This window comes from Pseudorhodobacter turbinis (genome assembly GCF_005234135.1).
Lineage (GTDB): Bacteria > Pseudomonadota > Alphaproteobacteria > Rhodobacterales > Rhodobacteraceae > Pseudorhodobacter > Pseudorhodobacter turbinis.
Genome location: NZ_CP039965.1, coordinates 1,029,227 through 1,412,500, shown reverse-complemented (window position 1 = coordinate 1,412,500; position 383,274 = coordinate 1,029,227). Strand labels below are relative to the sequence as shown.

The 383,274-nt window shown below is 58.5% G+C and carries 355 protein-coding genes, 2 tRNA genes, 16 pseudogenes and 1 riboswitch (1 of these 374 running past the window's edge); of the genes and pseudogenes, 171 read left to right on the top strand and 202 right to left on the bottom strand.

The window, feature by feature from the left end; translation table 11 throughout:
* Positions 1-157 precede the first annotated feature (157 nt).
* The 8 genes from EOK75_RS19255 to EOK75_RS19220 all read right to left on the bottom strand — a co-directional run bounded on the left by EOK75_RS19255 (position 158) and on the right by EOK75_RS19220 (position 6,622).
* A complete protein-coding gene (locus EOK75_RS19255) occupies positions 158-463 on the bottom strand; it encodes a hypothetical protein (protein ID WP_137195626.1) in 306 nt (101 codons plus the stop codon).
* 165 nt (positions 464-628) lie between these two features.
* The gene (locus tag EOK75_RS19250) at positions 629-1,651 is read right to left on the bottom strand and encodes a hypothetical protein (protein WP_137195624.1); all 1,023 of its coding nucleotides are present in this window, start codon (positions 1,649-1,651) and stop codon (positions 629-631) included.
* Between the two features lie 155 nt (positions 1,652-1,806).
* Entirely contained in the window at positions 1,807-2,397 is a 591-nt protein-coding gene (locus EOK75_RS19245; RefSeq protein ID WP_137195622.1) for a thymidine kinase, read from the bottom strand.
* Between the two features lie 665 nt (positions 2,398-3,062).
* Positions 3,063-3,299, bottom strand: coding sequence for a thioredoxin family protein (locus EOK75_RS19240; RefSeq protein WP_137195621.1), 237 nt, complete (start codon positions 3,297-3,299; stop codon positions 3,063-3,065).
* A gap of 12 nt (positions 3,300-3,311) precedes the next feature.
* A complete protein-coding gene (locus tag EOK75_RS19235) occupies positions 3,312-4,370 on the bottom strand; it encodes a permease (protein ID WP_137195619.1) in 1,059 nt (352 codons plus the stop codon).
* Positions 4,367-4,657, bottom strand: coding sequence for an ArsR/SmtB family transcription factor (locus tag EOK75_RS19230; protein ID WP_168199306.1), 291 nt, complete (start codon positions 4,655-4,657; stop codon positions 4,367-4,369). Before EOK75_RS19230 ends, EOK75_RS19235 begins: the two co-directional genes overlap by 4 nt.
* Positions 4,658-4,739: 82 nt before the next feature.
* Positions 4,740-5,972, bottom strand: coding sequence for a histidine kinase dimerization/phospho-acceptor domain-containing protein (locus EOK75_RS19225; protein ID WP_137195618.1), 1,233 nt, complete (start codon positions 5,970-5,972; stop codon positions 4,740-4,742).
* The gene (locus EOK75_RS19220; protein WP_137195617.1) at positions 5,969-6,622 is read right to left on the bottom strand and encodes a response regulator transcription factor; all 654 of its coding nucleotides are present in this window, start codon (positions 6,620-6,622) and stop codon (positions 5,969-5,971) included. The genes EOK75_RS19225 and EOK75_RS19220 overlap by 4 nt, the downstream gene beginning before the upstream one ends.
* A gap of 193 nt (positions 6,623-6,815) precedes the next feature.
* On the opposite strand from EOK75_RS19220, the gene EOK75_RS19215 reads away from it, so the two are divergent.
* From EOK75_RS19215 to EOK75_RS19200, 4 genes are all read left to right on the top strand, one after another.
* Complete coding sequence (locus EOK75_RS19215) at positions 6,816-8,414, top strand: phosphoethanolamine transferase (protein ID WP_205965517.1); 1,599 nt, start codon at positions 6,816-6,818, stop codon at positions 8,412-8,414.
* A complete protein-coding gene (locus EOK75_RS19210) occupies positions 8,414-8,803 on the top strand; it encodes a diacylglycerol kinase (protein WP_137195613.1) in 390 nt (129 codons plus the stop codon). The genes EOK75_RS19215 and EOK75_RS19210 overlap by 1 nt, the downstream gene beginning before the upstream one ends.
* Before the next feature lie 175 nt (positions 8,804-8,978).
* Positions 8,979-9,521 (top strand): biotin transporter BioY, encoded by a 543-nt coding sequence (locus EOK75_RS19205; RefSeq protein WP_137195876.1) that lies wholly within the window; start codon positions 8,979-8,981, stop codon positions 9,519-9,521.
* 111 nt (positions 9,522-9,632) lie between these two features.
* Entirely contained in the window at positions 9,633-10,421 is a 789-nt protein-coding gene (locus tag EOK75_RS19200) for an inositol monophosphatase family protein (RefSeq protein WP_137195612.1), read from the top strand.
* A gap of 15 nt (positions 10,422-10,436) precedes the next feature.
* Here EOK75_RS19200 and EOK75_RS19195 read toward each other — a convergent pair whose 3' ends face one another.
* Complete coding sequence (locus tag EOK75_RS19195) at positions 10,437-10,901, bottom strand: Lrp/AsnC family transcriptional regulator (RefSeq protein ID WP_137195611.1); 465 nt, start codon at positions 10,899-10,901, stop codon at positions 10,437-10,439.
* Between the two features lie 104 nt (positions 10,902-11,005).
* Between EOK75_RS19195 and putA the strand changes: the two genes are divergently transcribed.
* Together putA and EOK75_RS19185 are read left to right on the top strand one after the other, a co-directional pair.
* The gene (gene putA, locus EOK75_RS19190) at positions 11,006-14,455 is read left to right on the top strand and encodes a bifunctional proline dehydrogenase/L-glutamate gamma-semialdehyde dehydrogenase PutA (RefSeq protein ID WP_137195610.1); all 3,450 of its coding nucleotides are present in this window, start codon (positions 11,006-11,008) and stop codon (positions 14,453-14,455) included.
* A gap of 64 nt (positions 14,456-14,519) precedes the next feature.
* Positions 14,520-15,266 (top strand): rhomboid family intramembrane serine protease, encoded by a 747-nt coding sequence (locus EOK75_RS19185; RefSeq protein ID WP_137195609.1) that lies wholly within the window; start codon positions 14,520-14,522, stop codon positions 15,264-15,266.
* Positions 15,267-15,287: 21 nt separating this feature from the next.
* Here the strand turns inward: EOK75_RS19185 and metF are convergent, their stop codons facing one another.
* Entirely contained in the window at positions 15,288-16,157 is an 870-nt protein-coding gene (gene metF, locus EOK75_RS19180) for a methylenetetrahydrofolate reductase [NAD(P)H] (protein WP_137195608.1), read from the bottom strand.
* 93 nt (positions 16,158-16,250) lie between these two features.
* Between metF and EOK75_RS19175 the strand changes: the two genes are divergently transcribed.
* Both EOK75_RS19175 and EOK75_RS19170 read left to right on the top strand, forming a co-directional pair.
* Entirely contained in the window at positions 16,251-17,174 is a 924-nt protein-coding gene (locus EOK75_RS19175; RefSeq protein ID WP_137195607.1) for a LysR family transcriptional regulator, read from the top strand.
* Positions 17,175-17,518: 344 nt separating this feature from the next.
* Positions 17,519-18,297 (top strand): annotated as a pseudogene (locus EOK75_RS19170) (IS6 family transposase).
* A gap of 157 nt (positions 18,298-18,454) precedes the next feature.
* Here the strand turns inward: EOK75_RS19170 and EOK75_RS19165 are convergent.
* On the bottom strand, positions 18,455-20,815 hold the full coding sequence (locus EOK75_RS19165; protein ID WP_137195606.1) for a transketolase: 2,361 nt from the start codon (positions 20,813-20,815) through the stop codon (positions 18,455-18,457).
* A 133-nt stretch (positions 20,816-20,948) separates the two neighbouring features.
* Here EOK75_RS19165 and EOK75_RS19160 point away from each other — a divergent pair, with 133 nt between their 5' ends.
* The 6 genes and pseudogenes from EOK75_RS19160 (at position 20,949) to EOK75_RS21610 (ending at position 26,303) form a co-directional block, all read left to right on the top strand.
* A complete protein-coding gene (locus EOK75_RS19160; protein WP_137195605.1) occupies positions 20,949-21,413 on the top strand; it encodes an Lrp/AsnC family transcriptional regulator in 465 nt (154 codons plus the stop codon).
* A 578-nt stretch (positions 21,414-21,991) separates the two neighbouring features.
* A pseudogene (locus EOK75_RS19155) lies at positions 21,992-22,973 on the top strand (IS5 family transposase).
* Between the two features lie 227 nt (positions 22,974-23,200).
* Positions 23,201-23,560 (top strand): hypothetical protein, encoded by a 360-nt coding sequence (locus EOK75_RS20965; RefSeq protein WP_168199304.1) that lies wholly within the window; start codon positions 23,201-23,203, stop codon positions 23,558-23,560.
* A gap of 34 nt (positions 23,561-23,594) precedes the next feature.
* A protein-coding gene (locus EOK75_RS19145; RefSeq protein ID WP_137192138.1) for an IS3 family transposase occupies positions 23,595-24,682 on the top strand; the annotation gives its coding sequence in 2 pieces (ribosomal slippage) (positions 23,595-23,856 and positions 23,856-24,682; 1,089 coding nt in all).
* A gap of 9 nt (positions 24,683-24,691) precedes the next feature.
* A complete protein-coding gene (locus tag EOK75_RS21615; protein ID WP_137195603.1) occupies positions 24,692-25,729 on the top strand; it encodes an IS66 family transposase in 1,038 nt (345 codons plus the stop codon).
* A gap of 22 nt (positions 25,730-25,751) precedes the next feature.
* Positions 25,752-26,303: an IS66 family transposase gene (locus EOK75_RS21610; RefSeq protein ID WP_168199303.1), complete on the top strand. Its 552-nt coding sequence runs from the start codon at positions 25,752-25,754 to the stop codon at positions 26,301-26,303.
* Positions 26,304-26,448: 145 nt separating this feature from the next.
* Here the strand turns inward: EOK75_RS21610 and EOK75_RS19130 are convergent, their stop codons facing one another.
* Positions 26,449-27,663, bottom strand: coding sequence for a DUF3644 domain-containing protein (locus EOK75_RS19130; protein WP_137195601.1), 1,215 nt, complete (start codon positions 27,661-27,663; stop codon positions 26,449-26,451).
* Between the two features lie 279 nt (positions 27,664-27,942).
* Between EOK75_RS19130 and EOK75_RS19125 the strand changes: the two genes are divergently transcribed.
* Positions 27,943-29,616 carry a TniQ family protein gene (locus tag EOK75_RS19125; RefSeq protein ID WP_276612547.1) on the top strand — a complete coding sequence of 558 codons (1,674 nt, stop codon included), beginning with the start codon at positions 27,943-27,945 and terminating at the stop codon, positions 29,614-29,616.
* Between the two features lie 109 nt (positions 29,617-29,725).
* Here the strand turns inward: EOK75_RS19125 and EOK75_RS19120 are convergent.
* From EOK75_RS19120 to EOK75_RS19045, 17 genes and pseudogenes are all read right to left on the bottom strand, one after another.
* Positions 29,726-29,802 (bottom strand) — tRNA-Arg (locus tag EOK75_RS19120).
* Positions 29,803-30,035: 233 nt separating this feature from the next.
* A pseudogene (locus EOK75_RS19115) lies at positions 30,036-30,738 on the bottom strand (IS6 family transposase).
* Between the two features lie 186 nt (positions 30,739-30,924).
* A complete protein-coding gene (locus EOK75_RS19110; RefSeq protein ID WP_137195875.1) occupies positions 30,925-31,842 on the bottom strand; it encodes an MYG1 family protein in 918 nt (305 codons plus the stop codon).
* A gap of 293 nt (positions 31,843-32,135) precedes the next feature.
* Positions 32,136-33,111: pseudogene (locus tag EOK75_RS19105) on the bottom strand (IS30 family transposase).
* 164 nt (positions 33,112-33,275) lie between these two features.
* On the bottom strand, positions 33,276-33,974 hold the full coding sequence (locus EOK75_RS19100) for a DUF429 domain-containing protein (protein ID WP_137195599.1): 699 nt from the start codon (positions 33,972-33,974) through the stop codon (positions 33,276-33,278).
* Positions 33,975-34,007: 33 nt separating this feature from the next.
* Positions 34,008-34,133, bottom strand: a complete 126-nt coding sequence (locus EOK75_RS21950; protein WP_476705439.1) for a rhamnan synthesis F family protein — start codon at positions 34,131-34,133, stop codon at positions 34,008-34,010.
* A 51-nt stretch (positions 34,134-34,184) separates the two neighbouring features.
* The gene (locus EOK75_RS19095) at positions 34,185-34,409 is read right to left on the bottom strand and encodes a hypothetical protein (protein ID WP_137195598.1); all 225 of its coding nucleotides are present in this window, start codon (positions 34,407-34,409) and stop codon (positions 34,185-34,187) included.
* Between the two features lie 15 nt (positions 34,410-34,424).
* Positions 34,425-35,216, bottom strand: a complete 792-nt coding sequence (locus tag EOK75_RS19090; RefSeq protein ID WP_137195597.1) for a glycosyltransferase family 25 protein — start codon at positions 35,214-35,216, stop codon at positions 34,425-34,427.
* Positions 35,217-35,301: 85 nt separating this feature from the next.
* Entirely contained in the window at positions 35,302-35,715 is a 414-nt protein-coding gene (locus EOK75_RS19085; RefSeq protein WP_137195596.1) for a DUF934 domain-containing protein, read from the bottom strand.
* Positions 35,712-36,434, bottom strand: a complete 723-nt coding sequence (locus tag EOK75_RS19080) for a phosphoadenylyl-sulfate reductase (protein WP_137195595.1) — start codon at positions 36,432-36,434, stop codon at positions 35,712-35,714. Before EOK75_RS19080 ends, EOK75_RS19085 begins: the two co-directional genes overlap by 4 nt.
* Entirely contained in the window at positions 36,421-38,088 is a 1,668-nt protein-coding gene (locus EOK75_RS19075) for a nitrite/sulfite reductase (protein ID WP_137195594.1), read from the bottom strand. Before EOK75_RS19075 ends, EOK75_RS19080 begins: the two co-directional genes overlap by 14 nt.
* Positions 38,075-38,368 (bottom strand): DUF2849 domain-containing protein, encoded by a 294-nt coding sequence (locus EOK75_RS19070; RefSeq protein WP_137195593.1) that lies wholly within the window; start codon positions 38,366-38,368, stop codon positions 38,075-38,077. Before EOK75_RS19070 ends, EOK75_RS19075 begins: the two co-directional genes overlap by 14 nt.
* Positions 38,365-39,105, bottom strand: a pseudogene (cobA, locus tag EOK75_RS19065) (uroporphyrinogen-III C-methyltransferase); the annotation flags it as partial. The gene EOK75_RS19070 and the pseudogene cobA, both read right to left, overlap by 4 nt.
* Positions 39,106-39,338: 233 nt before the next feature.
* Positions 39,339-40,106 (bottom strand): aldolase/citrate lyase family protein, encoded by a 768-nt coding sequence (locus tag EOK75_RS19060; RefSeq protein WP_137195591.1) that lies wholly within the window; start codon positions 40,104-40,106, stop codon positions 39,339-39,341.
* A 110-nt stretch (positions 40,107-40,216) separates the two neighbouring features.
* Complete coding sequence (locus tag EOK75_RS19055) at positions 40,217-41,344, bottom strand: ABC transporter permease (protein WP_137195590.1); 1,128 nt, start codon at positions 41,342-41,344, stop codon at positions 40,217-40,219.
* A 1-nt stretch (position 41,345) separates the two neighbouring features.
* Positions 41,346-44,066: a ribosome-associated ATPase/putative transporter RbbA gene (gene rbbA / locus EOK75_RS19050; protein WP_137195589.1), complete on the bottom strand. Its 2,721-nt coding sequence runs from the start codon at positions 44,064-44,066 to the stop codon at positions 41,346-41,348.
* Entirely contained in the window at positions 44,063-45,043 is a 981-nt protein-coding gene (locus tag EOK75_RS19045; protein WP_137195588.1) for an HlyD family secretion protein, read from the bottom strand. Before EOK75_RS19045 ends, rbbA begins: the two co-directional genes overlap by 4 nt.
* A gap of 160 nt (positions 45,044-45,203) precedes the next feature.
* On the opposite strand from EOK75_RS19045, the gene EOK75_RS19040 reads away from it, so the two are divergent.
* The 6 genes from EOK75_RS19040 (at position 45,204) to EOK75_RS19015 (ending at position 51,708) form a co-directional block, all read left to right on the top strand.
* The gene (locus EOK75_RS19040) at positions 45,204-47,012 is read left to right on the top strand and encodes a PHA/PHB synthase family protein (protein WP_137195587.1); all 1,809 of its coding nucleotides are present in this window, start codon (positions 45,204-45,206) and stop codon (positions 47,010-47,012) included.
* 6 nt (positions 47,013-47,018) lie between these two features.
* Positions 47,019-47,789, top strand: coding sequence for an enoyl-ACP reductase FabI (fabI, locus tag EOK75_RS19035; protein ID WP_137195586.1), 771 nt, complete (start codon positions 47,019-47,021; stop codon positions 47,787-47,789).
* A 21-nt stretch (positions 47,790-47,810) separates the two neighbouring features.
* Positions 47,811-49,208 (top strand): bifunctional enoyl-CoA hydratase/phosphate acetyltransferase, encoded by a 1,398-nt coding sequence (locus EOK75_RS19030; RefSeq protein ID WP_137195585.1) that lies wholly within the window; start codon positions 47,811-47,813, stop codon positions 49,206-49,208.
* Positions 49,205-50,380, top strand: coding sequence for an acetate/propionate family kinase (locus EOK75_RS19025; protein ID WP_137195584.1), 1,176 nt, complete (start codon positions 49,205-49,207; stop codon positions 50,378-50,380). The genes EOK75_RS19030 and EOK75_RS19025 overlap by 4 nt, the downstream gene beginning before the upstream one ends.
* Positions 50,381-50,470: 90 nt before the next feature.
* Positions 50,471-50,818 carry a phasin family protein gene (locus EOK75_RS19020; RefSeq protein ID WP_137195583.1) on the top strand — a complete coding sequence of 116 codons (348 nt, stop codon included), beginning with the start codon at positions 50,471-50,473 and terminating at the stop codon, positions 50,816-50,818.
* A 35-nt stretch (positions 50,819-50,853) separates the two neighbouring features.
* Positions 50,854-51,708, top strand: a complete 855-nt coding sequence (locus EOK75_RS19015; RefSeq protein WP_137195582.1) for a universal stress protein — start codon at positions 50,854-50,856, stop codon at positions 51,706-51,708.
* Between the two features lie 125 nt (positions 51,709-51,833).
* Here the strand turns inward: EOK75_RS19015 and EOK75_RS19010 are convergent, their stop codons facing one another.
* From EOK75_RS19010 to EOK75_RS18990, 6 genes and pseudogenes are all read right to left on the bottom strand, one after another.
* A complete protein-coding gene (locus tag EOK75_RS19010) occupies positions 51,834-52,172 on the bottom strand; it encodes a chaperone modulator CbpM (protein ID WP_137195581.1) in 339 nt (112 codons plus the stop codon).
* A 3-nt stretch (positions 52,173-52,175) separates the two neighbouring features.
* Positions 52,176-53,135, bottom strand: coding sequence for a DnaJ C-terminal domain-containing protein (locus EOK75_RS19005; protein WP_137195580.1), 960 nt, complete (start codon positions 53,133-53,135; stop codon positions 52,176-52,178).
* Positions 53,136-53,198: 63 nt separating this feature from the next.
* Positions 53,199-53,561, bottom strand: coding sequence for a phosphate acyltransferase (locus EOK75_RS21605; RefSeq protein WP_276612546.1), 363 nt, complete (start codon positions 53,559-53,561; stop codon positions 53,199-53,201).
* Positions 53,562-53,686: 125 nt separating this feature from the next.
* Entirely contained in the window at positions 53,687-54,076 is a 390-nt protein-coding gene (locus EOK75_RS21600; RefSeq protein ID WP_276612535.1) for a phosphate acyltransferase, read from the bottom strand.
* 87 nt (positions 54,077-54,163) lie between these two features.
* Positions 54,164-54,490 carry a putative sulfate exporter family transporter gene (locus EOK75_RS18995; RefSeq protein WP_240794145.1) on the bottom strand — a complete coding sequence of 109 codons (327 nt, stop codon included), beginning with the start codon at positions 54,488-54,490 and terminating at the stop codon, positions 54,164-54,166.
* Positions 54,491-54,643: 153 nt separating this feature from the next.
* Positions 54,644-55,330: pseudogene (locus tag EOK75_RS18990) on the bottom strand (IS6 family transposase).
* A 474-nt stretch (positions 55,331-55,804) separates the two neighbouring features.
* Here EOK75_RS18990 and EOK75_RS18985 point away from each other — a divergent pair.
* Positions 55,805-56,962: a condensation domain-containing protein gene (locus EOK75_RS18985; RefSeq protein WP_168199302.1), complete on the top strand. Its 1,158-nt coding sequence runs from the start codon at positions 55,805-55,807 to the stop codon at positions 56,960-56,962.
* Complete coding sequence (locus tag EOK75_RS18980; RefSeq protein ID WP_137195578.1) at positions 56,962-59,796, top strand: AMP-binding protein; 2,835 nt, start codon at positions 56,962-56,964, stop codon at positions 59,794-59,796. The genes EOK75_RS18985 and EOK75_RS18980 overlap by 1 nt, the downstream gene beginning before the upstream one ends.
* Positions 59,797-60,337: 541 nt before the next feature.
* Here the strand turns inward: EOK75_RS18980 and EOK75_RS21485 are convergent.
* Positions 60,338-60,505: pseudogene (locus tag EOK75_RS21485) on the bottom strand (IS6 family transposase); the annotation flags it as partial.
* Positions 60,506-60,937: 432 nt separating this feature from the next.
* Entirely contained in the window at positions 60,938-62,098 is a 1,161-nt protein-coding gene (proB, locus tag EOK75_RS18965; RefSeq protein ID WP_137195575.1) for a glutamate 5-kinase, read from the bottom strand.
* 274 nt (positions 62,099-62,372) lie between these two features.
* Between proB and proC the strand changes: the two genes are divergently transcribed.
* From proC to EOK75_RS18925, 8 genes are all read left to right on the top strand, one after another.
* The gene (gene proC, locus EOK75_RS18960) at positions 62,373-63,152 is read left to right on the top strand and encodes a pyrroline-5-carboxylate reductase (RefSeq protein ID WP_137195574.1); all 780 of its coding nucleotides are present in this window, start codon (positions 62,373-62,375) and stop codon (positions 63,150-63,152) included.
* Between the two features lie 37 nt (positions 63,153-63,189).
* Positions 63,190-64,476 (top strand): glutamate-5-semialdehyde dehydrogenase, encoded by a 1,287-nt coding sequence (locus tag EOK75_RS18955; RefSeq protein ID WP_137195573.1) that lies wholly within the window; start codon positions 63,190-63,192, stop codon positions 64,474-64,476.
* A gap of 183 nt (positions 64,477-64,659) precedes the next feature.
* On the top strand, positions 64,660-65,019 hold the full coding sequence (locus EOK75_RS18950) for a cupin domain-containing protein (RefSeq protein WP_137195572.1): 360 nt from the start codon (positions 64,660-64,662) through the stop codon (positions 65,017-65,019).
* Complete coding sequence (locus EOK75_RS18945) at positions 65,012-65,164, top strand: beta/alpha barrel domain-containing protein (RefSeq protein ID WP_205965530.1); 153 nt, start codon at positions 65,012-65,014, stop codon at positions 65,162-65,164. Before EOK75_RS18950 ends, EOK75_RS18945 begins: the two co-directional genes overlap by 8 nt.
* 284 nt (positions 65,165-65,448) lie before the next feature.
* On the top strand, positions 65,449-65,649 hold the full coding sequence (locus EOK75_RS18940) for a hypothetical protein (RefSeq protein ID WP_137195571.1): 201 nt from the start codon (positions 65,449-65,451) through the stop codon (positions 65,647-65,649).
* Positions 65,649-66,107, top strand: coding sequence for a baeRF12 domain-containing protein (locus EOK75_RS18935; RefSeq protein ID WP_137195570.1), 459 nt, complete (start codon positions 65,649-65,651; stop codon positions 66,105-66,107). The genes EOK75_RS18940 and EOK75_RS18935 overlap by 1 nt, the downstream gene beginning before the upstream one ends.
* Before the next feature lie 22 nt (positions 66,108-66,129).
* Positions 66,130-66,402: a hypothetical protein gene (locus EOK75_RS18930; protein ID WP_137195569.1), complete on the top strand. Its 273-nt coding sequence runs from the start codon at positions 66,130-66,132 to the stop codon at positions 66,400-66,402.
* A gap of 42 nt (positions 66,403-66,444) precedes the next feature.
* Positions 66,445-67,854 (top strand): dihydrolipoyl dehydrogenase, encoded by a 1,410-nt coding sequence (locus tag EOK75_RS18925; RefSeq protein WP_137195568.1) that lies wholly within the window; start codon positions 66,445-66,447, stop codon positions 67,852-67,854.
* Positions 67,855-68,007: 153 nt separating this feature from the next.
* Here the strand turns inward: EOK75_RS18925 and EOK75_RS18920 are convergent, their stop codons facing one another.
* Together EOK75_RS18920 and EOK75_RS18915 are read right to left on the bottom strand one after the other, a co-directional pair.
* Complete coding sequence (locus EOK75_RS18920; protein WP_137195567.1) at positions 68,008-68,979, bottom strand: IS5 family transposase; 972 nt, start codon at positions 68,977-68,979, stop codon at positions 68,008-68,010.
* Positions 68,980-69,308: 329 nt separating this feature from the next.
* Positions 69,309-70,244: a LysR substrate-binding domain-containing protein gene (locus EOK75_RS18915; RefSeq protein ID WP_168199301.1), complete on the bottom strand. Its 936-nt coding sequence runs from the start codon at positions 70,242-70,244 to the stop codon at positions 69,309-69,311.
* Positions 70,245-70,332: 88 nt separating this feature from the next.
* On the opposite strand from EOK75_RS18915, the gene EOK75_RS18910 reads away from it, so the two are divergent.
* The 4 genes from EOK75_RS18910 (at position 70,333) to EOK75_RS18895 (ending at position 73,812) form a co-directional block, all read left to right on the top strand.
* Positions 70,333-71,553: a CaiB/BaiF CoA transferase family protein gene (locus EOK75_RS18910; protein ID WP_137195565.1), complete on the top strand. Its 1,221-nt coding sequence runs from the start codon at positions 70,333-70,335 to the stop codon at positions 71,551-71,553.
* The gene (locus EOK75_RS18905; RefSeq protein ID WP_137195564.1) at positions 71,550-72,419 is read left to right on the top strand and encodes an HpcH/HpaI aldolase/citrate lyase family protein; all 870 of its coding nucleotides are present in this window, start codon (positions 71,550-71,552) and stop codon (positions 72,417-72,419) included. The genes EOK75_RS18910 and EOK75_RS18905 overlap by 4 nt, the downstream gene beginning before the upstream one ends.
* 113 nt (positions 72,420-72,532) lie before the next feature.
* Positions 72,533-72,658 (top strand): hypothetical protein, encoded by a 126-nt coding sequence (locus tag EOK75_RS21595; RefSeq protein WP_276612534.1) that lies wholly within the window; start codon positions 72,533-72,535, stop codon positions 72,656-72,658.
* 248 nt (positions 72,659-72,906) lie between these two features.
* Positions 72,907-73,812, top strand: a complete 906-nt coding sequence (locus EOK75_RS18895) for an IS5 family transposase (protein WP_137195562.1) — start codon at positions 72,907-72,909, stop codon at positions 73,810-73,812.
* A 151-nt stretch (positions 73,813-73,963) separates the two neighbouring features.
* Here the strand turns inward: EOK75_RS18895 and EOK75_RS18890 are convergent, their stop codons facing one another.
* The 4 genes from EOK75_RS18890 to EOK75_RS18880 form a co-directional block, all read right to left on the bottom strand.
* Positions 73,964-74,683: a DUF1003 domain-containing protein gene (locus EOK75_RS18890; RefSeq protein ID WP_137195561.1), complete on the bottom strand. Its 720-nt coding sequence runs from the start codon at positions 74,681-74,683 to the stop codon at positions 73,964-73,966.
* The gene (locus EOK75_RS18885) at positions 74,683-75,192 is read right to left on the bottom strand and encodes an HdeD family acid-resistance protein (RefSeq protein WP_137195560.1); all 510 of its coding nucleotides are present in this window, start codon (positions 75,190-75,192) and stop codon (positions 74,683-74,685) included. Before EOK75_RS18885 ends, EOK75_RS18890 begins: the two co-directional genes overlap by 1 nt.
* A gap of 18 nt (positions 75,193-75,210) precedes the next feature.
* A complete protein-coding gene (locus EOK75_RS20960) occupies positions 75,211-75,357 on the bottom strand; it encodes a hypothetical protein (protein WP_168199300.1) in 147 nt (48 codons plus the stop codon).
* Between the two features lie 823 nt (positions 75,358-76,180).
* Positions 76,181-76,867, bottom strand: a complete 687-nt coding sequence (locus EOK75_RS18880; protein ID WP_137195559.1) for an IS6 family transposase — start codon at positions 76,865-76,867, stop codon at positions 76,181-76,183.
* A 43-nt stretch (positions 76,868-76,910) separates the two neighbouring features.
* On the opposite strand from EOK75_RS18880, the pseudogene EOK75_RS18875 reads away from it, so the two are divergent.
* Positions 76,911-77,054, top strand: a pseudogene (locus EOK75_RS18875) (aldehyde dehydrogenase family protein); the annotation flags it as partial.
* Between the two features lie 50 nt (positions 77,055-77,104).
* Here the strand turns inward: EOK75_RS18875 and EOK75_RS18870 are convergent.
* The 6 genes from EOK75_RS18870 to EOK75_RS18845 form a co-directional block, all read right to left on the bottom strand.
* Positions 77,105-78,424 (bottom strand): MmgE/PrpD family protein, encoded by a 1,320-nt coding sequence (locus tag EOK75_RS18870; protein ID WP_137195558.1) that lies wholly within the window; start codon positions 78,422-78,424, stop codon positions 77,105-77,107.
* Between the two features lie 27 nt (positions 78,425-78,451).
* Entirely contained in the window at positions 78,452-79,429 is a 978-nt protein-coding gene (locus EOK75_RS18865) for an NAD(P)H-dependent flavin oxidoreductase (protein WP_137195557.1), read from the bottom strand.
* Positions 79,430-79,458: 29 nt separating this feature from the next.
* Complete coding sequence (locus tag EOK75_RS18860) at positions 79,459-80,094, bottom strand: 3-oxoacid CoA-transferase subunit B (protein WP_137195556.1); 636 nt, start codon at positions 80,092-80,094, stop codon at positions 79,459-79,461.
* Positions 80,091-80,756 (bottom strand): 3-oxoacid CoA-transferase subunit A, encoded by a 666-nt coding sequence (locus EOK75_RS18855; RefSeq protein ID WP_137195555.1) that lies wholly within the window; start codon positions 80,754-80,756, stop codon positions 80,091-80,093. The genes EOK75_RS18860 and EOK75_RS18855 overlap by 4 nt, the downstream gene beginning before the upstream one ends.
* A 9-nt stretch (positions 80,757-80,765) precedes the next feature.
* Positions 80,766-82,706: a TRAP transporter permease gene (locus tag EOK75_RS18850; RefSeq protein ID WP_476705438.1), complete on the bottom strand. Its 1,941-nt coding sequence runs from the start codon at positions 82,704-82,706 to the stop codon at positions 80,766-80,768.
* Between the two features lie 73 nt (positions 82,707-82,779).
* Positions 82,780-83,916 carry a TAXI family TRAP transporter solute-binding subunit gene (locus EOK75_RS18845; RefSeq protein WP_137195554.1) on the bottom strand — a complete coding sequence of 379 codons (1,137 nt, stop codon included), beginning with the start codon at positions 83,914-83,916 and terminating at the stop codon, positions 82,780-82,782.
* 183 nt (positions 83,917-84,099) lie between these two features.
* Here EOK75_RS18845 and EOK75_RS18840 point away from each other — a divergent pair, with 183 nt between their 5' ends.
* Positions 84,100-85,026, top strand: coding sequence for a LysR family transcriptional regulator (locus EOK75_RS18840; RefSeq protein WP_137195553.1), 927 nt, complete (start codon positions 84,100-84,102; stop codon positions 85,024-85,026).
* Here EOK75_RS18840 and EOK75_RS18835 read toward each other — a convergent pair.
* The 8 genes from EOK75_RS18835 to EOK75_RS18800 are packed head-to-tail and all read right to left on the bottom strand — an operon-like array spanning position 85,023 to position 93,304.
* A complete protein-coding gene (locus EOK75_RS18835) occupies positions 85,023-86,444 on the bottom strand; it encodes a hypothetical protein (protein WP_137195552.1) in 1,422 nt (473 codons plus the stop codon). The two genes, EOK75_RS18840 and EOK75_RS18835, sit on opposite strands and share 4 nt — an antisense overlap.
* Before the next feature lie 14 nt (positions 86,445-86,458).
* Positions 86,459-87,220 (bottom strand): enoyl-CoA hydratase/isomerase family protein, encoded by a 762-nt coding sequence (locus EOK75_RS18830; RefSeq protein ID WP_137195551.1) that lies wholly within the window; start codon positions 87,218-87,220, stop codon positions 86,459-86,461.
* A complete protein-coding gene (locus EOK75_RS18825) occupies positions 87,217-88,080 on the bottom strand; it encodes a MaoC/PaaZ C-terminal domain-containing protein (RefSeq protein WP_137195550.1) in 864 nt (287 codons plus the stop codon). Before EOK75_RS18825 ends, EOK75_RS18830 begins: the two co-directional genes overlap by 4 nt.
* Positions 88,070-90,187 (bottom strand): acetate--CoA ligase family protein, encoded by a 2,118-nt coding sequence (locus EOK75_RS18820; RefSeq protein WP_137195549.1) that lies wholly within the window; start codon positions 90,185-90,187, stop codon positions 88,070-88,072. The genes EOK75_RS18825 and EOK75_RS18820 overlap by 11 nt, the downstream gene beginning before the upstream one ends.
* A complete protein-coding gene (locus tag EOK75_RS18815) occupies positions 90,184-91,338 on the bottom strand; it encodes a thiolase (RefSeq protein ID WP_137195548.1) in 1,155 nt (384 codons plus the stop codon). The genes EOK75_RS18820 and EOK75_RS18815 overlap by 4 nt, the downstream gene beginning before the upstream one ends.
* Positions 91,335-91,706, bottom strand: a complete 372-nt coding sequence (locus EOK75_RS18810) for a Zn-ribbon domain-containing OB-fold protein (RefSeq protein ID WP_137195547.1) — start codon at positions 91,704-91,706, stop codon at positions 91,335-91,337. The genes EOK75_RS18815 and EOK75_RS18810 overlap by 4 nt, the downstream gene beginning before the upstream one ends.
* 9 nt (positions 91,707-91,715) lie before the next feature.
* A complete protein-coding gene (locus tag EOK75_RS18805; RefSeq protein ID WP_137195546.1) occupies positions 91,716-92,135 on the bottom strand; it encodes a PaaI family thioesterase in 420 nt (139 codons plus the stop codon).
* Positions 92,136-92,137: 2 nt separating this feature from the next.
* Positions 92,138-93,304, bottom strand: a complete 1,167-nt coding sequence (locus EOK75_RS18800; protein WP_137195545.1) for an acyl-CoA dehydrogenase family protein — start codon at positions 93,302-93,304, stop codon at positions 92,138-92,140.
* Between the two features lie 89 nt (positions 93,305-93,393).
* On the opposite strand from EOK75_RS18800, the gene EOK75_RS18795 reads away from it, so the two are divergent.
* The 5 genes from EOK75_RS18795 (at position 93,394) to EOK75_RS18775 (ending at position 98,399) form a co-directional block, all read left to right on the top strand.
* Positions 93,394-94,170 carry an IclR family transcriptional regulator gene (locus EOK75_RS18795; protein WP_137195544.1) on the top strand — a complete coding sequence of 259 codons (777 nt, stop codon included), beginning with the start codon at positions 93,394-93,396 and terminating at the stop codon, positions 94,168-94,170.
* Positions 94,171-94,204: 34 nt separating this feature from the next.
* Entirely contained in the window at positions 94,205-95,125 is a 921-nt protein-coding gene (locus tag EOK75_RS18790) for an SDR family NAD(P)-dependent oxidoreductase (protein WP_137195543.1), read from the top strand.
* Positions 95,126-95,301: 176 nt separating this feature from the next.
* Positions 95,302-96,465 carry an acyl-CoA dehydrogenase family protein gene (locus tag EOK75_RS18785; RefSeq protein ID WP_240794098.1) on the top strand — a complete coding sequence of 388 codons (1,164 nt, stop codon included), beginning with the start codon at positions 95,302-95,304 and terminating at the stop codon, positions 96,463-96,465.
* Positions 96,465-97,559: a CaiB/BaiF CoA transferase family protein gene (locus tag EOK75_RS18780; RefSeq protein WP_137195541.1), complete on the top strand. Its 1,095-nt coding sequence runs from the start codon at positions 96,465-96,467 to the stop codon at positions 97,557-97,559. The genes EOK75_RS18785 and EOK75_RS18780 overlap by 1 nt, the downstream gene beginning before the upstream one ends.
* A 3-nt stretch (positions 97,560-97,562) precedes the next feature.
* Positions 97,563-98,399, top strand: a complete 837-nt coding sequence (locus EOK75_RS18775; RefSeq protein ID WP_137195540.1) for an HTD2 family dehydratase — start codon at positions 97,563-97,565, stop codon at positions 98,397-98,399.
* A gap of 2 nt (positions 98,400-98,401) precedes the next feature.
* Here the strand turns inward: EOK75_RS18775 and EOK75_RS18770 are convergent, their stop codons facing one another.
* From EOK75_RS18770 to EOK75_RS18755, 4 genes are all read right to left on the bottom strand, one after another.
* Positions 98,402-99,103 carry a GntR family transcriptional regulator gene (locus tag EOK75_RS18770; protein ID WP_137195539.1) on the bottom strand — a complete coding sequence of 234 codons (702 nt, stop codon included), beginning with the start codon at positions 99,101-99,103 and terminating at the stop codon, positions 98,402-98,404.
* Between the two features lie 78 nt (positions 99,104-99,181).
* Positions 99,182-100,141, bottom strand: coding sequence for an NAD(P)-dependent oxidoreductase (locus tag EOK75_RS18765; RefSeq protein ID WP_137195538.1), 960 nt, complete (start codon positions 100,139-100,141; stop codon positions 99,182-99,184).
* Between the two features lie 89 nt (positions 100,142-100,230).
* Positions 100,231-100,956, bottom strand: coding sequence for a ribonuclease activity regulator RraA (locus tag EOK75_RS18760; protein WP_137195537.1), 726 nt, complete (start codon positions 100,954-100,956; stop codon positions 100,231-100,233).
* 186 nt (positions 100,957-101,142) lie between these two features.
* Entirely contained in the window at positions 101,143-102,051 is a 909-nt protein-coding gene (locus EOK75_RS18755) for a LysR family transcriptional regulator (RefSeq protein WP_240794144.1), read from the bottom strand.
* A gap of 124 nt (positions 102,052-102,175) precedes the next feature.
* Between EOK75_RS18755 and EOK75_RS18750 the strand changes: the two genes are divergently transcribed.
* The 21 genes from EOK75_RS18750 to EOK75_RS18650 all read left to right on the top strand — a co-directional run bounded on the left by EOK75_RS18750 (position 102,176) and on the right by EOK75_RS18650 (position 125,160).
* Positions 102,176-102,943: an ABC transporter ATP-binding protein gene (locus EOK75_RS18750; protein ID WP_137195535.1), complete on the top strand. Its 768-nt coding sequence runs from the start codon at positions 102,176-102,178 to the stop codon at positions 102,941-102,943.
* Between the two features lies 1 nt (position 102,944).
* The gene (locus tag EOK75_RS18745; RefSeq protein WP_137195534.1) at positions 102,945-103,646 is read left to right on the top strand and encodes an ABC transporter ATP-binding protein; all 702 of its coding nucleotides are present in this window, start codon (positions 102,945-102,947) and stop codon (positions 103,644-103,646) included.
* Between the two features lie 33 nt (positions 103,647-103,679).
* Positions 103,680-104,900, top strand: coding sequence for an ABC transporter substrate-binding protein (locus EOK75_RS18740; protein ID WP_137195533.1), 1,221 nt, complete (start codon positions 103,680-103,682; stop codon positions 104,898-104,900).
* A 118-nt stretch (positions 104,901-105,018) separates the two neighbouring features.
* Positions 105,019-105,876: a branched-chain amino acid ABC transporter permease gene (locus EOK75_RS18735; protein WP_137195532.1), complete on the top strand. Its 858-nt coding sequence runs from the start codon at positions 105,019-105,021 to the stop codon at positions 105,874-105,876.
* Positions 105,873-106,817, top strand: coding sequence for a branched-chain amino acid ABC transporter permease (locus EOK75_RS18730; protein ID WP_240794097.1), 945 nt, complete (start codon positions 105,873-105,875; stop codon positions 106,815-106,817). The genes EOK75_RS18735 and EOK75_RS18730 overlap by 4 nt, the downstream gene beginning before the upstream one ends.
* Positions 106,817-107,947, top strand: a complete 1,131-nt coding sequence (locus EOK75_RS18725) for an acyl-CoA dehydrogenase family protein (protein ID WP_137195531.1) — start codon at positions 106,817-106,819, stop codon at positions 107,945-107,947. The genes EOK75_RS18730 and EOK75_RS18725 overlap by 1 nt, the downstream gene beginning before the upstream one ends.
* Before the next feature lie 11 nt (positions 107,948-107,958).
* Positions 107,959-108,975 carry a zinc-dependent alcohol dehydrogenase family protein gene (locus tag EOK75_RS18720; RefSeq protein WP_137195530.1) on the top strand — a complete coding sequence of 339 codons (1,017 nt, stop codon included), beginning with the start codon at positions 107,959-107,961 and terminating at the stop codon, positions 108,973-108,975.
* A 2-nt stretch (positions 108,976-108,977) separates the two neighbouring features.
* Entirely contained in the window at positions 108,978-110,525 is a 1,548-nt protein-coding gene (locus tag EOK75_RS18715; protein WP_137195529.1) for an acyl-CoA synthetase, read from the top strand.
* Positions 110,526-110,556: 31 nt separating this feature from the next.
* The gene (locus EOK75_RS18710) at positions 110,557-112,278 is read left to right on the top strand and encodes a PHA/PHB synthase family protein (RefSeq protein ID WP_168199298.1); all 1,722 of its coding nucleotides are present in this window, start codon (positions 110,557-110,559) and stop codon (positions 112,276-112,278) included.
* 33 nt (positions 112,279-112,311) lie between these two features.
* A complete protein-coding gene (locus EOK75_RS18705) occupies positions 112,312-113,139 on the top strand; it encodes an alpha/beta fold hydrolase (RefSeq protein ID WP_137195527.1) in 828 nt (275 codons plus the stop codon).
* A gap of 28 nt (positions 113,140-113,167) precedes the next feature.
* Complete coding sequence (gene glpD / locus EOK75_RS18700; RefSeq protein ID WP_137195526.1) at positions 113,168-114,769, top strand: glycerol-3-phosphate dehydrogenase; 1,602 nt, start codon at positions 113,168-113,170, stop codon at positions 114,767-114,769.
* A gap of 4 nt (positions 114,770-114,773) precedes the next feature.
* A complete protein-coding gene (gene glpK, locus EOK75_RS18695; protein ID WP_137195525.1) occupies positions 114,774-116,261 on the top strand; it encodes a glycerol kinase GlpK in 1,488 nt (495 codons plus the stop codon).
* A gap of 117 nt (positions 116,262-116,378) precedes the next feature.
* Positions 116,379-116,594, top strand: a complete 216-nt coding sequence (locus EOK75_RS18690) for a thiamine pyrophosphate-dependent enzyme (RefSeq protein WP_240794096.1) — start codon at positions 116,379-116,381, stop codon at positions 116,592-116,594.
* A gap of 157 nt (positions 116,595-116,751) precedes the next feature.
* Positions 116,752-118,239, top strand: a complete 1,488-nt coding sequence (locus EOK75_RS18685; protein WP_137195523.1) for an aldehyde dehydrogenase family protein — start codon at positions 116,752-116,754, stop codon at positions 118,237-118,239.
* 31 nt (positions 118,240-118,270) lie between these two features.
* Positions 118,271-119,152, top strand: a complete 882-nt coding sequence (locus EOK75_RS18680) for an NAD(P)-dependent oxidoreductase (RefSeq protein WP_137195522.1) — start codon at positions 118,271-118,273, stop codon at positions 119,150-119,152.
* A gap of 83 nt (positions 119,153-119,235) precedes the next feature.
* Positions 119,236-120,216 (top strand): TRAP transporter substrate-binding protein, encoded by a 981-nt coding sequence (locus EOK75_RS18675; RefSeq protein WP_137195521.1) that lies wholly within the window; start codon positions 119,236-119,238, stop codon positions 120,214-120,216.
* Positions 120,217-120,270: 54 nt separating this feature from the next.
* Positions 120,271-120,783: a TRAP transporter small permease gene (locus EOK75_RS18670; RefSeq protein WP_137195520.1), complete on the top strand. Its 513-nt coding sequence runs from the start codon at positions 120,271-120,273 to the stop codon at positions 120,781-120,783.
* Positions 120,776-122,059, top strand: coding sequence for a TRAP transporter large permease (locus tag EOK75_RS18665; protein WP_137195519.1), 1,284 nt, complete (start codon positions 120,776-120,778; stop codon positions 122,057-122,059). The genes EOK75_RS18670 and EOK75_RS18665 overlap by 8 nt, the downstream gene beginning before the upstream one ends.
* A gap of 203 nt (positions 122,060-122,262) precedes the next feature.
* Complete coding sequence (gene dctP, locus EOK75_RS18660) at positions 122,263-123,309, top strand: TRAP transporter substrate-binding protein DctP (protein ID WP_137195518.1); 1,047 nt, start codon at positions 122,263-122,265, stop codon at positions 123,307-123,309.
* Positions 123,310-123,326: 17 nt separating this feature from the next.
* Positions 123,327-123,848, top strand: coding sequence for a TRAP transporter small permease subunit (locus EOK75_RS18655; protein WP_137195517.1), 522 nt, complete (start codon positions 123,327-123,329; stop codon positions 123,846-123,848).
* Between the two features lies 1 nt (position 123,849).
* Positions 123,850-125,160 carry a TRAP transporter large permease gene (locus EOK75_RS18650; protein WP_137195516.1) on the top strand — a complete coding sequence of 437 codons (1,311 nt, stop codon included), beginning with the start codon at positions 123,850-123,852 and terminating at the stop codon, positions 125,158-125,160.
* A 17-nt stretch (positions 125,161-125,177) separates the two neighbouring features.
* On the opposite strand, the gene EOK75_RS18645 is transcribed toward EOK75_RS18650, so the two are convergent.
* The 3 genes from EOK75_RS18645 to EOK75_RS18635 are packed head-to-tail and all read right to left on the bottom strand — an operon-like array spanning position 125,178 to position 129,761.
* Complete coding sequence (locus EOK75_RS18645; RefSeq protein WP_137195515.1) at positions 125,178-128,216, bottom strand: efflux RND transporter permease subunit; 3,039 nt, start codon at positions 128,214-128,216, stop codon at positions 125,178-125,180.
* Between the two features lie 10 nt (positions 128,217-128,226).
* The gene (locus EOK75_RS18640) at positions 128,227-129,279 is read right to left on the bottom strand and encodes an efflux RND transporter periplasmic adaptor subunit (protein WP_137195514.1); all 1,053 of its coding nucleotides are present in this window, start codon (positions 129,277-129,279) and stop codon (positions 128,227-128,229) included.
* Positions 129,270-129,761, bottom strand: a complete 492-nt coding sequence (locus EOK75_RS18635; protein ID WP_137195513.1) for a MarR family winged helix-turn-helix transcriptional regulator — start codon at positions 129,759-129,761, stop codon at positions 129,270-129,272. Before EOK75_RS18635 ends, EOK75_RS18640 begins: the two co-directional genes overlap by 10 nt.
* A gap of 279 nt (positions 129,762-130,040) precedes the next feature.
* Here EOK75_RS18635 and EOK75_RS18630 point away from each other — a divergent pair, with 279 nt between their 5' ends.
* The 8 genes from EOK75_RS18630 to ureG are packed head-to-tail and all read left to right on the top strand — an operon-like array spanning position 130,041 to position 135,508.
* Positions 130,041-130,865 (top strand): urease accessory protein UreD, encoded by an 825-nt coding sequence (locus EOK75_RS18630; RefSeq protein ID WP_137195512.1) that lies wholly within the window; start codon positions 130,041-130,043, stop codon positions 130,863-130,865.
* Positions 130,862-131,164: an urease subunit gamma gene (locus tag EOK75_RS18625; protein WP_137195511.1), complete on the top strand. Its 303-nt coding sequence runs from the start codon at positions 130,862-130,864 to the stop codon at positions 131,162-131,164. Before EOK75_RS18630 ends, EOK75_RS18625 begins: the two co-directional genes overlap by 4 nt.
* A 21-nt stretch (positions 131,165-131,185) precedes the next feature.
* Positions 131,186-131,749, top strand: coding sequence for a HupE/UreJ family protein (locus EOK75_RS18620; protein WP_240794095.1), 564 nt, complete (start codon positions 131,186-131,188; stop codon positions 131,747-131,749).
* Entirely contained in the window at positions 131,746-132,051 is a 306-nt protein-coding gene (locus EOK75_RS18615; RefSeq protein ID WP_137195510.1) for an urease subunit beta, read from the top strand. Before EOK75_RS18620 ends, EOK75_RS18615 begins: the two co-directional genes overlap by 4 nt.
* A gap of 1 nt (position 132,052) precedes the next feature.
* The gene (ureC, locus tag EOK75_RS18610) at positions 132,053-133,762 is read left to right on the top strand and encodes an urease subunit alpha (protein WP_137195509.1); all 1,710 of its coding nucleotides are present in this window, start codon (positions 132,053-132,055) and stop codon (positions 133,760-133,762) included.
* Positions 133,763-133,768: 6 nt separating this feature from the next.
* Entirely contained in the window at positions 133,769-134,221 is a 453-nt protein-coding gene (locus EOK75_RS18605; RefSeq protein WP_137195508.1) for an urease accessory protein UreE, read from the top strand.
* Positions 134,187-134,855 carry an urease accessory protein UreF gene (locus EOK75_RS18600; RefSeq protein ID WP_137195507.1) on the top strand — a complete coding sequence of 223 codons (669 nt, stop codon included), beginning with the start codon at positions 134,187-134,189 and terminating at the stop codon, positions 134,853-134,855. Before EOK75_RS18605 ends, EOK75_RS18600 begins: the two co-directional genes overlap by 35 nt.
* The gene (gene ureG / locus EOK75_RS18595) at positions 134,852-135,508 is read left to right on the top strand and encodes an urease accessory protein UreG (protein WP_137195506.1); all 657 of its coding nucleotides are present in this window, start codon (positions 134,852-134,854) and stop codon (positions 135,506-135,508) included. Before EOK75_RS18600 ends, ureG begins: the two co-directional genes overlap by 4 nt.
* On the opposite strand, the gene EOK75_RS18590 is transcribed toward ureG, so the two are convergent.
* Positions 135,467-136,609, bottom strand: a complete 1,143-nt coding sequence (locus EOK75_RS18590; protein ID WP_137195869.1) for an alpha-D-ribose 1-methylphosphonate 5-triphosphate diphosphatase — start codon at positions 136,607-136,609, stop codon at positions 135,467-135,469. The genes ureG and EOK75_RS18590 overlap by 42 nt on opposite strands.
* Positions 136,610-136,658: 49 nt before the next feature.
* Between EOK75_RS18590 and EOK75_RS18585 the strand changes: the two genes are divergently transcribed.
* Positions 136,659-137,330, top strand: a complete 672-nt coding sequence (locus EOK75_RS18585; protein WP_137195505.1) for a DUF1045 domain-containing protein — start codon at positions 136,659-136,661, stop codon at positions 137,328-137,330.
* Here EOK75_RS18585 and phnN read toward each other — a convergent pair.
* Genes phnN through phnG form a run of 7 tightly spaced genes read right to left on the bottom strand, consistent with a single transcriptional unit; the run spans position 137,312 to position 142,277 of the window.
* Positions 137,312-137,851 (bottom strand): phosphonate metabolism protein/1,5-bisphosphokinase (PRPP-forming) PhnN, encoded by a 540-nt coding sequence (phnN, locus tag EOK75_RS18580; protein WP_137195504.1) that lies wholly within the window; start codon positions 137,849-137,851, stop codon positions 137,312-137,314. The genes EOK75_RS18585 and phnN overlap by 19 nt on opposite strands.
* A complete protein-coding gene (phnL, locus tag EOK75_RS18575) occupies positions 137,848-138,531 on the bottom strand; it encodes a phosphonate C-P lyase system protein PhnL (RefSeq protein ID WP_137195503.1) in 684 nt (227 codons plus the stop codon). The genes phnN and phnL overlap by 4 nt, the downstream gene beginning before the upstream one ends.
* Positions 138,532-138,541: 10 nt before the next feature.
* A complete protein-coding gene (gene phnK, locus EOK75_RS18570; protein WP_137195502.1) occupies positions 138,542-139,318 on the bottom strand; it encodes a phosphonate C-P lyase system protein PhnK in 777 nt (258 codons plus the stop codon).
* A complete protein-coding gene (locus tag EOK75_RS18565) occupies positions 139,315-140,172 on the bottom strand; it encodes an alpha-D-ribose 1-methylphosphonate 5-phosphate C-P-lyase PhnJ (RefSeq protein ID WP_137195501.1) in 858 nt (285 codons plus the stop codon). Before EOK75_RS18565 ends, phnK begins: the two co-directional genes overlap by 4 nt.
* Positions 140,169-141,257, bottom strand: a complete 1,089-nt coding sequence (locus tag EOK75_RS18560; protein WP_137195500.1) for a carbon-phosphorus lyase complex subunit — start codon at positions 141,255-141,257, stop codon at positions 140,169-140,171. The genes EOK75_RS18565 and EOK75_RS18560 overlap by 4 nt, the downstream gene beginning before the upstream one ends.
* A 1-nt stretch (position 141,258) precedes the next feature.
* Positions 141,259-141,822, bottom strand: coding sequence for a phosphonate C-P lyase system protein PhnH (phnH, locus tag EOK75_RS18555; RefSeq protein ID WP_137195499.1), 564 nt, complete (start codon positions 141,820-141,822; stop codon positions 141,259-141,261).
* Positions 141,822-142,277, bottom strand: a complete 456-nt coding sequence (phnG, locus tag EOK75_RS18550) for a phosphonate C-P lyase system protein PhnG (protein WP_137195498.1) — start codon at positions 142,275-142,277, stop codon at positions 141,822-141,824. Before phnG ends, phnH begins: the two co-directional genes overlap by 1 nt.
* Before the next feature lie 81 nt (positions 142,278-142,358).
* Between phnG and phnF the strand changes: the two genes are divergently transcribed.
* Positions 142,359-143,090 (top strand): phosphonate metabolism transcriptional regulator PhnF, encoded by a 732-nt coding sequence (gene phnF / locus EOK75_RS18545; protein ID WP_137195497.1) that lies wholly within the window; start codon positions 142,359-142,361, stop codon positions 143,088-143,090.
* On the opposite strand, the gene phnE (EOK75_RS18540) is transcribed toward phnF, so the two are convergent.
* From phnE (EOK75_RS18540) to EOK75_RS18515, 6 genes and pseudogenes are all read right to left on the bottom strand, one after another.
* On the bottom strand, positions 143,087-144,427 hold the full coding sequence (gene phnE, locus EOK75_RS18540; protein WP_137195496.1) for a phosphonate ABC transporter, permease protein PhnE: 1,341 nt from the start codon (positions 144,425-144,427) through the stop codon (positions 143,087-143,089). The genes phnF and phnE (EOK75_RS18540) overlap by 4 nt on opposite strands.
* 1 nt (position 144,428) lies before the next feature.
* Positions 144,429-145,301: a phosphonate ABC transporter, permease protein PhnE gene (phnE, locus tag EOK75_RS18535; RefSeq protein WP_137195495.1), complete on the bottom strand. Its 873-nt coding sequence runs from the start codon at positions 145,299-145,301 to the stop codon at positions 144,429-144,431.
* Between the two features lie 77 nt (positions 145,302-145,378).
* On the bottom strand, positions 145,379-146,284 hold the full coding sequence (gene phnD / locus EOK75_RS18530) for a phosphonate ABC transporter substrate-binding protein (RefSeq protein ID WP_137195494.1): 906 nt from the start codon (positions 146,282-146,284) through the stop codon (positions 145,379-145,381).
* Between the two features lie 52 nt (positions 146,285-146,336).
* Entirely contained in the window at positions 146,337-147,164 is an 828-nt protein-coding gene (phnC, locus tag EOK75_RS18525; RefSeq protein ID WP_137195868.1) for a phosphonate ABC transporter ATP-binding protein, read from the bottom strand.
* A gap of 169 nt (positions 147,165-147,333) precedes the next feature.
* Positions 147,334-147,982, bottom strand: a pseudogene (locus tag EOK75_RS18520) (IS5 family transposase); the annotation flags it as partial.
* A 396-nt stretch (positions 147,983-148,378) separates the two neighbouring features.
* A complete protein-coding gene (locus EOK75_RS18515; RefSeq protein ID WP_137195493.1) occupies positions 148,379-148,969 on the bottom strand; it encodes a biotin transporter BioY in 591 nt (196 codons plus the stop codon).
* Positions 148,970-149,912: 943 nt separating this feature from the next.
* Between EOK75_RS18515 and EOK75_RS18510 the strand changes: the two genes are divergently transcribed.
* Positions 149,913-150,155 (top strand): hypothetical protein, encoded by a 243-nt coding sequence (locus EOK75_RS18510; RefSeq protein WP_137195492.1) that lies wholly within the window; start codon positions 149,913-149,915, stop codon positions 150,153-150,155.
* 169 nt (positions 150,156-150,324) lie between these two features.
* On the opposite strand, the gene EOK75_RS18505 is transcribed toward EOK75_RS18510, so the two are convergent.
* The 4 genes and pseudogenes from EOK75_RS18505 to EOK75_RS18485 form a co-directional block, all read right to left on the bottom strand.
* A complete protein-coding gene (locus EOK75_RS18505; protein WP_137195491.1) occupies positions 150,325-151,452 on the bottom strand; it encodes an NAD/NADP octopine/nopaline dehydrogenase family protein in 1,128 nt (375 codons plus the stop codon).
* Positions 151,452-152,516 carry a LacI family DNA-binding transcriptional regulator gene (locus tag EOK75_RS18500; protein ID WP_168199297.1) on the bottom strand — a complete coding sequence of 355 codons (1,065 nt, stop codon included), beginning with the start codon at positions 152,514-152,516 and terminating at the stop codon, positions 151,452-151,454. The genes EOK75_RS18505 and EOK75_RS18500 overlap by 1 nt, the downstream gene beginning before the upstream one ends.
* Positions 152,513-154,513 (bottom strand): annotated as a pseudogene (locus EOK75_RS21480) (TRAP transporter permease). Before EOK75_RS21480 ends, EOK75_RS18500 begins: the two are co-directional and overlap by 4 nt.
* Before the next feature lie 62 nt (positions 154,514-154,575).
* On the bottom strand, positions 154,576-155,739 hold the full coding sequence (locus tag EOK75_RS18485; protein WP_168199295.1) for a TAXI family TRAP transporter solute-binding subunit: 1,164 nt from the start codon (positions 155,737-155,739) through the stop codon (positions 154,576-154,578).
* A gap of 176 nt (positions 155,740-155,915) precedes the next feature.
* Here EOK75_RS18485 and EOK75_RS18480 point away from each other — a divergent pair, with 176 nt between their 5' ends.
* Positions 155,916-156,848 carry a glutathione S-transferase C-terminal domain-containing protein gene (locus EOK75_RS18480; protein ID WP_137195486.1) on the top strand — a complete coding sequence of 311 codons (933 nt, stop codon included), beginning with the start codon at positions 155,916-155,918 and terminating at the stop codon, positions 156,846-156,848.
* A gap of 25 nt (positions 156,849-156,873) precedes the next feature.
* A complete protein-coding gene (locus tag EOK75_RS18475; protein WP_137195485.1) occupies positions 156,874-157,746 on the top strand; it encodes an amidohydrolase family protein in 873 nt (290 codons plus the stop codon).
* A 37-nt stretch (positions 157,747-157,783) separates the two neighbouring features.
* Here the strand turns inward: EOK75_RS18475 and EOK75_RS18470 are convergent, their stop codons facing one another.
* Complete coding sequence (locus EOK75_RS18470) at positions 157,784-158,545, bottom strand: HpcH/HpaI aldolase family protein (protein WP_137195484.1); 762 nt, start codon at positions 158,543-158,545, stop codon at positions 157,784-157,786.
* Between the two features lie 212 nt (positions 158,546-158,757).
* Between EOK75_RS18470 and EOK75_RS18465 the strand changes: the two genes are divergently transcribed.
* From EOK75_RS18465 to EOK75_RS21475, 5 genes and pseudogenes are all read left to right on the top strand, one after another.
* Entirely contained in the window at positions 158,758-159,738 is a 981-nt protein-coding gene (locus tag EOK75_RS18465; RefSeq protein ID WP_137195483.1) for a LacI family DNA-binding transcriptional regulator, read from the top strand.
* Between the two features lie 100 nt (positions 159,739-159,838).
* Positions 159,839-161,170, top strand: coding sequence for a histidinol dehydrogenase (gene hisD / locus EOK75_RS18460; protein WP_137195482.1), 1,332 nt, complete (start codon positions 159,839-159,841; stop codon positions 161,168-161,170).
* Positions 161,167-161,480: pseudogene (locus EOK75_RS20955) on the top strand (SDR family NAD(P)-dependent oxidoreductase); the annotation flags it as partial. The gene hisD and the pseudogene EOK75_RS20955, both read left to right, overlap by 4 nt.
* A pseudogene (tnpC, locus tag EOK75_RS18455) lies at positions 161,472-162,482 on the top strand (IS66 family transposase); the annotation flags it as partial. The pseudogenes EOK75_RS20955 and tnpC, both read left to right, overlap by 9 nt.
* A gap of 162 nt (positions 162,483-162,644) precedes the next feature.
* Positions 162,645-162,740: pseudogene (locus EOK75_RS21475) on the top strand (IS481 family transposase); the annotation flags it as partial.
* 315 nt (positions 162,741-163,055) lie between these two features.
* Here EOK75_RS21475 and EOK75_RS18445 read toward each other — a convergent pair.
* The 7 genes from EOK75_RS18445 to EOK75_RS18415 all read right to left on the bottom strand — a co-directional run bounded on the left by EOK75_RS18445 (position 163,056) and on the right by EOK75_RS18415 (position 170,600).
* A tRNA-Ser gene (locus EOK75_RS18445) sits at positions 163,056-163,145 on the bottom strand.
* 80 nt (positions 163,146-163,225) lie between these two features.
* On the bottom strand, positions 163,226-163,945 hold the full coding sequence (locus EOK75_RS18440; RefSeq protein WP_137195480.1) for an alanyl-tRNA editing protein: 720 nt from the start codon (positions 163,943-163,945) through the stop codon (positions 163,226-163,228).
* A gap of 18 nt (positions 163,946-163,963) precedes the next feature.
* A complete protein-coding gene (locus tag EOK75_RS18435; RefSeq protein ID WP_137195479.1) occupies positions 163,964-166,387 on the bottom strand; it encodes a DUF3772 domain-containing protein in 2,424 nt (807 codons plus the stop codon).
* Positions 166,384-167,415 carry a cysteine synthase A gene (locus EOK75_RS18430; RefSeq protein ID WP_137195477.1) on the bottom strand — a complete coding sequence of 344 codons (1,032 nt, stop codon included), beginning with the start codon at positions 167,413-167,415 and terminating at the stop codon, positions 166,384-166,386. The genes EOK75_RS18435 and EOK75_RS18430 overlap by 4 nt, the downstream gene beginning before the upstream one ends.
* Before the next feature lie 64 nt (positions 167,416-167,479).
* Positions 167,480-168,604, bottom strand: a complete 1,125-nt coding sequence (locus tag EOK75_RS18425) for a gamma-glutamylcyclotransferase (RefSeq protein ID WP_205965515.1) — start codon at positions 168,602-168,604, stop codon at positions 167,480-167,482.
* A 4-nt stretch (positions 168,605-168,608) separates the two neighbouring features.
* Positions 168,609-169,049 (bottom strand): TrgA family protein, encoded by a 441-nt coding sequence (locus EOK75_RS18420; RefSeq protein ID WP_137195476.1) that lies wholly within the window; start codon positions 169,047-169,049, stop codon positions 168,609-168,611.
* A gap of 123 nt (positions 169,050-169,172) precedes the next feature.
* Entirely contained in the window at positions 169,173-170,600 is a 1,428-nt protein-coding gene (locus EOK75_RS18415) for a cryptochrome/photolyase family protein (protein WP_137195473.1), read from the bottom strand.
* A gap of 190 nt (positions 170,601-170,790) precedes the next feature.
* Here EOK75_RS18415 and EOK75_RS18410 point away from each other — a divergent pair, with 190 nt between their 5' ends.
* On the top strand, positions 170,791-171,846 hold the full coding sequence (locus EOK75_RS18410) for an ABC transporter substrate-binding protein (RefSeq protein ID WP_137195471.1): 1,056 nt from the start codon (positions 170,791-170,793) through the stop codon (positions 171,844-171,846).
* 49 nt (positions 171,847-171,895) lie between these two features.
* Here the strand turns inward: EOK75_RS18410 and EOK75_RS20950 are convergent, their stop codons facing one another.
* A complete protein-coding gene (locus EOK75_RS20950) occupies positions 171,896-172,051 on the bottom strand; it encodes a hypothetical protein (RefSeq protein WP_168199294.1) in 156 nt (51 codons plus the stop codon).
* Between the two features lie 78 nt (positions 172,052-172,129).
* Here EOK75_RS20950 and EOK75_RS18405 point away from each other — a divergent pair, with 78 nt between their 5' ends.
* A complete protein-coding gene (locus EOK75_RS18405) occupies positions 172,130-172,558 on the top strand; it encodes an RrF2 family transcriptional regulator (RefSeq protein ID WP_137195470.1) in 429 nt (142 codons plus the stop codon).
* Positions 172,559-172,563: 5 nt separating this feature from the next.
* On the opposite strand, the gene EOK75_RS18400 is transcribed toward EOK75_RS18405, so the two are convergent.
* On the bottom strand, positions 172,564-173,253 hold the full coding sequence (locus tag EOK75_RS18400) for an NnrU family protein (RefSeq protein ID WP_137195469.1): 690 nt from the start codon (positions 173,251-173,253) through the stop codon (positions 172,564-172,566).
* A 234-nt stretch (positions 173,254-173,487) separates the two neighbouring features.
* Here EOK75_RS18400 and EOK75_RS18395 point away from each other — a divergent pair, with 234 nt between their 5' ends.
* On the top strand, positions 173,488-175,401 hold the full coding sequence (locus EOK75_RS18395) for a cation:proton antiporter domain-containing protein (protein ID WP_137195468.1): 1,914 nt from the start codon (positions 173,488-173,490) through the stop codon (positions 175,399-175,401).
* A gap of 9 nt (positions 175,402-175,410) precedes the next feature.
* Here the strand turns inward: EOK75_RS18395 and cobT are convergent, their stop codons facing one another.
* Complete coding sequence (cobT, locus tag EOK75_RS18390; protein ID WP_137195467.1) at positions 175,411-176,421, bottom strand: nicotinate-nucleotide--dimethylbenzimidazole phosphoribosyltransferase; 1,011 nt, start codon at positions 176,419-176,421, stop codon at positions 175,411-175,413.
* Between the two features lie 81 nt (positions 176,422-176,502).
* Between cobT and cobS the strand changes: the two genes are divergently transcribed.
* Positions 176,503-177,246: an adenosylcobinamide-GDP ribazoletransferase gene (gene cobS / locus EOK75_RS18385; RefSeq protein WP_137195466.1), complete on the top strand. Its 744-nt coding sequence runs from the start codon at positions 176,503-176,505 to the stop codon at positions 177,244-177,246.
* A 51-nt stretch (positions 177,247-177,297) separates the two neighbouring features.
* Here the strand turns inward: cobS and EOK75_RS18380 are convergent, their stop codons facing one another.
* The 5 genes from EOK75_RS18380 to EOK75_RS18360 form a co-directional block, all read right to left on the bottom strand.
* Positions 177,298-177,807 (bottom strand): CarD family transcriptional regulator, encoded by a 510-nt coding sequence (locus EOK75_RS18380; RefSeq protein ID WP_137195464.1) that lies wholly within the window; start codon positions 177,805-177,807, stop codon positions 177,298-177,300.
* A 248-nt stretch (positions 177,808-178,055) separates the two neighbouring features.
* The gene (fdxA, locus tag EOK75_RS18375) at positions 178,056-178,394 is read right to left on the bottom strand and encodes a ferredoxin FdxA (RefSeq protein WP_137195463.1); all 339 of its coding nucleotides are present in this window, start codon (positions 178,392-178,394) and stop codon (positions 178,056-178,058) included.
* 66 nt (positions 178,395-178,460) lie between these two features.
* Entirely contained in the window at positions 178,461-178,817 is a 357-nt protein-coding gene (locus EOK75_RS18370) for an RNA-binding S4 domain-containing protein (protein WP_137195462.1), read from the bottom strand.
* A 4-nt stretch (positions 178,818-178,821) separates the two neighbouring features.
* Positions 178,822-181,677 (bottom strand): helicase-related protein, encoded by a 2,856-nt coding sequence (locus tag EOK75_RS18365; protein ID WP_137195460.1) that lies wholly within the window; start codon positions 181,675-181,677, stop codon positions 178,822-178,824.
* 17 nt (positions 181,678-181,694) lie between these two features.
* Entirely contained in the window at positions 181,695-182,255 is a 561-nt protein-coding gene (locus EOK75_RS18360; protein WP_137195458.1) for a tetratricopeptide repeat protein, read from the bottom strand.
* A gap of 77 nt (positions 182,256-182,332) precedes the next feature.
* Between EOK75_RS18360 and EOK75_RS18355 the strand changes: the two genes are divergently transcribed.
* The 3 genes from EOK75_RS18355 to EOK75_RS18345 all read left to right on the top strand — a co-directional run bounded on the left by EOK75_RS18355 (position 182,333) and on the right by EOK75_RS18345 (position 185,575).
* Positions 182,333-182,617 carry an SCP2 sterol-binding domain-containing protein gene (locus EOK75_RS18355; RefSeq protein ID WP_137195456.1) on the top strand — a complete coding sequence of 95 codons (285 nt, stop codon included), beginning with the start codon at positions 182,333-182,335 and terminating at the stop codon, positions 182,615-182,617.
* Positions 182,617-183,537, top strand: a complete 921-nt coding sequence (locus EOK75_RS18350) for an alpha/beta fold hydrolase (protein WP_137195454.1) — start codon at positions 182,617-182,619, stop codon at positions 183,535-183,537. Before EOK75_RS18355 ends, EOK75_RS18350 begins: the two co-directional genes overlap by 1 nt.
* A 202-nt stretch (positions 183,538-183,739) precedes the next feature.
* Complete coding sequence (locus EOK75_RS18345; protein WP_137195452.1) at positions 183,740-185,575, top strand: M3 family oligoendopeptidase; 1,836 nt, start codon at positions 183,740-183,742, stop codon at positions 185,573-185,575.
* A gap of 36 nt (positions 185,576-185,611) precedes the next feature.
* Here EOK75_RS18345 and EOK75_RS18340 read toward each other — a convergent pair whose 3' ends face one another.
* The 9 genes from EOK75_RS18340 to EOK75_RS20945 all read right to left on the bottom strand — a co-directional run bounded on the left by EOK75_RS18340 (position 185,612) and on the right by EOK75_RS20945 (position 192,049).
* Complete coding sequence (locus EOK75_RS18340; RefSeq protein ID WP_137195450.1) at positions 185,612-186,661, bottom strand: DUF1513 domain-containing protein; 1,050 nt, start codon at positions 186,659-186,661, stop codon at positions 185,612-185,614.
* Position 186,662: 1 nt separating this feature from the next.
* Positions 186,663-187,631: an imelysin family protein gene (locus tag EOK75_RS18335; RefSeq protein ID WP_137195448.1), complete on the bottom strand. Its 969-nt coding sequence runs from the start codon at positions 187,629-187,631 to the stop codon at positions 186,663-186,665.
* A 1-nt stretch (position 187,632) separates the two neighbouring features.
* The gene (locus tag EOK75_RS18330; RefSeq protein ID WP_137195446.1) at positions 187,633-189,141 is read right to left on the bottom strand and encodes a di-heme oxidoreductase family protein; all 1,509 of its coding nucleotides are present in this window, start codon (positions 189,139-189,141) and stop codon (positions 187,633-187,635) included.
* 86 nt (positions 189,142-189,227) lie between these two features.
* Positions 189,228-189,713 (bottom strand): bacterioferritin, encoded by a 486-nt coding sequence (bfr, locus tag EOK75_RS18325; RefSeq protein WP_137195445.1) that lies wholly within the window; start codon positions 189,711-189,713, stop codon positions 189,228-189,230.
* A complete protein-coding gene (locus tag EOK75_RS18320; protein WP_420821957.1) occupies positions 189,661-189,900 on the bottom strand; it encodes a (2Fe-2S)-binding protein in 240 nt (79 codons plus the stop codon). Before EOK75_RS18320 ends, bfr begins: the two co-directional genes overlap by 53 nt.
* 87 nt (positions 189,901-189,987) lie before the next feature.
* Positions 189,988-191,241: an imelysin family protein gene (locus tag EOK75_RS18315; protein ID WP_137195442.1), complete on the bottom strand. Its 1,254-nt coding sequence runs from the start codon at positions 191,239-191,241 to the stop codon at positions 189,988-189,990.
* Between the two features lie 17 nt (positions 191,242-191,258).
* Positions 191,259-191,738 (bottom strand): hypothetical protein, encoded by a 480-nt coding sequence (locus EOK75_RS18310; RefSeq protein WP_137195441.1) that lies wholly within the window; start codon positions 191,736-191,738, stop codon positions 191,259-191,261.
* A 9-nt stretch (positions 191,739-191,747) separates the two neighbouring features.
* Positions 191,748-191,894 carry a hemin uptake protein HemP gene (gene hemP, locus EOK75_RS18305; RefSeq protein WP_137195440.1) on the bottom strand — a complete coding sequence of 49 codons (147 nt, stop codon included), beginning with the start codon at positions 191,892-191,894 and terminating at the stop codon, positions 191,748-191,750.
* Positions 191,891-192,049, bottom strand: coding sequence for a hypothetical protein (locus EOK75_RS20945; protein WP_168199293.1), 159 nt, complete (start codon positions 192,047-192,049; stop codon positions 191,891-191,893). Before EOK75_RS20945 ends, hemP begins: the two co-directional genes overlap by 4 nt.
* Before the next feature lie 183 nt (positions 192,050-192,232).
* Positions 192,233-192,443: riboswitch (cobalamin riboswitch) on the top strand.
* A gap of 133 nt (positions 192,444-192,576) precedes the next feature.
* On the opposite strand from EOK75_RS20945, the gene EOK75_RS18300 reads away from it, so the two are divergent.
* The 5 genes from EOK75_RS18300 to EOK75_RS18280 are packed head-to-tail and all read left to right on the top strand — an operon-like array spanning position 192,577 to position 197,668.
* A complete protein-coding gene (locus tag EOK75_RS18300) occupies positions 192,577-194,448 on the top strand; it encodes a TonB-dependent receptor plug domain-containing protein (RefSeq protein ID WP_240794093.1) in 1,872 nt (623 codons plus the stop codon).
* Complete coding sequence (locus tag EOK75_RS18295) at positions 194,435-195,265, top strand: ABC transporter substrate-binding protein (protein WP_240794092.1); 831 nt, start codon at positions 194,435-194,437, stop codon at positions 195,263-195,265. Before EOK75_RS18300 ends, EOK75_RS18295 begins: the two co-directional genes overlap by 14 nt.
* Positions 195,262-196,245, top strand: a complete 984-nt coding sequence (locus EOK75_RS18290) for a FecCD family ABC transporter permease (protein ID WP_137195438.1) — start codon at positions 195,262-195,264, stop codon at positions 196,243-196,245. The genes EOK75_RS18295 and EOK75_RS18290 overlap by 4 nt, the downstream gene beginning before the upstream one ends.
* Positions 196,242-197,000: an ABC transporter ATP-binding protein gene (locus EOK75_RS18285; protein WP_137195437.1), complete on the top strand. Its 759-nt coding sequence runs from the start codon at positions 196,242-196,244 to the stop codon at positions 196,998-197,000. The genes EOK75_RS18290 and EOK75_RS18285 overlap by 4 nt, the downstream gene beginning before the upstream one ends.
* Entirely contained in the window at positions 196,997-197,668 is a 672-nt protein-coding gene (locus tag EOK75_RS18280; RefSeq protein ID WP_137195436.1) for an adenosylcobinamide amidohydrolase, read from the top strand. The genes EOK75_RS18285 and EOK75_RS18280 overlap by 4 nt, the downstream gene beginning before the upstream one ends.
* On the opposite strand, the gene EOK75_RS18275 is transcribed toward EOK75_RS18280, so the two are convergent.
* The 5 genes from EOK75_RS18275 to EOK75_RS18255 form a co-directional block, all read right to left on the bottom strand.
* A complete protein-coding gene (locus tag EOK75_RS18275; RefSeq protein ID WP_240794091.1) occupies positions 197,640-199,016 on the bottom strand; it encodes an MATE family efflux transporter in 1,377 nt (458 codons plus the stop codon). The genes EOK75_RS18280 and EOK75_RS18275 overlap by 29 nt on opposite strands.
* Positions 199,017-199,040: 24 nt before the next feature.
* Positions 199,041-200,081, bottom strand: a complete 1,041-nt coding sequence (locus tag EOK75_RS18270) for a DUF475 domain-containing protein (protein WP_137195434.1) — start codon at positions 200,079-200,081, stop codon at positions 199,041-199,043.
* Between the two features lie 49 nt (positions 200,082-200,130).
* Positions 200,131-200,886 carry a metallophosphoesterase gene (locus tag EOK75_RS18265; protein WP_137195433.1) on the bottom strand — a complete coding sequence of 252 codons (756 nt, stop codon included), beginning with the start codon at positions 200,884-200,886 and terminating at the stop codon, positions 200,131-200,133.
* A 91-nt stretch (positions 200,887-200,977) separates the two neighbouring features.
* Positions 200,978-202,573, bottom strand: coding sequence for a phosphoglycerate dehydrogenase (serA, locus tag EOK75_RS18260; RefSeq protein ID WP_137195432.1), 1,596 nt, complete (start codon positions 202,571-202,573; stop codon positions 200,978-200,980).
* 93 nt (positions 202,574-202,666) lie between these two features.
* A complete protein-coding gene (locus tag EOK75_RS18255) occupies positions 202,667-203,812 on the bottom strand; it encodes a phosphoserine transaminase (protein WP_137195431.1) in 1,146 nt (381 codons plus the stop codon).
* A 49-nt stretch (positions 203,813-203,861) separates the two neighbouring features.
* Between EOK75_RS18255 and EOK75_RS18250 the strand changes: the two genes are divergently transcribed.
* Positions 203,862-204,377: a hypothetical protein gene (locus EOK75_RS18250; protein WP_137195430.1), complete on the top strand. Its 516-nt coding sequence runs from the start codon at positions 203,862-203,864 to the stop codon at positions 204,375-204,377.
* Positions 204,374-205,543, top strand: a complete 1,170-nt coding sequence (locus EOK75_RS18245; protein ID WP_137195429.1) for an AAA family ATPase — start codon at positions 204,374-204,376, stop codon at positions 205,541-205,543. The genes EOK75_RS18250 and EOK75_RS18245 overlap by 4 nt, the downstream gene beginning before the upstream one ends.
* A 215-nt stretch (positions 205,544-205,758) precedes the next feature.
* Here the strand turns inward: EOK75_RS18245 and EOK75_RS18240 are convergent, their stop codons facing one another.
* Complete coding sequence (locus EOK75_RS18240) at positions 205,759-206,175, bottom strand: thermonuclease family protein (RefSeq protein WP_240794090.1); 417 nt, start codon at positions 206,173-206,175, stop codon at positions 205,759-205,761.
* Here EOK75_RS18240 and EOK75_RS18235 point away from each other — a divergent pair.
* Genes EOK75_RS18235 through EOK75_RS18210 form a run of 6 tightly spaced genes read left to right on the top strand, consistent with a single transcriptional unit; the run spans position 206,174 to position 211,512 of the window.
* Positions 206,174-207,688 carry a terminase large subunit domain-containing protein gene (locus EOK75_RS18235; protein ID WP_205965514.1) on the top strand — a complete coding sequence of 505 codons (1,515 nt, stop codon included), beginning with the start codon at positions 206,174-206,176 and terminating at the stop codon, positions 207,686-207,688. The genes EOK75_RS18240 and EOK75_RS18235 overlap by 2 nt on opposite strands.
* Positions 207,685-208,026, top strand: coding sequence for an HNH endonuclease (locus EOK75_RS18230; protein WP_137195428.1), 342 nt, complete (start codon positions 207,685-207,687; stop codon positions 208,024-208,026). Before EOK75_RS18235 ends, EOK75_RS18230 begins: the two co-directional genes overlap by 4 nt.
* Positions 208,019-209,290 (top strand): phage major capsid protein, encoded by a 1,272-nt coding sequence (locus tag EOK75_RS18225; protein ID WP_137195427.1) that lies wholly within the window; start codon positions 208,019-208,021, stop codon positions 209,288-209,290. Before EOK75_RS18230 ends, EOK75_RS18225 begins: the two co-directional genes overlap by 8 nt.
* Positions 209,290-209,901, top strand: a complete 612-nt coding sequence (locus EOK75_RS18220; protein ID WP_137195426.1) for an HK97 family phage prohead protease — start codon at positions 209,290-209,292, stop codon at positions 209,899-209,901. Before EOK75_RS18225 ends, EOK75_RS18220 begins: the two co-directional genes overlap by 1 nt.
* Position 209,902: 1 nt before the next feature.
* Positions 209,903-210,454 (top strand): hypothetical protein, encoded by a 552-nt coding sequence (locus tag EOK75_RS18215; protein WP_137195425.1) that lies wholly within the window; start codon positions 209,903-209,905, stop codon positions 210,452-210,454.
* On the top strand, positions 210,454-211,512 hold the full coding sequence (locus EOK75_RS18210; protein ID WP_137195424.1) for a phage portal protein: 1,059 nt from the start codon (positions 210,454-210,456) through the stop codon (positions 211,510-211,512). The genes EOK75_RS18215 and EOK75_RS18210 overlap by 1 nt, the downstream gene beginning before the upstream one ends.
* Before the next feature lie 196 nt (positions 211,513-211,708).
* Here EOK75_RS18210 and EOK75_RS18205 read toward each other — a convergent pair whose 3' ends face one another.
* Positions 211,709-212,155: a DUF2335 domain-containing protein gene (locus EOK75_RS18205; RefSeq protein ID WP_137195423.1), complete on the bottom strand. Its 447-nt coding sequence runs from the start codon at positions 212,153-212,155 to the stop codon at positions 211,709-211,711.
* Between the two features lie 614 nt (positions 212,156-212,769).
* Between EOK75_RS18205 and EOK75_RS18200 the strand changes: the two genes are divergently transcribed.
* A complete protein-coding gene (locus tag EOK75_RS18200; protein ID WP_205965513.1) occupies positions 212,770-213,267 on the top strand; it encodes a hypothetical protein in 498 nt (165 codons plus the stop codon).
* A 148-nt stretch (positions 213,268-213,415) separates the two neighbouring features.
* Here the strand turns inward: EOK75_RS18200 and EOK75_RS21465 are convergent, their stop codons facing one another.
* Entirely contained in the window at positions 213,416-213,616 is a 201-nt protein-coding gene (locus EOK75_RS21465; RefSeq protein ID WP_240794089.1) for a hypothetical protein, read from the bottom strand.
* Between EOK75_RS21465 and EOK75_RS18195 the strand changes: the two genes are divergently transcribed.
* Entirely contained in the window at positions 213,617-214,468 is an 852-nt protein-coding gene (locus tag EOK75_RS18195) for a tyrosine-type recombinase/integrase (protein WP_240794088.1), read from the top strand.
* A 190-nt stretch (positions 214,469-214,658) separates the two neighbouring features.
* Here EOK75_RS18195 and EOK75_RS18190 read toward each other — a convergent pair whose 3' ends face one another.
* Positions 214,659-215,477 (bottom strand): sulfotransferase family protein, encoded by an 819-nt coding sequence (locus EOK75_RS18190; RefSeq protein ID WP_137195420.1) that lies wholly within the window; start codon positions 215,475-215,477, stop codon positions 214,659-214,661.
* Positions 215,478-215,622: 145 nt separating this feature from the next.
* On the opposite strand from EOK75_RS18190, the gene EOK75_RS18185 reads away from it, so the two are divergent.
* The 3 genes and pseudogenes from EOK75_RS18185 to EOK75_RS21460 form a co-directional block, all read left to right on the top strand.
* Complete coding sequence (locus EOK75_RS18185) at positions 215,623-217,200, top strand: DUF5928 domain-containing protein (protein ID WP_137195419.1); 1,578 nt, start codon at positions 215,623-215,625, stop codon at positions 217,198-217,200.
* A 3-nt stretch (positions 217,201-217,203) separates the two neighbouring features.
* Positions 217,204-217,581, top strand: a complete 378-nt coding sequence (locus EOK75_RS18180; protein WP_137195418.1) for a histidine triad nucleotide-binding protein — start codon at positions 217,204-217,206, stop codon at positions 217,579-217,581.
* 191 nt (positions 217,582-217,772) lie between these two features.
* Positions 217,773-218,756: pseudogene (locus tag EOK75_RS21460) on the top strand (IS3 family transposase); the annotation flags it as partial.
* Between the two features lie 57 nt (positions 218,757-218,813).
* On the opposite strand, the pseudogene EOK75_RS18165 reads toward EOK75_RS21460, so the two are convergent.
* Positions 218,814-219,148: pseudogene (locus EOK75_RS18165) on the bottom strand (transposase); the annotation flags it as partial.
* A 100-nt stretch (positions 219,149-219,248) separates the two neighbouring features.
* Positions 219,249-220,172, bottom strand: a pseudogene (locus EOK75_RS18160) (IS256 family transposase).
* Between the two features lie 59 nt (positions 220,173-220,231).
* Between EOK75_RS18160 and EOK75_RS20940 the strand changes: the two are divergent.
* From EOK75_RS20940 to EOK75_RS18145, 4 genes are all read left to right on the top strand, one after another.
* On the top strand, positions 220,232-220,420 hold the full coding sequence (locus EOK75_RS20940) for a hypothetical protein (protein ID WP_168199292.1): 189 nt from the start codon (positions 220,232-220,234) through the stop codon (positions 220,418-220,420).
* 25 nt (positions 220,421-220,445) lie between these two features.
* Positions 220,446-221,471 carry an IS110 family RNA-guided transposase gene (locus EOK75_RS18155; RefSeq protein WP_137192924.1) on the top strand — a complete coding sequence of 342 codons (1,026 nt, stop codon included), beginning with the start codon at positions 220,446-220,448 and terminating at the stop codon, positions 221,469-221,471.
* A gap of 387 nt (positions 221,472-221,858) precedes the next feature.
* Positions 221,859-222,578: a VPLPA-CTERM sorting domain-containing protein gene (locus EOK75_RS18150; protein ID WP_168199291.1), complete on the top strand. Its 720-nt coding sequence runs from the start codon at positions 221,859-221,861 to the stop codon at positions 222,576-222,578.
* A gap of 93 nt (positions 222,579-222,671) precedes the next feature.
* Positions 222,672-222,974: an SH3 domain-containing protein gene (locus EOK75_RS18145; RefSeq protein ID WP_137195415.1), complete on the top strand. Its 303-nt coding sequence runs from the start codon at positions 222,672-222,674 to the stop codon at positions 222,972-222,974.
* Between the two features lie 6 nt (positions 222,975-222,980).
* Here EOK75_RS18145 and ptsP read toward each other — a convergent pair whose 3' ends face one another.
* From ptsP to purD, 3 genes are all read right to left on the bottom strand, one after another.
* Positions 222,981-225,224, bottom strand: a complete 2,244-nt coding sequence (gene ptsP / locus EOK75_RS18140; RefSeq protein WP_137195414.1) for a phosphoenolpyruvate--protein phosphotransferase — start codon at positions 225,222-225,224, stop codon at positions 222,981-222,983.
* Positions 225,225-225,248: 24 nt separating this feature from the next.
* Positions 225,249-226,499, bottom strand: a complete 1,251-nt coding sequence (locus tag EOK75_RS18135; RefSeq protein WP_137195413.1) for an aspartate kinase — start codon at positions 226,497-226,499, stop codon at positions 225,249-225,251.
* A gap of 121 nt (positions 226,500-226,620) precedes the next feature.
* Positions 226,621-227,883, bottom strand: a complete 1,263-nt coding sequence (gene purD, locus EOK75_RS18130; RefSeq protein WP_137195412.1) for a phosphoribosylamine--glycine ligase — start codon at positions 227,881-227,883, stop codon at positions 226,621-226,623.
* Positions 227,884-227,953: 70 nt separating this feature from the next.
* Between purD and xseA the strand changes: the two genes are divergently transcribed.
* Positions 227,954-229,525 (top strand): exodeoxyribonuclease VII large subunit, encoded by a 1,572-nt coding sequence (xseA, locus tag EOK75_RS18125; RefSeq protein WP_137195411.1) that lies wholly within the window; start codon positions 227,954-227,956, stop codon positions 229,523-229,525.
* Between the two features lie 10 nt (positions 229,526-229,535).
* On the opposite strand, the gene EOK75_RS18120 is transcribed toward xseA, so the two are convergent.
* Positions 229,536-229,931, bottom strand: a complete 396-nt coding sequence (locus tag EOK75_RS18120; RefSeq protein ID WP_137195410.1) for a hypothetical protein — start codon at positions 229,929-229,931, stop codon at positions 229,536-229,538.
* Between the two features lie 61 nt (positions 229,932-229,992).
* Entirely contained in the window at positions 229,993-231,048 is a 1,056-nt protein-coding gene (locus EOK75_RS18115) for an alkane 1-monooxygenase (RefSeq protein WP_240794087.1), read from the bottom strand.
* Between the two features lie 206 nt (positions 231,049-231,254).
* Between EOK75_RS18115 and ftsY the strand changes: the two genes are divergently transcribed.
* Positions 231,255-232,337, top strand: coding sequence for a signal recognition particle-docking protein FtsY (ftsY, locus tag EOK75_RS18110; RefSeq protein WP_137195409.1), 1,083 nt, complete (start codon positions 231,255-231,257; stop codon positions 232,335-232,337).
* Between the two features lie 5 nt (positions 232,338-232,342).
* On the opposite strand, the gene uvrB is transcribed toward ftsY, so the two are convergent.
* Positions 232,343-234,520: an excinuclease ABC subunit UvrB gene (gene uvrB, locus EOK75_RS18105; protein WP_137195408.1), complete on the bottom strand. Its 2,178-nt coding sequence runs from the start codon at positions 234,518-234,520 to the stop codon at positions 232,343-232,345.
* Positions 234,521-234,840: 320 nt separating this feature from the next.
* Here uvrB and EOK75_RS18100 point away from each other — a divergent pair, with 320 nt between their 5' ends.
* Positions 234,841-235,152, top strand: a complete 312-nt coding sequence (locus EOK75_RS18100) for an ETC complex I subunit (RefSeq protein WP_137195407.1) — start codon at positions 234,841-234,843, stop codon at positions 235,150-235,152.
* 356 nt (positions 235,153-235,508) lie between these two features.
* Here the strand turns inward: EOK75_RS18100 and EOK75_RS18095 are convergent, their stop codons facing one another.
* The gene (locus EOK75_RS18095; protein ID WP_240794086.1) at positions 235,509-235,745 is read right to left on the bottom strand and encodes a chlorhexidine efflux transporter; all 237 of its coding nucleotides are present in this window, start codon (positions 235,743-235,745) and stop codon (positions 235,509-235,511) included.
* Here EOK75_RS18095 and EOK75_RS18090 point away from each other — a divergent pair.
* From EOK75_RS18090 to EOK75_RS18075, 4 genes are read left to right on the top strand one after another with little or no spacing between them, the layout of a single operon-like run.
* Entirely contained in the window at positions 235,734-236,864 is a 1,131-nt protein-coding gene (locus tag EOK75_RS18090; protein WP_137195405.1) for a methanobactin export MATE transporter MbnM, read from the top strand. The genes EOK75_RS18095 and EOK75_RS18090 overlap by 12 nt on opposite strands.
* Positions 236,861-237,460, top strand: coding sequence for a copper chaperone PCu(A)C (locus EOK75_RS18085; RefSeq protein ID WP_137195404.1), 600 nt, complete (start codon positions 236,861-236,863; stop codon positions 237,458-237,460). The genes EOK75_RS18090 and EOK75_RS18085 overlap by 4 nt, the downstream gene beginning before the upstream one ends.
* The gene (locus EOK75_RS18080) at positions 237,397-237,741 is read left to right on the top strand and encodes a copper uptake system-associated protein (RefSeq protein ID WP_168199290.1); all 345 of its coding nucleotides are present in this window, start codon (positions 237,397-237,399) and stop codon (positions 237,739-237,741) included. The genes EOK75_RS18085 and EOK75_RS18080 overlap by 64 nt, the downstream gene beginning before the upstream one ends.
* 11 nt (positions 237,742-237,752) lie before the next feature.
* Positions 237,753-238,256: a copper chaperone PCu(A)C gene (locus EOK75_RS18075; protein WP_240794085.1), complete on the top strand. Its 504-nt coding sequence runs from the start codon at positions 237,753-237,755 to the stop codon at positions 238,254-238,256.
* Between the two features lie 4 nt (positions 238,257-238,260).
* On the opposite strand, the gene EOK75_RS18070 is transcribed toward EOK75_RS18075, so the two are convergent.
* Both EOK75_RS18070 and EOK75_RS18065 read right to left on the bottom strand, forming a co-directional pair.
* Positions 238,261-239,820 carry a DHA2 family efflux MFS transporter permease subunit gene (locus tag EOK75_RS18070; protein WP_137195402.1) on the bottom strand — a complete coding sequence of 520 codons (1,560 nt, stop codon included), beginning with the start codon at positions 239,818-239,820 and terminating at the stop codon, positions 238,261-238,263.
* A gap of 5 nt (positions 239,821-239,825) precedes the next feature.
* Entirely contained in the window at positions 239,826-240,983 is a 1,158-nt protein-coding gene (locus tag EOK75_RS18065; protein ID WP_137195401.1) for an HlyD family secretion protein, read from the bottom strand.
* A 140-nt stretch (positions 240,984-241,123) separates the two neighbouring features.
* Between EOK75_RS18065 and EOK75_RS18060 the strand changes: the two genes are divergently transcribed.
* Positions 241,124-241,771 carry a TetR/AcrR family transcriptional regulator gene (locus EOK75_RS18060; protein WP_137195400.1) on the top strand — a complete coding sequence of 216 codons (648 nt, stop codon included), beginning with the start codon at positions 241,124-241,126 and terminating at the stop codon, positions 241,769-241,771.
* A 296-nt stretch (positions 241,772-242,067) separates the two neighbouring features.
* Here the strand turns inward: EOK75_RS18060 and EOK75_RS18055 are convergent, their stop codons facing one another.
* The 5 genes from EOK75_RS18055 to EOK75_RS18035 form a co-directional block, all read right to left on the bottom strand.
* Positions 242,068-244,071, bottom strand: a complete 2,004-nt coding sequence (locus EOK75_RS18055; protein ID WP_137195399.1) for a TRAP transporter permease — start codon at positions 244,069-244,071, stop codon at positions 242,068-242,070.
* The gene (locus tag EOK75_RS18050; RefSeq protein WP_240794084.1) at positions 244,071-244,478 is read right to left on the bottom strand and encodes a DUF1850 domain-containing protein; all 408 of its coding nucleotides are present in this window, start codon (positions 244,476-244,478) and stop codon (positions 244,071-244,073) included. The genes EOK75_RS18055 and EOK75_RS18050 overlap by 1 nt, the downstream gene beginning before the upstream one ends.
* Before the next feature lie 59 nt (positions 244,479-244,537).
* Positions 244,538-245,524, bottom strand: a complete 987-nt coding sequence (locus EOK75_RS18045) for a TAXI family TRAP transporter solute-binding subunit (protein ID WP_240794083.1) — start codon at positions 245,522-245,524, stop codon at positions 244,538-244,540.
* Positions 245,525-245,757: 233 nt separating this feature from the next.
* A complete protein-coding gene (locus EOK75_RS18040) occupies positions 245,758-246,186 on the bottom strand; it encodes an HIT family protein (RefSeq protein WP_137195398.1) in 429 nt (142 codons plus the stop codon).
* Positions 246,187-246,357: 171 nt separating this feature from the next.
* Positions 246,358-247,782 carry a YbaY family lipoprotein gene (locus EOK75_RS18035; protein WP_168199289.1) on the bottom strand — a complete coding sequence of 475 codons (1,425 nt, stop codon included), beginning with the start codon at positions 247,780-247,782 and terminating at the stop codon, positions 246,358-246,360.
* Between the two features lie 389 nt (positions 247,783-248,171).
* Between EOK75_RS18035 and EOK75_RS18030 the strand changes: the two genes are divergently transcribed.
* From EOK75_RS18030 to EOK75_RS18015, 4 genes are all read left to right on the top strand, one after another.
* Positions 248,172-248,801, top strand: coding sequence for a helix-turn-helix domain-containing protein (locus EOK75_RS18030; protein WP_137195396.1), 630 nt, complete (start codon positions 248,172-248,174; stop codon positions 248,799-248,801).
* Between the two features lie 259 nt (positions 248,802-249,060).
* Positions 249,061-250,002, top strand: a complete 942-nt coding sequence (locus EOK75_RS18025) for an ABC transporter substrate-binding protein (RefSeq protein ID WP_137195395.1) — start codon at positions 249,061-249,063, stop codon at positions 250,000-250,002.
* Between the two features lie 72 nt (positions 250,003-250,074).
* Positions 250,075-251,097, top strand: a complete 1,023-nt coding sequence (locus tag EOK75_RS18020) for a quaternary amine ABC transporter ATP-binding protein (RefSeq protein WP_137195394.1) — start codon at positions 250,075-250,077, stop codon at positions 251,095-251,097.
* A complete protein-coding gene (locus tag EOK75_RS18015; protein WP_137195393.1) occupies positions 251,094-253,070 on the top strand; it encodes an ABC transporter permease in 1,977 nt (658 codons plus the stop codon). The genes EOK75_RS18020 and EOK75_RS18015 overlap by 4 nt, the downstream gene beginning before the upstream one ends.
* Before the next feature lie 30 nt (positions 253,071-253,100).
* Here the strand turns inward: EOK75_RS18015 and EOK75_RS18010 are convergent, their stop codons facing one another.
* Positions 253,101-254,204, bottom strand: coding sequence for an AI-2E family transporter (locus EOK75_RS18010; protein WP_137195392.1), 1,104 nt, complete (start codon positions 254,202-254,204; stop codon positions 253,101-253,103).
* A gap of 404 nt (positions 254,205-254,608) precedes the next feature.
* Here EOK75_RS18010 and EOK75_RS18005 point away from each other — a divergent pair, with 404 nt between their 5' ends.
* From EOK75_RS18005 to EOK75_RS17995, 3 genes are all read left to right on the top strand, one after another.
* Positions 254,609-255,391 carry a DsbA family protein gene (locus tag EOK75_RS18005; RefSeq protein WP_137195391.1) on the top strand — a complete coding sequence of 261 codons (783 nt, stop codon included), beginning with the start codon at positions 254,609-254,611 and terminating at the stop codon, positions 255,389-255,391.
* Positions 255,392-255,588: 197 nt separating this feature from the next.
* Complete coding sequence (locus EOK75_RS18000) at positions 255,589-258,315, top strand: trypsin-like peptidase domain-containing protein (protein WP_137195390.1); 2,727 nt, start codon at positions 255,589-255,591, stop codon at positions 258,313-258,315.
* Positions 258,316-258,504: 189 nt separating this feature from the next.
* On the top strand, positions 258,505-259,248 hold the full coding sequence (locus EOK75_RS17995) for a Crp/Fnr family transcriptional regulator (RefSeq protein ID WP_168199288.1): 744 nt from the start codon (positions 258,505-258,507) through the stop codon (positions 259,246-259,248).
* On the opposite strand, the gene EOK75_RS17990 is transcribed toward EOK75_RS17995, so the two are convergent.
* Genes EOK75_RS17990 through atpD form a run of 10 tightly spaced genes read right to left on the bottom strand, consistent with a single transcriptional unit; the run spans position 259,245 to position 266,160 of the window.
* Complete coding sequence (locus EOK75_RS17990; RefSeq protein ID WP_137195388.1) at positions 259,245-259,661, bottom strand: CBS domain-containing protein; 417 nt, start codon at positions 259,659-259,661, stop codon at positions 259,245-259,247. The genes EOK75_RS17995 and EOK75_RS17990 overlap by 4 nt on opposite strands.
* A 19-nt stretch (positions 259,662-259,680) precedes the next feature.
* The gene (locus tag EOK75_RS17985; protein WP_137195387.1) at positions 259,681-260,565 is read right to left on the bottom strand and encodes a F0F1 ATP synthase subunit gamma; all 885 of its coding nucleotides are present in this window, start codon (positions 260,563-260,565) and stop codon (positions 259,681-259,683) included.
* Positions 260,541-262,064: a F0F1 ATP synthase subunit alpha gene (locus EOK75_RS17980; protein ID WP_137195386.1), complete on the bottom strand. Its 1,524-nt coding sequence runs from the start codon at positions 262,062-262,064 to the stop codon at positions 260,541-260,543. The genes EOK75_RS17985 and EOK75_RS17980 overlap by 25 nt, the downstream gene beginning before the upstream one ends.
* A complete protein-coding gene (locus EOK75_RS17975; RefSeq protein WP_137195385.1) occupies positions 262,054-262,800 on the bottom strand; it encodes a F0F1 ATP synthase subunit B family protein in 747 nt (248 codons plus the stop codon). Before EOK75_RS17975 ends, EOK75_RS17980 begins: the two co-directional genes overlap by 11 nt.
* 2 nt (positions 262,801-262,802) lie before the next feature.
* Positions 262,803-263,093, bottom strand: coding sequence for a F0F1 ATP synthase subunit C (locus tag EOK75_RS17970; RefSeq protein WP_050527833.1), 291 nt, complete (start codon positions 263,091-263,093; stop codon positions 262,803-262,805).
* Entirely contained in the window at positions 263,090-263,788 is a 699-nt protein-coding gene (locus EOK75_RS17965; protein ID WP_137195384.1) for a F0F1 ATP synthase subunit A, read from the bottom strand. The genes EOK75_RS17970 and EOK75_RS17965 overlap by 4 nt, the downstream gene beginning before the upstream one ends.
* On the bottom strand, positions 263,779-264,078 hold the full coding sequence (locus EOK75_RS17960; RefSeq protein ID WP_137195383.1) for an N-ATPase subunit AtpR: 300 nt from the start codon (positions 264,076-264,078) through the stop codon (positions 263,779-263,781). Before EOK75_RS17960 ends, EOK75_RS17965 begins: the two co-directional genes overlap by 10 nt.
* The gene (locus EOK75_RS17955; protein ID WP_137195382.1) at positions 264,075-264,353 is read right to left on the bottom strand and encodes an AtpZ/AtpI family protein; all 279 of its coding nucleotides are present in this window, start codon (positions 264,351-264,353) and stop codon (positions 264,075-264,077) included. Before EOK75_RS17955 ends, EOK75_RS17960 begins: the two co-directional genes overlap by 4 nt.
* Positions 264,350-264,757, bottom strand: coding sequence for an ATPase (locus EOK75_RS17950; protein WP_137195381.1), 408 nt, complete (start codon positions 264,755-264,757; stop codon positions 264,350-264,352). The genes EOK75_RS17955 and EOK75_RS17950 overlap by 4 nt, the downstream gene beginning before the upstream one ends.
* Positions 264,754-266,160: a F0F1 ATP synthase subunit beta gene (atpD, locus tag EOK75_RS17945; protein ID WP_276612533.1), complete on the bottom strand. Its 1,407-nt coding sequence runs from the start codon at positions 266,158-266,160 to the stop codon at positions 264,754-264,756. The genes EOK75_RS17950 and atpD overlap by 4 nt, the downstream gene beginning before the upstream one ends.
* A gap of 226 nt (positions 266,161-266,386) precedes the next feature.
* Here atpD and EOK75_RS17940 point away from each other — a divergent pair, with 226 nt between their 5' ends.
* A complete protein-coding gene (locus EOK75_RS17940; protein ID WP_137195380.1) occupies positions 266,387-266,674 on the top strand; it encodes a sll1863 family stress response protein in 288 nt (95 codons plus the stop codon).
* Between the two features lie 22 nt (positions 266,675-266,696).
* On the opposite strand, the gene ftsH is transcribed toward EOK75_RS17940, so the two are convergent.
* A complete protein-coding gene (gene ftsH / locus EOK75_RS17935) occupies positions 266,697-268,529 on the bottom strand; it encodes an ATP-dependent zinc metalloprotease FtsH (RefSeq protein WP_137195379.1) in 1,833 nt (610 codons plus the stop codon).
* Between the two features lie 180 nt (positions 268,530-268,709).
* On the opposite strand from ftsH, the gene EOK75_RS17930 reads away from it, so the two are divergent.
* Genes EOK75_RS17930 through EOK75_RS17920 form a run of 3 tightly spaced genes read left to right on the top strand, consistent with a single transcriptional unit; the run spans position 268,710 to position 272,033 of the window.
* Positions 268,710-269,795, top strand: coding sequence for an AI-2E family transporter (locus tag EOK75_RS17930; RefSeq protein ID WP_137195378.1), 1,086 nt, complete (start codon positions 268,710-268,712; stop codon positions 269,793-269,795).
* The gene (locus tag EOK75_RS17925) at positions 269,792-270,508 is read left to right on the top strand and encodes an endonuclease/exonuclease/phosphatase family protein (protein ID WP_137195377.1); all 717 of its coding nucleotides are present in this window, start codon (positions 269,792-269,794) and stop codon (positions 270,506-270,508) included. The genes EOK75_RS17930 and EOK75_RS17925 overlap by 4 nt, the downstream gene beginning before the upstream one ends.
* Before the next feature lies 1 nt (position 270,509).
* A complete protein-coding gene (locus EOK75_RS17920) occupies positions 270,510-272,033 on the top strand; it encodes a phospholipase D family protein (RefSeq protein ID WP_137195376.1) in 1,524 nt (507 codons plus the stop codon).
* A gap of 16 nt (positions 272,034-272,049) precedes the next feature.
* On the opposite strand, the gene cydX is transcribed toward EOK75_RS17920, so the two are convergent.
* The 9 genes from cydX to EOK75_RS17875 form a co-directional block, all read right to left on the bottom strand.
* Positions 272,050-272,169: a cytochrome bd-I oxidase subunit CydX gene (gene cydX, locus EOK75_RS17915; protein ID WP_137195375.1), complete on the bottom strand. Its 120-nt coding sequence runs from the start codon at positions 272,167-272,169 to the stop codon at positions 272,050-272,052.
* A gap of 14 nt (positions 272,170-272,183) precedes the next feature.
* Positions 272,184-273,347 carry a cytochrome d ubiquinol oxidase subunit II gene (cydB, locus tag EOK75_RS17910; protein WP_137195374.1) on the bottom strand — a complete coding sequence of 388 codons (1,164 nt, stop codon included), beginning with the start codon at positions 273,345-273,347 and terminating at the stop codon, positions 272,184-272,186.
* A gap of 5 nt (positions 273,348-273,352) precedes the next feature.
* A complete protein-coding gene (locus tag EOK75_RS17905; RefSeq protein ID WP_137195373.1) occupies positions 273,353-274,954 on the bottom strand; it encodes a cytochrome ubiquinol oxidase subunit I in 1,602 nt (533 codons plus the stop codon).
* Between the two features lie 121 nt (positions 274,955-275,075).
* Positions 275,076-276,710, bottom strand: coding sequence for an amino acid ABC transporter ATP-binding/permease protein (locus EOK75_RS17900; RefSeq protein WP_137195372.1), 1,635 nt, complete (start codon positions 276,708-276,710; stop codon positions 275,076-275,078).
* Positions 276,707-278,332, bottom strand: coding sequence for an ABC transporter ATP-binding protein/permease (locus EOK75_RS17895; protein ID WP_137195371.1), 1,626 nt, complete (start codon positions 278,330-278,332; stop codon positions 276,707-276,709). Before EOK75_RS17895 ends, EOK75_RS17900 begins: the two co-directional genes overlap by 4 nt.
* A 158-nt stretch (positions 278,333-278,490) precedes the next feature.
* Complete coding sequence (cysN, locus tag EOK75_RS17890; protein WP_137195370.1) at positions 278,491-280,404, bottom strand: sulfate adenylyltransferase subunit CysN; 1,914 nt, start codon at positions 280,402-280,404, stop codon at positions 278,491-278,493.
* Positions 280,404-281,309: a sulfate adenylyltransferase subunit CysD gene (cysD, locus tag EOK75_RS17885; RefSeq protein WP_137195855.1), complete on the bottom strand. Its 906-nt coding sequence runs from the start codon at positions 281,307-281,309 to the stop codon at positions 280,404-280,406. The genes cysN and cysD overlap by 1 nt, the downstream gene beginning before the upstream one ends.
* A 62-nt stretch (positions 281,310-281,371) precedes the next feature.
* Positions 281,372-282,247 carry a glucose-1-phosphate thymidylyltransferase RfbA gene (rfbA, locus tag EOK75_RS17880; RefSeq protein ID WP_137195369.1) on the bottom strand — a complete coding sequence of 292 codons (876 nt, stop codon included), beginning with the start codon at positions 282,245-282,247 and terminating at the stop codon, positions 281,372-281,374.
* A 14-nt stretch (positions 282,248-282,261) separates the two neighbouring features.
* Complete coding sequence (locus EOK75_RS17875) at positions 282,262-282,558, bottom strand: hypothetical protein (protein ID WP_137195368.1); 297 nt, start codon at positions 282,556-282,558, stop codon at positions 282,262-282,264.
* A gap of 87 nt (positions 282,559-282,645) precedes the next feature.
* On the opposite strand from EOK75_RS17875, the gene EOK75_RS17870 reads away from it, so the two are divergent.
* Complete coding sequence (locus tag EOK75_RS17870) at positions 282,646-283,974, top strand: aspartate aminotransferase family protein (protein WP_137195367.1); 1,329 nt, start codon at positions 282,646-282,648, stop codon at positions 283,972-283,974.
* 11 nt (positions 283,975-283,985) lie between these two features.
* Positions 283,986-284,525 (top strand): carboxymuconolactone decarboxylase family protein, encoded by a 540-nt coding sequence (locus EOK75_RS17865; RefSeq protein WP_137195366.1) that lies wholly within the window; start codon positions 283,986-283,988, stop codon positions 284,523-284,525.
* On the opposite strand, the gene EOK75_RS17860 is transcribed toward EOK75_RS17865, so the two are convergent.
* The 7 genes from EOK75_RS17860 to EOK75_RS17830 all read right to left on the bottom strand — a co-directional run bounded on the left by EOK75_RS17860 (position 284,522) and on the right by EOK75_RS17830 (position 295,190).
* Complete coding sequence (locus tag EOK75_RS17860; RefSeq protein WP_137195365.1) at positions 284,522-285,502, bottom strand: C45 family autoproteolytic acyltransferase/hydrolase; 981 nt, start codon at positions 285,500-285,502, stop codon at positions 284,522-284,524. The genes EOK75_RS17865 and EOK75_RS17860 overlap by 4 nt on opposite strands.
* Positions 285,503-285,523: 21 nt before the next feature.
* Positions 285,524-286,984 (bottom strand): biotin carboxylase, encoded by a 1,461-nt coding sequence (locus EOK75_RS17855; RefSeq protein WP_137195364.1) that lies wholly within the window; start codon positions 286,982-286,984, stop codon positions 285,524-285,526.
* Positions 286,985-287,036: 52 nt separating this feature from the next.
* Positions 287,037-289,775 (bottom strand): aminotransferase class I/II-fold pyridoxal phosphate-dependent enzyme, encoded by a 2,739-nt coding sequence (locus EOK75_RS17850; RefSeq protein ID WP_137195363.1) that lies wholly within the window; start codon positions 289,773-289,775, stop codon positions 287,037-287,039.
* A gap of 78 nt (positions 289,776-289,853) precedes the next feature.
* Positions 289,854-290,873 (bottom strand): carbon-nitrogen hydrolase family protein, encoded by a 1,020-nt coding sequence (locus EOK75_RS17845; RefSeq protein ID WP_137195362.1) that lies wholly within the window; start codon positions 290,871-290,873, stop codon positions 289,854-289,856.
* Positions 290,874-290,940: 67 nt separating this feature from the next.
* Entirely contained in the window at positions 290,941-291,372 is a 432-nt protein-coding gene (locus EOK75_RS17840) for a universal stress protein (protein WP_137195361.1), read from the bottom strand.
* A gap of 17 nt (positions 291,373-291,389) precedes the next feature.
* Entirely contained in the window at positions 291,390-294,134 is a 2,745-nt protein-coding gene (locus EOK75_RS17835) for a TRAP transporter permease (RefSeq protein WP_137195360.1), read from the bottom strand.
* A gap of 96 nt (positions 294,135-294,230) precedes the next feature.
* On the bottom strand, positions 294,231-295,190 hold the full coding sequence (locus tag EOK75_RS17830) for a TAXI family TRAP transporter solute-binding subunit (RefSeq protein ID WP_137195359.1): 960 nt from the start codon (positions 295,188-295,190) through the stop codon (positions 294,231-294,233).
* A gap of 393 nt (positions 295,191-295,583) precedes the next feature.
* Here EOK75_RS17830 and EOK75_RS17825 point away from each other — a divergent pair, with 393 nt between their 5' ends.
* Positions 295,584-296,180: a cupin domain-containing protein gene (locus EOK75_RS17825; protein WP_205965512.1), complete on the top strand. Its 597-nt coding sequence runs from the start codon at positions 295,584-295,586 to the stop codon at positions 296,178-296,180.
* Here the strand turns inward: EOK75_RS17825 and EOK75_RS17820 are convergent.
* The 3 genes from EOK75_RS17820 to EOK75_RS17810 form a co-directional block, all read right to left on the bottom strand.
* The gene (locus tag EOK75_RS17820) at positions 296,177-297,100 is read right to left on the bottom strand and encodes a hypothetical protein (RefSeq protein ID WP_137195358.1); all 924 of its coding nucleotides are present in this window, start codon (positions 297,098-297,100) and stop codon (positions 296,177-296,179) included. The two genes, EOK75_RS17825 and EOK75_RS17820, sit on opposite strands and share 4 nt — an antisense overlap.
* 338 nt (positions 297,101-297,438) lie before the next feature.
* The gene (locus tag EOK75_RS17815; RefSeq protein WP_137195357.1) at positions 297,439-298,554 is read right to left on the bottom strand and encodes a ParB/RepB/Spo0J family partition protein; all 1,116 of its coding nucleotides are present in this window, start codon (positions 298,552-298,554) and stop codon (positions 297,439-297,441) included.
* Positions 298,551-299,858, bottom strand: a complete 1,308-nt coding sequence (locus tag EOK75_RS17810; RefSeq protein ID WP_137195356.1) for an AAA family ATPase — start codon at positions 299,856-299,858, stop codon at positions 298,551-298,553. Before EOK75_RS17810 ends, EOK75_RS17815 begins: the two co-directional genes overlap by 4 nt.
* A gap of 507 nt (positions 299,859-300,365) precedes the next feature.
* Here EOK75_RS17810 and EOK75_RS17805 point away from each other — a divergent pair.
* Positions 300,366-301,046, top strand: a complete 681-nt coding sequence (locus EOK75_RS17805) for a DnaA N-terminal domain-containing protein (RefSeq protein ID WP_137195355.1) — start codon at positions 300,366-300,368, stop codon at positions 301,044-301,046.
* Positions 301,047-301,206: 160 nt separating this feature from the next.
* Entirely contained in the window at positions 301,207-302,859 is a 1,653-nt protein-coding gene (locus EOK75_RS17800; protein WP_137195354.1) for an FMN-binding glutamate synthase family protein, read from the top strand.
* Positions 302,860-302,938: 79 nt separating this feature from the next.
* Here EOK75_RS17800 and EOK75_RS17795 read toward each other — a convergent pair whose 3' ends face one another.
* The 4 genes from EOK75_RS17795 to dapA form a co-directional block, all read right to left on the bottom strand.
* Complete coding sequence (locus tag EOK75_RS17795; protein WP_137195353.1) at positions 302,939-304,423, bottom strand: tripartite tricarboxylate transporter permease; 1,485 nt, start codon at positions 304,421-304,423, stop codon at positions 302,939-302,941.
* Between the two features lie 9 nt (positions 304,424-304,432).
* Entirely contained in the window at positions 304,433-304,879 is a 447-nt protein-coding gene (locus EOK75_RS17790) for a tripartite tricarboxylate transporter TctB family protein (RefSeq protein ID WP_137195352.1), read from the bottom strand.
* A complete protein-coding gene (locus tag EOK75_RS17785) occupies positions 304,879-305,832 on the bottom strand; it encodes a Bug family tripartite tricarboxylate transporter substrate binding protein (RefSeq protein ID WP_205965511.1) in 954 nt (317 codons plus the stop codon). Before EOK75_RS17785 ends, EOK75_RS17790 begins: the two co-directional genes overlap by 1 nt.
* A 209-nt stretch (positions 305,833-306,041) precedes the next feature.
* Entirely contained in the window at positions 306,042-306,917 is an 876-nt protein-coding gene (gene dapA, locus EOK75_RS17780; protein WP_137195351.1) for a 4-hydroxy-tetrahydrodipicolinate synthase, read from the bottom strand.
* 154 nt (positions 306,918-307,071) lie between these two features.
* On the opposite strand from dapA, the gene EOK75_RS17775 reads away from it, so the two are divergent.
* Positions 307,072-309,018 carry a lytic transglycosylase domain-containing protein gene (locus EOK75_RS17775; RefSeq protein ID WP_137195350.1) on the top strand — a complete coding sequence of 649 codons (1,947 nt, stop codon included), beginning with the start codon at positions 307,072-307,074 and terminating at the stop codon, positions 309,016-309,018.
* On the opposite strand, the gene EOK75_RS17770 is transcribed toward EOK75_RS17775, so the two are convergent.
* On the bottom strand, positions 309,015-310,658 hold the full coding sequence (locus EOK75_RS17770) for a thiamine pyrophosphate-binding protein (RefSeq protein WP_137195349.1): 1,644 nt from the start codon (positions 310,656-310,658) through the stop codon (positions 309,015-309,017). The genes EOK75_RS17775 and EOK75_RS17770 overlap by 4 nt on opposite strands.
* Before the next feature lie 62 nt (positions 310,659-310,720).
* Positions 310,721-311,752 (bottom strand): NAD(P)/FAD-dependent oxidoreductase, encoded by a 1,032-nt coding sequence (locus EOK75_RS17765; protein ID WP_137195348.1) that lies wholly within the window; start codon positions 311,750-311,752, stop codon positions 310,721-310,723.
* A gap of 38 nt (positions 311,753-311,790) precedes the next feature.
* Here EOK75_RS17765 and mnmC2 point away from each other — a divergent pair, with 38 nt between their 5' ends.
* Complete coding sequence (gene mnmC2 / locus EOK75_RS17760; protein WP_420821956.1) at positions 311,791-312,477, top strand: tRNA (5-methylaminomethyl-2-thiouridine)(34)-methyltransferase MnmC2; 687 nt, start codon at positions 311,791-311,793, stop codon at positions 312,475-312,477.
* Between the two features lie 26 nt (positions 312,478-312,503).
* On the opposite strand, the gene EOK75_RS17755 is transcribed toward mnmC2, so the two are convergent.
* A complete protein-coding gene (locus EOK75_RS17755) occupies positions 312,504-312,956 on the bottom strand; it encodes a GNAT family N-acetyltransferase (protein ID WP_137195347.1) in 453 nt (150 codons plus the stop codon).
* Between the two features lie 353 nt (positions 312,957-313,309).
* Between EOK75_RS17755 and EOK75_RS17750 the strand changes: the two genes are divergently transcribed.
* Both EOK75_RS17750 and EOK75_RS17745 read left to right on the top strand, forming a co-directional pair.
* Positions 313,310-314,206: a PhnD/SsuA/transferrin family substrate-binding protein gene (locus tag EOK75_RS17750; RefSeq protein WP_137195346.1), complete on the top strand. Its 897-nt coding sequence runs from the start codon at positions 313,310-313,312 to the stop codon at positions 314,204-314,206.
* Between the two features lie 22 nt (positions 314,207-314,228).
* Complete coding sequence (locus EOK75_RS17745; protein ID WP_137195345.1) at positions 314,229-316,496, top strand: response regulator; 2,268 nt, start codon at positions 314,229-314,231, stop codon at positions 316,494-316,496.
* Here the strand turns inward: EOK75_RS17745 and rlmF are convergent.
* Complete coding sequence (gene rlmF / locus EOK75_RS17740) at positions 316,493-317,419, bottom strand: 23S rRNA (adenine(1618)-N(6))-methyltransferase RlmF (protein ID WP_137195344.1); 927 nt, start codon at positions 317,417-317,419, stop codon at positions 316,493-316,495. The genes EOK75_RS17745 and rlmF overlap by 4 nt on opposite strands.
* A gap of 299 nt (positions 317,420-317,718) precedes the next feature.
* Between rlmF and smc the strand changes: the two genes are divergently transcribed.
* Positions 317,719-321,174, top strand: a complete 3,456-nt coding sequence (gene smc / locus EOK75_RS17735; protein WP_137195343.1) for a chromosome segregation protein SMC — start codon at positions 317,719-317,721, stop codon at positions 321,172-321,174.
* 6 nt (positions 321,175-321,180) lie between these two features.
* Here smc and EOK75_RS17730 read toward each other — a convergent pair whose 3' ends face one another.
* From EOK75_RS17730 to cbiB, 3 genes are read right to left on the bottom strand one after another with little or no spacing between them, the layout of a single operon-like run.
* Positions 321,181-322,077: a glycosyltransferase family 2 protein gene (locus EOK75_RS17730; protein WP_168199287.1), complete on the bottom strand. Its 897-nt coding sequence runs from the start codon at positions 322,075-322,077 to the stop codon at positions 321,181-321,183.
* Positions 322,074-323,228, bottom strand: a complete 1,155-nt coding sequence (locus tag EOK75_RS17725; RefSeq protein ID WP_137195851.1) for a lytic murein transglycosylase — start codon at positions 323,226-323,228, stop codon at positions 322,074-322,076. The genes EOK75_RS17730 and EOK75_RS17725 overlap by 4 nt, the downstream gene beginning before the upstream one ends.
* A 38-nt stretch (positions 323,229-323,266) precedes the next feature.
* The gene (cbiB, locus tag EOK75_RS17720; RefSeq protein WP_137195341.1) at positions 323,267-324,175 is read right to left on the bottom strand and encodes an adenosylcobinamide-phosphate synthase CbiB; all 909 of its coding nucleotides are present in this window, start codon (positions 324,173-324,175) and stop codon (positions 323,267-323,269) included.
* A gap of 148 nt (positions 324,176-324,323) precedes the next feature.
* Between cbiB and EOK75_RS17715 the strand changes: the two genes are divergently transcribed.
* On the top strand, positions 324,324-324,674 hold the full coding sequence (locus EOK75_RS17715) for a hypothetical protein (RefSeq protein WP_137195340.1): 351 nt from the start codon (positions 324,324-324,326) through the stop codon (positions 324,672-324,674).
* A 5-nt stretch (positions 324,675-324,679) separates the two neighbouring features.
* Here the strand turns inward: EOK75_RS17715 and EOK75_RS17710 are convergent, their stop codons facing one another.
* The 5 genes from EOK75_RS17710 to def (EOK75_RS17690) are packed head-to-tail and all read right to left on the bottom strand — an operon-like array spanning position 324,680 to position 327,356.
* Positions 324,680-324,892 (bottom strand): hypothetical protein, encoded by a 213-nt coding sequence (locus EOK75_RS17710; RefSeq protein WP_137195339.1) that lies wholly within the window; start codon positions 324,890-324,892, stop codon positions 324,680-324,682.
* A gap of 57 nt (positions 324,893-324,949) precedes the next feature.
* A complete protein-coding gene (gene fmt / locus EOK75_RS17705; protein WP_137195338.1) occupies positions 324,950-325,846 on the bottom strand; it encodes a methionyl-tRNA formyltransferase in 897 nt (298 codons plus the stop codon).
* Positions 325,847-325,873: 27 nt separating this feature from the next.
* Positions 325,874-326,368: a peptide deformylase gene (gene def, locus EOK75_RS17700; RefSeq protein ID WP_137195337.1), complete on the bottom strand. Its 495-nt coding sequence runs from the start codon at positions 326,366-326,368 to the stop codon at positions 325,874-325,876.
* Positions 326,365-326,835: a peptide deformylase gene (gene def / locus EOK75_RS17695; RefSeq protein ID WP_137195336.1), complete on the bottom strand. Its 471-nt coding sequence runs from the start codon at positions 326,833-326,835 to the stop codon at positions 326,365-326,367. Before def (EOK75_RS17695) ends, def (EOK75_RS17700) begins: the two co-directional genes overlap by 4 nt.
* The gene (gene def / locus EOK75_RS17690; RefSeq protein ID WP_137195335.1) at positions 326,835-327,356 is read right to left on the bottom strand and encodes a peptide deformylase; all 522 of its coding nucleotides are present in this window, start codon (positions 327,354-327,356) and stop codon (positions 326,835-326,837) included. The genes def (EOK75_RS17695) and def (EOK75_RS17690) overlap by 1 nt, the downstream gene beginning before the upstream one ends.
* Before the next feature lie 156 nt (positions 327,357-327,512).
* Between def (EOK75_RS17690) and EOK75_RS17685 the strand changes: the two genes are divergently transcribed.
* The 11 genes from EOK75_RS17685 (at position 327,513) to trpB (ending at position 337,754) form a co-directional block, all read left to right on the top strand.
* Entirely contained in the window at positions 327,513-328,685 is a 1,173-nt protein-coding gene (locus EOK75_RS17685; RefSeq protein WP_137195334.1) for a MalY/PatB family protein, read from the top strand.
* A gap of 60 nt (positions 328,686-328,745) precedes the next feature.
* Positions 328,746-330,089 (top strand): 3-phosphoshikimate 1-carboxyvinyltransferase, encoded by a 1,344-nt coding sequence (gene aroA / locus EOK75_RS17680; RefSeq protein WP_137195333.1) that lies wholly within the window; start codon positions 328,746-328,748, stop codon positions 330,087-330,089.
* A gap of 4 nt (positions 330,090-330,093) precedes the next feature.
* Positions 330,094-331,197 (top strand): cystathionine gamma-lyase, encoded by a 1,104-nt coding sequence (locus tag EOK75_RS17675; RefSeq protein ID WP_137195332.1) that lies wholly within the window; start codon positions 330,094-330,096, stop codon positions 331,195-331,197.
* Positions 331,198-331,212: 15 nt separating this feature from the next.
* Positions 331,213-331,800, top strand: a complete 588-nt coding sequence (locus tag EOK75_RS17670; protein WP_137195331.1) for a (d)CMP kinase — start codon at positions 331,213-331,215, stop codon at positions 331,798-331,800.
* A 138-nt stretch (positions 331,801-331,938) separates the two neighbouring features.
* Positions 331,939-332,571: an NAD(P)H-dependent oxidoreductase gene (locus tag EOK75_RS17665; protein WP_137195330.1), complete on the top strand. Its 633-nt coding sequence runs from the start codon at positions 331,939-331,941 to the stop codon at positions 332,569-332,571.
* Between the two features lie 220 nt (positions 332,572-332,791).
* Positions 332,792-334,474, top strand: coding sequence for a 30S ribosomal protein S1 (gene rpsA / locus EOK75_RS17660; protein WP_205965510.1), 1,683 nt, complete (start codon positions 332,792-332,794; stop codon positions 334,472-334,474).
* A 191-nt stretch (positions 334,475-334,665) separates the two neighbouring features.
* A complete protein-coding gene (gene ihfB, locus EOK75_RS17655; RefSeq protein ID WP_137195329.1) occupies positions 334,666-334,947 on the top strand; it encodes an integration host factor subunit beta in 282 nt (93 codons plus the stop codon).
* A 9-nt stretch (positions 334,948-334,956) separates the two neighbouring features.
* Complete coding sequence (locus EOK75_RS17650) at positions 334,957-335,319, top strand: lipopolysaccharide assembly protein LapA domain-containing protein (RefSeq protein WP_338053356.1); 363 nt, start codon at positions 334,957-334,959, stop codon at positions 335,317-335,319.
* A gap of 3 nt (positions 335,320-335,322) precedes the next feature.
* Complete coding sequence (locus EOK75_RS17645; protein ID WP_137195328.1) at positions 335,323-335,961, top strand: phosphoribosylanthranilate isomerase; 639 nt, start codon at positions 335,323-335,325, stop codon at positions 335,959-335,961.
* On the top strand, positions 335,958-336,410 hold the full coding sequence (locus EOK75_RS17640; RefSeq protein ID WP_137195327.1) for a GNAT family N-acetyltransferase: 453 nt from the start codon (positions 335,958-335,960) through the stop codon (positions 336,408-336,410). The genes EOK75_RS17645 and EOK75_RS17640 overlap by 4 nt, the downstream gene beginning before the upstream one ends.
* 111 nt (positions 336,411-336,521) lie before the next feature.
* Positions 336,522-337,754 carry a tryptophan synthase subunit beta gene (gene trpB / locus EOK75_RS17635; RefSeq protein WP_137195326.1) on the top strand — a complete coding sequence of 411 codons (1,233 nt, stop codon included), beginning with the start codon at positions 336,522-336,524 and terminating at the stop codon, positions 337,752-337,754.
* An 18-nt stretch (positions 337,755-337,772) separates the two neighbouring features.
* On the opposite strand, the gene EOK75_RS17630 is transcribed toward trpB, so the two are convergent.
* From EOK75_RS17630 to EOK75_RS17610, 5 genes are all read right to left on the bottom strand, one after another.
* Positions 337,773-338,171, bottom strand: a complete 399-nt coding sequence (locus EOK75_RS17630; RefSeq protein WP_137195325.1) for a group III truncated hemoglobin — start codon at positions 338,169-338,171, stop codon at positions 337,773-337,775.
* A gap of 53 nt (positions 338,172-338,224) precedes the next feature.
* Positions 338,225-338,596: a DUF2237 family protein gene (locus tag EOK75_RS17625; protein WP_137195324.1), complete on the bottom strand. Its 372-nt coding sequence runs from the start codon at positions 338,594-338,596 to the stop codon at positions 338,225-338,227.
* Positions 338,597-338,640: 44 nt separating this feature from the next.
* Positions 338,641-339,348, bottom strand: coding sequence for an aminoacyl-tRNA hydrolase (gene pth / locus EOK75_RS17620; protein WP_137195323.1), 708 nt, complete (start codon positions 339,346-339,348; stop codon positions 338,641-338,643).
* Between the two features lie 109 nt (positions 339,349-339,457).
* Complete coding sequence (locus EOK75_RS17615) at positions 339,458-340,087, bottom strand: 50S ribosomal protein L25/general stress protein Ctc (RefSeq protein ID WP_137195322.1); 630 nt, start codon at positions 340,085-340,087, stop codon at positions 339,458-339,460.
* Positions 340,088-340,246: 159 nt separating this feature from the next.
* Positions 340,247-341,413, bottom strand: a complete 1,167-nt coding sequence (locus EOK75_RS17610) for an alpha-hydroxy acid oxidase (protein WP_137195321.1) — start codon at positions 341,411-341,413, stop codon at positions 340,247-340,249.
* Between the two features lie 119 nt (positions 341,414-341,532).
* On the opposite strand from EOK75_RS17610, the gene EOK75_RS17605 reads away from it, so the two are divergent.
* On the top strand, positions 341,533-341,982 hold the full coding sequence (locus EOK75_RS17605) for a YtoQ family protein (RefSeq protein ID WP_137195320.1): 450 nt from the start codon (positions 341,533-341,535) through the stop codon (positions 341,980-341,982).
* Here the strand turns inward: EOK75_RS17605 and EOK75_RS17600 are convergent.
* The 4 genes from EOK75_RS17600 to hemE form a co-directional block, all read right to left on the bottom strand.
* Positions 341,979-342,557 carry a DUF1190 domain-containing protein gene (locus tag EOK75_RS17600; protein WP_137195319.1) on the bottom strand — a complete coding sequence of 193 codons (579 nt, stop codon included), beginning with the start codon at positions 342,555-342,557 and terminating at the stop codon, positions 341,979-341,981. The genes EOK75_RS17605 and EOK75_RS17600 overlap by 4 nt on opposite strands.
* Before the next feature lie 49 nt (positions 342,558-342,606).
* The gene (locus tag EOK75_RS17595) at positions 342,607-343,833 is read right to left on the bottom strand and encodes a glutathionylspermidine synthase family protein (RefSeq protein ID WP_137195318.1); all 1,227 of its coding nucleotides are present in this window, start codon (positions 343,831-343,833) and stop codon (positions 342,607-342,609) included.
* Between the two features lie 66 nt (positions 343,834-343,899).
* Entirely contained in the window at positions 343,900-345,294 is a 1,395-nt protein-coding gene (locus EOK75_RS17590; RefSeq protein WP_137195317.1) for a DUF6880 family protein, read from the bottom strand.
* 42 nt (positions 345,295-345,336) lie between these two features.
* The gene (gene hemE / locus EOK75_RS17585) at positions 345,337-346,368 is read right to left on the bottom strand and encodes a uroporphyrinogen decarboxylase (RefSeq protein WP_137195316.1); all 1,032 of its coding nucleotides are present in this window, start codon (positions 346,366-346,368) and stop codon (positions 345,337-345,339) included.
* A 117-nt stretch (positions 346,369-346,485) separates the two neighbouring features.
* On the opposite strand from hemE, the gene hemC reads away from it, so the two are divergent.
* Positions 346,486-347,430, top strand: coding sequence for a hydroxymethylbilane synthase (gene hemC / locus EOK75_RS17580; protein ID WP_137195315.1), 945 nt, complete (start codon positions 346,486-346,488; stop codon positions 347,428-347,430).
* A complete protein-coding gene (locus EOK75_RS17575) occupies positions 347,408-348,139 on the top strand; it encodes a BUD32 family EKC/KEOPS complex subunit (RefSeq protein WP_137195314.1) in 732 nt (243 codons plus the stop codon). The genes hemC and EOK75_RS17575 overlap by 23 nt, the downstream gene beginning before the upstream one ends.
* Here EOK75_RS17575 and EOK75_RS17570 read toward each other — a convergent pair.
* On the bottom strand, positions 348,120-349,535 hold the full coding sequence (locus EOK75_RS17570) for an FAD-binding oxidoreductase (RefSeq protein ID WP_137195313.1): 1,416 nt from the start codon (positions 349,533-349,535) through the stop codon (positions 348,120-348,122). The two genes, EOK75_RS17575 and EOK75_RS17570, sit on opposite strands and share 20 nt — an antisense overlap.
* 63 nt (positions 349,536-349,598) lie before the next feature.
* Positions 349,599-350,291 (bottom strand): arylesterase, encoded by a 693-nt coding sequence (locus tag EOK75_RS17565; RefSeq protein ID WP_137195312.1) that lies wholly within the window; start codon positions 350,289-350,291, stop codon positions 349,599-349,601.
* Between EOK75_RS17565 and EOK75_RS17560 the strand changes: the two genes are divergently transcribed.
* The 8 genes from EOK75_RS17560 to EOK75_RS17525 all read left to right on the top strand — a co-directional run bounded on the left by EOK75_RS17560 (position 350,290) and on the right by EOK75_RS17525 (position 361,156).
* Positions 350,290-350,982, top strand: coding sequence for an ABC transporter ATP-binding protein (locus EOK75_RS17560; RefSeq protein WP_137195311.1), 693 nt, complete (start codon positions 350,290-350,292; stop codon positions 350,980-350,982). The two genes, EOK75_RS17565 and EOK75_RS17560, sit on opposite strands and share 2 nt — an antisense overlap.
* A complete protein-coding gene (locus tag EOK75_RS17555) occupies positions 350,979-353,492 on the top strand; it encodes an ABC transporter permease (RefSeq protein ID WP_137195310.1) in 2,514 nt (837 codons plus the stop codon). Before EOK75_RS17560 ends, EOK75_RS17555 begins: the two co-directional genes overlap by 4 nt.
* 66 nt (positions 353,493-353,558) lie before the next feature.
* Positions 353,559-354,713, top strand: a complete 1,155-nt coding sequence (gene argE, locus EOK75_RS17550; protein WP_137195309.1) for an acetylornithine deacetylase — start codon at positions 353,559-353,561, stop codon at positions 354,711-354,713.
* A gap of 31 nt (positions 354,714-354,744) precedes the next feature.
* The gene (mnmH, locus tag EOK75_RS17545; protein ID WP_137195308.1) at positions 354,745-355,806 is read left to right on the top strand and encodes a tRNA 2-selenouridine(34) synthase MnmH; all 1,062 of its coding nucleotides are present in this window, start codon (positions 354,745-354,747) and stop codon (positions 355,804-355,806) included.
* Positions 355,807-355,897: 91 nt separating this feature from the next.
* A complete protein-coding gene (locus EOK75_RS17540) occupies positions 355,898-356,764 on the top strand; it encodes a universal stress protein (RefSeq protein ID WP_137195307.1) in 867 nt (288 codons plus the stop codon).
* Between the two features lie 84 nt (positions 356,765-356,848).
* Positions 356,849-359,350 (top strand): cation:proton antiporter, encoded by a 2,502-nt coding sequence (locus EOK75_RS17535; protein WP_137195306.1) that lies wholly within the window; start codon positions 356,849-356,851, stop codon positions 359,348-359,350.
* A gap of 189 nt (positions 359,351-359,539) precedes the next feature.
* On the top strand, positions 359,540-360,127 hold the full coding sequence (locus EOK75_RS17530; RefSeq protein WP_137195305.1) for a heme NO-binding domain-containing protein: 588 nt from the start codon (positions 359,540-359,542) through the stop codon (positions 360,125-360,127).
* Positions 360,128-361,156: a GGDEF domain-containing protein gene (locus EOK75_RS17525; RefSeq protein WP_137195304.1), complete on the top strand. Its 1,029-nt coding sequence runs from the start codon at positions 360,128-360,130 to the stop codon at positions 361,154-361,156.
* Between the two features lie 214 nt (positions 361,157-361,370).
* Here EOK75_RS17525 and EOK75_RS17520 read toward each other — a convergent pair whose 3' ends face one another.
* The 5 genes from EOK75_RS17520 to EOK75_RS17500 all read right to left on the bottom strand — a co-directional run bounded on the left by EOK75_RS17520 (position 361,371) and on the right by EOK75_RS17500 (position 365,799).
* Positions 361,371-361,994, bottom strand: a complete 624-nt coding sequence (locus EOK75_RS17520; RefSeq protein ID WP_137195303.1) for a queuosine precursor transporter — start codon at positions 361,992-361,994, stop codon at positions 361,371-361,373.
* A gap of 100 nt (positions 361,995-362,094) precedes the next feature.
* Positions 362,095-362,994: an esterase-like activity of phytase family protein gene (locus EOK75_RS17515; RefSeq protein WP_240794081.1), complete on the bottom strand. Its 900-nt coding sequence runs from the start codon at positions 362,992-362,994 to the stop codon at positions 362,095-362,097.
* Positions 362,967-363,866, bottom strand: a complete 900-nt coding sequence (gene mepA, locus EOK75_RS17510) for a penicillin-insensitive murein endopeptidase (RefSeq protein ID WP_137195302.1) — start codon at positions 363,864-363,866, stop codon at positions 362,967-362,969. Before mepA ends, EOK75_RS17515 begins: the two co-directional genes overlap by 28 nt.
* Positions 363,866-365,209: an MFS transporter gene (locus EOK75_RS17505; protein ID WP_137195301.1), complete on the bottom strand. Its 1,344-nt coding sequence runs from the start codon at positions 365,207-365,209 to the stop codon at positions 363,866-363,868. Before EOK75_RS17505 ends, mepA begins: the two co-directional genes overlap by 1 nt.
* Positions 365,210-365,265: 56 nt before the next feature.
* Positions 365,266-365,799, bottom strand: a complete 534-nt coding sequence (locus tag EOK75_RS17500) for an acyl-CoA thioesterase (RefSeq protein ID WP_137195300.1) — start codon at positions 365,797-365,799, stop codon at positions 365,266-365,268.
* 130 nt (positions 365,800-365,929) lie between these two features.
* Between EOK75_RS17500 and EOK75_RS17495 the strand changes: the two genes are divergently transcribed.
* From EOK75_RS17495 to EOK75_RS17465, 7 genes are all read left to right on the top strand, one after another.
* Positions 365,930-366,217, top strand: coding sequence for a YggT family protein (locus EOK75_RS17495; RefSeq protein WP_137195299.1), 288 nt, complete (start codon positions 365,930-365,932; stop codon positions 366,215-366,217).
* 6 nt (positions 366,218-366,223) lie between these two features.
* Positions 366,224-368,269, top strand: coding sequence for a DNA helicase RecQ (gene recQ / locus EOK75_RS17490; RefSeq protein WP_137195298.1), 2,046 nt, complete (start codon positions 366,224-366,226; stop codon positions 368,267-368,269).
* Between the two features lie 36 nt (positions 368,270-368,305).
* Positions 368,306-369,067, top strand: coding sequence for a peroxide stress protein YaaA (yaaA, locus tag EOK75_RS17485; protein ID WP_137195297.1), 762 nt, complete (start codon positions 368,306-368,308; stop codon positions 369,065-369,067).
* A gap of 114 nt (positions 369,068-369,181) precedes the next feature.
* Complete coding sequence (locus EOK75_RS17480; RefSeq protein WP_137195296.1) at positions 369,182-370,093, top strand: metal ABC transporter substrate-binding protein; 912 nt, start codon at positions 369,182-369,184, stop codon at positions 370,091-370,093.
* A gap of 43 nt (positions 370,094-370,136) precedes the next feature.
* Positions 370,137-371,057, top strand: coding sequence for a manganese/iron ABC transporter ATP-binding protein (locus tag EOK75_RS17475; RefSeq protein WP_137195295.1), 921 nt, complete (start codon positions 370,137-370,139; stop codon positions 371,055-371,057).
* Positions 371,054-371,932 (top strand): metal ABC transporter permease, encoded by an 879-nt coding sequence (locus EOK75_RS17470; protein ID WP_276612532.1) that lies wholly within the window; start codon positions 371,054-371,056, stop codon positions 371,930-371,932. Before EOK75_RS17475 ends, EOK75_RS17470 begins: the two co-directional genes overlap by 4 nt.
* A complete protein-coding gene (locus tag EOK75_RS17465; protein WP_137195294.1) occupies positions 371,929-372,774 on the top strand; it encodes a metal ABC transporter permease in 846 nt (281 codons plus the stop codon). Before EOK75_RS17470 ends, EOK75_RS17465 begins: the two co-directional genes overlap by 4 nt.
* 18 nt (positions 372,775-372,792) lie before the next feature.
* On the opposite strand, the gene EOK75_RS17460 is transcribed toward EOK75_RS17465, so the two are convergent.
* The 3 genes from EOK75_RS17460 to EOK75_RS17450 form a co-directional block, all read right to left on the bottom strand.
* Complete coding sequence (locus tag EOK75_RS17460; protein ID WP_137195293.1) at positions 372,793-373,143, bottom strand: DUF5368 domain-containing protein; 351 nt, start codon at positions 373,141-373,143, stop codon at positions 372,793-372,795.
* A gap of 10 nt (positions 373,144-373,153) precedes the next feature.
* A complete protein-coding gene (locus tag EOK75_RS17455; RefSeq protein ID WP_137195292.1) occupies positions 373,154-374,467 on the bottom strand; it encodes an NAD(P)/FAD-dependent oxidoreductase in 1,314 nt (437 codons plus the stop codon).
* Positions 374,468-374,623: 156 nt separating this feature from the next.
* A complete protein-coding gene (locus EOK75_RS17450) occupies positions 374,624-375,019 on the bottom strand; it encodes a YbaN family protein (RefSeq protein WP_240794080.1) in 396 nt (131 codons plus the stop codon).
* A gap of 193 nt (positions 375,020-375,212) precedes the next feature.
* Between EOK75_RS17450 and EOK75_RS17445 the strand changes: the two genes are divergently transcribed.
* Positions 375,213-376,301, top strand: coding sequence for an efflux RND transporter periplasmic adaptor subunit (locus EOK75_RS17445; protein ID WP_137195291.1), 1,089 nt, complete (start codon positions 375,213-375,215; stop codon positions 376,299-376,301).
* A gap of 10 nt (positions 376,302-376,311) precedes the next feature.
* Positions 376,312-379,401: an efflux RND transporter permease subunit gene (locus EOK75_RS17440; protein ID WP_137195290.1), complete on the top strand. Its 3,090-nt coding sequence runs from the start codon at positions 376,312-376,314 to the stop codon at positions 379,399-379,401.
* A 19-nt stretch (positions 379,402-379,420) separates the two neighbouring features.
* Here the strand turns inward: EOK75_RS17440 and EOK75_RS17435 are convergent, their stop codons facing one another.
* The 4 genes in view from EOK75_RS17435 to EOK75_RS17420 are tightly spaced (at most 11 nt apart) and all read right to left on the bottom strand, a layout consistent with a single transcriptional unit that may run on beyond the window.
* Positions 379,421-380,449: a trans-3-hydroxy-L-proline dehydratase gene (locus EOK75_RS17435; RefSeq protein ID WP_137195289.1), complete on the bottom strand. Its 1,029-nt coding sequence runs from the start codon at positions 380,447-380,449 to the stop codon at positions 379,421-379,423.
* 1 nt (position 380,450) lies between these two features.
* Complete coding sequence (lhpI, locus tag EOK75_RS17430) at positions 380,451-382,139, bottom strand: cis-3-hydroxy-L-proline dehydratase (RefSeq protein WP_137195288.1); 1,689 nt, start codon at positions 382,137-382,139, stop codon at positions 380,451-380,453.
* Positions 382,136-383,137: a 4-hydroxyproline epimerase gene (locus EOK75_RS17425; protein WP_137195287.1), complete on the bottom strand. Its 1,002-nt coding sequence runs from the start codon at positions 383,135-383,137 to the stop codon at positions 382,136-382,138. Before EOK75_RS17425 ends, lhpI begins: the two co-directional genes overlap by 4 nt.
* 11 nt (positions 383,138-383,148) lie before the next feature.
* On the bottom strand, positions 383,149-383,274 hold the 3' end of the coding sequence (locus tag EOK75_RS17420) for an NAD(P)/FAD-dependent oxidoreductase (RefSeq protein ID WP_137195286.1). Its footprint extends 1,098 nt past the window's final position; only the last 126 of its 1,224 coding nucleotides appear in the window; the start codon falls outside the window, past its right edge — the gene reads right to left on this strand; the stop codon is at positions 383,149-383,151.

Genomic DNA, 383,274 nt, shown 5'->3' with positions numbered 1-383,274 from the left:
GCTACATTCATTTGCCATTGCGAGAGGTGAAAGCGTGACAACCGTTCAAGCCGACCAAATGCATCGCATCATGGTCGGCCCCTAATCAACAGGATGGTGAGAGGTGCGACCGCTGCCCAGCCGCCCTCCTTTCCGCCATCACTGCCGGATCAAAACCTCAGCCACCACAATAGGCGGCAGCCGTTTCGCCGAAATTCTTGTAACGCGCCCAGAATTCATTGTCCCGGTTGCTTTTGGACATGCGAACCGTCTGGGCTTGATCAGGGTCCGCGAAAAAGCGCGCAGCCTTACGTTGGTCGCCGCCCTTCAAGGTCATATCTGCGACCTGCTGGATACAGCCACAAACAGCGCGATTGGCCTGCTTGCGATCCGACTTCAGGCAGGCGCTCTCAATCGGGCCTGCCATTGCAGTCACGGGAAGAGAAAGCGCCAGAACGGTTGCCGCGAAAAAAATCTTAGTCATTGCTCGACCTCATTTATTGCGCAGGGTTTACCCTGCTGCGTGTACTGCTTGGGCGAATTCTAGCAAGGCTGGTGCAATTTCTCAACGAAATATAAGAGGGGCGGCAGTTTGACGCTGAAGGGCTAAACCTTGGGGCACTGAATGCCGGACCCACAAGATAACGCGCTACCTTGTGCAAATATCTTGCAGGCTCACCCAATCCCCGTCGGGAAGAATCGCGGCAGGAACAACATTGCTGAAGGGATCCGCCTCAATCAGATGCAGCGTAGATTCGCCCGAGGGGTCGCGCACATGGGCGTAGGGCGTCGTTGCCAAGCCCGCCGCCTCAAACCGCGCTAGCAAAATCGCATCCGAAGGCGGCGCTTGCGGCGCCTCAATCAGGGTTTCCGCATAGCCTGCAATCGCATCATCCGGCAGCGCCCCGCTGGTCAAAAGCCGGAAAGTGGCCCCGATACCCGCGTGATGCAGCAAGGGCAGCATCGGGTCCTTCATCTCGGCGGTGATACGGGCAGCAAGGGCAAAGCCTGCGGCGGCCTCCGGCCCGTCATGTTCCGCCAACAGCGACTCGGACAGCACAACCAACCGCCCCGGCAAACTTTGGGCCTGTGCAACGGCGGTGCGGACCACGACGATCTCGACCCCGCTATCGGGCCCGAACAAGCGCCCCGAGAGTTTCGTAAGGGCCGCCTGCCCGCTCTTGGCCTTGCACGGCTGGCCGGTGAGGCGCGTCAGATCGGCCAAGGCCGCGCGGCCAATTTCGGCCCGTGTAGGACGCGGCAGAAAAGACGCCGTGTGCTGCACCAACGCATCCGGCAGCCAAAAGACACCAACCGCCAGCACTCCTATTGCCATGACCCCCAAAAGCGAATTGCGCAAACGCCCTGGATGCGGGCTTGCCGCGCGAATGGCTGCATGAACGGTTTCAAGCGCCGCAATCATCTCGGCGTCATCGACTTCCAGCGTTTCGCCCTCATCCGGGCCGGGCGCGAACAGGGCGGGCATCTCACCGGGGTTCAGACGTTTGATGGCAGGAAGCGACCAATGAGCAAGCGCCATATCCTGCTTGGGATCGGACAATATTAGAGAGGTGTCACCAAAATTGGCAATCACTTCCCGCCTCTGGCCCCCTGCGTTTTCACGCCAAAGACCAGAGCATTCCAGCTTTTGGTATTTCGTTAGGGCCGTCATTGCCTGCGGTGGCCTTATCTGCTGCCATACTAAAGATAGTGATACCCGAGCCGGAACGATTGCACAATCGAACAGCGCCCGCCAACGGCCTTCAGGGCGAAGTTTCGGGCCTCGCTGTGATTGTTGGCGTCAGGCTGCGGCCATAACGTGCCTTGTCACGTGGCCGCAAAGTCCCCCACAGCTTCGCGCCAATGGCGACGGCAGAGCGAGACATAGGTCTCATTACCCCCGATCTGCACTTGCTCCCCATCGCGCAGGATCTCGCCATCGGGGCCTTTGCGCACGACCATCGTCGCCTTCTTGCCGCAATGGCAGATGGTGCGCACTTCGCGCATCTCGTCTGCCCAAGCCAAAAGCGCTGCCGAGCCCGGAAAAAGGTTACCCTGAAAATCCACCCGCAGACCATAGCACATGACAGGCACGCCAAGGTCATCCACCGCACGGGCAAGTTGCCAAACCTGTTCTGTCGTCAGGAACTGCGCCTCATCAATGAAAATACAGGCGATTGGGCCCCGCATAAGACGCGCCCTGATCTTGGCGAACATTTCCTCGCCGGGCGCGAAAGTGTCGGCATCCTCGCCAATGCCGATACGACTGGCAATCCGGGCCTGGCCAGCGCGATTGTCCAGCTTGGCGGTGATCAGATAGGTCGTCATGCCCCCCTCGCGGTAATTGTGCGAGGCTTGCAAAAGCGCGGTCGATTTGCCCGCGTTCATGGTAGAGTAATGGAAATAAAGCTTGGCCATGGCCGCTTGTTAGCCTTGGCACGGCGCTGCGGGCAAGAGGTGAAAAGCGCCTGCCCGTGCTATATTCGAAAAACAGGGGCAACCGCCCCAAGGCACATTCCGTGATGAAAAGTGGCCCGCCGCATCGAAGGAACCACCTTTGCAGGGGGCCGATCCGGCGGGCCGTACAAATGCCGATGCTGGGGGCACCGGCTACTCGTTAACATTCCAACATACACTGGAAATGTCATCATTGATCACAAATTCTGAAGGCCAGCTTAACGCGAAACACAAAGAGAACACCGAAAAACACATCTGCCCCGTTCTTCCAGGCCTAAGCCGGACGAAGGGCAGCAAGGCGGTTGCAACAAGTATCGGGAATAAAAAGTTTTAAAACAACGTCTTAACTTAACTGCTGCGAAGCTATTCATGCAGCAACCCACCCGTTTCCGGTGTAGAAAAGCTTCAAATTCTCTATATTTCGCGCGACCTCAGCCCCGATTCTTGCAACTATGGATTGATTGCATCCTGCAGGCACCGATTTCTTCTATGCAAAGCAGAACAGGGGTGTGCCTGAAAAGCAGATATGGCGGACAGGCCCCGATGATCGCATCCAGACGGGAAAGCCCGCAATCAGCGATGGGCCACACCCGCCCGCCCATTAGGCAATCCTCCGGATAGTGGCCTCATGCAGACAGCCATTCATCCAGCTTGGCCTTATCGGGCAAACCGCCCGCGTGAACCAGCTTGCCATCAATGGTGATGCCCGGCGTCGACATGATCCCCGCCATAGCAATTTCCCGTTGATCGGTGACTTTCTCTACCGCCACCTCAATGGACAGCCGCAAAGCGGCCTCCTTCACCATGTCCTCGGTTGCCGTGCAGCGTTTGCAGCCAGGGCCGTAAACTTTAATCTGTTTCATATCTCTTCTCCTTCAGAGCAACAGGTTGAACAAAAAGCCGGTGGCAAGGATGCCCATCGCCACGACAACGACGAAAACCGCGATCAAGCGCAGCGTTAGCACCTGCTTGAGGATGATCATCTCGGGCAGACTGAGCGCGATGACCGACATCATGAAGGCCAGCGTCGTGCCAAGCGCCGCCCCCTTGCCCAGCAACGCCTCGACAATCGGAATGACGCCTGCCGCATTGGTATACATCGGCACGCCGACCACTACGGCGGCAGGAACCGACCACCATGCCTCGCCGCCCATGATTTTCAGCATCACCGCTTCGGGCACATAGCCATGGATCAACGCGCCGATCGAGATCCCGATCACAACCCAGATCCAGACCTTTCCAAGAATTTCACGAACCTGTTCCAGACCGATCTTGATGCGGTCCACCATGGTCAGCCGCTCCTCGGGCAGGCCATGGGCCGCGCCTGCGTTCAACTTACGCACCCAATCTTGCAAATAGCGCTCCAGCCCCATCCGGCCCATAACCCAGCCGGCCAATGTCGCGATGCTAAAGCCGAACACCAGATAGATCGCCGTGATCTTCCAGCCCACCAATCCAAACAAAAGCCCAAGGCCAACCGGCCCCACCATCGGCCCTGCGATCAGAAAGGAAAAGGTGACCCCCAGCGGAATGCCCGCCGACACAAAGCCGATAAACAGCGGCACCGAAGAGCATGAGCAAAACGGCGTCAGCACCCCAAGCCCCGCCGCCAGCGGATAGCCAAGGATTTCGCGTTTGCCCGACAGGATCGCGCGGGTTTTCTCGGGGCTAAACCAACTGCGCAATACGCCGGTGATGAAAACAATCAGCGTCAACAGCAGCAGCACCTTGGGCACATCATAGATAAAGAAAGCAATGGCCTCGCCCGTGTGGCTATTGCGGGCCACAGGAAACAGCGCGGTTGCCCATTCCGAAAACGGGACCAACTGGCGGTAAAGCAGCAGCCAAACACCACCGGCTGCGGCAAGACCCGCATACCAGCGCCAATCAGAGCGCGCATGATCCGGCTTGATATCTTGGGTTTCAGTGGTCATGCGGCCGCCCTTTCCTGTTCGTTTTCCACCTTCAGAACCGCCATGATCAGACCTGCAACATCCCGATGCAGATCCGGATTCAACCGGTACCGCACCCATTGTGCATCGCGCCGGTCGGTCACCAGCCCCGCCTGCTTGAGGATTTGCATATGGCGCGACATCCGGCTTTGCGTGGCCCCCAGCGTTTTCATCAACTCACAGACACAGTGTTCGTCACCATCCGCCAGCAGACGGATCGCCTTAAGCCTTGTCGGCTCTGCCAAAGCGGAAAGAATAGATATGATCATAAGAACGCTCCCCTTATGCGCTTATGCGCATAAGGGGAATTCTTGCGTTGATCGAAATCAACCCGACAGCAAAATCTTGCGCTTATTGCGCGCGATCCGCGAAGGTGACCGTTACAACCGCCTGCCCGTCAGAGATCTGTTTATCAATCCGGGCCCCCATGACATTCACAAGCGCCGAGACGATGGACAGCCCCAATCCAGCGCCCCCCGATTGCGCGCCCTTGCGAAAGGGGCCCTCAAGGAAACCCGGATTATCCGTCGGGTTTTCGACCCTTAGCTGCGCCCCCGGTCCAAGCCGGACACGAACGGTGCCGGTGCCATGTTCCACAGCGTTCTCAAGCAAATTGCGGAACAAAATCGCAAGCGCGTCAGAATCATGCGGCACGATCATCTGTTCATGATCGCCATCATCAAAATGGAGGGGGCGGTCGGTGTTGCGCCCAACCTCCTCGATCACCAGCCGCAAGATCTGCACCAGATCGCTTGGCCCCGCGCCAAGGCCCAATCCGGCTTCGCTCCTCGACAGTTGCAACAGACGCTCCAACCGATGGGTCAGGCTTTTTAGCTGCGGCACGGCCAATTTGGCATCGGGATCAGACGACAGCTCCAGCCGCGCGCGGATGCTGGCGATCGGGGTACGCAGCTCATGCGCGGCATTGGCGATGAACTGACGCTCTGCCAAACGCAGGGTTTCAATGCGGGCGATATAGGCATTCATCCCCGCAATCAGCGGCAGGGTTTCTTGCGACAGATCATCTAGCGGCACGGGCGACAGATCCTCGGGCTTGCGCGCAGCGATTGTGGCGGCAAGGCGCTCTAGCGGGGCAAGGGCCTGCGCAAGGCTGCGCCGCAAGCCCCAGATCAACAGCGCGATCATCGGCAAGATCATAACCAACATGGAAGAGGCCGCCTCCCACAGCTCCTCTCGGCGCCAAGACATATCGTGGCCGACCTCCACAATCCCGCCACCGGCCGCAAGCCGCAAAACCCGCCATCCAGCCCTGTCATGAAAGCCATCCTTCTCCAGCACGGGCCATGGCGCGTCAGCCGTGCTTTGGCCGGTTCGGGTGACCCGCAACACCCGATTGCCGCTGGCATCGGTTAACCCGATCACACGCGGGTTCGGTGGCCCCTCGGCGTCCTCCAAAAAAAGCGCCGTCGCCTCGGCGACCGTCTGCAATTCCTCATCAAGGATCTCGTTCATCTCATAGCGGATCGCAAATGTCGCAATCAAAACCGTCGCGGCCCAAGCCAGCAACACGAGGCCCAACACATAGCGCGTCAACCGCCGCCGGATCGACCAAGTGCGCGTCATCGCAGCATATATCCCAATCCCCGCCGTGTTTCGATCATCTGCGCCCCAAGTTTTTGGCGCAGCCGCGAGATATACACCTCAATCGCGTTCCCCTCAATCGTCGCATCATATGCATAAAGCGCGTCTTCCAGTGCGGCCTTGCCCAGAATGCGGCCCCGCGCGCCCAAAAGGGCATCAAACACCGCCCATTCACGCGATGTCAGCCGGATTTCCTTTTGCCCGCGCCACAGGCGGGCGGCGGCGCGGTCCACCTCCACCTCCCCCAGTTGGATACGGGTCGCGGGGCTGCCCTGCGCGCGGCGTGCATGGGCCCGGATCCGCGCCACAAGCTCGCCCAGATCAAAGGGTTTGACGATATAATCATCCGCCCCAGCATCAAGCCCCGCGATGCGGTCGGTGATCTGGTCACGGGCGGTGGCTATGATGAACGGGGTTCGGTCCCCCGCCGCGCGCCGCCCCTTCAACACCCCCAAGCCGGAGCCGTCGGGCAAGCCAAGATCAAGGATAACGCAGGCATATTCCGTGACATCAAGGGCGGCATCCGCCTCGGCGGCGCTGCGGGCGTGGTCCACCGCATGCCCCTCCCGCCCCAAAAAGAGCAGCACGGCATCGGCCAAATCCTGTGTGTCCTCGACAAGAAGCAATCGCATGACCTTTCATAGCGGGCCTTTATGCCCCGGTCACAAAAATCTGCAAATGGCGCGAGCGATTGTAAGGCTGGCGCAAGCTTGGGGGCGCAAAAGGCGCCAAGCCGGTGGTTTCAGACCGGCAGTCAATCATGCACAGGCCCCAATGTTTCCCAGGTTCGCCCTCCGTTCTACCGGTCTTCTCTCTGCCCGTCCTGTGTTGTCACAGATTACGTTGAACGTCATTATCGCAAGCTATGTGCTGGCGCTGCTGAACCTCGGCTTTTGGACGCGGCTTTTCGCGCAATTCCCGCAAGCGCCGATCAAGGCGGTGATCTTTGGCATCGGGGTCTGGGCGTTGACGGTGATGCTGCTGGAACTGCTTGGCCCGTCGCGCCTGCAAAAGCCGGTTGCGGCGGTGCTGATCCTGATCGCGGCCAGCGCACAATATTACGAGCGCAGCTTTGGTGTGCTCATCGACCGCGAAATGGTCCGCAGCATCCTTGAGACAACCGTGACCGAATCGCGCCATCTGATCACTTGGCGCATGATCGGGACAATTTTGCTGACGGGGGGCGTGCCTGCTGCACTTGTGTTTTGGCCAAAGGTCCGACGGGCATCCGCCCTGCATCAGCTTTGGCGCTGGCCGCTGGGGGTGGCGCTTTCCGCCGTGGTGGTGCTGGCCGCAGTTTTCAGCCACTATAAGGATTACTCTGCCATGCTGCGCGAGCGGCATGACATGATGGGGGCCTATCAACCCGGCGCATCACTGGCGGCCCTTACCAATTACCTGCGTGAGGAATGGAAGAGCGCTGATCCCACAGCCGCCCCCGTTGGACAAGATGCCACGCCCGGCCCCTATCTTGCAGCTGCGCCCAAGCCGGTCCTTTTGGTGATGGTCGTCGGCGAAACAGCACGGGCACAGAACTTTGGTCTGAATGGCTATGTGCGGGACACGACACCGCAACTGCGCGCGCGTGGCGTCATCAACTTCAGCGATGCGCATTCTTGCGGCACCTCTACTGCGGTTTCGGTGCCGTGTATGTTCTCACCGCTCGGCAAGGCCGAATATTCCCGCGATGCCTTTTTGCGCCATGAGAACCTGCTGGATGTGCTGGCCCATGCGGGCGTCAAGACCGAGTGGTGGGACAATAACACCGGCGACCAGAATGTGGCCAAACGCGTGGCATGGAACCGCGTTGACGCCGTCCTCGCGCCCAGTGCCTGCCAAATCGAATGCACCGATGAGGCATTTTTGCCGGTGATCGCGCAGGTGCTGGCGCAGATACAGGACAACACCGTGCTGATCCTGCATTCAATCGGCAGCCATGGCCCGTCCTATTATCTGCGCTATGACCCAAAGGACGCCGTTTTCCAGCCAGACTGTCGCAGCTCGCAGTTTTCCGACTGCACGGCCGAGGAAATCACCAATGCCTATGACAATTCCATTCTGGAAACCGACCGGGTTCTGGCGCGCGCCATCGATATGCTTGCGGCCTCTGATCGCGTGTTGCCTGCCTTGGTCTATGTCTCGGACCATGGGGAATCGCTGGGCGAAAGCGGCCTTTACCTTCACGCCGCCCCCGCTTTCATGGCCCCGCCAGAGCAAACGCGCGTGCCTTTCCTGATGTGGTTTTCCCCTGCGTTTGGCGACGCGATGGGTCTGCCCCCTAGCTGCCTTCTGGCCAAAGCAAACCGTCCCGTCAGCCATGACAACCTATTCCACAGCGTGTTAGGCTTGATGAATATCGAAACCGGTGCCCGCAATCCCGCGCTTGACCTGACGGCTGACTGCCCCTCGAAGGAAATGATCTGATGACAGCCTCCTTTCCGCCCAAGCCACAGCGCCCGACACCGCGCGCAGGGCTGCTCCATATTCTTGATGCTGCGAAATATTCGCGTGATGGGGCCCTGCGCCTGTGGCAAGAGACCGCCGCCCGGCTTGAATGCGGCACCGCAGTTCTGGCCGCGGTCCTGTTCTTGTTTCTCGGCGCATCCCTGCGGCAATGGCTGATCCTCACAGCGCTTTATCTGGCGTTGCTTATGGTTGAGGCGCTCAACACCGCCATCGAAGTTCTCACAAACGTCGTGTCACCACATTGGTCAATAGAGGCCAAACACGCAAAGGACCTCGGTTCTTTGGCTGTAGGGCTGATGCTTGCCATCATTGCAGGCTATGTGGCGGCGGTTCTTCTGCGGCTGTAGCCCCAAAGCGGGGCCATCCTCGGCGATACGGAAAACCCTGATGACCTCCCCGCGAAGCAGCCGTAATCAAATCGGCCAACTCCGTTTCGGGCAAGCGAACTGAAACCTGTCCTTGCCGTGGCACATGGTTTTGCCTACTGCTTGCGCATCGCATCCTGACCAAAAAATGGATCTCATGGAAAAGAACGTCACTTATATCGCCCTTTTTGCAGCCCTCATCGCGGTGCTGGGGCTTGTCCCGCAGATCACACTGGCCGTTGGCGTACCCGTCACCGCACAAAGCATGGGAGTCATGCTCTGCGGAACCGTTTTAGGCGCGAAGCGGGGCGGGTTGGCAGCACTTTTGTTCATCGGGTTAGTCGCTTTGGGGCTGCCGTTGCTCAGCGGCGGACGCGGCGGCCTGGGCGTGTTCTCCGGCCCGACGGTAGGCTTTGTGGTCGGCTTTCCGATAGCAGCCTTTCTGACCGGCCTCTTGATGGAAAAATTGCGCGCGCCGATTGGCATTGCAGCAGCGGGGGCGTCGCTTTTGGGCGGTGTTCTGGTGCTCTACGGGGTCGGAATCACCGGCATGGCACTTGTTTTGGGCAAAAGCTGGATCGCTGCGGCGGGGATTATGGCCGTTTATCTGCCCGGCGATCTGATCAAGGTCGCTTTGACCGGTTTCATCACCCAAGGCCTTGCCAAACTGCGCCCTGATGCGATTTTATCGCGTCATTAACCACCCCTCACGCAATTAGCCCGCTCCGGATGCCGATTACGGGCAGCAGCCCCTTGGCATCCGGGGCACTCACCGCTATAGGCTTTGGCCGGACACGGATGGAGCCCCGGCATGCAAGGCAGCGCGAATCTCAACCTTATGAAGAAAGCCGCGCGCAAAGTTGGGCGCGCATTGGTCAAGGATTTCCGCGAAGTGGAAAACCTGCAAGTTTCGGCCAAAGGCCCGGGGGATTTTGTCACCCGCGCCGACCGCGAGGCGGAAAAAACCCTGCGCGAAGAACTGTTGGGGGGACGCCCCACCTATGGTTTCTTTGGCGAGGAAACCGCCGAAACCGAAGGCGCGGACCCTACCCGCCGCTGGATCGTGGACCCGCTGGACGGCACCACCAACTTTTTGCACGGTCTGCCGCATTGGGCGATCTCTATCGCGCTGGAGCATAAGGGCGAGATTATCGCCGGCGTTGTCTTTGACGCTGCCAAGGACGAGATGTTCTGGGCCGAAAAAGGTGGCGGTGCCTGGATGAACGAAAGCCGTTTGCGGGTTTCGGGCCGTCGCAGCCTATCGGAAAGCATCTTTGCAACCGAGATTCCAGCCATTGGCAAAGCCACCCTTCCTGCCAGCTTGCAGGATTTTGCGCGTCTTGCCCCTGTGTCGGCTGGTGTGCGCAGCTGGGGTTCGGCCGCGCTGAACATGGCTTATGTCGCTGCCGGTCGTTTCGACGGCTATTGGGCGCGCGGTATGCGGCCTTGGGATATCGCTGCCGGTCTGGTGCTGGTGCGCGAGGCGGGCGGTTTGCTGTCTGCGGTCCGCGAAGGCCATGACCCTTTGATCAACGGCACCATCCTGTGCAGCAATGAGCCGCTGTTTGAAGGTTTCCGCAAGGTGATCCGCGGCGAATAAGCCGCGCCCTTCCGATCAAACGCCACTTTCCTTCACCGATTCCATCGCAACATGGGTCGAGGTTGACGAAACATGCGGGAGCGCAGAAATACGCTCCCCCAGCACACGGCGGTATTCCTGAATGTCGCCAGTGCGCACCTTGAGCAGATAGTCAAAGCGGCTGGCCATCATATGGCATTGCTCCACCTCCGGGATCGCGAACACCGCCTTGTTGAAGGCTTGCAACGCCGATTCGCGGGTATCCGACAGCCGCACCTCCACAAAAGCAACATGAGATAAGCCCATCTTGATCGGGTCCAGCTGCGCGCGGTAGCCGGTGATGACACCTGCATCCTCCAGATGCTTCAACCGGGCTTGGGTCGGGGATTTCGACAAGCCGATGCGGCGCGCAAGCTCGGTCGCGCTGATGCGCCCCTCGGCGGATAGCACCCGCAGAATCGCTTTATCAAAGCGGTCCATCTCTATCTGTTTTGACGGCATCGTTTTACCCCTCGTAATCAGCCAAAACGGCTTCGAATTGACGTAAATCAGGACGAACGGCTTTCGCTTCTGCCCTATATTACGCCAAAGAGGAGAGCTTGCCCATGCCCCGTGATACCCTTGAAACCGCTTGGACCATCATTGACCGCCACCCCCTGCGCCCCGAGGCAGCCATTGTCCAAGAGCTGATCACCGAGGCGGGCCTGACGCCTGACGATCGCGCGCGCATTGCCGCCAGCGGTGCCGATCTGGTCCGCGCCATCCGCGCCAGCGCCAAGCCCGGCTTGATGGAGGTATTCCTTGCCGAATACGGGCTTTCCACCGACGAAGGCATCGCGCTGATGTGTCTGGCCGAGGCGCTGCTCCGCGTGCCCGATGCCGACACGATTGACAAGCTGATTGAGGATAAGATCGCCCCCTCTGATTGGGGCAAGCATCTGGGCCATTCGGCATCCTCGCTGGTCAATGCCTCTACTTGGGCCTTGATGCTGACGGGGCGTGTGCTGGACGACCGCAAACCCGGCATTGCCAAGAATTTACGCGGCGCGGTCAAGCGTTTGGGGGAACCGGTGATCCGCACCGCCGTTTCCCGCGCTATGAGGGAAATGGGCAAGCAGTTCGTGCTTGGCGAAACGATCGAGGCCGCGATGAAACGCGCGCAAGAGCTAGAGGGAAAGGGCTTCACCTATTCCTATGACATGCTGGGAGAGGCGGCCCGCACCGAAAAGGATGCCCGCCGCTATCATCTGGCCTATGCGGCCGCGATCAGCGCAATCGCCAAGGCCGCGAAATCCAAGGACATCCGCGAGAACCCCGGCATTTCGGTCAAGCTTTCTGCGCTACATCCCCGCTATGAGGTGGCCAAACGCGACCGCGTGATGGAAGAGCTGGTACCACGTGTCCGCGCGCTGGCGGGCCAAGCAAGGGCAGCCGGTCTGGGCTTCAACATTGATGCCGAAGAGGCCGACCGTCTGGCCCTGTCATTGCAAGTGATTGAGGCGGTTCTGGCCGATAAGTCCCTGAAAGGCTGGGACGGGCTTGGCGTTGTTGTGCAGGCATACGGGCGGCGCGCAGGCCCCACGATCGACTGGCTTTACGGTCTTGCCCAGCGGTTGGACCGCAAAATCATGGTGCGTCTGGTCAAAGGTGCCTATTGGGATACCGAGGTCAAGCGCGCGCAGGTAATGGGCATGGAAAGCTTTCCGGTCTTTACCCGCAAGCAGGCCACCGATGTGTCCTATATCGCAAGTGCCAAAAAGCTTTTGGGCATGGCGGACCGGATTTACCCGCAATTCGCCACACATAACGCGCATACGGTGGCGGCAGTTCTGGATATGGCCCCCGACAAGCGCGCCTTTGAGTTCCAGCGTCTGCACGGCATGGGCGAACGCCTGCATGATATTGTGCTAGAGGGTGAAGGCACACGTTGCCGCATCTATGCCCCCGTCGGCGCGCATCGTGATTTGCTGGCCTATCTGGTGCGACGTTTGCTGGAAAACGGGGCCAATAGCAGCTTTGTGAACCAAATCGTCGATGAATCCGTCCCCCCGGAAGAAGTCGCCGCCTGCCCGCTGACCGAGATGGAACAGATCACACCCGTTGAGAGCCCGATCCTCATCACGGGGCCTGCGCTTTTCGGGGATCGCGCCAACTCCAAGGGGTGGGATCTGACTGTTACCGCAGATCTAGAGGAAATCGCACAGGCACGCGCGCCGCACGAAACCCTGCTGTTCAACGCCCGCCCCGTTTTGGCCGGCCCCGTTGCAGGCGGGCAGCGTCATGAGGTCCGCAACCCCGCAACCGGCGAGGTGGTGGGCTATGTCCTTCCTGCCGCCATGCCGGATGTGCAAACGGCCCTTACCGCCGCAACCCCGTGGGAGGCCGCCCCAGCCCAGCGTGCCGCCGTCTTGCGCCGCGCCGCCGACCTTTATGAGGCAGAATTCGGCACCATCTTTGCGCTTTTGGCCCGAGAGGCTGGCAAGACCCAGTCCGACGCCGTTGGTGAATTGCGCGAGGCAGTCGATTTCCTGCGCTATTACGCCGATCAGGGCGAGGCGCAAACTGCCCCCGCGCGCGGCATCTTCACCTGCATCAGCCCGTGGAACTTCCCGCTGGCGATTTTCACCGGCCAGATCGCGGCGGCACTGGCTGCGGGCAATGCCGTGCTGGCCAAACCAGCCGAGCAAACCGGTTTGATCGCAGGCTTTGCCGTTGATCTGCTGCACAAGGCCGGGGTGCCGGTTACCGCCCTGCAACTGCTGCCCGGCGAAGGTGCGGTTATCGGGACAGCGCTAACCAGCGATCCGCGCGTGGCGGGTGTGTGCTTTACCGGCTCGACCACCACGGCGCTGCGCATTCGCCGCACCATGGCCGCCCATCTGGAGCCGACAGCCCCGCTGATCGCCGAAACCGGCGGGTTGAACGCGATGGTCGTCGACAGCACCGCCCTGCCCGAACAAGCGGTGCGCGACATCCTTGCCTCCAGCTTTCAATCGGCAGGGCAGCGATGTTCGGCGTTGCGCTGTCTTTATGTGCAAGATGATGTGCGCGACACCATTCTGGAAATGCTATACGGTGCGATGGATGATCTGGAGGCGGGCAACCCTTGGGATCTGGCAACCGACATCGGCCCCGTCATCGACGCCAAGGCGCAGGCCAGTATCCGCGATTATATTGAGGCCGCCCGCGCCGAGGGTCGTGTCCTCAAGGAAGGTCAGGTGCCATCAGACGGCACTTTCATCGCGCCCACGGTGATCAAGGTCAACTCCATCGCTGATATGCCGAATGAAATTTTTGGCCCGGTGCTGCATGTCGCGCCGTGGAAATCAGGCGGGTTGAGCCGCGTTCTGGATGAGGTGAACGCAATGGGCTACGGGCTGACATTCGGGCTGCACAGTCGGATCGATGACCGTGTGGAGCGGGTCGTCAGCCAGATTTGCGTTGGCAACACCTATGTGAACCGCAACCAGATCGGTGCGGTTGTCGGCAGCCAGCCCTTTGGCGGCGAGGGTCTTTCGGGGACTGGCCCCAAGGCGGGTGGCCCCGATTACATCGCGCGCTTTACCCGGCCCGCGCCCCCACCCTTGGCGGGAAATGAGGCCACGACGCGCCTTGCCGATGTGAAAACCGCCCTCACGGCGCAGACGCCATCGCGCACGCCAATCCATGTGCGCGATCTGCCGGGGCCAACGGGCGAGTCCAACCGGCTCTCGGCCTTTGCGCGCGCGCCTTTGCTGTGCCTTGGGCCGACCGCCCCGCAGCTTTTGGCACAGGTTGAGGCCGTGCGCGCCCTTGGCGGCACAGCGGTTGAGGCTGGCAATATTGATGCGGACGCCCTGCGCGATCTGCAAGGTTTTGCGGGCGCGCTTTGGTGGGGTGATGCAGAAAGGGGCCGCGCCTATGCCAACGCCCTTGCTGCGCGCGACGGTGCGATTTTGCCCCTGATCGGCAGCCTTCCGGATGCGGGCCATGTGCAGCTGGAACGTCATGTTTGCGTCGACACCACCGCCTCGGGCGGGAATGCGCAACTTTTGGCGGAAATGGGAGAGGCCTGAGTTTTGCGCGATTTGCACGTAAACGGGACTTGACCCCTGAACGCGGATCGGAAAACGTGGCGCCATGTTTCCGATCCGCGACCATAACCCGTCAGGGCGCACGCCCTATGTCACCTATGCGCTGATTTTGGCGAATATCGGTGTGTTTTTAAGCTATTGGCTGGCCATGCCTTCCGATGCGCAGCTTTCGACACTGTTTGTCGATTGGGGGCTTGTGCCGCGCCGCGTGATTTGGGGGCAAGACCTGCACGGGCTGTTCACCTCGATGTTTTTGCACGCGGGCTTTATGCATCTGGCGGGCAATATGCTGTTTTTGTGGATTTTCGGCGATAACCTGGAGGATGTTCTGGGCCACGCGCGTTTCTTCGGGTTCTACATCTTGTCAGGGCTGGCCGCCGCCGCGTTGCAGATCATTGCCGATCCCGCCTCGCCCATACCGATGGTGGGCGCCTCGGGCGCGATTGCGGGGGTGATGGGGGGCTATTTGCTGCTATTCCCGCGCGCCAAGGTTGATATTCTGATCATCTTTGTGATCTTCTTTCGCGTCATCCCCATTCCGGCATGGATCATGCTGGGCCTGTGGTTCGGGGTGCAAGTATTCAACGGGGTCGCCATCCCCGGAGAGGATGGTGGCGTGGCCTATTGGGCGCATGCAGGCGGGTTTATCGCCGGTTTGGTGATGATGATCCCCATCTGGCAAAAACTGGGCGGGAGGGCCTTTTGGCAGCACAATCATGGCCTGCCCCCCCATCCCGTCGCGCGCTATGAGGCCGTCAAATCCGGCATTCCCCGCGTGGGCCGACGCCGGTAAAGGCGGCTGTCACCAGATAGATCAAGCGACGTTTTGCAAGCCTACCTGCGGGTTGACGCCCAAGGCATGACAAACTTCACGTGTCAGATGCGGCTTGTTGAGGGTGTAGAAATGCAGATCCTCTACCCCCTCGGCCATCAGCGTATCGCACAGCTCGGTGCAAAGCGCAGTTGCCAGCAATTCCTCACGCCCGTCACGGATTGCGGCAGTAAATGCCTCATCCAGCCAAGCGGGTACTTTCGTGCCGCAGCGGGCCGCGAACTTCTTGGTGCCAGCCCAGGACTGGATCGGCAAGATGCCCGGAATGATCGGCGCGGTGATCCCTTCACGCGCACAGGCATCGCGAAACCGCAGAAAAGTTTCCGCCTCAAAGAAAAACTGGGTCATCGCACTGCTGGCACCGGCATCGATCTTGCGCTTGAGGAACCGCACATCGGCCATGGTATCGGCCGAATCCGGGTGCGGCTCTGGGTAGGCCCCAACACGGACCTTGAATTTTCCGGTTGCCGCCAGCGCTTCCACCAGCTCCACCGAAGAGGCAAAGCCTTCGGGGTGTGGCGTGAATTTCTCCGCGCCTTTCGGGGCATCACCGCGCAGGGCCACGATTTCCGTCACCCCCGCATCGAAATAACTATCAGCGATTTCAAGGGTTTCGGCGCGGGTCGCATCCACACAAGTCAAATGTGCAGCCACGTTCAGCCCGTAATTCTTGCCAATCGCGCCCACCGCCTCATGCGTCAGCTTGCGGGTAGTCCCGCCGGCACCATAGGTTACGGATACGAATTTCGGAGCCAGCGGCGCCAAGGTTTGCACCGTATCCCACAGCCGGAAGGACGCATCCAGCGTTTGCGGGGGGAAAAACTCAAAGGAAATGTTCGGCGTCTTGGACATAATGTAAGCTCCTGCTCTGACCTCTCTTGTCGCCGATTTCGCGATGTGAGACAATTTCATAATTCTAATCATGTTTATGAGGATGATCGCATAATGCACATCGAGTTCCGCCACCTGCGCACCATCCGCGCCATACATCAGGCCGGCGGGCTGGCGCGCGCGGCTGATATGCTGAACATGACCCAATCCGCGCTCTCGCATCAGGTGAAGGGGCTGGAGGAGCAAGCGGGCGTGGAGCTGTTCGTGCGCCGGTCCAAGCCGCTCAAACTTTCGGCGGCCGGCCTGCGAATGCTGCGTTTGGCCGATCGTATCCTGCCCGAGATCGAGGCACTGGAGGAGGAATTCCGCGGCCTGCGTTCAGGCAAGTCCGGGCGGCTGCACATTGCGATTGAATGTCACGCCTGCTTTGAGTGGCTGTTTCCGGTGCTGGAACTGTTTCGCCGTGCGTGGCCCGAGGTGGATGTAGACATTCGCGCAGGCCTTGCCTTTGAGGCGATGCCCGCCCTGCAACGCGAAGAGGTTGATCTGGTCATCTCCTCGGACCCGATCCCCTTGGCCAATGTGGTCTTTAACCCCTTGTTTGATTACCAGCCGATGTTCGTGGCCTCGGCGCAAAACCCCTTGGCCCAAAAACCGATGATCGAGGCCGAAGATTTCCGCGACCAAATGCTGATCACCTATCCTGTCACCCGCGACAAGCTAGATGTTTTCACCGAGCTGTTGACCCCTGCCAAGGTTGAGCCCCGCAGCATCCGTCAGGTAGAGCTGACAGCCGTGATCTTGATGCTGGTCGGGTCTAACCGTGGGGTCTCGGTATTGCCTGATTGGGTGTTGCGCGATGTCCGCTCTAACGCCGATTATGTGACCCGTCCTCTGGGGCCGCAACCCATCACCAAGCGCCTCTATGCCGCTATCCGCGAGGATGACGCCGCCAAACCCTATATGGCGCATTTTCTCAAACTAGGCCGGAGCGAGCCTGTGAAAATGCAGCGGAACTGCACGTCAAAAGTTGATTGAGTACATTAGATCATGGTGCGGACGGTGGGACGAGGCAATCTTTTATAATCAACAGCTTGTTAGATGCCAATCCCCCCATCTGTGGAGGCGTTTGCAACTAGAACTACGCAGCCATTTGGTGCTGGTTCAATTTCATCGCTGGGGGTAAGCCCACCGATACCCATATTCGGCCGGTCGTTGTTGTAAGATGTGGTGGTTTCCGCTCTCTCCAGACGGCATTTTAATGTGCCAAAAGTGAAGGTGAAAGAACCACAACGTGGAGAGGACGGCGAGATGAACGATACTATGATCGGGGTAGGTATTGCCAAGTTGTTCGGTCGTTATGAACAGGTTAAACTGATCCTATGAGCACCCCAAACAATATGCCGCGCCTAAAGGGCTTCCGCTATCCGCGTGAGATCATTCGTACGCCGTCTGGGCGTACTACCGGCTAGCCCTGAGCACGGCTGATGTTGAAGACCTGTTGGCAGCGCGGGGCGTTATTGTCAGCCGGGAAACGGTCCGGCTGTGGGTCAATCGTTTTAGTTGCCACTTTGCAGATTGCATCCGCCGGGGTCGACCGCGACCGAACGGCAAGTGGCACATGGCACATGGCACATGGCACATGGCACATGGCACATGGCACATGGCACATGGCACATGGCACATGGCACATGGCACATGGATGAAGTCGTAATCACGATCCGTGGCAAGAGGCACTGGCTGTGGCGCGCAATCGACGCAAATGGAGATGTTCTTGTACAAACGCGTCGGAATGCTAAAGCGGCGAAGCGGTTTTTCCAACGATTGGTTGCCCGGTTCGGCGAACCAAGGGTCATCATCACTGACAAATTGCGCAGCTACATCAAGCCGATCAAAAATGCTGGCCCCGGACGCTGACCACCGCGCCCACAAAGGCCTCAACAATGCGATCGAAGCGTCGCACCGGCCGACCCGCAAACGGGAGAAGATATTCGGGCGGTTCAAATCCCACCGACAAACTCAGAGGTTTCTGTCTGCGCATGACCAAATCAACCTGATTTTCCGTCCCCGCCGCTATCAACTCACCGCAATCTCATACCGCCACGCCCGCAGCGATGCGTTCAGCCTCTGGGCCGATTACACCGCCGAATTGGCGGCATAGCCCTGCCTTTTTTAATGCTTCACAGGTGATCGACAACAACTTGGCAATACCTAGTGAGCTGATCGACCTGATGCCCAGCCTCGGCCCTGCCTGACGAAAGCGATGGTCCTATCTTGAAAACGCTTGGGCAAGATCGCCGTCTTGCCCAAGCGGTTCGTTATAGAATGCCGATTTTCGGCGCAGCACTGCTGGCGACGATCGCAGCCGTATCGATGCCGAAATGGTGATAAAGGTCGCCAATGGTGCCCGTTTGGCCGAAATGCTCCACCCCGAGCGAGACCGTGCGATGACCGCCCACCCCGCCAAGCCATGACAGGGTGGCCGGATGCCCGTCGATCACCGTCACCAATCGGCAATCGCGCGGCAGCTCGGCCAGCAGATGCTCGATATGGGATTGCGCATGATGTTGGCCACGCGCCCGCGCACGTTGCGCCGCCGTCCAGCCTGCGTTCAGCCGGTCCGCCGAGGTGACGGCCAGCACGCCCACATCGCGGTGCTTTTCGCCAATGATGCCCGCCGCGCGGATCGCCTCGGGGGCCACGGCCCCTTGATAGGAGATCACCACCTGACAATTCGGGCCCGGCGCGCGCAACCAGTAAGCACCATCGATGGCCCCCTGCCGGAACGCATCATCATGGCGTTTTCCGGGCTGTTCCAACGGGTTGGTCGTCAGGCGCAAATAGACCGACCCGCCGGTTTCATCGCGCAGCCATGTACGCTCATCCGGGTCGCCATCGCCGTCGCGCTGAACATAATCGAACGCCCAATCCATGATGACGACCAGCTCGTCCACAAAGGCCGGCTCAAAGGCGGCCAGGCCGTCCTGGCTCATCCCGATCAAGGGGGTCGCAACCGATTGATGCGCGCCGCCTTCGGGGGCCAGCGTCACCCCGGATGGTGTGCCCGCCACCAAAAAGCGCGCATCCTGATAACAGGCATAATTCAACGCATCCAGCCCGCGCGAGATGAACGGATCATAGAGCGTGCCCACCGGAATCAACCGCTTGCCAAACAAGGAATGCGACAGCCCCGCCGCCCCCAAAAGCAGGAACAGGTTCATCTCGGCGATACCCAGTTCGATATGCTGGCCCTCCGGCGCGAAATCCCATTTGGCGGTGGAGGGGATCTTATGCGCGCGGAACGTATCCTCAACAGCCTCGCGCGCAAACAGCTTGCGCCGGTTGACCCAAGCGCCCAACCCCGTCGTGCCCGTCACATCGGGGGATGTGGTGACAATACGTTCGGCCAGCTTGCTTTTGCCGCGCGCCAGATTGTCCAGTATCTTGCCAAAGGCGGCTTGCGTCGAGATCTCGCGGTCCGCGCTGAGGGTCGTGGCGGGAACCTCTATGCGGTCATCCTGCCGCCGCCTGCGCCCTTTGGCAAAAAACGGCACCTTGGCAAGGAAATCCTGCAGCGCATCAGGGTCTGGCACAGCGGCGAATTTATCCCATTCCTGCCCTTCCGGCACCCCCATATAGGTTTGCCAATCGGCCATCTGCGCCTTGGTCATCAACCCGCCGTGGTTGTCCTTATGCCCGGCGATCGGCGTCCCCCAGCCCTTGATCGTATAGGCCAGAAAACACGTTGGCCGGTCATGGTCGATGGCGGCAAAAGCATCGGCCATCGAGCTAACGCAATTGCCCCCGAGGTTCTCCATCAACCGCGCCAGTTCCTCGTCCGAGCGCCGCTCGATCAAGGCCGTCACATCGCCCTGATCCCCCAGATCATCCAGCAAATGTTGGCGCCAGACCGCACCGCCCTGAAAGGTCAGCGCCGCGTAAAGCTGGTTCGGGCAGGCGTCGATCCAGTCGCGCAAGGCGGCACCGCCCGGCTCGTCAAAGGCGGCGCGTTGCAGCACGCCATATTTGACCCGCACCACATCCCAGCCAAAGGCGTCGAATACCTTTTCGGCACGCTCCCACAGCCCCTCGCGGACGACCCCGTCCAGCGATTGCCGGTTGTAGTCGATGATCCACCAGGTGTTGCGCAGCCCGTTTTTCCATCCCTCTTGCAGGCACTCGTAGATATTGCCCTCGTCCAGTTCGGCATCCCCCATAAGGGCAACCATACGGCCCATCTTAAGGTCTGCGCCCCAGTCCTTGGCCTTGATATAATCCTGCACCATGGACGCAAAGGAGGTAATGGCCACGCCCAGCCCCACCGACCCGGTCGAGAAATCCACATCATCCACATCCTTGGTCCGGCTGGGATAGCTTTGCACTCCGCCAAAGCCACGGAAATTCTGCATCCGCGGCAAGTCGAGGTTGCCCATCAGATATTGCATCGCATGAAAGATCGGTGAGGCATGGGGTTTGACCGCCACGCGATCCTCGGGGCGCAAGGCTGAGAAATAAAGCGCCGTCAACATCGACACCATCGACGCAGAAGAGGCCTGATGCCCGCCGATCTTGATGCCCTCGGCTTTGGGCCGGATGTGATTGGCGTTATGGATCATCCAATGCGACAGCCACAAAAGCCGTTGTTCGATTGCACGAAGATGCTGATCTGTGTTGTCCATTCGGTCCTCCCTTAATTACCCTGCAGGAATACACCAAAAGCTTTGCATTTAACGCGCGAATTTTGCTCTTGCTTGACGGTATATTGGCTGTATCCTCTAACATATTGTATATTTTTAACGGATTTCAGCACATATGACCAATAGCTTGGATAAGTTGGATCACCGGATCCTGCATGAGCTGCAACGCGATGCACGGCTTAGCCTGCAAGAGCTGAGCGACAGGATCGGCCTATCGCCCTCTCCCTGTGCGCGGCGCATCCGCAAGCTGGAGACCGAAGGCTATATCACCGGCTATAGCGCGCAAATTGATGAGGCCAAATTGGGCTTTGGCTTTAACGTGTTCGTCTCGGTGCGGCTGGACCGGCAGGCAGACGACCGGCTGGTCAGCTTTGAGCAACAGGTCAGAAACTGCCCCGAGGTGGTCGATTGCTGGCTGATGACAGGCAGCTTTGACTATCTTTTGCGCGTGGCCGTTCGCGACCTCAATGAGTTCGAGCATTTCCTGACAGGCCGCCTGACAAAATTCTCCGGCGTGGCCTCGCTGGAATCGTCAATCCCGATACGCCGTGTCAAATACCAGCCTGCACGGCTGGACTAGGGTCTTAAGTGACAGGCCACCGCCCGTCCGCGCCCGTTCTCAATTCGGGCGCTTGGTGGCACAAAGCAGAAGTGGCTGCGGACATGGGATCCGATCTATCCTTTCCAAAATGCGCGGCCATGGTGACGTGTGTCGTACGGAGGGGTGTCGCAAGTCGCATCTGTGGTCAGGAACTGATGTCGTCTTCGGGGATTTGGTCCGGCAGAACGGAACGGCAGCTTGATCAAAAAAACTGAAACGCCGCTTTCGAGGATACCGGCCGGTGCCCCGCAGGCAGAGCGCGCCAAGCGATCTCCTGAACGCAGTGCAGTAGCTGGACCAGTTGGCGACGCGGCCACAGGCGGGTGGCGGCTTACTCATGCCACTCGTCTACCCCCATGGATATAAGATGTGAATCATTCACCAGGAGCATTTTTCTACAACGATAGTTCTATACACGGGCCCTCTCGCCCCATGGCGCGAAAGTTTGGCCGTCAAGTATTGGCCCCCGGCTTCTCTGACATATCAGGGAGGCGTTGTTGCAAAACTCTGACGGCAGGCGATTCACAAGGTGAAACAATGCGGTTAGACAGGCTTTCATGAGCAAGCCCCCAATCGCCCGCTATCGCACGACGAACTGGAAATCCTACAACGATGCGCTGAAGCGCCGTGGTCCACTGTTGATCCGTTGCCCGGCAACGCATGCCTGCATGCGTGAGAGGGTGGTTGGACAAGGACATGATGTGGCTCGCCCCGAAGGCGGGCCGCCCTGGTCGCCCACCAGTGTTTTCTCCCGCCGCGATACAGTTCTGCCTCATGGTGAAGGTTCTGTTCAGCCTACCACTGCGGCAAGCGACTGGCATGGTGGGCAGCATCCTGCAGATGGCAGGCCTGGACTGGACGGTGCCCGACTTTTCGACCCTGAGTCGGCGACAAAAGACCATCACGGTGCAAATGTCGAACCGCCGTGCGCCGGGGCCTATGAACCTGCTGGTGGACAGCACGGGGATCAAGTTCTTGGGCGATGGCGCCCTCTCGGGCGATTGCGATGCAATCCCCTGCCGGGTAACAAATGGCTTGCGCGCAAGCATGGCACACATCGCCGCCGCCAGTATCGTAAGGTGCATCTGGCGATGGATACTGCCACCGACGACATCCGGGCGGTGGAGTTCACCTCAAGCGACCACGGTGACAGCCCGGTTCTACCTCATCTTCTGGACCAGATCCCGCCCGATGAACAGATCGGCACAGTGACCGGTCCCTCACATGCATGTAAACATGCACTGCCGGGCAGTGGATGGCGCCTTCGACACCCGCCGTTGTCACACCGCGATCCTTGATCGAGGCGGCACCGCAGTCATCCCCATTCGCAAGAATGGCCGCCGCTGGAAAGAGGATTGTCCCTCCGCCCAAGCCCGCAACGACATCCTCAGGGCGACCTAACGCCTGGGCAGGGCCATTTGGAAACGCTGGTCCGGCTATCACGTCAGAAGTCGTATCGAGGCCGGGATCCTCGTAGACCCACCTTGGCATATTGATGCCGTCGGGGGGCGGTCACATCATCAAAGCCATACAGCTTAACAAACTGCGCTTGACCAACTATTCTCCAAAAAACTGCGCTTTCAAGCGGAGGTATACTCGGCAGCTTACATCCGCTAACGTGTTGTTGTCGTTCGACATTCAAAGGCCGACTCGGAGTGAATTATTCTTATTATAAATCAGTAACTTAATATGTTTTCCGACATTCTGAGAGCCAACTTACCGACGTCCGCAAACCAACTTTCGACATCTTAAAAGGCACTCACCAGATGTCCATACCAGGTGGGAACGAAAAAGGCCGCCCTGAGGGGGCGGCCAGCGCAAGAGTGGTTGTTAACGGTTGGCGACTATTTTCGTCTGACCCGCTTCCGGGGTTTCTTTTGTTCTTCAATCCACCGATCCATTGCGCGGGTGGTGTCGATCCCGCGCCAATACTCGGAAATAAAAGGATTGAGATCTTCGTCACAGCTCATCCTGCCATAATAGGCAGCGGCGAAATGATCGAGATTTATGACAGCTTCATGGTCGAGTTTCGCCTCACCGATGGCTTCGATCGTGAGTTCGATGGCCAAACCAAACCGATAGGCGACGGGGTAATCCCCCCCGAAAGTAAGGGGCTGCGGAAGTAGAATTTTCTCGGCAAGATGAACGAGGAGATTTTGAATGAAAATGACCAGATATAGCGAACCCCAGATCCTTGCGATCCTGCGCCAAGCCGAAGGTGGTGTGCCGGTGGCCGAGCTTTGCCGTGAACATGGCATGAGCAATGCGTCGTTTTACAAATGGCGTGCGAAGTATGGTGGCATGGATGCATCCATGGTCAGCCAGATGAAAGCCATGGAGGAAGAGAACCGCAGGCTGAAGCGGATGTATGCAGATCTGAGCATGCAGGCGGACTTATTGAAGGAAGCCCTCGGAAAAAAGTAACGGGGCCATCTCAGCGCCGCGAGATGGCCGAAACGGCGGTAGAGCGACGGGGCGTCAGCATCGCGCTGGCGTGCCGGGCCTTCGAGGTCAGCGAGACCTGCTATCGTTACAGCCCGAAGCTGAAAGACGAGAACGAGGTGATCGCCGATCTGCTGACAGGGCTGACGGATGCGCGCAAGACTTGGGGATTTGGCCTGTGTTTCCTGCATTTGCGCAACGTGAAGGGGCATCCGTGGAACCACAAGCGGGTCTACCGGATCTACTGTGAGCTGGAACTGAACCTGCGCATCAAGCCGCGCAAGCGGCTGAAACGGGAGAAGCCTGACGTTCTGGCGGTCCCGAACAGACCGAATGTGACCTGGTCCATGGACTTCATGGCGGATCGCCTCGGCGACGGCAGGGCTTTTCGGCTTTTGAATGTGTTGGACGACTTCAACCGCGAAGGGCTGGGGATCGAGGTTGATTTCTCGCTCCCTGCCGAACGGGTCATCCGCAGCCTTGATCGCATTATCGAATGGCGCGGAAAACCGGGCACGATCAGGGTCGACAATGGGCCGGAATATATCAGCGAAACACTGAGAAAATGGGCTGAGAAACATAGTGTTACGATCCAGCACATCCAACCCGGACAGCCCCAGCAGAACGCCTATGTCGAGCGCTACAACCGGACGGTTCGGCATGAATGGCTGGATCAATACATCATCGAAAGCATCGAGGAGGCTCAGGATCAGGCCACACAATGGCTCTGGACATATAACAACGACCGCCCGAACATGGGCATCGGCGGCATCACACCCGCTATGAAACTGAAAATGGCCGCGTAAGTTCTACAGATGCACCCCGTTAAAAAGGGGGCGATTACCATACTTTCTGCCTTCAATGAAGTCCCGGATTGCCCGACATCGGCCAAGACGGCCGTTGGAAATCGGATCAGCGGCATCCTGGCCATGTTCTCAGAATCTGAAAGCGGCGTTCGGACCGCCAAGCAGAAAATCACGCACCTTAAAAGTGAGTTGCGCAGGACCAAAGAACAGTTGGCGGTTCTCAGGCAGGAGCTCTTCGACAAAAGTTCGGAGAAAGAAAAGACGTTGCTGGATGACGAAGACCCGCGATTTGCACTTTATGAGGAGGACGAAGAACCGAAAGACGAGCCGAAGGGTAAAAGGGCAAGGAAGCTGCCAGCTGATATTGAAACGATCATCGAGCACCATTATCCCGAAGAAATGACCTGCGGCTGCGGGCATCCGCTCAAATCAATTAAGCGCGAAGAGCGCGTTGGAAGACTCCGGATAATTCCCGAACATGTGGTTTTGGTAAAGGATGTCTATCATACCTGCGCGTGTAATCGGGGTTTGTGCAAAGAGAACAAGCCAATAGCTGCAAAGTCACAGAGCTTTATTATGAGGGGGCGAGGTATCGAACCCGAATTCGCCGCGGAAGCAGCTTGTCAAAAGTTCTTCGAGCATATTCCGTCGTTTCGCATGGAGCGCCGCTTGATGAACTGCAATGTAAATTTGAGCCGTCAGGCCATTGCCAGAAACATCGCCCACCTTTCAAAATACCTGGCACCCTTGAGAGATGCGCTTCAGTCACATGTAAACGCCGGTTATGTGGCACACATGGACGAAACGCCAATCTCGGTCCTGAATCCCGGCAAGGGTAAGTGCGATATCGGATATATTTGGGCAACCTGTCGCGATGAACGTCGCTGGAACCCGGACGCACAGCCCGCGGTGGTCTATCATTATGCGCATTCACGTGCTGGGGCGGTGGCCGAAGGTATTCTCGACGGCGCGTCGTTGCGTTTCCTGCAGACTGATGGCTACGCCGCATACAATTGCCTCTTTAAAAAGGGGGCGATTACCGAATGACGGCCTGACGTCGGTGCGGTGTTTGGCACATGCGCGCCGTAAATTCTTCGAAACCTCGCTTGCCACTGGCAGCCCACTGGCACATCGCGCCGTCCAAATGTTCCGGAAGATGTATGCTGTCGAAAAGGCGGCCCATGGCCTGCCGCCAGCCGACCGTGAGGCCCTGCGTCAGAAATATAGCCTTCCGATCCTCGATCAGCTTCACTCTGAGTTGTTGGAGAACCGCGATGAAGCGCATGGCGGATTGAGGACGGCGATCAATTACACGTTGAAGGCATTCGACAGCCTGCGGCATTTCATTTTTGACGGAAAGCTGGAGATCGATAATAATCCTGTAGAACGCTGCATCCGTGGAATCGCGTTGACGAAGAAGAACTCGCTTTTTGCTGGGACTCACGAGGCGGCAGATGTTTGGGCGATCTACTATTCACTGATCGAAAGCGCACGTTTGAACAAGATTAACGCCCGCAGCTATGTGAATTGGGTTGTGGGTGAAATCGAACGCACCCGCGGCGAGATTGACTACAGCTTGCTGATGCCTTGGCACTGTCCGAACGGACACATCGAAAACTAACACCAACGGATCCGGCTGGGAACGGCCGGATCAGAAGCAATCTCAAATTGCCGGGTTCCAGTGCAGGATCCCGGCCGAAAGGCATGGGTGAGTTTGAATTGCGAAGACTTTGTCTGGAGCAATCAAGTGACAGGTAGCATCAGCTTTACCGATACCGGTCGCCCTCTATCTCGCAGTGTTCCATCACTCGATCCACCCATCGATCAAACCAGACCCAGTTCCCGTAATCGCCAATGCATCCATAGCCCTTGCCAATCGTCTTTGCATTGAGCTTTTTCCAGAGTTGCGTGTGGTCATGCACTCGAAACTCTGGGAAGTCAGCAGCCTGAACTTTTTCAACCACCTTGCCGGGCGGATATCTCTCTCTGTTCACTTCCTTGAATATGATCTTTTCGATCTCGCCCGCAATGTCGCTTCCTGGGCTGATTACCTGGACCGCTGTATCCGCGGCTCCAGGTTTCTTCGACGCCATGGGAATAAAGCCATACGTCATTCGATAAGCGGGATCCTTCAATTGCTCATCATTCAGTCCATGCTCGAAAGCGTCAATCGCGGCTTCAATGTGTTTCGGAAGACTAGATGCATGTTTGAGGACGGTTTTCTGTTCAGCGCCAAAGGAAACAAACTGAAGCGCAAGAGGTAGCCGCTTCTCGAGACCATACTGCACGCCGAATTCATTCTTAAGGAGTTCATTGAAATTCAGAGCGCAGGCCTGAAGCTTTGCCCCCAAAGCATCGTCAATCCTGTTTGTTGACCGGTGCTCTATTTCATGGCGGATCTCGATCAGGAATTGAAGGTTCTTCGCGGCGCCACCTTTTACGGGACACTTGTCATGCCTGAGGCAATGACCGGCTTCCCAGAATTTATCTGCCCCTTCTTTCGTCTTTTGACCGGGATACCGATAGTCGATCCCTTCGCGCCGGAACCATGCATGTAAGAGGTATGTCCAGGCGATAACAGCGGTCACGATGAACAGTTCAGCGCGAAAAGTAAGCCCTGCCGAATTGAAAGTCTGGACAGCCGCAATCATCGCTTCGCGTGCCTTTATCAGGAGCTCGTCGCCTCGGATACTTAAGCCGGTCTGGTGATCGATATCGGGCCAAGTCGATATAAATGCGTCCAAATCGTCATCTGATACCGGCTTGATGACCTTGTGCTTGACCCCGGTGCGGATTTCGCTGATGAGGCGATGGTTGATCGATCTTGTCGGTCGAGTGAAATACGCAAGGATATCCTGATCGTTGGTAGCCGGACCGCCGCGTTCGATCATGGCCTTTACGATCCCGACCTCCCAATTCTCCAAAGTATTTCCCCGCCGCCTTGTCTTCTTCTTCTTCGCTTTGTCGACTTCGTTGGGCATGTAGTATCTTCCATTGCTTTGGGAACATCAGCGGAGACACCGGAAGGGAACATGACGTCATGCACGTCCGTATCTCAGCAACCTGCCCACGTTATGTCGCAGTCGAGGCACTCTTCAACCGCAAGAATACAATGCCCCGCTCGTAATGAGGCTCAAAGTGCAAATGGAATTGCCAAGCCCAATTTTCGACCGAAATCAATTCGCCGAATCAGATTGCTTGCGCGAAGAAAGGGACTGTTCCTGAATACGGAATAGCATTGGGAACACCGCAAAAATGCGATTTTCACCGGCCCATGCACCGCTTACGGTGAACGAGTCGGGAACGTTCAGATGCAGTTTCGAGGGGAGGTTTTCGGGTCACGAGCACTCCGAAATCCGGTAATCCGCGGGTGCCCCATTTGTCTTCGTCAGGATGCAGAAACACATGACGGTGACTCACTTGAAGCTATGGCGATGCGCGGTGACTGGCAGTTGCGAGAGGCAACCTTGTGCCTCAAGCATCAACATCCGTTGGTGAGCCTTTGGCGGGTCGATCGGCTTCCAGATCGCTATGATGTCGGCGCGCGTTTGAAAGAAATCGAAGACGATTTGATCCAAGGTGCTTTTGATCGTCCAAGAGAAGATGCTTCGGCATACGACCTATGGCTGGATGCTCGGCTTGAACATCGCGGGGATACTACATGGCTTGCGGGTCAGTCACTATATTCGGCAACCACTGTCTCGCGGCTACTGGGAACCGAACTCGCAAAATTCAAATATGACAAAACCCTTCCGGCGGATGAGCAGCATAGGCGCGCGTTGGGCGATGGCTTTGAAGCGCTTAAAGATGGAGAAGCCGCATTTAAGGAGGCACTTGATCGACTTGCCGCCCGTGCATCAGGGCCATTGGATGAGCCGGCAAAAGCATTTGGAGATTTGTTCCGTAAGATGTCTCGTGACTTCGTTACGGATGATGCATTCGCAGTCTTCAGGGGCATACTGCGAGAGTGTATTCTTTCTCATTGGCCGTATGCATCAGGCGACATTCTATTGGGAGAGAAAGTCAAGGAGCGCCGTTTACATTCTGTGGCCACAGCCGCTCGGGAGGTCGATCTGTGGCCTGCAGGTCTGGACGCCATGCTGACAGAGGCAGGCGTTCTGGCCAAAGAGGATCAGCGTCCCTATAGCCGCAAGGTTTTTGACGCCATCCAACACGCTGACCTCCTCGCAGAAATACCATCATTGGTGGGGCCAGGTGAAATGCAGACAGCTATGGGCGCAACGAAGGCTGCTCTCATCTCCTTGGAAGAAGGGGGTATTTTGATGCCCCGGACACGAGCGCCGAAGATTATTGCAAGATGGCGCATTTCAGACGGCGTTGGTTTGGTTGAAGAACTTTCTGCACTTGCAATTCCCATGCCAGAAAATGGGCACAGCTGGGAGACACTCCAAGAAGCTCGGCGGCGAAGAGGTCTAGACGTAGGAACCATTATCAGGTTGGTGCGCTCTGGAGCATTGAAGATCGCCCGTTCAGATGTTGTTGCCGGATACAATGGTTTTGCCGTCTTAAAGGCCGAAGTAGATACGATTGTGGCGGGGAGGGCTTCGGTCGCGCCTCAATTTACGGAGTTGTCGGATACGATTTCCGCAGCGGCTTTCGGACGATCTATTGGTCTACGGGACGGTCGTCGTTTCCTTGCATTGGTTGAGGCAGGTTATGTGCCCGCCACTGAAATCATAAACCCCAAGACGCAGAGGAAACAACTTCGGATGAACGATCAGGACATTTCTGCATTTCATCGACAATTTTTGACCCTGACGACTATTGCAGCTGAGTTCGACGTCAGCAGGAACAGAGCATCAGCGATCATTAAGGCGCATAAAGCAAAGCCGTTTTCTCCTGAGGGGCAGGATTTCGGCTCGATCTGGTTGCGCGTCGACGTGGCACCACTGTTCGTATCAGGCTTCCGTTGACCAAAGATGCGTCTGCGAATGCTCACAAACGTTCAACAATTCACAAAAACCAACTTTTGTCGAAAAGTCGGTCTTTCGATGCCGAACGACAGTTGTTAAGTTTAGATGTTGGCGGCCCCGGAAGGAATCGAACCCTCAACCTCGGACTTAGAAGGTCCTTGCTCTATCCAGTTGAGCTACGGAGCCGCTGAAAGCAGTCTGTAAAACAGTCCGCAATATTTTACTACTTGCTAAACGCCTTTATTTCAAAGCGAAACTTAGGCTTGACCAATCGATTAAAAGTCGGACATTCTATCCAGTTGAATTACGTGGGCGCACTTGTTGATCTTCTATGCAAGTTCCGACTGGTGTCAACCAGAAGACCGGAGGGTATTGCCAAGTTGTTGTCGATCACTTGTGAAGCATTAAAAAGGGCAGGGCTATGCCGCCAATTCGGCGGTGTAATCGGCCCAGAGGCTGAACGCATCGCTGCGGGCGTGGCGGTATGAGATTGCGGTGAGTTGATAGCGGCGGGGACGGAAAATCAGGTTGATTTGGTCATGCGCAGACAGAAAACTCTGAGTTTGTCGGTGGGATTTGAACCGCCCGAATATCTTCTCCCGTTTGCGGGTCGGCCGGTGCGACGCTTCGATCGCATTGTTGAGGCCTTTGTGGGCGCGGTGGTCAGCGCCCGGGGCCAGCATTTTTGATCGGCTTGATGTAGCTGCGCAATTTGTCAGTGATGATGACCCTTGGTTCGCCGAACCGGGCAACCAATCGTTGGAAAAACCGCTTCGCCGCTTTAGCATTCCGACGCGTTTGTACAAGAATATCGCCATTTGCGTCGATTGCGCGCCACAGCCAGTGCCTCTTGCCACGGATCGTGATTACGACTTCATCCATGTGCCACTTGTCGTTCGGTCGCGGTCGACCCCGGCGGATGCAATCTGCAAAGTGGCAACCAAAACGATTGACCCACAGCCGGACCGTTTCCCGGCTGACAATAACGCCCCGCGCTGCCAACAGGTCTTCAACATCAGCCGTGCTCAGGGCTAGCCGGTAGTACGCCCAGACGGCGTACGCAATGATCTCACGCGGATAGCGGAAGCCCTTTAGGCGCGGCATATTGTTTGGGGTGCTCATAGGATCAGTTTAACCTGTTCATAACGACCGAACAACTTGGCAATACCGTGTGGATTTGTCCAAGCGTCGGCAACCCCGTCGCAGGGCCGCCGACATGGATAAGGGTTTTGCAAAGCAATCGGCAAACGCAAAAAGCGGGGGAACTCTCTCGGTCAAAGCCTTTAGGCCAGGGTCTGAAATCAGCCCTTACTGGCATTCCCGCACGGCGATCTCTGCCATTTTCAGGATCGCCTCGCGCGTTGTGGCGACGGCGATGAACCGGGCGTTATGGCAGAACTTTGCCCCCTGCACGCCGCTTGCCTCTTCGAGTTCTGCATCCGTCAACCCGGCCCAAGCCGCGGGCAAATCTGCGCGTTGATCAAACGTGTCGCCTGAAAGTTTGATACCCCCCAGCGTCCAGTCATCGCCCCGCGGATGAACCACGAACAAGATGTGATCTGCCTCTGCTTGATCGAGAACGGAGCGGTACGGCATGCCCATAGGCAGCTCCAGTATGGGCGAGGTGCCAGCCTTGGCGATGGCCGCTTCTACGATACCAACTGCACGGGCTTTTGCTGCCAGATTGCGGATCTGCGCTTCGACAAAATGCCGCGCGATTGGCAAGGCCTTGAAAAACGCGTCATCGTTGGCGGTTGGCGATGTATCGTCAAAAACCGGCTTCAGGCTTCCCAAAAGTGTGGGCAGGGTCAGGATCGATAGCGGGCCCGCAACCGAGGGCTCCATCGCGCCATTGTCGAGCAGGTCAATCGGCAGCACAAAATTCTTGTCGAACTTGTGGTGGATAGCCGCGATTTGATCCGCAGGCACCTCCATCGCCGTCAGATAGTCCCGCCCGTAATGGGCCCAGATCAAGCCGAAAGAGCTGAAGGGCTGCTCGTCTTCACGCAGGGGACCGGGGCGTTGGTGGTGGTCAAAGATTTGCGCTGCGAGATCATAGGCCCCGCCCACATCATAGATGATCTTGTCAGCGCCGGGCGTAAGCAATTGCCGGTCTCGACTGCGCAGCAAATCCGCCTGAGGGAACAAACGTGTGAGCACGACAGAAGACAGCAATTCGTCCGCATGGAAACCGCCGGAATGTGTAATAAGATGGGTGATGGTCATAGCGCGCTCCAAACGGTCGGGCAGATAAAAATTTTGGGATGCCATTCCCTTTAAGCGATCTCAAAGGCGGACAAGCCGATACATGCAGAACAATCCTTTTGGTCCTGCTGTAAACGAAAAGAGGTGGTCCGTGCTGATGGTGAGCACCCGCATAGGTGCTACTGGTTTTTCGCAGGAAGGCAACCACCGAATTGATAAAGTCGGACATAAGAACAAACCTATTTCCCATAGCAGATATGCGGGAGAAGTGACGAAACGCATGGTTTCTCAAGGGTGATTGCGACGGTTTTCCGCTATCTCAGTTTCATCAGTTCTTCCCTGAATGCTTCAGTTGGGGTGCGCCATCCCAGACACTTTCAGGGCGTGCCGTTCCAGTTCATTTCTCGATTTGAGAGCGCGGCCACAGGCGCATCTCTGGGAAAATAGCGCCGGGCACGTTTGTTTAAGTTCTCCACTGAACCTTTCAGCCACGGTGCTTGTGGATCGCGAAACCAATCCTCAGTTCCTATCCCAGGTTTGAGTTTGCGCCAGTTCCGGAACTCAATTCCACGATCAAAGGTGATGGATTTGCGGGCCGATTGGGGAAGGGGCTCCACTACGCTCATCAGCTTGTTTATCAGATGCGTCGTGCTGCGATCGTTGTTGCGGAACAGGACGGAAAACCGCGTCTTGCGCTCGACCAGTGAGGCAACGTTCGTCTTGCCTTGCGCACGCTCAAAGATTATCAAATCGCCTTCCCATTCGCCGAATGTCTCACGTGGCTTAACGTAGTCTGGGCGTTTATGGATTGACCGATCAGGCGGAAAAACACGGCCACACGGTGCGCGTCTACACCGTGGGTGCCGTTTTTTTGCGCCGGTGCGGCAAGTGGCGCCAGTTTGTCAGACTGGCCATCTGGACTGTAAACACAGGCGTAGATCGTCTCGTGACTGACGCGCAGAGATTGACCATCGAGCTGTAAGCGACCTGCGATCTTTTCAGGTGACCAGCCACCTTCAGCTGCGCGATCACGTGCTGCCGCAGATCAAAAAACCGCACGAGTTTACGACCCCGCGCGCGACGATTTACGGCGGACCTCTGCGCAGTCACCCCGTAATAACCATTTAGATTCGGCAGTTCTTCATCAATAAATTTGTTCCGTTGAACCTCACGAAAGACAGTCGAGCGGTGCCTGCCAATCTCAACAGCGATCTTGCTCACCGGTACTTTCGCGTTCAACATGTCTTCAATCGCACGTCTCTCACGCAAATCTAGCTCGGTATGGGCCATCTTCATTCTCATTGCTTTACAGCAAGATAGGGGAATTGTCGCAACCCAGTATAGAATGTGCCGCTACGGCTTGCTGAAGGTTAATAATGATAATTATGAAATCGATTTTCCGAGGCTACCAATGCCTCTCGGCACAGCCAAAAGGCATGCAAGGTGGTCTGGAGCTACTGTGAATTGGTATCGGCGGGGATATTTCGCCGGTCGCGGGCCGTGATCTCATCCAGCATAACCGCTTGCGGGGTCGGCATATCCCCCGCGTGAAGGGCGCGCAGCACCTGCCTGCGCCCCTCAATGCCAGTCGTATCTTTACGTTTCTTCAAAAAGTGAAAGCCAAGCACCCTCGCTGCCAAATAAGGGTGGGTTTCTACAAAATGGCCATTCATTGCGCTGCGTTCAATCAATCGCAACAGGGTGGAGCGAGAGGTTTTCGTCATGTTCGCCTGCAAGATCCGGTCACGCTCGGCGATCATATCAGGATCGGTCAGGGCTGCGTAATCAAAGATCCGGCAAAGATCAGCTTCCGACGCCTGCTCCGCATTCCGCATCATCAATTCTGGCGACAAAAGGGCAGGTGCCGTCAGCCCCGCTTGCGACATTGCCCGTGACAGGCCCTTCTCTCCATGCTGCAAAACCGACGCGCGGCGGGAAGAGACCGGATACCGCCGCCAGAATGCCTGAAACGCCGGATGGCCAAGCGCGCGGGCGCCAAACATCAAGAAATAGGATTGGAAATGGGCACGATGCGCACGCCCCGGCTTTTCCATCCATGCGGCCCCTGAAAACCCGTCATTGCCAGACGCCGTTTCCAGTCGCGCCAGCAAGTCACAGTCTTCTTGCAGTGGAAACCAGATGCTGTCGTTCAATATGACCAACCGCTCGGGTTCAAAATTATGTTTCTATAACAGCATGATACCGTCACGGTAGCCGCCGAAATCATGGCCGAGGTTCGGCCTTTCGACCAGACGCCAAACCAGCGGCAACAAGCGCGCACGGTCGGCTTCGCTCAGGGCGCTTTTGGACACAACCAGCGGCGCATACCCGCGCGCGTGCAGGTGCCGACAGGTCGCCAGAATTTAATCAGCCACCCCTTTCGGCTGCCATATCAAAAACAGCGCCAGTTTTGGCTGATACGCCAAACCGCCCGCATATTCGCATAGGTCCGCGCCAAAGGACCTGTCACGTTTGCGCTGCGCAAAATATTCCGGAATCCGGGCGATATGGCCAAAAGCACTCTCCCGAGCCGGCTTCAGCTCGCGCAGCACTTTCGTTCTTTTCTTCATCTTGCTCTCTACTTCCATCCGCAGATCGCGAGATTAAGGGCGGCGGCTTAGATCACGCTTTGCCTGCGGCAAAAGATAGCCCTTTTTCAACAGCCACCATGCCCGGCGGAAATAATTGCTGGCGCGCAACCAATAGTGGGGCAAACGCTTGTACCATTTGAACTTGACCACATCGCCCGAGGCGGTGCCCGTGATAAAGCTATGCCCCCCGTCATCGACATGGCTGGGGAAGGGCTCCAGCCCGAACAAGCGGAAGTCATGCCGGAAAAAGCGGTTGATCTCATGATCCGTGGCCCGCGTGATCGGTACCATCGCAGGCAGCAGTTTTTCGACCGTGGCGCGGGTAATCAAATAGGCCCCCGTCCCTGTCGCAGGCCCCAGATAGGCGTTCACCCGGTAATCCCCCAGCTTGCCCTGCACAACAGGCCCTTTGGCGCGGATCTTGTTCAGCTTCAGCATATCCCAAGCGTGGTCATTCGCCAGCGCAAGATCGACCGCGGACAGAAAATCATCATGGAAAACAACGTCATCTTCCAATATCAACGCAGCAGGCTTGCCCGAGGCCAGAAATTCTTTCCACACCCCCAGATGCGAGGCGTAACAGCCAATCCCGCCCCACAGCACTTTACGGCCAAGGTTACGCTCAAAGGCGGGCAGGTCCATCAGCGCGCGCAGCTCGTCCTCGCGCGCCTTGCCATCTACGCCGTCAAAGACCGCATAGGGCAAATCAAGCTGTTGCAATTGCGCGTCCATTTTGCGCCGCCGCTCTGTCGCGCGCGGAAGATTGACAAGCCAGACACCAATATCTTCTCTCGTAAGTGTCATGCTATGCTATCTCCATCTGCGGGCTGCTTTGCGCCTGTCTATGATGTGGCGCGCGAATCTGCAAACCTTTCAGGAAACAGAATGCCTACCCCCTAAGGCGGGACTGGTAATCATTGGCCTGCCAATCAGCACGGAAAAGCCAGCTTTGCTCGGGCTGGCGTTCGGCCTGTTCCTTGGGGATCTCGACCTCATCAAAGCCCGACCGCCGCGCCATGGCGTATTGATCCGCGATAAGCGGGCCACGCGCGCGCAGCCGTTTGGTATAACCCATGCGCCGCAACTGCCGCGCAAGGGTGAACCCCCGACCATCCGCAAAACTGGCGAAATCCACCCGGATCAGGCCGAAATCATCCAGCCGCCCTTGCAGCACCGACAAATCCGCATCGGCGGCCAGATCAAGCCCCGGCCCGCTGTCGCCGCTGTTGGTTTGCGGGTTGTCGGTAAAGCCGTTTTCCCAATCCTCTGCCGAGAACCCATTATCCCTGATAAGAACGCTCATCCGCCTGCTCCTGATCTTACAACTTTGCCCGCGCCAAAATGAATGCCGCATTCGGTTTTGTTCTGGCCCTGCCAACGGCCTTCGCGGCCCTTTGCCGGCACGGTGCATGGCGCGCAGCCGATAGAGGCATAGCCTCTGGCAACCAGCGGATGCGGCGGCAACTGATGCGCAGAAATATAGGCGGCCGTATCGGCATGCGTCCAATTCGCCAGCGGGTTAAGCTTGATGCGGCCGGTGCCTTCCTCGGCCTCCAGCAAGGACAGTTGTTCACGTTTGCCGCCCTGATACCGCTTGCGCCCGCTGATCCATGCATCAAACCCCTCCAGCCCATGTGCCAAAGGGGCGGTTTTGCGCAGCGCACAGCAGGCATCGGGCATGGATTGATGCAGCGTGCCATCCGGATCCTCAACACCCAGCGCCAGCGCATCGGCGCGCAACACCCGCACATCGCGCAGGCCCAGCAGATTGCCCAGATCCCGTTGATATTTCATCGTTTCCGCAAAGAGCATTTCGGTATCGATAAACAGAACCGGCGTGTTGCGGTCAATTTCAGAAACCATATGCAACAGCACGGCCGCCTCGGCACCAAAGCTGGACACAAGCGCGGTTTTGCCGAACTCCCCGTCCCGCAAGGCGGCCTTCAGCAGGCTGATGGCCTGCGCCTCGGCGAAATGGGTGTTCAAACGCGTGGCGCGCTCTAACAGGTTACTCTGCAGCATTGATCAGAACCTCTTGGTAAAGGGCTGCCTTGAACGGGGCAAGGCCGAGGCGGCGGTAAGCATCAAGGAAGGTTTCATCGCGGCTTTCGCGCATATCAAGATAGGCCATAATCAAGCGTTCAATCGCAGGCACAATCTCATCATAGGCAAAGCCCGGACCGGTGCGCGCGCCAAGGGCGGCGTCTTCGGTGTGGTCGCCGCCAAGGGTGATCTGGTAGTTTTCAACCCCTGCCCGATCCAGTCCCAAAATGCCGATATGGCCAACGTGGTGATGCCCGCAAGCATTGATGCAGCCCGAGATTTTGAGCTTGAGCGGCCCGATGTCATGTTCAATCTTCAGCGCGTCAAAGCGTTCTGCGATCTGTTGCGCAACCGGGATGGAACGGGCCGTCGCCAGCGCGCAATAATCCATACCGGGGCAGGCGATAATGTCGGAAATCAGCCCGATATTCGCCGTGGCCAGCCCTTCGCTTACCAGCTGGGCATAGACCTCTGGCAAGTCGGCCTTATGCACATGCGGCAGGATCACATTCTGCTCATGGCTGATGCGCAGCTCGTCATAGCCGTATTGTTCGGCCAGATCGGCCAGCAGGCGCATCTGGGCCGCACTTGCATCGCCGGGGGTTTCGCCATGCGCCTTGAGCGATACCGTCACAATCGCATGGTCGGGCTGCACATGCGCCGCAAGGTTGGTATCGGACCATGACCGGAACGCAGGGTTTGCCGCCCGCGCTGCGGTAAAGGTATCGACGCCACCGGTGCGCAGTGCAGGCCGCGCAAATTGCGATGTGATCTCTGCCAGAACAACCTGATCGATACCGCCAAAGCTGGGCCGGATTTCGGCAAAGCGTGCATCGACAAGACGGCGGATCTCATCGATGCCATGCTCATGCACCGTGACCTTGATGCGCGCCTTATACTTGTTGTCACGCCGCCCGATCTGGTTCCAGACCGAAACGATCGCCTCAAGATAGGGCAGCAAATCCGCCTGCGTCAGGAACGGCGTGATCACCTTACCGATCATCGGCGTGCGGCCCAGCCCCCCGCCCACGATCACCTCAAACCCGATCTCGCCATCCCGTTCCACCATGCGCAGGCCGATATCATGCGCCCGCGTCACCGCGCGGTCATTGGGCGATCCGGTGATCGCGATCTTGAACTTGCGCGGCATAAACTGGAATTCGGGATGGTCCGTGCTCCACTGGCGGATCAGCTCGGCCACGGGGCGGGGGTCGGCCAGCTCATCCGCGGCGGCACCGGCAAAATGATCGGCGGTGACGTTGCGGATAGTGTTGCCCGAGGTCTGGATCGCGTGCAGCCCGACCTCTCCCAAGGCATCAAGCATATCGGGGATATCGTTCAGCTTTGGCCAGTTGAACTGGATGTTCTGGCGCGTGGTGAAATGGCCGTAACCCTTGTCCCAGCGTTCTGCCAGATAGGCCAGCTTGCGTATCTTGGCACTATTGAGTGTGCCGTAAGGGATCGCCACCCGCAGCATATAGGCGTGCAATTGCAAATAGACGCCATTCATCAAGCGCAGGGGCTTAAACTCATCCTCGGTCAGCTCCCCCGACAAGCGCCGCGCGACCTGTGCGCGAAACTGGGCATTGCGATGAACGAGGAAGGCTTTGTCAAAGTCGTTATAATGATACATCGGCTTGCTTTCCGTGAAACTTGTTGGACGGGCCTGTCTGGCGGAAGGCCTCGCGAAAATGGGTGGGCTGTGGCAAGCCGCCCTCTAGCCGGACATCGGCCAGATAGACGCCCACAACCTCATGGTCGCGCGCATGGGCTGCGGCAAGCGCTGCCTGTGCAACATCGGGATCATCGAACACCTGCGCATCCTGCAGCCGCCGCGCCCAACAGTTATCGGCTGCAAGATAGACGACATCGCCCTCAACAAGCGCATTGGCTGTGATAATCTGGGGTTTCATAGTGCTATTCCCTCTTGCAATTCCATCTGTGCCGCGCGGGGAGCAAGCCCCAGAAACATCAGCGCCGGACCGGATAATCCGGCCTTGGCCAAATCCGCCTCCAACCGCGCCAGAGTCGAGGAAATGATGCGTTGATCGGGGCGAGATGCATTCTCAACGATGCTGACGGGCGTGGCAGGCGATGCGCCATGCATCAACATACGGCCTTGAACAAACCGCGCCGCGCGTTTGCCCATATAGACCGCCGCCACCTCGCCCTCACGCGCCAAGGTATGCCAGTCATGTTCGGCAAAACCCTGCATGTCATGTGCGGTCATATAGCGCACAGCCTGATTGCGGCCGCGTTTGGTCAGGCTTTGCCCGATAGCGGCCACACTGGCCGAGGCTGCGGTAATCCCGGGCACAATGTCCCAGGTGATGCCTTCGGGTTCTAGCGCGTCGATTTCCTCATCAAGCCGCCCAAAGACTGTCGGATCACCGCCCTTCAGCCGCACCACACACACGCCGTTTTGCGCATGTGCAACCAAAAGCGCATTGATTTCTTGTTGGGATTTCGACGGGCCAAAACCCTCTTTTCCCACCGGAACCATAATGGCCCCGGCGCGGCACAAATCCAGAATGGGCCGAGATACCAGCCGGTCATAGATCACCACATCCGCCGCCAGCAGCGCGTTATGCGCCTTGCGCGTCAGCAGCTCCGGATCACCGGGGCCTGCGCCGACAAACGCAACATGCCGCCCAATGGCGGTTTGGTTTTGATCCGATGGAAGCTTTGACATTTCAGGCGCCTGTTATTTGCTATCAGACCCTATTATGGAATAATTTCCCGTATAAATGCCAGTACCCGCAATAACTAAAGAAATTGTTCCTCCGATGTGGCGGCAAGCGTGACAGGTTCCCACCATTCAGGATATTGGTGGGAACCTTGCCCCCCCTGCGGACGGATACCCCCCCGCAGGGCGATTCCTTTTTAGCCGCCAAAGCGCGCGGCCAGCCCCCGCAAACCATTGGCAAAGCTAGTGACATCAATGCCAACGCCGGCAAAATTGCCGCCCGCGGCTTTGCAACCCTCGATGAAATCCGGCTCCGTCGCCAAGAACCCCGCAAACCGCCCCGAGGCCCTGATCCGACGCAGCGCCTCATAAACAGCCTCACGCAGCGCGGTATGGTCAGGCGCCCCAAGCAGCCCCATATCAGCGGCCAGATCAGCGGGTCCGATGAACACGCCATCCACGCCCTCAACCGCCAAAATCTCATCCAGCGCGGCAAGGCCCTTGACGCTTTCGACCTGCACGATCAGGCAGATCTGTTCATTGGCGGTGGTCAGATAATCCGCAATGCCGCTAAACTCCGACGCCCGCGCCAAGGCCGATCCGACCCCGCGAACCCCCTCTGGCGGATAGCGCGTCGCGCGGACAAGGTCTGTGGCTTGCTCGGCGCTGTCGACCATGGGGATCAGCAGTGTTTGCGCCCCGATGTCCAAGGCTTGCTTGATCATAACCGGATCGCCGATCGGCAGCCGGACAATCGGGGCCGAGGGCCCGCCCCGCAACACGGCAAGCTGCGCCGAGATTGAACGGATATCGTTGGGCGCATGCTCTCCGTCAATCAGCAGCCAGTCGAAACCGGCACTGGCGGCAATCTCGGCGGCATAAGGGTCTGCCATACCCAGCCAGATACCATGCAGCGTTTCGCCAGCAATCAAACGATGTTTCAGCGTATTTATAGGAGCGGGCATAGGGCGACCTCAAATTCAGAATGACTTGGCTACCCTCGGAAACTCGACAGGGCAGAGAAGGACACCGGACAGGAAAATCCGTCGCGCTGCAATCCCAAAACACATCGGCCCTAGCCCGAAGAGGCCATCGTTTGACGAAACCGCAGCAAGGCCGCAACAAAGAACGCAGCGCTAAGCCCGACCATCACCAGCATATCGGGCCAAACCGTCTCTAGCCCCGCGCCACGGTACAAAATCGCCTGCGAAAAAGACACGAAATGCGTCGAGGGCGCGATCTGCATGATGTTTTGCAGCCATGTCGGGATGCTCTCCATCGGGGTGGTGCTGCCGGACAACAGGTTCATCACCACCAGCACCGGCAGTGCCAAAAGGCCGAACTGCGGCATTGAGGTGGTAAAGGTCGCCAACAAGATCCCCAGCCCCGTCACCGAAACCAGATAAAGCACCGTCCCCACCACGAACAGGCTGATGGAGCCCGCAATCGGCACCCCCAATATCCCCTGGACCACCAGCCACAGCGACAGGACCGCCGCCACGATAATCGCCAGACCATTGGCCCAGATCTTGGCCAGCATGATCTCGGATGGCGATACCGGCATGACCAGAAGATGCTCGATCGTGCCGTGTTCGCGTTCGCGTATCAACGCCGCGCCCGTCAGCAAAACCGACAGGATCGTGACGTTATTGATCACCTGCATCACCGAGGAAAACCATGTCGATTGCAGGTTCGGATTGAATTGCGCCGTCACCACCAGATCAATCGGCAAGGTGGTCGCACTATCGTCCCGCGCCACGAATTTGGTGATCTCGGCGGTGATGATCTCTTGCAAGAACACCGCGCCGTTGCCCGCCTGCACCATCGCCGTGGCATCCACATTCAACTGCATTTCAGGTTGACGACCCGCCAGCACATCCGCCTCAAACCGAGGCGGAAAGGACAGCACGAAAACATAATCGCCATCATTCATCACCCGGCCCACATCCGAGGCCGCGATCTCTTGCGGCGTATCAAACTCGGGCGGCAAAATGGCCCCTACAATTCGCCCCGTTAGATCGGAGCGGTCCAGATCGACATAGGCGACCGAGGCATTGACCACCTCCAGCCTGGCCCCCGTGGCCACGGCATAAACCGCAAAACTGAAAACATAGACAATCAGCAACAAAAGCACCGGATCGGCCCGCAGGCTGCGCAGTTCTTTCAACCCCAGCCGGTAGATATTGATAAGCCACTGCCGCATCTCAAGGCTCCTGTTTGCGCAACGCCAGAACCGACGCCGCAATGAAAAACAGCGCAAAGCCCGCCAGCGCCAGATGGTTTTGCCACAGCTCCGCAAAACCCAGATCCTTGGTGAAAGTGCCGACACTGATCTGTTGATACCAAGCCGAGGGGAACCCCAGACCGATCATCCGCCCGCCCCCCGAAAGCGACGACACCGGCACCAAAAGCCCCGAGAAATTCACCGAAGGGATGATAGAGATGATCGCAGCCGCAAAGGTCGCCGCAACCTGCGTCTTGGTAAAGGTCGAGACCAGCACACCAAATCCCGTCGTCGCCAGCGCATAAAGCAACGTTCCCACAAAAAGCGCCGTGACAGAGCCTTTTATCGGCACCCCGAACACGCCGTAAGCCACCACCAACAGCGTCAAAAAGCTAATGGTTGCGATAACGACGTAGGGCAGCTGTTTGCCCAAGATAAACTCTAGCCGCGTCACGGGGGTGGAGCGGAAATTCGCGATAGACCCAGTCTCTTTTTCGCGCACAACCCCCATCGCCGCCATCATCGAGGGGATCAGAACCAGCATCAGCATGATCACCGAAGGCACAATGGCAAAGACCGATTTAAACCCTTGATTATAGCGAAAACGCGTCTCTATTTCGGCGTAACTCGTGTCGATCCGCTTGCCGTAGGTGCGCTCTATCTGGTCATTCATATAAGAGATCGCCAACCCTTGCAGATAGCCGCGCGTGGTCTCGGCGCGAAACGGCATGGCGGCATCAACCGCTATGCGCAGTTCAGGGCGTTGCGATTGCAGCAGCATCCGCCCGAAATCAGGCGGGATCTCGATGGCCAGCGCAATCTCGCCGCTGCGCAAGCGGGCTTGAAGCTCGGCACTGCTGCGCGCGGCGGGCTGCTGCGCGAAATAACGCGAGCCGGAAAACGCCTCTAGCAGGGTGCGACTTTCCGCGGTCTGGTCCTGATCCAGCACGGCATAGGGCAGATCCGTCACATCAAACGAAATGCCATAACCAAAGGTCAGCATCAAAATGACCGGTCCCAAAAAGGCAAAGGTCAGCCGCAGGCGGTCGCGCAAAATCTCCATCATCTCACGGCGGGCAAAGGCCCAGATGCGGGCAATCCCCCTGTTTTGCACTGCCGAAACCGGACGGTCCGCCAGTTCTGGGGTGGCGTCTAGCGCCTCGGCATCCCCGCCCGCCGCCTCACGCAGATAGGCGACGAAAGCGGTGCCCAGATCCTCGGTCCCTCTGGTTTTCGCAATCTCGGCGGGGGTGCCGACGGCCAGCACCCTGCCTGCATGCATCAAGGATATCCGGTCACAGCGCTGCGCCTCATTCATGAAATGGGTCGAGACAAAAATCGTCACCCCGTCATTGCGCGACAACCCGATCAGATGTTCCCAGAACGCATCGCGCGCAATCGGATCGACGCCCGAGGTTGGCTCGTCCAAGATCAACACCTCGGGGGCGTGGATCACCGCCACGGCAAGTTGCAGGCGTTGGCGCAGCCCCAGCGGCAGGGCATCGGGGCGGTCCTCGGCGACATCGGCCAGATCGAATGTTGTCATCATCTCGGCCACGCGCCCGGCCCGCGTTTTCACCGGAAGCTGGTATAATTCGGCATGCAGGTCGAGGTTCTGGCGCACCGTCAGCTCGGAATAAAGCGAGAAGGATTGCGACATATAGCCGACCCGCCTGCGCGTGCGCATGTCGCGCGCATCCAGCGTTTCGCCAAACAAGAGCGCCTCGCCTTCGCTGGCAGGCAAAAGCCCCGTCAGCATCTTCATCGTGGTGGTCTTGCCGCAACCGTTAGAACCAAGGAACCCAAAAATCTCGCCACGTTCAATCTCAAAGTTCACTGAATCCACCGCCGTAAAGTCACCAAACCGGCGGGTAAGGGACTTGGCCTGAATGGCGGGGGGGCCTTCGGCGAGCTGTCGGGGCGGCACGACGACCGCATGATGCCCGCGCCGCGCCTCTTCGGGCAACAGCGCGATAAAGGCATGTTCCAGACTGTCCTGTCCCGCCTGCTTGCGAATCTGGGCAGGGGTTCCCGTGGCAATCACCTTGCCGTCCGACATCGCCGCCAGCCAGTCAAAGCGTTCCGCCTCTTCCATATAGGCGGTGGCCACGATCACGCTCATGGCGGGGCGTTCTTGGCGGATATGGTCGATCAGGTCCCAGAATTGTTGACGCGACAGCGGGTCCACGCCGGTTGTCGGCTCATCCAGAATAAGCAGATCAGGGTCATGGATCAGCGCAGAACACAGCGAGAGCTTTTGCTTCATCCCGCCCGAGAGCTTGCCCGCAGGCCGGTCGGGGAACGGGTCCAATCCCGTTGCGCGCAACAGCTCGTCAATCCGGGCGGCCCGTTCCGGCGCGGATTGGGCAAAGAGCCTGCCAAAGAAATCAAGGTTCTCATGGACGGTCAGTGTGGGGTAAAGGTTGCGCCCAAGGCCTTGCGGCATATAGGCGATGCGGCGGTTACATTCCCGAAGGTGGGCGCGGTCGCGGATATCGCCGCCAAGCACCTGAACATCGCCGGTTTGCAGCCTGCGCACGCCCGACACCAGCGCCAACAGCGTGGATTTCCCCACCCCGTCCGGCCCGATCAGCCCCGCCATACAGCCCGCCGGAATATCCAGCGTTACATCATCAAGCGCCGCAACCGGCCCGTATCGATGCGTAACACTGGCCAGCTTTGCAACCGGAGCATCGCTCATTCCGGCAATCTCACCGCAAGGTTGGTCGGCCAATCAGCATCCCCGACAACACGGACATAGCCGACACCCGGCACACCGGCGCGGGCGCGATCTTGGTAATTGGCCAGCAATTCCGGCGCGACAGTCAGCTTGACGCGGAACATCAGCTGGTCCCGCTCATCCTCGGTTTCGACAGAGCGCGGGGTGAATTGTGCCGAACTTGCCACGAAAGTCACCGTGGCGGGGATCACGTATTCTGGGATCGCGTCCAGAATAATCCGCGCCTCAGCGCCCACGGCCAACCGCCCTGCATCCCGCGAGGGCAAGAAGATCGTCATATACATATCCGCTAGATCCGTGAGGGTGACAACGCTGCTACCGGCAGCGACGACCTCGCCGCCATGGGCAAGAACATATTGCACCCGCCCTGCCCGGGGGGCTTTCAAGCTGGAATCGTCAATCAGGCTTTGGATGCGGTCGACAGCCGCTTGGGCTGCGGCAATCGTAGCTTCGGCCAAAGGGATACCCGCCTCGGCCGAGGCAACCGCCGCTTGCGCCGAGGCCAGCGCCGTACGTTGGGTATCCAGCCGCGCCTGTGAGGCAAACTCATTGGTGGCCAGCTCCTCCACCCGCTGGAATTCAGCCTCGGCGGTGGTCAGCGCGGATTGGTACTGGCGTAACTGTGCCTCGGCCTGCAGCTTTTGCTGGAGGGCCTGCAAGACGGTCGCCGCGGCTTGATGAAGCTGGGCTTGCAGCTCTGTGGTTTCAACACGGGCCAGAACCTGACCGGCCTCGACCCAATCGCCCTCGGCAACCGTGACCTCTGCCACGCGGCCGGCAAGTTTCGTTGCAACCTCGATCCGTTCTGCCTCGATCCGGCCATTTGACATGCTGATGCCCTCAGGCAAGCCCGACCCTTGCGAGGATTGCCACCAGATCATGCCACCCAGGCCAATCGCGATAAGCAGCGCCGCCGCGCCAACCAGTTTTTTCTTCATGACCCCGACCTTCATTCAACATAGGGCCAGCCAAAGGCCCCTTTTGTCGCCTTCTAACCTAATTTGCGGTGCTGATATTGATCAAGATCAATTGTCACAAATCTGTACGCTGTATGTCAGAAGATAGAATTCGATCCGCATTAAGAAGGAGGGTCCGGTAATGGCGCATAAAAGCGTAACCCCGATCAAACACGACATGCCCCGCAGCAACTGGCCCAATTTGCCCGCCCTTCTGCCCCATGCCCCCGCGAATATGGAACAAAGCCTTGATAAGGGGCTCAAGGCGGCGCAGGCGCGGTTTACCGGCGGGCTGTCCCCCATCGCGCTGGCGGCCGCCTATACCGATTGGGCGCTGCATCTGTCATCGGCCCCCGGCAAGCAAATGGAGCTGGTGGAAAAAGCCGTCAAAAAGACCGCACGCTTTGCCCATTACGCCAGCCTTTGCGCGCTGACCCCCAAATCCAACCAGACCTGCATCACCCCCCTGCCCCAAGACAAACGCTTTCGGGACGAACATTGGCAACAATGGCCCTTTAACGTGATGTCTCAGGCCTTCTTGCTGAACCAGCAATGGTGGCACAATGCCACAACCGGGGTTGAGGGCGTGACCAGCCAGCATGAAGATGTCGTCACCTTTGCCGCGCGGCAGATGCTTGATGTGTTCTCGCCGTCGAACTCACCCTTGACCAACCCCGAGGTGCTGGCCAAGACCATGGCCCAAGGCGGGATGAACCTTGTGCGCGGCTGGCAGAATTTCGTTGAAGATGCCTCTCGCACCAATGCGGGCGAGAAACCCGTCGGCACCGAGGATTTCGAGGTCGGTCGCAACATGGCCATCAGCCCCGGCAAGGTCGTCTTTCGCAACCGTTTGATAGAGCTGATCCAATATGCCCCCACCACCGATAAGGTCCGGCCAGAGCCGATCTTGATCGTGCCGGCCTGGATCATGAAATATTACATCCTTGATCTAAGCGCGCAAAACTCGCTGGTGCAATATCTGACGGCGCAAGGGTACACCGTCTTTATGGTATCGTGGAAAAACCCCGATGCCGAGGACCGCGATCTGGGCATGGATGACTATCTGTCCTATGGCGTCATGGAGGCTGTGCGCGCGGCAAACACCATCACCGGCGGGCAACAGATCCACGCGGTCGGCTATTGCCTTGGCGGGACGCTGCTTTCTATTGCGGCGGCGGCGATGGCCCGCGATGGCGATGACCGTCTCAAAACCTTGACCCTATTGGCCGCGCAGGTTGATTTCACCGAGGCCGGGGAGTTGACGCTTTTCATCAACGACAGCCAGCTTGCCTATCTTGAGGATATGATGTGGGAAAAGGGCTATCTTGGCAGTGACCAGATGGCCGGCGCGTTCCAGCTTTTGCGCTCTAACGACTTGATCTGGTCGCGGGTGATCCATGATTACCTGATGGGTGAGAGGTCAGAGATGAACGACCTGATGGCGTGGAATGCCGATGCAACGCGCATGCCCTACCGGATGCATTCCGAGTATCTGCGCCGCCTGTTCTTGAAAAACGATCTGGCCGAGGGGCGCTATTTCGTGGGCGATCAACCCATCGCCATATCCGACATCCGCGTGCCGGTCTTTATGGTCGGGACCGAGCGTGACCATGTGGCACCTTGGCATTCGGTTTATAAGTTCAACCTTTTGTCCGATACGGATGTGACTTTTGTGCTGACCAGCGGCGGCCATAATGCGGGCATCGTATCCGAGCCGGGGCACCCGCACCGCCATTACCGGATGCGCACCAAGACCAAGGATGACCCCCATACCGGCCCCGATAGCTGGTCTGACGAAACCCAGCCCGTGGACGGATCATGGTGGCCCGCACTGACCGCATGGCTGGACGAGGCCTCGGGCGCGCCGGTCAAGCCGCCACAGATGGGCGCAAAGGCCAAGGGCTATGCCCCCATCTGCGATGCCCCCGGCACCTATGTATTTCAGGAGTGATCGCTGATGTTGGAAAACCTGTTGAAAGGCAAACGCGGGCTGGTTGTCGGCGTTGCGAATGAACATTCCATCGCCGCGGGCTGTGCCACGGCCCTACGCGCCGCCGGTGCTGAGGTCGCGATCACCTATGCCGATGATCGTGCCAAACCCTATGTAGCACCGGTCGCAGCCCAGCTTGACACCCCGATTTTCCTGCCGCTGGATGTTGAAATCGACGGCCAGATGGAGGCTGTCTTTGCCGCCATCCAGCGCGAATGGGGGCAGCTTGATTTTGTCATCCACTCCATCGCCTTTTGCCCCAAGGATGATTTGCACGGCCCGGTCAGTGCCTGCTCCAAGGCGGGGTTTGCGCGCGCGATGGATATCTCGGTGCATTCGCTGATCCGCCTGACGCGGCTGGCCGTGCCGATGATGCCCAAAGGCGGCACCATCCTGACGATGAGCTATTACGGCGCGGAAAAGGTGGTCGACAACTATAACATTATGGGGCCGGTCAAGGCCGCGCTGGAGGGGACCGTGCGCTATCTCGCGGCGGAGCTGGGGCCGAAACAGATCCGCGTCAATGCCATCTCGCCGGGGCCTTTGCGCACGCGGGCGGGGTCGGGCATCGCGCATTTTGACGCGCTGATCGACGCGGCCCAAAAGCGCGCGCCAGAACAAACCCTCGTCACGATTGAGGACGTGGGCCATATGGCGGTGGGGTTGATCAGCGACCTGTCATCCAAGGTGACGGGCAATATCGCCTATGTCGATGGCGGCTATCACGTGCAGGCCTAGGCCGGAAAAGGACAAGACATTATGCAATTCATTGAAAACCGCACCTTCGATGAACTCAAACTCGGTGATTTTGCCGAAATCAAACGCACCCTGAAGGCTGAGGATATCGAGCTTTTCGCCATCATGTCGGGGGATGTGAACCCCGCCCATGTTGATGCCGAATATGCCAGCTCTGACATGTTTCACAAGGTGATCGCCCATGGCATGTGGGGGGGCGCGCTGATCTCTACGGTCTTGGGGACGGAACTGCCGGGGCCGGGCACGATCTATCTGGACCAAAGCCTGAGCTTTCGCGGCGCGGTCGGGGTGGGCGATACCGTTACCGTGCGTGTCACCGTGGCCGAGAAAACCGAGAAACATCACCATGTAACGCTGGATTGTCTTTGCACGAACCAAAACGGCGATGTGGTGATCAAGGGCCAAGCTTTGGTCATCGCCCCCACCACCAAGGTCCGCCGCCCCCGCGTGACCCTGCCCGAGGTGCATCTGCATGAACCGGGCGCGCGGTTCAACGCGCTGGTCAAGGCCGCCGCCGATCTGCCGCCCGTGCGCACGGGCGTCGTCCACCCCTGTGATGCGCTGTCACTGGAGGGCGCGCTAGAGGCCCATGCCAAGGGTATGATCATCCCCGTTCTGGTCGGCCCCGAGGCCAAGATCCGGGCCGTGGCCGCCGAGATCAACCGCGACCTGACCGGCATCGAGATTGTCGACACCCCCCACAGCCATGCCGCCGCCGAAACCGCCGTGGCACTGGCACGGGCGGGCAAGGTGGATATGCTGATGAAGGGGAAACTGCATACCGATGAATTGCTCACCCCGATCTTGCACAAGGATACCGGCCTGCGTACAGAGCGCCGGATGACCCATATCTTTGCGCTTGATGTGCCGAATTATCCCAAACCGCTGTTCATCAGCGATGCGGCGATCAACATCTTTCCTGACCTGCAGGCCAAACGCGATATCGTGCAAAACGCCATCGACCTTGCCATCGCGCTTGGGATTGAGGTGCCAAAGGTCGCCCTGCTTTCGGCGGTAGAGACCGTCACCTCCAGCATCCCCTCCACGCTTGAGGCCGCCGCATTGTGCAAGATGGCAGACCGTGGGCAGATCACCGGCGGGTTGCTTGACGGGCCGCTTGCCTTTGACAATGCCGTGTCGCTTTCGGCGGCCAAGGCCAAGGGCATCCGGTCAGAGGTCGCGGGCCTGAGCGATATCCTGATCGTGCCTGATCTGGAGGCGGGCAATATGGTGGCCAAACAGCTGATCTATCTGGCCGGTGCCGAGGCGGCGGGGATTGTGCTGGGGGCGCGTATCCCCATCGTCTTGACCAGCCGCGCGGATGGGGTAATGTCACGCCTCGCCTCTACCGCAATGGCGCAGATATTCGTGCATCACAACACCATCGGAGGCCTGACATGAGCGGGGTTTTTCTAACGCTGAACGCGGGATCCTCCAGCATCAAATTCGCGGTCTATGATGCGCATGACCCCTCGCCCGCGCCGCGCCTTGGTGGCAAGATCGCGGGGATCGGCAGCGCGCCGGTCTTTGCCGCGCGCGATGCCAGCGGGGCCGCAGTGGATAAGGGCGCGCTGGCCGCGCTGGACCAAGACGCCAGCCATGATGCCCTGATCGCCCTTTTGTTGCCATGGATTGCCGCGCATCAAAACGGCGCGGTGCCCTTGGCCGTGGGGCATAGGGTCGTGCATGGCGGGCAAGATTTCATCGCGCCGACCGTGGTGGATGAGGCCATTCTGACGCGGCTGGAAACCCTGAACCCGCTGGCCCCCCTGCACCAGCCGCATAACCTCGGGGCCATTCGGGCGGTGGCAAACCTCTATCCCGACATCCCCCAGATCGCCTGTTTCGACACCGCTTTTCACCACACCCAAGACCGGCTGGCCAAGCTGTTCGCCCTGCCGCGTGACCTGACCGATCAGGGCATCATCCGCTATGGCTTTCACGGGTTGTCCTATGATTATATCGCCAGCACCCTGCCCACGCATCTGCCCGAGGCGCGCCGTGTGGTGGTCGCCCATCTGGGCAATGGTGCCAGCATGTGTGCGATGCGCGACGGGAAAAGCATGGCCACCAGCATGGGCTTTACCGCGCTGGACGGTTTGATGATGGGGCGGCGTTGCGGGGCGCTCGATCCGGGGGTGATCCTTTATCTGATGCAATCCGAAGGCATGTCCCCCGAGGCGATCAAAGACCTGCTCTATAATCAATCCGGCCTTTACGGGGTTTCGCAAATCAGCAACGACATGCAGATCCTGCAAGACGCCAATACCCCCGAGGCCGAAGAGGCAATCGCGCTTTATTGCTATCGTGCGGCGGGGGTTCTGGCGGGGTTGTTGCCCGCGATCGGGGGGCTGGACGCCTTGGTCTTTACCGCCGGCATCGGGGAAAACGCGCCGCTTGTGCGCCGCAAGATCTGTGAGCATCTGCGCTGGTTGGGGGTTGCGATTGACAATGCGGCGAATGCCGAAAATGCCACCACCATTTCCGCGCCGCAGTCGCAGGTCTCGGTGCTGGTCATCCCCACGAACGAAGAGGCTGTCGTGGCCAATGCCTGTCGCGCACTTGTCTTATAGGTTAGCGCCAACACGTTAACGCCGATCAATATCGGCACGGCATATTCCTGTATACTTGCGGCAACAGCAACACAGATAAGGGGGCACGTCATGAGCAACAGCGGAAAAACCGAAAACACTGCCTCTACGATGGTTGACCTGATAAAGACCATGCAAGAGGCCGGACTGAAATCCATGCCTTTTCAGGGAACGGACTGGTTGACGGCCATGGCCGATATCAGCAGCGAAGTGATGAATTTCACGGCGGCCCGCCTGAAAGAAGACGTGAATACACAGCAAGCCTTGATGCAGGCAAAAGGCCTTGTCGAGATACAGCATATTCACGCCGAGTTTTTTCAAAAAACGATGGATGATTATGCGGCGGAAACCGCCAAACTGATGCGGATGGGACAGACCTTGACGCCGGCCGCAAAGGACACGGCCAAAGACAAAGGCTGACAGCCCCCCACACCTCCCTCACAAGGATCCCGAACATGAAGAACAGCACAATCTTGATTGCCACCAGCAAGGACGCGCCCCTTGACCGGCTTGCCCAAAAGCTTGAAACTCTGCGGGCGATTCCGGCGCGGGCGGTGGTTTTGCTTGTGGCACAAATGCCCGTCTTTCCCTATTCCGCCATCGGCCTGCCACCCTTTGGCCCGATTGATATTCCGCCTGAATGGCAAGAGGAGGTCGCAAACCTTCGCACCTCCCTCAATGACAGGGCGCAAGAGGTAGAGGCCCTGCTGCAAGCGCATGACATCTCGGGCGAGGTGGCAACCGCCACTTGTGAGCCTGCGATGCTGGCCGATGCCATCGCGCGGCGGGCGATGCTTTGCGATATGGCGATCATCAGCGAAGAGTTACGCGAACCCGAAGCGATCTTTCGGCAGGCGGTTTACGGAGTGTTGTTTCAATCGCCCGCAGGCCTATTGTTGAACGATCCAAAGGCTGCCGTGCTTAGTGCTCCTAAGCGGGTCTTTGTGGCGTGGAACACCCACCTCCATTCGGCCCGCGCCGTACATCAGGCATTGCCGTTGTTGCGCCAGGCCGATGAGGTGGTCATCGCCAGCTTTGATCCCGTCATGACCGAGTTGCGCGAGGGTGAGGAACCCGGTGCCGATGTCGCCAAATGGCTGACCCATCACGGCTGCACCGTCACCGTTCAACAATATCCCAGCGGCGGCAAGGATATCGCGGAATGCATCCTTGACCGATCCAAAGAGGTGGGCGCGGATTTGATTGTCATGGGGGCTTACGGGCATTCCAGAATGCGTGAGACTATTTTTGGCGGCACCACACACAGCATGATTGCACAATCCGATCGCGCGGTCTTTCTGGGCCGTTAGCGTTTGCCGCATATGATATCCTTCTGCATCGCCATACTCCAAAAACTCGGGAGAATGGCGATGCACGCTTGCGGGACATCTGGCGTATTTGATCGGGCACCAATGCTTTTCAGCCCGCCCTGAAATCAATCCGCAGGCATCCAGATCGCATAGCGGGGGTCGTTTTCCAAAAGCTGCAATCGCCGTTTCAGCGCGGCATTCTCATCGGCCAGCGACAAGACCACCGCCACGCCCGGAATATTCAACCGCAGATCGCGTTGCAGCCGCTGCACCCTGCGCACAATCGTAATGCTGGTGCTTTCAAAACGCCAAACCGTTCTGCCGGTGCCTGCCGGCTCCAGAATACCTTCCTCTACAAGTTCGATAACCCAATCGGCATGGGATCCACAAACCCGACACAGATCGTTCAGGGTCAGCGGTTGCACAATCTCGGATGCCTGCACCAAGGCCATATGTTCGGGCATGTCCTAACCTCCCAATCTTGCGCGCGGATCAAAGTCCATCTCGCGCGCCATCTGTTCGTATAAGTCGCGGGCTTTCACGCTTTCGGTTGGCGGGATGACGATCTTGATGACCGCATAAAGATCGCCCGGATGCTTGCCCGGAATCCCGCGGCCCTTCAGGCGCAGCTTCTTGCCCGATTGCGCATGTTTGGGGATCGTCAGCTCCACCTCGCCGCTGGGGGTGGGCAGGCTGATCTTGGCGCCCAAGGCCGCCTCCCATGGCGATATCGGCAGATCCATAAAGACATCGCGGCCCTCGACACGGTGGGCCTTATCCTCGGCGATCACCACCTCAAGATAAAGGTCCCCCGCCTTGCCCTGCCCCACACCGGCCCCGCCTTTGCCCGCAACGCGGATATGCTGGCCGGAGGTCACCCCTTTGGGGATCGTTACCCGGATGGCGTGTTCGCGCAAAACCACATGGCCCGATGGGTCCAGCTCCGGCGCGCGCAGGTTAAAGTCACGTGATCCGCCCTCATAGGCTTCGCGCAGCGAGATCACGATTTTTGCATGGCTGTCCTGCCCCGGCGCGCTAAACTGCCGGTCACCGCCCATATGTGGCGAAGGCTTGCCCTGACGCGCGAACAGCTCATCAAAGAAAGAGCCGAAATCATGTGGATCCGCCTCGGTATAGCCACCGCCGGAAAATTCGAACCCTTCGTCCCAATCTGGTGGCGGCTTGAAGGCCTGCCCTTCCTTCCAGTTTGCGCCAAGCTGGTCATAGGCCGCGCGTTTTTCAGGATCTTGCAAGACCTCATAGGCCTCACCAACATCCTTGAATTTCGCCTCTGCCGCGTCAGCGCCGGGGCCTGCGTTCACATCGGGGTGATATTTGCGCACCAGTTTGCGGTAGGCGCGCTTGATGTCCTCTTGCGGCGCGGTTCGTTCCACGCCCAGTACTTTGTAATAGTCTTTATATTCCATAGCTTATTTGGTCTCCACACAACGCGGATTCGCGATTGCCCGCCCTTAGGGCCAGACTACCCGTCAAGCGTAGCACTTAATTGGCATTGCGCAATTAACCTGGATCATAGGCAAGCCCGTGATGCGCGATATTTTAACCGCGATCCTTCGGGCATTGCAAAAGCGTGACCCGCATCGGCCGCTCAAACCGCCCGCCAAGGGGGCACGCAATGCGATCCCACTCGACGCGCAATCTAGCGCGAACTGTGGGTGTATCTCGCCTTCAACTTTCAAGTCAGGCTCTTGTGCACGGATCAGGGAAACTGCATTGCGTACTTTGGTCAGACTGGGATGTTCCGCCGACCCGGCAGTCGAGAAAGACAAAAGCGCCACGCGTGGCGTTTCGTTCAATAGTTGGCGACAAGACTGGGCCGCAGATCGCGCGATTGCGGCCAGTTCCTGATCATTTGGGTCAACGACAAGGCCGCAATCCGCAAAAATTATTCCGCCTTTGATCTACGCATGAGATCCGCGTGACAATAAAATAAAAAAAGCTCGACACGATACTTACGTTAGGATACATGCCGAAGAACCGCACGAACGGTTTCAGCCGTTCGTGCGGCAGCACCTCCGACAGTTCCATCCGCCAAATCCAACCTTACACGAATTGCCGCTTGCATGATCGGGTCCTTCATATCCGACAGCGCCTGATGCGCTGTCATGCCCTTGGCAACGCGCATCTGATGCCCTTCTTGCGCGAGGTAGGGCAAATCGGGCGCCTCGGAAGGGGTTAGGGATATGACACCGGGAATATCCGGCCCGTTCATCAGAGTGATTTTGGCAATCTCGTCTGCAACGATTTTTCGAGCGGCCTCTGTGACCAGAGGGTTATCCCCTTCCGGTAGAATGATATGGCGTTGACGGGAACGTGCAGCAGCCAGAATACGGTTCAACGGGTTCATGCAAAGGCCTTTTTCAAGAGGCATCTGACAGGTCTACGATCAAAACAGGTTCGTCTGATGCCCTTGTTTGGAAGATGGCGTGCGGCGTCATCGGCCCAAAATCAAGAGACCGCACAGGATAAGCACGCCAAGGAAGATCGTCTCGACAAAGACAAGCGCAATCGCGGCTGGACCCACCTGAACCATTCGGCCAAGTGATGTTTTGTTTCCCACCGCCGCTACCGCGACAAGCAACGCCCACCGGCTCAGGACCCCAGCAAAATCAGCCGACCAAACAGGTATAAAGCCCAGAGAGTTCAGCGTAGCCAAGACAAAAAATCCGATGGCGAATAGTGGCAAAATCGGTGGGCGACCGTCCGAGGTGTCCTTTGGTTTGATTAGAATCCGGACAATAAACGATATGCATAATACCACTTGGGCCACATCGTGAATAGTACCCCCCAGAAAAATGCCGGTCTCTGGGCATCGAAGTGGAAAACCTTTGCAAGCATCGGATAAACATCCACCCCTGAAGGTTGCTGTCGCAAATTTTGTTGGAGTTTGAGTGCGGGCATAGCCTGGACATACCTATGCTGCGAGCGCAGCAAACTGCTGAAACGCGGTGAGGCCGTTGGCATGGATCTGCCCCTTTCGGGTCATGTGCACGGTCTCGATCGCAGCCAAGGTAGCCTCGGCAGAATGGAAGGCCTTGAAGCCAAGCATTGGGCCCGTGATCCGCTTTACGAAGCGGTGGTCCTGTTCAATAATGTTGTTGAGGTATTTGACCTGCAGGATCTTGATGCTGTTGCCTGAGCTCGTGAACTTCAGGATCACATTGATGCTTTGCAGACCCGCCAGATTGGCGCCGCTCTTGTCGATGACGACACGGTCAGGCACGCCATTTTTGCCAATCGCGCGCTTGAGAAATCGACGGGCTGCCGCCTTGTCGCGACGCTCAGACAGCATGAAATCAAGGGTTTTTCCTGTGTTGTCGACCGCCCGGTAATAATAGGTCCATTTGCCTTTAACCTTGATGTAGGTTTCGTCCATGCGCCAAGATTTGGCGGTTGGCTTCTTGCGGGACTGCGCTTATGCCGCCATCAGCGGCGCAAACTTAACCACCCAACGGTTCAAGGTTGCATGGTCAACTTCAGCTCCACGCTCCTCCATGATTCCTTCCAGGTCGCGATAGGAAACTCTATATCGCACATAGAAATAAACCGCGCACAGGATTACGCTTTTAGGACAATGGGCTCCCTTGAAATCAACCGACATCCGATACATCCTGTTGCTTGCTTGTTTGAGAACCATGTCACAAAATCAGCCAACAAACGAAAGATCGCAAAAGTTTGCGACAGAACCCCCGGCGGGCCGGTCAGACGGGCGATCTAGCACCCGAGCGGCATCAGGAACGTGGCAACATCGGCAGCTTGGCTCCCGGAACTTTGCTGTCTGGCGATCGGTTCGATTGCCAAGGAAAACACTGCTGATGTGTTTACCTTGCGCATTTGCTCGAAGGGCATGGCGCTTATTTTTGCACGACACATGCGATTGACGCATAACCGGTCATATAAAATGCCTTCAAGGCGATTCTTCGGGGGTGGCTTCCAGACCACAAGAACCGTTAAAGTTGTAATAATTGCTTGATCCGGGTTGATGGAAATTGTGGGCACCGCATAGAAGCATGAATATCCGTCCAATGAATTGGATTGGGCGGCTTGGGTTTGGCGTTCTAATAGGGACAATATTGTGAATATTATTGCATCAGACATCAAAGGGAACCAGGAGCGCTACGTTCATGCCGAGCGTTTCACCCAGGAAACATATCCGATCCCTGTAACCTATCGTCTGAAGGGCCCTCTTGATAACTCGCGTCTTGCGGAAGTAATTGATCGCATTGTCGAAAATACCCCTGTCTTGATGACGCGTTTTGCGACATCCGAAAAAGGGATCGCCGCCCATTATGCCGCCACCCGCCCGCGCCTCGAGGTTGAGGAATTGCCTGCGGGCATGACGGAGGATGAGATTTACGCGCTTGTCCAGACCACGGTTTTTCAAAAGCCGGAAGATCTGACTGCACATGAGATGGTGCGGCTCAAGCTTTACCGGATCGGTCCGGATGACGCGCTGCTGTTGCTGTCATTGCACCACGCCGTGTCGGATGGCATGTCGATGGGCCTTCTCGCCCAACAAATTGAGGCAGGCTACAACGGTCAAGACATCGATGCGGGCCGCGATTTCTATGCCGTCACCGCAGATCAAGACCCCAGCGAGGCCTCGCGTAGCTATTGGAACGAACATCTGGCAGGGCAAGAACAGCCCCCGAAGATGCCCGAAGATATCGCGTTGTCACGTGAGGCATCCGACCCAAGACCCGTCATCGTGCCGCTGGACAGAGCCCATCTGGAGCGCGTTGCGCAAGCGTGGAATGTCACACAATTCTCGGCCTTTGCCACGCTGTCGCAGGCCGTGTTTGCCCGCGCGGTCGGGGCAGAGAAAATGGCGCTCAGCTTTCAAAGTGCGGGCCGCAGGTCCATCCCGAACAGCGCCCGCAGCATCGGGCCGTTTTCCAACGCCCTGATCCTGACCGCTGCCTTGGCGCCCGATACGCCGCTTGCCGTTCTGGCCAGCGAACAACAGCGCCGTATCCGAGAGGCCGTGCGTCACGAAGACTACCCCTATCAATCGGTGGTCCGCGATACAGGCCTCCAGCCAAGCTTCGGGATAAACTGGTTTCCTGCCGCAGCTCCGATACATCTGACGGGGCTTGCGCCCGCGCACCGGACGTTGGTCGATACCCGCACAAACTATGATATCGATTTCCCGTCGTCGAGGGTGAGGCCTCGCTGGAGCTGGTCGCCTATTACAGATCCCACCTGTTCAGCCGGCCCCGTGTCGAACATGTAGTGGCGCTCTTCACGCAGGCGCTCTCTCGGGCTGCCGAGGCGCCCGAACTGGCGTTGGAAGCGTTGTTTGACCCTGTCGCACCCATAATCATACCGCAACCGCATGCCACCTCTACCGAGCGGTTGTTTGACGGTTTCCTACGGCAGGCACGCCAAACCCCGACACGCGTCGCCCTGCTGGGTGAGGGTTGGCAGATGACATACAGCGAGGTTGAGGCCGCTTCTGCGCAGCTTGCGCGTAGGCTGGTTGCAAGCGGCCTTGGGGAAGGGGCGCGTATCGGGATACTGGCCGAGCGCGGGCCCCAGTTGGTCTGGACCGAGATTGCCGTGCTGCGGATCGGGGCCACCATGGTGCCGCTCGACAGTTCCTACCCTGAGGATCGGCTGCGCAAACTGACCGAGATCGCGCAGATCGACGCCTTGGTCACCCCGAATGTGGCACCGCGCCCCGATTGGCTGACGGCAGATTTCAAGGTGATCGCCGCGGTTGATGCCAAAGCTGCCGTATTGACCTCCGATGATGTGTCCGACAGCCTGATCGAGGCCGGCGACCCAGAGCGGGCCGCCTATATCCTGTTCACATCCGGCTCTACTGGAACGCCCAAGGGCGTGGCAACGGCCCATGCGCCCGCCCTGCATTTCCTCAACTGGCAGCGCAAGACATTCAATATCGGGCCCGAGGACCGCTTCACCAATCTTAACGGTGTCGCCCATGACATGATGATCCGGGATATCTTTCAGCCATTGTCGACGGGTGGTGAGCTGGCGATCCCGAAGCAAGAGGATATCTACCGCCCCGGGCGTCTGATCGAATGGGTTATCGGCATGCAGCCCACAGCCATGCATCTGACCCCCGCGATGGGGAATTTGCTGACGCTCGCGGCCAAGCCCGGTCAGGTCCTGCCGATGCGGCTGATTTTCTCGGGCGGTGACCAGTTGCTGCCCAGCCTGACCCGCAAGCTTGCGGTCCTGGTGCCGGATGCGCAGGTCGTAAACTTCTACGGGGCGACAGAAACGCCCCAAGCCGCAACATATCACGTGGTGGACAGGGATACCGACCTCAAAAGCCATCCCATCGGGCGCGGCATCGACGGTGTCTCGGTTCGGGTCGTCGATGCCGCCCATCAGCCTGTCGCGCCCGGCGTTTCCGGTGAGATCGCAATTATCAGCCCCTATCCAAGCCTGGGGTATGTGCAAAATGGCGAAATCATTCCCCATGCGCAAACGGGCCTCTATTTCACCGGCGATTCCGGTTTTGAGCTGCCCAACGGCGAGGTGATGTTTACCGGACGGCAGGATGACCAGATCTCTATCCGGGGGTACCGGATCGAGTTGGGCGAGATCGTACATGCCTTGACCCGCGTTCACGGCGTTCAGGATGCAAAAGTGCTCCTCGATGATCGTGACGGCAACCAAGCGCTGGTGGCCTTCGTTGTTATGCGGCCGCATGCGACCCAGGATGCAAACCATCTTTACAAAGAGCTGTCACGGGTGCTTCCGCATTACATGGTGCCCAAAGACATCGTTTTGATGGAGGCGTTTCCCTTGCTGCCCAACGGCAAGCTTGACCGCAAAGGGCTTCTGGCATGGCCGCGCCCCAGCATCAGCCAGGTTGAGGGTCGGACAGCTGAAACGGCGACCGAGCAAGAGTTATGCGATATCTGGGGCCGCCTGTTGGGGGTTGAAAAGGTCAGCCCTGATCACAGTTTCGTCGAGTTGCGCGGCGACAGCCTCAATTTTGTTGAGGTTTGCCTGGCAACCGAAGCCATCATCGGCGACCTCCCCCATGAGTGGGAGGAGTTGAGCATATCCAAAATCGCGGCAATGAAGTCGGGGACCGAGACACGAAGCCTGATAAAATGGATCGAAACACCGCTGTTTGTCAGGGCGGTTGCCATTGTTTTGGTCGTCACGCTCCATCTGAAAACATTTTCCTTGGGCGGCGGGTCGACCAGTGCGTTGTTCATGGTCTCGGGCTTCCTGATCGCAAGGCTGCAGCTGCAAACCGCTTTTACCACCCGGTCAGTGGCCCCTTTCTGGCAGTTGATCTCTAAGGTGATGATCCCCTCTTTGCTTTATGTTCTGGCCATTGCCGGAGTGGAGGTGGTCCTTGGCAAACCGACGGCCTTGGAGGCGATTTTCTTCTTTGAGGACTTTGTGGATATGCAGGATCGGACCCGCATGATCACCGAAGGACATATGATACCTCTTTGGTACATAAGCTGTTTCTTCCATATGCTCTTGATGTTGATGGGCGCGCTTGTCATCTCAAGGCGTGTTGTTGGAGAGAGCCTGACACCGCGGCGCTTTGTCTTGGCGATGGTTATTCTGGGGCTTGGGCTGCGCTTTATAACGCCGGCGCTCTTCTTGGATGACTATCCGATGGCGAGCATTCATTCGATGTCCGCCGTTGCGCATATGCCAACCACACATTTCGGCATCTTTGTTTTGGGAATGGGAATTGGCTTGGCACAAACCACGAGGGAGCGTCTGCTGTATACCCTCCTGACAGGGGTATATGCCTTCGGGAGCTATGCCGTTCTGGATTCGTTAACGCCCTATCTAATCGGAATCGTGGGCATTATGATGATCTATATAACGCGACTGCCAATCCCGAGACATCTTCACCGCGGCCTCTTCATGCTGTCGGGGGCATCCTTGTTTATCTATCTGACCCATCAGCAATTCGCAAAAATTGGCGTGGCGCTGCACTTGCCTCATGGAAGCATGGCACTGGTTGTGATGGCCGTCGGAGGGGGGATTCTTGTTTGGATGGCTTGGCTCAAGCTTGTGTCCATGCTGAACGGTTCCGCGATTGGCAAATTGTCGGGCTAAGAAGATCGTCCTTTGTGGCAATGGCGTTTGGGCTTGTAGAGGTGGTCGCAAGGTTTCGGCCCAGTATTTAATGTGGATCAACTTGTGAACGAAGTGATCCCAAATGACGACACGAAAGAACCCTTCGCCCGCTTTCCAAGCCAGGGTTGCGCTTGAAGCGTTCCGCGAGGAGATGTCGATGGCGGAGTTTTCCAGGAACTATGGTGTTCACCCGCCCCAAATCGGGACGTGGAAACGCGCGGCGATAGAGAGCTGGCGACGGCATTTACGCGCCAAGGGTCCGCCTCTGGGCAAGTGAGTATTGCGGACGTCGACAAGCTGCACTCTAAGATCGGCCAGCTGGTGGTGGAGCGGGATTTTTGGGCCCCCTCTCGTGCATGAAAGCATGCACTGCCGGGGTTGCTGTCGCGAATTTTGTTGGAGTTTGAGTGCGGGCATAGCCTGGACATACCTATGCTGCGAGCGCAGCAAACTGCTGAAACGCGGTGAGGCCGTTGGCATGGATTTGCCCCTTTCGGATCATGTGCACGGTCTCGATCCCAGCCAAGGTAACCACCCAACGGTTCAAGGTTGCATGGTCAACTTCAGCTCCACGCTCCTCCATGATTTCGTCCAGGTCGCGATAGGAAACTCTATATCGCACATAGAAATAAACCGCGCACAGGATTACGCTTTTAGGATAATGGGCTCCCTTGAAATCAACCGACATCCGATACATCCTGTTGCTTGCTTGTTTGAGAACCATGTCGCAAAATCAGCCAACAAACGAAAGATCGCAAAAGTTTGCGACAGAACCGATTTGGGCGCCCAAGGGTGGGCACGAGGTCTGAAGACGTCGGTGAACAAGCTCTGATACGCGGGCTGAATACCGCATGACCGATTATGCGTCTCGGGGCTATTCCTATCTTACAACGAGCATCAACTTACGTTGGCTTCAAAGTGAGTGCCGGATATTCCCCTGCCGTTGACCTCGCGCCCGCCTTTGGGCGCATATGCCGCGATTATCTCGCGGGCATCGTTCGACGGGCTATATCCCACATGAAGGCTGCCGTCTCACGCGCAATGGCAGTGGCTTGCACAGAGCGGACCTTGCCAAGGCTTGTTTCAAGCCTCGCGTTTGGCTTGTGCAGGCGTTTACGTCTCAAGCTGGAATAACGATTTTCTGATCGTGTTCCGGTGCTTGAAGTTGAAGGTGGGTTTCCTCAAGTACAAGAATATTTTCGGCGCCAACGATATCGCTTTTGGTCTTATAACCGATGACATCCTCAACAGGCATATCCAGATGACGTGCCAGCAGCATTATTTCCTCGGATGAAAAGTTTGTCAGCCCCCGGGCAATTTCCTCACCATTTTCATCATAAACGTGCAGCACGTCGCCTTTCGTGAAATCCCCCTGAAGCGAAATAATATCCATTCGGTTGATCCCACGTTGCCTTTTGGCGATACCTTCTGCAATTTCATTGGAGACGACAAGCGTACCGGAAACCTGCAAACGGTTGCTGAGCCATACCTTCAAAGGCGAGGCCGTTTTCCCACGGACAAGGCAGCGGGTAAAACGCCGCTCTTTGTAGAGCACAGACGATACAGGACGTTCGATGATGCCCTCTGCGATAATCGTCTCGACGCCAGCATTCTGCGCCATGTTAGCCGCGTGCATTTTAGTAAGCATGCCGCCGCTGCCCAATGCGCTGATACCAGTCGTTGATTCCAGATGCTCGCTGACATCCCTGATTTCGTGGATGAACTTTGCGTCCGGATCAGATGGGTCGCGATCATAAAGACCCTCGACACTGGTCAAGATGATCAGTTTATCTGCCTCTACCATTTGGGCTACTTTGGCAGACAAACGGTCATTGTCGCCGACACGCAGATCGCGGGTCGCAATGGAATCATTCTCATTGATGATCGGCAAAATGTCGTTTTGGAACAATCTTAACATGGTGTTTTTGATGTTCAGAAAACGGCGACGGACCTCCATATCTTCGACGGTCACCAGCATTTGCGCCACGTTCAAATCGTATTCTGATGCGACCTGACGGTAGGCGTTCATCAACAACGGTTGTCCACAAGCGGCGGCGGCCTGCTTGTCCAGAATGCCGGCGTCTTCGGGCCGCTTTCCGACCATATTCAACCCCAGCGCGACCGAGCCGGACGATGTCAAAATGATATTGTGACCCTCCCTCTGAAGCTGCGCGAGATCGCTTAGAAGGCCGTTCATAAAAGCATAGCGAAGGGTCAGATTGTCACTATTGGCCAACAAGCTGGATCCGATTTTAACAACGATCGTTTTCTGTGTCGGCATGTGTTATCTCCGGTAATTATTTGTATTAAAACGAAAAATGCTAACTGTTTGCGTCCTTGGGCGCAGCCATGTAGCAATACCTCATTCAGGTGCTTGGATGACGTATAACACGGATCCCATGTCCGAATGCAAACAGGTTGCTGCGATGCGGCACTATTGTGGGTGCATCTGGACTGTTTTGCGCCGATAGAAAATCACCGGTTAAACGTGCGCCCTGTTGAAAGGGTGCAGCACGCAATGCGAGCAAGTTTGCCGAAGAAAAAGGAAGCCAATTATGAAGATACTTTTGATAGGGTGCGGCAAGATGGGAGGCGCAATGTTGCGCCAATGGGTCAACCACGACGGCAACCAGTTTACCGTCGCTGATCCCGCCGTCACTGAGCTACCCGAGAGGGTAACCCATGTCACAAAAGCGACATCCCTGCCGCAGGCCGAATTCGATGTGATTGTCATCGCCATCAAACCGCAGTTGATCCCTGAATTGCTGCCCGAATACATCCCGGCCTTGAAACCGGGTGGCTGCTTCGTCTCAATCGCGGCAGGGTGCAGCATAGCAACACTGACTGGCATCGTCGGCGATGCCGCGATCATTCGCGTAATGCCAAATCTTGCTGCGATGGTGGGGATGGGGGTGTCAGGGCTGTATGCAAACCCTTCCTGTAGCGAGCATCAGATCACCGAGGTCACTGCCTTCATCGCGCAAACGGGCAGTTGCGTTCGCGTTGCCAGCGAGGATGAGATTGACCGCCTGACCGCTGTAAGCGGCAGCGGCCCGGGATATGTATTTGAATTCATGCGCAGCTATGTCGATGCGGCCAAGCGCTTGGGCTTTGACGAGCAAACGTCTCGTGCCTTGGTATTTGATACGATCGCAGGCACTGTCGAAACCGCCCGTCAGTCGGATGCCTCACTGGAGGAGCTGCGAAACTCCGTGACCAGCAAGAACGGCACCACACAGGCCGGATTGGACGCGCTACGACGCGACGGCCAACTGGACGCGCTATTGGATGACACATTGAAGGCCGCATACCACCGTGCCGTCAAATTGAGATAACCGCCGCGCATTTTGCGCAAAGAGCAGGAGACGAAGCATGAATGATATGAACCAGATGGACGTCGCAGCGGTTGTTGCAAAATTGGGTCAACGCGCAAAAGCGGCGGCCCAAGAGCTGGCTTTGACAACAGCGGATCAGCGCAATCTTGCGTTGAGCGAAGCGGCGAAGGAGCTGCGCGCCCGCACCAACGAGATCTTGGAAGCGAACGCAGCTGACTTGGCCAGCATTAGCGGCAAGGATGCTGCGTTTATTGATCGCCTCACCCTGACTGCGGACAGGGTAGCCGCCATGGCGGACGCCGCCGATGCCATTGCAAGACAATCCGACCCGTTGGGCCGCACGCTCGCAAGTTTCGATCGGCCAAACGGCCTTAGGATCGACCGTGTGAGTGTGCCAATTGGCGTTATCGCGATGATCTACGAGTCGCGTCCGAACGTTGGCGCAGATGCCGGGGCGCTGTGCGTGAAATCCGGAAATGCTGTCATCTTGCGCGGAGGCTCTGAAAGCCTGCATTCATCCCGCGTTATCGTCGCGTGTCTGGTTGCAGGCCTCAAGGCAGCAGGTCTGCCCGAAGATGCGGTGCAACTGGTCGACACCCGCGACCGAGAGGCCGTCAAACTCCTTCTACACAGCACGGAAACCGTCGATCTGGTAATCCCGCGCGGTGGCCGTGGCTTGGTCTCATTGGTACAAAAAGAGGCGCGAGTGCCCACCTTGCTGCACCTTGATGGGAACAATCACAGCTATATCCATGAAAGTGCGGACATCGAGAAGGCGGTGGGCATCGTCCAAAACGCCAAGATGCGCCGGACAGGGATTTGCGGTGCCACTGAATGTGTGGTGATCGACCGTAAAATCGCGGCAAAAGTTCTGCCATACTTGGCTGCAGCGCTTGGCGATTGTGAGCTGCGCGGCGATGAGGAGGCACGGAAAATCCTGCCTGATATGCTGGCCGCCACGGAGACGGATTGGGACACGGAATATCTGAGCAACGTCCTTTCCGTGAAAATCGTCGGCGATCTGAACGAGGCGATCACGTTTGTGCAGGCCCATTCATCGGGTCATACAGACGCGATCATGGCCGAGGACACTGACGCCGCAAAACGCTTTATGGCTGCCATCGACTCTGCTGTGGTTATGCACAATGCATCGACCCAATTTTCAGATGGGGGTGAGTTTGGCATGGGTGCTGAAATCGGTATCGCGACAGGTAAAATGCACGCGCGCGGTCCAGTCGGAGCAGAGCAATTGACAAGTTTTAAATATCTCGTCTTTGGAAATGGTCAGAAACGCTCGTCGGTTTCAAGCTGCCGCGAGTGTTAACTTGGTGTGGGTTAGAGTTGGTCTCGCTTTTTAAGACTGAGAACGGCAGTGCAAAACTTAGCCCCGGAAGTGGCGGGATGTTGCGCTTGCCCGACTGATTTGGGTTAGTGACGGCTAACGTCTCTGAGGTGTATCCTGTGGCATTGAGTGATGGAGCACGAATCGATGCCCTAGACGCAAGAAATGACGCCGCCTGTCGTAGACCTCGCCCGCGAAAACGAAGAGTTCCGCAAGGGCCTGTGGACCGGCGACAAGACGCAAATGGTGCTGATGGCCATCCCCGAGGGCGGCGAGATCGGCGGCGAGGTGTATCATGGGAACGACCCGCTGCTCTACTTCGTCGCGGGCACAGGTGTGGCAAGAATTGGTGATGTGGAAATGGACATCGCTAATGGCGAAGTCGGCATCGGTCCCTCGGGCGTCTTCCACAACTTCCGCAACACTAGGTCCGGGATGCTGAAATTGTCCACACCATACAGCCCGCCCGAGCATGAGCCGGGTGCTCAGCACGCCACCAAGGCTGAGGCTGAGGCTGATGAATAAGCTTTTTATCGCCAACCCTGATCTGCCTGAACGATTTCGTCGGGACGTAGCCCTGAACGCGCTGGATCAAGATACATTTTATGGCGGCGATGAACGCGGATACACGGATTATCCGTTCCTCGACAAAGCGACCGGCACAAAATAGGGCGCGCAGTCTTTTCAGCAGTGACCGGCGGGCTTTTGCCTGCCTGTAAACAGCCAAAGCGAGAGGAGAGTGACCATTCCAAAAGATCCAAGGCTTGCCCCTAACAAAACTGAAGCCCCTGACTGGCCAACGATTGAGCTGCCGGAGCGCTCTGCTCAGCGGACCTGACAAGACACATTTTGATCGTCCTTTCACAGGGGGGACTCTGCCAGAGTGGGTATTGTTTGGAACTATGCACTCGCAGGCGCGTTGGTAATATATCAACTAAATAAGGAGCGATCGCTATGACACGCGAAACAACACCGAAAAAAGACAACCCCGACGGCGCCTTTGGAGCGACGGGTACAGTTTCCCAAGGTGGACGCGAAGGCGGGCGGCTGGCGCGCGATATAGGCACGCAAGATGAACTCAAGCGCGCCACGGAACGGCCAGCAGGTGCCACGCGTGTCAACAAATCTGATGAAAAAGAGAAAGGGGACTCCTGATGGCCAAGCTGAAAAATGGCGGATGGGTTTTGGTTGCCGATGGAGAAAAGGCCCTGTTTTTGATCAATGACGGCGATGAAAATAATCTCGACCTGCGCGTGATCCGCAAGGATGAACAAGAAAACCCGTCGACGCGCGAGCAAGGCGCAAACCGTCCCGGCAGCGTACAATCCAGTGCAGGCCACGATGTGTCAGCAATGGATGATACTGATTGGCATGAGTTGGCCAAAGAACGCTTTGCCGTCGATTTGGCCGATTTGCTGTACAGCCGTGCCCATGCGGGGCGGTTTGATCAGTTGGTGATCGTCGCCGCGCCGCAAATCTTGGGCGTTCTGCGTGCGTCCATGCATTCGACGGTTTCGGGTAAAGTGCTTACAGAAATTCCCAAGCACCTGACCAACCAACCCTTGGACAAAATTGAAAAGCAAGTCGCAGCGGCGGTTGCCGAGGCCGCTTGAAATTATCGAAAGGACCAAACCTATGGATAGATTAGGCCTTTTTATTGCGATGATGACCTGGACGTTGGTGTCGGGCGTGATCATCGTTCTGTTCATGTCACTCGGATATGTCGGCTGGGTACAGTTTGGCGTTGCTGTGATCTTGGGCTTTGCTCTGGGGCTGCCACTTGCAAAAGTGATCTCGGCGCGGATCAAGCGCCAAGACCCCGATTGGGATGAAAAACGAAACCGCCCCGACCCGACGCCTGATGCTGAGGTGGATGTCGGGGATGGTGAGCCGCGTCGGCGGATTTGAAGAGGCGGCGCCGACTTTTTTCACACTCAGAAAGGAACCCTCATGGCGGGCCATCAATGCGACGTTGCAATCATAGGTGCAGGCACTGCCGGGCTTGCGGCCGAACGAGCTGCTCGGTCTGAAGGGGCTAAAACCTTGCTTATCGACGAACACTTTGCCGGCACGGTTTGTGCGACAGTCGGCTGTATGCCGTCAAAGCTGCTAATTGCAGCAGCGGGGGCAGCGCATGCCAGCCGCCGCGCCTCTGTTTTTGGGGTGAAGACGGGCGAAATCCATGTGGACGGGCGCGCGGTCATGCAACGCCTACGGGCAGAGCGGGACAAGTTTGTGCAGGGAACGCTACAAGGGATTGCCGACCTGTCTGACGGAATTTGCATCAAATCGAAAGCGCGTTTCACAGGGCCAACGCAGCTTGAGCTGGCAAATGGAGAGCACGTGCAAGCCCGCACGATTGTGATTGCGACGGGGGCATATCCGCTGGTCCCAAAACCGTTTCAAGATTTGGGCGACCTTGCCCTGACCAACCGGAGCTTGTTTGAAATTGAAGATCTGCCCAGATCGCTTGCAGTGATTGGCGGCGGGGCCATTGGGTTAGAGATTGCGCAAGCCATGGCGCGGCTGGGTGTTGAAACGGTGCTATTTGATCGAGGGAACGCCCTTGGTGGGGTGGAAACCCACGATATCCAGCAATCATTGGCTGCCGCAATGCGCGCAGAGTTCACGCTCCACCTTGGGGTCGATGTTTCCGCTGTGCGCCGGGGTGACAAAGCACAGATCACTTGGTCGGGCGACAGCGAAGGCAGCCGCGAGTTTGACAAGGTCTTGGTCGCAACGGGCCGACCACCTTGGCTTGGGGACTTGGGTCTGGCGAAGTCCGGCCTGGATCTGGATGACCACAGAACACCTTGTTTTGATCGCACGACCATGCAGTGTGGCGATTCGCCTGTCTTTATGGCCGGTGATGCGAATGCCGATGCACCTGTGCTGCACGAGGCCTCCCACGAAGGGGCGATTGCCGGTCGAAATGCAGCGACCTTTCCAAAGGTGGCCCCCGCCACGCGCCAGCCCGCGTTCAGCCTGATGTTCACCGACCCGCCGCTCGCGGTTCTGGGCACGACAACGGGGCAGGATGTGATCATGGGTGGTGCGGATTACTCCAATCAGGGCCGTGCTAAGGTTGAGGCGCGGGCGCAGGGGCTTGTCCGGCTCTATGCCGCCAAACCGAATGGGCGGCTGATAGGGGCAGAGCTGTTCTGTCCGGGCGCAGATCATATGGCACATCTGTTGGTTCTGGCGATCAAGAGCGGCGAAACCGCTGCGAGCCTTTTGGAGATGCCATTCTATCACCCGACCTTGGAAGAGGGCTTAAAACCTGCCTTGCGGGCCATATGCAAGGCAAGCACAAAGGCGCTTCCAAATGAGCAGGATACAGGCGACCCGTCCGGAGCATAATGAGATATATACTCACAAGTGAGCGCTTATTTCAGGTTCAAGTTTGTTCGCAGTTATTGGGAAATCAGCGCCCACTGCATCAATTTCTCGATCCACGGGGCATTGTTGCGCAACTGCAGCCTAAGGGCATGACTTCCCCTTTCCTCGTTGGCTTCAGGCCACGCGAACGATCTCGGCGGTGCCGAGTGCGTTGAAGCGGTTTATGAGGGCGATGCGGACTTGGATTTCGGCAGTTTGCCGGTCTGGGTCTCTCGCGGCGATCCGCTCCCCAAAGGCCTTGAGGCACCGCATCTTTGCCTCGATCCGACTTCGTGCGTGATATCCGGTCCAGCGCTTCCAGAACGCCCTGCCGTAGTGCCGAGTGGCCCGCAGGGTATCGTTTCTCGCAATCGCCGCCGGGCAATCCTCTTTCCACGGCCGCCCATTCTTGCGGATGGGGATGATCGGCGTGGCCTGGCGGTCGATGATGGCCGTGTGGCAGCGGCGGGTGTCATAGGCGCCATCTGCGGTCACCGTGCCGATCACTTCGCCCTCGGGGATCTGGTCGAGCAACTCCGGCAAGACCGGGCTGTCGCCATCTCTGCTGGGGGTGAACTCCACCGCCCGGATGTCCGAAGTGGCCGTGTCCATGGCCAGAGGCACCTTACGCCCCCTCTCACGGTTTGCAGGAAAACCGTTGCCGGGCAACGATTGACGACGGCCCTGAACGCCATGCTTGCGCGCCTGCCACTCGCCATCGCCGAGGAACCTGATCCCGGTACTGTCAACGAGCAGGTTCAAGGGACCTTCAGCGCGGCGATACGGGATCTGGACTGCGAGCGTCTTCTGTCTGCGGCACAGCGTCGTGTAATCCGGAACGGCCCAGTTCAGGTCCGCCATCTTCAGTAGGCTTGCAACCATCCCTGTCGTCTGCCTCAGTGGCAATTTGAACAGGACCTTGATCGTCAAGCAGAACTGGATCGCGGCATCAGAGAACACCGCAGGGCGGCCGGGGCTCCCGTCATGCGGCGCAAGCCAGGTCATCTCCTTGTCTAGCCAGATCAGCAACGACCCGCGCTTCTTTAATGACGCGGTGTAGCTGGACCAGTCCGTGGTGCGGTAGCGGGCGGGTGATGGCTTGCTCATGCAGCCTGTATAACCACTTGGATTCACAGTGTGAATCGTCCACAGACAGAGTTCTGCAACAACGCCGTTTGTGACCTGTCTTTTGCGGACATCAGCTCACTATTTTTTTTGAAATAATTATCTGCGAGCTTCAAAGCGAGTTTAGTAGCAGGACTTCGCAGTTCTATCTTGTCAAGAACCCAAGGACCGCCCCCCGGCAAGAAGATAGGTTCCGCATTTTCTCAATGGCATTGTGTTTCCTCCCATAAATATTCTACAGGGCTATTAGAAACGGCACGCCAAATAAACTGCTTATATTTTTCTATTAGGTATAAGAATTCATTATGGACCTATCCGACATTGACTACCCATGATTTCCAATCGTTCTTTTCCCGCAATTCGATAAGGGCAAACGTCAGCTCACGACGCACTGCCTGAAAGGCCGTCGAAAACGGATGCACTGGCGACCGGCAGAATACCAACCGGCGATCAAGGCTTGGTGACACAATCGGTGTCGATCGCAACAGGCCACTTGCCACATCCTTTTGAATCGAAGGCAGCGACAAGATGGTATAGATCTGGTCTTCGGCAACCAATTGACGCGTCGCAGAGGTCGCATCCAACTCAAACCTAATATCGAGATCAATGCCCAATTGGGCCGCGAACCGGTCGATTAACACCCGTAATGCGTGCGGCCTGCCCGGCAGAATCAGCGGAACACTGCCAAGGGCTGTCGCCGTAATCGAGGGCTGTTCGGCAAAGCGGGTATCCTTACCGGAGCTTACCAGACATAAGGATTCGTGAAGTAAAACCTCCCCATCGCTGCGTTGGGCATCGGTCGATTCAAACAAAACCGCAAGGTCCACACGGCCTGTGTCCACCCATTCACGCAAATGCCCCGACATGGCCTCGACAATGCGCAGCTGCACCTCTGGATATATCATAGCCATGCGACGGACAAGCTGGGCGGCAACCGTCGCCGCCACTGTCGTCGGAAGCCCCAGCGTAACCGGTCCCACTGCCTGCCCCTGCAACTCTTGCACCCCGCTGCGCGCCCGATCGTAATGGGACAGGATGTGAAGGGAATGCTCCAAGACCAGCTTGCCTGCCTCGGTCGGGCTGACCCCCTGCCGCTGCCGATCAAAAAGGCGGGTCCCGAAATGGCTTTCCAGCGCCTTAAGGTGCTGGCTGACCGCAGGCTGTGCAAGTTTGGCCGCGCGGGCCGCCGCCGAAATCGACCCCAGTTGAGACACAAGAACAAGGGTACGCAATTTTTTAATATCCATGCGGCCTCTATAAGAAATCGTTATACAAGGCATCATGCTTCTGAAGGACGACTTGTGGCAAGAGGGAAAAAAGCCATGGAGTTGAAAATTGAGCACCGAGACACAACAGCCCCCGTTGGAAGGCCTTAGGGTTATCGACCTATCCCGACTTGTCGCCGGGAATATCGTCACGCATATTCTGGCCGACTTTGGCGCCGAGGTGATCAAGGTCGAAAAACCGGGGCGCGGTGATGACCTGCGGAACTGGAAGGTTGAAGGCGTCTCGACCTTCTGGAAGGCCTATTGCCGCAACAAGAAGTCGATCGCCCTCGATTTTCGCCAAGACCGCGGCATGGAGATTTTGCGGCAACTGATCGACAGTGCCGATGTGCTTGTTGAAAACTTCAGGCCGGGCACGCTGGAAAAAATGAGCCTCGCCCCGAAAGACCTCCAGACACGGAATCCCGGCCTTATTGTGGTGCGCATTTCGGGTTGGGGGCAGACCGGCATCTGGAAGGATCGCCCCGGCTTTGGCAGCCTTATTGAGGCAATGTCAGGTTTTGCCTCTATGAACGGGTTTGAGGACCGCCCCCCTGTTCTGCCTCCCTTGGCGCTGGCCGATATGATTGCCGGACAGTCAGGTGCCACGGCGGTGCTGATGGCGTTGCGGGCGCGGGATCGTGACGGCAAAGGACAGGTGATTGACCTGTCGCTATTTGAACCGATGTTCGCCACTTTGGGTCCCCAGATCGCCAACCTTCGTCTTAGCGGTAAAGAGCCGCGGCGCATGGGGTCCCTTTCGGAACTCTCGGTGCCGCGCAATATCTATGAAACCTCGGACGGCCGTTTTGTCGCGCTATCGGCATCGACACAGGCCATGGCAGAGCGGGTTTTTCGGGCAATCGACCGGCCGGAGCTTATCCTTGATCCAAGATTCAAAACCAATCCGGACAGGGCGCACAACATTTACGAATGTGACGCAATCGTTGCCGAGTTCATTCATCGTTACGACCGCGATGCGATTATAGACCTCTTTACCAAGGCTGATGTGACCATCGGAATCGTGCCCAGCTATGAGGAGCTTGATGGCCACGAATACGTCGAAAGTCGCGGCGTTGTCGTTGAGGTTCCTGATACAGACCAGTCGTCCTTCCCGATGCATGCGGTCTCTCCTCGGCTTTCCCGAACTCCTGGACAAATTCAGCATATCGGGCCGGATTTGGGCAAGGATGGGCCGGATTTATTGGCCGAACTTGGTTTTGACGCAGCCGATATCCTGAAGATGACGCAGGAGGGTATTATTGAAACCTCTCAAGGGGGCACATCATGATGGATCATGTCGCAGCAAGGCGTCTGGACGGGGTGCTGTCTGGATTGTTCGTACCGGCGGGCAACACGCGTTTGCTTGTGTCCGCATGTGCCAAGAAAATAGCCTCGGTCGTGGTTGATCTCGAAGATGCGATTCCGGTCGAGGCCAAAGATACGGCCCGTGCAGGCTTGGCCGCAGATGTTGCGACATTGCGCGCGGGGGTCGGAATGATCGCCGTCCGCATCAATCGTCCGTGGCGTATGATGATACGCGATATAGAGGCCGCCGTCGCAGCAGGGGCCGATATCATTATGGTCCCGAAAATTGAGGCTGCCAGTGACGTGGCGATTGTCTCGGAAATTCTTGACGAGATATCCCCCGAGGGAAAGCAGGTCATCATTTCGCAAATTGAATCTGCGGTCGGGCTTCTTGCCATGCCACAGATCGCGCGCGCCAGACCTGATCGCCACGCGGCGTTGATGCTGGGGCCTGAGGATCTCGCCTTGGATCTAAGAACAGACTCTTCGCGCGATGTCATGACGCCACATGCCCAAGCGCTTGTTTTGGCGGCGCGCAGTGGCGGGCTTCATGCCATCGGATCGCCGGGTTCGATTGCTGAAATCAATGACATGGCAGCCTATCAAAGCCAGATCGAAGCAGGCAAGAAAATGGGATTCGATGCGGTCATTGCAATTCACCCCAAACAAATCAGTGTCATCGAAGAGATTTACCGCACCTCGACCGCAGAAATCGCCGAGGCACATGCAATCGTGGAAGGGGACCGACAGAACGCGGGGCGGCCGTTCATGCTTAACGGGAAAATGGTTGATGCGCCTGTTGTCGCCCGTGCCCGACGGGTGTTGCGCACAGCGCAGTTGCACGGATGATCTGGGGTTCGGAAGCTGGCTGATGTTTGTTGATCCTGCGTGGGGCATGCCTTTATCGTCGGGCCATGGAGAGCGCGATCTGCCATGTATTCATCTGACGTCAAAGGGTGCGAATGGATCTCGGTGTAGAGAGTGGCCGCATCCTTGCGCAGACCTCGTTCGTATGTCGCGCCGTTCTTCTGGGTGACCGTTTCTGTGATACCAGCCAGCAAACGGGCACGCTTTGCCCGAAAGGCTGACCTTTAGCAGCTTTCACGACCTGGTCAGGCTCAGATCCGTGCGATCCCGGTTGATCACCGCTTTGCGTTCGGGGCCTTCAACAATCATGGGTAACTGGAAGCGCGGCACCGGGATCCTGAACAACGAACTCTACGTAGGTAAGCTGCTTTGGAACCGTCAGGCATACATCAAGGATCCAGACGGCGTTGTTGCACAAGTCCGTCGACGGAGGATTCACTTTGCGAATCCATGTCGTTAGACGCGGTGCATGAGCAAGCCATCTCCCGCCCGCTACCGCACGACGAACTGGTCCAGCTACAACGTGTCGCTGCGCAAGCGGGGGGCGCTGCTGATCTGGGTCGACAAGGACATGGTCTGGCGCGCACCGCGTGACGGTCGCCCCGGACGGCCTGTGGTATTTTCCGATGCTGCCATGCAATTCTGCCTGTCGATCAAAGTGTTGTTCAAGCTGCCGCTCAGGCAGACCGCCGGGATGGTGGCGAGCCTGCTGCGGCTGGCGGGCCTGGACTGGCCCGTGCCGGACTTTTCCACCCTATGCCGCAGGCAGGAGACCCTGGCCGTTCAGATCCCTTATCGCCGCGCGGATGGCCCGCTGAACCTGCTCGTGGACAGTACCGAGATCAAGTTCCTCGGCGACGGCGAATGGCAGGCGCGCAAACACGGGGTGCAGGGCCGCCGCCAGTGGCGCAAAGAGCATCTCGCCATGGACCCTGACACATCTGACATCCGCCCCGTGGAATTCACCCCCAGCCGTGATGGCGACCGGCTCGGACAGATCCCGGCAGGCGAGCAGATTGGCACGGTCACTGCCGACGGCGCCTATGACACGCGCCGCTGCCACAAGGCCATCATCGAACGGCAGGCCATTCCGATCCGGAAAAACGGCCGCCTGTGGAAAGACGATTGCGGAGCGGCACGCGCCCGCAACGAAACCCTGCGCGCAACGCGATACTATGGCCGAGCGTTCTGGAAACGCTGGACCGGATACCATACCCGCAGCCGGATCGAGGCGAGGATGCGCTGCCTGAAATCCTTCGGCGAACGCATCATGGCGAGAGACCCGGACCGCCAGACAGCCGAGATCCACATCCGCGTCGCACTCATGAACCGATTCAACGCCCTCGGCACCGCCGAGATCGTCCGCGGGGCATGACGTCAGCGGGGTAAGGGGCACTCATGCCTCAGGCGCGAGTTGCGCAACAACGCCCATGCAATGCAACACAAGCACCGCAATAATTAATATTACCAGTGAGACAGGTATCTTGAAACTGCGATCTGCGACAACCCGCAGTAAAAGTTGCCTTTTATGGGGTGCGGGAGTTGCGGTTTGCGTGGGCTGCATCCTCTAACAGGTCGATTTGGATCTGTTGTAGCTCTGCCAATTTATCCCATTGGTGCGCCATTTGATGATCAATCTTTTCATGCAATTGCCGGATTTCCAGCTCTGCTTTCAGGTTGATGCGATAGTCGTTTTCGGCCCGCAAACGGTCTTTGGTTTCCTGTCGCCGCTGGCTCATCATAATAACGGGGGCCTGAATAGCGGCAAGGCTGGACAGTACAAGGTTCAGCAGTATGAATGGATACGGGTCAAACGGCTTGAACAGCAGCGCGGTGACATTCAGCATCATCCAAATGATCAACACCGCCGAGAAGGACAGGATAAACGTCCAAGAGCCACCAATAGCGGCAACCTTATCAGCGGCGCGTTCACCAAAACTCGATTTCATTTCCAGCGTGACACCCAAATCTTGGGTAATCACTTCGCCTTTTGCCATGCTCTCAATCACTTCGCGATCAAGATCCGATAGTTCGCCCCGCTCGGTTGCCAACATTTGTTCAATGTACTGGGCCCGCATGGCCCGCAGGTCGGTTGTGCAGATCTCAGCGCCAGGGCCCCAAGATGGCACGCTGGCCGCGATTACGGCGTTCAGATTGGGGCGCAGAAGCTCGTATTTCCGAAGGTATTGCGGTTTGAACGCCTTGCCGCAAACAGCGCATTTATGTGTCACTGTGTTATGTGACATCACGCCTTGCCGGAATATCCAAGCGCCAAAAGGGCTGCGCCTGTCGTTAGAAGGTTCAAGCCGAACAGCACGCCGATCACCCAGACCGATGTGCTCGGCCAACCTGCAATGATCAAAACCGCCAGAACCAGCGTTGAAACCGCGCTAAGCAATGTCCAGACCCAGCCCGTGCTTTGATTGCGCAACGCCATCGCGATGGACACCCCAAGCAACCCTTCAACCACGAAGAGCACTGCCAGAATTATGGTCAATGTGCGCGCACCAACGAAGGGTTGAAACACAAAGATTAACCCCAAGAGCAGCGCAAGCCCAGCCGTCACCAGCCCCGCATATCCGACACGTCCCACACTGAAACTGCGCCAGAATAACAAGCCGGAGATACCCGAAAACACCAGTAACCATGCAATCAATTGTTCCAACGCGATTGTCGCGGCCGTGGGCCAAGCCATAGAGCCAATGCCCAACGCTAGAAAGATCCAGCCTAATATGCGCAATTTATCGAAATTCATTATTTGGTCCTGTTCGGTTCAGATTGTAAAAAACGCCAACCGTGCGGGTCGGGCAAAATCTTTGCTCATCTCGCCAGCCTTTGCGCCCATCTTTTCAGATTTCGCCTTGATACGCCACAACTTGAAGCGGAAATCTTTTGCGCTCTGTCTTGGCAGATTTGCCATGCCGCCCCATTCTGCAACGCGCAGTCCAGCTTGCCTATTTTATGCTGCCCACCTGCGGCGTAGCGCGACAAAAGCGTTTTCCGCGCCACATCTAATTGCTGGTCCAAGGCACGCCATGGTTCAGCGGCACTCTGCAGGTCGTCTCGATAATCTGCCTCGCTCGGATTTCCGCTGGCCCAAGTCGTATGGCTTCGCCAAGCGGAGCTCGAAAAGCCATCCCGGGATTCTCGAGCCCTCTCCAATCAGACCCTCAGGACCTTTCGACTGCGGCCTCAGCCCCTTGCCTCGACATGCGCACAGCAAATCCGGACCTGTTTTCGAGTAGACCCGGTATTTGACTTCTGGATTTCGATATCAATCGGTTATCCCATGTTTTCAAGAGGATTAATCGCTTTTGAGCCAATCCATACTGCGAAGTCGACATCGCCGCTTGTGACCGGAATCACCGCAGATCTTAGCCAATTCCCTAATCCGGAACTCGTGCAACCTGCGCCAAGCGCGCTTCGATTATATTGTTTTCCCAAGGCTGACGGCCATTTCCAAAGATAACCCGCCGACATCCTCGAGATGTCCGGCTTTCCCGGATTTACGCAGCTCGAAAACTCATCTCGGGTTTCTCTATACCCTAGAATCCCCCCCACCTCAGGTTTTCAACGGCTTGTTCCTAACCATAGGCCGGAGAGGCACATGGCAATCCTGGGCCCATTTTCGAATGGACCCGGGATTTGACCTCCGGATTTCGATACCACCGGATTACCCCATATTTTTAGGTTGCTGTCGCAAATTTTGTTGGAGTTTGAGTGCGGGCATAGCCTGGGCATACCTATGCTGCGAGCGCAGCAAACTGCTGAAACGCGGTGAGGCCGTTGGCATGGATCTGCCCCTTTCGGGTCATGTGCACGGTCTCGATCGCAGCCAAGGTAGCCTCGGCAGAATGGAAGGCCTTGAAGCCAAGCATTGGGCCCGTGATCCGCTTTACGAAGCGGTGGTCCTGTTCAATAATGTTGTTGAGGTATTTGACCTGCAGGATCTTGATGCTGTTGCCTGAGCCCGTGAACTTCAGGATCACATTGATGCTTTGCAGACCCGCCAGATTGGCGCCGCTCTTGTCGATGACGACACGGTCAGGCACGCCATTTTTGCCAATCGCGCGCTTGAGAAATCGACGGGCTGCCGCCTTGTCGCGACGCTCAGACAGCATGAAATCAAGGGTTTTTCCTGTGTTGTCGACCGCCCGGTAATAATAGGTCCATTTGCCTTTAGCCTTGATGTAGGTTTCGTCCATGCGCCAAGATTTGGCGGTTGGCTTCTTGCGGGACTGCGCTTGTGCCGCCATCAGCGGCGCAAACTTAACCACCCAACGGTTCAAGGTTGCATGGTCAACTTCTGCTCCACGCTCCTCCATGATTCCTTCCAGGTCGCGATAGGAAACTCTATATCGCACATAGAAATAAACCGCGCACAGGATTACGCTTTTAGGATAATGGGCTCCCTTGAAATCAACCGACATCCGATACATCCTGTTGCTTGCTTGTTTGAGAACCATGTCGCAAAATCAGCCAACAAACGAAAGATCGCAAAAGTTTGCGGCAGAACCCCCGGCGGGCGGCATCAAGGATTCAGGCTTTGGCTCCGAAGGCGGACCGGAAGCGATTGAATCCTATGTCTATACCAAATTGGTGACGCAAAAATCCTGATCCAAGCAGTGGCCGACCCCTGCAAAAAGGGGTCGGCCATGTGACGGTGGTCAAGCGCCAATCCGGGCAATGAGATTAGCAAGCCCGTCTTGCTGGTCCAGCCCCGCCACAGTTTCCCACAGGTCCGCAGCCCCTTCTGCCCCCAACAGAGAGCCGGCCTTGTCGCGCAGCCGCCCCTCCAGCACCGCAGGATCATTCTCGGTCAGGATATCATAGCGGGCGGTAACATCCCCCTGCCCCGCCGTGGTGATCGTCACTTCAGAGGCGCTGTCCGCCAAATTGTCATCCGCGATCACCTCTATGCGGTCACGCAGGGCAACCAGATCGGGGCGGGTGCAAACCTCGTCGGTATATGTCCCTAATGCCGCCGTATCGACACCTGCCAGCATCATCGCGGCAGTCAACCGATAGCTGAATTTTGCCTCTAGTCCGGTTGCGGGCGCAGGCTTGTTACAAACAGCAAACCAACGTGGATGGGTGCGGATTGTGATCGCTTGAAGCTCGTTGGGCCGGTTTTCATGCAAAGGTCCATCCCGAAGGGTGCGAACCGCCTCCAGCATCGCATGAAGACCGTGGCAGCAGGCGTGGAATTTATAGGAAATGTTGGGGAACAGCCACGCCTGCCCAAGCCCGTCAAAAACACTTTCATCGGCAGCCCCCGCATGGGTCGGGCCAAAGCCTTGCGCGCCCTCGATTGCATTTTGCGCCGATTGCGCCCCTGCCCGCGCCAGCAAGGCCGATGTGACGCCGACTTCGGCGGCAAATCCGGCATTCAGCGGCTTGCCCATCGTGCCGAACTGGCTTTTCAGCCCGGCGGCGCGGGTGGCCGTCAGGCGGAACCCCTGCGCCATCTGCTCGGCATCAAGGCCCAAAATCCGCCCTGCCGCCGCCATCGCGCCAAATGCGCCCGACGTGCCGGTCTGGTGAAACCCCGCCTCGTAATGCACGCGGCCCAGCCACGCCCCGACACGACAAGCGGTTTCAAGCCCCACGGCCAGCGCCTCCAAAAGGGCTGCGCCATCAACGCCCTCACGCTCGGCCAAGGCAAGGGCCGCGGGTGTCACCGCAACGCTGGGGTGGCCGATATGGCCGAAATGCGTATCGTCATAATCAAGCGCGTGGCTGGTGGCGCCATTGACCAAGGCCGCCGTTGCCGGTGCCGCGCGCCCACCCCGAAACATCGTGGCGCCCGTTTCCATTGCCGCACTGCCCAAGGCCATTTTGCGCGCGGCCTGTGCGACCGGCTCGTCCCCGCCGGCAATGCCGACTGTGGTCCAATCGAACAGCGACAGGCGCACAAAATCACGCATGGCCGCTGTCGGATGGATCGGGCCAGCGGCGAAGTCAGCAAGTTTGCGGGCGAGTGTCATTGGGGGGTCCTTCTTTCGTAAACAAGTCTAATGGTTGGCATCAGTGCAGATCGCGGATTTGGCCGCGTGATATTCGGCCACCATCCGCGCGACCACCTCGGCGGCGGGGCAAAGCCGCTGGGATTGGCCGACGGACTGGCCCGCGCTCCAGACATCTTTCCATGCCTTTGGGCGGCTCTCATCGGTCTTGGCGCGCATTTTTTGGGGGGCGGCTTGTTGTGCGGCGGCAATATCGACGCCTGCGGCTTCCATGCTGGGGATCAGGTAATTGGCGGGGGTGCCGGAAAACATCGGCGTATACATGATCCCGTCAGAGGCAGCGCCAATGATCATTTCCTTATGTGCAAGCGGTGCAATGGATTCCTCGGTGGCGATGAAAACCGTGCCTGCATAGGCGAAATCACAGCCCAAGGCCTGTGCTGCCAGCACCGCACGACCATTCGCAATCGCCCCCGAAAGCGCCAGCGGCCCGTCGTAAAAGGCGCGCACTTCCTCAATCAAGGCAAAGGGGCTTAGCGTGCCCGCATGACCGCCCGCGCCGGTGGCCACAAGGATCAACCCGTCAACACCGGCTGAAACTGCGCGGCGGGCGTGGCGTGCCTTGACAACATCGTGGAACACCAATCCGCCATAGCCATGCACGGCCTCGACCACCTTATCGGGCGCCGAAAGCGAGGTGATCACCAGCGGCACCTTATGGCGCACCAGTGTCGCAAGATCTTCATCCAGACGTTCGTTATAATCATTCACGATCAGGTTAACGCCGTAGGCCGCCGGGGTTTGCCCCGTGGTCAGGCGGTGCGCCTCCAGCCGCGTCTCGATCTGCACCAGCCAGTTTTCCAGCTCTGCTGCGGGCCTTGCGTTTAGGGCGGGAAACGTGCCGATAATCCCCGCGCAGCATTGCGCCACCACAAGGTCCACCCCTGATGCCAGAAACATCGGCGCGCCGATCAGGGGCAGTTTCAATCCGGTCTTCAAAACCTCAGTGGGGCTTTGTTTCATCATATCTCTACCTATTTTCAAACGCTGCTTTTTCAGGTCAGGATCGTGGCTTCGGTCAGGGCTTGCACCTCGGCAAAGCTGTTGCCCGGCGCAAGTTCAACCAAGCGGAAGCCCTCTGGCGTGACATCCAGCACGGCAAGATCGGTATAGACGCGGTTGACCACGGCCAGTCCGGTTAGCGGAAAGGTGCAGTTTTTCAAAAGCTTAGGGCTGCCATCTTTGTTCACATGCCGCATCATCACCAAAATCGTCGGCACACCGACCACCAGATCCATCGCACCGCCAACCGCGGGGGAGTATTTCTCATCCAACGTGGCCCAATTTGCCAGATCACCGTTTTGGGCAACCTGATAGGCGCCCAGAACCGCGATATCGATATGCCCGCCGCGCATCATCGCAAAACTATCCGTTTGATCGAAATACGCCGCACCCGGCGCAGGGGTGACATAGCGCTTGCTGGCATCGATCAGCTCCAGATCCTCCATGCCTTTGGGGGGGACGGGACCGACGCCCAGCAGGCCGTTTTCGGAATGGTAAAGCACCTCGCGCCCTTCGGGCAGATGCTCGGAAACATGCGTCGGCTTGCCGATCCCTAGGTTGACATAGGACCCGTCAGGGATATCGCGTGCAACCCGTGCCGCCAACTCGCTATCGCTTAATGATTTCATGGTCGCACCCCGTATTCCACAACGCTTTTGACAAAGATCCCCGCTGTAATCACCGTTTCGGGTTCAAGCGGTTCTGATGCCAGTTGCCGGACCTCTGCGATGGTGTGACGTGCGCCCATTGCCATCACCGGATTAAAATTACGGGCCGTGGCGTGATAGTTGAGGTTGCCGTAACGGTCGCCCCGTTCGGCGCGGACCAAGGCGAAATCGGCATGAAGGGGGCTTTCCAGCACATAACCGCGGCCATCGATGACGCGGGTTTCTTTGCCCTCGGCAAGGCGGGTGCCATAGGCGGTCGGGGTCAGGAAACCGCCAAGCCCGGCCCCTGCGGCGCGGATACGTTCGGCCAAGGTGCCTTGCGGGACCACCTCCAGCTCCACCTCGCCGGCCTCATAGCGGCGCTCGAACCAGATCGATCCGGGCGAGCGGGGGTAAGAACAGATGACCTTCGCCACCCGCCCCGCCTTGAGCAGCGTGGCAATACCGGTATCGCCCGCACCCGCATTGTTGGAAATGATCGTAAGGCCGGTTGTGCCCTGCGCGCAAAGCGCATCGATCAGCCCGAAAGGAATACCCGACGATCCGAACCCGCCAATCATGATCGATGCGCCATCGGTGATCGGCGCGACCGCGCGCGCCAGATCGGCTACTGTTTTATCCATAGAAGTGCCTCAAGCTTTCACGGCAGGGTGTCGCCGCACAAATTTCAAATTGATCCCGATGACCGCAACAAGGATCACCCCGCCAAGCAGGCTGGTTGGCAAATCGGGGAACAAGATCAAGACCCCCCCGATTGCCACGGCGATCCGGCTGACAGGGCCGATCAGCCCGACTTTGTAGATCCAGCTTTCAAACGCCGAGGTGATCGCCCAAATCGCAATCAGGGTTAGGCCGACGCGTTCGATGATCTGAAGGGCGGTGCCTTCCATGATCAGCGCCGGATCATAAACGAAGATGAACGGCAGAACGAAAAGCGGCATCCCCAGGCGCATCGCGTAAAAGCCGGTCTGCATCGGGCGTGATCCGGCCACACTAGCGGCGGTAATCGCAGCCAACGCCACCGGCGGCGTGATATAGGACAGCATCCCCCAGTACAGGATGAACAGGTGGCTTGCGATCGGATGCAGACCGGCCTGCACCAATGCCGGCGCCAGCAGGATCGACAAAAAGATATAGCAGGCCGTCACGGTCATCCCCATACCAAGCACAAAGCTTGTCACCGCCCCTGCAATCAACATCAGCGCGGTGTTGCCATCTGCATAGAGCAGCAATTCGCGCGAAAATGCCCCCGCAACGCCGGTATAGGACAGCCCGCCAACGACAAGCCCGATCCCCGCCAGCACCGCCACAAGGCCCGCGATGTTGCGCGAGGTGTCCTGAACCAGCTCTATGGCACGGTTCACCGTTAGGCGGGTTTCCTTGCGAAAAGCGGTCGCGACCAGCATCACCACCGAGGCGTAATAGGGCGCGCGCGCCTCCATCCGCATGATCATCAATACATAGATCAGCACCGCGAGGCTGAGCAGATAGGGCCAGCCGGATTTCAGAACCGGCCAAATGGGCGGGATCTCGTCGCGGGGAAGACCTGCGAGGCCGCGGCGTGCGGCATACATATCAACCTGAAACAGCAGCGCGACATAGAACAGGATCGCCGGAATAAGCGCTGCAATCACGATGCTTGAATATTGGACGCCCAAAAAGGACGCCATCACAAAGGCAACCGTGCCCATCACCGGCGGCATCAAGGTGGCCCCGGTTGAGGCGCAGGCCTCAACGGCGGCGGCGTAATGCGCAGGGTATCCCACACGCCGCATCGTCGGGATGGAAAACGGCCCCGAGGTCAGGATGTTGGAAATCACGCTGCCCGAAAGCGACCCGAGGATGCCTGAGCCAAGCACGGCAACCTTGGCCGGTCCGCCACGCGTGTGGCCCAAAAGCGCCGAGGCCAGCTCCATGAAAAAGTCGCTGCCTTTGGTGATGACCAGAACCGAGCCGAAAACAACAAAGCCGATGACCAGCTCGGCCACAACCTGCATCGGAATCCCGATTACCGATTCCACACCCAGAACATGCGCGCGAACCGTCCCGATCAGGGAGTATTCCGTCCCCCACAAAAAGCCGGGCATGCTATCGGCCCAAAGCGGGTAAGAGCCGAACAAAAGCGCGGTAAACAGCAAGACCGTCCCGCCCGCACGCCGCACCCCTTCAAGCACAAGAAACAGCAAGACCGAGGCCATGATATCGCCCATTAACGGCGCATCATATTCCCAACCCCGCTGAAGAATCTCAAGTCCGTGATAGCCAAGCCAGCCCGCGCTGATCAAAGCCGCGATAGCCAATACAGGATTGAGCCAGAACAACCGTTCCGGATGGGTGCTGCTGAAAGGTAACGTCAGAAAGGCAATGGCCAGAAAAATCCCGATCAGATAATAGAGATAGGCATTGCCCAAGGGTTGAAACCCGAAAATACCCAATAGAAACTGTTGGTTAATCGCCATGGTCACGCCAAGCACGCCCAGAATCATGGTGATAATCACCATGATCCGTTGCCTTGGGCGCGGGGCTTGTACCGGGGTGGTCGCGTCGAAGGCGGGGTCTTTTGTCGAAGCCATAATCTTATCCTGACGTTGCATAGAATACCCCCGGCGCAGCATGGCACGCCGGGGGAAGTGGGAAGCTCTGCGATCAGTTCAGAGTTGCGATGACTTCGGCACGATGTGCCATCCAGGCATCCGCATAGGCTTCACCCGTCAGGTCTGCATTCGCTGCTTTGAACTCTGCCCAAGCGGCAACCATAGTATCCAGCCGCGCGGTGCGTTTCTGGTTCCAGGCATCGTCCTCGGCGGTCCAGATGCCCTTTTCCTTCAAATAACGGATGGCCCCTTCGTGGAACGGCAGATCAATTGCAGGCTTGCCGGATTTCTCAAGCGTCCAGCGTTTCATCGTCGCGGTGCCGTCTTTGTAAAGGTCATAGGTTTCGTCAAGCGCCTTGATGAAGGCGTAAACCTCATCTGCGGATTTCTCGGCGGTGGTGGTGATGACCGGATAGCGATAGGCCGCCATCTTGGCGATTTCACCCTCGGGCAAACCGGCGGCGACATCCTCTTCGGAGGGGCTCATGATTGGCAGAACCTTCAGCAATCCGGCCCAGCCTTCGGCGTTATCGGCCTCAAGCGGGACATAGAAAATGCCGCGCGGGCTTTCGGCAAGCTCATAAAGCTGGCTGGTGGTTGGGGTGGTGCAGGTCCCATCGGATTCGTTGCGCGTCATGGACGCCATCGCCGAGGCATATGTCGGGAAGGTAATCACCTCCACATCATCCAGCGTCAGGCCTCCAAACGCGAGGATCGCCTCGCATTTGACATTTACCGACGGATTGCCCGCCACGAAGGCGATACGTTTACCGCGTGCATCGGCAACGGTTCGGATGCCCGCATCCGCAGCCGTGATCAGGGTGATGCCCGCCGGACGCCCGGCCACGGCGCGCAGATTTGTGGGACCCCAGTCTGGCATGGCGAAATCATAGGCGCCGTCGGACACAAAGAAAGCTTCGGTCGCAAGGAACGCATAATCGGCGCGGCCTTGCAGCAGCGGTTGCAAACGGCCAATGCCACTGCCCGAAGGCTGGATGCGGATACGGGTGCCGAACTTTTTGCCAAAGGCATCCGCGATGGCCGAGGCCTCTGCATAGCCGGCAGAGCCGACGTCATAGGATGTCCAAACCATCGTGTCCGGCATTTCTTGTGCGAAGGTGGCTGGTGCCAGCATCGATGCCGCGAGAAAGCCGGTTGCGGCCAATCCGAGTCGGAGCGTCGTTTTCATTCTATTATCCCTGTTGATATTCAAACAGATTGCCTGATTAATCCCACATCGATTTTTTATCTGGCGCAAACTTTTGCGGTCGCGCGATGGGTGGCAATGTGTTTCTCCCAATATGACCATGAATGGCTGGTGGTCATGTTTCAAATGCATTATTGATATAACAGAAATACATATGAGGCATGAGTGGATTTCCGCCAGCTCCGAAACTTTATTCAGGTCGTTGAACTCAGTAGCATTACTGCGGCTGCGGACCATTTGAACATCGCCCAACCCGCCCTAAGCCGACAGGTTAAAGCATTGGAAGAAGAGCTAAATGTCGCGTTGCTGCGCAGGCATGGGCGCGGGGTTATGCCCACCGAAGAAGGCATCCGGCTGGCCCGCAGGGCAAAGACGATCCTGGAGGATATGCAGGATCTGGCAAATGATATTTCGGGGCATCGCGCGCCGCTTTCGGGGATGGTCAGGCTGGGCCTGCCACCGACGGTCTCGGAAATCCTTGCCACCCATCTAATAGAGCGGGTGATGCAGCTTTATCCGAACGTCAAACTGCGGATTATTTCCGGTTTCAGCGGCCACGTGCAAGATTGGCTCCAACGCGGAAAAATCGATTTGGGGGTTGCCTATGAAGGCCAGAAATCCAGCCTGATCAAAGCGCAGCCTATTATCATTGAAAAACTGTTCTTCATTCAGTCAGCCGCGACTGCGGGCGCGCAACACGGGGTTCCGATTGACGCAGAGGCAGCCTTGCAGCAACCGCTGATATTGCCCAACCCCGAGCATGGCTTGCGCGAACGTATTGAGGGTATCGCGGCCCGTGAAGGCCTGACGCTGGATGTTGTTCTGGATGTGGATATTTTGACAACCATGCTGGCCTTCGTGGAGCGCGGGCTTGGCGGTACGATCCTACCCCTCGTCAGCGTGCTCCAGCAGGTGCGCGCCGGCAAGTTGATCGCACGCCCCATCCAGCACAACCCGATCGACCGGACTTTGGTTTTGATGTCGCCGCTTAATCGGCCAAGTTCCCGCCTGACCACCAGCATCGCGGAGTTCATCACCGCCGAGGTGCATAAGATGGTCGCCGCGGGCGAATGGCCCGGGACGACCCTTTAGATCATACCCGAAAGCATCAGCCCGGCCAAGAAAACCAGCCAAACCAGCAGAACTGAAATGCAATAGCGTCCGTTCCACACAGGGCCGATTTGCTCTGGCCGTCGTCCGATGATCGCCGAGGTAATCGCCAGCGTGGAGATGAAAGGCGAAAGCCCGATCACCGCTGCCCAGCCGCCGGTGATGGCAAGGGCAATGGCAGTATTGCTGAGGCCGGGCATGGCCAGTTGTGCCGCAATTGCGCCCAAAATCGATGCGGAAATGATCGGGTTCACCCCGACCATCGCCAGCGCAAAGACCGAAAGCGAAAGCCCAAGCGCATAAGACACCGGCGAAAGCCCCCAGTGAATGATCGTTTCGCGCAGCGCCTCCGTCGGGATCAGCGCCAAGAAAACAACCGCCAAAAAGCCTGCCGAGGCAAAAACGCCAACCTCTGGCCCCATATTTGACAGTCGCAACCAGCTTGCACGGGCCGCCTCGCCAACGCCGCCCATCGCCCCCTTCGGGTCGCGCCGCGTGGCAGCAGCGGCCCAAAGCACCGCATAGCATGGCACGATCACGATCAGCGCTTGTTGGAAACTAAGCGGCGTCACCGCATGACTGATAAAGACCGCAGCCCCAAGTATCAGCACATGGCCAAGCAGCAAAACCGCCCCCATCCAGCTGCGCGGCGGCGGGCTGGGGGTCTGCAAGCCAAGATTGCGAAACTGGCGCCCCTCATGGCGGTCCAAAGCCCAGCCGATCGCCATGAGCACAAAGGACATCGCAAGGCCGATGGGCCCGAATTGCACATAAGAAATCCCCGGCACCGCAATCAAAATGGCGTTGGTGGCAAAACCGAAAGGCGACCAGAGCGAAATCAACGAGAACCCTCGGATCACGGCAAGCGTCATGCGGCGCACACGGGCCTCTTTTACCTCGGGCGGTATGTTGCTGGCGGCGTCCCGGTCCATCGATTGCTTGGCGATATCCAGCAAAAGCGCAAGCCCGCCAAAGTTGATCAACACCCCAAAGAGGTGCCCGCCAAAGGTCATTGCCAAATAACGGCGCGAGGCGGGTTGATTGGTCACAAACTCCCCCGCTTGCCGTACCTCGGGGGCCAGTGCCGCAGCGGATCGCAACGTGCCCAGCATCGCGATCAGGGCCGCCAGAAACAGCATCCGGTCGACGGCGTGCCACAAAACATCAGCGGCAACATGCGTTACCATCGCGGCCACCGCCGCACATAGCGACATCAAAACCGGCACCCATGTGCCAAAGCGGAACTGCCTGCACGAGAGCGCCAGAAACCCCAAAAGCATCCCCACCCCAAGGGAGGTAACCACCTGTGATGGCACAAAAATCAGCACCAGCGCCGAGGTCATGACCCCCAGCAACAAGGCGCGCTGTAACGTAACCAGACGGGCGGTGGTGGAGGGCATTTGCCCTCCTTGGTTCAGCATCCGCGAAACTGCGGAGGTCTTTTCTCCGCAAAGGCGGCGCGCCCTTCGGCGGAATCCGCACTATTAAGCAAGGCCGGCTGGATCGATTGCTCATAATCCAGCGCCGCCGCCACATCGCGCGCGAACCAATCCACGATGAACTGCCGTGGCAAAGGCGCGCCCTTGGCCTCTTCCAGCGCGATCTCACAGGCGCGGCGCAGCACATCGCCAGCATCGGCAAGCTCATCCACCGCGCCCAAGGTCAAGGCCTCGGAGGCATCGACAACGCGGTTGGTCAGCAGCAACCGACGGGTTTGTGCGGCCCCAATCCGCGCGGGCATGGTTGCCAAAACGCCCATATCCGGGATCAGACCGATTTTGGTAAAGCTGGCCACAAAGCGGGATTCTTTGGACGCAACGATGGTCGGGCAGGCCAGCGCCAAGGCAAAACCGCCGCCTGCTGCCCAACCCTCGATCGCGGCAACCAACGGCTTGGAAAACCGCGTCATCCGCATCACCAAGTCCTTGATCCGCGAGAACCGCTCACGGTGCTCGGATACGCTACGCTCCCCTTGATCGCGAATATCGCCACCGGCAGAAAAGTTCCCGCCAGCCCCCGTTATGACAACGGCGCGCACGGCGTCATCCCCCTCGGCCTGCGACAATGCGGCGATTAGCCCTGCCCGTGCGGTATGGCCAATCGGATTGCGTCGCGCGGGTTCGTTCATGGTGATAATGCAAAGCCCGTCCGGCCGAAGGTCAACATCAATGCTCATAAAGCCTCCTTATGCTTGAAAATGCCATTGCCCATGACGATCACGTCTCGTTCAACGGCGCGGGTGCGGAATGACCCGTCTGCCCAAATCTCTGTCCGTAATGTTTCACCCGGGAACACATGCGCCGTAAAGCGCAAATCCATCGTACCGAACCAGTCTGCATCATAATCACACAGCACCGCAAGCAAGGCATGGGCAGCGCAGCCAAAGCTGCAAAGCCCGTGCAGAATGGGCCGTTCAAACCCGGCCTTGGCGGCCACGCGCGGGTCCAGATGCAGCGGGTTCGGATCGGCATTCCAACGGTAGGCCAGCGCCTGTTCCGGCCGCGTGGGGGTGTCGAACACATGGTCCGGCGCCGTATCGGGCAGTTGATGCGGCTTTTTGACCGGTCCCGTTGGCCCGCCAAACCCGCCATCAGCCCGCAGGAAGGTGGTGTTGCGGCAGGTTGCAAGATGCACGCCGGTTTCCGCGTCATGCAGTTGCTTTTCACTGTAAAGCAACGCGCCCCTACCCTCTCCCTTATCAATCAGGCCAGTCACGCGGGTTTTGCCCCGGATCTTGCCCTCCATCGGGATGGGGTTGTGCAGGGTCATGCCTTGTTCGCCATGCACCAGTTTGACGGCATTGACGCCGGTTTCGGGATTGCCAAGCCAGAACCCGGGATGCCCCAGCACATTGGCAATGGCCGGCATCACCCGGCGATCATCGGCAAGCGCATCGACATAGGCAAGCTGGCGCAGGTCCATCGAGTCCTGTCCCATGCCAACGGTCAAGCCATAGCGCGCGACCTCCATCGGGCCATAGCTCTGTTGCACTTCGGGGATATCGAAGTTCAGCAAGGTTTCATAATCAATGGCCATCGGCAGCCCCCTCTTGTGCAATTTCAATCACCGCATCCAGCGCATAGGCGCCCTGCCCCTCTGGCATCGCCAGCACAGGGTTAAGGTCAATCGAGGTCAGCCCCTCGCCCGCCCCCGCCGCAAAGATCGACAGTTTGGACAGCATCTGCGCCAGCGCGTCGATATCCGAAGGCTGCGTGCCCCGTGCGCCCTGCAAGATTGCCGCACTGCGGATCGACAGGATCATCTCACGCGCGGTATCGACCCCAAAAGGACAGGCGCGCACCGCAACATCATTGAGCAACTCGACAAAGATCCCGCCAAGGCCGAACACGGCAATCGGCCCGAAGGTCGGATCACGGTTGATCCCCATCAGGCATTCCACCCCGCCCGAAAGCTGTTTGGCCACCAGCATCCCCGTCACCGAGGCCTTGGGCGCATGTTCGCCAACTGCGGCCATGATCCCGGCATAGGCGGCGCGCACCGCATCTGCGTCCTGCAGGTTCAGCTTGACCGCGCCGATATCGGATTTGTGCAAAATATCCGGCGAGAGGATCTTCATCACCACCGGATAGCCAAAGCCCTCGGCCGCGTTTACCGCCTGATCGGCATCCGTTACCGCCTGTTCGGGCGCAGCCATAATTCCCGCCTTGGCCAGAATGGTCTTGGCCGTCGCCTCATCGGGGTTACTCGCCGGAAGGGTGACCGGTGTCACGGCGGGCAAATCGGCAGTCACGCGGTTCTGCATCGATTGGCCCAACCGCAAGACCGCATCCAGCGCCCGCACCGCACGACAAGGATCGTTGAACACAAGGATCCCCGCATCGTCATAGTGCTGCAAGACCTCCGGGTCGCCAAGCGCACAAAAGGCGATGATCCGGTCGGGATATTCGGCGCGCAGCGGGGCGATGGCATCAAGGATCACTTGCGACATCGCGCGGCTTCCCGCCACATAGGTCAGGAAACACATCACCGCGCCGTAACCGCCATCCTCCAGCGCGGCACGGGTGAATTTTTCCAACAAGGACGGATCGTTAAGCGCCTGCGCCGTGCAATCGAGCGGGTTGGCCGGCGAGGCATAGGGCAGCACCGCGCGCAGGGCCTCTTGGGCCGCATCGGGCATGGCGGGCATCGGCAGGCCGACGCGCTCTGCCTCATCGCTGGCCACAATCCCCGCACCGCCACTGACGGTAATCACGCCAAAGGAATGCTGTTTCGGGAACACCTTTTTAGAGGCGGCATAGGCGATATCCATCATCGATTCCGGATCGCGCAGCATAATCGCGCCATGATCGGTCAGCACCGCATCCGCTACCACCGCATCCCCCGTCAAGGACGCCGTATGTGAGGCCGCAGCCCGCGCCCCCACCGCAGAGCGCCCCGATTTCAGCGCCAGAACCGGCTTGCCCGCCGCCCGCGCCGCATCCAGCGCGGCCAAGAGCGCAGGCGCATCATTCACCGCCTCCATATAGGTGCAGATCACATCAATCGTATCGCTTTGCGCCATCCAGCCAATTGCATCGGCCACGGTGATATCGGACTCATTTCCGGTGGTGATCAGGACCGAACAGCCGATCCCGCGATCACGTGCCAGCGCGCCCAGATGTGCGCCAAAGGCCCCCGACTGGCTGGCAATGCCGACATTGCCGGACTTGGGAAATCCGGTATCCAGCGACGAGGAAAACGTGCCGTAATACCCGATATCCACGTTATAAACGCCCAACGTATTGGGACCAAGCAAGCGCATCCCGTGCTGTTTGGCCAGTTCTTCAAGCACGTGCTGCGCGGCCAGACCTTCGGCCCCCACCTCGGCAAAGCCAGCCGAGAAAAGCGTCGCGGCACGGCAGCCCATCCGTCCAAGCGCCTCAATCGTTCCGGGCACCAGCTTGGCCGGAACCGCGATCAGCGCGGCATCCGGCACCTCGGGCAGGTCCTGAACGCTGGCATAGCAAGGCAGGCCCTGCACCATGTCGCGTTTGGGATTAACCGGCAAAATCCGGCCCTTATATCCCGCCTTGAGCATCGCCGCGATGGGCCGCCCTCCGATCCGCGTCACATCATCGGAAGCCCCGATGATTGCGACCGACCGCGGGGCGATCAAGCCATCAATATCAGAAAAGCCGCTCATAATGTGGCCTCCGACCCAAGGATCGCCGTGCATTGGCTGGAAAGCGTGCCGCCATTGCCGTGACACAGCGCAAGGTCGCAGCCGTCGATCTGGCGCGCGCCCGCCTGACCACGGATCTGGGCCACGGCCTCGGCGATAAGGAACAGCCCGTACATCCCCGGATGCACACAAGACAGCCCGCCCCCGTTAGTATTGACCGCCAGCTCTCCGCCCGGCGCGATCCGCCCGTCCGCGACAAAGCGACCGCCCTCCCCTTTGGGGCAAAAGCCAAGATCCTCAAGGAACAGGATCGTGTTGATCGTGAAGGCATCATAGAGCATCACCAGATCCAGCTCTTTGCGCGACACACCGGCCATTTCCAGCGCGCGTGCGCCACTGTCGACGGCGGCGGTGGTGGTCAGGTCGGGCATCGCCACGATGGAGCGGTGGTAATTGGCTGCGCCCGCCCCAAGGAAATAGACCGGCTTGGCCGCCAGATCCTTGGCCCGATCCGCGCGGACCAGAACGCAGGCCGCAGCCCCATCGGTCACAAGACAGCAATCGGATTTGCTCAGCGGGTCCGAGATCATCCGCGCCGAAAGCACCTCATCCTTGGTCAGAGGGCCACGGGCAAAAGCCTCGGGGTTGAGGTTCGCCCAGCCCCGCGCCGCAAGGGCGACATCGGCCAGATTTTCGCGCGTGGTCCCGTACTGGGCCATATGGCGGCTGGTGGCCAAAGCATAGGCGGTGATCGGGTGGCGCGGCTTGTAGGGGGTTTCGTGCCACTGTGGCTCGCTCATGGACACAAGTGCCCCGCCTGCCGTGCGCTGGTTCGAGCCATAGCAGACCAGCGCCACGTCACACAGACCGGCCTCCAGCGCCATCGTCGCCTGCAGCAAATGCAGCTCAAAGCTGGAACCGCCGACATTGGTGCCGTCGAAATACCGTGGCTTCAGGCCCAGATATTCAACCACGCTCATGGTGGGAAATGCGTGGCTGCTGGTCGCGGCAAAAACCGCATCAATGTCTTGCATCTTGAGCCCGGCATCGGCCACGGCCGCAACCGCCGCCTGACCCAACAGCTCCATCGCGGAAAATCCCGGCGCTTCGCCGATACCCGCCGTTGCCATGCCGACGATTGCACTTTTACCTCTCATCGATTGATCCTTCATCCCGCATCCTCCATCAGATCAAAGACGACGCGCGGGCCGTCCTCTGCCGCTTCAATCCGTGCCTTTACCCGTGCGCCGATCGGGGCTGTTTCAACGGATGGCAGCGTCGACATCATGCGCACGCCCTCATCCAGCTCGATCAGGGCCACATTCCATGACCCGCTGCGCGCACGGTTCACCGTGATCGCATAGACCGTGCCGGTCCCCTTGGCGGGCACCCATTCCAGATCGGTCGCCCCCGTGGGCGTCACCACCCGCGGCCAGAACACATATTCACCGGTGCTCTTGGCGTGCTGGATCATAAAGCGGCCCGCCTCCAGATGGGCCAGAAAGGCCGCCTGCGGCCCGAGATTTTCAATAGATGTCATGTTTCCCCCCTATTCCTTCCATCCTAAAAACAGATGCGTCTGCGATGTCATGCCGACCGTCTTGCCGTCACCCCGTGTCATCTTGACCTGCAAGACAAGCGTGGTGCGGCCAACGTGGATCGGTGTGCAGCGCGCCGTAACCGTATCGCCCACCTTGATCGGGCGCATGAAATTGGTTTTTGCCTCAACCGTGGTGTTGGACACCCCGACAGGGCTGTTGATAAAGGCCGATGTCCCCGCCGTGGTATCGGATAGCGTCATCAGCGCGCCGCCATGCAGCACCCCGTTGCGGTTGCCCATCTCGGGGGTGACCAGCATCTCGCAGACCACCTCCTCAGGGGTGCAGACCACTGTTTTGATGTCCAAAAGCGCCGCGAAACTTGATCGCGGCGGCATATCTGCGACATCCCGTGTTGGATGTGACGCCATAATCAACCCGCCCTATTGGCAAGGGTACGGCGCGCGATCACCAATTGCTGGATCTGGCTTGTGCCCTCATAAATGCGCAGCAAACGGATATCTCGGTACAGACGTTCAATGTCATATTCCGCCATATAGCCCGCGCCACCATGGATTTGCAGCGCCCGATCCGCGATCCGGCCAGCAGCCTCGGTGCAGAAATACTTGGTGCAAGAGGCCTCGAGGATCGCCTTGCCTTCGCGGTTGAATGTATCGGCCGTGGCACGCACAAGGGCGCGGGCGGCGTGAAGGTCTGCCTGACAATCGGCAAGCATTCCCTGCACAAGCTGGTGTTCCCCGATCGGCTTGCCGAACTGTTTGCGATCCAGCGCGTAATCGGTGGCGATATCGAGCATCCGCTGGCTTTGACCCACGGCCATCGCGCCGACATGGATGCGGCCACGGTCCAGCACCTTCATCGCGGTGCGGAAGCCCTTGTGCAGGTTCTCTGGCCCGCCGATGATGGCCGATTGCGGCACGCGCACATTGTCGAAAATCACGTCCGAGGTTTTGGTGCCACGCTGGCCCAGCTTGCGGTCGGGCTTGGCCACGGTGATGCCGGGTGTATCGGCGGGCACGATAAAGGCGGAAACGCCATCGGCGCCGGGTTTGTCGGCATCGGTGCGGGCAAAGACGGTAAACACCCCGGCGCGCACCGCATTGGTGATATAACGCTTGGTACCATTGATGACGAAATCATCGCCATCACGCCGCGCAGAGGTACGAATACCACCCGCATCCGACCCGTTATCAGGTTCGGTCAGCGCGAAAGAGGCGATTGTGTCGCCGCTGGCAATTCCCGGCAACCACTGGTCTTTTTGCGCAGGCGTGCCATCCATCACGATGCCCTGTGCGCCAATGCCAACATTGGTGCCGATCAGCGACCGGAACGTCAGCGAGGCATAGCACAATGCCTCGATCAGCCGCGCTTCTTGCGGAACATTCAAGCCGATGCCGCCGTATTCTTCGGGGGTAGAGAGGCCGAAAAGCCCCATCTCTTTCATCTCGGCAATAATCTCTTCGGGGATCGCGTCTTCTTCTTCGACCCGCCGTTCAGCAGGAATAAGACGTTCTCTCGCGAATCGGCTTACTGTATCTACCAGCTGTTCAAAAACATCATCATCCACACCTACCGCCATTGATTTTCCTCCCATTGGACGCTGTCAATCAAGTCTTGAACTAACAGAAGCATTCTGTATAGTAAATTATATTCTGCTCAAGGAATTATATGACCGACGATCAAAGCCACAAGCCCGTACCCGCAGTGCAGAACGCCATGATGATCATGCGCTTGCTGGCCACGACCAATCGCCCGATGGGTGCCACGCAGATCGCACGAGAGACGGAGATGAACGTTTCTTCAGCCTTCAATATCCTGCGTACGCTTGCGCATGAGGGGTTGCTCAGCTTTGATCCGATAACCAAAACATATCGCGTTGGCATGGGGTTGATGGAGCTTGCAGCCCCTTTGTTGGGTGCGAACCCTTCGGATTTGCTGCGCTCCACCCTTAACAGTGTCGCGCAAGACCATAGGGTGACGATCGCGCTGTGGCAGATCACCCCGCAAGACCGGATTGTGCTGATCGACAGGTTCGCAGCGCCCAATATCGTGCAGGCCGTGATCGCCCGAAACACCCGCCTGCCAGTCTTCGCAGGTGCTTTCGGGCGCAGTTACGCCGCCACGCTTGGCCTAAGCAAAGCCGCGACCCGCAAGGGATTTGATACAGTGCGCTGGCAGCAAGAGCCCGACTTTGACGCCTATTGGCAGGATGTCGCCACCGCCAAGGCCGTCGGATATGGCCGCGACCGCGGGCAGTTGTTTCGTGGGCTGGATATCGTCGCCACAATCGCACGTGACGGGGCAGGCAGCCCCCGCCTCGGGATGAGCAGCATCACCATCGCCGCACAGCATGATGACGAAAGCCTTGCCGGAGTGGGCAAGGCCTTGGCCGAGGCCGCACAGCTTATCGAGCGCTGCTTGTTTGTGCGTCCCGCAGGCCCCTGAATTACCAGAGCTTAGATCACACATCGGAGGAAATATGTCAGAAACCAAACCCCTCGGCGGGAAAGTCGTCCTTGTAACCGGAGCAGGCGGCGGCATCGGTCGCGCCATAGCGCTTGAGGCTGCCAAAGCGGGCGCTGCCGTTGTTGTGAATGACATCGGCGCATCCCTCGACGGCAAGCGCGAATCCAGCGCTGCGGCGGAACAAACCGTTACCGAGATCGAAAAGCTTGGCGGTAAGGCCGTGGCCAATGGCGATGATGTTTCCATCCAAGAGGGCGCGCAGGCGATGGTGCGTCAGGCCACAGACAGCTTTGGGCGGCTGGATGCCGTGGTGAATAACGCAGGCATCCTGCGCGATTGCTTCTTTCACAAGATGACCTATGAAGATTTCGACGCGGTGGTGAAAGTCCACCTTTACGGCACGTTCAACGTCAGCCGCGCGGCGGCAGATGTGATGCGCGAGCAAGGCTCCGGCAGCCTGATCCATATGACGTCCACCTCTGGCCTGATCGGCAATCTGGCGCAGGCCAACTACTCGGCGGCCAAGCTTGGTATCGCCGCGCTGTCCAAGTCCATCGCATTGGACTTGCAGCGCTGGAACATCCGTTCCAACTGCATAGCCCCCTTTGCCTGGAGCCGGATGACCTCTTCGATCAAGGTGGACAGCCCCGAGCAAGAAGCCCGCGTTAACCGGATGAAGGAAATGGCACCGGAAAAGATCGCCCCGATTGCGCTCTATCTGGCATCTGATGAAGGCGCGGACACCACCGGCCAGATCTTTGCCGTGCGCAACAACGAGATTTTCCTGATGTCGCAGCCGCGCCCCGTCCGCTCTGTGCATCGTGGTGAGGGCTGGGATCTGGACAGCGTGCGCAGCCATGCGATTCCGGCACTGCGGTCAAGCTATGTGCCGCTGGATGTTTCAGCCGATGCCTTTAGCTGGGATCCGGTTTAAGCTGGACCATAAAATCTGTGAAAGGCGGCCCCGCGGCCGTCTTTTGCATTGGCGGCCTTTCAAGCCATGCTGTTTCAGCATATCTGAAAGGCCATTCAGATATTTGATAAATGAGTCGGCCTGACGGATTATCGGGAAAATTCTGCTTGATGCGAAAACCCCCGAGGAGCCTTCCGTTGTACCAGCACGATGCAAATGACTTTCAAGACATCCGTGACGCCGTTCGCGCGCTCTGCGCAGGCTTCCCTGATGAATATCACCGTAAAATCGATGAACAGCGCGCCTATCCCGAAGAATTCGTGGAGGCCCTGACCAAAGCGGGCTGGCTGGCTGCCCTTATCCCCGAAGAATACGGCGGCTCGGGTCTTGGGCTGACTGAAGCGGCGGTGATCATGGAAGAGATCAACCGTGCGGGCGGCAATTCCGGCGCCTGCCACGGCCAGATGTACAATATGAACACGCTGGTACGCCACGGATCAGAGGCACAGCGCCAGAAATACCTGCCCCGGATCGCCAGCGGCGAACTGCGCCTGCAATCCATGGGCGTGACCGAGCCGACGACCGGCACCGATACCACACAGCTGAAAACCACCGCCGTCAAGAAGGGCGATAAATACGTCATCAACGGCCAAAAGGTCTGGATCAGCCGGGTACAGCATTCCGACCTGATGATCCTGCTGGCGCGCACGACGCCGCTGTCCGAGGTCAAGAAGAAATCCGAAGGGCTTTCGATCTTTATCGTCGATATCAAAGAGGCGATGAAATCGGGGATGCGGGTGCAGCCGATCCTGAATATGGTCAACCATGAGACCAATGAGCTGTTCTTTGACAACCTTGAAATCCCCGAAGAAAACCTCATCGGGGAAGAGGGCAAGGGATTTAAATACATCCTGACCGGCCTCAATGCCGAACGCACCTTGATCGCGGCGGAATGTATTGGCGACGGCTATTGGTTCACCGACCGCGTCGTGCGCTATGTCAGCGAGCGCGAAGTCTTTGGCCGCCCAATCGGCAAAAACCAGGGTGTGCAATTCCCGATTGCCGAAGCCTATATTGAGATCGAGGCCGCCAACCTGATGCGCAAAAAGGCTTGTGAGCTTTATGACGCGGGCCAGCCTTGCGGCGCCGAGGCGAATATGGCGAAATACCTTGCGGCCAAAGCCTCATGGGAGGCGGCGAACGCCTGTTTGCAATTCCATGGCGGGTTCGGCTTTGCCTGCGAATATGACATCGAGCGGAAATTCCGCGAAACGCGGCTCTATCAGGTTGCGCCGATCTCGACCAACCTCATCCTTTCCTATGTGGCCGAACATATCCTCGGCCTGCCGAGGTCGTTCTGATGCGGCCGCTGGAAGGGATCAAGGTTGTCTCTATCGAGCAAGCCGTCGCCGCACCGTTTTGCACCGCGCGCCTTGCCGATGCGGGGGCAGAGGTCATCAAGATCGAGCGCCCCGAGGGCGATTTCGCGCGCGGCTATGATACGGCTGCCAAAGGCCAATCAAGCTATTTCGTCTGGTTGAACCGCGGCAAGACATCCCAGACGGTCAATCTGGCCTCGGCCGAAGGCAAAGCGGTTCTGGCCGAGCTGCTGGCCGGCGCGGATGTGCTGGTGCAAAACCTCAAACGCGGTGCGCTGGACCGGCTTGGCTTTGGGCCGGACAGATTGGCGCAGGATTTTGCCCATCTTATCTGTTGCTCCATCACGGGGTACGGCGATGGCGGGCCGATGGCGGATCGCAAAGCCTATGATTTGCTGGTGCAGGCAGAATCCGGCCTGTGCTCGATCACCGGTGGCCCGTCGGAACCGGCGCGCGTTGGCATTTCCATCGTGGATATTGCCACGGGGGCGACTGCCCATTCCGCGATCCTTGAGGCGCTGCTGCGCCGTGCGGTAACGGGGCAAGGGGCGCATATCTCAATCTCTATGTTTGACGTGATGGCAGAATGGCTGACGGTGCCACTGCTGAACCATGAGGCGGGAAGCAGCCCAAAACGCATCGGCCTCGCGCATACCTCTATTGCGCCTTACGGGGTGTTTACGGCCAAGGATGGCGCACAGATTTTGTTATCGGTGCAAAGTGATCGGGAATGGAAGAACCTGTCTGCGGTGTTCTTGCAAGCGCCAGAACTTGCGACAGATCCGCGTTTCGCCCGTAACGTCAACCGGGTGCAAAACCGCGTTGAAACCGATGCTATTGTCGGTGCCGCCTTCGCCCAGATGACCGGACCAGAGGCGGTTGCCGCCCTGTCGCGGGCGGATGTCGCCTTGGCGCAGCTTAATGATATGGACGGGCTGTCCAACCATCCGCATCTGCGCCGGATCACGGTAGAGACGGAATCGGGGCCGGTGTCCTTGCCTGCCCCTGCGCCGGTTTGGGGCGATGATCCGCACAGCTATGGGCCGGTGCCCGCGCTGAAGCCATTGGAGGCCTGAAGTATGTCACTTGATATTGACCACCTGCGCCAATGGATCGGGCGCGAGGATCAGGCGCATGAGGTGTTGTCCTCCACGTTGGCGCAACGCCTGTATGCCACGCTGGACCGCGAAGGCCCGACCGAGGACGGGGCCGATGCACCGCTTTTGACCCATCACTGCCTGTGCCAACCCCTTGTGTCCACGGCCGAACTCGGCCCCGATGGCCACCCGAAGCGCGGCGGTTTTCTGCCGCCGGTGCCGCTGCCAAGACGGATGTGGGCGGGCGGCGCGCTGCAATTTCACTCCGCGCCAAGGGTTGGTGAGGATATCACCCGCCAATCGGTGATCGAGGATGTGACGATGAAAAGCGGCCGCTCCGGTGCGCTGTGCTTTGTGGCCGTGCGCCATAACTTCAGCAGCCCGCGCGGACCCATCCTAAGCGAGCGACAAGATATCGTGTACCGCGAGGCAACACCAAGCGGCACGGCGGCCAAGCCCACCCCTGCCCCGCACGGCGAGGAACGGCGCGAAATCAGCGCCTCTCCGGCGTTTTTGTTCCGCTATTCCGCGCTGACCTTCAACAGCCACCGCATCCATTATGACCTGCCCTACGCGATGGATGAGGAGTTCTATCCCGGCCTTGTGGTGCATGGTCCGTTGCAGGCAATGCTCTTGGCACAATATGCAGCCGATCTGATGGGTCGCACGCCGAGCAGCTTCAGTTTCCGCAGCATGGCCCCCATTTTCGGCGGTGGCAGCTTCTTTTTACATGCCCAAAAGCAGGGGGATGACCTTAAACTTTGGACAGCAGCACCTGATGGCCCGATGGCGATGGAGGCGCAAGCCCGCTGGGATTAGCTTTAATCGATCAGCCAGTCACCATGCTTGGCCCTGATCGCCTCAATATTCTGGGTGGAGCGGGACACATGGGCGCGCACGGCCGCTTGCGCGCCCATCGAATCCCCGCGCCTCAGGGCATCAATAATGCCCGCGTGATCCTCGATAATCTGCCCCGAGCGTCCCTCTAGCGGCAGATGCAGCTTGTGCAGCCGGTCATTGTGCCCACTGCGTTGCCGAACAAGATCCCAAAGGTCCGAAATGCGCGCCGCCTCGAATATGATCTTGTGGAAAGTTTTGTCCATAATCGAAAATTCAGCCAGCTCCATCTGATCCGCCAGATATCGTTGGCGTTTGATGCAATCCTCAAGCGCGCAGAGCATTTCTTCTGGCGGGTTTTCGGACAGCCTGTGGACGGCCTCACGTTCCAGCGCGGTGCGCAAAAACAAGGCCTGCTGAACGGCGCCGATGTTTATCCGGCTGACCTTGGTCGCATGCTGGGGAAAAACATCGACAAGCCCGTCCTCTTCCAGACGCATCAACGCGTCCCTGATCGGCGTCTGGCTGGTGCCAAACCGTTTTTGCAGCGCCGCACGCGACAGCACGGTGCCCGGCGACAACGACAGCGAGATGATATCATCCCGCAATATTTGATAGATTTGGGCCGAGGCAAGGCTGAAGCGGTTCAGCCGGTCAACGGGCGGCATATTATCAGGGGTCGTCATTGCATCGCTCCAGATCTGAATAATCGGCCAACCGGTGGTGCCATGTTACGCCAGCCCCCTGCGCCTGTCCGGATAAAATCATTCAACCGCCGCAAGAACCTCAGGGTTGACGACAAGCGACAGGTCCAGCCGCCCATTGATCCCGTCCAGACAGTTTTGCGCCGCTGTCATGGCCATGCGGGCCGCGCCATCGTCGCTCATCGCGGCCATATGCGGCGACAGGATGATATTATCCAGTTTTAGCAATGGGTTATCAGGCGTCACCGGTTCTTGCGCAAATACGTCAAGCCCCGCCGCGCGGATTTGGCCACTGGCAAGCGCAAGGGCAAGGGCCGCCTCATCAACAATTCCGCCACGAGAGGTGGAAATAAGAACCGATGACGGTTTCATCATATCAAAGGCCGCAGGCCCGATAAGATTGCGCGTGGCGGGCAACAACGGCACATGGATGCTAACAACATCCGCCAGCTTCAAACCATCGGACAGGCTAACCTTGATCCAATCAGTATCCTGATTATTAGCCGAGCTGTCGTGAAAATACACGGTCATCCCAAAGGCTTGCGCTCGTTTCGCGACCAAAGCACCAATCCGGCCCATGCCGACCACCAGCAAATTCTTGCCCGCCAGATCGTGTGAGGCGAGGGAATCGCGATACCCCCAATTGCCCGCGCGCGTCGCTTGGTCATACCGCAGACCCATTTTGGTTGCCGCCAGCATCAGATAAAACGCATGCTCGGCCACCGATACCGCGTTTTGGTCGCCAATCACGGTCAACGGAATCCGGCGACGGTTCAACGCCTCAAGGTCGACATTATCGATCCCCACGCCATGCCGCGAAACGATTTTGAGGTTTTGCGCGCCGTCAATATGCGCGGCGGTAAGCGGAGAGGTTCTGATCAGGATCGCCGTTGCCGTGCGCGTGGCAGCCATGACGGCGGCACTGTCATCGGGATCGACAAAGACGGCTTTGATGCCCGGCGTATTTTCCAGAAATTCGATCCCACGGGGATGAATGCTTCCGATAACCGCGATTTCCATTCAGGTGATCTTTCAAAACATATCAGATACGCGGGGGTAAGACGCGCTACGCCACGCGTCTTACCTTTGATCCGATAATAAGACCAGATTTAGCGGCCTGTCTTCTCACGCCATTTGGCGTATTTTTCCAGATTGGCCTCTTCGGTCGCGGGATAAAGGCCGATGATACCGGCGCCGGCATTCACCTGCTCCAGCACGAAATCCTCAAAGGATTCCATGCCGGTGCATTCATCCGCAATCTCATCCGCCAGATGGGCGGGGATCACCATGACGCCGTCGCTGTCGCCCAGCATCACATCGCCCGGAAATACCGGTGCATCACCGCAGGCAATCGGCACGTTGATCTCGATCGCCTCGTGGTGCGTCAGGTTGGTCGGGGCCGAGGGCCGCGCGAAATAGGCAGGCATATCCAGCGCCCCGATACCCGCCGCATCACGCACACCGCCATCAGACACCACACCTGCCGCCTTGCGCAGCGCAAGCCGTGTGATCAGGATAGAGCCCGCCGTCGCCGCGCGAGAATCCTTGCGCGCATCCATGACTAGCACGTGGCCCTCGGGGCAGGTTTCAATAGCGACGCGTTGCTTGTGGTCGCGGTTGCGGAAAACGGTCAGCGGGTTGCGATCTTCGCGCGCGGGGATATAGCGCAGGGTAAAGGCCTGCCCGACCATCGTCACCGGCTTGATCGCAACGGGCGCGACACCCTGAACGAATTGGTTGCGCAGCCCGCGTTTGTAAAGCGCCGTGGCAACCGAGGCGGTGGATACTTTCTTCAGCTTCTCACGCGTGGCCTCGGACAGAATATAGTCGGTCATGCTTGGTTCCTATGGATAATTCTGACTGCGGCGATGCAGCCTGTTGCCTCACAATAATCGCGGGATCGCCCCCTCATCGAGACAGTGCAGTCTCTTTCCTCAATAAATGCACTAATACATTTGCTGAGAGCAAGCAAGCATCTTGGCTACCAGATCCGGGACCAAGCGACGAAACCATGCACGGTTTTAGGGCGCGTCAGACGCGCTGCTGCGGCTTGACTGCAAAAGCCAGTCTTTGAAACGGGTCGCAGCGGGCGACAGGATCGTTTCCTTGGGCACAACCAGATGATAGGCAAAGGAGCTTTTAAAGCTGCAATCAAAGAGCTGCACCAAAAGGCCCGACTCCAACTCGGGCTTGATCATACGCCTGGAAAAGAGCGAAACCCCAAGCCCGTTGATGGTTGCGTTCAACTGGAAATGTCGATCTTCCAACAGGATTTCGCGTTGGGGCGAAGACAGCTCTATCAGATTGTCCTTCAGAACCTCTGACCACATGCGCTTGTCATCAACATGCAGCATCGTACAGTTCTTAAGGTCGGAAAGATCGGTGATCCCGGATTCTTTCTGATAATCTGGGCTGCACACGGCAACCAGCTCTTCATTCCACAGATGGGTTACGTGAAAGCCGGGCCAATCCCCCCGCCCCCAATGAATGCCCAGATCGGCAAAACTGCTGGGCTGGGCGCTATACACAAAGTCGTTGTTATGGTTGAGAAAGGCAATCTCCAGCCCCGGGTGCGCTTCCCACATCAAGCCCAAACGGGGCGACAGCCACCTGCTTGCAAACATCGGCAGCACGGCAATGCGCACCAGATCCCTGCGGTTCGCCACCTGATCCAGCCCCGACTGGATCAGGCTAAGCGCTTGGGCCACGTGCAGCGCAAGTATTTCCCCATGGGCGGTGATTTTCAGCCCCGTACCGCTGCGTTCAAACAAAGGAACGCCAACGTCATCCTCCAGCTTTTTGATGTGATAGCTTACCGTGCTTTGCGAAGTATTCAAAAATTCGGCAGTGCGCGTCAGGTTTTTCAACTGCGCCGCCACGTCAAACACCTGAATAGATTTGATATTCTTGATTATAGAGGCCACTTGCATCACCAACACTTCCTAATGACAGCAGACTATCATCTATTTTTTCGATGGCCAGAGCGATATTTTCTATTTTGTTTAACCATTTAGCCCCGCTAGCTTGCAACGATCGCGGCCAAGGGGGGAATCAATGGCAGAGACGATTTTGGAGGTGAGGAACCTTCACAAATCCTTTGGGGGGGTGCAGGCCATTCGTGACCTTTCATTCAGCGTCAGCGCGGGTGAGGTCATGGGGCTAATCGGGCCGAACGGATCGGGCAAGTCCACAACCGTAAATTCGCTGGCGGGATTGTTCTCCGCGACATCCGGCCAGATCGTGCTTGGCGGGGAAGAGATCCAGCATCTGCCGGAATATCCGCGGGTTGCAAAGGGGCTGACCAGAACCTTTCAAACCGCCAGCGTCTTTCCCGAATTCACCGTGCGAGAGCAGGTCCGCCTGGGCAGCAACACCACGCTGAAATCCAATCCGCTGGCTTCTGTTTTCCGGCTTGGAGGCAGCAGCGATGAGGAAAAGCGCGTTGAGGCGCGCATCGAGGACATCCTGCATCTGACCGATCTGCACCGGATCGCAGATAAAAAGGTCAGCACCATTTCCTCGGGTGAGCAGCGGTTCTTGATGATCGCCACCGCGCTTGCGGCCGACCCAAAGCTGATCTTGCTGGATGAACCCGCCGCAGGCCTTATCTCGCATGAACGCAAAACCCTGAGCGAGCTGATCAAATTGATCCGCAGCCGTGGCATCGCGGTTCTGGTGATCGAGCATCATATGGCCCTGATCATGGAGGTGTGCGACCGGATCGTGGTCCTTAACTTCGGGTCCAAGATCGCCGAGGGCACGCCCACCGAAATTCGCAGCAACAAGGCTGTCATTGACGCTTATTTGGGTGAGGCTGCCTGATATGTTGGACGTAAAAGATCTGAAGGTCAGCTATGGCGGTATCGAGGTCATCCACGGGATCGACCTGCACGTCAAAGAGGGCGAATGTGTTGCGCTGATCGGGGCCAACGGTGCGGGGAAAACATCCACGCTCAAAGCGATCTGCGGGCTGGTGCGCCCGTCGAACGGGGCAATCTCGTTCAACGGCACGGATATCACCGGCAAAAGCGGGCATGAGATTGTCCGCGCCGGCATCACCATGTGCCCCGAGGGGCGGCAGGTATTTCCACAAATGTCGGTTCTGCAAAACCTACGCATGGGGGCCTATTCGCGCAAGGATAACGAACAGGCGCAAGACGTCGAGGAAATGATGGATATGTTTCCCATCCTGCGCACCCGTGCGGGTCAGGCGGCAGGTACACTCTCGGGTGGGGAGCAAGAGATGCTGGCCATTGGCCGCGCGCTGATGTCGCGCCCCAAGCTGTGCATTTTTGACGAGCCGTCGCTGGGGCTGGCCCCCAAGATCGTCGCCGAAGTGGGTGCCACGATTGATCGGGTCAAGAAGATGGGCAAGACCATTCTGCTGGTGGAACAAAACTCGCTTATGGCGCTGCGGCTTGCCGATCGCGCCTATCTGTTCGAGGCGGGCGAGATTGTGTTGGAGGGGACCGGTGAGGAGCTGCAATCCCATCCTGAGGTGACCAAAGCCTATCTGGGCCATTGATCGCCTGTGTGAAATTCTAAGGGAGGAAATCGAATGAAACTGGGAAATCTGCTGCGCACAACTGCGCTGGCTATGACATCGCTGGCCATGTCGGGCAACGCCGTACTGGCCGATGAATTGACACTGAAAATCGGGGTCAGTGATGCGCTGACCGGTGGTGCTGCTGTTTACGGCCTACCGCAATCGCAATCCGTGGAAATGGCAGCCGAAGAGATTAACGCAAGCGGCGGCGTCAAGGTGGGGGACGACACCTATATGCTGGAGGTCATCGCCTATGATGACAAGGCGAACCCGACCGAGGCGTCCAACTCTGTTCGCAAGCTGATCGACCGTGACGGCGTGAAATATATCCTCGGGTTCTGCTGTTCGGGGGCCACGGGGGCTGTTGCCTCTTTCATCGAATATGAGGATGCGGTGATGTTGGTTGGCAACGCCGCCGAGCGTTCGATCACCACGATGGAAATCCCCAACTTGGTGCGCACACGTCCACCGGCCGATTACACCGGCGCGGCGGCGGGCACCTTTGTAGCCAACAAGGGCTTCAAGCGGGTCGCGGTTATCGGCGCGTTGGATGTCAGCTTTTACTCCAGCTATGTCGATGCCTTTGAGACATCATTGCAGGCCGCCGGCGGTGAGATCATCACCCGCGAATCCTTTGGCCTCAAAGACCGCGACATGACCCCGCAACTGACCAAGATCCGCAGCCTTGAACCCGATGCGATCCTTGTTGTCGGCTATGTTGAACCCGCCGCCTTCATCTATCGCCAGTCGGTCGAACTGGGCATCGACGTGCCGCGCTTCGGCTTTACCAGCGGCAGCGAGGAACAATTCCTGCGCGTGGCCAATTCCGACCAGATGGAAGGTGTTTGGGACCTGCGTCCGACAGAGCTGACCCTGCTTTCGGCCACCGACAACGGCATCGCCTACCATGAGAATTTCACCAAGAAATTCGGCATCGCGCCGTCGCCAAGCTCTCCCTATGCCTATGACCAGACCTATGCGCTAAAAGACGCGTTGGAGGCCGCAGGCGATGTTGACGACACCGAGGCCGTAGCAGCAGCCCTGCGCGAATTGCCCGTACCCGATGAGGTGGTGATGGAATATCTGCCGGTTGACGGCAAGATGTTTGACCAGAACGGCCAAGCCTATACATCAAACGGGGCCTTCCAATGGCAAAGCGACCAATGGGTTTACGTTGAGGATCTGCCCTCTGATCCAGCCGCTTATTCCGCCTTCCTAAGCACACTCGACTGATCCGATCAGTTTCAGCGCCGTTTCGCGCGGCGCTGGAATTTTTCAACCGTCCGCTGGCCTTCACTTTGGGCCAGCGCTTCTTGATCCATGCCCGGATGAGCGAGAAAAGAGAACATAAATGATTGAGATAATTCAACAAATTATAAACGGCATTGCGATTGGCGGTGTTTATGTCCTGATCGCCCTTGGCCTGACAACCGTGTTCGGCATTCTGGGCATTGCCCATTTTGCGCATGGATCGGTGTCGATGTTCGGCGGCTATCTGACGTTCTTTTTCGTCGCGAACCAAGGCTTTCCGCTGGTTCTGGCTATTCTTCTGGCCTTGCTTGTCGGGATGATACTGGGCGTCGGGATTGAGCTTTTGGCCTATCGTCCCGTGCGCAAGGCCAACCACATCAACGCCTTTATCGTGGCGCTTGGCCTGACGATGATGGTTGAAGGCATCAACCTGCAATTCTTTGGCGCGGAACAGATCGTTATCCCGACGAACTTCAACCATGTGTTCAACATCGGCGGTGTGACCATTCCCGAATTGCGGCTTTACGTCATTCTGGCGGCGGCAGCCCTGATCTTTGGCATGACGATATTCGTCGAGAAGACCAAGACCGGTCAGGCGATCCGCGCGGTGGCTGAAAACCGCGATGCGGCGATCTTGATGGGGGTCAACGTCAATACTATCCCGCTGATCGTCTTCGCGATCTCGACGATGTTGGGCGTTTGCGCCGGTGTCATGGTGGGCGCGGTCTTTGCGATTGCCCCCGGCGTGGGCGAGGGCCTTGTAATCAAAGGGTTTGCCGTTTTGATCCTTGGCGGATTGGGCTCCATTCCCGGGGCCGTTGTTGGCGGGCTTGTGTTGGGCATCACCGAGGCCTTGGCGGCCGGGTTCATCTCATCCGCGTATAAAGACGTAATCGCCTTTGTTGTGATGATCACCGTTCTGTTGGTGCGCCCACAAGGGCTGTTGGGGAAAGCATGATGAAACTTTCAGGTAAAACACTTATCGCTATCGCGGCCTTGATCGGCTTTATCGCCCTGCCCCAGCTGATTGCCGTCAAATACTATCTGCACCTCAGCATCCTTGCGCTTGTCTGGGTGATCGCGGCACAGGGACAGAACCTTATTCAGGGCTATACCGGCTATGTCTCGATTGTGCAGGCGGGGTTCATGGGGATCGGCGCCTATAGCACCGCCTTGATGGGGATGCATTTCGGGCTGCCGGTCTGGATGACCATCACCCTTGCGCCCTTCGTGACCGCGATTTTCGCACTGGCCACCGGCTATCCCAGCCTGCGGGTCAAGGGGCATTACTTTGCCATTGTCACGCTGGCGTTCAACATGGTGATCTTCATCGTCTTGATGAACTTCCATGATCTGACACAGGGTGAGGCAGGCATCACCGGCATCCCGAAACCCGGCATCTTTAACTTCCGCGACCGTGAGACCTTTTACTACCTCATGCTGACCATTGCGGTTCTGGCCACCGGGCTTGCAGCCTTGATCGTGCGGTCGCGTGTGGGGCAGATCCTTGTGGCGATCCGCCAGAATGAGGATCTTGTCACCGCCATCGGCATCGCGGCGTGGAAATACAAGCTCTTTGCCTTTGTGACCTCGGCGATGTTTGCAGGGCTGGCCGGCGCGCTTTACGCCCATTATCAAAGCTTCATCAACCCTGAAATCTTTGGTGTGGCACAATCGCTTGACGCTATTCTTGCGGTGATCATGGGGGGGTCGGGCACCATTGCCGGTCCGGTTATCGGGGCCTTTATCGTGGTGTTTCTGCCAGAGGTGCTGCGCTTTGCCGACAGCTTCCGCCTGATCCTTTACGGGCTGATCCTTGTGCTTGCGACCATCTTCATGCCGCGCGGGATTGTCGGCCTTGTTGATGTCATCCGCACCAAGCTGACACGGCGGACATGATGACCCTGACCGCCGCCGAAACCGAAAGCCTTGCGCGGATCACCACATTCGCACAGCAGGTGATTGCCCCGAACGCCCCAGATTGGGCGGGGGCACCTGCGATCTTTGAACAGGCCGCCGCTTTGGGCCTGACAGGGATAGAGGTGCCGGCCGCGGATGGCGGGCGGGGCCAGAGCTATGCCCTCAAGGCGGCGGCTTGTGAGGCGCTGGCCGCTGCGGATTTCGGCTTTGCGATGTCCGTCGTCAACACGCATAACGTTGCGCATAAGCTTTCCCAATGTGCGCCCCCTGCGGTCAAATCGAAATACCTTCCGGCCTTGCTGGACGGGCGGCAGACGGCCTGTACGGCGCTGACGGAAAAGACCTCCGGTTCCGATTTCGCCGCGATAGAGATGCGGGCGCACAAGGTCGAAGGCGGCTGGAGGCTGGAGGGGGAAAAGCGCTGGATCATCAATGCGCGCCATGCCTCACTCGCCATCGTCTATGCGCAATGCGCGCAGATCGGCGACAGTCGCGGCATCGGAGCCTTTGTGGTCGATCTGACCGCGCCGGAATGCACCCGTTTCGCGCAGGATTCAGAGATCGCGCAGGTCAGCACCGGCACCGGCGGCTTTGCCCTGAACGGGGTGGTCGTGCCCGATGACCATCTGTTGCTGACCCCCGGACAGGCCTTCAAATCCATCCTGACCGAGATCAACGGCGCGCGGACCTATGTCGCCGCCATGTGCTGCGGGATGCTGGATGCGGCGCTGGAAACCGTCAGCGCCTATGGCCAAACGCGCCAAAGCTTTGGCAAGCCGTTGGCCGCGCATCAGGGCTGGCGTCTGCCGGTAGCGCGGGCCGAAACCGATCTGGCCGCCGCCCGCGCGCTGGTTGCCGCCGCCACCGCACAGTTTTCAAGCGGGGCGGATGCGCAGCTTTTGTCGGCGCAGGCCAAGATCCATGCCGTGACGACCTGCCAAACCCATCTGCCGCATCTGCTTCATGCGATGGGGGCCGAGGGCTTGCGGCCGGAATATCCCTTTATCCGTCATCTGGGGGCCGCGCAGATCGCCGGTCTTGCCGATGGCTCCACCGAAATGTTGCTGGAACGGGTGGCGAAAATCGCCCGTCCGGCACCCGTGAAATAAGGAATAAAACCATGCGTGTTTTCCAGATCGAAGGTGATTGGGGCATCGACAACCTCAAACTGTCCGAACGCCCCGAACCCGTTGCAGGCCGCAATCAGGTGCTGGTCGCAATGCGGATGGCCGCGCTCAACTCTCGGGATCTAATCGTGCCTGAACGGGGCTATGGCCGCGCGACGGGTAACCTGCCCCTGATCCCCGTTTCCGACGGTGTCGGAGAGGTCGTCGCCATCGGCGAAGGTGTCACCCGTGTGGCCGTGGGCGACCGTGTTTGCCCCACCTATTTCCAGAACTGGACCGGCGGCGCGCCCAGCCCTGCGCGGTTTGCCTCCTCGCTTGGGGGGGCGATTGACGGGGTGATGGCCGATCTGATGTGCCTGTCCGAGGAAGGCGTGGTCAAGGTTCCCGAATATCTGTCCGATGCCGAGGCCGCGACCCTGCCCTGTGCCGCCCTGACCGCCTGGAGCGCGATTGCCACCTATGGCCAGACCAAGGCCGGTGACAAGATCCTGATCCAGGGCACCGGCGGCGTGGCCCTTTTCGCGCTGGAGTTTGCCAAGATGCACGGCGCCCATGTGACGATGATTTCCTCGAGCGATGAAAAGCTGGACCGGGTACGCGCAATGGGCGCGGATGCGACGATCAACTACCGCACCACCCCCGATTGGGCGCGCGCCAGCCGCGAGATCACCGGCGAGAACGGCGGCTATGACAACATCATCGAGCTGGGCGGAGAGACCACTCTGCCGCTCTCGTTGCGGGCGGTGCGGCCGGGTGGGACGTTGTCGATGATCGGTGTGCTTTCGGGGCTTAAACTAGAGGCCTCGCTTGGCCCGATTGTCGCGCGGCAGGTCCGTCTGCAAGGCGTCACCGTCGGCCATCGTGACGGGCTGGAGGCGATGATGAAAGCCATGACCCAACATCAGATCCACCCCGTTCTGGGCGAAACCTTTGCCTTTGCCGATCTGAAAGCGGCCATGAGCCACCTGAAGGCGGGCGATAACTTTGGCAAAACACTGATCGGATTTTGACCATGACGACCCAGCCATTTCACCTTCGCACCCATGCGCTGAAAACGCCTGACAAGCTCGCCTTCCGGATGTGCACCACGGGTGAGGATACCACCTTTGCACAGCTGGAGGCGCGGGCAAATCAGGGTGCGCATCTGTTGCGGTCACTGGGTCTGAAGGACGGGGATCACGTTGTTTTTCTGATGGAAAACCGGCGCGAGTTTCTGGAGCTTTGCTTTGCCGCCGATCGGGTTGGGTTGTTCTATACGACGATCAGCACCCATCTGACGGCCGAGGAAATCCGCTATATCGTCGACGATTGCAACGCCAAGCTGCTGGTCACCTCGGATCAGCTTGCCACCAATATGCCCGACCTGCAAAAGGCCTTTGCCCGTCCGGTTCCCATCTATACGGTCGGCGCGCCGGTTGCGGGGTTTGAACACTGGCCCCAAGCCGTCGCCCAACAGCCCGAGACCCCGGTCGCAGATGAGGCACAGGGGCTGGATATGCTCTATTCCTCGGGCACGACGGGGCGGCCCAAGGGCGTCAAATGGCCCCAGATCAAAGAGCCGCCGGGCGGCAACACCATGCTGATCGCGCTTTTGACCTCGCTCTTCGGCTATAGCGCGACAACGCGGTATCTCAGCCCTGCGCCGCTTTACCATGCCGCGCCCTTGCGGCATTCGATGGTGACGATCAAAATGGGCGGCAGCGCCTATATCATGTCGAAATTCGATGCCGAAGCCGCGCTACAGATCATCGAGGCGGAAAAGATCACCCACAGCCAATGGGTGCCGACCATGTTCGTGCGGATCCTCAAACTGCCTGCCGAGGTGCGTGCGAAATATGATATGTCGTCGATGGAAATGGCCGTGCATGCCGCGGCACCCTGCCCCATCAATATCAAGCACCAGATGATTGACTGGTGGGGGCCGATCATTCACGAATATTACGCCGGCACCGAGAACAACGGCTTTACTGCGATCACCACCCCGGAATGGCTTTTGCATGAAGGGTCGGTCGGGCAAACCAAGCTTGGCGTGCTGCATATCTGCGACGAGGCCGGCAATGAAGTGCCGACAGGCGTCGAGGGTGAGATCTTTTTTGAAAACGGGCATCAGTTCGAATATCACAATGACCCCGCCAAGACCGCCTCAACCACCAATGCGCAGGGCTGGACCAGTCTGGGCGATGTTGGCCGCGTGGACGAGAAGGGCTATCTTTACCTCACGGACCGCAAGTCGTTTGTGATCATTTCCGGCGGGGTGAATATCTATCCGCAGGAAACCGAGAACGTCCTACTGGATCATCCTGCGGTGCTGGATGCGGCCGTAATCGGCGTCCCGAATGAGGATTTCGGCGAGGAAGTTAAGGCGATCGTGCAGCTTATGCCCGACCAAAACGGATCACCCGCATTGCAAGACGCGTTAATTGCCCATTGCAGAACCCGCCTTTCTTCCGTCAAATGCCCCCGCAGCATCGATTTTCGAACCGATCTGCCGCGGACCGCGACGGGCAAGCTGCTTAAGCGGAAGCTGCGTGATGAATTTTGGGGCAAATCGGGGGGCTGATTGCCACCTGCCTGCACTAAAGGAGATAGTCATGGACCATAAAGCTGCTGACGCCTTTGCAAAGCTGATGAAAGATGCAGCCAAGACCCATCCCTTGTTTGCGGGCATCGACCCCGAGAAAACCACGCAAATGACCGAGGAGATGACCAAAACCCTTCAGGCCATGCTATCGCCGCAGGGGATGGCAGAGTGGATGCAAAGCTGGATGGACTATCAGACCGAGATGGCCCAGCTTTGGCAGCAAAGCCTGTCCCCCTCTGCCACCGAGCCAAGCAAGGACACGCGGTTCAAGGCTGATGACTGGAACGAGGGGGTCTTTCCCTTCCTGCGCCAATCCTACGCGTTGACGGCCAAGGCCATGGCGGATTTCGCCGATAAGGCCGGCCTGCCCGAGCATGAACAGCGCAAGCTGAGCTTTTACACCCGTGTGGCGGCGGATGCCCTGTCGCCCTCTAACTATGCGCTGACCAACCCCGAGGTGATCAAGCTAGCGCAGGAAACCAAGGGGCAAAGCCTTGTTGACGGTTTCAAGAACATGCTGGCGGATCTGGAAAAGGGATATATCACCACCACGGATGAGGCTGCCTTTACCGTGGGCGGCAATCTGGCGAATACACCGGGGTCGGTGATTCTCCGCAATGATCTGTTTGAGTTGATCCAGTATCAGCCGCGCACCGACAAGGTCCGCTCCAACCCCGTCTTGATCATTCCGCCCTGCGTCAACAAATTCTATATCTTCGATATCAATGAAAAGAAGTCGATGATCCGCTATATGCTGGATCAGGGCCATACGGTGTTTACCATCGCATGGCGCAATCCGGGGCCGGAAACACGCGATCTGGATTGGAACGATTATCTGCGTGACGGTATCTTTGCAGCGCTTGATGTGACCACGGATATCGTGAAGGGCGCAAAAGTTGACCTGTTGTCGTGGTGCAATGGCGGTACCATGCTGCTGGCCGCCTTGGCCGTGATGACCAAGGACCAAAAGGCCCATGTCGGGACGGCAACCTTCCTGTCCTCGATGATCGATTTTGCCGATCCGGGACAGGTTGAGGTGTTTATCGATCAGCCACAGCTGCAAGCCTATAACAAACGGCTTGAAACCGCCGGAGTGGCGCCGGGCCGCGATATTGCCGCCGCTATGGCGATGCTGCATGTCAACGAATCCATCTGGGGGTTTGTGATCGGCAACTACCTCAAGGGCAAATCCCCGCCGCCGTTCGACATCCTTTACTGGAACGCAGATACCTCCAACCTGCCGGCCAAATGGTACGCCTATTACACCGAGGAAATGTATCTGGCCAACAAGCTTAGGGAACCCGGCGCGCTGACCTTGCTGGATACCCCCGTGGACACCCGCAACATCGATGTGGCCTGCTATTTCGTGGCCGCAACCGCCGATCACATCGTGCCGTGGAAGACATCCTATGCCGCGACGGGTCTGGTTTCCGGCGATACCGAATTTGTGCTGACAACGGGCGGCCATGTCTCGGGAACGGTGATCAACCACCCTGAACGCAACCGGCGTTATTTCTTGACCGAGGGCGACCGGTCCCAAAGCCCCGAGGACTGGCAAGCCGCCGCCACGCGCACCGAGGGCAGTTGGTGGCCGCATTGGCTGGCATGGCTCGCCGAGAAAAACAACGGCACCGAACAAGCCGCCCCCGCCACGCTTGGCAATCGCACCCACAAGGCGCTTGCTGCGGCACCGGGGACCTATGTCTTGGAACAGGTATCCCAACAGGGGTAACCCCTGCGCCCCTAAAGACCAAAGAAAGATGTTATGAAACACGATCTTCCAACACGCCCCGGAGATGAATTCCGCTTTATCGAGGTCGAGGGCCACCGCTTGCGTGTCTTTACCCGCGATCTTGAAAAGGCAGGCCCGCCGCTGGTGATCTGTAACGGGCTGGGTCAGGCCGTGGAAATGCTCTTGCCGATGATGGATGAGCTGCCGGACCGGCCCATCATCACCTTTGATGCTGCCGGTGTCGGGCGCTCTGATACGCCGGACGTGGGCGCCTCGATGCAGCAACATGCTTTGATGTTGCGTGCGGTGCTGGATGCCTTGGACGTTGAGCAGTTTGATATTCTGGGCATCTCATGGGGCGGCGCGCTTGCCCAGCAAATCGCGCATGACATGCCGGACCGCTGCCGAAAGCTGGTGCTGGCGATTACCTCGGCGGGTGGGATCGCAAGCTGGTGGGGGTCGCCCGTGGCCTTGGCCGAGATTATGTTCCCATGGCGCTATTTCAGCAAAGCTTACGGCGATTTCATCGGCCCCTTCATGTATGGCGGTGAGGCGATCTTGCATCCCGAACTGTTTCGCGAATATTCCCGCCACGCGATCCGCCCCAGCTATGAAGGCTATTCCGCGCAGGTCAAAGCCATGTGCAGCTGGAGCAGCCTGCCTTGGCTTCACCAGTTAAAGCAACCGACACAAATCATTGCAGGGGCAGGCGATACGCTGATCCCCATCCCCAACCAGATTTTGCTGGCCTCGCTTATCCCGAATGCAAAACTTCAGATCTATCCGGCGGGCCATCTGGTGATGTATTCCCGCCGCGCGGAAATCGGCCAGTTGGTGACCGGCTTCCTGAACGCAGCCTAGACCCTAATCCTTTGGTGAGGAGGCAATTTTGCCATCACAACAAAACCCCGAAGTACTTGATCTTTTCGTCATTGGCGGCGGCATTAACGGCTGCGGTATTGCGCGCGATGCCACGGGCCGCGGCCTTTCGGTCGCGCTGGCCGAGATGAACGATCTGGCAAGTGCCACCTCTTCGGCCTCGACCAAGCTGTTCCACGGCGGGTTGCGCTATCTTGAATTCTTTGAGGTGCGTCTGGTCCGCGAGGCGTTGAAAGAGCGTGAAACCCTTTTGCAGGCGATGCCGCATATCAGCTGGCCGATGCGGTTTGTGCTGCCCTATCACAAGGATATGCGCTTTGACGGGGACACGCCAACCTCGCGGATTCTGAACATCGTGATGCCATGGACCAAAGGGCGCAGACCCGCTTGGTTGATCCGCTTTGGTCTGTTCCTTTATGACAACCTCGGCAACCGCAAGATCCTGCCCGCCACCTCAACCGTGGATCTGACCAGTGATCCGGTCGGCGCGGTTTTGCAGGACCGCTTTACCAAGGCCTATGAATATTCCGATTGCTGGATTGAGGACAGCCGCCTTGTCGTCCTCAACGCCCGCGACGCCGAGGCCCGCGGCGCGCAGATCATGACCCGCACCAAGGTTACCTCCGCCGAACGTGTCGGCGATGTCTGGCAGATTACCACCGAGGATAAGGACAGCGGCGAGACCCAGCATTTCACTGCGCGGATGCTGGTCAATGCGGGCGGGCCATGGGTGCAGGATGTGATCCGTTCCAAGGTGCGGATCAATTCGACCGAGGGCGTGCGGCTGGTCCGCGGCAGCCATATCGTGACGCGCAAGCTGTTCGACCATGACAAATGCTACTTCTTTCAGGGTGAGGATGGCCGCATCATCTTTGCCATCCCCTATGAGACCGACTTCACCCTGATCGGCACCACCGATGCCGATCACGCCGATCCTTCGACCCCCCCCGAATGCACCGAGGCAGAGGCCGATTATCTGCGCAAATTCGCCTCCAGCTATTTCAAGAAGCCGGTTGAGAGAGAGGATATCGTCTGGACCTATTCCGGTGTGCGTCCGCTTTATGATGACGGGGCGTCCTCGGCCACGGCGGCGACGCGGGATTATGTGTTGAAGGTGAATACCGATGGCGGCGCGCCGCTTTTGAATGTCTTTGGCGGCAAGATCACCACCTATCGCAGGCTGGCCGAATCCGCGCTGGCGGCCCTTGCGCCTTTCCTCACCAATCCGCAGGGTGACTGGACGGCGGGCGTCAGCCTTCCGGGCGGGGATTTTCCGGTGGACGGTGTGGATACGCTGATCGCCGATCTGCGCAGGGCCTACCCGTTCCTCGACGCCTTTTGGGCGCGCCGCCTGATCCGTGCCTATGGCACCGAGGCGCGCGTGATTCTGGGCGATGCGAAGACCGCACAGGACCTTGGCCACCCCTTCGCCGCCGCATTGACCGAGCGTGAAATCCGCTGGTTGATGGACCGCGAATACGCCCGCACGGCCGAGGATGTCGTCTGGCGCCGCTCCCGTCTGGGGCTGCGGATGACTGCCGATGAGATCGCCGCGCTTGACGATTGGATGAAATCCGCCCGCGCATCCGAAACTGTTTCGACCAAAGAGTGACCATATGACCCATATCCTCGCCATTGATCAGGGCACCACCTCCAGCCGCGCCATTCTCTATGATGCAAAGATGCAGCGTGTCGCCAGCGCCCAACGGGAGTTTACGCAGCATTACCCCGACTCTGGCTGGGTGGAACATGACCCCGAGGACCTATGGCAAACGGTTATCACCACCTGCCATGAGGTGATGGAAACCACAGGCATTGCCGCCGCCGATATTGCCGCAATCGGCATCACCAACCAACGCGAGACCACGATTGTCTGGGATCGCACGACCGGCAAACCCATCCATAACGCCATCGTCTGGCAAGACCGCCGCACCGCCGACACCTGCCGTATCTTGCGCGATGCGGGCCATGAGAAGATGGTCAACGACCGCACCGGCCTGCTGATTGATCCCTATTTCTCGGGGACAAAGCTGAAATGGATCCTCGATCATGTAGCGGGCGCGCGGGCACGGGCCGAAAAGGGAGAGCTGCTGTTTGGCACCGTCGACAGCTATCTGATCTGGCATCTGACAGGCGGGGCCGTTCATGCGACGGACGCCACCAATGCCGCGCGCACCATGCTCTATGATATCCGCAAAGGCCGGTGGAGCAGCACCATCTGCGACCTGCTGGGTATCCCCATGCAAATGCTGCCCGAGGTCAAGGATTGCGCCGCTGATTTCGGCCGAACCCGCCCCGATCTGTTCGGTGCGGCGATCCCTGTTGCAGGTGTTGCGGGCGATCAGCAAGCCGCCACTTTGGGGCAAGCCTGCTTTGCGCCGGGGATGATCAAGGCCACCTATGGCACCGGCTGTTTCGCGCTTTTGAATACCGGAGCGACCCCGATCACCAGCCAGAACCGCCTGCTGACCACCATCGCCTATCAGTTGAACGGCAAGCCGACCTATGCGCTGGAGGGTTCTATCTTTGTGGCGGGGGCGGTGGTGCAATGGCTGCGCGACGGGCTGAAAATCATTGATGAAGCACGTCAAACCCAGCCCCTTGCCGAAAGCGCCGACCCCGCGCAACAGGTCGTTCTGGTACCCGCCTTTACCGGCCTTGGCGCGCCTTATTGGAATGCCGAATGTCGCGGTGCGATTTTCGGGCTAACGCGAAGCTCGGGACCCGCAGAACTGGCCAAGGCCGCATTGGAAAGCGTCGGCTATCAAACCCGCGACCTGCTTGAGGCCATGCATGAAGATTGGGTCGGAAAGGGCGACGATAGGGTTTTGCGGGTGGATGGCGGCATGAGCGCCTCGGATTGGACGATGCAGTTTCTGTCCGACATCATCGACGCGCCAGTGGACCGCCCGCAAGAGCTGGAAAGCACCGCCCTTGGTGCTGCATGGTTGGCTGGTATGCATGTCGGGCTTTATCCCGATCAGGAAGAATTCGCCAAAGGCTGGGCGCTTGACCGCCAGTTCCTGCCGGTGATGGCCAAGGATCAACGCGCCGAAAAATACGCCGCATGGAAGCGCGCCATCAAAGCCACGATGAGCTTTTGACCCCTTAGGTCACGTTTTTGGCGTATCGCCGCACAACAGGGCAGGTATTTCAATAGAATTACCCCAAGTCGTCTTGGGGTAAGGGCTACAACACCCTTCGAAGGTTAGGGTAACATATTGTTTTATCATAAATTTCCACAACACACCCCATTTTTTCGCAATGGCGGAAACCCTTCCCCTGATGAGCCTCGAGGACCCGCCCCCGATTGGGTGAAGCAGGCCGAAGGCCACGGTGTCGCCGCCGAGCGCGTAACCGATGCCGGATCACTGGCACAAGCCATAGCCCCCGCCATGGCTACGCCCGGCCCAACCCTGGTCGAGGCAGTGATGTAACTGGCAGCGCGCAGGGCTGGTAACTTTGTTGCGAAACTCTTTGCGAAAACGATAGACAAAACCGCTTGCCGGGTTCAAAAGACGAGCCCCGAGATTTGCGTATAAACCGCCACGATCTTGGCGCGCAGATCAACTGCCGAAAGGCAAGGGAGACGAAATGAAAGACTGGACTGCTTTGGCAACCGACCTCTATCGTGGCGAACATCGCCAGATGTTCATAGACGGCAAATGGTGCGAAGCCCAATCCGGTAAAACACTTGAGGCGCGCAATCCCGCCAATGGCGCCTTATTGGCAACCGTTCCGCAGGGCGACGGCGCCGATATCGACAAGGCTGTCGCCGCCGCGCGCAAGGCGTTCGAGGGGCCGTGGTCCAAGTTCACCCCCTTTGAACGTCAAGCCCTGCTGCTACGGATCGCCGACAAGTTTGAGGCCGAATGGGAAACCCTGTGTCTGTCTGACACTTTGGATATGGGGATGCCGATCCAGCGCACCCTTGCCAACAGCCGCCGGGTTCTGGGGATGCTGCGGTTTTATGCCGGACAAGCGGTGATGATCCACGGCAGTACCATCCCGAACTCTTTCCCCGGTGAGATTTATTCCTCGACCGTGCGCGAACCTGTGGGCGTGGTGGGCGCAATTATCCCGTGGAATGCGCCGATTGCGGGGTCGGTCTGGAAGATCGCACCGGCGATTGCGACCGGCTGCACAGTGGTTTTGAAACCGTCCGAGGAAGCCTCTCTGACCGTTTTGATGATCGCGCGGCTCATGCAAGAGGCGGGGCTGCCCGATGGCGTGCTGAATATCGTCACCGGCCGCGGCGATGAGGCGGGGGCCGCCCTTGCCGCCCATCCGGGCGTGGACAAGATCGTCTTTACCGGCTCTACCGCGACGGGTCAGGCCATCGCCCGTGCCGCGACCGGCAACCTCAAACGTGTCTCGCTGGAGCTGGGCGGCAAATCGCCGGTGATCGTTTGCAAGGACGCCGATATTGACAAGGCGGTGCCGGTCGCGGCGATGGCGGTTTTTGCAAACTCCGGCCAGATCTGCATTGCGGGCTCGCGCCTGTTTGTTGCGCGTGAGATCCACGACGAATTCCTGCGCCGTCTGGCCGATTTTGCCAATGGGTTGAAGATCGGCCACGGGGTTGCCGCCGATACCGATATCGGCCCGATCATCTCGGCGCGGCAAGCGGAACGGATTGCGGGCTATCTTGCCGCTGGCCCGAATGAGGGCGCGCAGGTTCTCGCCGGTGGTGCCAAGGCCGAGGGGCCGGATCTGGCGGGCGGGCATTACATCCAGCCCACCGTTTTTGGCGGGGTGACTGACCAGATGTCCGTCGCCCGCGAAGAGATTTTCGGGCCAGTGATTTCCGCCCTGCCGTTCGATACGCTGGATGAGGTGGTCACCCGCGCCAATGCAACGCCATACGGGCTGGCGGCGGGCGTGTTTTCGACCCATCTGGGCACGGCGCATAAGCTGGCGAACCGGCTCAAGGCGGGGTCGGTTTGGGTGAACATGTATCACGCGATTGATCCGGCAGTGCCCTTTGGCGGGGTGAAAATGTCGGGCTATGGCCGTGAGGGCGGAACAGAGCATATGGAAGAATACCTTGATACCAAGGCCATCTGGATCAATGCCGATTGATATGCCCACCCCAGCACCAAAGGAGAAGAGGATGCAGGTCGGAATTATAGGCGTCGGGCTTATGGGCCATGGCATCGCGCGCAATGTGTTGAAACGGGGCGGCTTTGCCCTGCGGTTTCTGGACCACCCCGGCAACCAGCCGGTAAAGGAGCTGGCCACCCTCGGGGCGCTTGGCTGTGCCACCCCTGCGGATATTGCCGCCGAGTGTGATGTGATCATCCTGTGCGTCACCGGATCGCCGCAGGTTGAGGCGATTGTCACCGGCGAAAACGGGCTGCTGTCCGGTCTTAGACCCGGGTCGGTGATTGTCGATTGCTCTACCGCGCTGCCCGATTCCACGCTGCGGATGGGCGCGGCCATTCACGCCGCCGGTGGTCACTACATCGACGCGCCGATGACGCGCACCGCCAAACACGCCCATGAAGGCACGCTGAACCTTTTGGTCGGGGGCGACCCTGCCGATCTGGAAAAGGTGCGGCCGGTGCTGGCCTCTTTCACCGACAGCATCGAACATGTCGGCGCGCTGGGGCATGGGCATCGGCTTAAACTGCTGCACAACTATGTTTCCATCGGTTTCATGACCTTGCTGGCCGAAGCCGCCGCACAGGCCGCCGATGCTGAAATTGACCCACAGGTTTTCGTCGATGTGCTGGCCAATGGCGGCGGCGCATCAGCCGCGCTCGACCGGCTTGCCCCCTATATTACCAAGGGCGACCGCGAGGGCTTGCCGTTTTTCATTAGCAACGCCCAAAAGGACATTGATTACTACCGCGCCATGGCCACCGCCGCAGGTGCGCAAAAACCCGTGGCCGACAGCGTATCCGACGCGATTTCCGGCGCGGTTCAGGCGGGCCATGGTCAGGACTATGTGCCTGAGCTGGTGACGATTTTCCGAAAACCGGGGCCGCAGTAACGCGCCAAACACGATCAGGGGCAGGCTTGCCACGCAGGCCCGCCTTCTATAGCACTTATTCAGATTAAACTGGGAGGTTATCAATGACATTTAATATTCGCGGCTTGGCCGTTGCAGGCGCTGTTGTTGCAATCGGCTGTCCGGCCTTTGCACAGACCGAAATCAAGATCGGCTATGCGCTGGCACCCGACAGCCATTACGGTGTCGCCGCCAAGAAATTCGAAGAGGTTTTGCTGGCCGAAAGCGGCGATCAATTCACCGTCACCCATTTCCCATCATCGGGCCTTGGCGGAGAGCGTGAGGTTATCGAGGGGCTGCAAATCGGCACGATTGAGGCGACGATTGTCTCCTCCGGCACTTTGGCAAATTTCGTGCCCGATACCGGCGTTTTCGACATCCCCTTCCTGTTTAGCGGCCTCGATCACGCCCGTTCTGTTCTGGACGGGCCAATCGGCCAAGAGATTTTGGCCGAATTTGATAACGTCGGCCTGCACGGGCTGGCATGGGGGGAGCAAGGCTTTCGCCACATCACCAACAACCGCAACCCGATCCACACCCCCGCCGATGTTGCGGGCCTGAAAATCCGCACCATGGAAAATCCGGTCCATCTGGCGGCTTTTGATGCGATGGGTGCCGCGCCAACGCCGATGGCGTGGCCCGAGGTGGTTTCCTCGTTGCAACAAGGCGTGATCGACGGGCAGGAAAACCCGCTTTCGGTGATCGTTTCGGTCAAGCTGAACGAGGTCCAGAAATATCTGACGATCTCGGGCCACGTCTATTCCCCCGCCGTTTTGCTGGTTTCCAAACCCTTCTGGGAAGGTCTGGATGACAGCCAGAAAGCTGCGATGGAAAAAGCCGCAACCGAGGCTGTGGTCGCAATGCGCGGCTATGTCGACGATGTTGAAACCAGCGGTGTCGAGACATTGAAAGAGCGCGGCATGGAAGTGAACGCCCTTTCGTCCGAGGAAAAAGCGGCATTCCAGACCTCGATCAAATCCGCCTATGAAGGCTACTATGAGACGTATGGCCAGGAACTGGTCGACTCCATCGTATCCTTTAAATAAACCAAAACAACCGGCGCCGCCCTTGGCGCCGGTTCGTGATTCCGAGGGCGCAGCTTGAAAAAACTCGAATCCATTTTTGTCACGCTGAACGGCTGGGCGCTGATCGTGATGCTTGCCGCGATGTCGTTGGTCGTCGGTGCGAACATCCTGTTACGCTATACCACGGCGCATTCCCTGCCTTGGGCGGATGAGGCCGCGCGCTATCTGATGATCTGGATGACCTTCAGCGGCGCGGGCCTTGTCTTGCGCACGGGTGGGCATGTTGCGATCACCAACCTGCAGGATGCGCTGCCCGTCAAAGGGCAACAGATCCTGCGTGGCGCGATCACCTTGGGGCTTTTGCTGTTCTTTTGCTTTATGGTCTATGTCGGGATGCAATATGCGCAGCGTATGCAATATCAGGTGACACCTGCCATGCGCATCCCCTTCATCTATGTCTATGCGGCGATGCCGGTCGGGTTTACCCTGTTGATCGTTCACCTGTTGCTTATCGCGCGGCCCTTTATCACCGCGGGCGAATATAAACACGGCGACACAAACGCCCTACCCGGAAGCGCAAATGGCTGAAATTCTCTTTCCGGCACTGTTCATCCTGCTCGCGCTCGGGCTGCCTGTTGCCTTTGCGATGGCCATTTCGGTTTTCGTCGCGCTCAGCTTCGGCTCCAGCTATCCCAACCTCGTCGTGGTCAAAGAGATGTTTTCGGGCCTCGACAGTTTTCCGCTCCTGGCCGTGCCCTTCTTTGTTCTGGCCGCCGAGATCATGACCGGCGGGGCCATCACGCTGGCGATGCTGCGGCTGGCGCAATCGCTGGTCGGGCATCTTAAGGGCGGGCTGGGGCATGCCAACGTTGTCAGCTCTGCCATGTTCGCGGGGATTTCTGGCAGCGCGCTGGCCGATGCCGCTGGTCCCGGAACCATGATGATCAGGATGATGGAAAAGGGCGGCTATAACCGTGCCTATGCGGGCGCGCTGACGATCGCAAGTTCGGTCGTGGGGCCGATCATCCCGCCATCAATCACGATGATCATCTATGCGATGCAGGATCAAGAGGTCTCGGTCGGGTCGCTGTTTATGGCGGGCGTACTGCCCGGCATCCTGATTACGGTGCTTATTCTGGTCGCCAATGCCTATGTCAGCCACAAGCGCGGATATGCCAGCGGCGCGTCGATGCCGCCGGTCAAAGAGATCATCCAGATCGCGATCTATGCCGTGCCTGCGCTGTTTTTGGTGGTGCTTATTGTCGGCGGCATCCGCTTTGGCGTATTCACCCCGACAGAGGCCTCTGTCATCGCGGTGTTCTATGCGTTGTTCGTGGGCATGTTCATCTACCGCTCATTACATATTAAGGACTTGCCCGGCATCATCTTGCGGGCGGCGCTGGTGTCCACGGCCGTTTTGCTGATCCTTGGCGCGGCGCGGGCCTTTGCTTGGGTGCTGATCATCGAGGGCATCCCGCAGTTTCTGGCGGAAACGATTATCGCGTGGGATCTGTCGCCCATCGTGTTCCTGCTGGCGGTGAATGTGCTGCTGCTGATCTTTGGCCTGTTCATGGACCCGCTGCCGGGTGTGATGATTTTGGTGCCGATCCTTGCGCCCATCAGCCTCGCCCTCGGGATCGACCCTGATCACTTTGCGATCATCGTGATCGTCAACCTGACGCTTGGCCTGACAACGCCGCCGGTGGGCAGCCTGATTTTCGTAGTCTCTTCCACCATGCGGATCAAGCCTTCGACGCTGATCAAGGAAATGCCGCCCTTCTTTTTGGCGCTGGCCTTGGCGCTGTTGCTGATCACTTTTGTGCCCGCGCTCTCCACTTGGCTGCCCGGCGTCAGCGGGTTCTGACACCACGCTTTTGTTTTTATGTATAAAAAAGGGATGCCCTATGGATTTGGGGCATCCTTTACGCATGTGCATTTCCCAGCGGCGGCAATCTTTTTGAATGCTGGATGTATTTTTTATGTCGACAGGAAGCAAAGTTTGGTTATCATATGTCTCCTAAGCCGCCGGAACACAAATATCGGCGGCACCCAACAGAGGAGATATCAATGACTCATTATACCAAAACTCTGGCTTGGGCCGGTGCCCTGTCGCTTTTGGCGGCCGGGGTCTCGGCGCAGGATGTCACATGGCGCGTGCCAACTTCGGTGCCCGAAGGGTCGCCCTTTTACGTCAACTTTCTGGAACGCTTTGCCAAGAACGTTGATATGCTGACCGACGGCGCGGTTGAGATACAGCCCTTTGGCGCCGGGATCCTTGTGCCTGCGCTTCAGGTCTATGACGGGGTGCGCGACGGGATCGTTGAGGCGGGACATTCCACGCCCAGCTATCTGGTGAACCAGAACCCGATCAACGCGATCTTTTCCGGCTTTCCGGGCGGCATGGGCCCAGAGGCCTATACCACTTGGATTTATGAAGGTGGCGGCAAGGAAAAGCTGCAAGAAATCCGTGATGCCGATGGTTTCAAATCCTTGGTTGTGGGCATCGGATCATCCGAGATCATGGCCCATGCCAACAAACCGATCCGCAACGCCGAGGATCTGAAGGGCCTGAAATACCGCACGTCCGGCCCTTGGGCCGAAGTGATGCGCGACTATTTTGGCGCGGTCCCCACGGTTGTCCCCCCGGGTGAGATTTACACCCTGCTGGAACGCAAAGGCGTTGATGCGATCGAATGGGGCCCACCCTCGGCCAACCTTCCCGAAGGGTTCCATGAGGCAGCGCCCTATATCATCACCCCCGGCGTTCACCAGCCGACCTTCCTTTGGGAAGTGGTCCTGAAGCAAGAAACCTGGGATGCTTTGGATGACGCGCTCAAGCCCAAGATCGAAGCGGCGGCAGAGCTGACAACCTTGCAATCGCTCCTGAACTTCTACGATCAAGACATGAAAGCGATGGAAGTTTTCCGCGGCGGCAAGGCCGAGGTGATCGAGCTTGACCCCGCCTTTGCCGAGGAGCTTTCGGCAGCAGGTCTGGACTGGATCAAGAAGAAAGCTGCGGACCAACCCGAGATGGCGGCCATTCTGGATGACTACATCGCCTATATGGACCGTTGGGCTGCTGAAAGCGGCTACCTGATCCGCAACAGCAAATAACACAGCAAGGAGCGATCATGAAAAACCTGTTTCTTGCAATAGCTGACCGTATATCGCTGGTCTTGGGGTATATGGCGCAGGGAATGGTGCTTATCCTGATCGGCTCCATGCTCTATGAAGTGGTGGCGCGCTATGCCTTTGGCGCGCCAACCGAATGGGCCTTTGACGTGGCCTATATGAGTACCGGCGTTCTGTTTGTGCTGGGGGCCGCACAGGCGCTGCGCGAAGATGCCCATGTGCGGATCGATTTCCTGTCGTCGCGCTTTCCGCCACGGCTGCGGGCCGGAATTGACGGTTTGGTCTACCTCTTCATCCTGTGTCCGGTCTTTGCCAAGCTTGCCTCGATTGCCGGGGAACGCAGCTGGCGCGCCTATATCACCGCCGAGGTTGAACATGTCAGCCCTTGGGCGCCCTTGATGTGGCCGTTCTACACCGCGCTGACCTTGGGGCTTGCAGCCCTTGCGTTGCAAATCGCCGCCGAGGGTATTCGCGCATTACTGGCCCCACGGGCCGACACCACATTCAAAATCGAGACCTGATATGGCCACCGCAGCCCTGATGTTTCCCGCACTATTCGCCCTTATTTTGCTTGGGCTGCCGATCGCCTTTTCCCTCGTCATCGTTTCGGTGGCCGGTGGATTGCTGGCCTTTGGCCCCGTTGGTTTTAACCAGCTTTACGGCTCGTTCTATTCGGCCTCGACCAACTTCATCCTCTCGGCGATCCCAATGTTCATCCTGATGGGGGCCTTGCTGGAACGGTCCGGCATCGCAGAGCGGCTGTTTCGCGTGATGAACATGTGGCTGGGCCGCTTTCCCGGCGGGCTTGCCTTGGCGACCATCGCCATGGGGGCGGTCTTTGCCGCCGCCGCAGGGGTTGTCGGCGCGGTTGAGGTGATGATCGGGATGATGGCCATCCCCGCGATGCAAAAGGCCCGTTACAGCAACACCCTTATTGCAGGCACGATCTGTGCCGGTGGATCGTTGGGCACCATGATCCCGCCTTCAGTGATTGCGGTGATGTATGCCTCGCTGGCGCAGATGTCGGTTGGCAAGCTGCTGGCGGGGATGATGATCCCCGGGTTGATCATGGTGTGTCTGTTCTTGGGCTATATCGCCGTGCAAGGCATGCTCAACCCGCCCCAAGCCCAAGAGGGCGACGCCCCCGAGGAGACATTTACACTGGCCGAAAAGCTGACGGCGACCGTGACAACCTTGGTGCCGGTGTTTTTGCTTATCTTCTCGGTGCTTGGGTCGATCCTTTGGGGGGTCGCCTCCCCGACCGAGGCGGCGGCTGTTGGCGCGGCAGGCGCGCTGGTGCTTTGCGTTGCCAACCGGCGGTTCAACTGGGTTGTCTTGCGGGAATCCTTGGCCATTACGGTGCGAATTTCAGCGATGATCTTGCTGATCGTGGCCGCAGGGACAATGTTCATGGGGGTATTCGCGGCCAACGGCGGCGCGCGTTTGATCCGCGAGTTCATCGACGGGGCCGGCTTGGGAACCACCGGCATGATCGTTTTCTTTCTGCTGGTGGTGTTCATCCTTGGCTTTGTGCTGGACTGGACGGCGAACGTTTTGATTTGCGTCCCGTTGTTTGCGCCCTTCATACGGTCGGCGGGAATTGACCCGATCTGGTTTGCGACCTTGGTTCTGATCGTCATCCAGACCGGATATCTGACACCGCCGATGGCCTCCTCAATCTTTTACCTCAAATCGATTGCGCCGCCCGATATGACCTACGGGCAGATGTGCCGCGGGGTGCTGCCCTTCATCGGATTGCAGGTGCTAACCCTGATCCTGATCGTGCTGTTCCCCGAACTGGCAACCTGGCTGCCCGAAAAGCTGATCGGCTAACCCCCGCGCGCGGGGGCTCAGGCCGCGATGGCCCGTGCCTCCTCGCGCGCGAACAGCAGGTAATAGAACACCGGGGCCGCAATCAGCGTCAGGATAGTGGCAAAGGCCAGCCCGCCCATAATCGTGATCGCCATGGAAACAAAGAACGCATCCGACAACAGCGGCGCCATCCCAAGGATCGTCGTCACCGCCGCCAGCATCACCGGCCGCAAACGTGAGGTGGACGCGGTGATGATTGCCTCTTTCAACGGCAGCCCTTCGGCGCGAACCAGATCAATTTCCTCGACCAACACGATCCCGTTCTTGATCAACATCCCCGACAGTGACAACAACCCCAAAAGTGCGGTAAAGGTAAAGGGCATATCGGTGCCCAACAGCCCGATCACCACCCCGTTGACCGACATCGGCACCAAAAGCCAGATGATCAACGGCTGACGTATCGCATTGAACAACAGCACCGAGATCAGCACCATAATCAGCGCGGAAACCGGAAGCTGCGCGCCAAGCGCCGCCTGCGCCTCACGAGAGCTTTCATAGTCGCCGCCCCAATCCATGCTGTACCCCAGTGGCAATTCCACCGCCTCCACTGCGGCCTGAACCTCGGCCTGAACCTGCGGGGCGGTTACATCTTGCGGGATATCCGCCTCTACCGTCAGTGTAGAGACGCGGTTGCGGCGATGGACCAGCGTATTCTGAACCTCATATTCCAGACCGTCGATCATCTGCGCAATCGGCAGCACCTCACCGGTTGAGTCGGAAAATACGACCTGATCAAGCAGCCCCAGTTCACTATCGCGCGGCAGGCGGGTGATGATCGGGATCTGGCGATCGCCCTCGCGGTAAACGCCGCTGATAATCCCCTCGGTCGCAAGCCGGAACGTATCGGCAATATCATCACGGCTGACGCCTGCGGTTTTGGCGCGCTCGGTGGCATAGATTGGTTTGAGGACCAGCTCTTGCTCATGCCAATCGGTGCGCAGGTCCAGCAGGTTGTCCGAGGCCGATTGCATGACCCCGATCATCTGGGTTGAAAGCTGGCGCAACACCGCCGGATCCGCCCCCGAAATCCGCAACTGGATCGGCGCACCGCCGCCCGGCCCAAAGACCAGCCGCGTGGTGCGAAACTCCCCCTCGGGGAAGGTTGCGCGCCCGAAGGCATTCAGGTCAGCCTGCAACGCGGGGATCTGATCCAGCCGCTCGGTTTGGATAATCAGGTGGCCATAGCTGGGGTTGGGCTTGACCGCGTCATAGGTCAGCATAAAGCGCGAGGCCCCCTGCCCCACGAATGTAGCAACCGATGCCACCTCTTCGCGGGCGGCAAGCCAGTCTTCCATCTTGCGCATATCATCCGATGTTGCATGGATATCCGTGCCCTGCGGCAGCTTGTAATGCACAAAGAACATCGGCGTATTGCTGTTGGGAAAGAAGGATTGCTTCACCATCCCGAAGCCCGCGAAACACACCACCGTCACCGCCAGCAAGGCCACAACAACCAGCCAGCGCATCCGCAACGACCATTCCAGCGCCTTGCCGTATATGCGGAACATCCAGCCGTCATAGGCGTCATCGGTCTCGCCCGACCCTTGCTTGAAAAAGTAATGCCCCAGCAGCGGCGTCACCGTCAGTGCCAATATCCACGACAGCAATAGCGAAATCCCGATCACGGCAAAGAGCGAGAACAGGAATTCCCCCGTCGCATCCGGCGAAAGCCCGATACCGGCAAAGGCCATGATACCAATGACCGTCGCCCCCAACAGCGGGATCTGGGTCTTGGCGGCGGCATCATCGGCGGCGGTATAGCTGTCCTTGCCGCGCCGCATGGAAATTTGCATCCCCTCGGCCACCACGATGGCGTTATCGACCAGCATCCCCATCGCGATAATCAGCGCGCCCAGCGAAATCCGCTCCATCTCAATGGAAAAGATCGCCATGAAAAACAGCGTGCCGACCACCGTCAGCAACAAGGTCGCCCCCACCACGATCGCGGCGCGCCAGCCCATAGCAATGGCCAGCACCAGCACAACAATCGCAACCGACATCGACAGGTTGACGATAAAGGCGCTAGAGGCCTCATCCACCACCACATGCTGCTGATAGATCGGGCTTAGGGTGACACCATAGGGGATATTGTCTTTCAGCTCGGCCAAGCGCGCCTCGGCACGGCGGCCGACATCGACGATATTTTCCGTCGAAAGCCCCGCCACACCCAGCGTAAACGCATCCGCACCATTAAAGCGCACCAGCATTTCAGGGGCCGAGATACGATCGCGTTGAACCGTTGCAATGTCAAAGAGGTTGATCACCTCCCCCTCCGACCCGATGGTCAGCGAGGCGATCGCGTCGACGCTGCCCGAACCATCCGGCGCCTGAATAATCGTGCGTGCGCCATTGGCGCGGACCACACCGGCATCCACCACCGAATCCGCATTCGCCAGCGCGCTGATGATGCTCATGGGGGCGAGGTTTTGGTTGACGGCCTGCGCCATGACAGGCTCGATAAAGATCGCCTCTTCGGGCAGGCCCTTCACCTCTACATCGGCCACACCGTCAACGGTCAGCAATTCGCGGCGCAAAAAGGTGGCCAATTCGTGCTTTTCCGCGTCTGAGAACCCGTCGGCCTGCACGGCATAGTAAATCCCGAACACATCGCCAAAGGAGTCGTTCACATAGGGCACGCTTGTCCCTTCAGGCAGGGCGCGGGCCGCGTCGGAAACCCGGTTGCGCAGCTTGGTCCAGATCGGCGGCAACTCATCCCCGCCAAAGGTGGAATAAACATCCACCGTAATCAGGGAATTGCCCGGCTGGTTGATCGAGGTAATCTTATCCACCTCACCCATTTTCTGGATCGCGGATTCCAAAGGCTCCGACACCTCTACCGCGACCTGTTCTGCCGTGGCACCGGGATATTGGGTGGAGATGACCACGGTTTTGATGGTAAAGGCCGGATCTTCCAGCCGCCCCAAGGTGGCAAACCCCCACAGCCCGCCCAAAAAGGCACCAAGGATGATCAGCCAAGTGATCAGCGGCTTTTCGATAGAAAAACGTGCGATATTCATCTGTGGCCCCTTAATTGCCAAAACCGGCAAAGCGGCGAACGGCTTGCCCGTCCTTCAATGCGGCCCCGCCAGCGGCAACCACCTCCGTCCCCGGCGCGATGCCCGAGGTCACAAGAACATCATTCCCCTGCGCAGGGACAACCTGCACCAACAGCTTGTTTACGTGACCTTCCTCCGCTTCCTTGGGTGTGAAGGCCATGACCGCCGGATCACCGTTATCATCAATGAAGATCGCCTGTTTGGGCAGCAAAATACCACCCGTATCAGCCCCCGGAACGCTTGCGATCACCGTCACAGAGGCCCCCGGCAAAATACGAAGCCCCTCTGGCGGGTTCATCCCTAATGTGACGCGGAACGACTGTCCGACCTTGGAGGTTTCGGCATTGAACTCTCGCAAATCCAGCGGGTAAAGCACATCCGACGAGGGGAACCGCGCGGAGATGGTGAAATCATCACTTTGATCCAGACCGAGGAACAGAATTTCAGGCACATCCACCTCTACCCGTATTTCCGACATATCATGCAAGCGCACAACCGGTGTCCCCGCCGAAGTCGTGGTGAAATTGGCAACCTCTCGGGTGGCGACCAAGGCATCGAAGGGGGCCAGCAACGTGGCATGTTTCAGCGCATATTCGGCATTTTTCACCGCAACCTTGGCAAGCGAAAGCGCGGTCGCGGTATCATCGATCTGCACTTGACTGGCAGTTCTGGAGGAAAGTCGTTCCAACCGGTCCAAATTCCGCTCGGCCTGTTCTTTTTGCAATTGCGCCTGCTCAAGGGAAAGCTCGAAACTTTCCAGATCAAGCTGCGCGATCAATTCCCCTTGCGCGATTGACGTACCCTCGATCACCGGAAATTCGACAATCTGGCCCGGCACCTGAAACGCCAAGTCGACAGTCTGGCGCGCCACGACCTGTCCGAAGAACTGCCGCGTCCTGTCAGGGTTACCCGCCTCAGCCGTGATAAGCTTCACCGGTTTAAGCGGCTCTTGCGCCTGCAGGCTCATCGGCGCAAATGCCAAAAGCGCGAGGACAGATCCCAATAGCATGTGTTTTACGGGCATGACTTGGCTCCTTCAGGCAGGCCATTGGCCTTGATGTTATGGGCGATTTTCAACATTTCAGCGGACATCATTTCGATCTCGGCCTGTGACAGGCCGGAAACTTCCCTGAACATGCGCACGACCTGCCCGACAATGTCCTGTCGCATTGCGACCCCGTCATCGGTCAACCGCAAGCGCCATGCGCGGCGGTCATCCGGACTTCGTTCACGCACCGCGATCCCTCTCCCCTCCAGCTCATCCGCGATAGAGGTGAGTGTCGAGGGCAATATCTGCATCTGTTCGGCCAGAACCCCCATACGTTTGGGGTTTTCCAGCAGCAGCAAAAGCCCGCGCTCGTTCTTGGAAAGCCGCGATTGAGAGCTGGTCGCATCCAGCACCTCAGCAGTTTTCCAATAGAGAAAATGCACCCCCAACAAAATATTAAGCTCTGCCGGAAGATCATCCGGCAAAGGAGAGGTGTTTTTTCTGTCAGCTTGGTCCATGACGAATCCTTCAACCCGACGCGCCTCGGATATACTTCAGTTTTCGAAACATACAACTAATGAAACGATTACAACTGAAGATAATGCCCCCTGCCTGAATTAAAGCCTAAGAAAGCCGGTTTTTGCGCATGATACCTTTGGAAGTAGCCCGCATTTTATGCAGTTCGCCTAAATAACGCGCAACAACACCTGCCGCGCCGTCTACCCCTCGTCTTTGCGTGCCCGAATATGTGCGCAGCCAAACTGCCATGCCATAGAGGGGGCTTGAAAGGCGGGTAGATGCTGGACGAGATTGATCAATCCCAAATGCAGCGCAGTTATGGCTTGGCGGATCTGGGATTCACCAAACGCAACGGGCGGGTCGCATTGGATGTGCTGCGTCAGGAAGGCGCGGCCAAGGTCATGCTGCCGCGTGTTGCAGGGGATGTGCCCGAGGCGGTGTTTTTGAACACCTCGGGCGGGCTGACCGGCGGCGACCACTTGCGCCTCTCGATGGATGTCGGCGCGGGATGTCGTGTTCTGGCGACCACCCAAACCGCCGAGCGCGGCTATGCCGTGTCGAGCGGCGCGGCACGGCTGGATATTCGGGCGCGTGTCGGCGCGGGTGGGCGGCTGGACTGGATGCCACAAGAAACCATCCTGTTCCAGAATGCCAACCTGCACCGCACAACAGAAATAGATCTGGCCGCGGGGGCCGAATGTCTTTTGGCCGAAAGCCTTGTTCTGGGCCGGGCCGCGATGGGCGAAACCCTGCATCACGCCGGATTACAGGACCACCGCATCATCCGCCGCAAAGGCCGCCCCCTTTGGGCCGAGGGCTTGCGGCTGAATGCGGATGTTCTGGCCGATCGTTCGGCCGCCCTTTTACGCGGGGATCGTGCCTTTGCGGTGGTGTGCCTGATCGCGCAGGGCGCCGAGGATGCCGTCGGGCCGCTGCGTGCGGCCTTGGGCGCGGGGGCGGCCGTGTCCGGCTGGGATGGTCGCTGTGTGCTGCGCATCAGTGCGGCGGACGGCTGGCCCATGCGTCAACAACTTGCCCGAGTTTTGAAAATTCTGACCGGACGGGCCCTACCCCGCGTCTGGCAGAGCGGAGGATTGATATGAACCTGACCCCACGCGAGCGCGAAAAACTATTGGTGTCTTTGGCCGCGATGGTGGCCCGAAACCGGCTTGAACGCGGTGTAAAGCTGAACCACCCCGAGGCCGTGGCCCTGATCACCGATTTCGTGGTCGAAGGCGCGCGCGATGGCCGCAGCGTCGCCGATCTGATGCAGGCCGGTGCCGAGGTGCTTCGCGCCGAGGATTGCATGGAGGGCATCCCCGAGATGCTCCACTCGGTTCAAGTCGAGGCGACATTTCCCGATGGCACCAAACTTGTCACTGTTCATCAGCCGATCCGCTGACCCCGTTTGAAAGGATACCCGATGTTGCGTCTTACCCTTCCTGCCCTGATCTGCCTGCCCGGTGCCGCCTTTGCCCATAGCGGCGCCCACAGCGGGGGGGGCGCCTTTGTTGCGGGGATGATCCACCCGATCACGGGGGCCGATCATATTCTAGCGATGGTCGGCGTCGGGGTCTGGGCCGCGATGATCGGCGGGCGCGCGCTTTGGGCGATGCCCTTGGCCTTTGTGCTAGCGATGTTGGCGGGCGGCATGGCGGGGGCCACGGGGATGATAGTTTCAGGCGTAGAGCCGATGATCACCGCCTCGGTCGTGCTGATCGGCACGGCGGCGGCCCTTGCCCTGCGGCCCGCCTTGGCCACTGTTTTGCTGGCCTTGGCCGTATTCGGGGCCGCGCACGGCTTTGCCCATGGGGTTGAGGGGCCAGGCACGGGGCTTGTCGCCTATGGCGCGGGCTTTGCCGGAATGACCGCCGGTTTGCATGGCGTGGGCATCGCATTGGGCCGGATGGGCGCGGGATGGATGCCGCGCGCAATGGGGCTGGCCACCGCGGTTGCCGGGCTTGGCCTTGCCGGGGGTGCGCTATGATACCGGGTGAGGTTTTCCCTGCGGCGGGTGAGATTACCCTGAATGAAGGGCAGCCCGCGATCACCATGATGGTTGCCAATACCGGCGACAGACCGGTTCAGGTCGGCTCTCATTTCCATTTTGCCGAGGCCAACGCGGGGCTGGAGTTTGACCGGACCACTGCGCGCGGGATGCGGCTCGATATCGCCGCAGGCACCGCCGTGCGCTTTGAGCCGGGACAGCGCCGCGAGGTGCAGCTTGTCCCTTATGGCGGTGCGCGGCGGGTGTTCGGTTTCAACAGCAAGATCATGGGGGATCTCTGACATGGCCACACGCATTTCCCGCCCCGATTACGCCGCGATGTACGGGCCGACCACGGGCGACCGCATCCGGCTGGGCGATACCGACCTGATCATCGAGGTAGAGCGCGACCTGACCACCTACGGCGAAGAGGTCAAATTCGGCGGCGGCAAGGTGATCCGTGACGGCATGGGGCAAAGCCAGATCTCGCGCGCGGGGGGGGCCGTGGATACGGTCATCACCAATGCGCTGATTTTGGATCATACCGGCATCTACAAGGCCGATATCGGCCTGCGTGGCGGGGTGATTGATGCGATCGGCAAGGCGGGCAACCCCGATGTGCAATCGGGCGTCACCATCATCATCGGACCGGGCACCGAGGTGATTGCGGGTGAGGGCAAGATCATCACCGCGGGCGGCTTTGACGCGCATATCCACTTTATCGCGCCGGGCCAGATAGAGGACGCGCTGCATTCGGGCATCACCACGATGCTGGGCGGCGGCACCGGCCCTGCGCATGGCACGCTGGCCACCACCTGCACACCGGGGCCGTGGCACCTTGGGCGGATGTTGCAATCGCTGGATGCCTTTCCGATCAACTTCGGCCTGTCGGGCAAGGGCAACGCCAGCCAGCCAGAGGCCTTGGTCGAAATGGTCAACGGCGGTGCTTGTGCGCTAAAGCTGCATGAGGATTGGGGCACCACCCCCGCCGCGATCGACTGTTGTCTGACGGTGGCCGATGCGATGGATGTTCAGGTGATGATCCATACCGATACGTTGAACGAATCCGGTTTTGTCGAAAACACACTGGCCGCGATTGCGGGCCGCACCATCCACGCCTTTCACACCGAGGGCGCGGGCGGCGGCCATGCCCCCGATATCATCAAGGTCGCAAGCAGCCCCAATGTGATCCCCTCCTCGACCAACCCCACCATGCCCTATACCTCCAACACGCTGGAGGAACATCTGGACATGTTGATGGTCTGTCACCATCTGGATCAATCCATCCCCGAGGATGTCGCCTTTGCCGAGAGCCGTATCCGCCGCGAAACCATCGCCGCCGAGGATATCCTGCACGACATGGGCGCGTTTTCCATCCTGTCCTCGGACAGTCAGGCGATGGGGCGTGTGGGCGAGGTGGTCATCCGCACTTGGCAAACCGCCCATAAGATGCGCCAGCAACGTGGTCGTTTGCCCGAAGAGACCGGCGAGAATGACAATATCCGCGCCCGTCGCTATGTCGCGAAATACACCATCAACCCCGCCATCGCCCATGGGATGAGCCGCCACATCGGCAGCGTCGAGGTCGGCAAACGCGCCGATCTGGTCCTCTGGCATCCAGCGTTTTTCGGCGCCAAGCCCGAGATTGTTCTGGTCGGCGGCACCATCGCTTGCGCGCAGATGGGCGATACCAATGCCTCTATTCCCACGCCACAGCCGGTCTATTCACGGCCGATGTTCGGGGCCTACGGGCGCGCGATGGAGCGTGGCTCGGTGCTGTTTACCTCGGCGGCGGCACAGGCGGGCGGTTTGCGCAACACGCTTGGCCTGTCCAAGGAAACGCTGGCGGTGGAAAACACCCGCAACATTGGCAAGGCCGATATGGTCCTGAACGATGCCTTGCCTGTGATCGAGGTGAACCCCGAAACCTATGAGGTGCGCGCCAATGGTGAATTGCTGACCTGTGAACCGGCCGCCGAGCTTCCGCTTGCGCAACGTTATTTTTTGTATTGAGGCCCTATGACCCTGCTTGCCCTTTGCCAAACCGTCCTGCCCTTGGGGCATGGACAGACCCCCTCCGACACGGTGACGCTGGATTATGAAAGCCGCCTGATGCGCCGCAAACGGATCGAGGCCGACGGCGGCACCGCCTTTATGCTGGATCTGGCCGAGGTGACCAATCTTTTGCCCGGTCAGGCCCTGCAACTGGATGATGGCCGTGTGATCGCCATTGCCGCCGCCGAGGAACCCGTGATCGTGATCCGCGGTGATAACCTCTTGCGGCTGGCGTGGCATATCGGCAACCGGCACACGCCCTGTCAGGTGGCGGGCGATCATCTGGTCATCCGCCGCGATCCGGTGCTGGAGGCGATGCTGACACAGCTGGGGGCCAGCCTTACGCCAAAGATGCTGTCCTTTCACCCGGAGGGCGGGGCTTATGGCCATGGCCGCACGATGGGCCATGCACATTAGCACGCTTGCGGCGGACCGGCTGGCCTTGGTTCAGATGCTCTCACCCGCCTTTCCGGTGGGGGGGTATGCCTATAGCCAAGGGCTCGAACAAGCCATGGCCGACGGCACGGTGCAGGATGCCGCCAGCCTGACGGATTGGATCACGGCGCTGATCACCCATGGCAACGGCTGGATGGATGCGGTGTTGCTGACGCAGGCCCGCAAGGGCGATGTCGATGCCCTCGCCGATCTGGCCTATGCCTATGCCCCCAGTGCCGAGCGCAGCGCCGAGATGCGCGACCAAGGCGCCACCTTTGGTCAGCTCGTCGCCCGTATGACCGGCACCACACCGCCGGTTTTTCCCTATGCGCTGGCCGTGGGTCATGCCACACAAGGGATGGCCCTCGACACAAAGGAGGTGCTTGCGCTTTGGCTTCAGGCCTTTGCCGCCCAGCTGGTCTCCGCCGCCGTGCGTTTTGTCCCGCTTGGCGGGGCCGAGGGGCAGGCCGTGCTTTTGTCCCTTTCGCCGGTGATTTTGCAAACCGCAGGCCGCGCCGCAGAGGCCACATTGGATGATCTGTTCTCCAGCAGCATCGGCGCCGATATGGCCGCCATGCGCCACGAAACACTTGAGGTAAGGATATTTCGCTCATGACCCATGCAAACGGCCCGCTTCGGGTGGGAATTGGTGGCCCGGTGGGCGCGGGGAAAACCACGCTGACCGAACAGCTTTGCCGCGCATTGGCTCGGCGGTGTTCGATGGCGGTGATCACCAATGACATCTATACCCGCGAGGATGCCGATTTTCTGGTCCGCGCGCAGGTCTTGCCCCAAGATCGCATTCGCGGCGTGGAAACCGGCGGCTGCCCCCATACCGCCATCCGAGAGGACGCTAGCATCAACCTTGCCGCCGTGGCCGATCTGCGCGGCAAATTCCCCGACCTCGATCTGGTCTTGATTGAATCCGGCGGCGATAACCTTGCCGCGACCTTCAGTCCCGAGCTGGTCGATCTGTCGATCTATGTCATCGACACCGCCGCCGGTCAGGATATCCCGCGCAAAAAGGGGCCGGGGGTGACGAAATCCGATTTTCTGGTGGTCAATAAAACCGACCTCGCCCCCCATGTCGGTGTCGATATCACCCAGCTAGAGACCGATACCAAAACCGCCCGCGCGACCCGCCCCTATGTGATGGCAAACCTGCGCGATGGTACGGGCGTGGCCGAGGTGGTGGCGTTTTTGCAACGCGAAGGCGGGCTGACCCTCTCAGCCGACCCGCGCGCCCCTGCTCCAGACGCCGCGCAATAGCGGCGCGCCTTGGGCCAGCCCGACGCGGATCACATCGCCGCGCAGGCCGGACGCGATCGCCCCACGATCCGTCAGCCCCGCCGCCGATGCGGGGTTGCGCGTCACACAGGCCACCGCGCGCGGCAGGTCGTCCCAAACATCATTCAGCCGGAACACCGACAACAACAACGCCGAGGGCACATAATCGGAGGACACAATATCCAGCACCCCCGCCCGCGCCAGATCCAGCGCCGAGACATTGCCCGAATGCGACTCGCCCCGAATGATATTGGGCGCGCCCATCATCACCGCGATCCCGTTTGCGTGACAGGCCTCTGCCGCCTCCAGTGTGGTGGGGAATTCGGCAAAGCGCACACCGTTCTCGCGTGAATGCACAACCTGTTCAGCGGTGGTGTCGTCATGGCTGCACAGGGTCGCGCCATAGCGGTTCGCCTCGGCCACGGCGCCCACCTCATGCTGCGCGCCGTATTTACGCTGCAACGCCTTGAGGTTTTCGACATGGACCTCAAATTCCGCATCATTCATCCCGCGTTTCTTGGCGACATAGGTCTTGAGCGCGGAAAGATCGCGGAACTGGCGCTGACCGGGGGTGTGGTCCATCAGGCTGACGATGCCGACCCGATCCGCGGGACCAAAAGCGGCCATCTCCTCCAGCAGGGTTTCGGAACAAATCTCGGCCCGCAGGTGCAGGAAATGGCTGATGCGCAGATGCCCTGCCGCGCGGACCTCCAGCAACTCGTTGGCAAGGCTGCGCGCATAGGGGTCATAGCGCGCCTTGCCATCATGGATCGACCCCACCCGCAGCGCATCGAACACCGTGGTGATCCCGGTTGAGGCAAGCTCGGCATCATGCGCCAGAATAGCGGGGCGGTGCGGCCAGTCGACCGAGGGGCGCGGCTCTATGTGGCGTTCCAGATTGTCGGTGTGCAGCTCCACCAGACCGGGCATCAGGTAGTCGCCCTTGCAGTCGGTTGCCCCTATGGGGATGTGATCGCCCTCGGTGATCTCGGTGATAAGGCCGTCCTCGATCGTCACGCTGCCGGTGACAATGCGATCCGCCAGAACAAGGCGGGCGTTGGCAAGGCAGATGCTATCTGACATGGAACGGTCATGTTCCTGCGCTATGGTGATCGGAAGAGAAGGAGAATTCATGTCATACACTCGTTTTGCGATTTATTATGTGCCGCCCGAGGGTGATCTGGCACGTTTCGGGGCGGCATGGCTGGGCTGGGATGTGGCCTTGGGTCAGCCCGCGGATCAGTTCGACATAGCGCAGCTTGATGACGTAACGATGACACCGCGCAAATACGGGTTCCATGCCACGTTGAAGCCGCCCTTCGTGCTGAATGCGCCGCACAGTTTTGCCGATCTGGAGCGGGCCGTGGCCCTGATGGCGGCGGGCTGTGCGCCTGCGGTTTGTGATGGTTTGGCATTGGGCAATCTGGGCGGGTTTCTGGCCTTGCGGCCCGTGGGCGGGACGGCGGAAATCGCCCGCGTGGCGGCGCAATGTGTGACCGACCTTGACCCTTTCCGCGCCCCCGCCCCCGAGGCAGAGCTGGCCCGCAGACGTGCGGCGGGCCTTTCGGCGCGCCAAGAGGCCTTGCTGACCCGCTGGGGCTATCCCTATGTGATGGAGGAATTCGGGTTCCACATGACGCTGACGGGGCGGTTGCCCGATGACGCACGCGCCCATTGGCAGGCCATGACCGAGGCCCATCTGCCCCCCCTGCCCGCGCCGTTCCGGCTGGACCAGATCGCCTTGGTGGGGGAGTGTGTCGATGGGCGGTTTGAGGTGATCCAACGTTACACCCTATCGGGCTGAAGGGCGGCGCGGGCCTTGGCCACGGCGGCCTCTAGCGGGCCGTCATTGACGATCTCGATCACATTCAGCCCCGCTGGCAGGGGCTTTTGCGCCGAGGCCAGCCGTTTGGCGATATCGCCCGTATCCTCACGCCCGCGGTGTTTCAGACGTTGCGCCAAGGTCTCGGGGCTGGCGGTGATATGCAGCACGACCAGACGCGCAAAGATCTTGGCGGCCTCGCCAAGGGCACCGCGTGACAGGTTCACGATACGGTCCGCCCCCGCCTCGACATCCCGCCGCACCTGTGCGGGGATACCGTATTGCAGCCCATGCGCCGACCAATGCAGGCAAAAGGCGCCTGCCTCGGTGGCCTTGGCAAAATCGGCGGGGGTCATGGCGTCGTAATCCTCACCGCCCAGACCGGGGGCGCGGGTGATGGCACGGCGCACCAGTGGCATTTGCGGGCTGGCAAGGGCGGCCATGATGCTGTCCTTGCCCACGCCCGAGGGGCCGACAACCGCGATAAGCCGACCGCCCGTCATGCCGCACGCCGGGGCGCATAGCCGGTGACGTCAATCTCACGGTCACAGACCTGATCGCGCGCGGCCTCATCATGGAAAATCCCGATGATGGCGGCACCGCGTGCCTTGGCCTCTTCGATCAGGGTCAAGACCACCTGACGGTTTTGGGCGTCAAGGCTTGCGGTCGGCTCATCCAGCAGCATCGCAGGGTAAGGGTGGGCAAAGCCGCGCGCAATATTGACGCGCTGTTGTTCACCGCCCGAAAACGTTGTGGGCGAAAGCGACCAAAGCGTTTGCGGGATATTGAGCTGGGTCAACAACGCCCGCGCGCGGGCCTGTGCGGTATCGGCATCCACCCCGACGGCGCGCAGGGGTTCGGCCACCACATCCAAGGTCGCCACCCGTGGCACCACCCGCAAGAACTGGCTGACATAGCCCAAGGTCTCGCGCCGGATGCGGATAACCTCACGCGGTTCGGCCCTGACCAGATCGGTGCCGCCGATACGGATTTCCCCCGATTGCGCCATGTAGTTGCCATAGATCATCCGCATCAAGGTGGATTTCCCCGACCCCGATGATCCGGTCAGCGCCGCACATTCACCGGGCTTGACCGAGAGGCTGACACCGGACAGAACCTCGATCACGGCGGACCCTTGGTTGTGCAGCGTGAAAACCTTGGAGACGTCTTTTAATTCGATCATTGTCATACCCTCAAACCTGTAGAACCGAGCTGACAAGCAGCTGGGTATAGCCGTGCTGCGGATCGTCCAGCACCTGATCGGTCAGCCCCTGTTCCACCACATGCCCCGATTTCATCACCATCAGACGGTCTGCCAAAAGCCGCACCACGGCAAGGTCATGTGTCACGATCACCGCAGAAAGCCCCATGTCGCGCACCAATCCGCGCAGCAGGTCCAACAGCCGCGCCTGAACGCTGACGTCCAGACCGCCCGTCGGCTCATCCATGAAGACCAGTCGCGGGCCGGTGACCAAATTGCGCGCGATCTGGAGCCGTTGCTGCATCCCGCCGGAAAAGGTGCTGGGCCGGTCGTCGATGCGGGTCGCGTCAATTTCGACCCGCCCCAGCCAATCGGTGGCCTTGGCACGAATATCACCATAGTTGCGCGCGCCCACGGCCATCAAACGCTCACCCACATTGCCGCCCGCACTGACCCCCATGCGCAGCCCGTCGCGGGCGTGCTGATGGACAAAGGCCCAATCCGTCCGGCTAAGCATACGGCGTTCAGGCTCGCTCATGGTGACGGTATCGCGGGGGCCGCCTGCGCGGGTGTCAAAAACCACCTGCCCCGCATCCGGCGTCAGATGCCCCGCCATACAGTTCAGCAAGGTCGATTTCCCCGAGCCGCTCTCGCCCACGATCCCCATCACCTCACCGGGATAAAGATCAAAGGAGACATCCGCACAGCCGATATGCGCCCCATAGTGCCGCGAGATATTGCGCACCGAAAGCAATGGTTGATCCGTCATGCTGCGTCCTTTCCCTTATGCCCAGCAAGGCGGCGGGCCTCGCAAAAATCCGTGTCCGAGCATACGAACATCCGCCCGCCCGCATCATCCATAATCACCTCGTCCAGATAGCTATCCTCGGCGGCGCAAAGCCCGCAGGGGTGATCGGGTTTCGAGGCCTCAAAGGGATGATCCTCAAAATCGAGACTGACCACGCTGGTATAGGGCGGCAGCGCATAAATGCGTTGCTCGCGCCCTGCCCCGAACAATTGGATCGCCGCGCAATCCGACAGCTTCGGGTTGTCGAACTTCGGGATCGGGGACGGGTCCATCACATAGCGCCCCTCAACCTTGACCGGATAGGCATAGGCCGTGGCGATATGGCCATGGCGCGCGATATCCTCATAAAGCTTGACGTGCATCAGCCCGTATTCCTCAAGGCTGTGCATCTTGCGGGTCTCGCTCTCGCGGGGTTCCAGAAACCGCAAGGGTTCGGGAATCGGCACCTGATAGACCAGGATCTGCCCCTCGCTCAGCGCCATTTCCGGCACGCGGTGGCGGGTCTGGATCACGGTGGCCTCTGCCGTGCTGGTGGTGGTTTCAATCCCCGCCGTGCGTTCAAAAAAGCTGCGGATGGACACGGCGTTGGTGGTGTCATCGGCACCTTGGTCAATCACCTTCATCCGGTCCTCGGGGCATAACACCGCCGCCGAGACCTGCACCCCCCCCGTGCCCCAGCCATAAGGCATCGGCATTTCACGGCTGGCAAAGGGCACCTGATAGCCGGGGATCGCCAACCCTTTGAGGATCGCGCGGCGGATCATCCGTTTGGTCTGCTCATCCAGATAGGCAAAGTTATAGGCTTGCTCGGTCACTCCGCCGCCTCCTTGGTTTGGGTTGATTGCACATCGCGGCGCAATTTGCGCACCAGTTCCAGTTCGGATTGGAAATCGACGTAATGCGGCAGTTTGATATGTTCCAAGAACCCCGTCGCCTGAATATTATCGGCATGATAAAGCACAAATTCCGCATCCTGCGCGGGCGCGCCGGTGTCATCCTCGCCCAGTTCTTCCCAGCGCAGCGCACGGTCGACCAAGGCCATAGAGATCGCCTTGCGTTCCGTTTGACCAAAGACGAGGCCATAGCCGCGGGTGAATTGCGGCGCTTGGGTTTTCGATCCGGTAAACTGGTTGACGGTTTCGCATTCGGTCAGGGTGATCTCTCCGATCTCAATGGCAAAGCCCAGCTCGGGGATTTCCATTTCCACCGGCACCGCACCAATCCGCAACTCGCCCACAAAGGCGTGGTTGCGCCCGTATCCGCGCTGCGTGGAATAGGCCAGCCCCAAGGTGAACCCCTCATCCGCGCGGCTAAGCGCTTGCAGGCGCAGGCTGCGGTCGGCGGGCATTTTTAGCGGCTCGCGGGTCAGGTCCGGCGGGGGGGTGTCGTCATGGGGGGCTTCCTCGATCAGCCCCTCTTGGTTCAGAAAGCCGGTGACATGCGGCACGGGCGCGGGGTCGGCCTCGCGTTGGGGCGCGGGGGGTGTTTCGCCCTCGGCCGCCAGTTTGAAATCCAGCAAACGGTGGGTGTAGTCGAAGGTTGGCCCCAAGACCTGCCCGCCCGGCACATCCTTGAAGGTGGCGCTGACGCGGCGGTCACAGGCCATATCCGCCGTCGCAACCGGATTTGAGGCGCCAAACCGAGGCAAAGTGGTGCGATAAGCGCGGATCAGGAACACCGCCTCAATCAGATCGCCCCGCGCCTGTTTGATCGCCAAAGCGGCAAGATCAGGATCATAAAGCGAGCCTTCGGCCATAACGCGGTTGACCGACAGGCTAAGCTGTTCGCGGATTTGGGCGATGGACAGTTCGGGCACCGAAGGGTCGCCACGGCGTTCCTCGGCCAGCCAGGCATGGGCGTTTTCAATGGCGCGCTCTCCGCCTTTGACGGCAACATACATGTTAAGATACCTCGGTTGAGCGGGGCAGGCCCGCGATGCGATCATCACAGGTGAACAGGAAATCCAGCCCGCAGGGGAAATGCGCGTGGTTGGCCTGAAAGGCCGCCACCTCGGGCAGGGAAAGCCGGGCGGTGCCTTGGATGCCCGGCCCGCGCAGGGTCTGGCCGCTGTGGTCCAGCGCATCCATGGCAACGATCAGCGTGGCCGAACGGTCGGGGTAATCCTCGCTCCCGATCGGATAGGCCGAAAGCGGTCCAAGATCCCCCCAACGCCCCAGTGCAAAGGCGCAGGTCGCAGGCCCTGAGAACGGCGCGCCGGTATGGAATGCGATCCATGCGCGAACGTTAGGCGTGTCCATGTCGCCCGCCAGAAAGACCGGCGTATCCGTGTCACAAAGCGTCAGGATCGCCACAGCCGCCGCAACCGACAGCGGCGCGGGTGGTGTGGCGCCGGTCAGGCTGTGGATCGTGCCGGGGCGGGCCATCGCCTCCATCACGGCGCGAAAGGCGCGGGCGGCATGGGGCGCGGGATCGGCAAACCCGCCGTCGAGAACCTGGGTATTCATCAGTCTTCCCCTCTGACCATGGTAAAGAAATCAACCTTGGTTGCGGCGGCCTTTTCGGCACGCCCCTTGGCCAAGGCGGCGCGATCTGCGGCCAGAACATCCAGCACAGCGGTTTGCAACGTGGCACCCTGACCGGTCTGCATCAGAGCATCGACCAAAGCGGCGGCCTCGGCATCGGCCTTGCTGCGGCCCTGAATATAGGCGTGGCCCACCTCGCCGCTGGCAAGACGCAGCGCGCAACGTGTCACCGTCATCTCACCCAGATTGAACGGCGCGCCGGTGCCCCCTGCCCTGCCGCGCACCATGACGCTGCCCACCTCGGGGGGGCGCAGCCATTTGAAATCGGGACGCGTGCAAATGGCGTCCAAAAGCTCTGCCACACGCCCGGCGGGGGCTTTGGCCATCAGGCCCATCCACGCTTTGCGGGTGTTTATGTCGGCGGTGGTTTCATTCATCTCGACAACTCTGTGTTTTTCTATACAACTAGACATATGTTATCAGATTCGCCGCATGACGACAGAGGAGATTTGTGAAGTTTGAGTGACAATCCAACAGCCAACCGGCGGCGCACCCCGATCTGGCTGGCCATCGCAAACACAATTCGCAATGATATTTCCGAAGGGCGCTATGCCCCCGGTGACAAGCTGCCCACGGAATCGCGCCTGTCGGATCGTTTCGGGGTGAACCGCCATACGGTGCGTCAGGCGCTGTCACATCTGACCGAGGAAGGGTTGGTACGCACAAGGCGCGGGGCGGGCAGCTTTGTCGCCGCGACGCCGACCGATTATCCGATCGGCAAGCGGGTGCGCTTTCATCAGAACCTGCGGGCCGCCGGTCGCCGCCCTGATCGCAAGGTCTTGCTGATCGAACAGCACGCCGCATCAAAAGGGGAGGCCGAGGCCCTTAATATTCAAACGGGTGATATGCTGTGTTATTATTCCGGCCTGTCCTATGCTGATGGGCAGCCCGTAGCCCTTTTCGAGACCCTGTTTCCCCTAACCCGTCTAGAAGGGATTGAGACCGCCCTTGCCGAATGTGACGGCATCACCCAGGCCTTGCGCCGCGTCGGCGTCGAGGATTACACCCGCGCCTCAACCAGACTAACGGCAGTGCTGGCCGATGCCACACAGGCGCTGCACCTTCAGATCCGCGAGGGCGATCCCTTGCTGCGCTCCACCGCCGTCAATGTGGACCCGGCGGGGGTGCCGGTTGAATATGGCCGCACATGGTTTGCCGGGGACCGCGTGACCCTGACAATAGAGGATTAGGCCCCCGCACGGGGGTCTTTGCCCCCGATCAAACGGGCCCGCAACCAGCCCGAGAACCAGTCCATCAGCATCACCACCGCAACGATCAACATGATGTAATAGGCGACCTCTTCCCAATCCTTTTGGGTCTGGATCGCCTGCGTCAACATCAGGCCAATCCCGCCGCCCGTAATCGCCCCGATAACCGTGGCCGAGCGGGTGTTGGATTCCAGAAAATACAAGACCTGCGCCAGCAAGACCGGCACCACCTGCGGGATCACCCCGAAACGATAACGCTGCATCGGCTTGGCACCCGTAGAGCTGACACCCTCAATCTGCTTTTCATCGACATTTTCCAACGCCTCAGAAAATATCTTGCCGAAAGTGCCGGTATCGGTGATCAGGATCGCCAGCGCCCCCGTCAGCGGGCCGGGACCAAAGGCCCGTGCCAGCACCACGGTCCAGATCAACGCATCCACCCCGCGCACGAAATCGAACAACCGCCGCGCCGCGCCGCGCACCACATCAAAGGGTGAGAAATTCCGTGCCGCCATAAAGGCCAGCGGCAGCGCGATGATAGCAGCACCAAAGGTGCCAAGGAAGGCCATCAAGATGGTCTCACCAATAGCCCAGGCCACATCCTTGTGCCGCCACATGCCGTTGTTCCAGAAATCCGAAAGCGCGCCGGAGATATTGCTACGATCCGGGTCAATCCGGTCGCCAAAGGCGATCTGGGCAAAGCTGTGGCCATGATAGGGACTGTCGAGCGTGAACCAGAACAGCTCCCACCCGGCGAAATAGCGGTACACCTCGGTGCGCGAACGGGTCATCGTCATGCGCCCCGCCTCGGTTGTGATCGTCATGCGCTGATCGGACATGTTGATCCAATCGGGCACCGGCTCTTGTAGGTTGGTCTTGATGCTGCCGTCGACCAACTGCGCCTTGATCTGGCCATAGTCGGGAATCTCGAACGTGGCCGCGTTGTCGGGCAAAAAGCGCACGACATAACCATCCTCAAGATCAATCACCACGTCATCGGCATTGTCGTCATTCACCCAAGCGGGATGCGTGCCCGTAGCGTATGCGCCCTTACGCTCTCCCTCAATCGCATAAGAGGTGCCGCCCCGCCGGTTGTCGCGGGTGACATGCACCTTATAGGACCAGCTGTCCGAGGCCAGAATCCCCGCATTCTCAAGGCTGGCACGTTTGGCAATCCCCGCGAAATCAAAGGTGACCGCGATATAGAGCAGATAGGCCAGCACAATCGCAGGCACGGCAAAGGCCATCTGGCGCTTGCGGCGAAACAGGGCCGAGGCAGAGCGTTTGGCAGGTTCAAGGGTTACTGTCGCGTCGGTCATCTTACTGCCCCTCGATCATTTTATTGCGGTAACGGCTGGAAAGCTGGTCAAAGAAAACAATCGACCCAAAGAGCAAAAGGAAAATCGCCGCCGCCTCATCAAACCGGCCCGGCCCCCATGACATTGCGTGGCGCAGCTCCGACCCGATGCCCCCTGCCCCGACAAAGCCCAGAATAGCCGAGGCGCGGATGTTGATCTCAAACCGTAGTAGGCTGTAGCTCAGGAAATTCGGGGCCACTTGCGGCAGAACACCCAGCCACATGCGCTGTATCCATGACGCCCCGGTAGAGCCCAACCCCTCAATCGGTTTGAGGTCGGCGTTCTCGGCCACCTCGGAATATAGCTTGCCCAAAGCGCCGGCGGTATGAAAGGCAATCGCGATCATCGCAGGCACCGGCCCGCCCCCGAGGATAAAGATCAGCACAAGGGCGATCACAATCTCAGGCACCGCGCGCATCACGTCCATGATCCGGCGAAACAGCGGAATAAGGGCCGGCCATTTCGCCAACCCGCGCGTCGACAAAAGCGCCAGAACCAGCCCCACCATCGCCCCGATCAGGGTAGAGGCCGCCGCGATATTGATCGTCTCGACCAAGGCGGGAAAGAACTCGACCAGCAAGCCCGGCAGGTTGGCGCGTTTTTCCCATGCCTCGGACAGGACGTCGGCGGGGAAATCCAGCATCTGATGCCAGCCGTCCCAAAAGCCGCCGGCATTGCGCCCGTCGGCCACAACAAAGCCGGACACCATCAGCAAGGTAAAGATTGCCAGCGTTAGCCCGCCATACATCCGGCGGCGGCGCATCTGCACCATGTAGCTGGCGGAAATATGGTCAGACGGGGTCGGGTTTGATCCAGTCAGCGCGGAACCTGTCATCGGTAACTCCAGTAAACGCGGGCAAATAGAGGCAAGGGCAGCGCCGAAACGCTGCCCCTGCCCCGGATTTCAAAGGCTCAGTTGCCCTGAACAGCTTCGCGCACGGCGATGATGTTTTTATAGGCGTCATGGGTGATCGGGAAGAAACCGGCGGTATCGCCCGCGGCCATGTTATAGGCGCACTCGGGGTCTTTGCCGTGCAATTCGCCAAGGAAGGCGGTCACATCGGCTTTGACCTGCTCCGGCAGGGCGCGGCGCAGAACGATCGGACCTTCGGGGATGATGTCGGATTTCCAGATCTCGACCAGATCATTCATATCGACCAGCCCCGAGTCGGACGCCTTGCGCAGCGCGCCGGAGTTATAACCGTCCAGCCAGTCGCCCTGCCCGTCGGCCCAGGTCACGCCCGCATCCACATCGCCATTGGCAACCGCCACGATGGTCTGCTCATGCCCGCCGACAAAGCGGACCTCGCCGAAATAATCGCCCGATTCCATGGTCGCACCGATGGCCTTGGGGATCTCAACCGAAGGGATCAAAAAGCCGGAGGTGGAGTTCGGATCACCAAAGGCAAAAACCTTGCCCTTCATATCGTCCAGCGAGGTGATACCGCTGTCGGCGCGGGCAAAGCCAACCGAGTGATAGCCGTAAGAGCCATCCAGATTGGTTTTCACCATCACCACATCAACCGCCTCGGGGTCGGTCATATAGGTTTTCGCATAGGCCGAGGCGCCAAGCCACGCCATATCGATAGAGCCACCCAGCAAACCCTGGATCACCCCGTCATAATCGGCAGGGGTAAAGATCTTGGTTTCAACCCCCAGCAGGTCTTCCACATAGGCGCGCACGCATTCGTTGGAACTCATCCGGTCTTGGGCATTTTCGCCACCAAGGATGCCGATGCGGAATTCGGTGATATCCTGGGCCTGAACAGCACCGGCAAGCGTGGTCGTGGCCAGTACGAAAGCGAGAGTGGTTTTCATTGCAGTCTCCGTTTGGGATTTAGCCCGCAGATTTGCGGGATTGGGTGCTGGCTCAGGCATAGGCTTCGGCAAAGACTTCGGGGGAATGAACCTCGGGCCTGTCCAGCGTTTCGATTTCGGTAGAGGTGGCGGCCTCGGAAAAATCCGTGTCTGCGCCGTAAATTTCGCGCGCCGCGTCGGTTGTCAGCATTTCCGGCGCACCATCAAAGACCACGCGCCCGTCGCGCATCCCGATCACCCGATCACAATAGCGCCGCGCCGTATCCAGCGTATGCAGGTTGGCGATGACCATGCGCCCGTCTTCCTCATGGATACGGCGCAGGGCCTGCATCACGATCTGCGCGTTCATCGGGTCAAGCGAGGCGATGGGTTCATCCGCCAGAATGATCGCCGGATCCTGCATAAGGGCGCGGGCAATGGCGACACGTTGCTGCTGACCACCCGAAAGGGCCTCGGCGCGTTTCGGGGCCTGTTCGGCAATGCCCAGACGGTCGAGGATCTCAATCGCCTTATGGATATCGCCGTCAGGGTAAAGGTTGAACATCGTCGCCAGCGTTGACCGCCGGTTCAGCGTGCCATGCAAGACGTTAGAGACAACATCCATCCGCGGCACCAGATTGAACTGTTGAAAGATCATCGCACAGCGCGACTGCCAGCTCCGGCGCTCGGCGCCCTTTAGCCGCGTGATGTCCTTGCCCTCAAACAGGATCGACCCGGAAGAGGCATCGCTGAGCCGGTTCAACATCCGCAGAACCGTGGATTTCCCCGCGCCAGAGCGCCCGATAATCCCGATCATCATCGGACGATCGACGGTAAAGCTTACCTTATGAACGGCGGTTTTGTCGCCAAAGGTCTTGGTCAGATTTTGTAGTGTCAGCATCATGGCCCCCAATTTGGAGCCTGTGCTAATGCCGGTTTATTACAGTGAGACGACAGATTTGCATCGATTGTGTGAAATCAACGGTTGAGAAGCACGCCTAAGCCCCAAATCTGGGCCTTGTTGCACGGGTCATCGGTTTGGTTGAGTTTGCCCTTACCCGTACTTCAGATCAAGCGACGGCCTCGAACTTAGCACGGCCAAGCCCGGTCATTTTGTTGAGAATGTTGACGCCGATTTTGGCCTCTGTTTTCTGTGTTGGTAAGCTGCGCGCTTTCAGTTTGGGGCCAATGCCCACCTTCCAGCGGCCCATTTGAGTTTCTCCACGGCTACGCTGATTGTAGCCCGTGCTCGCCTGCCAGATCATGCGAGCACGGGTGCGTATTTCGGCAATGCGCTGGTCACGAAGTGTTGGACCTCCATCCGAGCCGGGGCTCAAAACCGCAGTCTTAGGAGGCGGGATTATGATCTCGCACCGACACCAAAGCGGGCCGTGAGCAGGGCGCTGGTGGGGTCTCCATCATAGGCGGCATCTGCGGTGAATCCGCGTCAATCTGGTCCAGAAGATCCGGCAATGCGGTCGGATCACCCGCATCGTCCTTAGCCAGGTCGGAGCACAGGATGTCACCGCCGACAAGGTCCAACCCGAGGTGCAGTTTGGGCCTTGTTTTATGCTTGTTCTGCAGCCATTCGCCTTCACCAAAGACTTTCAGACCCGTACTATCCACGACGAGATGGATCGGACCATCCTACTCAGCGCGCGATTTCATCGGCAAGATCAGCCCCGCGCCACGACGTGAAAAGGTAGAGTAATCGGGCACGCGGAATGGAAAAGCTTTGGATATGAGGCGCAGGAAAACATCCGCATCCAAAGCCCCAAACGCCCGCTTGCCCTCACCTATGAGGATTGGAAAATCCCCCACGATTTTGGGGTTTTATCTGCAATCGGGCTCGGCAAGCACGACATATGACCCTCATGCTGACCGTAACGAGGAGACGAGACCAATGGCATCGCAAGCGACGACGGCCGGGGGTCCGCAACCTTTGGCCGTCACTGGCATATCCAACGGAAAGAACAGCGCCCCGGCACCCGTCGACCACAGCCCCTTCTTCTTTAGGTCCTGCCGCCAAGCATAAGTTTGCTGCCGCCCCTCAGCGCATCAGCAACTTTCGCGCGTTACTCATACACAGACGATAATGAGCTCGCAGGCGTAATTTCATTCGGCGGTATGTTGGGTATCGCGTGTCAGCAGTTTGAGTGTCATCGCTCCGAGGCCGGACTTCAGAACCCCACCAATTAAAAAGGGAACCACACCAGCCAAAATGGCCTGTTTTGCACCAATCAATACGGCTAGCCATGCGGCCCCCAAGGTCAGACAAATCGCATTACCAATTAGCATAGCCAGAAACGACAACCAAACGCGCTGACCGTCCCAGCCACGTGCGGTCAACCAACCAACAGCCATGCCCGCAACAGGGAAGGCAAAAAGATAGCCACCGGTCGCGCCTAGAAAATATTGAACGCCGGAATCTCCACCCGACAGAACGGGCAAGCCAAGGGCCGCCGCCACCAACCAAGCGACAATCGTGACGCCCCCCAAACGCCAGCCGTATAAAGCGCCGACAAGCATAACCGCAAACGTTTGCAATGTTATCGGAACCGGTACCATCGGAACTTCGATAAAGGACGACAAGGTGAGGAAAAGGGTGCCGAAAAAGGCAGCGGCCACTTTCCACGGCAGTGTAAAGTTCTGCACGTCGAGCGTCTTGGCTTTTTTGTTGGCGACTGCAGTTTTAGATGAGGTCATTTAGGCACTTCCTTAAAGTATCTATTAAATATCACGAAATAGTCAAAAAAATATTTGATTTATAGATAGCTTTCAAGGGCCTCCTGAAAACATCCGTGGGACAGGTGCCGCCTTAAGATCGTAGATGCTGTTTTTTCTTCACGCCGTTCCATGGCCAGAAGGATGGCCACATGGTCTTAGTCCGAGGTGCTCTGCCACGTTTCGCGCCATCTGGAGTGAAATCTCTGTACAGAAAACCGCTGAAGTTGCTTGATGATATATGGGAAAATCAGAGATATGTGTGGAGGATTTCGGTGCTTAAAATCGTATTCTCGGAAAGGCTCAAATACTGCCATAAAGTTGGACTTAGAACACCAGAAACGACCTTTCCTTCCAAGGTGTTACAGGGCGAAATGAGCCCAAAGGCTAATTTGGCGGAGTGAGGGTCCGCCAAACTAAAGCACAGCAAGGAAATATCCCATATATAACAATCACTTATAAAATTACGCCACGCACGCCTGTAGCAAATTGTGTAGCATTTTGTGTAGCACTCAACGCCCCTTCTTGAAGAAAAACCGTTCAAATAACATCCGACCGCATTCTGAGCATCTATATCCTGAAGATATCAGCTCTCAAGACAACCTCCCAGCAAAACACAAGGTAGTGTTGGTTGCTGGAGCTCGATTTCAGAAATACTTGCCTTTGTATAATACGCCAAAACCAGATCACGCTTACCAAATCAATGCTTAGTGATTGCCAGCGACCACAGCTTTTACCGTCAAAGAGGGCGGATTTTGTTGAAAAAGTCGGCCTGAGAACGCGTTTTGAGCTGCCCTCAGGCTCGGGTGGCTTGATTCCTGAATTTTCTGAGCCTTTACGCTGACCTAACCCTGAATATGGATCAAAATCCAAGCTGCTTATCGGCGGCTCGACATTCGACCCGCAGACAAGAGTGAATTAAAGAGTGCCCCATTTAAATGACGAAGCAACGCCCATTGCGCGGCTGATCGGACCGGATGGCAAGAGCATCGTTGGTTTGGTCTATGTTTGGGAAACATCGGAGTTGGCAATACTGTGGCTTAATCCAAGAAAAACGGCAACTTTTGTTGATCCTAAAATTGGTTCCAAGATGTTGGAGAAGGCCAAATCGACAACGCCCGAAGAGTTGTTTGCGTTAGTTGGCAGGCTTCAAACACTTGCCAAATAATCGTTATTACTGGTGGGACGGCTGCCCGAACATAGGGTCAAATTCGCATAAGCGCGCTTATGTAAAATGTTTGTTCGCCGCCTAAATGCAATCATCAGGTTCTCAATTACCCGCAAAACTACTCCATACCGGCCAGAGCCCACCAAACCTGACAACACGAATTTACGAGCTATTTGGTGCCATGTGTTAAAAAACTCTTTATTTGATCGGCTGTCATTCCAGCGATGCCTAATCGTTCAAGGGTCACACCGTCACGCCAGGAATTCATGCCCACAAGCGCATCCATAATATCTACGAATCCCCGATGTAGCGGGGCCGTCTCTCCGAGTGCCTCGCTCAACAGTACAAATGGGACATGTGCATGCGGGACGTCCCACCGCATCCAGTTTCTCCAAACATCTGCAGGCAAAAGTGGCATGTTCCGATAGAAAGGAACATTAGCAACTAATTCACCCAGCGGTGCGTCTGGAAGATCGTATATACGTGCGACTTGCTGTGCAACGGTCGGACAAGGCAAGTTGAAATGCTGCGCGACCGCAGGGCGCTCACGGTCAAGGGCTTCGGTCATAGCCATTGCATGGGTCGTATTCCCAGTGCCATAAAAACTGATTTTTTCGCCTTTTTCGGCAGCACGGTCAAAATAGCCGATGTTGACCAGTGCCATACCCGGGTGGATTAGAAAATTCATACTGCACAGGTTGGAATGTATCACGTCGCGAGCCATTTCGAAGCTATGGAAAATTCGTGCCATAAAGGGGCGGACTTCTTCGCTACGATCAGAAGGGAATGCTGCGACCATTACATTCTTGCGGAGGGTGTGCGGGGTCATTGTGGCACCCTCGCGCCCTGCGGCAATAGAAGGAGTGACACCTTCCGTTATTGTCACACCGGTTTTTCCGGCTTCTCGCAGCATTGCAGACACACGCAATGCAGGCCAATAACCATGAGTGTTGATGTGTACGATTTGCCCGTCCGACAAAAAGGGCAGAAGGTCTCGGAACCGGTTTTCCACATCATCGCCCGTCACGTCCATAACGATGAGAGATGCACCTGAAACTGCTTCTCGCGGCGTGCCGATGAATACCGCAGGAGTTGCAAGGCCGGTCTTGCCGGATTTTGTTTCGGACGCGGGTCCTACGACTGTCAAGCCGCCCGCCGCACTAATCTGCTCGGCAACTTCATGCTGGTCAGCCCAAAGAAACAGGCGAACATCTTCACCTGCGAGGGTCAAGTCGGCGGCCATAATTGCCCCGATATTCAAACCTGAATTTCCGATGATTGCGATGGGATCAGTCATTAAATTTTTGCTCCGTTTAAGAATTCTCGTTCGTCAAGATCGCCGACGCGCAATGTCACCGCGCGCGTGCTGCGCCGCTGGACATAGCGGCAGGTTTCCAGTGTTATTTCACCTGAGAGGGAGAGGCCGCGGTCGGGTAAATTTACGATATCGCACACGCGGGAGATCAGCCGGTTTATAGGTTGATGAATCGTGCTGAGCGAATAGCTTTCCCACGCAGACATGGGCATGTCGTCAAATCCGATGACGGCTACGTCATCTGGAACTCGAAGGCCAAGTTTCTGGCGTAACGCATCCATAGCGCCACAGGCCATTGCATCGTTGTTGGCATAAATTACATCCGTGGTCGGTGCCTCGTCCATAATTTGCAAAGCCGCATGATAGCCACCTGCATAAGTGTAGTCACCGCATTGTTGCGATAGGATGTCCAATCCATGTTCATCAAGACGGTGGCGAAATCCCCCACGCCGCATCAAAGTTGTCCAGCGTCCTACGGTGCCAGTGATCATGCTGATGCGGCGATGACCGCCTTCTACCACGACATCGGCAGCACGGATTGCACCTGACTTGAGATCGCCGCAGACCGAAATGGCGCGGCTGTCTTCGGACACTCGGTTAAGCAGGATCAGCGGGGTATTGGCTTCAAAACATCGTCGAATGGCCGCGTCTGATACCGGCAGTACTGTCACAATTACGGCAGCCACACGGTAAGCCAGAGCCACCTGCACCAATTGATCCGCAGCCATAGGGCTTATGTCGGATTTCAAAAGCAGCGGCATTTTTCCCATTGCCGTCAATCCTCCGGTCAAGGCCTCTACAAGAGCGGGCTGAAAAGGGTTGGCGAAATCAGCGGTAAGTACTGCAATCATGTCGCTGGTCCGGGTTTGGAGCATCCTTGCAACAAGGTTTGGCTCGTAACCCAAATCCCGTGCTGCGGCCATAACCCGTTCACGCGTAACAATACGTACTGTTTCAGGATCGGAGAAACAGCGCGATACTGTCGCGCGGGAAACGCGCGCTTCACGGGCTACATCAGTTGAAGTTGCGGTTCCCCTGGTTTTCATTCCGACAGAACTCCGATTCGGGCTTTGTTTGGGTTCTGGATGACAAACTGTAATGCAAGCGCAACAGCAACACATCCGACCGCAACCAACGTAAAGACCGAACCAGAGATTCCGCCAAAGTTGTCGCCTCCGGGGACGAGCAACAACAGACCGCCAGTAAAAAGCGCCACACGGATCGGCCATTGGACAAAGCGGGCGTGTCCCAAACGGCCAATACCCAGAAGATAGCCCTGCAACGCCGCTGACAACAGCAGAACACCGACGATTGCGCTGCCAAGTACACTGGCAATCTCTGCGGTCGTACCCTGTCCAATCAAAGCGGGGTTTAGTACAAAGAAAAACGGAATGAAGTAAATGATAGTGCCAAGCCGCATTGCTTCAAATCCGGTGCGCATTGACGAAGACCCGCTGATTGGTGCTGCTGCAAAAGCAGCAAATGCGATTGGCGGTGTGATATATGAAATCATACCCCAGTAAAGCATGAACATGTGGATGGCTAATGGGTCCAACCCACTTTCCGTCAATGCAGGTGCCAAAGCGATGGCCAGAAATAAATAGGCAGCACTGATAGTCATCCCCATGCCAAGTACCATGCTGGTTAACGCACCGGCGATGAGTAAGATAACTGTGTTATCTCCGGCCATTGCAATTAAATCATAGGCAAGCGAACCCACTTTTCCGGTTAAAACCAAAGCACCCAACAACAGGCCTACACCAGCAAGAATTGTTGCAATCTAGACAAACAACCGGCCGCATGCCACAGCAAAATCTGCTAGATCTTGGAAACCCCAACGTCGTGTTGCGTCGAGCTGGTTCAGGGCGATCAGCGCTAGGGTTGCGAAAAACGGGGCACGTGATTCTTGTTTCAAGAAAAACAGCAGCCAGATCAGAAGGGCAAGTGCCAAGAGAAAATACCACCCGTCGCGCAGTACCGCACCGATCTTTGGCAGATCCTTGCGGGCAATTCCCGTCAGACCCTGACGCGCAGCCATGGCGTCAATTTGAAGGAACAAGCCTAAGAAAAACAGAAAGGAGGGAATGATCGCGGCCAGTGCAACAGTTTGGTAAGATATTTCCAGATAGGTCGCCATGATAAAGGCTGTAGCCCCCATAACCGGAGGCATCAGAACTCCACCAGTTGACGCACATGCCTCGATCGCTCCTGCTGTAACGGCCGGAAAACCCACTTTGCGCATTGCTGGTATGGTCATGGACCCAGTCGTAACCACGTTGGTCACCGGGCTGCCGCTGATTGATCCCATCAGGCCACTCGACAAGATTGCAACCTTGGCTGGACCTCCCCTAGTTCCTCCCAAAAGAGCAAAGGACAGGTTAATGAAAAACTCCCCCGCGCCCGTGCGTTGCAAGGCAACACCGAACAGTAGGAAGCCGATCACAATATTTACCAACGCCTGCAAAGGAACACCGATCAAACTCTCGGAGCCGTATAAGTGGTATTGTGCCGTTTGCAGAAGCGACGTCGTAGGTACCTGAAATATACCTAAAAATGCAGCCCCTCCAAACCAAGGGTATAGCGATGCAATTCCAACTACTATAAAGACTGCCAGCCCTGCGGAGCGTCGCGTAGCTTCCAACATCAAAACCCATACAGCGAGGGCCATCCAAAGCGCCCAATCGGGCGCGAGGTAGTCCCAGCCATAATCGAATATCGTGCGGGTCTTCAGTGTGCAGATAACCCCTGCACCAAAGAATACCACAAACAAAATCACATCATACCATGGCACGCGGTCTTTAGGGGCACGAGAATGTGCAGGAAACAGAATGAAGGCCAGCGGACACAACAGCGTCAACGCGGCGTAAAAATAGACCGCTTGAATGGGGATATACCCCGCATAAAGCCCTAAGTTGAAAGCCATATAGACGACCATCATAGTCGCCGCGAGGGCCGCGATGGCTACTACGGCACGCCAACCTGCAGGCAAGTTCCGCTGACGGCTGATTTCGGCGTCGGGTTGGGGTTCGTCTATCTGTTTCATGGGGCCAATCCAAAAAAGGTCCGGCCCGCAAGTGTCGGGCCGGAGAGTTGGGGAGAACTAGATCAGAAGTTCCAGACGTCTTTGTAAACGACAGGCAATCCCGCTTCGCTAAGATGTTGTGCACGCACTTCGCCCCACTTGGCCGCGAAATCAACTTCATCGTCAGGAACATCTCCTGCGTTCATCTCGGCCCAAGCTGCCGCCAGCACTTCCTGACGCATTATCAAGCCATCCTGATGCGCTTGCGCCTCGTCGTTCCAGACGCCTTTTTCCTTGAAGTAACGAATGACGCCCTCATGCCATGGCCATGCCTGTTCAGTCACTTGCAGGTCAAAAGCGTATCCTTTGGCACGGGGAAATGCAGTGCCGATTTCGTCCGAATTGATGTCCATTGCCTTGACTAGATTATAAACCGTGTCATCAGCAAGATCCGGCAAAGACAGGTATTCTGGATAACCGTATCCGTTAATCTGCACGCAGGTGCCGTCAGGAATGCCAATACCCTGACAGATCTCGGCCCGTTGGATATAGGGCGCCACTGCGTTGAGGCGCGCCCAGCCTTCGGTGTCGTCATGTGCGGTTGGGGGCCAGAAAATACCACGGGGAGAGTTTGCCAGCCGCTCGACACTGGGTGAAGTGGTGTTCGCGGCTGCAATATCGGCCTGACCATTGATCAGCGCCTCCTGACCTGCAGACCACGAAGATACAGGCACGCGAATGACATCTTCCCAAGTCAATCCTGCAAAAGCAAGGGACGCTTCGACCACCTTGGCAGGGGCGGCACTACCCTGCACAACCGCAACACGCTTTCCCTTTGCGTCTGCCCATGTTTTCACACCAGAGTCAGCTGTGACCGCCGCGCCGTTGCCCGGGTTGTTCGCGTTGTAAGCGATGATCCGTAGCGGCTGTGGACCGAAGCCTTTTTTGGCGAAAATGAAGGCCCCTTCTTGTGCAAAATAACCGTCACTACCCGTTGTCATCAGATCGGCCTTGCCCGAAAGAACCGGCAAAAAGCGTGAGAAACCATTACGGATGGGAACGACTTGCAACTTCATTCCGTAATGTTTTTCCAACACCTTTCCGATTGAAATCGATTCAGCATAAACGATTGATTGGCTGTCATAGCTGGCCCAAGTCATCTGTTCGGGTAAGGTGACGTCGGCTGCGGCGATCGATGCAGGCAATAGTGCACCGATTGCAACGATCAATGTTCGATTGAAGGTCATGATTGGCATCCCCTAAATTTTGATTCTATTATGTCGATCACCTTTGCGCAAAAATGTACACGTGTACATACATTGAAAAAATTTCATGTTTCTATTTTTCAGCTTATAAAAAATGAGGTTTCGTACGATACGTTATTCAACGCAGTCATGAACACGCTTTCATTTGGAGATCCGCTATGGGACAATTGGTTGCCGGTAAATGGATCGGTGGAACACAAAAGCAGATCGGATCAGGAGGGTGGGAACCCCGTCAGGAAGGGTTTCGGGGCATGGTTCGTGCAGGCGGGGATTCACCCAATCCCGCTGAGGCCAACCGGTATCTACTGGTGGAGTGTCCAGGATGCCCTCTGGCACAACGGGTGTCGATGCTGCACCGGTTCAAGGGGTTGCAGAAAGTCGTACCTACTGTCTCTGTTTTGCCCGAGATGGGAGAAAACGGACGTGAATTTAGCCGCGTGGATGTTCACAACCCCGAACCGCTGACCGGATATTTCTATCTCTACGAAGCCTATGCCGTCAGCGATCCTTCCTATACAGGGCGGGCGTCCACACCTGTCTTGTTTGATTTGAAAACAAGGCGGATCCTGTCAAACAACACCCGCGACATATTTGATATGTTTAACAGCGCATTTGATGCGTTCACCGACGTGCGGGAGGATTTTCTTCCGGCCTCGCAGCGGGGTGAGATAACAAAGTTGATAGACGAGATTTACATAAAAATCACGTCAGCTGTATACAAATGCGGCTTCGGACGTAGTCAGGCCGTCTATGATGAAAACCTCGCCATCCTTGAGCGCGGCCTTGACCAGTTTGAATCCCAACTCGCAGATTCGCGCTGGCTGTTGGGGGATAGTCCCACCGAGGCGGACTTTATGCTCTACACAAGTCTCGCCCGTTTTGATGCCATTTACATTCCGCTCTTTCGCACGGTCACTCGGAGAATCGAGGAAATGCCCGCGCTGACCGCGTTTGTTCGCCGCGTACATCAACTACGCGGAGTCGCCGAAACCTTCGATCTTCGCAGCTGTATGGAGCATTATTTCCGATCGCATCTGCACATCAACCCAACCGGTGTGGTGCCCGCTGCGCCACATCTTAGCTGGCTTTAACGTAGCGGCCAAAAAGGACATCATTATGCAATCCAAAGCATCGCCCACCATAACGGCCCCACCGACCACTGCATTTACTGACGTCACAAACGGCTGCGACTGTCATGCACACATTATCGGGGACGATTCTGAATTTCCGATGGATCCAAATCGAAGCGAAACCCCTGCGACGGGATCGCTGGATCACTGGCTGGACAAATACCGCACGCATCTGGCGCAACTTGGCCTGACACGTGGCGTTATCGTTCATTCGATGATCTACGGATTGGACAACAGCATTACTGCGGAAGCGATTGCACGCCTTGGGCGGGATAATTTCCGTGGAGTTGCGCTGCTGACTTCGGACGTCAGCGATGAAGTGCTGGATTATATGGCTGAGCAGGGTTTCAAGGGCGCGCGGCTCAATTACATCCATGGTGGCGTGCTGGATTGGGAAGGCGCCAAGTCTCTTGCCCCAAGGTTAAAATCTCGCGGCATGCATTTGCAGATTTTGTTGCATACCCATATGCACATGGTCGAGATCGCGCCGGAACTAATGCGGCTTCCGTGTGATGTCGTGATTGATCATATGGGATGGCCCGACACATCCGCCGGCCCGGATGAACCGGGGTTCAACACTTTTCTACGCTCGTTGGAGACTGGGAAGATGTGGCTGAAGCTATCGGCTCCTTATAGATTATGTAACTCGCCGTATCGTGAGGTGGACAGCTTTGTCACCAGAACGTTGGAGGTGAACCCCGAGAGATGTTTGTGGGGTAGCGACTGGCCCTATCTGATGCGCGGAGCGGCAAAGCGCCCCGAGATCGAAGATTTGACGGAGGCATTTTTACGGGTCGTTCCAGTGTCGCAACGCCAGACTGTTCTGGCGAGCAACCCTGCAACCCTGTTCGGCTTCTGATACGGGTGAGGCGGGTGGGTATTTGGTCAGTCGCGCCTTATTCCATGTCGTGCAGGGCCTTCGCCTCGGCGTTTGCGCCGCGCAACATGAATGCGTGTTCGGATGCAACAAAGAACATCGTCACGCCCAGTTTTTTCAGCTGCGGACCCACCGTTGAATCTGTGGCAAATGTCATGAATGTCTTTCCAGCCGCCAGAGTCGCTTTGCCGGTGGATTGCATTGCGTCCAGCACTGCCTGATCGTTCATGTCGGTCTTACCGTAACACACAGCAAGATCTGCGGGGCCAACAAAAACCCCGTCCACCCCGTCAACACCCGCGATGCCTGCGGCAGCGACTACGCCCTCCGGCTCTTCGATTTGCGCAATGATGATTGTTTCTTCAATGCTCTGCGCAAGTACCTCGGCCATTGGCCGTGTGCCGAACCCCGCCCAGCGGGTTGTTCCAGCATAACCACGCCCGCCATGCCCGAAGCGGGCCGCGCGCGCGATCATTTCCGCCTTTTCGACACTGTCCACATGAGGCACGATTACACCGACCGCACCACTGTCCATTGCCTTTAGAATTTCAGATGCGGTGCCGGTCGGAACACGGACCAGTGTGGGAATATCAAGCGCACGGGCAATCCCGAGACACATATCCATCCGACCTCTGTCAAACGGCGCATGTTCACAATCCAGCGCTAGGAAATCTAGATTGGATTTCGCCAGAATTTCAATTAGCTCGGGAGCGGGCGTTTTGACGAATGTCCCGACCAGCACCTTTCCGGATTTCATGTCCTTTTTCAGATTGGCCTTCATAGTCGGGACTCCTTGGTTGATCGCCAGTTGCTAGCACAGCTTAGCGAAACTAATAGGCGACAGGCGAATTTTGCACAGCTTTGAAATATTTCACGATGTTGCGAGGTGCGGCGCCTGCTCTCAAAGCGAAGGGCAGAGTGATTGCCATTAGTTTTTTTACTGGACGTTTAGGGGCAGGAAGCGCATTCATTTGATGAGAGCGGGGATATTTCATGAAAGTAACGGCGAAAGAAATTGCACTAGCCGTGGGTACATCAGTCTCGGCGGTGTCGCGTGCCTTTCGCCCCGATGCATCGCTTGCGGACCCCTTGCGGCAAAAAATCCTGCTTGCTGCGGCGGAGATGGGCTATGTTATTCCCGCGCACCGCATAGCGACGCAGACTGGAATGCGCATAGTATCACTGGTTGTCGGTGATGTGATGAATCCGTTTTATCCCTCAATTCTCGAGGAATTTTCCAGCGCGGCATTGGCGAGCGGCATTCACCTGAACCTGCATATTATTCCGCAGGGAAAAACCGTCGACAGTGTCATAGGGCATGTCCTCCACCAGCGCCCGCACGCGGTGATCGTCACCTCTGCAATGCTGTCCTCTGAACTGGCAGTCCAGTGCCTGCAAAAGGGGTTGCCGGTTGTGTTGTTCAACCGTGTACAGATCAATACGGCGCTGAGTGCGGTTTGCTGTGACAACTATGCTGGCGCGCGGCAGGTCGCTAACTTGCTGGTTAATAAAGGATACCAACGGATCGCCTTTGTTGGTGGCATACGAAACACCTCGACCCATATGGAGCGCTGGCGGGGCTTTGAAGACCGGATGGCAGAGGCTGACATGCCGGTGTTCAAGACTGTTTCCGGTGATTTCAACTATGATGTGGCCTTTGCCAGCGTACGCGACCTGCTCAAGGACGGACGGCGGCCGGATGCGGTCTTTTGCGCCAATGATATTATGGCAATTGCGGCCATTGATGCCGCAAAATCTGAGGGGTTTCGTATTCCTGATGATCTGGGAGTTGTGGGATTTGACGACACTCCGATGGCGGCGTGGCGGTCTTACCGCTTGACCACAGTCCGTCAGAGAATCCGGTTGATGGTTCAGGATACCTTCAAATTGATTTCGCAACTGATCGAAGACCCTGCTGCCGCAGGCACCATCCGGATCACGCCCAGTGTACTGATGGAGCGGGACAGCGCGTAGTTTGAAATTTTTCACGCCGATTTAGAAATATTGCACGATGAATGCCCGACCGTTATCGCAGAGCATAACCAAATTTGTTCCCACCACACGGAGAGCCCTGATGACCGTCACCTACCTTAAGTCCGGCAAACCTGCCGCAGATCGCGCCGAAGATGATGCCCGCACTGCGCAGGTTGTTGCGACAACGCTGAAGGAAATCGAGGCACGCGGTGACGCGGCCGTGCATGAACTGTCCGTGAAGTTCGATAAATACGACAGGGAAAGCTACCGGTTGAGCGAGGACGAGATATCCGGGATCATCGCACGCGTCGATCCTTTGGATCTGGCCGACATCAAGTATGCCCAAGCCAATGTGCGGGCCTTTGCGCAAGCACAGCGCGACTCGATGCTGGACATCGAAACAGAGCCGATGCCCGGCGTGATCCTTGGCCACAAAAATATCCCCGTTCAGTCGGTGGGGTGCTACGTCCCTGGCGGGAAATTCCCCATGGTTGCCTCTGCACATATGTCGGTTGCTACAGCTGCGGTGGCGGGCGTGCCCCGCATCATCGCCTGCACTCCCCCATTCAATGGAGAGCCAAATCCCGCCGTTATTGCGGCCATGCATCTTGGTGGCGCGCATGAAATCTACGTTCTGGGCGGCATTCAGGCCGTGGGTGCCATGGCGATCGGAACCGAAACCATTGATCCGGTGCATTTGCTGGTCGGCCCCGGCAATGCCTTTGTCGCCGAAGCGAAGCGCCAGCTTTTTGGCCGTGTTGGCATTGATCTGTTTGCCGGACCCACCGAAACGATGGTTATCGCTGATGATACGGTCGATGCGGAGCTTTGCGCGACCGATCTTTTGGGACAGGCCGAACACGGATATAACAGCCCCTGCGTCCTGCTAACAAATTCGCGCAAACTGGCAGAAGAAACACTGACCGAGATTGACCGCCTGCTCGCAATCCTGCCCACCGCAGGCACGGCGCGCGTGTCTTGGGAGGACTACGGCGAGGTAATCCTGTGCGATACCTATGACGAGATGTTGCAGGTCGCGGACGATATTGCGTCCGAACATGTTCAGGTTATGACGGACCGTGACGACTGGTTCCTTGAGAATATGACCTGCTATGGCGCGCTATTCCTCGGCGCACGTACAAATGTGGCCAATGGCGACAAGGTCATCGGCACCAATCACACCCTGCCAACCAACAAGGCCGGTCGCTATACCGGCGGGCTATGGGTCGGCAAATATCTCAAGACCCATTCGTATCAAAAGATCACCACAGATCAGGCCGCGGCAGAAATTGGTGCCTACGGCTCGCGGTTGTGCATGCTAGAGGGATTTATCGGACACGCCGAGCAGTGCAATGTGCGCGTCCGGCGCTATGGCGGGGTAAATGTGCCCTACGGTGAGGGCGCACCACGCCCCGCAAAGGCCGCGGAATGAAACTGCCCGTCACGCCTTCCTTCCGTCTGGAAGGTAAACGCGCATTGGTGACCGGTGCCAGCTCGGACATCGGTTTGGGCTGTGCGACCGCCCTTGCTGATGCCGGCGCTGATGTTGTCTGCGCGACGCGCGGAGAGGACAAGCTGAACGAAGCAGTCGCGGAAATGCGCGCTGCTGGCTGGTCGACGAGCGCCCTGCCTTTGGATCAAACGGACCATGGTGCCCTCGCACGGGTCTTTGAGGGAACGCATTTGACATCGTGGTGAATTCGGCGGGTATGGCGCGCCATAGTTCCGCGTTTGACACTACTGTCGCCAGTGTCATCGTTGCCAAGTTTGCGGATCACCTACCGCTCTACAGGCAGGCGCAGATCTACGCCCGTCAGGGTGTTGATCTCGACCGGTCCACACTGGCGGCATGGGTGGGCAAGGCCGCTTATGAACTGGCCCCCGTTTACGACGCGCTGATGGCCGACCTAAAGCGATCCACCAAGCTCTTCATGGACGAGACAACCGCCCCGGTGCTCGACCCCGGCAAGGGCAAAGTGAAGAAGGGATACTTCTGGGCGCTGGCCCGAGATGACCGACCATGGAATGGAGATGATCCACCCGGCGTGGCGTTCACATACGCGCCGGGGCGATCCGGCAAACATGCGGTGGATATTCTGAACGGCTTTGAAGGCATTCTTCAGGTCGACGGCTATACCGGATACAACCGTGTGATTGACCCAAAACGGCAAGCTAACATCCGGCTCGCCTACTGCTGGGCGCATGCCCGTCGTAAGCTGTTCGAGCTGACCAGAAACAGCGTAGCGCCGATTGCGCAGGAAGGGCTGAGGCAGATCACAGCTCTTTATCGCATCGAGACGCAAATCCGCAGCTTGCCCGCATCACAGAGGCTGGCTGTCCGAATAGACAAATCCGCTCCGATAGTCGCGAACTTCAAAAACTGGCTGGCACAGGCCAGAGGGCAGGTCTCAGCCAAATCCCCAACTGGCGAGGCGCTCAAATACGTCGCAAAATACTGGGACGGGCTGATCCTGTTCCTCACCGACGGACGGATTGAGATGGACAACAACACCGTCGAACGCACCATCCGGCCCATTGCCATCGGTCGCAAAAACAGCCTCTTTGCCGGTCACGAAACCGGGGCCCAAAACTGGGCCGTTCTGGCTTCTCTCATAGAAACCTGCAAACTAAATGGGATTGAGCCGCACAGCTACCTGACCCGGACTCTCACTGCTATCGTGAACTGGCATCGGCAAAGCCAGATCAGAGAGCTCCTGCCCTGGAACTACGTCCAAACCGTGTGATCCGAACACCGCTTACCGAACTTCCGTGTATAGGGCGGTTGCAAATTAGGCCACGGTAGCATCGGCATTGTGTTGGTGCGGGCGGCGTAAAAGTCGTCCACTTTTGCTCTCACTGATTTAGCAGGGAGGGCCGGAGGATTTTCACCGTGGAAGTTTATTTAGACAGTTGCCAAATGGCGGAAGCGGGCGACCGTTGAGGATATGAAGACGGGCCCGAAAGAACCGCGTTCTACGGTCCTATCGCCAGCCAAGCGGGCCTCCCAAGCTTCAATCTGCTCATCCCATATTAAACTAGCTTTTTGCATGGCAATAGTCTCGGAATCTGTATGCAGGCTTAACCAAACCTCTTTTCTGCCTTCAACACAGGAATATCGGACAGGAACCCGTTTGCGGAGCCACAACATCTTTCCCCTGCCCATAAGTGTCAAAATCGTCTCTCCCACATCAATGTCGCGTAGCAATATGTGTAGCGAAACGTGTAGCACTTCAAGCGACCCGGAGCCCGAAGAGAGCCGTAAACAGCACTAGAGCTCTGTTTAAATTGGGTAAAATAAATTATTACGTAAAAATTTATGGCGGAGCGAGAGGGATTCGAACCCTCGAGACGGTTCCCCGCCTACACACTTTCCAGGCGTGCGCCTTCGACCACTCGGCCACCGCTCCGTTGAGAGGTCTTTAGCCTGCAATTGTGGGGGGTGGCAAGGGGGGCTATGCAGAAATTCTGTATTTGATCATGCTTTTGTTTATTCGGCCAAATGCAGCGACACGCGACGGTTCTGACGGCCCTTATTCTCCAACTTGCCAAGCGCGATACGGCCGATCTCGCCGGTCCTGGCAACATGGGTGCCACCACAAGGCTGCAGATCAACCTGAGCCGCGCCCTCGCCAATCCGAACCAGACGTATAGACCCTTGACCGGTCGGGGGCGTGACCGACATTGTCTTCACAAGACCCGGATTCGCCAACAGCTCTGCCTCCGTGATCCAGCTTTCAGTCACTGGCAAATCCCGGTCGATCAAGCGGTTCAACGCATCCTCAATCGCCTGCATATTGGCCAGAGGCTCCGGCATCGCAAAATCCAGACGGCCCTTTTCGGTGCCAACCTGCCCACCGGTTACCGGCAAGGGAATGACCACCGAAAGCAGATGCAAAGCAGTGTGGACACGCATGTGGCGATACCTACGACCCCAGTCCAAATGCTGGCGCACCTTGGTGCCGATCGCGGGCATCTCGGCGGCAATCGCGGGCAGTAAGCCAACGCCGCCCCCCTGCACCTTGACAGCCGTTGCAATAGGCAGCTTGTGCGCGCCCCAAACCAGCTGCCCACTATCGCCGGGTTGCCCGCCCCCATTGGGGTAAAAGACACTTCGATCTAGTACAATCGCACCTTCGCCGGTGTGGGCTATGACCACGCCTTCAGCCTCTACCTGATAAGGGTCGGCGCGAAAAAAATGATCCGTCATAAAACCATCCTGACGTGACTAGCTGTTTGCAGGGCTATCGGGGATAGGACCTTGCTTTGGTGCGCTAAATTGCTCCAGCGCTTCGGGGTTCCGCAGCCAGATCGCACGCTGCGCGACGGGGATCTCGATACCCTCCTCGGCAAAGCGGCGGGCGATATCATGGTTGATATCCGACCGGACCGTGACAGAGAAGTTCACATCCCGCAAGATCACCCGAATCTCAAAGTTAAGGCTGTCCGCACCGAATTCCGCCAAAACCACGGTCGGCGGCGGGTTCAACACGGCCAGCGGTTGCGCCTCGGCGATCTCTTGCAGGACCCTTTCCACATGGCGCGTGTCGCTGCCATAGGCCGCGCCAACTTTCACGATCAAGCGACCGGTCATGTTATAGCGCGTCCAGTTTGTCACCATATTCGACACGAAGTCAGAGTTTGGAACAATCACATCCGTGCGGTCAAAGGTCTGGATCCGGGTAGAGCGGACAGAGATGCTGCTCACCGTTCCCATGATGCCGTTCACCTCAACCCAATCGCCTTCAGAGATCGGGCGCTCAATCAGCAAGATGATGCCCGAGACAAAGTTCAACACGATATTTTGCAAGCCGAAACCGATACCGACCGACAAGGCACCCGCCACAATCGCAAGGCCGGACAAGTCCATCCCCGCTGACGTAATCCCGATCAGCGCGGCAAGGAAAATCCCGACATAGCCGACACCGACCACGATGGCATTCTGCCCGCCGTGATCAAGATTGGTCTTTGGCAGGATCGTGGTTTTCAACGCCCCTTGCAAAAGCCGCGTAACCACATACCAAAAGCCGAAAACAACGAATAGCAGAATGAAATCCGTGGGGGAAATCCGGGTCTCACCGATCTGGAAACCATCGCGCAGTTTGGTGAACACCTCCGTCAAGTCCGACATCCGAGCGCCCCAGATTAGGGCCAGCAAGGGGATCGCGGCAAAGCTAAGCACGAAACCAATCAGTACCGGCAACAGCCCGTCCCGCCCCTGTTCATCCGTACGGGCGAACACCGCGTAAACCGCGCCGACAAGGCTTTGTAAGGTGAACAACAGCCCCACAAGGGCCAGAGTCCCCACCATAGGATAGACCAGCCCCTGCCCCGCGCGGACATAGCCGACCATTGCAAGCAACGGCCCCAAAACCGCGACGACCATCGCTATCTGCGACAACAGGGCGATCAAGCGCAACGAAAACGGCATCGGCGCTTCTTCGTCCTGCTCCTCATCCTGCTCCACCTTCGTGCTGCGCAACAAAAGCTTGCCCAGACGGAACAGCAGGACACCTGTCAAAAGCACCATCGGAAAGGCAAAAACCGAGGCTGCTGCCTCTGACATCTGGCCTGTTTGCAGCACGGCTGTGCGCAAAACCTCTAGCCCGAAGATAAGGCCAAGGGATTGCGCCAGAAAACGGCCCTTGGCGCGGCCGTCGGCATCCAGCTGCAAATGCCTCGGCGCAGAGAATGCCTTTGGAAAGCTACAGGTTCCAAGCCAGCGCGACCCATAGGCGATCAGACCAACCTTGATCAGAACCTGCGCCACCTCGGCCCCCAAGGGGCCCAGCATGCCCGACATGACAACCGCCGTCACAAAGGCCACAACCCCCAGTATGGGCACAATCACCTGACCAAGAGAGACCATAAACGACCAAATCTCTCGCAGACTGGAGGTGCCGCCATCCAGCAATCGCACCGCAAAGCGTTCGACCAGAAACCGACCGCGAAAAATGGTCAGCAGGGCAACCAGCAACAGGCCGACAATCGGCGGCAGCTTGTTCCTAAGGTTGGCGCGCTTTGCCTCATCCGCCCAATTGCCGGTAAGCTCTGCACCCAAGGTGTTGCCCGCTTGCAAAAGGGCCGTCACCGCTGCCGGCCAGTTCGCAGGGTTGATCGGCAAAGGCCAAAGCTGCAAAAGCGCCTCTGCCTGACGATCGCGCAGGATCGCGTCGATCTCACCGATTTGCCCGTCGGCACGGCTGTACGCCTCTACCGCTGCAATGGCAGGGGCTTGGGCCACTGAAAGCTGTTCGGCCAAATCCACACGGCGCGCCGCGATATCGGCAGCCTCGGTCACGCCATCTGCGGGGGGCGCGCCAAGCGCCTCAATCTGCGCGCGGATTGTGCCGATACGGGCAGAATTCACCCCTTGAGCGGCCAAGAACCGTGCCCGCCAAGCTGCAATTTCGGTACGCAGGGCGATTAACGTTTCTTCTGTCACTTCAGAATCGGAAACCTTCGTCTCGGCATCGTCCGAGACCTTGTTCCACGCATCATAGTCCAGCACCGCTTGGGCCGTGCTTTCGCCAGCCGCAGCGCCTGCGGATTTATCGGTTTGCGCCGAGGCAGTAGCCGCGATGCCAAACCACAACGCCAAAGCAGCAAGAAACAGGGTAAAGCCGCCTACGGCCTGCCGCATACGGATCATTCTTCGAACACCGTGGGGATTTCGCGGGGCGCGCTATCAAGCCATTCCGGCACCGGCAACCCTTTGGCCTGCAGGAACTCCGGATTGAAAAGCTTGGACTGATAGCGCGTGCCGTAATCGCATAGGATCGTGACAATGGTATGGCCCGGCCCCATCTCGCGCGCCATCCGAATGGCCCCAGCGACGTTGATACCCGACGATCCGCCAAGGCAAAGCCCCTCCTCCGCCAGCAGGTCAAACACGACCGGCAAGGCCTCGGCATCCGGAATACGGTAGCTGTAATCCGGTGTCAGCCCCTCAAGGTTTGCAGTAATGCGGCCCTGCCCGATACCTTCGGTGATCGAGGAGCCGGGGCTTTCCATTTTCCCGGTAGTATAGAAAGAATGCAGCGCTGCCCCTTCGGGATCGGCCAGCCCGATCTTGACGCCTTTGGGCTGAAGGGCCATTGCCATTCCGGCCAGCGTGCCGCCCGACCCTACCGCGCAGATAAAGCCGTCAACCTTGCCGCCAGTCTGCTCCCAAATCTCGGGGCCGGTGGTTTCGACATGGGCCTGCCGATTGGCTGTATTGTCGAACTGATTGGCCCAAATCGCGCCATTAGGTTCGGTTTGGGCAAGTTTCTCGGCCAGGCGGCCTGAATAGCGCACATAATTGTTCGGATTCTTATAGGGTGCCGCGGGCACCTCTATCAGCTGCGCCCCTGCAAGCCGCAGCATATCCTTCTTTTCCTGACTTTGGGTTTCAGGGATAACGATGACCGTGCGAAACCCCATCGAGGCCCCGACAAGCGCAAGCCCGATGCCCGTATTGCCCGCCGTCCCTTCGACAATCGTCCCGCCGGGTCGCAGCGCGCCCCGCGCCACCGCATCACGGATAATATACAGCGCGGCACGGTCCTTGACCGACTGACCGGGGTTCAAAAACTCTGCCTTGCCCAGAATTTCGCAGCCCGTAGCATCTGAAGCCTTGTTGAGCCGGATCAGAGGGGTCTTGCCAATGGCATCGGCCAGATCGCTATAAATGCGCATGCGAATATCCTTTTGCTATTGCCCAAGGTGTACGGGGTCACAGGCGCCAATTCAAGCCTCGCACCTAGCTTGCAACGTCACGAACCTGTGCCCGCAAACGGGCGCGCTCCCGCTCCAACCAATAGTAGCTGATCAGCAAGGGGGCTGATGTCGCCTCCCCCCGTGCGACAAGGGCTGCAAAGGCCTCAAAGCTCATCAGGTGACCCTTGATATCCTCAGCCTCATCCTGCGCACCGCCGATAATTGCTGTGCCATCAGGCAGGCCTGTAAGCGCTACATAAGAATAGATATATTCAATCTTGGCCCCCGGCGAAGGGTAATAGGCCGAGACAGGAAGCAAGTCCCCCAAGGTCAGGTCGGCTTCTTCCAATGCCTCGCGGCGGGCGGCATCTTCGGGGGTTTCGCCCACATCAATGCGGCCGGCGATAGGTTCCAGCTGCCATGGCTGGATATCACCGCGCGCAAACGGGCCCATTCGGAATTGTTCAACCAGTAGAACCCGGTCAAGAACCGGATCGTAGGGCAGCACCGTCACCGCATCGACCGAGATGAATACGGCCCGCTTCACAACCGGGCTTTGCGTGCCATCAAACCGGCGAAACGACAGATCGTATTCCTCAACCGCAAAGAAATTCGCATAGGGCTGGCTACGGCTTTGCACCTGCACCTCACGCTCTGCCAGCGGACGGCGCAGGCCGATTGCACCCGGCACTGCTGCGCGCAACCGGCCGGCGCCCCGCAGCACCATAGTGCCGCGCCGGTCCATCGGGATCTCTGCCGGATAAAGCGCCATCATGTCCTCTGCCGTGGCTACGATCACCTGCCCCCAGCGCGCAACCCAATCTTGCAGCTGCCACGGGTCGGCGGGATGCCAAAGTCCCGGCTCGGGAATATAGACCAGCGCCGAAACGCTTTGCCCGTCCACCTCAACCAACCGCTCTTGCGTGCCATAGCCAAAGGGGCCCTCGTAATAATCCAGCCGGGCAAGATCTGCATCATCCAGATCTGTCAGCAAATAGCCATACGCGGCCCCGCCCGCTTGCGCGACCACAAGCGGAAAATCATGGCCATCCGCCCAATAGACCGCGTGATCAGGCAAAATCGCGGGCTGAAACGCCGGCATCCGCCCCAAGACCACCTCCAGCAATGGCAGGTGGCACAGGGTACCGTAAATAAACAAAGGTCTCAAAACTTCAATCCCACCGCCGTTTGGCCCATTCGGCACCAAGCCCCCCTATAATTCCGCCAACAATCAAAGCACCCAGCACATCCGCCGTAAAGAGCAGCGAACCATACTCCAAAGCAAGCGCAAAGATGTCTACAATTGCCTCCATCGGGCTGTCGTAGCGCTTTTTAAACGCTTTGCGCACCATAAGAATAGTGCAAAACAGCAGTATCGCCCATGCCACAATGATCGCCGACGTCCTGATCCCGAAGCCCAGCGCCATACCGTAACCCTGGCCTGCCTGTCGGCCCATGACACGCCAGCCGCTCAGCAGCCCGATCACCACGCAAAGGGTCGAATATTGGCCATATTGCATGCCCTCAGGCATGCCCAGTTTGAACGCCTCCCCCGCGAAGAACGCGGTTGCACCAAACAGAATGGCGGCGATGAGCTTTGAAATCGTCGGCATATGGTCCCTGCGAATGTTTCGATCATGCGTGTCGGCCCCCTGCGGCCCGCTTCAGATCGGGCATCAAGGGATGGGGCACAGCATATGGTCGAAGTGTTACGAAAAGGTACCAATCACCGCGACTTAAGGTTCATCGGCCGCGGTGCCTCGGACCGAATAGGCCTCTAGCGCGCGCTTGCGCCCGAAGGACAGCTCCACCAAACGATCCGGATAGCGCGACGGCACGTCCAAGTCCCAAGACCTCGGGACGGCATTGAAAAACCCGCGCGCATCCGGTCCCGGCGGACTTGCCAGTTCCGCAATGAAACGGTGCCGGTAAAGCGCTTTGGGATCAAATTTCTTGGCCTGCGTTTCGGGATTGAACACCCGAAAATACGGGGTGGCATCAGGCCCGGAGCCCGCAGCCCATTGCCAGCCCATCGCATTTGAGGCCGGATCCCAATCGATCAGGCAGTCCTCAAACCAGCGCTGGCCCACGCGCCAATCGGTCATCAGGTGTTTGGTCAGATAAGAGGCCACGATCATCCGCGCACGGTTATGCATCGTGCCTGTGACATACATCTCGCGCATGGCGGCATCGACGAAGGGCTCACCGCTCATGCCACGTCGCCACAGCTCGGCATCATCATTGTCACCGCGCCAAGGAAAGCTGTCCCATTCCTCGCGCCAGTTCCTGCTGGTAATATGCGGCGAGTGATGCAGCAGGTGATAGGCAAACTCGCGCCAAGCCAGCTCTTTCAGGAAATGCTCTGCGCCGATACTGCCCTCGTGCATCATCCGCTGGGTGGCGTGCCAGATACTGCGCGGGCCGATCTCGCCATAGGTCAGGTTTTCGGAAAGCCGTGAGGTGGCATCCTCTGCCGGAAAATCGCGACGGTCCTTGTAGCGCATCACCGGACCGTCCAGAAAATCCGCCAAACGGGTTTGGGCCACGCCCTCACCGACACCAAGATGCGGCAGGACAACAGCCGCACCGCGGTCCATCGCGCGGCCCATCTGCCAATCGTCCAGCAGATCGCTGGCGGGCCAATTTTCCGGCGCTTTCAGTGTTTTCGGGGCGGCTGCGGGGAACGAAACCTCCCGGGTTTTGACATTGCGCCAAAAGGCCGAATACACCTTGTAATAGCCGCCCTGCCCTGTTTGCACTGTCCACGGCTCATACAGCAAATGGCCCGCATGGCTTTGCGCCTCAATGCCATCACCGCGCAGGGCTGATTTCACCTGCGTGTCGCGCGCTTTTGCAGGCGCGTCGTACAGCCGCGCCCAATGCACGGCCCCCGCACCCAGCTCCGCGCGCAACCCCTGCAGGACCTCTAGCGCAGGCCCGCGCCGCAAAATCAGCTTGCTGCCGATCCCTTCCAGCGCCCGCGCGAATGCGGCCAACCCAAGCCCCAAGCGCCATTTCGCCGCCGCCCCGAGGCTTTCGGTTTCGGGGTCCAGAATGAACACGGGCACCACCGCACGGCCAGACTTTGCCGCTTGGGCCAGCATCGGATTATCCGACAGGCGCAGGTCACGGCGAACCCACAGAATCAACGGCGTATCAGACATCTTATTCCAAACTCTTTTTTATATATTTCATATACGCTGACACAGCGTGAATGGATCACCCACCCCCGAAATCATGGCAGAATCCCAAGCATTTTTCCCTCTTGAGTGGTTCCGTACAAACACCTAGCCTATCTTTAGAACGTGAAGGCGAAAACCGCCTCTTGACCGTCCAACAAATAAGGGAAAACCGATGAATATCAAAAGCAAACTCCTTCTTGGTGCGGCATTGGCCGTGGCCCTGCCGCTGACTGCCGCCCATGCTGCCGACCCCGATCTGGTCGTTTTCGACTGGGCGGGATTCGAGGATAAAAACCTTCTCGGCTCCTATATCGAAAAGCACGGGCAGTTGCCCACCTATGCGCTTTACGGCGATGACGACGAGGCATTTCAAAAGGTCGCTTCCGGCTTCAAGGCCGATGTCGCGCACCCTTGTTCGCAGATGGTTTCCAAATACCGCGATGCAGGCCTGATTGAACCGTGGGATGTCTCGCGCATCAGCAACTTTGACCAGATCGCGCCGCGGTTTCTCGAGTCCGCTATCTTCAAGGATGAGACCGGCGTGTGGTACATCCCCACCGATTACGCCTATACCGCGATTGCCTATAACACGGCAGATGTCACCGAAGAGGAAGTCGCATCCGTCGATGTGTTCTTGAACCCGAAGTTCGCAGGCCGCATCTCGCTGCCCGATAACACCGATGATATCTGGTCGCTCGCCTTGCTGGCCACGGGTGTTTCCGATTGGACGAACCTGACCGAAGAGCAATTTCAAGCCGGGGCCGCATGGCTACGTGAGGCCCATCCCAATGTCGTCGCCTATTGGGCCGACCCCTCGGAATTATCGCAGTTGATGGCGGGCGGGCAGGTGCAGGTTGCCTGGACATGGAATGATTCCATCGCCCTGATGCGCGAAGATGGCCACCCCGTCGGCTTTCAACGTCAAGCCAAAGAGGGCGCTGCGACGTGGTTCTGCGGTTATGTGAATCTTAAAGAAGGGCCCGGCTCCGAGGATAAAGCCTATGACTTCATCAATGCTTGGCTTGATGACAGTTCTGCCAAAGGGCTGATGGACGGTTTCGGCTATGCCTCCACCAACAACCGCGCAATGGCCGCCATTCCGGCAGAGGAGCTGATCGCAGCGGATGTCAGCCCGATTGACACCACTTTGCTGGCGCAAACCCCGATCGACAACCAGATGCGCGACCGCATGTTGGAAGAGTTCGAGAAAATCAAAGCAGGTTTCTAAACCCTTTCCCCTGTCCGGATATCTGTCCGGGCAGGGCCTTGCCGCCTTGTTACCCCAGCACGATCCAAAGCAGGCCAAGGATGACCGTCAGATAAAAGATCATGTTGAACATAGAGCGGATCAACCCGGCATCCCCTTTCGGGTCCACCCCGAACCATTCGCAAATTTTTGTTCCCGGCCAGAGAAGCGCGTCGGCAATCTTCATATGTCACCTATAATCAGCATTTAAGATACGTATTATATACACCTTCTAAATGCGCATTACGAATGCTAATTATAAAACATGCAACTTGATAAATTCACCGACTACGCGCTGCGGGTGCTTGTCACCCTGTCCATCCGCACCCCCGACAGGGTTCCTGCCGCCGAAATCGCGCGGCTTTACGGGCTGTCTGCCAATCACCTGGCCAAAGTCGCAACAGAATTGGTGCGCACAGGTTTTGTCAATTCCGAGCGCGGGCGCGGCGGCGGGCTAAGGCTTGCGCGCCCGGCGGGCGACATCAACATCGGGGCGGTTTTGCGCGCGCTCAAACAACATGAGCCGGTGGCGGAGTGTTTTTCAAATGTAGGAACCTGCCTTATTGCACCTGCATGCGGGTTGCGTAGCCCTTTGGCCGAGGCCCAAGAGGCCTTCTTTGCCAGTCTCGACCGTTATACGCTTGCAGATGTGACGACATCCAAAACCAAGCTTTTGGTGCTTTTGGCACCCTGAACCTGTCACGGATTGGGCATTACCCCGATAATGGGCGCATGAAGGTGGAACACCGCCGCCCAGACCACAACCGCCAGCCCCAAGCGCCAAAGGCTTGGCCCCGATTGCGGGTGCCAACGCCCCCTCAGCAAAGCCTCACAAGGCCAGCGGGAGGTATTTTGTGCCCAAGCAGCCCAGCGCTGCGCCCCCATGACGCGCTGATTGCGCCGGTCTATCGCGATCATGCCAAACACAGAAAATCCCGCAAAGCTGCCAAACAAGATCACATGCGCAAGCGTCCCGTTCGCCAGCAAATGCGCAGTTGACCAAAGCGCCAAAGCCCAAAGCAACGGATGGCGCAAAACGCCCGCAATCCCCGGCCTGTCAGGATCGAACCCCGTTTTTTTACCGCCAAAAGACAAAGGATTGGGCGCAGAAATGCCAAAGACAGCAAGCCCCAGCGCTACGGGCATCACCAGATTGACCAGCCAGCGATGCCACACCGCCTGATCCCAAAGCACCACGACCGGCGCCCGCCCTGCCGCCACGATAAGCCAAGCCAGCAAGACCGTGGACAAAAGGCTGTAGGCAATCGTAAAGCCCCGCGCGCCAAGCCGCGCTTGCAATAGAACCTTTGTCTGCGGCGCGGTAGGAATACGGTGCGCGGCCATGAACACCGCAAAGGCCACGAAAAACTCTACCCATGCGCCTGCCATCTGCCCGTCCTTCCCTATGCCCCGTCACCAGTATCATAACCGAAGGGGGCGGATCAATTGTGGCAAAACCACACATCAATCACCGGCCTGTCCTAAACAGCCTTGCGCCAAGAAACCCGATAATGACATCTCCACAAGACCGGTTGCGGGTGCTACTAAGCGTGCAACGGTGTGGCAGCAGTACCACCCAACGGGCGCATTGCATCGCGCTAAAAGCCAGAACAAAGGATCGCCATGGAAAGTTTTCTGTTCCAAGCTTCAATTTATCTGGGCGCGGCCGTTTTAATCGTTCCGCTTGCGGTCCGGCTTGGGTTGGGGTCGGTGCTTGGTTATCTGGCCGCCGGTATTCTGGTGGGGCCGGTGCTGGGGCTGGCGGGAACGGAAAACGAAGACCTTCAACATTTCGCCGAATTTGGCGTGGTCATGATGCTGTTCCTGATCGGGCTGGAGCTGGATCCCCGCGCGCTGTGGGATATGCGCCACAAATTGATCGGGATGGGCGGGTTGCAAGTGGTCTTGACCACCGCCGCCATCACCTTGGTTGCCAGCTGGTTGGGGCTAAGCTTGCAGATCGGGATGACGCTGGGGATGCTGTTCTCGCTGTCCTCCACCGCCATCGTGCTGCAAACCCTGTCAGAGAAAAACCTGATGCGAACGGCCGGCGGCCGCGCGACTTTTGCGGTGCTTCTCACCCAGGATATCGCCGTGGTGCCAATTTTGGCAATCATTCCGCTGCTTGCCCTTAGCGGCACCGGAATGCCCGAAAGCATCACCGCCGCCACCTTTGGCATCTCCAACCCAGGCGCAGTGGTTGAGGCGCATACCGCAGGTGCCGCCGAGCCGCTTGTCACCCTCGTCCAATCCCTGCCCGGTTGGGCCGTAACCCTTATGACACTCGGGATTGTGGCTGGCATCATTCTGGTCGGTCACTTCCTCACCCGCCCGATCTTCCGGTTTATCCACGCCTCCCGCCTGCCAGAGATGAGCACCTTCATCTCCCTCCTCATGGTGCTTGGGATCGCGTTTTTGATGATGTTGGTCGGGTTATCTCCGGCTTTGGGCACATTCCTTGCCGGCGTCGTCCTTGCCAACTCGGAGTTCCGGCACCAGTTGGAGGCGGATATCCAACCCTTCAAGGGCATCTTGATGGGGCTGTTTTTCATCACCGTTGGCGTCGGGATCAATTTCGATGTTTTGCTGGCCAATCCGGTGCTGATCGTTTCCCTAACCCTAGCGGTCATCGCACTGAAGATGAGCGTTTTGCTGTTGCTCTCCTTCATCTTCAAACTGCGCGGCCCCAACCGCTGGCTTTTCGCGCTTGGGCTGGCGCAGGCAGGGGAGTTCGGCTTTCTCATCGTCAGCTTTGCGCGCAAACAGTCCATCCTGCCCACCTCTATCGCAGAGATCACCCTGCTGATCATCAGCCTTTCCATGCTGCTGACCCCTGCCCTGTTCATCGGCTATGAGGCGCTTGCGCGTCGCATGAAATCACGTGAGACTGAACGTCCCGCCGATGTCATTGACGAGCAGGGCCGGATCATCATCGCGGGCATTGGCCGCTTCGGCCAGACCGTTAACCGGATCGTCAAGATGTGCGGCGGCTCGACCGTGGTGCTCGACAGCGATATGGCTGCGATCGAGCAGATGCGCCGTTTCGGGGCCAAAGGCTTTTTCGGCGACCCCACCCGCCCCGAGCTGCTGGAGGCCGCAGGCCTTTCCGAAGCATCGGTACTGGTGGTCGCCGTGGACAACCCTGAAAATGCCGTGAAAATCGTGGCGCATGCCCGCCAGCAACGCCCCGACATCCATATCATCGCGCGCGCCTATGACCGTCCGCATGTTTTCGCGCTTTACCGTGCCGGTGCCAACGACATCGTGCGCGAAAGCTATGACAGCTCCATCCGGGCGGGGCGCTATGTGTTGGAAAACATCGGCTTTACGGATTATGAGGCCTCAAAAGTCACGCAGACCTACTTCAAGGTGGAACGTGCGGCGTTGCGCGATCTGGCACAGGTTTGGGTGCCGGGGCAGCCTGTTCACCTCAATGATGCCTATGTCGCCCGCGCGCAGCAGCTTGAACGCGATCTTGCCGCCGCCATGACCGAGGACCTTGACGAGAGCCGCGCCAAGCTGGACGCAGCACAGTAAGCCGCGCCCTTATCCAGCCGCGACACCCGCCTCGGCAAATGTCGCCATGCCCGAATGGCAGGCAATCGCCCCTTGCAGCACGCCAAGCGCAAGCGCCGCCCCCGACCCTTCGCCAAGCCGCAAGCCCAAGGACAAAAGCGGTTCTTGGCCCAGATGATGCAGCAAGGCGGGGTGCGCTGTCTCGGCGCTGACATGGCCCGCGACGCAATGGTCCAAGCCCGTCGGCAAAAGTTTCGCAAGGACCGAGGCGGCAGCGCAGCAAATAAACCCGTCGAGGATAACCGGAATACGCAGCAGCCTTGCGCGCGCAATTGCCCCCGTCATCGCCGCAATCTCTCGGCCGCCCAAACAGCGCAGCACCTCCATCGGGTCACGCCCCTGATGCAACGCCAAACCTTTGGTCACAGCGTCCAGCTTGCGCGCCAGCCCCGCATCATCCACGCCCGTCCCGCGCCCGACCCATCCGGCAATATCGCCCCCCCACAAGGCACAACACATCGCGGCCGCGGGCGTGGTGTTGCCGATGCCCATTTCCCCGGTAATCAACACATCCGAGGCCGGGTCCACCGCATCCCACCCCACCTGCAATGCTGCCAACAGCTCGGCCTTATCCATCGCAGGCGCGGTGGTAAAATCTTCCGTCGGGCGATCCAAGTCCAATGCATGCACCGAGATTTGCGCACCAAAAAGCTTTGCCAATTGGTTGATCGCTGCCCCGCCAGCGCGGAAATTGGCAACCATCTGCACCGTGACCTCGGGCGGAAAGGCCGAGACCCCCTGCGCCGCCACCCCGTGATTTCCGGCAAAGACGATCACCTGTGGTGCCGCAATACGGGGGCGGTCGGTGCCGCGCCAGCCCGCATACCAAATCGCCAGATCCTCTAGCCTGCCCAAGGCGCCGGGTGGTTTGGTCAACTGCGCATTGCGCTGGCTTGCCCCCTGACGAGAGGCAGCATCCTGCCCAGCCGCCGCGATAAAAGCATTCTGAAATTCGGAAACATCAGTGAATTGGGTCATCATGGGGCGGGCCTCCTTGTCGTTTACTGCTGCCTTGGGTAGCTAAGCGGTCAGGCTTTTACCAGCGCCGACAAGGATAAAACCATGCCCCAGAACAACAAACCCGGTTTGCACGATATCACGGGCGCCCTGCGGCTGTTGACGCGCCTGCCCCTGCGCCCCTCAGCGCGAATTACGCCGCCGCAGGCTGCATGGGCTTGGCCCTTGGCGGGCGCGATTGTGGGCGCGTTGGCCGCACTGGTCGCAATGGCAGCGCAGCCCTTGGGTGCCGGTATCGCTGCCGCTCTGGTGTTGGGGATCCAAGCGATGATGACCGGCGCGCTGCATGAAGATGGTTTGGCCGACACAGCTGATGGGCTATGGGGTGGATGGGATAAGGCGCGGCGGCTTCTTATTATGAAGGACAGCCATATCGGCACCTATGGGGTGATGGCTTTGCTGGTTGTGGGGCTTGTCCGCTGGTCTGCATTGGCGGGCTTGATCGGGGCCGAGCAGTTTTGGGTCATTGTGGTCGTGGGGGCGATGTCGCGCGCGCCGATGGCACTATTGATGGCTGCATTGCCAAATGCGCGCGGAAGCGGGCTGTCGCAAACTGTAGGGCAAGTGCCACGTGCTGCGGCGGGCATCGGCGTGCTGATCGCCACGGGGTTTGCGCTTACGCTCGGGGCTGCGGGGCTGGTGGGATTGTTTGGTATTGTGGTGGCGGTTTCCGGGCTGGCCATGATGGCACGGGCCAAAATCGGCGGGCAAACCGGCGATATTCTGGGGGCCAGCCAACAGCTGGCCGAGGCGACGGCCCTATGCCTCATCGCGGCGCATCTGACCTAATGCAAAACGGCGGCCCGTATGGCCGCCGTTATACAAATTATTGAAACGGTTTTATGCCGCGCGCGACATCAACACATCACCCACGGTTTTCTGCGCAATCATTTCATCTACACTGGAAACAGCAGCGACTTCGCGAGTCAGCCGCTCCAACGCGGCTTCATAAAGCTGGCGTTCGGAATAAGACTGCTCACGCTGATCATCGGTGCGGTGCAAATCACGAACCACTTCAGCGATCGAAAGCAGATCACCAGAGTTGATCTTTTGCTCATACTCCTGCGCACGACGGGACCACATGGCACGCTTAACGCGGGCTTTGCCTTTAAGCGTCTCCAACGCCTTGTTGATCAGATCCGGCGAGGACAGCGAACGCATACCAATTTCCGTTGCCTTATGGGTTGGCACCCGCAACGTCATTTTGTCCTTTTCAAAGGAGACGACAAACAGCTCCAGATGGAGCCCAGCAATTTCCTGTTCTTCGATGGAGACAATGCGACCAACCCCATGGGCCGGATACACAACAAACTCATTAGGACGAAAGTCAGGCTTTTTGGTCTTTGTCATTCAAGTGCTTCCTCGTTAAAATGCAAACCCTCTGGACGAAAAAACCACGCGCAACCGAAACGGCTGCCGCGATCAAATCCTATATCCAGAGATAGTTCCCCCAGATGCGCTGGGGCAGGCGTGGCATCCCTTGTTTATCTTTAAGGGATCATAGCACAGAATCGGGCTGATTCCAACAGAAGAAGAATCGCACGGTTTCAGCCCCCCGCAAACGGGAATCCTTAGACCAAAAACACCATCGTAACTGATCAGCCGCCTTCGCCGGGTGCCTCGGAAAAGTACTTGGTAACCTTATCGGTTTCACCGTCACGTTCTTCATATCCCGGAAGCGGATCTTTCTTCGAGACAATTACCGGCCAGCTTTCGGAATACTTGCGATTGAATTCAACCCATTTTTCCATGTCCGGCTCTGTGTCGGGGCGGATGGCATCTGCGGGGCATTCGGGTTCGCATACGCCGCAATCAATGCATTCATCCGGATGAATCACCAGCATGTTCTCGCCTTCATAGAAGCAATCCACCGGACAGACTTCGACGCAGTCGGTATATTTGCAGGCGATGCAGTTATCGATAACCACATAGGTCATGGCTGGCCTCATCCATTTTCGGGGTCGCGAAAAGCGTTGGCCCTTTGGATAAATCACCTGCGCCCATCATTCAAGCGGGGATGCTGTCGCAGTCTCAATTGGGGGGTCTAGGTCAGTGTACATTGCTTGCGCCTCGGCGGCGGGGCCACGTCGGTCATTCAGGCCGACCACGCGGATAACACGGGTTTGACGCCCCGTTGGAAAGGTCAGCACATCACCGGGGCCAATACTGTGGCCGGGTTTGCTTTGGCGTTGGTCATTCAGACGCAACCGGCCCTTGGTGATCATGGCAGAGGCGATCACCCGCGTTTTGAAAAAACGTGCGTAAAACAGCCATTTATCAAGCCGGATTTTTCCATCCGCCTCTTGGCTGGCTTCGGGGGCGGCTGGCCCGCCCCCGGATTTTGTCTTTCGTCCCGCCAAAAGGTCAGATCTTACCCTTCAGGGCAGCAAGAGCCGCGAAAGGATTGTCCGGATCGATCTTCTTCTCAGCCCGTGCAGGACGTGATTCGAATTTCTGCGGGCCTTTTTGGGGTGGCTTGCCGCCCTTGCCCTTACCCTTGAACCCGCCTTCGGGACGCTTGCCTTTACCACCATCAGGGCGCTTGCCCTGCCCGGCCGGACGCTCACCACGTGGGGCAGCGCCATCAGCCTGAGGGACATCGCGGCGTGCAGGCCGACGGTCGACACGCGGACGTGGCGCCCATGTGAAGGTGATGAAATGCTCCATCTCCACCGCTGGCGCTTCTGATGCATCCGCCTCGGCAGCGGTCGCCTCTGGGGTCTCCGCATCTGCGGGGGCGGCATCGACCGGCACGTCTTCGGGCACGGCGAGCTTGCTTGCCGCTGCGGCTGCGGCGGCTGCCGCGGCGATATCTTCCGCCGTCAGCTCTTTGGGGGCTGCGGGTTTGGATTTCGGACGCTCGCCCTTTTCCCCTTTATACCCAAGGCCACCCATCAGATCGCCGAACTGTTCCAACGTCAGGCCGGTAATCGAAAGCATATCAGGCACAGCCTCAAACCCGCCACGGCTGTCTTGACCGCGCAGCAAATCGGCCAGACGTTCCAACATATCGATGCGGATCGCGCGGCTGCCTGCAGGACGATAGCCTGCAAGTGTGTAATGCTGCACCGGCACATCAGGAATGTTCGGAATCGTCACCAAACCGGGTGGCGGGCTTTCTGGAAATTCATCCAAGCCATTGGCAAGAGACCACAAAACCAGACGCAACCGCGTTGGTGCAGGCTTAAGCAATGCTTGCTGAAAGATGGTATACTGACCAAAACGGATGCCATGCTTACGCAGTTGCCCGCGGGCTTCCTGATCCAGCGCCTTGACCTCATCTGCCACGGCTTCACGCGGCAAGATGCCCAGACCTTCGACCATCTGAAACGCAAAGCCGCGCGCAAGGCCGGCAAGGGTTTCATCCCGACTCATGTTCAGCAGGGGTTCAAACAGGGTTGCCACCTTGCGGTCGATAAAATGCTGCAAGCGGCGTTTTACCTTTTCGGCGATCTCGGGGCCTGCGTCCTCATCGACGAAGGCCTCAACACCGGGGCGCAGCGCATCCGCGCCCGCAACCAGCTTGCCCATCGCAGAGTTGCCCCACATCAGGCCACCTTGCTCGGTAAAGTCCAGCTCCGTATCCGGTGCATTATAAAATTTATCCGAGCGCAGGTGGAATTCAGGCTTCAGTGCTTGCACCGCAGCCTGGCGCAATGTGCGCGCTTCGTCCGCCGTGGCGGTCGCATCCTGACGAAAGCGGAAGCCTTCCAGCTTCCCCACAAATTCGCCCTCTACCGTCACTTCGCCTTTGTCATTCACCTCGGCCACAAGGCTCTCCTTCTGCTTCAACCGGCGCATGAGCACAGAAGTGCGCCGATCAACAAATCGTTGGGTCAGGCCCGCATGGAGCGCGTCTGACAAGCGGTCTTCTACAGCCCTGGTCTCTTGCTGCCAATGGGCTTCGTCTGCAACCCAGTTTTTACGTTGGGCGACATAAGTCCAAGTGCGAATAAAGGACAAACGTTTCGATAAGGTGTCAATATCACCCTCAATCCGGTCAATTCGACGTATTTGGGCGGCCATCCAGTCGGCAGGAACCTGCCCCTTGCGCAAATAGTCAAAAATCCCTTGCAACAAAACCGCATGGTCTGTGGTTGAAATGCCACGGAAATCAGGGATTCGGCACACATCCCACAACAGGCGCACATCTTGTGGCGTTTTCACCTGATCATGGACTTCCGGCATCGCCCAAAGCGTTTTAAGCGCCGTCACATCATCGGCATCGCGGGCCCGCGACAGCCACTCGTCATCGGTATGGCGTTCCAACCCCGCCAAAAGCCGCGGGACGGTGCCGAATTCCAGCTGCTCATTTCGCCATGACAATTTACGCACGGGCGCAAAGCGGTGTTCCTCAATCGCCTCGATCACCTCATCGTGCAAAGGGCGCGCCTCACCCGTCACGCCAAAGGTACCTGCCGTCATGTACCGCCCCGCGCGACCTGCAATCTGCGCCAGCTCTTGCGGATAAAGCCCACGCATCCGGTGGCCATCGAATTTTGCAGTCGAGGAAAATGCGACATGTTTGATGTCGAGGTTCAGCCCCATGCCAATTGCATCGGTGGCAACCAGATAATCCACATCACCGTTTTGATACATCTCTACCTGCGCGTTGCGGGTACGGGGCGAAAGCGCGCCCATCACCACGGCACAACCGCCCTTGGTGCGGCGGATCAGCTCGGCGATAGCATATACATTTTCAACAGAAAAGCCGACAATTGCCGATCTTTCCGGCATCCGGCTTATCCTTTTCGAACCTGCATAGGTAAGTTCGGACAATCGTGGCCGCGCCATGAATTGCACATTCGGCACCAGCGCCGCAATCGCAGGGCGCATGGTATCGGCGCCCAGAAACAAGGTCTCATGCAGGCCACGCGCCCGCAAAAGCCGGTCGGTAAAGACATGGCCGCGCTCGGTATCGGCGCAAAGCTGGATCTCGTCGATTGCGACGAAATCGGCACCGATCTCCAGCGGCATCGCCTCAACGGTACAGACCCAATATTGCGTGCGGTCGGGGACAATCCGTTCCTCTCCCGTCACCAATGCCACCACACCGGGGCCGCGCTTGGCGACGATGCGATCATAGACCTCGCGCGCAAGCAGACGCAGCGGCAGGCCGATCACACCCGTACGATGGGCCAGCATCCGTTCAATTGCGTAATGGGTTTTGCCGGTGTTGGTCGGTCCCAGAACCGCCGTTACCTGTCCGGTGCTGCGCATGGGCCTGCCTGTCGTTGCTATAGTTCCTGACCGGCTGCGAGGGTCTCTAGCCGTGTCACGGCTTCACTTACCCCCGAAAGATGGGGATGTATAGCAAGCGCGGAACGGTAAACCTGCAAGGCGCGGTCAGGCTCGCCAGTATCCTCCAATATCCGGGCAAAGCCGGACATGGCACCAAAGTGGCGCGGGTTGAGGCGCAGAGCTTGCGCAATATCGGCAACCGACGGCCCATAAAGCCCAGCTTGGAAATAAGCAGTGGCACGTCCATTCCAGGCCTCGGCAAAATCGGGGGCGTGATCGATAAGGGCGGTGAAATGTTCAATCGCGGCCTGCGTCTCGCCCTCATCCAGCGCGTCCCGCCCGCGCTTAAGCAACAGATCCATCGCGGCAGAACCGGATTTCGACCATTCCCGCCAGATCTTGCGCTCCACCCGCTCTGCCGCTTGCGGCTCTGCGGTCTGAAGGTCGTCAAACAGACTGTCCAAGCCATCGGCCATTGCCGGCAAACCGGATAATCCCGAAAAAATCAGGAAAACTGTCGCAACGATACGATTGTGAAAGGGGGCGCGTGGTTTCATAGTCGAAACAGTAGCGCGTGGGGCGGAAAAGACCATATGCTCCGCGTAATTTGATGCAAGATAAAGAAGGAAATCCAATGAGCGCAGTGATCGAGACCGCCGTGGCAAAACTGTCCGAAAAAGTGCAAAGCTTTGACGGTATTGCGAAATTCGAGATTGAGGGCGAAGGATCCATCATGATCGACGAAAACGGCGTCCGCGCGGGTGACGAGGAGGCAGACGTGACCCTTTCCGCCTCTGCCGAGGTATTTCAGGCGATTCTCGAAGGGGAGATGAACCCGACGACTGCCTTTATGTCGGGCAAGCTTTCGGTTGACGGATCGATGGGCATGGCGATGCAGCTTGCCTCGGCGCTTGGCTAATGCCCCAAGCCCCTTTCTTTGGTGATCATGCGCAAGGCCCTGAGGGGGGCCGCGCCTATTGGCTGACAACCGCCGATGGCGTGCGCCTGCGCATGGGTTTGTGGCCGAAGGGGGATAAGGGCACGGTACTGATGTTGCCCGGGCGCACCGAATATATTGAAAAATATAGCCGTCCCGCCGCTGAATTCGGTGCGCGCGGCTATAGCGTTGCGGTGATAGACTGGCGCGGCCAAGGGCTTTCCGATCGGCCAAAGCCAGACCCGATGCAGGGCCATGTCGATAATTTCGCACAGTATCAGCAAGACTTGGCCACGATGCAGGCCAAACTGACCGCTTTGGGCATCTCTGGTCCCTTTTACATGGCATGTCATTCGATGGGTGGCTGCATTGGCTTGCGTGCACTGATGGATGGGGTCGCGGTCAAGGCCGTGGCTTTCTCTGCGCCGATGTGGGGTCTCAAATGGGCGCTACCTGCACGTATTATTTCAAAGCTGGCTTGTGTCTTGGGCCTTGGGCAGCGCTATGTCCCCGGATATTCCGCTGCCACCTACTTGGCCGCCACCCCCTTTAAGGGCAACGTCCTGACAAAGGACGCCGAAAGCTATGCTTGGCTGCAATCCCAAGCCCGCAACCACCCGGAACTTACGCTTGGCGGCCCCAGCCTGCGTTGGCTCGATGCAGCCTTGCGTGAATGCCGCACGCTCGGCCGCCTGCCCTCGCCTGATCTGCCTGCAATCTGCATGGTAGGCGATGCGGAAAAGGTGGTCGCCGCCACAGCAATCCACGCCCGCATGGCGCATTGGCCCAAAGGGCGCCTTAAAGCCATTGCGCAGGCAGAGCATGAGTTGATGGCCGAATTCCCCCAGAGCCGCAGGCGTTTTTACGATGCAGCAACAGCATTGTTCGCCGCAAATCCATGACCTTCGCATCAGAGCCCCTTCACCAAACCTGCCAAAAACAAACATATTTGGGCCCCGCAGGCAGTATTTCATCCAAAAGCTGATGAATAACACACATCCTGCTACGCCAGACATCCCGACAGAAAAGAAAGCCTTCGCAGGGTTGCACCCGACGGGCCCGCGACCATAGATAGAAGAGGAATGAATGGATTGAGGTTTTCCCATGACGCTGTTTGATCGCCGCCCAGTATTTGACGCCAATGCCACCGCAAACGGGGCGGGGGGCTTGGGAAAGCTGCCAGATTGGGATCTGACCGACCTTTACCCTGCCCCTGATGCGCCGGAGTTTACCCGTGACATGGCGTGGCTGGAAACAGCCTGCGCAGGTTTTGCCGCCAATTATGAAGGCAAGCTGGCCGATCTGGATGCAGATGCGATGTTGACCTGCGTCCATGAGTATGAGGCGATCGACATCACCGCAGGGCGGATCATGTCCTATGCCGGTCTGCGCTATTACCAGAACACCATGGATAGCGACCGCGCCAAATTCATGGCCGACGCACAGGATAGCATCACCACGTTTACCACGCCTTTGGTGTTTTTCGGACTGGAATTCAACCGTTTGGATGATGCCCATCTGGCAGGGCTGCTGGCGGCCAATGCCGATCTGGCGCGCTACAAGCCGGTGTTTGAACGGATGCGCGCCATGCGCCCGCACCAACTGTCAGACGAGCTGGAGAAATTCCTGCACGACCAATCCACCGTTGGTGCAGCCGCTTGGAATCGTCTTTTTGATGAAACCATGGCCGGCCTGATGTTTGAGGTTGAGGGCGAAGAAGAGCCGTTGAACCTTGAGGCCACGTTGAACCTGCTGACCGATCCCGAGCGCGCCAAGCGTGAGGCCGCATCACGCGCGCTGGCCGCGGTATTTGACAAGAACATCAAGCTTTTTGCCCGCGTCCATAACACGCTCGCCAAGGAAAAAGAGGTTGAGGATCGCTGGCGCAAGATGCCATCCCCGCAGACCAGCCGTCACCTTTCCAACCATGTAGAGCCTGAGGTGGTCGAAGCCCTGCGCGATGCCGTTGTCGCCGCCTACCCCAAGCTTTCGCATCGCTATTACCGCCTGAAAGCCAAGTGGATGGGCCTTGACACCCTGCAGGTCTGGGATCGCAACGCGCCCCTGCCAACCGACGCCCCGCGCGTGGTGGATTGGGATGAGGCACGCAAAACCGTGACTGATGCCTATGCCGCCTTTTCCCCGAAAATGGCCGAGCTGGCAGAGCCGTTCTTTACCAAAGGCTGGATTGATGCGGGCGTAAAGCCGGGCAAGGCTCCGGGGGCTTTTGCGCATCCGACGGTGACGACGGTACACCCCTATGTCATGCTCAACTACCTTGGGAAACCGCGTGATGTCATGACCTTGGCGCATGAGCTGGGCCACGGTGTCCATCAGGTTCTAGCCGCCGATCAGGGGGAGCTGCTATCTTCGACCCCACTCACCTTGGCGGAAACGGCAAGCGTTTTTGGCGAGATGCTGACCTTCCGCAAGCTGTTGGATGGGGCGAAAACCAAGGCCGAACGCAAGACCCTTCTGGCCGGCAAGGTGGAGGATATGATCAACACCGTCGTCCGCCAGATCGCCTTTTATGATTTCGAATGCAAACTGCACGCCGCACGCCGCGAGGGGGAGCTAACGCCCGATGACATCAACGCCCTGTGGATGAGCGTACAAGCCCAAAGCCTCGGCGATGCCTTTGAATTCATGGACGGCTATGAGACCTTCTGGGCCTATGTTCCGCATTTCGTCCACTCGCCGTTCTACGTCTATGCCTATGCCTTTGGCGACGGCCTTGTGAACGCGCTTTACGCGGCCTATGCCGACGGGCTGCCGGGGTTTGAGGAGAAATATTTCGACATGCTCAAGGCGGGCGGATCGATGCACCACAAAGACCTTCTGGCCCCCTTCGGTCTTGATGCCTCGGACCCTGCGTTCTGGGATAAGGGGCTGGACATGATTTCCGGCTTTATCGACGAGCTCGAAGCGATGGAAGACTAACCCCCTGCGCCGCCCCTTTCACTGATCGGGGCGGCGTCAGCCCAAGGCGATCAAATGATTGTCCCAAGCAACCGGCTGTTTGCCAAGCAGTGTCAGCCCCTCTTCGCCCAGATGCCATGCAGCACCCAGCCCGTCAGTGGCGATAAAATCCGTCCCCATGGCCGCGATGCCGCACATATCGGCGCGAAAATGGCTGGCAAGCGGCGCACCTGTTGCGTCAAAGACCATCACCAAACCGCCGGGTGCCGAAGTCACCGCAATACGGCCATTGGTCGCCGCAATAGATCCGGCATAGCCCTTCATCGCCAGCCCCATCGCCTCGGGCGCGGGACACAGTTCGGGCGCTTGGCCGGGCTTCCACAGGCCCAACAGCGGCACCGGATCAGCCGGATCCCCGTGCCATTGCATTGCACAGGCAATCGCATCCGGCAAAAGCGCCAAGTGGCGGATGGAGTTCTGGTGATATTCCGGCGCAAGCTCCGCACGGTCCACAATCGCCCCCTCTGACAGGATCGTCAGGTTCGGGCGCATCGCCTCGATGTTCAACTCAGTCCGGCCATTTGGCGTGGTCTGGATGCCCCCATTGGCCACGACCAGCCGCCCGTCGGGCAGCAGCTTGATGTCATGCGGACCGATGCCGCCGCTGTCCCATTCCCCGATACGGCGAAAACCGGATGCATCCCACAGGCCGATCCGCCCGGCCGAGGTTTCGGCCACCACCTCGGATGTCATTAACACCGAACCATCTGCCGAAAACACACCATGCCCATTGAAATGACGTCCCGCGGGTGGGTCCAATTGATGCAACACCGCGCCGCTTGCACAATCAATCACCAGCGCGAATGTGCCAGGACGGCGCGCAAAGGCCACGGCAAGCGCTCGGGTCGGATGGGCACAGGCGGCGTGACCGCGTGCGGGCAAGGGCAAGGAAAACAGGCTTTGCCCCTGTTCCGAAAGCCCGTGCAACACAAAACCACTGGCCGATTTCGCCGCCGCCAAAAAGGCCGGATTACCCACATCGGCCCATGTCAGGCGCGGTAGGCTGGCCATGGCCAACCCCGCAAGAAAGGCACGCCGTGTGGTCATATCAATCGCCATCCGCCGCGTTAAAACCGATACCGACATCCAGCTCCGGCCCCAGTTCGGACAGAACGGTTTGCCGCAAGGCCTCGATGGCTTGTTGCAAAATCTCTACCTTCAGACGGCTTTCCGGTTCGGCAACCCCTGCCAAGAGCGGATCATCCAAAGCCTCGCCCACGACGATCGCATGATCAAAAGCCGCGATGGTTTTCGGCGCGTCCGGTGTCAGCGTCTCAACCATGGCACGTTGAGCCTTTAGCGACAGCAAGATATTGCGCAGCGGACGACCTGATGCCAAAGCCTCGGCCCGTTCGGGACGCGGACGGGTAAAGCTGCCGAGAGGGCGGCCAAGGCGGGTGTCATCGGTAAATTCAAGCGCGGTGGCAAGCTGGGTGAACAAGGCCTGACGGGCCTCGGGGCGGGTCAGATAGGTCGTATTGCCCGCCTCGCCTGCGGTCAGCAATGTCTCGGCATAATCATCAACCCATGCCGCATGGACCACCCCCGCAACCCGCGCCAGATCGGCAGTAGTCGCGCGGATCAGGGGACAAGGGTCCGCAGGAAGCTCGGTCCTTGGATAAAGCAGCCGCTCCAACGCAAACAACCCGCGGGCCGCCACGGATTGTTCGGCAAAATTTTCAGGCTCCAGCAAAGAGGCATCGCCGGTCAGGATGGCCATCTGCGCACGCCGCCCGCTGCCCTTGGGGTTGGGCCAATAGGCGATGGCAAGGCCAAGCCCGCCCTGCTCTACCGGACCAAAGCGCAGGTGCTGCACGCCCATCCACGCATCAAAAGCCGCATTGTAAGCGGGGCGCAGGGCCTGCGGATCACAGCTTTGCGCCGCCGTATCCGCCAAATCCTCGGCCGCCTTTGCAAATCCCGCATAGCCGGGAAGGATATGATCGCGCACCGTTTCGGGAAAATCGGCAAAGGCAGGTGTGGCAAGACAAAGCGAAAGGGCAAGCGCGCGGATCATGTCAAAGGCTTTCCAGAAAGGCGATCAAAGCATCGCGGTCAGATGTATCAAGCGAGACGACGCCATCGCGGGCGCCCTTTGCCTCGCCCCCATGCCACAGAATCGCCTCCAGCAGGTTGCGGGCGCGGCCATCATGCAGGAATTGATTGTGGCCCGAAACCTGCTGTGTCAGGCCGATCCCCCAAAGCGGCGGGGTTTTCCATTCGGTGCCCGTGGCGCGGCCTTCGGGGCGGTTGTCGGCAAGCCCCTCGCCCATGTCATGCAAAAGCAGATCGGTATAGGGCCAGATCAGCTGAAAGCTCTGCTCTGGCTGGTCGGTCAGGCGGTGGGTGACATATTTGGGGGTATGACACGAGGTACAGTTGAGGGAGTAGAACACTTCCTTGCCGCGCAAAACGGTCGGGTCCGACACGTCGCGCCGCTCTGGCACGCCGAGGTTGCGCGAATAAAAGGTTACCAGATCAAGCGAGAGGGTATCCACCTCCAGCCCCTCACGGTTTTCGGGTTCCTGCCCGTGGGGGGCGGCGATGCAATCGGCTTGCGCCTTGGTGCAATCGCCCCAAGGGTCGGGGTGCAGCGGCGTCGAAAGCCCCATATCCCCCGAAAAGGCCGCCGCTGATTGATCCATCACCGTGCCGGTGCCGCCCTTATAGCCAAAGCGCCCCAGCACCGGCACACCGAATGCCGCGCTTGGCACAATCGCCACGCGACCCGAAATACCATCCTCGTCCGCGTCATCCGCATCGACCTTAGCCAGAATATCGGCCACGGAGATCGCCTCGAGCAGGCCCAGCCCGATCATCTGCGGGGCGACGCGGGGGGACAGCATGGCATCGGGGTGAAGCGGGCCAAAGCCCGGATCGCTGACCGAGTAACTCGGGTCGCGCAGGGTGACAACGGTGCCATCAGCCAGCTCTACCGGAACATCGGTATAGGTGATCTCCATCTGCCCTTCGGCGCTATGGCCGGGGGCCGCGAAATCCTGAAGCTGACCGCCGTAAGTCGGCTCATTGGCGGTGGCGATCCAGCCCTCGATCTCCTCGGCGCTACTGGCGGCGGGCACCGAAAGACGCAGGAACATTGACACCGCGCGATCTTCCGGCCCCTCGGGCGTATGGCCGCGACCATCCTTGAGGTGGCAATCCTGACAGGCGCGCGCATTGTAAAGCGGCCCCAACCCGTCCGAGCCAAGCGTCGATGAGGGCGAGGCAACCCATGACTTGCGAAACAGCGCATTGCCCAGCTTAAAGTCCATTTCATGCGCGAAGGGCATATTGGCTGATAGCTGGGAAAACGCATCGGCATTGGTCCAAGCCCGCACTGTCGCCGCCCCTGCGGGCTTTTCCTCAAACGCTTCAGCCTTGCTGAAATCATCGGTCAGGGCGGTGACGGCCGCGATGCGTGCTGCCTCAGCCTCTGTGCGCGGAACCAGCGGCAAATGCACGTCGCCTAGGGTTTGCGTATGGGCGGGCGCGGCAAGGCAGGACAGGATCAGGGCGGTTCGAAACATCGGGATACTCCTTACCGCGCCTGAGTGCCAAAAATTCCCGACTAATTCAATCAGAAAACGCCGCGCCGCCCTGCGACAAATTCCGCCTATTCGGCCTGATCGGCAGGTTTGGCGTTCAACTGACCGTATTTCTGCGCGCCAATTTCATCATAAAGCGAGATTTGGGTTTCGAGGAAATCAATGTGGCCTTCTTCATCGGCGATCAATTCTTCAAACAAGGTTTTGGAGGTGAAATCGCCCACCGCATCACAATGTTTGCGCGCCTCAATGTACAGGTTACGCGCATCATGTTCGCCGGCCAGATCGGCCTCTAACGTCTCGCGCAGGTTCTCACCGATGCGCAAAGGGTCGAGTTTTTGCAGGTTGGGGTGGCCTTCAAGGAACAAAATCCGCGCGATCAAACGATCGGCATGGTTCATTTCCTCAATGCTTTCGGCACGGGATTTAGCAGCAATATGACCGAAGCCCCAATCCTCTTGTAGGCGGTAATGCAGCCAGTATTGGCTTACGGCCGTAAGTTCAGACCGTAGCGCTGCGTTCAGATAGTCGATGACTTTGGGATCGCCCTTCATGGTATTTTCCTGTTCCAAGATTCGGGATTTCGTGGCTAGACCCTGCGGTCGTGGCTACCCCGAAACTCGCAGATTTACGCATGGTGTCAAGGAACAGCGGCATGCACCCCCCGCAATCGGCCCGATGCCCAAGGGCACGATAGATTTTGCCAGGGGTGATAACGGTATCGGGGTCCGCCGAACGCATCCAGTCCACCGCCGCCGTGATCTGGTGGTTGGTGATGCCGGTGCAATGACAGATAATCATGGCGAACCCCTTTGATTTAGATGCCGATCACTGGAAAACAGCGCTTGGGTTATCGAGGCTGTCGGACCCTTCGATCGCCGCCGAAAGCCCCATCGCGGTCACAGCACGGTTGATCGAGGCGGTTTGCGTGACCAGCGCATCAACGGCACCCATGATCAACGCCTCGCCTTCGGCATTGCCAACCGCAAGCATCTGGTCATAGGCAAGCCCGGCCTCTGCGGCGGTCTTTACCGCGCCAAGCGCCGCCACCGATGCGTCAAGCTCTGCCTTCAACTGCGCATCCACGGCCGCATCGGCCTCTGCGACCAGTTCGGAAAGGGAGGGGCCGGAAACCACGCTGCCATCAACACGGGTGTAGCTGCCAGTATAGACGTTGCGAATGCCCAAACCGTCATAATAGTGGCTGTTGTGGGTGTTATCGGAAAAACAGTCATGCTCTTCTTCGGGATCATTGAGCATGACACCAAGGCGCATCCGCTCACCGGCCAATTCGCCATAAGACAGGCTGCCCATGCCGGTCAGCATCGCCGAGAGCGCGGCGGCCGGATCGGCAAGCGTTGCCTCACGGGCCTCTCCGCCTGCTGCCCACTGCGCGGTCATATATTCCAGATCGGTGATCAACAGGTCGGTTGCCGCCTTGAGGTATTCGGCGCGGCGGTCACAATTGCCATTGGTGCAATCCGCGCCCTGCGCGAAATCGGTTACCGGACGGTTGCCCGCCCCCGGCCCCGTGCCATTCAAATCCTGCCCCCAAAGCAGAAATTCAATCGCGTGATAGCCCGAGGCGACATTCGCCTCGATGCCGTCCACCTCATGCAGGGTTCCGGAAATAAATTCAGGCGTCAGGGCGCGTGCGTCCACATCCGCCCCCGACAGCGTAAACTTCGTATTCGCGATCACATTCAGCGTGGACAGCGGGTTTTCGTCGGATTGGCCATAGCTGGTATCGACATAGTCAATCAGCCCTTCGTCCAGCGGCCAAGCGTTCACACGGCCTTCCCATTCATCCACCACCGCGTTGCCGAAACGGTAAACCTCGGTCTGTTGATAAGGCACGCGGGCCGCGATCCATGCGGCTTTTGCAGCGGCTAGCGTCTCATCCGAGGGCGCGGCAATGAGGGCATCCACTGCCGCTTGCAGGGCCTTTGCTGTGGTCAGGCTGTCGCCGTAACCTGCTGCCGCGATATCGGTATAGGTGCGGGCGACCTCCTCGGGTGTGGCAGCCAGTGCGGGGGCCGCAAACACGGTTGTGGTCAAAGCAGCAATCAGGGACAGACGCATAATATTTCCTTTTTTGGTCAGTGTCTCAAATAGGGTGGCCGCGCGTAGTCGGGCCGGGATAATTCCAGAAAGGACAGCCCGACATCCTCGGCCACCTGAACGGCCTGAAAGGCCTCGCCGGGGTGCATGAGGGTCAGAGCGAAAGCCATTGCGTCTTCGCGGTCGCCTGCCGCACTGGCGGCGATCATATGGGCAAAGGTGGATTCGTCACCGCCAAAGCAACCGCAATCGGAGCCGTGGCGCATCAGCGGGCGGCGGGGGCAGCGTAAAACCACCTCGAGCAAATCCGCAAAACGGTTCACGGTTTGCGCGGCACGCGGCGCATCAAAGCTGCGGGATACGTCTGCCGCAACGGCTTCGCGGCCCTGCGGCCCCTCGCACCACTTGCGCAGATACAAAACGGCGCGACGCTCTACCCCCGGCAATTCGGCCAAGGTGCCGACGGGGGCCGCGCCACGCTGGCGGGATGGGAATTCTGGGGTCCAGGCAATTGACATGTCACCCCCTCATTTTGTCAGGATCAATTTGCCGGCCTTGGTGATGCGCAGGGTATAGACCTGCCCGTCCAAGGTGATATGCGCCATCGTCTGCCCATTGGTCATCACGCGGGCATCATATGCGGGAATAGCCTCCACCAAAACTTGCATGTTCATTTTCCACCCTCCGAGCGCACGGTTTTGTGGTCGGCATAGCTGGCCCAAAGGGCGGTATCGCCCAAGGCCGCAAAGCTGAGCCAGTCGGAAAGGTTGGGAATACGGAACACTTCGGTATCGGGTCTCATCGGGCGATCTTGGGTTGGCGCGGGCATTTTCGCACTCCTTTGCAAAACTGTACCGGGCTTGCCCTGTTCGCACTGGGGTGGCTTGGCTTATGGCGTTACCTTACTGATTCAGTCTGAAATGTAAACCTGATTCTTTTAGTCACCCATTAATAGCTTTGTTTTACAGCCCTCCCCCACACTGAAACCCCTTCACATTCACGGCAACTTTCGCTAGCACAAAAGGGCTTTGGTTCTGGCGGTTCGCCGTATGATTAAAAGGGAACGTGGTAAGATGCCTGCATTGGGCACATAATCCACGACTGCCCCCGCAACTGTAAGCGGAGAGTGAGGCCGGGGGTACCACTGTAGCGCAAAGCTGCGGGAAGGTCCGGCCAAGCGTTGACCCGCAAGTCAGGAGACCTGCCAAGGTGTTCACCCTGTTCGACCGCGAGGGGCGCGTCGGGCTGCGGAGCTTCCGCGCGTGGTGATTTCACCGGCTGCGGGGGAATCATGCATCCCTCCAGTGTCACAACAGGACCAAACGGCAATTCTGTGGCCGTAACCGAGGGTATCATATGCTGGTTTCATCCATGCGCGCAGGCTTGCTGGCGACCGCCGCCGCAACATTTTCTATCACGCCGACTTTCGCCCAAGAGGTGTTTGATCTGGACGAGATCATCATCTCTGGTGGCCTCAGCCCGATTGGCGCGGCGCAATACGGGCACGCCGCCAGCGTGGTGACGGCACAAGACATCGAGGATCGCGGGATCACGACCGTTCGCGATGCCCTGCGGTCCCTGCCCGGCGTCTCGGTCAACGGGTCCAGCGCCAGCCTGACGGGTCTGCGGATCCGTGGCGGCGAAGCAAACCACACCTTGGTTCTTATTGACGGAATTTTGGCATCGGGCGCGGATGGCGGCTATTCTCTTAGCGGGCTGGAAACCGCCAATATCGAACGGATCGAGGTGCTGCGCGGCCCGCAATCAGCCTTCTACGGGGCAAGTGCCTCAACCGGCGTGGTGAACATCATCACCCGCAAGGCTGAAATGGGCCAAACCGCAAGCGCATCGCTTGAGGTGGGTGCAGGCACCACGGCAAGCGTCTTCCTTGGCCACCGGACCGAACGGGGCGCCATATCGCTTGCGATTTCCAGCAGTGATGACCGTGGCTATGACGTTTCCGGTGACGGCGGCGAGAAAGACAGCGTGCGGCGCGATACCGCCATCCTTTCGGGCGACATCATGGCAACCGAGGACCTGAAGCTGGGCTTCACCATCCGCCGGTCCAAAGAAGATTACGACTACGATGATACCTCTTGGACACCCACGGATGCCGCGTCCTATATCGTAGACAACCCGTCAAACTACAGCACCCGCGATGAAACCACCGCCAGCCTGTTTGCGGAATACAGCATGTTGGATGGCCGCCTTGAACAACGGTTTGCGCTGGAAACCACCCGCTTTGATCAAAGCTATAACGGTGGCGCGCCCAGCAAGAACACGGCCAATGCAGCGAAATACCGGCTTAGCTATGGCATTGACGGCACAGTCAAGGATGCCAACCAGCTGCTGAACCTGCTGTTGGAAAAAGAAGAGAAATCCAGCAGCTCCAACCCCGATTACAATCCGAAAGCAACATCGGTCGCGCTGGAATATCGCGGCAGCTTTGACAACGGGCTAAATGTCCAGCTTGGCGCGCGCCATGACCAGAACAGCCAGTACAAGGATACGACGACATGGAATGTCGGCCTGTCCTATCTGTTGCCGCAAAGCGGGGTGCGGTTGCATGCCTCGGCAGGGACGGGCGTGGTGGACCCCTCATATTTCCAGCTATTCGCCAGCAGCTTTGGCTATAGCGGCAACCCCGACCTGACGCCGGAGCGTAACCGCAGCTTTGATCTGGGCGCGACCTTCCCGATCTTTGCCGATCGTGGCAGCATTGATGTGACCTATTTCAACGAGACCCTGACCGATAAGATCACCGATATTTCGACCGGGCCGGGGACCTTCGGCTTTATCAACCAAGGCGGCAAGGCCAAGCGGCAAGGGATTGAGGTAACCGGCAATATGCAGGCGACCGACGTGCTGGCCCTGCGGCTCGGCTATACCTATATCGACGCGAAAAACCCCGATGGCGCCACCGAAACCCGCCGCCCGCGCAATGAGCTGACCTTGGGGGCGACCTATGAAACCTTTGGCGGGCGCGGTGCAGTTTCGGCGGATCTGCGGCATGTCTCGGGCAATTACGACCTGCAAGGCTGGGGCGCGCGCAGTGTTGAAAAACTGCCCGATTTTACCACGCTGGATGTGGCAGCGCATTATGACCTTAGCGACCGTGTTACCCTGACGGGCCGGGTGAGCAACCTCTTTGACAAGGATACCTCCGATTCTTGGGGCTATGCCAACCGGGGCCGTGCGGTCTATGTCGGGCTGAATGCGAAATTCTAACCTGATCAGAATGGTTGCTTTGGCGGCGGGGCTTTCTGGCTCTGCCGTCAAGGCGGATTCGCCGCAGCGGGTGGTATCGCTGAACCTGTGCACCGACCAGCTGGCAATGATGTTGGCAAGCAACGGGCAGCTTTTGTCGGTCTCTCCGCTGGCCAGTGACCCGCGCAGCTCTGCCATGGTAGAGGCGGCCAAGGCCTTCCCCATCAACCATGCGCAGGCCGAAGAGATTTACCTGATGCGCCCCGACCTTGTGCTTGCCGGCCGCTATACCGCGCGGGCCACGGTAGAGATGCTGACCCGCCTTGGCGTGCCCGTGGCCATCTTTGATCCCGCCAATTCCCTTGAGGATGTCGCCAGCCGGTTGACCCAAATGGGCGAAGCTTTGGGCCGCGAGGACCGCGCCGCAGATGCCATCACAGACTACCGCGCCAGATTGGCAAAGTTTCAGGCCAAAGTCGGGCGAAATCCACGGGCAGCCCTTTATGCGGCCAATGGCTATACCTCGGGGGATCGCACCTTGGCGGGGCAAATTTTGCTGACGGCCGGTTTTGCCAATGTGGCCGCTGAGGCAGGCTACGCGATGGCCGGAACCATGCCGCTAGAGGTGCTTGCCCTGGCGCAGCCTGACGCCGTTATCACCTCGCGCCCCTATCCCGGTGGCTCCCGCGCCGAAGAGATCATGGACCACCCCCTTGTGCAGGCCATGCGCACGAACACAGCCAGCTTTACCGATCATGATTGGGTATGCGGCACCCCTTTTGTGCTGCGCGCGATTGGCAATGTGGCAAAGCTGCGCCAAGAATTGGAAGCGGAATGAAACGGCTTTTTACGATCCTTGCGGCATTGGTTACACTTTTGTTTCTGGCCTCTTTGGTCATCGGCCCCGCCAAAACCGGTGTGGGCGAAAACCTTGTCGCGCTGCTATTTGGCGGCGATGGCCCCCTGCCCCTGATCATGCGAGAAATCCGGCTGCCGCGGGCGATTTTGGCGGTGGTGATTGGCGGCGGCTTGGGGCTGGCGGGGGCGGCAATGCAGGGGTATTTGCGCAACCCGCTGGCCGATCCGGGGCTGATCGGTGTGTCCAGCTCTGCCGCACTAGGGGCAGTTCTGGCGATCCAGACCGGCTTTGCCGCAACGGCCAGCTTTGCCCTGCCAGCGGCGGCGCTGACGGGGGCATTGGCGGGCGTATTGCTGGTGATGGTGCTGGCGGGTCCGCGCGGCTCGTCGCTGACGCTTATCCTTGCGGGCATCGCGATTTCGGCATTGGCGGCGGCGCTGACCTCGCTGGTGCTGAACCTCTCGCCCAATCCTTTTGCCTCGAATGAGATCATCTTTTGGATGATGGGGTCACTGGCAGATCGTTCCATGACGCATGTCTGGATTGCCCTGCCGTTCATCGTTGCGGGCGGGTTGATGCTGGGCAGCCTTGGCCGCGGGCTGGATGCGTTGACATTGGGCGAGGATGCAGCCGAGGCGATGGGCATCAGCCTGCACCGTCTGCGCCTGACGCTGATTTTGGGCACCGCGGCGGTGGTTGGCGCCTCAACAGCGGTGGCGGGGGCGATTGGATTTATCGGCTTGGTCATCCCGCATATCTTGCGCGGTTTTGTGGGCGGGCGGCCCGGCCCGCTGCTTTGGGCCTCGACGATGGGGGGGGCGGTGATGCTGCTTGCTGCGGATATTGCGGTGCGTATGGTGCTGCCCGGCCGCGACCTGAAGCTGGGGGTATTGACGGCGCTGGTCGGTGCGCCCCTGTTCCTCCACCTGATTTACCGCACGCGGAGGGCGGGACAATGACGCTGCTGCAAGTGAACGGGCTGGGCGTTAGCTTGCGCAAACGCCAAGTGCTGTCCGATGTATCTCTGAACATCACCAAGGGAGAGGTGATCGGCCTGATCGGTGCGAATGGCGCGGGCAAAACCACCTTGATGCGGGCAATTCTGGGGCTGGTGCCGCATGACGGGCACAGCTCTCTTGCGGCGCTTCGGCCCTTTGCGCGCGGGCGCGCCGCCGCATGGATGCCCCAAACCCGCGAGATCGCTTGGGCGGTGACGGTGGAAACGCTGGTGACACTGGGCCGCACGCCGCATCTGGCAGCGGGACAACAACCGACCGATGCCGACCGCGCCGCCGTAAACCGCGCGATTGACCGGATGGACCTTGGCAATTTGCGCGCTCGCACCGCCACACGCCTGTCCGGGGGGGAGCAGGCCCGCGTGCTGATGGCCCGCGCACTGGCACAAGAAACGCCCCTTTTGATGGCTGATGAGCCGATTGCGGGCCTTGATCCCGCGCATCAAATCGCCACGATGGAGTGTTTTACCGGCTTGGCTGCCGAGGGGCGCTCCATCCTTGTGTCCTTGCATGATCTGGGGTTGGCGGCGCGCTATTGCACCCGGTTGGTGGTCTTGGCCAAGGGGCGGGTTGCCGCAGATGGCCCCCCGCAAAAGGTGCTGACGCCAGCCCTGCTACGCGATGCCTTCGGGATTACCGCATGGTTTGAACAAACCGCGAAAGGGCCGGTCTTCCAGCCTTTGGACATCGTGACATGAACAATATCACCCTGAACCGCCCGTGGCTTGAGTTCGACCTTGGCACGGAAATGCAGGTGCTAAGCTGGTCGATCAACCGCCCCGGCATTGTTATGGCAAGGCGGATCTTGTGGCGCGAAGTGCGCAACGCCGACCTTCCCGAAGGGTTGGACGTTGGCGATTGGCTGGATGCCGAATTGATCGCGCATAAGGCAACGGATGCGGTGGCTTTTCTGACCTCGGCCAATGTCACGCGCTATGCAACCGCCACGGCCACGGCGGGCCGCTGTACCGCGCAATGTGTGGCCACCGTCGGCCTGTCCAATGCCGAGCGCGTGGGCCAGCGCATCCCTCGCGCGGCCGGCAAATGGGGGACCATCAACATCGCCCTCCGCCTTGATTGCGGGTTGGCACAATCCGCACTGATTGAGGCCTTGAGCATCGCCACTCAGGCCCGTACCGCCGCGATAATCGACGCCGATATCCCCCTGCCCACAGGGCGCGCAACCGGCACCGGCACCGATTGCATTGCTGTTGCCGCCCCCCCCGGACCCACGCTTTATGCCGGGCTACATACCGATATAGGTGAGGCACTGGGCGCCGCCGTCTACCGCGCCACGCAAACAGGGGCGCAAAACTGGAAGGCGGAAATGGCCGCCCTTATGGCCGCACCCAAAGCCCGCCAATAACCTGCCGCGCCACGCGCGACGCCACCAGCATCGCCATCCCCCACCCCGAGATCACCGCGATGGCCACACCCAGCCAAACGCCCCAGATGCCCAATTCAAACACCCGCACCAAAAGCCAGACAAACAGCGCAACCGCGATCCCTTGCCGGTATATCCCGATCCACAACGACCAGATCGGCTTTTGCATCGCTTGCAAAAATGAATTGATGGAAAACAACATCATATAGAACGGCAACACGAAGCCATCGACATGCAGATAGCTGACCCCGACGCGGATCACCTCGGCATCATCGGTGAATAGGCCCATCGCCCATTCCCCGCCAAACCACAACACCGGACAAGCCACAGCCATCATCGCAAAGCCCAGCTTCCAACAAAAGAACACCGCCTCACGCACGCGGGCCGGATCCTCGGCGCCAAAGTTCTGGGCCGCAATGGGCAGCAGCGCGCCGGTCATCCCCAGCACCGGCAAAAGCATGATCTGCTCTACCCGCAAGGCAATGCCGTAGGCCGCCACGGCCGAGCCGCCAAATTCCTTGAGGTAATACTGGATCACAAAACCGGTGGTGAACATCACCGCGATTGACAGGCTGGTGGGCAGCATCTGCCGCAAGATCACGCCGTAAACCGCGGGATCGGGCCGGAACTCTGCCCACGTCAGCCCCTGCATGATTTTACGCCCGAACACTTGGTACATGATATAGAGCATGACACCCGTCTGGCTGCACAGGGTCGATAGCGCGATACCGTTAAAGCCGATCCCCGGCACCACCCCCGGCACGCCATAGATGAACAACGGGTTCAGCCCGACATTGGCAAAAAACGCCACCATAAGCGCACGTTGCAAGGATTTGGTATCCCCGCGCGCCTGCAACACCCCGTTCCCGCCATAGGCCAGCAAAAACCCCGGCAACGCAAAGATCAGCCAGCGGAAATAGCTGGTGCCCGCATCGCGGTACTCCCCCGGTTCCGAGACCAGCGCAATCATCGCAGGCCCCAACCAGACCGCAACCAACATCAAGCCAAGCGTCAGCAAAACACCAAGCGAGATGCCCTGAACCGCCAGCCTGCGGGCCTGCACCTCATCCTTTCCACCCTTGGCCTTGCCCACCAGCGCGCCCATCGCACCGCCAAGGCCAAAGCCCACGGCCATATTGATGAAAAACGCCTGAAACCCGACAGCAAGCCCCGCTTGCGCCTGCGTGGAAATCTGGCCTGCAAAATAGACATCGACCACATTATAAAGCGTGGAAAACAGCATCCCCACTGCCGCAGGCAAAGCCAAAGCGCGGAAATGGCCTGAAATGGCCCCGCGCGTCAAATCTCGATCAACCATGCCGCGCGCCATTACCGCCTCCGTTTCCCAAAGCCGCTATTCGTTCGCCCCGGAACGTCTGTGGCGCACCGAAGAGACGAGCGAAAGGCCAATGACGCTTGCCCCCAAAAGGCCGGTGATCGCCTCGGGGATATGGGTCAGGGTTTGCGCGAACATAATCACCGAAAGGATCAGGATGGACCAAAACGCGCCATGCTCCAGATACCGGAATTCTGCCAGCGTTTGACGTTCCACCAACATGATCGTCATGGAACGGACGTACATTGCGCCGATACCAAGTCCGATCGCGATCAGGAACAGGTTTTGCGTCAGGGCAAATGCACCGATCACCCCGTCAAAGCTGAACGAAGCATCAAGCACCTCCAGATATAAAAACGCGCCAAGGCCACCTTTGGTCACAAGGTTCGTCGTGTCCTGACTGGCATCCAGCAGATGGCCCAAAACCTCTACCGCGAGGAAGGTCAGCAAACCGGAGGTGGCGGCCAGAAGGAAGGTGCCAAGATCAGCCTCGGGCAGAAGCTGCGCAAAGGTCAGCATGACCGCAAGCACCAACGCCACCTCCAGCCCGCGCACCGAAGCAAAGCGCGCCATGTGCCGTTCCAGCATCGCAATCCAGTGCACATCCTTGCCGTCATCAAAAAAGTAGTTCAGCGCAACCATCATCAAAAACGCACCGCCAAAGGCCGCAATGCCCAGATGCGCGTCACCAATAATCTGCGCGTATTCGTCGGGGCGGGTAGCGGCTAGCTCAATCGCTTCCCATGGGCCAAGATTGGCCGCGACCACAACGATCAACAGCGGAAATACGATCCGCATCCCAAAGACGGCAATCACAATGCCCCATGTCAAAAACCGGTGCTGCCATTCTGGCGTCATGGATTTCAGCTTGTTGGCGTTCACAATCGCATTGTCAAAAGACAGCGAGATCTCCAGCACCGCAAGCACCGAGCCGATCATCAGGAACTTCAGCGCGCCGCCCATATGGCCGGAATAGGCCCAGCCAAGGCAAAACGCGAGAATAAGCCCGGCAATGGTAAAGCCGATGGCCCAACGGAAATAGGCAAGTGTCGTGGCCATCATGGCTCCTATGTGTCTAACCTGTGGTACGCTTTTCGATGACGCAAGGCTAGCGGATTGGAGCATCCGGTGTTGGGGTAAGCGGCACCCGGCCCTCATCCGTCAAAACAAACACATCACGCCCTTCAACCACCACAGCAGTCAGCGGGCCACCATAGGCGGCGGAGCTGTCGATATTCACCCGGTTGCCATAATGCGTGGCGGCGGGAAGTGCTGTGTGGCCATGCACCAACAACCACGGGAACTCACCGCGGTAATCCAGAAAATCAACGCGTATCCAAAGAAGGTCATCCTCGGCCTGATCCTCGATCGCAATGCCGGGGCGCACACCTGCGTGGACAAACATCACCTCGCCACGCTCGAAATAGGTCGGGCGGCTTTGCAGGAAGTCACGGTGGGCTTGGGGCACTGCGGCCACCGCCTCGGCATGAACGGGGGCAACTGGGCGGTCGCCCGCATTGGCAACCCCGTAAGAGGCGAGCGTGGTTCTGCCGCCGATCTTTGGGTGAAGGTAGGAATAATCGACCTTCAACCCTGGGTCATGATACGCAGGATCATTCAGAAAATCGGTAAACATGCGGTCGTGATTGCCCTTGAGGACCACCCAGTTTTCACCTGCCGCAACGCCTTTGGCAAGATAATCGATCACGGCACGACAGTCCGGCCCGCGATCAACGAGGTCGCCAATATGGATAATCGGCGCGTCCGTATCGCCAGAGGCCGCCTTATCTGCGGCGATGCGGGCATGGGCCGCCTGCAAAAGATCAAGGTGGCCGTGAATATCGCCGATAGCATAACTGCGCATAGTACGTCTTTCTATTTGGTAAAGGCGGGGGCTTTCCCCCGCCTTACCCTGTCTTCAGAGGTATGGTTGATGAAACCAATACACGCTGATCTTAGATGACGTCAAACTCCAAAGGTTTGACTTGAAGGAACATCCCCGTACCTTCCAACAGTTTGACCACTTTTTGGTCCATCGGCTGGTCAAGATACAGGATGGCAATCGCCTCTTTGCCCTCACCCGTCCGCCCAAGGGTGAAGTTCGCGATGTTCACCTCATTCTTGGCCATCGTCATACCCAACAGACCGATGATACCGGGCACATCCTCGTTCGTGGTGTAAAGCATGTGGGCACCGATTTCAGCATCGATATTGATACCTTTGATTTGGATAAAGCGCGGCTTGCCATCGCTAAAGCAGGTGCCCGCAATGGAACGCTCGCGCTTGTCGGTGACCACGGTCAACTTGATGAATGCATCGAAAACGCCGGATTTTCCCTGACTTGTCGTAGCGACCTGAATGCCGCGCTCCTTGGCGGCAATCGGGGCGGATACCATGTTCACGTCAGGGTTGGTTGCCTTCATAATACCCGCGATGGCAGAGCAGTTCAGCGCCGCGAGGTTCATATCCGCGACATGGCCATCATAAAGCACGTTGATGGCTTTAATCGGCTCATCCGTCATCTGGCCGACGAATGCGCCAAGATGCTCTGCCAGTTTCAACCATGGGCCCATCACAGCAGCTTCCTCGGCAGTGACCGAAGGCATGTTCAGCGCGTTTTGCACCGCCCCTGTCAACAGGTAATCCGACATCTGTTCGGCCACTTGCAGCGCCACATTTTCCTGCGCCTCAGCGGTAGAGGCCCCCAGATGCGGGGTGCAAACGACGTTTGGCAGGTTGAAAAGCGGGCTCTCGGTGGCAGGCTCGGTCTCAAACACGTCGAAGGCCGCGCCTGCAACATGGCCCGATTTCAGGGCATCCGCCAAGGCCGCCTCATCCACCAAACCGCCACGCGCACAGTTGATGATGCGCACGCCGGGCTTGGTCTTGGCAAGGTTTTCCGCGCCAAGGATATTGCGAGTTTTATCGGTCAATGGAACGTGCAGGGTGATGAAATCGGCGCGGGCCAACAGCTCGTCCAGCTCGACCTTGGTGACGCCCATTTGCTTGGCGCGCTCTTCCGACAAGAAGGGGTCATAGGCGACCACTTTCATCTGGATGCCCAAGGCGCGGTCACAAACGATGCCACCGATATTGCCTGCACCGATCACGCCGAGGGTTTTGTTAAACAACTCCACCCCCATAAAGCGCGACTTTTCCCACTTACCTGCATGGGTCGAGGCGTTGGCCTCTGGCAATTGGCGCGCCACTGCGAACATCATCGCAATCGCATGTTCAGCCGTGGTGATGGAGTTGCCGAAAGGCGTGTTCATCACGATCACACCCTTTTTCGACGCGGCCGGAATATCGACGTTATCGACACCAATCCCTGCGCGCGCGATAACCTTTAACCGGTCGGTGCTTTCCAATAGCTTGGCCGTGACCTTGGTGTTGGACCGGATGGCAAGGCCATCATAATTGCCGATAATCTCGGCCAGTTTTTCCTTGTCCTTGCCCAGCGTGGGCATGAAATCCACCTCAATCCCGCGATCGCGGAAAATCTGGACAGCGGTTTCGGACAATGCATCGGATACGAGAACTTTGGGGGCCATTTTGGGCGCTCCTATATAGAATATGTGAGGAGATAAGGCGGGCCTATGCCCACCCTACACGTCATATGTGGGTTGCCCCACCGCATTTATGGTTCAGGAAAGAGCCGCGATTTCGGCCTGAAATGCCCAATCGATCCACGGCATCAAAGTTGCCACATCCGAGGTTTCCACCGTGGAACCACACCAGATACGCAAACCGGGAGGGGCGTCGCGGTATGCACCGATATCCAGCGCCACGCCCTCTTTTTCCAGCCGTTTCGCAACGGCTTTGGCAAAGCTGGCACCATCCTTGATGCGCGCGTCCACGAATTTCAGGCAAACGCTGGTGGTCGAAGCAGTTGCCGCATCCACCGCCAAATTGGCGATCCAGTCATGCGTGCTGACAAAATCATTCACCGCCGCCGCATTGGCCGAGGCGCGGGCAACGAGCGCAGACAGCCCGCCGATGGATTTGGCCCATTTCAGCGATACCAGATAATCCTCAACCGCCAGCATCGAAGGCGTGTTGATTGTCTCTCCGCGGAAGATACCTTCAATCAACTTTCCGCCCTTGGTCATGCGGAAAATCTTGGGCAAAGGCCAAGCGGGCGTATAGGTTTCAAGCCGCTCTACCGCGCGCGGGGACAGGATGATCACGCCATGCGCACCCTCACCGCCCAGCACTTTTTGCCAGCTAAAGGTCACCACGTCCAGCTTTTCCCAAGGCAGTTCCATCGCAAAAGCGGCCGAGGTCGCATCGCAAATCGTCAGCCCCGCACGGTCAGCCGGAATCGCATCACCATTGGGCAGGCGCACACCGCTGGTGGTGCCGTTCCAAGTGAAAACCACATCCTTGTCGAAATCGACTTCTGCGAAATCAACAATCTCGCCATAAGGCGCCTTGCGCACAACTGCGTCCAGCTTCAACTGTTTGACGACATCGGTCACCCAGCCTTCGCCAAAGCTTTCCCACGCCAGCATTTCCACAGGGCGCGCGCCCAGCATCGACCACAGCGCCATTTCCACAGCGCCAGTATCGGAGCCGGGAACAATCCCGACACGGTACCCTTCTGGCAGGCCCAGAATTTCCGCAGTGAGGTCAATTGCCTCAGCAAGTTTGGATTTACCAACAGCAGCCCGGTGCGAGCGGCCCAAGGGCGCGTCTTCAAGCATGTTCAGGGAGTAGTTGGGGATTTTGGCGCAGGGTCCGGATGAAAATCGCGGATTGGTCGGCCGAAGGGCCGGGAGCGTCGCGGTCATGATAGTATCCTCACAGATATGTGCCCTTCGTTGGGGAAGGGTGTCCCACTTGCAGGGATACGCCTCTCCTGAAAAAACGTCAATATCCAAAGAGTCTTACGAGTCTGAAAATGCAGGTCTGTGCACCGATGTGCAGAACGATGCAAGAACGGGCGGAGAGGATTGGCACAAATCTGACACAAGCGGTTCTTTAGGTGTTCACGATCTGGACACGAAAAACCCCGGAGCGCTGGCGGGCGCATCCGGGGCATATTGGAATGGGTATTCCTTATCTGAAATAGAATACCAAACTAACCTTCATCCTGCAATGGCTTTGACGCTGGCAATCGTGAAATGCGTCAAAGCTGGCTACCGTGTCGAAGCCTGCGAAATCATATCGGGCGCGCTGGAAGAATACGCTTTAGATATGCCGATTGCGCCCATGTTTGGCATCATGGATCAGGCTTCATTCTGGGCCGATATGTCCACCCAAGACGAGGCCAAAGCCTATGCGCTGGCCTGCTACAACCGCATGACGCCCGCCAATCGAGCGGCCTTCCTTGGATATGTCAGGAGGGCGCAATGATGGCTGATGGTGGATTCGATCGCTTTGGCGAGATCGACGCGATGTACAGGGCGGAGATGGGCGCGGGCTATATCGTGCCGAAATCCAAGGTGCGGGCGGCTGATTTATCTTCGCAGCTTAAACCCTTGAACAAGATCAAGCCGGTTTTGTCATCGCGCTATCTGGTCAAGGGCTGGCTGGATCGGGGGGCGTTGTCTGTCGTCTACGGGGAAAGCAACGTGGGCAAGACCTTCTACGCCCTAGATTTGGCCCTGCATGTGGCTGCTAGCAAGCCGTGGCACGGCAACAAGGTTCGGGATTGTCAGACCTGCCCCGGCCCTGTCGTCTATGTTGCGGGTGAGGGCGGCGTGGGCATCAACAACCGCATCGAGGCCATTCGACGTGATCGCCCGGACCTTACCGCCCAAGTGGATGGCAACCCCGACTTTCTCTTGCTGTCCACTACGCTGGACCTTTGCACAAGCGAGGACGCGCAACACCTTGTTGATGCGTTATCAGAAGGAACCGCCCCGGCGCTGGTTGTGATCGACACCTTGGCGCGATCTATGGGCAACGGCGACGAGAATACCGCCAAGGACATGGGCGCGTTTGTTCGGAGTGTGGACCTTCTGCGGGCCAAGACCGGGGCGCATGTGATGGTCATTCACCACAGCGGCAAGGATACCAGCAAGGGCGCAAGGGGCAGTGGCAGCTTGCGGGCGGCGGCAGATACCGAGATCGAATTGACCCGTGACGGGGCTGTCATATTGGCCGAGACAAAAAAGCAACGCGACCTGCCAACCGGATCAATCTTTGCCTACACGCTCAAGGGCATATTCCTTGGCACTGACGAGGATGGCGACCCGGTGACATCGGCAGTTGTTGAGCCGACCGAAGCACCAGCTAAACGCGCACCACGTCTCAAGGGCCAAGCACTGATTGCAATGCAGGCTTTCGGGGATGCACTGGCAGCGCATGGCGAGGTCAAGCATGGCGAGGACTTCCCGCCAAACCGTCAATGCGTCTCACTGGATCACTGGCGCGAGGCTTGCGACCGTCACCACCTGACCGATGGGGGTAGCGATAGCGCGGCGCGCACAGCCTTTGGCAGGGCGTGGAAGTCGCTGCAAGAGAAAGAAGTCATTCGCATGATTGATGGTTTTGCGTGGAGGTGTGCCGATGAATAGCGCGTCACACCACGTCACAGTGCGTCACACGTTCAAACCTGTGCGCGGTCAATCCAGCGTCACAGACGTCACACACCCCTATAAGGGTGTGACGGTTGTGACGGTGACCCAAGCCAACGATACAGCATCGGCTAATTTGGTCCCAATGCCCCTGATTAAAGGGGGGGGAGCGTTCGGGGGGCTTAGTTTTCCTTTCGCGCGTTTTACCCCAAGTATCAGCTACACCAGTCGGCTTTATACTCAGGTGTCCATTTGCGGGCGAAGCCTTCGTCGATCATCCGCTGGCCTATTGTTGTCCCGTCTGGAAGTCGCAAAACAACCAGAGGTCTGTGCGTTTGAGTGTTATCAACTTGCCCGCTGTCTTCAATTGTCAGGCCTTCTGAAGAAAGCAATTCTTGCATTCTTTGCTTTGCGGCTCGGGCTAAGGGCAACTCAGCTTCACAGTCCTTTTTCCCAAATAATTCGGGTGTGTCAAAACCAGACACAAAAGGGGCTCCATCGCCCATTGGCCGCAAAAGCTGGCCGTCACACTTCACTGTGTCGCCATCGACCGCAGTCAACACCGCACAGATCATCAAAACATATTCCATTTTCAAACCATCTTTCTGAGAACCGTTGGAGATTCGTCGCATGATGCCATCCACCAAAGCAATCCACTTTCTCGAATCCCTAAAAATTCCAGAGGGTCCGAAGGCTGGCGAGTTGGTAAAGCTGGCACCATTTCAAAAGCAATTCGTCAAGGGCGCTTTGGGCGAAGGCATCAATGTGGCTGTGCTGTCGATCGGCAGGGGCAACGCCAAGACGGCACTGTCGGCGGGCATCGCTCTTGGGGCGGTTATGGGCGTTTGGGATGATCAACCCCGGCGTGAAGTTGTGATAGCGGCGAGGACGCGGGATCAGGGCCGGATTGCCTTTGACTTCTGTGTTGGCTTCATGCGGTCCCTGTCGGAGGATGAACAAGCCTTGTTCAAGGTCCGTTCATCGCCCCGGCTTGAAATTGAGTATCTGGGCGGCGATGGGGGCCACGTTATCCGAGTGCTTGCGGCTGATGGCAAGTCGGCTCTGGGCGGCGCTCCTACGCTGGTTTTGATGGATGAGCGCGGCCATTGGGAAGCCGACAAGGGCAACAATTTGGAACACGCGCTGTTGTCGGGGATCGGCAAACGCGGGGGGCGGGCGCTGATCATTTCCACCTCTGCGGCGGATGATACACACCCGTTTTCTGTTTGGATTGATCAGGAACAAGAGGGGGTCTACCGCCAAGAGCATCGGCCAGCACCCGGCTTGCCTGTTGATGATCTGGAAAGCCTGCGTGTCGCTAACCCCGGCGCGGCGGCTGGCATCGGTTCAAGTCTCGAATGGTTACAGGCGCAAGCGCGGCGGGCCATTGCGCGGGGCGGTTCCACGCTGACTAGTTTCAGGCTCTACAATCGCAATGAGCGCGTTTCTGGCGAGTCGCGGGAACTGCTGATCGAGGCCGACGAATGGCTGGCCTGTGAGGCGTCCGAGGTTCCGGCGCGGCAAGGCCAAGTTGTGATCGGCATTGACCTTGGTGGCTCTGCGTCAATGTCGGGGGCGGCGTTCTACTGGCCTGAAACCGGGCGTCTCGAATGTCTTGGCACCTTCCCCGCGCGGCCTTCTTTGCTGGACCGGGGCCAGAATGACGGCGTTTCTGGACGCTATGTGGAAATGCAAGACCGGGGAGAACTGACTGTTCTGGGGGATGCTACCGTGCCAGTCGCGCCTTGGCTGGTGGAGGTGTTGCGCCATGTGGAAGGCCAGACAATCGCGGCAATCACAGCCGACCGATACAAACAGGCCGAACTTGGCGAGGCTATCGACAAGGCTGGTATTCGTGCGCCTATCGTATGGCGTGGCATGGGGTTTCGGGACGGCGGCGAGGATTGCGAGAGGTTTCGGCGGGCGGCGTTTGACGGGAAAGTTAAAACTGTTCCATCGCTGTTGCTGCGATCCGCCTTTGCTGATGCTGTCTGTCTGCGCGATCCGGCCAACAACCTGAAACTTGCAAAGGCGCGATCCACCGGGCGGATTGATGCGGCGGCTGCAACGGTGTTGGCCGTGGCAGAGGGTGCGCGAATGACGGGCCGTACTGCCAAAGCTGCGGGGGGCTTCCTGTGGGTATGAGCAAACGCCGCCAAGATTATCAAAACCATTCGGCCAAGGTCTGCAAAACAATGCGCTGGAAAGCGATGCGATTGCTGGCGCTGGAGCGAGACGGCTGGCAATGCGTCCAGTGTGGAGAGCGGCGGCGTCTTGAGGTCGATCATATCCTGCCTGTCAAAACGCATCCCGAATTATCTTTTTCTCTGGGCAATCTGCAATGCCTTTGCGGTCGTTGCCATGCCCGGAAAACCCGAATTGAGATCGGCTTAGGCCAACTCAACCCCAAGCGCGAGGCTTGGAAAAAGCTGGTCAAAGACCTGCAAAACCCCAACGAGCATAAAGGAAAATCAAATGCTTGATTCCATTAAAATCAGCCGACGCCAGTCGGAAATCCGCCAAGCCCTTGCTGGCCTTGTAGGTAATGAAAGCGCGACCGAGGAGGAAACCCGCAACATGGGCGTGCTTGATCTGGAATACCGCAACAACGAAACCCGATACCGCGCGGCCTTGATCGCCGAGGATACCGAACGTCGGGACGCCGGGGCAGAATTGGAAACCCGTTCAGGAACTGATTGGGCCGAATTGATGGCCGGGTTTGAATTGCGCCAAGTCGCTTTGAACTTGGACGAGGGCCGCGCCTTGGATGGCCGCACGGCGGAAATCGTGCAAGAGTTGCGCAGCGCCGGGGGCTTTCGTGGCATCCCTGTACCGTGGCAGGCTTTGGAACAACGCGCGGGCGAAACTGTGGCCGGAGGCACCCCGTCACCTGTCCAGACACAACCGATTATTGACCGCCTTTTTCCGGGCAGCGTTGCCAGCCAAATGGGCGCGCAGATGATCTCTATCCCTCAAGGTTCCGTGGCGTGGCCTGTCACCACAAGCGCGGTATCGGCGGGCTGGGCAACGACCGAGACTGGCAATGTTGCGGGGCCGACAACCTACGCCACAACTGACCGGGCTATGTCGCCTGATCATAACCTTGGCGTTCAAATGCGCATTACCCGCAAGGCTCTGGCACAATCGGGGGCGGCGCTGGAACAAGCGATCCGCCGCGATATGTCGGGCGCAATGGGCGCGGCAATGGATCAAGCTGTATTCCTTGGGTCTGGCGCTGCGGGGCAACCCTTGGGCATCATCCCCGGCGCGGCAACTTATGGCATCACAAGCACAGCGGTATCGGCTGCGGCAAGCTGGGCGGCGTTCCGCGCGGCTGTGGTGCGGTTCATGCTAGGCAACGCGGCGGGTTCGCCTGCGGCGGTGAAGGCCATGATCCGGCCAGAGGTTTGGGCGTTTATGGATGATGCACTGATCAGCGGCACGGCTGTTTCTGAATGGGATCGGATGCTTGCCAATATCCCCGCGGCTAACATCGCTATGACCACCAACGCGCTTGCAACACCATCGGCGGCGTTCAAACCCACAACGGCGCTTCTGACTACCAACGCGGGCGGTGTCGCACCTATCTTTGTCGGGGCATGGGGCGCGGTTGACGTGATCCGCGATCCTTACTCGGATGCACAAAGCGGCGGGCTGCGCATCACGGCACTGGCGACAATGGACGTGACAGTCGCGCGCCCTGCGCAGCTTGAAATCCTGACCGCTGTTCAAACGGCGGCAAGCTAATGCAGACAGGCGGCGCAATCGGGGCGCTTGAACTAAGGGCGGCGCGCGATGGTTCGCGCCGCCTGACAGGCGCATTCCCCTATAATTCCCGCGCGGTTCTGTCAGATGGCGGCAAAACCGGGCGACCCAAAAAAGAGGCTTTCGCGTCACGCGCGTTTGCCTATCGTATCGACAAGCCGGAGGAGGATATTCACCTGCTGATCGGCCATGACTATGACCGCCCCATTGCCAGTCGCGCGGCCGGTACGTTCTTCGTGGCAGACACACCGGAGGCAGTGACGTTTCAGGCGGTCATATCTCCAGAACTGCAAAAGGCCAGCTATGTTCAGGACTTCTTTGCAGGCTTTGGCGCGGGGCTTGTCGTGGGCATATCGCCGGGGTTTCGCATTCCGCCCCAACGGGTCGAACCAAATGCAGAGGAAACCACAGAGGAAGATCCAGCCGAGGGGATGGCGCTTATCCGCACGATCTTTTCCGCACTTCTCTATGAGTTTTCGATGGTCACTGTCCCTGCCTACAAAGAAACCAAAGTGGAGGAGCGCAGCGCGGGCGGCGTGATCATACCGGAAAGCACGGGCCTGCAACGCACCTTGAACCGATGGAGGTTTTGACATGGCGGTCACTTTGAAACAGGTGGAGACGGTCGCCACCTATCCAGATGCACCTACCGGGCTTTCGACCGAGGCGGCGGCGCTTGATCCTGTCTTTATCTGGCAGCGTATCGAGGCATATGTTTGCCACCGGTTCACGGCGCGGGCTGTTGTTTGGACGGTCGAGGGGCCGGGGGATTGGGAGCCACCTTTGATCCCTGCCACGGTAAACGCGGCGCAAGTCTGGGCTGGTGAGGCGTGGTCGACGGTTGAACTATCACCCGCGCCGGATGGCTTCCGGCTGGTGTCAGATGGCCCTTACCGGATCACTGCAACGGTTGGCGGCGGCACGGTCCCGGCGGCTATGTCGGAGGCGTTCCGGCGCTTGGCTGAATACGTTTCGGACGGCATCAAGCCGAGTATGCACAAGGGCAGGTCAGGGGCGTCGTCTGTAAACTTTTCAATCGGCGGCGACCTTAGCGGCAGTTTCAGCCGCAACCCTGCGTGGATGGCGCGGGCAATGATCAATTCCGGCGCCGCTGACCTGCTGCGCCCTTATCGGAGGGCAACGTGATGTGGCCATTCAAACAAAAAATGGCAATCGAAACCCGTTCCAGCGGTTCGGGATACACGGCGCAAATCATGGCAGCGCGGGAAAGCTACATTTCCGGCGCGTCTGGCATCGGTGAACTGACTGCAACGGTGCAGGCTTGTGTGACGCTGTGGGAATCGGGCTTGGCCCTTGCCGATGTGTCTGGCACCGACATGTTGACGCGGGCTTGCATGGCCTTGTCGGCAAGATCCTTGGCCTTGCGTGGGGAAGCCTTATTCCTGATTAGGGAAACCGGGCTTATTCCCTGCACCGATTGGGATTTGAAAACCCGCAATTCAAAACCAACCGCTTACCGTGTGACCGTGGCCGAGGCTGGCGGCGGGCGATCTGAAACCGCATTGGCGGCCGAGGTGCTACATTTTAGGATCGGCTGTGACACGGCAACGCCTTATCTGGGTTCGGCACCATTGGGGCGGGCATCGCTTACAGCCGGGATGATGCAAGCGATAGAATCCGCATTGGCCGAGGTTTACCAAACTGCGCCTTTGGGTTCTCAGGTTGTGCCATTTCCAGAGGCCGACGAAACCGAAAAAGAACGGCTGAGCCGCGCTTTCCGGGGAAGCCGGGGCCGCGTGATCTTGCGAGAGTCGGTGAACGTATCGGCGGCGGGCGGGCCAGCACCACAGCAAGACTGGCAACCGCGCGACCTAACCCCTGATTTGTCCAGGTCGATGGCGGGCGAAAGTCTGGGCGCGGCGCGGGATGCGGTGTCGATGGTGTTTGGCGTCCTGCCTGCGCTTGCCAATGGCTCAACGACCGGGCCGATGGTGAGAGAGGCGCAACGCCACCTTGCTCAACTTGTACTGCAACCCATTGCCATGCTGATGGCAGAGGAGGCCACAGCCAAGCTGGGCAGCGATGTGTTGATTGATTGTGTGAGGCCGATGCAGGCTTTCGATGCAGGCGGCAAGGCGCGGGCGCTTTCCACCATGATCCAAGCCCTTGCGATTGCGAAAGAGTCCGGGATCGAAGGGGCGGCGCTAAGGGACGCGCTCACATTCATCGACTGGGCTGATTGAGATAGGCAGGTTGCTTGTGGGTTCTCGTTTGCACCCACAAGCAACCCCATAAGTCGGTGGGCACATAAAAACCTGCACTCGCGGCGCCCAAGCCCATTGCATCCGATGGCACTGCCCAGCATTTATCCAGCCACATGCAGGTGATTCAATCAAAGTTTCCACAGGGGCGATATATTATAGGCATTTAAAGGGCTGTTTACTTTCCATTTCGACCTTTAATGAATGAAACAATTCCACCGATTGCAGCAGCGCCCAAAAACAGGCCGGGTACTATCGGGTTGTTGGTGACGAACAAGGACGCAAAGGCCCCGAGTATCAGTGCGAAGAACAGGCAAGCGCCATAGCGCATACCGCGTTTCGTATCCTCGATTTCTGCTGCAATAACAGTACGATCCATGCCCATGCTATGTTCAAGATTTTGCTCTGCCATTGAAAGTATTCTTTCCGCAGCGCCCGGTAATATTTCGTCATACTCACGCAAATGCTTGGGGTGAGGCATAGGGCCCGAAAACTGCTCGCTAACCGCAATCTGCGTTATTCGACGAGCAACCTCAGTAATTTCGCGTTTTTGGACCTTACCTTCTAACTCACGCTCAATTGCATCCTCAATCTTCAGAACGGCAGAAACAGCACGCGAAGACATGTCACCCTCGCTTGGGTGTGGCGCTGGAAGTTTCCCCAATATTATGTCTTTCCTGTTCAAGTGCAGATCTCATCGCACGCCCAACATTGATCCAAGACAATCCTACTCTATTGCGCGGAGCGTTAGTGTAAGCCGTAGAACCACCGAATACAAAGCGATAAGGTGAAGAAAAGCCCGTCACGAAACCGCGACGGAAAGTCTTATTTCCCGGATTCTTCATAAGGGTTCTCCAATCTTCATATCTACTTATACATACATAGTATCTTTCATAGAAGCATCATCCACAAGATCGGTAAAATTATTGTTACGTGGGCAGATCAGTGCCTATACTCTTTTTAACCTCATTCGCCGCCATAAACTCAACCTTGGCAGTTTCGAACGCCGAGCGGATAGCGGCTAACGCGGCGGGTGCAATTTTTTGCCCCGCTCTCGAGGCGAGGAAATATGCCCCGTGAAACATCGGCCAAAGCCGCCAATCGAGCAATAGATAATCGCCGCTTTTCGCAGCAGGCGCTGGCGTGCGAGGTGAAGCAGATGCCGTTTCCGCAAAAAGCTATTGCTATATACAATTGGCTTTGCTACCAACCTATTGTATATAGCAATAGGATATCGAAATGATCAGAGCTCGCGCGAAGCTGTCTTGTCAATTGGCAGGCCTTGAACCCCAGAAATTAAATGAGGCGGCTATGCATCAGCATCTGCCTTGTGTCCCAGAAACGAAACCGGGTGCCGCCCGAATTTTCGACCGCGACGGGATTGTCATGCTGAAAATCTTCTCTACGCTCCTTAAGCAGGGCATGTCCAGTATTGAGGCAGGCAAGATTGCATGTGCAGTACATAGTAAATTCCAGCTGGATTATAAGGAGCTGGTCAATCACTTGCGCTATTACTTCAAGCCTGACTTTTACCCTGATGACATCGACCCTCCGGTCCTGATGTTCATGGACGACGGGAACGTATTTATCTCAAACGATGTGACAGCGCGGGGCATCGACTCTCTATTTTCCGCCTCAACGTCGTATCTAAACTTTCCTATCCGTGCGTTGCGGGTCGAAACTGACAAGCAGCTACAATGGCATCAGGACAACCCTGTATTGGGCGAATCAGACTAATGACCAACTGCCCCGCCCTTTTGCCAGAATACACGACCCCGGCAGAATTGGCGGCGCATCTTGGCGCGTCACCTAGAGCGGTAGCTGATACCGTTCGAGCATTAGGTTGCCGTGCCAAAATCGGCAAACGCACTGTAATGTTTCCGCATCACGTTTCGTCCTTCATGGAGGCTATGGAATGCCACACGAAATCCACAAGCGCGGCAAGATCTGGCACTATCGGGGCAGCACCGCCAACGGGCGATTCCGAGGCACTACGCGCACGACTGACAAAGCCATTGCCCAAAGGGTCGCGGCGGAAGCAGAAGCCCGTGAATGGAAACATCATCTCGATGGACCGGGAGCGCATGTGACCTTTGCCAATGCCGCAAACGCCTATCTTGATGCAGGCAAATCGACCCGATTCCTTTTGAAGTTGTGCGAGCATTTCAAGGACACACCTCTGCGCAACATCAGTTCCGGCGCAATCCTTGCCGCTGCGGTGAAGCTCTATCCCAACGCAAAAGGCGCAACTCGTAACCGCCAAGTTATCGCGCCGACATTGGCGATCATCAACCACGCGGCAGAATTGGGCTGGTGCGCACCTGTGAAGGTGAAGCGCTACTCGGTCAATCCAGCCGTAAAGATACCGGCAACCCGTGAGTGGGTAACGGCTTTCGCTGATCAAGCCAAAACGGACAACTTGCCTCACTTAGCTGCGCTTTGCTTTTTTATGTTTGGCACTGCGGCGCGTATTGGTGAGGCTGTGCGGATGATCTGGGATGATGTGGATTTGAACTCGAACACCGCCAAGCTGTCCGGTGACAAGCCTAAGCCTTGGACACGCACAGCGCATCTTTCACCCACCGTTATCGCTGCTATGGCCAGCATCGGCGGCAACCGCAACCCTGCCGAATTAGTGTTCGGATATGCGGAATCGGGCAGCGTAAAGAAGACATGGGATAACGTAATCGAGCGGGCCGGAATTGAACGCCTAACGCCTCACTGTTGCCGCCATGGCTTTGCTACCGCCATGCTACGGGCAGGCTTTGACCCTGTGACCATCGCCAAGCGCGGCGGCTGGAAAGATCCGGCAATTGTGGTTCGGACCTATGGCCACGCCTTAGAAGACAAGACCGTCACCGATGTGCTTTTTGACACAAGCCTGACACAATCCGCAAAACAAAATCCCGTAACTATCAGTAAAAAAAGGATAAATTAAGCATGAATCAACCCCTTCGTTGGGGAAGGGTGTCCCACTGCCGGACATACGCCTCTGCGAAAAAAAGTCAACAATCAAAGAGGGGGCAATGCAATTTTACCAACCGCCGGGCGTAATGACTGAAAGTCAGATAAAACAAGGCGCAGCCAAAGACGCTGCCTTCTGTGATGGACCCCACTGCCAACCGCGTTTAATCGCCCAGTTTAGCGTGCACTTCATCCAGATCAATTTCGCCAATAGGCATTTTATTTCCGGGATTTTCGAAGTCATATTTGAACAGCTGAAAATCGCGCTTGTAAATCTCCCAGACCAGATGCATCGACAGATCGTCGAAATACTCCCCCACCGGATGGGCGCGTTTCGGGCCGTGCCCCTCGCTTTCATTGAACCGCGGAATTGCTTTCAAATCAACCTGATGGGGCGTCTCGATCGCATTGAGCACGGCTTGCATTCCGTCGTCAAACTGTTCTGTAAGAACGATTTTATCATAACGCCCCCCATTCGTAATGAACGTCGAGACATGGCCAGACATGGCCGACCAGTGAATATCCGGGTCCATCGGCTTGCGCCAACGGATCGTATCACGGGCGAATAGCAAAAAGCGGCGGAAGCTCTTGATCTGGTCAAACTCCTGCTTGCCATCAACGCCGCCCACCTCAATCCCGTATTTCTGGACCAAAAGTGGCACAAGGTTGCCGCGGTAGCGTTTTCCATTGCGTTGAATACCGCAAATCTTGTCAAAAAAGGAAGAGAGTATCCGTGTATAGGGATTACGTACGCAGGTGAAAGCATAGGTATCGCGCGCCTTTGCGCGCTGCTCGATCAAGGGTTGGCTATGCTCTTGCGCCCATTTGTGCAGGCCCGACGTTGAATCATGGATGTCGCCCTCAAAAAAGCGCCCGTGATCGGAATAATACATGATCTGACCAATGGTCGAGCATGCGCATTTCGGAACGACACGGTAAATGACGCTTTCACTTTCAGTCATCCATGTACCCGGAAAACCCATAATCCGTCGCCTCCATAGCCTCTGATCTCTCATTTAGGGAACATGGGAGAAATTCATTTCTAAAAAGCAAAGAAACGCTGTCTTTTCAATGGTTGTTAAAGCCATTATGAAAAGAATGACCCAAAAGAGGGCTTAGACAGACCACATGGCAAAAATAGCCTATATTCTTTTGTGCCACAAAGACCCCGACGGCGTTATCGCGCAGGCAAATCGGTTGACTGATGGCGGCGATTATATCGTGATCCACTTCGACGCCCGCGCCAAAGCTTCTGATTTCGACCGCATCCGCCTGAAACTTGCCGGAAATTCCTCGGTCGTATTCACACCCAGACGGCTGAAATGTGATTGGGGCGGGTGGAGCCTTGTTGCGGCAACTTTGCTTTCGGTGCGCACCGCGGTCGATGCTTTCCCGCTTGCCACCCACTTTTATATGCTTTCGGGCGATTGCATGCCGATCAGATCAGCCGAATTCATGCACGCGTTTCTGGCCCCCGCCAAGACCGATTACATCGAAAGCTTCGACTTCTTCAAATCTGACTGGATCCGGACCGGGATCAAGGAAGAGCGTCTGATCTATCGTCACTGGTTCAATGAGCGGACGCAAAAGAAGCTGTTTTACACCTCGTTGCAGATCCAGCAACAGCTTGGCCTGAAACGCAATCCACCGTCCGATCTGGACATCCAGATCGGCAGCCAGTGGTGGTGCCTGCGCCGCAACACGATTGAGATATTGCTGGCGTTTTGTGACGAGCGCCCCGATGTGATACGGTTTTTCCGCACAACATGGATCCCGGATGAGACGTTTTTCCAAACGCTCGTGCGCCATCTCATCCCACAAAGCGAGATTGAAACCCGCACGCTCACCTTCTTGATGTTCACCGACTATGGGATGCCCGTCACCTTTTACAATGACCACTACAACCTGCTTCTAAGCCAGAACTACCTGTTCGCGCGCAAAATCTCGGATGAGGCGGTGGAGTTGAAAGAGCGTTTGGGCAAGCTGTATTCCGCCAAGGGCGAGCGCTTTTCGATCTCTGACGAGGGGCGAACACTGTTTGAATTCTTGACAGCGCGCGGTCGTATTGGTCGCCGCTTTACCCCGCGATTCTGGGAAACTGGCAACAGCCTCGGGCGGGACCGTACGTTGTTGATGGTCATTTCCAAAAAGTGGCATGTGGCCAAACGTCTGGCGGAACGGATCCGCAGTGTTACCGGGATGCCCACCGTCGACTATTTGTTCAACGAGGCAGAAACCCCCTTGCCTGATCTTGGCGGTATCCAATCCTCTTTGGAAAAGCGCACACGACACCGGCGCGCCCTGGTTCGGATGCTCTACGACTACTGGCAAACAGACACGCTGATCATGTGCATTGATCCCGCGAACATTGACCTGATGCATGACTTCGCGAGCGACCGGTCAACATTGCGCCTGCTAGAGGTGGAATGCGAGTTCAGTGATCCCTATCTAATTGGCCATGCGGGGCGGGTAAACCTTGCCGGCGACAACACCCCGCCAGAGGTAATCAACAGCCTGCTGACCACCATCCGCCAAGACCTCCGCTTTGAGAGCGACCGAATCCGCGATGCCAATTTCAACAACCTGCAGCGTCTCCGCGAAACCGCCCCCATAGCAGAAAATGCCATGGCTTTGGCCGCTTTCCTTGGTATACCCCCAGAGAGCGCGCGAGAGATCGCACAAACCGAAGACCTCTTTGGGGATTGAGCTATGGCACTTGCATATGACGACCAGAATATTTTTGCCCGTATCCTGCGCGGGGAAATTCCAAATAAAACAGTACTAGAGACAGATCACACTTTGGCGTTTCACGACATCAGCCCCTCTGCACCTGTGCATGTCTTGGTGATCCCCAAAGGGCCCTATGTCAGTTTTGACCATTTTTGCGCCGAGGCCACTGACGCCGAGATCCTGGACTTTCACCGCACAGCGGCAAAAGTATGCGCAATGACCGGTGTCGCACTGGACAGCGGCGAGGGGTTCCGCGCCATCACCAATGCCGGCGAGCATGGGGTGCAAGAGGTGCCGCATTACCACCTGCATATCCTTGGCGGCAGACACATGGGCCGCATGGTCAGCGCTGCATAAGGCGCGCCCGTCCCCACCAACGGGGCGAGGACGGACTGGCCGATTGCTTTTTGGGCGACTTAATCAGGAAGAAGTGTTAACCATAGGGTGCATTAGAAGGACGCTTTATTTTGCGTAACCCCATTTTTGGGATTTCCACTCATTTATAAAGGTGCCCTGGACCTGTCACGGAATTGTTCCGCTCCTTTGGGTTGGTATTTTGCCACAAAGGAGTAACATTTTGGCACAGCAACCAACCTCGGAAATTTCGCGCAGAGGCAGTGCGTGTAGCGTTAACCAGCGGTCTGCCGCGTAGGCCGCTTGCAGCGGATTTTGGCGTCGACTTCTCAACGCTTAGCCGTTGTATCCAGCAAGACCACCTCTATCCTGAGAAGCCAGCCGCCCAGTCTGATCTCGATCGCGAGGTCGCCGAGTTGCGGCAAGAGAACCGCATGCTTCGGGAGGAGAGGGATCTGCGAAAAAGGGCCACCCAGTTCTTTGCGGAGCGAAGCAAATGAGGTTTGCTTTCATTGCAAAGAACGCTGACATGCTGCCGGTTGATCGACTGTGCCAGAGTTTGAGCGTTTAGCAAAAGGTCCACTGGACCTTTTGTAGCGATAACGGATGTAAACCCACGAAGGTATCGCGCCTACCGCAATCGTCCGCTCAGTCACAGCCAGCGGAAGGACATGGTGGTATTTGCGCACATTCGCGAACAGTTCGCCTTGTCTTCGGGGAGCTATGCCCGCCCCCGCATGACAGAGGAACTGAAGGAATTGGGCTTTGAATTTAGGCACCTCCGTATCGGTAGGCTGATGAGCGAGAATGGTATTGAGGTGAAGCGGAACAAAAACTTCAAGGCGACCACGGACAGCAACCATGCCTTCAATATCGCGCCCAATCTGTTGAACCGTGACCTTTACGCAGATGCGCCCAATCAGCAATGGGTGGCCGACATCAGCTATGTCTGGACACGCGTAGGCTGGGTCTATCTGTCCGTCATTCTGGACCTGCATTCTTGCCGGGTGATCGGTTGGGCCGTGTCGAACCGAATGAAGCGCGGCCTGGCAATCCGGGCCCTGAACATGGCCATTGCCTTGCGGCGACCGCCGAAGGGCTGCATCGATTACCCGGCAGGCGGATTGCAAAACAATCTGCCGAGAGGATTTCACAGTCACAGGGGCAGCCAATACTGTTGGAGTATCCGAAACTCTGTGCATTAGGTGCCTGCCGGGCAATGATCAGGCGTCCTCGCCCCCCTTTTCCAACCGCAGGCTGGAGGCCGTTCGATGTGCCTTGAGGTAGGTGGCGTCAGTTAAGATGGTTTTGTTGACGGTGGCCTTCTCGGCCGGCCCCAATAAGATTTGGCCAAATATGCCCATATCACTCCAACGTTTCCAGCGATTATATAGTGTCTTCGGCGGCCCATACTCGGCAGGTGCATCACACCACCTTAAGCCATTGCTATTAATGAAAATAATGCCGATCAACACAGGCCTGTCATCCACACGAGACGACCTCGGCTCTTTGGAAATTAAGGCCGGAGACGCTCCATTTGCGCCTCCGTAAGCCAGTGTAAGTTGCTCATGACATCCCCCTGAACCGTGGCGTGTGAATCATGACAACGGGATCACCTCGATCAGTTAATGGGGCCTGACCCTAGGCTTAGCCCACGCGGTTTCGACGGGTCATCTGTTGAACCGTTCTGGGTATAGAATAGCGAACGGATTGCGTGCGGCACCCCATTCTCTGACGCATCTGCCTGCTTTCTCGAAGTTGCGGATCGCCAGGTAGATCAGCTTTGCTGCGGCATCATCGGTTGGAAAGCTGCCCCGTGTTTTGGTAGTTTTGCGGATCACACGATTGAGGCTTTCGATCGTATTGGTGGTGTAGATGATTTTCCGTACGGCTGGCGCGACGGCAAAGAACGGGATCACCTCTTGTCATGCCCGCCGCCATGAGGGCGCGATGGACGGATATTTTGGGCCCCATTCAGCCCCAAAACCTCCCGTTCGCCCTCTTTAGCAACCCCCGATGCCATGTAGACAGCCTTGTTTTGACCTGACGACTTTCCGTATCGCGGATTTTGACCCGGAGAGCGTCAAGAAAAACGATCGGATACATCGGTTCGAGGACGCGGTTCTGCCAGCCCGACACCTCCTCCAGGACGGCATCAGTAACACGGCCGATAAGATCGGCTGACACTTCAGGCCGTAGACTTCCTCAAGGTGCGCGCGGATGTCGCGTGTCGATAAGCCCGCCGCATACAGACCCGGATTGACATCCATGCCGTCAATCCGGGTCTGGCCTTTCCGGATCAGCTCAGGCTCGAAACTGCTGCCCCTATCACGCGGGATGTCGATAGGCACAGCGCCGTCATTGCTCTTCAGCATCTTGCGGGTCGCCCCATTACGCCGTTTGCTCTCTTGGCTGGCGGGTTCACCATGCGGCTCATAGCCCAAATGCTCGGCCAACTCAGCGCCCAGCATTCGCTCCATCAGCCGGATCTTCAGTTCCTTCATCAGGCCTTTGCCGCACAGTAAATCCTCGGGCCGATCTACGCCGCTTAGCCAATCGTCCAGAAACTTTTTGGAAATCGTCATTGTCGTCATGCTCCTTCATTGGTGAAGCATGGGCCAAATTACTCATAAACAGAAGATCGGATACTCTCATGCTGGACGAATATAGGAGCTTCAGCGCCGCCGCCGAAACATTCTTCAAGACGATCAAAGCTGAGATATTGTGGCAGCAGTCCTGGCGAACACGCCGTGACGCTAAGATCGCCATCTCGAATACATCAATGATGGGGTGGATGCCCCACCCGGCGGCATCGCAATGTGCCAGAATGATAGCAGCTTAAACTGTCATACAAAGGAAGAGCATCCATGGAGAATGTTAGCATAGTAGGAATTGATTTAGCAAAACGGAGCTTCCAGCTGCACGGGGCTGCCGCTGATGGTTCTGTCGTGTTCCGCAAGAAATTGTCGCGCCCTCAGCTTACCGCGTTCCTGAGTGAGCTTCCAAAGTGCGTTGTTGCGATGGAGGCTTGCGCTACATCCCATTATTGGGGGCGTGAGATTGGCAAGCTTGGCCACGAGGCGCGCCTTATTCCACCTGTTTACGTTAAGCCGTTTGTGAAGCGTCAAAAGAACGACGCAAATGACGCAGAAGCGATCGCTGAGGCGGCATCGCGCCCGACGATGCGCTACGTCTCGGTCAAAAGCGCAGAACAACAGTCGCAGGGCATGGTCTTTCGAACACGCGATTTATTTGTCCGCCAACGCTCCCAGTTGGTAAACGCTTTGCGGGGTCATTTAGCAGAATACGGTGTCGTCGTCGCTCAAGGGATGGTTCAGTTTAGACGAATAATAGCCAGCTTTGATGAAGTCGCGGTTGACCTGCCCGCGCAAATTCTAAGCCTTTGCCAAGCATACATTGATCAGATCGCTCTTTTTGACGAAAGGATTGTGGTGCTGGATCACGAGATCAAAGGCCGAGCAAAAACAGATGAAGCAACATCACGGCTTATGACGATCCCCGGAGTTGGGCCTATGTGTGCTACGACCATTCAGGCCTTCGCGCCACCAATGGAAGAATTTTCTAATGGGCGTGAGTTTGCAGCTTGGTGCGGGCTTGTACCAAGGCAGAAGTCGACCGGTGGGCGACAAATCCTGGGTAGAACCTCAAAAATGGGGCAGCGCGATATAAGGCGATTGCTGATCACAGGCGCAATGGCCGTCATCCGTTGGGCCATCCGGAAAGGTCCACCACCTGGATCATGGCTTGCCAAGATGCTGGCGCGCAAGCCTCGTATGCTGGTGGCGACTGCCCTGGCAAACAAGCTTGCCCGTACCGTTTGGGCGTTAACAACCACAAAAGAGAACTATCGAATTCCACCGCTGGCTACATAAGCTTTGCACCATGCGTTGGAGTAAACCGGCAATGTGAGAAGGGCGAAGGAGAGTAAGGAACAACGGTCATAAGACGGGGTTGGGAAAACCAGATAGAAGCCAGGAGCCTTGTGCTCGCATCAACGATTTGGACCCGATCCACGGACACCATACAGGCCAGCGGCGTGTGAAAGCCGCATTCAAAGGCCGGACACACGACTGCACTGATCACTTGTTCCAAGCAATCTGAAAAACTTCTTGCATTGAAAGGGGCATCCACACACGGCTTTTACAATCCACGCACAAGGCACTCAGCCCTCGGTTGGAAAAGCCCCTTGGCCTTCGAAACAAAGGCTGCATAAATGAGCAATAGGAGCGGCACGAATGCGTGACAGGTCCACCCCAGCCATGACACTCCAACCTCTTGCAATGGCCCTTTGCTTTATGGTGTCAGCCGCCACAACCGGGTCGGCGGCGACAATCGGCCAACCTCTGGTTATCGCAGAAGCAGATGGGACCGGTTATATCCTTGATTACTTCGTCGGCTTATATCCCAGCGGATTAAAAGCGATAGACGCCTCGGCAACCGTCACCGAGGAGCATGACACCAACGGCTTCCTCGGGAGCACTGTCGACTACACAATGAACCTCGACGGAAATGGGACGTTTCGCCTTGGTGCCTATGCGTTTAATATCATTACCTTTACTGACGGGTTTGCCGGTGCATGGGGCCCGGATTTTAAAGATTTTGACGATACCGGCCTTATCACAACGACATTTCTTGTTGAATTTCCGATCCTGTCAACATGCGTGGACCCGGACAGTGGAAGCGATCTTTACACGATAGATCTGGACCCGTTCGGGGTCGGCTTGGCAATCGAAGTGCTGGACGCCACTTACGCTGAAATCGGGGTGAACATTTCTTATGATGAAGACTTGCCCTGCAAACTTTTGGTCGATGATAGAAGTGATGAATATTACTATATCGAAGGCTTTTTCACCACCACCCGGATCGAGGTTGGGCTGATCGGCGGCGCGCCCGTGGCCGCGGTGCCGCTGCCTGCTGGTGGCTTGCTTTTGCTGACTGGCCTGGTGGGTCTCTTTGGCTGGAAAAAGCGCAGGACCTAGGCGGGTCTTCGCCACTTCTCCGATCAGAAAGAGTTGCCTGCGATACCGCCTACAGCTTACAAGGGCACGATGCAGGAAACGCGGGAGAAGATGATGCACCGGACCATTCTTTTGGCGCTTGCCCTAACTGTTTTGGCAACCATCCCCGGCCCCAGACCCGCCGTTGCCGCCACGCTCGGCTATTACGAAGTTTTCGGCGTTGAAGGCGAAGACATGCTGAAAATGCGCGCGGGCCCCGGCATCGGCTATAACATCATCCTCGGCCTGCCAAATGGCACCGTCTTGCGCGTCTATAGCTGCGAACAAACCGGCGGCACGCGCTGGTGCAAAGTCTCGCTAAAGGAGGCGCGCGGGGTCAAGGGATATGTCTCTTGGGCCTATTTGCGCGAATCCTGAACGGCCCTAACTGGGCTGTTTCGCCAGAAAATCCATGACGGCGGGCCGCACAGATTCCGCCCCCTTGGCACATTCAGCGTCGATCACGTCGCGCAAAGCCGCCAGATCTGTTCGCAAGATCAAGCTTTTGACCGGCCCGATAGAGGCAGGGCGCATGGACAGGATATCAAGCCCCATTGCGGCCAAGCAAATCGCCTCAACGGGGCGGCCGGCATCTTCGCCACAAAAGGAAAGCCGCGTCGAGGTTGCGGCACAGCGCGCCACGATCTGCCCGATGAACCCAAGGAATGAGGCGTTCAGCGTGTCATAGCGACGGCGCACACGTTCGTTTTCACGGTCGGCGGCAAAGAAAAACTGCTTGAGGTCGTTACCCCCGATAGAGATGAAATCAGCCATCTCGAAAAACGCCTGAGGCGCAAAGGCAAGGCTGGGCGTCTCCAGCATCGCGCCGATCTCAATGGACTTGGGCGTTGGGCGGCCAAGTGCCGCCTCTCGTTCGATCTGGGCCAGAACATGGGCGCGGGCACTGACAAATTCGGCGTGTTCGGCAATGAAGGGAAACATGATCGACAAAGGCCGCCCATTTGCCGCGCGGATCAAGGCCTGCGCTTGCATCCGTAGCACACCCGGCTTGTCGAGCCCGACACGAATCGCACGCCAGCCCATCGCGGGGTTCGGCTCATCCTGCGGTTTCATATAGGGCAGCACCTTGTCCGACCCGATATCGAGCGTCCGGAACGACACATAACGGTCCTGCGCTGCGTCCATAACATGCGCATATAGCTTTGCCAGCTCATCGCGTTTTGGCATCTTGTTACGGATCAGGAATTGCAATTCGGTGCGGAACAACCCCACCCCTTCGGCACCGGACCCTTCGAGGCTTGGCAGATCGGCCATCAGCCCCGCATTCATCTGCAGGCAAATCCGCCGCCCGTCGCGTGATACAGCAGGCTTGTCCCGCAGCCCCGCATAGCGTTGCTGCGCCTGCGTTTGCATGGCTATCTTATCGCGAAAACCGGTTGCAACCGAGGCTTCGGGGCGCAGATGGGCGATGCCTTGATCACCATCCACCAGAATATGATCACCGTTCAGTGCCTCATTGATGATGCCCTTGGCATTGATCACCAAAGGAATCGTCAGTGCCCGCGCCACGATCGCTGCATGCGAGCCGACGGACCCTTCGGACAGCACCACGCCGCGCAGCTTGCGGCCGTATTCCAGCAATTCTGCCGGCCCGATATTGCGCGCTACAAGCACCGGATTTTCCGGCATCTCCGCACCGGTATCGTTGCCCTGCCCGGTCAGGATACGCAGCAGGCGGTTGGATAAATCGTCCAGATCATTCAGGCGTTCGCGCAAATAGGCGTCGGGCACCTGACTTAGACGCGCGCGGGTTGTGGATTGCTCTTTTTCCACTGCAGCCTCGGCAGAAAGTCCGGCCTGAATGTCCTCCTCCATCCGGCGCAGCCAACCGCGCGAATGGGCGAACATCCGGTACGCTTCCAAAACTTGTTTTTGTTCTTTATCAAGACTTTGAGCCGCCAACAGATCATCAACTGAAACCCGCAGCTTGCCCACGGCATCGCGAATGCGCAGCGTTTCGGCCTCGGGGTCGTCGGCCACGGGGTTGGTGACAACCACGCGCGGTTCATGCAGCCAAACCTTGCCTTCGGCGCTGCCTTCCTGTCCGGTCCCGCCGCGAAACATGATCTGTTGTTTGTGCAGCGCACCAAGCGCCGCGCCGTCACCGATAAACGCACCCAGCTCGGTCATCTCGGCCAAAACCATGGCGACCACTTCCAGCGCATAAACCTCATCTTCGGAAAACTGCCGTGCCGCCTTGGACTGTACCACCAGCACACCCAGCTTTTCGCCAACCCGCTGGATCGGCACACCCAAGAAGGAAGAAAAACTTTCCTCTCCCGTCTCTGCCATGAAGCGGAACCCTTTTTCCGCAGGAGCATCGGCGGTATTGACCGGCACCGCGGTACGCGCGACACGGCCCACAAGCCCTTCGCCCAGACGCAGGCGGGTATTATGGACCGCCTCGGCGCGCAGCCCTTCGGTGGCGCATAGCTCTAGGGTTTCGGCATCGCGGAAAAGGTAGATGGAACACACTTCGGTGCCCATCGAATCCGCGATAAGCGTTGTTACATGGTCAAGCCGCTCTTGGCCCTGACCTGGCTCGGCCAAGCTGTCGCGCAAGCGTTTAAGCAGCTTGCGACTGTCACTGTCACTGCGGTCTGGCATAGGCCCCCGGGCTTGGTCTGCGGATTATCCCGCCTTGTCCAATTCAAAGGCATCATGCAGTGCCTGAACGGCAAGTTCCATATATTTCCGGTCGATCAGGACAGAGATCTTGATTTCCGACGTGGAAATGACCTTGATATTGATATTTTCCTTGGAAAGCGCCTTAAACATAATCGCGGCCACCCCTGCATGGGACCGCATGCCAATGCCAACGACCGAAACCTTGGCGACATCGCTGTCGATGCTCAGATCCTCATATCTGATGGTGCCAGCCGCTTTGGCATCTTCCATCGCCTTGCGGGCACGCGCTACCTGATTGGTTGGACAGGAAAATGTCATATCCGTCACTGGCCCGACATCGGCCTTTTCAGAGATGTTCTGAACGATCATATCGACGTTCACACCCGCTTCGGACAAGGGGCCAAAGATAGCTGCGGCAATACCGGGGCTGTCTTCAACCGTGACCAAAGTGACCTTGGCCTCGTCGCGCGAATAGGCAACGCCAGAAACAACTTTCGATTCCATGATTTCATCCTCATCGCAAAGAAGCGTGCCAGAGTTTTCGTCGGTGTCCTCAAACGAGGACAACACACGCAGCGGCACCTTATAGCGCATTGCAAGTTCAACCGACCGGGTTTGCAAGACCTTCGCCCCAAGCGAGGCCAGTTCCAGCATCTCCTCAAAGGCGATGCGGTCCAGCTTGCGCGCGCGGGAGGTGATGCGCGGGTCAGTAGTATAAATGCCATCGACATCGGTAAAGATGTCACAGCGTTCCGCACCAAAGGCGGCAGCAAAGGCAACAGCCGTGGTATCAGACCCGCCGCGCCCCAGCGTGGTTATGCGACCCTCGGGAGAGACGCCCTGAAAGCCCGCGACCACCGCGACCTTGAAGCCTTCGGCAAATTTCGCGTTCAGGTTTTCCGTCGGAATAGAGGAGAACCGCGCCGAGGCATGGGCGGATGTGGTGTTTATCGGCACTTGCCAACCTTGCCAGCTGCGCGCCGGCACATCCATTTCCTGCAATGTCAGCGCCATCAAACCGGCGGTGATATTCTCACCGCTGGACACAACCGCATCATATTCGCGCGCGTCATAAAGCGGCGAGGTGCTTTCCACCCAGCCGACCAGCTCATTGGTCTTGCCCGACATCGCACTGACAATGACGATCACGTCATAGCCGCGCTCTACCTCACGTTTAACCTTTTGGGCCACATTCTTGATGCGGTCCAAATCGGCTACCGAGGTGCCTCCAAATTTCATTACAAGAAGCGGCATGGTCCCTCCCACGGCCCCGAAAGTTGCGGCCTTTTATGCGCCAAACCCTGCAGACGCAAGGGGGCAGAACAATGCCCCCTGCACGGGTTTCATCTTGCTACATTCACCCGAATGTCGCGCATCAAAGCGCGCGCCACCCGATATCACGGCGACAAAAGCCACCGGGCCAGTCGATTTTATCCACCATCGCATAGGCACGGGCCTGCGCCTCTTGCAGGGAGGCCCCGCGCGCCGTCACATTCAAAACCCGTCCGCCTGCGGCCACCACTGCGCCCTCTTTCAAAGCGGTGCCTGCATGGAACACCATGTTGAAACTGTCACCCTTCAAGTCAGACAACCCGTTAATCACACTTCCCTTTTCGGGCGTCCCCGGATAGCCCTTCGCTGCCATCACCACCGACAGCGCGTGATCATCAGCCCAATTGACCTGCGCACCCGCCAGATCGCCCTTGGCACAGGCCAGCATCAAATCAAGCGCCTGCGCGCCAAGCCGCATCATCAAGACCTGACATTCAGGATCGCCAAAGCGCGCGTTATATTCCACCAACCGCGCATGGCCGTCCTTGATCATCAACCCCGCATAAAGCACCCCCTCAAAAGGTGTGCCGCGCGCGGCCATTTCAGCAACAGTCGGGCGCACGATCTGCGCCATCACGTCTTCCAGAATGGCATCGGTCAAGACGGGTGCCGGGCTGTAGGCCCCCATGCCGCCGGTGTTGGGGCCGGTATCGCCGTCGCCCACCCGCTTGTGGTCTTGGGCCGTGCCGATGGGCAGGCAGTTCACACCGTCAGACAGGATGAAAAGGCTGGCTTCCTCGCCCTCCATGAACTCCTCAATCACCACCTCGGCGCCAGCAGCGCCAAACGCTCCGCCGAAAATCTCGTCAATGCCGTCCAGCGCCTCGGGCAATGTCATGCCCATAATGACACCTTTGCCAGCCGCCAACCCATCGGCCTTAATCACCAATGGCGCGCCGTGTTTTTCCACATAGGCCCGCGCCGTCACTGCATCCGTAAAACGGGCATAGCCTGCGGTGGGGGCCGCACAGGCATCACAAATTTCTTTGGTAAAGGCTTTTGAGGCCTCCAACCGCGCCGCCGCTGCCGAAGGGCCAAAGGTCAACAGCCCCGCCGCACGGGTGGCATCGGCAATACCGGCGGCCAAGGGGGCCTCTGGGCCGATCACCACGAAATCCACCGCATTGGCCGCACAAAAAGTCACAACCTCGGCCGCGTCCAGAATGTCGAAATCCGCGCATTCCGCGATCTGTGCGATTCCCGCATTGCCGGGTGCGACAATCAGCCGGTCGCATTTCGGGTTTTGCTTGATCGCCCATGCAAGGCTGTGCTCGCGCCCGCCGCTGCCCAAAATCAAGATATTCATTGCGTCCCCCGCTTGGCCTTTGTGTTGCGGCGTTCTAAGGTCTGGCGACAAAGACCACAAGAAGGCGCGTATGTCCGACCTGTTTGAAGACGGCCCCAGCGGCAATTCCCCCGAATACACGGTCTCCGAACTTTCGGGCGCCGTGAAACGTGTGATCGAGGGGGAATTCGGCCTTGTGCGCGTGCGCGGCGAAATTGGCCGGGTGTCACGGCCGGCATCGGGGCATATGTATTTCGACCTAAAGGATGATCGCAGCGTGATGGCCGCGATCAGCTGGAAGGGTCAGGTCTCCAAGATGCAGGTCAAGCCCGAGGAGGGGATGGAGGTCATCGCCACCGGCCGCATGACCACTTTTCCGGGCCAGTCGAAATACCAGCTGATCGTCGAAAGCGTGGTTCCCGCAGGAGCAGGCGCGCTGATGGCGATGCTGGAGGCGCGGCGCAAGGCGCTGGCGGCCGAAGGCCTGTTTGATGCCGATCGCAAGCGCGCCCTGCCCTATTTGCCAAAAGTAATCGGGGTTGTGACCTCGCCATCAGGTGCGGTGATCCGCGATATTTTGCACCGGCTGCGCGACCGTTTTGCGCGTCATGTGCTGATCTGGCCCGTGGCCGTGCAGGGCCAAGCCTGCGCGCCAGAGGTGGCCGCCGCGATCAAAGGTTTCAATGCCATCGCCCCCGGCGGCCCGATCCCGCGCCCCGATCTGATTATCGTTGCGCGTGGCGGCGGATCGCTTGAGGATCTTTGGGGCTTTAACGAGGAAATCGTGGTGCGGGCAGCGGCGGAAAGCCAGATCCCGCTGATTTCTGCGGTGGGGCATGAAACTGACACCACCTTGATTGACTACGCCAGCGACAGGCGCGCCCCCACCCCCACGGCGGCGGCTGAAATCGCCGTGCCGGTACGGATGGAGCTGATTGCAGCGCTTGACGGGCAAACGGCACGGCTGACGCGCGCGGTTGTGCAAGGCGTGGGGCTGCGCGGGCAGCGTTTGCGCGACCTTGGCCGCGCCCTTCCCCGCATAGAGACCCTGACCCAAGGGCCCGCGCAACGCTTTGACCTTTGGGGCGGGCGTTTGGGCGGCGCGTTAACGCTTGCCACCAGCGCCAAACGCGCCAGCCTTGACCGTGTGGCCGCACCAATGCGCCCGCGCTTGTTGCTCGATATGGTGGCGCGGCGTCGTGACCGACTGGACGAACGCCACCGCGCGCTTGGCCAATCCCACACCCGCCGGATGGAGCGTGCGGCGGAACGGCTCGCCTCCCAATCGGAACGGTTACAATCGTCGATCACCAATGCCTTTTCCAAGGCCGGGCGCGATATTGCTAAGGATCGCACGCGCCTGGCATCACTAGAGGCGCGCTTGCATGCAGCCCCCGGACTGCAGCTTGACGCCCTGTCCAAACGCCTTGGCGCGCTGGACCGGACGCGCCAAACCCTTGGCTACGGCGAAACCTTGCGGCGCGGCTATGCGGTGGTGCGCGGTGAAGACGGGGTTGTCACCTCTCGCGCCGCAGCCGCGAAGGCCGGCGCGCTGGAGGTTGAATTCCATGACGGGCGTTTGCCTGTCGGAGCACCCGCCAAACCGGCCAAACCCAAACCGCGCCCGCCCAAATCCGGTGGCAAGCAAGGCAGCCTGTTTTAGCGCCGCCGCGTCAAACCCCTATATCGGGGCCGCTGCAGGCCAGCGGCTCATCGGTTTGCGCCACCTCTTTCAGCTCTGTCGAAGGCGGGTCGGACATGAAGCGGGCCGTCAGCGCGCCCTCGTTGCGGTAAAACGACCAGCATTGCGGGGTGGCGTCATGATCGTACACAAAGCAAATGCTCCCCGCATCCTCATACCAATGGCCGATACGGCAAGTGTCATCGACAAAGGCCCAGCGGACACGGCGGTTGGGCAGATATTGCTCCACGCCATAGATCTCTCCGCCAATCGCATAGGTCAGGGTTTTGCCGGTTGCATAGGTCTCAAACTCGGCGCCGGTCAGTGGGGTTTGCGCCAAGGCAGGCGTCGCCAAGGCAAGACATAGGGTAAGGGGGGCCAAGCGCATGATCTGCCTTTCTTCGGGATCGGTCAGCCCAAGCTTGCCGCAAGCGGGGGGGGATTTCCAGTCATGCTTGCGGCCCCAACGCCTGCTTTGCGGAAAGCTGCCGCCATTTTACCAGCCTGCGACCGACCACACGCTGCCAAAGCCGCGGGAAAAGCGCCAGCGTACAGCAGACCGGCAGCGGATAGGGCAGATAGGGCGCATCCTCCTTGGCCGGCAGGCGCAGCGCGGGATAGGGGCGATTGGGATGTGCGTGATGGTCTGAATGGCGCGGCGCGTTCAGCATCAGACCGGAGGAAAACCAATGCGGCGCGTTCCAGCTGTGGCGCGCTGAAACCGGCTCCAGCTTGCCATTGGGCAGACGTGCACGCCGCAATCCGTAGTGCTGCACATAATCGGCCAAAAGCAGTTGCGTTTGTCCATGAAGCGCCAAGAAAACCCAGACCAGCGCCCCGACCCAACCCCCAACAACAAACCCTACCCCCAGCGCGCCAAGCGAGAGCATCAGGTAGATGAAATACGGGTGCAGCCCGCCTTTTGTCACCCGCAGTCTGGCCTCTGCCCGCCACCCTTGACGAAACGAACCCGCCCATGCCCGCGGCCAGAAATGATAAAACGTCTCGCCTTCGCGCGCGGTGTTGGGGTCGTCAAGGCTGGCCGCAAAACGGTGATGCACCAAGCGATGCGCCGAGGCGTGATGCCCGAACAACAGCGAGGCATAGACCGCAACCCCCAAGCCATAAAGCACACGGTTGCCCCTGTGGATCAGCTCATGCGCGCAGGGGTTGGAAACCTGCCCGAACCAAAGCCCCGCCGCAAAGCCCAGCAACAGCTTTTGCCCGATGCGCAGCCCGCTTGGCCCCGCAATCGCCCAGACGACCAGTGGAAAGACCAGCAGATGCGCCAGTGCCAAGGCCACAAGCAGCGCGTTGGCAGCCGGAAATTCCGCCCCCTCGGGCGCATCGGGCATCACCCAGCGTACGGCTTGATCCAAGGTCGCCGTCAGTACTGTCATATAAAGCACCGCCGCCCAGACCCACAGCCCGCCAAAACTGGCAGCCAGACAGATCAGCGCAAAAGGCATTAAGGCAACAATGGCAAAAAGCGGCATTCGGGGCATCGACCGCTCCTGTCTTGACGGGTGTCGGGGTTGGCACAGCATAAATGCCTTGAGATTTAAGAGAAGTAAAATGATCCCTGCCACGGTAGCGTGCGTTTTTCGCGCCTTGCCCGCAACATTGCCCCATTTACAGGCCTATCTGGCCCTTCCTTTGCCGGTTAGGATTGATTAGGTGAAACTTAAAGCAATTTGCGCAAGGGGCCAGCATGTCGTTCTTGAAGAAACTCCGCGACAAGATGTTTCGTTCTTCGGATAAGATTACCGAGGGGCTGGACGCTTTGGTGGCGCCCGAACCGGAAATCGAGCCGAAAGCCGAACCTGCCCCGCAAGTTGCACCCGACATTACGCCGGAACCTGCCGTAGAAACGGCAAGCCCCACACCAGCACCCGCGCCAAAGCCCGAACCGAAAGCAGGCATCCTTGGCCGCTTGATGGGCCGTGGGCCCGAAGAGGCAAAGCGCGAGTTTGACGATGCCATGCTCGAAAGCCTTGAGGAGCTGTTGATCGAGGCGGATATGGGCGTGGAAACCGCGCTGCGCGTCACTGCCAATATCGCCGAGGGCCGTATGGGCAAACGGGTTAGCGTCTCGGACATCAAACAAGCATTAGCCGCCGAGGTAACGCGGATCATGGAACCCGTCGCCCGCCCGATGCCGATCTATGCCAAGCGCCCGCAGGTCGTGCTGGTGGTGGGTGTCAACGGCTCGGGCAAGACCACAACCATCGGCAAGCTCGCCAGCCAGTTCAAGGCCGCGGGCAAAACTGTGGTGATTGCGGCGGGCGATACCTTTCGCGCGGCGGCTGTTGAGCAGCTTCAGGTGTGGGGCGAACGCGCGGGCGTGCCGGTGCTGACAGCCCCCGAAGGGTCCGACCCCGCCAGCCTTGCCTTTGAGGCAATGACCAAGGCGCAGGAAAGCGGCGCGGACCTTTTGATGATCGACACCGCCGGCCGTTTGCAAAACCGCGCTGACCTGATGGAAGAGCTGACCAAGATCGTCCGCGTTATCCGCAAGAAAGACCCCGAGGCACCGCATAACACGCTGTTGGTGCTGGATGCGACAACCGGCCAGAATGCCGTCAACCAAGTTGAAATTTTCCGCAAGATCGCGGATGTCTCGGGCCTTGTGATGACCAAGCTGGACGGCACCGCCAAGGGCGGTGTGCTGGTGGCGCTGGCCGATAAATTTGGCCTGCCAATCCATGCAATCGGGGTAGGCGAGCAGATTGACGACCTTGCCCCCTTTGACCCCGAAGATTTTGCAGCAGCACTGGTCGGCCTCGACAAATAAGGGGGTTAGCGCCCCCGACGCGGCTTGCCCCCACGCATTCCGCCCCGACCGGCAGTAGAACGCCCCGCCATTTTCTGCGCATCCTCCACAGCACCCTCTACCACCGATTGCCGCGCAAGCGGGTCATCCGCGATGGCCAGCTCCACGGTTTCCAGACGCTTGACCTCATCGCGCAGACGGGCGGCCTCTTCAAATTCGAGGTTCTCGGCGGCTTTACGCATTTGCACCCGCAATGCATCCAGATGCGCCGACAGGTTGCTGCCAAGCATGGGTTCGACCTTGGCGGTAACGCGTGACTGATCGGTATCGCCTTTCCACAGCCCCGCCAGAATATCCTCGACATTCTTCTTGACGGTCGTCGGTGTGATGCCGTGCAGCTCATTATAGGCGATCTGTTTGGCACGACGACGATCGGTTTCGCCCATCGCACGTTCCATTGATCCGGTGATACGATCGGCATACATAATCACCCGCCCTTCCGAGTTCCGCGCCGCACGGCCAATGGTCTGGATCAATGAGGTCTCAGAGCGCAGGAACCCTTCCTTATCGGCATCCAGAATTGCAACCAAGCCGCATTCAGGAATATCCAACCCCTCACGCAAAAGGTTGATCCCGACAAGCACATCAAACGCCCCAAGCCGCAAATCCCGAATGATTTCAATACGTTCAATCGTATCAATGTCCGAGTGCATGTAGCGGATGCGGATGCCCTGCTCGTGGAAATACTCGGTCAAATCCTCGGCCATGCGCTTGGTCAACACCGTGACCAAGACCCGTAAGCCAGCCAGTGCCACACGGCGGATTTCATCCAGCAGGTCATCAACTTGTGCCTCAACCGGGCGGATTTCGACCATGGGATCAACCAAGCCGGTGGGGCGGATGACCTGTTCAGTGAACACACCGCCGGCTTGCTCCAGCTCCCATTTTGAAGGGGTGGCCGAAACGAAGATCGACTGCGGGCGCATCGCATCCCATTCCTCAAACTTCAGGGGACGGTTGTCCATGCAGGACGGCAAGCGAAACCCGTGTTCGGCCAGCGTCATCTTGCGCCGAAAGTCACCCTTATACATGCCCCCGATCTGCGGCACGGAAACATGGGATTCGTCGGCAAACACAATGGCATTATCGGGGATAAATTCAAACAACGTCGGCGGTGGCTCGCCCGGTGCGCGACCCGTCAAATAGCGGGAATAGTTCTCAATCCCGTTGCAAACGCCAGTTGCCTCCAGCATCTCCAGATCAAAGGAACAGCGTTGCTCCAACCGCTGCGCCTCCAAAAGCTTGCCCTCGGCGGTCAGCTGGTCCAGCCGCATCCGCAGCTCTTTTTTGATGCCAATAACGGCTTGGTTCATCGTCGGGCGCGGGGTGACATAATGCGAATTCGCATAGATACGGATTTGTTGAAAATTGTCGGTCTTTGCCCCCGTCAGCGGGTCAAATTCGATAATCGCCTCCAGCTCCTCACCGAAAAAGGAAAACCGCCAGGCGCGATCCTCAAGGTGGGCGGGCCAGACCTCTAGGGAATCGCCACGCACCCGAAAGCAACCGCGCTGAAACGCCTGATCGTTGCGGCGGTATTGCTGGGCGACCAGCTCCGCGATCATCTGCCGTTGGTCATAACTTTGGCCGGTTACAAGGTCTTGGGTCATCGCGGAATAGGTCTCAACCGAGCCGATACCATAGATGCAAGACACCGAAGCGATGATGATCACATCGTCACGTTCCAGCAATGCCCGCGTGGCCGAGTGGCGCATCCGGTCGATCTGCTCGTTGATCTGCGATTCCTTTTCGATGAAGGTATCGGAGCGCGCGACATAGGCCTCGGGTTGGTAATAGTCATAATAGCTGACGAAATATTCGACGGCGTTATCGGGAAAAAACCCTTTGAATTCGCCGTAAAGCTGGGCGGCCAGCGTTTTATTGGGCGCAAGGATGATGGCGGGGCGCTGCGTTTCCTCGATCACCTTGGCCATGGTGAAGGTTTTGCCGGTGCCGGTGGCGCCCAGCAAGACCTGATCGCGCTCGCCCCCCATGATGCCGCCCGCCAGCTCTTTGATCGCGGTGGGCTGGTCGCCTGCGGGTTCAAACGGCGTCGAAAGTTTAAACCTCCGCCCGCCTTCCAGCTTGGGGCGGGTCAGGACCTCTGGCCGTATTGCGGGGGCGTTCATATTGTTATGGGGCATGCTGATTCCTTCGCCCCCAAGATTGGTCCGTTTTTGTTCCGGTTCAAGGGCTGTTAAGCTGTTGTTAGCCAAGGTTCCTAAAAAGTTAGCAAATGAGTTTCAATTTTATGGAATAAACAAGCTAATTTTGCATCTTTTGGTTGAGTTGCTGGAAACCATGATGCAAAGTAATCGTGCAAGCAGCTTAGTCTGTCGACCGATCGCACCACACACCCCACCACACTCCCAGTGATTGGTCGACAGCACCAAACCGCAAAGCCCTTGCAAATCCCCCGCTTTCTCCGGCATATGGTGGTAAGCCACGTCCAAGGAGCCTGCCCATGCGCGCCCGCATTTATCAACCCGCCCGCAATGCCATGCAATCGGGAACAGCCAAAACCAAAAACTGGGTTCTGGATTTTGTTCCGGCATCCGCGCGGTCTGTGGACCCGTTGATGGGCTGGACCTCTAGCGAGGATATGAACGCACAAGTCCGTTTGCGGTTTGACAGCCGGGAAGCTGCTGAAACCTATGCCAAAGCCCATGGCATCCAGTATTCAGTGACCGAGACAAAACCGCGCAAGGCCAATATTCGCCCCGGCGGATACGGCGACAACTTCGCAACCAATCGGCGCGGCGTCTGGACCCACTGAGTATTGTAAATCGGGCCGAAGATCCCGCGAAGAGTATCAAAATACAACATATAGGATGACCGCTGGGCGCCTTTTCTATATTTAGATTGTGTGCGCGGATGTGAGGGAATGAAATAACCCGTGTTGTTAGACACACGAAATACTGTCCATTGCGACACAGATCAAATGACCATCGCCCACCGAGATGTGGGCGATTTTATTTTGTAAACAGGTATTTAGATTGTTTTGACGCTTTGCGCTTACGCCGCTGCCGTTTGGCAAGCTACCTTGGCCTGTCTTTCGGTCAATGCGGCGTTGGAGAATGTGATCCTGCCAAGATCCGCAAGCTTGAATAGAGAACAGAATGTCAACGAAGACTACCCTTCTTTGGGCAAAGGAAAGGCTTGGTCATAACCCCAGTTATACACAAAAGCATAAATCAGGTAGAAAACGACTAAGGCCAAATCCATAACAAACGCTTGCCACAGCCCAATCCTCAAATAGTAAGCAATCATGGATAGTGTGACCAATAGCTGGCCGAGCTCAAAAAGCACTGCGTCTAAAATGCGCAATGTAAATGTCTTACGAACACTGCCTCTCCGATGCTTTATCATTTGCCCGACATGGGGCGGCCATTCATTTGGCCAATCCCTGCGTGGATGGCCCCGCCGCCCGTTCCCGAAGACAACCCGATGACGTCGGCCAAGGTCGAACTGGGACGCCATCTGTTTTATGATGCGCGAATTTCGCTGGACAGCACTGTCGCCTGTGCGTCCTGCCACGATCAGGCCCGCGCCTTTACGGACGGGCGCGCCCTAGCCATCGGCATCGGCATCGGCATCGACGACACACTTGGCATCCGCAATGCACCGTCGCTTGCCAATGTCGGCTATTTCCCCCTGCTCACACGGGGCAACCCCCATATGACCAGCCTTAAGTTTCAGGCCTTGGTGCCGATGTTTGGCGACAACCCTGTTGAAATGGGCGGCAACGGCCGCGAAGGTGAGATATTTGCGCGCCTTTCGGCCGATCCCTATTATGTCAAAGCCTTCGCAACCGCATTTCCCGACCGCCCAGAGGTGGATCTGTTTACGGTTACCCGCGCGCTCGGCGCGTTTCAACGCACGTTGATCTCCCTCGACAGCCCCTATGACCGTTTCAAATATTGGGACGAGAAAGATGCCCTTTCAGATGCTGCGAAGCGGGGCGAACAGTTGTTCTTTGACCACCGCTTTGAATGCTATCATTGCCATGTGGGCGTGATGTTTACCGACAACCTTCAGACCACACGCAGCGCCAGCGCCGAAACCGGCAGCCATAACACAGGACTTTATAACATCAACGGCACAGGGGCCTATCCACCCGAGGCCACAGGGCTTCATGAATTCACCGGCTCGGATGATGACATGGGGCGTTTTCGCACGCCAAGCCTGCGCAATGTGGGCGTAACGGCCCCCTATTTCCACGATGGCTCCGTCGCGACGCTAAAGGAGGTGCTGGCCCATTACGCCCGTGCAGGCCGGAAAATAGAGGAAGGCCCCTTTGCGGGGGATGGTGCACAAAATCCGCATAAGGACGGCATGATCATCGGGTTTGAGGCCAGCGACGATGAGATCGCGGACATCATCGCCTTTCTGCACAGCCTGACGGATGGGACCTTCCTGACCAACCCTGCCTATAGCGACCCTTGGCCCGAAAATCACCCCGCCAGCATTGATAGGATAACCCCATGAGAATACTTGCACTCCTTGTCATGCTTTGTTCCGCCCTGCCTGCCTATGCGCATGAATTCTTTTGGGGTGATCTGCAAATCATCCACCCATCGCTCCCCGCCACCCCGTTGGGTGCAAACACTGCGGCGGTCTATATGGCGCTGGCCAATGACGGCCCCACGGATGAACGTCTGCTCGGGGCAGAGACGCCCTTTGGCAAGCTGCGGTTCCTCCACCCCGTCACGGATGCACAAGGCGCAACCACCATGCAAGAACGCGCGTGGATTGACATTCCGGCAGGCGAGGTTGTGTTGCTGTCACGGGGCGAAATGCGCGGCAGCCTTGCCAATGTGAACCGCCCCTTGTTTGAGGGCGCGGAATTGACCGGCGCGATGATTTTTCAACAGCGCGGCCGGTTCGATATGTTTTTCCTGATCGATCCGATGGAAACTGAAACCGAACACGATCCCGTATCGCAAATGCCGCAAGCCGCCCCCCGGATCGACCGCGCCGCAGCGATTGCGCCGCAGCGATTGCGGACATCACAACGGCTGTGCGCGCCGAACGCGCAACACCGGATGCCATTATCGCGCCGATCACCATTGCGGGCGATATAGCCATCGCGGGCTGGACCTTTGGCTTTGAGGCTGCGCGGGTTTTCTTGCGAAACGGACCGGAGGGCTGGAGGGCCGGGCTGATATCAAACGACAGCCTTCTCTTGCCCTCAACGCTCGTCAGCCTTGGTATGTCACGGCGCGACAGCACCCCCTTTCTGGCGGAAGTCAGGGCGCAAGAGGCAGCGCTTGGCCCCGATTTCTCTGCGCGGTTCGATGCCTTCGGGAGAACGGCCTATCCGCAAGCGCCACCTGAAGCCTCCAATAACAGCGCCCCCAGATAAGGATCATCCAAATGGAACCCCTTCTTTTCGCAATGTTTTTCGGCGCAACCGTATTCGCCGCGCCGGTTCTGGCGCAAACCCCTGAACCGGCCGCCGAAGTGCAACTGGGCGAGATCACAATAACGGGGGCCTTTATTCGGGCAACCATGCCGCGTGCCCCCGTTGGTGCGGCCTATGTCACGATGACCAACACAGGCGCGCAAGATGACAGGCTACTGTCGGTTACTGCCCCCTTTGGCGAGACTGTCATGCTCCATGATATGGTCAACCATGATGGCATCATAGCCATGCACCCCCTGCCCCGAGGCCTGCCCATCCCCGCCGGCGAAAGCGTGTCACTGACCCCGGGCGGCAAGCATATGATGATCACCGGCCTGACGGAACGGCTTGAGAAAGGGCAGGCTGTGGATCTAACCTTGATGTTCGAGCTGGCCGGCGAAGTGACCCTGCGGTTTGATGTTTTGGCCCTGAATGCGCGCCGCCATCCCGGGGTTGGCAATGCGGGCGAAAACTAGAGCATCAATGCGCCTCTGCTGCGCCGCCCTTTGCGGGTGGTTTCATCAATAGGGCAGCAAAGGCAAGGCCCGCAAAGAGGCCCGTGATCAGATAAAACACATCGATAAACGACATTACCGTCGCCTGTGCCAGCACACGCCCGGCCATCTGCTGTAAAGCGGTCATCTCGCCGTCCAGCCCACGTGCGGATGCATTCGCGGCCAACATCTCCAGCTGGCGGACGGCCTCATCATTGGTCCAGTTCAGGGCCTCGGACAGACGTGCGCTGTGCAGACTGCTGCGATCGGTCAGCAATGTGTTGATGACAGCCAATCCAACCGCCCCCCCAAGGTTGCGCATCAGGTTATAGAGCCCCGACGCCCCCTTCATCTTATCTGCCGGCAAGGTGCCAAGTGCCAGGTTATTGATCGGCACCATGCATAACATCAAGGACGCCCCCCGAATGATCTGCGGCCACAGCAGTTCAGCGAAATCCCATTCCGCCGTCATTCCCGTCAACATCCAGGTGGATGAGGCAAACCCCAGAAAGCCCACAAGCAAGATGATCCGTAGATCGACCTTGGAGGAAAGCATGCCCACCACTGGCGCGCTGAGGAACATCGCAAGGCCGGAAATGAACACTGTCTGACCGATCATCAGGCTGTCATAGCCACGGATCGACGCCAGATACAGCGGGTAAAGATAAGTAAGCCCGTAAAGCCCAATCCCCATGGTAAAGCTGAAAACCGAGCCGACCGCGAAATTGGCATCCCTAAAAGCCGAAAAATCCACCAGCGGCTCATCGCGGGTAAAGGCGCGCCAGAATGTGACAACGCCGCCGACCACCATAACCAAGGTCATGATCGCAACCATGTGGTCATCGAACCAATCGTTTGACGGGCCTTCCTCCAGCACAAATTCCATTGCGCCCAGAAAGGCCGCCAAGGCACCAAGCCCCCACCAGTCAAACCGGTCAAACAGCTTCCAGTTCGGGCGGTCGAAATCAATAAGCATCCACGCGCCGATTGCCACGCCAATGCCGGGAATGACATTGACCAAAAACAGCCAATGCCAAGACATTGTATGGCTAAGATACCCCCCCACCGTAGGCCCCACCGTTGGCGCGAGCGTGGCAATCAGCCCGATCAAGGGCGAGACCACATTGCGCTTGGCTGGAGGGAAAATGGTAAAGGCTGCGGCAAAAACAGAAGGGATCATCCCGCCGCCCAAAAAGCCCTGAAGTGCGCGCCAGATGATCATCTCGGTGATGGTGGTCGAGGTGGCACACATAAAGCTGGCGCAGGTAAAACCTGCCGCCGCAATGGTAAATAGAACCCGCGTGGACATCATCCGCGCCAAGAAGCCGGAGAGCGGGATCATGATCACTTCGGCAATCAGATAAGAGGTCTGCACCCAGCTGATCTCATCCGAGCTGGCCCCCAAACCTGCCTGAATATCAGGCAACGAGGCCGAAACGATCTGGATGTCCAAAATCGCCATGAACATCCCGAAAACCATGATAAAAAAGGCAATCACACGCCGAGGTGTGAGTTCGGTCGAGACCTCTGGGGCTTGGGATGTCATGGCAGTTACTCGGCCTGAACCATTTTAGCGTGGGGGGTGCCGCTGCGCTTGTCGACTTCAACGACCGCAGACAAGCCGGCACGCAAATTGCCCACAACCAAAGCCGTCTCGGGAATACTGATCCGTACGGGAATACGCTGCACGATTTTGGTAAAGTTGCCGGTCGCGTTATCGGCAGGCAATAGCGAAAACACAGAGCCCGTCGCAGGCGAAATCGACTCCACCCGTCCTTCGAATGTCTTATCGGGGATGGCATCAAATGTGATGCCTACATGCGCCCCAAGGGCCACGTCAGCGATCTGGGTTTCTTTGAAATTTGCCTCGACATAAAGCGTATTCATCGGGACCAATGCAGCCAGCCGTGTGCCCGCCGTGACCAGATCGCCGATTTCAACCGACATATTACCAACAGTTCCATCCGTCGGGGCCCGTAAAACAGTAAGGTCCAGATTGCGCTGCGCTTGGGCAACGGCCAGTTCCAATTCATGCTTGGTCCCTTTGGCCTCGGCTTGCTGGGCATGCAACACACCGACCTGCGCCTCGGCATTGCGAATTGCGGCGGCTGCACTCGCCAAGGACGCCGTTGTGGTGTCAAGCAGCTCCGTCGCTTGGTCCAGTTGCGCCTGTGAGACGACATTGGTTGCAAGCAATTGGTGTGCACGATCATACGCCCGTTTGGCCGCCGTCAGTTGCGCCTGTGCAACCGCTTGCTGCGCCTGTGCTTGCACAACCCCGGCCTCGGCCGCTGCAATTTGCGCGCCGATACGGGCAATGGTTTGATCGGCCGTGCGTACCCGTTCTTTGGCAGTATCCAACGCGATCCGGTAATCACCATCATCCAACCGCAACAGAACCTGACCCGCCTTGACCTGTTCATTATGGTTTACCGCAACCTCAACGACATAGCCCTGCACCCGGCTGCTGATCAAAGTCGTGTCGGCGGTCACATAGGCGTCGTCGGTCTCGACCATGAAGCGGCCCGTGGTCCAATATCCAAAGCCAACGTCCGCAAGCCCCGCTACCAACACGAGCCCAACAACGCCAAATATCAGCCGTTTCCGGCGCGACTTTGGCGGGGCCGCTTCGCTTGCGGGCCGATCCGCCGACGCAGAGGTATCTTCTGTTTCACCGGTCTCGATGCTCTTGCTGTTGGGGCGCGACATTTGGGTATCCTTATCGTTCTGGATGCGGTGTCCGGGGCAGGAATGAATCGAACCGCATGGTTCGTTTTGTCGCATGTATGCCCGTCGAAACGCAAAGACAAGCCTTTATCAAACCGATCGGTTCGATTATGAATGTCATCATGGAAATCAAAGCACCCAAATCGCGTCGATACGCAGCAGGCCAAGACCCGGCCAAACGAGATGCCATCTTGGAAGGGGCTGCGCGCGTTTTCATGGAAAGCGGTTTTGATGCCGCCAGCGTCAATGACATCTGCCGCGCGGCAGACGTCTCAAAAAGCACGCTATATGTTTACTTCAACAACAAAGAAGACCTCTTTGAGGCCTTGATAGAACGCGAACGTAGCCGCGTTTTTCTGGGTCTGGAGGAATGCCTTCGTGGCGACCGCGATTTCAGGGAAAAGCTTTATGATTTCACCTTCACCTTGGCGCAGATGCTTTGCACCCCTGAGGTGATCCGGTCACAGCGCACAGTGATCGCGATGGCCGAACGCATACCCCAATGTGGCAGCCGGTTTTATGACGGCGGCGGCTTGCGGATGAAGCAGCTTATTCAACGGTTCCTAGAGGATGAGGTCGCGAAAAAGACGCTTGAGATTGCGGACACAACGCTTGCCGCATATCAATTGATTGAACTTTCCAGTGCGGGGCTGTGGCGCCAGTGCCTGTTCAACAAAATCCCAAGCCCCCCTCCGACAGAAAACCTGCGCACGACATCACGCAGCGCGGTTGATGTCTTTCTTGCGATGTATTGCAGGCATGAGGCCTGACCCCAACGCCATCAAATGCGGGCGATCCACCATCATGCACCTCAATATAGATGCTGCGTGCCCGTACGGCCCGAAATCTGGTTAAGCACCGCATCCATCGCATGATTTGCATCAGGCCACCGTACACGGTGGAAAACTCGACACAAATGACGGGCCATAAATATCTCAGCAAGATTACCTAACAGCTTGCCCTAGAATACAAACAATATTTCCATGGGCTTCTCCGCGCTGGGTTGTGACCGCTGGCATAGGCGACCGGTCGCGCTATGCCAGCAGATCAAAATAGCCCTTCCGGCTTACTTCTGCGCATGACGGATTGGCGATGCATCAGCAGAACCATTATCAAGACGCGCCTGCGACCAGTTCAGCCAGAGCAACAGCACGGTCAAGACGGCACCTGCAACCTCAACCGCAAAGGCGGGCCAAAACAATGCCACCACGCCGGGCACAATCAGAACCCGCATCCACAGTGCCATTGGCCCCCAAAGGAACCCTTCAAGCGCCGCCGAAAAGGCAACCAGCGCAAGGATTGCGATGGCCCCGCTCCACAACACCAATGGTAACGGACCGCCGAGGATAATTTCCTCGTTGAACACCATAAACAGCGGAATGAGATAAAGACCCTTGGCGTATTTCCACGCCTGAAAGCTGGTCTCCATCGGCTTCGATCCGGCAATCGCCGCGCCCGCAAAACCGGCAAGGGCAACCGGGGGGGTCACATTGCTATCCTGACTGTACCAGAACACCACGAGATGGGCGATCAGAATGGGCATGCCGAATTGTTCAGTTAGCGCAGGGCCGACCAGGATGATCAAAACGATATAGGCCGCAGTCACCGGCAGCCCCATGCCAAGGATCAGACTTGCCAACAGCACAAGAACCAAAGCCAGCAAGATATTTCCGCCCGAAAACGCGATCATCATGGCCGAAAACTTCAAACCCAGCCCCGTCAACCCGACAACCCCGACAACGATACCGGCCACAGCACAGGCCATTGATACCGCAACAGCATTCCGTGCGCCCAGCTCCAGCGCCTCTAGCGTCAGAGCAACACCGCGGCGGCACAATACGGCGAAACCTGCCATCGACGGGCTGCCCGATGCAAACGTCCACATCGCACGCGCAGAGGCCGCCGCGAGAATGGAAAGGATCGCGTAGAACCCGACTCGCATCGGTGAATATCCCGCAACCAACAGCGCGATAAGGGCAACGAGCGGCAACAAGAAGTGCCAACCCTCGGCCAGCACATCGCGTACATTCGGCAGATCTTTGGTGTCCAACCCTTGCATGCCTTGCTTCACTGCGGCGATGTGAACCAGCAGGTACACGGTGCCGAAATACAGGATGGCCGGGAAGATAGAGACAAGCACAATCTCGACATAGGGCACCCGCGTAAACTCGCTCATCAGGAACGCCCCTGCACCCATCAGCGGCGGCATGATCTGCCCGCCGGTTGAGGCAGCGGCCTCGATCCCGCCGGCCTGTGCGGGCCGGTAGCCAAGCTTTTTCATAAGCGGAATCGTAAAGGCACCAGTGGTCACGACATTGGCGATCGCAGAGCCGGAGATGGACCCCATGCCCGCACTTGCGATAACGGCGGCCTTGGCCGGACCACCCCGTTGACGGCCCGTCGCAGCATAGGCCAGATCAATAAAGAACTTGCCTGCACCGGTTGCCTCAAGGAAGGCGCCGAACAGCACGAAGATGAAAACAAACGTGGCCGCAACCCCCAGCGGGATACCAAAGATGCCCTCTGCCCCAAGGGTCATCTGGCTGGCCAGGCGATCAAGCGAATAGCCGCGATGGTTCAAGATGCCGGGCATCCAATCGGCCAGAAACGGCAGCTCTCCGCGACGTCCAGAAAAGGCATAGGCGATAAAGAACGCGCCAATGACAGTCATGCCAAGACCCACAGCGCGGCGCGCGCCTTCTAGCACCACAACGATGGTCAGAATACCGATCCAGACGTCAACACTACGGGGAAAGATCTGATTGGCGATGACGTCGATGTTAACCGGCAGCCAAGCACCCGCGACGATGCTGGCGGCCATCAACGTGCCGTCGATGGCCCATCCCAATGGCCCCCGAGGCTTGTGTTGGCCGAACACCGGATAGATCAGGAAGCACAGCACCAAGATAAACCCAAGGTGAATTGGGCGCTGAAAGAACAATCCCAAAGGCTGCACACCCGCAGCATAAAGCTGGAACAACGACAGCAATATCCCGATCACGGTGATCGCGCGCAGGACAAGCCACGGCTGGGCTGGCGGGGTCAGGGGGGCGTTAGGGTCTGCGTTCATCAGTTTGTATTCCTAATCAAGGCGATTTCTACCCGTTCGCGCGGTGCTACGGCAGAAAGCGAAACGGTTTTGCGGCCGACCTGCAAACGGTGGTCGACAGGCCCCAACCCGGGACGCAGGATATAGGCATCATTGGGAACCGGCTCGTCGATATTCAGGATAAGGTAGCCACCCTCACCGTCCGATACCTGCGTTCCACGGCCGGGGATATGCCCCAGACCGGCGGCAAAATCCGGCAGATGTGATTGCACAAGCACCATATGCCCGTCGCGGTTTTCATAGCAGTCCGACACCTCGAACCCTTCGACAGAATGATGCCAAAGCACACACCATCCGGTGCCACGCGGCACGTCAAAACGGGCAATCTCGCGGCCATCCTCATGTGTGGCGACCAGTTGGTCTGCCATGCTCATGCCTGCGGTCAGGATAAGGAGGAGGGCACAAAGCCCCCCTCTTACCATATGCTTCACTCGCGCAGAGCGTCCGGAACATCCGCGCCGACTTCGTCATAATAACGCAGCGCACCGGCGTGCAACGGGATCGGTGTCGCACCCATTGTGAATTCGACCGTGGTCTCATTCGCCGCAGGATGCACGGCCCGAAGATCTGCGATGTTCTCGAACATCGCCTTGGTCAAGCTGTAAGCCAGATCGTCAGACATCTCGGACGACACGGCCAGAACGTTCGGAATACCGAGAACGGCAATATCGTCGTCCACACCGGCATAGCTGCCACCGGCCAAGGAGGTCAGGGCAAAGGTTGCATCTGCATCCATGGCGGCCTTCAACTCATCCTCGCTTAGCGGGATCATGACGATGCTTTGCGTCGTCGCAAGGTTCAGAACCGATGAGGTCGGTGCACCAACAGACCAGAACCCCACGTCGATATCGCCGTTGGCAAGGGCGTCTGCGGTCTCATTGAAGTTCAAGCGCTGCTCATCGATGTCATCATAGGTGATGCCATTCGCCTCAAGGATAGCGGCGGCGTTCACTTCGGTGCCCGACCCGGGCGCCCCGACCGAAACGCGCTTGCCCCGCAGGTCTTGCAGGCTGGTGATCCCGCTGCCTTCAAGCGCCACAATGTGTATCATGTTTGCATATAGCGAGGCGAGCCCACGCACCATCGGCAACTGCTGCCCGTCGAACTTTCCTGTGCCCGTATAAGCCTGCGCGACCGTATCGGCCAAGCCGATTGCAAGGTCCGCATCGCCTGTGGCAATCAGGCCCATATTTTCAACCGAGGCGCCGGTGACCTCTGCGGTCGCGGAATAACCCTCAACGTGGTTATTGACAATTTCGGCCAAGCCGCCACCGATCGGATAATACGTCCCGCCGGTTCCGCCCGTTGCAATCGACAGCTGGTCTTGCGCCAGCGCAGGGGCGCCAAAGCTCATCGCGACCAAGGCTGCGGGGCCGATTAGACCAAGCGACCGACCAAACATTTTTTCTAGCATAGTGTCCTCCCATAACGGGCAAATTGCCCATATCGTCCCGCGTTTTCCGGAACTTGCGCTATAATAACCAAAAACAAAGAAATTAACATAGGCTCGGCACCCAAATGTAGCGCATTAAACAATCACGTTACGTGAATGATAAATACAGCACCCGGACTGCCCCGCCCGTTGATCACCCAAGCCCCAAACGTAAGGATTTTGGGACATGGAACAGGATCACCGGATAGGCGTGGCTATTGTTCAGCACCCAGATCTCGGGCAATTTGCTCCATTTCGGCATCAGAAAGCCGAGGGGGCAAAGTGTGCCCCTCAGGCCCTTCCAAAAGATATGCTTGGGAGGTGACGTCATGCGCGTGATGCATGGGAACCACATGGGCATGCGCATGAGACACATGAATTCCGGTGTAGAACAGGGCGACGCGCTCAACCGCATAAAGGGCCTTCATACGCTTCGCCAAACGTTGAGCGCAGCTGGTAATCCGCGTTGCCAGCTCCTCTGGCAGATCTTCGAACCAAGCATGGTGTGATTTGGGAATGACAAGCACATGGCCCGCGCGGATCGGATGCAAATCCAGGAAGGCCATAATGTGGTCATCCTCATAGATACGATGAGCGGGCAGCTCGCGGGCAGCGATCCGGCAAAACAGACAACTATCATTCATATGTCGATCTTTCATTCGCCCCATCGGGGGGTGGTGTGATGCCGCAAACGCCGGCTCAAAAGATGAAAGGTCATGCCCCCACTCCGGGGCATGACCAATACCCGTTGTATATTCCTATAATAACTACTAATTATCAATGAGTTACGTTAATACCTAGCGGCAGGAAAACCATCAATACAAATAGACCGCCGTCAATAGTGCGACAATCTCATCGGCGGCATCATAGAGCGCTAGCGTTTCGCCATTGATACGGTAGCTTTGCGTAGCTTCAAGGGCCAGCGCGAGGCTTTGTTCCGATGTACCCAGCGGTGGCGGACATGCCATGAGTGTCCCGGCCGTTCTGCCAAAGCTCAATATACCGTCTTGCTTTGTAAAATCACCCATCATCGCGTTGCATCCCACTGTCGCAGAGAACCGGCCGTCGTTTTCGCGCAGGATCATATGTGCCTCGCGACCACCTGAGGGCAGGCCAACAACATCCGCACCTGCCAGCGCATCGATCCGCCAATAGGTGTTTGTCAGCGATGCATCGGCGCGTTGGCGCTCGCATGTGATGCCGGGGCGTGTGCGAACGAACCGGTTCACAACAAGGCTACGCTGCGCCGGTCCCTCCATCGCGGGGCGCATCACTATGGACCCTTCGACATTCACGTACAGCGGGGCACCTGCTGCCGGTTGATCGGCAAGATACGCCCGCTCCATCGCGAGGTAATCGCCGTCCATGGCCACAGGATAGCTGCGCCCCGTACGACACTCCTGAAACATTGCAGCATCGGCCATATAGGTCATCATGCCTCCTAGAAAGACATTCTCGACATCGGTTTCATCCAACATGCCGTTTCCCGTCAGCTCGTAGGGGAGGTCGGATGAAATTACATTTCCCTCCATATCCAATTGCCGGATCCGGTTCGGCGATTTCACTTCCCACTGGTTGGGCGTCTCGGTCAAACCTGACAGGACAACTGTTTTGCTTTGCGCCTCCGAATACCAAAAGCCGGTATCGTCCTGAATGTTGTCGCCGGGATCCCCGCCATGGCCCAGCCATTCCCGGCGCAGGTGATAGCCCTGATCAGGCCAGAGATCGAGATGATAGGAGATGCCTTCACAATCCGCGCAAGGAAGCGTGCCTTTGAAGGTTGCAGGCAATTGCAGGCCGTGCGCCCCGATTTGCGATTGCTCCGCGACAGGGTCTCGACCAGCCTCAGAGGTAACCCGCACCATAACAAGGTTGACCTCATCCGGTTCGCCCCGCGTGATTACGGGCGCGACGGTATCGGTGGTAAACATCATTTGTTCCCCGGCCCAAAGCGTCGCCCGAACCGCATAGCTGTGGTTTTGTTTGATCTCGCTTGCATCATACTCAACCTCAAACGCGTAAGGTGGGCCGCCTGCATTATTGATCTCGGCGCGGCCCAGCTCAACCGTCGGCGCGCCGGCGCGGGAAACATCGGACAAAACCACGACCAGGCGCGCATCTGCTGGCGGCATGATCCGCTCGCGGAAGGTCGCGGTGCCGGTAACGGTCTCGGCGGTCGCGACCCCACCGAACACGCATACAAGGGCCAGAACTATCGCCACACAGCGGGAGTAGAACATCATCATCTCTTTCGATTGCGAGAAGTTTTTCAAACCCTCAAAAGGTTAGGTTTCCGAGTTGCCTAATCGCGGCACCGGGCCACTCGGGTTCAGGATGAAAGGATCTGGCGCGGATGTCCAGATCTCTGAATGCACTCAACGCTGCTGTCGTGGACAGCTGTTTGAAGAACACTTCCTTACAGGCACCGTTCGTCCGAGCTGACCGCCGCAGGGGAAACATGATCCCGATAGACCGGAAGCCAGCCATGTATTAACATTCAAACTGGGTTGCCCGAGGGGGACACTCCAACCCTCAAACTTTAAAATTAAAAGATGTCCGGCAAATGAAAGCCTTGCCACAAAAGTATAAGCCGGTAATTGGGGCTGCAAATTGAAGAAGTGGAACAGCTATGGCGGCGAAAGCGATTGAACAAAATTCCCATAGCGTTCGCGAGCATCGGGAGAAAGCTCTTGAGGTGGCAATCGGCCGTGAAGTGCGGGCGTTGCGCAGAAAAAGAGATATCACGGTTTCTGAACTCTCCGGTGCGACGGGGCTTTCGATCGGGATGCTGTCCAAGATTGAACACGGCAATATTTCCCCATCGTTGACCACGCTTCAAACGCTTGCCAATGCGCTCTCGGTCCCGTTGACGACGTTTTTTCACAGGTTCGAAGAGACGCGCATGGCCGTGCACACCAAATCCGGCGAAGGGCTTGCACTGGAGCGCCAAAGCACGAGCGAGAGCTATCAATACACTTTGCTGGGCCATATTGGCGCCAATGCAAGCGGCGTTATTGTTGAACCTTTTCTGATTACCCTGACCGAAGGCGCGGATGACTTCCCGACCTTTCAGCATGGCGGAATAGAAACGATCTATATGCTGGAAGGCGAAATCGACTATCGTCATGGTAAGGAAATATATTCACTAAAACCCGGCGATACGCTTTTCTTTGATACGGATGTGCCGCATGGGCCAAAGGCCCTAATCAAATTTCCAGCCCGCTATATCGCGGTTATCTGCTATCCGGTGAAGCCTTAGGCCTTCAACCCGAGCGCGCCGAACCGCACCGTCAAATAGGTCGGCACACCGTTTTACGACCCCTGCGTGGACGTCATATTGCACGGGCCGCACATCGCCCCCCGAGAAAATAACTTGCTTGTCAGGAAGAAAAGCGCGACAACGTGGCTGAGTGTAAGCGGGCGATCACCATTTCGCCGGGCATTTATACACCTGTCCCGCAACTGTGGGACGACCGTTGTGCCGAATGACAGGCGCAACCAAGCAGGGAAGAATATATATGAAAACGATGACAACAGCTTTGACAGCTGCAGCGCTTACTATTGTGCCGTTTGCGGCGATGTCTGCGGATAGCAGCGATCCAATCGTAATTCCGATCCACAACTGGTCCAGCCAAATTGTGATGTCCAAAATTGTAGGCGAAATGCTGGAAGGCATCGGCAACCATGTAGAATACGTGACCACCGACAGCCAGGCGGTTTATGAATCGCTGCGGCTGGGGGATGTGACACTGGAGATGGAAGTGTGGGAAGGTGCTTTTGGCGCATCCTTCCGCACGGCAATGGATAAGGGCGGCATCGTTGATGTCGGCGACCACAACGCGGTCACCCGCGAAGACTGGTGGTACCCGATGTGGACCAAAGAGGCATGCCCCGGCTTGCCCGACTGGGAAGCGCTGAACGAATGTGCCGCCGTGTTTGCAACACCGGAAACCGGCGACAAGGGCCGTTATCTTGATGGTCCGGTTGACTGGCTGAAACATGGTCAGGAACGCGTCGCAGCCCTCGATATGGATTTTGTCGTGGTGAACGCCGGATCTGCGGCGGCACTTTGGGCTGAAATCGGCGCGGCCGAAGCGGACAAACGTCCGGTTGTGGTTTTCAACTGGACACCAAACTTTGCCGAGGCTGTTTGGCCCGGCGAATTCGTGGAATTCCCTGCTTGGGAAGACGGCTGTGACACCGATCCCGCCGTTGGCCCGAACCCCGACGAGGTTTTTGACTGTGGCAACCCTGCCGACGGCTATCTGAAAAAAGCCGCGTGGGAAGGTATGGAAGAAAAATGGCCCGATGCATTCCATGTGCTGCAGCAGATCAACTTCACCAACCCCCAAATCGCTGCAATGGCCAAGCTTGTCGATATCGACGACATGGAGCCGGAAGACGCGGCGATCGAATGGATGGACGCCAATAAAGCCGTTTGGGAATCTTGGGTAAAGTAACCCTCTAGCCTTCAAAACTTTGATACCTCCGCCCAAAGGATACTGGGCGGAGGACTTATTTAAAGGATTCAAATGTCAGCCGAAACACCCGTCATCTCTTGCAAGGAAATATGGAAAATCTTTGGAGACAAACCAAAAGATTTTTACAAAAACATGCGCCCCGGAATGAGCTTCGATGAAATCCACGCCAAGGGTTACATCGCAGGCGTCAAGAATGTTTCCATTGACGTGCAAAAGGGTGAGATGCTGGTGATCATGGGGCTTTCGGGCTCTGGCAAGTCGACATTGGTGCGCTGCTTTTCCCGCCTGCATGACATTACCGCCGGCACAATTACCGTCGACGGGCAGGATATTATGGCCCTGCCTGAAAAAGAGCTGATAGAGCTGCGCCGCTCCAAGATGGGCATGGTGTTTCAGTCGTTCGGCTTGCTCCCGCATCGCTCGGTTCTTGAAAACGTCGCCTTTCCGCTGGAAATGCGCGGGCAAGACAAACACACCCGCCGCGAACGCGCGATGGAGGTGATCGAGCTGGTCGGCCTTAAAGGGCGCGAGGATTATTTCCCGCGTGAGCTTTCCGGCGGGCAACAGCAACGCGTTGGCATCGCGCGCAGCCTGGCAATCGAGCCCGATATCTGGTTCCTGGATGAGCCTTTCGGCGCCCTGGACCCGTTGATCCGCAAGGAAATGCAGGATGAATTCTTGCGGCTGCAAAAGCTTTTGAACAAGACGATTGTCTTTATTACCCATGACTTTGACGAGGCCCTGCGCCTCGCCGACCGTATCGCCATCATGAAAAGCGGCATGATCGAGCAATGCGATACCCCTGACAAGATCGTGCTGAACCCGGCCACCGAATATGTGCGCAAGTTCACGCATGACGTGGATAAAGCCCGCGTCGTGCGCGCAGGCGGGCTGATGGTCGCGGGTCTGTCGGGTGAAGGACAGCCGGTGGATGTGCGATCCAGCGTTGCCGCGATGGCGCGCATGCTGGTCAACGATTCACGCGATACGATTCCGGTGCAAAAAGCCGGTGTCGTGATCGGGGCGCTGCCACGCAAGGCCGCGCTCGATATCCTGCTTGGGGCAGAGGTATGAGCGAACAAACGTTATTCTTGCCCGCATTTTCCCGCCCTATCGGAAAACCGCAGATCGCCCTTGGCCTTGTCGGGGCGGCGATCCTTCTGACCGTGCTTCAGTACCTTGGGCTTTTGCCCGCATGGCTGCACCGCGTTCCTGACGCGATTGTTCCGAACTTTGCCGGCTGGCTGGATATCATCTTTAATTTCGTCAAAGATGATTTGGGCCTGCTGGCGTTCACGCGCACCCTGACCGAAGGGTTGGAGTGGCTGCTTGATGCCTCGGGGAATATCTTCTTTGGCAAGCGCCGCTGGCCCTATCTGGGGCCGATCCCATGGACTGCGCTGACCGCCGTAATGGCCGTCATCGGATATAGCCTTGGCGGCTGGCGGCTGGCGCTTCTTTCCGGCGGGACACTGGTTTGGACGGCGCTGATCGGCCAATGGGAAATTGCGATGCAGACGATGTCTGTTCTTGTCATCGCAGCCCCTATTGCCTTTGTAATCGGGCTTTCGCTGGGGATCGCGGCGTGGAAATACGCTTGGGTGGATAAGGTCATCAAGCCGGTTCTGTCTGTGCTGCAAACACTGCCGTTTTTCACCTATCTGTTGCCGGCCGTTATCTTTTTTAAGGTTGGCCCTACTGCGGGCGCAGTTGCAACGATGGTTTATGCCGTGCCGCCGATGATCTTGATGACAACGCTGGGGTTGCAAAAGGTTTCCCCCGAGGTGGTCGAGGCGGGAAAGATGAGCGGCTGCTCCAGATACCAGATGCTTCGCCATGTCTACCTTCCTTCAGCACGCACCGAGATCTTGGTTGGCGTCAATCAGGTTATAATGCTGTGCCTTGCCATGGTGGTTTTGACAGCATTTATCGGCATGCCCGGGCTGGGCGCAAAACTACTGGCTATGATGGGCAGCTTCAAGCTGGGTCGGTCGTTTGAAATTGGTGTCACGATCGTGCTTCTGGCCGTGACGCTGGACCGGATGTCAAAAGCATGGGTGGCCAAACAACCCGTCCATTTTGTACGTGGCACCCCGATTTGGAAGCGGCATAAAATGCTGCTTTTGGGGGCCGCGCTGTTTGGTGGCTTCTTGATCATATCCATGTTTATCCCCGAGGCGACCGTGATTGGCCGCAAACAACACTTCAGTCAGGGCAAGGAACTGGACGACCTGATCAAAGGGTTCCTGAACATCGAGTGGGTCAAGGCCACGACAGGGTTTTTGCGGGCGTTCCTGAACGTCAAAATACTCATCCCGTTCCGCAACTTCATGTTGTCAATCCCGACCCCGGCCTTCATCTTGCTGGTCGTGTCATTTGTGTTTGCATTGGCAGGGCGCAAGCAAGCGGTCTATGCGCTGGTGTTCTTTTCGCTGGTGGCCTTGTCGGGCTGGTGGGATCGGGCCGTGATTACGCTTTATTCCGTGATCTCGGCAGTGGTTTTGGCGGCGTTGATCGGGCTGCCGATCGGCATTCTTGCCGCGAGATCGCAGAAATGGTCGAAACGGGTTTTGTTGATTTGCGATACGGCGCAAACCTTTCCCAGCTTCGTCTACCTGATCCCTGCCATCATGTTGTTCGGCATCACAGATATTGCCGTGATCTTTTCCATCCTGATTTTCGCGATGGTGCCCCTGACACGTTACACCATCGAAGGCTTGCGGACGGTACCAATGGAGATATTGGAAGCGGCTGATATGTCCGGCTCGACCAAGATGCAAAAGCTATGGCACGTGCAGCTTCCGCTCGCGCTGCCGACAATGGCTATCGGGTTCAATCAGGCGATCATGTTTGCCTTCTTTATGGTGATCATTGCCGCCTTCATCGGCACGCAGGATCTGGGGCAAGAGCTGCAAAGGACGCTGGCCGGAACAGACCTTGGCAAGAACTTCGTGTTGGGGATTTGTGTTTCCTTGATGGCACTGACATTTGATCTGGCGATCATGAAGTGGGCTGCTGATAAAAAACAGGCACTGGGCCTGCCATAGGCTGCGGCTGTTTTGGCTGGAATTGACAGTTCAGAGGACATCCTCTGAACTGTCACCCAAGAAGCGGCTGACCGTGCGGAGGGACTGCGTCTCATCACAAGCGATCTTGATCACGATCAGGATCGGCAGCGCCACCACCATCCCCATCACCGACCAGATCCATGCAAAAAATGCGACTGCCATAAAGACAACGGTCGTATTAAGGCGCATCCGGCGCGAGATAAGAAGGGGTGTCACCAACTGCCCCTCGAATGAGGTCAGCGCCATATAGGTGACAAAGACGCCGACGGCCGACCAGGTGCCTTCAAGGCTAATGAAGGCAACGGCCCCTGCGATGGCCGCCCCCAGCAAACCGCCCAGAAATGGCACAAAGTTTAGCCCGAAGGCCACAAAGCCAAAGACCACAGCCCCCGGCAACCCCCAAAGAAACATCGCGACACCAACGGCGACACCCAAGCCGAAATTGATAAGCGTGATGCCCCCGAGATAATATCCAAGGCGGTCCTCTATCGCATAGACCACCGAAACCGCACGGCGCTTTTCGCCAAAACGTTCAAAGCTCTGGACGGTTTTGATCAGGAACATATCCCCCGATGCAACCAGAAAAAACAGCAAGATAAGCGCAAACAGGATGCGGCTGAGATAGCCCGGGGCCAAGCTGAACAGCGTGGTCATCATTCCGGTTCTGGAAACGACCTCCACCTCAACCCGCTCGGGGTTTTGGTTATCCATGATGCCTTCGGCGGCGACGGTTGCATCATTGATCGCCTCCAGCGTGCCCCCCGAGCTGGCCAGCTTCTCTTTGATTTGCTCCATCAGCCAAGGCAGATCTTCGATGAATTGCGCCGTCGGTGCGCTAAGCTGAACCAGCAGCAGGCCGATCAACATCGCAAGTACGGTGGTAAAAAGAATGGCCGATATAAAGGGCGGAATTCCAATCCGCTGCAACCAGCGCCGCGGCCGGTTCAAAACAAAATAGCCCAGAAAAGCCGCCGTAACGGGTATCAGGAAATCACCGGCCCAGACCATCGTCTGCAGCAGCAAAATCAGGAAAATACCGATGATTGCAAACTCTGCCCGCCCGTATGGGCGGGGTGAGGCAGTTTCGGGCCGCGCGACGTTTTCTTCGGCCATTTAATGGGCTCCTGTCCGGTTTGTAGCTGCGCGCCTACCGTCATCTATCCGCCCAGCATCATGCGCCACGGCGCGCTGGTCAACCGGCAATCTCATAGCCCGGGCGGGCTATGATGATGTCTTTGCCGTCGCTCAAAATACAAAGCCAATAATCGCGCCAACAACGACAACAACACCAACGATGTAAAAGATATTATGCATGACTACTTCCTTTTAAAAGCGGGCCGCCTGATAGACCCTTTGATTGAAAGCTAACGCCAACCCGCGCCACTTGGTTCCCCGAAGGTCCGCAGCCTGATCCAGGGCACGGGTTGCTGTCTGCACCCGATTTGCTATCATGGCGCGGAAAGCTCTCAACGGCTGTCTTGGCACCCGGCGGCAGCTTATTTTCCGGAGGCACGACAATGACCGACAAGCCCAATACAACGCGGCGACGCGCCTTATGGGCTTTCGGGGCGCTTGCCGTCGGGGGGTGGGTTTACGGCGTGCCACGCCTTGCCGCATGGTGGCCCAGCAAGCTGGTATATCGTGACCTTGAAGGGCTGGCCCCCTTCCGCGAATTGGGCAGCGCGGGTGCAGTCTCTGGTGCAAATGCTATGTTCATCGGGCTTGACGGCGAGCCAACCCCGGATGCGGCCAGACGCATGGCCGAGGTCCGTGCCGATCCCTGCGCCGCGCTCTTTGGAAAAACCACAGATCCGCGCCTTCCAGTTGCGCTCTTTTCGGATTTCAACTGCCCCAATTGCCGACTGCTGGAGACAAGCCTTGCAGCCTATCAGGCAAAGAACCCGGATGTCTTGCGCATCAAACGCTTTCAGCTTCCGCTGCTTGGCGCGGCCTCTGTAACGGCAAGCAAGGCCGTGCTGGCCGCCGATCTTCAAGGGGGCTACGGCGCGATGTATGACCGGCTCAAGCGGAACCGAATGGTGACAGATCCGGATCTGGTCTATACGTTTGCCGAGGAAATCGGCTTGGATGGTTCACAATTGATTGTCGATATGAAACGCCCCGCGATTGATCAAGCGCTGGATCAGGCCAAGGCAATCGCCTCTGTTTTCGGGTTTTACGGCACCCCCGCCACGGTCATCGGCCGCACGGCGTTTCTTGGGGCCATTTCCGCCGCAGATATCGCCCGCATCATCGAAGCCGAGCGAAAACTGCCGTCCCTGCCTTGCCAAACGGGCTGATACCGACCCAAAACAACTCTTTGTGTCGGCAAGAAATAGCCTATCACCCTATGGTAGATTGATCACCCCCCGTGCCTATCTGATTCTATGCTACGCTGGCACCAAGGACAGTTTTCATGCGCTGGGGGCGTAAGTTCACGTAATCGCACGCCATTTTTTCTACGCTATCGCGCCCCCTGATTTATCAAAGGTGCCTTATGCCAAAAAAGATCACGCTGACCGAACTCAAAGCCAAGATCCGCGACATCGACACGCCGGATGCCGAAATCGCCACCTATCTGGAACTTGCCCCCGAGCAGTCCGATGCCTTTGCCCCGCAGGTGCGCATCAATCCCGAACTGGTGGACGATGAGGGGCTAGAGGCCGATATCGCGATGCGGTTTTTCAATGCGATGTCCAAGCGGCGGCGGCAACAGAAATACCTGCGCAAGATCAAGGATGGCTGGACCGGACTGCGGATTGTCTCGGAAGGGGATAGCTGGTTTCAATACCCCTTCCTGCTGGAGGATGTGATTGACCAACTGTCTGAGGATTACGCGATCTACAGCCTCGGCGCGGCGGGGGATCTGGTGCAGGATATGCTGGATCAGGACGAAATTTTGCAAGCGGTGCGCGACCACAACCCGCATCTAGTTTTGATCAGCGGCGGCGGCAATGATCTTTTGGGCGATGGTATGCTGCAAACTGCGCTGCATCCCTTCAAGACCGGCAGGCCCAGCAAGGATTACCCCAATGCGGCCTTTGACAAGCGCATCAAGGCGATCATCAGCATTTACCGTTCGATCTTTACCGCGCTGCTGACGGAATTCCCCAACCTCAAAATCCTGTGCCACGGTTATGATTATGCCGAGCCCGCAAATGCGCGTTGGCTGGGCAAACCGATGGCGGCCTTGGGCATCACCGACTACACGCTTCAGGTGCAGATCGTGGCGGAAATGATCGACCGTTTCAACACGGCGCTGGTGGGGCTGGCCAATGAATTTCCCGGCGCGGTGGTGCGGGTCAATTGCCTTAATTCGGTGCGCGGCAACTGGCATGACGAATTGCACCCCAACAATATCGGCTATGCCCAAGCCGCCAATCAGTTCCGCGCGGTGATCGGGTCGATGTTCGGCTCCACCACCCCACAAGAGGTGTCGCCACAGCTATCGCCAGGCAAAGAGGCGATGATCAAGGCCACGGATTTGGAACCCGAAGCCTTTCGTGAACTGGTCGACCATCGTGGCCGTGAGCTGTTGGACATCCCGCTGCCGCCCACCGATGACGAAACCCGCCGAAAGGAGATCGAGCAAGACATCTCGCAGCATTTTGAGAAAATCTCGGGCGGGGCGGATTTTCTGCCCGCCAATTTCCTCTATCGCGGGGCGGATGCGGCGGCCTCGGTCTGCCGGATCAACCTGCCGGGCGGCTCGGGCACCGGCTTTTTGATCGCCACCCGCAGCTTTATCATGACCAACAACCATGTCATCGCCACCAAGGATGAGGCCCGTGAGGCCATTGCCGAATTCCGCTTTGAGGAGGGCAGTGAAAGCCTGATGGTAAACCTTGATCCCGACTGGTTTTTCGTCACCTCCAAAGAGCTGGATTTCACCATTGTCGGCTGTAACGAGCCGGGGCTGGATTATTTTGAACCGATCCCGCTGTTACGCAACCCCTCGACGGTGACGCGCGGCGAGCAGGTCAATATCGTCCAACACCCGCGCGGCCGCCCCAAAGAGGTCGCCCTCCATAATAACAAGGTGTTGCGGGTCAAGGACAGGGTTATCTGGTATGAAACCGATACCGAGCCGGGATCATCCGGCAGCCCGGTTTTCAACAACACATGGGATCTCGTTGCCCTGCATCACGCGGGCTGGATTGAGGGCGGCGTCACCACCAATGAGGGCGTGCGGATCGCCGCGATCGTCTCGCATCTTGTGGCACGCCAGCATGTCGAATCCAGCGCCTCCAATACTTTGATGGAGCTGCTTTCGACCATTCCCGACAGTTCCCCGCATCTTGGGTTTTTCGACATTGCGGGCATCACTGGCGCGCGCACCCAAGAAGTCGAAGTGCCGGAATACAAAGGCTCGCTTGAATTTGCCGATATCGGCTTTTGGAATATCGAGCATTTCAACGATGCCATTTCCGATGCACGGGTGGATAAGGTGGCTGGCGTTCTGGGTCATCTGTCGCTGGACGCGGTTGGTCTGGTCGAGGTACAGCGCGACGCGATGGACCGCTTGATCGCATCGCTTCAAGCGCTCGGGCATAGCTATGATTACAAATATCTTGATGTCAAAGGGCGTCAGGATCTGGCCGTGCTTTATGACAGCAAAACCACCGAGGTGACGATTTCCGCGAAAATCCTGAACCGCCATAAATCGGCTTGGGCCGCGACAACCGCCACGGGACGCACGGCCTTTCCGCGCCGTCCCCTGATCGCCCATGTCACAGTGGCCCCAAATACCAAGGACGGTATGCCGGTGGAATTCATCATGGTTCTGCTGCACCTCAAGGCCTTTGGCGATCCTGAAAGCAAGGCCCGCCGCCGTCTTGCCGCCGAGATCCTGACCGAGGTGATTGCCGATATCCGCGAGACCGAAAAGCTGCCGGTGGTTCTGGGTGGCGATCTGAACGAGACCTTGAACACCGATGTTTTGGGGCCGCTTACCGATGCGCCGGATCTTTTTACCCTGACCACGGATGACGCCGCCAATAACGCGCTGTCTTATGTGGGGGCGCGGTACCGGTCGCTGATTGATCATATCGTGGTCAGCAATGATGTGGTCATGTCCCCCATCAGCGGGGATGATGCGGCCATCGTGCGGCTGGATAAATCGGTGGCCGATTTCACGCGCGATGTCTCGGATCACGTGCCCTTGGTGATCCGCATGGTTAGCCGAGAGGCCCCCTTGCAGGTCGATGGTCCGTGCAAAGACTGACAATCCGCGCGGCGTATCGCGATGATGAGATCGCCGCGCAGGCATCAAATGCCCAAAGTTTGTGCCGTACAGGCCGCAAAAGACGTAAGCACTTGGTTAAGTGATTGCACTTCGCAGCTGCAGCATGACATGGTAACGATCATACGTATCTCGAAGATGTCCGATCGTTTTCATGAAAGACGTTTCACCATGATGCCTCCCAAGACACCGACAGGCCTCCCCGGCCGTGTACAGATTGCATTTGTGGATACGCTGATCGCCAAGATCGCAGCCCCGATAAGCACAGCACGGCATGGGCACATCCTGAGCTATGAAAGCGACTTGGCCGACCATGGCATCCTTTTGGTCGATGGCTGGCTCGCCCTTTCCAAATCACTATGCGGGGGTGAAACCCAGATCATCGATGTGATGCTACCGGGGGATTTTGCGCTGATCGGGGCCAAAGAGGCACCCGTATCCGCCTGCACAGTCGAGGCGCTTAGCGATGTCCAATACATCACCATCCGCCCCCCGATGGTCAACGGCCCCGATCCCGCCTCTGCCAAGCTCCGCGACGTTCTGGCCGCCGCCATCCTGACCACACAGTCGCGCACCTCTGAGATGTTGCTGCGTCTGGGGCGCGGCAATGCGGCAAGCCGTGTTGCCTTTGCCCTGATCGAGTTCCACACGCGGCTACAAGCCGTTGGCCGCACGAATGGCAATATCTTTGAGTTCCCCATCACCCAGCAAAAGTTTGGCGAATTCACCGGGCTAACCAATGTGCATGTTTGCAGAACCTTGCGCCGGTTGGAACGTGACGGGTTCATCGCCCATCCCGATTCCCGCTCTATCGAACTGCTAGACATCCCCGCCCTTTGCGATCTTGCCAGCATCGACCTAGATCTTTTCCGCGCCGAGATCCTGATCCAACATGCCGCCCCGGCTCTGGGCTAACGGGTTTCCACAATCTCGCCCAAGGTCTGTCCCGCCAGCTCCTCGCTTGCGTCACGCGCCATATCGCCAAGCGAAACAATGCCCATCAAAGCACCATTCACATCACAGACCAGCAAACGCCTGATTTGCCAATCCCCCATCATATGCGCCGCCACCGTAATATCCTGATCTGCATGGCAAAAATACACCTGCGGCGTCATGACAGCGCGCACCGGCATCTCTGCACACACCCCGACATCGGCCAGCAGGCGCATCGCCAGATCACGGTCGGTCACAACGCCAATGGGCTTGCCATCTTCGCAGACCGGCAAGATGCCGATATCACGATCCTGCATCAATGCCGCTGCCGCATGGACCGAGGCATTCGGCCCGACAAAAGACACCCGCTTTTGCATAATATCCCTTACCAACATCGGCCTTTCCTATCTGACATTATGCCGCCGGCTTGCGACGCTTGCGCAGGGCCTCAAAGCCTACGATCACATCCAGCAACTCGGTCGTAATCTCGCTTTGCCGCACAGTACGGGTTTCTCCGCGCAGCTCCTCTAGCTTTTCATCCACGGATTGCTCGGCCTGTTGCATCCGTGCCAACCGGGCGGCATTTTCGGTCACCAATGCCTCAGCCGCCGCGCGGTAAATCGTTGCAAACAAAAGGTTGCGCACCAAGACGGCAAGCAACTCTGGCGCGGGCAGGGTAAACTGCGGCAAGCTGCGAGAGGCCCAGGGCCGGACAGCCAGATCCTCAAGCAACGCCGGTTCCAGCGGCAAAAGTGGTTGCAGAACCGGTGCTTGGCGACCATGGTCAGTGCGGCGGGTATAGACCAATGTCACGGCAATATCCCCCGGTGCCGCATCTTGCCGCGCGGTTTCCAGATGGGTCACCAACTCCCCCGCCAGCCGGTTCAACCCGTCGGTATTGGCAGGCGGCAAAAGCGTATGGGCGGGGGTGATCCCTTCGCCCCCAAGCGCGTCTTGCATCTGCGCACCGACACAAAGCACATAGGCCTTAGTATCCGCGATCCCCGCAACCTCTGCCGCTAGGATCTCGTTGTAATTACCGCAAAGCCCGTGGTCCGATCCGATGACGATAATCACCGGCTGCAAATTGCCCGCCTGCCCCTGCACCAAAGGCCCGTTGCGATGCACAAAAGCATGAAGCCCGTCCAGCACAGTATCACGCCATGCATCGATGGCACGGGCGGCTTGCTCATAGGGGGCGGCGTTGATGGCAGACATGGTTTTCATGGTGCGCACGATGCTGCGGATGCTGCTCATCGTGCCGGTGCGCCGCGTCAGACGTTCAAGGCTTTGGGCCATCGTCCCCCCCCTGCAAGTGCTGCGCGGGCCTGATCCAGAATACGGGCGCGATCAGCATCATCCAGCCGTTTGCCTGAAACGATCAAATCGCGCGTCATAGGACCACCCGCACGCACAGCCGCACGAATACGCGCCATCGCCTCGGCACATTCGGGCTCTGCCTTATCATCCAAAAGACCCGCCATTGCCGCAAGCAGCACGCAAAGCTGTTCATCGGCGGGCATCGGGTCACGCTCTGCCTGCCGCAGGGCATGGCGAACGGCGGCACCGCGCGCCAGCCGCTTGCGCGTATCGTCATCCAGACGGGTGCCAAAACGGGCAAATTCCTCCAATTCCTCGAACTGCGAGAGCGTGACCCGCAGGTTGCCCGCCACATCGCGAAAGGCCCGGTTTTGCGCCTTGCCCCCAACCCGACTGACAGAGACCCCCAGATCCACCGCCGGAAACTGGTTTTTGCGCACAAGACGCGGCGACAGGTAAATCTGCCCGTCGGTGATGGAAATCAGGTTGGTGGGGATATAGGCCGAAAGATTCTCGGCCTGTGTTTCCACAACCGGCAAGGCCGTGATAGAGCCACCCTTGAACTGTCCTGCACGTTCCAAAAGGCGCGCATGGACGAAAAAGATATCCCCCGGAAAGGCCTCTCGCCCCGGCGGGCGGCGCAGCAGCAAGGACAGCTCTCGGTAGGAATGGGCGTGATGCGTCAGGTCATCCAGCACCACCAGCACGTCATGCCCTTCGGCGGCCAGATCCTCGGCCATGGTCATCGCGGCATAGGGCGCAACATAGGACAGGCCAGGCGTTTCCTCATCACCGGCCACGACCATGATGGATTGATCCAACATCCCGCCTTCGCGGATCGCGCCAAGCACTTTGGCCACCGCATCGCCGCGCTGCCCGATCGCGCAATAGATACACAAAACGCCGGTGTTTTTCTGGTTCAGGATGGTATCGATGGCGATGGAGGTCTTGCCGGTTTGACGGTCACCAATAATCAGCTCACGCTGGCCAAGCCCCACAGGCACGGCGGCATCAATCGCCTTGAGGCCTGTCGCCAAGGGGCGAGTGACGGGCGCACGGTCCAGAATGGGCGGGGCGGGGGATTCGATCGGGTGCAGCCGGTCGGTTTCGGGGGGGGCGCCACCATCACGCGGTCGGCCCAGCCCGTCGACAACGCGGCCCAAAAGCGCTTGGCCCACAGGCACGCTGACAACTTTGCCGGTACGGCGCACATCCGACCCCGGCACCACCGCCCCCGACGGCCCGAGCATCACAACGCCAAGGCGGTTTTGTTCCAGATCGAACACAATCCCCGTCAGCCCACCGCCAAAATCCAACAGCTCATCCACCAACGCGCGGGCAAGCCCCGTCACGATGGCAATACCATCGCCAATCTCGGCCACCCGCCCGATCTCACAAACCTCGGGTTTGGGCGGCGGTGCATCAAGCAGGGTTTGCACCAGATCATCGGTGGTGCGCAGGTCCATATCATTGGGCATGGGCATGCTCCTGCTTGCCAAGGATTTTCTCCAGCCCGTCCATATAGCTGTCTACCGTCCAACCAAGCTGCGCCCCGCCAAGCCGCAACGACAGGCCCGGCGATTGCGCCGGATCGGTCTGGAATGCCACGCTGATACCGGGCTTTGCGGCCTGTAATTCCGCCCGCAGCTGTGCGGCGAGATCTTGTGGCAAGGGATCATGCGTTACAATCACGGCGCTATCGCTGCTGCCTGCGGCGGCCGTCAGATCCCCCATCATCTCGGGCATCCGCCCCGCCGCGCGTGTGATGATCCGTTGCTCCAAGCTTTCATCCGCAAGATCGCGGAGCGCTTTGCGCAACAGGGCCAAAAGCGCCGCCGCCCCCTTGGCGTGCAGATCGGCGCTGTGTTTGCGCGCCTCTTTTTCGCGTTCATCTGCGCGCACGGCTTGTTCTTTTTGCAAACGGGCGTTGGCCTCTGCCAGCATTTGGTCCCGCTCCCGCTCGGCGGCCTCGCGGGCGTCTTCGATCACGCCCTCGCGACCGGCTTTCAACTTGGCTATCTGCGCGCGAAAATCCGCCTCGGCGGCTTCGGCCTTGGCGCGGACAGCACCGGCTTGTGCCATACGCTCGGCAATCTGGCGCTCGCGTGCGTCAATCCCGTCCAGAATGGGCCGGTACAAAAACCGCTTGAGCAGCCAGACCAACACCAGAAAGTTGATGATCTGCGCCGCGACCGTAATCCAGTCGATGGACATATCTAGCCACCCACGCTTTGCGCCGATGTCTCAATCAGTGCGTTCCAGAACGGGTTGGCAAAAAGCAGGATCATCGCAACAACGAAACAATAGATCGCAGTGGATTCGATCATCGCAAGGCTAACAAAAAGCGTCCGCGACAGGTTCGAGGCCGCATCGGGCTGTTGCGCAATCGCATTGAGCGCCGAGGCCGCCGCGCGCCCCTCGCCCAGCGCGGGGCCAAGCGCCCCGAAAGACACCGTGAGGCCGGCAGTGAAAATGGAAATCATAGCGATAAGGGCAAGATCAGTCATGGTTGGTCCTTTGCAGATTCGGTTTGGGGTTCAGCCGGTGCTGTGGCCGAAGAAATGTAAACCGTCGCCAGAATGGCAAAAATATAGGCTTGGATAACGCCGGTCAGCAGGCCCAGCATGTCCATCACAACGGGAAAGAAGAAAGGTGCCACCCCCAGCAGGATCGCGGCGATCACCGCCCCGCTCATCACATTGCCATAAAGGCGGATCGCTAATGATATGCCGCGCGACGCCTCCCCGATGATGTTGAAGGGCAGCATGATGATGTTCGGCTCAAGGTAGCTGTGCAAATAGGCCTTTAGCCCTCGCTGCCCCACCCCGAACAACGGCACCGCCACCAGCACCGAAAGCGCAAGCGCCGCAGTGGTGGAAAGCGAGGCCGTGGGCGAATGCCACCCCGGCACCACCATCAGCAAATTGGACGTGACGATGAACAAAAACAACGTCCCCGCAAAATAGAGCAACCGGCGGTCGGGGCGGGCGCTGATCTCATCGATCTGGCTCTGGATCGTCAGCACGATGGCCTCTAGCGTGGTGCGCCAGCGGTCGGGCGGCACATCGGGACGCAGCTTGCGGGTGATCAGCATTGAGGCCAGCGTCAGCATCGCCATCACCACCCATGTGAACACGATGGTGGCATTGAGGCCAAAACCGAAAACCGTCAGGATAATGGTGGTATCGGGTGTCAGCTCCATCCCGCACCCCCCGGTGTTGGACGCCAGGCCACGATCATGACCACCCGAAACAGGAAAAATCCCGCCATAAAGCCCAGCAGCGCGGCGGTTCCCAGCCCCGCAATCCACGCACCTGCGGCCAATAGCAACCCGATGCGCACCGCGGCACTTGGCAGCAAAATCACCACCGGCCTTGGACTGCGCAACGCCGCACGCATACCCCATGCCAATCCGGCAAAGAACAGCGCGCCCGCAACAGCCCCACTCAACAGCCCGAATGCCAGAAGCGGCCAGTCTATTGATACGATCATTCGCCCTTCTCCTTATCTATCCAAACCCAGGCAATGCCCGCCCCTATGGCAACCCCGCCAAGGATCAACGCAATCGTCCATGAGAAATCCTGCGGATGTGTGCCGTCCAGCCACATCCCTACAAATGCCCCGCCCACCGTTGGCACCGCCACCGACCAGCCGATCATGCCAAAAGTGCCAATACCGCGCAGCGGGCTGGGGCCGGGATTATCTCGCGCGGCCTGCTTGCGGCTGGCCAAACGACCGATGTCGCGGGCTTTTTTGTCTTTGCTCATGGCTGCCCCCGCAATCCGGCAAAGCGGCGCACCATATCTGCCTCCAGCCGCGACAGGGCGGCGCGGGCCACGCGTTCTTCATCCTCCATCGTGTCGAACAAGGCGCCCACGGTTTCATCAAGCGATGCCAGATCGGCACTTTCGACACCGCGTCGCACGGCGATTGTTACCTCATGACCTTTCTTGACCAAGACCCCCTCATCAATGCCGAAAACCCGTTCCCGCCCGTCCTCTTGGCGCAGCAACAAGACCGAGGGCACAAGCGCCGTCACAAGATCCACATGATTGGGCAAAATGCCAAAGGCACCATTCGGGGCAACTGCATTCAGCGCCACCGCCGCCCCCTGAAACAAAGGTGCCCCCGGCAGGCCGATCGTGACCTGCATTTTATCGGCCGTGCTCATACAGGCTCCTTCAGGTCTGTCAGCGCGCCGATCATGTAGTAATCGCTTTCGGGGCGGTCGAACTGCACTTGCGCCAGAATTTCCTCACAACCCGCCAGCGTCGCCTCCAGCGGCACCAGCTTGCCGCCCTCACCGGTAGACGCGCTGACTGTGGCAAAGGGCTGAGTCAAAAACCGTTCCAGCCGCCGCGCGCGGGCCACGATGGCGCGGTCATGGGCCGAAAGCTCCTCTATCCCCAGCATGGCGATGATGTCGCGCAAATCCTCATATTCGGCCAGGGTGCGGCGCACGGCGCGGGCGACGTCATAATGGCGCTGGCCAACCACCCCCGGCGTCAACATGACCGAGGCCGAGGCCAGCGGATCAACCGCCGGATAAAGCCCCTCGCTCGCGCGTTTGCGCGACAGGACCACCGAGGCCGAGAGGTGCGAGAAAATATGCGCCGCCGCCGGATCGGTAAAATCATCGGCCGGCACATAGACCGCCTGAATAGAGGTGATCGCCCCCTTGCGGGTCGACGCAATCCGTTCCTGAAGGCTGGCAAGTTCCGTCGCCAAGGTCGGCTGATAGCCCACCCGCGACGGCATCCGCCCCATCAGCCCCGACACCTCTGACCCCGCCTGCACAAAGCGGAAAATATTATCGACCAGCAACAACACATCCTGCTCGCGGTCATCGCGGAAATACTCGGCCATCGTCAGCGCGGATTTGCCCACCAAAAAGCGCACGCCGGGGCTTTCGTTCATCTGGCCAAAGAGCATGACCATCTTGTCACGCACCCCCGCCTCCCCCATCTCACGCCACAGCTCCTCTGCCTCGCGGGACCGCTCGCCAATACCGCAAAACAGGCTGACGCCGTGGTGATGTTCGACCGTGTTATGGATAAGCTCACTGAGCAGCACCGTTTTGCCAACGCCGGCCCCGCCGAACAATCCGGTTTTGCCGCCACGCTCTATCGGGGCCAGAAGGTCAATCGCCTTGATCCCCGTCTCCAAAACCTCGGCCCGCAAAACACGGTCGGTCAAGGGCGGCGGGGCATGGTGGATGGAACGGCGCGTATCGGTCACCGGCGCGGGCAACCCGTCAATCGGCGCACCGAATACGTTGAGCATCCGGCCGAGAACCGCCTCCCCCACCGGCACCGTAACCGGCCCGCCGGTGGCGCGCACCTCTGTCCCCAAGCCGACCCCCTGCACCGGATCAAGCGCGATACAGCGCGCGGCCCCGCCTTCGACAAAACTCATCACCTGAAGCGCCACATCCCCTGCATAAAGCAGATCATCAAGCTGCGGCCCCTGACCCCGAAAACTCACATCGACAACGCCGCCACGCACCGCGACCACCCGGCCCATCGGGTCCGGCATAGAATCGGCTTTGGCGCTCGGGTCGGATAGTATGGACATGGCAACCTTTCCCTGACCGCGAACAGCCGGTCATTTTGTGCTATTATGCAGCGTCACGTAAGGGCGATCATTGACCCCGATCAATCTTGCCGGATTTATTTTTCATGCCGGTCATGCGCCCGCCCGACATGATCAAGGATGACGCGATGCTTGCAATGTTCAATGCGCCACTTAGTATCCATGGCAGGGCTGCCCGCTTTGGCCCGCACTCAGGGGAGGGATTGGAATGGACCGCAAAGACGCTTTTCAGGAAAAGATGCAGGCACAGCTTGATGAATGGACCGCCGAGATCGCCAAGTTGCGCGCACAAGCCGAACAAGCGCAGGCCGACGCCAAGCTGAAGTATCTCGAAGAGATCGACACATTGCGCGAGCATCAGCTCAAGGCCGAGCTTAAGCTGAAAGAGATCCAAGATGCGCAAGGCGAGGCGTGGAAAGACATGAAATCCGGTGCCGAGGCCGCCTGGGACAACATGAACGATGCCATGAAGACCGCTTGGAAGCGGTTTTCCTAAACGGCTTTGGCCCGATCAACGATCAGGCCAAAGCACTTTCCGGTGGGGCGGGCTTTAGCCCCGCTGTAAGCCCGTGCAAGGCGTCCTCGTCCAGCGTTTCCACCTCCAGCAAGCGTTTGGCGGCGCGGTCAAGCACGTCGCGGTTCTTGGTCAGGATATCCAGCGCGCGGTCAGAGACCTCTTGCAAGACCGCACGCACCGCGACATCCATCGCCTCGGCTGTGGCCTCGCTATAGTTGCGGTCGAAATAGCTTGGGCCGTGATCGCCCAAAAAGCTGTTCCGGTCGCTGTCATAGCTGACATTGCCAAGATCGGCGTCCATGCCATATCGCGCGATCATGGACCGCGCGATATCGGTCGCGCGCGCCAGATCATCGGCAGCGCCGGTTGACAGATGACCAAAGACCAGCTGCTCTGCCGCGCGGCCACCCATCAGCACCGCGATCTTGTCGCGCAGCTCGGCCTGGGTCATCAAGAAGCGGTCCTCGGTCGGACGCTGTATGGTATAGCCCAGCGCCCCGATACCGCGCGGAATGATCGATACCTTATGCACTGTATCCACCCCCGGCAGCGCCAAGGAAACCAGCGTGTGCCCCATCTCATGATAGGCCACGATCTTGCGTTCGCGCGGGTTGATCAGACGGTTGCGCTTTTCTAGGCCGGCCACGATGCGTTCAATGGCGCGGGTGAAATCCTCCATCGTGACATGTTTGCCGCGCCGCCGTGTCGCCAGCAGGGCCGCCTCATTCACCAGATTGGCCAGATCGGCGCCCGAAAACCCCGTGGTCAGCGCCGCAATTTCGTCCAGCGCCATTTCCGGGGCCAGCACGATCTTTTTCATATGAACCTGCAAGATCTGCACCCGTCCCGCCCTATCGGGCCGGTCCACCAGAACCTGCCGGTCAAAGCGTCCCGCACGCAGCAAAGCCGGATCAAGAATTTCCGGCCGGTTCGTTGCCGCAAGCAACACAACGCCGCTGCTGGGATCAAAACCGTCCAGCTCTGACAAAAGTTGGTTCAGGGTTTGCTCGCGCTCATCATTGCCACCCTGCGCAGTGCCCGCCCCACGCGCACGGCCAAGGGCATCCAATTCGTCAATAAAGATGATGGCCGGTGCGGCCTTGCGGGCCTGCTCAAACAGATCGCGCACCCGTGCAGCGCCCACACCCACAAACATTTCAACGAACTCGGATCCCGAGATGGAGTAAAACGGCACGCCCGCCTCACCAGCCACAGCGCGGGCCAGTAGAGTTTTACCCGTACCGGGCGGGCCGACCAGCAAGATGCCCTTGGGCATCCGCGCGCCAAGGCTGCCGTATTCCTTGGGGTTTTGCAGAAAATCGATAACCTCTTGCAGCTCGGCCTTGGCCTCATCCACACCGGCGACATTGGCGAAAGTGACCTTGGTATCGCTCTCGACATAAACCTTGGCCTTGCTTTTACCGATGGCCATCATACCGCCCGCCTGCCCGCCACCCATGCGACGGATCACGAACATCCAGATGCCGACAAAGAACAGCGCCGGAAGCACCCAAGACAACAAGGTGGTGAACCACGTATTTTCCACCGCGCCGGAAAAGGTCACGCCGCTATCGTTCAACCGGTCGGCCAGATCGGGGGCGACGGGCGTTGTCACGAAACCCGTCTTGCCATCAAGCGCCTCGCGGAACGTGCCGCGGATCGAGGAAGAGCCGATGGTTACCTCCTCTATATCCCCGGCCTCAAGATAGGTTTCGAACTGGCTATAGGGGATTGCCTCGATCGTCTGGCTTTGCACCCAGATATCGCGGATGAACACAACGCCCATCACAGCCAAAAGCACATACCAAAGATTTATCTGCGTTCCGCGGTTCATTTTGTTTTCCTGATGTGACAACCAAGCTTGCACTATGACAAGACGTTCGCACGCCCGCATTGATGTCGGTCAACACCCCGCGTGATGTCGCCGCGTTGTTGTGGGGCTATTGCGGTGCTATATTACAGAAAAGCTGATAGTGCCCCCAAAGATGGCAGACATAAAACAGGGAAATACGGAATGAAAACGAGCACGCCCCCGCTTGCCCTGTTAGTCAATGCCGCCTTGCTGGTGGTGTTGCTGGGGTTTTTGCTGATCGTGGGCAAGCCGGTACTGCTGCCGATTTTGGCGGCTGTGATCGCGGTTTATGTGTTGATGGACGCCTCCAAGGCGCTGGGTCGCCTGCCGCTGGTGGGGCGGTTTTCTGGCGGGGTGCGGCGGTTTTTAGTGCTGCTGCTCTTTACCGTGGCCGTGCTTGCGCTTGCGGGTGTTGTGATCAATACCATCACCCAGATCTTGCGCGATGCGACCACATATCAGGTCAATATCGAACGCTTGGTGGCCGAGGGCGCAGGGCTTTTGGGTCTGGATGACCGCCCCGACTGGCAAACCATCCGCGAGGCAACCTTTGGCAAGCTGTCGGTGCGTGATGTCATCAATACCGCTTTGCTCAATGTCACCAATATCGGCACATCGCTGTTTCTGGTGATCGTCTATTCGGCCTTTCTGCTGGCAGAGCGGGGCGGCTTTGCGGCCAAACTTTCGGCGGCGGTGAAAGACCCCGAAAGTGCGGCGCGCACCGAGGCCATGATCCGCGATATCAACGAAAAGATCGGTGATTATCTTGCGGCCAAGACCCTTGTGAATATCGGCCTCGGCGGGATTTCCTTTGTTATCCTTTGGGGGATGGGCATTGATTTTCCGCTGTTCTGGGCGTTGATGATCGGGCTTTTGAACTACATCCCCTATTTCGGATCGCTGGTCGCCGTGGCCTTTCCCGTTATCATGTCGGTTTTGCAATTTGGCGATCTGGGGCGGACGGTCTTGCTAACGGTGCTGCTAACCATCGCGCAAACCTGGGTGGCCAATTTCATGGACCCACGGCTGGTAGGCCGCCGCGTCAACCTAAGCCCCTTGGTCGTTCTGGTCGCCCTTGCCGTGTGGTACGCGCTTTGGGGGCTGCCGGGCGCTTTGCTTGCGGTGCCGCTGACCTCGATGTTGACCATCGTGCTGGCGGCTTTCCCCTCCACCCTGCCATTTGCGATCCTTATGGCCAATCATGTGGGTAACTTACCAGATCAGGCCCAAACGGCTGCCAAACCATGACCGGGTTTTCGCTGGTCAGCTGGAACATCCGCGCAGGCCTTGGCCGCGATCTGCGGCGCAGGCCTGCGCGTACCATCGCGGCGATCACCGCCTTTGATGCCGATGTCGTTCTGCTGCAAGAGGCCGACTTCCGGCGCCACCCCCGCCCCGCCGCCTTGCCAAGCCCCCAAGGCCGTATCGGCCCGTTTGAGGTGGTGGACCTGACCCCGACCGGCGTCGGCCTTGGCTGGCACGGGATTGCCATGCTCAAACGTCCGGGGATCACCGTCGATGCCATCCACCGCTATGACCTGCCGGCACTAGAGCCGCGCGGCGCTGTCGTCGTTGACCTGACGGTATCGGGCCAACCGCTTCGGGTTGTCGGGGTTCACCTTGGCCTTTTACGCGGCAACCGGCGCAAGCAAATCGCCTTCATCGCCGCACGAATAGCAGAGCTGGAGCGCCGCCCCATCATCATCGCCGGCGACTATAATGAATGGCGTGACCGGCGCGGGCTGGAAACCGTGCCGGCGTGGATACACATCCACAGCCCCGGCCCGACATTTCCGGCGGGGCGGCCGTTCCTGCATCTGGACCGTCTGGCCTTCAGCAATGAATTCGAACTGTTGCACAGCAGCGTCATCGCCGATCCGCAGGCGACGATGGCTTCGGATCACCGGCCCATTCGCGGGCAGTTCCGACTGTTGACGCGAACCAAACCGCAGGGGGGCTAATATGTTGGTTATACTCAAATATCTCTTGGCCCTTATCCTCTTGGCGGGGATTGTCATTTTGCTGGCACGCGCCGCATTTCCCCCGCCCAAAAACACCGAGCGCATGAACAGCACGGCCCTGCCGCCCGCCACCACCGGCCCGCTGGCCGAGGCCCACAAAACCGCCGGAAAGACTGGCATCACTGCCCTGCAAAACGGTGCCGGGGCCTTTGCCGCTCGGATGATCCTTGCCGATGCGGCGGTCTCCTCCATTGATGCACAGTACTACATCTGGCGCGGGGATTTGACGGGTTATCTTTTGCTGGATGCGCTGCAAAGGGCGGCGGATCGCGGGGTGCGGGTCCGGCTGCTGCTGGATGATAACGGCATCGCAGGGCTTGATCCCGAACTGGCGGCGCTGAACGCCCATCCCAATATCGAGGTCCGGCTTTATAACCCGTTCAACCTGCGCCGCTTCAAGCTGCTGTCCTATACTTTTGATTTCTTTCGCCTGAACCGCAGGATGCACAACAAGTCCTTCACCGTAGACGGCCACGCCACCATCATGGGCGGGCGCAATATCGGGGATGAATATTTCGGCACCGGCAATACCGCACTTTTCGTTGATCTGGATGTGCTGGCAGTGGGGGCGGTCGTGGCTGATGTCTCTGCCGATTTCGACCGGTATTGGGCCGCCCCTTCCGTGCATCAAGCCGACCAGATCCTAGGCACAAGCCATGATGACCCGATTGCCAAGGGTCTTGCGAGGGCCTCCGCCGATCCGCAAATGGCGCAATATGAAGACATCCTGCGCACCTCGGACATTGTCACTGCCCTGACGAAAGGGGCGCTGGACCTTGAATGGACCACAGCGATACTGGTCAGCGATGACCCCGTAAAAGGAGAGGGTGCCGTACCCCGAGAGGACCTGCTGGCCACGCAGCTGATGCGGGCGGTTGGCAGGATCGAGGCGCGGTTTGACGGAATCTCTCCCTATCTGGTGCCGGGCGCTGCGGGGGTGAAGGCCTTTGGCACGCTGCAATCTCAAGGTGTCACCGTGCGGTTGCTGACCAATTCACTGGAGGCCACAGATGTGGTGCCGGTTCATGCCGGCTATGCCAAACGCCGGATGGCGATGCTGCGCGCAGGCATTGGGCTGTTCGAGCTGCGACCACAGCCAGGCCGCGATATCCCGTCGGAAAAGATGGGGCCTTTCGGCTCTTCGGGGTCCAGTTTGCACGCCAAGACATTCGCCGTGGACGGCGCGCGGATCTTTGTCGGCTCGTTCAACTTTGATCCGCGGTCGACCACTTTGAACACGGAAATGGGCTTGCTGATTGAAAGCCCACGGATGGCAAATGCGATGCATGAGGCGTTTGACGACGATTTGCGCGGGCTGGCTTGGCGGGTAGAGGCACGGGGGCGCAAGCCGGTCTGGGTTGACCCCGAAACCGGTGCCGTCGAAACGGATGAGCCCGGTGCCACCCTTTTCAAGCGCATGGCCATTGCGATTGTCGGCTGGCTGCCGGTGGAATGGTTACTGTAACCACCCACCATTGCCATCAGTCGGGTCGGCTTTGTGCCATAGTTTTTTCATCTTCCTTCATTTCCAGCCACATTGCGTTCATCACAGCAAAAATAGCAGCCAGAGGAAGGCCAAGTATCCAGGCAAAATACCACATCGATTTTCCTTTCCTTAATAGGCTGAAGGGGAATCTTCGGTGACATCCGCCGCCGTGACCTTGCCCCAAAGAACTTTATAAACCCAAGCCGTGTACGTCAGGATTAGCGGCATAAAGATTGCGGCGGCCACCAGCATGATGAACAAGGTCAGATGCGACGAAGAGCTGTTCCAGACCGTCAGCGAGGATTGCGGGTCGCTGGAGGACGGCATGATAAAGGGAAACATCGTCAAACCGACCGAGGAAATCACCCCGAAGATCGCCATTTTGGAAAACAACAGGGTGGAAACTTCACGCCCCGCACGCAGGCCAATGAACGTCAACAGCCCGCCCAGAACCCCCAAGATCGGGGCCACGGCAATCCATGGCCGCGCGCCGTAAGCCGCGAACCAGCTTGGCGTGCGCGCCACATCAAAATGCAGCGGGTTGGACGGGCCACCGGTGACATAATCACCCACGATCGCATAGCCCTGAATGCCGACGGCCATCCACAGCCCTGCCAAAACATAGGCCCCCACGGCGACCAAAGCCGAAATAGAACCGATGGCACGGGCGCGGGTCTGCACCGGCCCCTCGGCCTTCAGCGTCAACCATGCGCCGCCATGCATCACCAGCATCGACAAAGAAACCACCCCCGCCAGAACCGAGAACGGGTCGAGCAGGCCGATAAATTTCATATACCACGCACCCTCATAAATCGTGTGCAGATCATCGGTGAAATGGAACGGAACGCCTTGGATCACATTGCCAACCGCAACCCCGAACAACAAGGCAGGCACCGCTCCGCTGATGCAAAGTGACCAATCCCAAGTTGAGCGCCAGCGCGGATCATCGCGCTTGGATCGGTACTTGAACGCCACAGGCCGCACAATGAACGACGCCAGAATAACGAACATCGCAAGGTAGAACCCCGAAAAGCTGACTGCGTAAAGCGGCGGCCAAGCGGCAAAGATCGCACCGCCACCAAGGATGAACCAAACTTGGTTACCCTCCCACACCGGACCGATGGTATTAATGGCGATGCGGCGTTCCGTGTCGGTTTTGCCGACAAAGGGCAGCAAGGCGCCAACGCCCATGTCAAACCCGTCCGTCAACGCAAAACCGATCAGCAAAACCCCCAAAAGCCCCCACCAAATAATGCGCAGCAACTCATAGCTCATCAATTCATGCAAAATCATATCACTTACTCCGCTGGCTGGATGGCTGATGGACGACCCGAGAGCCGGTCATTGTGGCGCTTGGTCCAGATGTCGGTTTCCTCTACATCCTGGAACGGCCCTTTGCGGATGTATTTCAACATCAGCCCCATCTCTACGATGAAGAGCACGGTGTAAAAGATCACAAAACCCGCAAGCGTCAGCGCAACCTCAGTCATCGACAGGGCCGATACCGACATCGCCGTTGGCAGCACACCATCCACCGTCCAGGGTTGGCGCCCGAACTCGGCCACAAACCAACCCAGCTCTGCCGCGATCCACGGCGCGGGGATCATGATAACCGCCAGCCAAAGGGCCGGCCGCGGGAACACCATCCCCTTGAACGAGGACCGGTAAAAGAAATATCCCATCGTCGCGATAAACCCAAAGCCAAGCCCGACCATGATCCGGAAGGCCCAGAACAGCGGCCAGACCGTCGGCACCGTATCATTAGAGGCCGCAACGATCTGTTCTTCACTCGCATCGCGCGGGTCATCGACGTATTTCTTCAACAGGAAGGCAAAGCCCAGATCGGCGGAATGCGCCTCAAACGTTGCCTTGACCTCGGGTGCTGTGGCCTCACGATCCACACGAATTTGCATCAGTGCATCATAGGCGATCATCCCCGAACGGATGCGCGTTTCCGCCTGCGCCACAAGGTCGTTGATACCCGCGATTTCGGTGGTCAGTGACCGCGTGCCAATCAGGCCCATCGCCCAAGGGATCTCAATCGCGTAATGGGTTTCGCGGGCCTCTTGATCTGGAAAGCCGACCAAGTTGAACGGCGCGGGGGCATCATGTGTTTCCCACATCGCCTCAATCGCGGCCAGTTTCATCTTTTGGCTGTGCGTCGCCGAATAACCGGATTCGTCGCCCAACAACACAACCGAAAACGCCGAGGCCAAACCAAAGGCCGCCGCCACCGTGATCGAGCGGCGCGCCAACTCAATATGCCGCCCTTTCAGCAAATACCAAGCCGAAACCCCGATTACAAAAACCGCCGCCGTCACATAGCCCGCGGAAACCGTATGCACAAATTTCGCCTGCGCCACCTCGTTAAAGATCACCGCAAAGAAATCCGTCATCTCCATGCGCATCGTCATCGGGTTAAATTCCGCACCCACCGGATTTTGCATCCAGCCGTTCGCGATCAAAATCCACAACGCCGAAAAGTTGGACCCAATCGCCACCAGCCACGCCACCGCAAGGTGCTGCACTTTGGAAAGCTTGTCCCAACCAAAAAAGAACAGCCCGACAAAGGTCGCCTCAAGGAAAAATGCCATAAGCCCCTCAAGGGCCAGCGGCGCGCCAAAGATATCGCCGACATAATGGCTAAAATAGCTCCAGTTCATACCGAACTGGAATTCCATCGTGATGCCTGTCGCCACGCCAAGCGCAAAGTTGATGCCGAACAGCATGCCCCAAAACTTGGTCATTTGCCGCCAGATCGGGCGGTTTGTCATCACATAGACCGTTTCCATGATCGCCACGATGACCGAAAGGCCCAAAGTCAGCGGCACGAAAAGGAAGTGGTACATGACAGTTACAGCAAATTGCAGGCGTGATAACTCAACGATCCCGAATTCCATAAAGCTCTTCCTTATTTGGCGATTCCTACCGCCAGAACATAAATTCCATCTTGTGCATATATATTTTTCGGGAAAAAGTAAATGTGGACTGCCCCCGAAAACATGTATTCACGGTGCGACTTTACAGCGCGATAAGCCGATCTGCGGCCGCGATTTCCGCCTTGCGGTGCGAGGCGATCAGAACCGCGGCATCGGGCAGCACATTACGAATGCCGGCCAAGACTACGGTCGCCGTCGCCTCATCCAGCCCTTCGGTTGGTTCATCCAGCAACAAAACGCGCGGGCGGCGCAGCAAAACGCGTGTCAAGGCCAGCCGCCGCGCCTCCCCGCCCGAAAGGCCAGCGCCGCGGGCCCCGACCTTAAAATCCAGCCCGCCCCGAGGCTGCAAAACAGCCCCAAGCTGCACCGCGTCAAGCACATCCCAAATCTCGGCCTCGGTCGCATCGGGTGCGGCCAGCGCGAAGTTTTCACGCACCGTTCCCGACAGCAATTCCGACCGTTGCGGCAGCATCGCCAGATGATCGCGCAGTGCACCCTCTGGCCAATCACCAATAAGGCGGCCACAAATCCGGATATCACCCGTTGCAGGGTGCAGCCCCGCCAAGGCCAGCAACAGCGTAGATTTCCCCGCCCCGCTTGCCCCCGTCAGCGCCACAGTTTCACCCATGTCAACCATCAGGGAAAAATCGCGGATCACCACGCCGCCACTCGGCCTGCGCAAGGTAAGGCCCACACATTCAATCCCCCCAACCGACGCCGCAACAGCAGGCGCCTGAACCGCGGGCGGCGCGCCAATACCCGGCGCAATCCGGCGGGCGGCATCAGTCATGCGGCCAGAGTCGGCCAGCGCACGACGAATGGGGGCCACTGCCTCGGCCAGCGCGAGGGCGGCAAAAAAGCCGATGGCCGCTTGGGCAGCGGTAAGCGTACCTGCCGCCGCCAAATCAAGCCCGATCCAAAGCCCACCCCCTGAAATAATCGCCGTCAGCGCCATCAGCACCGCCCCCGCCTGCCGGTCCACTCGGTCAAGATCACGGCGCAGCGCATGTCGGCGCGCATCGGCCTGCAGAACGGAGGATTGCTGATCCTGCAACAGCCCGTAAACCGCCAGATCATCACGGTTTTGCATCAGATCAACAAAACGGCTGCGCAGGGCTTGGGTCGCCGCCTCCATCCGCCGCGAGGGTGCCACCGTTTTGCGCCCTAAATGCCACAGCAGCAAAACCGCCCCCAGAAACCAGCCACCTGCAACCCAAAGGGCCACGCGCAGATCCACCAACCACCACAGCCCCGCAAAGCTGATAATCAGGGCCAAAAGCCCCGCCCCCAAGGGAAAGACCAAGCGCAACACCAGCCCGTCCAGCGCATCAATATCCGCCGTCAGCCGGTTCAGGGCTTGCGCGCCGCGGATCTGCGCCATCCGCTCCGGCGCCAGTTGCAACATACCGCGCAACACGCCAAGGCGCAGCGTCTCCAACGCGCGCAAAACCGCATCATGGGTCAGCAACCGCTCACCATAGCGCGCGGCGGTGCGGCCCAATGCCAAAAACCGCACCATGGCCGAGGGGCGAAATACGTCAAACGCCGCGCCCGCACCGGCCAAGCCCGCCGCCGCCGCTGCCGTTATGAACCACCCTGAAAGCCCAAGCAGCGCCACACCCATCAGCAAGACAATCACCGAAAGCGCAGCCCCCCGCCAAAGGGCCGTGCGTTGCGCACGCAATATCTGGCGAAGGATTGGGAACAGATGCTTCATGTTGTATCCCCAAGCCGGATAATCCGGTCCATCTGCGCGGCCAGATCGGTATCATGCGTCGCCACAATCAACGTCCTGCCATTGGCATGCTGGGCCAAAAGCCCCTCGGTCACCGCCTGCGCGGTGGTGCGGTCAAGGTCGGCGGTCGGCTCATCCGCAAGGATCAGATCGGGCTGCGAGAACAGCGCACGCGCAAGCGTCATGCGCCGCGCCTCCCCGCCCGAAAGGCCGCCGCCGCTTTCGCCTAACCGTGTCGCAAGACCGCGCGGTAAAGCCTCTGCCACCTCTCGTGCCGCAGCATTATCCAGCGCTGCGTCAAGATCGCCATCCCGTCCCAGCGCTAGGTTCGCACGCAAGGAGGTCGCCAGAAATGCCGCCCGCTGCGGCATCCAGCCGATCCGCGCGCGCCACGCGTCCACCCGCTCTTCCGTCAGGGGCTGTCCTGCAACCTCCACACTGCCCGCGCCCGGCAGCTCCAACCCCGCCATCAAGCGCAACGCCGAAGTTTTGCCCGCACCCGAAAGGCCAACCAGCGCAACCGCCTGGCCCGCATCAATCCTCATATCCGGCAAATGCAGCCCATGCGCCGTTACACAGTCGCGCAGATTGATCGTGGCGGGACCGGACAATCGGGCCGTGCGCGCGCCTGTTCCGGGCAGCGCATCCCCCTGACCTGCCTCCCAAACCGCCAGCTCATCGGCGACCGCATCTGCGGCGGCTTTGTCGTGCCAAGCGGCGGCCAGATCGCGCAAAGGCTGGTAAAACTCTGGCGCGAGCAGCAGCAAAAACACCCCCGCCGTGGGCGTCAGCGGCGCACCCCAAGTGCCAAAGCCAAGCTGCCCCAAAAGGGAAAACCCGACGAAGACCGCCATCATAGCCACCCCGATCGCCGAGAACAGCTCCAACACAGTTGACGACAGAAACGCCAGCCGCAGCACCGCCATTGTGCGCTGCCGCAAGTCCCCCGCTTGGGTGGCAAAACCTTGCGTAACCGCCCCTGCGGCGCCCAGCAAACGGATATCCAAAAGCGCTGCAAGCCGGTCGACCAAAAGGTCATTCAGGCTGCCAATCTCGGCCATCTGGCGCGCACTGGCCTCTTTGGCGGCCATGCCAACCAAGGCCATGAACAGCGGGATCAACGGTCCAGAGATCAGCAAAATCAACCCGGCCGCCCAAGACTGCCAAAAGGCCAGCGCCAGAATGACGAGCGGCACCACCGCAACCCTTGCCGAGGCGGGGGCATAGCGGGTTATCCAAGGTGACAATGCCGCCAGCTTTTCCACCGCAAGGGAGGCCGTCGCGCCGGGGCCAAGATCTCGCCCCGAACGCAGCGCCTCACGCGTGACAATCCGGCAGCGCAGGTTTGTGATCACCGCCTCAGCGGCATTTTGGGCCATCCGGTCCGCCAGCGCCGACAAAGCCGCGCGCCCTAGGCCCAACACAACAAAACCCGCCACCAAAGCGCCTGCGACCTGCCCCTGCAACGCCGCCCCGATTGCCAATGCCACCAATGCGGCCTGCAATGGCCAGATCATGCTTGCTAAAACCGCGACCGCCGAAAGCCTGCGCATCGCAGGGGCGACCGGTACCAAAAGCAAGCGCAAGGGATCGGATCTGGCCATAACGTCGTTTACCCCACCATATTCCTGCATCTACTATACAAGATATGGTCCCCGTCCATCATCGCATCCAGCCACAGATACACTTTGCCGCAGCCAGGACATTGCACGACATGACGGGCTGCCTTGCGGTTATACAAGACAGCCTCCGTAATTCCCGCCTACAGCCCCGCGAGGATGGCCGCGACCACCTGCTCTGCGGCGTCCTCTGCCGTTAGCTCCACGGTGTTCACCGTCATCTCGGCGTTTTCCGGTTGCTCATAAGGGCTGTCGATGCCGGTAAAGTTTTTGAGGTTCCCGGCACGGGCTTTTTTATAAAGCCCCTTCACATCGCGGGCCTCGGCCACCTCTAGCGGGGTGTTGACATGGATCTCCATGAACTCACCCGCGTCCATCATCTCGCGCACCATACGCCGCTCGGCGCGGAAGGGCGAGATGAAGGCCGTCAGCACGATCAGTCCCGCATCCGACATCAGCTTGGCCACCTCACCCACACGGCGGATGTTTTCCACCCGGTCGGCATCGGTAAAGCCAAGGTCGCGATTGAGGCCGTGGCGCACGTTATCACCGTCCAAAAGGAAGGTGTGCTTACCCAGCGCGTGCAACTTTTTCTCGACGATATTGGCAATCGTGGATTTGCCTGAGCCTGAAAGCCCGGTGAACCAAACCACCCGCGCTTGCTGACCCTTGATCGCGGCATGGGCGGTACGGTCAATATCCACCGCTTGCCAATGGATATTCTGGCTACGGCGCAGGGCGAAATGCACCATGCCTGCAGCCACGGTCGCATTGGTCATCCGGTCGATCAGGATAAACCCGCCAAGATCAGGGTTTTGTGCATAAGCCTCAAACGGAATTGCGCGGTCAGTCGAAATATTCACCACGCCGATAGCATTCGTCGCCAGCGTTTGCGAACTCAGCCGTTCCAACGTATTGACGTTCACCTCATATTTCGGCTCGGTCACGGTGGCGGTCATGGTTTGCGTGCCCATCTTCAACAAATAGGGGCGACCGGGCAGCATCTCGGCCTCATCCATCCAAACCAGCGTCGCCTCGAATTGGTCAGCCACCTCGCAAGGGGCATCGGCCATGGTGATGACATCGCCGCGCGAGCAATCGACCTCATCCTCAAACGTCAGGGTGATGGATTGGCCGGCCACGGCACGGTCCAACGGACCGTCATAGGTAACAATGGATTTCACGCGGGATGTCTTGCCCGAAGGCAGAACGCGGATAGCATCCCCCTTGGCAATCGTGCCCGACCCGATCTGGCCCGCAAAACCGCGGAAATCGAGGTTGGGCCGGTTCACCCATTGCACCGCCATCCGGAACGCCGCGTCTTGCATACGGGTGGCGGTGATCGGCGCATCCTCAAGGTGCCCAAGCAGGGTTGGGCCTTGATACCAAGGCGTGTTTTCCGACCGTGTGACGATATTATCGCCGGCCAGCCCCGAAATCGGGATCGGCAAAAAGGTTTTCATGCCAAGCTGTTCCGCAAAGCTGGCGTATTCCTTCACGATTTCATAAAACCGTTCCTGGCTATAGCCCACCAAGTCCATCTTGTTCACCGCCAGCACGATGTTCTTGATGCCCAGCAGATTGACCAAATAGGAATGGCGCCGCGTCTGGGTCAAAATCCCCTGACGCGCATCAACCAAAATCACCGCAAGATCGGCGGTAGAGGCGCCGGTGACCATATTGCGGGTGTATTCTTCATGGCCCGGCGTGTCGGCCACGATAAACTTGCGCTTGTCGGTCGCGAAAAAGCGGTAGGCCACATCGATGGTGATGCCCTGCTCCCGCTCGGCGGCCAAACCATCCACCAAAAGCGCAAAGTCGATGCCCTGCCCTTGGGTGCCATGCGCGCGGCTGTCGCTTTCCAGATTGGCCAGCTGATCCTCAAAGATCATTTTGCTGTCATACAACAGCCGCCCGATCAGCGTCGATTTCCCGTCATCAACCGATCCGCAGGTGATGAAACGCAGCATGGTTTTATGCTGGTGCTTGTGCAGATAGGCGTCGATATCCTCGGCGATCAGGGTATCGGTGACATAGCTTTGATCAGCGCCGGACATCAGAAATACCCCTCTTGCTTCTTCTTTTCCATGCTGGCGGATTGATCGTGGTCAATCGCGCGGCCCTGCCGTTCCGACGTGGTGGTCAGCAGCATTTCCTGAATAACCTCGGGCAATGTCGCCGCCGTGCTTTCAACCGCGCCGGTCAAAGGATAACATCCCAAGGTGCGGAACCGGACCGAGCGCATCATCGGCACCTCACCTTCCAGCAATGGCATCCGTTCATCATCCACCATAATCAACATCCCGCCACGATCCACCACCGGACGCGGGGCAGCAAAATAAAGCGGCACAATCTCGATGTTTTCCAAGTGGATATATTGCCAGATATCCAACTCTGTCCAGTTTGACAGCGGAAAGGCACGGATGCTTTCGCCCTTAGCCTTGCGGGTGTTATAGAGCTTCCACAGCTCGGGGCGCTGCTGCTTTGGGTCCCACCGATGAGAGGCCGAGCGGAACGACAGGATCCGTTCCTTGGCGCGGGATTTTTCCTCATCGCGGCGGGCACCACCAAAGGCCACATCAAACCCGTATTTGGTCAATGCCTGTTTCAGCCCGTCGGTCTTCCACATATCGGTGTGCAGTGATCCGTGATCAAAGGGGTTGATCCCCTTTTCCACCGCCTCGGGGTTTTGATAGACCAGCAATTCCATCCCCGCATCCGCCGCCGCCTTTTCGCGCAGCTTGTACATCTCTTGGAATTTCCAGGTTGTATCGACATGCAGCAGGGGAAAGGGCGGGGGCGCCGGATAAAACGCCTTTTTCGCCAGATGCAGCATACAGGCGCTATCTTTGCCCACCGAATAGAGCATCACTGGGTTTTCGGCCGTTGCCACAACCTCACGCATGATGTGGATACTTTCTGCCTCCAACCGCTGAAGGTGGGTCAGGGAGTCGGATGGCATCACGTTTTCAACAGTGCTGGTCACAGGCTAGGCCCTCTAATTCGAAACGGGAGGTTGCAGGCTTATTCTTTCGCGAGGCTTTTCAGATGTTGCCCATATTGGTTTTTGCCAAAAGCGGCGCCGCGATCGCTAAGCTGTTTGGCGCTGATCCAGCCATGAGAATAAGCGATCTCATCGGGGCTGCCAACCTGCATTCCCTGACGCTCGGACAGGGTACGCACGAAATTTCCCGCATCCAGCAAGCTGGCATGGGTTCCGGTATCAAGCCATGCATAGCCACGACCCAATTGCTGGACGTTCAAAATCCCGTCTGCAAGGTAGCTTTCCAATAGCGAGGTAATTTCCAGCTCTCCACGAGCCGATGGCTGCACTTTGCGGGCGCGTTCAGGGGCGGAACCGTCAAGGAAGTAAAGCCCTGTCACCGCGTAATTGGAAGGCGGAACCGCAGGTTTTTCAATGATGCCGCGCACCACACCATCAGCGTCGAAATCAACCACGCCATAACGCTCCGGATCGGCCACGTGATAGCCAAAGACAGTACCGCCCGTCGCCAGATCATCCGCCGCCAGCAATGCCTCAGGCAGGGCGTGCCCAAAGAAGATGTTATCGCCCAGCACCATCGCCGAGGGTGCACCGTCCAAAAAGTCCTCAGCCAGAATGTAGGCTTGCGCCAACCCGTCCGGCGAAGGTTGCTCAATATAAGTCAGGCTCAACCCCCATTGGCTGCCATCCCCCAAGGTACGGATGAACTGATCCTGATCTTGTGGCGTGGTGATGATCGCAATTTCGCGGATGCCGGCCAGCATCAACACCGACAAAGGGTAATAGACCATCGGCTTATCATAGATCGGCAGCAACTGCTTTGATACCCCGATGGTAACAGGGTAAAGCCGCGTGCCCGATCCACCGGCAAGAATGATACCTTTGCGTTGCGTCATTGGTTAACTCACTTTCAGTTCTGGCCGATCCGGCCTTTGATCGAATAGGTAATATCGAAATCAGCCGATATTACGGAACAATTAAGGCGCATAGTTGCATGCGGTGACAGCCCTCGCAATGACAGCCCCTCGGATGGAACGGCAATTATCCGCCACATGATTCCCCCGCCGGCATGGCTGCCCAGCGCCTTAAAAGGTTGGCGGCGCTGCTGCAACGCCCCTTGGGCGGCGGGGGTGTTGCGGGTGGCAAGCATGTCACATAGCGCGGCAAATTTTCGGATCTTCAGGAAACGATTGTATCTCAATAGCACTACATGAAACACTTGTTGCAATATCTGTGTTTTGCACCACAATATATGCAGCGTGATTCCAACATCCTCATCAAGCGGGAAACCGAAATGACAAAACTCCTTCATCGCACAATTGGCGCCACCCTTCCGCGCGCTGTTTCCGGTCAGGGCGTCACCATCACCGATAGTGACGGGCGCGCCTATATTGACGGGTCCGGCGGGGCGGCGGTCAGCTGTCTTGGGCATAACCACCCCGAGGTTCTAGCCGCGATGACCACGCAGATGAACGCCATTTCCTATGCCCATACCTCCTTTTTCACCACGGATGTGGCCGAGGAACTGGCCCAGCGGCTGACCGCCCTTGCCCCCGACAGCTTGGACCATGTCTATCTCGTCTCGGGCGGGTCCGAGGCGGTAGAGGCGGCCCTGAAAATGGCACGGCAGTATTTCGTGGAAATCGGCCAACCGCAGCGCCGCCACATCATCGCGCGGCGGCAAAGCTATCACGGCAACACCATCGGCGCGCTGGCCACTGGCGGCAATGCGATGCGCCGCGCCCAGTTCCAGCCGATCCTGCCCGAAACGCACCATGTCTCCCCCTGCTATGCCTACCGCGACCTACAAACCGGCGAAACCCACGCCCAATACGCCGCCCGTCTGGCCGATGAGCTGGAAGCGAAAATCCAGGAACTCGGCGCCGATCAGGTGATGGCCTTTGTTGCCGAACCTGTTGTCGGGGCCACCTTGGGCGCCGTGCCGGCCGTAGAGGGCTATTTTAAACGCATCCGCGAGATTTGCGACCGCCACGGTATTTTGCTGATTTTGGATGAGGTGATGTGCGGCATGGGCCGGACCGGCACAATCTTTGCCTTTGAACAAGAAGGCGTTGTGCCCGATCTGGTGACCATCGCCAAAGGCTTGGGCGGCGGCTTTCAGCCCATCGGCGCGGTGCTTTTGTCGCGCAAAATCTTTGCGGCGTTTCGCGATGGATCGGGCCTGTTCCAGCATGGGCATACCTATATCGGCCATCCCATCGCCGCCGCTGCGGCCAATAAGGTCGTCGAAATTTTAACCCGCGACGGCATGATGGCGCATGTCAACGCCATGGGCGACCGCCTGCAATCGGGGCTGGAGACAGCGCTTGGCCAATCCCCATATGTCGGCGATATCCGCGGTCGGGGCCTGTTCCGCGGGATTGAGATTGTCGCAGACAAGGACAGCAAAGACCCCTTTGATCCCAAGCTAAAAACCTACGCCAAGATCAAAAAAGCCGCTATCGCGCGCGGGCTTTTGTGCTATCCAATGGGCGGCACGATTGACGGGGTGCATGGCGACCATGTGCTTTTGGCCCCGCCCTATATTTGCACCCCCCACGATATCGACCAGATCGTTGACCGGATCGCCGCCGCGATAAATGACGTCACAGCACATAACTAAAGGCCGAACCCATGACCAAATCCCCCTGCCCGCCCGTCACCGATGCCGACTGGCCCGACAGCATCACCGACCTGCGCAATGGTTTCGCCGGCGCGTTGAATGTCTACCGCACGATGGCGCATCACCCCGATTTGCTGCGCGCTTGGGCCCCTTTGCGCCAACATATCGTCAAGGACAGCCGCCTTGGCCCGATCCGTTCCGAGGTGGTGATTTTGCGGGCCGGCCTGCGCTTGGGCTCTGCCTATGAATGGGCGCATCATGTTAGCCGGGCGCGCACCCTTGGCATGGATGATACCCGCATCGCCGCGATCCGCGACATGCCCGAGGGCGAAGACGGGCTGATCGTCCGCGCCGTCGATGCGCTGATGGATGACAAACGCCTTGCCCCCGAACAAGAGGCCGAACTGGCCGCCGCCATCGGGCGCGAAGCCGTGATCGACCTGATTGCCACCGTCGGTTTCTATTCGGTTCTGGGCTATCTTTTGCAGACCTATGACACGCCAATAGACCCCGCCATCGCGGCTGAAATGGAAGAACACCCGCTGCCCTAAGCGGCCGTTTCCGGGGTATAGATCATCCGGTGACCTTCTTGAAAATCATCCAGCGATAGCGGCCAAACCGCCTTGGGCCAATGCAGCGCCATGCTGCGGCGTCTGGGGCGGTAGACAGCGGTGTAAAGCGTGCCGAACCCGCGATCAAAGGCCGTCGAATAGATCGGCGGCTTCAAAAATGCGTTGATAAATTTCCCTTGCGGTTCAATATGAAGGGTAAGTCGTTGCAGCAAAAACCGTTCGCGTTCCACCGTGGCGGTCATTCGCGCATGGGCGTCCCATTCGACACGCTCTTGATGATTGGTTGCCACCGCCGCATGGGTAATTTGGGCGGGACGGTCAGGGGCCATAAACACGGTCCGAAACTTGCGCTTGGCATCAAGCACGGTGACGTTATAGCTCATATGCGTTGGAATACGGGCCAGCGCTGTGGCCGCTTGTTCTGCCGTGGTGCAGGTTTGCAGCACATAGCGCAAAATCAACGGCACGCCAAAGCCGGTGCCCACAACCCGCCGCCCGCCAAAGGTCAAGGACACCGCAAGCCCGGCATCATTGATACCGTCAACCAGCCCCCAAAGCCCGTCGGATGTGCCCATAACGCGCCGGCCCTGCCACGCGGTATGCAGAACCAACCGGTCAAAGGCTTGCGGTGCATAATCATAATTGCGCACCAGCATCGGGTCAGCCCCTTGCCAGATCGCCTGAGAGCATCCCGAAAGATAGGGTGGCGGATTGTGAAATGACAAGAACCGCGCCGCAAGATCGCCCCCGCCCGCAAGTTCACAAAGCTGGTCATAGATCGGCAGGATCTCGGGCATATGGGCGGTCAGGGCCTTGCGGCTTTCCCAATAGGTCGCGCGCGCATCCAGCCCCTCACGCAGCCACCAACGTTGATAATCCGGCCAATATTCCTGAAAAAGCGTGGCCCATTTAGGGCCAAGCTCAGGTTCCGAAATTGCGCGCCATAAAAGTTCCATCACACCGCGCCTAGCAGGTCATTACAGGAACTTGAAGGCCGGATCGGCCAGCGCAGGCCCCGCCTCGGCCACCGGCAGCGGTTTGGCGTGGAACGCATTTTTAATGCCATGCACCCATTTCTTTGCCCGCTCGTTCATCTGGAAACCAGAGGTCATGGACCGCCCGCGCGTCACCAGAATGCCCAGATCGGCCCCTTCATAGCGGTAATCCCCCGGCTTTTGGATGCGCAGGAAAAAGGCCTCGTTCTCGCTTTCCACGGCGCGGCGGTGATAATCAAAACGGTCATAGACCACGCGCCCATCCTCCAGCATCTTATAGATGCCGGTTTGTGGCGCCTCGGTGATGATATCCACGCTGTCATCGGTGTGCTTGATCACCATCTGCGACCAGCTGTCGATCATATCTGGATTGGCCCAACGTGAGTTCAGCTCTGCCACGTCCAGATCAAACGGTTTCTTTGCAAATTCAAGCAGATGGAACAGGAACAACGGCGCATCCGCATGGGCAAAGGCCGCGTGATTGGTCATCGACGAACAGCCGGTGATGCGCGGGTTCAGCTCCCCCAACCACAGATCACCGGTCTTCTTGTCGATCAGGAAATCCAGCTCAAAATAGCCACGATACCCTTCCTTGCGCAGTTGTTCCCCGAACTTGAAGGTCAGGTCACGCGCTTTTTGACGCACCTTGGGCGGGAAGGCGGTGGACAGGATCTCATTGCCACACCAACCGCCGCGATAAGGCGTCAGCTCTTTGAAACCCACCAGTTCCGTCATCAGCGGGCCAACGATGGTGCCTTGCTTGGTCACGCATCCCTCAATCGCCGAGCCGCGGCAATCGATCCGCTTCATGATCTTGATCTCACCCTCGCCGATGATCTCATGCTCATGGCGGCGGAAATCAGCCTCGGATTTGATGAAAAACGTAGTGTGGCCGCTGTCGCCATAGGCCGATTGCAGCACAAGATCATTGCCGATCCCCGCCTTTTCGCAGGTCGCTTTCAGCCCGTCATAGCTTTTGACCTCGGCCAGCACATTCGGCACCGATGGGACGCCGGCCTTATTGCCGATCCGCACGGTTTCAATCTTGTTGTCCATCTTGGTCCGCAGCTTGGCCTTGGGGAACCAGACATCGGCACCCAGCTCTTTTGCCAGCCGTTCCGTTTCCTCATCAAACATCAGGAACACGAACTTCGGCTTGCCGCCGCGCCGCTTTACAAGGTCGATGACCTCTTTGTGCTGCAACAGATAGTTGTTGATATCCTCGATCGACTGGAATTCGGCATGAGGCTGTTCGGACGGGCAAAACACGTTCGGATGGCGGCCATCATAGCAATCGAGATAGCAGATATATTTGAAGTTCTTGCACCACTCATCAATCCCCAACAGGTTAAAGTTGGTCGCCGAGATGAAGTAAATCGGGTCTTCGTTGCGGTGAAAAAAGCGGCGGATTTCGGAGATGTTCTTCAACTGCGATTTGGCCATAAGTAAGATCCTTCCCTGAAAGGCAAACGGTGGGGGGCATCTGCCCCCCGATTTATTTTGCGGCTTGTGCCGTCGTTTTTGTTGTCAGATCGGCAAGTGCCTCGGGCGTGAAAACACGCAAACCAAGGTCGGGGCGATATCCGTGAATTTCATTCACATCCAGCGCGCGCATAAAGGCAAGGATTTCCTCGCTGACCACCTGCCCCGGCACAAGGATCGGAAACCCCGGCGGATAGGGGATGATGAAGGAGGCCGAAACCACATCGCGCCCCTCTTTCATCGCCTGCCTGATGGAACCGTCAAGCTCCAGATAGTCGCATTTGCTTTCATCATAGCTCAGGAAAAACGCGGTGCGGATATCGCCCTCATTGGTGTTGCCGGGGCTAAGGAATGCCTCATGGAACCGGCTGAAATCGGGCAGCGGCGGGTAATCCTGCGTCAGGTTTTTCACCCGCCGCTCAAATGACAACCGCTCCATCTTGGAGGCATCATCGAGCAATTCATCCAGTTCCTTGGCGATCTCGACCAGCACCTCGATCAGATAGGCGACCGAGGACCGCGTGGTGCCGATATTGGTCATGAACAACACGGTATTGCGTGAGGTCTTGTTGATCTGGATGCCGTATTTATCCATCAAAACCTTGGTCTTGAACGTATCGCCATCCCAGCCGGTGCCACCCACGGCCAGCGTAACCCGCGTGGCATCCAGCACAAATTCGTCCTGCTCCCAGCAATCCCAGATGTCGGTCCAGCCCTGCTCGGTATCGTAATAGCTGCTGACCCCGCTTTCACGGTATTCGGCAGGGATCATATCGCCGGCACTCAACACCTTGAAATATTTCTGCAAAAGCGGATGGGAAGCAATCGCACGGCGCATCGACATCGCTGCCTCTACCTGCCGCTGCACAAACTCGAACCCTTCCAGCTCTACCTGACGGCGACCAACATCGAGGCTGGCGATGATCTGGTAATTTGGGCTGGTCGAGGTGTGGGTCATATAGGCTTCATGAAATGCCTGCTCCACCTCGCCCTTGAAATCCTGATCGTTGACATGGATCATCGAGCCCTGCCGCAAACTGGTCAGGGTTTTATGCGTCGATTGCGTGGTATAGACCCGAACCCGCGCATTCGGCGGCGGGATCAGCCGGGTTTTCAGCAGCTTTTCCATATCCGCATCGGCTAGCTTTTCCTGCTGTTTGGCATAAGCTTTGGCGTGTTCCGGCGTGCGCAGCCGTTCGCGGAAGTTATTGGCGGCATTCATGCCGGTGCGCTGGCGATAGGTTGGCCCAAAACGGGCAAAGGCAAACCACGCCTCATCCCACAAAAACACCAGATCGGGCTTAATCGCGAGGCATTCCTCCATCACCCGCTCAACATTATAAACCACGCCATCAAATGTGCAGTTGGTCAGCAAAAGCATCCGCACCCGGTCAAGCTTGCCCTCGGCCTTCATCTGCAACAGGCGGTGCTTGATTTCGCGCAGGGGCACCGCGCCATACATCGAATATTCATTCAGCGGATAGCTGTCGAGATAGCTGACCTGCGCCCCCGCCAGCACCATCCCGTAATGGTGCGATTTGTGGCAATCGCGGTCCACCAGAACGATATCGCCGGGCCGAACCAAAGCCTGCACCACGATTTTGTTGCAGGTCGATGTGCCATTGGTGGAAAAATAGGTGTGCTTGGCGCCAAAGGCACGCGCCGCAAGTTCCTGCGCCTCTTTGATCGTGCCGTGCGGTTCCAGCAAACTATCCAGCCCGCCCGATGTGGCAGAGGTTTCGGCCATAAAGATATTCGGCCCGTAAAACGCCCCCATATCTTGGATCCAATGGCTGCGCGTAATCGACTTGCCGCGGCTAATCGGCATGGCATGAAACACGCCTGTCGGCTGTTTGGAATATTCCTTTAGGGCCGTAAAAAATGGCGTTTTATAGCGTGCCTGAACCCCGCGAAGGATGTTCAGATGCAGCTCCATAAAGTCTTCCTGATTGTAGAAAACCCGCCGGCAAATCCCCAAATCCAGCCCCGCGATTTCCTCAACCGAGCGGTCGGTGACCAGATAGGCATCCAGTTCGGGGCGCACTTTGGCAATCAAGCGGCACAGCTCGGGGCCGTAATCCTCGGGGCTCATGTTCTTGATGTCGTCGGTGCCGCCCGCCAGCTTTAGATAGCGGGTCAAAAGACCCAGATCGACCTTGGATTCCATTTTCAGGCCGGGCCGCACAATAATCGCCTGAATGTTGTGGTTGAACAGCACCCCGATCAGCGCATCCTGAAGCGTCGGCACCACCACCGGCGCATAGGTAAAGGCGTCATCCGGCCTGCGCATAGAGGCCATGTTCTGCCGCAACCACCGTTCCTGATGCTCGTTCACATCATCGACAATCATCACCTCGAAATAAGGTTTCGCCAGCGCCCGCGCATCGGGGGACAGAATCGCCTCATCCTCATTCTCGTCCTTGTCATCCATATCGCGGTCCAGCGGGATATGGCGGCGCCGATATGCCCCCGTCACTAACGCCCGCGCAGCACGGCGCACGGTAAAGGCAACATCCGCCAAATGGCCGTTTTCAAACTGCCGGCGCATATGCTCAAAGGACTGAATGCCGGGAAAGGCCCAATACCGCTCGATCGTTTCCAAGGCATTGAACATTTCCACCACTTTGGCGCGGGTGGCCTTTGCATGGCGGCCTTCGGGTTCACGGGCAAGCTGGTCCAGCGATTGGCGCAACGTGCTCCAATGATCCCCGCGAAGCTGCACTGCCGAATAATAGTCGCTCATGGATTGCATCGCATCGTCCTTTGGCTAAATGTATCGGCCGGGCTGATGTGAAGCCGGGGCAGAACCGCAAGGCCCTGCCCCGGAATATCAGCCCGTAACGGTCTTTCCTGCCACCGGCGTTACCGGCTGTGGGTCCTCGGCTGTGTGGTACGGCTGGTTTTGCGCAAGAAGTTCGGGCGCGGGGGCACCTTTGATGATATCCTCAGGCAAAGTGGTCGCGCCCAAATTCAAAGGCGAAATTCCCGCCGTGGTTCCCTGCTGCGGGATCGCCAAGGGGCCAAGCCCGTGCAAATAGGCATCCGCCCCGCTGGCCCGATCATAGACCGGAAAGTCAACAGACCGGTCTCGGAAGCTTTTGAGAACCTGCCCCAAACCCTTCATACCGGTTTCACGTTGGCGGCGCACCTGATCAAGATCCACTTCAATCGGGAACATATCCTCTTGTCCCGCCGATTGGTGCAACACGGTCGAGGTCGGATCAATCACACAAGACCGCCCGTTGCCGCCCGCGCCCAACCCGTTCACATCAATCACATAGCACTGGAACTGTACCGCCGTGGCGCGGGCAATCGAAAGCTCTGCCTCGCGGTCGGTGGTACCGGTCAGAACGGGGTGCAAAAGCACCTCAACGCCGGCACTGGTCAGTTGGCGCGTGGTTTCGGGGAACCACATATCATAGCAGATCGACAACCCGAAACGCCCAACCTCTGGCACGTCAAAGATACAAAACTCCGTCCCTGCCGCGATGCCATCTTCATAGGGGCGGAACGGAAACATCTTGCGGTATTTCTTGATGACCTGCCCCTGCGGGTTGATCACGGCTGAGGTGTTATAGATCAGCCCATCCTCGGCCTGCTCGAACATAGAGCCGGGGATCAGCCAGATATTGTGCTTGATCGCGGCTTCCTGAAAGCGGTGCAAATGCTCGTTGTCAAAGGGCAATGCAAAGCGCGGCAAGGGGCCAAGCGGGGCGAGTTCCGAAAACAGAACCATCTGTGTCCATGGAAAACGCACCATCAAGATATCAAGACGCTGCAACATTCCGGCAATGTTGGGTTGCAATGCGTTTACGTACATCTGGACGCCGGCAATCGCAAAGGGGGTCATCGGGGATATTCTCCGTTAAGGTGCGGCCACGCGAGTGCGGGCCTTGAGCGTGTTTGCAGTCGCAGCATTATCCCCTGACGACAAGCACAGATACCGGCGATCTGCGCACAACCCTGTCAGCTTGGCTGCCGATCAGAAACTCCCTCACCCGATCCGGCGCAAGTGACGCCATAATCACCAGATCGGCATTAAGGTCCTTGATTTTGGCGATAATCTCTCGGTGAACGGTGCCGTGTTTGACGTGCAGCTTGGCCCCCAAATCCTGCGGGATCTGGTCATTGGCGATGGCGACCAGTTCCGCATTCGCCCGCGCAAGCGCCGTTTTGGCAAAATCCTTGGGCAAAAACCCCGAGACCAGCGGAGAGCCGGTATCAGGTTCCACATAAAGCACATGCAGCGCGGCCCCGTTCAGACGGGCAAGCTTTACCGCCTCGGGCAGCGCCAGTTGCCATGAGGCTTTGGAGGTGACGTCGATTGCAACCAATATCGTTTTTGTCATGGTCTGTCTCCTTTCTCTCAGGCGGTAACGGGACGGATGGTTTTCGCGGCACGTCCGCGCTGCAACATGACCACAAGGGCAAGCAGCAACAAAGCCGGCAGGAACATCCAGTATTTTGACGGAACGTCAATCGGCCGCAACACGCGCAGAACCTCTTGATCCCAATCGAGCCCGGCCTCGGACGCCGCAGAGCCATAAGACACATCATCGATAATCATCTTGTCGCCGTCACTGCGCAGGGCAATACCTGCCGCATCAAGCTTTTCCTCACCCGTGGTGCCAGATGTGATCGGCAGGATGGCCACAAACTCTATCGGGTCGCCCAGTTCGTTCATGCCGGCCACGCGCAGGCGCAAATCCTGCCCCACCGGCGTTGCATCAGCGGCTTGAACCAAAGCGGCAGGGGCCTCTTCGGAATAGGGCGGATAGACCATATCCATCCAGAAACCGGGACGGAACAGCGTGAAGGCAACCAACAGCAAGGCCGCTGTTTCATAAAAGCGGTTACGTGTCAGGAACCAACCTTGGGTCGCAGCGGCAAACAGCAGCATCGCCACCGTCGCTACAATGAACACGAATATACCCTGCATCATCGTCACATTGATCAGCAGCAGTTCCGTGTTGAAGATAAACAGGAACGGCAGCGCCGCCGTGCGCAGGCTGTAAAAGAACGCAATCACGCCGGTTTTGATCGGATCACCGCCCGAAACCGCCGCCGCTGCAAAGCTGGCAAGCCCCACCGGAGGCGTCACATCCGCCATGATCCCGAAGTAGAACACGAACAAATGCACGGCGATCAATGGCACGATCAACCCGTTTTGCTGCCCCAGTGTCACAATCACCGGCGCCAAAAGGGCCGAGACCACGATATAGTTCGCCGTCGTCGGCAGCCCCATCCCGAGGATAAGCGACAGCACCGCCGTCAGCGCCAGAATTGCCAGAATATTCCCGCCCGAAAGCACCTCAACCACATCCGCCAGCGCCGAACCCACGCCAGTCTGGCTAACCACACCCACGATGATACCGGCCGTTGCCGTGGCAATACCGATGCCGATCATATTGCGCGCGCCGGTCACCAACCCGTCAAGCAGGTCCGTGAACCCGTCCCGCACCGCTTGCACCATTTCACCCGAGCCACGCAGTATCGCTAAAATCGGGCGCTGTGTCAGCAGGATGAACACCATATACATCGTGGCCCAGAATGCCGACAGGCCGGGGGAAAGACGGTCCACCATCAAGGCCCAAACCAGTACCACAACCGGCAAGATATAGTGCAAGCCGGCCCGGATCGTTGGCCCCGGCAGCGGCAGCTTTGTCACCGGCTCGTTCGGATCATCCAGCTTCAGCGGCGCCTCACGCGCGGCGATGGCCAGCAAGCCCACGTAAATGGCTGTCAAAAAGGTAAAGATGATATAGCCAGCAGCCGCCGGAAACGCCGGACGGATCCAACCCATACCGTAGTATACCGCCAGCGAAAGCCCGCAGATCACCGCAACGGTAAAGACCATACCGATCAAACGCTGCACAATCGGCTTGGGCACATAAGCGCGCGGCAAGCCTTCCATGCCGGCCTTACAGGCCTCTAGGTGCACAATATAAACCAGCGCGATATAGGAAATCACCGCCGGCACAAAGGCATGGGTAACCACGTCAAAATACGGGATACCCACATATTCCACCATCAAGAACGCCGCAGCGCCCATCACAGGTGGCATGATCTGCCCGTTGACCGAAGAGGCCACCTCAACCGCGCCGGCTTTTTCGGCGCTGAATCCCACCTTCTTCATCAGCGGGATCGTAAACGTCCCCGTTGTCACCACATTGGCAATCGACGATCCCGAAATCAAACCCGTCATCGCCGAGGAGACAACAGCCGCCTTAGCAGGCCCGCCCCGCATGTGACCCATCAAGGAAAAGGCCACCTGAATGAAATAGTTGCCCGCGCCCGCCTTATCCAAAAGCGAGCCGAACAAAACGAAGAGGAACACGAACCCAGTGGAAACTCCCAAGGCGATGCCGAACACACCCTCGGTGGTGATCCACTGGTGGTTCACAATCTCGGAAAGGTTATTGCCCTTATGCGCGATAATTGACGGCATGTTCGGGCCAAGCACGGTGTACACAAGGAACACCGAGGCCACGATCATCAAGGCCGGCCCAAGCGCACGGCGCGTCGCCTCCAGCAACAGCAAGATGCCGATCACGGCAACCACGAAATCTTGCGTGATCGGCGCACCGACCCGGCTAGAGATATCGCGGTAATAGACAAAAAGATAAAGCGCGGCAGCCGCACCGACGATCGCGAGCGCCCATTCCCAAACCGGTATCCGGTCTTTGGGGGAGCCAAGCAAAACCACCGCCGAAATCGAGATTGCAACCGGCATGATCCACCAGACAGAGGCACCCTCTTTGGCGGAATACATCAGCAAGCCACCAACAATCAGCGGCACAAGAACGCCCAGACCAAGCTGGATCGGGCTGCGCGACGCCGGAAAGGCGGCAAAGGCAAGGAACATCGCAAAGGCAAGGTGGATGGACCGCGCCTCGGTATCATTGAAAACGCCGACCCCGATCATGAAGGGCACAGGCGAGGCGATCCAGATCTGGAACAACGACCACGCCAGCGCAACCATCATCAGAAATACGCCAACCGTACCTTGTGATCCGCGCGCGCCGGTATCGGAGGAGGCCACAAGCTCATCAAGTTCAGCCTGACTGAGGCCATGGTTTCCACCGCCTTGCGATTGGTCATTCGTCGCCATCAAAAGTCCCCCTGCGTTACCGTCTATGCGGCAATTCTATCATTTTTCGAACCACAGATTGGGGCGCGGTTACCCGCGCCCCAACAGATTAGGCGATTACATCCAGCCACGCTCGGTGTAGTATTTCACAGCACCGGGGTGCAGTGGCGCGGACAGACCATCTTTGATCATCTCTTCTTCCTTGAGGTTCGCAAAGGCAGGGTGCAGCCCTTTGAAGCGCTCAAAGTTGTCAAACACGGCTTTTACAACCTGATAAACAACCTCATCATCCACATCAGCGGAGGTCACGAAAGTCGCCTTAACACCAAAGGTCTTGGTGTCTTCGTCAGAGCCTTTGTACATGCCGCCAGGAATGGTGGCATACGCATAGAACGGATTGTCCGCGACCAGCTTATCCACGGCCTCGCCGTCAACGGTCACAAGGTTCGCATCCACGGTCGAAACCGCTTCCTGGATGGAGCCGTTGGGGTGGCCAACCGTATAAACGATGGCATCCACCTTGTTATCGCCAAGTGCGGCGGCCTGCTCTGCGGGCTTCAGCTCGGATGCAAGACCGAAGTCATCCATCGTCCAGCCTTTGGCATCAAGCAACACGCCCATAGTTGCCAACTGACCCGAACCGGGGTTGCCGACGTTGACGCGCTTGCCTTTAAGGTCGTCAAAATTCTTGATGTTAGAATCCTGACGCGCGATGACCGAGAAGGGCTCTCCATGCACACCAAATACGGCGCGCAGCTTTTCAACCTGCTTGCCCTCGAATTCGGACGTGCCGTTGAACGCGTGGAACTGCCAGTCGGACTGTGCCACGCCCATATCCATGTCACCCGCCGCAATCGCGTTGATGTTGGCGATGGACCCACCGGTCGAAGGTGCTGTGCATTTCAGGTTATGATCGGCGGTGCCCCGGTTGATCAGGCGGCAAATCGACTGCCCGACAACAAAATAGACCCCGGTCTGACCACCGGTACCGATGGTGATAAACTTCTCTTCCGCCGCAACGGAGCCTGCTGCCAAAGACATGGCGGCAGCTGCGGTAATAGCTTTCCAGTGGATCATTCTTTTCTTCCTTTCGATGTCTCAAAATCGGAGGGCCGCATTTCAGCGACCGATACAGCGTTACATCCTCACCCCGCATGAGGGGGAATAAAGCCTGCGACAAGATCTGCCGCCGACCATGGATGGCACACCATCAAAGCCTGATGATGCGAGTAGCTTTTGCATTTGGCAAGTGTACCCTTTTCCTTAAATGCCGCGCGCATGGCTTTTTAGTCTTGTCACGCAGCAAACCCTGTTGGAACACGGCTTCATACGGCCGCTTTATTCCTAGCTGATCACCCTAGGGGCGTTTAAGATACCAATCAACCCTGTTTATTTTTCAGGCAATCATTGGGGTTCAAACCCGCTTGCCCTATAGTCAAGCCAACAGAATCAGCCCTTAGAAAAGTACCGATGACATCACCTACAGATGAGAACACAATCAACATCGGTGCCCGCTTGCGGGCCGCCCGTACGCAGCGAAAACTGTCGCAACGCGAATTGGCCCGCCGGGCCGGCGTGACCAATGGCACCATTTCCCAGATCGAACAGAATCACTCCAGCCCCTCGGTCTCTTCGCTCAAACGGGTGCTGGATGCCTTGGCTATGTCATTGGCAGAATTTTTCGCCGCGGATGTCGCACAGTCCCATCAGGTGTTTTTCCGCAGATCAGAGCTGCAGGAGGTCAACCCTCACAAACTGTTGCGCAAGACCGACGCGCCCATCGCCCTGTCGATCCGGCAGGTCGGCGATGCCCTCAGCCATCAAATCCAGATGCTCCACGAATGCTACAGCCCCGGCGCGGATACCGGCGCGCAGAAATACAGCCATGACGCCGAAGAGGCGGGGATCGTGATCGAGGGCAGCATCGAAGTGACCGTTGGCGCGGAAACAGAGACCCTTTTCGCCGGCGACGCCTACCTTTTTGACAGCCGCATCCCGCATCGGTTCCACAACACCGGCACGGAGGATTGCGTCATCGTATCGGCCTGCACCCCGCCCAGCTTTTAAGCGGGCCCCGTCACCCACAGCCGAAACCGTTTGCTGCCGGTGATCTCATGCACCACCCCCATCGCTTGCAGCCGCGCCAAACCACGCTCGGCGCTGTCGCGGGAAATGCCTGTAAGATTGGCGGCGGCCTCGGTCGTCAAGATGGGGCGGGCCGCGATTGCATCGATCAATTTCGCAGGCGTAGAGCCTTTTAGCCCCGCCGTTAGGCCCCGCGCAGCGACGGCCCAAGCCTCCACCCGATTAAGCTCCATCATCGCGGATTGCGCCCCCGACCGGATCGCCGCCAGCCAATCGCCCAAGCCATCGGGTTTCGCGCCCAATTGCCACGCCCTGCCCCCGGGCGCCAATGGCGCAAAGCCGATCGCACGACACTCCGCCGCCGCAATCCGCCCTGCGGCAGTCGCAGGCTCCAGCAAGTCATCGGGCGCCGACACCCCCGTCAGCCGCCAAAGCGCCTGCCCGTATCCGGCTTGTGTCAGCGGGTGACAATCAGCCAGCTCTTGCATCCCGCCGGTGAACACCTCGGCCGCAAGGTCAAATTCGGCCCCCTTTGGGCGCGGGCTAAGATCTTCGGGCAACCCTGCGCCCGGCACCTCATGCAGGCCCAAAAAGCCTCGGAGCGCGGGCAACCGACCGGGCCGCGCCAACAATCGGCGATACACCCAAGACGCGCGCGCCAACTCTGTCCGGTTTTCAGTCAGCCCCCCTGCCCCGCTTAAATAGGCTGCAATTTGTTCGCGCCGCACACGCACACCCTGCGCCCAAAGCATCGCCTCAACCTCGATCAGCGCAAGGCGTTCAACCGCGCCCGTTCCCAGCAAAAGGCAGCGTTGATCCAGCATCGCAAGCGCCACCGCCGCCCGCGCAAGCTGCGGCGCAAGACCCGCCTCGGCCTGCTGCCATTGGGCAGGATCAATCAACAGACGTTGGCCTACATGCGTCCGCGCGCCCCCCGAAACGGGTTTCTTTCCTGCCTTTAAGCTGCTTTTATTTTGAGGGTCTTGGCTCTTCATATCCGCAGAATAAGCCCTTAATGCGGATTACTCCAGCACTACCTGTTCGCCTGCGATACTGGGTGGTTTGGCCTGTGTTGCGCGCCACCGCTTAAGGGTGGAAAGGCGCTAGAGCCTACAGAAACATTGCCCCATCCGCGCATTAGAAGCAAGCTTTTTCCAGATAAAAAGCAAACTGCCTCCGGCGTTGAACGCGGGAGGCAGTCAGGTAAAACCTTTTCCGCGGAAAAGGTTTCGGGTTGAGGTCAACCGATCTCGTCAAGCAACCCGCGCACGGCGGCCTCCAGCTTGCGCCGGTCAATGGTAGAAAAATCGCGGTCCAGCCGGATCTCCAACCGCCCTGCCCCAGCCACACATTTCGCGGCACCTTCAGGGCGCGCGATCTGAAAACTGGTTTTTGCCTTTGCCTCGGCTGCGGGCTTGCTTGGTCGTGTAGACCCTGATTTAGGCTCTGTTTCGCCACCTGCAAAGCGACGCAGCACTGACAATTCATCCTCGATAGAGCGGTTATCCCAGCCAGCCAACTCTGCCTGAATGGCTGGTACAAACCCCGGGACCTCGTCGATTTTAGAGGACAAAGCCAAACCCAGCGCGCGCGGCACCTCATGAATAAAGTGCAACACCTCCCCCAAACGCTTGACCACCGGAATGAAGCTGCGGATATAGCTGCGCTTGGAATAGCTGGCGGATTTGTAAAGCTTGGCGACCGCCTTATCCGGATCGGAAACCTCGGTCATCGGATCGGCGGCATATTCGATCGCAAGCTGCGCCATTTCGGCCAAAGAGATATCCTTGCGTACAAGGTTCTCATCCACCATCCGGCGGTAAAGCACGTCCAGCTCTGCCCCGCGCGCCATGATCCCCGCGGGAATTTTGCCGTAAGCCTCGGCATCCCCGGTTTCGGCCAAAAGCTGCGTAAACGCCTGAATACGCCGAAACCCCTGAATTAGCTCATAGCGGCCATCCGGGCGTTGCTCTACGCGGATCGGGTTCGACAAGCCGACATCACGAATAGAGTCGACCAGCTCGCCCAACTCCTCATCAAAGCCGGCGTGGCGGTCACGGGTCAGCTTGCGGGTCTCAATCATATCAAGGTCGATCAAATCAACGATCAATCCCTGCTGTTTGAGCCGGACATGCTCATGCGCAAGCGCGTCATTTTCTGCGCGGATCTTGGCCACAAGGGCCTCGCGATCCCTAAGGCTATCGGCGTTCTCGGTGATCGCAGCGGCCATCGGACCCCGGCGCGACTCTGTGGCCGCCCTCGGCTTGGCGGTCGGCGCGACCTTTTCCGCGGAAAAGGTTTCTACCGTATCCTCATCCGGCAGATCGATATCAAACATACGGCGTTTCTTGCTCATGATGTTTTCTCCAGCTTCTCCCACGCCTCAAGGACGGAGGTTTTGAATTCTTCATAGGCCCCATCGAATGAGGCCCGTGCGCGTCGCCATGTCTCGCGCGTCATTATACGGTAGTCGATCTCATAGACCGAGGACAGGAAACGCCCCGACTGTTCTACCGCGCGCGTCATCTCTATCGGGTGCTTGGCTACATGCGGGCCAAAGACCTTGCCAAAGGCCTGAAACATCGCACGGTGCAATTCGTTGCCCGGCTCATAACGCGTCATCAAGAAGCGGATGTCGCAGAACTGCTTGGGCAGCGTAACCTTTTCCGCGGAAAAGGTTTGACCAAAACCGTCATTGAGGTCAGCAAGCGCCTCCGACAGCTGACCGATGAAGGAGGTGGTGCTGTCGTACTCCCAATAGCCGGGACCGGAGGGGACGTAGAGCATGTCTGCCGCAAAGACCGCATTCATCGATTGGTAGCCGATCGCCGGCGGGCAGTCGAAGATGATCAAGTCATAGCTGTCATCGGGCAGCGCATCGAGATAGCGCGAGACGGCACCAAAAAATGTCCAATCCGGATTGAGGTGGCGATACTGCGCGGAGGCGAACTCCACAAAGGCAGCATTGGCACAGCTTGGCACGATGTCGATCGTAGGCCATGCCGTCGGCATGATGAAATCCGAGACGCGCAAGTCACCAAGCCCCATGTCGCGGATCGAAGAGGGGATACGGCGTTGGGGCAGGGCGGCTCCACTCTCGGCGCCGGTCATCGCCGCGTTCATCCGGTCGGTCTCGCGCAGCAAGTCGCGGGCCATGATGCCCCAGACGGTATGTTCCTCGGACACGTCGTTCAGACCCATGGAGTGGGACAGCGTTGCTTGCGGATCGAAATCCACGACCAACACGCGGTAGCCATCAAGCGCGGAGGCGTGGGCCAAATGCAGCGCAACGGTGGATTTGCCGGCACCGCCTTTGAAGTTCGCGATGGCCACACGGAATGCCCGCTTGCCAGCAGGGCGCTTGGGCATCAGCGATTTGCGGTTGATCTTCATCTTGCGGCGCAGCTCGTTGATCTCATCGAGGCTGAACCAACGCTGACGGCCATCAGGCTCCACCTCACCGCTGGGCAAATCCGGCTCGGCGGCCAAACGGCCCCGGAAAGTTGACTGGTTGATCTTGAAGATCAGCTCCGACACTTCCCAGCTGGAGAACCGCCGCAGGGTCTTCTCCAGCTCGGGGGAGAAGGTTTGACGACGAATCCAGCTTTGCATCTTGAGCGACTGCGCCTGAAGGTTGGCGAGGTCTGTATGATCGTACATGGGGCGTTCCGTTCTTTTGTGGACGTTAATAACTGCTTCGTTCCCAATTACGCTGAATTTGCACAAAATGCAAAAGCAGAGTTATAGTATTCACAGGAATCTCAATATTGCCGTAAAGCCCATAAATTAAGGGATATACCGGCCGAATCGGTTCCCTGAGAGTCGCGGGGTGAAAGCCTCCCAAATGCAGGGACGGGACACGCTATTTGGGGGGACAGCCATACCCCCGATACTACGGTTAGGGTGACAAAAGGCTGATTTGGGGTGACACCATGAATGTCCCCTATTACCATAGAACCTTATTCTTTTAGAATAGATTGAAGATTCGAAGATCGGGGTTCAGGCTAAAATCTGCAAACGGTCTTGACAGAATCGAACCTTCGGACGCAAATAGGCCAAGGTTCGACAAAAGCGTTGGCAAACGACGACGAACCGCCAGAAAAGGGCACAGACCCTTGCAATCGTCGGGCGTGTATTCGCCCCCTAAAATCAGAGAGGCACGGGGCAGTGCTGGTTACCAAACCTGTCGGGCGGGATGCCTCGACAAAGAAATATGACATTTTGTCAGCCTTGTCAGCCTATGCTCTGTCACAAGACAAGCATGCCCAACGCCGGATTCTGCGTCTGATGTCGCTTATCACCACGCGGTATAACTGGCAGCGCAACGAACTTTCGATGGGCCAAGAGGACATCGCCAGACTTTGGTCTGTTGATCTACGCACCGTCAAACGAGAGATGGCAAAACTGCGGGCCGTGGGGTGGTTGGTTGAAACCCGTGCAGCCGCGCGGGGCCGGGTGGCGCTCCATGCTTTGGATCTGGCGATGATTATGGCCGATACGCAAAACGTTTGGCCAAACATCGGCCCCGACTTTGTAGATCGCCAAGCCGCCCAAATACCGCCCGCCCCCGAGGCCAGCAACGTCGTGCCGTTTCAGCAAATCCCGAGCTTGCCTGCCGATGGCTCGGTTTGGGCCGCAGCGCAGCATGCCTTTCAGGCGCAAGACGGCGCGGCCTTTTCCGCCTGGATTTCGCGCCTGTCAGAGATAGAGCGCGATGGCGGTACCCTGTGTCTATTGGCCCCCTCACGGTTTCATAAGACCTATGTAGAGACACATTTGGCCGATAGGTTGACCCGCATCTTGCGCAGGATTGATCCGTCCATTTCCGGCGTGCGGATCGATGTCTAGGCCCGTTTGCGCCAAAGGGGTGAGGGTGATATGGCTAGTGGTCGCTGACTCGGACAGGTTTAACCTCTTCGTGACGGCTTCGGAATAGAAAGTCCTATAGTGGATCGGTCGGCTTCGTCCCGCGATTTGCTTCGGTTTGAAACTGTCGAGGGGGGCTCTGATGCGCTCGATTTACTTCCAACAACGTTATGGCATGCTTGCTGTGGCGCTTATTGCGACAATTTTCTGCGGCATAGGGGCGGTTGCGACCGGTTCGGGCTGGTTTATCTTGTTTTTCGTGATTTCTGCGGCGTTTTTTGCCTTGGGCATTCGGGATGTTCGCCAAGCACGCCACGCCGTTCTGCGGAATTATCCGATTATTGGTCACATTCGCTATTTAATGGAGGCGATTCGTCCCGAGATTCGCCAGTATCTTTTGGAAAGTGACCGCGATGAGGAACCGTTTAGCCGCGAAACCCGCAGTCTAGTGTATCAGCGCGCGAAAGGGGTTGAGGATAAGAAACCCTTTGGCACCTCGGAGCGCGTTTATGAATCGGGTTATGCTTGGGTCACCCACTCGGTTGTGCCCAAACATATCACTGACAGTGATTTCCGTGTGCAGATCGGCGGGAAGCAGTGTCTACATCCCTATAATGCTTCGATCTACAATATTTCGGCCATGAGTTTTGGCGCACTTTCGGCCAATGCGATCAAAGCACTGAATACCGGCGCCAAATTGGGCGGTTTCGCGCATGACACCGGCGAGGGCGGGATCAGCAGCCATCACCGTCAGGGCGGCGATATGATTTTTCAGGTCGCATCGGGTTATTTCGGGTGCCGTGACAGCGAGGGGCGCTTTGACCCCGAAAAATTCGCGGTGCAGGCTGTTGATCCGCATATCAAGATGATTGAGATCAAGCTGAGCCAAGGCGCAAAGCCGGGGCATGGCGGGATGTTGCCCGCCTCCAAGATCAGTGCTGAAATCGCCGAAACACGCGGCATTCCGATGGGCGTGGATTGTGTCTCTCCGGCGGCGCATAGTGAGTTTTCAACCCCGCTTGGGCTGATGGATTTTATTCAGCGTTTGCGGGATCTTTCGGGCGGCAAGCCTGTTGGTTTGAAGCTGTGTATCGGCCACCGGCGAGAGTTTATGTGCATGGTGAAGGCCATGTTGGAAACCGGAATTCACCCTGATTTCATCGTTGTAGACGGTAAAGAAGGCGGTACAGGCTCCGCTCCGCTGGAATTTGCCAACCGGGTCGGGATGCCGATGCTGGAGGGGCTACATTTCGTCCATAATACTCTGCGGGGGGCCGGTTTGCGCGGTGAGATCAAGATTGGTGCGGCGGGTAAAATCGTCACCGCCTTTGATATTGCACGGGCTTTGGCGCTGGGGGCGGATTGGTGCAACTCTGCCCGCGGCTTCATGTTCGCGCTTGGCTGTATTCAGGCGCAGGCGTGCCATACCAACAAATGTCCGGTGGGCATTGCAACGCAAGACGGGCTGCGCCAGCGCGCGCTGGATCCTGATGATAAAGGCATACGCGTGGCGCGGTTCCATGCCAATACGTTGAAGGCACTGGCTGAAATTGCTGGCGCTGCGGGATTGGATCGTCCGAATGACTTTTTGCCCTATCACCTGATGTTTCGCCAAACAGACAGCGCATTTCGGGATGGCAATGAGGTTTATGCCTATCTGCCGGAAGGCTTTTTGCTGGCCAAGGATGAGCATCCTGACCTGAGCGAATGGCATGGACGTTGGGGCAGGGCTGCGGCTGACAGCTTTGCGCCAAAGGAAATACCGCAAGGACCCTATCGCATCGCTGCACAATAAGGGTGATTTGCTGGAGATGATGTGAAAAAAACCTCCCCCGGTTCCAGAATTCTGAAACCGGGGGAGGGGGGAACGGTTCTTAGTTAGCCGATCGGGCTTTCAGGATGCGTTTCGCATGGGCCAGAAGTGGTGGCAGTAGCAGCAACGCAATGACGACCCACATCACTTTGGCAATCGGGCTGGCAAAGAAGATCCAAGGGGAGCCTTTGCCGATAATCATACCCTGCGAGAAGCCATGCTCTGCAATGGGCCCCAAGATAAGGCCGAGGATGAGGGCCTCTAGTGAGTAGCCGATTTTCTTCAGGATCAGGCCGAAAAAGGCAAATCCGATCATCAGATAAACGTCAAACACCGATTGATGCAGCGAATAAGACCCGAGGATCGCAAAGGCGCTGATCACGGGCACCATAATCGCCGGTGGAATAAGGGCGATGCGGGCCAGATAGGGTGCCACGCTGATCCCGACGACCAAGAACACGATATTGGCGATGAACAGCGAGTAGATGAACGGATAGGTCTTGTCGGCATGGACGGCAAACAAGTCTGGCCCGGGGATCATACCATGGATGATGAACGCCCCCATCAACGCCGCCGCAACCGAGTTTCCCGGAATCCCCAAGGTCAGGGTGGGTACCAACGATCCGCCGACACAGCCGTTATTGCCGGCCTCGGCGGCGGCAATGCCCTCAGGGGCGCCTTTGCCGAACATGTGCTTGGCTTTGGACAGCCGTTTGGCAAAGTTATAGGATAGGAACGCCGCAATTGTCGCGCCTTCCCCCGGCAAGATGCCGACAACAGTCCCTGTGCCGGAGCCGAGCGCCATATATTTGGTGATCCCTTTGGGCATTGCCTCTGATTTCTGGGACTGTTTCAAGACCGAGGCGTCGATCTGTGTGCTGTGCCGCTGGCCCGCGATCTCTAACATCTGGATCATGGAAAACAGGCCGATCAACGCGGGCATAAAGTCGATCCCGTCGATCAGGTTGATGGACCCCATGGTATAGCGCAGGCTGCCCGACATCGCGTCGGTGCCGATGATGGCAATCATCATGCCCAAAACCCCGGCAAGCAGGGATTTAAGAAGCGATGTATCCTCATCCGCGATAGAAACGATCCCCGCGAGGCCCATCAAGGCCAGCAAGAACGTCTCGGCAGGGCCGAAATGCAGGGCCTGCGCGGCAAGAAAGGGCGCAAACATAAGCAAAATCAGGACCGAGAACATCCCCCCCATGAAGGATGCAACCACCGAGATTTTCAGGGCAAGCATGCCTCTGCCTTGCTTGCTCATCGGGTAGCCTTCGATGGCGGTTGCTACGGCGGCGGGGGTGCCCGGTGTGTTCAGCAAAATGGCGGGAATTGACCCGCCATACATCGCACCGGCATAAATCCCGCCAAGCAGCATCAAGCCCATGACCGGGTCCATCGTGTAGGTAAAGGGCACCAAAAGCCCGACGGCCATTGTCGCGGTAAGGCCTGGCATGGCGCCGATAACGACGCCGGCAACCGTGCCGATAATAATCGACATAAGGGCCTCGGGCGTGAAGACGATCGCTAGATATTCCATTGAAAAACCTTAGAAAAACGCAGGGCCGGGCAGGTTGACCGAAAGCACGCGGATAAAGATCAGGTAAACGCCCAGCAAGACGGCACCGGTTGAAAGCCCGATCACGACCGGATTGCGGTAGCCGAGCATCCAGGCAACAGCCGGAATAAAGACTGCGGCCGGAATGAAGAAGCCAAGGCTTTCAAATGACACTGCAAACAGGATCAACGCGGCGACAAGCCCGAAAAACCGGGCTGCACGGCCAAAGAGGTCCAGCGGCTCATCGCTTGCAGCGGCGCGCAGCGAGAACAGCAACTGAACCGCACTTAGCCCGCCAAAGGAAATCGCCAGAAACCGCACGTAAACCGCCGAGGTTTTCTGGGCAATACCAGTGTAACTGGCCGTGCTGATATAAAGCAGCACGGCCAGAACGATGAAACCGCCAAGGACAAGACGGTCAAGAGTTTCGCGGGTCATTACCAGGGCGCCGCGTCAAAGACTTCTTGAGTCTCAGCCTGAAGCTTTTGCAGGTAAGCGGTGTAATCGGCACTGTTCATGTTCAACAGATAGATTGAGCTTGCCTTGGCTTTTTCCTGGAAGGCCGGGTCTGCCATCACATCGGCAAAGATGCCGTCCAATTGGGCCTGAATCTCGGCGGGGACACCAGCGGGGGTTACAAAACCGCGCGTCGCACGCATTTGCACGTCATAGCCGCCCTCAACGCCGGTTTCCACTTCTGGCACCAGATCGTTGCGCGTGTCGGTCAGGATAGAAATGATCGTCGCATCACCGGCCTTATGCTGCGCTTCCATTTGCGACAAGTTCATAAAGGACGCATCGACATGGCCACCCAAAATGGCGGCTTTTTGTTCGGTGGAACCTTTGGTCGGCAGCAGGTTGAAGGTCACGCCGGCCAGTTTTTCAAAGGCTTTGGCGGCCAAAAAGTCATCCGAGCCGATGCCGTTTACAGCAACGGTCAGATCGCCACCCTTGCCGGCCTCTGCCAGATCAGCCAAGGATTTGATGGCGCTGTCTTTTGGAACAACGACAATTTCCGGATCATCGGCGGTGTTGCCAATGATGTGAAAGCTGTCGAGGGTGTAGCTTGCGCGGCCAGCGGCGACATGGGCCACCAGCTGAGGGGTGAAGACGAGGCCCATTGTATAGCCATCAGCATCGGCGCGTGCGATTGCCTCAAAGCCCTTTTGGCCGCCAGAGCCGTTGATATTGTTGATGACGAATTTAAAGCCTTCGTATTTGCTTTCTGCCACTTCGGCAAAAATGCGCGCGGTGGTGTCGGTGGAACCGCCGGCGCTGGAAGGTACGATGATTTCAATGGATTTGCTGGGATAATCTTGTGCAAAGGCGGGCGTATTGGCCACGGCAAGCAATGCAAGGCCGGCGACGAAACTGCGTTTACTGATGTTCATTGGGCTTCCCTCATTACGATAACGGGCAATACCCGCTTTTTTTACTATGCCAAAGTTTGCAGCAAAACAGCCGGATTGCAAGAATAAGATTGCTCTCTATTCAGGCAATTTCCGCAAGGGAAGGCTTGGGTGTCAGGCCATTGTTTCTACAGGGTTTCCAATGGCCCAAGCCCGTCGCGGAAATGCGGCGCGGGCTTGGGGGTAGGCGTTTAGTTGATCAGCCCGGCAAAGCGCATCGCGTCTTCGATCTTGGCCTTTGCGCCATCGGTCAACCCGACCAGTGGCAAGCGCACCTCTTCCGAGCAGCGCCCCAAAACCGAAAGCCCGTATTTCGCACCGACCAGCCCCGGCTCCAGGAACATCGCCTCATGCAGGGGCATCAGCCGGTCTTGGATTTCCAAGGCTTTGGCGTAATCGCCGGCCAGCGTGGCATTCTGGAAATCGGCGCAAAGACGGGGGGCCACATTGGCGGTCACCGAAATGCAGCCAACACCGCCATGGGCGTTATAGCCAAGGGCGGTGGCATCCTCACCCGAAAGCTGGACGAAGTCCTTGCCGCAGGTGATGCGTTGTTTCGGGACGCGCGACAGATCGCCGGTGGCATCCTTGACGCCGATAATTCGTGGCAGCTTTGCCAGCTCTCCCATGGTGGCGGGTGTCATATCCACGGCAGAGCGGCCCGGAATATTATAGATAATGATCGGCAGCGTGCAGCAATCATGGATCGCGGTGAAATGCGCGATCAGGCCGGCCTGACTTGGCTTATTGTAATAGGGTGTGACCACCAGCGCGGCATCGGCCCCCACGCTTTGCGCATGGCGGATCAATTCGATCCCCTCGGCGGTGTTGTTGGAACCGGTACCCGCAATAACCGGAATACGGCCCGCTGCGGCTTTTACGACTTCTGCGATCACTAGCCCATGTTCGGCATGGCTCAGTGTTGGGCTTTCGCCTGTGGTGCCAACTGGCACGAGGCCGTGGCTACCCTCGGCTATATGCCACTCCACCAGTTTCTTAAGCGTATCCAAGTCCACTTTGCCGTCCTTCAACGGCGTGACCAGGGCAGGCATTGACCCTTTGAACATGGTACACTTCTCCTCTTGGTGGGGGCGATTCAACCCCGTTGGTTTTCACGCCTTCCTAGCGTCATGTTCGCGGCTTGCCAAGCGGGGGACGAAATATGCGCGCACGCGGCGATGTGAGTTGCGTCCCTTTGGCCGCAATGGCATTTTGCGCGCTATGAAAACACATTTCGCCCCCCGCTTCGCCCTTCGTGCTTTGGCTGTGCCACTTCTTGCGCTTTGTTTCGCCTTGCCCGCGCTGGCGCAGGGCGATTTGCGCGCGGCCCTTTCCGCCGCCGAATCGCGCGATTGGGACAAGGCGCTGGCACTGGCACCACAGGGTGTTGCGTATGATATTGTCGAATGGCAACGTCTGCGCGCAGGCGAAGGGTATTTGGGCGATTACGAGGCGTTTTTGGCCCGCCGTCCCGATTGGCCCGGCTTGCCATGGCTGCACCAAAAGGGAGAGGAGGCGGTTGCCCGTTCCACCACCCCGTCACGTGTGATGGCTTATTTCCAGACACGGCAACCCTCTACTGCCGAAGGGGCGCTGGCCTTGGTGCGCGCCCTATCGGCTGCGGGGCAAAGCGAGGACGCAGCGGCGGTGGCACGGACTGCTTGGGTCAATTTGCGCTTTGATGCAGAGGAACAGGCGCAGATGCTTTCCTTGCAGGGGCCGGCCTTGGGGGGGGCGCATAACGCCCGCCTCGACGCCCTTCTGTGGGACGGTCGAGAGGATGAGGCCGCGCGGATGCTCCCGCTTGTCTCGGGTGGTTGGCAGGCCTTGGGGCGCGCCCGCATTGCTTTGCGCAGTCAGGCCGAGGGTGTGAATGCGCTGATCGATGCCGTGCCCGCAGCACAGGCCAATGATCCGGGCCTCGCCTATGAACGGTTTGTCTGGCGGATGCGGGCCGGACTGGAGGATCGCGCGTTGGAATTGCTGTTTGCGCGTTCGGCCTCAGCCGCCGCCCTTGGTCGGCCCGAGGCTTGGGCGGCGCGGCGCATCTGGTTGGTGCGCGAATTGATGCAATCAGGCCGGTTTGCCGATGCCTATCGCGCCGCCGCAAACCATCATCTGGCCGAGGGTGGCGACTATGCTGATCTGGAGTTTCTGGCCGGCTTTATCGCGCTGCGCAAGCTGGGGGATGCGGCCACGGCACGCGGTCATTTCCAGCATTTGAAACAAGGCGTCAGCACCCCCATCAGCCTGTCGCGCGCGCATTACTGGGAAGGCCGCGCCGAGGAAACCTTGGGCAATTTCGCCGCCGCCCGTGTGGCCTTTGAGGCCGGCGCGCAGCATCAAACCGCTTATTACGGTCTGCTTTCGGCGGAACATCTGGGCCTGACGTTGGACGCGGCGCTTTTGTCGGATGCGCGGCCCGCCGATTGGCGGGGGGCCGATTTTGCCAAATCTTCGGTCCTAGAGGCGGCAAGGCTGTTGCTGGCGGCCGGCGATCTGGATCTAGCCAAACGGTTCATGCTGCATCTGGCCGAGGGGCTGGGGCCGCAGGCGCTGGATCAGCTTGCCGATGCGGCCTTGCAAATGGGCCAGCCGCATATAGCGGTCTTGATTGGCAAGCAGGCGGCAGCACGCGGGATCATCCTGCCGCGTGCCTATTTTCCGGTGGTGGATATGGTGCCGGACGGGCTGCCCGTCAGCCGCGCGCTGGCGCTGTCCATTGCGCGGCGGGAAAGTGAGTTTAACGCCGTGGTCATCAGCCCCGCCGGCGCGCGTGGCTTGATGCAGGTGATGCCCGGCACCGCTAAGCTGATGGCTGCCAAGCTGGGGCAGGTTTATGCTTTGGGTAATCTGACATCGGATCCAGCCTATAATGTGCGGCTTGGGGCGGGCTATCTTTCGCAATTGGTTGAGGAATTCGGGCCGGCAGTGGCGCTGATCGCTTCGGGCTATAACGCCGGGCCGGGCCGACCGCGCAGCTGGATCACCGAGTTTGGCGACCCGCGGCATCCGGATGTGGATATTGTCGATTGGGTCGAAACCATCCCCTATGCCGAGACGCGCACCTATGTGATGCGCGTCGTGGAATCGCTGGTGATTTACCGCGCGCGTCTGCGCGGTGCGGCAGGGGTGGTGAACGTCAAATCGGAATTGACGGGGCGCTAACCGGTTTTGCCCTGAAGCTGGCTAAGGGATTGGCCGGGAGTCAGCATATCGGGGTCCAGCCGCAGCTCTATGATCGCAAGGGTATTTGCGGCTTGGGCGCGCGCAAAGGCGGCGGGGAAATCGGCCTGATCGGTGACCGTTTCGCCATGCCCGCCATAGGCGCGGGCGAGGGCCGCGAAATCGGGGTTGGCCAGATCGGTGCCCGAGGGCCGACCGGGGTAGTGGCGTTCCTGATGCATGCGGATGGTGCCATAACGGCCATTATTGGCGACAATTACAATCGGTTTCGCGCCATGCTGCACGGCAGTTGAGGCCTCATTGCAGGTCATCTGGAAACAGCCGTCGCCGGCCATGCACACCACGGTTTTATCAGGATTTTCCAACGATGCGGCAATCGCCGCCGGAAAGCCGTAACCCATCGATCCCGATGTCGGCGCAAGCTGTGTGCCATGTTGCCGGAACCTGTAATAGCGGTGCAAAAACGCCGCATAATTGCCGGCACCATTGGTCAGGATGCTGTCTTTTGGCAGGTTCGTGGATAGCCATGCCACAACCTCTTCCAGTTTCACTGCGCCGGGGGTCGCCACGGGGGTTTGCCATGCCTCATAATTGGCCCGCGCGGTTTTGGTCCAATCGGCCCATGTGCCTTTGCCCGTGGTGTGCGCCAGTCGCGCCAGCATTTGATCGGCGCGCACGGGGATCGCCAGATCGGGGCGGAAAACGCGGCCAAGTTCGGCAGGGTCGGGGTGGATATGCAGGATGCGGGGGCCGGGGCGGGTTGGGTCCAACAGCGCATAGCCGTCGGTTGTGGTATCGCCCAGCCGCGCGCCAAGCACCAAAATTGTATCGGCCTGTGTCAGCATCTGGCCCAGCTTGGGGTTCATGCCGACGCCCAGATCTCCGACGAAATTGGGGTGATCGTTGTTGATCCGGTCCTGACGGCGAAAGGAAACCGCGACGGGCAAGTCCCAGCCTTCTGCGAATTGGGCCAGATCGGCGGCGGCCTGTGCCGACCAGTTCGGCCCACCGGCCAGCACGAGGGGGCGCTTGGCCGTGGCCAGCGCATCGGTGATGGCACTGACTTGTTCGGGGCTGATGGCAAAGGGTTGAGGGCCGGGCGCGGGAATATCGGCGACTTCGGCCATGGCAGAAAGCATATCCTCGGGTAGGGCCAGAACCACGGGGCCGGGCCGGCCCGAGGTGGCAAGGTGGAACGCATGGCTGATGTATTCTGGCAGGCGCTCTATCTGGTCGACTTCGGTTGCCCATTTGGCCAAGGGGCCAAAGACGGCGCGGTAATCCACCTCTTGAAAGGCTTCGCGGTCGCGGTGGTCGCGCGCAATCTGGCCGACGAAAACCACCATTGGCGTGCTGTCTTGCTTGGCGATATGGATGCCCGCGCTGGCATTTGTGGCACCCGGACCGCGGGTGACAAAAAGCACGCCGGGGGTGCCGGTCATCTTGCCGTGGGCCTCGGCCATCATGGCAGCACCACCTTCTTGTCGGCAAACGATATTCTGGATACCGCTGTCATGCAGCCCGTCCAGCGCCGCGAGAAAGCTTTCCCCCGGCACCGAGAACACGCGGGTCACGCCCTGCGCTGCCAGTTGATCCACCAGAATTTTTCCACCGTGCCGCATCATAGCCTCCTGTCCCTTTGGTTGGGGGCAGGTTGCGACGGAAGGCGGCTGGGATCAAGGCGTTAAAGGTTGGCCGTCACGGTAAATTCCTCGGGGATACGGTCTTGGCCGTCCAGCACCAGATCGGCCATCACCTCGGCGATCAACGGGGCCATGCCAAAGCCGATCTTGAAACCGCCATTGGCGATGAAATGGCCGGGGCGGTCGGGCCAAGGCCCGAGCATGGGCGCGCGGGTGCGGCTGCGTGGACGGACGCCGGCCCAGCGATCAACCACGGGGGCACCCGCAAGGCAAGGCAGGGCGGCGCGGGCGCGCTCGATCAATGCTTCAAGCTGGTCGTCGGTGCTGGTCGGGTTGTCCCAATACCGTTCCGAGGTAGAGCCGATGGCGACGGTGCCATCACCATGCGCGATAATATGCAGCCCGTCGACCGAGATTTGCGGCTGGCGGCCCGCATCAAGGCCAAAGGCGGCGGCCTGTCCTTTGACGCCGTTGCCCATCTGGCGCGTGTGGTTTCTTGTCAGTTCCTCTAGGCCTGCATGGCCGATGGCCCAGATTTGCGGGCCGTGGGGCTCGCCGCCAAATTCCACACCTTTGGCCTGCAGGGCGGCCAAAAGGGCGGCAAGGGCTGCGCGGGGTTGCAATTGGGCGGCAAGCGTATCCTGCACCAGCCAACCCGTCGGGCTGTGCGGTTCCCAATCGTTGCCACTGGCGGGGATCACATTCCAAGCGGCCTCTCCTTGCCAAAGGGTTTGCGCGTTGAGCGTTCGGGTGCGGGCCAAGGCCAAAAGTGCTTCATCCGCGATGGGCAGCAGCCGACCTGTGCGGGCGTAAAGCGGGTCCAGCCCGCCGGTGTCCTGCACGGCATCCCACCAGCTTTGCGCCATCAACAGGCTTGCAAGCTGAAAGGTTTTCTTGGTGTTCCAAAGTTCCGGCACATGCGGGGCCAAGGCGCCGACCAGCCCGCCTGACGACCCTGCACCCGGTTTTGCCACATCAATCACCCGCACCCGCGCGCCGCGTTGGGCGGCGGCCCAAGCAATCGAAAGGCCAAAAATGCCCGCGCCATGTATTGTCAGATCCGGCGTTGCCATTTTGCGTCCCTTTGCCCATTGTCTCGATCAGCGTAGCCATAGGCGATTTGACCGTGACCGAAAACCCTCCCCCTGAAACTGCGGTGCTGGAATGGCGAGATGGTGCCTTGCCGGTTTCTACCCGTTTTGATGATCCGTATTTCAGCCTGCAAAACGGGCTGGACGAAACGCGCCATGTATTTCTGGCCGGTAATGGCCTGCCTGAACGTTTGCGCCCCGGTTTTCAGATTGCGGAGCTGGGGTTTGGCACGGGGTTGAACCTTTTGGCCACGGCTTTGGTGGCGCAGGTGCCGATCCGCTTTACCTCGTTTGAGGCCTTTCCCATGGCGGCGGATGATATTGCCCGCGCGCTGACGGCATTTCCGCAGGTGGCCTGTGTGGCCGCGCCGTTCTTGCAGCATTGGGCGCAGGGCGCGCGTGTGTTCCAGCTTGGCGAGGTCTCGGTTGAGGTGGTGATCGGGGATGCGCGCGAAACTTTGCCGCGTTGGGGGCAAAAGGCGGATGCGTGGTTCCTGGACGGGTTTTCCCCGGCCAAAAACCCCGAACTTTGGGGCGCGGACCTGATGGCGGATGTTGGCCGCCACACCGCCCCCGATGGCACCTGTGCAACCTATACCGCTGCCGGTTTTGTGCGGCGCGGGTTGACGGCCGCAGGATTCGCGGTGGAGCGATGCCCCGGCCATGGCTTCAAGCGACATATGACGGTTGGAAAATTTCTGGCTTGAACTGGCCAGTCGGCACTGCGGTGGGGTTAAACCTCTTTGGTAAAGATCAATGAGGTGGGGGCGGAAAACCCCTTATGGGTGGAGGCGCCTGATTGTTTGAATCCGAGCGCAAAGAAAACCGCGTGGTTTTCCACCAGCTCGATCCGGGATTGCAGCTTCAATACGGGAAGGCCAAGGGCGCGGGCACGGCTTTCGGCGTGGGTTATTAAAATACGGGCATAGCCTTTTCTAAGCCAGGGTTTGTCGACCGATAAGCGGCCCAGATAAAGGCTGCCCGCCGTTGGGGTCAGGACCATACAGGCACGCGCGGGGCGGCCGATCACCCAGACCTCTCCGGGGTGGGTCGCCAGATCCTTGGCTGTCATCCTGTACAGCGAGGACGGCGGGTCGATCCGCCCCTCCATGCTGGCAAAAGCCCGTTGTATCAGCGCGTAAAGCGCATCCCAATCATAAGGAGCTTTGGGTTGAAATGGCGTCATTTTGCTCTTCCTTGAGCGGCATAGTCTCTGCGTAGAGGATTGGTTGGTCAAGCAATATTAACCTTTGAACCAACGATATCGGGAGATGTGACAGGGACGTGATTGGCCGTTGGAAACTGTCATGGTCTTTCGCGAAATTCAGACAGCCGTACGCAAAGCAATGTTTGAAGAAGCAGGGCGTGATTGATTTCCGGCGCACCCCGGAAAATTATTTCGCAGCGGATTACCCCGGATTGGCGGCCATCCCGCGATGCTGGGCGGCATTAAGGAGTTCTTCTTTTTAGTCTGCCATGAATGTCTGATCATTTTGGGCGAGGCCTTAAAGCGAATCCGAAGCTATTAGAGGGAAACCTATGAAAGGAATTGTGGTAGAATTGTTCACTTGCGTTGCAAGGTACAAGAGGTGTGGCGCCCGATGGGCACGCGCTGTTGTCGCGGCAACGGTGGCAGCTGTTCTTGCAACGTCGGCAATGGCGGACATCAACTTGGTTTTTGGAACCTATGCTGCAGACAAGCCGACCCAGACGGTTAAAATGTATCGCCCTTTCTTGCAGTATCTGGCCCATGAGATGACCGATATTCTCGGAGAACCAGTGCACATCAAGATGCGGGTTGCGAAGGAATATGAAACCAGCATCGAGCATCTTGCGGTTGGCGATGTGGATTTTTCCCGTTTCGGACCGGCCTCATACATCACAGTTTTCGAACAGAATAGCGGCATCCAGATTATTGCTATGGAATCCAATAAGGGGAGTAAGCGGTTCAAAGGGGTTATCGCCGTCCATGCGGACAGCCCCATTCAGTCACTAAGAGAACTCAGGAATAAAAGCTTTGCTTTTGGTGATCAGTTGTCGACCATCGGAAGGTATCTTGCCCAAAGCCATCTGATACGTGCGGGAATTACCAGCAAAGAGCTGAGCGGCTACGACTATCTTGGTCGCCACGATCGGGTTGGTGCTGCGGTCGGTGTCGGTCGATTCACTGCAGGCGCCCTAAAAGAAGACACGATGATCAAACTAATACGGTCGGGTGTTCCGATCCGGCCGATGTTCGAGTTCGAAAATGTCACAAAGCCCTGGCTGGCTGCCGCGGGGATGGATCCTGCAGTCCTCGCCGCGATGCGACAGGTTATGTTGGAGATAAAAGACGCCGAACTGTTGGGTGACATCGCCGAAGACGGATTTCTGGAAGGATCTGACGCTGATTATGATTTCATCCGCCACGCCATGAACCACAGCAAAGGATTCTAAATGCGGTTGGGAGGATGAGCATATGAGGAAAATGGGCGCATATACCCAGATCGCAATCTCTATGGCCTGTGTTGCGCTCACTGTTGGGCTGCTTGTTGAAAACCATGAACGAGATAATAAAGTCAGTCAAATGAATGACGCTCTTCAGGAGCAAGCGGATCTGACGGTCTCTCTCATCAGCGGTTTGATGATTGAACCCATTATCGTTCAGGACACTCCTGTTCTGGAATCTGCTATGGAGCAAGCTTTGTCGACAAGCTCCAAGTTGCTCTCCCTCTCAATTCGGAATGACTTCGGTGATCTTATCGCCCAAGCAACGCGAGAAGGCGCTGAAGATGTCACGTCACTTCGTCATTTCAAACGTGAAATCGTCGTGGAGGGCGAATCCTTCGGTGTTATCGAAGTGGATTGGTCTATCGCCGAGGGTCAGGCGGCAATCGATGCCGAAATCAATCGCACGCGCCTTATGATCGCACTCGCGATGGTCTCACTTTCGTGTCTGTGTTTGCTGCTGACACATTTTTTCACCATGCGGCCCCTTCACAATATCCACAACCGGATGTCAGCAGTTATTTTGGGTAGCGCACATGAACGAAAACCGATTGGGACGTTTGCTGCCCGGGAATTCACAGCGCTCGACAAATCGGTCGACATTCTGCGGGAAACGTTTCTGGAACGGGATGATCGTGAGCAAGCGCTTGAAGTTGAACGTGAAAAATCTGACAGGGCGAATAGGGCAAAGTCTGACTTCCTGGCCAATATGAGTCATGAAATCCGAACGCCAATGAATGGCGTTATCGGAATGACCGAGCTTATTCTTGAGACCGAACTTAATGACGATCAAAGGGTGTATGCCGAAACGATATCGTCGTCTGGTGCGGCGTTGCTGGCGATTATCAACGACATTCTGGATTTTTCCAAAATCGAAGCTGGCAAATCGGAACTGGAACTTGCCCCTTTTAATCTGCAGGCAACGATCGAGGGAATTCTGACGCTGCTTTCAAAAAAAGCCGGGGAAAGCTCGGTTGAGGTCGTGCTGCGCTATGATCCAGAGCTGCCCACCGCGTTCATAGGGGATGTCGGAAAATTCAGGCAGGTACTTATGAACATTATAGGCAACGCGATTAAGTTCACGCTTGACGGGTATGTTTATATCGATGTGTCCGGAATTAAGGGGGCGAACCAATACAATCTCCGGATCGAGGTGACGGATACAGGGATAGGTATCCCGCCTGATCGTGTAAATCAGATCTTCAATGCATTTGAGCAGGTGGACAGCGCCCGGAACCGGCAATTTGAGGGAACTGGATTGGGTTTGGCAATCTCTGCAAGGCTGTTGATTTTGATGGGGGGGGCTATAACTGTCACCTCGGAAGGTGATCGCGGGTCAACATTTAGTGTGAAGGTGCCGCTTCCCACCGCGCCGGAAATGCTCTCTCATATCGACAAAAGACAGCCATCGCTGGACGGTTTGCGCGTTCTCGTTGTTGATGATCTGGAACTGAATCGAAAAATTTTGTCCGAGCGTCTTGCCAGCTGGAATATGATTCCGGTGCTGGCGTCTTCCGGTATGGAAGCACTGGAAATCCTTGAACGGACAGACGACCCTTTTGATCTTATAATTCAAGACTACCAGATGCCTCATATGGATGGCGAAGAGCTTGCAGGGCGCATCCGGGGCATGGATGCTTTGAAAAAAACACCTCTCATTGTCTTGTCATCGATTGAGCAGGCAATGAGCCCGTCAATCAAGTCAGAGCACAGCCCTTGTGAATTGCTCTTGAAACCGGTGCAGTCCGAAAGCTTGCGCGCGGTCATTATCCGGTCGCTTCAGATGAATGAAGTGAAGGTGCCTGCTGTGAAGCAAATTGAGCAACATAGCGAACATGCTGGTCATCTCAAAGTTCTTGTAGCCGAAGACAATAAAACCAATCAGTTTATTGTAAAGAAGATGCTGGCAAAGTCGGGTTTTTCCTTAATCTTTGCGGATAATGGCCGTGTGGCTTTGGAGAAATTCACGGATACCGCGCCTGATGTGATATTGATGGACGTGTCTATGCCGGAGATGGACGGGCTGGAAGCCACACGTGCTATTCGAGCCTTGGAGGCCAAAACAGCTGCGGGTCATTGTCCGATTGTGGCCTTGACGGCCAACGCATTGCAAGAGGATGAGGAGCGTTGTTTAGAGGCTGGCATGGACGGTTTTCTAACCAAGCCGATCACCAAAGTCGCCTTAATGGCAGCCATTCAACAATGGACCGCACAAGTGGCACATTCTCCTAAGTCCTAGGCTCTGGGCCCGTTAATGTACAGGGATCGCTGGCTTTTCTTGATGTAGGTCCAGGCAATAAAACGGCTGGTCTTTTGCCCCTGTGCCATTTCGACAACTTTGAAGTCAGCAACTTCCGCCTTTTTCAGAATTTTGTAGAGCGGCCGGAGGTTGTCTTTTTTCGACACCAGCGAACTAAACCACAGGCATTGGTTGGCGAACTCCATGCTCTGTTCAATCATGGTGGCTATGAAACCTATCTCGCCACCGGGACACCAAAGTTCGGCATTTTGGCCGCCAAAATTGAGCTTTTTTGATTGCCCTTTGCCAAGATTGCGCCACTTGCGTTGGGTGCCTTTATTCGCTTGCTCGATAGAAGCATGGAACGGCGGGTTGCACATGGTGACGTGAAAAGCATCATGGGGCTGGATTACCCCTCTAAAGATATTCTCGCGTATATTCTGCCGTTTAAGGGTAATGTTCAGCTTGTTGAATTGGCAAATCTGCTGTGCAGATTTGATCGCGGCGGGATCTATATCAACGCCCGTGAAGTGCCAGCCGTATTCACTCTGGCCAGTAAGAGGGTACACCAAGCTTGCACCGGTGCCGATGTCCAGCGCTTTGATATTACGCCCGCGCGGAATTTCCTGGTTGTTGCTGTCGGCAAGTAAGTCAGCCAGATAGTGGATGTAGTCGACACGCCCTGGAATAGGAGGGCATAGATAGTTGGCAGGGATATCCCAGAAATCGATATTGTAATGCGTCTTTAGCAACGCCCGATTCAGCATGCGGACTGCTTGCACATCCTGAAAATCAATAGTCGTCTGACCCGCAGGGTTGCGGATTGTAAATGTTTCAAGCTCGGGTGATTGCGCCACCAAACGCATGAAATCGTAACCCTCTCGGTGTTGGTTACGGGGGTGCAGCATCGCTTTGGTGGCCATGGGAAAACCTTCATAAAAGTTGGTGGAGGGACATAGCCGGACCGTTCGATGATCTTAAAGCCTCATGCATGGATAGTAAAATTGATAGGGGGTTACATTTGAATTTCCGGATTGGGTGCATCCGTCGCCCTGCGTATGAGGCCAGTGTTCCTGTTTCATGGCAGCGGCTGATGTGCTGCATGCTTGTGATCATATTAAAGGGGTGGCATCGGCGCGTGACAGGTCAAGGTTAACGGGTTGACACATCACGCGGCTGGACAGAGCATGCGCCACTGCAACAGAATCAACGGTGCCCTCCTTTGCGTTTCAACCGCCTCCGGCTTAATGGCTTTAAAAGCTTTGTCGACCCTACGGATCTTATCATCCATGAGGGGCTGACGGGTGTGGTTGGTCCCAATGGCTGCGGCAAGTCCAACCTGCTGGAGGCCCTGCGCTGGGTGATGGGTGAAAACCGCCCCACAGCGATGCGCGGCGGCGGCATGGAGGACGTGATATTTGCGGGCACCTCAACCCGTCCGGCGCGTAACTTTGCCGAAGTAGCACTGGTGATCGACAATGAGGATCGCCTTGCCCCGGCCGGTTTTAACGAGGCGGATACGATCGAGATTACCCGCCGTATCACGCGGGATGCCGGCTCGGCCTATAAGGCCAACACGCGGGATGTGCGCGCGCGCGATATTCAGATGTTGTTTGCAGATGCCTCGACCGGTGCGCATTCGCCCGCTTTGGTGCGGCAGGGCCAGATTTCCGAACTGATCAACGCCAAACCCAAAGCGCGCCGCCGGATCTTGGAAGAGGCCGCCGGCATTTCTGGCCTTTATCAGCGGCGGCATGAGGCAGAGCTGCGGTTAAACGCGACCGAAACCAACCTTGCGCGGGTGGATGATGTGCTGGAAGCGCTCTCGGTGCAGCTTGGTACATTGGCGCGTCAGGTTCGCCAAGCCGCCCGCTATCGCGAGATCGGCAGCGATTTGCGCCGCAGCGAAGGTCTGCTTTTGTACCGCCGCTGGCGCGAGGCCGATATGGCCGTGGTAGAGGCGCAATCCTTGCTGCGCGAACGGTTGATACAGGCCGGCAAGGCCGAAACCCTGTCCCGTCTGGCCGCCGAGGCCCGCACCAAGGCCGAGGCCGACCTTCCGGCCAAGCGCGAAGAAGAGGCCATCGCATCGGCGCTTTTGCAACGGCTTACCGTGCAGCATGATGCGCTGAACGATAGCGAATCCCGCGCCATGCAGTTGATCGACACCCTGCGCGGCCGCATCGAGCAGCTTTCCCGCGATATGGAGCGTGAATCCGGCTTGAACCGCGACGCACAAGAAACGATAGAGCGGCTGGAGTGGGAGGCAGAGCAACTTGCCCGCGCCGCCGAAGGGCATGACGAACGCTTGGGCGAGGCGGCGACCCTTTCGCGTGAAGCGGGTGCTTTGTTGGCCGAGCGTGAGGCCGGCATGTCGCAGATCACCGAAGATGTTGCCCGCCTTGCCGCGCGCCACCAATCCGCGGGCCGTTTGCTTGCCGATACCCAGGCCACGGTGGACAAGCTGGAAGCCCACGCCACCCGCGCCCGCGAAGCTGCCGTTGAGGCGCAAGAGGCCGAGGCCGGCGCCGCCGAGGCCTTTGAGGCCGCCGAGATCACACTCGAAGAGGCTGCAGCCCTTGCCGAGGCCACCGAAGAGGCGCTCGAATCTGCCGAAGAGGCGCGCATGGAGGCGCAAGGCCTTGAGGCCGACGCCCGCGCCATGCGTTCCGAGGCGGAAGGCGAGGCCAACGCCCTGCGCGCCGAAGTCGCCGCCCTTGCGCGCTTGGTGGACCGCGAGTCCGATTCCGGTGCGCAAGTGTTGGACCAATGCCGTGTGACGCCGGGATATGAGGCTGCGCTGGGCGCGGCTTTGGCCGATGATCTGCGCGCACCGGCGGTGACGGGTGATGCGGCCTCGGGCTGGGCCGGCCTGCCCGATTATGATGCGGATGCTGCCCTGCCCACAGGGGCCACGCCCTTGGCCGAATGGGTTGCGGTGCCGGATGTACTGCGCCGTCGTATCCGCCAGATCGGGTTGGTCACGCGGGCGCAGGGGGCGGCCTTGCAAGCAGCCCTTCGCCCCGGTCAACGGTTGGTCAGCGTTGAGGGCGATTTGTGGCGTTGGGACGGGTTTCGCGTGGGGGCGGATGATGCGCCCTCGGCGGCGGCGCTGCGGTTGAAACAGTTGAACCGGCTGGTGCAGCTTAAACGTGATCTTGAAGAGGCAGCGACCAAGGCCGATGGCGCAAAACAGGCGCATGAGGCCTTGCAAGAGCGTTTGGCCAATCTTGCCCGCGCCGACCAGATGGCCCGCGATGCCCGCCGCGCCGCTGATACCCGCGTGACCGAGGGCAACCGCGCGCTGTCGCGGGCAGAGGCGGATCGGTCCATCGCGCAGGGCAAGCTGGATGCGGCGCAACTGTCGGTCCGGCGCTATGATGCCGAGGCGGCCGAGGCGCGCACCGCCCTGCGAGAGGCGCGCACCGCCATCGACGCGCTGCCCGATCTGGAGGCGGCCCGCGCGTCAATCGAGACGCTAAGAACCACGGTAGAGGCTGCGCGGATCACCATGATGACGCGCCGATCCGCCCATGACGAATTGCGCCGTGAGGGCGAAGGTCGCCTGAAGCGTCAGCAAGAGGTGACCAAAGAAATTTCGGGCTGGAAGCACCGTTTGGAAACCGCCAATACCCGCGCGCAAGAGCTTGCCGAACGCAAAGCCACAACCGAGGAAGAGCTGGAAGAGGCGCAGGCCGCCCCCGAAGAAATCGCCATTCAGCGCGAAGATCTGGCCGAAGCGATGGAAACCGCCGAGGCCCGCCGTACCGCTGCCGCGGATGCTTTGGCGCTGGCCGATGCCACCCTGCGCGATGCCAGCTTGCACGAACGCGATGCTGAACGCCTTGCCGGTGAGGCGAGAGAGGCCCGCGCGCGCACTGAGGCCCGCCATGAGGCCGCCGAAGAGGCCCGTCAAGCCGCCGCCCTACGCATCCATGAAGAGCTGGAATGTTCTCCCGAAAAGCTGCTGGAAACCTTGGGCGCAGATGCGGATAATATGCCCGACGCAGAGCATCTGGAAACGGAAGTGGGCCGTCTGAAACGGCAGCGCGAAGCCTTGGGGGCTGTGAACTTGCGCGCCGAGGAAGACGCCAAAGCCGTGCAAGAAGAACACGACACGCTGGCTGCGGAAAAGACCGATCTGACCGAGGCGATCAAGGCATTGCGGGCCGGTATTGCAGGATTGAACCGTGAGGGGCGCGAACGGCTTTTGACGGCGTTTGAGCAGGTGAACGCCTCATTCGGGACATTGTTTTCGCATCTGTTTGGCGGCGGTGAGGCGCGGCTTGTGCTGGTCGAATCCGATGACCCACTGGATGCGGGCCTAGAGATCATGTGCCAGCCGCCGGGCAAAAAGCTGGCCACGCTTTCCCTGCTGTCGGGGGGGGAGCAAACGCTGACGGCGATGGCGCTTATCTTTGCGGTGTTCCTTGCCAATCCCGCGCCGATTTGTGTGCTGGATGAGGTGGATGCGCCGCTGGATGATGCCAATGTGACGCGGTTTTGTGACCTGCTGGATGAGATGACACGCCGGACCGAAACCCGCTTTTTGATCATCACCCACCATGCCGTGACCATGGCCCGCATGGACCGTTTGTTCGGGGTGACAATGGCCGAACAAGGCGTAAGCCAGCTTGTTTCGGTCGACCTGAAACGTGCCGAAGCCTTGGTGGCGTGACGCAGGTTAATTCAAACCCATAGCCGCAACTTTTTGGCGCAGCGAAAGCGCGACCTCGCGCAGGGCGCCCTCGGCTTGTAATCGCGCAAGGGCTTCGGGTGTGGCGGTTTGGGTTTCCAAATAAAAGCGGTCAATCGCGGCGGGGTCTGCCGCCAGAAGCCATTCTTGCAGCGGCGGGTTGAATTGATAGGCGCCGCGCGTCAGGCGAAACTCTAGGCGCTCGCGCCAAGGGGCAGGGTCTTGGGCGTGGAAATGCAGCAGCTGGATATCATCTGAAAAGGGCACGCCTTGCACCCGCTCGCCTGCGCGAAAGGCCCCGTGCAGACGGGGTTCAAACCGCGCCAGACCTATACGGAAAAAGCATTTGCCCGCAGAATGGGACAGAACGCCGTCGGACAAAAGTGCTGCATATTCGCCGAAAACGCGCGCGCGGGCCGCGGCATTATGTTTGCCGTTCAGGGCGGCGCGAAACTGGCGGGCGGTAAAGATATCATCGGGCAGTGTGGGATCATGCAGCGCCTCCCATGGGGCCATGCGCAGCATTGGCTGATCGGGCGGGGTTTGGTCCAGTACCGTGCCTATATCCGTTTGTGAGGTGATATATTCATCGACATCAATATGGGCGAGCCAGGGCAGATCCGTCAGCGCGTAAACCCGCTGCACATTTCGCGCTTGCCGGTTTTGATGCTTGGGCGGTCGCCTGCCGATATAGTCCATCCAATAGGCGTCAGAACAACGAATGACCGTAACGGCCGGATGATCGAACAGTTCTGCCGCCGGATCATCGGGGTCGTCGAAATGCAGCCAGATATGGGTAGCCCCCAGCCAAAGGTGATAGGCCACAAAGGCTTGCACCTGTGCGGCGGGCGCCTTGACGGTTGTGCAGATGCCCCAAGCGGTCACAGTGCCTCCAGCAACGCGCGGGTGGGCCAAGCGTCGGCGGGAAGGCCAAGGCGCTGTTGTTCTTTGCGCACGGCATCCCGTGTGTTTGTGCCAAGGATGCCGTCAATGCCGCCAACATCATAGCCGCGCGATTGCAGCTTTTGTTGCAGGGTCTTGGTCTCTTCCAGGGAAAGCTGCGGATCGGGGTTTCCGGCATTGAACACCGGCGCGCCCATCAAACGGTTGGCGAAATAGGCGGCCGTGGTGACATAGACAAAGCTCTGGTTCCACTCAAACAACACCGAGAAATTGGGATAGGTGATAAAGGTCGGCCCTTTGCGCCCCTCGGGCAGGATGATCGACGCGGGAAGGTCGGCAAACTGGCCCGCACGGGGCTGCGCGCCCATCGCGGCCCATTCCGATGCTGGACGGGTGGTGCGCAGGCCGGTGTCCTGCCACGCGAAATCGGCGGGCAGGGTGATTTCTTGCAGCCAAGGTTGCCCCGCCTGCCAGCCCAGACCCTGCAGCACCCGCGCGCCCGACAGCAACGCATCCGCGGCAGAGGTCTTTAGGCTGACCTTACCGTCGCCATCGCCGTCCACCCCATGTGCCCGAATATCGGAGGGCAGCATTTGCACCATGCCAATCTCGCCGGCCCATGCGCCCGTCGTGGTGGCAGGGTCAAACTCTCCGCGTTGCCACAGGGTCGCGGCGGCAAGGAGCTGTGGTTGAAACAGCTCTGGCCGGCGGCAGTCATGGGCCAATGTGGCCAGCGCATTGGCGGTGTTGTAATCGCCCTGAAACGCGCCGTAATCGGTCTCAAACCCCCAGAACGCCAGCAAGATACCAGCGGGGATGCCGTAGTCCTTTTCCGCCAGCGCAAAGATATTGGCGTGCTTTTTGGCGTTGGCGAGACCGTTTTCAAGACGGTTCCGGCTGATCAAGCTGCGGGCAAATTCGGTGAAGGGTTTGCGAAAAACGCCTTGGCGGCGGTCGGCCTGCAAGACCTTTTGATCTTGGGACAGCCGGTCGAAGAAACGGTCTGCCTCGGCGCGGCTAAGGTTTGTGGCCTCGGTTTTCATCGCACCTAGAAACGCGCCAAACGGCCCGCCGCAGGGGGCGGCAAGGGCGGGGCTGGTGGTCAGGGCGGCAAGCAAGGCAAGGGCGCGCATCGGGATCTCCGGCATTGGTTTGGCACAGACTAGCAAGCTTAGATGCTGGCGGCCACCGCAGTGACCAGCAGCATCAGCCCCCATGCGCGCCAGAGTGCGGAACAGGCGGCATCAATCTGATCGGGGCCGGGGGTGCGGCCCCCCTCTGCCCAGACCCAAGGGAAATCCTGCATCTTGCCGTGATAGCTGCGCGGCCCGGAGAGAGAGATGTTGAGGACCACGGCCATCGCCGCTTCGGGCCAGCCGGCATTGGGAGAACGGTGCAAGGGCGCATCGCGCAAGATCGGTCCTGCCTCAAACTGCATATGGCTGACCGCGATCAGAATCGCTGTGATCCGTGCGGGTATCCAGTTCAGCACATCATCGAATCGCGCTGCGGCCCAGCCAAACGCCTCATGGCGTGGGGTGCGGTGGCCGATCATGCTGTCGGCGGTATTGGTGATTTTATACAACATCAGCCCCGGAAGCCCGAGGATAAGAAACCAGAAGGCAGGCGCGATAACCCCGTCTGACAGGTTCTCGGCGGCGCTTTCTATCGCGGCACGGGTTACGGCGGGCGTGTCCATCGTGGCGGTGTCACGCCCCACGATCATGGAAACCGCGCGCCGACCCTCAGCCAATGAGGTCCGCAGCCCGTCCGCCACGGCGCGCACATGATCCACCAAGGAGCGCTGGGCGAGCAGAATGGCTGCCGCGATAACCTCTAATACACCGAAATCTGGTATGGCGGCGATGATTACCCCCAATATCCATGCACCAAGCCCCAAAACCAGCATCGCAAGAATGCCCTTTTTACGCCGTGCCGTACCGTGGTTCAGCCGCCGGTCAGCGTAATCCACGGCCCGTCCCATCAAGACGGCAGGGTGGGGAAAGCGATCCCAAAGCCACTTCGGCTCTCCCAGGGTGGCATCAAGGAGTAGGGCGGGAAGAAGGAGGGCAGCGCTCATCTTTAGGGCCTTGGGTTGGGTGTGGGGGAGAGACCCGATTTTAGGTCAAAACGCAACGCCGGATTTTAGGTCTTTGGCCGTGCCACAAAACCTTAACTTGATTTTTAAACATATGCGATCAAACTAGGCGTTAACGAAAGGGTACATCATGCTGGAATTTTTACCTCAAGAGATCAGGGACGGTTTGATGGCCGCGCAGAAGCGTGACCAAAAGCGGCGTTCCCGGTTGCGGGTGCATGTCGGGGATGAGGTGATCCCGGTGTTGCGGATGTGGGAAAACGGATTGGCGCTGGATGCAGATAGCACGATCAATCTGCGCGGGCTGATCGATATCTATGACGGGGCAAACCATATTTCCCAATGCCTTGTGATCGCCTCTACCACCGAGGACGGGGAGCTGATCTGCGATTTCAAACGATGCAGCCATGTGGCGCAGAAGGCGGCGCTTGACTTCGTGCAGGATGAAACAGCACCGGTGGGGTATCTGTCAAAAAACTAGGGCGGCTACATCCATATAACAAAGGCACCGATGGCGGCCCCAAGGATAATCAGGGCCATCATCCATGCCATCATCACCCGAAAAAGCACCCAGGCCAAGGCGCATGTGGCAAGGCCGACGCCGAATGTCGTCACGGTATCGGTTTGCATTTCCAGAAAGCCGGTCACCAAAAAGCCTATGGGGCCGCTTAGGACAATGAAAAATATGATTGTTTTCATAGGGCGTTCCTTGGCCTTGGGGCGGCTTTGATCGGGCTTGGCCGCATAGGGGCTGGATTATGACAGGCGTTCGGGCAGGCTGAAGCCGCGCAGAATATCCTGGGCCTCGGCGGGGCGCTTGCCTTCGCGCTGGGCGGTTAAAATCTCCACAGCGCCGGAACCGCAAGCCACGGTGAACCCATCCAAGACCTGCCCCGGCGCGCCTTGGCCATTGCCGAGGCGGGACCGCAGAAGCTTCACCCGCTCACCCGCTACATCGCACCACGCACCGGGAAAAGGCGACAGGCCGCGGATCTGGCGGTCGACGGTTTCGGCTGGTTGGGACCAATCCACGCGCGCCTCGGCCTTGTCGATCTTGGCGGCATAGGTCACGCCTGCATCAGGTTGCTGTGTGGGGGTCAGGCTTGGCAGTTCATCCAATGCATCTACAATCAGTCCGGCCCCCATAGTGGATAGGCGATCGTGAAGGTCTTGGGTGGTCTCTGTGGCGTCGATGGGGGTTTGCGCGCGCAGCAGCACGGGACCGGTGTCCAGCCCCGCCTCCATTTGCATGATGCAAACGCCGGTCGCCTTATCGCCGGCCATAATTGCGCGGTGGATCGGGGCCGCCCCACGCCAGCGCGGCAAAAGCGAGGCGTGGATATTGAGGCAGCCATGCTGCGGCATATCCAGAATGTTTTGCGGCAATATCAACCCGTAAGCCACCACCACGGCCACATCGGCACCCAGATCGGCAAAGGTTTTCGCGGCTTCTTCATTGCGCAATGAGGCGGGGGTATGAACGGGCAGGCCAAGCGCTTCGGCGCGTTGATGCACGGGCGAGGGGCGGTCTTTCTTGCCGCGTCCGGCGGGGCGGGGCGGTTGGGAATAGACGGCGACCACCTCATGCTTTTCGGCCAGCGCCTCAAGCACCGGAACGGAAAAATCCGGGGTTCCCATGAAAATCACGCGCATCGGTTTGTCCTTTGGTCTGGGTGGGGGCTAGCGGTGTTTACGGGCCTTTTTCAGCAACATATCGCGTTTGGTCTTGCTGAGGTGGTCGAAATACATCTTGCCGTTCAAATGGTCGATCTGATGCTGAACGCTGGTGGCCCAGAGGTTCACAAAATCGCGGTCTTCCATCTCGCCATCCGCATTCAGGAACCGGACGGTGACAGCCCGCGGGCGGGTGATGGTGGCGAAAACCCCTAGCAAGTTCGGGCTGGCCTCATCATGGTCACGGGGCTGCGCCGAGGCGTGAAGGATTTCGGGATTGGCCATCAAGACGGCCTGACCGCGTTCGGTAGAGCCGTCGACGACCGCCAGCCGCTGCATCACGCCGATCTGCGGGGCGGCAAGGCCATAGCCGGGCATGGCCTCCATCGTGTCGACCATATCGGCCCAGATCGCGCGGACCTCATCGGTGATGGCCTCAACGGGGGCGGCGGGGGTTTGCAAGCGTTTGTCAGGCCAAGGGATGCAGAGGCGGGCGGTCATGATGTTTCCTCGGGTAAATCGGGGTAGTCGATGCACAAGACCCCATCAAGGTGGTCGCGTTCATGTTGAACACAGGTCGCGGCAATACCTTCGAAAAACCCTTCGCAGGCGCGGCCGGCAAGGTCTCGCCATGCCAAATGCACAACGTCGGGGCGTTCTATGCGAACAGTGCGGTCCGGGATGGACAGGCAGCCTTCGGTATTGATGGCCGTGCCGTGGCTGTTTTTGATCACCGGGTTGATGAAAACCAAAGGGTTTGGCCGCCCTTCTTTCCAAGTGGTGTCCATCACGAACAGCCGGATCATCGCACCGACTTGTGGCCCCGCCAGCCCGCGTCCGGGGGCGGCATACATGGTGTCGAGCATGTCATCGGCCAGTTGTTTCAGGCGCGCATCAAACGCATCCACCGGCGCGCAGGCCGCGCGCAGACGCGGATCGGGCATCAATAAGATTGGCAAAAGCGCCATCAGCCGCGCCGTGCCATTTCACGTTTCAGCTTTTCCATCTTGCGGGTGATCATCTGGCGTTTCAGCGGCCTAAGATAATCGATGAAAAGCTTGCCGTACAGGTGGTCGATTTCATGCTGGACGCAGGTGGCCCAAAGGCCCTCGAACTCTTCCTCTTGGGGTTTGCCATCAAGGCCCAGCCATTCCACGCGCACCATCGCGGGGCGGGTGACCTCGGCGTATTGTTCGGGTATGGACAGGCAGCCCTCTTCATAGACCGAAACATCCTCGGACGACCATGTGACCTTGGGGTTGATCATGACCATGGGGCGCGGTGACTGGTCCGGGTCTTTGACGCAATCCATGACCAAAAGTTGTTGCATCACGCCGACTTGCGGCGCGGCCAGCCCGACGCCGGGGGCGTCATACATGGTGGCCAGCATGTCTTCGGCCAATTGACCAACCTCGGCCGAGACCGCCTCAACGGGGAGGCAGTTTTTCTTCAGGCGCGGGTCGGGATGGATCAAGATGGGGCGTTTCATGGGCGACGATGTAAGGCGTTATGCGCGGGCGTGCAATCCTGTCCTGCTTTGGTTGGCCGGATTTTGCAACAACTGTGGGATTGTAACCCGCACATTCGGGGGCTGGAACGGCGGCGGACCTGCCGCTAGGGTGGCGCAAACAATCGGGGAAACGCCATGAATTTTGATGAAGAGATCAACCGTGTCGGTACACATTCGGTCAAATGGGACGCGATGGAGGCGCTTTATGGCGTATCCCCGCAGGATGGTTTGTCGATGTGGGTGGCAGATATGGATTTCCGGCCCCCGGCCTGTGTGCAAAAGGCCGTTGAGGATATGGCCGCCCATGGGATCTATGGCTATTTTGGAGATGACAGCGCCTATCTGGCCGCGATCCAGTGGTGGATGAAGAATCGCCACGGCTGGGATCTGGATAAAGGCGCAATTTTCACCACGCATGGTTTGGTCAACGGCACGGGCCTGTGCGTGCAGGCATTTTCCGAGCCGGGCGACGGTGTGGTGCTGATGACGCCGGTTTACCACGCCTTTGCGAAGGTGATCTTGGCGGCTGGCCGCAAGGTGGTGGAATGCCAGTTGCCGGTTGAAAACGGTCGCCATGTGATGGATTTCGCCGCTTGGGACAGCCAGATGACGGGGAACGAGCGGATGCTGATCCTGTGTTCGCCGCATAACCCCGGCGGGCAGGTCTGGACCGCCGAGGAGCTGCGCGGCGTGGCCGATTTCGCTAAGCGCCATGACCTGATTGTCGTCTCGGATGAGATCCACCACGATCTGGTCTTTGCGGGCCATAAGCATACGGTTATGCCGCTTGCCGCGCCCGATATTGCCGATCGTTTGGTGGTGATGACGGCGACGACCAAGACCTTCAACATCGCAGGCAGCCATACCGGCAATGTCATCATCCATGACGCGGGTTTGCGGGCCAAGTTTGCGGCGGTGATGGGCGGGCTTGGTATTTCGCCCAACTCTTTCGGGTTGATGATGGCGACGGCGGCCTATTCACCCGAGGGGGCCGAATGGCTTGATGCGCTGATTGTCTATCTGGCGGAAAACAAGCGGATTTTTGATGAAGGCGTGAATGCGATCCCCGGTCTGTCGTCGATGAATATGGAGGCGACCTATCTGGCATGGGTTGATCTTTCCGGCACCGGCATGACCCGAGAAGAGTTCACCGCTCGCGTGCAAAAAGACGCGCGGATTGCGGCGAACCACGGCCCCAGCTTTGGCAAGGGTGGCGAAAGCTGGATGCGCTTCAACCTTGCCACCCCGCGCGCGCGGGTGGTGGAGGCGGTCGCGCGGCTCAAGGCGGCCTTTGGCGATCTTCAATAGGTGCATGGACGGGCTGGGCCGCTTGGGCTATCAAACCCCCAGATTTTGCAGGAGAGCGATATGTCAGGCCACGGCCCAGCCCAAGTGATGACCGCAACCAAATCCGGGCCTTTGATAGGTCGGGCCGAGGTACCGGGCGATAAATCCATCAGCCACCGCGCGTTGATTTTCGGGGCGATGGCCGTGGGTGAAACACGGATCACCGGCCTTTTGGAAGGGCAGGATGTGCTGGATACCGCCAGTGCGATGCGCGCCTTTGGGGCCGAGGTAACGCAGCACGGGCAAGGTGCATGGTCTGTGCATGGCGTTGGCGTCGGCGGGTTTCGTGAACCGACGGGCGTGATTGATTTTGGCAATTCCGGCACCGGTGTGCGCCTGATCATGGGCGCGATGGCAACCACGGCGATGACGGCAACCTTTACCGGCGATGCCAGTTTGCGCAAACGGCCCATGGGGCGCGTGACGGACCCGCTGGCGCTGTTTGGCACGCAAGCCTACGGGCGCCGCGGTGGCCGTTTGCCGATGACCTTGGTGGGCGCGGCCAATCCGGTGCCGGTGCGCTATACAACGCCGATGCCCTCAGCGCAGGTGAAGTCGGCGGTGCTGTTGGCGGGGTTGAACGCGCCGGGCCAGACCGTGGTGATTGAACGTGAGGCAACGCGTGACCATTCCGAACGTATGCTTGTGGGCTTTGGCGCAGAGCTGGTGGTGGAGCAAACCGACGAGGGCAATGTGATTACCCTGACCGGCCAGCCGGATCTGCGCCCGCAAGTGGTGGCGGTGCCGCGTGATCCATCATCTGCGGCCTTTCCTGTCTGTGCGGCCCTGATCGTAGAGGGGTCGGATATTTTCGTGCCAGGGGTTTCACAAAACCTGACGCGCAACGGGGTTTACCTGACGCTGGTGGAAATGGGCGCCGACATCACATTTGAAAATCCGCGCGAAGAGGGCGGCGAACCTGTGGCCGATCTGCGGGTGAAGTTTTCCGAGATGACAGGGATTGAGGTACCACCGGAACGTGCCCCTTCGATGATCGATGAATATCCGGTTCTGGCGGTTGTAGCGGCCAATGCCACGGGACGCACGGTGATGCGCGGCATCAAGGAGCTGCGGGTCAAGGAATCCGACCGGATCGACGCGATGGCACGCGGGCTTGAGGCCTGCGGTGTGATGGTTGAAGAGGATGAGGATACGCTGATTGTCCACGGTCGCGGACCGGGATCTATGCCGGGGGGGGCGACCTGTGCCACCCATCTGGATCACCGGATCGCGATGTCTTTCCTTGTCGCCGGCATGGCGAGCGTGGCACCGATTTCCATTGATGATGCCTCCCCCATCGCGACATCCTTCCCGCTGTTTGAAGGTCTGATGACGGGCCTTGGCGCGACACTGACAAAGGCCTGATTTGATGGACCCCCGAGGAAAAGAGCGTTTCGCCAAGCTGCTGCATCACCGTGCGGCCATGCTGGAAAAAGGAGAGCCGATTGCACCGCCTTTGGTGTCGGCCACCACCTATCATTTGCCCGAAACCGAAGGCGCGAGCCATAGCTACGGCCGCGTCTCGATGCCGACATGGGAGGCGGTAGAGACACAGCTTGGCATTCTGGAGGATGCGCCTTGCGTGGCCTTTCCTTCGGGTATGGCGGCGATCTCTGCGGCCTTGATGGCGGTGCTGACCGATCGCAAACGGCTGATCATTCCGGCAGATGGCTATTACGTCACGCGGGTTTTTTCCGCTGATTTTCTGGCGGCTTACGGGGTGGAGGTGATCGCGCTGCCCACCCATGAGATGGAGACGGCTGATCTGTCTGGCGGGGCGGTTGTGTTTTTGGAAACGCCGTCCAATCCCGGGCTTGATTGCTGCGATATTGCGTTGCTGGCGCAGCGGGTGCGTACGGCGGGGGGCCTGTTGATCGTGGATAACACGACCATGACCGCGCTGTTGCAGCGTCCGCTTGATCTGGGCGCGGATATGGTTGTGGCCGCTGATACCAAGGCGCCGGCGGGGCATTCGGATATTCTCTTTGGTCATGTCGCCACCCGTGATGCGGCGCTTGAGGAACGGGTGCGCAACTGGCGCAAGCTTTCCGGTGCTGTGCCCGGCGCGTTCGAGGCGTGGCTGCTGCACCGCGGGATAGAGACGTTGGAAGTGCGGCTGGAACGTATGTGCGCCTCGGCGCAGATCATCGCGGAACGGTTGGCCGCGCATCCCGCCGTTTCCAATGTGCGCTATCCGGGTTTGGCGGATGACCCGTCGCATGAGCTGGCGCGGCGGCAGATGTCGGGTTTCGGCTTTTTGATCGGGTTCGAGATGGCCTCTGAGGATGCCGCCGAGACCTTCCTTTCGGCTTGCCCGTTGATGACGCAGACGACCAGCTTTGGCGGCACCCATACGGCGGGCGAAAGGCGTGCGCGCTGGGGTGATAATGTGGCCCCCGGCTTTATCCGCCTTTCGGTGGGGGTGGAACCGGTAGAGCCGCTTTGGACTGCGATAAGCGCGGCGCTGGATTAGGCAGAAGGTTTGAACATGACATTTATTGTTGCGATTGACGGCCCTGCTGCGGCGGGAAAAGGCACGATCAGCCGCGCCGTGGCGGCGCATTTCGGCTTTGCGCATCTGGATACGGGGCTTTTGTACCGTGCCGTTGGCGTTAAGGGCGGCGATCCGGTAGAGGCTGCCCGCAACCTGACCGAGGCTGATCTGGCCCGCGACGATCTGCGCAGCATGGAGGCGGGGCAGGCGGCCAGCCGTGTTGCTGCAATCGCAGAAGTGCGCGCCGCATTGGTCGATTTCCAGCGCAGCTTTGCAGGCCGTGCGGGGGGCGCGGTTCTTGACGGGCGCGATATTGGCACGGTGATTTGCCCCGATGCCGATGTGAAGCTTTACGTCACCGCCAGCGCCGAGATCCGCGCCCGCCGCCGCTGGCTGGAGCTGGGTGAAGGCGCTGATTTCGCAGATATACTTGCCCAAGTGCGCGAACGCGATGACCGCGATATGAACCGCCTTGATGCCCCACTGAAACCTGCCGAGGGGGCGATTACCCTCGATACGTCCGAGATGACGGTAGAGGATGCGGTTGCGCGGGCTGTGGCAGAGGTTTCGGCGCGGCGCTGATCGCATTCAGCAGCACGACCTATGTGATTTCCGCACAGTCGCTTTGCGCCTATGCGCGTTTTCTGCACAGCTGCGACGGCATAGGTACATCTCATAGAAAAAAAAGCACGCCAAGGTGGCGGAGAATAGGAATACCCAATGTTGAACGAACGTTTGAACTGGCGCTATGCCACCAAGAAAATGGACCCTTCGAAAACTGTCCCGCAAGAAAAGCTGGACCGTATTTTGCAGGCGATAAGCCTTGCGCCCACCTCTAGCGGGTTGCAGCCGTTTGAGGTGATCGTGGTCAAGAACCCCGAGATCCGCGCGAAACTGCGCGAGGCAGGATTTGATCAGGCGCAAATCACCGATAGCACCGCCGTTCTGGTTTTCGCCGCTTGGGACAATTACACCGAGGCGCGAATCGATAGCGTGCTGTCGATGACCGAAGAGCAGCGCGGGATGAAATCCGACACGCTGACGGGATATTTTGACCGCCTCAAGCAATCTTATTTGCCACGCGATGCGCGGACTAATTTTGAACATGCGGCGCGCCAAGCCTATATCGGCCTTGGCCTTGCCGTAACGGCCGCCGCTTTTGAAGAGGTGGACGCAACCCCGATGGAAGGGTTCGAGCCCGAAAAGTTCGATGAAATCCTTGGCTTGCGCGAACGTGGCCTGCGTTCGGTGGCGATTTTGCCTTTGGGCTACCGTGCTAATGAGGGCGACTGGTTGCAGGGTGCGAAAAAGGTGCGCCGTCCGATGGAAGACTTTGTGACGGTTGTGGATTGACCGAAGGGGCTTGGGGCGGCGTAACCTGCCCCAAGCCGTCTTGCACGTGTCGTCTTACCCTTGCCATAAAGGCTTTTCCGCGTTAATACCCGCGCAATCTTGACGAGATTCCATGCGTGCTGCAAGTCAGTGCGCTTTTGGCTTTTCGGCGTGATCCCATTCCAAGACCGGCGGAGACAACCGCAAGGCCAGCAAAACGACGAAAAGGAAACTATTTTTAATGGCTACTATGAACTCCATGGAAGAATTCGAAGCACTCTTGGAAGAGAGCCTCGAAATTGACACCCCTCAAGAAGGGTCTGTTGTCAAAGGCAAGGTTATCGCGATTGAAGCGGGCCAGGCCATCATCGACGTCGGCTACAAAATGGAAGGCCGCGTTGATCTGAAAGAATTTGCCGAAATCGGCGGAACTGCTGAGATCGAAGTCGGCGACGAAGTTGAGGTGTTCCTTGACCGCGTCGAAAACTCTCGTGGTGAAGCACAGATTTCACGTGACAAGGCCAAGCGCGAAGAAGCTTGGGACCGGTTGGAGCGTGCATACGCTGATGAAACCCGCGTTGATGGTGCTATCTTTGGCCGCGTCAAAGGCGGCTTTACTGTGGATCTGGGCGGCGCTGTTGCGTTCCTTCCTGGTTCTCAGGTTGACGTGCGCCCTGTGCGCGATGCCGGCCCGTTGATGGGCATGAAGCAGCCGTTCCAGATTCTGAAAATGGACCGTCGCCGTGGCAACATCGTTGTGTCGCGCCGCGCCATCCTCGAAGAATCGCGTGCCGAGCAGCGTGCCGAAGTTATCGGCAACCTCACTGAGGGCCAAACTGTTGACGGCGTTGTCAAAAACATCACCGAATACGGTGCGTTTGTTGATCTGGGCGGCGTTGACGGCTTGCTGCACGTCACTGACATGGCATGGCGCCGTGTGAACCACCCGTCCGAGATTTTGGCGATTGGCGAAACCGTTAAGGTTCAGGTCATCAAAATCAACAAAGAGACACACCGCATCAGCCTTGGCATGAAGCAGTTGCAGTCGGATCCATGGGATGCGGTTGAAACGCAGTATGCCCTTGGCACCGTGCACAAAGGCCGTGTCACTAACATCACCGATTACGGCGCATTTGTCGAATTGGAAGCCGGTGTTGAGGGTCTGGTTCACGTCTCCGAGATGTCTTGGACCAAGAAAAACGTACACCCCGGCAAGATCGTTTCCACCAGCCAAGAAGTTGACGTCATGGTTCTGGAAATCGACAGCGCCAAGCGTCGCGTTTCCCTCGGCCTCAAGCAGACGCAGCGTAACCCATGGGAAGTGTTTGCAGAAACCCACCCAATCGGGACCAACATCGAAGGCGAAGTTAAGAACATCACCGAATTCGGTCTGTTCGTTGGCCTTGATAACGACATCGACGGCATGGTTCACCTGTCCGACCTGTCTTGGGACCAGCGCGGCGAAGACGCGATTGCCAACTACCGCAAGGGCGACACGGTTCAGGCCGCTGTTACCGAAGTGGACGTTGAAAAAGAGCGTATCAGCCTTTCGGTCAAAGCCCTTGGCGAAGATACCTTCTCCGACGCGGTTGACGGCGTGAAGCGCGGTTCCATCATCACGGTTGAAGTGACCGCGATCGAAGAGGGCGGCATCGAGGTGGATTACAACGGTATGAAATCCTTCATCCGTCGTTCCGACCTGTCGCGTGACCGTGCCGACCAGCGCCCTGAGCGTTTCGGCGTTGGCGACAAGATCGACGTGCGCGTGACCAACGTGGACGGCAAGACCCGCCGTTTGGGTCTTTCGGTCAAAGCCCGCGAGATAGCCGAAGAGAAAGAAGCCGTGGAACAGTACGGCTCTTCCGATTCGGGCGCATCGCTTGGCGATATCCTTGGTGCCGCACTGAAAGGCGACAAGGAATGAGCAGAGGCTGTTAAAGCCCTGTAAATCTTATCGAAGGCCCCGCATTTTTGCGGGGCCTTTGCTACATCTTTGCAAATGCATAGACTTACTTGGTTTTCCTGTTTGTCAGGGAACGATTTTTCCCTATAGTTAGCACATAAAATGTTCGACGGTGCCAAAGCCGTTGTTGGCCTCACGGGGGGACTAAAGGGATGATTCGTTCAGAACTGATCCAAAAGATTGCAGATGAAAATCCGCACCTGACGCAGCGCCACGTAGAGCGTATCGTCAACACAGTATTCGAAGAAATTATTGAGGCGCTGTCGCATGGTGACAGGGTTGAGCTGCGCGGTTTTGGCGCGTTCTCGGTCAAGTCGCGTGATGCGAGAGTCGGACGAAACCCGCGCACGGGGGAATCGGTGCAGGTTGAAGACAAGAAGGTTCCCTTCTTCAAGACCGGCAAACTGTTGCGCGACAGATTGAACGGAAGGTAAAGGTCCAAGATGATCCGCTATTTGCGTTATGTGTTTCTGGCCGCGCTGGCCATTGTGTTGCTTACGGTGGCTTTGGCCAACCGGGGTGCTGTAACTTTGAACGCATTGCCGGCGGATATTGCGGCCTTTGCCAATCTGAACTTTATGCTGACCGTGCCGCTTTATATGGTGATCTTTGCCAGCATCATCGCCGGTCTGATGATCGGTTTCGTCTGGGAATGGTTCCGCGAGCACAAGCACCGCGCCACCGCGACCGCCCGCGCCCGTGAGGTAAAGCGGCTGGAGCGTGAACTGGACTCTCTGCGTCGCGCCAATCTCGAACCCAAGGATGAGGTTCTGGCGCTTCTGGACCGTCCTGCCAAGGCGGGCTGAGGCATGGCAGATGTAAGGGTGAAGATCTGCGGCCTGCGCAGTGCTGCGGATATGGCGGCTGTTGTTGCTGCTGGCGCTGGCTATGCCGGGTTTGTTTTCTTTCCCAAATCACCCCGTAATCTGACGCTGGAACAAGCACGCCTTTTGGCCTTTGCTGCCCCGCCCGGCCTTGCCAAAGTGGCGCTGACTGTGGGGGCCGATGATGCCACGCTGGACGCGATTATTGATGCCGTTCCGCTTGATATGCTGCAACTCCACGGTCAGGAGACGCCCGAACGCGTGGCGGAAATCCGCGAGCGTTACGGCTTGCCGGTCATGAAGGCGATCGGTGTCGCGGATGAAGGTGATCTTGCGATGCTGACGGAATATTCCCTTGTGGCCGATCAAATCTTGATTGATGCGAAGCCCCCTAAGGGCGCGGATTTGCCCGGCGGAAACGGGCTGTCTTTTGACTGGCGCTTGTTGGTGGGGCGCAAATGGTTGCGTCCTTGGATGCTGGCGGGGGGGCTGACACCTGAAAACGTGGCCGAGGCGATCCGCCTGACAGGTGCGCGGCAGGTTGATGTTTCCTCTGGTGTGGAAAGCGCGCCGGGGTTGAAGGATGCGGCAAAAATGGAAAAATTTGTGAGGGCTGCTACATGATCCGTTGGCGTGAGGCGCTTCGTGCCGATGTCCCTGCTATCGTCGCGTTGTTGCGCGACGATGCTTTGGGTCAAGCCCGTGAAAGCACAGATATTGCGGAATATACCGCCGCTTTTGACGCGATGTCCTATGAATATGGCAATGCGTTGATTGTAGGCGAGGCGGATGGCCGCGTCGTCGCAACCTATCAGCTTACCTTCATCACCGGTCTTTCCTTGCGCGCCAGCCGACGCGCGCAGGTGGAATCGGTACGTGTGGCGGCCAAGGTCCGGTCCGAGGGCGTTGGCTCTGCGTTGATGCGCGATGCCGAAATGCGCGCGACCCATGCAGGTTGCACATTGATCCAGCTGACCAGCGATAAAACCCGCGAGGATGCGCAGCGGTTTTATGAGCGGGCGGGGTATGCGCCCTCTCATATCGGGTTCAAAAAGCGGCTGGACCAAAGCTAACGCGAAACCTTTCCAACTGTGCTTGGCTGCGCTAGATCAGTGGGTGACTTAGGTTTTTGCGGCGTCGATGATTTGGCGCGGCACGTAGGATTGAACGAAGGGCAGGAACAGATGGCCGAGAATGGATTGAATAGCTACATGACCGGCCCGGATGAGTCCGGTCGTTTCGGGATCTTCGGGGGACGCTTCGTCTCTGAAACCCTGATGCCGCTGATATTAGAGCTGGAAGAGCGGTATGAATTCGCCAAGACGGACCCGACATTTTGGGCCGAAATGGATGACCTGTGGAAGCATTACGTTGGCCGCCCCTCGCCGCTTTATTATGCGGAACGGCTGACCAAACATCTTGGCGGCGCCAAGATTTATCTCAAGCGGGATGAGTTGAACCACACCGGCGCGCATAAGATCAACAACGTTTTGGGCCAGATCATCCTTGCACGCCGTATGGGCAAAACCCGTATTATCGCCGAGACCGGTGCGGGGCAGCACGGTGTTGCGACCGCCACCGTTTGTGCGAAATTCGGTTTGAAATGCGTGGTTTACATGGGCGCGCATGATGTTGAACGTCAGGCGCCCAATGTTTTCCGGATGCGGCTTTTGGGGGCTGAGGTGGTTCCCGTTACCTCTGGCCGTGGTACGTTGAAGGATGCGATGAATGACGCGCTGCGCGATTGGGTGACCAATGTGCGCGACACGTTTTATTGCATCGGAACGGTCGCAGGGCCGGCACCTTATCCGGCGATGGTTCGTGATTTTCAATCGATTATCGGCCAAGAAGTACGCTGGCAACTGCCCGAGCAAGAAGGCGAGGGCCGCCTGCCCGACACGCTTATCGCGGCTATTGGCGGCGGCTCCAACGCGATGGGGCTGTTCCACCCGTTCCTTGATGATCCTTCGGTGAATATCATCGGGGTAGAGGCGGGCGGCAAAGGTGTCGATGACCGGATGGAGCATTGCGCCTCACTTTCCGGTGGCCGCCCTGGCGTGTTGCATGGCAACCGCACCTATCTGTTGCAAGACGATGACGGGCAGATTTTGGAGGGCTTTTCCATTAGTGCGGGCCTCGATTACCCGGGTATCGGGCCGGAGCATTCTTGGCTGCACGATACGGGCCGCGCGAAATATGTGGCGATCACCGACGCCGAGGCGTTGGAGGCGTTCCAGCTTTCCTGTGCCTTGGAGGGGATTATCCCGGCGTTGGAGCCTAGCCACGCGCTGGCGCATGTGATGAAAATCGCGCCTAATCTGCCTGCGGACCATATCATCGTGATGAACATGTGTGGTCGTGGCGATAAGGATATCTTTACCGTGGCAAAGCACCTTGGCTTTGACATGAAGATTTGAGGCCGTAGGGGTGGCGCGTTAAAAGCGCGGCACCTCACCCTTGGGCGCGTCGTGCTGTACCAAGCCATAGCGCAAACCGCGTCCGATACGATGCGCAAGTGCGGACCATTGCGCCGCTGTTTCAGGTGGCAGATGTTGGGTCAGGGTGATGTCGAACATCTCCAGCCACGGCTCAAACATACTGGGCCGCACATTACCCGCAGCGGCATGAACCGCCATCGGATTGCCGTTATAGCTCCGCTCCATCAAAATCGCATTGCGCCAGAAACGGGCGATTTTCGCCTCATGCTCTGGCCAGTCGGTGACATGGGACGTAAACACGGGGCCAAGCTTGGGGTGGGCGCGAACGCGCGCGTAAAAGCTGGCGACGACAAGGTCGATCTGTTCATGCGAAATGGGGAAACGCGCCAAGCTCATGCTTGTAGGATTAGACCGCTGCGGCATTTGCTGCAAGTGTCATGCTGCCGCAGCTAGTCCAATGCATAGCTTTGCAGGATTTTCAGGCTGACGATTTCCAATGTGCGAATATGGGTGCCGGCGAGGTGTACGCGGGGTGCGGCCCCTTCCTCATGCGCTTGCAAGAACCGTGCGGCACAAAGACACCAGCGATCCCCGGATTTTAGGCCAGCAAAGCCGAATTCGGGGCGGGGTGTGGACAGGTCATTGCCCAGATATTTCGAAAGGGCCAGAAACTCGGCTGTCATCACGGCGCAGACGGTGTGCATACCGGCATCATCCGCGCTGGTATCACAGCAGCCGTTGCGAAAAAATCCGGTAACGGGCGATGTGGAACAGCTTTCTAATGCCTCGCCTAGTACGTTGGTCGATTGGTATTTGGTCATGATATTCCCTCCCAGCCCTGAACATATATAGATACCACAGGTGGTTAGCGAAACCTATCGGCCAATTTTTGCAAGGCGCTGCGGCTGTCTGTTTCGGGGGCGGCTTCGGGCTTGACGGGTTTCGGTTCTGGCGGTTTGCGCGGGGTTTTGCCCTCGGGGCGCGCCTGTCCGGTAGAGGGGCGCGGGGGGGCGGTGCGCAGGGCCACAGCGTTAGAAAATTTTGGCCCGTCGCCTGCGGCCAGTGCCTCTGCCCCGTCGGACAATCCACGCAGCAGGTCATCCAGCCAGTCCTGATCGGCCTTGGCGAAATCATGTAGCACGTAATTGGCAACCGCATCCTTATGGCCCGGATGGCCGATGCCAAGACGCACACGGCCGTAAGCCTCCCCGACACAAGCATGGATGGAGCGTAGCCCGTTGTGCCCAGCATGGCCGCCGCCCTGTTTGAGGCGCATCTTGCCGGGGGCGAGGTCCAGCTCATCATGGAAAACCACGACGTCTTCCAGCGCGGTCTTGTGAAAGGCCATCGCCGATTGCACGGCCTGCCCCGACAGGTTCATGAAGGTTTCCGGTTTCAAAAGCAGAACACGCGCGTCCCCCAACCGCCCTTCGGACACCAGCCCTTTGAACGCCTTTTTCCACGGGGTGAACCCATGGTCGGCCGCGATCCGGTCCATCGCCATGAAGCCGATATTGTGGCGGTTGCCTGCATATTTCGTGCCGGGATTGCCCAGACCGACAAAGAGTTTCATCGCACGATCCTTGTTGTTGTCAGGCCGTCTATAACAGCCGCTGCCGAAAAAGCAAAAGGCGCGGCAGGTTGCCCCGCCGCGCCTTCATATCCGGCCCTAGGGCTGCGGATTATTCTTCGGCTGCTGCCTCTTCGGCATCATCACCTTCTTCGTTGTCGCTGGAACGCAAGCCCGATGGGGCCGAGATGTTCGCGATAACAAAGTTACGGTCAACCGTTGGCTTGGCGCCTGCGGGAAGTTTGATGTCTTGGATGTGGACCACGTCGCCGATGTTCAGACCGGTCAGATCAACAGTGATCTTTTCGGGGATATCGCCTGCGGTGACTTCCAGTTCAACTTCGTTACGCACAGCAACCAAAGTGCCGCCGCGCTTGAGGCCGGGGGCTGCTTCGTGGTTGATGAAGTCCACGTGAATGAACAGCTTGATGCGGCTGGTCCGACGCAAACGCATCAGGTCGAGGTGCAAAGGAATGTCCTTTACAACGTCGCGCTGAACGTGACGGCAGATAACGCGCACGTCTTCCTGACCTTCAACCTTGAGGTTGAACAGGGTCGAAAGGAAACGGCCTGCCTTCAGGTGCTTGATCAAGTAGTTGTACTTGATGTTCAGCGGCAACGGGTCAGCACCACCACCATAAACAATACCGGGCACCATTTCGTCACGACGAGCTTGGCGGGCGGCCCCCTTGCCTGTCCCCACGCGTGCCTCGGCTACAAGATCCGGGATCTCTTTTGCCATTGTAATTCTCCATATGTTAAGTCCGCCGCCCTCCAAGGGTGTGCGGCGCGACTTGGGGTCCATAGCTGGGAATCGCCTTCGGTGAAAGAAGAAAAACAGCTTTGGCCGTTAAAACTCGGGTCTTTTGCTATTCTTGACGCGGATATGCGGGAAAGTGCGTCATTCCTCCCAATCGCCTTCGAACCCTTTGGGTATTAGAAGGTTATGCCGCCCAAGGCCGTCAATGCGGCGTTCGCCCACAAGGCCCATCGTTGTCAGCAACTCTTTCTGGATGACTTCCAGCGATTTGGTCACGCCTGCCTCACCCATCGCGCCCAGCCCGTTGACAAAAGCACGCCCGATGTAGGTGCCCTTGGCCCCCAATGCCAGCGCCTTGAGCACATCCTGCCCTGAACGGATACCGCTATCCATATGGACCTCGATCTTGTCGCCAACCGCATCAATAATGCTTGGCAGCGCCGAGATTGCGGAGGGCGCACCATCCAGTTGTCGCCCGCCGTGGTTGGAAACCACAATCGCATCGGCCCCCACAGCCAGCGCTTTGCGGGCATCATCGGCATCCATGATGCCTTTCAGAATGATCTTGCCGCCCCACATTTCCTTGAATTGCGCGATCCGCGCCCAATCAAGCGACATATCAAAGGCCTCTGCCGTCCAAGCCGCCAGATCGGTGGGGTCAGAGACGCCCTTGGCATGGCCCACGATATTACCAAAGAACCGCCGCTTGGTTTGCAACATGCCAAGGCCCCATTGCACCTTGGTCATCATATTGGCGATGGAGGCAGGCGTCAGCTTGGGCGGGGCCGACAGCCCGTTCTTGAGGTCTTTGTGGCGCTGTCCCAATATCTGCAAATCCACCGTGATAACGATGGCCGAACAATTTGCCGCCCGTGCGCGTTCAAACAGACGGCGCATGAAATCATCATCCCTGAGGGTATAGACCTGAAACCAGAAGGGTTTGGTTGTATGCTCGGCAACATCCTCGATGGAACAGATGCTCATGGTCGACAAGGTGAAGGGCACGCCCATTTTCTCGGCGGCTTTGGCGGCCAGAATTTCACCGTCGGCGTGCTGCATTCCGGTCAATCCGACCGGCGCGAGGGCGACGGGCATTGCGACATCTTCACCGATCATCTGGCTTTGGGTGCTGCGGCCTGACATATCCACCGCAACCCGCTGGCGCAGCCGCAGCTTTGCGAAATCTGATGTGTTGTCGCGAAAGGTCTGTTCGGTGTAGCTGCCGCTTTCTGCGTAATCATAGAACATTTTCGGCGTGCGGCGTTTGTGCAGGCGCTTCAGGTCATCGATGCAAGTGATTACGGGCATGGGGCGGCTCCTGTGTGTGGTAAGTTTTGGTTACCAATCATGGCGGGGTTGCGCAACACTTACTGCGGGTTGGCCTTCACCCGCACCGCTGTTAGGTTGCGACAAAAGAGGAGGCGATTATGGCGCTAAACGTATATCTTGCAGGTGAGATTCACAGCAATTGGCGGGATGAGATTGCCGCGGGCTGCGAAGGTCTTGATGTTGTGTTCAGCGGCCCTGTTACCGATCATGCGGCATCGGATGATTGCGGCGTGGCCATTATGGGCCCCGAGGAAAACAAGTTCTGGCATGACCACAAAGGTGCCAAGCTGAACGCAATCCGCACGCGGCACGATCTGGCGGCGGCGGATGTGGTCGTGGTGCGTTTTGGCGATAAGTACAAGCAGTGGAATGCGGCGTTTGATGCGGGGCAGGCGGCGGCCCTTGGCAAATCACTGATCGTGCTGCATGGCGCGGACCATCAGCACGCCCTCAAAGAGGTGGACGCAGCCGCCTTGGCCGTGGTGGAACACCCCGCCCAAGTCGCCCAGATCCTGCGCTACGTGCTAAAAGGCCAGCTGCCCACTTAACCGCCAGAGCTGGTGCGCCCCGAGCTGGAAGAGCCGAACCCACCGCGCGATGTGGCGGTTGCGCGGGTCATCGGTGCCTTGCCTGCGGTCGCGGCAGGCTTGGTGAATTGCGACGTGCTTAGCTTCCCGGCCCCTGAGTTGCTGGAAAACGTGCTGGAGCGTGCGGCGTTGGTATATTTCCCGTCGGCGGTTTTATACATAGGCTGACTGGCCGCAGCACCCCGTCCGCCCCCCAGCATATTGCCGATAAGATAACCCATCATCAAAGGCATAAAGATGCTGCCCGATCCGCCTTGGGTGGCCGCCTCTTCCGATCCGCAAGCGCCTTCGCCGTGCTGCTCTTCGCAAACGGCAATGCTGTCATAGCGGGGGGCCGCCTCAACATGCAGGGCCTCTGCCTCGGCAAAGGAGGCGTCGCAATCCTCGGCGGTGAACATGCCACCGTTTTGGGCGGCGTTAATGCAGCTTCGCAGGTCAGGAAAGGCCTGCGCATCGACCTGCTCTTCTTGGCAGCCCGCAAGCGTGAAGGCGGCAGCGCCCATAATGGTGATGGCAACGCGGCTGGAACGTTTCATTGTGGCAAGCCTCCCTTTTCGTCAAATTCAGTTATGCACTTAGCGCAGTTCACGCAGAAATAAAATGCGGCTTAAAGCGCGACAGGTCTTGGGTGATGCGGGAACGATCCTCGCGGATGCCGATGCCCGCGCAGGTCTCCCCAATAATCCATGCGCCGATCACGGGGCGAAAGCCCTCAAACTGCGGCAAGGGGGTGTAGGCTTGGACGATGCGCGGATGTTCGGCGTAGGCATTATTCTGCGCCTCCTCGACCAACTCCCCGTTTTTGATGATAGAGACGGACGCCCCTTCGCGTGAAAAGACGGGTTTGCAGACATGCCCCTTGGCAAGCTGGTCAGCCGCGCGCCCGAAACTTTCGGCAATATCCGGCGCGGCGGGGCCACGACCGGCCAGCGCGTCGTTGATGTCGGCCTCAAAGAAAGCGGGCAGCAGGTTGGGGTGGCCCTCAAACATACTCCAAAGCACGGGCAATAGGCCTTTGTTGGACAAAAGCGCCTTCCATGCCGGTTCCAGAAACAGACAGCGAGAGCCCGCGATATGGTTGGCATATTCATCGCGCAAAAGGTCTTCCCAAGGGTAGAGTTTGAACAGCACGCCGATCACACGGTCTTCGTCATCCAGAAACTGACCGTCCTTGCTGATGGCTATTTTCTCGAGGTCGCAATAATGCGCGCCCAAACCTGCCTCACGCGCGGCCCAGCCCATGGCCTCTACGGTGGCGTAATCTTCGGGGTTGCCACCAATGGCGGTGAAATGCAGCTCGCTTTCCGGTTCAAACACAGCTTTGAACCGTTCCACAAGCGCCTCATGCAACCCGTTGAACTGATCAGAGCCCGGCTCCAACACGCCGGCGGCAAGCTGATCCTCCAGCCATTGCCATTGAAAGGCAGCGCTTTCATACAGCGAGGTCGGCGTATCTGCGTTATATTCCAACAGCTTGGCTGGCCCCTTGCCGTCATAAACCAAATCAAACCGCCCATAGATTTCAGGATCACCGCGTCGCCAGCTTGTGGCGATCAGGTCGCGGTGTGCCTCGGGGATGGCCAGCTTTTCCATCAGCGGTTCATTGGCAAGGATATGGGCAACAGCCTCGCGGCACATCGCGTGCAGCTCTGTCGCGGGGTCCTCAATATCGGTCTCGATCTGGTCCAGCGTAAAGGCATAGGCCGAGGATTCGTCCCAATAGGGTTCGCCATGCATATCGGCAAAGCTGAAGCCAACCTCGCGGGCATGGTCGCGCCAATTTGGGCGCTCTGGCAAAGTGATTTTCTTCATGTGCTGGCCCCTTGGCATTTGGTCAGTGTTAAAGCGGTTTTACGGGCGAAAGGCCAGCGCTGGAAATTACCCGACCTGCGCCCAGAAGGAAGATTTCCGTATGTGCCGTGATTTCAGCGTTTGAAGGTATTCGGCATGGGTTGGAAAAGGTCCATACTCCGCGATCTCGGCATCAAGCGCGGTGCAATCGACAAGGTGGCTAGCCGCATGGGCGTAGCGCGAGGTGCGCGCCCGTTCAAGTGTGTCGTCAATCATGGCACGCCAAAGCAAAACGGCTGCGCGGGGGTGACGGGCGCACAGCGCCTCGGCCAGCGGGGTCAGCAGCAGGTAGTGATCGCCGTTGATGTCTTCAGCGCGGGTCTCAATCAATTGGGCGGCGGTCAACAGGTCCGGCCAATCGCGGCAGAATTTCAGCGCGGCAGAGGTGTTCGGCCAAGCCAGCACATGCTCTTTGGCGCGGCCCTCGGCCTCGATATCGTCGAAATCAGGCAAGAGCTTGAGGTAATCGCGCAAAGGGGCGGGGTTCAGATTGGTGGTAAAACTGGCCCAGCGATGGGTTTGCGCATCATCGATCCGCCCGAGGGCGGTGAGGCAGGCGATATAGGCGGCGTCCCATGTCTCTTGCCCGTAATCGCGCCCGTCCTGATCGGCCTTTTGCAACAGGTCCAGCGCGGCTTTGGGTTTGGTTTTAACCAGCAACATGGCGACCTCGGCGGCGATATCTTTGCGGGTCAGATCATCCTTGGAATATTGAGAGATATAGGCGGCGGTATCGCCCATGGCGGTGGCAATCTCTTGCAGGCAGCGCTTGATGAGCCGCGACTTTCGGGTCGTGGTCTGGCCGCTTTCACGGCGCAAGGCGCGTATAAAGGGCGGCTCCGTTTGGTCATGCGCCTCTACCGCCGCCTTTAGCCGCGCCAAGCCTTCAGGGCCAAGCGCAGGGGCGAGACAGGCGATGATCCCATCCCATTCCCCGTAGCTGTTATCTTGCAAGGCGGTCCAGATGCGATCGGCCAGCGCCATGGGGTCCGGCATTGCGCGGGGTGCGATATCTGTGAATTGGCCGCGGGCGGCGCGAAAGACATCGCCAACCTCGCCGCGGCTATCATCGACGCGCGCATAGATGGATGGGGCAAGGTCCACAAATTCCCACAACAGATCAAAGGCGGCGGGGGCATCCTCGGCCGCGATTTTATCGATGATCATCGACAGTTGGGTTTCAAGATCCTTGACCAGCGCCTTGCGTTTGCGCCAGCTGACAAAGCTGCGGGCTTTACGCAAAGAGATCAGCCGTTTGCGCACCTCATGGGCCAGCTCTGCCGCGCCGAGGTTATGGCTTAGCTCCAGCCGCAAACGGCGTTTGATATCGGCGCTGCCCGTGCTGACTTCCATCAGCAGGGCCGCCAGACGGGCCGCGCCCAGCCCTTCAAGATTGGTTTGGTTCAGGGTCTTTTTTGACATGCTTCAGTCTTGGCACCGGAAGGGGTGAAAGAAAAGCCGCCTTTACCGGCCCCGAACAGCATCGATCATGCGCGATACGTTATCGGGATCGGCATCGGGTGTGATACCATGCCCAAGGTTAAAGATATGCGGACCGCCGGAAAAGGCTTTGACGATCTGGCGGGTTTCATCCACCAGCGCCTGCCCGCCCGTCACCATATGCCGCGAAGCAAGGTTACCTTGCACACAGCCATCGACCTGCACATTTGCCGCACCCCATTCTGGCGTCACAGAATTGTCCAGCGCCACGCAATCTGCCCCTGTGGCCTTGGCAAAGCCGATATAGCCGTCGCCCGCCTCACGCGGGAAGGCGATGATAGGAATGCCGGGGTGACGGGATTTCAGTTCGGCAATGATGCGCTTGGTCGGAAGCAAGGCGAAATCGTGGAAATCTTGCGCCTTCAGGCTGCCGGCCCATGAATCGAACAGTTTGATAACCTCGGCGCCGGCACGGATCTGTGCATCCAGATATTCGATCGTGCCATCGGTGATGCGGTCAATCAGCGCAGCAAAGGCCGCGCGGTCGGTATCTTTCAGCTTATGCGCCGGGGCTTGATCGGGGGTGCCGCGCCCTGCAATCATATAGGTGGCCACCGTCCATGGCGCGCCGGCAAAGCCGATCAGCGTGGTCTGGGGCGGCAATTCCTGTGCCAGAATTTTCACGGTTTCATAGATGGGTGACAAGGTCTCATGGATGTCGGCGGTGGGGCGCAGGGCCTGCACACCCGCCATATCCGTAATGGTCGAAAGGCGCGGCCCCTCGCCGGTGACAAACCACAGGTCCGCCCCAAGCGCTTGTGGCAGCAGCAAAATATCGGCAAAAAGGATGGCCGCATCAAAGCCGTAGCGGCGGATGGGTTGCAATGTCACCTCGGCCGCCAGTTCGGGGTTGTAGCACAGCTTCAGGAAATCGCCGGCCTGTGCGCGGGTGGCGCGATATTCCGGCAAATAGCGCCCGGCTTGACGCATCATCCAGATCGGGGGCGTCGGCAGGGTTTCGCCTTTCAGCGCGCGCAGGATGGTTTTCTCGGTCATGGGCATCTCCTCTGGCTTGTATCTGCCATCCCAAGATAGGGCGCAGTTGTCAATATGACACGTTGCCCGCGAAAGTGCCCGTTGAACGCGCGCGCCCTTGGCGCTAAAGATGACGGCATGAAAAATGCACTCCCCTCCCCCGCCCGTCCGTTGCGCATTGGTACCCGTGGTTCGCTCTTGGCGATGTGGCAAGCGCATGAGGTCCGCCGCAGCCTGATGGTGGCCCATGATCTGTCCGAAGACGCCTTTGAGGTGGTGGTGATCAAGGTCACCGGCGATATGATCCAGGATCGCGCGCTGAAGGAAATCGGCGGCAAGGGCCTGTTTACCCGCGAGATCGAAGAGGCACTGTTGGATGGCGGCATCGATATTGCCGTCCATTCGATGAAGGATATGCCGACGCAGCAACCCCCCGGCCTGACGCTCGATTGTTATCTGCCGCGTGAGGATGTGCGCGATGCGTTTGTGTCCAATACCATCAACGCCTTGTCAGAACTGCCGCAAGGCGCCGTTGTCGGCTCCAGCAGCTTGCGGCGGCGGTCACAGCTTGCATTGCGGCGCCCTGACCTGAAGCTGGTAGAGTTTCGCGGCAACGTTCAGACGCGGATGAAAAAGCTGGATGACGGTGTGGCGGTTGCGACATTTCTTGCCATGGCGGGGCTGAACCGTTTGGGCATGGCCCATGTTGCAAAATCCGCGATTGAGCCCGAAGAGATGCTGCCCGCCGTCGCCCAAGGCGCGATTGGTATTGAGCGGCGCACAGATGATGCAGCCGTGACCGCATTGCTAGAGGCGATCCACTGCACCCCGACCGGCCACCGCGTCACCGCCGAGCGTGCCTTTCTGGCAGAGCTTGACGGGTCTTGCGAAACCCCGATTGCGGCGCTGGCGTTGCTGGAGGGCGACACGCTTTGGCTGCGCGGTGAGGTTTTGCGTCCCGATGGCACGGAATCCATTGCGGGCGATATTCGCGGACCGATTGCCGACGGGCCGCAGATGGGGCGCGATTTGGCGCGGCAGTTGAAGGCGCGCGCGCCGAGTGGCTTCTTTGACTGGCACTGACCCCATGCTGGAGGCGGCAATTCAGGCGGCCCTCACCGGCCCCTATCACCGTATCATGGCGTTGGATCTGGCCGATGGCCGCAAGGTCTGGCTGAAACGGGCAGAGCATCTTACGGGCCGGATGCGATTGCAAAAGGGCGATGGGGCCAAGGGTTTTGCGCGCGAACGTGACGGTTTGCACCTTCTGGCGCAGGTGGGCCTGCCTGCCGCCCCTATTCTGGCCGAGGGGCCGGATTGGTTTGTGACCCCTGATCTGGGTTCGACTTTGCGACAGTTGATGTGGGACCCCGAGGGCGACAAGACGCCGGTCTTTGCCGCAGCAGGGGCTGCGCTCGCGCGGCTTCACCTGCAAAGCTATCGCCACGGACGCCCTGCCATCCGGGATTTTTGCTGGAATGGCACAGATATTCATTTCATTGATCTGGAGCGGTTTTCCCCCGTCAAGTCCGACCCGCGCGGCTTGGCGCTGGATCTGTTGATCTTTGCCCATAGCCTTGTGGCCGACGGGTTTCGGGTTGCGGGTCCGGTCCCTTTGCAAGAGGCGGCGCTGGGCGCCTATCGCGATCTGGCCCCGGGTATCTGGGCACAGGCGCAAACCACTGCCGCGTGGTTGCGCTGGCTGCCCCCGATTGCGCGGCTGAAATCAGGGTCACGTGATTTTCGTGCCATCGGCCCGACCTTGGAGCTGTTCAGGCGCGATCAGGGATAACCTTGCCGGGGTTCATCCGGTTGTCGGGGTCAAGGGCTGCCTTGATGCTGCGCATGACATCCAGCGCCACGGGGTCTTTGCGCCGCGCCATCGAGGGGCGCTTGGACAGGCCAACGCCATGTTCCGCCGAGAAACTTCCGCGCAGGGCCGCGACCTCATCCTCGACCGCCTCGACCATCTGGTCGTGCAACACGGGGTCGTCGCCGCTGGCGTAGACCGAGTAATGCAGATTGCCGTCACCCAAATGCGCCACGCACATATCCTGCGCATCCGCATCCAAGAGGGGCAAGCGGGCTGCCATACGCGTCAGGAAGGTTTCCACCTGTTCCAGCGGCAGGGCGATATCGGTCCCGATTACAAATTTCGGGGCAAACATCACTTCGGCGGCCAGTTCGCGGCGTTCCCACATGGCTTTGCGCTGTGCCTCGGTCTGGGCGATTTCTGCGTCGAGGACCATGCCCTCTTCCATCATCTCGGCCAGAACCTCTTGCAACAATAGGGTGACAGGGATTTCGCCGGTGTCGCTTGGGGTGGCATCACGCGGGGCGGTGGCGCCCAGTTCGACCAGAATGGTCACGGGATAGGGCGGGGTAAAGGGCTGGCGGATATCGGGGCGCGCCGCAGCCAGACCGTTCATATAAGAGGCGGGCATATATTCAAACGCCTCCACGGCCCCCCCCGTTGCCTCTTGCAACCGGTTCAGCAGGACCAGCGCATCGGGCAGCGATTTTGCTGCAAGCGTGGCCGTGGCATAGGCGCGCGGCTGCGGCACCAGCTTCATAACGGCGGCTGTGACGATGCCAAGCGTGCCCTCGGCCCCGATAAACAGGTTGCGCAGGTCATAGCCGGAATTGTCCTTGTGCAGCTCGCTCATCAAATTCAGGACGCGACCGTCGGCCAGAACCACCTCCAGCCCCAAGCACAAAGCGCGGGTGGACCCGTAGCGCAGCACGTTTGATCCGCCGGCATTGGTCGAAAGCACTCCGCCAATCATCGCTGATCCCCGCGCGCCGAACCACAGCGGAAAGTAAAGCCCCTCTGCCTCGGCGGCGCTGTGCAGGCGGTCAAGGATGACGCCTGCCTCGACAATGGCGATCCGTGTTTCGGGGCGCAGCTCGCGGATTTTGTTCAGACGTTCCACGCTGATCATCAAGCCGCCACGCGTCATGGCACCGCCGACAAGCCCGGTTCGCCCGGAAACAGGCACCACATCAACCCCGTGGCGGGCTGCAAGTTTCAGCGTCTCGGACACCTCAGCCGTGTTGGCGGGGCGGGCCACGGCCACCGGATCGCTGGTGTATTTTCCGGTCCAGTCCTTGGTATAGGCGGCGCAATCGGCACCTGTCAGCACATGGGTGGGGCCCAGAAGTTCGGTCAGTTCAGCGATCAAATTCATGTTCAGGCCCCTTTGTGTTTCACAAGGTTTGTTGCGCAAATCGGTGGGGGGTGCAAGGGCATGTCAGCCGCCCGTCTGCGCCAATAGCTCCAATACTTTCGGGCCCATAGCCGCGACGACGCGCAGCACGCCTTCGGCATTGGGGTGGATACCGTCGTCTTGCATAAAGGTCGGATCAATCCCGCCATCTTGTGCCGCGATGGGCGCGAAATAGACCGGCAGCAGCAAGGTGTTGAACTGGGCGCTCAGCTCGGGAAAGATTGCCTCGAACTCGGTTTTATAATCGGCACCGTAATTGCTGGGTGCGATCATGCCGACCAGCAAGACTGGCAGGCCCTTGTCTTGTGCGGCTTGTAAAATCTGCGTGAGGTTGGCGCGTGCGACCGATGGGTCCAGCCCGCGCAGCATGTCATTGCCGCCCAGATTTACGATCAAACCTTCGGCACCTGAGGCCAGCGCCCATTCAAGCCGTGCCGCCCCACCTGCCGTGGTATCGCCCGAAACGCCGGCATTCAGGACCTGCGCTTTTGCGCCGTTTTTATCCAGCCAAGCCTGTAATTGCGGCACGAAACCCTCATCCTGCGGCAATCCGTAGCCTGCCGTCAAACTGTCACCCAGCGCCAAAATGCGCGGCGTTTCGGCAAAAACCGCCCCTGCTGCGACGGAAAGCCCGAGGATTGACGTAAAAACAATGTTGCGTATTACGCGCACGGCCCCATATCCAAGGGCAGGGCAAGACCGAAGGGCTGATTTCATGACGACACCTATTCTGGGGCTGCAAGACGCAAGCCTGACACTGGCAGGCAATGCAGGTCCGGTAAATATATTACGTGACATCACGCTTGAGGTCGCGCCGGGGGAAAGCGTCGGGTTGATCGGGCCGTCTGGGTCTGGCAAATCGTCTCTCCTTATGGTGATGGGCGGGCTGGAACAGGCCACCTCGGGGCGGGTGCTTGCGCTGGGGCATGACCTGACCGCGATGGACGAAGACGCGCTTGCACGCTTCCGCAGGGATAATATGGGGGTGGTGTTCCAATCTTTCCACCTTATCCCGACAATGACCGCGCTGGAAAATGTGGCGCTGCCCTTGGAACTGGGCGGGGTGCAGGATGCCTTTGGCCGCGCGGTCGAGGAATTGGTCGCCGTGGGGTTGGGGGCGCGCATGGATCATTACCCCAGCCAGATGTCGGGCGGGGAACAGCAACGTGTGGCCCTTGCCCGTGCCGCCGCACCGCGCCCCGCGATCTTGCTTGCGGATGAACCCACCGGCAATCTGGATGGCAAAAACGGCGCGGCAATCATGGATTTGCTGTTCGGCCTGCGCGACCGGCATGAGGCGACCTTGATCATGGTCACCCATGCGCCGGAACTGGCTGCGCGCTGTTCACGTGTCATCCGCCTGAAAGATGGCCGGATCGACGGCGAAGGCCTAGAGGCCGCAGCATGAAGTTGGCCTTTCGTCTTGCGCGGCGTGAATTGCGCGGTGGTTTGCGTGGCTTTCGGGTGTTTTTGGCCTGTTTGACGCTGGGCGTTGCCGCGATTGCCGCCGTGGGCATGGTCCGCGCCGCGATTGAAGGAGGGCTGGCCGAACAGGGCGCGGCACTGTTGGGCGGTGATGCGCAGATGGAATTTACCTATCGCCGTGCCAATCCCGAAGAGCTGGCCTTTATGGAGGATATGGCCGCCGCCACATCCGAGGTGATCGATTTCCGTTCTATGGCGGTGGTGGGCGATGATCGCGCGCTGACGCAGGTCAAAGCGGTGGATGCGGCCTATCCCTTGATTGGCGAGGTGGTGCTTGATCCGGTGATGCCGCTGGAGGTGGCCCTTGTGGGTGCGAATGGCCTGCCCGGCGCGGTGCTGGACAGGGTGCTTGTGGACCGGCTTGGCCTTGCCGTTGGCGACAGCTTTATGATGGGCAGCCAAAGCTTTCACCTCTCGGCCGTTCTGGTGACCGAACCTGATAGTGCTACGGGCGGCTTTGGCCTTGGGCCACGATCGATGGTGCTGACAGATAGCCTTGAGGGGTCTGGCCTTATTGGTGCCGGCAGCCTGTTTGAATCGCAATACCGTTTGATGTTGCCACCCGATACCGATCTGGAAGTCGCCAAGGCCCAAGCCGAGGATGCATTTCGTAACAAGGGCATGCGCTGGTCTGATAGCCGTCGCGCAACGCCGGGGGTGGCGCGTTTTGTGGACCGGATCGGATCGTTTCTGGTGCTTGTCGGGCTGGCGGGACTGGCTGTGGGCGGGGTTGGGGTTTCGGCCGCTGTGCGCGCCTATCTGGAAGGTAAGGTGACAACGATTGCCACGCTGAAAACGCTTGGTGCCTCGGGGGCGATGATTTTTCAGACGTATCTGATGCAAATCGGTGTGCTGACGGTTTTGGGCGTGACGATGGGGCTGATCTTGGGCGCGGGGGTGCCATTGGCGCTGTCGCCCGTGATTGCGGCATCGCTGCCGTTTCCGGTGGCCTTTGGGCTTTATCCGGCACCCTTGGCGCAGGCTGCATTTTACGGGATCGTGACGGCACTTTTGTTCACGCTTTGGCCGCTGGCGCGGGTGCAGAATGTGCGGGTGGCGGTGCTGTACCGTGGCGGTGAGGGCAAGGTTGCTTGGCCAAGCTGGCCGTTGTGGCTGGCGATGGGCGCACTTGTGGCGCTGCTGGTTGGCGGGGCGGCATGGCTTTCGGGGCTGGCGCTTTTGGCGCTGTGGTCGGCGTCGGGTGTTGTTGCGGCGCTTGGAATTTTGTGGCTGGCGGCTTTTGCCTTGCGCTTTGTGGCGCGCGCGCTTGCCCGTTCGCGGATGGTGCGCGGGCATGTCGGACTTCGGGCCGCTTTGGCCTCCATCGGCGGGCCGCGGGATGAGGCGGCCTCGGTGATCTTGTCGCTGGGGCTGGGGCTGACAGTGCTGGCCGCAGTCGGTCAAATTGATGCCAATCTGCGCGCCGCGATTGACCGTGATTTGCCTGCCATCGCGCCGTCCTATTTCTTTGTTGATATTCAGAATGACCAGATCGACGGCTTTTTGGACCGCACACAGAATGACCCCGAGGTTAGCAAAGTCGAAAGCTCTCCGATGTTGCGGGGGGTTGTGACGCAGATCAACGGGGTCGATGCGCGCCAAGTTGCGGGCGAACATTGGGTTGTACGCGGCGATCGCGGCGTGACCTATGCCGCCACCCTGCCCGAAGGGACGGTCGTGACCGGCGGTGAATTCTGGCCCGAGGATTATCAAGGTCCGCCACAGCTTTCCTTTGCCCAAGAGGAGGCGGATGAGATTGGCCTGACCCTTGGCGATACCGTCACCGTCAATATCCTCGGGCGCGATATCGAGGCCGAGATCACCAGCTTTCGCGATGTGGATTTTTCGACCGGCGGTATGGGCTTTGTGATGATGCTGAACCCTTCGGCGCTTGCGGGCGCACCCCACACCCATATCGCCACGGTCTATTCCACGCCTGAGACAGAGGCTGCTTTGCTGCGCGATGTGGCGGGGGCTTACCCCAATATCACGGCGGTGCGCGTGCGTGATGCGATCAACCGTGTGGCGGATGCGCTTTCGGCGATTGCCACGGCGACGGCCTGGGCGGCGGGGGCGACTTTGTTGACCGGCTTTGTCGTCTTGATCGGGGCGGCAGCGGCGGGTGAGCGTAGCCGCGTTTATGAGGCCGCGATCCTGAAAACCCTCGGCGCAAGTCGGGCGCAGATCATGGGCAGTTTCGCGCTGCGATCGGGCTTGACGGGGGCGGCGGCGGGCATCGTGGCGATTGCTGCGGGCGGGGCGGCGGCATGGGCCGTGATGCACTTTGTAATGGAGGTGGATTTCGTGTTTGAGCCTGTCTCGGCGCTGGCCATTGTTGGCGGCGGTGTGCTGGCGACATTGCTGGCGGGTCTGGCCTTTGTCTGGCGGCCGCTCAAGGCGCGCCCGGCACAGGTTTTGCGCGCGCAGGAGTGATGCTTTGGGGGTGCCAAGGGATGCGGCTTGCGCTAGGTTGATCCCAACACTCAACCGGAGACTGCTATGGATATGCGCGCCATCCTTGACCGCCTGATCGGCTTTGAAACCGTTAGCCATATGACCAACGTACCTTTGATGCGCTATGTCGAAGGGCTCTTGGCCGAGGCGGGGATTGCCTCGACGCTGATCTTTGACGAGACCGGCGAGAAGGCGAACCTTTATGCGCGGGTCGGGCCAGAGGATGTGCCGGGGGTGGTTTTGTCGGGCCATGTCGATGTGGTTCCGGTTGAGGGGCAGGCTTGGACCCGCCCGCCTTTCGCGCTGACGCAAGAGGGCGACCGGCTTTACGGGCGCGGCACCACCGACATGAAGGGTTTCGATGCCTGTGCGATTGTCTGCATGTTGAATGCTGCCAAGCGGGATTTGAAGGTGCCACTGATCCTTGCCCTGTCGCATGATGAAGAGATCGGCTGTCGTGGTGTCGGTTCCATGATTGATGCGATGGCCGAATGGCCGGTGCAGCCGCGTCTTTGCATCATCGGTGAACCCACCAGCATGGAGGCGGCGATTGGCCATAAGGGCAAGATCGCGCTTCGGCTAAGCTGTACGGGGCGTGGCGGGCATAGCTCGGCCGCGCCCAATGCCTTGAATGCGATCCATCTGGCGACGGATTTTATCGGCGCCGTGCGGGAGCTGCAGGCAGAGGTCGCCACATCCGGTCCGTTTGATAGCGATTACGGTGTGCCCTACACCACCTTGCATGTCGGCAAGATCAACGGCGGGGTGCAGGTGAATGTCGTGGCCAACGCCTGCGTGATCGATATGGAGATACGCTCGCTTGCGCAGGACGATCCGGCGCGGCTGATCGAACGGCTCAAGGCCGAGGCCGAGGCGATTGTCGTCCCCCTGCGTGCCGATTTCCCCGAGGCCGCGATCGAGGTGGAACGCCTGTGGGATTACCCCGGCCTTGGCACTGCCCCTGATGCCGATGTTGTCAGCTTTGTCAAAGGGCTGACCGGCGGCAATACCCACGTCAAAGTCGCCTTTGGCACCGAGGGCGGCATGTTTGCCCAACGGCTTGGCCTGCCGACCGTGGTTTGCGGGCCGGGTGCCATGACCCAAGGGCATATGCCGGATGAATATGTCGAGATCGCCCAGTTGGAACGTTGTGAGGCGATGCTGGACGCTTTGCTGGCACGCTGTGAGGCCGGATTTTGATGGCGGGCATTTGCAGATCTGGTGAACCCCTATGGCATTGACCCTTACCGCGCTGCCACAGATCGCAGAGCTTGCGTTTGATGACATCATCGATGTGCGCAGCCCGTCCGAATATGCCGAAGATCACATTCCCGGCGCGATAAACCTTCCGGTTCTGGATGATGCGGAGCGGGCTGAGGTTGGCACGATCTACAAGCAAGACAGCCCGTTTCGGGCGCGCAAAGTGGGGGCGGCCTTGGTTGCGGCCAATGCGGCGCGGCATTTGCAAGGCGCGTTGGCGGATAAGCCCGGCGGCTGGCGTCCTTTGGTTTACTGCTGGCGGGGCGGGCAACGCTCGGGGTCTTTCGCCTCGATCCTGTCGCAGATCGGCTGGCGGGTGGAATTGGTGTCGGGGGGCTACAAGGCCTACAGGCATCTGGTTGTCGACGCGCTTTATGATACGGCTTTCCCCAGCCCCGTTGTCTTGCTTGGCGGGAATACCGGAACGGCCAAGACCGCGCAGTTGCACAGGCTGGCCGCCCGAGGGGCGCAGATGCTGGACCTTGAAGGCCTGGCCAATCATCGCGGCTCGCTTTTCGGCGCGATGGCGGGGGGGCAGCCAAGCCAGAAAGGCTTTGAATCGCGTCTTGCCGCCGCAATGGCCAAGCTCGATCCCGCCCGCGTTGTGGTGGTGGAGGCTGAAAGCTCCAAGGTGGGGGACTGTCGTTTGCCGCCGGGGCTGTGGAAGGCCATGACCGCCGCGCCGCGATTGGAGGTGGTCGCCCCCGTTTCGGCACGGGCACGCTACCTCGTTTCCGCTTATGGCGACATGGTGCAAGATCCGGCGCGGCTTGCCTCTGTGATTGCCAGCCTGCGCCGCGCGCAATCAGAAGAGCAGGTCACGGATTGGCTGGAGATGGCATCGGCCGGCGCATTTGAGGACCTCGCAGCGGGGCTTATGACCCAGCATTATGATCCGCGATACGCCAAGCACCGCGTAAGACTGGATCAAGGGGTGGAGGAGTTTGAGACCGACAGCCTGGACGATGAGGCGCTGGAGCGATTGGCCGATCGGTTGATGGTCCGGCTGGGCTGTTCGAATTCGCTTTATTAACCCATTTTCAGGGTGGTGAAACCTCTGTCAAATTAGGTGCGCTTTAAGTAATATGCTGTAAAGTTATCAAATTAACCAAGAGGGGGCGGACATGGGGACAATTCTGGTTGCCACCGATTTTTCGGAACGGTCGGATCAGGCCATGGAACGTGCCGCCCTGATCGCCGCCCGTAAGGGGGCGCGTCTGCATGTTGTGCATGTCGTGGATGATGACCAGAAACAGCGCCTTATTGATAGTGAAGTCGCCGCCTCGCAGGAATTGCTGCAAGAGGATGCCCAAAGATTGCGCACGACCCATAGCAACCTGACCTGCACCACGGATGTGGTGATGGGCGACCCGTTTGAGGGTATCGGCAAAGCTGCGGATAGTGTCACGCCCTCGCTTGTGGTTCTGGGCGCGCACCGTCGCCACCTGCTGCGTGATGTCTTTGTCGGCACCACGGCGCAGCGCACGATCCGCCGCACGCGCAGGCCGGTGTTGATGGTCAATGTGCCGCCGACACGTAGCTATGGTAATGTGCTGCTCAGCACTGATTTCTCGGACGCCTCGCGGGCTGCGGCCCGGACGCTTGCCAAGCTGGACCTGACCGAACCGCAGAATGTGACCTTGCTCCATGTCTATGAAACGCTGGCCGAACAGATGATGTTTCGCAGCGCGCTGACCAAGCAGCAGATGGAGCGGCATCAAGATGAGTTGAAGCAAGAGGCAGACCGTGCGCTTGCAGCCTTCCTTGCAACTTTATCGCCAACGGGCTTCAAGATGATGACCAGCCCCTATGAGACCAACGTATCTGCCTCTATTCTGGAGGTGGCTCGTGAACAGGCGGCAGATTTGATCGTGGCTGTCAGTCAGGGGCGTAATGATCTTAAGAAAACGCTTTTGGGCAGCGTGGCTGAGGAAATTCTGCGCCGCGCCGATCGTGATGTGCTGATAATTCCACCTGCAAAAAAGGACTGACCAACCCGCGCCTAACTCATAGTCAAACCCACAGCCTTGCGGCGTTTGATATTCCCCGATGCCTTTCTAATATATTTGGGTCTTATGGACATAATCGTGATCACCACCATCATTGCCTCGCTTTTCTTGTTGATTGGCGCGGCAGAGCCGTTGGCAAAGCACTTGCGGCTGCCCTATGCGGTGATTATCGCTTTGCTTGGCATTATGGTTGCGGCGGCGGCGACGTTCTTTTTGCGCACGGATTTGACGGATGCGCTGAATCCGATTGCGGTGGCTATTCTGGCGCTGCCGATACGGTCCAATGTGTTTTTGTACGTGTTTCTGCCAACCTTGGTGTTTCAGGTGACGCTGGGGCTGAACCTGCGGCGGATGGCGGATGACTGGGTGCCGATCTTGGTGCTGGCCGTGGTTGCGGTCTTTGTGGCGACCTTTGTCGTTGGCTATTCGCTGGCCTATGTCAGCTCGCTCAGCCTGGCGGCGGCATTGCTGGTTGGTGCGATTGTCTCCACCACAGATCCATCGGCGGTGGTCAGCATCTTCCGGTCCATCTCGGCGCCGCGACGGTTGGCGCGGATTATTGAAGGTGAAAGCCTTTTGAATGATGCTGCGGCCATCGCGCTTGCAGCGGTGTTTATGCAGTATGTCCGGACCAATTCACCCGACCCATCGGTGCAAAGCGCGCTTGCGCAGTTTCCGGTTTTGCTTGTGGGCGGGGCTGTTGTTGGCTGGATAGCCGCGCGGATTACGATCTGGATCATGGCGCTTTTCAGCCGGTATGAGCTGGCGGTGATCTCGGTTTCTATTACCTTGCCGTATCTGTCCTATATCATCGCCGAGCAAAGCGTTGGCGCGTCGGGTGTGATTGCCGTGGTTGTGGCCGCGATGACCCTGCAACTGACCGGCCCGGGGCGCCTGCCGCCCGGTACATGGCAAAACCTGCGTGATGTTTGGGGGCTTTTGGCACATTGGGCCGGCGCGCTGATCTTTATTCTGGCGGCTTTGCTGATTCCGCGCATGTTGGAAACGGTGCAATGGTCGGATCTGGGGCTGATCATTGTCGTTGTGGGGGCTGCAATTTTTGCCCGCGCGATTATTCTGTACGGGTTGCTGCCGCTGCTGACGCGGCTCGGCCTTTCGCCGAAGGTGGAGCGGCCTTACCGCGTGGCCATCATGTGGGGGGGGTTGCGTGGGGCGGTTACGCTTTCGCTGGCGCTGGCTGTGACCGAAAGCCTTACCATCCCGCCCGAGATTAAACGTCAGGTCGCGGTTCTGGCCACGGGATTTACCCTGTTCACATTGCTGGTGCAGGGGACGACCCTGCGCTTGGTGATCGGCTGGCTGGGGCTGGACAAGCTGTCACCGCTGGATAACGCGCTTTATAATCAGGTGATCGCTGTTGCGTTGCAAACTGTGCGTGAAGATCTGGCGAAGGTGACCGAAAACTATGACCTGACCAAGGAAACCGTGCGCGCCGAGGCCAAGAAATTCGGCGAGCGTTTGGAGTTGGCCGTAAAATCCGCGGATGACAAGACCGAGATCCTCGACCGCGACCGCATCACGCTTGGGCTGATCGCCTTGGCCAGCGCCGAGCGCGACTCCCTGCTGACGCGATTTCGGGACCGGACGATTTCGGCGGGCCTGTCGGAACGTTTGCTGTCGGATGCGGATGCATTGATCGAGGGTTCTCGTTTTGCGGGGCGTGACGGCTATAAAGCGGCGTCAAATCGCAGTCTCGGGTTCGGGCGCTGGCTGCGTCTGGCCGTGTTTTTGCACAATCGTTTGCGGTTTTCCCGACCCTTGGCCCATATCACGGCAACCCGGTTCGGGTTGTTGCTGTCGCAGCGGTTGGTTCTGCGGGATTTGCACGGCTTTATTGACGGGCGCATCCGCCGTATCCATGGCCGCCGTGTGGCGGAATTGCTGCATGCCATGCTGGAGCGCCGGATCGAGCGGGTGGAGCAGGCGCTGGACGGATTGCGGCTGCAATATCCCGGCTATGCCGAGGAAATGGAACGTCGTTTTATCCGGCGTGTTGCGCTGCGGCTGGAGGAGCGCGAATATGACACGTTGATGGAGGATGGTCTGATCGGGGAAGAGGTCCACTCGGCGCTGACGCTGGATATTGGCGCACGTCGTGATCGGGCCGAGGCTTCTCCGCTATTGGATCTGGCGATGCAAAAGAAAGAGCTGGTGCGTCAGTTCCCGCTGTTTTCTGATATGGACGACGCGGTATTGAACCGCTTGGCGCGCAATCTTGTCACGCGATATGTTAATCCCGGAGAGTGGGTCTTGCGGCGCGATAGCGCCTCCCGGAACGTCTATTTTGTGGCGTCGGGCGCCGTGGAAATGGACGTGGCAGGCCAGACATGGCGTTTGGGGCGCGGAGAGATGTTTGGCCAGATGGGGATGCTGATGCGCAAACCGTCACGTGCGGCGGTTCGTGCAATTGCGCCTTCGACCTTGCTGATGCTGGATGAGGCTCGGTTTTTGCGCCTGCTCAAACGCAGCAAGGCCATTCAGGGGGCCGTTCATGCCAGTGCTGCTAGACGTGGTATTCCGATCGACCAACTGTCGATGGGCGGCTAACGGAAAGGTGTGTTGCGTTCAGGCGGCACAAGCATTGATTGCATAAAGGATTATTTTATGCCGCTTTGAACGGCATCTTGTTGCTGTTACTGCGCCCACGACCTTAAAATTGTTTCTTTCAGCCTGCAGTTGAGAAAAAATTAAGGTTTTTGGACGTAACCTCATATGGGAGATACAGGGACCGCGGGAATGCATGGGCTGATCAACAGAGCAATTCAACGCTATGTGCGCGATACGCATGGTGATGCAGCTTGGGCTCAAGTCGCGCGGCAGGCCGGACTCGGCTTTGACGGGTTCGAAGCCATGTTGCTCTATGATATTTCTTTGACCGAGACTGTTTTGTCAGCGGCGGAACGGGTCCTGAGCCGCCCGCGCGAGGTGATTCTCGAGGATCTGGGCACTTTTCTGGTGTCGAACCCGGGGCTTGATAGCCTACGCCGTTTGTTGCGCTTTGGGGGTGCCACATTTACAGAGTTTTTGCTGACACTGGAGGATACGCGGGGGCGGGGGCAGCTTGCTCTGCCGGATATTGATCTGCCGGTGTTGGATCTGTATGAAATTTCGCCGTCACTTTATGCGCTGCAATGTCGTTTCCCGATTACGGGAATGGGCCACGTCCTTGTCGGATTATTGCGCGCGATGGCTGATGATTATGGCGCATTGGTTATGCTGGATCATGATGGTTATAGCATTGATGGTGAGATGGTTCTCATTCATTTACTGGAAGTATCTTATGCAGAGGGGCGGAGTTTCGACCTGACCCTTAGGGGTGGGTAAATGGTAAGCGTAGCATCAAGCACACAATCGTTGCAGATAGGCAGAGCATCAGCGAACCGGCTGATGCCAATGCATATTTGGGTGTCGGCGACGGGCCGCATCGAATCCGCAGGCACAACTTTGCAAAAAGCCTTTGGCACCATAGAGCTGGAGGGCGAGAACTTTTTTGACCTCTTTGAAGTGCGTGGTCCGGGTGGAATTTTCGCGGTAGATGATTTGCATCGCCGCGCGGGTAAGACCTTGTCCATATGCCCGCGGATTGGGACGGGCGCCTATGCGCTGCGCGGAATTGCGGTCCCGCTGGAACAGCAAGGGGCAGTTCTGTTAAATCTGTCATTTGGTGTTGGTGTGATTTACGCGGTCTCGGCATTCCAGCTGACGGCTGCAGATTTTGCGGCTACGGAGCTGGCAATGGAGCTGCTCTATCTGGTGGAGGCAAAGACTGCCGTAACAGAAGAGTTGCGGCGATTGAACCTGCGCTTGAAGGGTGCCCGCGACGAAGCAGAACAGCAGGCGCTCACTGATATGTTGACCGGTTTGCGCAACCGCCGTGCATTGGACCTTACGATGACAGAGCTCATCGAAGGTCAGGTTCCCTTTGGTTTAATGCATATCGACCTGGACTACTTCAAGGCGGTCAATGATACCTTGGGTCATGCTGCAGGCGATCATGTGCTGCGTGAGGTGGCAAGGTCGCTTTTGTCCGAGACCCGGGATTGTGATACGGTTGCACGTGTGGGTGGCGATGAATTTGTTATTGTTTTCCAAGAACTAACAGACTCAGAAAAGCTATCAAACATCGCTGACCGCGTGGTGGAACGACTCAGAGAACCTTCATTTTTCGGCGGGAAACCATGCCGCATTTCCGCGAGCATCGGCATTACCATATCCATAAATTACTGTCCGCCAGAAGCGGACCGTATGTTGAGTGATGCGGATGAGGCCTTGTATGCATCTAAAAATGCGGGACGGGGGCAGGCGCAAATGTTCAAGTCTTCGATGGAAGACAGGCGTGCGTTGGGCAATTGATTACAGCCGCCGCGGGTTCGTTTTAAGATGGATTGCATCGCCTCTTCGCGGGACTGCCCATCATAACCTGAAATCATCATGCCAGGATGACCAGTGCAAGGCCTTTTCAGCCTGACGTCGAGAGGTCTCTACTACAGCATTCACGTCATCAGGGTATTCGATCAAGACAGGCCCACCCCTACCAGTCTGCAGAACCGACGGCATGGGCCCAAAATCAGGTAGACTTGGGCGATAACCTTTGCACAATTATCCGAAACGGGATCAGGGCGATCACTGATAGCGATAGCTTTACGCCCCAATCTGCGACCGCCAGCGATACCCACAAAGGTGCTGCTGGCCCAAGCCCGAGCAGTGGCAGCGCCTCACTGGCCCAGGAAATATCGTTGCCCGGTTCTAGCCAGATCAGCCATGTCGAAAAGGCGATGGTGAAGAAGATCGTCGTATCCACGGTCGCCCCCACAAGGGTGGAAACCATAGGCGCGCGCCACCAAGCCCCGTTGCGCAAGCGATCAAAGATTGCGACATCCAAAAGCTGTGCAGTCAAAAACGCGGTGCCGGATGCGATCGCGATACGCAATGTGACCAGCGGCCCGAACTCCCCCATGATCTGGGTGCCGATGAAAGAGCACAAAAGCCCCACACCAAAGCCGACCAAGACCACCCGTCGCGCAGCCGCTGCGCCATAGATGCGGTTCATAAGATCAGTGACAAGAAAGGCGAAGGGATAGGTAAAGGCGCCCCAAGTCAGCCATTGGCCAAAAAGGTATTGCACCAGAATATTCGAGGCCACAACGATGGCCGCCATGGCGAGAACGCCGGGGATCAGGTTTCGGGTCATTTCAATTTTTCCGTTTTATCAAGGTAGCGGAGACTTGGCCCCCAAAGTGTGGGACGCGTTGGGCTTACGTGCTTGCGGGGCTGCTTGTCAATCCGGTCCGTCATGGGATCACACGGTATTCGACAACCTCGGTGCGTTGCGGCCAAAAGAAGTTGTCATCCGACATCATGGTCAGGCGTATGTCGCCCTTCGCATCACGCCAGGCGGCAAGCGCTTCAAGGTTGTCATAGGTTCCGGCGGGGCTTTGCATCTCGATCCGCGCGTCGTGAAAGCCGTCGCTGTTAAGCGCAAAGCTGCGCACCCGGCTGGAAAAACCGAACAGGCCGTGAAAGCCGCGCTCCAGCAAATAAAACCGCCCGTCGGGGCCGAAATCAGCGCCCACAGGGTCGAACCCCTTGGTGCGGGGCAGGTGCAGGGTTTGGCTCCACCGTCCGTCGGCATAGCGGTAGAGGGGCAGAGGGCCGCCGCCCCTCGGGCTTTCGGGCAGGGTATAAAGCGCGCCATCCGCGTCAATGGCCAAGGCCTCCAGCCCGCCATTGTTGCGCAGGGTGGCAAATTCGGGCGGGCGGGGCAGGTCGCGGCCGGGTCCAGTCAGGTCGTCAAAAATCATGATCCGTGCGAAGGCATGCCCCTCAAAGCTGATATAGGTCTGGCCGTTTGGCCCGCGTGCCATGCCTTCGGTATCGGCACGCTGTCCGGTTAGCTGGGCATCGTTGACATCACGCAACGGGGCCACGGGGGCCGCGTGCATCGCCGTAACATTGCCCTGCGCATCGCGGGTTATCCGGCCCTTGGTCCAGCCGGCGCGGTCACTGATCACGGTAAAATCCAGGCCATCGGCAGAGATTTCTATTCCCGAAAAGCCGCCATGCTTCGGGTCATCGCTTTGCCAGACATAGGTCGCAATAAAGCCGGGGGGGCGCTTGGGGGCGGCACTTCCTCCAAGCGCAAGCAGCCCGCATAGCCCCGCAATCAGCGCGCGTTGAGAACGTTTTTGCACTGGTTCGGCAGGTCCGCCATGGTGAATTGACGTGGGCGCTTGCGGGGGGCGGTTTTCTTTTTCGGCTTCTTTGGTTTCGGTGCGGCTTTGGGCGGGTTGAGGTAATCTGTCACCCACCAGCGCAAGGTTGCATCACAACCGTTCCCGCCCTTAGAGAGCGAGGACACAGTGGGCTTTTGCGTCACGCAGGCCGAGGCCCCGCGCGGGCATTTCAGCCTGACGTGAAAATGGGTGTCATGCCCGGCGACGGGGCGGATCTTTTGCAGCCAGCGTTTATCCGACCGCCGCGCCGTCTTGCACATTTCCAGCTTGACGGCGGCGGCGACGAAAATCCGGTCCACGCGCCTGTCGGATGCGGCAGCTTTCAGCAGCGCGTGATGGCTGCGCGTCCAGTTTTTGGTCACAGAGCGTTGGTTCTTGGAACGAACCGGAATGGACCCGATCTTTTCACGTTCGCTTCGTGACAGGTTCAACCGGCTGGGCGGGCGCATCCAGACATCGGCATCCAGCCCGATCTGATGGCTGGCGTGCCCCGATGTCATCGGCCCGCCACGCGGTTGCGCAATATCGCCGATATATAGCCCCTTCCAGCCGACCTTGACGGCCATGCGGCTCAGGTCTTGCAGATAGTCGATCATGACGGGTTGGCCCCAGTGGCGATCACGCGAAAGGCGCATGGCTTGCCATGTCGGGCCATTTTCAGGCAGTTGTACCTGCCCCGCAGCGCAGCCCTTGGCATAGCTGCCAACCGGCATGGCCGCCTGCCGCGATGCTGTCTTTTCGGCGCCAAACAAGCGGTTGGCCAATGGTTCGGCCTGAACGGGTGCGGCCACTGCTGTCAAAAGCAGTCCAAGGATAAACGGCTTCAACATCACGGCGCCCCTATGTTTCGATCACCTTGCGGTTTTACCCACAGCAGCAGAACCAGCCCGAGCAGAAATAGCACGATCAACGGTGAAATGCCAAGTTGCTGGCTTCCGGTGATATCGGTCACCACCCCGATCGACAAGGGCGCGAGGAAGGAGGTCGCCTTGCCCGCCAGCGCGTAAAGCCCGAAGGCCTCGGTGATATGGGCCGGATCGGCCTGATGGACCATCATCGTCCGGCTGGCCGATTGCAGCGCGCCCCCCGCCGCCCCGATCAGCGCGCCCATGGCATAGAACACGACATCGGGCAGCGCGCTTGTGGCCGCCACAGGGATGCCAAAGACGGATGTGCGCGAAACCAGCGCCACACCAATCGCAACCGCTGTCAGGACCAATACGCAAAGGCCGATGACCGGCTTGGGGCCGAAACGGCTGTCGGCCTTGCCGCCAAGCCATGCAAACACCGCGCCCGAGAAAGCGGCGAGGATGCCAAAGATACCCACGTCAATCACGCTCCACCCCAAGACGCCGACGGCATAGATGCCACCAAACACATACATCCCGTTCAGCGCATCGCGGTAAAGCATCGAGCTGCCCAGAAAGGCAAAGAGGCTGCGGCGGGCAGGCAGGGTCTTTAAGCTTTGCACAAGATCGGGGAGGGCGGTTTTGGCGGCGGCCCGAATTGACAGGGCGGCGGGACGGGGCGGTTCGCGGACCCACAAAAAGAACGGCACCATAAAGACGATATACCAGATTGCAGTGAACGGCCCGACGGCCCGCGTTCCCTCACGCGCGGCGGCATCCAGCCCGAACAGCGGCGCGATGCCCAGCAAGGTTTTGCCCGTGGCCCCCTCGGCCAAAAGCAACAGCATGATGATCAGCGACAACAGACCGCCCAAATATCCAAATGCCCAGCCAGAGCCGGAAATCCGGCCAATCTCCTCTCGGGTTCCAAGATCGGGCAGCATGGCATTGGAAAAGAGGGTCGCAAATTCCATCCCGATCAGGCCAAGCGCGAAAGAGCCCATAACGAAGAATAGGTTGAAATCATTCGGCGCGGCATACCATAGCCCCCATGCGCCAAGCACATAAAGCACCGAGAACAGCGCAATAAACCGCATCCGCCCACCCGATTTATCCGCGATGACCCCCAGCAAGGGTGCCAGCAACGCAATCACCAAGCCCGCCAGCCCGATACCGTAGCCCCAAACCGCTTGGGCGCGGCTGCCATCGCCCAGCATATCCGCAATATAGGGGGCAAAGATGAAGGTGATCAGCAGGGTGCTGTAAGGCTGGCTTGCCCAATCGAAAAAGAACCAGCCCCAGATCTGTTTCTTTGCGCGCGTCATCTACCGTCTCCTGCATTGCTTGTGATCAAGCCTGAAACCGGCGTTTGACGCAAGGTTTATGCGCGCACCGGTGGCCAAGGGCGGTCGGCATCCGCGTCGATCCAGCCCTGCACCCAATCGGGCAGGGCGGGGCTTTGGGGCGATTGGCCAAGGGCTTGCAGGACCTGTTCGGGTGGCACGATTCCGGCCTTGGAGGTGATCGCGCTCCGCAGCAAGACGTGACTGGTACACTCACCATCCTTCCACATGCTTTGCTCGATATAAATAAAACGTGCATCCCAGCCGATACAGCGGGTAACCATCTCTATCCGGTGGAACAGCCGGACCCGGCGGCGATAGCGGGTGCTGGCACCGGCAACGGTCATCCCCCAGCCATTGGCCTTCAGCGTCTTATGCAGGCCTGTGCGCTGGCCCAAAGGCAGCCGCCCCAGATCATAAAGCGTCAGCGTGCGCCCGTTATTCAGCTCCCACCACGGGTCAATATCTTGGGGCCAGCAGCGGTGGTGGCTGATATGGGTACCCAGAATGGGAAGAGGGGGGGCATTGCGGAACTTCCACAACTCTTTGAACATGCGCAGATAGGGGTACATCGCGGCCTCCTTTTGTTGGTTTGGTTGCCGCACTGCGGCGCAATGGTCAAGCACAACCCTGCGGAAACGGTTGCCCTTTTTGCGCAGGCGGCTTACCTATCCACAATCCATAGTGGCCGGAGCCCCCTAAATGACCTCTTTGTTCGAAATCCTGATGCTTTTGCTGCAAGTCGCACAATTTTTCATCATCGCGCATATTATCATGAGCTGGTTGATCAACTTTCAGGTTCTGAACCTGCGCCAGCCTTTGGTTGGCCAAATCTGGAACGGTTTGAACCGGATTTTGGAGCCTGCATATTCGCGCCTTCGTTCCTTTTTGCCGCAAGGGTTGGGTCTTGATCTGGCACCACTGGTGGCGATTTTGGTGATCTATGTGTTGCGCATTGTTTTGGTGAATAACGCCGCCATGTTCTACTGATCCTTGATGTCTGACCCTTCTGATCTTCTCTCCTCTGTCTTCGGGTTTTCCGAATTCCGGCCCGGTCAGGCCGAGATTGTAAGCGCCGTTCTGGCTGGCGAAAACACGCTTGCGATCATGCCGACGGGGGGCGGGAAATCCCTGTGCTTCCAGCTGCCCGCGATGTGTCGCGAAGGGGTAACGGTTGTTATCTCGCCTTTGATCGCCCTTATGCGCGATCAGGTGCGTGCGCTGAAGGCGGCAGGGGTTGAGGCGGGCGCGCTGACCTCTGGCAACACGGATGAGGAAACCGAGGAGGTTTTCCGCGCGCTGGATGAAGGTCGCTTGAAGCTGCTGTACCTCGCGCCGGAACGTCTTGCCTCGGGGGCGTCGCTGCAAATGTTGCGCCGGATTGGCGTTTCCGCGATCGCGGTGGATGAGGCGCATTGCGTCAGCCAATGGGGCCATGACTTCCGGCCTGATTATCTGCGGATCGGGGAGTTGCGCCGCACGCTGAACGTGCCGCTTGCCGCCTTCACCGCCACCGCGGATGAGGAAACCCGCACCGAGATCATCTCGCGGCTGTTTGATGGAGAGGCTCCCTCGACCTTTCTGCGCGGCTTTGACCGGCCCAATATCCATCTGGCTTTTGCGGTCAAAGACAATCCGCGCAAGCAGATTCTGGCCTTTGCCGCCGCGCGTAAAGGGCAGTCGGGCATTGTCTATTGTGGTACCCGCGCCAAAACCGAAACGCTGGCCCAAGCGCTGGGCGAGGCGGGGCATTTGGCCACCTCTTATCACGGCGGCATGGATGCCGAGGATCGCCGCACCACCGAGGCCCGTTTCCAACGCGAGGACGGGTTGATCGTGGTGGCGACGGTGGCCTTTGGGATGGGGATCGACAAGCCCGATATCCGCTGGGTCGCCCATGCCGATTTACCCAAATCCATTGAGGGTTATTATCAGGAAATCGGCCGCGCCGGTCGTGACAGCGCCCCTGCCGAGACGCTGACGCTTTACGGTCCCGATGATATCCGCCTGCGCCGCTCGCAGATTGACGAAGGGCTTGCCCCGGTTGAACGCAAGGATGCCGATCATGCCCGCCTGAATGCGCTTTTGGGCTTGGCCGAGGCGACGGGCTGTCGCCGCCAAGTGTTGCTTGGATACTTTGGCGAAACCTCAACCGCTTGTAAAAACTGTGATATTTGCGACCGGCCCGCCTTGGTGTTTGATGCGACCGAGGCTGTGCGCAAGGCGCTTTCGGCGATTCTGCGCACGGGGGAATCCTTTGGCGCGGGGCATCTGATTGATATACTGACCGGCAATTCCACCGAAAAGGTGCGACAGCGTGGCCATGACCAATTGCCAACCTTTGCCGTGGGCAAGGAGCTGTCCAAGCCTGCATGGGGTGCTGTATTCCGTCAGATGATGGGGCGTGATCTGGTGCGCCCCGATACCGAACGTTACGGCGCGCTGCGCATGACCGATGCCGCCCGCCCCATTCTGCGCGGTGAGGAAAGCATCACCCTGCGCAAGGATACGATCCAGTCGGCGACCTCGCGCCCTGTGGTCAAGACGATGGTCTCGGACGAAGATGCGCCCCTGCTTTCCGCCCTCAAGGCCAAGCGCCGCGCCTTGGCCGAGGCGGCGCGCGTGCCGGCCTATGTGATCTTTCCCGACCGGACCCTGATCGAGATGGCCGAAACCCGCCCCGAAACCCTTGACGATATGGCGCGCATCAATGGCATCGGCGCGAAGAAGCTGGAAAGCTATGGCTCATCTTTTCTGGCGGTGGTTACGGGCGCGCAGGCCGAACAGCTTCACCCGCAACGGATGCGCCTTGCGGGGCGTGACGCGGGCGAGGTTTTTGACCGGCTGGCACAGGTGCATCTGGATTTGCAGCGCGGGCCAGATGGCATCGACAAACCGCTTTCCTGTACCCAAACCACCCTGCGCCATATCGCCGAAAGACGCCCCGCCACATTGGCCGAGCTGGACCGTATCCCCGGCATGGGCGGGCCAAAGACCGAACGTTTCGGCGCTGCATTTCTAACCGTTGTTGCGGGGGACTGACCCTTTGTCCTGCCCGCCCTCAAAAGGCTTATTGTTATGCTGACTGTGATTTCCCCCGCCAAACGTCTGGATGATGGGGCCACCTTGCCCGAAGGCATGACGGCGACGACACCGCGTTTTAGTGCTGACGCAAAGGTGCTGGCAGAGGTGGCGCAGCAGCTTTCCGCCGCTGATCTGCGTAAGTTGATGCATATCTCGCAGCCCTTGGCGGATTTGAACGTCACACGCTTTGCCAATTTCGCGGATGCCGATACCAAGCCCGCCGCCCTGTTTTTTGCCGGCGATACCTATGCCGGGCTAGAGGCAAAAACCCTTGACGCCGACGCGCTGCGTTGGGCCCAAGACCATCTGTGCATCCTGTCGGGGCTTTACGGGATGTTGCGGCCGCTGGATGCCATTGCGCCCTACCGTCTGGAGATGGGGAGCAAGTTGAAAAACCCGCGCGGTGCAGACCTTTATGCCTATTGGCGCGCTGAAATTGCCCCCGCGATCAATGCGCTGGCCGCCGATGTGCAGGCCCGCGCCTTGGTCAATTGCGCCTCGATCGAATATTTCGGCGCGGTGGATGTGGATGCTCTGACCATCCCCGTTATCACGCCGACCTTTCTTGAGGAAAAGAACGGCGAGGCCAAGATCGTCAGCTTTTACGCCAAGAAGGCCCGCGGTGCGATGGCGCGTTTCATTGCCGAAAACCGTTTGATGGACCCCGAGGCGCTTTGTGATTTCAACGTGGGTGGCTATGCCTATGACAAAGCCCGCTCTGCGCCGCACGCCCCTGTGTTTATCCGCAGCGCCTAAGCGGGACGGGGCTTGCGCGCCTTATGTTTTAAGATTGAGAATGATTATCAATGTCATTGACACTTGCGAATGGTTCGCATTATCTATGCGCAGATATACAACGGAGCCTGTAAAATGACCCTCGTTCGAAATGCCGTCCTTTCCAGCCTTGTTATGCTTGGCGCGACAAGCCTGTCTGCCAATGCGCAAAGCGGGGATAAACCGTTCAAGGTGGTGACCACTTTCACCATCCTGCAAGACATTGCGCAAAACGTAGCAGGCGACGCGGCAGAGGTGGTTTCCATCACCAAGCCGGGCGCAGAAATCCACGGATATGATCCCACGCCGCAAGATATTGTCAAAGCGTCGGGCGCCGATCTGGTGCTCTATAACGGCATGAACCTAGAGGTATGGTTTGAACAATTCATCGCTAATCTTGGCGACATGCCCTCTGCCGTGCTGACGGATGGTATCACCCCGATCTCGATCTCTGAGGGCGATTATGAGGGCAAACCAAATCCGCATGGCTGGATGGGGTTGGACAATGCGATGGTCTATGTCGATAATATCCAACAGGCTTTTGCGCAGCATGATCCCGAAAACGCCGAAACCTATGCCATGAACGCTGAAAGCTACAAGCAACAGATCCGCGACACCGTTGGCCCCTTGCGCGACCGTATTCTGGCGCTGCCAGAGCAAAGCCGCTGGCTGGTCAGCTGCGAAGGGGCGTTCAGCTATCTCGCGCGTGATTTCGGTTTGCAAGAGCTTTACCTTTGGCCGATCAACGCCGACCAAACCGGCACCCCACAGCAGGTGCGCAAAGTGATCGACGGCGTGCGTGAACACAGTATTCCGGCGGTCTTTTGTGAAAGCACGGTCAATCAGGCGCCTGCACAACAAGTGGCGCGGGAAACCGGTGCGGCCTATGGCGGGATGCTTTATGTTGACAGCCTGACTGATCCTGATGGTGCAGTGCCCACCTATCTTGATCTGTTGCGCGTCGATGCCGAAACCATTGCAGATGCCCTTGCGCCGCAGGCGAAGTAGGTATTTTCTGTCACTGCACTTATCCTTGAGAAGGACTGCTTTCATGCTTGACCAACCGCCACAGCTGCAAAGCGCTGTCACCTCTGCGGAGGCGTCTGGCGGCATTGTGGTGCGCGATGTTACTGTGACCTACCGCAATGGCCATACCGCGCTTTATGATGCCAGCTTCGAAATCCCGCGCGGGACGATCACAGGGTTGGTCGGGGTGAACGGGGCGGGGAAATCCACGCTGTTCAAGGCGATCATGGGGTTTGTGCCTGCTGCGCGTGGTGAAATCCGCTTGCTCGGGAAAACGGTGAAAGAGGCGCTTGCCGCCAATCTGGTCGCCTATGTTCCGCAATCCGAGGAGGTGGATTGGGCTTTTCCGGTTCTGGTCGAGGATGTGGTGATGATGGGGCGCTATGGCCATATGGGCTTTTTGCGCCGCGCCCGTGCTGCCGACTACGCGGCGGTGGACCGTGCCCTTGAACGCGTCAGCATGGTCGATTTTCGCAAACGCCAGATCGGAGAGCTTTCTGGCGGGCAGCGCAAACGGGTGTTTCTGGCGCGCAGTCTGGCGCAGGACGGCCAGGTGATCTTGCTGGATGAACCTTTCACCGGCGTCGATGTGAAAACCGAAGAGCAGATCATCACCCTGCTGCGCGAGCTACGTGATGAGGGTCGTGTGATGCTTGTCTCGACCCATAACCTTGGTTCTGTGCCCGAGTTTTGTGACCGCACGGTCTTGGTCAAAGGCACCGTTCTGGCCTACGGCCCGACCGAAGAGACCTTTACCCGTGATAATCTTGAACATGCCTTTGGCGGTGTGTTGCGGCATTTCACCCTTGGTGCCGGCCAGTTGCACGATGATGACGACCCCCGCGAGGTGACAGTGATCACCGATGACGAGCGTCCCTTTGTGCAATACGGCGTCAAGCATCGGGGCCATGCCGCGCTGCCCAAGAAAACCGGAGGCGCCGCGTGATTGCCACTTTGTTAGAGCCATTCGGTTACAGCTATATGTTCAATGCGATGTGGGTCTCGGCGCTGGTCGGCGGGGTATGCGCGTTTTTGTCGTGCTACCTTATGCTCAAAGGTTGGTCGCTGATCGGTGACGCGCTAAGCCATTCTGTCGTGCCGGGGGTTGCTGGGGCCTATATGCTGGGCCTGCCTTTTGCGCTTGGGGCGTTTTTGTCGGGCGGTTTGGCGGCGGGGGCGATGTTGTTTTTGTCGGGGCGGTCAGGCCTGAAAATCGATGTGATCATCGGCATCATTTTTACATCGTTTTTCGGTCTTGGGCTGTTCATGCTGTCATTGTCGCCGGCCTCAATTTCAATCCAGACCATCATCATGGGCAATATTCTTGCCATCACGCCTGAGGATACGCTGCAACTGGCCATCATCGGCTTTGTCAGCCTTGCGGTGCTTTTGGCCAAGTGGAAAGATCTGATGGTGGTGTTTTTTGACGAAAACCACGCCCGCACAATCGGTTTGCGGCCAGATGTTCTGAAGGCGGTGTTTTTCTTGCTGCTTTCCGCCTCTATTGTGGCGGCAATGGTGACGGTGGGGGCATTTTTGGTGATTGCCCTTGTGGTGACACCGGGTGCGACGGCCTATTTGCTGTGTGACCGTTTCCCGCGTCTGATTGTTTTGTCGGTGATTATTGGCTCGGTCACCAGCTTTCTGGGCGCCTATGCCAGCTACTTTTTGGATGGGGCGACGGGGGGCGTGATTGTGACGCTGCAAACGATGATCTTCTTGCTGGCCTTTGTGTTCGCGCCCAAACACGGGATGCGGGCGGCGCGGGCCAAGGCGCGTGCGGCGCTGCGCAATGGACCGACGGTGGGGGCGCAGCCATGATCGACACGTTGCTTTTACCGTTCCAGTTTCCCTTTATGCAGAATGCGTTCTGGATTGCGCTTTTGGTCGCCCCGCCGACGGCTTTGCTTTCGTGTTTTTTGGTATTGAAGGGCTGGGCGTTGATGGGGGATGCCGTCAGCCATGCCACCTTGCCGGGGATCGTGTTGGCGTGGATGCTGGGGCTGCCACTGATCGTAGGCGCGTTTTCGGCGGGGATGCTGTGTGCGCTTGCCACCGGCTACTTGGCGGATAACGGGCGGGTGAAACAAGATACGGTTATGGGGGTGGTTTTTTCGGGCATGTTCGGGGTCGGGATCATCCTTTACACCTCGATCAGTACGAATGAGCATCTGGACCACATCCTCTTTGGCAACATGCTGGGCGTGGGGTCCAAGGACCTTTGGACATCGGGGGTGATCGGTGTGCTGGTAGCGGGACTGTTGGTGTTGAAGTGGAAAGACCTGCTGCTGCATGCGTTTGATCCGGCGCAGGCGCGGGCCTCGGGGCTGCGGACCAATGTGCTGCACTATGGGTTGCTTAGTTTGCTGTCGCTGACCATCGTCTCAACCCTGTCGTCGGTCGGGTTGATTTTGGCCGTGGCCTTGTTGGTAACACCCGGTGCCATCGCCTTTCTGCTGGTGCGCAGTTTCGGGCAGATGATGATCGTCTCTGTGGTGGCCTGTCTGGGGTCGATGCTGGCGGGATGCTATGCCAGTTTTTACGTCGATAGCGCGCCTGCGGCGACGATTGTGTTGATCTTGACGGGGGTGTTCATCATGGCCTTTGTGCGCAGGCTTTATGTCACGCGCCAAACCTCACAGCGGATGGCCCCGCCCGTATAAGGGGCGGGGGTTGCCGGATCATTCGGGCGTTTTGCGGATGAGCGATTGCGCGGTATAGACCAGAATGGCCGCGCCAACCGCCCCCATCGCCGCGACGCCAAGCAGCACGATCACATCAACCGGCCCGCCGACATCGCGAAAATGCGAGTGGGTCATGGTTTGCACAAACAGCACGGCGGCAATCGCGCCAAAGGGCATTGAGATTTGAGCCAGAAGAAATTTCTTCATCGACATTTCACGGTCCCGGATCAGCACATAAAGATAGGCCACCGTCACCACGACGGCCGCGGCGACCATCCCCCAAAACAGGGTGCGGCCAAAGATTTCCTCGAACACCGCGATCATCGTTTCAAATGTAAGTTGTTCCATGGTTTTCCCCTTATGCCTTGCCGCGTAACATGGCGTTATAGGTGGCTTTCAGGGCCACTTCCTTCATCAACCAACTGATCCACAACTCCTCCAGCGGGGCGATGATGCCCGGGAAGGAAGGGACGAGGTTGTTGTTATAATCAAACTCCACCAACATCGCGCGCCCTACGCGGGTGATCATCGGACAAGAGGTATAACCGCCATAGCTGGCCGTGCCCTCATTGCCCTGAATGGCCGCGATCAGATGGTCCTCGACCACCGGCACCTGAAATTTGACCGAAGCCGCGGTTTTGCCCTTTGGCACGCCCGCAACATCGCCAAGCGCAAAAATCTCGGGGAAACGCAGGTGGCGCAGGTTGTGCATGTCCACCTCGGCCCAGCCCTGATCGACCCATTTATCGGCCCAGCTTAGGCCCGATTGACGGACAAAATCGGGGGCGCGCTGTGGCGGAATGACGTGCAGGTAATCATAGGGCATCTCGGTGTCGCCCTCTGGCGTGGCAAAGGTCGCCAACTTCTTGCCCGGCTCAACGGCCTTGAGGACATGGCTGTAATGGGGCGTGATACCGCGGTCCAGAAACAGCATCCGCACCTTTTCCGAGACAATTGGCACCCCGAAAAGCGTGTGGTCATGGGCGGCGTAATGCATGTCATGCTTGCCCTTGCCCGCCGTGCGCTTGGCGATGTCGTCAATCAAGAACGCATGTTTCAACGGCGCGCCTGCGCATTTCATTTCCGTGGCCGGGCGGGTGAAGATGCCAATGCCGCCCTCTTCGGTGAACTTTTGCGCGGCAGTCCATGTGCGCGCGGCCTCATCCGGCCCCGCATAAAGCGCGCCGATGCCGCCCGTGCCGACCAGATCAAGCGAGAAGCCCTCGATCGCATCATGGTCCAGCACAAGGCCGGGGGCCAGGATCAAGAAGTCATAGGGCAAGGTTTGCCCGCTGGCAGTGCTGACGGTTTTGGCGATGGGATCAACGGCCGCGACCGCCTCGGGGATATGGGTGATGCCCTTGGGCAACCAGTCGGTGGTCTTGGATTGCGTATAGGCGGCTGGTTTCAGCCCCGCCGCAACCAGTGTCAGGCCGGGTTGGTACAAATGGTCGACGCGCGGATCAAGTATGGTGATCGCGGCCCCCTCGAGCCGGTCCACCAGCCGGTTGACAAGTGCCGTACCCGCAGCCCCCGCGCCGATCATGACAATCCGCGCCTTGGTTTTGAAACGTGCCGCCTTGGCTGGTGTGGTGGCTGTAATCGCCAGACCGCCTGCGACCAGCCCTAAAAAAGCGCGACGGGAGGCTGTTAGATCTTTAATCTGGGTCATGCTCGACTCCCTTGAAGAAATGCTTGCACGCCGGCGGATGGCAGGCGACGAAATATATATTCGTGAAATAGAATTTATTATACAAAGCGGTTCTGGGCATTGATCTGCGTCAAGACAGCGCAGAATTGCGCCCCTACCCAGATATGGCCGGAGGGATCAGCGATGTGGTCGGGTTAAAACGAACAGCGCCGCGCCGCCCATAAACATCAGCTGCAATCCCAAGGCAAAGGCCGGCGCGCCCGCCAGAAGGGCGCCGACGAAGGCGGTTGTCATCATGCCAACGGCCATTGCTTTATGTCTCGGGGCAATGGCGCCATTGGATTGCCAGCTTGAGATTGCGGGGCCGAAAGTCGGGCTTGCGATCAGCTTTGCATGCAGGCTTGGTGCGCTTTTGGCAAAGGAGAACGCCGCCAGAATTATAAAAGGCGTGGTGGGAAGCAGCGGCAGAACCACGCCGATGGCCCCCAAAAACAACGAGACACCCCCAAGCATCCGCCAACCCCAAAGCGACATGAAGGCACGCGCACCTTTGCGGGAGGAGGTGTGGGTCATCGGCTATCCTTTGAGCTGGTCTTGGCCGTTCTATCGCAGCCGCTGGGGTGGGGCAATCGATGCACCCTGCTTTGCATGGGCTGAACACGAAACTATGAACGTAAAAAATGGCTTTTGCGTCATGGCTGTGGCTGGCAATGCCTGTGACGCTATGTCATAGCAAGCACATAGAATATTGACCCAAGGAAGTCAGATGATCAAACGTCTCATTATTGCAGTTGTTTTGCTAACCTTGATTGTTGGCGGGATCGTTGGGTTCAATCTGTTCCGCGACAAGATGATCGCCCAGTATTTCGCCACGATGACGCCGCCTGCGGTTTCTGTATCGACCGTCAAGGCAGAGCCGATCGTCTGGCAGTCGGGGATTGATGCCGTGGGAACTGCACTCGCATCGCAAGGCGTTGATCTGGCGGTTGAGGCCTCCGGTCTGGTGCGCAGCATTCACTTCAAGGCCAACGACAAGGTTGCAGCAGACCAGGCGCTGCTTCAACTTGATGAGCGGATTGAGCGTGCGGATTTAGGCGCGGCAGAAGCGTCGCTTGACCTTGCCGTCACGCAGTTGAACCGCAATAAAACCTTGCAGGAACGCGGCATCAGCACCACCAATACCGTCGATACTGCCGAGGTTCAGGAAAAAAGCGCGCGCGCACAGGTTGCGAAGCTTACGGCCATTCTGGACCAAAAGGAAATGGTTGCCCCCTTCAGCGGTGTGATAGGTATTCCACGGGTCGAGGAAGGCGAATATGTCACCCCCGGCATGATCTATGCCACTTTGCAAAACCTTGACCGGATGCAGGCCGAGTTTACCGTCCCCGAACAACAGATCGCCGCAGTGGCGATTGGTATGGAAGTGACGGCGCAGACCGAGGCCGGCGATATGCAATTCACCGGCAAGATTATCGCGATTGAGCCGCGCGTCGATCCGGTCTCGCGGTTGGTGACCCTGCGCGCCCTGATTTCCGATACGGATGGCAAGCTTTTCCCGGGTCAGTTCTTGCGCATGCGTGTCACACTGCCGTCCGAGGAGGGCGTGCTGGCGCTGCCGCAAACTGCTGTGACCTCTAACCTTTATGGCGATTCCGTTTTTGTGGTGCGCGAAGGCGAGACGCTGACGGTGGCGCAGGTTTTCGTCAAGGTCGGTCGCCGCTCTGGCGGGATGGTCGAGATTACGGATGGTATCGCGGCAGGGGATGAGGTCGTCAACGCCGGTCAGAACCGTCTGACGGGCGGTGCAACTGTTGCAGTCGATAACGATGTGTCACCTGCGGCGGCAGTGGAATAAGGGCGAAACCATGCATTTCTCTGAAATCTTCATCCGCCGACCGGTTCTTTCTTCGGTGCTTGCGGCCTTTATTATCCTTTTGGGTCTGCAGTCTGTTTTCAACCTGCCTGTCCGCCAATATCCCGAGGTAGAAGAAACCGTGGTGACGATTACCACGGTCTATCCCGGTGCCGCGCCGGACCTTATTCAGGGCTTTGTGACCGCCCCGATTGCCGCCGCTGTCGCGACGACCGAAAATATTGACTATGTCAGCAGCCAGTCGCGGCCCTCGGCGTCCGTGGTGTCGGTGAAAATGCAATTGGGTGCCAATTCCGAAGCGGCGCTGACCGAGGTTCTGTCCAAGGTCCAGCAGGTGCGCGGCAAGCTGCCCGGCGATGCCGAAGATCCGATTATCACCAAAGGCACGGGCCAAACCTTCGCGCTGATGTATCTGGCGGCGCAAAACCCGAATATGACGCCAGAGCAGCTGACCGAATATCTTGAACGCGTGGTCCGTCCGCGTGTCTCCACCATCGATGGTGTGGCCGAGATGCAGATCATCGGGGCGGCCAACTATGCGATGCGGGTGTGGATTGATCCGCTGCGTTTGGCTGCGCGTAAAGTGACAGCCGGTGAGGTGCTTGCCGCGATCCGGGCCTCTAACTTCCTGTCTGCTCCGGGCAGCACCGAAAACGAATATGTCACCTATTCGATCAGCCTCGAGTCCACGCTGCAAACCGCCGAGGCCTTTGGTGCCTTGCCCCTGATCACGACGGATACCGGCGTTGTGCGCCTGCGCGATGTCGCCACGGTAGAGCTTGCCTCAAAGGACCAAGAGGAAATCGTGACCTTCGACGGTGAGGGCGGTACCTTTATCGGCATTACCGCCACGCCTGCGGCCAACCCGTTGACCACTGCCGAAGCGGTGCTGACGGCACTGCCCAGCCTGAACGACAGTTTGCCCGAGGGCATGACCCTTAAACTGGTCTACGATTCGACGGAAACCATCAGCAGCTCCATCTATGAGGTGTTCAAAACCATCGCTGAGGCGGTGGCGATTGTGATCGTGGTGATCATCCTGTTCCTCGGCTCTTTCCGGTCGGTCTTGATGCCGGTTGTCACGATTCCACTGTCGTTGATCGGTGTTTGTACCATCCTTCTGGCGCTGGGATATTCGATTAACCTGCTGACATTGCTGGCGATGGTCCTTGCCATCGGCTTGGTGGTTGATGATGCGATTGTGGTGGTGGAAAACATCCACCGGCATATCGAAGAGGGCATGGCCCCCGCGCCGGCCGCGATCAAGGGTATGAAGGAAATCGCAGGGCCGGTTATCGCCATGACCCTGACCTTGGCCGCCGTTCTGGCACCACTGGCCTTTACCGGCGGTTTGACCGGCAGCCTCTTTACCGAATTTGCTATGACTTTGGCCGGTGCGGTTGTTATTTCCGGGGTCGTCGCGCTGACGATCACACCGGCCATGGCCGCTCGTTTGCTGAGCCATGGCAACGCAAGCCGGTTCCAAAAGATCGTGGACCGGACCTCTGATCGTGTATCAAACTGGTATGAGCGTCGGGTTTCCTCATCGCTGGATTACCGCCCTGTTACCCTGCTGATGGTTGTGGCCTTGCTTGGCGTCACGGGGTTCATGTTTATGAACACCACCAGTGAGCTTGCCCCCGAAGAGGATCAAGGCGCTTTGTTCGCCTTCCTGAACGGGCCGCGCTATGCCACGACCGATTACACCTCACTTTATATCGAGGAGGTGACCAAATCCACCGCCGAGGTCGAAGAGGTTGATGTCGGCTTTTCCATCGCGGGCTTTGGGGGTTCGAAAAATACCGGCATCTATATCTGGTCGTTGAAAGACTGGGCAGATCGTAGTCGCAGCCAGCAAGAGGTTCAGGTCGATATTCAGGCCAGCCTTGCAAAAAATACTGGCGTGCAGGGGTTCGTCTTTGCGCCACCGACCTTGCCGGGTGCCGGGGGTGGCTTGCCGGTGTCCTTGGTGATCCAGTCGATCTATGCGCCCGAACGCGTGGTCGAAGTGGCCGAAGAAATTCGCCAAAAAGCCATGGCTTCGGGGCGGTTCATCGTTGTGCAAAACTCGCTCAGCTTTGATGCGCCGCAGGTGACGGTGACGATTGACCGCGAACGGGCTGCCAGCCTTAACGTGCCGATTTCCGACATCGGGACAACTTTGGCGCTGTTGGTGGGTGGCAATGCGGTTGCGCAGTTCGATCTGGAAAGCAACAGCTACGACATCATCACGCAGGTGCCGCAAGAATGGCGCAACAACCCCGAGCGTCTGGGCCAGTTCTTTGTGCGCGCTTCGGGCGGGGCATTGGTGCCGTTGTCTTCGGTCGTGTCGGTGAACACCGGGGCGAGTGCGGCCTCGATCGAGCAGTTCAACCAGTTGAATGCCGCCACGCTAACTGCGCTGCCCTCGATCGGGACGTCGACGGGGGATGGTCTGGCCCAGCTGGAACAGATCGCCCGCGAGGTTCTACCCGACGGGTTTTTCATCGAATACTCCGGCCAATCGCGGTTGGAGGTGGAGCAGGGCAATGCCATTATTTTTGCCTTTGCCGCCGCTTTGGTGGTGATTTACCTGGTGCTTGCCGCGCAGTTTGAAAGCTTCCGTGACCCCTTCATCATCTTGATGTCGGTGCCGCTGTCGATCTTTGGCGCGATCTTGCCGCTGAACCTTGGGCTGGGGACGTTGAACATCTATTCGCAGGTCGGGCTTATCACGTTGATTGGTCTGATCACCAAGCACGGGATTTTGATGGTCGAATTTGCCAACCAGCAACGTGAGGAACATAACCTTTCGCGGCGTGAGGCGATTGTGGCCGCTGCGAAAACCCGTTTGCGCCCGATCTTGATGACCACCGCCGCGATGGCGCTGGCCGTGGTTCCGTTGATCCTGGCCGAAGGGGCAGGGGCTGCGGCGCGTCAGGCGATGGGCTTGGTAATCTTTACCGGTCTGCTGATCGGCACGATATTTACGCTCTTCGTGGTGCCGATGTTTTACACCTATATCTCACGCTCTGACGCGCAGTTTCTTACCGCGCAAAGCGATAAGAAAAAGATGTTTGAGGCAGAAGCAGGCAAGGCCTGACCTTGAGGGCGCGCAGCGGTTAGCGCGCGCCCCAAGTATCCGTTAGGCGGTAGCCCTCGGGCCACGGATCGGAGGGATCCAGCATGTGCTGGTGGGTTCCGGTGATCCAGCCACGGCCCGAAATCTCGGGGATGACAGCGGGTCTATTGCCCACTGTGGTTTCGCCCACGATCCGGCCGACAAAGGTCGATCCGATGACCGAGACGATGGTCAAATGATCGTCCAGCCCCATCTCTCCCTTGGCATGCAAAACCGCCATCCGCGCCGAAAGCGCCGTGCCGGTAGGCGAACGGTCAACCTTGCCCGGCTGGATCGCCACCGCTGAGCCTGCGCGCAGCGCGTTACCTTCACGGGTGACGGGGCCTGCGAAAAGGCAAAAGGAGAAATGTGTCCAATCAGGGTTATCGGGGTGATGAAATTTCAGCTGCGCATTGGCGGCATTGGTGATCTTCACGCCCATTTTGGCGATGAAATGCGCCTCGTCGGCGACCAGATCAAGGCCAAGTGCTGCGGCATCGACGATGATGAAACTATCGCCTCCATAGGCGGTGTCAACGGTCAGGGTGCCGATGCCCTCTACCTCCAACGTCAGGCCCAAATCGGCGGCAAAGCTGGGCAGGTTTTGCACGAAAATACGCTCTGCCTTGCCGTCTTTACATTCTGCGCGCACATGGACCAAGCCTCCGGGCGCCTCAAGCACCATGCGGGTTTCAGGTTCTTGCATCGGGACCAACCCGCCGTCCAGCAGCACCGTCGACACACAGATAGAGTTGGAGCCCGACATCGGCGGCGTATCTTCTGGCTCCATAATAATGAACGCCGCATCGGCGCGGGGGTCCTTGGGCGGCACCAGCAGGTTTACATGGCGGAACACCCCGCCGCGGGGTTCATTAAGCACGAAGTTGCGCAGGGTCTGATCCTTGGCGATCCAGCGTGATTGTTCCCAGATCGTATCGCCGGGGGGCGGCAGGACGCCGCCGACGATGACATCGCCAACTTCGCCTTCGGCATGGGCGGAAATGACGTGAATGGTTTTGCTGCTGCGCATGTTATGCCTCTTTTAGCCAAGCGGGGGGATGTGCCGGTGCGTGTCCGGTTTGTGCGGCGGTGGCGCAATCGGCCAATGAACCAAAGCGCACGGCGCGGCCTGAAAGCCCGGGCCCGTAATGGGCGTATTTGCCGGAGTTCGTCATCAGCGTTGTGGCCGCCGGTGGGAACACAGGTTCGGTTATGGAACACCAGCAGATATCGGCAACCAGCTGTACATCTGCTGCCTGCAGGGTATCTAATGTGCCGTCGGCTTTGATGGCCGCCAGCACCTCACGGCCCAAGGTGACAATCACGGCCGTGTCGGGATGGCGGGGTTTTCCCTTTAGCAATGCGGCCAGCTTGCGAGCCTCAACCAGCGAGAAATGCGGGCTGCCAAAGGCAATGAGGTCCATATGTTTGGGCGAGGGATCGGGGTTTAATTGCCCCCAGATCCGCGCCAGATCTTTGATATCAGCAGTTTCAGGCACGGCATCGGGCGCGATCAGATGCGCCTCGGGCGTGTGGCCCGCAACATGCAGCATCGGCGCGGCAGATGTCGTGCCAAAGGCCGCGCACATCGCCTTGAGGTCATCGGGCGAGGGCGATAGATGTTCCAGCCCTGCAAGCAGGGGAATGCGGTCGGGCGCGCGTTGCCCCGCCAGATAGCCCAGCATCGGCCAAAGCGCATCATCGGCCCCAGCAGGTGCTGTGACATGGATCACCAGCCTCGCCTGCCGGTTTTCCGGCAGGTAAACACCGGACAAAGGCGCGCGGCCCGTCATCGCGATGAACAGATCAAGATAGTCGGGGTGTTTGACCGTACGCGCCCCCAACACGCTATTGGCATAGACCACGGCATTGGATTCCGACCAGCCGATGGCCTCACCCTCTTTCGGGGCGGTATCCAGCAGGTAGGGCGCGCAGGTAAAGGTCGGGCGCGCACCCATGGCAACATAGGCATCGGCCAGACGGGCGGCGCGCAACCCGAAATCGGGGGCAACACCTTGGGCGCGCCAGTTGCCGTGATCCACCGAAATCGCGTTGATTGAGGTGGGGATGCATGTTTTCGCGCCCATCTCTGCCATAGCCTCAGCAAAGCGCAGGTTGGCGGCATTGGCCAGAATGCAGCCGTCGATATGACCTTGGGTGACATCGATCAGTGTCTGCGCGCCCTGCAAGGTGGCCATGGCGCAGATCACCTCCATCGCGATGCGGCGGGCGGGGCCGTCATCGCCGTTCAGCATCGCGTGATCCTGCGGCGTCAGATCAAGCGCGGTGACGGGCAGCGGCGCCAAGGGCAGGGTCACGCCATCGGCGATCAGCGCATCCTCGGTCAGCTCGGCATTTTGGGCGGCGGCAACCGTGTCATAGGCCGCAGGCCCCAGTCGGATAACCGGCACGGGTCGGTCGAACATCTTGCCCGCGATCATCGCGCCAAGGGTGACGACGTCTTCGGCCTCACGAAAGACAAAGGCGGCGGGTGCGATCCCGTTCAGCGCAAGATCAAGCATAACGCCGCTGCCGCTGCACGATCCGCGCGTGGTCGGCATCACCAGAATTTTGCCCGTCAGGCATTGCCCGTGCAGCGGATGGTGTGCATCGATCACCATGCCCGTCAGCGGATCAACCCCGCCCCAAAAGCTGATCCCCTCGGCAGAGGCCAGAACTTTGCCGCTGGCGCGGCCCGCGATGATGGCTTGCCCGCTCATTTGACGACGAACCCATGTGCAAAGGGGTCGCGATCATCGATGAAGATGGTGTTGAAGCCCGTCACCCGCGCCCAACCGGCGATAGAGGGGATGATGGCGGGTTTGCCTGCCACGGTGGTTGCCGCCTCGACGCGGCCCTTGAACAGCGATCCGATGATGGATTCATGCACATAGTCATCGCCTACGGCCAGCTTGCCCTTGGCCACCAGCTGCGCCATGCGCGACGAGGTGCCGGTGCCGCAGGGGGAACGGTCAATCGCCTTATCGCCATAAAGCACCGCATTGCGCCCATGGGCCGCGGGGTCCCGCGCGGCACCCGTCCATAGAATATGTGACAAACCGCAGATCGCGGGATGCTCGGGGTGGATGAATTCATATTTGGCGTTCAGCGCATCGCGCAGCTTGCGGCCCAGATGCACCAGTTCCCCCGCCGAATAATCTGCCATATCGGCAAAGTTTTTCTGCGGGTCCACGATGGCATAGAAGTTACCGCCGTAAGAGACATCAACGACCACCTCGCCCATGCCCTCAACCTCGGCGGTCAGCCCTTCGGAGTGCAGGAAGCCGGGCACGTTGGTCAGGCGCACTTCCTCGACAAAGCGGCCCTCTTGCCTGTAGGTCACATCCACGCGGCCCGCGGGCGTATCAAGGCGCAACACGCCGGGGGTTGCGGGGCGGATCAGCCCGTTTTCCAGCGCGATCGTCACCGTGCCGATGGTGCCATGGCCGCACATCGGCAAACAGCCCGAGGTCTCGATGAACAGCACCGCAACATCGCAATCGCTGCGTGTGGGCGGGAACAGGATCGCGCCGGACATTTGGTCATGGCCGCGCGGCTCAAACATCAATCCGGTGCGGATCCAGTCAAATTCCGCCAGAAAATGAGCGCGCTTTTCCAGCATCGTATCGCCAACCAGCATCGGTGCACCGCCGGTGACAAGGCGCACCGGGTTGCCGCAGGTATGACCATCAATGCAGGGGAAGGTATAGGTCGTCATGGTGTTGGCTTTCAGAAACGCGCGGGCGCGAAGGGGGTGAGGTCGATGTCGGGGGTCTTGCCCGTCAAAAGATCGGCGATGATCTGGGCGGTGCCTGCGGATTGGGTCAGGCCAAGATGGCCGTGCCCGAAAGCGCA

Coding starts and splice junctions, on each gene's coding strand:
- EOK75_RS19255 (WP_137195626.1), bottom strand. CDS start 463: ATGACTAAGATTTTTTTCGCGGCAACCGTTCTGGCGCTTTCTCTTCCC.
- EOK75_RS19250 (WP_137195624.1), bottom strand. CDS start 1,651: ATGACGGCCCTAACGAAATACCAAAAGCTGGAATGCTCTGGTCTTTGG.
- EOK75_RS19245 (WP_137195622.1), bottom strand. CDS start 2,397: ATGGCCAAGCTTTATTTCCATTACTCTACCATGAACGCGGGCAAATCG.
- EOK75_RS19240 (WP_137195621.1), bottom strand. CDS start 3,299: ATGAAACAGATTAAAGTTTACGGCCCTGGCTGCAAACGCTGCACGGCA.
- EOK75_RS19235 (WP_137195619.1), bottom strand. CDS start 4,370: ATGACCACTGAAACCCAAGATATCAAGCCGGATCATGCGCGCTCTGAT.
- EOK75_RS19230 (WP_168199306.1), bottom strand. CDS start 4,657: ATGATCATATCTATTCTTTCCGCTTTGGCAGAGCCGACAAGGCTTAAG.
- EOK75_RS19225 (WP_137195618.1), bottom strand. CDS start 5,972: ATGACGCGCACTTGGTCGATCCGGCGGCGGTTGACGCGCTATGTGTTG.
- EOK75_RS19220 (WP_137195617.1), bottom strand. CDS start 6,622: ATGCGATTGCTTCTTGTCGAGGACACACAGGATTTGGCCGATGCCGTG.
- EOK75_RS19210 (WP_137195613.1), top strand. CDS start 8,414: ATGACAGCCTCCTTTCCGCCCAAGCCACAGCGCCCGACACCGCGCGCA.
- EOK75_RS19205 (WP_137195876.1), top strand. CDS start 8,979: ATGGAAAAGAACGTCACTTATATCGCCCTTTTTGCAGCCCTCATCGCG.
- EOK75_RS19200 (WP_137195612.1), top strand. CDS start 9,633: ATGCAAGGCAGCGCGAATCTCAACCTTATGAAGAAAGCCGCGCGCAAA.
- EOK75_RS19195 (WP_137195611.1), bottom strand. CDS start 10,901: ATGCCGTCAAAACAGATAGAGATGGACCGCTTTGATAAAGCGATTCTG.
- putA (WP_137195610.1), top strand. CDS start 11,006: ATGCCCCGTGATACCCTTGAAACCGCTTGGACCATCATTGACCGCCAC.
- EOK75_RS19185 (WP_137195609.1), top strand. CDS start 14,520: ATGTTTCCGATCCGCGACCATAACCCGTCAGGGCGCACGCCCTATGTC.
- metF (WP_137195608.1), bottom strand. CDS start 16,157: ATGTCCAAGACGCCGAACATTTCCTTTGAGTTTTTCCCCCCGCAAACG.
- EOK75_RS19175 (WP_137195607.1), top strand. CDS start 16,251: ATGCACATCGAGTTCCGCCACCTGCGCACCATCCGCGCCATACATCAG.
- EOK75_RS19165 (WP_137195606.1), bottom strand. CDS start 20,815: ATGGACAACACAGATCAGCATCTTCGTGCAATCGAACAACGGCTTTTG.
- EOK75_RS19160 (WP_137195605.1), top strand. CDS start 20,949: ATGACCAATAGCTTGGATAAGTTGGATCACCGGATCCTGCATGAGCTG.
- EOK75_RS20965 (WP_168199304.1), top strand. CDS start 23,201: ATGTCCATACCAGGTGGGAACGAAAAAGGCCGCCCTGAGGGGGCGGCC.
- EOK75_RS21615 (WP_137195603.1), top strand. CDS start 24,692: ATGCACCCCGTTAAAAAGGGGGCGATTACCATACTTTCTGCCTTCAAT.
- EOK75_RS19130 (WP_137195601.1), bottom strand. CDS start 27,663: ATGCCCAACGAAGTCGACAAAGCGAAGAAGAAGAAGACAAGGCGGCGG.
- EOK75_RS19110 (WP_137195875.1), bottom strand. CDS start 31,842: ATGACCATCACCCATCTTATTACACATTCCGGCGGTTTCCATGCGGAC.
- EOK75_RS19095 (WP_137195598.1), bottom strand. CDS start 34,409: ATGGAAGTAGAGAGCAAGATGAAGAAAAGAACGAAAGTGCTGCGCGAG.
- EOK75_RS19090 (WP_137195597.1), bottom strand. CDS start 35,216: ATGACACTTACGAGAGAAGATATTGGTGTCTGGCTTGTCAATCTTCCG.
- EOK75_RS19085 (WP_137195596.1), bottom strand. CDS start 35,715: ATGAGCGTTCTTATCAGGGATAATGGGTTCTCGGCAGAGGATTGGGAA.
- EOK75_RS19080 (WP_137195595.1), bottom strand. CDS start 36,434: ATGCTGCAGAGTAACCTGTTAGAGCGCGCCACGCGTTTGAACACCCAT.
- EOK75_RS19075 (WP_137195594.1), bottom strand. CDS start 38,088: ATGTATCATTATAACGACTTTGACAAAGCCTTCCTCGTTCATCGCAAT.
- EOK75_RS19070 (WP_137195593.1), bottom strand. CDS start 38,368: ATGAAACCCCAGATTATCACAGCCAATGCGCTTGTTGAGGGCGATGTC.
- EOK75_RS19060 (WP_137195591.1), bottom strand. CDS start 40,106: ATGCCCGCTCCTATAAATACGCTGAAACATCGTTTGATTGCTGGCGAA.
- EOK75_RS19055 (WP_137195590.1), bottom strand. CDS start 41,344: ATGCGGCAGTGGCTTATCAATATCTACCGGCTGGGGTTGAAAGAACTG.
- rbbA (WP_137195589.1), bottom strand. CDS start 44,066: ATGAGCGATGCTCCGGTTGCAAAGCTGGCCAGTGTTACGCATCGATAC.
- EOK75_RS19045 (WP_137195588.1), bottom strand. CDS start 45,043: ATGAAGAAAAAACTGGTTGGCGCGGCGGCGCTGCTTATCGCGATTGGC.
- EOK75_RS19040 (WP_137195587.1), top strand. CDS start 45,204: ATGGCGCATAAAAGCGTAACCCCGATCAAACACGACATGCCCCGCAGC.
- fabI (WP_137195586.1), top strand. CDS start 47,019: ATGTTGGAAAACCTGTTGAAAGGCAAACGCGGGCTGGTTGTCGGCGTT.
- EOK75_RS19030 (WP_137195585.1), top strand. CDS start 47,811: ATGCAATTCATTGAAAACCGCACCTTCGATGAACTCAAACTCGGTGAT.
- EOK75_RS19025 (WP_137195584.1), top strand. CDS start 49,205: ATGAGCGGGGTTTTTCTAACGCTGAACGCGGGATCCTCCAGCATCAAA.
- EOK75_RS19020 (WP_137195583.1), top strand. CDS start 50,471: ATGAGCAACAGCGGAAAAACCGAAAACACTGCCTCTACGATGGTTGAC.
- EOK75_RS19015 (WP_137195582.1), top strand. CDS start 50,854: ATGAAGAACAGCACAATCTTGATTGCCACCAGCAAGGACGCGCCCCTT.
- EOK75_RS19010 (WP_137195581.1), bottom strand. CDS start 52,172: ATGCCCGAACATATGGCCTTGGTGCAGGCATCCGAGATTGTGCAACCG.
- EOK75_RS19005 (WP_137195580.1), bottom strand. CDS start 53,135: ATGGAATATAAAGACTATTACAAAGTACTGGGCGTGGAACGAACCGCG.
- EOK75_RS21600 (WP_276612535.1), bottom strand. CDS start 54,076: ATGAACCCGTTGAACCGTATTCTGGCTGCTGCACGTTCCCGTCAACGC.
- proB (WP_137195575.1), bottom strand. CDS start 62,098: ATGCCGACACAGAAAACGATCGTTGTTAAAATCGGATCCAGCTTGTTG.
- proC (WP_137195574.1), top strand. CDS start 62,373: ATGAAGATACTTTTGATAGGGTGCGGCAAGATGGGAGGCGCAATGTTG.
- EOK75_RS18955 (WP_137195573.1), top strand. CDS start 63,190: ATGAATGATATGAACCAGATGGACGTCGCAGCGGTTGTTGCAAAATTG.
- EOK75_RS18950 (WP_137195572.1), top strand. CDS start 64,660: ATGACGCCGCCTGTCGTAGACCTCGCCCGCGAAAACGAAGAGTTCCGC.
- EOK75_RS18945 (WP_205965530.1), top strand. CDS start 65,012: ATGAATAAGCTTTTTATCGCCAACCCTGATCTGCCTGAACGATTTCGT.
- EOK75_RS18940 (WP_137195571.1), top strand. CDS start 65,449: ATGACACGCGAAACAACACCGAAAAAAGACAACCCCGACGGCGCCTTT.
- EOK75_RS18935 (WP_137195570.1), top strand. CDS start 65,649: ATGGCCAAGCTGAAAAATGGCGGATGGGTTTTGGTTGCCGATGGAGAA.
- EOK75_RS18930 (WP_137195569.1), top strand. CDS start 66,130: ATGGATAGATTAGGCCTTTTTATTGCGATGATGACCTGGACGTTGGTG.
- EOK75_RS18925 (WP_137195568.1), top strand. CDS start 66,445: ATGGCGGGCCATCAATGCGACGTTGCAATCATAGGTGCAGGCACTGCC.
- EOK75_RS18920 (WP_137195567.1), bottom strand. CDS start 68,979: ATGAGCAAGCCATCACCCGCCCGCTACCGCACCACGGACTGGTCCAGC.
- EOK75_RS18915 (WP_168199301.1), bottom strand. CDS start 70,244: ATGGATATTAAAAAATTGCGTACCCTTGTTCTTGTGTCTCAACTGGGG.
- EOK75_RS18905 (WP_137195564.1), top strand. CDS start 71,550: ATGATGGATCATGTCGCAGCAAGGCGTCTGGACGGGGTGCTGTCTGGA.
- EOK75_RS21595 (WP_276612534.1), top strand. CDS start 72,533: ATGGATCTCGGTGTAGAGAGTGGCCGCATCCTTGCGCAGACCTCGTTC.
- EOK75_RS18895 (WP_137195562.1), top strand. CDS start 72,907: ATGAGCAAGCCATCTCCCGCCCGCTACCGCACGACGAACTGGTCCAGC.
- EOK75_RS18890 (WP_137195561.1), bottom strand. CDS start 74,683: ATGTCACATAACACAGTGACACATAAATGCGCTGTTTGCGGCAAGGCG.
- EOK75_RS18885 (WP_137195560.1), bottom strand. CDS start 75,192: ATGAATTTCGATAAATTGCGCATATTAGGCTGGATCTTTCTAGCGTTG.
- EOK75_RS20960 (WP_168199300.1), bottom strand. CDS start 75,357: ATGGCAAATCTGCCAAGACAGAGCGCAAAAGATTTCCGCTTCAAGTTG.
- EOK75_RS18880 (WP_137195559.1), bottom strand. CDS start 76,867: ATGTCGGTTGATTTCAAGGGAGCCCATTATCCTAAAAGCGTAATCCTG.
- EOK75_RS18870 (WP_137195558.1), bottom strand. CDS start 78,424: ATGACACTCGCCCGCAAACTTGCTGACTTCGCCGCTGGCCCGATCCAT.
- EOK75_RS18865 (WP_137195557.1), bottom strand. CDS start 79,429: ATGATGAAACAAAGCCCCACTGAGGTTTTGAAGACCGGATTGAAACTG.
- EOK75_RS18860 (WP_137195556.1), bottom strand. CDS start 80,094: ATGAAATCATTAAGCGATAGCGAGTTGGCGGCACGGGTTGCACGCGAT.
- EOK75_RS18855 (WP_137195555.1), bottom strand. CDS start 80,756: ATGGATAAAACAGTAGCCGATCTGGCGCGCGCGGTCGCGCCGATCACC.
- EOK75_RS18850 (WP_476705438.1), bottom strand. CDS start 82,706: ATGGCTTCGACAAAAGACCCCGCCTTCGACGCGACCACCCCGGTACAA.
- EOK75_RS18845 (WP_137195554.1), bottom strand. CDS start 83,916: ATGAAAACGACGCTCCGACTCGGATTGGCCGCAACCGGCTTTCTCGCG.
- EOK75_RS18835 (WP_137195552.1), bottom strand. CDS start 86,444: ATGCCCTCCACCACCGCCCGTCTGGTTACGTTACAGCGCGCCTTGTTG.
- EOK75_RS18830 (WP_137195551.1), bottom strand. CDS start 87,220: ATGAGCATTGATGTTGACCTTCGGCCGGACGGGCTTTGCATTATCACC.
- EOK75_RS18825 (WP_137195550.1), bottom strand. CDS start 88,080: ATGGCCATTGATTATGAAACCTTGCTGAACTTCGATATCCCCGAAGTG.
- EOK75_RS18820 (WP_137195549.1), bottom strand. CDS start 90,187: ATGAGCGGCTTTTCTGATATTGATGGCTTGATCGCCCCGCGGTCGGTC.
- EOK75_RS18815 (WP_137195548.1), bottom strand. CDS start 91,338: ATGAAGGATCAATCGATGAGAGGTAAAAGTGCAATCGTCGGCATGGCA.
- EOK75_RS18810 (WP_137195547.1), bottom strand. CDS start 91,706: ATGACATCTATTGAAAATCTCGGGCCGCAGGCGGCCTTTCTGGCCCAT.
- EOK75_RS18805 (WP_137195546.1), bottom strand. CDS start 92,135: ATGGCGTCACATCCAACACGGGATGTCGCAGATATGCCGCCGCGATCA.
- EOK75_RS18800 (WP_137195545.1), bottom strand. CDS start 93,304: ATGGCGGTAGGTGTGGATGATGATGTTTTTGAACAGCTGGTAGATACA.
- EOK75_RS18795 (WP_137195544.1), top strand. CDS start 93,394: ATGACCGACGATCAAAGCCACAAGCCCGTACCCGCAGTGCAGAACGCC.
- EOK75_RS18790 (WP_137195543.1), top strand. CDS start 94,205: ATGTCAGAAACCAAACCCCTCGGCGGGAAAGTCGTCCTTGTAACCGGA.
- EOK75_RS18780 (WP_137195541.1), top strand. CDS start 96,465: ATGCGGCCGCTGGAAGGGATCAAGGTTGTCTCTATCGAGCAAGCCGTC.
- EOK75_RS18775 (WP_137195540.1), top strand. CDS start 97,563: ATGTCACTTGATATTGACCACCTGCGCCAATGGATCGGGCGCGAGGAT.
- EOK75_RS18770 (WP_137195539.1), bottom strand. CDS start 99,103: ATGACGACCCCTGATAATATGCCGCCCGTTGACCGGCTGAACCGCTTC.
- EOK75_RS18765 (WP_137195538.1), bottom strand. CDS start 100,141: ATGGAAATCGCGGTTATCGGAAGCATTCATCCCCGTGGGATCGAATTT.
- EOK75_RS18760 (WP_137195537.1), bottom strand. CDS start 100,956: ATGACCGACTATATTCTGTCCGAGGCCACGCGTGAGAAGCTGAAGAAA.
- EOK75_RS18755 (WP_240794144.1), bottom strand. CDS start 102,051: ATGCAAGTGGCCTCTATAATCAAGAATATCAAATCTATTCAGGTGTTT.
- EOK75_RS18750 (WP_137195535.1), top strand. CDS start 102,176: ATGGCAGAGACGATTTTGGAGGTGAGGAACCTTCACAAATCCTTTGGG.
- EOK75_RS18745 (WP_137195534.1), top strand. CDS start 102,945: ATGTTGGACGTAAAAGATCTGAAGGTCAGCTATGGCGGTATCGAGGTC.
- EOK75_RS18740 (WP_137195533.1), top strand. CDS start 103,680: ATGAAACTGGGAAATCTGCTGCGCACAACTGCGCTGGCTATGACATCG.
- EOK75_RS18735 (WP_137195532.1), top strand. CDS start 105,019: ATGATTGAGATAATTCAACAAATTATAAACGGCATTGCGATTGGCGGT.
- EOK75_RS18730 (WP_240794097.1), top strand. CDS start 105,873: ATGATGAAACTTTCAGGTAAAACACTTATCGCTATCGCGGCCTTGATC.
- EOK75_RS18725 (WP_137195531.1), top strand. CDS start 106,817: ATGACCCTGACCGCCGCCGAAACCGAAAGCCTTGCGCGGATCACCACA.
- EOK75_RS18720 (WP_137195530.1), top strand. CDS start 107,959: ATGCGTGTTTTCCAGATCGAAGGTGATTGGGGCATCGACAACCTCAAA.
- EOK75_RS18715 (WP_137195529.1), top strand. CDS start 108,978: ATGACGACCCAGCCATTTCACCTTCGCACCCATGCGCTGAAAACGCCT.
- EOK75_RS18710 (WP_168199298.1), top strand. CDS start 110,557: ATGGACCATAAAGCTGCTGACGCCTTTGCAAAGCTGATGAAAGATGCA.
- EOK75_RS18705 (WP_137195527.1), top strand. CDS start 112,312: ATGAAACACGATCTTCCAACACGCCCCGGAGATGAATTCCGCTTTATC.
- glpK (WP_137195525.1), top strand. CDS start 114,774: ATGACCCATATCCTCGCCATTGATCAGGGCACCACCTCCAGCCGCGCC.
- EOK75_RS18685 (WP_137195523.1), top strand. CDS start 116,752: ATGAAAGACTGGACTGCTTTGGCAACCGACCTCTATCGTGGCGAACAT.
- EOK75_RS18680 (WP_137195522.1), top strand. CDS start 118,271: ATGCAGGTCGGAATTATAGGCGTCGGGCTTATGGGCCATGGCATCGCG.
- EOK75_RS18675 (WP_137195521.1), top strand. CDS start 119,236: ATGACATTTAATATTCGCGGCTTGGCCGTTGCAGGCGCTGTTGTTGCA.
- EOK75_RS18665 (WP_137195519.1), top strand. CDS start 120,776: ATGGCTGAAATTCTCTTTCCGGCACTGTTCATCCTGCTCGCGCTCGGG.
- dctP (WP_137195518.1), top strand. CDS start 122,263: ATGACTCATTATACCAAAACTCTGGCTTGGGCCGGTGCCCTGTCGCTT.
- EOK75_RS18655 (WP_137195517.1), top strand. CDS start 123,327: ATGAAAAACCTGTTTCTTGCAATAGCTGACCGTATATCGCTGGTCTTG.
- EOK75_RS18650 (WP_137195516.1), top strand. CDS start 123,850: ATGGCCACCGCAGCCCTGATGTTTCCCGCACTATTCGCCCTTATTTTG.
- EOK75_RS18645 (WP_137195515.1), bottom strand. CDS start 128,216: ATGAATATCGCACGTTTTTCTATCGAAAAGCCGCTGATCACTTGGCTG.
- EOK75_RS18640 (WP_137195514.1), bottom strand. CDS start 129,279: ATGCCCGTAAAACACATGCTATTGGGATCTGTCCTCGCGCTTTTGGCA.
- EOK75_RS18635 (WP_137195513.1), bottom strand. CDS start 129,761: ATGGACCAAGCTGACAGAAAAAACACCTCTCCTTTGCCGGATGATCTT.
- EOK75_RS18630 (WP_137195512.1), top strand. CDS start 130,041: ATGCTGGACGAGATTGATCAATCCCAAATGCAGCGCAGTTATGGCTTG.
- EOK75_RS18625 (WP_137195511.1), top strand. CDS start 130,862: ATGAACCTGACCCCACGCGAGCGCGAAAAACTATTGGTGTCTTTGGCC.
- EOK75_RS18620 (WP_240794095.1), top strand. CDS start 131,186: ATGTTGCGTCTTACCCTTCCTGCCCTGATCTGCCTGCCCGGTGCCGCC.
- EOK75_RS18615 (WP_137195510.1), top strand. CDS start 131,746: ATGATACCGGGTGAGGTTTTCCCTGCGGCGGGTGAGATTACCCTGAAT.
- ureC (WP_137195509.1), top strand. CDS start 132,053: ATGGCCACACGCATTTCCCGCCCCGATTACGCCGCGATGTACGGGCCG.
- EOK75_RS18605 (WP_137195508.1), top strand. CDS start 133,769: ATGACCCTGCTTGCCCTTTGCCAAACCGTCCTGCCCTTGGGGCATGGA.
- EOK75_RS18600 (WP_137195507.1), top strand. CDS start 134,187: ATGGCCATGGCCGCACGATGGGCCATGCACATTAGCACGCTTGCGGCG.
- ureG (WP_137195506.1), top strand. CDS start 134,852: ATGACCCATGCAAACGGCCCGCTTCGGGTGGGAATTGGTGGCCCGGTG.
- EOK75_RS18590 (WP_137195869.1), bottom strand. CDS start 136,609: ATGTCAGATAGCATCTGCCTTGCCAACGCCCGCCTTGTTCTGGCGGAT.
- EOK75_RS18585 (WP_137195505.1), top strand. CDS start 136,659: ATGTCATACACTCGTTTTGCGATTTATTATGTGCCGCCCGAGGGTGAT.
- phnN (WP_137195504.1), bottom strand. CDS start 137,851: ATGACGGGCGGTCGGCTTATCGCGGTTGTCGGCCCCTCGGGCGTGGGC.
- phnL (WP_137195503.1), bottom strand. CDS start 138,531: ATGATCGAATTAAAAGACGTCTCCAAGGTTTTCACGCTGCACAACCAA.
- phnK (WP_137195502.1), bottom strand. CDS start 139,318: ATGACGGATCAACCATTGCTTTCGGTGCGCAATATCTCGCGGCACTAT.
- EOK75_RS18560 (WP_137195500.1), bottom strand. CDS start 141,257: ATGTATGTTGCCGTCAAAGGCGGAGAGCGCGCCATTGAAAACGCCCAT.
- phnH (WP_137195499.1), bottom strand. CDS start 141,822: ATGAATACCCAGGTTCTCGACGGCGGGTTTGCCGATCCCGCGCCCCAT.
- phnG (WP_137195498.1), bottom strand. CDS start 142,277: ATGAATGAAACCACCGCCGACATAAACACCCGCAAAGCGTGGATGGGC.
- phnE (WP_137195496.1), bottom strand. CDS start 144,427: ATGACCGACGCGACAGTAACCCTTGAACCTGCCAAACGCTCTGCCTCG.
- phnE (WP_137195495.1), bottom strand. CDS start 145,301: ATGACAGGTTCCGCGCTGACTGGATCAAACCCGACCCCGTCTGACCAT.
- phnD (WP_137195494.1), bottom strand. CDS start 146,284: ATGAAAACCACTCTCGCTTTCGTACTGGCCACGACCACGCTTGCCGGT.
- phnC (WP_137195868.1), bottom strand. CDS start 147,164: ATGCTGACACTACAAAATCTGACCAAGACCTTTGGCGACAAAACCGCC.
- EOK75_RS18515 (WP_137195493.1), bottom strand. CDS start 148,969: ATGACCTCATCTAAAACTGCAGTCGCCAACAAAAAAGCCAAGACGCTC.
- EOK75_RS18505 (WP_137195491.1), bottom strand. CDS start 151,452: ATGACTGATCCCATCGCAATCATCGGAAATTCAGGTTTGAATATCGGG.
- EOK75_RS18500 (WP_168199297.1), bottom strand. CDS start 152,516: ATGAAAACCAGGGGAACCGCAACTTCAACTGATGTAGCCCGTGAAGCG.
- EOK75_RS18485 (WP_168199295.1), bottom strand. CDS start 155,739: ATGACCTTCAATCGAACATTGATCGTTGCAATCGGTGCACTATTGCCT.
- EOK75_RS18480 (WP_137195486.1), top strand. CDS start 155,916: ATGGGACAATTGGTTGCCGGTAAATGGATCGGTGGAACACAAAAGCAG.
- EOK75_RS18475 (WP_137195485.1), top strand. CDS start 156,874: ATGCAATCCAAAGCATCGCCCACCATAACGGCCCCACCGACCACTGCA.
- EOK75_RS18470 (WP_137195484.1), bottom strand. CDS start 158,545: ATGAAGGCCAATCTGAAAAAGGACATGAAATCCGGAAAGGTGCTGGTC.
- EOK75_RS18465 (WP_137195483.1), top strand. CDS start 158,758: ATGAAAGTAACGGCGAAAGAAATTGCACTAGCCGTGGGTACATCAGTC.
- hisD (WP_137195482.1), top strand. CDS start 159,839: ATGACCGTCACCTACCTTAAGTCCGGCAAACCTGCCGCAGATCGCGCC.
- EOK75_RS18440 (WP_137195480.1), bottom strand. CDS start 163,945: ATGACGGATCATTTTTTTCGCGCCGACCCTTATCAGGTAGAGGCTGAA.
- EOK75_RS18435 (WP_137195479.1), bottom strand. CDS start 166,387: ATGATCCGTATGCGGCAGGCCGTAGGCGGCTTTACCCTGTTTCTTGCT.
- EOK75_RS18430 (WP_137195477.1), bottom strand. CDS start 167,415: ATGCGCATTTATAGCGATCTGGCCGATGCCATTGGCAAGACCCCTCTG.
- EOK75_RS18420 (WP_137195476.1), bottom strand. CDS start 169,049: ATGCCGACGATTTCAAAGCTCATCGCCGCCATTCTGTTTGGTGCAACC.
- EOK75_RS18415 (WP_137195473.1), bottom strand. CDS start 170,600: ATGTCTGATACGCCGTTGATTCTGTGGGTTCGCCGTGACCTGCGCCTG.
- EOK75_RS18410 (WP_137195471.1), top strand. CDS start 170,791: ATGAATATCAAAAGCAAACTCCTTCTTGGTGCGGCATTGGCCGTGGCC.
- EOK75_RS20950 (WP_168199294.1), bottom strand. CDS start 172,051: ATGAAGATTGCCGACGCGCTTCTCTGGCCGGGAACAAAAATTTGCGAA.
- EOK75_RS18405 (WP_137195470.1), top strand. CDS start 172,130: ATGCAACTTGATAAATTCACCGACTACGCGCTGCGGGTGCTTGTCACC.
- EOK75_RS18400 (WP_137195469.1), bottom strand. CDS start 173,253: ATGGCAGGCGCATGGGTAGAGTTTTTCGTGGCCTTTGCGGTGTTCATG.
- EOK75_RS18395 (WP_137195468.1), top strand. CDS start 173,488: ATGGAAAGTTTTCTGTTCCAAGCTTCAATTTATCTGGGCGCGGCCGTT.
- cobT (WP_137195467.1), bottom strand. CDS start 176,421: ATGATGACCCAATTCACTGATGTTTCCGAATTTCAGAATGCTTTTATC.
- cobS (WP_137195466.1), top strand. CDS start 176,503: ATGCCCCAGAACAACAAACCCGGTTTGCACGATATCACGGGCGCCCTG.
- EOK75_RS18380 (WP_137195464.1), bottom strand. CDS start 177,807: ATGACAAAGACCAAAAAGCCTGACTTTCGTCCTAATGAGTTTGTTGTG.
- fdxA (WP_137195463.1), bottom strand. CDS start 178,394: ATGACCTATGTGGTTATCGATAACTGCATCGCCTGCAAATATACCGAC.
- EOK75_RS18365 (WP_137195460.1), bottom strand. CDS start 181,677: ATGCGCAGCACCGGACAGGTAACGGCGGTTCTGGGACCGACCAACACC.
- EOK75_RS18360 (WP_137195458.1), bottom strand. CDS start 182,255: ATGAAACCACGCGCCCCCTTTCACAATCGTATCGTTGCGACAGTTTTC.
- EOK75_RS18355 (WP_137195456.1), top strand. CDS start 182,333: ATGAGCGCAGTGATCGAGACCGCCGTGGCAAAACTGTCCGAAAAAGTG.
- EOK75_RS18350 (WP_137195454.1), top strand. CDS start 182,617: ATGCCCCAAGCCCCTTTCTTTGGTGATCATGCGCAAGGCCCTGAGGGG.
- EOK75_RS18345 (WP_137195452.1), top strand. CDS start 183,740: ATGACGCTGTTTGATCGCCGCCCAGTATTTGACGCCAATGCCACCGCA.
- EOK75_RS18340 (WP_137195450.1), bottom strand. CDS start 186,661: ATGACCACACGGCGTGCCTTTCTTGCGGGGTTGGCCATGGCCAGCCTA.
- EOK75_RS18335 (WP_137195448.1), bottom strand. CDS start 187,631: ATGATCCGCGCGCTTGCCCTTTCGCTTTGTCTTGCCACACCTGCCTTT.
- EOK75_RS18330 (WP_137195446.1), bottom strand. CDS start 189,141: ATGTTTCGAACCGCCCTGATCCTGTCCTGCCTTGCCGCGCCCGCCCAT.
- bfr (WP_137195445.1), bottom strand. CDS start 189,713: ATGAAGGGCGATCCCAAAGTCATCGACTATCTGAACGCAGCGCTACGG.
- EOK75_RS18320 (WP_420821957.1), bottom strand. CDS start 189,900: ATGCGTTCGGCGGACCCCGATACCGTTATCACCCCTGGCAAAATCTAT.
- EOK75_RS18315 (WP_137195442.1), bottom strand. CDS start 191,241: ATGCGTCTGTCCCTGATTGCTGCTTTGACCACAACCGTGTTTGCGGCC.
- EOK75_RS18310 (WP_137195441.1), bottom strand. CDS start 191,738: ATGTCAATTGCCTGGACCCCAGAATTCCCATCCCGCCAGCGTGGCGCG.
- hemP (WP_137195440.1), bottom strand. CDS start 191,894: ATGAACATGCAAGTTTTGGTGGAGGCTATTCCCGCATATGATGCCCGC.
- EOK75_RS20945 (WP_168199293.1), bottom strand. CDS start 192,049: ATGCCCGCGCCAACCCAAGATCGCCCGATGAGACCCGATACCGAAGTG.
- EOK75_RS18300 (WP_240794093.1), top strand. CDS start 192,577: ATGCTGGTTTCATCCATGCGCGCAGGCTTGCTGGCGACCGCCGCCGCA.
- EOK75_RS18295 (WP_240794092.1), top strand. CDS start 194,435: ATGCGAAATTCTAACCTGATCAGAATGGTTGCTTTGGCGGCGGGGCTT.
- EOK75_RS18290 (WP_137195438.1), top strand. CDS start 195,262: ATGAAACGGCTTTTTACGATCCTTGCGGCATTGGTTACACTTTTGTTT.
- EOK75_RS18285 (WP_137195437.1), top strand. CDS start 196,242: ATGACGCTGCTGCAAGTGAACGGGCTGGGCGTTAGCTTGCGCAAACGC.
- EOK75_RS18280 (WP_137195436.1), top strand. CDS start 196,997: ATGAACAATATCACCCTGAACCGCCCGTGGCTTGAGTTCGACCTTGGC.
- EOK75_RS18275 (WP_240794091.1), bottom strand. CDS start 199,016: ATGGCGCGCGGCATGGTTGATCGAGATTTGACGCGCGGGGCCATTTCA.
- EOK75_RS18270 (WP_137195434.1), bottom strand. CDS start 200,081: ATGGCCACGACACTTGCCTATTTCCGTTGGGCCATCGGCTTTACCATT.
- EOK75_RS18265 (WP_137195433.1), bottom strand. CDS start 200,886: ATGCGCAGTTATGCTATCGGCGATATTCACGGCCACCTTGATCTTTTG.
- serA (WP_137195432.1), bottom strand. CDS start 202,573: ATGGCCCCCAAAGTTCTCGTATCCGATGCATTGTCCGAAACCGCTGTC.
- EOK75_RS18255 (WP_137195431.1), bottom strand. CDS start 203,812: ATGACCGCGACGCTCCCGGCCCTTCGGCCGACCAATCCGCGATTTTCA.
- EOK75_RS18245 (WP_137195429.1), top strand. CDS start 204,374: ATGATGGCTGATGGTGGATTCGATCGCTTTGGCGAGATCGACGCGATG.
- EOK75_RS18235 (WP_205965514.1), top strand. CDS start 206,174: ATGATGCCATCCACCAAAGCAATCCACTTTCTCGAATCCCTAAAAATT.
- EOK75_RS18240 (WP_240794090.1), bottom strand. CDS start 206,175: ATGCGACGAATCTCCAACGGTTCTCAGAAAGATGGTTTGAAAATGGAA.
- EOK75_RS18230 (WP_137195428.1), top strand. CDS start 207,685: ATGAGCAAACGCCGCCAAGATTATCAAAACCATTCGGCCAAGGTCTGC.
- EOK75_RS18225 (WP_137195427.1), top strand. CDS start 208,019: ATGCTTGATTCCATTAAAATCAGCCGACGCCAGTCGGAAATCCGCCAA.
- EOK75_RS18220 (WP_137195426.1), top strand. CDS start 209,290: ATGCAGACAGGCGGCGCAATCGGGGCGCTTGAACTAAGGGCGGCGCGC.
- EOK75_RS18215 (WP_137195425.1), top strand. CDS start 209,903: ATGGCGGTCACTTTGAAACAGGTGGAGACGGTCGCCACCTATCCAGAT.
- EOK75_RS18210 (WP_137195424.1), top strand. CDS start 210,454: ATGTGGCCATTCAAACAAAAAATGGCAATCGAAACCCGTTCCAGCGGT.
- EOK75_RS18205 (WP_137195423.1), bottom strand. CDS start 212,155: ATGTCTTCGCGTGCTGTTTCTGCCGTTCTGAAGATTGAGGATGCAATT.
- EOK75_RS18200 (WP_205965513.1), top strand. CDS start 212,770: ATGATCAGAGCTCGCGCGAAGCTGTCTTGTCAATTGGCAGGCCTTGAA.
- EOK75_RS21465 (WP_240794089.1), bottom strand. CDS start 213,616: ATGCGCTCCCGGTCCATCGAGATGATGTTTCCATTCACGGGCTTCTGC.
- EOK75_RS18190 (WP_137195420.1), bottom strand. CDS start 215,477: ATGGGTTTTCCGGGTACATGGATGACTGAAAGTGAAAGCGTCATTTAC.
- EOK75_RS18185 (WP_137195419.1), top strand. CDS start 215,623: ATGGCAAAAATAGCCTATATTCTTTTGTGCCACAAAGACCCCGACGGC.
- EOK75_RS18180 (WP_137195418.1), top strand. CDS start 217,204: ATGGCACTTGCATATGACGACCAGAATATTTTTGCCCGTATCCTGCGC.
- EOK75_RS20940 (WP_168199292.1), top strand. CDS start 220,232: ATGCTGGACGAATATAGGAGCTTCAGCGCCGCCGCCGAAACATTCTTC.
- EOK75_RS18155 (WP_137192924.1), top strand. CDS start 220,446: ATGGAGAATGTTAGCATAGTAGGAATTGATTTAGCAAAACGGAGCTTC.
- EOK75_RS18150 (WP_168199291.1), top strand. CDS start 221,859: ATGACACTCCAACCTCTTGCAATGGCCCTTTGCTTTATGGTGTCAGCC.
- EOK75_RS18145 (WP_137195415.1), top strand. CDS start 222,672: ATGCACCGGACCATTCTTTTGGCGCTTGCCCTAACTGTTTTGGCAACC.
- ptsP (WP_137195414.1), bottom strand. CDS start 225,224: ATGCCAGACCGCAGTGACAGTGACAGTCGCAAGCTGCTTAAACGCTTG.
- EOK75_RS18135 (WP_137195413.1), bottom strand. CDS start 226,499: ATGCCGCTTCTTGTAATGAAATTTGGAGGCACCTCGGTAGCCGATTTG.
- purD (WP_137195412.1), bottom strand. CDS start 227,883: ATGAATATCTTGATTTTGGGCAGCGGCGGGCGCGAGCACAGCCTTGCA.
- xseA (WP_137195411.1), top strand. CDS start 227,954: ATGTCCGACCTGTTTGAAGACGGCCCCAGCGGCAATTCCCCCGAATAC.
- EOK75_RS18120 (WP_137195410.1), bottom strand. CDS start 229,931: ATGCGCTTGGCCCCCCTTACCCTATGTCTTGCCTTGGCGACGCCTGCC.
- EOK75_RS18115 (WP_240794087.1), bottom strand. CDS start 231,048: ATGCCCCGAATGCCGCTTTTTGCCATTGTTGCCTTAATGCCTTTTGCG.
- ftsY (WP_137195409.1), top strand. CDS start 231,255: ATGTCGTTCTTGAAGAAACTCCGCGACAAGATGTTTCGTTCTTCGGAT.
- uvrB (WP_137195408.1), bottom strand. CDS start 234,520: ATGCCCCATAACAATATGAACGCCCCCGCAATACGGCCAGAGGTCCTG.
- EOK75_RS18100 (WP_137195407.1), top strand. CDS start 234,841: ATGCGCGCCCGCATTTATCAACCCGCCCGCAATGCCATGCAATCGGGA.
- EOK75_RS18090 (WP_137195405.1), top strand. CDS start 235,734: ATGCTTTATCATTTGCCCGACATGGGGCGGCCATTCATTTGGCCAATC.
- EOK75_RS18095 (WP_240794086.1), bottom strand. CDS start 235,745: ATGATAAAGCATCGGAGAGGCAGTGTTCGTAAGACATTTACATTGCGC.
- EOK75_RS18085 (WP_137195404.1), top strand. CDS start 236,861: ATGAGAATACTTGCACTCCTTGTCATGCTTTGTTCCGCCCTGCCTGCC.
- EOK75_RS18075 (WP_240794085.1), top strand. CDS start 237,753: ATGGAACCCCTTCTTTTCGCAATGTTTTTCGGCGCAACCGTATTCGCC.
- EOK75_RS18070 (WP_137195402.1), bottom strand. CDS start 239,820: ATGACATCCCAAGCCCCAGAGGTCTCGACCGAACTCACACCTCGGCGT.
- EOK75_RS18065 (WP_137195401.1), bottom strand. CDS start 240,983: ATGTCGCGCCCCAACAGCAAGAGCATCGAGACCGGTGAAACAGAAGAT.
- EOK75_RS18060 (WP_137195400.1), top strand. CDS start 241,124: ATGGAAATCAAAGCACCCAAATCGCGTCGATACGCAGCAGGCCAAGAC.
- EOK75_RS18055 (WP_137195399.1), bottom strand. CDS start 244,071: ATGAACGCAGACCCTAACGCCCCCCTGACCCCGCCAGCCCAGCCGTGG.
- EOK75_RS18050 (WP_240794084.1), bottom strand. CDS start 244,478: ATGGCAGACCAACTGGTCGCCACACATGAGGATGGCCGCGAGATTGCC.
- EOK75_RS18045 (WP_240794083.1), bottom strand. CDS start 245,524: ATGCTAGAAAAAATGTTTGGTCGGTCGCTTGGTCTAATCGGCCCCGCA.
- EOK75_RS18040 (WP_137195398.1), bottom strand. CDS start 246,186: ATGAATGATAGTTGTCTGTTTTGCCGGATCGCTGCCCGCGAGCTGCCC.
- EOK75_RS18035 (WP_168199289.1), bottom strand. CDS start 247,782: ATGTTCTACTCCCGCTGTGTGGCGATAGTTCTGGCCCTTGTATGCGTG.
- EOK75_RS18030 (WP_137195396.1), top strand. CDS start 248,172: ATGGCGGCGAAAGCGATTGAACAAAATTCCCATAGCGTTCGCGAGCAT.
- EOK75_RS18025 (WP_137195395.1), top strand. CDS start 249,061: ATGAAAACGATGACAACAGCTTTGACAGCTGCAGCGCTTACTATTGTG.
- EOK75_RS18020 (WP_137195394.1), top strand. CDS start 250,075: ATGTCAGCCGAAACACCCGTCATCTCTTGCAAGGAAATATGGAAAATC.
- EOK75_RS18015 (WP_137195393.1), top strand. CDS start 251,094: ATGAGCGAACAAACGTTATTCTTGCCCGCATTTTCCCGCCCTATCGGA.
- EOK75_RS18010 (WP_137195392.1), bottom strand. CDS start 254,204: ATGGCCGAAGAAAACGTCGCGCGGCCCGAAACTGCCTCACCCCGCCCA.
- EOK75_RS18005 (WP_137195391.1), top strand. CDS start 254,609: ATGACCGACAAGCCCAATACAACGCGGCGACGCGCCTTATGGGCTTTC.
- EOK75_RS18000 (WP_137195390.1), top strand. CDS start 255,589: ATGCCAAAAAAGATCACGCTGACCGAACTCAAAGCCAAGATCCGCGAC.
- EOK75_RS17995 (WP_168199288.1), top strand. CDS start 258,505: ATGATGCCTCCCAAGACACCGACAGGCCTCCCCGGCCGTGTACAGATT.
- EOK75_RS17990 (WP_137195388.1), bottom strand. CDS start 259,661: ATGTTGGTAAGGGATATTATGCAAAAGCGGGTGTCTTTTGTCGGGCCG.
- EOK75_RS17985 (WP_137195387.1), bottom strand. CDS start 260,565: ATGGCCCAAAGCCTTGAACGTCTGACGCGGCGCACCGGCACGATGAGC.
- EOK75_RS17980 (WP_137195386.1), bottom strand. CDS start 262,064: ATGCCCAATGATATGGACCTGCGCACCACCGATGATCTGGTGCAAACC.
- EOK75_RS17975 (WP_137195385.1), bottom strand. CDS start 262,800: ATGTCCATCGACTGGATTACGGTCGCGGCGCAGATCATCAACTTTCTG.
- EOK75_RS17970 (WP_050527833.1), bottom strand. CDS start 263,093: ATGACTGATCTTGCCCTTATCGCTATGATTTCCATTTTCACTGCCGGC.
- EOK75_RS17965 (WP_137195384.1), bottom strand. CDS start 263,788: ATGGAGCTGACACCCGATACCACCATTATCCTGACGGTTTTCGGTTTT.
- EOK75_RS17960 (WP_137195383.1), bottom strand. CDS start 264,078: ATGATCGTATCAATAGACTGGCCGCTTCTGGCATTCGGGCTGTTGAGT.
- EOK75_RS17955 (WP_137195382.1), bottom strand. CDS start 264,353: ATGAGCAAAGACAAAAAAGCCCGCGACATCGGTCGTTTGGCCAGCCGC.
- EOK75_RS17950 (WP_137195381.1), bottom strand. CDS start 264,757: ATGAGCACGGCCGATAAAATGCAGGTCACGATCGGCCTGCCGGGGGCA.
- atpD (WP_276612533.1), bottom strand. CDS start 266,160: ATGTCCATACTATCCGACCCGAGCGCCAAAGCCGATTCTATGCCGGAC.
- EOK75_RS17940 (WP_137195380.1), top strand. CDS start 266,387: ATGGACCGCAAAGACGCTTTTCAGGAAAAGATGCAGGCACAGCTTGAT.
- ftsH (WP_137195379.1), bottom strand. CDS start 268,529: ATGAACCGCGGAACGCAGATAAATCTTTGGTATGTGCTTTTGGCTGTG.
- EOK75_RS17930 (WP_137195378.1), top strand. CDS start 268,710: ATGAAAACGAGCACGCCCCCGCTTGCCCTGTTAGTCAATGCCGCCTTG.
- EOK75_RS17925 (WP_137195377.1), top strand. CDS start 269,792: ATGACCGGGTTTTCGCTGGTCAGCTGGAACATCCGCGCAGGCCTTGGC.
- EOK75_RS17920 (WP_137195376.1), top strand. CDS start 270,510: ATGTTGGTTATACTCAAATATCTCTTGGCCCTTATCCTCTTGGCGGGG.
- cydX (WP_137195375.1), bottom strand. CDS start 272,169: ATGTGGTATTTTGCCTGGATACTTGGCCTTCCTCTGGCTGCTATTTTT.
- cydB (WP_137195374.1), bottom strand. CDS start 273,347: ATGATTTTGCATGAATTGATGAGCTATGAGTTGCTGCGCATTATTTGG.
- EOK75_RS17905 (WP_137195373.1), bottom strand. CDS start 274,954: ATGGAATTCGGGATCGTTGAGTTATCACGCCTGCAATTTGCTGTAACT.
- EOK75_RS17900 (WP_137195372.1), bottom strand. CDS start 276,710: ATGAAGCATCTGTTCCCAATCCTTCGCCAGATATTGCGTGCGCAACGC.
- EOK75_RS17895 (WP_137195371.1), bottom strand. CDS start 278,332: ATGGCCAGATCCGATCCCTTGCGCTTGCTTTTGGTACCGGTCGCCCCT.
- cysN (WP_137195370.1), bottom strand. CDS start 280,404: ATGTCCGGCGCTGATCAAAGCTATGTCACCGATACCCTGATCGCCGAG.
- cysD (WP_137195855.1), bottom strand. CDS start 281,309: ATGCCATCCGACTCCCTGACCCACCTTCAGCGGTTGGAGGCAGAAAGT.
- rfbA (WP_137195369.1), bottom strand. CDS start 282,247: ATGACGCAACGCAAAGGTATCATTCTTGCCGGTGGATCGGGCACGCGG.
- EOK75_RS17870 (WP_137195367.1), top strand. CDS start 282,646: ATGACAAAACTCCTTCATCGCACAATTGGCGCCACCCTTCCGCGCGCT.
- EOK75_RS17865 (WP_137195366.1), top strand. CDS start 283,986: ATGACCAAATCCCCCTGCCCGCCCGTCACCGATGCCGACTGGCCCGAC.
- EOK75_RS17860 (WP_137195365.1), bottom strand. CDS start 285,502: ATGGAACTTTTATGGCGCGCAATTTCGGAACCTGAGCTTGGCCCTAAA.
- EOK75_RS17855 (WP_137195364.1), bottom strand. CDS start 286,984: ATGGCCAAATCGCAGTTGAAGAACATCTCCGAAATCCGCCGCTTTTTT.
- EOK75_RS17850 (WP_137195363.1), bottom strand. CDS start 289,775: ATGCAATCCATGAGCGACTATTATTCGGCAGTGCAGCTTCGCGGGGAT.
- EOK75_RS17845 (WP_137195362.1), bottom strand. CDS start 290,873: ATGACCCCCTTTGCGATTGCCGGCGTCCAGATGTACGTAAACGCATTG.
- EOK75_RS17840 (WP_137195361.1), bottom strand. CDS start 291,372: ATGACAAAAACGATATTGGTTGCAATCGACGTCACCTCCAAAGCCTCA.
- EOK75_RS17835 (WP_137195360.1), bottom strand. CDS start 294,134: ATGGCGACGAATGACCAATCGCAAGGCGGTGGAAACCATGGCCTCAGT.
- EOK75_RS17830 (WP_137195359.1), bottom strand. CDS start 295,190: ATGATCCACTGGAAAGCTATTACCGCAGCTGCCGCCATGTCTTTGGCA.
- EOK75_RS17825 (WP_205965512.1), top strand. CDS start 295,584: ATGACATCACCTACAGATGAGAACACAATCAACATCGGTGCCCGCTTG.
- EOK75_RS17815 (WP_137195357.1), bottom strand. CDS start 298,554: ATGAGCAAGAAACGCCGTATGTTTGATATCGATCTGCCGGATGAGGAT.
- EOK75_RS17810 (WP_137195356.1), bottom strand. CDS start 299,858: ATGTACGATCATACAGACCTCGCCAACCTTCAGGCGCAGTCGCTCAAG.
- EOK75_RS17800 (WP_137195354.1), top strand. CDS start 301,207: ATGCGCTCGATTTACTTCCAACAACGTTATGGCATGCTTGCTGTGGCG.
- EOK75_RS17795 (WP_137195353.1), bottom strand. CDS start 304,423: ATGGAATATCTAGCGATCGTCTTCACGCCCGAGGCCCTTATGTCGATT.
- EOK75_RS17790 (WP_137195352.1), bottom strand. CDS start 304,879: ATGACCCGCGAAACTCTTGACCGTCTTGTCCTTGGCGGTTTCATCGTT.
- EOK75_RS17785 (WP_205965511.1), bottom strand. CDS start 305,832: ATGAACATCAGTAAACGCAGTTTCGTCGCCGGCCTTGCATTGCTTGCC.
- dapA (WP_137195351.1), bottom strand. CDS start 306,917: ATGTTCAAAGGGTCAATGCCTGCCCTGGTCACGCCGTTGAAGGACGGC.
- EOK75_RS17775 (WP_137195350.1), top strand. CDS start 307,072: ATGAAAACACATTTCGCCCCCCGCTTCGCCCTTCGTGCTTTGGCTGTG.
- EOK75_RS17770 (WP_137195349.1), bottom strand. CDS start 310,658: ATGCGGCACGGTGGAAAAATTCTGGTGGATCAACTGGCAGCGCAGGGC.
- EOK75_RS17765 (WP_137195348.1), bottom strand. CDS start 311,752: ATGGCAACGCCGGATCTGACAATACATGGCGCGGGCATTTTTGGCCTT.
- EOK75_RS17755 (WP_137195347.1), bottom strand. CDS start 312,956: ATGACGCCATTTCAACCCAAAGCTCCTTATGATTGGGATGCGCTTTAC.
- EOK75_RS17750 (WP_137195346.1), top strand. CDS start 313,310: ATGAAAGGAATTGTGGTAGAATTGTTCACTTGCGTTGCAAGGTACAAG.
- EOK75_RS17745 (WP_137195345.1), top strand. CDS start 314,229: ATGAGGAAAATGGGCGCATATACCCAGATCGCAATCTCTATGGCCTGT.
- rlmF (WP_137195344.1), bottom strand. CDS start 317,419: ATGGCCACCAAAGCGATGCTGCACCCCCGTAACCAACACCGAGAGGGT.
- EOK75_RS17725 (WP_137195851.1), bottom strand. CDS start 323,228: ATGCGCGCCCTTGCCTTGCTTGCCGCCCTGACCACCAGCCCCGCCCTT.
- cbiB (WP_137195341.1), bottom strand. CDS start 324,175: ATGAGCGCTGCCCTCCTTCTTCCCGCCCTACTCCTTGATGCCACCCTG.
- EOK75_RS17715 (WP_137195340.1), top strand. CDS start 324,324: ATGCTGGAATTTTTACCTCAAGAGATCAGGGACGGTTTGATGGCCGCG.
- EOK75_RS17710 (WP_137195339.1), bottom strand. CDS start 324,892: ATGAAAACAATCATATTTTTCATTGTCCTAAGCGGCCCCATAGGCTTT.
- fmt (WP_137195338.1), bottom strand. CDS start 325,846: ATGCGCGTGATTTTCATGGGAACCCCGGATTTTTCCGTTCCGGTGCTT.
- def (WP_137195337.1), bottom strand. CDS start 326,368: ATGACCGCCCGCCTCTGCATCCCTTGGCCTGACAAACGCTTGCAAACC.
- def (WP_137195336.1), bottom strand. CDS start 326,835: ATGGCGCTTTTGCCAATCTTATTGATGCCCGATCCGCGTCTGCGCGCG.
- def (WP_137195335.1), bottom strand. CDS start 327,356: ATGAAACGCCCCATCTTGATCCATCCCGACCCGCGCCTGAAGAAAAAC.
- EOK75_RS17685 (WP_137195334.1), top strand. CDS start 327,513: ATGAATTTTGATGAAGAGATCAACCGTGTCGGTACACATTCGGTCAAA.
- aroA (WP_137195333.1), top strand. CDS start 328,746: ATGTCAGGCCACGGCCCAGCCCAAGTGATGACCGCAACCAAATCCGGG.
- EOK75_RS17675 (WP_137195332.1), top strand. CDS start 330,094: ATGGACCCCCGAGGAAAAGAGCGTTTCGCCAAGCTGCTGCATCACCGT.
- EOK75_RS17670 (WP_137195331.1), top strand. CDS start 331,213: ATGACATTTATTGTTGCGATTGACGGCCCTGCTGCGGCGGGAAAAGGC.
- EOK75_RS17665 (WP_137195330.1), top strand. CDS start 331,939: ATGTTGAACGAACGTTTGAACTGGCGCTATGCCACCAAGAAAATGGAC.
- rpsA (WP_205965510.1), top strand. CDS start 332,792: ATGGCTACTATGAACTCCATGGAAGAATTCGAAGCACTCTTGGAAGAG.
- ihfB (WP_137195329.1), top strand. CDS start 334,666: ATGATTCGTTCAGAACTGATCCAAAAGATTGCAGATGAAAATCCGCAC.
- EOK75_RS17650 (WP_338053356.1), top strand. CDS start 334,957: ATGATCCGCTATTTGCGTTATGTGTTTCTGGCCGCGCTGGCCATTGTG.
- EOK75_RS17645 (WP_137195328.1), top strand. CDS start 335,323: ATGGCAGATGTAAGGGTGAAGATCTGCGGCCTGCGCAGTGCTGCGGAT.
- EOK75_RS17640 (WP_137195327.1), top strand. CDS start 335,958: ATGATCCGTTGGCGTGAGGCGCTTCGTGCCGATGTCCCTGCTATCGTC.
- trpB (WP_137195326.1), top strand. CDS start 336,522: ATGGCCGAGAATGGATTGAATAGCTACATGACCGGCCCGGATGAGTCC.
- EOK75_RS17630 (WP_137195325.1), bottom strand. CDS start 338,171: ATGAGCTTGGCGCGTTTCCCCATTTCGCATGAACAGATCGACCTTGTC.
- EOK75_RS17625 (WP_137195324.1), bottom strand. CDS start 338,596: ATGACCAAATACCAATCGACCAACGTACTAGGCGAGGCATTAGAAAGC.
- pth (WP_137195323.1), bottom strand. CDS start 339,348: ATGAAACTCTTTGTCGGTCTGGGCAATCCCGGCACGAAATATGCAGGC.
- EOK75_RS17615 (WP_137195322.1), bottom strand. CDS start 340,087: ATGGCAAAAGAGATCCCGGATCTTGTAGCCGAGGCACGCGTGGGGACA.
- EOK75_RS17610 (WP_137195321.1), bottom strand. CDS start 341,413: ATGCCCGTAATCACTTGCATCGATGACCTGAAGCGCCTGCACAAACGC.
- EOK75_RS17605 (WP_137195320.1), top strand. CDS start 341,533: ATGGCGCTAAACGTATATCTTGCAGGTGAGATTCACAGCAATTGGCGG.
- EOK75_RS17600 (WP_137195319.1), bottom strand. CDS start 342,557: ATGAAACGTTCCAGCCGCGTTGCCATCACCATTATGGGCGCTGCCGCC.
- EOK75_RS17595 (WP_137195318.1), bottom strand. CDS start 343,833: ATGAAGAAAATCACTTTGCCAGAGCGCCCAAATTGGCGCGACCATGCC.
- EOK75_RS17590 (WP_137195317.1), bottom strand. CDS start 345,294: ATGTCAAAAAAGACCCTGAACCAAACCAATCTTGAAGGGCTGGGCGCG.
- hemE (WP_137195316.1), bottom strand. CDS start 346,368: ATGACCGAGAAAACCATCCTGCGCGCGCTGAAAGGCGAAACCCTGCCG.
- hemC (WP_137195315.1), top strand. CDS start 346,486: ATGAAAAATGCACTCCCCTCCCCCGCCCGTCCGTTGCGCATTGGTACC.
- EOK75_RS17570 (WP_137195313.1), bottom strand. CDS start 349,535: ATGAATTTGATCGCTGAACTGACCGAACTTCTGGGCCCCACCCATGTG.
- EOK75_RS17560 (WP_137195311.1), top strand. CDS start 350,290: ATGACGACACCTATTCTGGGGCTGCAAGACGCAAGCCTGACACTGGCA.
- EOK75_RS17565 (WP_137195312.1), bottom strand. CDS start 350,291: ATGAAATCAGCCCTTCGGTCTTGCCCTGCCCTTGGATATGGGGCCGTG.
- EOK75_RS17555 (WP_137195310.1), top strand. CDS start 350,979: ATGAAGTTGGCCTTTCGTCTTGCGCGGCGTGAATTGCGCGGTGGTTTG.
- argE (WP_137195309.1), top strand. CDS start 353,559: ATGGATATGCGCGCCATCCTTGACCGCCTGATCGGCTTTGAAACCGTT.
- mnmH (WP_137195308.1), top strand. CDS start 354,745: ATGGCATTGACCCTTACCGCGCTGCCACAGATCGCAGAGCTTGCGTTT.
- EOK75_RS17540 (WP_137195307.1), top strand. CDS start 355,898: ATGGGGACAATTCTGGTTGCCACCGATTTTTCGGAACGGTCGGATCAG.
- EOK75_RS17535 (WP_137195306.1), top strand. CDS start 356,849: ATGGACATAATCGTGATCACCACCATCATTGCCTCGCTTTTCTTGTTG.
- EOK75_RS17530 (WP_137195305.1), top strand. CDS start 359,540: ATGCATGGGCTGATCAACAGAGCAATTCAACGCTATGTGCGCGATACG.
- EOK75_RS17525 (WP_137195304.1), top strand. CDS start 360,128: ATGGTAAGCGTAGCATCAAGCACACAATCGTTGCAGATAGGCAGAGCA.
- EOK75_RS17520 (WP_137195303.1), bottom strand. CDS start 361,994: ATGACCCGAAACCTGATCCCCGGCGTTCTCGCCATGGCGGCCATCGTT.
- mepA (WP_137195302.1), bottom strand. CDS start 363,866: ATGTTGAAGCCGTTTATCCTTGGACTGCTTTTGACAGCAGTGGCCGCA.
- EOK75_RS17505 (WP_137195301.1), bottom strand. CDS start 365,209: ATGACGCGCGCAAAGAAACAGATCTGGGGCTGGTTCTTTTTCGATTGG.
- EOK75_RS17500 (WP_137195300.1), bottom strand. CDS start 365,799: ATGTACCCCTATCTGCGCATGTTCAAAGAGTTGTGGAAGTTCCGCAAT.
- EOK75_RS17495 (WP_137195299.1), top strand. CDS start 365,930: ATGACCTCTTTGTTCGAAATCCTGATGCTTTTGCTGCAAGTCGCACAA.
- recQ (WP_137195298.1), top strand. CDS start 366,224: ATGTCTGACCCTTCTGATCTTCTCTCCTCTGTCTTCGGGTTTTCCGAA.
- yaaA (WP_137195297.1), top strand. CDS start 368,306: ATGCTGACTGTGATTTCCCCCGCCAAACGTCTGGATGATGGGGCCACC.
- EOK75_RS17480 (WP_137195296.1), top strand. CDS start 369,182: ATGACCCTCGTTCGAAATGCCGTCCTTTCCAGCCTTGTTATGCTTGGC.
- EOK75_RS17475 (WP_137195295.1), top strand. CDS start 370,137: ATGCTTGACCAACCGCCACAGCTGCAAAGCGCTGTCACCTCTGCGGAG.
- EOK75_RS17465 (WP_137195294.1), top strand. CDS start 371,929: ATGATCGACACGTTGCTTTTACCGTTCCAGTTTCCCTTTATGCAGAAT.
- EOK75_RS17460 (WP_137195293.1), bottom strand. CDS start 373,143: ATGGAACAACTTACATTTGAAACGATGATCGCGGTGTTCGAGGAAATC.
- EOK75_RS17455 (WP_137195292.1), bottom strand. CDS start 374,467: ATGACCCAGATTAAAGATCTAACAGCCTCCCGTCGCGCTTTTTTAGGG.
- EOK75_RS17450 (WP_240794080.1), bottom strand. CDS start 375,019: ATGACCCACACCTCCTCCCGCAAAGGTGCGCGTGCCTTCATGTCGCTT.
- EOK75_RS17445 (WP_137195291.1), top strand. CDS start 375,213: ATGATCAAACGTCTCATTATTGCAGTTGTTTTGCTAACCTTGATTGTT.
- EOK75_RS17440 (WP_137195290.1), top strand. CDS start 376,312: ATGCATTTCTCTGAAATCTTCATCCGCCGACCGGTTCTTTCTTCGGTG.
- EOK75_RS17435 (WP_137195289.1), bottom strand. CDS start 380,449: ATGCGCAGCAGCAAAACCATTCACGTCATTTCCGCCCATGCCGAAGGC.
- lhpI (WP_137195288.1), bottom strand. CDS start 382,139: ATGAGCGGGCAAGCCATCATCGCGGGCCGCGCCAGCGGCAAAGTTCTG.
- EOK75_RS17425 (WP_137195287.1), bottom strand. CDS start 383,137: ATGACGACCTATACCTTCCCCTGCATTGATGGTCATACCTGCGGCAAC.